This is a genomic window from Streptomyces carminius (assembly GCF_002794255.1).
Classification (GTDB): Bacteria; Actinomycetota; Actinomycetes; order Streptomycetales; family Streptomycetaceae; genus Streptomyces; species Streptomyces carminius.
Genome location: NZ_PGGW01000038.1, coordinates 1 through 335712, shown reverse-complemented (window position 1 = coordinate 335712; position 335712 = coordinate 1). Strand labels below are relative to the sequence as shown.

Here is a 335712-nt window from a genome sequence, read left to right as displayed (position 1 = left end):
CCGGAGCTGTCCGCCACCCGCGTCCTCATCCTGACGACGTTCGAGACCGAGGACTACGTCGCCCAGGCGCTGCGCGCCGGCGCCAGCGGATTCCTCGGCAAGGACGTCACCACCGACACCCTGCTGGCCGGCCTGCGCACGGTGGCCTCCGGCGAGGCCCTCCTGTCCCCCACCGCGACCCGCACCCTCATCGCGAACTTCCTCGTGACACCCGCCCCCGGCGCACAGCCCGTGTCCGCACAGCACCTGTCGGAACTCACCGCTCGCGAACGCGAGACGATGGCCATGGCCGCCGAGGGCAAGTCCAACACCGAGATCGCCGAGACACTCACCCTCAGCCCGCTGACCGTACGCACCCACATCTACCGGGCGATGGCGAAGCTGGGCGCCCGCGACCGCGCCCAACTGGTCGTCATCGCCTACCAGACAGGGCTGGTGCAGGTGACCCCGCTCACGCCCTGACCGCGCACCGGCATCCCGGACGGACACCGGGCGGGCGAGTCCCGAGACGGCGCACACGCTCGGGAAGCCGACCCCGGCCCTCCCGGTCCGGAACCGCTTTTCAGCCGCCCCCGGCACGCGGCCACGTACGGCGGGCGCGAAGTGCCCGGAGAATCTGCGCAGGAATGCCACACACGCTGCACGTACCTTTTCGAACGCCCCGATAGCCTTGCTGGCCGTTCACGCAGGTACGGACGTGACCAGGCCGTGGCCCGGGCAGGCCGACGGTGAAGCCGACCCAGGAAGACCGCAGATGGACTACTGCTCCTCGTGCCGCCGCCATCTCGACGGGGCCCTGGTGTGTCCCGGGTGCGCCGCCTACGCACCGGACATCGCCCCGCGTATCACCGACAGCGGCATCCTCCCGGCCCGGCCCGCCGCCTCTGCGGTGAAGGACGACGCGTCGGGCGAGACGGGGGCGCGGGGGGCCACGGCGCCGGCCGCCCGGCGCGACGGCCCGCCGCGTGAGGAGGCACTGCCCGGGGCCGGCGGGGAGGAGGGCCCTCCCCCCGGAACATCCGGCGGCGTCGGGGGAGCACCCCCTGCCCGGCAGGGCCCTACGGTGTGTCGAGGCCTGCCGCCCCGGTGGAAGAAGACCCGGCGCCGGGCCGTGGTCGCCACCGCCGTCGCACTCGTCGGAGGCGGCCTGGCCGTCGCGACGGTGGAACGGCCCTCCACCGGCCGGGTGCAGGCGGCGGCGCCGGACGACGGCATGGACACCGCGAAGGCGCGGGCAACGGAGGAGACGCTCCGGCCCGCCCGCCCCGTCTCCCCCGCACCGTCACCGTCACCGACGGCCGGTACCCCGCGCCGGGGACCTCTGGTGGTGGCGCCCCGTGCGCAGTGGGGTATGGGGGACGTCCTCATGCCGGATCCCGCGGTCTCCCCGCACCCGGCGACCACGACGGCTCCTCCGTCGGGAGCCGTGCCATCAACCCCCGGCGCGACGACTCCCGACGGCTCCGGTACGGCCCCGGAGCAGCCGTCCGCTCCCGGGGCCGACGGCACCGCGGCCCCGGGAGCCTCGCGGTCTGCCTCCCCGCCGGGGCCGACGTCGCCACCGGCGGAGATCTGCCTGTTCGCCCTGTGCCTGGGCTGATTCGCACGGCACCACGCGGTCCACGGGCGAGGATCCTCCACCTGTGGACCGCCCGCCGCCGGGAACGTGACGTCAAGACGCAGGGCACCGAACACCGCGCCCGGTCGGCGGTGAGCGCGTGCCGGGGCCCGTCCGCACGGAGGCCGGCACGCTGTGGTCCGGAGGGCCGCCACTGCCGGCGGCTCGGGACCGGCGAAGGAGTCGTCCTCGAACAGCGCGCGGCTCCGGCCGGTTGCGCCCCGTATCGCCGGGCACCGCAGCCGGCCGGGCCCGCGCGGCCGGACCGTCACGTCGATCCGGGTCACGGCCTGCGGGACGGTGGACGAGCCCGGGGCCGGATCACCGGTCGGCGCCTGTCGCCTGGCGCGCGGCCGGGGCCGCCTCGTGACGCTTGCCGGTGCCCAGCGCGTGCAGGATCTCCTCCGCGCTCTGCCTGGCGTCGCCGAAGAGCATGGCACTGTTCTCACGGAAGAACAGCGGGTTCTGCACGCCCGCGTAGCCGGAGGCCATGGACCGCTTGAAGACGACGACCTGTCCGGCCTCCCAGACCCGCAGCACCGGCATGCCGGCGATCGGACTGTCCGGGTCCTCCGTCGCGGCCGGGTTGACGGTGTCGTTCGCCCCGATGACCAGCACGACCGAGGTGTCGGCGAAGTCGTCGTTGATCTCGTCCATCTCCAGGACGATGTCGTAGGGCACCTTCGCCTCGGCCAGCAGCACGTTCATGTGCCCGGGCAGACGGCCGGCGACGGGGTGGACACCGAAGCGGACCTCCACGCCCCGCTCGCGCAGCCGCCGCGCCAGCTCCGCGACCGGATGCTGGGCCTGGGCGACGGCCATGCCGTAGCCGGGGGTGATGACCACCGAGCGGGCCCGGGCGAGCATCCCGGCCACCTCCGCGGCGCGCACCTCGCGGTACTCACCCCGCGCCTCCCCACCACCGGCCGGCGCCTCGACGCCGAAACCGCCCGCGATGACGGAGAGGAAGGAGCGGTTCATCGCCTTGCACATGATGTAGGACAGGTAGGCGCCGGAGGAGCCGACGAGCGCGCCCGTGACGATGAGCAGGTTGTTGTCGAGCAGGAAGCCGGCCGCGGCCGCCGCCCAGCCCGAGTAGCTGTTCAGCATGGAGACGACGACGGGCATGTCGCCGCCGCCGATCGAGGCGACCAGGTGCCAGCCCAGCGCCAGCGCGAGCACGGTCACCGCGATCATCAGCGGCAGGCTCGGGCTGATCGTGAACCAGGCGGTCAGTGCGGCGAAGGCGCCGAGCGCGCCGAGGTTCAGCGCGTTCCTGCCCGGCAGCGCCAGCGGGCGGGAGTCGATCCGTGCCGAGAGTTTCAGGAACGCGACGATCGAGCCGGTGAAGGTGACCGCGCCGATGAAGACGCCGATGGACACCTCGGCGCGGTGGATGCCCAGCAGGCCGGCGCCGATCCGGGCCTGCGCCGTGCCGTGCGCCTCCACCTCCAGGTAGCTGTTCCAGCCCACCAGTACCGCGGCCAGGCCGACGAAGCTGTGCAGCATCGCGATCAGTTCGGGCATCTGCGTCATCTCGACCCGGCGGGCCCGCCACAGGCCGATCACCGCACCGAGTGCCATGGCCGACACGATCAGCGCCACCGCGCCGGCGGTGATACTGCGCGCCGCCACCACAACCGTGGCGGCCAGCGCGAGGGCCATGCCGGCGATGCCGTAGACGATGCCGGCACGGGAGGTGCGGTGCTGGGACAGGCCGGCCAGGCTGAGGACGAACAGCAGGGCGGCGACCAGGTCGGCCGCGTGGGAGGCCGTCATGGGGGTCATCTCGGCTCAACCTTTCGAGAACATGGACAGCATGCGGCGGGTGACGGCGAAGCCTCCGAAGATGTTGACGCTCGTCAGCAGGATCGCCGCGAAGGACAGCGCGGTGACGATCCGGCTGCCGTGCCCGATCTGCAGCAGGGCGCCGATCACGACGATCCCGGAGATCGCGTTGGTCACCGACATCAGCGGCGTGTGCAGCGCGTGGTGCACCTTTCCGATGACGTAGTAGCCGATCACCACCGCCAGCGTGAACACCGTGAAGTTCTCCGCGAGCTGCGCGGGGGCGAAGGCCACCAGCCCGAACACCGCGGCCATGCCGAGCGTGATCAGCCCGAAGCGTCCCGCGGGCGCCGGCCCGGGCCGTTCGGGCCGTTCGGGTTCCGGGGCGGCGGGCGCGGCCGCGGGTTGCTCGGCAGGCACGGCGGAGACCGCGACGGGCGGCGGCGGCCAGGTGACCTCGCCGTCGCGCACCACGGTCACGGCCCGCTGCACGGCGTCGTCGAAGTCGATCGCCAGCCGCCCGTCCCCGCCGGGTGTGAGCAGCTTGACCAGGTTCGCCAGATTGGTGCCGAACAGCTGCGAGGCCTGTGCGGGCAGCCGGGAGGCGAGGTCGGTGTGGCCGATGATGGTGACGCCGTTGCCGGTGACCACCACGCGCCCCGGCACGGTGCCCTCGACGTTGCCGCCCTGGGCGGCGGCCATGTCGACGATGACACTGCCCGGTTTCATGACGGCCACGTCTCCCGCCGTCAGCAGGCGCGGTGCCGGCCGGCCCGGGATCAGCGCGGTGGTGATCACGACGTCCACGTCCCCGGCCTGCTCGCGGTAGAGCTCGGCCGCGGCACGGTCGTAGTCGGCGGAGGTCGCCCTGGCGTAGCCGTCGGTGCCCGCCTCCTGTGCGACGCGCACCGGGAGGTACTCGCCGCCCAGCGACTTCACCTGGTCGGCGACCTCCGGCCGCGGATCGGTGGCGCGCACGATCGCGCCGAGGCTGGAGGCGGCGCCGATCGCCGCCAGACCGGCCACACCCGCTCCGGCCACCAGCACCTTCGCCGGCGGCACCTTACCCGCCGCGGTGACCTGGCCGGTGAAGAACCGTCCGAAGACGTGGGCGGCCTCGATGACCGCCCGGTAGCCGGCGATGTTCGCCATCGAGGACAGCACGTCCATCGACTGCGCACGCGAGATGCGCGGCACCGCGTCCAGCGCCAGGGCGGTCACACCGGCGTCGGCGAGCGCCCGGAGCAGTCCGGGTCTCTGTGCCGGGGACAGCAGGGCGACCACGGTCGCGCCCTCACGCAGCCGGGTGATCTCCGCGTCGGAGGGGGCGTTCACCTTCAACACGACATCCGCGTCCCAGGCCGTGCCGATCTCCGCGCCGGCATCGAGGTAGGCCTGGTCGGCGAAACCGGAGGCCTCGCCGGCCCCTGATGCGACGACGACCTCGTAGCCGAGGCCCAGCAGCAGCCGTACCGTCGCCGGGGTCGCCGCGACCCGCGTCTCCTCGGAAGCCGACTCGGCCACTACGCCGATGCGCTGGGGTGGGTGGTGCGCAAGCTGGTGTACAGACATCTCTCGGGTTCTCTCCTCGCAGGAGCGGCTGACAGGGGTCCGCGACGGGGGTGTCCATCGGGCTCGTGCGTTCCCCGTGAACGCGGACCGTGGGAACCTACCCGCCACAGCCGCCCGGGCCGATGGGGCACGGCCGTGGTTGTGTCTCACCGCGCGGTCGCCGCGCCGCTTCCGCCCGCAGCGCGCCGCACCGCACCGCACCGCACCGCACCGGCACGGTCCGCCGTTCCGCTGACCGGCGGGAGCGGCTGAACGCGGCTTGTTCCGTACCCTTGCGGCATGCGCGTGCGTCCCACACTGAGCTGGACCCCCACCGAGGACCTGCCGCCGGGCACCACGGATCCGGGGCCGGTCGCCGACGCGCTCCGTACCGGCGGCGTGCTGGTGCTCAGCGGAGCGGGCATCTCCACGGAGTCGGGCATCCCCGACTACCGGGGCGAGGGCGGGAGCCTGGGGCGGCACACCCCGATGACCTACCAGGAGTTCACCGCCGACCCGCGGGCCCGGCGCCGGTACTGGGCGCGCAGCCACCTGGGCTGGCGCACCTTCGGCCGCGCCCGCCCCAACGCCGGGCACCTGGCCGTGGCCGCGTTCGGGCGGCACGGTCTGCTCTCGGGTGTGATCACCCAGAACGTCGACAGCCTGCACCAGGCCGCCGGCAGCGAGGATGTCGTGGAACTCCACGGAAGCCTGAGCCGGGTGGTCTGCCTCTCCTGCGGTGCCTCCAGCCCGCGCGGCGAACTCGCCCGGCGGCTGGCAAAGGCCAATGCGGACTTCGAGCCGGTGGCCGCGGGAATCAACCCGGACGGTGACGCCGACCTCACCGACGAACAGGTCGGGGACTTCCGCGTGGTGCCCTGCACGATCTGCGGCGGCATCCTCAAACCGGACGTGGTGTTCTTCGGCGAGGCCGTCCCGCCACAGCGGGTCGAGCACTGCCGCACGCTGGTCCGTCAGGCGGCCTCCTTGCTGGTCCTGGGCTCCTCGCTGACGGTGATGTCCGGACTCCGGTTCGTCCGCCAGGCAGCCCGGGCGGGGAAGCCGGTGCTGATCGTCAACCGGGACCCGACCCGGGGCGACCGGCACGCTCTCACCCGGGTCGCGCTCCCCTTGGGGGCGACCCTCACCACCGTGGCCGGCCGGCTGGACATCCCCGTCGACGGCCGGGCGACGGGCCGGGTGGGACGGTGACGGTGGTGGGGCACCGCCGGGGTTCACCGCGCCGGCTCTCCGCACCGGTTTGTCCCGCTGGAATTCCGGTCCGCGGCAGCAACCGCGGGACGAACGGGAAGCCGACCGGTCCGGGGGCGTGTCCGGCCCTGGCGGTGGCGGGCGGGCGGCCGTCGGCCGGTCCTCGGTGACTGCCGGAGGTCACCGGACACGGCCGCCCCGGTTCCCGTCCGTCCTCACGGATCTCCGCTTGCGCGTCGTTCCGGTGAGGAGAGAGAACCGGAGGAGTCCCGGCCCTCTCCCCCACAGGGGGCAGGTGCGGCCCGGCGGCACCCGGTGGGCACTGATCCGCGCGCGGCCTGTGTGCCCCGGGCGTTGTGTTCAGTCGGTGCCGAACTCCATCGCGGCGCGGTCGAGCAGCTCCTCGTCGCCGGAGACCTCACCGCGTGAGGCGATGGCCTCGGCACCGCCCTGCGGCATCGCGCCGATCAGCCCGGTCGAGGCCGCCTGGGCGGCGCCGACGAGCGCGGCCTGGCCGGTGCCGACCATGCCCATGCCCGCGTACTGCTCGAGCCTGGCGCGCGAGTCGGCGATGTCGAGGTTGCGCATGGTGAGCTGGCCGATCCGGTCCACCGGGCCGAAGGCCGAGTCCTCGGTGCGCTCCATCGACAGCTTGTCCGGGTGGTAGCTGAAGGCCGGGCCGGTGGTGTCGAGGATGGAGTAGTCCTCACCGCGCCGCAGCCGCAGCGTCACCTCGCCGGTGACCGCCGAGCCGACCCAGCGCTGCAGCGACTCACGCACCATCAGCGCCTGCGGGTCGAGCCAGCGGCCCTCGTACATCAGCCGGCCCAGGCGCCGCCCCTCGTTGTGGTACTGGGCGAGGGTGTCCTCGTTGTGGATCGCGTTGACGAGGCGTTCGTACGCCGTGTGCAGCAGCGCCATGCCGGGTGCCTCGTAGATGCCGCGGCTCTTGGCCTCGATGATCCGGTTCTCGATCTGGTCGGACATGCCCATGCCGTGGCGGCCGCCGATCGCGTTCGCCTCCATCACCAGGTCGACCGGGGAGGTGAACTCCTTGCCGTTGATCGTCACCGGCCGGCCCTGGTCGAAGCCGATCGTCACGTCCTCGGCGGGGATCTCCACCCCGGGGTCCCAGAACCGTACGCCCATGATCGGTTCCACGGCCTCGACGCCCGTGTCCAGGTGCTCCAGGGTCTTGGCCTCGTGGGTGGCGCCCCAGATGTTGGCGTCGGTCGAGTACGCCTTCTCGGTGCTGTCGCGGTAGGGCAGTCCGTGGGCGAGCAGCCACTCCGACATCTCCTTGCGGCCGCCGAGTTCGGAGACGAAGTCCGCGTCCAGCCAGGGCTTGTAGATGCGCAGGTGGGGGTTGGCGAGCAGGCCGTAGCGGTAGAACCGCTCGATGTCGTTGCCCTTGAACGTCGAACCGTCGCCCCAGATCTGCACGTCGTCCTCGAGCATCGCCCGGACCAGCAGGGTGCCGGTGACGGCGCGGCCGAGCGGCGTGGTGTTGAAATAGGCGCGTCCGCCCGAGCGGATGTGGAAGGCGCCGCAGGCGAGCGCGGCGAGACCCTCCTCGACCAGGGCCGCACGGCAGTCGACCAGGCGCGCGATCTCGGCGCCGTACGTCTTCGCGCGGCCCGGCACCGAGGCGATGTCGGGCTCGTCGTACTGGCCGATGTCGGCGGTGTAGGTGCACGGGACGGCGCCCTTGTCGCGCATCCAGGCGACGGCGACCGAGGTGTCGAGGCCGCCGGAGAAGGCGATGCCGACACGCTCGCCGGTGGGCAGTGAGGTGAGAACCTTGGACATGGGAAGAGTATGCGCCAGACTGCATGATCATTCAAAGTCCCGGCCGGTTCTCCCGGTCATTCGACCACGGCCCGCCCGGGAGCCCGCCCGCCCTCCGGCGGCGCGACGGGGCCCGCAGGGCAGCCGGCACCGCGCTCGACGACGCGGAGCACCGGACACTCCGGGCGACACGAACGGACCCACCCGCCGCCGCAGCCGGAGGAGGACAGGGAGCGCCGCCATGTCGCGGCCGCGGCCCGCCCTGTCCGGGCCGCACCGACGCGCTCCGCGCCGGACAGGGCGGTGGAATACCGCCGGACGGCGCCGCGGGAAACCGAACTCGGCGATCCGCCGTCGAATTCCATTCGACACTTCATTCAGTGGTCGAAGTTGATGGCGGAACGTCTCGTTCTTCCCCGAAGTCCACATCGACAAGCCGCAGGATTTACCGGTTTCCCGGCGAATCCCTTGCGCCGCCGGTGTGTCGCTGTCAGCATCACGGCGAAGCGGCGCCCGAACACGCGGCTCCAGCGGGCCGCGATCGCTCTCCAGCTCTTTCCTCCCGCCGCGGTCCGCAGTCACAAGGAGCGCCATGTCCGGTTTACGGGACCACATGAGAACGATTCGACGGGGATTCCGCATGCCGGCGATCGGCGTCGTCACGCTGCTCGCCGGACTGAGCCTGGCGGTCCCCGGCACCGCCGGGGCGGCCGTCCCGGTTGCCCCCTCCACCACCACACACGGCACCCCGGCCCCGGCCCCGGACGGCGCGATGGCGCAGGTCGCCGCGATGCAGCCCGGGTGGAACCTGGGCAACTCCCTCGACGCCACCGGCGAAGACGAGACCTCGTGGGGCAATCCGCGCGTCACCGAGGCGCTTCTCGACAACATCAGAGCCCAGGGGTTCAACAGCGTCCGCATCCCGGTGACCTGGGGCCGGCACCAGGGGCCGGCCCCGGACCACACCATCGACCCGGCCCACCTGGACCGTGTCAGGGAAGTGGTCGACTGGGCGCTCGCGGACGGCTTCCACGTGATGATCGACGTGCATCACGACTCCTGGCAGTGGATCGCGGACATGCCGGCCGACCGCGCCGGGGTGCTCGCCCGCTACGACGCCACCTGGCGGCAGGTGGCCGCCGCGTTCCGGGACTCCTCGCCCCGGCTCGTCTTCGAGAGCGTCAACGAGCCGCAGTTCACCGGCGGCGCCGACGACGCCCGGAACGCGGAGTTGCTGAACGAGCTCAACACCTCGTTCCACCGCATCGTGCGCGGCTCCGGCGGCAACAACACGACCCGGCTCCTCGTCCTGCCCACCCTGCACACCTCGGCCGATCAGGCGCGGCTGGACGAACTGACCGCCACCTTCGACACCCTCGGCGACCCCAATCTCGCCGCGACGGTGCACTACTACGGCTACTGGCCGTTCAGCGTGAACGTCGCGGGCGGGACGCGTTTCGACGCCACTGCTCAGAAGGACCTGACCGACACGTTCGACCGCGTCCACAACACCTTCGTGGCCCGGGGAATCCCGGTGATCCTCGGCGAATACGGCCTCCTGGGATTCGACCGGCACACCGGTACCATCCAGCAGGGTGAGAAACTGAAGTTCTTCGAGTCCCTGGGCCACCACGCCCGCATCCGGCAGCTCACCACCATGCTGTGGGACAACGGCCAGCACTTCCAGCGCACCGGTTTCCGGTGGAACGATCCGGAGCTGTTCGCGCAGATCGAGTCCAGTTGGACGACCCGGTCCGGCACGGCCTCCTCCGACCAGGTGTTCAGCGCCCGCGCGGCGGCCGTCACCGACAAGACGCTCACCCTGAACCTCAACGGCACCTCGTTCACGGGGCTGCGCCACGGCGCCGGCGACCTGGTACGCGGCACGGACTACACCGTCCAGGACGACCGGCTCACGATCACCGCCTCCGCGCTCACCCGGCTGAGCGGATCACGGGCCTACGGGACCAACGCGGTGCTGCACGCGCGGTTCTCGCACGGCGTCCCCTGGCGGATCGACCTGGTCACCCACGACACACCGGTCCTGCGGAGCGCCACCGGAACGACCGACTCCTTCGCCGTCCCCACCGACTTCCGCGGTGACAGACTCGCCACGATGGAGGCCACCTACGCCGACGGCACCAACGCCGGCCCGCACGGCTGGACGCCTTACAAGGAGTACGACCGCGCGTTCGCGCCCGACTACGCCGCCGGCGTCACCACCCTGACCCCCGACTTCTTCGCCGAGGTCGAGGACGGCGCCCCGGTGACGCTCACCTTCCACTACTGGAGCGGGACGACGGTGACCTACCACGTCACCAGGTCCGGTACCTCGGTCACCGGCACCGCCGCCTGACCGGCGCCACCGTCGGACAGCCGGAGTGTCCGGGCCCGCCGGGCCCGGACACTCCGGCTGTTTCTGTTCCCCGGCCCGGTCGTGCCGAGGGCCGGGGACCGGGGGGGCCGGGTGGTCAGGTGCGGACGGCGGGATTGTCCCAGCGGTAGAAGCACCGGGCCATGGCGTCCTTCGGGCCGCGCCAGGTGGCCGGGTCGTAGGGTCTGACGCAGGAGGACAACTGGTCGCTGACCGCGCGGAACTCGGGATGGCGGGCCACGCGGGCGATGGCCGGGGCAGGATCCCGGTCACTTTCGATCAGGTGCAGGTAGAGGTCGTCACCGAAGTGGAAGAGACGGCGGCGGGTCACGCCGACCAGTTGGGGCAGTTCTCCCCGGTCGGAAGTGGCGAAGATCCTGGCGACGTCGGGTGCGGTCCCCGGTTCCAGCCGGGCGACGATCAGGGCGTGGTGCACGGAAGGGTGCCCTTTCCCGGCTGGTCGGCCGCCGCCGCGGCGGTGCGGCGTTCACGGGCGGCCTGTTCGACGCGGTCACGGATGAGGGCCAACTGGACGCGGGAGTTGCGGTTGATGTTGCCGGTCATCCAGGCGTCGTCGACGGGGGCGTCGGGTTTCATCGCGAAGTCCTGCACCCACCGCATCCGCACTCCCCGGGGGGTGTCGGTGTAGGTCCAGTGGATGTCCATGTGCGCGAAGGGCCCGGTCTCGACGCGCCGGGCCCGTACGGTGAGGGCGTCGCGGTCGGCGGTGCGTTCGGACACCCAGCTCCAGACGGTGCCGTCGTCGTCCGGGTGCATGGTCAGGCGGAAGGTGACGGTGTCGCCGTCGCGGGAGAGGATCTCGGCGGACGCGTACTCGCTGAACAGGTCCGGCCAGTTCTCGACGTCGTTGGTCATCTCCCACACCAGGTCCAGCGGTGCGGCGATGGTGATCTCGTTCTCGGTGTGTCCGGGCATGTCACACCCCCGCCGCGAGCGCGGTGTTGACACAGTCGAGGAACTCCCGCGGGGTCTCGCACCGCTCGGCGTCGACCGGCAGGTTCCGGGCGTGGCGTTTCTCCAGTTCGCCGACGATGCCCAGCAAGCCCAGCGAGTCCAGGCCGAAGACGCCGAAGGCGGTGTCGGCGCGGGCCGCCAGATCACCGGGATCGACGGTGACTCCCGCGGTCTGCTTCATCAGCGCGGCCAGTTCCGGTACGGTCACCCGGCCGGTTGCCTGGGTGGTCATGGGTGGCTCCTTCCAGAGGGGATCGGTGAGGGGTCAGCGGGACGGTCCGGCGGGGCGGCGCAGCACGAGGGCGGCGTTGGTGCCCATCAGTCCCCGGCTGAGGACCAGGGCGCTGCGCAAGGCGGCGGGCCGGGCCCGGCCGGTGACCAGGTCCAGATCGCAGCGGACGTCGCCGGCGTCGGGGGTGGGGGGGACGACGCCGTGTTCGAGGGCCAGGACGGCGGCTGCGGCGTCCAGGGCGGAGGCGGCGCAGTAGGCCCGGCCGGTCCCGGCCTTCGGCGCGGTGACCGGTACCCGCGCGGCATGCGGGCCGAGGGCGTCGGTGACGGCGCCGGCTTCGGCCCGGTCCGCCGCCGGGGTGCCCAGGGCGTCGGCGAAGACCACGTCGACCTCCTCCGGGGCGCAGCCGGCCTCGGCCAGCGCGCCTCCGATCGCGCGGGCCAGGCCCGCGCGGGAGTCCTCCCACCGGCCGGCCCCGGTGAAGGTAGTGGCGTGCCCGGCGAGGACGGCACGCACGGTGGCACCGCGCCGCTCGGCGGTCGCCTGGTCCTCCACCACGAACATGGCGCCCCCCTCGGCGGGGGCGAAGCCGCAGGCCGTGGAGGTGAAGGGGCGGTAGGCACGGCCGGGGTCGTCCTCGGTGCTGATGCCCGGATAGCCCAGCTGGCAGACCATCGAGTACGGGGCCAGGGGGGCCTCGGTCGCCCCGGCCAGGACGGCGGTGGTGCCGCGGGCGACGGTGCGGGCGGCGTGCGCCAGCGCCTCCAGGCCGCCGGTCTCGTCGCCGGCCACCACCGCGCAGGGCCCCTTGAAGCCGCCGCGGATGGAGAGCTGGCCGGTGCTGGCGGCGTAGAACCAGGCGATGGACTGGTAGGGCCCCACGTACCGGGAGCCCTGCCCCCACAGTTTCTGCAGTTCGCGCTGTCCGAACTCGCCGCCGCCGGATCCGGCGGCGGTGACCACCCCGGCGTCGTAGGGAGAGGCGAGGTCGGCGGGGGCCAGTCGGGCGTCCTCCAGCGCCCAGGCCGCCGCGGCCAGCGCGAAGTGGGTGAACCGGTCGGTCTGCACCAGGAAGGCGGGCTCCACCGCGGTCTCCGGGTCGAAGCCGTTCACCTGGCCGGCCACCCGCACCGGCAGATGGGTACAGCCCTCCCGGGTGATCCGTTCCAGGGCCACCGCGCCGTCCGCGGTGTTCTTCCAGAACGTCTCCGTCCCGATGCCGCCGGGCGCCACCACGCCGACACCGGTGACGACCGCGCGCCGCGCGGCCCGGCGGGGGGTCACCGTGTTCCCCCGCGGGGCAGGGTGAGGACGACGGCGGACTGGAAGCCGCCGAAGCCGCTGCCGACCGACAGCACGCTGCGCAGCCGGTGTTCGCGGGCCTGGCGGGGCACGTAGTCCAGGTCGCACTCGGGGTCGGGGGTGGTGTAGTTCGCCGTCGGGGGAACCGTCTGGTGGGTCAGGGCGAGCACACAGGCGGCGAGTTCGATGGAGCCGATGGCGCCCAGGGAGTGCCCGACCATGGACTTGATCGAACTCATCGGTGTCCGGTGGGCATGGGCGCCGAGGGAACGTTTCACCGCCGCGGTCTCGTGGCGGTCGTTCTGCCGGGTGCCCGAGCCGTGGGCGTTGACGTAGTCGACGTCCGAACCGTTCAGGCGGGCCGCCGCCAGGGCGGCGTCGATGGCGCGGGCCATCTCCAGGCCCTCCCGGGTCAGGCCGGTCATGTGGTACGCGTTGCCGAAGGTGGCGTAACCGGCGATCTCGGCGTACACCCGCGCACCGCGGGCCCGGGCGTGCCCGGCCTCCTCCAGCACCAGGACCGCGCCGCCCTCCCCCATCACGAACCCGTCCCGGTCCGCGTCGAAGGGCCGGGAGGCGTGCGCGGGATCGTCGTTGTTGGGGGAGGTGGCCCTGATCGCGTCGAAGCAGGCCATGGAGATCGGGGAGATCGGCGAGTCGGAGGCACCGGCGAGGCAGATGTCCGCGCGGCCCTCGGTGATGGCGTGGAAGGCGTGGCCGACGGCGTCCAGGCCCGAGGTGCAGCCGGTGGAGACCGCCTGCACCGGGCCGCGGGCCCCCGCCTGTTCGGCGACGGCCGAGGCGAGGGTGGCGGGGGTGAAGGCCCGGTGCAGGTGGGGCCCGGCCCGGCGGTGGTCCACGTCCCAGCGCCGGCCGCGGTCGCTGACGGCCACGTAGTCGTGTTCCAGCCGGGTGGTGCCGCCCACCGCGGTCCCCAGGAACACACCCGTCCGCCACGGGTCCTCCCGGCCCGGCTCCAGTCCGGCGTCGGCGATCGCCTCGGCGGCGGCCACCAGCGCGAACTGCACGTACCGGTCGCAGCTTCGGCTCTGCTGCTCGGTCAGACCGTGCGCGAGCGGGTCGAAGTCGCACTCGGCCGCGATCTGCGACCGCAGACCCGCCGGGTCGAACAGGGTGATGCGCCGGGTGGCTGTCCGGCCGGCGGCCAGCAGTTCCCAGAACGCGTCCGCGCCGATCCCGCCCGGAGCCACCACACCGATGCCGGTGACGGCCACGCAACGGGTCACGCCACCACTCCGGACGGTTCGGCCGTCGGCTCGGCGGGGGTCTCCTCGGTGTCGACGTGCCCGAGCTCGGGCCGCGGGGCCAGCGGCCCCAGGTGGAACACCAGCCGGGCCTGCGTGCTGCCGGTGTTGCGGAAACGGTGCCGCACACGAGCCGGGATGAACACTCCCTGGTCAGGTCCCAGAACGTGCGGGACACCGTCCAGGTCCACCTCCAGGTCACCGGCGACGACGTAGACGAACTCCTCGGAGTACGGGTGGTAGTGCTCCCCGATCCGGTCTCCCGGATCCACGGTGGCCAGTCCCATGAAACCGCTGGTGGCACCGGCCGTGGTGGGGGTGAGCAGCGCTCGTAGGTCACCGCCGCGGCGGCGGTTGGGCGGAATCCGGTCGAGGGCCACGATGCGGGGGCCTTGCTCGGTCACGATCGATCACTCCCAGTGGGTGAGGAAGGGTGGCGGGAAACGGCGGACGAGGCGGAGTGCCGGGCACCGGCCGGGCGGCTGTCCGCGGCCTTCGGTGTTCACAGGCCGGGGGCTCTGCGGTCGGCCAGGAGCCGCATGCCGGAGCGTGCGAGCAGACGCAGGAGCCGGTTCTCGACGGCCGGGGGGTGTGCGGCGGCCGGGTCGCCGCACAGCCCAAGGGCCTCGCCGTCGAGCAGGCGTCCGGCCTCGGCGGCGGCCGCGGGCTCGGCCAGGCCCGTGACGGCGGCGGGGGCGGTGTCCGCCTCGCCGTCCATCTCCACCAGACGTACCACCAGGTCGTCGCGGTGGAAGACGGTGGCGGCGCACACCGGGCTTCCGGGATCGGCAGCGCTCGTGCCGTCCTGCCCGGCCAGCAGCCGCGCCAGTTCCTCCCCGCGGCCGGCCCGGGCCGGGTAGCACAGGGCGTGCCGCCGTACCCGCGGCGGGGCGGGCCGGGCGAAGACCGTGTGGTGCACGGCCGGCAGTGCCGCCCGGGTGAAGAAGGCCCGGGCGGCGGACACCTCGCCCAGTTCCCGCTCCCGCTCCAGATACGGGGCCAGGGCCTCCTCCACCGCCCGTACCTCGGGCCGGGCGGCCACCCGGAGCAGACTGGTGAGCACATCACCGTCCAACTGCCGCAGTTCGAAGGTCTGGACGACGCGGTTGCCGTGCAGGAACAGGGCGGTGCCGCACAGTCCCACCCCCTCCTCCGCTTCCGGCAGGGGATGGCCGGACAGGATCTCGGCCACCTTCGACTCGCTGCCGGGAGTGACGGTGTAGGTCACCGCGTGCCGCACCGCCACGTCCCCCGCGCGGGGCTCCGCCGGCGGGCCGGCGACGGACCCGCGCCCGGTCTGCCGCAGTACACCGAAGCGCAGCGACCGCATGCTGCGGACGCAGGCACGCAGCGGGCGGACCATCTCCAGATGCTCCTCGCTGTTCACCCAGGCCAGGAACGGCGGGGCGCTCTCCCACTCGCTGGTGATCAGCCACTGGGAGGGGTCCTCCACCGACTGGCACACCTGGTCCTGGATGTGCCCCGGTGTGGACGCCACCTGGCGGCACATCCGTTCGTAGGCGTCCAGGAAACGCCGCCGGTCCTCGTCGGCCACCTCCAGCAGCAGCACCACCCGTAGCCGGGTGCCGTCGAACACCGACTGGGAAACACGGCCCGACACCGGGGACACACGGCCCGAGGCTGTCATCCGGCGCACCTCTCTCATCGACCAGGAAGGATTCGGCCCCGGGCGAACGAAGGCCCCGGAGGCAAGGAGACCGGCGCCCGCTCACCCGGGGAACGCCCACCACGATTCCTGATCGTGTGACGGCTCCGTCCGCCCCGCAATTCCTGCGGCTCAATCAGGTGACGCCCCGACAGGTCCATGCCCGGCGCGGCATGTGACCGGACCTCAGCCCGTCCGTTCCCGGCCGGGTCCCCGGCGGCCCGGTGGGCTCATCCGGGTGAAACAGCGCCGGACCACGGCCGGGGGTGGCATGCATCATCGCGGTGCCCGCGGGCGCGGGCACCGGGTCGACGCCCTGGAGGGCAGATGCACACGGAAGCCGATCCGCAGGTCCCGGTACTCGTCGTCGGCGGGTCCCTGGTGGGCCTGTCCACCTCTCTCTTCCTGGGCCGCCTCGGGGTGCGGCACATCCTGGTCGAACGCCGCCCGGGCACCTCCGCCCATCCCCGCGGGCGCGGCAACAACGTCCGCACCATGGAGGTGTTCCGCACCGCCGGAATCGAACCGGCCGTCCGCCGGGCCGCCGCCGTCCTGGCCGGCAACCACGGCATTCTCCGGACCCCGGCCCTGTCCGACCCCGCCGCCGGACGGTGGCTGTTCCAGCGGATGGACCCCGACGGCCGTCTCGCCCGCGTCAGCCCCAGCTCCTGGTGCCTGTGCAGCCAGAACGACCTCGAGCCCGTCCTGCTGGAAAGCGCCCGGGCACTCGGCGGCGACCTGCGCTTCTCCACCGAACTGCTCAGCCTCGCCCCCGGTGCGGACGGCGTCACCGCCACCGTCAAGGACCTGCGCACCGGCGAGCACGGCACCATTCGCGCCGACTACCTGGTGGCCGCCGACGGCCCCCGCAGCCCGGTCCGCGAACAACTCGGCATCGGCCACAGCGGACCGGGCGAACTGTTCCACAACGTCAGCGTCGCCTTCCGCTCCCGCGCGCTGGCCGGCCTCGTCGGCGACCGCCGTTTCCTGATGTGCTACCTCACCGGCCCCGGGGCCGACGGCACGCTCCTGCCGGTCGACAACCGCGAGCGGTGGGTCTTCCACCTCCCCTGGCAGCCCGGGCGGGGCGAGACCCTGGAGGACTTCACCGACAGCCGCTGTGCCGACCACATCCGCCGCGCCGTCGGTGACCCCGGTCTGGACGTGGCGGTCACCGGCCGGGTCCCCTGGCACGCCGCCGAACGCGTCGCCCTGTCCTACCGCGCCGGCCGCGTCCTCCTCGCCGGCGACGCGGCCCACGAGATGTCCCCCACCGGTGCCTTCGGCGCCAACACCGGCATCCAGGACGCCCACAACCTCGCCTGGAAGATCGCCGCCGTCCACCACGGCTGGGCCGGCGCCGCCCTGCTGGACACCTACGACACCGAACGCCGTCCCGTCGCCCAGGCCACCGCCGCCCGCGCCTCCGACCGTGCCGCCGAGCACCACCACCCCGGCTACGTCCCCGAACCCGCCCCCACTCCCCCGGCGGACCGTCCCGGCCCCGGCCGGCCGGGCCCCGGCGGCGGGGACCCGCAGGCGGGCATCCTCGCCGCCGCGCTCGGCTACCGCTACCCGGACGGCGCCGTCCTCGGCACCGACCCCGCCGCCCCCGTCCTCCCCCACACCCTGGAGCTGACGGGCGAGCCCGGCACCCGCGCCCCCCACCTGTGGCTCCGCCGGCCCGGACAGGAGGAGCCGGTCTCCACCCTCGACCTCTACGAGCGCACTCCCGTCCTCCTCAGCCACCCCGACACCCCCTGGCACGACGCGGCCGCCCGCGTCTCCCGGGAACTGTCCGTGCCGCTCGCCTCCTATCGCGTCGGCACCGCCGCGCACGCCGATCTGGCCCCCACCGACACCTCCGACTGGGCCGGTCCGCACGGCATCACCTCCCACGGCGCCGTCCTCGTCCGCCCCGACGGCTTCACCGCCTGGCGCCATCCCGGCCCCGCCGCCGATCCCGAGGCCACCCTCCGCCGCGTCCTCACCGCCCTGCTCCGCCTCGCCTGACAGCGAGGATTGACCAGGGCACCGCCCGGAGGTCCGGCTCCCCGCCCGACTGACGCTTCGGTTGTCCTTGTGGGGAGTCGTCGGCCTGCCGGGCGGTGCCGCTTGGCAACCGCCCGGCAGGCCGACGACTCCCCGGCACGACACGCCCACCGGCCAAGGCCCTCCTGCGCCGGCCATGTGCGGGGTGGATGCTTCCTATTCGGGACGGCCGTCGGCGAGCCACTGGGCGAGGCCACGCAGTCCGGCCGCCCACCGCCCGAGGTCGGTGACCTCGGCGTGCCCGGTGACGACGGTGAGCAACTCGGCCACCGCCTCGTCCGGCCGCTGGGCGTCGTTGAGTGTCAGGGCGCGGAAGACGCGTACGGAGTCCGAGCCGGGAAACTCCCTGCGGGCCCGGTCGAGCACCGCCAACGACTCGTCCAACTCGCCCAGCCACCTCAGGGTGCTGGCGTACTGGCACAGGCACCGCCGCAGGACGTCACCGTCGAGGCCGAGGGCGAGCGCCCGCTCGTAGTAGCCGCGGGCGGTTTCCTCCTGGCCCGCGGTGTCGTAGGCGCCACCCACCTCGTAGGTGAGGACCGGGTGACCGGGGTGTTCGGCGAGCAGCGCCTGGAAGTAGGCGATCGTCGGCGCCATGTCCGCCCGGTCGCGCTGGTCGTGGCCGCGCTGGATCGCCTCGGCCAGTTCGGGCGTCACGTCGGTCGTCACTGCTGCGCCCCCATGCGTACGGGTCCGAAGACCGGCTCACCGTAGCGCAGTCTCGTCCGCAGGCGGCCCCCTGTTTGCCGGCCCGGCGCCGGCAGCGTTGGCGGCCGCACTTGACGGGCCACGCTCCTCGGCGGATGCGGATACCTGCTTCGTCGAGGGTGGGCCACTGTCAGCTACCGATCATGACGGGCGGTGCCCCGGTTTCCCGTGCCCGCAAGTCCGTCAGCCGGGAGGACCCGGTGGCGCCGGCACCGCTTACAGGTCACCGCCTCCCCTGCAAGACGCTGTGCGCCTTCAGCCGCACCCGGCTGTGCACATTGGCCCGTACCCCGACATCACCGAGCACCCCACCCGGGAGGGAGAGGTGTACTGCGCGGCCGTCCTGGACACCTACTCGCGCCAAGTGGTCGGCCGGTCCCTCGACTCCCCCAGACCGCCCGGCCACATCAACAGCCGGCGAAGCGACAGCCAAGAGAGCGCGTACACCGTCGTCCCGGAGCGTTACGACGCCGTCCTCGATGAGCTGCCCGCTGGTGCGGACGTGTAGGTGGTCACTCCGCTCCGGATGACCGAAGCCGAGGTTCCGTCATTGCAACCCGCCACGGGGCACTGGCAGAGCCTGCTGGCTGGTGGAGCGACGGCCCTGCCCCCGAGTTCCGCACGTACTGCCACTTCTTCGCCGCCGGCCGACCCCGGCGGCGTGGCTGCCTCGACGAGTCGCTCCGAGACATCGCCGACGACAAGGTGGCGGGAGCCTCGTCACCGACGCCCGGATGCAGCGCAGCCACCACCCCTACGACGGTGGCACCGACGTCTTCCTCACCACGTCGGGGGAACGGGACCGGATGCGCGATCGGCATGCCGACTGGCTCTCCCGTCATCCCCCGGGTCTCTGACCGGCTCGGATCTCCGCTCCGCTCAGAATCGTCTTCACCGCAAGTACCGGGTTGAGAGGCTCCACGAGCTCTCTGGCGGCGACGGCCACAAGACGCGCGGGTACATCACCGTCCAGCAACGCGCTCACGTATTCGATGGCCTCCGCAGGCGAGAGCACCGGAAGCTTCTGGCGCAGCGCCCGCACAGCGTGCATGCGTCCGCGCGCAGCGGCGACACCGCACAGCGCATCGTGCAGGTCGTCCACTGCGGTGCGTACCGGCAGCCCACGTATCCGGGCTCGATAGTCGGCCTCCCACTCCCCGGTCATCGCAGAGACGACGCCGATCTGGTGCAGTCCGCCGTCGACACGGTCGATCAGGTACGGTCCGTTGCCGGCCAGCATGAACTCCGGGTCCCGAGTGCGTACGAACTCCTCGGAGGTCCAGGAGACGACCCACACCAGCTCGTGCTCCTCGACGTCGACCACAGCCATCCGCATCGCGTCCACACCCGCAGCCCGCCACTGCTGATAGTCGCGCTCCAGCTGTTCCTCGACAGCCCGAACGGCGGCCTCTCGCTCGATCACGCATACAGCATTCCGTACGGACCCTCTCTCGGCCAGCGCGTTCGCACGGCCCGGGGTCACGTACGAGAGGTCTGACGGATCCCCTTGCCCAGGAGTACGACAGCCACGGAACACGTGCTCCACGCCAGTACCGCTGCGCACAGGGCGGCTTCAGGTTCCGGGATCGCGTAGCCCGCCGAGGCCGTTCGCAGGTGGGGCTGAGAGGGCTTTGACAGAACTCGAACCGCCGTTCCCCGTCGCGTGGAGATCATTGCCCGACTGCGTGCACAGCGCAATCACGCAGGGCTCCAGACCCTCCGAAGCGGTGCCGCTCCGCCGGCCTGACCGGCTGCGGCGTCATGGGTCTTCTCGTCACTCCACAGCGCGGCCGATGAGTTCGTGGCTCCCGGCCGGTCCAAGCTCGTGACACCCCAGGAAAGGACACCGCCATGTCGGAGCTTCTCGTCGACTTCATCACCTCCCTCGACGGCCACGCATCGGGAGAGGGGTGGCCCGGGTTCTGGGGCCTGGAGGGCCCGGAGTACCTCGCATGGCTCGGCGAGCAGCCCGAGGCCACCTACCTGATGGGAGCGAACACCTACCGCCTGATGTCGGGCTTCGCCGCAGGCGAGGTCCCCGATGGCCAAGACGAGTTCAGGCCTGAGGAAGAGGCGTCCGTCGACGAGCTCACGCAAGCGTCCAAGGTGGTGTTCTCCTCCTCGCTCGAGGAGCCACTGACGTGGGCCAACTCCACGCTCGTCCGCGACGACGCCGTCGAGGCGGTCCGCGCCATGAAGTCCAGTGGCTCGGGGCTCCTCAGCACGATCGGCAGCCTCAGCCTGTGCCGGTCCCTGCTACGAGCCGGCCTCGTCGACCGCTTCCGGGTCGTGATGTTCCCGGTGATCACCGGGGCCACGGGCGAGGAACGCATCTACGACGGCTATCCGGACGTCGCCCTCGAGATGACCGAGCACCGCACCTTCGACGGCCGCATCCAGCTGGTCGAGTACAAGCCCCGCGTGCTCGAGCACCCGCCGCTCGGCGTCCCCGCGTAACGCCGCCCCGGCCTGGCGGCCTGGACGGCCGCCAGGCCGAACGAGACGGCCGCGTTCCACCCGCTGCTTGAGTCGCTGGACCTGGCCGGGGCGGTTCACGTGGGGACCAGCCCGGCATGCGCGATCAGGTCGGGGTCGTCGAATGCGGCGAACAGCCCCGCGGGCCTGTGGGAGACTTCCACTTCAGAGGTGCCTTGCCGATCGTGCGTGCTGGAAACGCAGGACCTCCCGGCATCGCAGGTCAGCAGGAACCTCTTTCTCTTTCTCCGTCCACAGGCCGACTATCGCGCGGTGGATCGAGTCTGAACACCGCGGACGCGACGGTGGCGGTTCCAGTGATCCCGGAACCGCCACCACACCCAGGAACAACGACCGCGCCGTGAGAGGGGCGAACGTCACGCTCTTCTCACGGCGCGGCGGACCGGACGTTGGGAACCCGGCAGGATTCATTGACCATGACCCAGGAAACCGACACGCGCACCACACCACTGGCCGTGTACCGCATCCTGCCTCCCTTCCGGGACGGTCTGCGCACCGTCATCGTCGACAGCGCACAACTGATCCGCTGGCAGCTGGGAGGCGACCCCGCCGACTTCCCCGAGCGCGTCGAGGCCGACTGGCAGGGCCCACCGGGATGGGAAGAGATCGACTACCCCTCCAGCAGCGTCGAGGCCCCGGTGCTGAGCCGACGCGTCGCCGACCGCGTCCGGGACCGCTTCACCACCGGCGGCCGTTTCCTCCCCCTGAACCTGCCCGGAACACCGGAAGGCGCCTACGAGCTGTACGTGCCGCTGCGCGTGGTCGACTGCCTCGACCAGGAGAAGTCCTCCCCACCGGCCGAACCCACCGGACTCATCGAAAGGGCCGTCTTCCACCCCGAGACCCTCCCCTTCCACCTGCCCGCCTTCCGGATCCCCGCCTTTCCCCACGGGACCTACTGGCACGGCTGGGCGGCCGACCTGCTGCGCGAGCTGGTCGGTGAGGACAACCTGGAGCTGCGCCTGGTGTGGTCCACCGACCCGGACACGCCCGTGCACCGCAACCCGATGTTCATCTGAGGCACCGGCCACCTCAAGGACCGGGCGCGGGAGCTCCGGCCCGTCTTCCAACTGGTGGACCCGGCCTCGCGCACCGACTGCGGGGCGCGGTGGACATCCCGCCGGGACCCGGACAGACGGCCGCCCGCACACCGTGTTCGGCGACATCCCGCCCGCCGAACACGAACCGACTGCCAGGACCACCAGCCTCGGAGCACACCAGAGCCTCCACCAATCCCGGAGCGATCATGACCGGCCTCGACGACCTGACCCGGCTCTGCCCCCCACCCGCCGACGTCCCAGCCGTGGACTGGCCGACCGTGGAGACCACCCTGGGCATGCGCCTGCCCGACGACTACAAACACCTGGCCGCCGCCTACGGACCCGGCGCGTTCTGCGACTTCCTCCACCTCCACCACCCCCACGCACCCACCCCGTGGGCCGACCTCACCGGACCCATGCCGACCACCCTGCGTGCCCAGCTCGCCCAGGGCCGCGACCAGGACACATTCCCCGTCCCCCACAACCCCGAGACCTTGTTCGCCATCGGGGTGACCGACAACGGCAACCACCTGTTCTGGGTCACCACCCCCCAGACCGCCCCCGACACCTGGCGTATCACCGTCAACGAGGCCCGCGGCCACACCTGGTACACCTTCGACGGCACCCTCACCGAGTTCCTCACCGCTACCCTCAGCAGGCGGGTACAGGTCCCCGCCTTCCCCGTCGGCCTCCTCGACGCGGGCCCCTCCTTCACCCCGTCCCCCATCCCCACCAGCCCCGTACCGGTGTCACCCCCCAGCCGTGGGAGGTACATCGACTCCCGGGCCGTCCGCGCATGGGCCCGCGCCAACGGCTACGACCTGCCCGACCGCGGACGCATCCCCGCACCGATCATCCGGGCCTGGGAAGAAGCCCACCCCGCCTGATCTCTGACCGGCACCTCCCGAAGGGCCGGGCACGGCTCCGGGGCACGGGGAGGAACACGCCGGTGAACGCCGCGGTCCGCGCGGCCCGCCGACAGCGGCACGACGCCGGCCGGCGGCCGTTCATCGTCATCCGGGAGCCCACCCGGGCCTGTCCGCCGGCCTTCCGGCACTGCCGTGCCGAGGCCGTACCCGACCGCGACCCGCGGGAGCCGGACAACGCCGCGGCGCAGGACCTCATACGGCAGATGGCCGCCTTCGGGCAAGCCCACCTCGCTGTCCGTCATCACCGGCGGAGACCCGTTCCAGCGCCCCGACCACGCCAGTCGTCCACGGCAAGGGACCGGCGTCCACGCCGCCGTCTCCCCCTCCGGCATTCCCGCCCTCACCGGGGAGCGGCTGCGCACCGTGCACGCCGCGGGTGCCGCCTGGCTCTCCCTCAGTCCGGACGGGTCCACGGCCGAGCCGCACGGCGCCTTCCGCGGTTCGACGGCGTCTGCCCCTGGACCCTGGACGCCTGGAGCACCGCCCGCGCCCCGGGCATGAAGGAACAGCGGTGTACGGGCCCGGAACGCCCGGCCGACTCCCCCGCTCCGGGTGCGGGTAGCCTCGGCGGGACAGCCGTCGAACGGACCGCCGCGGTTCCCGGTACCGGCCGACCGGCGTACCGGTGCCGGGTCCGCTCCCCATGTCCGGAGGAACACAGCGTGACAGAACTGGCCGCCCGGCTGTGGCATCTCCTGGGCGGGCCGCTGCAGTGGCGCCTCCAGTGGCTCGCGCACGCCAAGTTCATGGCCGGTGTCACCGGCGTCGTGCGGGACGCGGAGGGCAGGGTGCTCCTCCTCAGACACCGCCTGTGGCACCGGGACCGTCCGTGGGGTCTCCCGACGGGGTACGCCGCCAGGGGCGAGACCTTCCAGGACACGGTCGTGCGCGAGGTGCGCGAGGAGACCGGGCTCGAGGTCCGCGTCGGCGAACTCGTCCGTCTCAGAAGCGGGTACCGGCTGCGGATGGAGGCGGCCTACGAGGCCGAACTCGTCGGCGGCACCCTCCGGATCGACCCCCGGGAGATCCTGGAGGCGAGGTGGTTCCCGCCCGACGACCTCCCCGGGGGACTGCAGGAGTCCCATCGGCCTCTGATCACGCGCCGGCCGGGCTGATTCCGGCCGGACCGGCCGCGCGGCGTACAGTGGCGGGCATGGCGACCGGCATACCGGGGATCCCCGGTCTGGAGGCGGTGCGGCACCGGCTGGGCGCGGAGCTGTTCGCCCGGGTGGCGGGACCGGAGGGGCCGGCGAACCGGATCCGTATCCACGAGTCGCCCGGTTCCCGGTGGTTCGGACCCGGCCGGCCGATCCGGACGGTGCACGGTGACGCCGCCATGTTCGCGGGAGGCCTGCGGGCGCTGCTGCTGCAGTCCCTGCACCCACTGGCCATGGCCGCGGTCGCGGCCCACTCGGGATACCGGGGCGATCCCTGGGGCCGGCTCCAGCGCACCAGCACCTTCCTGGCGGTGACGACCTTCGGCACCGCCGAGGACGCCCACCGGGCGGTGGCACGGGTCAGGGCGGCGCACCGGCGGGTGCGCGGCCGCACTCCGGACGGCCAGGAGTACGCGGCCTGCGATCCACGGCTGCTCGGCTGGGTGCACGCGGCCGAGGTCGACAGCTTCCTGCGGGCCCACCGGCGCTACGGTGCCCGGCCGCTGGAGGAGGCCGCCTACGACGGGTACGTCGCGGACGCCGCCCGGGTGGCCGCCGCGCTCGGGGTCCCGGATCCGCCCACCGACCAGGCCGGGCTCGCCGCCCGGCTGGAGAGCTACCGTCCCGAGCTGCGGGCCACGGCGCAGGCCCGGGACGCCGCCCGGTTCCTGCTCCTGCGGCCTCCGCTGCCCTGGGCCGCGCGCCCGCCGTACGCCGTGCTCGCCGCCGGTGCCGTGACCCTGCTCCCCCGCTGGGCCCGCGGCCCGCTGCGGCTGCCGTACCTCCCCTTCGTGGAGGAGGCCGCCGTACGCCCGGCGGGCCGGACCCTGACCAGGACGATCCGCTGGGCCATGGCACCACCGGCACCACCGGCACCACCGCCGCGGCCGTCCGCCGGCGGTGCGGAGCGGCCGGGCCGGTGACGGGCGGAGGTCAGGAGGCCTGGTCTCCGCCGTCCTCCCGGCCGGCCGTCCTGGGAGACTTTCCCTGGAGGCGGTCGATCATCTGCGACGCCCGGGCCTTCGTCAGGTCCTCGGGGACATCCTCCCCCGCCTCCCGGGCGAGTGTCCGCAGATAGCTCAGTTGCGGGCCGGTCGCCGGTTCCTCTCCCGTGACCCAGTCGTCGACGTCCTTGTCCGGATTCTGTTCCGTCATGTCCGGCCGGGTACCCCCGTCTCCGCCACTGTCACCTCCCGGCCGCGCGGCCCCTGCCCGGGCACGGGGAGGCACCCGTCCGGCGCCGGCCGCTCCGTTCGTCAGCGCCTGCGGCTGCGGGCGGTCCAGCCGCCTCCGACCCCTGCCACGTGCAGGGCCAGCAGACCCAGTCCCAGGAGCATGAGGTTGGTGGACGAGAACACGTCGTTCGTCGAGAGCTCCGCCGCGTTGATCAGGAACGCGATGAAGAACAGCACGGCCGCCACGATGCCCAGCATGGACTCTCCCCTGTTCGAGTGATGACTCGGTGTGAACACCGTCTGCCCCGTGTCCACCGGCGGACACCCGCTTCCCGTGCCGCCGGGGTGCCGCGGGGCCCGGGCGGAGGCGGTCCCGTCCCGTCTCACCGGTATCCGAAGTTCTGTGTCCACCAGGCCACCGGTGCGCCCGGGGCCAGGAACACGCCCACGCCGATCGCGCGGAACAGCGGGTTGAGGATGTTCACCCGGTGCCCGGGGCTGTTCATCCAGGCCACCACCACCGCCATGGCGTTCGGGTCGAGCACGGCGATGTTCTCGGCGGCGGGATACGGGTAGCCGGCCGCCGACATGCGCTCGTCGGGGGCCACGCCCTCGGGGGTGAGGTGGCTGAAGAAGGCCCGCTCCGCCATGTCCCGGCTGTGCGCGCGGGAGGACAGCCGCAGCCGCTCCTCGGTGCGCAGCCGTACCAGACCGCGCTCGGCGCGTTCCTGGTTGACCAGGGTCACCACGTCGTCCTCGAGGGCTTCCCGGCGGGTTCTCACCAGCGGCCGCGCGGGGTCCGGCGCCGCGGCCGGGACGGTGCCGGTGCCGGTGCCGGTGAACCGCAGCCGGGACCCGCCGTCCCCGGACCACTGCGGATCCCATCCCTCCTCGTCCTCCTCGCCCTGCCCGTTCCGTCCGTTCTCCCCGCTTCCCGCCCAGTGGTACCGGTGCCCCGCCATGAGAACCCGCTTCCCGTTCCGGCCCGAACGCGCGCACCATTGTCGCTCACGGGGCGGCCGGCGGAGAGCGGGGCCGGACGGGCAGCGCGTGCCCGCCCGTTCAGCGCGGCGGGGACAGGCGCAGGCCCGCGGTGACCAGCTTGCGGACGGCGACCACGGCCGCGGCCGCGGCGACGGTGTCCCAGGCCGGGTCGCCGGCCAGCCGCAGCAGTCCCGCCGCGATCAGGAAGTCCAGCAGGACGGCCAGTGCGGGCATGAGCCGCCGGGCCGCCACGAGGACCACCGCGGCCGACACCAGGCCGAAGGCCGTGACCGCCAGGGCGGCCCAGTGCGTCGCGGTGGTCATGACGGCACCGCGGCGCGGGAGCCGCCGGCCCCTTCCTTTCCCTTCTCCCCGCGGCCGTCCCGCTCGATCTCGGCACGCTCGCTGGCGATCTCACGGCCGAGGAAGAAGTTCAGGGCGGTACGGATCGCGGCGATCGCGGCGAGCTGTCCGATCTCGGTGAAGCTCGGCGCGATCGCCGTGCGCAGCACGTCCCCGGCGAGCTGGAACTCCAGGCCCAGTACCAGGAACCGGCCCAGGGAGAGCCGGATCCTGGTGAACTGACGCTCCACCCCGCCGCCGCCGCGCACCCCCGCCAGCAGGAAACGTCCGAACGCCCAGACCGCGCCCACGAAGATGATCACCGCACCGGCCGCCTCCACCAGTCTCACCAGCAGGTCGACGGCTTCCCGGAGGGTGGACTCGGGCAGCACTTCCCATGATGCGTTCATGAGCCGCGCGTACCCGGATCGGTCCGGTCGGCACGGTGATCGTCCGGGATTCCAAGAAGAACGGGAGGCCGGATCACCCGCTGCCGGGGCCGGGCTGTCAGTGCCCGCGCCTATGTTCCTCACATCGCCGGACCGGCCGCACGGCAGCCGGTCACACCCAACACCCTTCCCTGCTCGCGCCCGGAGAAAGGCCCGTCATGTCCGTTGCCACCGAGTCGACCACCTATCTGGAGCTGTCCGAGGAGGGCGCGGGCGCGCACAAGTTCTACGAGGTGCGGCACCACGGCACCGAGGTGACCATCTCCTTCGGCCGGATCGGCGAGCAGGGCCAGACCCGCACCACCGGTTACGCCAGCGCCGAGAAGGCCGCGGCGGTGGCCGCCCGCAAGGTCGGCGAGAAGGTCCGGAAGGGCTACGCCCCGGCGGTGCGCGGGGTGCGCGGGCGCCGCCCGGTCACCCGGCGCGAGATCGCCAGCAGCCGTTCCACGGCCCGGCAGGCGCCGGTGCTGTGGCGGTTCCGTTCCGGGGCACCGGCCTTCGGCGTCTTCGTCGACGACGACCACGCCTGGGTCGGCAACCAGGACGGGGACGTGTTCACCCTCACCCACGACGGCGAGGTCACCAGCCGTTTCGGCCTTCCCGACGGCGTCAAGTGCATCGTCGCCGACGACTTCTGGATCTACGCCGGCTGCGACGACGGCCGCGTCTACGACCTGGGCGGCAAGGTCCCGCACGTGGCCTACGAGATAGCCGCCGACGTCGACATCTACTGGCTGGACATCCACGACGGGCTCCTGGGCGTCTCCGACGCCCAGGGCGGTGTCACCACCGTCGACCACGAGGACGACTTCCAGTGGCGCCGCTCGGGCACCGGCACCCACGCCTGGATGGTCCGCTGCGACGAGGACGGGGTCTTCCACGGCGACTCCCGCGGCGTGGCCCGGTACGCGGCCCGCGACGGCGCGCCCCTGTGGTCGGTTCCCACCCAGGGGCCGGTGCTGTTCGGCTGGCAGGAGGCCGACGAGGTCTTCGCCGGCACCGGTCGGGGCCAGGTCTACCGGCTGGCCAAGGACGACGGCGCGGTGCGGGCCCGCTACCGCTGCGACGCCGCGGTGTTCTCCTGCGCCGCCTCGCCCGACGGCCGGTACGTCTTCGCCGGCGACAACCACTCCTCCGTGTACTGCTTCACCGCCGACGGCACCCGGCTGTGGAAGCTGGGCACCGGGTGCGGTTCGGCCTACTCCATGCAGTACCGCGACGAGCGTCTCTACCTCGTCACCACCGACGGCTCACTGGCCTGCGTCGACGCCTCCGAGAGCGCGGTCCGCCGGGCCGAGGGCGGGCAGTTGCCCCGCACCGCCGACGTCAAGGCCACCGGGTGGGAACGCGTCACGCCCTCGCAGGAGGTGGAGACGGTCCACGTCTCCGCCGGCGCACCGGTGGACGGTGTGGTCGTGGAGTGCGTCCAGGAGGGCCCCCGCACCCGGGTGCGGGTCGTCTCCCCCGGCTACGACCCCGCCTGGCGCGTCCAGTTCCCCAAGGACATCCGCGTTCCCGGCGCCCGGTACGTCGTCTCCGAGGTCCATGTGGCCGCCCGCGGCGACTTCTACCGGGCCCGTGGCGACATCAGGCGCCTGCTCTGAGCCGGGCCGCCGGCGGGCTCCGGGCGGCCGCGGCGCGCGTACCGCCCGGGGCCGACCCCGACCACCCGCCGGAAGTGGCGGGTCAGGTGCGACTGGTCGCAGAACCCGGCGGCCACCGCCGCCTCCGGCACCGGCAGACCGGCCAGCAGCAGCCCGCGTGCCAGGTCCACCCGGCGCGTGGTCAGGTACCGGTGCGGCGGCATGCCGTACTCCCGGCCGAAGGCCCGCACCAGGTGCGAGGGGTGGGCGTGGAGCAGCCGCGCCGCCTCGGCCAGGGTCAGGCCCGCCGTGACCCTGGCGTCCAGCAGGTCGCGCAGCCGGTGGGCGAGCCCCGCGTCCCGCCGGTCCGGCACCGCGCCGGCCGTCCGGCGCAGGTGGCCCTCCAGCCGCTCGCAGATCAGCACCAGCCTGCTCTCCGCCTCCAGTTCCTCACCGGGCAGCGTCAGCGCGGTATGCAGGCCGTGCACACGGCGCCGCAGCAGCGGGTCGCGCAGTTCGGGCCGGTCCACCGCCGTACCGATCAGACGCTCGTCGAGCCGGTCCCCGTCCAGGTAGACGACGCGCTTGCGGAAGCCGTGCGCGGTGGCGGCCGTCCCGTTGTGGGGGACGTGCGGCGGGAGCAGGGTGACGATGTCGCCGGGGGCGCCGTGCTCGTGCCGGTCCAGGTCGTAGCGGACCACTCCGTCGTCCACGATCAGCAGGGTCCAGGTGCCGTGCACGTGCATCGGGTAGGCGTGGTCGGTGAAGCGCGCGTGGAAGACCTCCGCGACGCCCGCCACGGACGGACGCCAGGCATGGATCTCGGCCATGCAAGGAACGTACAAGACCGCGCCGCGCCGTGCGCGGGAGGCTGCGGGCCATGGAAACTCAGCACGGGAGGACCGGCGGCACGGACACCGGGGACGGCACCCCGGCCCCGCCCGCCGTCCGCTTCGACACCAAGATCGCCGTACTCCTCCGCGAAGACCTCGCCGTATGGCAGCGCCTCAACGTGACCGCGTTCCTGGTCAGCGGACTCGGCACGGGGTACCCCGAGGTGGTGGGCGAGCCGTACGCCGACGCCGACGGCACCGCCTATCTGCCGATGTTCCGGCAGCCCGTGCTCGTCTTCGAGGGCACGAAGGAGGTCCTGGGGTCCGCGCACACCCGTGCCCTCGGCCGCCGTCTGCCGCTGTCCGTCTTCACCTCGGACCTGTTCTCCACCGGCAACGACGACGACAACCGGGCGGCGGTGCGGGCGGTCCCGGCGGGCCTGCTCGATCTGGTGGGACTCGCGGTGTACGGGCCGCGCAACGCCGTCGACAAGGTCCTCAAGGGCGCCCGGATGCATCCCTGACCGGGGACGTTCCTGACCGGGGCGGAGCGGCGGACGCGCCCCGCCCACCGCACGGCGGTGCGGTGGGCGGGGCGCGTCCGCCGGGCGGAGCGGGTGCTCAGCCGGAGATCCCGTGCGGGCCGTGGGACGTCACCAGGTGTGTGCGACGTCCACGACCAGGCGGTCACCGGTCTGGAACACCCGGAACGGCAGTCTGGCGCGTACGCCCAGACCCACCTGGGTCTGCCCCTCGAAGCTGGCCCCGAACCTGGTGTCCCGGAAGGTCCGGTACCCGGTGAGGTCCACCCCCGGGAGCGGCTGTCCGGCCCTCGCGGCGTAGACGGCCTCGCCCGTCTCCGGGTCGTAGCTGGGCGCGGTCACATGGATCTGCAGGATGGCACCGCCCTTGACCGGGATCGGCTTGCCGGAGCCGTCCTGGTGGAAGACGTCGACGTAGCCGACGTGGTAGCCGAGCTCCTCCGTCGTGCCGGTGACGTCGAAGACCATGCGGTCGTAGCACTCGTGCGCACCGGTCCTGATGTTCTTCAGCGGCTCGGCCTGCGAGTGGCCGGCCGACTTCAGGCCGCTGCCCCACCCGGTCGAGCAGACCGCGGCGGACGCTCCCGTCCGGCCGTCCGCGGCCCAGGCCGTCCCGGCCGTCCCCGTCACCGCGGTGCCCGCCAGCGCGAGCACCGCGGCCGCCGTTCTCAGCAGTCGCATGTCCTACCCCCCGTGATCGTCCGTGTACGGCTGTATACGGTGGGACACCTGACAGGGCGTCATGGTTGCCCGGAACAACGGTAATCGGACAGCTTCGGGGCGACATGGCGCAAAAGGAGCCCCGGCGGAGGGCGCCGGGAGCCGCTAGGGTCCGGCGCGTGGAGGCACACAGCACCGATGAAGTGACGTTTCGTCTTCTGGGGCCGGTGCGGGCGTGGCGCGGCGGTACGGAGCTCGGACTCGGCCCGCCCCAGCAGCGGGCGGTGCTGGCCGCGCTGCTGCTGCGGCGGGGACGCCCGGTCACCGCCGGGAGACTGGCGGAGGCGCTGTGGGGCCACCGTCCGCCGCCGGGCGCGGCCGCGACCCTGCGGGCCTACCTGTCCCGGTTGCGCACGGCACTGGAGCCGCGCCGGCCCGCCGGTCGGCCCCCGGCACTGCTGGTCTCCACCCCCGCCGGTTACGTGCTGGACGTCCCGCCCTCCGCCGTGGACCTGGAGGTGTTCGAGCAGCGGGTGGCACACGCCCGGCGACTGCGTTCCGAAGGCGATCCGGCCGGGGCCGGGGAGCTGCTGCGCGAGGCCCTGGAGTCCTGGCCGGGCACCCCGCTGGCGGGAGTGCCCGGACCGCTGGCCCACACCGAGCGCGCCCGGCTCGACGAGCGGCGCCTGACGGTGCTGGAGACCTCGCTCGGGGTGGATCTGGAACTGGGCCGCCACCACGAGCTGGTGGCCCGGCTGCGGGCACTGTGCGCCGACCATCCGCTGCGGGAGGGGCTGTGGGAACTGCTGATCCTGGCCCTGTACCGCTGCGGACGGCGGGCGGAGGCGCTGGAGAGCTACCAGGACCTCCGGCGCGCCCTGGCCGCCGAACTCGGCGCCGAGCCGGGTCCCGCGCTGCGCCGTACGTACGCCGGGCTGCTGGCCGCCTCCCGGGCACCGGCCGGGTCCGCCCCGGCCGGGTCCGCGGCCGTCGGTCCGGAGGCCGGGCACACCGGCGGTACGGCCCGGCCGGCCGGCCGCGGGCCGGCCCCGGACGGCCGCGCCGGGACGGCCGGCGCGGCGCGCCCCTGCCAGCTGCCCGCCGCGCTCACCACGTTCGCGGGCCGGGAGGCCGAGCTGGCCCGGGTCCACGCGCTGCTCCCGGCGGGCCGGGAGCCGTCCACCGTGGTCATCAGCGCCATCGGCGGGATGGCCGGAATCGGCAAGACGACACTGGCCGTGCACTTCGCCCACCGGATCGCGGACCGCTTCCCCGACGGGCAGCTCTACATCAACCTCCGGGGCTTCGATCCCGGCGGCGCCGCGCTGGATCCCGCCGAGGCCGTCCGCGCGTTCCTCGTCGCCCTCGGGGTCCCGCCGCAGCGCCTCCCCGCCGACGCCGCCGCGCAGACCGCGCTCTACCGCAGCATGCTGGCCGACCGCAGGGTGCTGATCGTCCTGGACAACGCCCGGGACTCCCGGCAGGTCCGGCCCCTGCTGCCGGGTACGGCCGGCTGCCTGGTCATCGTCACCAGCCGGGACCAGCTGGCGGGGCTGGTCGCGGCCGAGGGCGCGCATCCGGTGCCCCTGGACCTGCTCTCCGACGAGGAGGCCGAGCAGCTCCTGGCCCGCCGGATCGGGCGGGAGCGGACGGCGGCCGAACCGGAGGCGGTGCGGGAGATCGTCCGGCGGTGCGCGCGGCTGCCGCTGGCGCTGGCCGTCGTGGCCGCCCGGGCCGCCACCCATCCGCACTTCGGGCTGCGCGCCATCGCCGAGGAGCTGCGGGAGGGCCCCGGCGGTCTGGACGCGTTCGCCGGCGGCGAGGCGGCCGCCGACGCCCGGACGGTCTTCTCCTGGTCCTACCGCGCGCTGCCGCCCGAAGCGGCCCGGCTCTTCCGGCTGCTGGCGCTGCATCCCGGCCCGGAGATCTCCGTCTCCGCGGCGGCCGCCCTGGCGGGACTCGAACCGCGCCGGGTCCGGGTGCCGCTGGCGGCGCTGACCGGTGCCCATCTGCTGGTCCAGCGTGCACCGGGCCGCTACACCTGCCACGACCTGCTGCGCGTCTACGCCGCCGAGCTACTGGACGAGACCGACGGCGAGGCCGAGCGGCGGGCGGCGCTGCGCCGGATGTTCGACCACTGTCTGCACACCGCGTACGGCGTGCTGACGCTGTTCCATCCGCAGCGCGACACGATCGAGCTGCCCGGGGCGGTGACCGGGGCCGTGCCCGAGGTGTTCGGCGACCGGCGCCGGGCCATGGCCTGGCTGGAGGCCGAGCGGCAGGTGCTGGTCACCGCCGTCTCCCGGGCCGCCGCCACCGGTTTCCCCGCACAGTCCTGGCAGCTCGCCTTCACCCTCGACCTGTTCCTGGACCGGCTGGGTCACTGGCACGCCCAGCACACCGTCCAGCAGGCCGCGCTGGACGCCGCCCGCGGCGCCGGGGACCGGCTCGGGGCGGCGTACGCCGAGCGCGCGCTGGGCTTCGCCTGCATGCGGCTGGAGCGGGAGGAGGAGGCCGCCCGGCACCTGCACGGAGCGCTGGAGGCGTTCGGCGCGCTCGGCGAGCCCCTCGGACAGGCCCGGACACACCGTCTGCTGGCCTTCGCGGCCAACCGCGACAAGCGCCACCAGGACGCGCTGGAGCACTACCGGCAGGCACTCGGGCTGTACCGCGCGGCCGGTTACCGCAGCGGCCGGGCCAGCGTCCTCAACGAGGTCGGCTGGACCCACATCCTGCTCGGCGAGCACCGGGAGGCGCTGGAGCAGTGCGCGCGTGCGGTCGCACTGCACCGGGAGACGGGCGACCGCAACGGGGAGGCCGCCGCGCAGGACAGCCTCGGCTACGCACTGCACCACCTGGGGAGGTACCAGGAGGCCCTCGGCTGCTTCGACCGGGCACTGCGCCTCTACCTCGACCTGGGCGACCGCTATCTGCAGGCCGACACCCTCGTCCACATCGGGGACACCCGGCACGCGGCGGGAGACCGACCGGCGGCCCGTTCGGCCTGGCGGCGGGCCCTGGACATCCTGGTGGAGTTCGACCACCCCGACACCGAGGAGGTCCGGGAGCGCCTGCACCGGCTCGGCCCGGAAGAACCGGAGAGTACCGGGGCGGCGGGAACGGAGGCGGGCGGGGCGCCGACGGCGGACGGGACGGGCCGGTGAACGGGAGAGCCGCCCCGGCCGGCGGACGTACCGCGGGCCGGTGGCGGCGGCCTCGCGCGGGCCGGGAGAGGTCCCGCGCGCGGCGCTCCCGGCTACGCTGGTGCGCGCACGCCCCGGCTCCCCGGGCGGTCCGAAAGGCCCCGACCCCACCGCCCCGTTCCGGCCCGGCTCCCCCACACGGCCGCGCCCGGCACGGCGGGAGCCGCGGTGTCCGAAGCCGGAAGGAGAACCCCTGGCCCGGCGGCCACCGGGAGGCCCCGGCACTGTTCAAGTGCGACGGCGTGTACTTCATGCTCACCTCCGGCGCGACCGGCTGGCGCCCCAACCAGCAGAAGTACGCCACCTCCCTCTCCGGCGGCTGGAGCGGCATGCGCGACATCGGCGACTCCACCGCCTACGGCTCCCAGACCACGTTCGTGCTGCCCGTCCAGGGCGGCCGGGGGTCCCTACGAGACGCTGGCCGCCCGGCACAGCGGCAAGTGCGCCGACGTGCGGGACCAGTCGCCGAAGGAGGGCGCCGAGGTCGTCCAGTACGACTGCACCGGCGGCGTCAACCAGCAGTGGCGCAGGGCCGCCTGGGCCGCGGCCGGCCCGACACCCGGCCGGGACGGTGCGACCGTCCGGTCCCGCCGTCCGGTCCGGCTCCGTGACGGAGCCGGCCGGGACGGCGGGGTCAGCGGCGCGTCCGCGTGGCCTCGGTCTGCAGCAGGCGGGGGGAGCCGGTGAAGCCGTGGCGGGTGTAGACCGGGACGGCCCGGACGCTGGAGTGGACCGTGACGCGTTCGGCCCCGAGCCCGCGGGCGAGGTCCACGACGGCGTCGACGAGCAGGCCGCCCAGCCCGGCGTCCCGTTCCCCGGGCACCACGTACACGCTCTGCACGTCGCCCGAGAACCGCTCCGGCGCGTGCGGGGTGGGCACCCGGGGGACGAGCGCCAGCCAGGCCATGCCGAGCACCGCCTCGCCGCGGACCGCGACCAGGCAGCGGTGGGAGGCGGCGTTGCGCCGTGCCCAGTCGGTGAAGTGACGCACGAACTCCTCGCGGGTACCGGCGGGCTCCCTGCCGTTCTCCATCGCCCACCGCCGGCGCAACTCGGCGACGGCGGCCAGTTCACCGGCCCGCGCGGGCCGGATGTCGATGCCGGTGAGGATGTCGGTCATGCCGCCATCGTGGCATGGGCCCGGGCCCCGGGGTCCGCCGTACCGCCGAAGGCGGTACGGCGGACCGGACGGGCGGCGACCACCGTGCCGACGCCGTCGTCGCGGCGCTGGAGACCGGCCTCCCGGCAGGCTCTCCCCCGGCGGGCGGTAGGCGGTAGGCGGCCGGAATCGTTCCTTCCGGGGCGGCCCGGCCACCCCTCCGGCGACCGTCCGGCCGGACACCCCTTACCCGGCCATGGAGAGGCCGCGGAGGGCCGCCGTCCATTTCAAGCCACCGCGCATGTGCCCGACACACGGGACGTCGGCCGCACCCGGAAGCCCGCCTCCGCGACACAGGTGATGGAGCACCCGCCGCCTGCGTTCCACTCCTTCCCCGCGCACCTTCTCTCCTGGTCACCGCCCGGGCCGGGGAGGCCGGTTTACGCCTGTCGGGGCGGGGCACCCGTCCCTACACTGGGAGCGCTCCCACAGCAAGGGTCCGAAGGCCGCCCGCACCTCAGAGCGCAAAAGCCTTCACGCAGAGTCGCATCACCACCCCGCCAGCCGCACCTTCGCGGAACGGCGTCCTTCCCCCGAGGCGACGCGGTTCCGGATGTGCTCTCCGCGAGCGAGCCGGCGTACGGCCGGGCTCCGGGAAGGCCGTGGTCCAGCGGAGTCGGGAAGAGCCGGCACACCGTGTCCGAGCGCGTCCCCGGTACGGCGCGGGGTCCTCCGCCACACCCGTACGACCGATTGGAGACCCCATGCTCGGTGTTCTTGCCGCCGGCGGAACCGTCGCGGCGTTATCCGCCTCGCTGCTGTCCCCCCAGGCCGCCCCCGCCGAGACCACGGCGCCGCCCGCGGGCGCGGCGATCGAGGTCGCGACCGTCAACGGCTCGGGATGCCCGGCCGGGACGGCCGGAGTCACGGTCTCGGGCCGGGACTCCTTCACCGTGACCTACGACGACTACCTCGTCCAGGTGGGCCCGGTCGCCACGCCCACCGAGTTCCGCAAGAACTGCCAGATCAGCCTGGAGATCGCGGTCCCCGCGGGCTACACCTACGCCATCTCCGGCGTGCAGAACCGCGGTTACGCCTATCTGCAGTCGGGGGCCAGCGCCCTCCAGCAGACGACCTACTACATCCAGGGCAGCGCCGGGACCGTGACCACCTCCCAGGAGTTCGACGGTCCGTACCGCAGCTCCTGGAGCAGCACGGACTCGCTGGGGAGCGACGAGCTCGTCTGGGCGCCGTGCGGCCAGCGGCGGAACCTCAACATCAACACCGAACTGCGGGTGTACAGCGGGTCCTCGTCGAGGGACGCGGTCAGCTTCATGGCGATGCGCTCGACGAGCACCGCGGGCAGTTCCTTCGACATCGTCTGGAAGCAGTGCTGACCCCCGCCGGATGACGCACTCGCGCGGGCAACGGAGCGCCGGGCGGACAGCCGCGGGCGCACCACCGCCGCCCGCCCGGCCGGACCCTCGGGTCCGGCCGGGCGGGCGGCTCCGTCCTCAGGCCGCCGGGGTGATCAGCCCGTAGTCGCCGTCGTGGCGGTGGTGGAGCAGATTGCCGCGCCCGGTGGCGATGTCGACGAAGAACACGAACGGCAGTCCGGTCGCCTCCAGTCGCCAGGCCGCCTCCTCCACTCCCATACGGGGTGCCGGGATCCCGCTGACCTCCAGCGCCACGCCCGACGGGTGGTCGGCCGGCAGCGGCACCGGCAGTCCCCCGTGGGCCCGCGCCAGCCGGTAGCCGCCGGCGCCGGTCCGGTAGACCACGCTGTCGACGCCCGAGACGGCGTCGGTGAACAGGTGGAAGTCGTACTCCAGGGCCTCCAGTTCCTCCACGGCCTCCGCCGGTGTCCGGCCGGGAAGGCCGAAGGACCGGTGACGCACGATCCGGCGGCCGGTCACCGGACGCGGCAGATCGTACGGCACCCGGCCGCGGTGCGGCCGGCCGTGGTCGCACACCCGGGCCAGCCGGCCGGCCAGCCGGTCCCGCAGCAGGTCGATCGCCTCGGGCATCGTGTCCGCGGCGACCTGGGCCCGCACCAGGTGCCCGTTGACGTCCACGTTCACCTGGGCGACCGCCGGCTGCCGGACGGAGGTGCCCGAGGCCAGGCTCAGCTTCACCCGGGTGTCCAGAACCGGCTCCCTGAGCTTGCCCAGGGCCGCCAGCACCTTGGTGCGGGCGTACTCCTCCGTGCCGCCGGGCATGTCACCGCGGGTCTCCACCCGGACCGGGGGGACGGGACGCGTCTGCGATCGGTTCATGGTCTCCTCCTGCCGTTGTGGCACCACCAGCTTCGCCGCCGGGTGATCGATCGCAGGAGAGCCGAAGGTCCCGCCGCCCGGTACCGTCCGTCCCCGCCGCGCGTACCGGACGGCCCCGGTCACCGCCCGGTGCCTGCGGAGGGGACGGCGGTGCTCCCCCTCCGGAACGGATACCGGCCGCCTGCCCCGGCACCGCCCCGGCCCACCCGGCGCCCCACCGGCTCGTCCCCGGCACCGGGGCGCCCGCTGCCCGCGGTCTGCCGCGGGGCACGGTGACGCCGGGTCGGCGGGAGGGCGGGCCGCCCTCCCGCCGACCACGTTCACCGCACTGCGCGCGGCACACCCCTACGGACCTGCCGGTGTCCGGACACGGCACCGCGGCAGCGGGCACGGACGATGCCCGCGCCCCCCTGCACCTGTTCGCGGCCGGTGAGCCGGGGGCGCCCGCCTCAGGACGGGCCCGCCGCCGGACCGCGGAAGGTGGCGCGGTAGGCGGTGGGTGTCACACCGAGCGCCTGCTGCATGTGCCGGCGGAGCGAGACCGCCGTGCCGAAGCCCGCCTCGACGGCGATCCGGTCGACGGACAGGTCGGTCTCCTCCAGCAGTTGGCGGGCGCGCACGATGCGCTGCTGGGCGAGCCACTGCCCGGCGGTGACGCCCGTCTCCTCCCGGAAGCGGCGGGTGAAGCTCCGCACGCTCGTGGACTCCCGGGCGGCCAGCTCCTCCAGTGTGACGGGGCGGTCGAGGTTCTCCAGCGCCCAGGCGCGGGCGGCGCCGGTGGAGGACCGCCGCGGCTCGGGCACGGGCCGCGGGATGTACTGGGCCTGTCCCCCGTCGCGGTGCGGCGGTACGACCGTGGCGCGGGCCACCGCGTTGGCGACGGCCGCGCCGTGGTCGCGGCGGATCATGTGCAGGCACAGGTCGATCCCGGCCGCCTCCCCGGCGGAGGTGAGCACCTCGCCCTCGTCGGTGTAGAGGACGTCCGGGTCGAGCCGGACCGCCGGATACACCCGCCGGAAGCGTTCGGCCGACTTCCAGTGGGTGGTGGCCCGGCGGCCGTCGAGCAGCCCGGCGGCCGCGAGCACGAAGGCACCGGTGCAGACCGAGGCGATCCGGGTGCCCGGCCGGACGCGCGCGAGGGCGTCGGCGAGCGGGCCCGGCAGCCGCCCCTCCCCCACCTGCCCGTCCTCGTCCCCCTCCGCTCCGTGCGCGGCCGGGACAAGTACCGTGTCGGCCTCCGCCAGGGCGTCCGGACCGTACGCGACGTACACGGAGAAGTCCGCGGTGGTGCGGACCTCTCCTGGTCCGAGCGCGCAGGTGACGACCTGGTACAACGGTGTGCCGTCGGCTCCGGCGGCCGCGCCGAACAGCTGGTGGACCAGGCCCAGTTCCATCGGCAGCAGACCGTGGCGGACCAGGACCGCCACCCGGTGCCGCCCGGATTCCGTGAAGACGTCCATGGCCAGATCCTTTCACATGTCGTCCATCCGGCCACTCGTCGGCGCGGGAGCGGCCGAACAGCATGGGCACATGACACAGACGATCACGACTCCGTCCGCCACCCGCGGCGGGCGGGTGCACCGGGCCTGGTGGATCGCCGCCGCGGCCGCGCTGACCGTCATGGCCGCGGGCGCCTTCGGCACCATGCCCGGTCTGCTGGTCACCCCGCTGCACCGGGACCTCGGCTGGTCGCGCGGCTCGATCGGTTTCGCCGTGTGGGTGAACATGGCCGTCAGCGGGCTGGTCGCGCCCTTCGCCACGGCCCTGATGGACCGGTTGGGGCTCCGCCGGGTGGCCGCGGGCGCCCTTGTCGCCGTCGGCGCCGGCGCGGCGCTGACGGCGGTCATGACCCAGCCCTGGCAGTTGACGCTCTACTGGGGGTTCCTGGTCGGTCTGGGCTGCGGTTCCGTCGCGATGGGCTTCGCGGCGGTCGTGGTCCAGCGCTGGTTCGGCGCGCGGCGCGGCCTGGTCACCGGTGTCCTGACGGGGGCGGGCGTCTTCGGGCAGTTCGCCTTCCTGCCGCTGCTGTCCTGGGGCGTCGACCGGTACCAGTGGCGTCCGGTCACGGTGACGGTGGCGCTGGCCGCCCTGGCCCTCGTCCCGCTCGCGTGGCTGCTGCTGCGCGACCATCCGGCCGACCTCGGCCTGCGGCCCTACGGGAGCGGCGGGTCCGTCCCCCGGCCGGCTCCGGTCCCGGGCGCCGCCCGGCGTACGGTGGCGGTGCTGCGCGCGGCGGCCCGGACCCGTACGTTCTGGCTGCTAGCGGGCACTTTCGCCATCTGCGGCGCGTCGACCAACGGCGTCATGTGGACCGGTTTCGTGCCCGCGGCGCACGACCACGGCATGCCGACCACGGTCGCGGCCGGGCTGCTCTCGCTCATCGGCGTCTTCAACGTGGCGGGCACGGTCCTGTCCGGCTGGCTCACCGACCGCCACGATCCCCGGCTGCTGCTCTCGTGCTACTACGGGATGCGCGCGCTCTCGCTGGTGTGCCTGCCCTACCTGCTCGGGCCGGAGGCCCACTGGCCCCTGATTGCCTTCGTCGTCTTCTTCGGGCTGCTCGACGTGGCCACCGTGCCGCCGACGATCGCGCTCTCGGCCGTCCGGGAGGTCTACGGGGAGCGAAGCGGCGCGATCGTGTTCGGCTGGACACTCGCCTTCCACCAGGTGGGCGCCGGGCTGATGGCCTTCGCCGGCGGCCTGCTGCGGGACTCCCTCGGCTCCTACGACCTCGTCTGGTTCGGCTCCGCCCTGCTGTGCGCGGTGGCGGCCCTGCTGGCGGCGGCGATCGGCCGGCCCGGTCCGGCGGCCGGAGCCCCGGGTGAGCGGGTGAGCGGGTGAGCGGGTGAGCGGGTGAGCGGGTGAGCGGGTGAGCGGGTGAGCGGCGGGACCGTACCGGCCCCTGTCGCCCTGCCTCCTGTTCCCGGCCGCCGCCCCGGCGCCCCGGTGCCGGGTGGTCACCGGCCCGTCGGCAGTGGCCGCGGCCCGGGGGCCGGTCGCGGCGGGGCGACGGCCCGGAGGGTCTCGCGCGGGCAGACGCTCCCGCCCGCCAGGATCGACCGGTGCGCGCGGCGCAGCCCCTCTCCGGGGCCGGCCCCCCGTTCGGTGCGGAGCCGCAGGCTCATGTCGCGGTAGGCCCGGAGGGCGGCGCCGGGATCGCCCTCCAGACACAGCGCGCACATCAGCAGCAGCTGCAGGCGCTCCCGCAACGGGTACCGGGTGAGCAGCCCGCGCAGCTCCGCGGCGGCGCCCTGGTGCCTGCCCAGGGCCAGGGCCGTCGCGAGCCGCCCCTCGTGGAGGGTGAGACGTACCTCCGCCATCCGCCGTGACTCGCCGAGCAGCGTCAGGGAGGAGGACGTGCCCGCCGCCGGGAGGGGATCCCCCCGCCAGAGCCGCAGGGCCGCGCGGAACAGTTCGAGGGCTCTCACCAGGTCCTCCTCGCGCAGTGCCTCGGCGGCGGCGGCCCGGAGATCCATCATCTCCGGGAAGTCGCACTCCTCGGGGGCCAGACCGAGACGGTAGGCGCCCGGCCCGTACGCCAGCCGGGCGTCTCCGCCGGGGGTGGCCGTCCGCAGGATCCGGCGGATCCGCCACACGTAGGTCTGGATGTTGGCCGCGCCGGAGGCCGGTGCACCGTCTCCCCACAGGAACTCCCCGATCAGGGGGACTCCGACCGGCCTGCCCTCCCATAACGCCAGCAGCGTCACCAGCAGTGCCGGTTTCGTCCCCGTCACCGGCAGGACCGCGCCGTCGTCCGCGATGATCTTCGGCCGGCCCAGGATCTCGATTCTCAACAGGCACCTCGTCGGCGGGGGAGCGGGTCGTCGGTGTGCGGGAGCGGCCGGGCCGCGGACGGCGTCCCGCGGGCCCGGTGGGTCCTCGCCCCGCTGTGCCGCCGGTGGTGCCCGGGACAGGTACCCGCCCGGGAACATACCGCTTGCCCGCCGGCTCCTCCGCGGGACCGGCGAACGTGTCCGGACACCTGCCGGAACGTACCCGTTCGGGGCGCGGGAGTGCCTGTTTCCGGCCCGGTCGGCCCGGTCGGCGCCTTCAGGGGCGGCCGCGCGGCCCGGCCGGGCCGGTGGGGTGCCGGGCGGGACTCAGCAGATGCGGGGCAGCTGCTCGCCCAGCGGCAGGTCCACCACCCGGGTACCGCCCAGTCCGGTACGGGCCACCACCATCCCCGGGTGGTCCGCCACGCACTCCCCGATCAGGGTGGCGCCGGCGCCGTGCGGGTGGGCACGCATCGCGGCGAGGACGGCGTCGGCGTGCTCCCGGGGGACAAAGGCCACCAGCAGTCCTTCGTTGGCCACGTACAACGGGTCCAGACCGAGGAACCCGCAGGCGTTCGCCACCGCCTCGGGCACGGGCAGGTCGCGTTCGGCCAGGACGATGCCGGTGCCGGAGGCCGCGGCGATCTCGTTCAGCACGGCGCCCAGCCCGCCGCGGGTGGGGTCGCGCAGTGCGTGGATGTCCGGGGTGACCGCCAGCATCGCCTGTACCAGGCCGCCCAGGGGCGCGGTGTCACTGCAGATCTCCACCCCGAATTCCAGGCCCTCGCGGACGCTCATGACGGCCACCCCGTGCAGCCCGAGAGGTCCGCTGACGATCACCGCGTCGCCGGGTGCGGCGCGCTGCGGGCGGATGTCGACGCCCTCGGGGACCAGTCCGATCCCGGCGGTGTTGACGTAGACGCCGTCACCGTGGCCGGTGTCGACCACCTTGGTGTCACCGGTGACGACCGCGACGTCCGCGGCCGCCGCGGCGGTGCCGATCGCCTGCGCCACCCGGCGCAGGACCGTCATGTCGGTGCCCTCCTCGACGATGAGCGCGCACGACAGGAAGGCGGCCCGCGCGCCGCTCATGGCCAGGTCGTTGACCGTGCCGTTGACCGCCAGGTCGCCGATGCTCCCGCCGGGGAAGAACATCGGCCGCACCACGTAGGAGTCGGTGGACATCGCCAGCCGGGCGCCGCCCAGTGTCACCTGGGCGCAGTCGCCGAGCGCGGCAAGCGTCTCGTTGCCGTAGGCGGGGACGAGGAGGTGTTCCACCAGTTCGGCGGAGAGCGCCCCTCCCCCGCCGTGTCCCATGACGACCACCGGGTGGTCGCGCAGCGGGGCGGGGCAGGACCAGTTCGCCGGGTCCGCCGGCGCGGGGTCGCCGGCCGACGCCGGCGCGCAGGGGCCGGTGTACGGGTCGGTGTAGGGGTCGGTGCCGTCAGCCAACGGAGGTCGCCTCCCGTTCCGTGCTCCCGGCCGTCGTTCCGCCGGTCGTTCCCGCCGGACGGTCCAGGCGCCGGTAGAGGTGGTAGGCGGCGCAGGCGCCCTCGCTGGAGACCATGGTGGCGCCCAGCGGGTTGCGCGGGGTGCAGGTGGTGCCGAAGGCGGCGCACTCGTTGGGTTTGATCAGCCCCTGGAGCACCTCGCCGCTGCGGCAGACCTCGGACTCCCGGGCTGTCAGCTCCGTGACGGAGAAACGGTGTTCGGCGTCGTACTCACGGAACGCCCTGGACAGCCGCCAGCCGCTGCCGGGGATCACCCCGATGCCGCGCCAGGCCCGGTCGGTGACCTCGAAGACCTCCTGGAGCATCCGCCGGGCGGCGGGGTTGCCCGCCTCCCGCACCGCGCGGGGGTAGGCGTTCTCCACCCGGTGCTCCCCGCGTTCGAGCTGGTGGACGGCGCGGCGTACGCCCTCCAGGATGTCCAGCGGTTCGAAGCCGGTGACCACCACGGGGACCTTGTGGCGCTCGGCCAGACCGGGGTACTCGGCGGTGCCCATCACACTGCACACGTGGCCGGCGGCCAGGAAGGCCTGGACCCGGCAGTGCGGCGCTTTCATGATCGCCTCGATGGCGGGCGGCACGCGCACATGCGAGATGAGCACGCTGAAGTTGCGGATGCCGTGCCGCCGCGCCTCGTGGACGGCCATCGCGTTGGCGGGCGCGGTGGTCTCGAAGCCGACGCCGAAGAAGACCACCTCCTTCTCCGGGTGCCGCCGGGCGATGTCCAGGGCGTCCAGCGGCGAGTAGACCACCCGTACGTCGCCCCCGGCGCCCTTGACGCGGAACAGGTCGCGTTCGCTGCCGGGCACCCGGAGCATGTCGCCGAAGGAGCAGAAGACCACCCCGGGGCGGGAGGCGATCTCCAGCGCCTTGTCGATCATCTCCAGGGGGGTCACGCAGACCGGGCAGCCGGGGCCGTGGATGAGCTCGACGGCCCCGGGAAGCAGCTGGTCGATGCCGTGGCGGATGATCGAGTGGGTCTGGCCGCCGCAGACCTCCATCATGGTCCAGGGCCGGGTGACGGTGGCGTGGATGTCCTCCAGGAGCCGCCGTGCCAGCGCGGGGTCGTTGAACTCGTCGATGTACTTCACCGGTTGCCCTCCTGTACCGCCGGTGCGGGGGCGGGCTCCGGGCGGCCCGCCGCCCCGGCCTCGGCCGCCGCGCGCTCCCAGGCGTCGCCGAACTCCTCCTCCAGGAGCCCGAGTTGTTCGAACAGTTCCAGCGAGGCCCGGGCCGACTCCTCGTCCAGCCGCTGGAGCGCGAAGCCCACGTGGACGATCACGTACTCGCCCGTCTCCACCTCGGGCAGATAGGCCAGGCACACGTCCTTCTCCACTCCGCCGAAGTCGACCCGCGCCATGCGCGTGCCGTCCCGTTCCTCGATCCCGGTCACCCTGCCGGGCACCGCCAGGCACATACGTGTTCTCCGTCCGTCGTCGTGGGGGTGGGGTCGGTTCCGCCGCCGGGTGGTCCCCGGCGATCCGGTGCCCGCCGGGTCACGGGGCACCGGCGCGGGCCGCCACCAGGAGCTGCCCGAGGGCCAGTCCGCCGTCCCCGGGCGGTACCCGGTGGTGCCGCAGCACCGTGAACCCGGCCGCGCGCAGCCGCCGTTCGCACTCCTGGTCCAGCAGCGCGTTGGCGAACACCCCGCCGGTCAGGGCGGCGACGGTCGTACCGGTCCGCCGGCGCGCCAGCCGGCAGGCCGCCTCCACCGCTTCCGCCACGGCCCGGTGGAAGCGGGCGGCGATCACCGGGGGCGGAGTGCCGGAGCGCAGGTCGGCGACGGCGGCGCGCAGGACGGGGGCCGGGTCGAGCAGCGCCGGGAACCCGTCGCCGCCGGGTGCGGGGCGCAGCGCGAAGGAGTAGCCGGGACCGCCGTCCGCCCAGGCCCGGGCGGCGGCCGCCTCCAGGGCGACGGCGGCCTGCGCCTCGTGGCCGGCCCGGTGGCACAGGCCCGCCAGGGAGGCCATGGCGTCGAACAGCCGTCCCATGCTGGAGGTCGGTACGCAGGCCAGGCCGCGCTCCAGTTGCCGGGCGAGCACCCGGCGCTCCTCGGGCGGGCAGGCGGCCGTGCACGGCAGGTCCGCGTCCCAGGGCAGGCCGGCGGAGCGCAGCTGGGACAGCGCCATCCGGCAGGGGTTGGCGACCCCGGCGTCGCCGCCGGGCAGCGGTACGTACGCCAGGTGCGCCAGCCGGCGGTGGCGGGCGTAGTCGGCGAGCAGCACCTCGCCGCCCCAGACGGCGCCGTCGTCGCCGTGGCCGGTGCCGTCGAAGGCGACGCCGATGACGGGGGCACTGCCGTCCAGCCCGTTCTCGGCCATGACGGAGGCGATGTGGGCGTGGTGGTGCTGGACCAGGCGCGGCGGTGGCCCGCCGACGGCGCGGGCGCGGGCGCGGGCCCAGCGTGTGGACCGGTAGCCGGGGTGGCGGTCGGCGGCCAGCACCTTCGGGTCGACCCCGGTCAGGACCCGCATCCGCCGCTCGGCGCCGTCCAGGGCGCGCAGGGCGGCCGGGCCGTCCAGGTCCCCGAGGTGCGGGGCGAACCAGGCGGTTCGGCCCTCGCCCAGGCACAGCGCGTTCTTCAGGTCGCCGCCGGCCGCCAGCGCGGGCAGCAGGGGCACGGGCAGTTCGATCGGGTCGGGGACGTACCCGCGGGAGCGGCGGAGCACGACCTCGCCGCCGTCCGGGCGGACGCGCACCACGGAGTCGTCGCAGGGGGACGCGATGGGCCGGTCGTGCCACAGCCAGGCGTCGGCGATGCCGGCCAGCCGGTCCAGCGCCTCGCGGTCGCTGGTCACGATGGGCTCACCGGAGCGGTTGCCGCTGGTCATCACCAGCACCGCCGGTCCGGGGGCGTCCCCGGGCAGGCCGAGGAGCAGCCGGTGCAGCGGGGTGTAGGGCAGCAGCACCCCCACGTCGGGGCTGCCGTCGCAGACGCCGGGGGCCAGTGGGTCCGGCCCGCCGTCGGTGCGGCGGCGCAGCAGCACGATGGGGCGGTGGCGGCCGGCCAAGACGCGGCGCTCGGCCGCCCCGAGGTGGGCGAGGCGGGCGGCGGCGCCGGGATCGGGGCACATCACCGCGAAGGGTTTCGTCCCGCGTGCCTTGCGCTCGCGCAGGGCGGCGACGGCAGCGGGGTTCGTGGCGTCGCAGGCCAGGTGGTAGCCGCCGAGGCCCTTGACGGCAACGACCGCGCCGTCGGCCAGCAGCAGACGGGCGGCCGCGAGCGCCGCCGCGCCCTCGGCGGCGGGCCCGCCCGGGGCGCCGGGCGGGCCGGAGGCGCTGCCGGCGGGGGTCAGCCGCAGCCGGGGGCCGCAGTCGTGGCAGGCGACGGGCTGGGCGTGGAAGCGGCGGTCGGCGGGGTCGGCGTACTCGCGGGCGCAGGCCGGGCAGAGGAGGAAGGCGGCCATGGTGGTGGCCGCCCGGTCGTAGGGCAGCGCGGTGGCGATGGTGAACCGCGGGCCGCAGTGGGTGCAGGTGATGAACGGGTGGCGGTGGCGGCGGTCGGCCGGGTCGGCCAGCTCGCGCAGGCAGTCCGCGCAGGTGGCGGTGTCGGGCGGAATCCGGGTGCGGCCCTCGCCGTACCGCGAGGGCCGGATGGTGAACTCCGCCTCCGGCCGCGCGACGCCCAGTGGGGGCACGGTCTCACAGGTCACCGAGGAGACCACGGCCAGGGGCGGGGGCCGCTCCGCGACGCGTCGGCAGAACGCCTCCACCGCGTCGGCGCCGCCCTCCACCTCGGCGACGACGCCGCCGGCGGTGTTGGCCACGTGCCCGGTCAGGCCCAGTTCGCGGGCCAGGGCGTGGACGTAGGGGCGGAACCCCACGCCCTGGACGGTGCCGCCCACCGTGACCCGGCGACGGACCGTGCCGGGGCCGGGGACCGCCGGGTCACGGTGGGCGGCGGTGGCCGTCCCGGTGGCGCCCGCGCCGCTCTCCTGCGGGGCCGTCACCGGACGGGTGCTCCGGTACCGGGACCGGGACCGGTACCGGTCCCGGAGTGCGGGACGGCCGGCTCGGGTGCGTGGCCGTGCCGGTGCCCGTGGTCGTGGTCGTGGCCGGCCCCGTGGTCGTGGCCGTACGGGTGCGCGTGGCCGGACCCGTGGTCGTGCCGGTGTTCGTCCAGATGCCGGGCCGCCAGCGGCGGCCGGTGCGGCGGCTCGCCCTCGCACACGGCCAGGATTCGCTCCAGGAGCTCGTCCGCGCCCCGGCCGGTGCGGGCGCAGGTGGGCAGTACCGCCACGCCCGGGTTGACCTGCCGGACGTTCCCGGCGAACGCCTCCGCGTCGAAGCCCGCGGCCCGGGCGAGGTCCGTCTTGGTGAGGACGACCAGGTTCGCCAGGCCGAAGGCCGTCGGGTACTTGAGCGGTTTGTCCTCGCCCTCGGTGACCGACATCAGCGCCACCCGCAGGGTCTCGCCCAGGTCGTAGGCGGCGGGGCAGACCAGGTTGCCGACGTTCTCCACGAACAGCACCCGGGTGCCGTCCGGCAGCCAGTCCGCCAGGTGCCCGCGCAGCTGCTCGGCCTCCAGATGGCACAGTCCGCCGGTCAGTACCTGCTTCACCGGTGCCCCGGACCTGGCCAGCCGCCGGGCGTCGTTCTCGGTGGCGAGGTCGGCGGTGAGCGCGGCGACCGGCACACCGCGCCCGGCGGCCCGCGCCAGCAGGAGCTCCAACAGGGCGGTCTTGCCGCTGCCCGGGCTGGACAGCAGGTTGACGGCGGCGGTCCCGCGGCCGGACAGCCACGCGCGCAGCGTGTCCGCCAGCCGGTCGTTCTTCGCCAGTACGGCCTGCTTCAGGTCGACGGTCCGGCACATCACGCGCTCTCCCTCTGCTGTGCGTCCCGCCGCGCCGGGTGGTTCCCGGCACAGCCGTCGCCTCCCGGGAGGGTCACATCGACGATCTCCAGTTCCCGTCCGGCCACCAGCTCCACCGCCGCGCCCCGGCATCGGGGGCACCACAGCCGCGGTGGTGTACCCGGGGCGAACTGCCCGGCGCAGTCCCCGCAGCGGGCCCGGGCGGGCACGTCCTCGACGACGAGTGCGGCGCCGGCCAGCACGGTGTCCTCGGTGACCACCTCGAAGGAGAAACGCAGGGCGTCGGGAACCACCCCGGACAGTTCACCGACCCTTACCCGCACCGACTCCACCGAGGCGGCACCGTGGCGGCGGGCGGCGTCCCGGGCGCTCTCGGCGACGGCGGCGGCGATCGACAGCTCGTGCATGGGGCGTCACGCTAGCCAGCCGCGGCGGGTCCGCCGGGGGCGCCGCCACGGCGTGGCACCGAGTTCGCCCGTCCGGCCCACGCCACCGGGACCGATGCGCCCGCTCCCCCGCGACCACCCGCCGGGCGCCGCACCCGGAGCGGGGCCCGGTACGCGGAGCACTGCCCGGTGGGTCTCGTGCGGTTCGTCCTTCCCGGCGGGGCGACGGGTACCGGTCTCCCCGGCCCGCCCCGGCCGGGGCATCCGGCTGACGCCCTCCCACTCCCGCGCGTCCGAATTGTAGTTGTTTGCGTGCAATGCCAGACTTCTGAGGCGGTCGGCTGCCGGGGGCTCTCGGGCCCTCGCCCACGCCGTCCCCGGACCGGGCCCGTCCCCGCCCGTCCCGAAGGCTCCAGGGAGGAAGACGCCATGAGTACCGACGCACCGGCCCCCAGCGGCGTCGAGGAGGTCCACGTCCTGTGGATCTCGGAGGGCATGAGCTGCGACGGCGACACCGTCGCGGTCACCGCCGCGACGCTGCCGAGCCTGGAGGACGTCGTCCTCGGCGCCATCCCGGGCATCCCGAAGGTGCACCTGCACAACAAGGTGCTGGCCTACGAGACCGGCGAGGGCTTCACCCGCGCCTTCCACCGGGCCGCCGACGACGAGCTGGGCCCGTTCGTCCTCGTCATCGAGGGCTCCGTGCCCAACGAGAACATCAACGGGGACGGCTACTGGACCTCGCTGGGCAACGACCCCGACACCGGCGAGCCCATCACCCTCAACCAGTGGATCGACCGGCTGGCGCACAAGGCCTACGCGGTGATGGCGATCGGCACCTGCGCCACCTACGGCGGCATCCACGCCATGGCGGGCAACCCCACCGGCTGCATGGGCCTGGCCGACTACCTGGGCTGGGACTTCCGCTCCGCCGGCGGGCTGCCGATCGTCAACATCCCCGGCTGCCCCGTACAGCCCGACAACTTCATGGAGACCCTGCTGTGGGTGCTCCACCAGGCGGCGGGCCACGCACCGCCCATCCCGCTGGACGACCAGCTGCGGCCGACCTGGCTGTTCGGCAAGACCGTCCACGAGGGCTGCGACCGGGCCGCGTACTACGAGCAGGGCGACTTCGCGCTGGACTACAACTCCCCCAAATGCCAGGTGAAGATCGGCTGCTGGGGCCCGGTGGTGAACTGCAACGTCCCCAAGCGGGGCTGGATGGACGGCATCGGCGGCTGCCCCAACGTCGGCGGCATCTGCATCGCCTGCACCATGCCCGGCTTCCCCGACAAGTTCATGCCCTTCATGGACGAGCCCCCCGGCGGCAGCGTGTCGTCCGCGTTCCTGAGCAACGCCTACGGGCCGCTGGTGCGGTCGCTGCGCGCCATCACCAACCGGACCGCGAACAAGGAGCCCAAGTGGCGCCACAACCGCGCCGAGCTGACCTCCGGCTACCAGCCGCGCCGGACCGGCCACTGACGATGCCCGCCAAGACGATGGCCCCGGCCTTCCCCGGGACGCCGAAGCCCCCGAAGACGCCCGAGAGGACCGCCCCGTGACGACGAGCCAGACCGTCCCGGCCGAACAGCGCACCCTCACCGAGGTGGCGTTCGATCCCATCACCAGGATCATCGGCAACCTGGGCATCTACACGAAGATCGACTTTCCCAACCGGGAGGTCGTCGAGTGCCGGAGCACCTCCTCGCTCTTCCGCGGCTACAGCGTCTTCATGAAGGGCAAGGACCCCCGCGACTCGCACTTCATCACCAGCCGCATCTGCGGCATCTGCGGGGACAACCACGCCGTCTGCTCGATCTACGCCCAGAACATGGCCTACGGGGTGAAGCCGCCGCCGCTCGCGGACTGGATCATCAATCTGGGCGAAGCGGCCGAGTACATGTTCGACCACACGATCTTCCAGGACAACATGGTCTTCGTCGACTACTGCGAGCGCATGGTCAAGGAGACCAACCCCGCAGTGCTGGAACGCGCCGAGCGGACCCCGGCGCCGCGCGGCGACGTGCACGGCCAGCGGACGATCGCCGACATCATGCGCTCCTACAACCCCTTCGAGGGCTCCACCTACAAGGAAGCCCTCACCATGAGCCGGCTCACCCGTGAGATGTGCTGCCTGATGGAGGGCCGCCACGTCCACCCCTCCACGCTCTACCCCGGCGGCGTCGGCACGGTGGCCACACCACAGGTCTTCACCGACTACCTGGTGCGCCTGACGCGCTGCCTGGACTTCGTCAAGCGGGCCGTCGCCCTCAACGACGACGTCTTCGACTTCTTCTACGAGGCACTGCCCGGCTACGAGGAGGTCGGCCGCCGCCGCACCCTGCTGGGCTGCTGGGGAGCCTTCCAGGATCCCGAGGTGGTCGACTACGACTACCGGACGATGAACGAGTGGGGCAACGCCATGTTCGTCACCCCCGGCATCGTCGTCGACAACGAGCTGGTCACCACCGACCTGGTCGACATCAACCTGGGCATGCGGATCCTGCTGGGCAGCTCGTACTACGAGGACTGGATCGGCGAGGAGACGTACGTCGCCAAGGACCCCCTCGGCAACCCCGTCGACCCCCGCCACCCGTGGAACCAGACCACCCTCCCGGCCCCGCAGAAGCGCGAGCTGACGGAGGGCGGCAAGTACAGCTGGGTGATGAGTCCCCGCTGGTACGACAGGCGTACGAACGACTTCCTCGCCCTGGACACCGGGGGCGGCCCGATCGCCCGGCTGTGGGCCACCGCGCTGGCCGGCAAGGTGCGCACCCCCTATGTCCGCTCCACCGGGCACAGCGTCGAGATCGACCTGCCGAAGACCCCCGGCATGCCCGAGACGCGGCTGGAGTGGACGCCCCCGCCCTTCCCCAACACCATCGAGCGCAACCGGGCCCGGATGTACTTCGTCGCCTACGCCGCCGCCATGGCCCTGCACTTCGTGGACAAGGCGCTGGAGGAGGTACGGGCCGGACGCACCAAGACCTTCGAGGACTTCGAGGTGCCCGACGAGGGCATCGGCGTGGGCTTCCACGAGGCCGTGCGCGGGGTGCTCTCCCACCACCTGGTGATCCGCGACAAAAAGATCGCCAACTACCACCCGTACCCGCCGACCCCCTGGAACGCCAGTCCCCGGGACTTCTACGGCACCCCGGGGCCGTACGAGGACGCCGTCCAGGGCTGCCCGATCTTCGAGGAGAACGGGCCGGAGGACTTCAAGGGCATCGACATCATGCGCACCGTGCGCAGCTTCGACCCGTGCCTGCCGTGCGGGGTGCACATGTACCTGGGCCGCGGCCGCACCCTGTTCCAGAGCCACTCGCCGACCCTCGGCGCACTCGCGTAGGGGCGGCCGCCATGACCTGGGACGACGAGTACGCCCGCGCACGGGTGGCACGGGCCGAGGAACTGCTGGCCGGGCTGGAGGCCCTGCCGGACAGCGCCGCGGCGGCCCGGGCCGTCGAGACGGTCGAGACACTGGTGGACATCTACGGCGAGTGCCTCGCCCGGATCATGGACCACCTCGGCCGGTGCGCCTCCGGCGACTCCGGTGACGCCGGTGACGCGGACCGAGGCGACGGTGCGGGGGACGGCGGAACCGGGCCGGCGCACCGGCTCGCGGCCGACGAACTCGTCGGCCACCTGCTGCTGGTGCACGACCTGCACCCGGATCCGCCGGAGACCCGGGTCCGCCGGGCGCTGGAGGCGCTGCGCCGCCGGCCGGCCTTCGACGGGAGCGAGGCGGAACTGCTGGAGGTCTCCGGCACGACGGCACGGATCCGGCTGCGGGCCGGCGGGCGCGGCTGTTCGTCCTCGGCACCGGCGCTGGAGCGGGCCGTGCGGGAGGCGGTGTCCGCCGCCGCGCCCGAGATCGGACACCCGGACGTCGAGACCGTTCCCGTGACGGCACCCGCCGCGCTCATCCCGGTGGACAGCCTCTTCCGCAAACCCGCGCTCACCGCCGAGCGGGGCGGGTGAGCGGCCGTGGCGGAGACGGTTCCGGCCTCCGTGCCTCCCCCCACCCCGGCCTCCGTGCCTCCCCCCACCCCGCCCGTCGGGCCCTTCCCCGCGCCCCGGCTCCGCCGGCTGGCGCTCCGTCCGGCCCACCGGGCCGGACGGAGCGGGACACGGGAGAGCCCCAGCGGCCCGGGCAACCCCGGCGGCGGCCCCGGAGGCCCCGGCGGGGAGCGGTGCGACCTGTGCTCCCAGCCCCTGCCGTCGGAGCACCGCCATCTGCTGGACATCCGCGCGGACGCCGTCTCCTGCGCCTGCCGCGCCTGCGCCCTGCTGTTCGACCGCCGGGAGGCGGGCGGGGCACACTACCGGCTGCTGCCGCTGCGCAGGGTCCGGCTGACCGGAGAGGTGCTCGACGACGCGCTGTGGGCCGGGCTCGGCGTCCCCGTCGGCCTGGCGTTCTTCACCCGCGCCGGGGAGTCCGGCGAGGTCCGGGCCGGTTACCCGAGCCCGATGGGGCTGCTGCGCGCCACCGTGGACCCGCACCACTGGCACGAGGTGGAGAGCGGGCTGGCGGCGTGCGCCCCGGACTCCGCGGCACCGGCCGACGACGTCGAGGCCCTGCTGGTCGACCGGACCGAAGGAGTCCGGGAGCACTGGATCGTCCCGCTGGACGACTGCTACCGCCTGACGGCCGTGGTGCGCGCCCACTGGAGGGGCCTGAACGGCGGGCCCGAGGTGTGGCGGCACATCGGGGACTTCTTCCGCTCCCTCCCCGCCGGCCGTGCCGCCGGTCCTTCTCCCCCGCCGCATCCGACCGCATCCCGATCAGCGACCCGTAAGGAGGCGTCATGAGCGGTATCACCGTGGGCAAACCCGATGTGCGGCCCGACAGGGCGGCCCATGTGAGGGGCGTCAGGCAGGGCAACGAGTTGGGCTCCTACGAGAAGTCCCCGGGCCATCTGCCCGACGACCGCTCCACGGCCCGCCGGTCGACCGGCATCGACCCCGGCCGCCGCGACCCGATCCTGCCCGAGATGCCGAATCTGTCCCCGCCGTGACCGGCCCCGGCAGCACCCCGGCCGGCGCACCGGGAGCCGTGCCGGGCGGCCCGGCCGCCCGGCACGCCATCCCGTCCCTGTCCTTCGAGATCACCGGCGCGGAGCCGGAGCGGTTCGCCGCGGTGCCCACCCTGCGGTTCGGACTGCGGATCACCCGGACCGGCGGCGGCCCCGTCCGTTCGGTCAGCCTGGCGACCACCGTCCGGATCGACGTGGCCCGCCGCCGCCACGGCGAACGGGAACAGCGGTCCCTGACCGAGCTGTTCGGCCTGCCGGAACAGTGGGGCACCACCCTGCGCCCTCTGGTCTGGACCCGGATCACGACGGTGGTGCCCCCGTTCGAGGACACCACCGTGGCCGAACTGACCCTTCCGTGCACCTGCGACACCGAACTGGCCGTCACCAAGTACCTGCTCGCCGTACGGGACGGGGAGGTGCCGCTGGACTTCCTCTTCGGCGGCACGGTCTTCTTCCAAGCCGCCGACGGCCGGCTGGGCACGGCCCAGATCTCCTGGGCCGAGGGTGCCGCCTACCGGCTGCCCGCCGGGCTGTGGCACGGCCTGCTGGACCGCTACTTCGGCGGCAGCCCCTGGCTGCGGCTGTCCCGGGAGACCTACGACCGGCTCGACACCCACCGGATCCGGCGGGTGCTGGGCACCTGGGACGAGACCGTCGCCGCCCTGCTCGACCGGGCGGACGGCACCGTCCCGGCGAGCCCTGGGCCTTCCGGCACTTCCAGAACTCCTTGAGACCACCGGAGCACCATGAACGACGTGACACCGGCAGCGCCCCCGGACGCGGCACCCCCCTGGGGCGCGCCCGCCGGGAAGGCCGAGAAAATCGTGCGCACCTGCCTCTACGAGGGTTATCTGCTCTGGCCGTACCGCAGGTCCGCGCTGAAGAACACCAAACGCTGGACCTTCGGCGGGGTCTTCCCGCAAACCTGTGCCACCGCGCTGGGCGAGCCGTACCGGATGCGCACCCAGGTGCTGCTCGACACCTCCGGCCGCCCCGCCGGACGGACACGGGTGTCGGTCCGCGTGCGGTTCCTGCACGTCGTGGACCGCGGCCTGGAACGTGCGGGGCCCGACGGCCCCGAGGCCGTGGACGAGCTGACGGTGGACGGCGAGCGCCACCTCGCCTGGCAGGAGGCGACCGAGCGCGAGGTGTCCGTCCCCCTGGTTCTGGCGGCCGCCCTCCCCGGGCCGGTGCGGGCCGCCGTCGATGTGCCGGCGGGCACCGACCGCGAGCCGCTGCGGGACGGCGCGGGCCGTCCCGCGGGTGCCGTGGTGCGCCGCTGGCGGGCGCTGCGCGGCACCGTGGAGATCACCGCCGAACCCGTCCGGGCCGATGAGCCCGCCGCGGCGGCCGGGGCCGACGACCCCGACGAGGCCGGTGCGGCCGGTGCGGCCGGTGTGTACCGGCTGACCGTGGACATCGTGAACACCACCCCGTGCCCGGTCCCCGACGCGGACGCCCGCGGTGCCCGGGAGGAGGCCTGCTCGTACGCCTTCGTCTCCACCCACACGGTGCTGCACAGCGACACCGGGTACTTCGTCTCGCTCGTCGATCCGCCCCGGCGGCTGCGGGAGGCGGCCGGCGCCTGCGGGAACCAGGGCACCTGGCCGGTGCTCGTGGACGACGAGACCGCCGGCGGCGACGGCGGCGCTCCCCCGGAGGCGGGCGAGGAGGCGGACGGCGGCGGGTCGTCCGCCCGCACCGTGCTCTCCTCCCCCGTCACCCTCTACGACTTCCCCGAGGTCGCCCCGGAGAGCCCCGGCGACCTGTTCGACGGCACGGAGATCGACCGGCTGCTGATCCTCGGCGTGATGAGCCTGACGGAGGAGGAGCAGCGGGAGGCCCGGGCCTGCGACCCCCGGGCCCGGGAGATCCTGGACCGCTGCGCCGGGCTCGGCCCCGAGGAGCTGCTCGCGCTGCACGGCACCATCCGCGAGTTCCGTCCCGTCCGGGAGGACGCATGAGCGGCCGGCCGCACCCGGACCCCGGGACCGCGGAGCCGGGGACCACGGGCGCCGGCACCGCCCGGACGGCGGTGATCGGCGGAGTACGGCTGGGCCGGGGCGACCGGGTGCGGCTGCGGCCGTCCCCCGGCGCCGACATCCTCGACCTGGCACTCACCGGCCGCACCGCCGAGATCGTCGCCGTCGAGGAGGACTTCGAGGGCCGCAGCCACGTCGCGGTCGTCCTGGTGGGCGATCCGGGGCGCGATCTGGGGGCGAGCAGCCAGATCGGCCACCGCTTCTTCTTCTCCGCCGAGGAGCTGGAACCGGCCGGGCCGCCCGCGGCGCCGGGGGCGGCCCGCGCCCGGATCCTGGTGGCCGGGATCGGCAACGTCTTCCTCGCCGACGACGGGTTCGGGCCGGAGGTCGCCACCGCGCTGCGCGGGCACCCGCTGCCCGCGGGCGTCCAGGTCGCGGACTTCGGCATCCGCGGCATGGACCTGGCCTACCGGCTGTTGGAGGGGTACGGCACCGCCCTGCTGGTCGACGCGGTCCCCCGCGGGCGGGCGCCGGGCACCCTGTCGGTCATCGAGGCGGAGATCCCCCGGGAGGAGGAGTCCCCGGGCATGCCCGCGGCGCATGCCATGGACCCGGTCGGCGTACTGGCCCTGGCCCGGCGGCTGGCGGCCGACGGCGGCGCGCCGCTCCCCCGGGTCCTGGTCGTCGGCTGCGAGCCGCTGGTGCGGATGCGCGGCGACGAGCCGGATGTGGCCGTCGGTCTCAGCGAGCCCGTGCGGAGGGCCGTCACGGCGGCCGTCGTACTGGTGGAGTCCCTGGTGGTGAGGCTGGCCGCCGGAGAGCCGGTCACCGCAGAGGCCCTCGCCGGGAAGGAGGTGAAGTCCCCGTGAGAAACGGCATCCGCATTCCCGCGGCCGTGGTGCGCCTGATCGTGGGCGCCCTGGGCGCCGCCGCCGTCGCGGTACTGGTGGCAGAGGCACCGGCGCTGTGGCGGTACGCGAAGATCCGGTCGATGTGACGGAAGCGGCGGGCGCCCCCGGCGGGGCCGGACCGGTGTCCGGCCGGCGTCGGCCGGACACCGCGGGTCACCCGCCCCGCGCACCGGCGCTCTCCCGCCGGACGGTGGACAGCGTCCTGACCATGACGTGCTCCCGGCGGCCGTCGGGCAGCGGGTCGCCGGCCGGCCCGGTGGGCACGAAGCCGTGGCGGCGGTAGAGGGCCGCCGCGTGCGTGTTGCCGGAGAAGACCGACAGTCGCACCGCCCGGTTCCCGGCCGCCGCGGCCCACCGCACCACCGCCCGCACCAGTTCGTCCCCCGTTCCGCGGCCCCGGGCGGCGGGGGCGACCCACATCGAGATCAGCTCCGCCGTACCGCCCTCCCCGGCCGGCTCCGGAACGGGGACACCGCCGGCCATCCCGGCGGGCCGGCCGTCGAGCAGGGCGAGGAAGTGGCACGCGCCGGGGAGGTCCAGCCGGGCGCGCCAGCGCTCCTCCCGGTCGCCGGGGCCCTGCCAGTCCGCGAGCCGGGATCCGAACGCGCCGGGCGCCTCCGCGAGCGCCGCCAGCCGCAGTTCGCGCCAGGTCCGCCAGTCGTCCGCCGTCAGAGTCCGGATCTCGGTCATCCGGGCAGGCTGCCGTACGGGGCGGGCCGACGGCAACCGGAAACCCCGTGCCGCCGGCCGGGGTGCCGTTGCCCCGCGTACGCCCGGCATGCGCTCCCCGACCACGGGTAGTCAACGGACACCGCCCTATCCGTCCGAGGTGAGGTCATGGCCAGCGTCGTCCGGCAGCGCACAGCAGTCCTCGCAGCGCTCACGGCGCTGCTGGCCGCCGCGGCCTGCGGTGGTGGGGGCGGGGAGGAGCCCTCCCCCGCCCCGAGCCCCAGCTCCTCCGCGACCGCCCCGTCCCGTCCCGCCGGCGATCCGCCGGGCGGCGTTCCGTCCCCTTCCTCCTCGCCTTCCGCCTCCCCCTCTCCTTCGGCGACCGCCACCGCACCGGAGGACCCGGCCGGGGCCGCCCAGGAGATCCGGGAGAACTGGGAGGGGTTCTTCACCGCCACGTCGGTCGACGACAGGGCCGCCCTGGTCGAGGACGGCGAGCTGTACCGGCTGATGATCGAGGGGTTCACCCGTGACGAGCGGGCCGAACTGCTCCGCGTACGGGTGGACCGGACGGTCTTCACCTCCCCCGAACGCGCCAGGGTCGGCTACACCCTCATCCGGGAGGGCAGCCCGGTCGCCACCGGCGCCACGGGGACCGCCGTCCGCCAGGAGGGGACCTGGAAGATCAGCTTCACCACGCTGTGCTCCCTCACCCGGCACGGTGACGACGTCCCCCAGGCCGCGACCTGCCCCTCGTCCTCGGCCCCGCCCCCGGCTGCCCCGTAGCCCAGGGCTGTGACGGCCTGCCGCGCGTGACCGCCGGCCCCGGACGCCAAGGCCGAGGAGCGCACGAGCTCCACGGGGCGCAGACGGCCGCCTGCGCCCCGGCCGGCAGGGGCGTTCCGCCGCAGCAGGGTCCGGGGCGGGCGGGCCGGCGGCCTCCGGGTACGCCTTCGGGTACGGGGAGGGCGGGAGCGGACCGATGAGTTCCGGAACGGTCGCCGCCGCAGGCTTGCGCCCCGCCGTGCCGGGTAGGCGGGGGGTGCGCCCGGGGTGCCGACAGGTGGAGTCGTATGACAGGCCCCCGGTCGCCTCCTCGTCGGCGGCCGGCGGATTCCCCCGTCCTGCCGGCCGCCGGCAGGACCACGCGACCTGTCATGATGCCCGGAACGGGGGTCCGGACGCACGGACGGCCGCCGGAGAGCAGGAGCAGGAAGGAGCCACCGTGCCGGAACGTGCTCTCCGCAGTCGGCAGATGCTCGCCGGCCTGTTGTCCGCCAGTCACCTGCTGCCCCTGGAGCTGGTGCCGGACGCCGTGGCCGAGCACGCGGCCCCCGTGGGATTCACCGACATCCGGATCTACCTGGCCGATCTGCAGCAGTACGTACTGCGCCTGCTGCCCCCGGGCGGGCAGGAGGCCGGGGCGGGTGCGGCGGACGGCGAGGCGGAGCTGAGGATCGAGGGCACCGTGCCCGGACGGGCCTTCCAGCACGGGCAGCCCCTGCCCGCCGCCGGAGCCGGTCCCGAAGGGTACCGGTGGTGGGTCCCCCTGGTGGACGGCACCGAGCGGCTGGGCGCCATGCACGTCGCCACCGCCGGCGACGACCAGCGCACCCACGACGACATGAAGCAGCTGGCCACCCTGACGGCGCTGCTCCTGGCCGGCAAGAGCGGCCACAACGACACCCACGCCCGTCTGGTCCGCACCCGGCCGATGGGGGTCGCCGCCGAGATGCAGTGGCAGTTGATGCCCCCGCTGACCTACGCGGACGGCCGGGTGGTGATCGGCGCCGCGCTGGAGCCCGCCTACGAGGTCAGCGGCGACGCCTTCGACTACGCCACCGCCGGGCCCGTGGCGCATCTCGCGGTGTTCGACGCCATGGGACACGACACCGCCGCCGGCCTCACCGTCAACCTCGCCGTGGCCGCCTGCCGCAACCACCGCCGGCAGGGCGCCGATCTGGCCGAGACCGGCGAGGCGGTCGAACGGACCCTGGTCGAGCAGTTCGGCCACAGCCGCTATGTCACCGGCATCCTGGCGGAACTGGACACCCGCACCGGCGAGTTCACCTGGATCAACCGCGGCCACCACCCCCCTGTCGTCATTCGCGGCGGACGCTGGAGCACCCTGCTGCGCTGCCCGCCCGCCCATCCGCTGGGCACCGGTCTGGGCCTGCGGACCACCCTCTGCCGGGAGCAGCTGGAACCGGGCGACCGCGTCGTGTTCTACACCGACGGCATCACCGAGGCCCGCAGCCCCGGTGACCGCGAGTTCGGTCTGAGCCGCTTCGTCGACTTCATCGTCCGCCACCACTCCGACGGTCTGCCCGTCCCCGAGACCCTGCGCCGGCTGGTCCACTCCGTGCTCGACCACCACGGCGGCCGGCTCCAGGACGACGCCACCGTCCTGCTCTGCCAGTGGCTCGGCCCCTCCGCCGAGGACTTCGCCCCGGCGGCGGAGCGGGCCGGCCTGCACGGCTGACGACGGCAGGATCCCGCCCCCGGCGCCCCCGGGGGACGTCCGCCGTGACACGGCGGACGGCGGGGTAGGCGTACCGGACGCGGTACGCCCACCCTCCCGGAAGGGCAGCACAGACCATGGCCCAGCCATCCCAGCCATCCCCCACACCGGACGCCCGCCGCCGGCCGCGCCGGTCGCTGGCCGTCTGCGCGCTGATCGGCGCGGCGGTCATGGCGGCGGTCGACGAGATCGTCTTCCACCAGCTGCTGAACTGGCACCACTTCTACGACCGCGCCACCCCCGCCGTCGGACTGCTCTCCGACGGCCTGCTGCACACCGCCGAGTTGCTGGGTCTGGTGGCCGGGTTCGTGCTCTACGCGGACCTGCGCCGCCGCCGCGCCCTGTCCGTCCCCCACGCCCGGGCCGGGCTGCTCCTGGGGCTGGGCGGTTTCCAGCTGTTCGACGGGATCGTCGACCACAAGCTGCTGCGGCTGCACCAGGTCCGTTACGGCGTCGACCTGCTCCCCTACGACCTGGCCTGGAACGCGGCGGGTCTGGTGCTGCTGGGCGCGGGCGCCGCCCTGGCCGTGCGCGCGGGCCGCGGCCGGCGGCGTGCGAAGGCCGGGTGACGCCGGTGGCGCCGGAACACCTCCACCCCGCCGGCTCGGGCCCCTCCCCCGCAGCCGTGCTCGCCGCGGCGGTCGCGGCGGCGGTGGTCGCCGGCTACCTGCTCGCGGCCCTACGGCTGCGCCGCCGCGGTGATGTCTGGCCACCCTCGCGGGACCTGTGCTTCGCGGCGGGCGGCACGGCCCTGGCCGCGGCCGCCGTCCTCGACCCGCCCGGCGGGCCGTTCACCGCGCACATGGCCGGGCATCTGGTCACCGGCATGGCCGCTCCGCTGCTGCTGGTGCTCGCCCGGCCGCTCACCCTCGTCCTGCGGGTGCTGGGCCCGGGACCTCTCCGGCGTGCCCTGCTGGCCGCGGCGCACTCCCGGCCCGCCGGGTGGCTGCTCTTCCCGCCGCTGGCCGCGGCCGTGGACGTGGGCGGGCTGTGGCTGCTGTACCGCACCCCGCTGTGGGCCGCCGCACACGGCCGGCCGCTCCTGGCGGCCGTGCTGCACCTGCATGTCCTCGCCGCGGGTGTGCTGTTCACCTTCGCCGTCTGCCGTCTCGACCCGGTGCGCCGCCGCTGGGGTCTGCCCTGGCGCGGTGCGGCGCTGCTGGGGGCCGGGGCCGCGCACGCCGTACTGGCCAAGTCCCTGTACGCCGCTCCCCCGCCCGGTACCGGCCTCGCGGGCGCCGATCTGCGTACCGGCGCCCAACTGATGTATTACGGCGGCGACTTGGTCGAGGTGGCCCTGGCCGCGGTCCTGGCCGTCCAGTGGTACGCCGCCACCGGCCGGGCCCTCGCCCGGGGCCGGCGGGCCGTCCGGGGTTCCGCTCCCGCGCGGCACCCGGTCCCCGGTGGTGCTCCGGATGCGTGTTCACCCGGTCGGTGGGTAAGCGGAGGACACAGCCCGCGAGGGAGTCACACAGCGGTCAGCGGAGCAGTGGCGCTGACACAGCCGGCGGCCGGCACGTCCGTCCCCGAACCGGTCGGCCGTCGGCTCCCCCGGCCCGACCCGCCCCCAGAGGAGCCGTGAACCACTGACTCCGGTTCCTCTGGAAGAGGAAGCCGGGCTCAGGGGAGGAGGACGCGCCGCCCGGCGGGTCCGTGCGGAGGGGCGCCCGCCGACCGGCGGACACCCCGGAGCACCGGAGCCCGTGCGAGGCGGCCGCCGTCCGTCCGGCACGGCCCCGGCGCGGCACCGGGCGGTGCCGCGCCGGGGCCGTGCCGGACGGACGGGTACGGTCGTTCGGCCGACGGGCACACCGCCGGTGCCGCCCTTCCCCGCCCTCCCCGGCGGGGCCCGGCACGGAAGGAGTCACGGAACATGCCCGGTCCCGTTCCGGACAGCGTGCCGGAGGACCCCGAGGGGACCCGTGCGTCCTGTCCGCCCGCACCCTGGAGGTTCCGGGGGAAACTGTGGGCCGGCCTCCTGCCGCTCCGCCGCCCACTGCCCGTCCCCGGGGATCTGCGCCCGCTGGTCTCCCCCTCCCTGCTGGCCGTCGGGCTGGTCCGGTACCGGGAGGGCACCTTGCGCTACGACGAGCTGGCCATCGGCCCGCTGGTCCGCCGCGGCCGCCGTGCCGGGCTGCTGGTCGACCGTATCTGGGTCGACGACGCCGTCTCGGTGCGCGGCGGGCGGGACATCTGGGGACTCCCCAAGGAACTCGCCGAGTTCGTCTGGACGGACACCGGTGGGCGGACGGCGGTGCGCGTCGCCGACCGGGACGGTCCGCTGGCCGAGTTGGTCCTCGGGGCCGGGCGGCCGGGCCTGCCGGGTGTGCCGCTTCCCCTTCCGGGCTTCTCCGGTTCGCCCGGGCGGCGGCTGTTCGTCCCCGGCCGGCTGCGGGGGACCCTCCGCCCCGGGACGCTGACGGTCACCTCGTGGCCGGAGCGGCTCCCTGCCCTGGAGCGCACCACCACCCGGCTCGCGGTGGCCGTGGACCCCTTCCGGATGACCGTTCCCGGGCCGATGCGCCGCTGAGCCCCGGGCCGGTGCGCGGTCCGGGGCCTGCCGTCACCGCCCGCCGCCCAGCTCGAACAGCAGGTAGAGGAAGGCCGCGACCAGGTGGCCGGCGATCAGGTAGACGAAGAGCCGGACGACGAGCCCGCGGGGGAACTTCCGCTCCTCGTTCATCGGCGCCGCGGGGCGGGGGTGCTGTTCGGACATGGTGATGCCGCCTTTCGGACCGGCCGGAGCCGGCGGGAACGGGAAACGGGGAACCGGGGCCGCAGCCTTCAGGTGATACGCGGCCCCGCCGCGCCGACGCACAGTTCGGCGACGGTGCTGCGCAGCAACGTGTGCACGAACAGCAGGTCCGCGCCGTCGGCGGTCGCCGCCGCGATGCGGTGCGGGGTGAGCGAGTCGAAGTGCGCCGAGTCCCCCGGCCACAGGAGGTGCTCGTTCTCCTCCAGCACCAGCCGCAGCCGGCCGCCGAGCACGTGGATCCACTCCTCGCCGGGGTGCACCCGGACCGGATCGTGCCGCGGCCGGTGGGGGACGTGGACCCGCAGTGCCTGCATCGCCCGGCCCGATCCTCCGGCCGGGCGGTAGATCCAGCCGTCCGCGGTGACCGTCTCCGCACGGCCGGCCCGTACCACCGGGTCCCGTTCGGCCACCGTCTCGCCGAGCAGGTCCGACACGGTCGTACCGTAGATCCGGGCGAGCGCGAGCAGCGACGGCAGCGAGGGCTGGCGGCGGCCCGTCTCCAGGCGGGACAGGTGGGCGGGTGACAGGTCCGCGCGCCGGGCGGCGGTCTCCAGGGTCAGGCCGCCCCGCCGGCGCAGCTCGCGCAGCCGGGCGGCGATCCGTGGCGGCAGACCGTCGGGCGGGGTGCCGGCCGCCGCCTCGGCAGGGCCCTCGGATGAGGAGTTCACAGAGGTGATTGAGCCAGAAACCTGCCTGGCGGGCAATTTCTTTGCCTCTTGGGCAAGAAGCCATGGAACGATGATCGGATGAACACCACCACAGCCGCGTCCGGGGCGCGTCGGCCGGCCCTCCGCCCGGCCCTGCTGCTCCCGGTGATCGGCCTGCTGGCCGCCTGCGGCACCCAGCCCGCCCCGTCGGCCTCCTCCCCGCACCCCTCGGCCTTCCCCCGCCCGGACCGGCTCGCCTCCTCGTTTCCCGAGGGGCACGTGCAGTACGGCTTGTCCCCCTCCCCCCGGCCCTCCCCCTCCGCGTCCTCCTGCCCGGCCTCGGGCCTGCGCGTCCAGGCGGAGGAGGCGGAGGCGGCCATGGGGCTGCGGGTGCTGGGCGTCCGGCTGGTGAACTGCGGCGAGACCTCCCGCACCATCCGCGGCCGTCCCGGTGTGCGGGTGCTGGACGGGGACGGGGAGCCGCTGGAGGTGGAGATCCTCCACAAGGTGTCCGAGATCGCCCTCATCGGCGGGCTCGACGACGCCCCCGCACCGGTGCCCCTGGACCCCGGCGAGTCGGCGGTGGCCCGCCTGGTGTGGCGCAACACCGTCACGGACCCCACGGTGCCCGCCGCCACCGGCAGCGCCGTGGAGATCGACCCGCTCGGTGACCGGGAGCCGCGGACCGTACCCGCCCACCTCGACCTCGGCAACACCGGCAGGCTCGCCGTGAGCCCCTGGGCACCGGTGCCGCGGTAGGGCCGCCCCCGCCGCGAGGGGTTCTGCCGGACACGAACGGTGTACGAGGGGGCACGGCGTGGAAGACGGCCGGAGTGAGCGATCTGGAAGATCCCGGCGCGGACACCCCCGCGGACACCCCCGCGGACATCGCCGTGGTGGGCGCCGGCGCCGCCGGGCTGTCCCTGGTGCACCGGCTGGCCTACACCCCCGGCCCGGACGGCACCGCGCCCACCGTCGTCCTCGTCGAGGCGCCCGAGGGGCCGGTGCGCGCCCCGGCCCGCACCTGGTGCTTCTGGGAGACCGGCGAGGGCCCGTACGACGAGGCGGTACGGGCCGGCTGGGACCGGCTGCGGGTGCGCGGTCCGGACGGCCGTACCGCCGAGGCCCACCTGGGCGCCGCGCGCTACAAGATGCTCCGCTCCACCGACTTCGCCGCCCTGGTGGATACCCGGCTGGCGCCCCTGCCCCGGGTACGGCGGCTGACCGCGGTGGTCGACCGGGTGCGGGACGATCCGGCGGGCGGCGCCGTCGTCCACGGCACCGACACCGCGGGGGCCCCGGTGCGGGTGCGGGCCCGCTGGGTGTTCGACTCCCGCCCGCCCCGGCGGCTCCCGCCCGCGCGCAGCACGCTGCTCCAGCACTTCCGCGGCTGGTTCGTGCGCTGTTCCGCCGACGCGTTCGACCCGTCGGCCGTGGAACTGATGGACTTCCGCACCCCGCAGCCCGCCCACGGACTGTCCTTCGGCTACGTCCTGCCGCTGGGACGGCGGGAGGCGCTGGTGGAGTACACCGAGTTCTCCCGCACCCCGCTGTCGCCGGAGGGCTACGAGCGGGCGCTGCGGGACTACACCGGCCGGGTGCTGGGCCTGGGGGGAATGACGGTCACCGGCACCGAGCAGGGCGTCATCCCCATGACGGACGCCGTCTTCCCGCGCCGCGCCGGGCGCTGTGTCTTCCGCATCGGAACGGCCGGCGGCGCCACCCGGCCCGCCACCGGCTACACCTTCGCCGCCGTCCAGCGGCAGAGCGACGCCATCGCCGACGCCTGGCGCCGCGGGCGCGTCCCGGTGCCGCCCGCCGCGCACGCCGCCCGCCACCGGGCGATGGACGCGGTCATGCTGCGGGCCGTGGACACCGGCCGGGTGGCGGGGGCGCGGTTCTTCAGCGACCTTTTCCTGCGCAACCCCCCCGACCGGCTGCTGCGGTTCCTCGACGGCCGCTCCCGGTGGTGGGAGGAGTTCGCCATCGGGCTGAGCACTCCGGTGCTGCCCATGCTGCGCTCGGCGGTGGAACTGCCCGTACTGCCGCGGCGCGCCGCCGTGTCCTGAGCCGTCCTCTCCCCCGCCGTCCCGGCGCCGCTCCCGGGTGCCGCTCCGTTCCCCGCTCCCGTGTTCCCCGCCGTTCCCCGCCGTCCTCGTCCGACAGGAGTGTTCCCCCCATGCCGCTGCTCCCACCGCACCACCGACGGCCGGCCGCCGTACCCGGCCGCCCGGTCGCCCGGCGCGGGCGCGACCGCCACGCGGCCGTCCTCCACCCGGCGCCGGGACGCCCGGCGGTGGCCGGGGAGCCGCCGCGGGTCGCCGTCGCGGGCGGCGGCATCGCCGGGCTGGCGGCGGCCACCGCGCTGGCCGAACGCGGGGCGCGGGTCACCGTCCTGGAGCGGGAGCCGCAACTGGGCGGACGGCTGGCCGGCTGGCCGGTGACGCTGGCGGACGGCTCGGCGGTGACGATGAGCCGCGGCTTCCATGCCTTCTTCCGCCAGTACTACAACCTGCGCGGGCTGCTGCGCCGGGTGGACGGCTCGCTGGGGATGCTCTCCGGGCTGCCCGACTACCCCCTGGTCCACAGCGGCGGCGCCCGGGACGGCTTCGCCCGGGTGCCCCGCACCCCGCCGTGGAACGCGCTCGGCTTCGCCGCCCTCAGCCCCACGTTCACACTGCCGGGGCTGCTGCGCATGGACCCGGTGGCGGCCCTGCCGCTGCTGGACGTACGGGTGCCGCAGGTGTTCGAGCGGCTCGACGGGATCAGCGCCGCCGACTTCCTGGACCGCGTCCGCTTCCCCGCCGGCGCCCGGCATCTGGCCTTCCAGGTCTTCTCCCGCAGCTTCTTCGCCGATCCCGGGGAGCTGTCGGCCGCCGAGCTGGCGCTGATGTTCCACATCTACTTCCTGGGCTCCGGCGAGGGACTGCTCTTCGACGTGGCCAACGAGCCCTTCCCCACCGCCCTGTGGGAGCCGCTGGCGAAGTACCTGCGCGGCCACGGCGCCGAGACGCGTACGGACACGGCCGTGGAGACGGTCTCCCCCACCTCGTCGGGCGGTTACGAGGTGGTCGCCGGGGGCGGCGCGCCGCAGCGGTACGACGCGGTGGTCCTGGCCCTGGACACCGCCGGACTGCGGCAGGTGGTGGCCGGCTCCCCTCGTCTGGGCGATCCCGCCTGGCGCGACCGTGTCGCCCGGCTGCGCACCGCCCCGCCCTTCCTGGTGACCCGGCTGTGGCTGGACCGCCCCGTCCGCCCCGAGCGCCCCGGTTTCCTGGGCACCAGCGGCTACGGTCCGCTGGACAACGTCAGCGTGCTGGAGCGCTGGGAGGGCGAGGCGGCCCGCTGGGCGCGGCGCACCGGCGGTTCGGTGGTGGAGCTGCACGCGTACGCCGTCCCGCCCGGCGCCGACCGCGCCGCCGTGCAGGAGGCGCTGCTCGCCGAACTGCACCGGCTCTGGCCGGAGACCCGCCCGGCGCGGGTGGTGGACGCGGTGCACGAGTGGCGGGCGGACTGCCCGCTGTTCGCGGTGGGGTCCTTCGCCGACCGCCCCCCGGTGCGCACCCCCGACCCGGGTGTGGTGCTCGCCGGGGACTGCGTCCGGGTGGATCTGCCGGTGGCGCTGATGGAGCGGGCGGCCACCACCGGCTTCCTGGCGGCGAACGCGCTGCTGGAGCGCTGGGGGGTGCGGGGGCAAACGCTGTGGACGGTGCCCAACGCCGGGCGTTCGGCACCGCTGCGGGCGCTGGCGGCGCTGGGTGACCGGGGCCGGACCCGGGACTAGGTGTACTGCCCCGCGAGGCCGGGGCCGCCGTCGGCCAGGCCCCGGGGCGCGCTGCGGCCGGGAGGGTCAACCGGCTCGCGGCGCCCCCGGGCCCGGCGGCCCGGAGGCGCCCCGGGCACACCACTCCCCCGGCTGCCGCCGGGAGGTGCCCCGGCCGCGTCGCCGGAGTCGCCCGAGTGCGCCCGGTACGCGGGCGGTCCTCCGCCCTGCGACGCACCGCACCGGGCGCCGCGCGCTTCCCGGCAGCCCCTTCCGGTCGCGGCACCGGCCGCCCCGCGGGGGTCTCAGTCGGTCTGCCAGCTCCAGCCGGTCGCGGTCGTCCCGGAGGGGCAGTGCTCCTGGACTCCGCTCAGGTCCCCGGGCGGGGCCGTGCTCTCGCCCCCGTACTGGCGGCCGTCGCTGCACTGGACGAGGAGCCGGTACCGCTGCGCGTCGTCATTCCGCTGCGGGGCCGGGACCGGCTGTCCGACGGGGAGCGGGGCGGCGCCCGCCGTTCCCGCGGACACGGCCGCCACGGCGGCCACGGCGACGAGCAAGGGGAAGATCTTCCTGGTTTTCACGACGGGTCCCTCCATGGGTGTGCGTGCCGCGCCGTGCGCGGCGGCGCGGTGTCGTTCCGATGGCGGACATCCCATCAGGGGGGAACCCGGGAGCCGGGCAGCACGTGCGCGCTGCCCGGTCTTTCACTGTTTCGAATGAACGGTTCCGGCCGGAGGGCGGATGCCGGCTCCCGGAAGGCTCAGCCGGGAAAACGGCCCGTGCTGCGCAGTTGCCACCGCCGTTCGGCGTAGGCGAGGTCGTCGCGCCACAACCGGGCCGCGGTGCGCCGCACCAGCGGGCGCAGCAGCGGGGCCGCCGCCCGGGCCAGGGCGAAGCCGGGGCGGTCGGAGGTGGCGAGCACCGCCTCGGTGACGACGGTACGGGGCCGGCCCCGCTCGTCCTCGCCCAGCGGGGTGGCGTGCGTCTCCACCACCGACGACACCCCCTCCCCCTCGGTGATGCGCATCACCACGGTGCGCGGCTCGGGGGCGGTGAAGACCGCCCGCACCGGGACCGCGCCGCGCGAGGCCACCCGGAAGGTGACCTGGACGGTGAAGCGGTCCTCGGCCGGGTCGGAGGGTTCCGGGCCGGTCCCGGGTGCCTGGAGCACCGTCAGACCGGTGAAGGAGTAGGGGTGGAACCAGGCGCCGTGCCAGGGGTCGAGGCGGTTGGCGACGACGTCCTCCGGTTCGCAGACGCCCTCGGCCTCGGTGACCGCGCACAGCGAGGCGTCCCGGGCGGGCCGTTCGGGTACCACCGGGCGCTCCAGCGGCTCCTCGCCGCCGGCCGCGTCCAGCCGGACCCAGGCCAGGACGCCGTCGTCGTGGACCGGGTACGGTTCCCAGCCGGCGCCGCCGCGGCCGTCCAGGGCCAGCCCGTGCCAGTGGCAGACCAGTCGGCCGCAGTGCACGGGGCTGTCCTTCAGCGGCGCGCCCAGGTGGGGGCAGGCGCCGGGTCCCGCGGTCAGCCGGCCGGCCTCGTCGCGCCAGGCGACCACCTCCGTGCCCGCGACGGTGCGTCCGTGGGCGCGGCCGGGCCGTATCCGCTCGGACGGTCCCAGCACGTACCAGTTCCCCGAGGGCCGGGCGGTGGCCCGTTTCAGGGCGGCCGCGATGACGGCCGGTGAGGCGTCGCGCCAGGTGGGCCGCTGTGTGGCCCAGTCCACCGGGGCGGCCGGCCGCAGCGGCAGCCCGCGGCGCGGCAGGGTGGGGAGGCGGAGGGGACGGCGGACGGGAAAGCGAGCGGGGCGGGACGGGCCGCCGCTTCGGCGGAGTGGTTCGCGGGTCATGGCAGGGCCCTCCTGCGGAAGACGGTGCGGGCCGGGCGGCCGGCGGGTTCCGGGTCCTCGGCCGGCCGCCCGGCGGGTACGGCGCGGTGCCGCGCCCGGGCGGCGGCGAGCCGGGCCAGTCCGTCCAGGGCGACGGCGGCCCGGCGGCGGCCGGGCACGGCGACCCGGCGGTGCAGCACGTCGTAGCCGGCGTCCTCGATCCGCTCCAGGATGCCGCCGTAGAGGGTGAACGCCGTACGGATGCAGGGCCGGGCGACGGGGTCGAGCATGGCGATGCCGGGGCGGGCCTCGCGGTACACCGACCGGGTGTGCGCGGCGACCTCGCGCAGTGCCGCGCGCACCCGGGGGTGGCCGCGTCCGGTGTCGCGGCACCGGCGCAGCAGTTCGCGGTCCACCCCGTGGGCGGTGAGGACCTCGCCCGGGAGGTAGACCCGGCCGCGGTCCAGGTCCTCGCCGACGTCGCGCAGGAAGTTGGTGAGCTGGAAGGCCACCCCCAGGGCCGCCGCGTGCGGCTCGGCCTCCCCGCGCGGGACCACCGTGCCCAGCACGGGCACCATCTGCAGGCCGATGACTGCGGCCGAGCCGTGCATGTAGGCGTACAGGTCCCGGTAGGTGGGGTAGTCCGAGATGTCCAGGTCCATCCGCATGGAGGCCATGAAATCGGCGAACAGTCCGGGATCGATGCGGTAGGCGGCGGCGGTGTGGGCCAGCGCGCGCAGCACGGGGACGGTGCTGTCCGCGCTCGGTCCGGCGCGCAGCTCCTTCTCCAGCGCGTCCAGTTCCCCGGCGCGCTCGGCGGGGGTGCGGCCGGTGCCGAGGTCGTCGACGATGTCGTCCGCCCAGCGGGCGAAGCCGTACAGGGCGTGCACGGCCGGACGCCGCTCGACCGGCAGCAGCCGGGTGGCCAGGAAGTACGTCCTGCCGTGCCGGGCGTTGAGCCGGCGGCAGACGGTGTAGGCGTGACGCAGCCGCGGATCGGTGACGCCCGCGGCGTCCAGTTCCCGGGCGGTCACGGCTGTCCCACCTCCCCGGCGGCAGCGGGGAGGTGGGCGGTACGGCGGCCGGCGCGGCGCGGCGCGCCGGCCGCCGGTGGCGGGCCGGTGACGCGCCGGGCGGCCAGCTTCCCGGAGATCAGCACGGTCGGCACGCCCACGCCGGGAGTGGTGCCGCAGCCGGCCAGGACGGCGTTGTCCACGCCGCGCACCAGGTTCCCCGGGCGGAACGGCCCGGTCTGCCAGAAGGTGTGGGCGGCGGAGAAGGGGGTGCCCGCGGCGTGCCCCTGCGCGGCCCAGTCCACCGGGGTGACCAGGTGCTCCGTCTCGATGTCCGCGTCCAGCCCGGTCAGGCCCCGGCTCTCCAGCTCGGCCACCAGGGTGTCCCGGTAGCGGGGCGCCAACTCGTCCCAGGGCAGCGGTCCGGTGTCGGTGTTGGGGCAGGGCGCCAGGACGTAGAGCAGTTCGCGCCCCGGCGGGGCCAGCGCGGGGTCGGTGGCCGTGGGGCGGGTGACCAGCAGGGAAGGATCACTCATCAGGCTTCCGGTACAGGTGAGCTCGGTGAAGGTGCGCCGCCAGGCGGCACCGAAGAAGAGGTTGTGGTGGGCCAGTTCGTTCCGGGTGCGGCGGACCCCGGCGTGCAGCACCACCGCCGAGGGCGAGTGCCGCAGGGCCAGTGGGCGGCGGGGGGCGCGGCCCAGCAGCCGGTAGGCGACGGGCAGGTCGGGGGTGAGGACGACCGCGTCGCAGGGGACGCGGTCGCCGTCGCCGGTGTGGACGGCCACCACCCGTCCGGTCCGCTGTTCCAGGCGTGTCACCTCGCACCCGTACCGCAGTTCGGCGCCCGCGTCGCGGGCGGCGCCGGCCAGTGCGGCGGGCACGGCGTGCATGCCGCCGCGGGGGAACCAGACCCCGGCGACGGTGTCCATGTAGGCGATGACCGCGTAGGCGGCCAGCGCCCTGGCGGGCGCCACCCCGGCGTACAGCGACTGGAAGGTGAAGACCCGGCGCAGCCGCTCGTCGGCCAGGAACCGTCCCACCTGCCCCTCCAGCCGTCCGAAGCCGCCCAGGGCGGCGAGCCGGGCGAGGTCCGGGTGGAGCAGTTGCAGGGGGTGGTCGATGTTGCTGTCGATGAAGCGCCCCATCTGGGCCCGGTACAGGCGCTCCAGCCAGCGGCGCAGCCGCAGGTAGCCGGCCGCCTCGGCGGGTCCGGCGAAACGGCGCACCTCCTCGGCCATGGCCTCGGCGCCGGTGTGGACGTCCAGCGCGGAGCCGTCGGCGAAGCGGGCCCGGTAGGCCGGGTGCAGGGGGAGCAGCTCCAGCCGCTTCTCCACCGACTCGCCCACCGCGGCCAGCGCCTCGTCGAGCAGGTGCGGCATGGTCAGCACGGTCGGCCCGGTGTCGATGCGGTAGCCGCCGTGCTCCAGCCGCCCGGCCCGGCCGCCGGGCCCCGGGTCGCGTTCGAGGACCGTCACCCGGCGTCCGGCGCCGAGGAGGTGCAGGGCGGCCGCCAGCCCGGACAGCCCGGCGCCGACGACCACCACGTGATCGGTACGTCCCTGGACGCGTCTCACCGCCGCGCCTCCGTCTCCGGTCCGGCGGCAACCCGGACACCGTGCGCACCGTCCATTCCGGCCACGGCGCGGACCATGGCGGCCAGCCGGTCCGCGACGACCGGGTCCTCGCAGACGCCGTACAGCCTGCGCTCGGCGAGTTCGCCGAGCCGTTCGATCCGCTCCTCCACCGCGGCTCGCACCCCCAGCCCGGCCAGCACCCCGCGGAAACGTTCCAGCCGCTTCGGGGTCAGCGTGCGGTCGCCCAGGCTGCCGCGCAGCACCGCCAGGGCCGACGTGTCGCCGAGCGCCTCGGCCCGCTCCAGGGCGAGCGCCACCAGATAGGTGGTCTTGCCCTCACGCACGTCGTCCCCCGCGGGCTTGCCGGTGCTCCGGGGATCGCCGAAGACGCCCAGCAGGTCGTCCCGCAACTGGAAGGCCAGCCCCGCGTCCCGGCCCGCGGAGCGCAGCGCGCCGACGAGCCCGGGACCGGCCCCGCCCAGGACCGCACCCAGCTGCAGGGGCCGCTCGACGGTGTAGAGGGCGCTCTTGAGGTAGGCGACCCGCAGCGCGGCGGACGCCGAGGGCCGGCCGGCCGCCTGGTTGTGCAGGTCCAGGAACTGCCCGGCCACGGTCTCGGTCCGCATCGCCCGCCAGGCCCGCTGGGCCTCGCGCCGGAGCGCCGCGTCGTCCGGCAGGGACTCGGTGAACAGGTCGTCGGCCCAGGCCAGCGCGAGATCCCCGGCGAGGACGGCCACCGAGGTCCCGTACGTCTCGGGGCGGCCCACCATGCCGTCCTGCCGGTGGCGGCGGGCGAAGTCGACGTGGAGGGCCGGGCGGCCCCGGCGCAGGGCCGAGTCGTCCATCAGGTCGTCGTGGACCAGGGCGCAGGTCTGCAGCAGTTCCAGGGCCGCGGCGGTCCGCAGGACGGCGGGCGCGCCGGTGCCGTGCGGGGCGCCGCCGGCGGCCCGCCAGCCCCACCACAGGAAGCCGGCCCGTGTCCGCTTGCCGCCGCGCAGCGCGAACCGCGAGATCCCGGCGGCCAGCTGGGCACCGAAGGTGCCGTCGATGTCCTCGGCCTCGGCACACCGCTCGGCCACGTAGTCGCGCAGGGCCTTCTCCACCCGGGGGCGGACCTCGTCGGTACCGGAGGCGGCCGCCCCGCGTGCTTCCCGTGCCGGCGCGGATGCCGGCGGTACGGGTGGCCGGGCCGGCTCCGGCTGTCCGTCGTGGGCGCCGCCGGGGGCACCCGGGCTGATCATGGCAGTCGGGTTTCTCACGCCGCGGACCGCCCGGTGCGGGGGCCGGCGGTGGCAGGCCGTACGGACACGGCCGCGGACGGGGTACTGCTGGCGAGCATCATGGCCCTTTCCTCGTCACCATCAGGGGCGTTGGGCGCTGTGACGGTTGTGGGCGGGTGCCCCCGCTCGGTGGCCGGAAACCCCGGTGGAACCGTTGCGGACCCTCTGCCGGAATTGTGGCCGCCGGCCTTCCGCGCCCCTGGCAGGCGGGGGTGTACGGCGGTGGCTCACGGCTCGTCTCCACCCGATCGACGCAGACCCGCGCCACGGGCCGGGTGCGCCGTCGGCGCGGGCCCCGGCCGCCGTGGACGGTCGCCGTGGACGGCCCTGCCAGGGCTCACGCCGTGCCCGGCGAGCGGCCCAGCAGGCTGTCGTCGAGGCGGGCCAGCAGGTCCGCCGGGTTCTCGTAGACCTCCACGGCGCCCGCGTCCAGCAACTCCTGCCGGGTCAGCCCGCCGGAGAGCACGCCCAGACAGGGCACGCCCGCCCGCTCGCAGGCGGCCACGTCCCACACGGTGTCGCCCACGAACACCGCCCGGTCGGGGGCGACACCGGCCCGGTCGAGTGCGGAGACCACCAGGTCGGGTGCCGGTTTGCTGGCCTCGACGTCGTCGGAGCTGGTCGCGCCGGCGACCACGTCGTCCGCGCCCACCGCCCGCCGCATCACCGCCAGCTCGTCGCCGTGCGCAGAGCTGGCCAGTACGACCGTCCAGCCCCGCTCCGCGCAGGCCCGCAGCAGCTCGGCGGCTCCCTCCAGCGGGGCCAGCCGCGGCCAGTACTCGGCGTACAGGGTCCGGTGGGCGGCGGTGACGGCCCCGGCCTCCGCCGGATCGTGGTCCTCGCCCAGCAGCCGGTCGAGGAGCTGGTCGCTGCCCATGCCGATGGTCCGGTGGATCAGGGACATCGGCACCCGGCGGCCCGCCTGCCTCAGCGCCTCCCACCAGGCCACGGTGTGCAGATAGGTGGTGTCCACCAGGGTGCCGTCCACGTCGAAGAGCACCGCCCGTCCCGTTCCGCCGCCGCTCATGTGCTGTCCTTCCGCCGGCCCGTGCCGTCCGTCGCACCCGGCTTCTCCGGGTTCTCCAGGTGCCCGGGTACCCGGACGGGCCGCGGTCATGGACGCGCCTCACCCGTCCGGGCCGCTCCAGGCGGACAGGGCGCGGCGGCTGGTGAACCGCCGGGGGCGGCCGGTGACGGGATCGGTGAACTCCAGGACCTTGGCCAGCAGCTGCAACGGGCTGCCGAAGTCGTCCGGGGCGCGCTCGACGGGGCGGGGGTAGACCGGGTCGCCCAGGATGGGGACGCCCAGACCGCTCATGTGCAGCCGCAGCTGGTGGGTGCGGCCGGTGCGGGGCAGCAGCCGGTAGCGGCCGAGTCCGCCGCGGCGCCCGGCCAGCTCGATCCGGCTGACGCTGTTGGGCTCCCCCGGCACCTCGTACGCGGCGATGACCCCGCGCTCCTTGACGATGCGGTTGCGCACCGTGCGGGGCAGTTCCAGGGCCGGGTCGTACGGTGCGACGGCCTCGTACTCCTTGTGCACCCGCCGGTCCCGGAAGAGGTTCTGGTAGGCGGCGCGGTGTGCGGGGCGGACGGTGAACAGCACCAGGCCCGCGGTGAGCCGGTCCAGCCGGTGCGCCGGGCTGAGTTCGGGCAGTGCCAGATCGCGGCGGAGCCGGGCCAGGGCGGTCTCGGTGACATGCCGGCCGCGCGGGGTGGTGGCCAGGAAGTGCGGTTTGTCCGCCACGACCAGGACGTCGTCGCGGTACAGCACCTCCACCTCGTACGGCACCGGCACCTCGTCCGGCAGCTCCCGGTGGAACCACACGTACGCCCCCGGCGTGTACGGGGCTCCCGGGGCGAGCGGCCCGCCGGCGCCCCACACCGCGCCGCCGGACAGCATGGCGTCGATCCGTTCCGGCGGCACCGCGGGCAGCCGGTCGACCAGGTGGTCGCGGACCGTCGCCCAGTCACCGGTCCCGGGCAGCCGGAGGCGGACCGGGTCTATGCCGTGCCGCTGGGGCAGCGGGGCGGGCGGTGCCGTGCGTCTGCGTCTCATCGCGGTGCCCAAGCCTACGCGGGAAGGCGGTACGGAACGGGACGGGCCCGGCGGTACGGACCGGGCATAGGATCGGACCGCCCGTCCCCAGGAGGTGCCGTGTCCGAGCAGGAGACACCCCGTGTTCTGGCCGATCTCGGCGACCGCGCCGACCGGGCGCCCGCGGAGCGCGGCGGCGCCCTGTGGCGGCTGGCCGAGTCCGGCCGGCAGCTCGACGCCAATCTGGTGCGGCTGCCGCCGGGGGCGGCCGTCGGCGAGCACGCCGAGAACGATCTGGACGTACTGCTGCTGGTGGTCGGCGGCGGCGGGGAGCTCGAGGACGGCGCGGGCGGACGGCAGGCGCTCGCGCCCCAGCGGCTGGTGTGGCTGCCGCGCACCTCGCGGCGGTCGCTGCGGGCGGGGCCCGACGGGCTGGTCTACCTGACCGTTCACCGGCGGCGGCCGGGCATGACCGTCGGCGCCCGCCCGCCCTCTCCCGCGGCGGACGCGGTGGCCGCGGCGGACGGCGGTGAGCCGCCGTGCATGCTGGACCGGGTCTGCCCGGCCTGCGGCCGCATGAACGAGACGGCGGGCGCCGTCCGCTGCGAGCGGTGCGGGGAACCGCTGCCGTCCGCGACGGACCGTTGAACCGCGCCGGTCCCGGCGTCAGGCGCCCCGGCAGCTGTAGAGCACCAGCAACAGCAGAGCCGTGCCGGCCAGGCTGATCAGGAGCGAGCCGAGGCAGCCGGACCGGTTGGAGAAGAAGACGAACACGTTCACCGTCCTGTGCGGATACGGCCCGGCGCCCCCGCGGGTCGGAGTGCCGGGCCGCGCGATCGTGGTGGCCGCACCGCTGTGCCGCCGTCCGCCTCCGTACCGGCCGTCCCGCGCGTCCCTCGGCCGGTCCCGGACGGGCTGACCTGCCCTCCGGTACCCGGGCCGAGGGGGCGGAAACCCGCGGGCCGGGCGGGGTGCGGCGGGCGGGGGGACCGCCGCACCCCGGTCACCGGGGTGCGTGCCGGTCCGCGTCAGGAACCGGTGCGGGGGGTGGAGGGGACGGCCGGGGAGCCGGTGGCCGTGAAACCGGACGCCGCCGGTCCGCCGGGGTCCGGCCGCGCGTTCCGGCCGGTGCCCGGCACGGTCACCGGGCCGCCGGAGCGGATGGGCGCGGTGTTCCGGACCGGACGCTGCCGGTCTCCGGCCCGTCCGCCGGGACCGGCGCCGCCCGCCGGCCCTCCGAGGGGGCGGGGACGTTGCCGTGCACCGTCACCTCGGCCCGGAAGCTCCCGGTCCGCCGGTCCGCGGTCCGGTGGTCGGCGGAGTAGGTGAGCCCGTGGCCGAAGGGGAACAGCGGAGTCTTGCCGTCGCCGTCGTTGACGGGCTGCTGGCTCACGGAGCGCATCCAGGTCATCGGCAGTTTCCCCGTCGGCGCGTGGTCGCCGTAGAGCACATCGGCCACCCCGGCGCCCTCGGTGCCGGGCAGCCAGGCCGCCAGCAGCGCGTCCCAGCCGTCGAGCCGCTCCGCGATGTCCAGCGGACGGCCGGAGACGAGCACGACCACGACCGGCACCCCGGAGGCCCGCAGCCTCTCCAGGGTGGCCAGGTCCTCCCGGTCCAGGCCCATCGAGCCGCGCCGGTCGCCCTCCATCTCCGCGTACGGGGTCTCGCCGACGACGGCCACCGCCACGTCGTAGGAGCCGTCGACGCCGTCGCCGTACCGGTCGTAGGTCACCCGCGACGGGTCGGAGGCCAGTGACCGCATGCCCTCCACAACGGTGGTCCCCGGGGTGATGTCCCCGCTTCCGCCCTGCCAGGTGATGGTCCAGCCACCGCTCTGGTGGCCGATGTCGTCGGCGTTCTTGCCCGCCACGAAGACCTTGGCCGACTTGTCCAGCGGCAGGACGCCGCCGGAGTTCTTCAGCAGCACCTGGGACTTGCGCACCGCCTCGCGGGCGAGCCGGCGGTGGGCGTCGGAGCCGATGGTGGCGGTGTAGGAGCGGTCGGTGTAGGGGTTCTCGAAGAGGCCCAGTTCGAACTTCTTCGCCAGGATGCGGCGGTTGGCGTCGTCGACGCGTTCCATCGGGATCCGCCCGGCCCGCACCTCGCCGCGCAGCAGCTCGGTGAACCTGCGGTAGTCGTACGGCACCATGACCATGTCGATGCCGGCGTTCACCGCGTCCCGCACCTCGGCGGCGGTGAAGCCCTCCCGGCCGTCGAGTTGGTCGACGCCCGCCCAGTCCGAGACGACGAAGCCGGTGAAGCCCAGCTCGCCCTTGAGGACGTCGGTGATCAGATGGCGGTGCCCGTGCATCCGCACGCCGTTCCAGCTGCTGTAGGAGACCATCACCGAACCCACCCCGCGTTCCACCGCCGCCCGGAACGGCGGGAGGTGGATCTCGCGCAGTTCCGCTTCGCTCAGCTCGGTGTTCCCCTGGTCGACGCCGCCGGTGGTGCCGCCGTCGCCGAGGTAGTGCTTGGCGGTGGCCAGGATCGAGCCGGGCGCGTCCAGGGAGGGGCCCTGGAGGCCGTCGATCAGCGTGGTCATCGCGCCGGGCAGTTCGGGCTTCTCGCCGTAGGACTCGTAGGTGCGTCCCCAGCGGTCGTCGCGGGCCACGCACAGGCAGGGCGCGAAGGTCCAGTCGATACCGGTGCCGGCGACCTCCTCGGCGGTGGCGCGGCCGATCCGCTCCACCAGTTCGGGGTCGCGGGTGGCGCCGAGGCCGATGTTGTGGGGGAAGACCGTGGCACCCCGCACGTTGTTGTGGCCGTGGACGGCGTCCACGCCGTAGATCAGGGGGATGCCCAGCGGGGTGGAGAGCGCGGCCCGCTGGAACGAGTCGTACATCTCCGCCCAGGCCTGGGGGGTGTTGGGGGTGGGGGCGGAGCCGCCCCCGGAGAGGACCGAGCCGATGCGGTAGGCCGCCAGGTCCGACTGGTCCTCCAGCGCGCCGCGGTCGACCTGGGTCATCTGCCCGATCTTGTCGTCGAGCGTCATCCTGGCCAGCAGGTCCTCGACGCGGTCGTCCACCGGCAGGGCCGGGTCCTCGTAGACCGGTGGCGCGTCGGCCGAGGCCACCGCGGGTGCGCTGTTCAGCGTGCACGCGGCCATGAGGGTCACGGCGGCTCCCGCGGTGAACCTCCGTAACCTGCCGCGCAGCGCGGTCCGTCCGGCGGCCGGTTCGCCGGCTGGTCCGCCGGCCCCTCTCGTCGTCCATCTCGTCACGGCGTCGTCCTTCCGGTGGGGGCGGAAACACACGGTCCGGTGTCTCACCGGTCCGGCCGACGGCCACCGGGCCGGTCCGGACAGTTCCTCGGCGGCGGTGAACTGGTCTCGGGTGGCTCTTCGGTTCTCGTGACTTCTTCGGCGGGGGCTGGTACGGGCCGTCCGGCCCCGGCGGAGGAGACACCGGGGCCGGACGGGTGACCGGTTCGGTGGCGCGCCCTCATCGCGCCACCGAACCGGGGTTCCCGTCCGGGACTCCAGGCGCGGTCGAGCCGGCCGGACGGGCGGTCGGCGGTCAGGGGCGCAGCGGCGGCTCCGCGTTGCGCACCAGTTCCAGGACCTGCTGCGGGAACCACTGGCCGGCGGGCGGGTCGATCATGCCGCGCGCGGGGTCCTCCGGTCCTTCCGTGCCGCGCAGGCACTCGCCGTCCGACTCACCGGGGATCTTGATCCACAGGTGGGCGTCGTTCAGCGGATCACCGGTGGCGGTGGTCGGCCGCTTGCCCAGACCGCGGTCCGGCGGGTTGCACCATTCCTGGGGGTCGGGGTACTGGTCGGTGTCCGGGGTCCAGGGGCCCTGGCCGTTGCGGCTGGTGTCGGTGACGAAGTGGGGCTGGTCGGCCGGGTCAGGGGTGACGTTCTCGTCCAGCCAGGCCTGTGCGTCCTCCTGGTCCCACCACTGGTTCGGACAGTCGGCCGGGTCACCGCCGCCTGCGGCGTACTCCAGACAGCCGGAGACCAGTTCGCCGTAGCGGGCCAACTCCTCGTCGGACCGGTAGTTGGAGGCGTTGAGGTAGAAGCCCCGGGTCTTCTCGACCCCCGCCTCGATCAGTCGCGGCACGATGGAGTTGACGCTGTGCCAGCCGCTGTGGCCGGCGTCGAGGTAGACGGTGGTACCGGGCAGGGCGGTGAGGGTGTCGACGGCGTAGCCGACCTCAGCGTAGCGGGCGGCGGTCAGGGTTCCCTCCTCGTCGTCCTGTCCGCAGTCGGAGGGCAGCAGGGCCAGGGAGTCGGGCTCCAGGATCACCAGCGCCTTCTTCTTGCCGATGCCCTTGGCGACCTCGTCGATCCACGCCTGGTACTCGGCGGTGTCGGCGGCCCCGCCCGCCGAGTACTGCGAGCAGTCCCGGCCGGGGACGTTGTAGAGGGTCAGCACCGGCAGTGCCCGCTTGCGCGCCGCGTCCCGCACGACCTCGCGGACCTCGCCGCGGATGAGGCTGTCGTCGCCCCGGCCGTTGAACCACACGGACTGCGGAGTCCGCACCATCCGTGCGACGGCGAGGGCGTCCTTGTGCTTCCCGGCCCTCACCAGCTCCCGGATCTGGTCGTACGCGTCCGGGTTGGCGGGCGGTGTGTACAGGCGTGTCCCGCTCGGCCTCCGGTCGTCCTTCCCCGCCTCCGGCGAGCCGGCCGCGGCGCCGGCCGTTCCCGTGGTCCCCGCGAGCAACACCAGCGCGGCGGTGGCGACGGCGGCGCTCCCCCGCCCGTTCTCCCGCCTGTTTCTCCGTCTGTGCACGTGTTTCGGCTCCTGACGTGAGCGGTCCGGCGGAGCACTCCCCGAGTCGGTCCCCCTCGTGGGAGCGCTCCCATATCCGCTGCCAGACCTTCTACCCGTCCGGACCGCGCGTCAAGACCCCCCGTCCCGGTTTTCTTCGGCACGGCTCCCGGCACCCGGCGCCCGACCGCCGGCCCGTTGCGGAGGCGAACAACAGTGCCGGTTTCCGCATATGCCCGCGCAGCCGTCGGCGGCCGGCGGCCGCACCGCGCGGCACTCCTCCTCTAGAGTCGGGGACATGACCCCAGCCGAGGGGAGCGTACGGATCGACAGCTGGATCTGGTCCGTCCGGCTCACCAAGACACGATCGGCCGCCGCCGCCGCCTGCCGCGCCGGCCATGTCCGGATCAACGGGGAGCGCGCCAAACCCGCCGCCCCGGTGCGCTCCGGTGACGAGGTACGCCTGCGCCACTCGGGACATGAGCGGATCGTGGTCGTCAAGCGCCTGGTACGCAAGCGCGTCGGCGCGCCCGTCGCGGCGGAGTGCTTCGTCGACAACAGCCCGCCGCCGCCACCGCCCGAGTACACCGCTCCCGCGGCCCGGCGCGAACGGGGCGCCGGACGGCCCACCAAACGGGAGCGGCGCGATCTGGAGCGGCTGCGCGGCCGCGGGACCGCCGACCGGGATTAGCGGGCGAGAACACCACAGCGATTCCGGGTCTTGAGGGACCGGAAGCGGACGCCCGGTGGGCTCTGCGCGGGCCGGCTCGCGCAGAGCCCACCGGGCGTCCATCGGGGAGCGCCGGAAGAAACACCGGTACGAGCCCGAAGCCGGCACGGCACCGGAGCGGTCCGTCCGGCACCTCAGCCCGGCGCACCGCCACCACCAGGGGAAATGCTTCTGCCCGCCGTTCTCGGTGAGTTGTCCACACTTGTTTCCCTCTGAACGGCCATACGGCTACCATCGCCCCGTTCGACGCCGCCCTCACCAGCGGCGGCCCATCACCACAACCACCGCTGGGGAGACATGGCACCGCGCGTCACCGTGCCGGGACGGCAGAGGCGAAGGACGAAGAAGGGCTCGTCCCGCCTGGAATCACTCCGGACAGCCCTGCTCATCCTGGCCGTCGTCCCCAGCGTGGCACTGGCCGCCCTGTGGACGGTCAGCACCGTGCAGCTCGGGACCACCTGGCAGAACCGGGACACCCAGCACACCATCGCCAACCGCGCCGCGTACCCGGCCACGGACGTCCTCCTCGCCCTGCAGATGGAGCGGGGGATCAGCGCCTTCGCACTGAACGACCCCGGCGCCGGCCGCCCCGCCCTGGAGAAGCAGCGCAAGCGCACCGACCGGGCCGTGCGCACCTTCGAGTCCCTCTCCGACATCGAGATCTCCGACACCTATCCGCAGACGCGGGACGGACTGACGGAGATCCGCGGGAAACTGGGCGAACTCGGCGAGATCCGCGCGGCCATGGACGGCGGGGACGCCACCCAGCAGCAGGTCTACGAGCGCTTCAACGGGCTGACCGCCGCCGGCCTCCGGTTCTTCGAGTCCCTCGGCCAGACGGAGGACCTGGAGCTGACCGTCCTCAGCGGGCCCCTGAACAACCTTTCCAGGGCCCAGGAGATGCTCTCCCGCCAGGACGCCCTGCTGGCCAGAGACCCGGACGAGTTCGGCCCCGCCGAGTACGACCAGTTCGTGGAACTGGTCAGCGTCCAGCGGTACCTGGTCGAGCAGGGGTACGAGCCCCACCTCCGCGACAGCGAGGCCGCGGCTTACCGGAAGATGGTCGACGGCGATGCCTGGCAGGCCGTCGCCGGCATGCAGGACGCCCTGCTGCGTTCCTCCGGCAGCAGTGCCTCCACCGTCCTGGAGGACGGCGGGGCCGCTCGCTGGCAGCAGGCGTCCGCCCAGGTGCACGAACAGCTCGGCAGGCTGTCCGGCATACGGGTCGAGTTCGTCTGGGCGGCGGGCGACGCCTCCATGGAGTCGCTGCTGAACCGGCTGGTCACCACGAGCGCCGTCGGTCTGGGCGCGGTGGTGGTCGTCGTCCTGCTCAGCCTCTGGCTCACCAGCCTGCTGCGGCGGCGCGTCCTGGCGCTGCGCGACGAGGCGCTGGAGCTGGAGCAGAAGCTGCCCGGCATCGTGGAGCGACTGCGCCGGGGCGAGAACATCGACGTCGACGCCGAGGTCTCCGAGGTCAGCCACGGTGACGACGACCTCGGCCGGCTCGGCCAGGCCCTCAACACCGCCCGCCGCAGCGCCATCGAGACCGCCGTGCGGGAGACGGAACAGCACCGCGGCTTCGAGCGGCTCCTGCAGCGCATCGCCCGCCGCACCCAGCTGCTCATCGGTCTGCAGCTCAAGAAGCTCGACGAGATGGAACGCCGGCACGAGGACCCCGAGGTGCTGGAGGGGCTGTTCGACCTCGACCACCTCACGGCCCGGCTGCGCCGCTACGAGGAGAACCTGGTCATCCTCGGCGGCGGTCAGCCCCAGCGGCGCTGGCGCAGACCGGTGCGGGCGCTGAACATCCTGCGTGCCGCGCTGGGAGAGGTACGGGACTACCGCCGCATCCACATCGAGGTCGAGGGGCAGCCCTGGCTGTCCGAACGCGCCGTGGGGCCGACCGTCCACATCCTGGCCGAGCTGATGGAGAACGCCACCACCTTCTCCAAGCCCCCCACTCCCGTGGAGGTACGGGCCGGACTGGTGGGACGGGGCCTCGCCGTGGAGATCGAGGACCGCGGTCTGGGCATGGAGCCCGAGGAGTACGAGCGGATCAACCGGCTGATGGCCGAGCCGCCCAGGATGGACATCATGTCCCGGGTCGACGACGTCCGGCTCGGTCTGTACGTGGTCGCACGGCTCGCCCACGGTCTGGGAGTGGACGTGGAGCTGCGTCCGTCGGTCTTCGGCGGCACCCGGGCGATCGTGCTCATACCCGCCGAACTGATCGCGGACGGACCGGGTCCGGACGGGGCGGGAAGTGAGGAGACCGGGCAGACACCGCTGCGGGGGGTCCCGGACCCGGTCCGGGAGACACCCGCCGAACTGCCGGCCCGCTCGCGCGGTCAGGCGATGGGCACGGTAATCTCCGTCCCCGCCCCGCGGGACGAAGCACGGCCCGGCACGCGGCCCCGGTCCTCCGGGGATCCCTCTCCCGACGCCGCGGCGCACCCACTGCCCAAGCGGGTCCGCCGGGCCAGTCTCGCCGCCGAACTCAGGGAGCCGGAGCAGCCTTCCGGCAGCACCCCCCAGGAGGAAACCGGACCGCATCCGCAACCCGCCCGCTCCGGCGCCGCCATCGGCGCCTTCCAGCGGCAGTCCCGCGCCGCACACCGACAGTCCTCCCCAGACGGCCACCCCCCGACCGGCGGCAGTACGCCGGGCCGTAACCAGAACGCGACGGAAGACCCACGATGACACAGCGAACCACCGCCACCGACCAGGACCTGGACTGGCTGCTGGACGGACTGGTCGATCAGGTGGCGGGCACCAGGCACGCCATCGTCCTGTCCGACGACGGGCTGGTCGTCAGCCAGTCCCGCACCATCGATCGCACCGACGCCGAACGACTCGCCGCCGTGGCCACCGGGCAGCAGAGCCTCGCCCGGGGAGTGGACGAACTCTTCCGCGGCGGGCCGGTGCGTCAGGTCATCGTGGAGCTGGCAGACCTGTGGCTCTTCATCACCGCTGCCGGCAAGGGGACCCATCTGGCCGTCGTGGCGTCCCAGGACGTCGACGCCGAGGTGATGGCGGTCGCCATGCACACCCTCGTCCAGCAGGTCGGCCAGAAGCTGGGCACCGAGGCCCGTACCGACGGCACGGTCACGGACGGAGGCTGATGTGGGTGGCCACTGGACGGACGACGACCCGGGATACGAGGAGGCCGACGACTCCCTGGTCCGGCCTTATGCCATCACCCGTGGCAGGACTGTTCCGGAACGTGGTGACCTCGGTCTGATCACAGTGGTGACCACCGTCGAGCTCCAGGGCGACCAGCCACCGGTCAGAGGGCTGGAGCCGGAGCACCAGGCCATTGTGGAGCAGTGCCGCGGGTCGGCCGCCGTCGCGGAGATCGCCGCGGCGCTCGACCTGCCCGTGTCGGTGACGAAGATCCTGATCGACGACCTGGTGTCGCTCGGCAGGGTGACGGTCCGGCCACCGCTGGTGGCCCGGGAAAACGGTGGACTGAACGTGACTCTTCTGCAGGCGGTGAGGGATGGACTCCGGAAACTCTGATCACCCGGCCGGGCGGGGGGACGGCCCAGCCACCCCCTCGGCCGTCAAGATCCTGATCGCCGGCGGCTTCGGGGTGGGCAAGACGACCCTGGTCGGAGCGGTCAGCGAGGTGTCTCCGCTGCGCACCGAGGAGTACCTGACACAGGCGAGTGTCGGCGTCGACGACATCGAGGGACTGACGGACAAGAGCACCACGACGGTGGCGCTCGACTTCGGCCGGATCACCATCCACCCCGAACTGGTGGTCTACCTGTTCGGCACACCGGGCCAGGAGCGCTTCTGGTTCATGTGGAACGACCTGGTGAACGGTGCGCTGGGCGCGGTCGTACTGGTCGACACCAGACGGCTGGACGTCAGCTTCGCCTCCATCGACTTCTTCGAGAGCCGGGGCATCCCCTTCGTGGTGGGGGTCAACTGCTTCCACGGCCACTGCGACCGCACCGCGGAGGAGGTCCGTGAGGCCCTCGACCTGGATCCCGGCGTCCCGCTGCTGATGGGGGACGTACGGCGCCAGGATGTCGGCCGCGATCTGCTGCTCGCGCTGGTCGATCTGCTGTTGTCCCGGCCGGCGCCCGTGGGCACACCGGCGGGCTGACCTCGCCCGCCCCGGCCACCGGTCGGCCTCGCCGTACCGGTGGCCGGGGTGGCCCCCGCCCGGATCCCGGCCGGCCGGAGCGTGCGCCGTCCCGGACTCTCCAGCCATAAAGCGGCACCCTCCGGGCAGGCGGCCAGTAGCGCGCACCGAACGGAAGGAGAGTGCGACGATGGCGCACATCGACCCGAACCCCCCGGATCCGGTCAGCGATGCCTGGAACACGGTGGCCAGCTACTCCGCCTACGAGGAGGCCCAGGCCGCGGTCGACCGGCTCTCCGACGAGAAGTTCCCCGTGGAGCACATCGACATCGTCGGGTCGGACCTGCGCCTGGTCGAGCATGTCACCGGCCGGATGACCAAGGGCCGCGCGGCTGGGCTCGGCGCCGCCAGCGGTGCCTGGTTCGGCCTCTTCATCGGTCTGCTGGTGGGATTGTTCACCCCCGGTCCCGCCTGGCTGGGACTGATCCTCGGTGGTCTGCTCATCGGCGCGCTGTGGGGCGCGGCCTTCGGTTTCGTCGGTCACGCGGCGACCGGCGGACGCCGTGACTTCTCCTCGACCCGGTCCCTGGCCGCCGCCCGCTACGACGTCATCGTGCGCGGCGGACACGCCGATCAGGCCCGCACCATCCTCCAGCGCGAGGGGCTGACCGGAACCGCCTGAGACGTCCTCACCCCTCCTCACGGGCGGGGGCACCACGCCCCGCGCCGGTTCAAAGTCCCGGCTCCGGACGTTCCCCGGCGCGCCACCGGGAGCCGGACGGTACGGGCCGCCGGTCAGCCGGCGGTCCCGGTGGCCCGGTAGGCCCCGGGGACGGCGGCGGTGTCGGCGGCCCCGGAATGCCCGGCACTCCCGGGTGACGCGGCCAGGGAGACGCGCTCCACCGTCCGCCGCTCCTCCGCGGGGTGCTGCCCGGCAGGGGAGGCGGCCCGGTCCCGTCCGGCCGCGGCCCCGGACATCGGGGTGACGGCGGAGACCGGGGCGGAGGCCGCGGAGCCGCCGTCCCGCCCGGCCGCGTGACGGCCGGCCTCGGCTCCCGGAGAACCGGCGGACGCCGGGGCGGCGCTTCTCGAGCGGTCCCGCTCTACCGCGGGGACCGCGGCCGGACCAGGGCCGGGGGGCACGACCGGAACGGTGGCCCGGGTACCGGACCCGGTGCTCAGCCGGTGACTGACGGCTTCATCCAGAGTGACGGCACGCTGGAGCCGGTCGGCCAGCCGTCCGGCCTCCGCGCCGAGGGCGGCGATGTCCGCCCAGTCCAGGTCGAGCACCACGTGGAGTTCGGCCCTCCCGGACGGAAGGGCCCGCAGGGGAAGGCTGCTTCGCTCTGTCATCGGCATGTCCTCACGGTGGGCGGCAGACGGAACGGCCCGTGCCCCGCCGCGAGCGCCGCAGGGCACGCGAAGGGGTACGCAGCGGCGGCCCCGCCCGTTCATCCGCCTGGCCGTGTGCCCGGTGGCCGGGCCGTGAGGCGGGGTTTCCAAGTGCTCCCACGGCCGTTACAGTTCTGCGTGGGAGCGCTCCCACGCCGCTCGGCCGAGAGCGGGACCGGTTCCCCGGGCCCTGGTACGACCGGGCCCGGCGGCCACCGCGACCGGACACGACCGGGCCCGGAAGGCACCCGCCGCACGGCTTCCCCCACACCACGGCACCGCCGGAACCGTCCGCGCCCGTGGGCGGGCGCACCGCGCCGCCACGGACCCCGCCCGTCCGGCACTTCCCAAGGAGATCGACATGCCCCCCACCGCACGGCTCCTTTCCCGCCGCGGCTTACTGGCCGCCCCGGCCGCCGCCGCGCTGACCCTGGCGCTGTTCTCCCCGGCCGGTTCCCCCGCCGCCGCCGAGAGCGCCGATGCCCCCGCCGCGGCAGGCTGCGCGACCGCCGGGACCGACGGCTTCTGCGACGACTTCGAGTCCCAGACCGGCTCCCAGCCCTCGGGCCGCTGGACCGCCGGCGCCCCCAACTGCTCCGGCACCGGCACCGCGAGCGTGGACTCCTCGGTGGCCCACAGCGGCGGCAAGTCACTGCGGATCAACGGCGGGGGCGGCTACTGCAACCACATCTTCGTCGGGACCCCGCTGGACGACGTGGACACCTCCGGCACCTTCTGGGCCCGCTTCCAGGTGCGGCACACCACCCCGCTGCCCGCCGCCCACGTCACGTTCGCGGCCATGCACGACGCGGGCGAGAACAAGGACCTGCGCATGGGCGGCCAGAACAGCGCCCTACAGTGGAACCGCGAGTCCGACGACGCCACCCTGCCCGAGCAGAGCCCCAACGGCGTGGCGATGAGCCGCCCCCTGCCTGTCAACACCTGGACCTGCGTGGAGTTCCGGATCGACGGTTCCACCGGGCACCTGGAGACCTGGGTGGACGGCGAGGCCGTGCCGGGCCTGGCCGTCGACGGCACCCCCACCCACGACATCGACGGCCAGTGGCTGCGCAAGCCCGGCTGGCGCCCCTCCCTCACCGATCTGCGGGTGGGCTGGGAGAGCTACGGCGGGGACACCGACACCCTGTGGTTCGACGACGTCGCCGTCGGCAGCTCCCGCATCGGCTGCTGACCGGGGCGTGCACCGCGCCCCACTCCCCTGCGCCCTCCCCCACTCCCGCCCCCACGGTGAGAAGCCCCGGCGCACGGCCGTCACCGGCCGTGCGCCGGGGCGCCGGGGCCCCGGGAAGGCTGAGAAGGCGACAGGACGCCGCTCCGTTCAGCTCCTGTTCGGCCCGCTCCTCCGCGCCCTTCCCGCCGCGCCGGTCCGCGCCGCCGCCGTGGGACCGCGGTGCAGCAGCGCCCGTTCCACCGCCGTCCACACCGTGGTCGTGGCCAGGTAGAGCCCGGCGGCCAGCGGTACGAGCGCGGCGGTGACCAGCGTCCCGAAGGACAGCAGCGGCAGCACCTTCACCAGCCCCGCCGCCCCCGGCACCGTCTGTTCGAGTGCCGGGTCGACCGCCGCGCGCGCCCTTCGGTACGACCACAGCGCCACCGCGGCGAGCACCCCGAACAGCGCGAGGTACACCAGTCCCGGCGCGCCGAGCACCCCGCCGTCGGCGAGCGCGTCGGTCCAGCGGCCGCCCAGCGGGGCGGGGCCCAGCCGGTCCGCCAGCAGTCCGTTGGGCTCACCGCCCACCCGCGGAGCCGTGAACAGCCGGTACATCACGAAGAAGACCGGTAGCTGGAGCAGCGTCGGGGCGATCCCGGCCAGCGGCGAGACCCCCTCCCTGACGTGCAGTTCCAGCAGGGCCCGCCGGAGTCGTTCCGGATCCCCGGCATGCCGCTTCCGCAGCCCGGCCGTCTCCGGGGCGAGCCGGGCCCGGGCCTTCTCGCCCCGCACCCCCGCCCGTGCCAGGGGGTGCAGCAGGGTGCGTACGCACATGGTGGCCACGACGATCGCGACGGCGGTCGCCGAGGTGGCGAAGAGTGGTTCGAGTGCGCCGGTGAGCAGCGCGAAAAGCTGGGCGACAGTGCGCATGAAGGGGATCCCTCCCGGGGTCTCGTCGTGCCGGACGGAGCTTTTTCGGCGTGACGAGCCGTGCGGACACGGCCCCCGGCCGGGGTGCTCCGGGGCGTCCGGAGATCCGGGAGAGGAGAGCCGCGGCTACCCGGCCGTCGGGAGGGGACGGCCGGGAGCCCGGGGCCGGGGCCGGCCCGCGGCGTCGGGATCGCGCTGCGGCAGGAAGGCGGTACGGCGTTCCCGGTCGCGCAGCGCGGTCCGGATCCGGGCCGGCGGCGCGGGCCGGGCCAGACGTGCGGCCAGGAGGGCGGCCACGGCGAGGGCGGTACCCGCGGCGGCGGTCGCGGCGAGTGCCACCGCGGTGGTCGCCAGGCCGCCCTGCCCCGGTTGCAGACCGGTCAGGAGCGCCAGCAGGGTCAGTACTGCCGGGGGAACCAGCAGGAGCGGCGAGCGCGGGCCCGTGCCCGGCCGCCACCGACGGAGGGAGGGCTCACGGCCGGTCGAACCGCCGTACGGCATCCGCACCTCCCCGCGTCCGCGCCGCCTGGCCCGCGGGCGCGGGAGCGGCTGCGGACGATGTTAGCCCAACCGGTCCCGGCCGGGACCGGTTCCCTCCGCCGCTTCCAGGACTACTCCCGGAGCGCGGCCGGCGACCAGTCGGGACGGCGCCCGCCGAGGCCGACGACCCGGTCCAGGAGCGGGGCGCCGGGCGGCACCCCGACCACGGGGCCGAAGATCCCCTCCCGTCCGGTCCCGTCCGCCGACTGCTCCAGCAGTCCGGCGGAGACCCGCAGGCTCGCCTCGTCGCAGCGGTACTCCTGGCCGGTGGCGCGGGCGAGGTCCCAGCCGTGGAGGAGGAGTTCGTTCAGGGCGACCCGGCCCGCGACCTCGGCCGGCAGCGTGACACCGCCCGCCTGAGTGACGCCCTCCCAGGCGCCGGGGTCGCGCCACGCCGTGACGAGTTCGTGCAGCCGGCGCGGGATGTCCTCGCGCCAGTCGGCGGGCAACAGCGCGGCGGAGGGCCGCCGGACGGCGGGGTCGGTCCCGGTGGCGGCGCCGAGGTCCTTGCGCGCGGCGTCCCGGAAGGCCACCGACAGGCCGTGGACGTGGTGCAGCAGGTCGCCCACGGTCATCCCCTCGCACGGGGTGGGCGCGGTGAGCCGGTCGCCGGGGACGCCCGCCACGGCGCGCATCATCCGGCGGGCCACCGGTTCCAGGTCGGGCGGCCGGAATGCCGGTGCCGGAGCGGTCATCTCTGGTTCCTCCTCCTGACGCGGGCATGCGGCTCCGCACACCCGGGGACGCGTACACCGTGAGGACCGGCCCGGCGGCCGGAACTCATCGCCGCCGCCGGAAGAGGCGCGAACAGATTTGCGATCGACTGGCATGATCGCCACCGCACCGGGTAGCCGCCCGCCGTTCGTCCCTTCTTCGCACCCCGAAGAGGGGACGCCATGTGTCACCGCGTGACAGCACCGGTACGCTACGCGGCCGGCCGCCGCACGGCGCCCGGCGTGACACAGGAATCACAAGAGGCACAAGTGCCGGCGATGCCGGCAGCGCAGAGAGGGAAAGTCCTGTGACGACCACCGCCACCCGAGCCGACCACCCGCCGATCTACGGAAGCCTGGTCGAGGAGCTCGGCGACGTGCTCGCCGAAACCCGGGAAGTGGCCGAGCGAATACAGCGTGAGACCCGGGAGGTCCTGGACTGGAGAGAGCCGGGCGCCCGGCAGCCGCGGCCCGAGTGAACCGTGCCGCGGCACGGGGAGTCAGCCGGTGGCCGGGAGCGGGACCAGGAAGTACTCCCGGCCGTCCCGCCCCACCACCCGCACCGGGTGGGAGGGGAGCGCGCCGAAGACGGCCGCCGCCACCTCCTCCGGCGTGTCGGCGGCGCTGAGCGGCGGCCGCAGGGCGGCGCGGATCGCCGCGCGGGACTTCTCCGAGGGGGGCTTGCGCCCCGCGAGTGCGGCGCACTCGTCGATCTGCTCGTCGCTCAGCTCCGGCCCGTACCCCTTGCGACGCGCCTCGGCCGCCACCACGGTGGCCAGCGCGGCGCGGTTGTGGTCACGGCAGACGTCACCCGGGGTGCCTCTGGGCTGGAAGTGCCGGGCGGTTCCGATCGAGGACAACGGCGGCCTCCGTGGAGCGTGCGGGGAACCCCCGGGGCATGAGGGCGAGCGGCCGCGGGGTCGTACCGGCCCGGCCGGGAGGGGGGAGAACCGCGGCCGGAACCGGTACGGATGCGGCACGCCGGGGGATGGCGCCCGCATCCTCTCCAACATCGGGCCGGATCCGGATGTTCCCCGCCTTCCGGAAATTCCCATCGAACAGGGGTGCTTTCCCCGGGTGGCGGTACGAGGGCTGGGTAGCCGAGCGGTATGAGGACAAACCGCCCCTTCTCCTTCGTGTTTCCGGGACGGCGGGCGAGTCTGGTCTGGGCCGCCGTTCTCGCCGTGGCCGTCGCCCTGCTGGGCCCCGCGGGCGGTGCCCGGGCGGCCACGGACATCGAGGAAGTGGCCGCGGCGCTCCGGGAGACACCGGTCTACGTCGATCCCGCCGCCTCGGACAAGCTCTCCGCCGCCGAGGCCGACCGGCTCGCCGGGCAGATCCGGGCCGGCGACGTGCCGGTCTATGTCGCCGTGCTGCCCGACGACGCCTCCTACGACGGCGACGCCGTCTTCGACCGGCTGCGCTCCGAGGTGGGCCGCCCCGGCGTGTACGCGGTCGCCCTGGGCTCGCGGTTCGGCGCGGCGTCCGACTCCGCGGTCCTGCGGGGCTCCACGGCGAGCTCGCTCGCGCAGCGCAACCTCCGGGAGCACGCCGACGACCCCTACCGCATCCTCAGCGGCTTCGTCACCGATGTGCAGTCGGCCGCGCGGGACGGCGGGGCCGGCGGTTACCGCGACCGTGATCCGGCCGGTGGCGGGTCCGGCGGTGGCGGCGGCGTACTGGTGGGCTTCCTGGTCGTGCTGGCGGTGTTCGCGCTGGGCGGCCTGTTCCTGACACGGCGCTCGCGCAAGCGGCAGGAACAGGAGGAGCGGGCCGAGCTGGAGCAGGTGCGGGCCGCGGTCGAGGAGGACATCACCGCCTACGGCGAGCGGCTGGACCGGCTGGACTTCTCCCCCTCCGCCCCCGGTGTCACACCGGAGATGCTCACCGACTACGAACACGCGCTGGACGCCTACGAGAAGGCCAAGCAGGCCTCCGGGGCGGCCCGGCGCCCCGACGACATGCGGGCGGTGACCGAGGCGCTGGAGGACGGCCGGTTCTCCCTCGCCGTCCTGGACGCCCGGCGGGAGGGCCGGGAGCTGCCCGAGCGGCGGCCGCCGTGCTTCTTCGACCCCCGGCACGGGCCGTCGGTACGGGACGCGGAGTGGACGCCCCCGGGCGGCTCGCCCCGCGAGGTGCCGGTCTGCGCGGCCGACGCCACCCGTATCGAGGACGGTCTGGACCCGGCGGTGCGCACGGTGCCGACCGCCACCGGTGAACGGGTGCCGTACTGGGACGCGGGCCCGGCGTACGGACCATGGATGGGCGGCTACTACGGGGCCTACGGCTCGATGATGCTGCCCGGCCTGCTGTTCGGCACGGTACTGGGCAGCAGTCTGGGCGGCTGGGGCTACGGCTACGGGCCCGGCTGGGGCTACGGCGGCGAGGGCGGCTACTCCGGCGGTGGCGACTTCGGCGGCGGTTTCGGCGGTGGCGACTTCGGCGGCGGTTTCGGCGGCGGCGGTTTCGGCGGGGACGGCGGCTTCTGAGCCGACGCCCCCGCGCGGACCGGCCGCTCCGGGCCGTCAGCCGGGCCGTCAGGCTGTACGGCGCCGGAAGAGCACCGCGGACGCCGCGACCGAGACGGCGAGGATTCCGCCGCACCAGGCCAGCGCCAGCCAGGGGGCGCTGCCCACCGGCCGGTCCAGCAGCAGTCCGCGCAGCGCCTCGATGACGGGTGTGACCGGCTGGTGCCGGGCGAAGCCGTGCAGCCAGTCGGGCATGGTCTCCACGGGCACGAAGGCACTGCTGGGGTAGGGCAGAAACAGCACCAGGAAGGTGAAGCCGCTCGCGGCCTCGGGGGTTCTCGCCAGCAGCCCGACGGCGGCCGACAGCCAGGAGAAGGCCAGGACGTAGGCCGCCAGGACGCCTGCCGCGGCGAGCCGGCCCGCGGCGCCCGCCTCCGGCCGGAAGCCGATGGCGAAGGCGACGGCGAGCACCGCGGCGGTGGCGACGGCGTTGCGCACGACACTGGCCGCCACGTGCCCGGCCAGGACGGGGCCCCCGCCGACATCCAGGGAGCGGAAGCGGTCGACGACGCCCTCGGTCATGTCGCCGCTGACGCTGACGGCCGTCGCGGCCGCCCCGTAACCGGCGCACAGCACCAGCACCCCGGGAACGACGTATGTGACGTACCGGGTTCCGGTCTCGATCGCGCCCCCGAAGAGGTAGACGAACACCAGCATCAGCATCACCGGCAGCAGCAGCGAGGTGACCAGCGCGTCGACGTTGCGCGCGGACAGCCGTACGCAGCGGGCGGCCATGGTCACGGCACGGGCCGGGGCGCCGGGCGCGGCGGCCCGGGCCGCCGGGGCGGCGGAGATCTCAGACACGGGCGGTCGCCTCTCCGGCGGCCTGCCCGGCGGTCCGGGCGCGGTCGGCGGGGCGGCCGGTGAGGGCCAGGAAGACGTCGTCGAGGGTCGCCTCGTACACGGTGAACCGCTCCACCGTGTCGCCGTCCGGATCGACTCCGTCCAGCAGCCTCCTGATGTGGGACGCGCTGCCGTTCGTGGGCACCCCGACGACCATGCGGTCCGGGTCGCGCAGGACGGCGGTTGCGCCGAGCCGCCGCACAGCGCGCGCGTACGCGGCGGGACCGGCGAGGGTGAGGTCCAGGCGCCGGTCCGCGACCCGTCGCTTGAGGCCGGCGGCGGTGCCCTCGGCGACCACCCGCCCGGCGTCGAGGAGGGCGATGCGGTCGGCGAGCCGGTCGGCCTCCTCCAGGTACTGGGTGGTGAGGAAGACCGTCGTCCCGGCTCCGGCCAGGGAGGCGGTGAGTTCCCACATCGTCTGGCGGCTGCGCGGGTCGAGCCCGGTCGTGGGCTCGTCGAGGAAGACCACCTCGGGGTCGCCGACGAGGCCCGCGGCGATGTCCAGCCGGCGGCGCATGCCGCCGGAGTACGTCCCCGTCCGGCGGCGGGCCGCACCGGTGAGGTCGAACCGCTCCAGCAGTTCCCCGGCCCGCCCGCGGGCCCGGCGGCGCGACAGACCGCACAGCCGGCCCATCATGACCAGGTTCTCCTCTCCGGTCTGCTCCTTGTCGAGCGCCGCGTACTGCCCGGTGAGGCTGATGCGGCGGCGCACCTCCCGCCGTTGCCGCACCGCGTCGAAGCCCGCCACCCGCACCCGCCCGGCGTCGGGCCGCACCAGTGTGGCCAGGATGCGCACGGTCGTGGTCTTGCCCGCTCCGTTGGGACCGAGCAGTGCGAACACGCTGCCGCGCGCCACCTCCAGGTCGATCCCGTCCAGCACCGTCACCGGGCCGTACGACTTCCGCAGCCCGACCGCCTCGACCGCCGTCTCCTCCGCCATGCGACCCACCCCCTCTCGTCTCCGCCCTTCGGGGCGCACTTCTGCGTATGTCATACACGCTACTGCGTAATGCATACACAGATCTAGGATGGCGGTCAACCCGAAGGCGGAGAGCGGAGCGGCGAAGACGATGGCGAAGGACGGCGACACCGGCCTGCCCCCGGGTCTCGAAACCGCCTGGGGGCTGCGCGAACGCCCCGGCAAGGGCCCCCGGCCGGGTCTGAGCGTGAGCCGGATCGTCGACACCGCCGTCGGACTCGCCAACGCCGAAGGGCTCCCGGCGGTCTCCATGGGCCGGATCGCCTCCGCCCTCGGTGTCTCGACGATGTCCCTGTACCGGTACGTGTCCTCCAAGGAGGAGCTGCTGGTCCTGATGCAGGACGCGGCCTACGGGCTGCCGCCGGAGGGCCCCGCGCCGGAGGAGGGCTGGCGGGCCGCCCTGGCGCACTGGGCCCGGGCGATGCGGGAGGTGCTGTACGGCAATCTGTGGATGCTCCGCGTCCCCATCACCGCCCCGCCCACCACCCCCCGCGCGCTCGCCTGGATGGAGCGGGGCCTGGTCTGCCTGCGGGGCACCGGCCTGGACGAGGGCGAGAAGATCGAGACCATCCTGCTGGTCAGCGGCTTCGTCAGAAGCGAGGCAACGATGACGGCGGACCTCGTCTCGGCCGCCCGCGCCTCGGGCAGGACGGTCGAGGAGACCATGGCCGCCTACACCCGGCTGCTGGCCAGGCTCGCCGACCCGGAGCGCTTCCCGGCGGTCAACGAGGTCCTGAGGGCGGGGGTCATGACCGAGGAGGGCGCCCCCGACGAGGAGTTCGCCTTCGGCCTGGCGCGGCTGCTGGACGGCATCGAGGTCCTGGTGGCGGCGCGGAGCGCGCGGGGTCGCTGAGACGTACGGCGTACGTCTCAGCGACCCCGGAATCCGGCGGCCCGCGGCGCGGCCCGGGTGCGGCTGCCCCGGCCGGTGTCAGCGCGGCTGGGTGTCCAGCCAGACCGCGGTGTCCGGCGGCAGGTGGTGCCCGGCGGTCCCCCCGCCCAGCTCTCCACTGGCCAGCAGCGGCTCGCCCGCGGACGCCGGCAGCGGCAGGGGGGCGCCGGAGAGGTTGACCCGGCACTCCAGCGCGCCCTTGCGGAAAGCCAGCTCGCCCTCCCGGGCGGGCAGCCAGGTGAAGCTCTCGTCGCCGGTGAAGGAGCGGCGGACCTTCAGGGCCGCCCGGTACAGCTCCAGGAAGGAGCCGGGCCGGCCGGTCTGGGCCTCGGCGGAGTGCTCGCCCCAGCTCTCCGGCTGCGGCAGCCAGCTTCCGCCCGGGCCGAACCCGTACGACGGGCCCGAGCGCTCCCAGGGCATCGGCACCCGGCAGCCGTCCCGGCCCTTGCGGACACGGCCGGTCCGCTCCCACATCGGGTCGCGCAGCGCCTCCCGGGGCAGATCGGCCACCTCCGGCAGGCCCAGCTCCTCCCCCTGGTAGAGATAGGTGGTGCCGGGCAGCGCCAGGGTCAGCAGGGCGGCGGCGCGGGCGCGGCGGCGGCCCAGTTCCCCGTCCGCGGCCGGCTCGCGGCCGTCGGCCATCAGCCAGGCGACCGTGTCGGTGCCCTCGGGCAGGGCGTAACGGCTCAGATGGCGCACCACGTCGTGGTTGGACAGCACCCAGGTGGGCAGCGCGCCGACCGGACGGGCGCCGTCCAGGGAGGCGTCGATCACCCGGCGGAACTCCGCGGCGTCCCAGGGACAGCGCAGATAGGGGAAGTTGAACGCCTGGTGGAGTTCGTCGGGCCGGGTGTACAGCGGCAGCCTGGACTCGCTCACCCCCGCCTCGGCCACCGCGATGCGGGGCGGGTCGTACTCGTCCAGGATCCGGCGCCAGGCACGGTGGATGCCGTGCACCTCGTCCCGGTCCCAGAAGGGGTGGTCGTGCCCCTCGGGCGGGGCGTTGAGCGGGGCGGAGTCCGCTCCCAGGGTGTCGCGCAGCGGCGGGGTGAGGTCTTTGCACATGCCGTGCGCCACGTCGATGCGGAAGCCGTCGACGCCCAGGTCCAGCCAGAACCGCAGGACGCTCTCGAACTCGGCGAGGACCTCGGGGTTCTCCCAGTTCAGGTCGGGCTGCTCGGCGGCGAAGATGTGCATGTACCACTGGCCGTCCGGCACCCGGGTCCAGGCGCTGCCGCCGAACTTGGACCGCCAGTCGGCGGGCGGCTCGTCGCCGCCCGGACCCCGGCCGTCCCGGAACACGAAGCGGTCCCGGGCCGGGGAGCCGGGCGGGGAGGCCAGCGCCTCGGCGAACCAGGGGTGCTCGCTGGAGCAGTGGTTGGGGACGATGTCGACGATGACCTTCAGACCCAGGGCATGTGCCCGCTCCAGCAGTTCGCGGAAGTCGTCCAGGGTGCCGTGGCGCGGGTCGACGTCGCGGTAGTCGCTCACGTCGTAGCCGCCGTCGGCCCAGGGAGAGCGGTAGAAGGGGGTCAGCCACACGGCGTCCGCGCCCAGCTCGGCCACGTGGCCGAGCCGGCCGGTGATCCCCCGCAGGTCGCCCATCCCGTCCCCGTCGGCGTCGGCGAAGCTGGGGACGTAGATCTGGTATATGACCGACTCGCGCCACCACTCGGCGCTGTCTCGGGACGTGCTCTGCATCACGGGGCCTCTCGCGGTGCTGCTGTCGTGCGGCGGAAGGGAATTCAAGACGGCCACGCCGTTCACGGTCAAGAAATCCCCGGGACACGAATGCGTGACGTCACTTACGTCCGGTTTTCGGACAGCGCGAAACTCCCGGTCGCGCCCACCCCGCAGGCGGCCGGTTCGTCCCCGGAGGCCGCGGGTAGCCGGTTCCACACCGTTCGTTCCCCTCGCACCAGGGTGGGTCACAGATGATCGAAGCAGCAGCCTCGCAGCCGTCCGGCGGGCTCACCGGCTGGGTCACGGATCTGATGGAGGCGCTCGGCGCCCCCGGGGTGGGGCTGGCCATCGCCCTGGAGAACGTCTTCCCTCCCCTGCCGAGCGAGGCCTTCCTGCCGCTGGCCGGCTTCGCCGCCGCCCGCGGCGACATCAGCCTGTTCGCCGCCCTGCTGTGGACCACCATCGGTTCGGTGGTCGGCGCTCTCGCCCTCTACTGGGCCGGCGCGCTGCTGGGCAGGGAGCGGATCATGGCGGTCGCCTCGCGGGTTCCGCTGCTGAAGCCCGCCGACGTCGAGAGGACGGAGGCCTGGTTCGCCCGGCACGGCACCAAGGCGGTCTTCTTCGGGCGGATGGTGCCGGTCTTCCGCAGCCTGATCTCGGTCCCGGCGGGCGTCGCCCGTATGCCCATGAGGACCTTCCTGATCCTCACCGCGCTCGGCAGCGCGCTGTGGAACACCCTCTTCGTACTGCTGGGCTACACCCTCGGGGACAACTGGCACATCGTCTCGGACTATGCCGGGATGTACTCCAGGGCCGTCATAGCGCTCGTCGTCCTCGCGGTCGGGGGCTTCGCCGTCATCCGCCTGGCCAGGTCCCGCCGGGAGCGGCGACGGGCTGAGGCGCGGGAGCACCGGGAGGGCGGACCGGAGGAGGGGCGGCGGCCCGGGCAGGACGCCGGGCGGCGCGACCGGTGACCGCGCCGCGGTTCCGGGGCCGTCCGGGCTGATCGCACACCGGCCGGGTGCGTCGGCCGGTGTGCGATCAGCCCGGACGGCTCGTGCGCGGTACGCTCCCGTCCCTCCGGCACCGCGCGGACCCTCAGGTGCGCCCCTCCCGCTCCTGGACCTCCTCCAGTACGGGCTCCGCCGTCATCCACCCGGCCCGCACCACCGGGAAGCCGGCCGCCTCGTAGGCGTCGCAGACCTGGTGGTCGTCGTCGACCACCAGGGCGACCGTGCCCTCCGCGGCCAGTCTCCGCAGCAGCTCCGGTTTGGTGACCCGGGCCGGGCGGCGGTCCCGGTCGCCGCGCATCAGCAGCCGCCCGGCCGGCAGGCCGTGCCGGGCCAGCCACTCCAGGGTGTCGCGGCGGCACCGCTCGGGGCGCCCGGTCACGTACACCACCTCGTGCTTCTCCGCGCTGGAGCGCACCAGGGCCACTCCCCGGGCCAGCGGCGGATCGCCGGGCGCGGCGGCGAAGAAGGCGTCCCAGTCGCGCCGACGGCCGTCGATGTGGCGCAGCCGGTGGCGGACGTCGGCGAGTGTCCCGTCCAGGTCGAACACCGCCAGGGAGCGGGATGTCATCGGTCACCTCCACGGGTCGGGGCCGCAACCCGCGGGCGGCGCCCCGCCATGGTCGCACCCCGCGCCCGGGCCGCCGAGGGGCGGGTTCACTCCTCCGGCGAACCGTTCACCCACCAGCGCAGCGCCGCGGTGGCCAGCTCCGGCGGCACCTCGTGACCACCGCCGAACTCCCGGTAGGTGACCTCGTAGCCGGCGCGCTCCAGCGCGGGCACCAGCCGGCGGCTGCAGGAGCCGACCGGCAGGACGCGGTCGTCCCGGCCGTGGGAGACGAAGACCCGGGGGTTGCCGTGGTGGACCATGGGTGCCATGAAGCCGGGCGAGAAGGCGAGCACCGCCCCGAACAGGTCCCCGTTGGCCAGGCCCAGTGAGAGCGCGTAGGAGGCACCGTCGGAGAACCCGGCCACCGCCACTCCTGCCGGGTCCACCGGGAAGCGCCGGAAGACGTCCCGCAGCGCGGCGTCCAGCCGGGACACGTCCGGCCCGTACCCGCCGCGGATCACGTCCCAGGTGGAGTCGGCGGCCTGGGGCGCGAGCAGCAGCAGCGAGTCGGAGCCGGCCTGCGGAAGCAGCCAGGACAGCGCCCGTTCCGCCGTCCCCCCGGCACCGTGCAGGGTCACCGCCAGCCAGTACCGCCGGGCCCGGCCCTCCGCCGCCGACGGCGGGACGCGCAGCAGCGCCCCTCCGTCCACCCGGTAGGTACCCGGCTCCCCCGCCGTGGGGACACCGCCGGACGGCCGGGCGGCGAGCCGGCCGTGCGGTTCGTTCTCCGCGATCGCCGTGTGGGGATAGGTGCTCTCGGGCACCGGTGTCCCGTCAGTCCCGGCCATTCCTCTCCAGCCCTCCTCCGGTGCCGTTCCGTGCCCGGTGCGCACGTCCACCGGGCCGGTGGAGTACCCGCGGCACGGCGGCGCATGCCCTCCGCCGCCCGGGGGTACCCCGCCCCGCATGACGGACGAGAACGAGAAGAACAGTACCTACCGTGATGAAAAGGACGAGGGATCCTCGCGGGAGGGGAGGACCGGGGAGTTCCAGGAGGCCGAGCGGCGCCGCGAGCGGTCCCGGCCCTTCGACTACCCGTACCGCGAACGCCGCGCCAACGTGCGGGCCAGGCGCCACATCAGCCGCGAGGAGGCCGACGCGGACATGCCGCCGGGCCTCTCCGGCGGCTACGGCACCACCGGCGGCGGGCAGCCCGCCGGTCCGGCGCAGGCCCGGCCGGGCAGGTCGGTGGTGGAGGAGGACCCCGCCGGGACCGTCGACGAGGACGGCGCCGCGAGCGGGGCGCACCGGGAGGACGAGGAGCGCGGCCGGTAGCGTCCCGGGGCGGCCGCCCGGCTCCCCGTCCCCGCGCGTTTCCCTCCCGGCGCCCCCGGGCACGCGCGCCGCATGGACTCCCCTCGCCGCCCCTTCCTGGACCATTCCCTGCCGCTGCTCGCCCGGGGATACGCCTGGCTGCCCGACCGCATGCGCCGCACCTCCGGCCCCTTCCTCCGCACCCGGCTGACGGGCCGGCACGCGGTGGCCCTGCGGGGGCCGGAGGCGGTGCGGTTCGTCTACGACGAGCACCATGTGCGGCGGCACGGCGCCGTTCCGGAACCGGTCAGGAGCACCCTGTTCGGCCACGGCGCGGTGCACACCCTGGACGGCCAGGCACACCGGGTGCGCAAGGCCCTGTTCCTGTCCCTGCTCACCGACCCGGACGGGGTGGCCGAGCTGGTCGGCCGCACCACCGCGGCCTGGGACGAGGCCGCGGAGCGGTGGGCGCGGCAGCCGCGGGTGGTGCTGTTCGACGAGGCGAGCCGGGTGATCGCCCGTGCGGTCTGCGAATGGACCGGCGTGCCGCTCGGCGGGTCGGAGACGGACGCGGTCGCCGCCGATCTGGTGGCCATGGTCGACGGCTTCGCCACCCCGGGGCCGCGCCACTGGCGCGCCCGGGCGGCCCGGCGGCGCCGGGAGAAGTGGCTGGCCCCTCTGGTGGCGGGCGTGCGCGACGGCTCCGTCCGGGTGCCGGCGGACTCGGCGGTGGCGGTGGTGGCGCGGCACCGCGACGTCGACGGCTCGGAGCTGGACGCGCGAACCGCCGCGGTGGAGCTCCTCAACATCCTGCGGCCGACTACCGCGGTCTGCTGGTTCGTCGCCTTCGCCGCGCACGCCCTGCACCGCTGGCCGGAAAACCGCGGGCGGCTGCTGGCCGAGAGCGGACAGGACGGCGGGCCGACGGGCGGGGCCGGGAACTCCGGCGGCCCGTACGCGGAGGCCTTCGCCCATGAGGTCCGCCGCTTCTACCCCTTCGCCCCCTTCATCGGCGGCCGGGCGGTGGCGGACCTGACCTGGCGCGGCGAGCCGGTCCCCGCCGGTGCGCTCGTCCTGCTCGACCTGTACGGGCAGAACCACGACGCCGCGCTGTGGGAGGACCCGTACTCCTTCGACCCCCGGCGCTTCCTCGGCCGGACGGTGGAGCGGGACGAGCTGGTGCCGCAGGGCGGCGGCAGTGCGGAGGTCAACCACCGCTGCCCCGGGGAGGACATCACCGTCGCGCTGCTGCGGGCGCTGTCGGTCCGGCTGGCACGGCTGGAGTACCGGGTCCCGGAGCAGGACCTGTCGATTCCGCTGCGGCGCGTACCGGCCCGGCCGCGCAGCGGTTTCGTCATCGCCGGCGTGCGCCCGCCCGCCGGCTGACGGGCCCGGGCGCCCTCACCCGGCGGCGGCCGGCCCGCTCCCCCCGGCCCCCTCGTGGGTTTCGCGGGCCGGCCGGACGGTGAAACCGCCGTGTCCGTCGAGACGTACCTCCCACACCGCGTCGAACCCGTCCGCACGGCGGGGCTCGCGCAGCCGGCGGAGCGTGTCGTACAGCCCCACGCCGGGCACCCGCTCCCGGTCCGGCCGCGCGGCGTTGCGGGCCAGGGCGCCCGGCACGTCCGGCGGGAACCAGTAGGCCACCACCCGCGCCCCGTGCGCGCGCCCCGCCCCGATCAACGGTGCCCACTCCGCCGGCGAGGGGTTGGTGTTGTCCACGACCACCGAGCGGCCCTCCCCCAGCGCCTCGGCCACCAGGCGCAGCTGCCGCCGCTGCCGGTGCCGGGCGGCGCGGGGGAAGAGGTCCTTGCTGACCACGGCGTGGGTCGCGGCGAGGTGCCGGGCGCGGAAGGTGGACTTCCCCGAGGCCTGGAGCCCCACCAGGACGGCCAGCTCCGGCCGGTGCGTCCCGGACCTCCTCCCCGGTCCTTCCGGGCCCCTGTCCCCGGTCAGTCCTCGGCCTTCTGCTGGGTCAGGCTCCAGGCGTACTGCAGCCAGTCGGAGACGGCCACCGTGCTCAGGCACGAGACGACCAGCCGGGTGGCGCGCGGGGCGGCGACATAGCCCATGGTCAGTCCGCTCGCGACCCACATCGCGACGCAGAAGGGACAGGCCAGCAACTCCCCCACCGACCTGTGCAGCCCGTGCCCGCGGGGCTCGTCCATGACCTCGGCGCCGTGGAGGCTGCCCGCGCGGCGGGTGAAGGGGGCTCGCAGGAAGCTGGTGACCTTGTCCTTGGTCAGCAGCCGGGAGCTGCGGTAGGTGGCCACTCCCATCAGCAGCAGGTCCAGGGGCGGCACCCGTTCCGGCAACTGCCGTCCCGAGGCCCGCGTCCGCCAGGCGAACGCCCCGACCCCGCCCGCGTAGACACCCGCCAGGGTGACGAGTCCGCGGAGCGAGACCTCCCCTCCCTCGGAGTACTCGTCCGCGCCGGTGGCCCGGCCCACGGTCTCGGCGGCCTGGTCCATGGCACCGCTCATCGGCTCCTCCTCCTGTCGGTACGTCCTGGGTCAAGTCATCGGTGTGCCGCTGCCCGCCCGCCCGCCGCGGGCCGGGTCCGGGGCCCGGCCTGCGGCGGGCGGGGCTCAGGGCCTGGGGTTCTCGCGCCGCCACCGGGGCCGCGCGTCGGCGCCCCGCCGGCCCGCCACCGAGGCGCACCGCGGGCACAGACGCCGGACGCGGTCGGCCGCGCCGCCCGACTCGGGTATGACGTCGGTCCACCCCACGTGGGGGAAGCGCCCGAGCCGGGAGCGGCTGAGGGACAGCCCGCACACGGTCTGGTTCATGCCCTGCTCCCAGGCGTGCACCTCGCCCGCGGGCAGCCGGAGGTTGTCCTCCTCGTCCCGCCACTGGCCCGAGGCGGCCACCGCGTAACGCTTACGTACTGGCACGGACTAGGGGGTTCCCCCGACGCGGGGGTCCACACGCGGCAGCCACCGGTTCCCCGTCCCCGGGCACCCGCTCCGACCGGCGGTTCGCCGAATTATTTGGCACAACCCGAGCACTCCTGAACGGCCTTCCGGGGGGCTCCGTATGTACCAGGAGCTTCCCCCTATCCGGAAAGCCGATAGGCCGGAACGACGCAAGAGGAGTGCTGAGGAGTCCCATGAAGAAGAAAGCGCACAAACGCTCTCCCGTGGTGAACAGAGCGATCGCCGCGGCGACAGCTCTTCTGCTGGGAGGAGGCGGACTGGTCGCCGTCAACGTCTACGCCAGCGCCGGCTCCAAGCACGACGGTGCACGGGAGCGGGTGGGCCCGCGCTTCCAGAACGTCGCGACCATCGACTGCCCGGAAGTGGTGAACGAGCTCAGCCAGGTGCCCGACCGGTCCCGCCGTGAGGTGGACCGCAACCTGGCGCTGCTGGACACCCAGGTCGCCGAGGCCTACCAGCGGCTGGCCCGCTCCAAGAGGCAGGTGGCGAACGACCCCGGCTTCCTTCAGAACGCGATCCTCGGCCCGCTGGAGGGCAAGCGGCGCGCGACGATCGAGCGGATCCAGATCTCGATCGGCCGGTTCGGGGACCGGCCCGGCGGGCTGGAGCGGCTGGCACCGTGCAAGGCGCGGGACAACGGCGACAAGGACGGGGGCGGCGGCCAGAACCAGGGCGGCGACCAAGGCCAGAACGCCGGCCAGGACGGCGAGCAGCAGGACAACGGCGGCCAGGACCAGGGCGGCGACCAGGGCCAGAACGCCGGCCAGGGCGGCGACCAGGGCGGCGCCCCTGGGCAGGGCGGGAACGGTCCGTCCCCGGAGGACTTCGTCGACATCCGCAAGGTCCGGCCCAACTTCTCCGAGCCCGACTTCGGCAACGGCTCCAGCGGCACCTTCACCACCGAGTGCGGCCGCAACGAGAACCGCAACTTCAACTCCGACAACGTCATCGTCGCCCCCGGCGTGAGCAACGGCGCCCACCACATGCACGACTACGTCGGCAACCAGGACAACAACGCCTTCTCCACCAACGAGTCCCTCGCCGCCGCCGAGACCAGCTGCGCCAACCCCGAGGACCGCTCCGGGTACTTCTGGCCCGTGCTGCGTGTGCAGAACGGCGAGGCCGAGCAGGACGCCGACGCGCCCGGCGGCGGCACCGAGGGCAATGTCGGCAAGATCCAGACCCCTGCCTCGGTCACCCTCTTCTTCCGCGGCAACCCCGCCTCGCCCGTGGTGGCCATGCCCCGCTTCCTGCGCATCATCACCGGTGACGCCAAGGCCTTCACCAACGGCGACGCCAACGCCAACGCCTCCTGGTCCTGCACCGGCTTCGAGGACCGCCAGCTGCGCGACAAGTACCCCCTGTGCCCCGAGGGCAGCGAGGTGGTGCGCACCTTCCGCTTCCAGAGCTGCTGGGACGGCCAGAACATCGACAGCGCCAACCACCGCACCCATGTCGCCTTCGCGGCCGAGGACGGTTCCTGCCCCGAGGGCTTCCAGGCCATCCCCCAGATGGTGCAGCGTGTCACCTACGACCTGCCCCGGGGCGAGGTGTTCGCCGTCGACTCCTTCCCCGAGCAGCTCCACAAGCCCGACACCGACCACGGCGACTTCATCAACGTCATGTCCGACGACCTCATGGCGGAAGTGGTCTCCTGCATCAACGAGGGTCGTGACTGCCAGTGAGACGCTCCGGAACGCACACCACTGATCCGGCCCGGCCCGACTGAACCCGCCGGGGACGGGGTCCGGGCGGAGAAGGCCCGGACCCCGTCCCCGTCTCCGCCCCCGGCCCCGTCCCGGACCGGTGAACACGCCGGTCCGGGCACCGGATCCGCTGCGCGGCCGGCCTCAGCCGTGCCCCCGGTGTCCCCCGTGACCGTCTCCGCCGGAGTGCGCGCCGCCGTCGCCCCCACCGTCCCCGGAGTGCGACGCCCCGGACTCCACTGCACCGCCGAGCCGGCCGCGCAGCTTTCCCAGTACGCCGGGCTCGCCCACCGCGACCCATTTCTCGCCGACGAGGTAGGTGCCGCCGTAGGGCTTGGCCTCCGCCAGCCAGCTCTGCTGCCCCCCGGCAGTGGCGAACGTGGCGAGCACGTACCGGCCGTCGCCGGTCGTGCAGACCCCCTGTCGCAATTCCTCGGCGTCGGTCTGCATCCGCGGCTCGCACTCGGTGCGGGCGGCGAGCTGTTCCAGGGTGCCCCTGGCGGTCTTCGGCGTCTTCTGCTTCTGCTCCGCCCTGCTCGTTCCACCGTCCGCGGTGCCGCCACCGGACGCGGTGCAGCCCGCGGCGAGTACGAGTGAACCGATGAGAGCGGCGGCCCGGACCGCGGTACGTCCCGTGAAGCGCATCGTTGGCCTTCCTGGGTGGGAGAGAGGTGACATCCCCCGTTACGCACGGCGCCGGTCACCGTCTCATTCCGGTGCCGGTCCGATCACCGCCGCCGGTGGCGTCTGCCGCCCGCCCGGAACGCGTGGACGGGGTGTCCCTGCTCGTCCGCGGTCTGCATCACCTGCTCCCAGCTCAGGGCCCGGCCGTCGACGGCGAACAGCGGGCCCGCCGGCCGGTCCGCGATCAGCAGGCCCAGCACCTCCACCGCCCGCTCGCTGAGGTCCCCCTCCCCCTCGGGCACCTCCCGGCCGCAGACGCCTGTCACCCGCCGCCCCGCCAGGTCGATGTCCTGGATCTCCAGGGAGAGCAGGTCCAGCATCCGCAGATCCCCCTCCCACAGCAGCAGCCACAGCGCCCGGTGTGCCATGGCGATGGAGTCGTCGGCGAGCAGCTCCGCCAGCCGTTCCGCGGTGATGTGTTCGTCTGTGAGCGTCATGGCCCGGCAGTATTCCGTCCGGATACGTCCAGGGGTAGGGGTAGGAACGATCCTTCCTGTGAACAGAAGTCCCCGCGCCGCCGCCCGCCGTGCGGACGGCGGCTGCGGCGGCGCGGGTACCCGCGTCAACTGCCCTGTCAGCAGGTCAGGTTGTCACCGGGAGTGGTGCCCAGGAGCTGGGTGAACTGCCGGTACTTGTCGACCCGGCTCTGCACCTGGGCGGGGTTCTTCCCGCCGCACTCCAGGGCGCCGTTGATGCTGCGGATGGTCTCGCCGAAGCCGTGGCCGTTGACCATCGCGTCGTGCGGGGTCATGGTGCCCGGACCGCTCTGGGTGTTCCAGTACCACAGGGCCGTCTTCCAGGCGACCGCCGCGTCCCGCTCCACCAGGTGGGGGTTGTTCAGCAGGTCGATGCCCAGCGCGTCGCCCGCCGCCTTGTAGTTGAAGTTCCAGCTCAGCTGGACCGGACCGCGCCCGTAGTAGGCGGCCTCCCCGGCGGGGCAGCCGTACGGCTGGCCCTCGTCGCAGTAGTGCGGGTAGTTGGCGGTGTTCTGCTCCACGATGTGGACCAGTCCGCCGGTCTCGTGGTTGACGTTGGCCAGGAAGGCGGCGGCCTCCCGCTTCTTCACCGTCTCGCTGCCGGTGTTGGCGAAGGCGGGGTAGGCACTCAGGGCCGCCGTCAGGCCCTGGTAGGTGTAGAAGGAGTTCCGGTTCGGGAACATCTGGTTGAACTGCGCCTCGCTGACCACGAATCCCGACGGGTCGGGGTCGGCGGGGTCGGGGGAGGTGCCGCCGCCGCAGGTGCCCTTGTCCTTCCAGACCCCGGAGGTCCCGGGCGGCTTCTCGTTCTGGGTCCACCACTGGGCGGTCCAGTTGTGGCCGTTGTGGGAGACGGTGTCACCGTTCCGGTAGACGGCCGAGGAGTTCCAGGGCGAGGTGCACTCCGCGGCGGAGGCCGTAGCGGCGGGGAGGGTGACCGCCAGGGAGCCCGCGAGCGCGGCCGCGGCGACGCCGGCCATGACACGTGGTCGTATCACCTGAACGTCCCTTTCTTGCGTGGGGGGATTGGTCAAGACCACCTAAGCGCTTTGGTCTGTACCAGTCAAGCCACGGACCGGAGTCGGGCATGTCCGGGCCCCGGTCCGGGGACAGGGGACAGGGGACACCCGCGGGAGAAAACCGCGCTCCGGAGGCCCTCCGCGGCACCCGCCCGGCGCCGCGCCGGACGGGCAGGACGGCAGGCGGAGGGAGGAAGGAAGGGAGGAATCCGACGACGAAGGCAATCGCTTGTAGGACCGTATGCCTTGACGGTTCACCCGAATGCCGGTCGTCCGGCCGGGTCCCGCCTTCGTTGTTGAAGACGTGACTTCACCAGATCCGTTGTCCGCATCCGCGCCCCGCCGCTCCGGACGGGGCGGCCGTGCGTGAACAGGACCAGTACTTCGAGCCGTACGGCGCACCCGCGCCCGGGGACCCCGACGGCCGGTGGGCGGGTGCCCACCCCGGGTTCGGCGCGGTGCCGGAGCAGGGGACCCCCGCTCCACCGGAGGCGGACCTCCTCGGCCCGGCCTGGGACTTCGAGGCCGAACTGGCCCAACTGCTGCGTGACCCCGGCCGGCTCCACCCCCCTCCCCCGCCGCGGGCCCGGCGCCGGCGGCCGCGGGACGCGGCACCCGCCGCCCCGGACGGTGGACTCGGCGACGGACCCGGCGGGACGGACGAGGCCACCTGGGTGCTGCGCCGCTTCGAGGCGGCTGCGGAAACGGTCCCTCAGGGCGAGGCGTCCGGCATCCCCGCCGAGACCCCCCGGGACGAACGGTCCCCGGTCGTCCGGCGCCGCCGACGGCGCCGGACCCACCACCCCGAGCTGTCGTGGCTGCACGTGTTCAGCTTCGCCGTCGCGGCACTGACGGCCTGCGTCGTGGCGGTGGTCAGCGTCCTGGGCGGGCTGGTCTCCTACGACCCCCTGCGGCGACTGGCCGGTCCCCATGTGCTCGGCGAGCTCGCCCGGTGGTGGCCCCTGCTGGTCTACGGGCCCTGGCTGGCCGCCTCGCTGTCGGTCCTGCGCGCCACCGTCCTGCGGCGCCGGGCCCGGCGCTCCTGGGCCGTGGTGGTGCTCTTCTCCACCGTCGCGGTGGTCCTCTGCGTCGCCCACGCCCCCCGGACCCTGTCCGGGATCGCCGCCGTCGGGCTCCCCCCGGTCACCGCCCTGGTCTGCTTCCACCAGCTCGTGGGACAGATCACCCTCACCCAGCCGCGGCACGCGCTGCCCCGCCGGTCCGTGCCGCTTCCGCGGCAGCGCGGGCCGGTCGGCAGGCACACCGCGCACCGGGGCGACGCCCGCGGCTGAAAACCGCCGGGACGGGCGCGGGCGGCCCCACCGGACGGGCGCGTACGGCCGCCCGCCCCACCACCGGATCCGGCCGGGACGCGAGCCGTGGCCCGTCCCGGCCGGATCCGTCATCCGTCACCCGCCGTCCGTCACCCGCGGTACGGCCGGTGCGGGCCGGTCACCAACGGTGCCGGCCGGCCCGCAGACTCTCCGGCGGTCCCAGGTAGCTGGGCTCCAGGCCACCGGTGTCCACCACGATCCGGTGGACGATGACGGTCGGGTCCACCATCCACAGTTTCAGGGTGTGGGTGCCCGCCCTGGCGATCGTGTGCCGGGTGGAGGTGCGGTTGACGTTGTCCGAGGTGTTCCTCGCCCACCGCCTGTTCATGTAGGTGTCGTCCGCGCCCGTGGCCGCGATGACGTCGACGGTCTGGGGCTCGTCGTCGTCGATCGAGACGGCGTACCGCAGGCCCTCCGTCGGCAGGACGTTGTTGCGGGGCGCCAGGTACACCCAGACCTCGGCCTCGCCGGCCGTGGTGAGGGTCATCTCGTACTCCAGGCGCGGGCCGCGGCCGCCGGGGGTGCGGCTGGGCGCGGTGACCGGGTACGGCTCCACGCCGTCCTCCGCCCGCCCGATGCCGGGCAGCCGCTTCCAGCGGACCCCACCGCTGTCGACCGCCCGGGAGTAGTGCGCGGCCTCCATGGAGAGGTAGCCGCCCGCCTCCACGAAGCCCCGCAGCCTGCGGCGCGGGAGCCTGGGCTTCTCGACGACGGCCTGGACCTCCACGGTGGCGCCGTCCGGTCCGTGGACCGTGATCGGCACCCTGGTCACTCCCCCGGGGGCCCGCTCCCAGTCGATGTGGACGGTGGCGCGCACCTCCTTGGTCACCCGGCCGCGGGCCTTGCGCACCCTCACCCACGGCTCGGCCGGGACGATCCGGTAGTCGAACGGCCTGCTGCCGCGGTTGAAGACGTCGATGTACTGGTCGGGGCGGGTCTGGTACGGGCTGAAGGCGGGGAGCACCGCCTTGCCCTCCGCCTCGGGCCACCACTGGTCGGAGCCGTCGACCGCCACGCCCAGTTCGGCTCGGCCGGGGACCTCGATGCGCCGGACCGCCGGATAGACCTCGTCGGGCAGGGCGACGTGGTTGGGGGTCTGGGGCTGCTGCCAGGAGGCGTCGGGGCCGTAGCGCTCCACATCGCCGTAGCCGATCTTCGGCTGGGTCTGGAAGCCCTTCCACTTGCCGCCGGCCAGGATGTTGTTGTAGTGGTCCGACATCGCCTGGTCCGCGGCGAAGCGGGCGTCGGTGAGATCGGCGTAGTCGTTGGTGGCGGCGCGGCCCTGCTGCGCGTAGAGGATGTTGGTGAACTCCGCCTCGCGCAGCTCGTAGAGGTTGGCGGTCGCCTTCACCTGGTAGAGCACCAGCTGGTAGTAGGCGTCCTGGTCGGCCCGGGGGAGCCTGCGCCCGACGGCCTCGGCCTTCTTCGCCAGCTTCCGCCACTCCTCGGTGACCCGGGCCGTCTCCCCGTAGTGGTTGAGGTGGTACGGGCTGGCCTCGTCGTCGTAGACCACCGCCGCCTCGTCCTGGGAGAGGTCCTTGGCGGGGTCCAGGGTGATGCGGCGGTTGAGCAGCTCGGGCTTGCGGCGGGCCTGGAGGAAGCCGTAGGTGTGCAGCACCTCGGCGATCTCCTCGGCGTGCCGGGGGCCGAAGTTCTGCGCGGCGTACCGCCGCTCCCACTCCTCCAGCTTCTCCAGGGGCCAGCGCTCGGGGTCCCAGGCGTAGTCGAGGAAGAACTGCGCGGGCATCTCCTCGGCCTTGAAGTCGCCCACGTTGACCACCCACAGGCGGTCCACGCCGTAGGTGTACGTCAGGTGGAGCTGCTCCCAGGTGCTGACCAGGTTGATGGTGTCGACCCACTTGTAGTTGCGGCCGACGCCCACGTAGTCGAAGTGGTAGTACATGCCGTAGCCGCCGGCGCGCTTGGGGAGCGACTGGTCGGGCAGCTTGCGCATGTTGCCCCAGTTGTCGTCGCAGAAGACGACGGTGACGTCCTCCGGCGGCCGCAGACCCTTGTCCCAGTACCGCTGGACCTCCTTGTAGAGGGTCTGGACCTGCGGGATGCCGGTGATGTCGGACTTCCCGGTGACCTCGCGGAGGATCTCGCGCTGGCTGCCGAGGATGGACTCCATCAGGTCGATGCCGTCGCCGTCGGGCAGGCTGACGTCGCCGTTGCCGCGCATGCCGAGCGTGACGACGCCCTCGAAGTCCTCCTCGAGCATGCGGCGGATGCCGTCGGCCCAGTACTTCTTGATGGCCTCGCCGTTGCGGCGGAAACTCCACTCGCCGGTGCCGCCGTACGGGTCGCTGCCCGGCTCGGTGATGTTGCCGTCCTCGTCGCGCTTGGCGGCGACGGCGTGCCGGTTCCACTCCTCGATGCCGCGCATCATGGGCGCCTCGTGCGAGGTGCCCATCACGATGCCGTACTCCTTGGCCGTCCGGTGGTTCTCCGGGTCGTCCTCGGCGAAGGCCCGGCCCCACACGGCCGGCCACAGGTAGTTGGCCTTGAGCCGGAGCATGGTCTCGAAGGCCTGGGCGTAGAACTCGCTGTTGAAGCCGTTGGGGAAGCCGGGCGCGTGGCCGGGGCCGAAGTACTCGGGCGCCCAGGTGCCCAGCGCCGGGTTCTCGTCGTTGATGAAGATGCCGCGGTACTTCACGGCCGGAGTGCCCTGGGTGTGCCGTCCGGGCAGGACGTGCAGCTCGTCGTGGCGGCGCGGCGGCACGTCGTCCCAGAAGTGCCAGGGCGAGACGCCCATCTGCCGGGTGGTCTCGTAGATACCGAAGATGGTGCCGCGCTGGTCGCTGCCGGCGATCACGAAGGCCCGGCGGACACCCGGCAGCGGGTTCTCCACCACCTGTTCCAGGGTGGTCTCCCACTTCCCCGCGATGCCGGAGACGTCGAGCTTGCCGCTGCCGATCAGCCCGTCGATCAGCGGGCTCCGGCCGATGGTCCCGATGATCACGACCTCGGACCGCCGCGGCACCCAGTCCGTCATGACGGCGGGTTCGACCCCGGTGACCCGTCCGGTGTCCTTGCGCAGGTCGCCGACCGCCCGGATCACCCCCGGATGGTCGGCGCCGCTGACCACCAGCGGCGCGGCCCTGCCTCCCGCGACGAGGGGGAAGCTCCCGCCCCGGCGGGAGAAGGAGATGTAGGTCTCGGAGCCCCGGCCGTGCCTGCCGCCCCTGGCCGTCGCGGCCTGGGCGGTGGAGGCGGTGGAGGCGGTGGAGGCGGTGACGGCGGGCACGGTGGTGGCGGCGGCGGTCAGCGGGACCAGACTCAGGAACGTTCTTCTGCTGGCGTCCTGGGGAACCTGCGAGCCGGTGTTGGGCCTTCTCATTGCTCAGTCTCCGCGAGTGATGGACGGGAGAGGGAATGGCGCACTGATCTTTCCGGAATGGTTCCGGAAAGAGAATCACCGGGGCATGCTCGGGTCAAGAGTCTGTATCCGGTAAGTTGCTTGTATGTGAAAGGAGTTCAGCCCGCTGAATGAAGAGCTCGCGGTCGGGAGCTCCGAAAGTTTTCGCCGGTACGCCGGTACGGCCGGATACCGTCTTGTCCCCTCGGCACCGGGCCCCTCAGAGCGCGGCGGCCATCCGCCGTACGGCCTCGGTGAGCACCTCCGGCGAGGTGGCCGTGTTCAGCCGGACATGCCCGGCACCCCCCGTACCGAAGTCGGGTCCGGAGTTGAGGGCCACCCGGCCGCGCTCCAGGAACACCGCCGCCGGATCGTCGCCCAGCCCGAGGGCCCGGCAGTCCAGCCAGGCGAGATACGTGCCCTGGGCCGGGCGGTACCGCACCGCGGGCAGGTGCTCCGCCAGCAGACCGGCCAGCAGCCGCCGGTTGCCGTCCAGCCCGGCCAGCAGCGCGTCGAGCCAGTCGCCGCCGTGGCGCAGTGCCGCGCTGTGGGCGATGACGCCCAGATGGCTCGCCCCGTGCCAGACCTCCTCGGGCATCCGGGCCAGGTCCTCCGCGGCGCCGGGGCCCGCCACCACGAGAGCGGCTTTCAGCCCCGCGAGGTTCCACGCCTTGGAGGCCGACAGCACGGCGAAGGAGTCCGAGGCGCCGCGCACACTCGGATAGGGGGTGTGTTCCGCCCCGGGCAGCACCAGGGGGGCGTGGATCTCGTCGGAGACGACCCGGATCCGGTACTCCCCCGCCAGGGCGGCCACCCGCTCCAGTTCGGCCCGGGTGTGGACGGTGCCCGTCGGGTTGTGGGGGCTGCACAGCAGGTAGGCGGCGCGCCGCCCGCCCGCGGTGGCCGACCCGAAGGCGCCGCGGAGCGTCCGGAGGTCCAGCCGGTGGTCCGCGCCGAGCGGGGCCTCGACGATCCGGCGGCCCAGGTGCTCGACGAACGCGTAGAAGGGCGGGTACACCGGCGGGTTGACGACCACCGCGTCCCCGGGGCCGGTGACCAGCTTGAGCACCTCCACGATCCCCACCATCACATCGGGCACGAGCGCGGTGCGCTCCGTCCCGATCCGCCAGTCCCAGCGCTCCTCCGCGAAGGAGGCCAGCGCCTCGGCGTATCCCGTGCCCGCCGGATAACCGGTGTCACCGAGGGCGACGGTCTCGGTGAGCGCCCGGGCGACGGGCTCGGCGAGGGGAACGTCCATCTCCGCGACCCACAGCGGCAGCACGTCCTCGGGGTGGGCACGCCACTTCGCGCTGGTGCGCCGCCTGAGCTCCGCCATGGTCAGCCGGCGCAGCGGGTCGGGGCCCGGCGCCGCGCCGGACCGCGGGGGGTACGGGGAGTGCGGGAGCGCCAAGGGACACCTCCGGGATCGGCCGTGAAATCACCTTGGGAGACCGCTTCCCGCCGCGGCGGGAAGCGGAACCCGGTATCTGCCACCGGGCCGGTGGCACCGGTGCGGACCACCGGTCCGGACCACCCTTCCGACCGGCAGTGCGTACCATCGGTCCATGCCACTTCCCCGCTTCCACCGACTGCCCCCGGAGCGCCGCCGGGAGATCCTGGAGACGGCCCGGTCCCACTTCGCCCGGGACGGTCCCGACAACGCCTCGTACAACGCGATCACCGCCGCCGCCGGACTCTCCAAGAGCGCTGCCTACCAGTACTTCGACGGCAGACAGGACCTGCTCGCGGCGGTGCTCGACGGGGTGCGGGACCGGCTGACCACCGCCCTGGGCCCGTGGCGGGACGCCGGGACGGCCGAGGAGTTCTGGGCCGGCCTGCGCGCGGGCTCGCGCAGGCTGGTGCGCCATCTCGCCGCCCACCCCGACGACCTGGCCCTGGCCGACGCGGCCGTCACCCGGGCCGCCGGACAGGAGTGGACGGGCTGGTTCGCCACCGTGCTCGACAACGGGCGGGCCCTCGGGGTCGTCCGCGACGACGTCGACCGGCGGCTGATGCTGTCCGCCACCATGGCGGTCATGCACACCGCCGACCGGTGGGCCCTGCGGCGGGTCACGGACCCGGTCGGCGGCTTCCGCGCGGATGACGCCGACGACACCGAACAGGTCTGGAGTCTGCTCGCCGGCCTGTGGGGGCCGCGTACGGCCGGACGTACGGCCGGAGGGAGCGAACGGGATGGCTGACGGCGACGGGGCCGCCGACGGTCCCCCGGAGTGCGCCGACGCGCGGATCGACTGGGCCGTTCCGCCCGTACGGGCGGGTTGGGCGGGACACGTGGACCGCCTCATGGGCCCGGGCATGAGCCGCGGCGAGCGTCTCGTGGAACTGCTCGGCGGGGCGCTGTGCTGCGCGCTGCTGGCCGTCCTCGCGGTGCGCACCGGCGCGTACGGCCGCTGGTCCCTCCTCCAGGCGGCGGTGGCGGCCGTGGTCGCGCTCGACATGGTCGGCGGGGTGCTGACCCTCGCCGGCAACACCACCAAGCGCTGGTACCACCTCCGGTCGGCGGGCGCGCCGCGCCGGCGGCGGATCCTGCTCTCCGTCCATCTGGTGCATCTGGCCGCCGTGGCGTTCCTGCTGCTGCCCGGCGGCGCGGGACGGAACTGGCAGTGGCTACTGGTGAACACCGCACTGCTGGCGGCGGCCGCCGTGGTCGTGGAGTCCGCGCCCCTCCCCCTGGTCAGGCCGGTGGCGATGGCCTGCTACCTGGTGGCCGTCCTGGTGAACCTGGTGTGGTTCCCGGTACCGCGGGAGCTGCTCTGGTTCACTCCCCTGTTCTTCCTCAAGCTGGTCGTCTGCCTCCTGGTGCCGGAGGCCCCCCTGGCCGGCACCGGCCGGCGGGAGAAATGAGGGCCGGCGGGCCGGTGGCGGGGGCTCCCGCCACCGGCCCGCCGGCCCGTGGTGCCGGTCCGGGACGCTCAGCCCGGCCAGCTTCCCGTCATCCTGCGGACCACCACGGCACCGCCGCGGTCCACCGCCGCCCTGACCACCGAGAAGATCACTCCCTGGATCGCGGCGGCCAGCAGGATCTCGCTCAGCTTCCGGTCCTCGTCACCGGGGTCGGGGGCGTCGTCCTCGTCGCTGACGAACTTCCACGCCTGCTTGAAGGCCGTGGTCGCGATGGCACCGCTCAGCATGCCGAGCCCGAGGCCCACCGGCCTGTACAGCATCTTCTGCTTTTTTCTCTTCATCGACCGGACCTCTCCTGCCGGGTGTTCCTGTCACGGTCCGGGGGGCCGCCTCCCCGGTCCCCTGGCCGGATTCCCCGTGAACGGCCCGCCACACGGGCGGGTACGCCCGTGTGGCGGGCCGGGTCCGGCGGGGCCGGCGGCCGGGGCCGCCGGCTCAGCGGGTCACCACGTGCCGCTCGTCGGGGACGCAGTGCGTCATCGTCAGGCCGGCCACGTCACGCGGCGGGTTCTTGCCCAGGTTCGCCAGCCGCTCCCGGTCCTCGTCGGTGAGCCGCTGGTCCGGCAGGGGCTCCAGGTGCGCCACGTCCTGCGGGGAGATGCCGAGGCCGTCGCCGACCCGCAGCCCCAGCTCGTTCTCGGCGAGCAGGCAGTGCCACACCATCCGCTCCTGGATGTGCCCGGGGCACTGCCCGAACTGGTCGACGAAGTTCCTGACCAGGTCGTCGCGCTCCCAGTCCTCCATCAGCATGTAGCGCTGCCCGGCCTGCAGGTAGTCGTTGGTCCGGGGGATGCGGCTGCGGGTCAGCCGGCCGCGGAGTTCCGGTCCCTGCTCGCCGTAGCCCGGCCCCTCGGCCTCGCGCAGTCCGCCGAGGGTGGACGGCTCGTAGTTGACGTGCCGGTTCTCGCCCCGGGGGTCGGTCGCGTACGCCATCGGGCCGCCGTTCTGGTTGGTGTGTACCGGGGCCTTGGCCTGGTTCACCGGCAGCTGGAGGTAGTTGGGGCCGACCCGGTAGCGCTGGGTGTCGCTGTAGGAGAAGGTGCGGCCGACCAGCATCTTGTCGTCGGAAAAGTCCAGGCCGTCGACCAGCACGCCGGTACCGAAGGCGATCTGCTCGTTCTCGGTGAAGAAGTCGTCCGGCATCCGGTCGAGCACCATCCGGCCCACCGGCTTGGGCGGGAACTCCTGCTCCGGCCAGGTCTTGGTGTCGTCCAGCGGATCGAAGTCCAGCTCCGGGTGCTCGTGGTCGTCCATCATCTGCACCAGGAGCTCCCACTCCGGGTACTCGCCCCGGCCCACGGCCTCGTACAGGTCCTTGGTGGCGTGGCCGAGGCTGTCGGCCTGGACGTTGGCGGCGTCCTCCTCGGTCATGGAGCGCACGCCCTGCCTGGGCATCCAGTGGTACTTGACCAGCATGGTGCGGCCGTCGGCGTTCTCCCACTTGTAGGTGTTGACCCCGAAGCCCTGCATGTGCCGGTAGTCGGCGGGGATGCCGCGCGGGCTGAAGAGGTTCACCAGCATGTGCATCGACTCCGGGGTCTGCGACATGAAGTCGAAGATCCGCTCGGGCCGCTGCTCGAACGTCACCGGATCGGGCTTGAGGGCGTGGATGACGTCGGGGAACTTGATCGCGTCCCGGATGAAGAAGACGCCCAGGTTGTTGCCGACCAGGTCCCAGTTGCCCTCCTCGGTGTAGAACTTCACCGCGAAGCCCCGGGGGTCGCGGGCGGCCTCCGAGGAGTCCCGGCCGCCGATGACGGTGGAGAAGCGGACGGCCACGTCGGTGCGCTTCCCCTGCTCCTGGAACAGCTTGGCTCGGGTGTAGCGGCTGATGGGCTCGTCGCCCCAGGAGCCGTACGCCTCGAAGAAGCCGAAGGCCGTCACACCGCGCGCGTGCACCACGCGCTCGGGGATGCGCTCCCGGTCGAAGTGGCTGATCTTCTCCAGGAAGTGGTAGTTCTCCAGCGTGGCCGGGCCCCGGGCCCCGACCGTGCGCTGGTTCTGGTTGTCGTGGATCGGGTGCCCCTGCCGGTTGGTGAGTACCGGCCGGTCGTCGCCCGTGGTGGCTCCCCGCTTCGCTGTCTCGGTCACGTCCTGGTCTCCTTCGAACATCGGGTGCGGATGTGGTTCCGAGTCCGCCGCACCCGACTGCCTCTACCCCGATCCGCCCCATTCGTACCATCGGATGACCCATAGGGTCTTTGGGTCTTTTGCGGAACGGGGTGAGTGACCGGTGCGCGGGGTGGGGCGTGTGAGGCGACGCACACCGGAAGCGGGACCGTGCGGTCCCGTGGACGGGACGAGACGCCGGGGTACGCGCCGGGCCCGCGGCACCCCGGACGGGGTGCCGCGGGCCCGGTGTGCGGGGTCAGCGTTCCAGGTCGCCGCGCATGGCCACGAACAGCTTCCCGGCCTCCGCCAGGTCGCTGTCCGGGAACAGCGCGACCGCGGCGGTGCTCTCGTCCGCCCAGCCGCAGATCACGTTGCCGCTCTCGGCCAGGGAGGCCAGCAGGCACTCCACCGAACCGCCCAGCGGCCCCGGGTCGGCCACCGGCTCGGCCGTGGGCTGCCCCAGCTCGGGGTCCCACTGGATGTGCTCCAGCATGCCGCGGAAGAGGTGCTCACGACGCTTGTTGGGGTCCTCCGGAACGTTGTCGACCCCCTCGAAGAGGATCGGGTCGCCGCCGTCCGGGTCGGCGAAGTGGCTGACGACCAGCCGCATGCCGTCCCGCATCTCCCCCGGGTCGACCGGCACGTCCGTGACCGCTCCGTCTCCCATGTGCCTGCGCAGTCCGCCCGCCTCCTCGGCGTCCACCAGAGCCCGCTCGCCGTCCGGCGCCGGGGTGCCCGGCGTGGCGGACCGCGAGGCGTCCGGCACGGCGGGCCCGGAGGAGCCCGGCGCGGCCGGCACGTCCTCCGGCTGGCAACCGGTCAGCGCCGCCACCGCCAGGACCGCGACGACGGCCGTCTGGCGCAGAACTCCGCTGGATGTCCGAAACACAGTGGTGTACCCCCCTGTCCAAGGCCGTCCCCCTGACGACCGCGACCAGTGGACGCGCAGGTGAGCCGGGCCGGTTCCCGTTTCCCGGGGTCTGTTGTAAAGAGCGTCGACAGCCCGGGAAGCTGACCGGAGTTCCGCTGTCCCCGCCGACCGATCCGGGGTACGCATGACAGGGCGCGCCGGACAGCGCGCCGGACAGCGCGGGCCCGACCGGTCCGGCGGGGCCGTACCGGGGGGCGCCGCCCCCGGGGCCAGGAGAGGAGGGCCGCTCCCGTGCTCACCGACGCGGACGCGGAAGACGCGGAAGGGGACGGCGTCCCGCGGCCGGAGGGGGCCGGCGGGGCCGGCTGGTGCGCATGGGTCACCGGTGACTGCTGGCTGTGGTGCGGGCGCACCGGCACGGCGGTGACCTGGCTGGGACCGGTGATCTCCTGGGGCACCCACGCCCCGCTGTACGCCTGCGAGGACTGCATACGCCGCCTGGAGGAGCAGGTCCGGACTCCTCCCGCCCACCGCACCGCCGCCTGCTGGCTGTGGTGCGGGCGCGAGGGCGTACCGGTGACGCTGCTGGCGGAGGTGGAGCACCAGGACGGGACGGCCGTCTTCCACGCCTGCGACGAGTGCATCGGCCGGCTCAAGCAGCGGGTGCTGGCGCTGGCGCTGGGCAAGGATGCGGCGGAACGCTGAGCGCCCCGGCCGCGTCCTCGACACTGAGCGCCCCGGCCACTCAGGCCAGGGTCCTGCGGACCGCCTCCTGCACCACGGCCCCCAGGTCGCCCGTCTCCTCCATGACGGCACGCTGGACGTCGGCGCCGTTGCCCCGGCGGAACAGCTCCTCCACTCCCTCCCTGACCAGGGTCAGGTCCCCGCTGTCCGACAGGGCCGGGGCGACATGGTCCACCAGGGCTCCCACGACGGTCTCGGCGGGCGCGGGCTTGAAGGTCACCGGGTGCACCAGATCGCCGATCAGCCCGGAGCGGCTCGCCCGCCACGCGGCCAGCCGCAGCAGGCCGACACCGACCGGCGACGGCGGCTCACCCGCCCGCCAGGCGCGTGCCGCGGTCTCCACCAGGCCGCGCACGAGCGCGGCGATCACCACCGTGTCGTGGACGTCCAGGCACACGTCGGCGACCCGTACCTCGACCGTGGGGTAGTTGCGCGACAGCCGCGCGTCGAAGTAGATCATCCCCTCGTCCAGCAGCGCCCCGGTCCCGATCATCGAGCCCACCTGCTCGTGGTAGCGCTCGGCCGAGCCGAAGGCCTCCACCGGTCCCGCCGACGGCCACCTGCCCCACACCCGGCCGCGGTAGCTGGCGTAGCCGCTGTCGGTGCCCTGCCAGAACGGCGAGTTGGCACTCATCGCCAGCAGCGGGTACAGCCACGGCCGGATCCGGTCCAGGACCGCCACCCCCTCCTCGTCGGACTCCACGCCCACATGGACATGGCAGCCGCAGGTGAGCTGCTCCTGCACGGTCAGGCCGTACTCCCGTGCCATCCGCCGGTAGCGCTCGTCGGGGCTGAGCGAGGGATGGGCCTCCACCGGCGAGGTGGCCAGCGCCGCGACCTCGGCACCGGCCGCCCGGGCCCGCTGGGACGCCGCCCCGCGCCACCGGCGCACCTCGACCGCGAGGTCCACCATCTGGGTACGGGGACGGGTGCCGGTCTCCACCTGCTCCCGCTGCAGTTCCTTCTCCAGTTCCTCGTCCTCCCCCGCGGAGGCCAGCACCGCCCCCGAGACGGCCCGCGGCTCACCGCTGTCCGCGTCCACCAGGAGCAGTTCTTCCTCGATCCCCACACTTCGCATCCCACAGCCTCCTCAAGGGGTGTTCCGTCCAGCGGTTTCCCCGGCCCGGCCGGAGTACGCCGCCCGCCGCGCGGTACGGCCGAGCACTGTCATGGTTGTACCGAAAGGGGGAAGCGGAAGGGACGGGAGCGGGCGCCCGCCGTACCGGCGGCGTCCGCACGAGCTGCGCCGCACCGGTGAGGCTGGAGGATCACTTGCGTCTGCGCCACACCCGTCCCGACGACCCCGGCCACACCCGCAGGCGCCACGGCCGCGGCTTCCGCTACCTCGACGCCGCGGGGAACCCGCTGCGCGATCCGGCGGAGCTGGCCCGGATCCGGGCCCTGGCCATCCCGCCGGCCTGGCGGGACGTGTGGATCTGCCCGAGGTCCAACGGCCACCTCCAGGCCGTGGGCACCGACGCCGCGGGCCGCCGCCAGTACCTGTACCACCCGCGGTTCCGGGCCGAGCAGGAGCGGGCCAAGCACGACCACGTGCTGGAGGTGGCCGAGGCGCTGCCCCGTATCCGGGCGGCGGTCGAGGAGCACCTGCAGCAGCGCGGGCTGACCCGGCAGCGGGTGCTCGCCACCGCCGCGCGCCTGCTGGACCTGGGTTTCTTCCGGATCGGCGGGGAGCGCTACGCGGAGCTGAACAACTCCTACGGCCTGACCACCCTGCTGCGCGAGCACACCAGTTGCGGCAGCGGCGCGGTGACCTTCAGCTACCCGGCCAAGCACGGCAGGGAGCAGGTCCGCGCCGTGGCCGACCCGGCGGTCTGCCGTGCCGTACGCGCCCTGAAGCGCCGCCGTGCGGGCGGCGACCGGCTGTTCGTCTACCGGGAGCGGCCCGGCTGGCACGAGCTGACGGGCGAGGAGCTCAATGCCTATCTGAAGGAGCAGGGCGGAGTGGACATCACCGCCAAGGACTTCCGCACCTGGCACGCCACCGTGCTGGCCTCCGTCGCCCTGGCCGTCTCGCGGTACGCCGACCGGAACGTGACCGCGCGCCGCCGCGCGGTCACCCGCGCCGTGCGGGAGGTGGCCGAGTACCTGGGCAACACCCCGGCGGTGTGCCGTGCCTCGTACATCAATCCGCGGGTCATCGAGCTGTACGAGGAGGGCGTGACCATCGCCCCCGTCCTCGACCGGCTCGGGGACCGGGCGGCCTTCGGAGCGCCCGCCACCCGGGGCGCCGTCGAGGAGGCCGTGCTGCGGATGCTCCGCACCGGCCGCCCGCCGCGCGGCTGAGGCGGTACCGGGCCGGACCGGCCCCGGCGGTCCGGGCGCCTCAGAAGCTCTCGTCGGAAGCTCTCGTCAGAAGTTCTCGCGCAGCCCGCGCAGCACCCGCTCGGTCTCCTGCACCGGAACGGCCTGGGTGACCATGCGGTCGAGGGCCTCCAGATAGGTGGTGACCTCGGGGCGCTCGTCGATGTAGACGGCGCCGGTCAGGCTCTCGCTGTAGACGACGTCCGGCAGCTCCGGGTAGCTGAACCGGAAGAGCTGGAAGGGGCCGAACATGCCGGGGTGCGGGCCGGCCTCGAAGGGCATGACCTGCAGGCTGACGTTCGGCTTGGCGCTCTCCTCGATCAGCCGGTCGATCTGGGCCCGCATGACCGCGGCGTTCCCGACCGGCCGCCGCAGCACCTGCTCGTCCAGGACCATCCACAGCCGCGGCGCGCCGGGCTTGGCCAGGAGCTGCTGCCGTCCCATGCGCAGCGCGACCCGGCGGTCGAGCTCCTCCTCGTCCGCCGCGGGGAAGCCGGTCCGCAGCAGGGCCCGGGCGTAGTCCTCGGTCTGGAGCAGACCGGGAACGCAGTGGGGCTCGTAGGAGCGGATGAGGCTCGCCTCGCTCTCCAGGCTGACGTAGAGGCTGAACCAGTCCGGCAGGACGCTGCGGAAGCGGTGCCACCAGCCGGGCCGGTTGGCCTTCTCCACCAGCGCGAGGAAGGAGTCGGCCTCCTCCTTCCCGACGCCGTAGCTCTCCAGCAGTGCCTTGACGTACAGCGGGCGCAGCCCGACCTCGGCCTTCTCCATGCGGCGGACCGTGGACGTGGTCACGCTCAGCACCGCGGCGGCCTCGTCGAACGACTTGCCGGCCCGTTCCCGAAGATCGCGCAGTCGCAGACCAAGGACGATCTGTCCCACTGTCGGCGCCGACCGGGACTCGCCCATGGCCTCTCCTTCCCCACCCACGCCTTGCCGGCAGAGCAGTGTGCCATGGCACCGGCGACGCGGCCAGGGTGCAAGTTAAATCTTGCAATTTGCAGAACTCTTCTTGCCTTTTGCGTGCAGCAGTGAGCATAGTAGCCGGGTGATCCAGTTCACGACGCGGTCGCGCCGGCGTCGAACCGTCCCGGTCCGCGGACCATCCTCCACCACCCGCCCGGTCCGCACACCCACCACCCTCCCCTGCCGTGGCGCACTGGACGCAGCAGCCGGCCGGCGAGCGTCCCCCGGCACGCGAAAGGCGAGCCCGTGATGGCTCCTCTCCCCTACTCCGCGCACACCCACTCCTCGCCCATGGTCCCCATGTTCCCGGCGGCCGTACACGTCCCCCGCCCCCGCCCCCGGAAACAGGCGCAGTTCGAGGTACCGGCCCAGCGTTCCTCCGTGGGGACGGCACGGCACCTGCTCACGGAGTGGCTGGGCCGCTGGCACTGCCCCCGGGGGGTCATCGACACGGCACAGCTGGTGATATCCGAGTTCGCCGCCAACGCCGTCCTGCACACCGCCAGCGACCGGATCGTCTGCCGTGTCCTGCAGGGCGAGCGGCGGCTGCGCATAGAGGTGTGCGACCAGGGCACCGGCCCGGTCGGCCTCGCGCCGCGCCAGGCCGGTCCGGACTCGACCAACGGACGCGGACTCCAACTGGTCGACACCCTCGCCGACGCCTGGGGCGACATCCCCGCGGTCCGTTCCCGGGGACGCGTCGTGTGGGCGGAGCTGAGGCTGGACGAGGCCTGACGGCGGGGGCCGTACGCCCCGGCCGGTGACGCCGCGTCCCGGGGCGGGCGGCCGCCCCGGCGGCGCTACTCGGCGGCGGGCATGTCCGGGGGCGTGCCGTACCAGACCGTGGTGGCGTTGCAGAACTCGCGGATGCCGTGGCCCGCCAGCTCCCGGCCGTAACCGGAGCGCTTCACCCCGCCGAAGGGCATCGCCGGGTGCGAGGCGGTCATGCCGTTGAGGTAGACGCCGCCCGCCCGCAGATCGCGCACACAGCGCTCCTGCTCCGCCGCGTCGCGGGTCCAGACGTTGGAGCTCAGGCCGAAGGAGGTGTCGTTGGCGACCTCGATCGCCCCCTCCAGGTCCGCGACCCGGTACAGGGTCGCCACCGGCCCGAAGGTCTCCTCGTGGTGCACGCGCATCTCCGATGTGACGTCCGCCAGGACGGTCGGCTCGTAGAACCAGCCGGCCGGGTGCTTCGCGGGCCGCCGTCCGCCGCACAGCACGGTCGCGCCGCGCTCGCGGGCGTCCTCGACCAGCTCTTCCAGATCCGCCCTGCCCCGCTCACTGGCCAGCGGTCCGACGTCGGTGGACTCGTCCAGCGGGTCGCCGACCCGCAGCGCCCGCATACCGTCCGTGAAGAGCCGGGTGAACTCCTCGTACACCTCCTCGTGGACGATGAACCGCTTGGCCGCGATGCAGGACTGGCCGTTGTTCTGGGTCCGCGCGGTGACCGCCGTCTCGGCCGCCGCCACCACGTCCGCCGAGGGCAGGACGAGGAACGGGTCGCTGCCGCCGAGCTCCAGGACGGTCTTCTTGATCTCGTCCCCGGCGACCGAGGCCACCGAGCGTCCGGCGGGCTCACTGCCGGTGAGCGTCGCGGCGGCCACCCGCGGGTCCCGCAGGACGCCCTCGACCGCGCCGGAGCCGATCAGCAGGGTCTGGAAGCAGCCCTGCGGATAACCGGCGCGGCGGAACAGGTCCTCCAGGTACAGCGCGGTCCGCGGCACGTTGGAGGCGTGCTTGAGCAGACCGGTGTTGCCCGCCATCAGCGCGGGCGCGGCGAAGCGGACCACCTGCCAGAGCGGGAAGTTCCACGGCATCACCGCCAGGACCGGGCCCAGCGGGCGGTACCGCACGTACGCGGTACTGCCGCCGCTGTCCTCGACGTCGGCGGGCGAGGGGTGCTCGTCGGCGAGCAGGTCCGCGGCGTGCTCGGCGTACCAGCGCATCGCCTTCACGCACTTGGCGGCCTCGGCCCGGGCCGCGGTGACCGGCTTGCCCATCTCGGTGGTCATGGTGCGGGCGATGTCGTCCCGGTCCTTCTCCAGCAGGTCGGCCGCCCGGCGCAGCAGTCCGGCGCGCTCGGCGAAGCCGGTGGTGCGGTACTCCTCGAAGGCCCCGGCGGCCCGCTCCAGTCGCGTCTCGATCTCCTCGGGTCCCAGGGCGTCGAAGGTCTGCAGGGTCTCCCCGGTGGCCGGGTTGGTCGTCGCGATGGGCATGAGGTCCCTCCTCGAAGGGCGGCGGAGGCGGCGCGGCCCGCGGCCGGCTGGTCACGTACGCGGGGCCGGGTACCCGTCCGCGGCGGTCTCAGTCGGCGTCCGCACGCCGTACGGCACGCCCCGGGGGTGGGAGACGGGACGGGTGCTCCCGGGGCGTGCCGTGCTGAGGGGGCGGCCGGGCTCCGCCGGTCCGCGAGGGGGAGGTGGCGGTGGTGCGGGCGGTCAGTTCCGGCGCGGGTCGCGGAAACCGTTTCCGGCGGTCGCGCCGCCGTCCTCCGCGCCGCCGACACCACCGTCGGCACCACCGGCACCACCGGCACCACCGGCACCACCGTCGGCACCACCGGCACCGTCGTCGATGCCGCCGTCCGCACCGCCGGCGCCGTCGCCACCGCCGCCACCGCCACCGCCACCGCCACCGCCACCGCCACCGCCACCGAGCTGGGCTCCGGTGGCCTCCAGCGCGGTGGTGACCGGCTGGAAGAAGGTCTCGCCGCCCCGGGTGCAGTCACCGCTGCCGCCGGAGGTCAGCCCCACCGCGGCGTCGCCGGAGAACATCGCGCCGCCGCTGTCACCGGGCTCGGCGCACACGTCGGTCTGGATCAGGCCGTTGACGATGTCGCCGTTGCCGTAGTTGACGGTGGCGTTCAGACCGGTGACCGTGCCCGCGCTGAGGCCGGTCGTACTGCCGCTGCGCCGCACCCGCATGCCGACGCTCGCCTCGGCGACCCGGGTGATCTCCTGGACGGTGCCGTCCTTGAGGTCGACCGTGCCGGAGGCCTGGGCGGCGGGGTCGTCGTAGACGACGAGTGCGAAGTCGCTCACCGGGAACCGCGACGCCACGACGGTGCCCAGCGGCGCTCCGCCCTGGGCGTCGGCGGTCCAGGCCCGCGAGGCGTTGCCGCAGTGGCCCGCGGTGAGGAAGGCCGGGGCACCGTCGAGAGTGACGTTGAAACCGAGGGAACAGCGTGATCCACCGCCGAAGATGGCGTCGCCGCCGTCCACTCCGCCGGCCGCCTCGGTCCCTCCGCCCCCACCGGTGGCACCGCCCGTCTCGTCTCCACCGGTCACGCTTCCGGCAGCGCCGCCGTCGGTGCCGTTCTCCCGGGACCCGTCGTCCCCGAAGCCGTCACCGTCGCCGTCGCGGCCCAGGCCGTCGCGGTCCCCGGTGAAGGGCCGGAACTCGCCCGCGGACCGTTTGACGGTCACCACGCCGTCCAGCGCGCCGGTGGCCTGTCGCAGCTCCGCCATCCGCTCGCCGGTGACCGTTCTGTCGGCGAGGACGACGACCTTGTTGGTCCTGGGGTCGATCGACCAGGCGGTGCCGGGGATCGACGCGGTGTCGCCCAGGGTGCGGGTGGCGGCCCTCAGCTCCGCCATGCTGTTCTCGACGATCACCGCCCGGGCGCCCCGTGACTCGGCCGCCCGGGCCGCCTCCTCGTCCAGGACGTTCATCACCAGCCGGTCGTCGCCGTCGTCGAAGTACCAGCCCGCGGCGTCCGTTCCGAGGTCCGCCGCGAGAGTCGAACCGAGCTGCGCGGCCGACGCGAAGGTGAGCGTCCGCGGCCCGGCCCCGGCGGGCTCGTTCCAGCTCGCGCTGGCGTTCGGCAGCACGATCGCCGCGACCGCGACGACCACCGCCCCCGCCCCTGCCATCGCGCCGGTCCGCTTCTTCACACGTCGGTGACTCAACTCACTGACCTCCACTGCGCGGGCGGACCGGCGGGAAGCCACCGGCCCGGGATGCCGTACGGACCCACGGCCGCCCGGGCCGCCGTGCTGGTGTCCGTGCCGGAGCGGGGCGGTGCGGTGCGGGAGCCGCTCCCACACCGCACGCTCCGGCCGCCAGGAGGTACGGGGCCGGTCCGTCCCGGTGCTCAGGGGCACTCGTGACCGGACAACTTCCGGCATCCGGCGCCGGGGGGAGGGATACGCTGGGAGGTTCGCTGCCGGGTACCCCTGGTGACGCCGGGCCAGTGCCCCGGCGTCACCAGGGCGCCGTCGTCCGCCCTGTTCCGCCGTCGTCCGGTGCGACGGCCGGGTGGCGGCGGAACGGGACAGGGTGCCCTCCGGCCGGGTCAGCGGCCGGAGGGCACCCTGGTGTCGCCGTTCCCGGGCCCGGTCACCGCTGGGTGAGCCGCAGCCTTACCTCCACCTCCTGATCACCGGAGACGCGGGGCTCGGCGGTGACGTCGTAGTAGCCGGACAACGTCTCCTGGACCTGCCGGACCGAGTCGGGACTGCCGCTGATGTCCGCCTCGGTGGACTCCTTCAGCTCCAGGGCGCAGTCGACCTCCCCGTGTGTGCTGACGTCGACCGTCCCCACCCAGAACTTCCGCTTCTCCCCGCCGCCCCCGCCGTCCTGCTCCCGGCCGTCCCCCAACTGGGGCGACCGCGGGAACGCCGACCTCAGCACGGCGAAGACCGCCGCGGCGTCCGAGGCGGTGCAGTCGGGCAGCTCGATCTCGACAAGGCTGGCGCTCTCTTCGTTCTGCACAGTGCTCATGGTCCCTACCTGTACCCCGCTGCGGGCGATGGTCACAGTCGGGATGCGTCCGTCCGCGGCCTCCCTCCCCGCACCCGGCACCACCGCGGGCGCGGCCGGGCCGGAAAGCCGGACGGCGCGCCACGGGGTTCTCCCGTGGCGCGCCGTCGTTCCCGGCTCCCGGAGGCACCCGGGCCTCGCGGGCCGGACCGGGGCCGGCCCGGTTTACCTCACCCGCCCGTACCGCACGCTCTTGGTCCAGATCTTTTCCTTCCGGACGGTCTTCCCCGGCTTCGGGGAATGCCAGATCTTTCCGCTGCCGGCATAGATGCCGACGTGGTAGACACGGCCGCCGGAGTGGAAGAACACCAGGTCGCCCTTCTTGCGCGACTTGACGGAGACCTTCTTGCTGCGGTTGTACTGGGCAGCCGCGGTGCGCGGCAGTTTCTTGCCCGCCTTCTTGTACGAGTACTGGGTGAGTCCCGAGCAGTCGAAGCGCCTCGGCCCCGCGGCGCCGTACTTGTACGGCGCGCCCTTCTTGGCGGCCGCGACCTTGAGGGCCTTGCCTGCCGGGGTGGCGGCCTCGGCCTCGGGAGTGGCGTTCGGCACCAGTGCCGCCCCCGCCAGCGTCGCCACGGTGACGGCGGAGGTGACGGCGGCCCGGGAGGCGAGTCCCGGTATACGTGCGTACGCGGACATGAACTGACCCTTCGTCATCCGCCTGCGAAAGATGACCTGTCGGGTTCGGGCCGGCGAAGTTGCCCGGCCACCGAAGTGGCTTCACCCCAAGGGCCGCGTGGGACACGGCCCGCCTTGCTCGGGTCTCCCGCTCCTGCCGATCCGTTGTGGTTCGTCTCTCGCCCGGGTGGCGGCAGGACTCGGCGTCCGCCCGGACCGCCCCGCCGTGTGACGGGGACTTGGCAACGCTTACGGATACTGCGTCAAGAACGGCGCGATTTCGAAGACTGAAGGCTTTCTGTGAACTTCTTCACTCCTGCGCAATCCGGCCGCGGAACCGCTTCACCGGCCGGTTGGTTACCGCATGAAACGACCTTTGATCAGGGGCTTTTGACACCTTGTCCGGAGGCGTGGAAAGGGTGCGCGGAATCCCGCGCGGGCCCGGCGCGGGTGAGCCCCGTCACCCCGAATGGCTGCCCGCGTGTCGGGTGAATCCGGCACCGTTCCGCGCGGGAACCGTCACCCGGCGGCGGCATGACACCCCGTCGGACGGAGCCACCCGGATGCCCCGGCTCCGGGGCACCACGCCCGCCGGGCGCGCACGCGGACGGGGCCGGGCCGCATGCGGCCCGGCCCCGCTCCCGGAACGGCGCGCCGCGGCCGCCCCGCGGTGGTGGCCCGGCGGAGTTCAGCGGATGTGCACGCCCGAGATGGTGCGGGCGACGACCAGCCGCTGGATCTCGCTGGTGCCCTCGAAGATCGAGTAGATGGCGGCGTCCCGGTGCATCCGCTCCACCGGGTACTCCCGGGTGAAGCCGTTGCCGCCGAGGATCTGGATCGCCTGGGCGGTGACGGCCTTGGCCGTCTCCCCGGCGAACAGCTTGGACATCGAGCCCTCGGCGGCCTCGAAGGGCTTGCCCGCCGCCGCCATCCACGAGGCCCGCCACACGAGCAGCCGGGCGGCGTCGATGCGGGTGCGCATGTCGGCGAGCTGGAAGGCGATGCCCTGGTTGTCGATGATCGGGCGGCCGAACTGGACCCGGGTCCTGGCGTAATCCAGCGCGACCTCGTACGCGGCGCGGGCGATGCCGACGGCCTGGGCGCCCACGGCCGGGCGGGAGGCCTCGAAGGTGGCCATCGCGGCGTTCCGCACGCTCCCCCGGCCTTCGGCCGGGGGTGCCCCCACCCCGGCCTTCCCCCGCTTCGCGCGCTCGCGGGCGCGGGCGAGGCGCTCGTCGAGCTTCTCCTTGCCGCCCAGCAGGCAGTGGCCCGGGACGCGGACGCCGTCCAGGACGACCTCGGCCGTGTGGGAGGCGCGGATGCCGTGCTTCTTGAACTTCTGCCCCTGGGACAGGCCGGGGGTGCCCGGCGGCACGACGAAGGAGGCGTGCCCCTTGGCGCCGAGTCCGGGATCGACGACGGCGACGACGACATGGACGCCCGCGATGCCGCCGTTGGTCACCCAGGTCTTGGTGCCGTTGAGCACCCACTCGTCCGCGGCCTCGTCGTAGACCGCGCGGGTGCGCATCGCGGAGACGTCCGAGCCGGCGTCCGGCTCGGAGGAGCAGAAGGCGGCGACCTTCACGTCGTTCTCGTCGCCGTACATCTGCGGGATCCAGGTGCCGATCTGCTCCTCGGTGCCGTTGGCGAGGACGCCGACGGCGGCCAGCGCGGTGCCGACGATCGACAGACCGATGCCCGCGTCGCCCCAGAACAGTTCCTCCATGACCACCGGGATGCCCAGGCCGGTGGGGTCGAAGTACTGCTGTGCGTAGAAGTCCAGCGAGTACAGGCCGATCTTGGCCGCCTCCTGGATGACGGGCCACGGGGTCTCCTCGCGCTCGTCCCACTCCGCGGCGGCGGGGCGTATGACATCGGCCGCGAAGCCGTGGACCCAGTCCCGTACCGCCTTCTGGTCGTCGCCGAGGTCGAGCGCGAACTCCCCCATGGAGGCCCTCCATCCGTTGTTACTGGCGGTAACAGAGATATGTTACCCACTGGTCCGCTGTCAAGCTCCTGTTCCGGACAGCTCCACCGCGCTCCAGGGGTGTTACGTTGCGCTCAGGTGACGGTGAGCGGCCGCGGACGGGGAGACCAGGGCATGGGGACCACACAGCGGGAGGGCCGGCGCACCGCCACGGAACGCCGCCGCAGGGAACTGCTGGAGGCCGCCGAGCGCGTGGTGCTCCGGGACGGACCCGGCGCCTCGATGAACGCCATCGCCGCCGAGGCCGGGATCACCAAGCCCATCCTGTACCGGCACTTCGGCGACAAGGGCGGGCTGTACCGGGCCCTGGCCGTCCGGCACACCGACGCCCTGGTGGACGCGCTGCGGGCCGCGCTGGACGCGCCCCGTGACCGGCGCGAGCGGGTGGCGGCCGCCCTGGACACGTATCTGTCCGCCATCGAGGCCCGCCCGCAGGTCTACCGCTTCCTGATGCACCCCGCCGAGCATCCCGGCGGGGACCGCGGCTTCGACGTCGGCCGGCACTCGGCCCCGCTGCTGCGGCGGCTCGGCGAGGAACTGGCCACGGTGATCGCCGAACGCGTCGACCTGGGCCCCGGGGACGGAGAGCGGGCCCGGATCTGGGGCCACGGCATCGTCGGCATGATGTACGCGGCCGGGGACTGGTGGCTGCGCGAGCGGCCCTACCCCCGCGACCTGCTGGTACGGCAGTTGGCGGACCTGCTGTGGGGCGGCCTGGCCACGGCGGACGACCGGGCGGGCGGCCCCGGTTTCTGACCCTCCGGCCGGGCCTCCCCGGCCCCTCCCGGCAACCGCCGCACGGGACGGGCGGAAGCGGAACCTCCGCGGCTGCGCCGCGCCGCACGGTCGTCATGTCCCGCACTGCGGTGATCATCCCGGGTGGCACGATTCGGGGACGGGAGCGGACCTCGGTAGGCTGAGGCCCGATCCAGGGGCAAGGAGGGACAAGGACGATGGCAGGGAACACGGAACCGCTGCCGCCACGGTCCAAGTTGGCCGTGACGGCCGGCAAGGCCGCTGCGGCGGTGTCGCGAGCCGCGGGCCGGGGCAGCGGATCGGTGATCGGCGGAAAGGTGGCGCTCAGACTCGATCCCGACCTGCTGGCCCGACTGGCACAGAACCTGGACGTCGTCCTGGTGTCGGCGACCAACGGCAAGACCACCACGACCCGGCTGATCGCCGAGGCCCTGCGGGCCGCGGGCCCGGTCGTCTCCAACGCGCTGGGCGCCAACATGCCCGCGGGCATCACAGCGGCGCTCGCCGGCAGCGGTGACGCGCGCTACGGCGTCATCGAGGTCGACGAGAAGTACCTGGCGACGGTCGCCCGCGACGTGACCCCCAAGGCCATCGCCCTGCTCAACCTCTCCCGGGACCAGCTCGACCGCGCCGCCGAGACCCGGATGCTGGCCGAACGGTGGCGTGAGGGCCTGTCCGGGTCCAAGGCCGTGATCATCGCGAACGCCGACGACCCGCTGGTGGTGTGGGCCGCGTCCTCCTCCCCCAACGTGGTGTGGGTGGCCGCCGGCCAGGAGTGGAAGGACGACGCCTGGTCCTGCCCGGCCTGCGGCGGTGTGATGCAGCGGCCGGGCGACGACTGGTTCTGCGGGGAGTGCGGTTTCCGCCGTCCCACCCCGACCTGGGCGCTGTCGGGCGACCACGTGCTGGATCCGCACGGCTCGGCCTGGCCGATCCACCTCCAGCTCCCCGGCCGCGCGAACAAGGCCAACGCCACCACCTCCGCGGCCGTCGCCGCCGCCTTCGGCGTACCGCCCCAGGTGGCACTGGAGCGGATGTACTCGGTCACCGCGGTGGCGGGCCGCTACGACGTGGTCTCCTACCAGGGCCGCCAGATCAGGCTGCTGCTGGCCAAGAACCCGGCCGGCTGGCTGGAGACCTTCTCGCTGATCGACGCCCCGCCCTCGCCCGTCATCCTGGCGGTCAACGCCCGCGGCGCGGACGGCACCGACACCTCCTGGCTGTGGGACGTGGACTACTCCCGGCTGGCCGGGCACCCCATCTGCGTGATCGGCGACCGCAAGCTGGACCTGGCGGTCCGGCTGGAGGTCGCGGGCGTCGACTTCCAGGTGTGCCAGAACGCCGCCGAGGCCGTACGTCAGTGCCCGCCCGGCCGGATCGAGGCGATCGCGAACTACACCGCGTTCCAGGACCTGCGCCGCGTTGTCGGCAACTGACCCCCCGGACACCCTCCGGATTCCTACCCCCTCTTTCACCCCCCTTTCGATCCCTTCCGATCCCTTCGAACCCCGGCACGGCGAGGACGGCGAACATGAGCGAGAGCGGCCTTCGGCTGGTGTGGGTCTACCCGGACCTGCTGAGCACCTACGGCGACCAGGGCAACGTACTGGTGGTGGAGCGGCGCGCCCAGCAGCGCGGGCTGGGGGTGCACCGGACGGACGTCCGCTCCGACCAGCCGATCCCCACCTCCGGTGACATCTACCTGATCGGCGGCGGCGAGGACCGTCCGCAGCGGCTGGCGGCCGAGCGGCTGCGGCGTGACGGCGGGCTGAACCGGGCCGTGGACAACGGCGCGATCGTCTTCTCGGTGTGTGCCGGCTACCAGATCCTGGGCCGCGAGTTCGTCAACGACCTCGGGCAGCGCGAGCCGGGGCTCGGGCTGCTGGACGTGACCAGCACCCGCGGCGAGGGCGAGCGGTGCGTCGGTGACGTCCTGGCCGACATCGACGAGCGGCTGGGGCTGCCCCAGCTCACCGGGTTCGAGAACCACCAGGGCATCACCCATCTGGGCCCGACGGCCCGGCCGCTGGCCCGGGTCCGGCTGGGCAGGGGGAACGGCACCGGCGACGGCACCGAGGGTGCCTGGAACGGCACCGTCTTCGGCACCTACATGCACGGGCCGGTACTGGCCAGGAACCCGCAGATCGCGGACCTGCTGGTCAAGCTGGCGCTGGACGTGAACGCGCTGCCGCCGGTGGAGGACCGCTGGTACGAGGCACTGCGCGCCGAGCGGATCGCGGCGGCCACCCAGCCGGCCTGACCCGCACGTCCGCACACCGCCCCCGGCCGGAGCTCCGGCCGGGGGCGGTTCTACTCTGGTTCGAGCGGATCGGCACGGTATGGGAGAGCTGCGGATGGACCACGACGGACACGGCACGGCGACGGATCTGCCGCCGTTCACTCTCGGGCGTGGTCTGGAGTTCTCCGGCGAGCCGTTCTTCCTGGTCGGCTGCCTGCTCGCGCTGGCCCTCTACGGCTGGGGCGTGCTGCGGCTGCGGCGGCGCGGCGACTCCTGGCCGGCGGGCCGCACGGTCGCCTTCGCGCTGGGTGTGCTGACGGTCGCGCTGGTGATGTGCACGGCTCTCAACGACTACGGCATGGTGCTGTTCAGCGTCCACATGGTGCAGCACATGGTGCTCAGCATGCTGTCGCCGATCCTGGTGCTGCTGGGCGCGCCGGTCACCCTGGCCCTGCGCGCCCTCCCGGCCGCCGGCCGGGGCCGCCGGGGTCCGCGCGAGACGCTGGTCGCCGTGCTGCACAGCCGCTACATGAAGGTGATCACCCACCCGGCGTTCACCATCCCGATGTTCATCGCCAGCCTGTACGCGCTGTACTTCACCCCGCTGTTCGACTTCCTGATGGGCTCGGGGCCCGGGCACATCGCGATGATGGTGCACTTCCTCGCGGTGGGACTGGTCTTCTTCTGGCCGATCATGGGCGTGGACCCGGGACCGAACCGCCCGGGCTACGTGATGCGGATGCTGGAGCTGTTCGCCGGCATGCCCTTCCACGCCTTCTTCGGCATCGCGCTGATGATGGCGAGCGCCCCGATGGTGAGCACGTACGCGGACCCGCCCGCCTCGCTGGGGGTCGACGCGCTGGCCGACCAGCACGCGGCGGGCGGCATCGCCTGGGCCTTCAGTGAGATTCCGTCGGTCCTCGTGCTGATTGCCCTCGTCTTCCAGTGGTACTTCTCCGAACAACGGCAGGCCCGGCGCAGTGACCGGGCCGCCGACCGGAACGGCGACCGGGAACTGGCGGCCTACAACGCCTACCTGGCGTCGTTGCAGACACGCGGACGGTGACGCGCCGGGACGGCACGGCGCGGCACCGTCCGCCGACCGGGAGGAAGGTGTGGGCGATGCCGGACACGGCGAAGGCCATGACCGTGACCACCGTGGCCGCTCTGGTGCTGGCGACCGCCTATTCCGTGGCGCTGGGCGGCAGCGGATGGGTGTGGTTCGCCTGGGTGGTCCTGGTACTGGTGACGCTGGGCATGGTCACCGCGCGGGAGCGCTGACGGCCCGGCGGGCAGCGGCACGACGGCGCGGCGGTGGCCCGGATCCGGACGGATCCGGGCCACCGCCGCGCCGTACGGGGCGGGACTGCCCCGCGGGATGCCCCGGTGCCCCTTCCGCCCCGCCGCCCCGTCCCGTAGTCCTGGAGAACGGACCGGCCCGGAACGAGTACCGGGGCACCCCGCGGGGCAGCCCCGCGTGACCGGAGGGCTCCGCGTCCGCGAACCCGATTCCCCAGGAGGGACAGTGCGCAGAGAACTCGTCGTCGCGGGGGCGATGCTGCGGTGCTCGTTCGGGGCCGCTCCGGCGGTCCTGGTCGTACCGCCCCGGAACACCACCTCCGCGAGACGGCCGGTCGCCACCGTCCAGGACATCCGGCCGGTGGTGAACATCCCCACGTTCGGCATGTGCGCCAGCCCGCTCAACCCCGCGGTGGTGGCGGCCACCGCGGCGGCGGCGGGGGTGCCCACCCCGGCGCCCTGCGTCCCGGCGATCGCCGCCCCCTGGGTGCCGGGCTCCCCGACCGTGCGGGTCAACCGGCAGCCCGCGCTCACCGCCGCCTCGACCTGTGTGTGCCGCTGGTCGGGCATGGTCACGGTCGTCAACGCGGGCCAGCGGAGCGTCCGGGTCGGCGGCTAGGAGCCGCGCCGTACGGTCCGGGGCCGTACCGGCGGAAACCACCGGCCCGGCCCCGGACCGTACGGGTCAGCCGCCGTCGGGCGACGCCGAGGAGAACGGGACCGAGGTGCCGTTGACGAAGACCGACTCGGCGCAGGTGCCGGGCGGCGGGGCGTCCGGAGGGCTCCCGGGCCTGCGGCAGGTCACCGTCATCACGATCTCGCTGCCCGGCGGCGCCTCGATGGGCGTCACCCAGTGGTTGTCGTAGCTGCGGAAGTTCTCCAGCGCCAGTGAGGTGACCGTCCTGTCGTCGATGGTGACCCGCAGGGTGCCGGTGTCGCCCTGCGGGGCGTCGGCCACGATGTCGGTGATCAGCAGCATCCGGTCGTCGGGCACCCGGAAGACCTGCCGGTCGCTCCCGCCCGGGGAGACCCTGGTCTCCAGCACGGTGGCGAACTCCACCCCGCCGCCCTCCCGGGCGCTCCCGCCCCCCGTACCGCCCTGCCGGCCGGTGCTGCCGCCGCCGTCCGTCTGGCCCTCGCCCCCGGAGCCGCCGGGCCCGGCGCCGCCGTCGGCCGCTCCCCCGCCGGGGCCGCCGTCCTGGCCGCCGGACGCGGAGGGAGACGGCAGACCCGAGGTGTCCGTGGCCTCCTCGATCGCGGCGTCGGCCTGCTCCCGGGCAGCCGAGCGGACCGAGGGCAGGACCAGCGTGAACCACAGCAGGAGCAGCGCGATGAGCAGCGCGAGCAGGGCCAGCAGCCAGTAGGGGAGAACCGGCTGCTGGACGTACACGCCCTCGGCGGTGACCGGCTCCTCCTCGTCCTCCCCCCGCACCCGCGCCTCGAACGGATGCGGTACGGCCGCCCCGAACCAGAGCAGCTTGCGCGACCGGGCGGTCAGGTCGGTGAAGGTCTCCTCGCCCGGTTCGAGGGTGAGCGTCTCGGCGGACAGGGAGTGGCCCACCTCCTCGGAGGCCCCCTCGGCGGAGAGCAGCACCGACACCGGTGTGTTGCCGAGGTTCGCCACCCGTAACTGGAACCGGGCGCGCAGCCGCCGCTTCCGCTGGGCCGGCAGCACCTCCGCCGCCAGTTCGCGGAACGGCAGCACCGTCACCCGGCCCTCGGGGACCACCGCTCCCCCGGGGCGTTCCGAGGGCAGCACGCGGACCGCGTACGGCACCTCCCCGGCGCGCACCTCCGGGGAGCGCGGCGGCCGGAAGACCAGCGTCACGGTCCCCTCGGTCCCCGGGTACAGCGAGAGGGTCCGGGGCTCCACGGCGGTCCACTCCGCGGTGTCGCCGACGACGGTGAATCCGTAGGACTCGACGATGTCCCCGCTGTTGCGCACGTTCAGGACGACGTGCCGCTCGTCGCCCGGGGCGACGGAGACGGAGGAGTGGTCCACATGGGCGGTGGTGCTCATGGCCGCCGACTGTAGGCAGCCGCCGGGCACCGCGCAGGGCCGGAAAGGGAACCCATCGGGGCAGTCCCGGAGGCTGTTAGGCCGCCGTTATGGGCCTGGCAGGAGCCGTTCCGCACACTGGGCGCAGCCGAACGCCGTACCCGGGCCCGGCCGTACCGCGCTCTTCCACACCTTCCCGTGCCCTCCCGTGCACCCGTCTTCCCCGAGGAGTTCCGTGGAACGCGTCGCCGTCTGCATCCACACCGACGACCCGATCTCACGTTCGGGTCTGCTCAGCCAGTTACGCACCTGCCCCGAGCTGCGGATCCTGCCTCCGGAGGAGCAGGACCGCGCGGAGGTCCTGCTGGTCGTGGCCGACACCGTCGACGATCCGACGGCCGCGCTGCTGCGCCGGCTGCGCCGCACCACCCCGGCCCAGCTCGTCCTGGTGGTCTCACGGGTGGACGACACGGGGCTGACCACGGCCGTCGAGTGCGGGGTGGTCGCCCTGGAGCGGCGCAACGAGGCCACTCCGGCCAATCTCGTCAGGGCGATCGTCTCGGCCGCGCGGGGCGGGGGCAGCATGCCGCCCGACCTGCTGGGCCGGCTGCTGGAGCAGATGGGCCGGCTCCAGCGCCGGACCCTGGACCCGCGCGGGCTGGCCTTCTCCGGTCTGCAGCCCCGGGAGATCGAGGTGCTCAGGCTGGTCGCGGAGGGATTCGGCACCCGGGAGATCGCCGAGCACCTGGCCTACTCCGAGCGCACCGTCAAGAACGTCCTGTACGACGTCACCAACCGGCTCCAGCTGCGCAACCGCTCGCACGCCGTGGCGTACGCCATCCGCGAGGGACTGATCTGACCGGCCTGCCCCATCGGGCAGCGCGCTCTTCCCCATCCCCCGTCCAGGCGGCCACTGCGCGCCGGACGGGGGACACCGAGGATGGGCGGCGATCCGGAAGTCCCGGGAATCCGACGACCCGAACGATCCGACCGCAGGCGGGTGCCCCCCGTCCCCCTGATGGGATACCAGCTGGTGCGTCCTCTCGACCGCGGACCGGGCGGCAGGCTGTGCACCGCCGTCCTGGCGTTACTGCTCCTCGTCACGGGCGGCGTGCTCGTGCAGCTGCCCGCCGCGCCCGCCCAGGCCGGCCCGGACGGCACCACGGCCCCGGGCCGGATCGCCTACGGCGGGACCCAGCACCGCAGCATCGGCACGGTGGACCCGGGCGACACCGGGCGGAGCGGCCCTCTCTTCCCGGACGGGCCGCAGCACCACGACGACGAGGTCTCGGCCAGGGGCGACACCCTCGTGTGGACCAGCCTGCGCGACTCGGCGCGCCCGCAGGTGTACCTCAGGAGGGGCGACGGCCCGGTCGTCCGGCTCACCGACTCCGCCGAGGGCGTACGGCATCCGGTGCCGTCTCCCGACGGCTCCCGGGTGGCGTACGCGGCGACGGCGGACCGCCCGGACGGCGGCCACGACATCTGGGTGGTGGACGCCGACGGGAGCGACCCGCGGCGGGTGACCGACGGCAGGGGCGACAACGTCTGGCCCACCTGGTCCCCGGACGGCGAATCGCTGGCGTTCAGCGGGAAGCGGGGCACCGGCGGCGACTGGCAGATCTACCGCGTCCCCGCCGCCGGCGGCGCCATCGACCAGCTCACCGACGACGCCGTGGACGAGGAGGCGGCCCGGACCGAGGATCTCGGCAACCTCCAGCCGTCCTGGGACCCGGTCGCGGCGCACGACCGCATCCTCGTCACCTGCCGCTACTCCCAGGGTGCGGGTGACGAGCCCGCCCGGCTCAAGGTGATCCCCGCCTCCGGAACACTCGGCACCACCGGTGTGGAGATCCTGCCCGGCCAGGACTCCCGCCAGGGCAGCTGGTCCCCGGACGGCACCTCCGTGGCGTTCGTCAGCAACTCCCTGCCGGGCGGTCCCACCGGCGCCGGCGCGCCGGACCGGGTCTACACCGTGGAGGTCGGCGCGGACGGCAGCGCCGGGACGCCACTGCTGCGGCTGGCGGAGGACCGGCTGGTCGCCGGCCCCACCTGGTACCCGCCGGGCGGGCAGGGGCTGCTGGTCAGCCGTACCACGGCCGCGACCGCCGCGACCATGAACCTGATGGACGTGCTCCCCGACGGCTCGGACCCGCGGGACCTCCGGGTGCCGCTGCGCGACCTCAACCAGGACCGGGCCTACGGCTACAGCCCCGCGGACGTGAGCCAGCAGTACTCGCCGGACGGCCGCATGATCGCCTTCACCCGGGTGGACTACGAGAACGACACGCGGCGCAGCCGGGTGTGGCTCGCGGGTGCCGACGGCAGCGACCCCCGGCCGCTGCCCGACGAGGCCACCCCGGCGACGGCCAGCACCGGCTTCCCCGCCTGGTCGCCGGACGGCACCCGGATCGCCGTCACCCGGTCCTGCATCCCCTGCCGCATCGACACCGAGATCGCGGTGCTCGAGGTGGCCACCGGACGGCAGCTCTACGTGGTCCCCTCCACCGAGGAGCAGTCCGAGACCGAGCCCGCCTGGTCCCCCGACGGCGCCACCCTGGCATTCGCCCGGCAGGTGCCCACCGGGGAGGGGCAGGAGGACATCTCCCACCTGTGGACGGCCGCGGCGGCCGACGGCGGCGGGCAGCGGGACCTCACCGCGGTGGACGATCCGCTGGGCGCGCGGACCCGGGAGAGCCACCCGGCGTACTCCCCCGACGGCGCCACCCTGGCGTACTCCCCCGCCGGGCGGCTCGGCCTGGTCGGCGCGGACGGCACCGGCCCGCAGCCCCTCCCCGATCCGCAGGGCGTCTGCCGGGTGAGTGAGAGCTACGGCGACGGCTGCGGCGATCCCGCCTGGTCGCCGGACGGCACCCGGATCGCCGCGAGCGGCATGGAGGAGGCGACCGCCACCCCCCACGACCCCGAGACCGTCCGCCGGTACATCGCGCTGGTGGACCCGGTCACCGGCGAGGCGCGGCGCGTCACGGGCGCGCGCTTCCGCGGCGCCGCGGGCGAGGACGGGCAGCAGGTCGCGCCCACCTGGCAGCCCACCTCCGACCTGGGCACCGAGCTGGCCGTACCGCCCGAACCGGTGACCGAGGGCGAGACCGGGAGCCTCGTCGTTACCGTCGTCAACCGGGGGCCGGCGCCCTCGCCCGGTACCGTGCTGACGATCGGCGTCCCCGAGGAGCTGCGGCCGGCCGGCACCGTGCCCGGCACCGGCAGCTGCACCGAGGACCTCCACTGCGACCTGGGCACCCTGCCGTCCGGTCAGGTGGTGCGCGTCGAGCTGACCTTCACGGGCAACACCCCGGGCACCTTCCCGGTCACCTGGACGGTCGGCGGCACCCTGCCCGACCCCTACGAGCCCGACAACCGCGGGGACACCCAGGTGGTGGTCACCGAGCCGGCACCGCCCACCTCGCCCCCGCCGAGCCCGTCACCCTCCCCCTCCCCCTCCCCGAGCGTTCCTCCGTCACCGAGCGCACCCCCGAGCCCCGGTCCGACGCCCGGCAGCCCCTCCGCCCCTCCCCCGCCCGCTCCGCCCACCCTCCTCCCGCCCGGTCCGCCCAGGCTCGCCCCGTCCGCCGACCCGGCGGTACGGCTCACGGTCACCCCCGATCCGGCGTACGTCGGCGGCCTGGTCACGGCCACCTACCGGGTGTCCAACGGCGGCGCGCGTCCGGCGGCCGGAGTGCGGGTGCGGCTGACGCTGCCCTCCGGCGTCCCCGTCTCCCGACGGCCCGCACAGTGCGACGCGCGGCTGCTGTGCCGGGTCGGTGACCTGGCGCCCGGGACCTCACAGGTGCTCCGGGTGGTCCTCGCCCCCACCTCCGCCGGGGCCCTGCGCCTGACCGCCCGGCTCACCAGCACCGGGCCCGACGCCGAAGCGGGCAACAACCGCGCGGTGGAGACCGTACGGGTGCTGCGGCCGCGCATCGAGGTGGTGCCCGAGGTCGGGCCCCCCGGTTTCGTCACCAGTGTGCGCGGCAGGGACTTCCCGCCCGGCGTGCCGGTGCGGCTCACCTGGGAGCCCGGCATCACCCCCGCCTCCCGGCCGGCGGTCCCGGGGGCCGACGGCACCTTCACCGCGCAGCTGCTGATCCTGCCCAACGACGCGCGCGGCCCCCGCACCGTCACCGCCACCGACGCCCGCCCCACCGGCCCGGCCGCCCTGGCCCCGGCGACGGCGGAGTTCCTGGTGGTGGACCGGACACCGGACCCGCCGCTGTTCGACAGCCGGAACTTCTGACGGAAGGCGGCACCGTGTGATCCACGAGGTGGACGACGCCCTGCAGTCCCTGCTCACCGCCGACGTCCTGGCCGGCACCGGGGTGGAGGTCGTCTTCGAGGCACCCACCAGGGAGTGGGCGGCCCGGCGCAACGCGCCCACCGTCAACCTCTTCCTGTACGACATCCGCGAGTCCGTCGTCCACCGGCAGCAGGGCCGGGTGCCCGAGTACGACGCTGACGGGACGACGGTCGCGATCCACTCGCCGCCCCGCTGGTTCGCGCTGTCCTACCTCGCCACCGCCTGGACCAAGCGGCCCCAGGACGAGCACCGGCTGCTGTCGGTGCTGCTCGCCGGGCTGCTGCCCCATCCGGTGCTGCCCGCCGACCGGCTGTCGGGCTCCCTGCGGGCGCTCGGCCTCGCCGTCCCCTGCGACATCGCGCGGCCGCCCGGTGAGGGGCGGGCGCTGGCCGATGTGTGGAGCGCGCTCGGCGGGGAGCTGAAGCCGTCCCTGGACCTGGTCGTCACCGCCCCGCTGTCCGCCGGCCGCCGGGTGGCCGCCCCGCCGGTGACCGACGCGCTGCTGGTGCGCGCCGTCGACGCCTCCGGGGGCCCGCTGGAGACGCCGGCGCGCGAGGAGGTCCGGCGGCCCCGCTACGAGGGCGACCGGGAGGAGCCGGGCGCCCCGGCCGTCCCGGTCGGGACGCGCCGGGTGCGCGGCGAGGCCGCGCGCCGCCCGCCGCCCGGACCGGTGCCCCGGTGACGGCCGCCACGGAGGACCGGCCGGAGACCGGGACGGAACCGCAGGAGACGGGGGGCGGGCCCCCGGCGGGGCTGCTCCATCTCACCGCCCGGCTGCGGGCGGCCGAGCGGCGGGTCCACCGTGCCGTCGGGGAACGCCGCCGCGCCGATCCCCGGCCCGACGACCCCATGCGGGGGCTGTACCTGTCGGAGGAGGCCGTGGACCGGATCCTCGCCTCGGCCCCGCCGGACCCGGCCCCCGCCGGACCCGGTCCCGGCGGGGCGGCCCGCGACGAGGCCGAGGCGCGCGCCGACGAGGCCGAGGCCGCCGGAGCGCGGCTGCCCCTGCGCGCGCTGGCCCGCGGCTTCGCGCTGACACCTCTGGACGTCGAGCTGCTGCTGATCGCCCTGCTCCCGGACCTCGACGGCCGCTTCGAGAAGCTGTACGGCTACCTCAACGACGATGTCACCCGGCGCCGCGCCGGCGTCGGGCTCGCCCTGGAACTGGCCGGTGCCGGGCCGCTGCACGCCGCGGCCCGGGCCCGGCTCGCCCCGGGCGCGCCGCTGGTGGACGGCGGACTGCTGCTGGTCGAGGAGGAGGACCGGCCCTTCCTCTCCCGTTCGCTGCGCGTACCCGACCGGGTGACCGCGCATCTGCTGGGGGACGACACACCCGATCCCCGGCTGCGCGGACTGCTCACCCCGCCGACCCCGCTGCCCTCGCCGCGGGCCGACCGGCTGGGCGACGCGCTGCGGGACGGCGTACGGCTGGTGTACCTGCGGGAACGGGCCGGCGGCTCCGCGGTCTGCCTGGCCGCCGCCGCCCTGGCCGCCGCCGGCCGTCCCGCCCTGGGGCTGGACCTCGCGGCGCTGGCCGCCGGGCCGGACCCCGAGGCGGCGCTGCGCGCGCTGGCCCGGGAGGCCCGGCTGCGGGGGGCGGGGGTGGTGGCGGGCCCTGTCGACGTCCTCGCCGGTGCGGGTGCGGGTGCGGGATCCGGGGCCGGGCCCCCGGGGCCGGCGGGGCTGCTGCGCACGCTGGCGGGCCTGCCCGTGCCCGTCCTGCTGACCGGCCGGTGCGGCTGGGACCCGCTGTGGGCCGAGGACGGCCCGCTGCCGCTGACGGCGCCCCCGCTCACCGCCGCCGAGCGGGCGGCGCTGTGGCGGGACGCGCTGGACGGCGCCGCGCTCGCCCCCGGCACCGAACCGGCCGCGGCACTCGCCCCCTTCCTGCTCGGTCCCGAACAGGTGCGCCGGGCCGCCCGCACCGCCCGGCGGCAGGCCCTGGCCGAGGACGGCGGTCCGGTCTCCGCGCGCCATCTGCTCTCCGGTGTGCGGGCGCAGAACGCCGCCGGCCTGGAGCGGCTGGCGCGCCGGGTGGAGCCGTCCGTCGGCTGGGACGACCTGGTGCTGCCCCGGGACACCGCCGTGCAGCTCGGCGAGCTGGCGCTGCGCGCCCGGCACCGCGACCGGGTGCTGGGCGACTGGCGGATGCGTCCGGGCGGCGGGCGGGGCCGGGGGGTGATGGCGCTCCTCGCCGGCGATTCGGGCACCGGCAAGACCATGTCCGCCGAGGTGGTCGCGGCCGATCTCGGCCTCGACCTGTACGTGGTGGACCTCTCCTCGGTGGTGGACAAGTACGTCGGTGAGACGGAGAAGAACCTCGAGCGCATCTTCACCGAGGCGGCCGAGGTCAACGGGGTACTGCTCTTCGACGAGGCGGACGCCGTCTTCGGCAAGCGCTCGGAGGTCTCCGACGCCCGGGACCGCTACGCCAACCTGGAGAGCGCCTACCTGCTCCAGCGGATGGAGTCCTTCGACGGCATCGCCGTGCTCACCACCAACCTGCGCGCCAACCTCGACGAGGCCTTCACCCGGCGGCTGGACGTGGTCGTGGACTTCCCGCTGCCCGACGCCCCCCTGCGCCGGACGCTGTGGGACCGCTGCCTGGGCCCCGTCGTGCCGCGTGCCGACGACCTCGACCTGGACTTCTGCGCCCGCTTCGAGCTGGCCGGCGGATCGATCCGGGCCTGCGCGGTGACCGCCGCCTATCTGGCGGCGGAGACCCGCCGGCCGCTGCGCACGGCCGATCTGGTGACCGCCGTGCAGCGCGAGTACCGCAAGCTCGGACGGCTGGTCCTGGCCGGCGAGTTCGCCCCGTACCCGGTGGGACGGCAGGAGGGCTGACGGCGCTCCGGCCGGGCCGCCATCGCGTGCGGAGCCCTCCGTGCCCCTTCGGGCATCCGTCCCTGCGCCGTTCAGGTGCCCCGTCGGCCGTTCTCGCCGGGACCGCGCGTGGGCGAGGCTGCGGAGCGAACCGGTTTGCCCCCTCGAAGAGGAGCAGGAATGCCGTCGTATCTGTCACCCGGCGTCTACGTGGAGGAGGCGCCGGGCGGACCCCGCCCGATCGAGTCGGTCGGGACCTCCGTCGCCGCCTTCGTGGGGTTCGCCGAGAAGGGGCCCTTCCACACTCCGACGCTGGTGACGAACTGGAGCCAGTTCACCCAGACGTTCGGCGACTTCGTCGACGGGTCGTACCTGGCCCACTCGGTCTACGGCTTCTTCGCCAACGGCGGCGGCATCGCCTACGTCGTCCGGGTCGGCGACCGCGGCGGCCGGGCGGACGGCGGGACGGACGGCAAGGCGGGTGGCGGCGCGGGCGGCACCAGGGGGTCCGGAGGCCGGACCAAGGAGCTTGCCGCCGGGGAACCGGTGGCGCTGGGCTCCTTCCGGGTCGCGGCCCGGCCGGGCTCGGGCACCGACCTCACCGTCGAGGTGACCGACCCGGACGCGGAGGACGCCGCCGACGACCACTTCGCCCTGGTCGTCCGGCAGGGCGGCAAGGAGGCCGAGCGGTTCGACGTCTCGGCCAGGAAGAACGCCAAGAACTACGTGGTCGGCCAGGTGCGGGAGAAGTCCGCCCTGATCGTGGTCACCGAGGGCGGTACGGGCACGGCGGCCCGGCCGCGCAAGCAGAGCGTGTCCGTACCCGCCGCCGCCCCGGAGCCCGGCACCGGCGAGGCGCTGCCGGCCGAGGTCGGGCCGCGGGAGTACATCGGGGACGCCGACGAGCGCACCGGGTTCGGCGGGCTGGAGGCGATCGACGAGATCACCATGCTGGCCGTGCCCGACCTGATGGCCGCCTACCAGTCGGGGCTGATCGACGAGGAGGGCGTCAAGACCGTCCAGCTCGCCATGATCTCCCACTGCGAGCTGATGGGCGACCGGCTGGCCGTGCTCGACCCGCTGCCCGAGATGACGCCGCGCCAGGTACGTCAGTGGCGGCAGGAGGGGGCCGGCTACGACTCCAAGTACGCCGCGCTCTACTACCCCTGGATCAAGGTCTTCGACCCGGCGACCGGCCAGAACCGCTTCATGCCGCCGAGCGGTCACGTACTGGGCGTGTGGTCCAGGAGCGACACCGAGCGCGGGGTGCACAAGGCCCCGGCCAACGAGGTGGTGCGCGGCGCCGTCGAGCTGCAGACCCTCGTCACCAAGGGCGAGCAGGACCTGCTCAACCCGATCGGGGTCAACTGCATCCGGGCGTTCCCCGGGCGCGGCATCCGGATCTGGGGCGCCCGCACCCTGTCCTCCGACCCCGCCTGGAAGTACGTCAACGTCCGGCGGCTCTTCAACTACCTGGAGGAGTCCATCCTGCTGGGCACCCAGTGGGTGGTCTTCGAGCCCAACGACGAGTACCTGTGGAGCACCATCCGCCGCAACATCTCCGCCTTCCTGATGGAGGAGTGGCGCCGCGGGGCGCTCTTCGGCGCCACCGCCGGCGAGGCGTACTACGTCAAGTGCGACTCCGAGACCAACACCCCGCAGACCATCGACTCCGGCCAGGTGATCTGCGAGATCGGGGTCTGCCCCGTGAAACCCGCCGAGTTCGTGATCTTCCGGCTGGCCCAGTTCTCCGACAGCACCAGCCTCGTCAACGAGTGAACCCTCCCCTCTTCCCTCATCTCCCCAGCACTCCCGTCGGCGGCGGGGAAAGGCGGTAACGGCACATGGCACAGGAGACCGGCGACACACTCGCCACACACACGTTCAAGGTCCAGCTCGGCGGTGTCCAGGTGGAGACCGTCCAGGAGATCAGCGGACTGTCCATGGAGCTGGACAGCATCGACGTCGTCCAGATCACCCAGCAGGGCCAGCTGCTGGTCCGCAAGCTCCCCGGCGCCCGCAAGGGCGGCGAGGTCACCATCACCCGGGGCATGGACCAGGCCAGTTCCTTCACCGAGTGGATCAAGAAGACCTTCCAGCAGGGCGACATCAGCGCGGCCCGCGAGCAGCTGAGCATCATCTTCACCGACGCCAAGGGCGGCCAGGACCGGACGATCAACCTCAAGAACGCCTGGGCCAACCGCTGGGAGGGGCCCAGCCTGAAGGCCGGTGACGCCCAGCCGGCCACCGAGCGGGTCACCGTCGTCTTCGAGGACATCGAGTTCAACTGATGCGACGCAGCGCCTCCGGTGCCGCTCCCCCGCCTCCCGGCGGCACCGACTCCGACCCCTTCCGTACCGGACCGGCCGGCCCGCCGCGGGCGGCGGCCGCGGAACCGATCAGAACCGAGTTCGAGTTCGAGCTGCCGCGCGGCTACGTGGACGAGTCGGGCACCGTCCACCGGCACGGCGCGATGCGGCTGGCCACCGCCCGCGACGAGCTGCTGCCCCTGGCCGACCTGCGGGTGAAGGAGAACCCGGCCTATCTGTCGGTGGTGCTGCTCGGTCTGGTGATCACCCGGATCGGGACGGTCACCGACGTGCACGGCGGCGTGGTGGAGAAGTTCTTCGCCTCGGACCTGGCCTTCCTCCAGGACTTCTACCGGCGGATCAACGCCGAGGGCCACACCCGGGCCGCGGTGACCTGCCCGGAGTGCGACTCCTCCTTCGAGGTCGATCTGGCGGGTGGGCGCCTGGGGGAATCGTGACGTACGCGGCCGACCGGCTCTACGAGGAGGCCGCGTACATCGCCTACCACTTCCACTGGCCGCGGGAGCAGATCCTCGATCTGACCCACGCCGAGCGGATCCGCTGGGTCCGCGAGATCGCCCGGATCAACACACGTGTCAACGAGGGGTGAGTGACGGAACGTGGCACTGCGGCACCGTCTGGGTCTCCGGCGCTCCCGGCGCCCGGCGGCCGGCCCGGCTCCCGCCGCGGGTGCGCCGGAGACCACCGGTGCGCCGGGGACCGCCGACGTGCCTTCCCGGCCCCCGGCGGACGGCGGGTGGCGGGCCGTACCGCCACCGCGGCGCACCGCGGCGGAGCAGCCCCTGGTGTCCGACCCGCTCGGTTTCCGCGCCGGGCTCCCCGCCCACCGGTCACCGGTGTTCCGGACCGAACTCGGACACCTCGTCGATCCGCTGGCCCCCTCGGGGCTGGTGCACACCGTCGCCCGGCGGACGGCCGGCACGCCCGTGCGGCGTGCGGCGGACACGGAACTGACGCACCGCCGGGGCGGTACGGCGGAGGCGGAGGTGGAGGCCGGGCAGCGGACGGCGGAGACGGAGGTGGAGGCCGGGCAGGCGTCCGGTCCGGTGCCCGGACCCGGCCGGAGTCCCGCCGCCGGACGGGCGGCGGCTTCCGGCTCCGGGCTTCCGCGGTTCACCGTGAGCCGCGCCCCGGCCCCCGGGCCCGCCGGGCCGTCCCGGCTCCCGCTGACCACGGCCCGCTCGGCGGCACCGCCGGCCCGCCGGCTCGCGGCCCTGCCTCCCCGCCGCGGTGCCGCGGGCGGACCGACGCCCCCCGCCGGGGAGAACACGCGGAGGGGACCGGACCGTTCCCGCCCGGCTCCCGGCCCGGCGGAGACCGGTCCGCCCCGGCCCGCCGGACAACCGTCCGGGCCGGCCACCACCGGGTCCCCGGCGCCGGAGTCCAGGACGGGCCTCGGCGCTCCCCTGCCCGGGCTGCCGCCCTCCGCCGCGCCCCGGCCGGACGGGCGGGCCGACCGGCGGACCGCGCCGCCGCGCGGAGTACCGGGCGGCACGCCGGGCGGTGCCGCCCCGGCTCCGGGCCCGGTGCCCGGCCCGACGGTGGCCAGGCGTCCCTCCGCGCCGGCCGCACCACAGCGGACGGAGCCCCCGGCCCTCCCCCTCTCCCCGGGGCGGGAGGGGCCCGTACGCCCCGGTCTGGGCGAGCCTCTCGGGGAGACGGCGGCCCGGCCCGGCACGTCCCGGCCGACGGGAGCCCGGAGGCGTGCGGAACCGCCCGGCGCCCCCGCACCGCGGGAGACGGCCGAACCGCCCGGTGCCGGTACGCCTCCGGGCTCCCGTCGGCCGGCACCACCGTCTCCGCCTTCCCCGCCCCGGCCGGGTCCGGCCGGGACCGACTCCGTCTCCTCCTCCCCCTCTCCCCCTCCTCCTTCTCCCGCCTCGGAGCCGCCGGCTCCCGCGCCTCCGGGGCAGCCGGAGGGACCGGCCCGGACCGGACGGTCCGGCCCCCCGGCCGTCCAGCGAGCGCCCCGCGACACCCGGAGCACGGGGCCCGTCCGGGACGCCTCCTCCGCCACGCCCCCGCCGGCGGCACCGGACGGGCCCGCCGTCGCGGGGCCGGACGCACCGGGAACGGACGCGGCGGAGCCCGCCGCACGGGTCCGTCCGACCATCGGCGCCGAGGGCCCCGGGCAGCGGACCGGCCACGGGACACCCCAGCGGACCCGGCTCCCGGGCCCCGGCCCGGACGCTCCGGCCCCGGGAGCCGCGGACGAGGCGCTGCCACTGCCCCGGCCGCGCACCGCGGCCGGAGGCGGGAGCGAAGGAGACCGGCCGGGGAGGCCGGCGGCACAGAGCGGCGACGGACGGGGCGGCGACGGACGGGGCGGAAAGCACCCGGTACCGGGCGGCGTGCTGTCGCCCGGAGCGCCCGTACGGGTGCTCCGGCTCCTCGGCGACCGGCCGGTGCGGCCGGTGCTGGGCGCGGACACCGCGCCGGGCCCGGCTCCCGCCGTCCAGCGGGCCGCCCCGGTGGTGGTCCCCCTGCGCCGGGAGCGTCCCGGTGCGGAACGCCCGGACACCGACGTCCCGGGGCCGCCCGCGCGGGGCGGCCGTTCCGGAGACGGCCGGAACACCGCCGCGGCGGAGCCGCCCGGCGCCCTCCCGGTGTCCCCGGCTCCGGTTCCGGCCGGAGCCGGGGACACCGGCCCGTCCACCGCTCCCCCCGGCACCGCGCCGGGCGGCCGGGGTCCGGGGATCCTGCGGCGGGCGCTGCGCCGCACCGGCCCACGCGCCCCCCGCCGTGCCACCGCCGACGGCCCCGCGGCGACCGGCCGGGAGCCGGCCGGCCCCGGGCGGCCCGGCACACCCGCCGCTCCGCCGCAGGCAGCGGTAGCGCCCTCCCCCGCGGCCGGCAGCGCCCCGGCCGGCACCACCGTGCAGCGTCTCGGTACGCCCGCCGTCCCGGTCCGTCCTGCGCCGGCCCCGTCCCCGTCCGTCCCGCACCGCACCGCACCGATCCCGGGCCCGGCGGCACCTCGCACGGCGGGACCGGCCACGGTCCCCCACCCGCCGACGGTCCGGCCACCGACCCCGCCGTCCCCGCCGAACGCCCGTCCGCCGGGCCCGGCTGGCCCGGCTGGCCCGGCTGGCGCCGCACCACCGGCACCGGGCGGGCCCGTCGCACCGGCGACCGGTTCCGGTGGTGCGCCGCCGTCCACGGTCGTCGTGGCCCGGCGGACTCTGACCGGCCCCCCGGCGAGAGCCGTGCCGGGGCCGGGCCCCGGCACGGTCCGGCCCGCCTCCCCCACCACTGCCTCTGCCTCCCCGGCGGCCGGCGGCGCTCCCCGGACAGGCACGAACCGTTCCCCGCGCACGGCCCGGACGGCCGTCCAGCGTGCCGTGCCCGGGTCGCCGGACCGGCCGTCCACCCCCGGGGCCCCGCCGGACGCCGACGCGGCCCCGGACACCGCCGCCGTCGTCCCGGGGGCCGCGGGGCGGGACGGGAACGGCGGCGCCCCGGCGGCGCCGGACGGTGACGCGGTCCTGCGGGCCCTGGACCCCCAGCACATCGACGCGCTGGCCCACCGGCTCGTCGGCCCGCTGGGCAGGCTGTTCCGGGCCGAGCTGCGGCTCGGCCGGGAACGTGCCGGACGGCTGCTGGACGGTGGCCGGTGACCCCCGCGGCCGGCGCCCGTCGGCACACCGGCACCGAGAAGCACCGCACCGGGACGAACGGACCGGCCGCAGGGGCCGGAACGCCCGAGAGGACGGAGAGACCGCACCATGTCCACCACGGATCCGGGCACGAGCGTCCACTTCAGGCTGCAGATCGACGGCATCGACCTCGGTCCGTTCAACACCTGCACGGGGCTCGGCGTCGAGGTCGAGGTGGAGCGGCGGGTGGAGGGGGGCAACAACGACTTCGTCTGGCAGCTCCCGTCCAGGATCACCTACCCGGCCGTCACCCTCACCCGGCCCCTGACCGCCGACTCGGCCAAGGTGATGCGGTTCCTCGCCTCGCTGCCGCAGCAGGTCAACCGCGGCACCGCGCAGATCACGGCGCTGCGGCCCAACCTGAAGGAGACCATCGTCCAGTGGTCCCTGCGGGACGTGGTGGTGGTGGGCTGGACCGGACCCTCCTTCGACCCGTCCCGCTCGGAGGTGGCGACCGAGAGCATCGAGCTGGCCCACCACGGCTTCCTGTGACCCTCCGCCCGGCCGTCCGGCCGGCCCCCGAAGAGACGAGCGGAACCACAAGCGGAAGGAAGCGCGCGATGGCCACTCGGGCACGTGCCAGGCTGACGGCGTACGAGCCACCCAAGAAGCCCGGCAAACCGCCCGGCGGGATGCTGGGGTCCCCGATCTCGTTCCAGTTCAACCCCGAGACCCTCACCCTGAGCAAGGGCGCGCAGTGGATCCGCCACCGGGCCCGGAGCGCCCGGCAGGTGGGCGTACCGGAGTTCACCGGCTCGCTGCCGCGGCGGCTGGGCGTGGAGCTGTTCCTGGACGCCACCGCCACCCACGACACCAGCGTCCAGAAGGCCGTGGAGACCCTGCTGAGCTGGTGCGTGCCCACGGCCCGGAGCATCGCGGCCAAGGCGGCGTCGGCACCGCGGGTGAAGTTCTCCTGGGGGTCGTTCGACAGCGTGTCCTTCTTCGGCTACCTGGAGGAGGTCAACGCCTCCTACTCGCTCTTCGACGCCGACGGCACCCCGCTGCGGGCCACCTGTGCCATCCAGTTGACCGAGGCCGGCGACCCGACGCCCCGCCAGAACCCCACCTCCGGCTCTCCCGGCGCCCACCGCACGCACCGGCTGGTGGCGGGCGACTCGCTGGAGGCCCTCGCCCACGAGGAGTACGGCGACCCGACGGCCTGGCGGGTGATCGCCGAGGCCAACGGGATCGACGACCCGCTGCGGCTGCGCCCCGGCGCGGAACTCCTGGTCCCGTCGGCGGACGAACTCGGGGGCGGGGTGACCGATGGCCACCGGTGAGAACACCAACACCTTCGTCGTCCGGGCACCCGGCCCGCTGCCCCCGCCCTGGGACGAGACGCAGCTCCGGGTGGACGTCGAGGAGAGCAACACCCTGCCGGCCGTGGCGCAGCTGCGCTTCCCCGACCCGCACCGCAAACTCCTGGAGGACACCCGCATCGAGATCGGCAGACCGCTCACGGTCCACGTCAAGCCCGGCGACGGCTCCGGGGAGCTCCCGCTGTTCAACGGCGAGGTGGTGTCGCTGGAGGCCGAGTACGACGCGGGGGTGGGCAGCTTCACCACCGTACGGGCGATGGACCGCTCCCACCGGCTGCAGCGCGGCCGCCGGGTACGGGGCTTCGTCGGCCGGAAGGCCTCCGAGATCGCCCGGGAGGTGGCCGCGGCGGCCGGCGTCCCGGTGGGCCGGATCGACCCGACCGCCACCGCCTATCCGCTGCGGACCCAGGCCAATGTGACCGACTGGGAGTTCCTCGCCGAACTCGCCGGGGAGAACGACCGCGAGATGGGGGTGAAGGACGGGAAGTTCTTCTTCCGCGCTCCGGTGCCCGCCGCCTCGGCCCCCAACCCCTCCGGCGCGGTCGAGGAGAGCCCGGTCGGCATCAAGATGGGCGAGAACGTGCTCTTCGTCCGCTCCGCGGTGACCGCCGTGAACCAGACCGCCCGGGTGGCGGTGCGCGGCTGGGACGTCAAACGGAAGAAGAGCCTGCACGCCCAGCGGAAGGTGACGGCCGGTGACGGACTGCGGATCGGCCTCACCCCTCCGAAGGCCGTCGCGCCGTTCGAGTCCTCCCGGCCCTCCGAGACGCTGCTGACCGACTTCCCGTACCGGACCGACGCCGAGGTGAAGGCGGTGTCCACCGCGGCCGCCGCCGAACTGGCCGACTCCGTGGCCGAACTGGAGGTAGTGGTCCTGGGCAACCCCCGGCTGCGGGTCGGCACGCCGGTCCTCCTGGACCACGCGGGCAAGCCCTTCGACGGCAAGTACACCGTCACCGCGAGCCGGCACACCTACCGGCCGGGCGACGGCTACCAGACCTGGGTCACCGTCAGCGGGCGCCAGGACCGCACCCCGTACGGGCTGGCCTCGGGCGCGTCCGCACCGGCCCGCTCCCCCCGCGTCCCCGGGGTCGCCGTCGGCGTCGTCACCGATGTGAAGGCGCCGCGCGAGCACCGGGACCAGGGCTGGGTGCGTCTGAAGCTGCCCTGGCTGTCGGACGACTCGGGACGGGAGAAGGCGTACGTGACCGACTGGGTGCGTACCGTCCAGCTGGGCGGTACGGGCGGCGGCGGGGTCTTCAGCCCGGAGGTGAACGACGAGGTCCTGGTCGCCTTCGAACAGGGGCTGCTCGACCGGCCCTATGTGATCGGCGGGCTCTACAACGGGGTCGACAAGCCCACTCCGGACTCCCTGGCGCTGGTGGACGGCCGCAGCGGCAAGGTCAACCGGCGGTCCTTCGCCTCCCGCGGCGGCCACCGGGTCGAGCTGCTGGACGCGGTGCCCGGCCCCGCCGGCGTACGGCTGCGCACCCACCGGGACCGGCTCTCGGTCCATCTGGACCAGCAGAACACGGTGATCACCGTGCACAGCGACGGCAAGGTCACCGTCTCCGCGCAGCAGGAGGTCACGGTCACCGGACGGGGCATCACCCTGGACGCCGGGAGCGGTGAGCTGAAGCTGACCGGCCGGTCGGTCTCGGTGAACGCCAGAAGAGGCATGGAACTGAACGGCGGCACCAGTTGTTCGGTGAACGCCAGGATCGTGGAGATCAACTGATGGCCGAGCAGTTCATCGGGGCGGGCTGGGCCTTCCCCCTGCGTACCGGACCCACCGGGGGCATCGCCCTGGTCTCGCGCGACCGGGAGATCGCCGAGTCCGTCCGGCTCATCCTGGCCACCGCGCCGGGCGAACGCCCCATGCGGCCGGAGTTCGGCTGCGGGATCCACGAGTACGTCTTCGCCCCCGCCGACGAGAACACCGCCGGGGCCCTCTCCTACGAGGTGCGCCGGGCCCTGGACCGCTGGGAGCCGCGGATCGAGGTCACCGAGGTCGGCGTCGTCCCCGACGCCCGGCGGCCCGGCACCCTCTACATCGACATCCACTACGTCCACCGCGGCACCAACGACCCGCGCAACCTGGTGTTCCCCTTCTATGTGATCCCCTCGCACGAGTCCGGGGCGGCGGACGGGGCCGACGGCCCCGACGGCCGGGAGGAGGCCCGCTGATGGCCCTGCCCTCCCCCAACCTCGACGACCGCCGCTTCCAGCAGCTCGTCGACGACGCCAAGCGGTTCGTCCAGCAGCGCTGCCCGGAGTGGACCGACCACAATGTCTCCGACCCCGGTGTCACCCTCATCGAGGCGTTCGCCCACATGACGGACCAGCTCCTCTACCGGCTCAACCGGGTGCCGGACAAGAACCACCTGGCCTTCCTCGACCTCCTCGGCATCACGCTCTTCCCGCCGGCCCCCGCCCGGACGGACGTCACGTTCTGGCTCTCCGCCCCGCAGCCCGGGCCGGTGGTGCTCCACGAGGGGACCGAGGTCGCCACGGACCGCACCGAGACCGAGGAGGCGCGGGTCTTCGCCACCACGTCCGACCTCACCGTGGTGCCCTGCGAGTTCACCCACCTCCTCACCGAGGCGGCGGACGGACGGCCCGTGGAGCGGACCGACCTGGTCCTGCACGGGCAGGACGTCACCTGCTTCGCCGAGGCCCCCGCCCCCGGGGACAGCATGCTCGTCGGGCTCTCCGCCGCGGTGCCCGGCTGCGCCGTGGTCCTGCGGCTGGACAGCAGGGTCGAGGGCGTCGGTGTCGACCCGCGCCAGCCCCCGCTGCGCTGGGAGGCCCACGACGGCTCCGAGTGGCGGCCCTGCGAGGTGGACGAGGACACCACCGGCGGGCTCAACCGGCCCGGCGACGTGGTCCTGCACGTGCCCGCGAGCCACGCCCGGACCTCGCTCGCCGGGCGCCGGGCGGGCTGGCTGCGCTGCCGGGTGGTGCCGGCCGAGGAGGGCCAGCCGTTCTACTCCGCCTCGCCCACCGTCCGCGGTGTCGAGGCGTTCACCGTCGGGGGCACCACACAGGCGGTGCACGCCGAGACCGTGGACGGGGAGGTCCTCGGCGACTCCGGGGGCACGCCCGGGCAGCGGTTCACGGTGGGCAGGCCCCCCGTGGTCGCCGACGGCACCCCCTTCGTGGTGGAGGTCTCCGACGGCGCCGGCTGGCAGGAGTGGACCCGGGTCGACTCCTTCGGCGACTCGCTCCCCGGCGACCGCCACATCCGCCTCGACCCGACCACCGGGGAGGTGTCCTTCGGCCCCGCCGTGCGGGAGCCCGACGGCACGCTGCGCCACTACGGCGCGGTGCCGCCCAGGGGAGCGCGGATCCGGGTGCGCCGCTACCGCACCGGCGGCGGACGGTCCGGGAACGTCGCACGCGGGACGCTGAGCGTGCTGCGCACCTCCATCCCGTACGTGTCCCGGGTGGAGAACCGCCAGGCCGCTGCGGGCGGGGTCGACGGCGAGACCGTGGCGGGCGCCAGGCTGCGCGCCCCGCTCCAGCTGCGTGCCCAGGACCGCGCCGTGACGGCCTCCGACTACGAGCTGATCGCCCGCCAGGCCGCCCCGTCGGCCGCCCGGATCCGCTGTGTCCCCGCCGAGGACGCCGCCGAGGCCGGCGGGGTGCGGGTGCTCGTGGTGCCCGAGGTGGTCGCCGACACCGGCGACCGGCTGCGCTTCGAGCAACTCGTGCCGCCCGACGAGATGCTCGCGGGCATCGCCGCCCACCTCGACGCGCGCCGCGCGATCGGCGCCCGGCTGCTGGTCCAGCCGCCCTTCTACCAGGGCGTCACCGTGGTGGCACGGCTCGTCGCCGCTCCCGGTGTCCCGGCGGGCCGGCTGCGGGAACGGGCGCAGGACGCCCTCTACCGCTATCTCAACCCCGTCGTGGGCGGCCCCGACGGCGACGGCTGGCCCTTCGGCCGGCCCGTGCAGACCGGTGAGGCCCACTCGGTGCTGCAGAACGTCCCCGGTGTGGAGCTGGTCGACGACCTCCGGCTCTTCGCCGCGAACCCCCTCACCGGGGAGCGCAGCGACGTGGGCGACCGGATCGACCTGGAACGCCACGCGCTGGTCTTCTCCTACCGGCACCAGATCAGGGTGGAGGAGGGGCGGTGACGGAGGCGGCGGAGACGGCGAGGGATCCCCGTCCGGCACCGGACGAGCACACCTCCCGGCGTCTGGGGACCGAGGGACTGCTCTCGCCGCACCCCTTCGGCGCGCGGCTGCCCGCCCCCTACGCCGAGGACGCCTTCGCGCAGCGGTTCGTCTCGGCCTTCGACGAGGTCATGGCGCCCGTACTGGCCGTACTGGACTGCCTGGAGGCCTACTGGGACCCCCGCCTGGCCCCCGAGGACTTCCTCCGGTGGCTGGCGGGCTGGGTCGCGGCCGACGCGGACGAGAGCCGGCCGCTCGCCGAGCGCCGCCGGGCGGTGGCGGGGGCGGTGGAACTGCACCGGCTGCGCGGTACGGCGCGCGGGCTGGCCGAACAGGTGCGGGAGGCCCTCGGCGTGGAGGTGGAGGTCACCGACAGCGGGGGCGCCGCCTGGTCGGCGGCGCCGGGCGGTGACCTGCCGGGATCCCCGGAGCCCTTCCTCCGGGTGCGGGTGCGGGGCGACGGCCCCGGCGCGCCGTCGATGACACGGCTGACGGCCCTCGTCGACGCCGGCCGTCCCGCCCATGTGCCTTACACGATCGAGTCGGCGGGCCCTGAGGAGCGATGAGGAACGGTGAGAAGCGCTGAGGCCCCGCCCGCGGGGACGGGGCACGGCAGAGGGGACCGGCGCGCGGTGGCAGCGCGCCGCGGGACGGGGAGGACGGCCGGATGACGACCTGCGAGCAGTGCGGCGCGGCGGTGGGCGGCGGTGACTCCTTCTGCGGCGAGTGCGGGGCCTTCCTGGACTGGAGCGGTTCCCGTCCCGCCGCCGCGGCGGAGGCGGAGCCGGAGCCGGCTCCCGGCCCGGTGGCGCGTCCGGACGGCGGCACGAGCGGCGGTGCCGACGGCGCACCGGACACCTCACCGCCTCCCTTGCCGGATCCGCGGACGGAACCGCCCCGGCCCGGGAAGGCCCCGTCACCGCCTCCCGCCGCCGGTCCTCCGGACGGTTCCGCGGTCCCGGGGGCCGGTCCCGCACCCGCGCCCGCCTCCGCCGGAGCACCGGCGACACGCTCCTCCCCCGAGGCCGGTCCCGCACCGGAAGGGGAGCCCACCGCCGAGAGCGGGGCGGCTTCGGAGACGGGGCCGGAGACGGGGCCGGAGACAGGGCCTCCCGCCGTACCGGAGGAGCCTTCCGGAGCGGAGCCGGAAGGAGGACCGGAGGAGGGCGCACGGGCTTCACAGACCCCGAAGAACCCGGAAGGCACGGAAGGTCCGGGGGCCCCGGGGGGAACGCCGGGAGACGCCGGCGAGGACCGGAGCTCCGCTCCCGGGGAGACCGGTGACGACGCCGGGGAGGCCGTCCCCGGCGCGGACGCCGCCCGGGCCGCCGCTCTGCTCGCGCCCGCACCGGCCGGCACCCCGCGCCCGCGGTCCCGGTCCGGCGAACGGCCGCGGCGGGACCCCGCGGCCCCGTCCGGGCCGCCGGAGGCCCGTCCGGTGGCGGTCCGCCCGGGCCGGGAGGCGGTCCGGCGCCCCCGGGTGCGGGAGGTCGTCGACGACCATGTCGCCGCGGCGGACGACGTGTCGTGCCGGGAGTGCGGTACCGCGAACCCGGCCGGACGCTCGTTCTGCCGCCGCTGCGGCACCCCGCTGGACAGCCCGTCCGCCCTGGCCGAACCGCCCTGGTGGAAGCGGCTGCTGCGGCGCCGCGGGGCCCGCAGGCGCGGTCCGGCCGGACGGCTGCGGCGACCGCTCACCTGGCTGGTCCTGCTGCTCGCGCTGGCCGCCCTCGGGTGGGCCGCCACCGTCTACGGCCCCTCGGCCGTGAACGCGGTGCGGGACCGGTTCAGCAAACCGTCTTCCGTGCGCCCGGAGTCGGTACGGGCGTCCAGTTCCGCCGCGGGCCATCCGGCGGAACTCGCGGTGGACGGCGCCTGGAACCGCTACTGGGCCCCGGCCGCGGGCCGGGCACCGGACGGCCAGTGGCTGGAGGCGTCCTTCGCCGCCCCCTTCCGGCTGACCGACCTCCTCTTCCACTCCGGCAGTTCGGACCGGGCCGACGAGTACCTCCGGCAGGCGCGTCCGGCCTCGCTGACCGTCACCGCCTGGGACGAGGGCGGCAGGAAGGTCGGCGAACGCACCGTGGCCTTGGAGGACCGGCCCGGCGAGCAGACCGTCCGGCTGACCGTGAGCGACGTGTCCCGGCTGCGGCTGACGATCCGGACCGTCCACGGGCAGCGTCCGTCCCGCCTGGTGGCCCTGGGAGAGGTGGAGTTCTTCAAACGCTTCTGATCCGCGGCCGGGGAACCGGTCCGGCTCCCGCCGTCCGCTCCGCGGTCCGAACTCTGCTACCTGTTCTGCCTCGCTTCCGGACGGGTCCGGATGGTCTGCTTGGATGCGGCTGCGGCGTGACGGCCTTCACGGTCCCCGCGGCCCGTCGGTACGGGGGGTGGGTCAGGGCCGGGCGAGTCGCGCTCGGAGGGGAGCGGCGCTGTGTACGGATCTTCCAGTAACGCCGAGCCGATGAGGATTCCCGAGGGGGGAACCGGCTTACAGGACGCCGAGGGCCTGTCGTCCTGCACGGCGGGTACGCCACGGCCGCACCCGGCGGGGGCACGGACTCCGTCACCGGCCGGCCGGGCGGCCGGGGCCGAGGTGGAGATCCGCTGCTTCGGCGGCCTGCGCGTCACCGTCCGGGGAGTGCTGGTGGACTGCGGTGCGGTCCGGCCGAAGGCCCGCAGTCTGCTGCGGCTGCTGGCGCTGCGGGCCGGCGAGTCCGTGCACCGCGACACACTGCTCGCCGCGCTGTGGCCGGACCTCTACCACGAGGCCGGGGTGCGCAACCTCCAGGTCACCGTCTCCCGGCTGCGGTCGCTGCTGGACGCGGGGGCGGCACGGGGGGCGGACACCCTGCTGCCGCGCAACGAGCACTCCTACGGTCTGGCCGTGGGGCGTGAGTTCGTCTCCGACGTCCGCGAGTTCGACCGGCTGGCCGACTGTCTGCGGGCCTCGGACGAGGGGCTGGTGGAGGAGCGGATCGCCGGCCTGCGGGCCGCGCTGCGCTGGTACGGCGGTGAACTGCTGCCCGAGGAGGGCGCCTCGGAGTGGGTGGCGTGGGAACGCCGGCGGCTGCGCGAGCAGGCCGCCCGGCTGTGGGCGGCGCTCGCGGAGTACGAGCTGCGGCGGGCCCGGGTGTGCGCCTCGGCGACGGCCGCCGAGCGGGCCCTCGCCCTCGACCCGTACCTGGACGCGGCGTGGCGGACCCTGGTCGCGGCCCGGGAACGGGTCGGCGACGCCGCCGCCGCGGAGCACACCCGCCGCGCCTACGGCCGTACGCTGCGCTCGCTCGGGGTGGAGAGCGGACCGGGCGCCGCGGGTCGCTGAGGAGTCTCCGGCCCACCCCACGGAACGGCCCACCCCCCGGCCGACCCGCCGAGCACGGCGGTGATGCTCCACCGGGGATGCCGTACGAGCCATGCCGCGGCCGTCCGCAGGGCCAGCGGCACCCCGGCGCAGCGGTCGAGCACGGCGGCCACCGCCTCCGGTTCCGCGGCCACCCGCTCCGGGCCCACCAGCCGGGCGAGCAGGGCCTCGGCCGCCGGCCCGGCGAGGGGGCCCAGCCGCAGTTCCTCGGCGCCGCGGAGCCGCCCGCCGTACCGGTGCCTGCCGGTCAGCAGGACCGCGCCGGCCGGCGTCCGGGGCAGCAGCGGCCGGACGCCGGCCGCGTCCGGGGCGTCGTCCAGGACCACCAGCAGGCGCCGGCCGTCCGTGATCCGGTGGTAGAGCGCGGCCCGGGGCTCCTCGCCCCACGGGACGGCCCCGGCCGGAACGCCCAGGCCGCGCAGGAGCCTGGCCAGCAGTCTGGCGGTGTCCGGCGGACCGCCGCGGCTGGCCCGCAGGTCCAGGTACAGCTGCCCGTCGGGGAAGGTCTCCCGCAGCCGGTGGGCGGTGTGCAGGGCCAGTGCGGTCTTGCCCGCTCCCGCCCCGCCCGTCACCGCCAGGACGGCCGTCCCCGTTCCCGGCGGGCGGTGCGGGGCGTCCCGGAGCGCCCGGTGGAGCGCGGTGGTCTCGGCCGCCCGTCCGGTGAAGTCCGCCGGCGCCGGAGGGAGTTGGGCCGGGACCGGGTGCGCGGGTGTCCCCGTCCCGTCGCAGGCCCCGTCGCCCGGCGCACCGCCGGTGTCCCGCCCCGGGCCGTTCCGGCCACGCGTCCGGTCCCGGCGTGCCTCGGCGACCGCGCCGAGGAAGCGCTCCCGGTTCCCGCCCGTCAGTGACAGCGCCCCGACCAGGGATTCCACGGACCGCCGCTGCGGTACGCGGACCCGGCCCGCCTCCAGGTCGCGGACCGCCCGGACGCTCATGCCCGCCGCCGCGGCCAGTGCCTCCTGGGTCAGTCCCGCCCCGGCCCGGTGGGCGGCGAGCAGCGCCGCCAGCGGACTTCGCCGGCCGGCCGTCCCCGCCACTGCCGTACCGTCGGCCGCATCGGCGGATTTTCCGGGTAACCGTAGGTGTGCACTTGGGGGTTGCACGGAAATCATTCTACGAGTTCCCGGAAGGGCAGCGAAACGGCACCTTCGAATTCCCGGGAACCTGCCCGGTTCCTCTCGACATCCTGGCGGTCATGACAGTCCGACACCCCCCACCTCCCGCGGGTCTCGGCCCGCTGCTGCGCGGCGCGCGTACGGCGGCGGGCCTCACCCAGCGCGAGCTGGCGGCCTCCTCCGGCATCAGCACCCGCTCGGTCAGCGAGCTGGAGAGCGGCCGCAACCGCGGCCCCCAGCAGTCCACCGTCGAGGCGCTCGCGGACGCGCTCGGTGTCTCCCCGCGGCTCCGCGCGGAGCTGCACCGCACCGCCACCGCGGGCCGGGGAGGGCGCCTTCCGCCTTCCCCGCTCCGCCCGCGGACTTCACCGGACGCGGACCGGAGCTGGCCGCCCTGCGCCCGCTGGCCGCGGCGGCGGCCGGCGGTACGGGGGCCACCGCCGGTATCGCCCTCGTCACCGGGCAGCCGGGGCTGGGGAAGACCGCGCTGGCGCTCCGGCTCGCGCAGGAGTGCGCCGACCACTTCCCCGACGGCCGGTTCCACCTCTCCCTGGGCGGTTCCGGCACACGGCCGCTGCGCCCCGGAGCCGCCCTCGCCCGGCTGCTGTCGGCCCTGGGCGTCCCCGCCGCCCGGATCCCGTCCGACACCGAGGAGCGCGGTGATCTCTACCGGTCGGTGACGCACGGCCGCGGCATGCTGCTGCTCCTGGACGACGCGGCCGACGAGGAGCAGGTCAGGCCGTTGCTTCCGGGCGGCCCGCGCTGTCTGGTCCTGGTCACCGGCCGGCGGGCCCTGGCCGGTCTGGAGAGCTCCGCGCGGCTCCGGCCGGGCGTCCTGTCCACGGCGGAGGCCGTACGGCTGCTGGACCGGGTGGCCGGCGGCGGCACGGTCGCCGCCGAGCCCGGAGCGGCCGAGGAGCTCGCCCGGCTCTGCGGCCGCCTGCCGCCGGCGCTGCGGGCCGCCGGGAACCGTCTCGCGGTCCTCGCCGGCCGACCCGGCCCGGCGGCACCCGTACGGCAGCTTGTCGGCCTGCTGCGTCCCGAGGAGCTGCGGCTCGGCCGCCTCGGGCCCGGGGGGCGGCGCCTCCGTGCCTCCTACACCTCCTCCTACCGGCAACTGGCGCCCGGAACACGCCGGCTGTTCCGTCTGCTGGCCCTCGTGCCGGGACCGGACTTCGGTCCCGAGCTCGCCGCCTCGCTGGCCACGCTGCCGCCCCCCGCCGCCGGAGCGGCACTGGAGGAACTGGCCGACGCCGGGCTGCTGGAGCCCGCCGCGGCCGCCTTCCGGTACCGGTTTCCCGAGTTGCTGCGGCTCTTCGCGGCCGGGGAGCTGCGCACGGCGGCCGGCCCGGCCGCCCGGGCGGCGGCCGAGAGCCGTATGGCGGACGCGCTGCTGCACCGTGCCGCCGCCGCGCTCCGGGCCGCCGGGGGAACGGCCGAGGCGGGGGGAGAGAGCGCGTACTTCCCCGGCGGCCGGACCAAGGCACTGGGCTGGCTGGACGCGGAACTCCCCAACTGGACGGCGGCCGTCCGGTGGGCCGCCGGTCTGGAGGCGCGGTGCGGGGCCGCGGACGTCGCCGAGGCGATGCACCGGGTCTTCGCCTCCCTCGGCCATGATCCGTGGCGGCGGGAGATTCCCGCGCCCGGCACGCGCACCGACCCGGCGGGGCGGCGCACCCGGCCGGACGGGTCCTCCCCGGCGGTCCCGGCGGCGTGTGCGGTCCCGGGCCGGACCGGCCGCACGGCGGAGTGACGGCGGGCGGACCGCGGGCGGAGCCCCCCTCCCGCGCACCGGCCTCCGTCCGGTGTGTTCCCCGGCGTCCTCAGGAGTCCGGGCGGCCGTCGCGCCATCCGTCGCTGTACAGGAACCCCTGGACGGCACGCCTCCGCCGGGCCTGCTCACGCACCTGGGCGGCGTACCGCTCCTCGTCGACGGCGGGGACACCCGCCTCGCGCAGTGCCGACAGGGCGGGGGCGGGACGTTCCTCCTCCGCCCGGGAGAAGAACCGGCCCTGCAGGTTGTCCAGCACCTGTCCGAGGGCGGCCCACAGCGGGCCGGTGGCCGCCGGGTCGGGCCGGGCCCGCGGGTCCGTGCCGCTCCGCAGCAGCAGGAGGGCGTCGTCGAGGTCGGCCACGGCACAGGCGGGTGCCTTGCCGCGGACGTTCGAGTGGAAGTAGTGGACGATCGGGAAGGCCAGATGCTGCTCCCCCATCCGCAGCAGGGGTTCGGTCAGGGAGACCAGATGCTGGTTGAACATGGAGCTGAATCCGTCCCCGGTCCAGCCCCCGGCGACGATGCGCCCGGCGTCCGGGCCCAGGGCGTGGACCTGCGCGGCCACGGAGCGCTTGTGGACCACCGCCTGGATCACCTGCACCAGATAGGTGAGGGACAGGGTGACCAGGAACAGCCCCGACAGCGCCGCGACGGCGGTGGCCACTTGGGCCCGGGCCGTGCCGGGGACGTAGTCGCCGGTGCCCAGCGTGAAGACCGTGTAGCCGGTGAAGTACACCCGCGACCAGCCGTCGGCGGGGGCGGAGGTCAGGGAGCCGACGACGGCCCGCTCGTGGGAGGCGAAGAACAACAGCCACCCGGCCCACAGCAGCAGCGTCCAGGTGAGGAAGGTGATCAGGAGGGTGACCGTTCCGCTCCACTGCAGCAGCCCGCCGCCCGGCTTCCTGGTGTGGGCGGCCAGGAACAGCCGCCACACCCCACGGGTCACCCATCCGGTGACCGGGCCGGTCACCCTGACCATGGACAGGGCCGTGATCGAGGCGTCGGCGAGCGCGAGGAGGAGCAGGAGGCAGCCCAGGAGTGCGAGTGGCACGTTCATCCGGCGGCCTCCGTCCGCTCCCCGCCGCGTTCGCCCGCCCTGCGGTAGAGGGCCAGGCCGGGGGCCGTGGTGGCGCCGTGCACGACGGTGCTGGCGGCGACGACCAGCGTGCCGGCGGCCAGGACCGTGGGGTCGGCGCCGAGCCGGTGGGCCTCCATGGTCAGGTAGAACAGGGCCGAGACGCCGATGGGACCGAACCAGCCCAGGAAGACGGCGTCCCGCCACCCCAGGGACAGGGGGCGCCTGAGGGCGAGCAGGACCGGCAGACGGCGCAGCAGGAGTACCCCGACGACCAGCAGAAGGCCGCGCCAGCCCAGCTCTCCCCACTCGCTCCAGGGGATCATGGCCCCGAACACCACGAACAGCGGCAGCACCAGGAAGCGGTTGACCGCCTCGTCGTTCTTGTTCTCGTCGGCGCGCTCGCTCACCGAGCTCGTCGCGTTGAAGGCCAGGCCGGAGACGAAGACGGCCAGGATGCCGTCCAGGCGGAGCAGCCCGGCCACGCCCAGGACGGAGAGGGCCAGCAGCAGGGTGTACACCAGCAGCGGGCCCGCCTCGACGTCCCTCCTGGCCTCGGCGGCACGCAGCACCCTGCCGCCCAGCGCCCCCGCCACCGCTCCGAGGGCGACCGCGCCCAGGACCTGCCACAGGGACTCCAGCAGCGCGTCGGTTCCCGACAGCGTCCCGGCGATCGCCACCGCGGCCACCACCAGGGGAAGGGCGAGGCCGTCGTTGGCCCCCGATTCCAGGGAGAGCAGCTGCCGGGTGCGGGCGGCGACGCTCTTCTCCGCCGGGTCGCCGGTGACCACGCTGGAGGCGAGCACCGGGTCGGTCGGGCACAGGGCCGCACCCAGCAGCGCGGCGGCGCCGAGGCCGACGCCGAGGACGGCGGCCGACAGCGCCGTGGTGAGCAGTGCCATCCCGAGCATGGCCACGACCAGCAGGACGGACACCGGCTTCACCAGGGCCCGTACGTCATGGATCGGATAGCGCAGGGCCACGGCCATCACCGAGACCGCCAGCAGCAGCCGGGAGAACTCGTGCAGTTCCTTGTGCGCGTCCAGCACGGTGGGCAGGTCGATGACACCCAGTACCCCGGGGCCGAAGAGGATTCCCGTCAGCAGGGCCAGCAGCGGTCCGCTCAGCGGCGCGCTCTGGATACGGCGGAAGAGAACGGCCACCCCGAGGGCGAGGAGGCCGGCGACGGTCAGCAGCACATCCAGCATGTGCATGCGGCTGCCCGACGGTGAGTGCGGCATGCCCCGCTGTCACCGGCGCACACCGACAGCGGATTCCGGTGGCACGCGCACGCCCGCGGCGCGGTACCGGGCACTCCCGCCGCGGGACTGTTCGTTCCGGCAGCGGGTAGGGGCGGCGGTGTGCCCGAGCTGCCCTCCCGCCCCCGCGACGAACGCGAGCGCTTCGCCCAGGAACTGCTGGACCGCGCCACTCCGGTGATGAGTGTGCTGGGGGTGCTGTTCCTGCTGGTCGTCCTCGGGGAGCGGCTGGCCCGTCCGGACGGCGCGCTGAGTACGGCGCTGACCGTGGCCGGCTGGCTGCTGTGGACGGTGTTCGCCGCCGAGTTCCTCGTCCGGGTGGCCGTCGCCCCCGACACCGGGGCCTTTCTGCGCCGCAACTGGTGGCAGCTCTTCTTCCTGCTTCTGCCCTTCCTGCGGGTGCTGCGGCTGGCCCGCTCGGTGCGGATGCTGCGCACCGGCCGGGTGCTGTCCTCGGTGGTGCGCTCCTCCCGCTCCGCGCGCCGGGTGCTCGGCGACCGGATCGGCTGGCTGGCGGCCGTCTCCGCGCTCACCGTACTGGGCAGCGCCGAGCTGCTGTACGAGTTCGGTGTCTACCCCTCCCTGGGGGAGGCTCTGCACGCGACCGCGCTGGCCGCGGTCACCGGGGAGCCCCTCGGCCGCCCCGACGCCTTCGCCAGAGTGCTGGAGATCGTGCTGGCGGTCTACTCCGTCGCCGTCTTCGCCACTCTCGCGGGCAGTCTGGGGGCCTACTTCCTCGAGTCGCGCGGCGCGGGGCGGCCGCCGGAGGGCGACCGGCCGGGCGGGGCGTGACGGTCTCGTGCCGCGCCGCCCGGCCGGTCACCTCACCTGTCCGGTCACCTCACCTGTCCGGTCACCTCACCTGTCCGGTTCCGCGCCCGCCGGGTTGCGGACCTCCCGCAGAGAGCTGCCCGACCCCTTCTGGGACCGGGGAAGCACACTGAACTTGCCGTCGGTCTCCAGGACCACCGCGGCGACGTCCTCGATCGCGCCGACTCCCTGGGAGCGGATCGCCTGGTGCACCTCGCTCGCCGTGACCCGCTGCCGGGCCATCGCCCCGGTGAGCAGGCGCCCGTCGCTCAGCAGCAGTGTCGGCTCGGCCTTGATCAGCCGGTGGAAGCGGCGGGAGCGCACCGCCGCCCACGCGCTGACGAACTGCAGGGCCACCAGGAGTGCCAGGGCGAGCACTCCCTCGGCCAGGGAGACGGTCCGGTTCAGGAGGATGGTGGCCAGCGTCGAGCCCAGGGCCACGGTGACCACCAGGTCGAAGGCGTTCATCTTCGCCAGCGTGCGCTTGCCCGACAGCCGCACCACCACGATCAGGGCGACGTAGGCGCAGGTGGTCATGACGGCCACCCGCAGCAGTTCGTACCAGGAGTCGAAGAACATTGCCCACGGCTACCCGCGGGAGCGCGTCCGCAGACCGTTCCTCCCCCGTCCTCCCCCGTCCGCTCCCGCGCCGGCGCCGGACCGGCCCCCTTCCGGACTCCCAGCGCCGTTCCGCACCGTCCGCGGCGGGGCGGCGTCTGCCCCGGCGGCCGGCGGGTAGAGGTCGGACGTGAGACGGAAGAACCCGGCACCCCCGTACAGATGCCGGCACCCGGCCGGCACCGCCCCCGTCCGAGCCGGTCACGCACGCCGGCGCCCGTACATAGACTGATCCCCTTCGCGCTGCCCCGTGACCTCGCGGAACGCAGCGCGCCAGCCGACCCGGTACAGACGGGAGCCGCCCCGTGTTCTACTACGTGCTCAAGTACGTCCTGCTGGGACCGCTGTTGCGGCTGCTGTTCAGGCCCCGGATCGAGGGGCTGGAGCACGTTCCGGACGAAGGTGCGGCGATCGTCGCCGGAAACCATCTGTCCTTCTCCGACCATTTCCTGATGCCCGCGATCCTCAGGCGGCGCATCACCTTCCTGGCCAAGGCCGAGTACTTCACCGGTCCGGGCGTGAAGGGCAGACTCACCGCGGCGTTCTTCCGCAGCGTGGGGCAGATCCCGGTGGACCGGTCGGGCAGGGGTGCGGGCCGGGCGGCCATCGAGGAGGGGCTGAAGGTCCTGGACCGGGACGAGCTGCTCGGCATCTACCCCGAGGGCACCCGGTCCCACGACGGACGGCTGTACCGGGGCCGCACCGGGGTCGCCGTCATGGCGCTGCGGTCGAAGGCGCCGGTGGTGCCGTGCGCCATGGTGGGGACGTTCGAGCTCCAGCCGCCGGGCCGGAAGCTTCCCAGGATCGGGCGGGTGACCATCCGCTTCGGCGAACCGCTGGACTTCTCGCGCTTCGCCGGGATGCACGAAGACCGCACGGTGCTGCGCGCGGTCACCGACGAGATCATGTACGCGATCATGAACCTGTCCGGCCAGGAGTACGTGGACCTGTACGCGCCCGACGCCAAGGCCCGCAAGAAGGGCGACGGCTCCGGCCCGTCCTCCGCAAGCGCCGCGCCGTGAGCACCGCCCCGTAGAGCCCGGCACCGCTCCGCGGCGCGCCTCCCACCGGTCCCCCGGGACCGCCTCGCGCCCGGCGCCCGCCCCGAGCGTCGGCGCCCTACGCCCCGCGGCCCGGGCGTCGTTCCCCGGAGGCGGGATCCGGGTGGTGCGCCGCGATACCGAAGCGACCGCGTTCGCCGGGAGCGGACGGCACCTCCCGCACGGTGGAGACCGTGCTGATCACCCCGTCCTGCCCTGCCTCGCCCAGCTGGTCCAGTCGTTCCAGGTCAGCGGCGGTCACCAGGGCCACCAGTGGTTTCCCGTGCCGCGTCACCACCACCCGTTCACCTCCGTACACCACACGGTTGATCAGGTCGGCGAGTTCGGCGCGGGCTTGCGTCACCGGAATTTCGTAGGCCATGCTCCCAGCATAACCAGACGTACGTTCTGCAATTTATGTACGTTTCTCCTGCCGACCGCGCCCTCCCGGTCGATGAAGGGACCACACCGTGCACCGGACGAACCGACCCGCCGCCCGCCGTGTCCTGCCCGAGTTCACCGAGTCCGCCGGCTACGGCTCCCGGGCCCTGGACCCGTACTCCAGGCTCTTCGAGGAGCGCATCGTCCTCCTCGGGACCCCGATCGACGACGCCGTGGCCAACGACGTCATGGCCCAGCTCCTCCACCTGGAGCACTCCGCGCCCGGACGGGACATCTCGCTCTACATCAACTCTCCCGGCGGCTCCTTCACCGCGATGACGGCGATCCACGACACGATGCGGTTCATCGGCTGCGACATCGAGACCGTCTGCCTGGGACAGGCCTCCTCCGCCGCGGCCGTCCTGCTCGCCGCGGGCACCCCCGGCAAGCGGCTGGCCCTGCCCGGCGCGCGGGTGATGATCCACCAGCCTTCCCTGGCCGAACCCGTCCGGGGGCAGGTCAGGGACCTGGAGATCCAGTCCCAGGAGATGCTGCGCACCCGCCGGAAACTGGAGGAACTGCTGGCCGAGCACACCGGGCAGCCCCTGGAACGCGTCCGGCGGGACATCGAGCGGGACCTGTTCCTCGACGCCGGGGCCGCGGTGGCCTACGGACTCGTGGACCGGCTCACGGCCGACCGCAAGGCGTCCCGCGCGGCACGCGCGGCCGGCTGAGAGAGGGGCCGTACCCGGTGCTGCCGCCCGAGTTGCCGCCGCTGCCCGCCCTGACCCGGGCGGAGGGCGAGGTGATCGACCGCTATCTGGAGATCGTCGACCTGCTGGGCCGGATCAATCCCGCCCGGGGACGCGACACCTACGGGGCCCTGCGCGCCGCCCAGGCCCTGGCCGGCCGGGCGGCGGCACTGCGGGACGCCCTGGCCGTGATGCACGGGCGCGGGGAGTCCGAGCTGCACGCCGCCACCCTGGCACGGGCGCTGCGCGTACTGGACGGCCCGCGGCGCACCTCCCTGGTGGCGCTCCCGCCGGAACCGGAAGGCCGGCCGGACTGACCGGGCTCACCGATCCCGCCACCGGTACCGGTGAGCGGGTCCCGGGTGCGGCGACGAGTGAAGGCCGCCGTACGCGGAACCCGGATCCGTATGGACGAGCGCCGCGAGACACCCCTGGAACGCGATGACCGAAACTTCGTCGAACTGCTGCAGGAACTGCGGGTCATCCAGGTGGGGGTCCAGATCCTCTTCGCCTTCCTCCTCACCCTCGCCTTCACCCAGCGCTTCACCGAACTGGACGCGGTGCAGCGCGGCACCTACCTCACCACGCTGCTGCTCGCCGTCGCCTCCTCGATCCTCTTCACGGCCCCGGCGGCGCTGCACCGGGTGCTGTTCCGGCGCGGGGCGAAACGGCTGATCGTCGAGGTCTCCTCACGGCTGGCCGGGGCCGGGCTCGTGGTGCTCGCCCTCGCCCTGACCGGGGCGGTGCTGCTGGTCGTGGACGTGGTGCTGGGGCGCACCGCCGGGATCGCGGTGGCGGCGGGCGTCCTCGCCTTCTGCGGCGCGGTGTGGGCCCTGCTGCCCTTCGGGCTGCGCCGCAGGGTGCCCGGAGCCGGTGCCTCCGGGGCGGGCCGGCCCCCGGACCGGACCGCGGGCCGGCCCTGACCGCTCCCCGGGCGGCACGGTCCCGGCCCGCCCCGGAGGCACCGGCCCGGAGAACGCCCCGTCAGACGGCGGGCGCGGTACGGGCGACGGTGGCGGCCGCCGCGTCGAGCTCGGTGACGGACAGATCGGCGCGGGCGGTCAGCCGCAGCCGGGAGACCCCGTCGGGCACCGACGGAGGCCGGAAGCAGCCCACGGCCAGTCCGGCGGCACGGCAGTCGGCGGCCCAGCGGACGGCGGCCTCCGGGGAGGGGGCGCGCACCGAGACCACGGCGGCGTCCGGGCGGGTGGCCTCCAGACCGGCGGCCGTCAGCCGCCCGTACAGCCGCCCGGCCGCCTCGCGGACCCGTGCGGCCCGGCCGGGCTCGGCCCGCAGCAGCCGCAGCGCGGCGAGGGCGGCCCCGGCCGCCGCCGGGGCGAGGCCGGTGTCGAAGACGAAGCTGCGGGCGGTGTTGACCAGGTGGTCGATCACCCCGGCCGGCCCGAGGACGGCACCGCCCTGGCTGCCCAGGGACTTGGAGAGGGTGACGGTGGCCACCACGTCCGGCGCCCCGGACAGTCCCGCGGCGTACGGGGCGCCCCGGCCACCGTCACCGAGGACGCCGAGCCCGTGCGCGTCGTCCACCAGCAGCGCGGCACCGTGGGCGCGGCAGACGGCGGCCAGGCCGGGCAGCGGCGCGGCGTCGCCGTCGACGGAGAAGACGGCGTCGGTGACGGCCAGGGCTCGCCCGTCGAAACCGTCGAGCGCCCTGCCGACGGCGCCGGGGTCGGCGTGCGGGACGACCGCGGTCCGGGCGCGCGCCAGGCGGCAGCCGTCGATCAGCGAGGCGTGGTTGGCGGCGTCCGAGACCACCAGCGCGTCCCGGCCGGTCAGGGCGGTGACGGCGGCGAGATTGGCGGTGTAGCCGGAGGAGAACACCAGGGCGGCCTCGAAGCCGCAGAAGTCGGCGAGCTCCGCCTCCAGCTCGGCGTGCAGTTCGGTGCTGCCGGTGACCAGCCGGGAGCCGGTGGCGCCCGTGCCCCAGCGGTGTACGGCCTCCCGGGCGGCGGCGACCGTGACGGGGTGGCGGGCCAGTCCCAGGTAGTCGTTGCCCGCCAGGTCGAGCAGCGGGGAGTCGGCGGGGCGGGGGCGCAGGGTGCGCACCAGTCCCGCGCGGCTGCGCCGTTCACGCTGCTCCTCGATCCAGCCGAACGGATCCGGGCTGCGGTCTGGCTCCTGCGGCATCTGGCCGTCCCTCGTCTTCCGTCGGGTGGCGTCTTCTGTCGGGTGGCGTCTGTTCCCCGGCCCTGCCGGTGCTCCGGCCGGTGAGGCCCGACGGTAACCGTGGACGGGCCCGCGGCGGGTGCGGTGCCGTACAGACCTCCGTCCGCCCGGTTGTGGGGGTGCGTTCTTGGCCCTGGCCGGTGCCATGGGACAGGATCAGCACCATGGACCTGCTGAACGCGCTGGTGGACAAGGGGCTGCGGCGCGAGCCGCCCACACGTGACGAGGCGCTGGCCGTACTGGCCACGTCCGACGACGAACTTCTGGACGTGGTGGCTGCGGCCGGACGGGTGCGGCGGCACTGGTTCGGCCGGCGGGTGAAGCTCAACTACCTGGTCAACCTGAAGTCGGGGCTGTGCCCCGAGGACTGCTCGTACTGCTCGCAGCGGCTGGGGTCGAAGGCCGGCATCCTGAAGTACACCTGGCTGAAGCCGGAGGAGGCCGCCGCGGCGGCCTCCGCGGGTGTGGCCGGCGGCGCCAAGCGGGTGTGCCTGGTGGCCAGTGGCCGCGGGCCCACCGACCGGGACGTGGACCGGGTCTCGAAGACCATCGACGCCATCCGGGAACAGAACGAGGACGTGGAGGTGTGCGCCTGTCTCGGACTGCTCTCCGACGGCCAGGCCGAGCGGCTGCGCGAGGCGGGCGCGGACGCCTACAACCACAACCTCAACACCTCCGAGGCGACCTACGGCCGGATCACCACCACGCACACCTACGCCGACCGGGTGGAGACGGTGCGACAGGCGCGGGCCGCCGGCCTGTCGGCCTGCTCGGGGCTGATCGCGGGCATGGGCGAGTCCGACGAGGACCTGGTGGACGTGGTCTTCGCGCTGCGCGAGCTGGACCCGGACTCGGTACCGGTGAACTTCCTCATCCCCTTCGAGGGGACCCCGCTGGCGAAGGAGTGGAACCTCACCCCGCAGCGCTGCCTGCGCATCCTGGCGATGGTCCGCTTCGTCTGCCCCGACGCGGAGGTGCGGCTGGCCGCCGGGCGCGAGGTGCATCTGCGGTCGCTGCAGCCGCTGGCCCTGCACCTGGCCAACTCGGTCTTCCTGGGCGACTACCTCACCAGTGAGGGCCAGGCGGGCCGGGCCGATCTGGAGATGATCGCCGACGCCGGTTTCGAGGTGGAGGGCGCCGGGGAGCGGACTCTGCCGGAGCACCGGGCCGGCGCGCTCGCCGCCCCCGGCGGCGGCAGCGGGCCGTGCGGCGGCGCGGACGGATCCGACTGCGCGGGCGGTACGGACACCTGCGGGCAGGCCGGTGGCGGCGTCCCGCCCTCCGCGGCCCGGACCGACCTGGTGGCCGTACGGCGGCGGGGCGCGGGTACGGAGCTGCCGCCCAATGCCTGACGCGCCGCTCCCGCACGGGGAGCTGCTCGACCTCGACCGCCGCCACGTCTGGCACCCCTACGGCCCGATGCCGGGCCGTACCGAACCGCTGGTGGTCTCCGCCGCCTCCGGGGTCCGGCTGCGGCTGGCCCGGCCCGCCTGGGGCCGCGAGGAGCTGGTCGACGGGATGTCGTCGTGGTGGTCGGCCATCCACGGCTACAACCACCCGGTGCTCAACGAGGCGGCCCACGCCCAGCTGGAGCGGATGAGCCATGTGATGTTCGGCGGGCTCACCCACGAGCCGGCCGTGCGGCTGGCCAAGCGGCTGGTGGACATCGCCCCCGAGGGGCTGGAGCACGTCTTCCTGGCCGACTCCGGATCGGTGTCGGTCGAGGTGGCCGTCAAGATGTGCCTGCAGTACTGGCGCTCGCTCGGCAGACCGGGCAAGCAACGGCTGCTGACCTGGCGCGGCGGCTACCACGGGGACACCTGGCAGCCGATGTCGGTGTGCGATCCGGACGGCGGCATGCACCGGCTGTGGTCGGGGGTGCTGCCGGAGCAGGTCTTCGCGGACGCCCCGCCGGACGGCTTCGGCGCCGGCCCCGACCCCGCCTACGAGACCCGGCTGCGGGAACTGGTCGCCGCCCACGCCGGGGAACTGGCGGCGGTGATCGTGGAACCCGTCGTGCAGGGCGCGGGCGGGATGCGCTTCCACTCCCCCGCCTATCTGCGGGTGCTGCGCGAGGTGTGCGACGAGCACGGCGTGCTGCTGGTGTTCGACGAGATCGCCACCGGCTTCGGCCGGACCGGCACCCTGTTCGCGGCCGGCCACGCCGGGGTCACCCCGGATGTGATGTGCGTCGGCAAGGCGCTGACCGGCGGTTATCTGACGATGGCCGCGACACTGTGCACGGCCCGGGTGGCCGAGGGCATCTCGCGGGGCGAGGTGCCGGTGCTGGCCCACGGTCCGACGTTCATGGGCAACCCGCTGGCGGCGGCGGTGGCGGGCGCCTCCCTCGACCTGCTGCTCGGCCAGGACTGGGCGGGCGAGGTGAAGCGGATCGAGGCCGGGCTGCGCGCCGGTCTGGCCGGGGCGGCCGCGCTGCCGGGCGTGCGGGACGTGCGGGTGCTGGGCGCCATCGGCGTGGTCCAGCTCGACCACGAGGCCGACATGGCGGCGGCGACCGAGGCGGCGGTGCGCGCGGGTGTGTGGCTGCGGCCGTTCCGTGATCTGGTGTACACGATGCCGCCGTACGTCACCGGTGACGAGGACGTGGCGCGGATCGCGGACGCGGTGTGCGCGGCGGCGCGCGCGGGCTGAGCGCGCCACGAAGGCGCCGGAGGCACGGCCGGATGCGTCGGAGACACGGATCGGGAGCGCGGGAGAGGCACGGGAGATGTCGGTGCTGGTCGTCACCGGGACGGGTACGGAGGTCGGCAAGACCGTGACCGTGGCGGCACTGGCCGCTGCGGCGGTGGTGGCGGGCCGCTCGGTGGCCGTGCTCAAACCCGCGCAGACCGGGGTCGCCGGGGACGAGCCGGGGGACGCCGCCGAGGTACGGCGGCTGGCGGGTGCGGAGGTGACCGCCGTGGAGCTCGCGCGCTACCCCGATCCGCTGGCGCCCGAGACCGCGGCACGCCGCGCCGGCCTGCCCCCGGTGGACCCCGGGGAGGCCGCGGAGGCCGCGCGGACGCTGGCGAAGGAACACGACCTGGTGCTGGTCGAGGGCGCGGGCGGGCTGCTGGTGCGCTTCGACGGGCGGGGAGCGACCCTGGCCGACGTCGCGGAGCTGCTCGGTGCGCCGGTGCTGGTGGTCGCCGCGGCCGGGCTGGGCACGCTGAACGCCACGGCGCTGACGGCACAGGCGCTGCGGTCCCGGCGGCTGGAGTGCGCCGGGGTGGTGGTCGGGAGCTGGCCCCGCGAGCCGGATCTGGCGGCCCGCTGCAATCTGACCGATCTTCCGGTGGCGGCGGGCGTACCCCTGGCCGGGCTGCTGCCGGCCGGTGCGGGTGCCCTGCCGCCCGCGGTCTTCCGGGCACGGGCCGCGCACTGGCTGGCCCCGGAGCTCGGCGGTGCCTGGGCGGGCGCGGAACCGTCCGCGGCGGGTCCGGCCGGCCGGTGACGGACTCGCGGCCGCCACTGCTCCGGCCCCCGGGCGATACTGGAACATGCTGAAACGCTCCCCTCCTGTTCCGATCCCCGTCCCGATCCCCGTCCTGATCCCCGTCCTGATCCCCGTCCTGATCCCCGTTCCGGCCGGAGGGCTTCCATGACGGCACCCGGCGACAGCACCCCGTTCGGGCACGGGGGCTCCCGGCGCGACACCGTGCACCATCCGCTGTTCGCGCGCTACTACGCCCGCTTCGCCCCGGCGCTGGACGAGCGGGCAGGGCTGGGGGCGCACCGCGCCGAGCTGCTGGCCGGGCTCTCGGGCCGGGTGATCGAGGTCGGGGCGGGCAGCGGTCTGAACTTCGCCCACTGCCCGGCGGCCGTGCGCGAGCTGGTGGCGGTCGAGCCGGAGCCCCGGCTGCGGCGGTCGGCCGAGGAGGCCGCACGGCGCGCCGCCGTCCCGGTCACGGTGGTGCCGGGCGTGGCGGAGGCGCTGCCGGCGGAGGACGGCGAGTTCGACGCGGCCGTGGTGTCCCTGGTGCTGTGCTCGGTCGGTGACCCGGACCGTGCTCTGGCGGAGCTGCGGCGGGTGCTGCGGCCGGGCGGTGAACTGCGCTTCTACGAGCACGTCCGGGCCGGGACACGGACGGCGGTCCTGCTGCAGCGGGCGCTGGACCGCACGGTGTGGCCGCGGTTGTTCGGCGGCTGCCACACCGGCCGGGACACGGTCGCCGCGATCACCGCGGCGGGATTCGCCCCGCTCTCCCACCGGCGGCTGCGGGTACCGCCGGGCGGTGTGCCGACCCCGGTCTCGGCACACGTGCTGGGCCGCGCCCGGCGGCCCTGAGTCCCTGACACTCCGGAGGGGCACGGCCGGAACGGCGGAGCGCGCCCCGTGGACCTGCGCGGTGGATGGATGTCCGCACACCGGGTAGTGCACAGGTCTCGGCTCCCCGCGGGGGAGCCGACCTCAAGACCCGCGAGACCGGGAGGTGCGGTGTCCACAGCAGCGGAGAAGGCGCGACAGGCCCCGGAGAACGGGCGGGTCGCCGCCCGGGGCCGTGGCCTGACCAAGACGTACGGCGGTGGTGAGGCGACCGTGGTGGCGCTGGACGACGTGGACGTCGACATCGCCGAGGGCCGCTTCACGGCGGTGATGGGCCCGTCCGGTTCGGGGAAGTCGACGCTGATGCACTGCCTGGCCGGGCTGGACACGGTCACCCGCGGGCAGGTGTGGGTCGGTGGCACGGAGATCACCGGGCTCGGCGACCGGGCGCTGACGAAGCTGCGGCGGGACGAGATCGGTTTCGTCTTCCAGTCGTTCAACCTGCTGCCCACCCTGACCGCCAGGGAGAACATCACCCTGCCCATGGACATCGCGGGCCGCCGGCCGGATCCGCAGTGGCTGGAGACGGTGATCGACACGCTCCGGCTGCGGGACCGCCTGGGACACCGGCCGTCGCAGCTCTCCGGCGGCCAGCAGCAGCGGGTGGCGTGCGCCCGCGCGCTGGCCTCCCGGCCCCGGCTGGTCTTCGCGGACGAGCCGACCGGGAACCTCGACTCGCGCTCCGGTCTGGAACTGCTGCGATTCCTGCGGCGGGCCGTGGACGAACTGGGGCAGACGGTGGTGATGGTGACCCATGACCCGCGCGCCGCGGCCCACTCCGATCTGGTGCTCTTCCTCGCCGACGGACGGATCGTCGACGAGATGCCCGATCCCAGCGCGGAGGCGGTCCTGGAGCGCATGAAGCGCTTCGAGCCCACCCGGCAGTCCTGAGACCGGCTCCGCCCGGGCCCGCCGGCCCGGCCCCTGACCCCGAACTCCCGGCCTGGAGGAGGACAACCGGATGCCCCGACCGTTCCGCTTCGGCGTCAACCTCGCCGTCGTCGACTCCGGCGACGCCTGGCGCGACAAGTGCCGCCGCGCCGAGGAACTGGGCTACGACGTACTACTGGTGCCCGATCACCTGGGGGCACCCGCGCCGTTCCCGGCCCTGACCGCCGCGGCCGAGGCGACCGAACGGCCCCGGGTGGGCACCTTCGTCCTCAACGCGGGCTTCTGGAACCCCGCCCTCCTCGCCCGCGAGATCGCCACCTGCGACCGGCTCACCGGCGGCCGTCTGGAGGTGGGCCTGGGCACCGGGTACGTACGCTCCGAGTACGAGCGTGCCGGCCTGCCCTGGGGGTCGCCGGGCGAGCGGGTGGACCATCTGGAGCACACCGTCGACGAACTGGAACGGCTGCTGGCCGACCCCGAGCACGTACCGGCACCCGAGCAGCGCCCCCGGCCACCGCTGCTGATCGGCGGCAACGGCGACCGGGTGCTGACGCTGGCCGCCCGCCGCGCGGACATCGCCGCCTTCACCGGCGGACGGCAGCTGCCCGGCGCGCCGGACGGCGTCCTGCGGTTGCTCTCCCCCGGCGAGCTGGAGCAGCGGGTGGCCGCCTACCGGCGTCTCGCCGCCGACCGGGAGGCGCCCGCCGAGCTGAACTTCCTGGTCCAGCAGGTGACGGTCACCGACGACCGGCGTGCTGCGGCCCGCGAGCTGGTCCCGCACGCCATGGGACTGTCCGAGGACGAACTCCTGGAGCATCCCGCCCTGCTCTGCGGCAGCACCGCGGAGATGGCCGATCAGGTGCTCGTCCACCGCGAGCGCTACGGCTTCACCTACTTCTGCGTGCACGAACCGGCGCTGGAGACCTTCGCCCCGGTGCTCAGGGAGCTGCGGGGCGCCTGACCACCCCGGCCCGCCGTCCGCACGGCGGAACTCCGTGCGTCCCGCCCCCGGCCGGTGGTGGAATGCCGCCATGAGCGACTCCCCGCACACCTCCGGACTCCGGATACGTACGGCCGCCGAGGCGGACATCGACACCGTCCTGGTCTTCTGGAAGGAGGCCGCCGAGGGGACGAGCATCAGCGACGACCGGGCGGGCGTGGCCCGGCTGCTCGAACGGGATCCCCGGGCACTGCTGCTGGCCGAGCACGGGAAACTCCTGGTGGGCACGGTGATCGCGGGCTTCGACGGCTGGCGGTGCCATCTGTACCGGCTCGCGGTCCGCCCGTCGCACCGCCGCCGCGGGGTGGCCTCGGCGCTGCTGGCCGCGGCCGAGGAGCGGTTCGCCGCGCTGGGCGGCCGGCGCGCCGACGCCATGGTGCTCGACCACAACGAACCGGCCCACCGGGCGTGGCACGCCGCGGGGTACGCCCGGCAGGACCGGTGGAGCCGCTGGGTGAGACCGCTGCCACCGGGCCGCGCCGGATACTGAGCCGGGCGCCGCGCCGGGCAGCGAACGGCGGCTCGCTTACGATGGACAGTCCATCGCGCGTTGCCCCGCGTGTGCGAAAGAAAGGTGTGTGAACGTCCGCCCATGGGCGAGCCTCCCAGTAGTAGAACCCGCCACGACCACCGCGCGGAGCGCCCCGCGTTCTCGGATCACGGGGCGGGGGTGACCTCATGACCGAAGTCCTCCTCCTGCTGCTGGCCCTGCTGCTGACCCTGGCGTGCGCCGTCTTCGTCGCGGCCGAGTTCTCGCTGACCACCGTGGAGCGCAGCGAACTGGAGCGGTCCGCCGAGCGCGGCGAGCCGGGCGCGGACAGCGCCCTCAAGGCGGTGCGGTCACTCACCTTCCAGCTTTCCGGCGCCCAGCTCGGCATCACCGTGACCGGGTTGATCATCGGCATGCTCGCCGAGCCCTCGACCGCCCGGCTGCTGGCCGGCCCGCTGGGGGCCGCCGGACTGCCCCAGTCGGCGGCCTCCTCGGTGGCCCTGGTGCTGGGCACCGCGCTGTCCACCGTGCTGCTGATGGTCGTCGGCGAGCTGGTGCCGAAGAACTGGGCGATCTCCCGGCCGCTGCCGGTGGCCCGCAGGGTCGCCGTGGTCCAGCGCGGCTTCAGTGCCGCCTTCCGGCCGCTGATCACCCATCTGAACAACACCGCGAACCGGGTGCTGCACCGGCTGGACCTGGAGCCCACCGAGGAACTGGCCTCGGCCCGCTCCCCCCAGGAGCTGGTCGCGCTCGCCCGTCATTCGGCTAAGGAGGGCGCGCTGGAGGCGGACACCGCCGAGCTGTTCGTCCGTACCATCCAGCTGGCCGAGCTGACCGCGCAGAGCGTGATGACACCGCGGGTGCAGGTGACGGCGCTGGAGGAGCACACCACCGCCCAGGACGTGGCGAACGCCGCCCGGGCGACCGGGCTGTCCCGCTTCCCCGTCTACCGCGGCAACCTCGACACCGTGGTCGGCGTCGCCCATCTCAAGGACGTGCTCGCCGTACCCGCCGACCGCCGCCCCCACCATCCGGTCACGGAGCTGCTGCGCGAGCCGGTCCTGGTGCCCGAGTCGCTGACCGTCGACCGGCTGCTGGACCGGCTGTCGGGGAAGAACAGCATCGCCGTGGTGATCGACGAGTACGGCGGCACGGCCGGAGTCGCCACCCTGGAGGACATCATCGAGGAAGTCGTGGGGGAGGTCCGCGACGAGCACGATCCGCTCCAGACCCCCGACCTCGTCCCGGCGGGCGAGGACGGGCAGGGCCGCATGGTCTACGACGCGGACGGCGCGGCCCGTACCGACCAGCTCGAGACCATCGGGCTGCGCGCTCCGGAGGGCCCGTACGAGACCCTGGCCGGGCTGGTCGCCACCGAACTGGGGCGGATCCCGGTGGTGGGCGACCTTCTGGAGGTGGCCGGCTGGCGGCTCCAGGTCGTGGACGCGTCCGGGCGGCGGGCCGCCCATGTGCGGCTGACCGCTCCGGCCGAGCGGGACCACGACCCCTACGGCGCCGAACACCACTACAGCGGCGGCCGTCATCACGGCGCCGAGGCCGTCGGCACCGTCTCCGGTGGCCGGGACCGCGAGGAGCGGGAACAAGAACACGAACGGGAACGGGAACGCGGCGAGCGCTCCCGTGACGACCGGGGGGTGCGCCGGTGACCGCCGTCCAACTGCTGATCGGCCTGCTGACGCTGGTCGCCAACGCCTTCTTCGTGGGCGCCGAGTTCGCGATGATCTCCGTACGGCGCAGCCAGATCGAGCCGCTCGCCGAACGGGGCGAGAAGCGGGCGCGCAGTGTGGTGTGGGGTCTGGAGCACGTGTCGGCCCTGATGGCCGCGGCCCAGCTGGGCATCACCCTGTGCACACTGGTGCTGGGGGTGGTCGCCGAACCCGCGATCGCGCACCTGCTGGAACCGGCCTTCCACCTCGCGGGCGTACCGGACGGCCTCATCCATCCGATCGCCTTCGTGATCGCGCTGGCGGTGGCGACCTATCTGCACATGCTGTTCGGCGAGATGGTGCCGAAGAACATCGCGCTGGCGGCGCCCGAGCGCACCGCGCTGGTGCTGGGCCCGCCGCTGGTCGGCCTCACCCGGACCCTGCGCCCGGTGATCTTCGGTATCAACGCGCTGGCGAACGCCCTGCTGAAGCTGCTGCGGGTCGAGCCCAAGGACGAGGTGTCCGCGACGTACTCCGACGACGAGCTGGCGCGGCTGGTGGCGGACTCCAGCGAGGCCGGACTGCTGGACGAGCGCGCGACGGAGCGGCTGCGCGACGCGCTGGAGCTGGGGCGCCGCCCGGTGGCCGAGGTCGTGCGGCCCACCGAGCGCGTGGTCTCCGCCCAGCTCGGGGTCACCGCCGAGGGCCTGGAGCAGCTCTCCTCGCGCAGCGGCTTCTCCCGTTTCCCGGTGGTGGACGACGGCGGCCGGGCGCTGGGCTACCTGCACGTCAAGGACGCGCTCGACGCCGTGCACCGCGAGGTGCCGTTCCCGGCCGCCGCGTTGCGGCCGATTGCCCGGGTGCGGGCGACCACCCCGCTGGACGACGTGCTGGGCGCGATGCGCAGCAGCGGTACGCATCTCGCGGCGGTGATCGGTACGGATGGCCGGGCGGTCGGGCTGGTCACCATGGAGGACGTGCTGCGCGAGCTGGTGGGCAGGTAGCCGGGCGGTGAGAACGGGACGGTGACGGGAGGCGGCTGGCCGGGGCGGGTACCGGGCGGTTGGTTACCATGGCCTGCGCCATGAACAGCTCAACTGACAGCACACCCGAAGTGCCCGCCCCGCCCGTCATCACCAGTTTCGCCGCCCTGGGGGACTCCTTCACCGAGGGCATGTCGGATCTGCTCCCGGACGGCAGCTACCGGGGCTGGGCCGATCTGCTCGCCAACCGGCTGGCCGCCCGCACCGAGGGCTTCCGGTACGCCAACCTGGCAGTGCGCGGAAAGCTGATCGGGCAGATCGCCGACGAGCAGGTGGACGCCGCCGCCGCGCTGGGCGCGGACCTGGTGACACTGGTCGGCGGCCTCAACGACGTGCTGCGCCCGAAGTGCGACATGGGACGGGTGTGCGGGCTGCTGGCGGAGTCGGTCGCCAAGCTCGCCCCGAACTGCGGACGTCTGGTGCTGATGCACAGCCCCGGACGGCGCGGACCGGTGCTGGAGCGGTACCGGGTCCGTATGGAGCAGCTGTTCGACTTCATCGACGTCCTGGCCGAGGAACACGGGGCGCTGGTGGTGGACCTGTACGGCTGTGAGGCGCTGGGTGATCCCCGGCTGTGGGCCGACGACCGGCTGCATCTGTCCTCCGAGGGGCACGAGCGGGTGGCCGAGGCCGTCTGGCAGCGGCTGGGGCACGAGGCCGGGGCGGACTGGCACGCGCCCCTGCCACCGGCCGTCCTGCCCGGCTGGTACCGGCGCCGCACCGCCGACCTGCGCTTCGCACGGCAGCATCTGCTGCCGTGGATCGGCCGGAGGCTGACCGGCAGATCCTCGGGTGACGGGCGCCTGCCCAAGCGGCCCGAACTGGCACCGCTGGCCCCGGCCCCGGCGGCGGCGGCCCCGGACCGGGCGGGGCGTCCGGTGTCCGGACCGATGCCCCTGGCCTGCGAGGACACCCCGTAGAATCCCCGGGTGTGACTGACAAGCCGCGCATCCCCAACGTCCTGGCCAACCGCTACGCCTCCGCGGAACTGGCCCGCCTGTGGTCTCCCGAGCACAAGGTGGTGCTGGAGCGGCGGTTGTGGCTGGCCGTGCTGCGGGCCCAGCGGGATCTGGGCATCGAGGTGCCCGAGGCGGCGCTGGCCGACTACGAGCGGGTGCTGGAGGAGGTCGACCTCGCCTCGATCGCCGGGCGCGAGAAGGTCACCCGGCACGATGTGAAGGCGCGGATCGAGGAGTTCAACGCGCTGGCCGGGCATGAGCACGTGCACAAGGGCATGACCTCCCGTGATCTGACCGAGAACGTCGAGCAGCTGCAGATCCGGCTGTCGCTGGAGCTGGTGCGCGACCGCACCGTCGCCGCGCTGGCCCGGCTCGGCAGGCTGGCCGCCGAGCACTCCGAACTGGTGATGGCCGGCCGGTCCCACAATGTCGCCGCGCAGGCCACCACGCTGGGCAAGCGCTTCGCGACCGCCGCCGACGAGCTGCTGGTGGCACACGCCCGGCTGGAGGAGTTGCTGGCCCGCTACCCGCTGCGCGGCGTCAAGGGCCCGGTGGGCACCGCCCAGGACATGCTGGACCTGCTGGGCGGGGACGGGGAGAAGCTGGCCGAGCTGGAACGGCGGATCGCCGCCCATCTCGGCTTCGGGCACACCTTCACCTCCGTCGGCCAGGTCTATCCGCGGTCGCTGGACTACGAGGTGGTGACCGCGCTGGTCCAGCTGGCCGCCGCGCCCTCCTCCCTGGCGAGGACGATCCGGCTGATGGCCGGCCACGAGCTGGTCACCGAGGGCTTCAAGCCGGGCCAGGTCGGTTCCTCGGCGATGCCGCACAAGATGAACACCCGCTCCTGCGAGCGCGTCAACGGACTGGCCGTCATCCTGCGCGGCTACGCCTCCATGGCCGGGGAACTGGCGGGCGACCAGTGGAACGAGGGAGACGTCTCCTGCTCGGTGGTGCGCCGGGTCGCCCTGCCGGACGCCTTCTTCGCCTTTGACGGCCTGCTGGAGACCTTCCTGACGGTACTGGACGAGTTCGGCGCGTTCCCTGCGGTCGTGGCCCGCGAGCTGGACCGCTATCTGCCGTTCCTGGCCACCACCAAGGTGCTGATGGGCGCGGTACGGGCCGGGGTGGGCCGGGAGAGTGCCCATGAGGCCATCAAGGAGCACGCGGTCGCCTCGGCGCTGGCACTCCGCGAGGGAGCCGAGCGCAACGAACTGCTGGACCGGCTCGCCGCCGACGAGCGCCTCCCGCTGGACCGGGGGCAACTGGACACCCTGCTGGCCGACCGGTTGTCCTTCACCGGTGCCGCCGGTGACCAGGTCGCCTCGGTGGTGGCCCGGATCGAGGAGATCGCCAAGCGGCGTCCGGAGGCCGCCGCCTACACCCCCGGGGCGATCCTCTGACCCCCGGGACGCCGCCCCCGGGGCGGGGGATGTCCGGGGAGGAGATGGAGGAGCTGCGTGCCCGCACCGTCCCGGATGTGGTGGCCGAGGAACTGCGGGTGCTCTTCTGCGGGATAAACCCCGGGCTGACGACCGCCCGGCTGGGGCACCACTTCGCCCATCCCGGCAACCGCTTCTGGCCGGTGCTGCACGCCTCGGGTTTTACCCCGAGGCGGCTGAAGCCGTCCGAACAGCGTGAGCTGCTGGAGTACGGCCTGGGCATCACCAACATCTCGCCCCGGCCCACCGCCCGTGCCGACGAACTGACCGCCGAGGAGTACACCGAGGGCGGGCGGGTGCTGACCGAGAAGGTCACCCGGCTGCGCCCGGCGTGGCTGGCGGTGGTCGGGGTGACCGCCTACCGGGCCGCCTTCGGCGACAGAAAGGCGCGGATCGGCCCGCAGGAGGCGGTGATCGGCGGCACCCGGATCTGGGTGCTGCCCAACCCCAGCGGCCTCAACGCCCACTGGACGCTGGAGACGATGGCCGAGGAGTTCGGCCGACTGCGGACGGCCGCCTTCGGCGTCCCCTCCTGACACTCCTGACGGCGGCAGCCCGGTCCCGCCGCCGTCGGCGCCGTCGGACTCTCCGTCCCTGTCCCCACCGCCGTCAGAAGCCGGGCGTCGGACAGGGGTGTCCGAGGGGGTGTCGGCCACCTCCGACGCTCTCAGGCGTCACGGCGGCGCAGTACGGCCAGCCCCGCGCAGAGGGCCGCCGCCGTCCAGACGGCCATCACCGCCATCCCGCTCCACGCCCCCAACGGCCCCTCGGGGACCGGGTGCAGCACCTGCTGCCCGGCCCGGTCCGGCAGGAACCACACGTCCGGCCCCACCACCGGCGATATCAGGAAGATCAGCGGCACGAGCATTCCCAGAGCACCCACCGTGCTCCGCAGCACTGCGGTGACACCGACTGCCAGCAAGGTCAGCAGGGTGAGGTAGATCCCGCAGCCGATCCCGGCCCGCAGCACTCCGGGATCACCGATCCCGACTCCGTGTTCGCCCAGCAGCGTCTGGCCGATCACCACGGTGATCAGACCGGTGGGCAGACCGACGGCGAGGGCGAGACCGCCGAGGACGGCGAGCTTGGCGCCGTAGAACATCTCCCGGTTGGGCACGGCCGCCAGCGAGAGGTGGATGGTGCCGTGTGCGTACTCCCCCGCGACGGCCAGCACACCGAGACAGATAGCGGCCACCTGTCCGAAGTTGAGCCCGAAGAAGGCGAAGGAGACCGGCTCGAAGCCCGGGTTGTCGCTCTCGGCCTCACCGAGAAAGCCGGTGATCAGGGCGCCGACGCCGACCGTGGCGACCAGGACGGCCAGAAGGCTGCCCGCCAGCGAGGGTGCTGTACGGACCTTGAGCCACTCCGACCGGAGCACGGCGGTGAACGGTGTGTCCTTCACCTCTCACACCTCCTTCTTCGTCCGGTGGCGCGTGGCGCCGGCGGTCAGCCGCAGATACGCCGCCTCCAGCGAGTCCGGCTCCGCCGGATCGCCGTGCTCGCGCAGGAAGTCCTCCAGCGCCGCGTCGGCCAGCAGGCGTCCCGCTCCGAGCACGACGACCCGGTCGGCGATCCGCGCGACCTCTCCCATCAGATGGCTGGAGACCAGCACCGTGCGGCCCTCGTCCGCCAGCCGCCTCACCAGCCCACGGAGCCAGACCATCCCCTCGGGATCCAGCCCGTTGACCGGTTCGTCGAGCAGCAGCACCGGTGGGTCCCCCAGCAGTGCTGCGGCTATGCCCAGCCGCTGCCGCATGCCCAGGGAGAAGGTCCGCACCCGGCGCCGGGCGGCGGGTGCCATCCCCGTCTCCTCCAGTACCTGCGCGACCCGCCGGTCGGGGATGCGGTTGCTGCTCGCCAGAACGCGCAGATGGTCGCGGGCGGTGCGCCCGGGGTGTGCTGCCCCGGCGTCCAGCAGCGCGCCGACCCGCCGCAGCGGTTCGGGGCGCGCCCCGTACGGGCGGCCGTCCAGCAGGGCGGTGCCCGAGGTGGGCCGGTCCAGGCCGAGGACGATGCGCATGGTGGTGGACTTGCCGGCGCCGTTGGGACCGAGGAATCCGGTGACAGTGCCGGGGCGGACGGTCACGGTGAGTCCGTCCAGGGCGCGGACGGCCTTCCCGCCCCTGCCGTACTCCTTGGTCAGCTCACACAGTTCGATCGCGGTCATGGTCACCACGCTGCCGCCCGGCGGAGGCCTGCCGCTTCCCCCGTCCGTGGGTTCGGTCTCCCCCGTGCGGGGGAGGCGCGGTGATCGCGCACGCTGGCACGATGGCGGTATGTCCCTTCGCCTTCCGGCTCCCCTCCGCGCACTGGTGCAGGCATCGGCACGGACGGTCACCTACACCCGCTGGCTGCATCTGATGCTGGCAGGGCTGGTGGCGATGGTCGTGATGATGGTCTTCCCCGGACTCGAGGACGCCCCCACGTGGCAGTGGCTGCGGGCCATGGCGGTGCCCGTCGGGCTGGCCGCGGTCTTCGGCCTGGGGGTGCCGGTGCTGCGGCAGGCCGAGGGCATCCAGGCCCGTCTGATGCTCGTCCCCGGGCAGCGCGAGCCGCTGGGCCCCGCCGCCGCGGAGACGGGGATCGCGGTGACACCTTCGGGCTCCTGGCCCGACCGGTGGCGCACGGCGCTGTGGCTGGCGCTGCGAGTGGCGCTGGGTCTGCCTCTGACGGTGCTGTCCGTCTGGCTGCTCATACCGGCATGGCACCTGGCCTTCGTCCTCGGCGGCTGGTACGCCCTGCTGGCACCGCTGCCGCCGCTGCTCCTGCTGGTCCTGGTCGTCTCGTCGGGGGCACTGACGGCCGCCCTGGCCAGACGGTTGCTGGCGCCCTCGGCGGCCGAGCGGCTGGCCGCCCTGGAGCAGCGCACCGAGCGGCTGCTGGAGCACAACCGGCTCGCCCGCGAACTGCACGACTCGATCGGCCACGCCCTGACCACCACCGTCGTCCAGGCGGGTGCGGCCCGGGCCGCCGGGTCGGCCCGGTTCACCGAGCGGGCACTGACCGCGATAGAGGAGACCGGCCGGCGGGCCCTGGAGGACCTGGAGCGGGTACTGCGGCTGCTGCGGGAGGACGACGAGGCGCGGACCGCCGGGAAGCCGCCGAAGCTGGAGGACGCCTCACGCCTGCTGGAGTCGGCACGGGCCTCGGGCGCCCTGGTCACCGCGGAGACCGGCGGCGGGCTGGATGCCGTACCGGCGGTGATCTCCCGGGAGGGCTACCGCATCCTCCAGGAGGCGCTGACCAATGTGCTGCGGCACGCGGGCCCCGTTCCCGTGGCGGTGCGGGTGGCCGCCACCGGGGAGGAGCTGCGGCTGGCGGTGCGCAATCCGCTGCCCGAGCCGTCCCCGCCGACGGGCACCGGCAGCGGACTGCGCGGCATCCGTGAGCGGGCCGCGCTGCTGGGCGGTGCGGCGGAGGCCGGGCCGGCCGGGGACGAGTGGCGGCTGGAGGTCCGCCTCCCCCTGGGCGGATACACGCGGGGGTGACGGAATGGCTGTCACGGTGCTGCTCGTCGACGACGAGGAACTGGTACGCGCCGGGCTGCGGGCGATCCTCGACGCCCAGCCGGACATCGAGGTCGTCGGCGAGGCCGCCGACGGCGTGGCGGTCGTCCCCCTGGTGCGCAGGCTGCGGCCGGATGTGGTGGCCATGGATGTGCGGATGCCGTTGCTGGACGGCATCGAGGCGACCCGTGCGGTCCTGCGGTCGGTGCCCGAACCGCCGGGCATCCTGGTGATCACTACCTTCGAGGAGGACGCCTACGTCTACGAGGCGCTGCGTGCCGGGGCGGACGGCTTCCTGCTGAAGCGGGCGCGTCCGGCGGAGATCGCGCACGCGGTGCGGCTGGTGGCGGAGGGCGAGTCACTGCTCTTTCCCGCCGCCCTGCGGCGGCTGGCCGTCGGACGCGGCAACGAACGGTCCCGGCGGGTACTGGAACGGGCCGCGCTGACCGTGCGGGAACAGGAGGTGTTGCGGCTGATGGCACGAGGGCTGTCGAACGCGGAGATCGCCGGCCGGCTGGTACTGGGTACCGAGACGGTGAAGTCGCACGTCAGCTCGGTGCTGTCGAAGCTGGGAGCGCGCGACCGAACTCAGGCGGTGATCACCGCCTACGAGTCGGGCTTCGTCGTGCCGGGCTGAGCGGGACGGGCCGGGGCCGGGCCCTCCGTGGCTCTCCCGCCCTGGCTCTCGCCGCCCTGCCGCTCACCGGATACGATCCGCCCACAGATGCGCACTTCCCAGGAGGCGGACGTTGGGGCGGCTCACCGGCAGGGATCCCTCCCTGCTGCGCAGGATCAACTCCACGGTCGTTCTGCGCGCGCTGCGCGCCGCCGACGGCGCACCCACCCTGTCCGACCTGTCCCAGGCCACGGAGTTGTCCCGGCCGACGGTCGAGGGCGTGGTGGAGCAGTTGGTGACGGCCGGGCTGGTGGCCGAGGCGGCGGTGGGTCCCGGTGACGTCCGGCGACAGGGCCGGCCGGCGCGCCGCTACCGTTTCCGCGCCGAGGCGGGCCATCTGCTCGGCGTCGAGATAGGCCCGCACCGGGTGGCCGCCGTCCTCGCCGATCTGTCGGGGCACCGGCTGGGCATGCTCGGGCGGGAGGTGTCCGAGCATGCCACCGCCGACGAGCGGCTGGAGCGGGTACGCGGTACCGTCGCCGAACTGCTGCGTACCTGTGAGGTGCCGCGCAGCACTCTGCGGGCGGTGGGGGTGGGCAGCCCCGGAATCGTGGAGTCCGACGGCACGGTACGGCTGTGCACGGCACTGCCGGGCTGGACCGGACTGCCCCTGGGCGAACGGCTGCGGCGCTCGTTCCGCTGCCCGGTGCTGGTGGAGAACGACGCGAACGCCGCCGCGCTGGCCGAGCACTGGAAGGGAGTGGCGGCCGGTTCCGGCGACATGGTGTTCGTCCTGGCCGGGCTGAGCCCGGGTGCCGGCTCACTGATCGGCGGACGCCTGCACCGCGGGTTCGGCGGCGCGGCCGGAGAGATCGGCGCGCTGCACCTGCTGGGCCGTGAGGCCACTCCGGAGCGACTGCTGTCCACCACCGGCGAACCACTTCACCCGCTGGACGAGGCGGCGGTGGCGGAGGTGTTCGCACTGGCGCGGGAGGGCGACGCGCGGGCACAGCGGGCCGTGGAGCGGTTCAACCGGCGGCTGGTGCACGACGTGGCGGCGCTGGTGCTGGCCCTGGATCCCGAGCTGGTGGTCGTCGGCGGCTGGGCCACCGGGCTGGACGACGTGCTGGATCCGCTCCGCCGCGAACTGGCCCGCTACTGTCTGCGGCCGCCGCGGGTGGAGCTGTCCCTGCTGGCCGGCGAGGCCATCACGACCGGCGCGCTGCGGCTGGCCCTCGGCCATGTCGAGGAGGAACTGTTCACCGTGGAGGGCACCGGGCCCTTTTGAGGGCGCTGAGGGCGCTGGAGCACCGAGGGCACTGGAGCACCGAGGGTGCCGGGCTCCGCCGGGCCCCGCTGAGGCCTGCTCCGCGCGGACAGCGGACATACGTGCGGGGGCGCCTTCCCTGGACAGGGAAGGCGCCCCCGCACCCCGCCGGGATCCGGCCGGTGAGCCGTCAGCCCGCCGCCAGCAGACCGGTGCCGGCGGATTCCCCGAAGGTCAGCCGGCAGGTGTCGGCCCGGTAGGTGGAGACCGCGACCGCCGCCGTGCCGCCCGCGGCGAGATAGCGGGTGGTGAGGACGAGGACGGGCGCGCCGGGCAGGCGGTCGAGCCGCTTGGCGTCTTCCGCGCGGGCCGAACCCAGCTCCACCGTCCGCTCCTGACCGCCCAGTTCGAGGCGCTGCAGCTCGCGCAGAACGGCCCGGCCTCGGGCGACACCCGCGTCGGTCTCCAGGCCGGCGATGCCGGACAGCCCCGGCACGGAGGCCGGCGGTACGTACAGCAGCTCGGTGGCGACCGGCTGGCCGTGCACCGTACGGACCCGGTGCACGGTGTACACCTTCTCGTCGCCCCTGCCGAGCGCCCTGCCCACCACGGCGGGCGGCACGTCCTCCGCGCAGCCCTCGGTCTGCCAGGCGTCCCCCGGGGCACCGGGCCAGCTGTGCCGGGTGGGGTTCACCTCCACGCCCACACGCGGCGGCGCGACGGTGGTGCCCACCCCGCGGCGACGCTGGAGACGGCCCTCCAGCTCCAGCTGCTCCAGCGCCTGGCGGAGCGTGGCCCGGGCGACGCCGAAGCGTGCGGCCAGCTCCCGTTCGTTCGGCAGGATCTCCCCCACCTCGAACTCCGAGTCGAGCGCGTTCGACAGCACCGTCCGGAGATGCCAGTACTTCGGCTCCGGCACCGTCTCCAGTTGCGTGGTCCCCACCCTTGCCTCCGCAGTCGCCGTGTCCTGCCGGTTTTACGTGCGCTTGTTTTTTAAAGGTCCTTGCGTATGCCGACGATAGGGATGCACCGGTCACTTGGTCAAGACCAATCAGCCCACTGGCGCCCCTCCCCGTGAATGATCGATCATATTCCCCGGCTGTCGTATCCGGCGGTCCGGCGGCGAGCGAGGGAGAACGGCATGGCACGGCAGGTAACGATCGTCACCGGCGGGAGCCGCGGTATAGGAGCGGCCGTCGCCCGGCGGCTGGCGCGGGCCGGACATGACGTCGCCGTCGGCTACGAGCGGTCGGCCGAGGCGGCCGGCCGGACGGTGGAGGAGGTACGGGCCGCGGGCGCCGAGGCGATCGCCGTACAGCTGGACACCAGTGTCGAGAGCGAGGTCGACACCCTCTTCGAGGAGACGGCCGCCCGGCTGGGGCCCGTCACGGGCGCGGTCCTCAACGCCGGGATCACCGGTCCGCTGGGCAGGTTCACCGAGACCGCCACGGAGGTGATGCGCCGGGTGGTGGACGTCAACGTCATGGGGACACTGCTGTGCGCGCGGCGGGCCGCGCGCGAGCTGTCCACGCGGTACGGGGGAAACGGCGGCGCGATCGTCACGGTCTCCTCGTGCGCGGCCACCCTCGGCAGCCCCGGTGAGTACGTCCACTACGCCGCGACGAAGGCGGCGCTGGACGCCATGACGGTCGGGCTGGCCAAGGAGCTGGGCCCGGACGGGGTGCGGGTCAACTCCGTGCAGCCCGGGGCGATCCTCACCGACATGCACGCCACGATGGGCGACCCGCAGCGTCCGTGGCGCAAGGCCGGGGTCATCCCGATGGGCCGCCCCGGGGAGGCGGAGGAGGTGGCCGGGGCGGTCGCCTGGCTGCTGTCGCCGGAGGCCTCGTACACCACGGGCGCGGTGCTGCGGGTGAGCGGCGGACTGTGAGCGGCGGCGGCACCGGCGCGGTCAGGGCATCGGGCGGACCGGGCGGACCGGAGGGGCCAGGTGAGCCAGCTTGTCCGGGTTGCTGATGAGGTGGACGGAGTGGATGAGACCGCCCGCCGTCTCCAGCGCGAGGACGGCGTACGGGCGGCCGCCGGCGGTGGCGAGCAGGGCGGGACCGCCGTTGACCTCCAGCGGAACGATCTCCAGGTCCCGGACCGGGGTCCGGATGACCGCGACCGTGAAACGTGCCACCTTGTCGGCGCCGAGGATGGTCCGCAGCGGCGCCTTCGCCCGGCCGCCGCCATCGCCCACCAGCCGCGCGTCCGAGGCCAGAAGGGCCAGCAGCCCCTCCAGATCGCCCTCCAGGGCGGCTGCCAGGAAGCGCTCGGTCAGTTTCCTCCGCTGCGCGGGGTCGACGTCGAAGCGCGGGACGCGCTCGGCGACATGACGGCGGGCGCGCACGGCGAGCTGCCGCACCGCCGCCTCGCTCCGGTCCAGAGTCCCGGCGATCTCACCGTAGGGGAGCCCGAACGCCTCGCGCAGCACGAACACCGTCCGCTCCAGCGGGGAGAGCGACTCCAGGACGACCAGCACCGCCAGGGAGACCGACTCGGCGAGCAGCACCCGCTCGGTCCCGTCCGGGACGGTGCGGACGTAGTCGGTGACCAGCGGTTCCGGCAGCCAGGGCCCCACATACGCCTCGCGCCGGGCATGGATCCGGCGCAGCCGGTCGACGGCGAGACGGGTGGCGGCGCGCACCAGATAGGCGCGGGGTTCGCGCACGGCCGGGCGGTCGGCCGCGTACCAGCGCAGCCAGGTCTCCTGCACGACGTCCTCGGCGTCGGCCACCCGGCCGAGCATGCGGTAGGCCACCGAGAGCAGGACCGGACGGTGCTCCTCGAAGACCTCCGCCGCGTCCTCGTCCCCGCTTCCGCCGGTGCCCGCACCGGTGCCGTCCCGGACCACGGGACCATCCTAGGGCGGACGCCGGTGGCCGTGCGCCCGTACCCGGTGAACGGCGGCCCGGGTCATCCCGGGCCTCGCGCCGCGGCCTGCCGGACGGCCGCGGCACCCTCCGGTGCGGGTGGTGCCGGCCGGCGGCGGGCCCGCACTCCCGCCCCGACCGCGACTCCCAGGCCGACCAGCAGGCTGCCGCCCGCCTGGGCCCAGCCGTACGAGCCGGTGCCCACGACCGGGGCCGTCAGCGCGGCGCTGACGGGGATCAGCCCGGAGAAGAGCGTGGCCCGCTCCGCGCCGATGCGTCCGATCCCGGCGTACCAGCACACGAAACCGACCACCGTGACGACGACCGCCTGCCACAGCAGCGCCACCGCCTCGCCCCGCTCCGGGAATCGCAGCCAGTCCCCGCCGTCCAGTACCGCACCGAGCAGCGCGGCCTCCACCGCCGCCAGCCCGCAGGCCGCCGCGGACAGCAGCCGGGCGCCGAGCGGACGCACCAGGGGGACGGCGATCACCGCGAACCCCACCTCCCCGGCCAGCGCCCCGGCGGACCACAGCAGACCGGTGGCATCGGTGCGGCCCCAGCCCTGGACGGCGAGCGCCCCGGCCGCCACCAGCAGCGCCCCGTACACCACCGGCCGGGCGGGCCGGCGGCCGTTCAGCGCGGGAACGATCACGGCGACGACGACCGGCGCGCAGCCGACCAGGACGCCGGGGACCGCCGGCTCGGCGGTGCGTTCGGCCGCCAGCACCGCGAGGTTGAAGCCGACCATGCCGACGGCGGCCAGCAGTGCGAGCCGGATCCACTGGCGGGCCGTCAGGGCGCGCAGCGGGCCGAGGACGCCGTGGCGGGCGCCGCGGCCGGCCAGCGGCAGGAGCAGCAGGCACGCCAGGCCGTAGCGCAGTGTCTGACCGCCGGCGTGCGGGTAGTCGCCGAGCACGCTGTTGGCGGTGAACGACGCGCCGACCAGGCAGCAGGCGACCGCCGCGAGCAGGGCGCCGCGTCGGCGGGAACGGCGCCGGGCCGCGGGGAACGGCGGGGACGGCGCGGGCCGCGAGGGCGGCCGGGGCGGCGGAGGCGGGACGACCGGAGGGTGCGCGGATCTCGGGGAGGACATGGGGCCGACGCTAGGCGGCCGCGCGGTCCGGTTTAAGGTCCACTTCCATGGGCGACAAGAGGACCACTTCCGGCCCGGAGCCGCCCGGCGATCCCGCTCCCGGCCCCGGCGGACAGTCCGGCGGGGCCGCGGCCTGGGGGCTGCTGCCGCCGCTGGCCTCGGCACCGCCGCGACAGCGCGGCCACACCCTCCGGGAGCGGCTGCGCGAGGCGGTGCGCTCGGGGCGGCTGGCGCCCGGCACCCGGCTGCCGTCCAGCCGCGAACTCGCCGCCGATCTGGGGGTGTCCCGCGGACTGGTGACGGAGGCCTACGAGCAGCTGACCGCCGAGGGGTACCTCACCAGCAGCCGGGGGGCGGGCACCTGGGTGGGGGACGCCGCACGCACCGCCCCGGCCCACCCGCCACCCGCCGGGGAGCGGGCCCCGGAGCCCGTGGTGGACTTCCGGCCGGGCTCCCCCGATCCGTCGCTGTTTCCCCGCGCCGCGTGGGCCGCCGCCCACCGGCGTGCCCTGGCCCGGCTGCCGTACCGGGAGCTGGGCTACCCGGACCCGCGTGGGCTGCCCGCCCTGCGCGCCGCCCTGGCCGCCCTGCTGGCACGGCGGCGCGGTGTGGTCGCCGAACCGGACCGGGTGGTGGTCTGTTCGGGTGTGGCGCAGGCGATGACGCTCCTGGGGCTGGCCCTGCGCGGGCGGGAGCACCGGACGGTGGCGGCGGAGAGTCCCGGAAGCCCCGAGCACACGGCGCTGTTCGCGGCGGCCGGGCTGGCGACCGTACCGGTCGGCATGGACGCGGAGGGCCTCGTCCCGCAGGAGCTGACCGCCTCGGGCGCACGGGCCGCGGTCGTCACCCCCGCCCACCAGTTCCCGTCCGGCATCGCCTACTCCGCCGCGCGCCGCTCCGCCCTGCTGAGGTGGGCCCGTACCACCGGCGGACTGCTGATCGAGGACGACTACGACGGCGACTTCCGCTACGACCGGGCGCCCATCAGCGCCTTGCAGGGACTCGATCCGCGGCATGTCGCCTACACCTCCTCGGTCAGCAAGTCCCTGGCCCCCGGGCTCCGGCTGGGGTGGCTGGTGGTGCCGGACCGGCTGGCCGAGGAGGTGGTGGAGCGCAAGCGCACCATGGACCTGGGCCATCCGGTCCTGGACCAGGCGCTGCTGGCCGACTTCGTCTCCCGCGGCGACTACGACCGGCAGCTGCGCCGCTGCGGACGCGCCTACCGGCAGCGGCGCGACGCGCTGCTGCGGGCGCTGGCCGGATCCTTCGAGGGCGCCGAGACGACGGGGATCGCCGCCGGGCTGCACGTCATCGTCACCCTGCCGGCCCGGTACGGTCCCGAGGAGCGCTTCCTCGCCCGTACCGCGCGGGTGGGGGTGGCGGTGCGTCCGCTGTCCCACTACGGCGCTTCCCCGCCCGGCGACGGACATGTCCGGCTGGTACTGGGATACGCGCATCTGACGCCGGGCCGGATCGCGCACGGGGTACGGCTGCTTGCCGAGGCGGCCCGGCCGGGTCCGGGCCGCCTGCCGGCCTGAACCCGGCCGGGTCCGCGGGTCAGATCTCCAGCCCGGCCTCGATCTTCCGCAGCTGGTGCCGGGCCATCGCCAGGTTCGCCCGCGACTTCTCCAGCGCCAGGTACAGGAAGAGGCCGTTGTTGCCGCGGCCCTTCAGCAGCCGGATCAGGTGGTACTGGCCGCCCAGGGTGATCAGGATGTCCTCGATCTCGTCCTTCAGCCCCAGCATCTCCATGGTCCGCACCTTGGCGCGCAGCAGGGCGGTGTCCGGATCGGCGGACACCTCCGGGATCCGGCCGGCGACGGGGGGGCCGGCGGGCGGGCGGCGTCTCGACGTGCCCCGCGGCGGCCAGCCGCCGTACGTCGACCGGCGCGTGGAAGGCCGGGCGGCCGAGGTGCCGGGCGATGTCGGCGGGGGTGCGCGTGCCGTCGGCGAGTCCCAGTACGGCACGCTGCCCCCGGGTCGGGGCCGGGGCCCCGGCGGACCAGGGGCGCGGCGTCCACCTCCGGGTGCGGCCACAGGTCCGCCAGCAGCTTCCTGCGGCGCAGGATCTCCCGCTGCAGGGCCCTGGCGCCCACCGGGCGGACGGGTCCCAGCCAGTGGGCGGCGCCGCTGCGGAAGCGGGCCGGTCCGCTGCCGGGGGCCAGGACGAAGAAGGCGGCGTCGTGCAGTGCGCTCAGGTGGTAGACCTCCAGCTCGCCGTGGGACAGCCGACCGTTGTCCACCAGGAAGCGGCCGACCTGCCGGCGGGCCCCAGCCCGGTCCAGCGCCTCCCGCCATCCCTCGGCGGGGAGCCAGCCGCCCCTGGCGAGCAGGACGTCGAGGCCGGGAGCGGCGGGGCTCTCGGCGTACACGACCTCCCCGCCGCTCAGGTAGAGCGTTCCGCTTCCCCACAGCAGCGCTCCGGTGGCGCTCACGCGAGCACCAGCCGCTCGGCGAGGTACCGCAGCCGGATGCGGGCGAGGGCGATGTTGCCGCCGTCCCGGTCGAGCCACAGATGGTTGACTTCCTCCCCCTCGTGAACCGAGGGGGATTCCTACGGCTCGCGCCGTGGGGTTTTCTGCTTCGTCGCCGACTGCCCGCCCGGAGTTCTCCGTTGAGGTCTTACACCGGCTCCACAGACAGACACCGCCAGCCCGGCGGCCAGAAGGTTGCGTGCCGCGTTCACGTCCCGGTCGTGGGTCGTTCCGCAGGTGTCGCACGTCCAGATGCGGACGTTCAGCGGCATCGCCTTGGCGAGAGTGCCGCAGGTGGAGCACAGCCTGGACGAGGGGAAGAAGCGGTCCACGACCACCAGTTCCCGCCCATACCAGGCGCACTTGTACTCCAGCATGCTCCGGAACCGGGTCCATGCCGCGTCCGAGATCGCTCGGGCCAGCGTGTGGTTCCTGACCATGTTCCGGACGGTCAGGTCCTCGATCACGACCACTTGGTTCTCGCGGACGAGTCGGGTGGACAGCTTGTGCAGCAGGTCCCGGCGCCGGTCGGTGATCCTCGCGTGGATGCGGGCGACCCTGCGCCGGGCCTTGGCCCGGTTGACCCCCTCTCCCCTGGCCTTGCGGGACAGCTCCCGCTGGGCCTTCGCGAGCCGGGCCCGGTCCTGGCGCTCGTGCCGGGGGTTGGCGGTCTTCTCCCCCGTGGAGAGAGTCAGCAGGTGGTCCAGACCCACATCCACCCCGACAGCCGTATCGGTGGCCGGCAGCGGCCGCACGGCGGGGTCGGCCACCAGCAGGGACACGAACCAGCGCCCGGCCGCGTCCTGCGTCACGGTCACCGTGGAGGGTTTCGCTCCCTCGGGAAGCGGCCTGGACCAGATGATGTCCAGCGGCTCGGTCATCTTCGCCAGTGTGAGCCTGCCGTCCCGGAAGCGGAAGGCGCTGTTGGTGTACTCGGCGCTCTTGCGCGACTTCTTCTTCGACTTGAAGCGCGGGTACCTGGCCCGCCGGGCGAAGAAGTTCGCAAACGCCGCCTGCAGGTGCCGAAGCGCCTGCTGGAGCGGGACGGAGGACACCTCGCCCAGGTAGGCGAGTTCCTCGGTCTTCTTTCAGGCCGTCAGCATCGCCGAGGTCTGGTTGCAGGTGACCCGCTCCTGTCTGGCCCACGCCTCGGTGCGGGCGGCGAGGGCCATGTTGTAGACCTTGCGCACGCACCCGAAGGTCCGGGCAAGCTCGGCCGCCTGCTCCGGGGTCGGGTGGAAGCGGTACCGATACGCCCGCTTCACATACGTGGCCATATCTCACAAACTATCACATCAACTTGTGACACTCTGCGGGGGTCCGGGGGGTGGACGCCGATCCGCCCCGTCGGCGAACCGGCTCCTCCTGTCCTGCCCCGCAGAAGTCCGATTCCTCCCCCGGCCGAAGCCGGGGGCCTCCTCGGAGGAACCAGATGAAGAGACCGTCGTCGAGGACGCGGTCGACGAAGCGCAGCAGGTGGTAGCCGGTGCGTGTGGTGACGATGAGGTCCTCCACGAAGGCCGTGCCGCCCGCTTCCCCGCCGGTTTCCCCGCCGTCCTCCGGGCCGCCGGTCCCGGGCGCGGTGAAGGCGGGATGCTCGGCTGCCACCCGGGCGAGCTCCGCCGTCTCGGCGGCCGCGCTCTCGTGGTCCTCGCCCGCCGGTTCGCCGATCGTGCCGAGTGCGAGCCCGCTGGTCCGGTCGACCACGGCGGCGCCGCGGGCTCCGGGCAGCGTCATGACTTCGAGCAGGCACTCGTCGATTCCGGGCACGCGTGCTCACCTCCCGCGCAGTGTGCGGCCGCACCCACCTGTGGTGCGGAAGTGACGCTGAGGTTACGCAACGTGTCACCCGTTCCGGGCATACCTGAACGATTCTGCTCGCGGAAGCGGTGTAATGCTCAGGCGGCAAATGGAGTTGTCATTTTCGCGGCGCTCTTTGCCCGCTCCGCGGCTCCGGGGCACGGGCGTTCACCCAGCGCAGCCCCTCCGGCGGCGGTCCGGTTCCCCGGCGTTCTCCTTCCGCGGCCACCATGGGCGCTCTCCGCGGCCGGCTCCCGCCGGTCTCCGGTCCGTGGCTCCAGCTCTCCAGGAGGTTTCACCCATGACACGAGGGGACGCGTCCCACCACCCGGCACCCGGGCGGCGGGCGGTGCTGCGCGGTTCGCTGGCCGCCTCGGCGGCCCTGGCACTGCCGGGAGCGGCGGCGAGCCCGGTGTTCGCCGCGCCCGCGCAGTCGCTGTCGGGCCGGCCGCGGGCGGGCTGGGGTGTGCAGACCGGCGAGGTGACGGCCGGTTCGGCCCTGGTGTGGGTGCGCTCGGACCGGCCGGCCCGGATGGTGGTGGAGACCGCCGCCACGGAGTCCTTCCGCAACGTCCGGCGCCGGTACGGCCCGCTGCTGGGCCCGGGCACCGACTTCACCGGGACGACGGCGCTGCACGGGCTGCCGCCGGGCCGGCAGGTGCACTACCGGGTGGTGCTGGCCGACCCGGACGACCCGCGCCGCACGGGCGAACCGGTGTACGGCACCTTCCGCACCGCCCCGGCACGGCGCCGGGACGGGGTGCGGTTCCTCTGGTCGGGGGACCTGGCCGGGCAGGGCTGGGGCATCAACCCCGACCGGGGCGGCTACCCGGTCTTCGACGAGATGGCCCGGCTGGACCCGGACTTCTTCCTGTTCAGCGGGGACACCGTCTACGCCGACGGACCGCTGGCGGAGACCGTGGCGCTGCCCGGCGGCGGGACCTGGCGCAACGTCGTCACCGAGGAGAAGGCGAAGGTCGCCGAGACCCTGGCGGAGTACCGGGGCAACTTCCGTTACAACCTGCTGGCCGAGTCGCTGCGCCGCTTCAACGCCCAGGTGCCCTCGGTCGTGCAGTGGGACGACCACGAGGTGACCAACAACTGGTACCCGGGCGAGGTCCTCGCCGACGAGCGTTACACCGAGCGGCGCGTGGACGTGCTGGCGGCCCGGGCCCGGCAGGCCTTCGGCGAGTACTTCCCCCAGTCCTCCCTCCGGCGCGACGGCGCCGGGCGGATCCACCGGGTGGTGCGCCACGGTCCGCTGCTGGACGTGTTCGTGCTGGACATGCGCACCTACCGGAACGCCAACTCCCCCGGGACGCAGACCTCTGACCCGCAGGGTGTGCTGGGCGCCGGGCAACTGGCCTGGCTGAAGCGGGAGCTGGCACGCTCGCGCGCGGTGTGGAAGGTGATCGCCTCGGACATGCCGCTGGGCCTGATCGTCTCCGACGGCACGGACGTCGAGGCGGTGGCGCAGGGCGATCCGGGCGCGCCGCTGGGCCGGGAACTGCAGATCGCCGAGCTGCTGCGGTTCGTCAGGCACCGGCGGATCACCGGCACGGTGTGGCTGACCGCCGACGTGCACCACACCTCGGCCCAGCACTACGCCCCGGAGCGGGCGGCGTTCGGCGACTTCGCGCCGTTCTGGGAGTTCGTCACCGGCCCGCTGAACGCGGGCGCCTTCCCGGCCTCGGCGCTGGACGGCACGTTCGGTCCCGAGCGGGTCTTCGTCAAGGCACCCGAGCGGGGGAACGTCCCGCCGAGCGAGGGCTACCAGTTCTACGGCCAGGTGGACATCGACGGCGACAGCGGCGAGCTGACGGTGCGGCTGCGCGAGGAGGGCGGCGGGGTGCTGTTCACGAAGGTGCTGCGGCCGGGTCTGGTCGGTCAGTAGCGTTCCGGGCGCCTACGCTGGCGCCATGAGCGAGCACGACGGCGGCGGGAACGGCCGCCGGGACGGCGGCGGTGGTCCCGCCCTGACGTACACCGGTGCGGGAGCGACCCGGGAGGGACGCTTCCCGCCCGGCTTCGGGCGGCTGCGGGTGCGCACCCGGCTCGGCTCCGGGACGGCGGTCTTCGAGGCCGCCGCCGAGGCGGTGCTGTCCTGGCGGATGCACCGGGCCATGGGGGTGGAGATCGCCGCGGACGGGCCGCGCGCCGACCCCGGGGTACGCGTGGTGGTGGGTCTGGGCGTGGGGCGGCTGCGGCTGCGCGCCCCGTGCCGGGTGGTGTGGTCCGAGCACGGCGGGCGGCGGGCCGGCTTCGGGTACGGGACGCTGGCGGGACACCCGCAGAGCGGCGAGGAGGCGTTCGTCGTGGAGCGGGCGGACGACGGGACGGTGTGGCTGGAGGTGCGGGCGTTCAGCCGCCCCGGGGTGTGGTGGACGCGGGCCGCCGGCCCGCTGGTCCCGCCGCTCCAGCGGCTGTACGCCCGGTGGTGCGGGGTGACGCTGCGGCGGCTCGCCCGGAAGGGGCGATAGCCTCCCTTTCCTTGCGGAATGTCCTTAACCCGCAGGTCACAGACCGTTCGTGAGCGCGCAACACCGGTCGGCGAGAGTGACGGCATGACTGCATCGTCCACGCATCGGCCGGACCGCTCCCCCGAGCGCCGCGCCTCCCGCCGTGCCCTCCGCCGTGCCCTCGCCCCCGGCGCCCGTTCCCACCACTGGCGGCGGGACCTGGTGGAGCTGGCGGCCCTGTTCACGGCCGTGGCCGTGGCCGACAGCGCCGCGAAGACGGTGGCGCACGGGCCGGACGGTCCCGTCCTGCTGGCCCTGTCGGCCGCCGCGCTGCTGGGCGCCGCGGGCCTGCACCTGTGGTGGGCCAGGCGCCATCCCCACCATCCGCCGCCCGAACCCGGTGAACGCGCGGACGGCGCGGAACGTGGAAAGGGTGTGAAGAAGATCGGTTCCCCCGAGCCCGGCCCGGCGGCCGCCGGGCCCACCGCACCCGTGTCCCCCGGAGCGGAGGCACCGGTGCTGTGGCGGCTGCGCACCACCGTGCGGGAGAAGCCCGGCTCGCTGGCCGCGCTGTGCGCCTCGCTGGCCGGGCACCGGGTGGACGTCATCAGCCTGCAGACCCATCCGCTGGGCGAGGTGACGGTGGACGAGTTCCTGCTGCGCGCGCCCCGGGAACTCGGCCCGGAGGAACTGCGCCGGGCGGCCGCCGCGGCGGGCGGCCGGGACACCTGGCTGGAGCGGGCCGACGCCCACGAACTGGTGGACATCGCCACCCATGTGCTGGGCCTGGCCGCCCGTACCGCACTGGACACCGCGGAGCTCCCGCTCGCCCTGCGGCAGTTGCTCGGCCGCTGCACGATCCGCTCGGTGCCCGCGCGGTCCGGCGCCGCACGGCCGCCCGGGGAGCCGGTCCCGGCCGGGGGCGTACTGGAGGAGACGGTGATGAAGCTGCCCGACCCGCACGGCGGGACGATCGTCGTGGAACGACCCTGCCTGCCCTTCACCCCCACCGAGTTCGCCAGGGCACGCGCCCTGGTCGAGCTGGACGCCCGGCTGGACACGGTCCCCGCCACCGAGGGCGCGGGAACGAGGACGCCGCGCCGCCGCGAACGGCTCACGCTCCCGGAGGGGAACGAGATCACCGTGCGGCGGGCGGACAGCCGCGATCTGGAGGCCGCCCGCGCGCTGCACCGGCGGTGCTCCGAACGGACGCTGTCCTCCCGCTACCACGGTCCGGTACGGGACGCCGACCGCTACCTGGACCATCTGCTCAGCCCGCGTTTCGGCCGCACCCTGGCCGCCGAGACGGCCTCGGGCAAGCTGGTGGCGCTCGGCCATCTGCTGTGGGACGGCGACGAGACCGAGGTGGCCCTCCTCGTCGAGGACGTCTGGCAGCGCCGCGGCATCGGCACCGAACTGCTGCACCGCCTGGTGGCGATGGCCGCCGAGGCGCGCGGCGAGAGCGTCTACGCCGTGACGAAGGCGGCCAACACCGGGATGGTCTCGGCGATGCGCGGGCTGGGACTGCCGCTGGACTACCAGGTCGAGGAGGGCACCCTGGTGATCACCGCCCGGCTCGCTCCGGTTCCCGCCGCCGCGGAGCCGACGAGCGGGCACTGAGTTCCCCGTCGCCGGTCGCCTCACCGGCGCCGCTCCCGGCGCTGTCCGCCTCACCGGCGCCCGCCGAGGCGCGTTCCCCCGTGCCGCGGCGGGCGCCGAGCGCGGTGTCGAGGTCGTGCCACAGGTCCTCGGCGTCCTCCAGGCCGACCGACATGCGCAGCAGCTTCTCACCGATGCCGCCGGCCCGGCGGTCGGCCGGGCCGACGACCCGGTGGCTGATGGATCCGGGGTGCTGGATGAGGGTGTCCACGCTGCCGAGGCTGACCGCCGGGGTGATCAGCCGCACCCCCGCGATCACCTCGTGCGGATCCCCGTGCACCTCGAAGGAGACCATCGCACCGCCGATCCGGGGGTAGTGGACGCGGGCGACCCGGGGGTCGTCCGCCAGCCGCCGGGCCAGTTCGGCGGCCGTGGCGGACTGCGCCCGCATCCGCACCGGCAGGGTGGCCAGGCCGCGCAGGAGCAGATAGCCCGCCAGCGGGTGCAGTACGCCGCCGGTGGCGAAGCGCACCTTCCGCAGTTCCCGGGCCGTCTCCTCGTCGCAGGCGACGACGCCGCCGAGGACGTCGCCGTGGCCGCCCAGGTACTTGGTGGCGCTGTGCAGCACGAACCGCGCGCCGTGCTCGGCGGGACGCTGCAGCACCGGGGTGGCGAAGGTGTTGTCGGCCAGCAGCGGCGCCGGGCCGCAGGATTCCGCCACGGCCCTCAGATCGATTTCGGCCAGAGTGGGGTTGGCCGGGGTCTCCACCACCACCAGACCGGTGTCGGGGCGGAGGGCGGCGGCGATCCCGGCCGGGTCCGTCCAGGTCACCTCGGTGCCCAGCAGCCCGCCGCCGAGCAGGTGGTCGCTGCATCCGTACAGCGGGCGCACCGCCACGACATGCCGCAGTCCCCGGGCGGCACGGGCCAGCACCACGGCGGTCAGGGCCGCCATGCCGCTGGCGAAGGCGACGGCCGCCCCGGTGCCCTCCAGCCGGGCCAGCGCCCGCTCGAAGCGCGCCACGGTGGGGTTGTCCAGCCGGGCGTACACCGGCGGGCCCGGCGGCAGGGCGCCGGTGGCGGCGAACTCGTCCAGCCGGGCGGCCTCCGCGCGGCTGTCGTGGGACGGGTAGGTGGTGGACAGGTCCAGGGGAGCGGCGTGCAGGCCCAGGGCTGCGAGGTCCTCGCGCCCGGCGTGCACGGCCTCGGTGTCCGGCGAACGGTGTGGGGTCGCGGACGAGACGTCCATGCCTTCCAGCTGAGTCATACGGGAATCCTGGGCATCGCCCGGGATTCGACGACGGAAGGCCGTGTTATGTTCGGCGAATGCCGGAATCCGTCGTACTCGATCCGGTGGACCTGGAGATCCTGCGGCTGCTGCAGAACGACGCCCGGACCACGTACCGCGATCTCGCCGCCGCCGTCGGCGTGGCCCCGTCGACCTGCCTGGACCGGGTGGCGCGGCTGCGCCGCGGCGGAGTGATCCTCGGCCACGCCCTGCGACTGGATCCGGCCAGACTCGGAAGGCCCCTCGAAGCCCTGCTGTCGGTCCAGGTGCGGCCCCACCGCAGGGAACTGGTCGGTCCGTTCGTGGAGCGGATCAGGGCTCTGCCGGAGGCCCGGGCACTGTTCCATCTGACCGGCCCCGACGACTACCTGGTCCATGTGGCGGTGGCCGGGACCGCAGATCTCCAGCGGCTGGTGCTGGACGAGTTCACCTCGCGCCGGGAGGTGGCCCGGGTCGAGACGCGTCTGGTCTTCCAGCAGTGGACGTGCGGTCCGTTGCTGCCCCCGGCCCCGCCGCGGTGAGCCGCGGCGGTCCGCGGTGACCGGTGCGCGTCGCCGCGGACCGGCCACCGGTGACGCGGCGGGCGGTGCCGTACGAGGATGTGGCCCATGTCCGATGCCACGAAGAACGCGCCCCTGCCCCGCCAGGTCGCCGACGCGTACGTCGACGCCCTCGTCGAAATCGACCCCGTCCTCGGCACCCACCTCGGTCTTCCCGGGAGCGCGGAACGGCTGCCCGACCTCTCCCCGGCCGGCCTGCGGGCCAGGGCCCACCTGGCCCGCACCGCCCTGGAGCGGCTCGCGGAGGCCGAGCGGCGCCCCGGTGGCGACAGCGCGGCCGAACGGCGCTGCGCACGCCTGCTGCGGGAGCGGCTGACCGCCGAACTCGACGTGCACGACGCGGGCGAGGAACTGCGCGCGGTCGGCAACCTCATCTCCCCGCTGCACTCCGTGCGCAACGTCTTCACCATGATGCCCCTCGGGAGCGAGGAGGACTGGGCGGCCCTCGCCCGGCGGCTGAGCGCCGTCCCGGCGGCGCTGGAGGGCTATCGCGCCGCACTGGCGGAGGGCCTGCGCGGCGGGCTCCCGGCCGGTCCCCGGCAGGTCGCCACGGTGATCGGACAGCTGGGCGAGTGGACCGGCGCGGACGGCGGGGAGAGCTGGTTCGCCGGTCTGGTCTCCGGCGGGCCCGGCGCCCTGCGCGCCGAGCTGGACAAGGGGGCCGCCGAGGCCGCCGGCGCCATGGCGGCCCTGCGCGACTGGCTGCGCGGCACCTACGCCCCCGCCGTCGCCGACGCCCCGGACACCGTGGGCCGCGAGCGGTACCGGCTCTGGTCGCGCTACTGGAACGGCACCGCCCTGGACCTGGAGGAGGCGTACGCGTACGGCTGGGAGGAGTACCACGGCGTCCACGCCCGGATGCGGGCCGAGGCCGACAAGGTGCTGCCCGGCGCCACGACTCCCTGGGAGGCGCTGCGCCACCTCGACGACCACGGCAGGGCGGTCGAGGGGGTGGCGGAAGTCCGGGCATGGCTCCAGGACCTGATGGACGAGGCGATCGACGGACTGGACGGCACGCACTTCGAGCTGGCCGGGCCGATCCGGCGCGTCGAGGCCATGATCGCTCCGCCCGGCAGCGCCGCCGCGCCCTACTACACCACGCCGTCACTGGACTTCTCCCGGCCGGGCCGCACCTGGCTGCCGACGGCGGGCCGGACCCGTTTCCCCGTCTACGACCTGGTCACCACCTGGTACCACGAGGGGGTGCCCGGCCACCATCTCCAGCTCGCCCAGTGGGTGTACGTCGCCGACCGGCTCTCGCGCTACCAGACGACGGTCGGCATGGTCAGCGCCAACGCCGAGGGCTGGGCGCTGTACGCGGAACGGCTCATGGACGAGCTGGGCTTCCTGGACAGTCCCGAGCTGCGGCTGGGCTATCTGGACGCGCAGATGATGCGCTCCCTGCGGGTCGTCGTGGACATCGGCATGCATCTGGGGCTGGAGATCCCGGGCCACTCCCCCTTCCGCCCCGGGGAGCGGTGGACCCCGGAGCTGGCCCTGGAGTTCTTCGGTGCGCACTCCGGACGTCCGGCCGACTTCGTGGCGAGCGAACTGGTCCGGTATCTGGGCCTCCCCGGCCAGGCCATCGGCTACAAGCTGGGCGAACGCGCCTGGCTGGCGGGCCGCGCGGCGGCCCGTGCCGCGCACGGCGACGCCTTCGACGCCAAACGGTGGCACATGGCGGCGCTGTCGCTGGGATCGCTGGGTCTGGACGACCTGGTGGCGGAGCTCTCCGCGCTCTGAACGGGCCGGGGCTGCCCGGCTCCGCGTGTGGTCCTCGTAGGGGCGCGCAGCCTGATTCGCGCGCCCCTACGAGACGGACTTCCTTCCGGTCGTCGCTCCCAGAACACCGGCCGCGTACTCCGCACGATCCCCATCACACGTTCGCGGGAAGCCCTCGGAACCCATCACACCGCCTCCGCGTTCACCCGGCGTTGCCGCCACGTTTCCCGCACGTTGCGGTCGTACAGAACGAATTTCCCACAAGCAGGACACCAGCATAATCCGTAGGCACATACCGAAACGTGCCGGACTCATACCAGACAGTCACCGAGGTGGCGGCAACCTGGCCGTTTTCCCTCCCCCGCCTTCCTCGGCCCCCTACGCTGTCGTGGCACGCGAACCGTGATCCTCAGGTCAGCCCTCCACGCACCGGCTTGACCGTTTCTTCCCGCAACGACGCGTCCGCGAGGAAAGCCGATGACCGATATAACGACCGTGGCGAGCCTGCTCGGCTCGGGCCTGGGTGTGGCCCTCACACCAGTGGCGGTGCGTCAGGCCCGACGTATCCGTGAGCTGCGGACGCAGTTGTCCGGCGCCCGCTCGGGCATCCGCGCCCGGGACGCCGAACTGGCCCGGCTGGCCGGGGTGAGCCTGCCGGCGGCCGTCCAGTCCGTCGGCGACCGCCGGCCCGTCCCGGCCTCCCCGCCGGTGGACGCCGAACTGGCCGGAACGCCGTTCGCCCACCACCTCCACGAGCTGCGGACCCTGGTCGTACGAGCCCTCACCGACGCCGAGGGGCGTACCGCCCAGATGACCCAGACGACGCTGCTGTCCGTGGCCCGCACGCTCCAGGCACTGGCCAACAAGCAGCAGATGGCCGTCACCGACATGCTGGCCAGGCACGACTCGCCCCAGGTGCTGGGGGACCTGCAGGTGGTCGACCACGCCACCGCCCAGATCCTGCGGCGTGCCCAGGCGATCACCGTGGTCTGCGGCTCCTACCCGGGGCGGCAGCACAACGCCACCCCGCTGAGCGACGTGGTGCGGGGCGCGGTCAGCCGCATCCTGGACTTCCGGCGCGTCAAGGTCTTCCACGACGAGGGCGAACGCGCCGTCGTCGGGCGGGCCGTGGAGGGGCTGGTGCTCGCCCTCGCCGAACTGCTGGAGAACGCCACCCGCTACTCGCATCCGGACACCCAGGTGCTGGTGCAGTTCGAGCGCGCGCACAACGGCCTGTCCGTCGTCGTGGACGACAAGGGCGTGGGCCTGCAGCCGGGCGAGCGGGAGCGGGCCACCCGGCTGCTGTCCGGCGAGGGGCCCGTCACCATCACCCGGCTGGGCGACCCGCCGAAGTTCGGCTTCGCGGTGATCGGACTGCTCAGCGCCCGGTACGGATTCGAGGTGTCGGTGACCAAGTCCCCCTACAGCGGGGTACGGGCCGTGACCTTCCTGCCCAGCACGCTGCTCACCGACAGCGTGCCCACCCAGCCGGTGGCCCTGTTCGGCGCGGCCGGCGCGGCCGGCCCCGCCCCGGGCGGCGCGTCCGGTGCCGCCGGTCCGGCGACGGCGGCGGGGGCGAAGACCGCGGGCGGGCTGCCCAAGCGGCGGCGGTACACGTCGGAGGCGTCCGCCGCGGCACCGGCCTCCACACCGGCCGATCCGGCCGGCCCCTCCGACGGGGAAACCGCCACCGGCCGCTCACCGCGGCAGTCCGCGGCCACGCTGGGCGGCTTCGCCCGTGCGGCACGGGCCGCCCAGCGCACCACGCCGACGTCCGGAGAACCCGAGGGGGAGAACAAGCCATGATCTTCGACAACGAGAAACTCGCCTGGATGCTGGCCCAGCTCATGGACCAGCCGGACGTCTACGACGCCCTGCTGGTGTCGGGAGACGGCCTGGTCCGGGCGTGTACTCCGGGGCTGGACCGGGACACCGCGGAGCAGATGGCCGCGGCACTGGCCGGAGTGCAGGCCACCTCCAGCGCCAGCGCGCGGCTGTGCCGGTCCGACCCCGGTTCCTGGGAGCAGAGCCTGACGCAGTTCCGCGACGGATACGTCCTCACCATCCGGGCGGGCGACGGCAGTTTCCTCACCGCGGCGACCTCCGGCACGGCGGACGTGGAGGCGATCAGCTTCCGGATGCACCAGTTGGTGGCCCAGCTCGGCGGGCAGATGACCAGCGAGCCCCGCCACGACGCCGGCGGACCGACATGACACCCCGCCGCGTACGCATGGACCTGGTCCGCCCCTACGTCATCACCGGCGGCCGCCACGAGCCCAGCCGCAACACCCACGCCCTGGACCTGGTCACCCTGGTCACCGCCACCGGCGACCGCCCCGTGGCGGAACTGGAGCCGGAGCAGCAGCGGATGGTCCGGGTGTGCCAGGGCGGCTATCTGTCGGTCGCGGAGGTCGCCGGCCATGTGCGGCTGCCCGTGGCGGTCACCACGATCCTGCTGGCGGACCTGATCGACAGCGGCCATGTGGTCGCGCGCAGGCCCCCGCCGGCGGCCCAGCCCACCGATCTCGACGTCCTGGAGAAGGTCCTGGATGGCCTCAACAACATCCTCTGACAGGTCCGCCGACAGCGGGATCTACGTGCGCGACACTGTCGAGACCACCGCGAAACTGCTGATCGTCGGACCGTTCGGGGTCGGCAAGACCACCCTGATAGGCACCGTCAGCGAGATCGAGCCACTGCGGACCGAGGAGGTCATGACACAGGCCGGCGCGCTGGTGGACGATCTGAGGGGCGTCGAGGACAAGCGGACCACCACCGTCGCGATGGACTTCGGCCGGCTCACCCTCTCCCCGGACCTGGTGCTGTACCTGTTCGGCGCTCCCGGCCAGCGGCGTTTCAACCAGGTGGCACCGGTGTGGCAGCAGCTGGTCCGCGGCGCCTACGGCGCCCTGGTACTGGCCGACACCCGCCGACTGGACGCCTCCTTCGACGCGATGGAGATGGTCGAGCGGCACGGCCTGCCGTACGCGGTCGCCCTCAACTCCTTCCCCGACGCCCCGCACTTCCCGGACGACGAACTCCGCGAGGCACTCGACCTGAAACCCGGGACCCCCTTGGTCAGCTGCGACGCGCGGGACCGCACCTCGGCCGCACGGGCGCTGATCGCCCTGGTCGGACACGTCCACACCTACTACCAGGAGCACCTTCCGTGACAACCCCGTCCCCCGGCCCGGACACCGCTCCCCCGCCGGGCTGCCCGGCGCACTCGGCCCCGGGCGGCACTCCCGGCTCCGGCAGCGGCCTGCCCGCCCTGTACGGGCCCGGCTTCGCCGCCGACCCGGACGCCCTCTACGCCAGGCTCCGCCCCCAGGGCCCGGCCCACTGGGTGGAACTCGCCCCCGGTGTGCCCGCCGTCGTGGTCACCGACTACGCCGCGGCCCTGGAGGTGCTGCGCAGCTCGCAGTTCAGCAAGGACGCCCGCCGCTGGACCGCCCTGATGGAGGGGCGGATCCCCATGGACAACGAGGTCGTCCCCATGATGGGTTTCCGGCCCAGCCTGCTGTTCGCCGACGGCGACCGGCATCTGCGGCTGCGCAAGACCGTCGACGACGCGCTGGCCCGGGTCGACTCCTACCGGGTGCGCTCCTACGTGCGGCGCGGGGCGGGCCGGCTGATCGGCGAGTTCGGCCCGATGGGCAGGGCGGAGCTGGTGAGCCAGTACTCCCACCGCATCCCGCCGCTGGTGTTCACCCAGCTGTTCGGCTGCTCCGACGAGCAGACGGAGCGCATGGCCCGGGCCTGCGCGCAGATGATCGCCGCCGAACCCGCCACCGCCCAACGGGGCAGCGAGGACCTGGCCCGCTGCCTGGCCGGGCTGATCGCCGACAAGCGCCGTTCCCCCGGCGCCGACCTGACCTCCTGGCTGCTGCACCATCCGCTGCGGCTGTCGGACGAGGAGATGCTCCACCAGCTGGTGGTCCTCATCGGTGCGGGCACCGTGCCGCAGTCCGCCTGGATATCCAGCGCGATCATGCTGCTGCTGACCGACGACCGGTTCGCCGGTGATCTCTCCGGCGGCAGCCTCACCGTCTCCGACGCGCTCAACGAGGTCCTGTGGAAGCGGTCGCCGATGGCGAACTTCTGCTTCCACTACGCGACGAACGAGTACGACCTGCGCGACGACTCCGGCGCGGGGCTGCTGATCCCCCCGGGAGTCCCGGTGCTCATCAGCCACGAGGCGGTCAACTCCCACGCCGTCCGGGGCACGGCCGGCGACCGCCGCTCCAACCACGCCCATCTGGCCTTCGGCGGGGGGCCGCACGTGTGCCCCGCCCAGGGGCTGTCGGAAATCATCGCCGATGTGGCGATCGAGACGCTGCTCGACGTACTGCCCGACATGGAACTGGCCGTGCCGGCAGGGGATCTGGTCTGGCGGCCGGGACCCTTTCACCGTAGCCTTGCCGCGCTGCCTGTGATCTTCCCGGCACTCTCCGCATCCGAACCCGTACCCGAGTCCGTGCCCGAACCCGGGCCCGCGAGCACGCCCGTCCAGACATCCGCCGCGTCCGAACAGACCTCCGGAGGCCAGTCATGGAACCACTCGACGTCCCCGTCCTCGATCCCACCGGCCGTGACCGTCCCGGAGAGGCGGCCGGACTCCGTTCCCGGGGGCCGGCGACGCCGGTGGAGCTCCCCGGTGGCGTGGTTGCGTGGTCGGTGACCGCTCACGAGTACATCAAGCGGCTGGCCGGGGACCGCCGGGTCTCCCGGGACGCCCGGCGCCACTGGCCGGAGCTGGAGCGAATACCCCAGGACTGGGCCCTCAACGTGTGGGTGCGGGTGGAGAGCGCTTTCACCAGCTACGGCGCCGAGCACCGCCGCCTGCGCAACCTGATCGCCCCGTCCTTCACCCCCCGCCGCACCGAGGCGCTGCGCCCCCGCGTCCAGGAGATCGTCGACGACCTGATCACCGGACTGGAGAGCGCCGATCCGGGCGAACCGGTGGACCTGCGCGCCCGGTTCGCCTACGTCATCCCCAACGAGGTGATATGCGAGCTGTTCGGCGTCCCGGCCGACATGCGCCCCTGGACCCGCCGGGTCATGGACGCCGTGCTGAACACCGAGGCCTCCCCCGAACAGGCCCGCGCCGACTACGCCGAGATGTGGGCCTGCATGCGGGCGCTGGCCGACATCAAGCGCGCCCGGCCGGGCGAGGACATGACCAGTGAGCTCATCGCCGCCCGCGACGGCGACTTCCGGCTCGACGAGCACCAGCTGATCAGCACGCTCGTCCTGATGATCGGGGCCGGCAGCGAGACCGCCGTCAACCTCATCGCCGAGGCCGTACGCTCCCTGCTCGCGCTCCCCGAACAGCTCGCCCTGGTCCGGTCCGGCCAGGCCGGCTGGGACGACGTGATCGAGGAGACCCTGCGCGCCCATGCTCCGATCATGCACATGCCGCTGCGGTACGCGGTGGAGGACATCGACCTGGACGGCGTGACGATCCGCAAGGGCGACGCCATCATCCTCGGCTTCGGTGCCGCCGGCCGTGATCCGGCGCTGTACGGGGAGAGCGCCGACACCTTCGACCTCACCCGGACCGAGCGGGAGCACCTGGCCTTCGGCCACGGCGTGCACTACTGCCTGGGCGCGCCGCTGGCCCGGCTGGAGGCCGCCATAGCGCTGCCGGCCCTGTTCGACCGCTTCCCCGAGATGCGGCTGGCCGTCGCCCCCGAGGAGCTGGTCCCCCAGCCGTCGTTCATCGCCAACGGGCACCGGGAGCTGCCGGTGCACCTCAAGCCGGTCTCGTAAATACATCCGTCCGTCCGCCGGGACCGGACGCGTCCCGGCGAACGGACGGGCCGTCAGCGGGTGAACCCGCCCTCGGAGTCGATGACCTGTCCGGTGATCCAGGCCGCCTCGTCGGTGACGAGCCAGGCCACCAGCCGCGCGGGGTCGTCCGGCTGTCCCCACCGTCCGCCGGGGAACATGGCCGCGACGGCCGCGTGCTCCTCGCCGGTGAGGTAGCCGGTGTCCACCGGACCGGGGTTGACCGTGTTCACGGTGACGCCACGAGGGGCGAGGGCGGTGGCCAGGGAGCGGGTGACGGAGGCCAGCGCCCCCTTGCTCAGGGCGTAGGCCAGTTCGCCCGGCATACCGCCGCCCCGGTCCTGGCCCGAGGTCATCATGACCACCCGGCCGCCCTCCCGCGCCGCCTGCCGGCGCCGGGCGTACGCCTGGACCAGCAGCACCGTGGAGCGGGTGTTGACCGCCCAGTGGGCGTCCAGCATGTCCGCGTCGATCTCGTCCAGCGGGCCGTCCTCGCCGCTGAGGGCGTGGTTGGCGACCAGGATGTCGAGTCGCCCGCCGAGGGCCTCGGCGGCCGCCTCGACCAACCGCGCCGGAGCGCCGGGGGCGGTGAGGTCGGCGGGGCCGTGGGCGACGGCCGCGCCGTCGGCCGCGAGCGGCCGCAGTCCGGCGGCGAGCGCCCCGGGGCCGCCCGGGTCGGCGCCCCAGGGCTTGGCGGCGTCGTGGGGGACGTGGTGGTGGAGGTAGACACCGGCGCCGTACGCGACGAGCCGGCGGGCGATCGCCCAGCCGATTCCGGCCCGGCGGCTCGCCCCGGTCACCAGGGCGGTACGGCCGCGCAGCGGCAGCGGGTCGCGGTGCGGGGTGCCGGGGGTGTGCGGGGTGCCGGGACTCATGGCATCCGATGATCGCGGCGGGCCACACCGGCCGTCACCCGGTTTTCCTCCGGGTACCGTCTGCCCGGCGCACCCGGCGTCCCTCACCCGGCCGCCGGTCCCCGGTGCCGGACGGCCGACCCGGTGCGGGTCTTGACCACCTCCAGCTGGACGGGAACGCGCTGCCGCAGGTCGGGGACATGACTGACGATGCCGACGCTGCGGTCGCGCTCGCGCAGGGAGTCCAGTACGTCCAGCACCTCGTCGAGGGTCTGGTCGTCCAGGCTGCCGAACCCCTCGTCGATGAAGAGGGTGTCCAGCCGCAGCCCGCCCGCCTCCTCGGTGACGACGTCGGCCAGGCCCAGGGCGAGGGCGAGGGAGGCGAAGAAGGTCTCACCGCCGGAGAGGGTGGCGGTGTCGCGCTCCCGGCCCGTCCAGGCGTCGATGACGTGCAGTCCCAGACCGGAGCGGCCCCGCCCGGGGCCGCGCGCGTCGGAGTGGACCAGGGTGTAGCGGCCGCCGGACATGTACGCCAGCCGGGCACCGGCCGCGGCGGCCACCTGCTCCAGCCTGGCGGCCAGGACGTAGGACTCCAGACGCATCCGGTGCTCGTTCTCCGTGGACGTCCCGGCCGCCAGGCCCGCCAGACGGGCCACCCGGTCGTACTCCTCGCGCAGCGGGGCCAGCCGGCGGGCGTCGGCCAGGGCGTCGGCGGACAGGCCGTCGAGTTCGGCGCACCGCCGGTCTGCCTCGGCGTGGGCGGCGGAGGCGGCGTTCAGCCGGGCGACGGCCTCCTTCAGCGCTGTCTCGGCCCCGGTGAGGCGATCGGGCGGCAGTTCGGCGGCGTCGGCCAGTTCGGGGTCGGCGAGCTCGGCCGCCACGGCCGCCTCCTCGGCCTGCCACTCGTCGAGGCGGTGCTGCAGCGCGCGTTGCTCCAGCTCGGCGAGCCGGGCGCCGGCGGCGGCCCGCGGGGTGTCGAACCCGGCGCGCCAGACGGCGTCCGCCAGCCGCGCGTCGGCGTCCTTGAGCCGCCGCGCGGCGGTCTCGGCGGCGCCGGCGGCCTCGGCGGCGGCGGCCAGCAGTGCGGCGCGGTGTTCCAGTTCGGCGGCGCGGTGTGCCACGGAGGGTGCCGTGCCCCGGGCCCGGGCCACCTGCCGCGCCAGTTCCGTGTGTTCCCGCAGCAGTGCCTCGCGGGTGGAGGTGCGGGCGGCCGCCCGGCGCCCGGCGTCCTGCCGGGCGGTCCGGCGGCTGTCGTGCTCGCGCAGCAGCCGGTCGAAGGCCGCGCGGGCGTCGGCCGCGCCGGCCGCGGTACGGCGGGCGGCCGTGTGCTCCGTCTCCAGGGCGGCCGCCTCGTCGGCGAGTTCGGCGGCGGAGGTCTCCCCCGCCTCCGCCGCGGCCGCCGTCAGCCGCTCCCGCAGGGAGTCCAGCCGCCGCTCGGCCCGCCGGTGCGCCTCCTCGGCCTCCCGGTGGCGGTCCAGGGCCGCCTCCTCCGCCCGCCGGTCCACGTGCCGCGCGCCGGGCCGGGCCGGCTCGGGGTGCTCGGGCGAGCCGCAGACCATGCACGGTGCGCCGTCGCTCAGCTCGGCGGCGAGTTCGGCGGCGATGCCGTCCAGCCGCCGTGCCCTGACGTCCAGCCACTCCTGTTTGGCGGCCAGTGCCCGCTCGTGCGTCTCAGTCAGCTCGGCCCGGGCTCCGCTCTCCTCGGCGGTGAGGGCGTCGCGATGGCGGGCGGCCGCCAGCTTCCGCCGGAGTGTGTCGAGCCGCCGGGCGAGCCGTTCGGCCTGGGACGCGGCCTCCGCGGCGGCCTCGACGCGCCGCTGGTGGGCGTCGCGGGTGGTCTCCCAGTCCGCCAGCCACTCGTCCGCCTCCCGCAGCAGTTCCTCGTCCGCGCCCGACTCGCTCTCCAGCCGGGCGAGTTCGGCGGTGAGACGGGTGGCGCGCTCCTCGGCCTGCCGGGCGGCCTCCAGGGTGCCCAGCTCCCGGCGGACGGCACGTTCGAGTCCGGCGAGCCGCTCCGCGGGGGCCTGGGCGTCCGCGGCGGGCAGCAGGCCGCGGGCGGCCTCCTCGGCGAGCGCCGTGCGGCGGCGCTCGTCCTCGGCCCGTTCCCGGGCGTCGAGGACGGGGGCCACCACCTCGGCGGCGCGGGCCCGCTCCAGCCGCGCGCGGTCGCGGCGGTGCTCCTCCTCCCCCGCGGCCAGGGCGGCGGCGCGCTGCCGGGCGGCGGCGTACCGGCGCCGGCGGCGGTCCAGCTCCCGGGCCTCCTCCAGCCGCCGCCCGGCGGCGGCATGGGCCTCCTGCGCGGCCCGGAGCGCCGCCGCGGCGATGTCCCGCCGCTCCCGGGCGGTGGAGCGGGCCAGGGCCGCCCACTCCAGCACGGCACCGGCCAGGCCCGGATCGCCCGGCGCGAGGCCGTCCAGCGGTGTCCCGCCGGGTCCGGGACCGCCCCCGGCGGCCTGCCGCATGCGCTGGCCCAGCACGAGCAGCCGCTCGTCACCGCCGCGCACCCGGTGCTGCGCGGCGGTGCGCAGTTCCGCCAGGTGCTGCTCGACGGCGGCGAAGCGGTGGGTGTCGAAGAGGCGGCCCAGCAGTCTGGCCCGGTCCTCCGCGCCGGCCCGCAGGAAGCGGGCGAACTCGCCCTGGGGCAGCAGGACCACCTGGCAGAACTGCTCGCGGCTCATGCCCAGCAGTTGGGCGAGTTCCTCGCCGATCTCCTGGTGGGAGCGGCTGAGCGCCTTCCAGGTGCCGGTGGCGGCGTCGTACTCGCGCAGCCAGGACTGGGCCTTGTCGGTGGTCAGGCCGGTGCCGCGCTTCTTGGGGCGCCGCTGCTCGGGCTGCCGGGTGACCTCCAGCCGCCGGCCGCCGACGGTGAGGTCGAGGACCACCTCGGTACGGGTGCCGGGGTCGGCGTGGTCGCTGCGCAGCCGGGCCGGTCCGGAGGTCTGGCGGGCGCCGGGCACCCCGCCGTACAGGGCGTAGCAGACGGCGTCCAGCACCGAGGTCTTGCCCGCACCGGTCGGTCCGTGCAGCAGGAACAGGCCGGCCGCGGACAACGCGTCGAAGTCGATCGTCTGGGTGCCGCCGAACGGGCCGAAGGCGGTGACGGCGAGGCGGTGCAGTCTCATCGGGGGGCCTCCGTGCGGGCCGCTTCGGCGCGTACGGCGTCCAGGGCACCGCCCAGCAGGGCGCTTTCGTGCTCGTCGGGCCCGGCACCGCCCCGCACGTGGGCGACGAAGCCCTCCAGGATCTCTTGGTCGGTGCGGTCGCGCAGCCGCCGCCCGTAGGAGACGGAAGCGTCCTCGGGCGGCCGCTCGGGGTCCAGGACGAGGGTGAGGACGTGGGGGAAGCGGGCGGTGAGGGCGGCCATCGGCTCGCGCGGGCGGACCGGATCGGTGAGGGTGGCCTCCACCCACGCCTGCTCGTGGCGCTCCAGACCGGGGTCGGCGAGCAGGTCCGCCAGCCGGCCGCGGACACGGGCCAGCGGGCGGGGCACCGGGCAGTCGGTCCGCTCGGCGCTCACCTCGCCGCCGGGCCCGAGGTCGACCAGCCACATCGACTTGCGGTGGCGGGCCTCCGAGAAGGAGTAGGCCAGCGGGGAGCCGGAGTAGCGGATCCGCCCGGTGAGCGTCTGGCAGCCGTGCAGATGGCCCAGGGCCACGTAGTCCACCCCGTCGAAGACGGCGGCCGGGACGGAGGCGACCCCGCCGACGGTGATGTCCCGTTCGCTGTCGGACGCCTCGCCCCCGGTGACGAAGGCGTGGGCCAGGACGACCGAGCGGGTGCCCGCCGGGCGGGCGGCCAGATCGGCGCGCACCCGGTCCATGGCGGCGCCCAGCACCGCGGCGTGTCCGGCCCGCTCCACCCCGAGGACGTCCTTGACCAGAGCCGGTTCCAGGTAGGGCAGGCCGTAGAAGGCGACCTCGCCGTGGGCGTCGGCCAGGACCACGGGGGTGCCGCAGCCGGCGGGGTCGGTGCGCAGGTGGACACCCGCCCGGCCGATGAGCCCGGCGCCCACGCCCAGGCGGCGGGCCGAGTCGTGGTTGCCGGAGATCATGACGGTCGGCACGCCGAGGTCCGCGAGGCGGTGCAGGGCCTCGTCGAAGAGTTCGACGGCGGCGAGCGGCGGCACCGCCCGGTCGTAGACGTCGCCGGCGACGAGCACCGCGTCGACGCCCTCGGCGCGCACCGTCTCCACCAGATGGTCGACGAAGGCCGCCTGGGCGGACAGCAGGTTCACCCGGTGGAAGCTCCGTCCCAGGTGCCAGTCCGAGGTGTGCAGCAGTCTCAACGGCCCGCTCCGTCCCGCACGTGTCCCCTCTCCCCGCCCCTGTCGGTCAAGATCTGGATTGTGGCACGGTTCGTCCGCCGGCATGCCCCTCGCGGGGGAATCCGCCGGAGTTCCCGGTCCTTGGGCGGTCCGCCCGGTGGGCCGCCGGTCAGCGCCCCCGGCAGTCGACGTACCGGATCCGCTCCGTGGCGCCCTCGGCGAAGTCCTCCTGGCCGTGGTTGGCCAGCAGGCACATGTCGTAGCGGGCGGCCGGTCCCCCGCCGTCCCCGGCGGGCCGGTAGGTGTGCTTCCCCGAGAGCTGGCAGGAGTCGTAGCGCACCAGCGGGCCGGGCCCGGTGGGGCGGTAGCGGTGCGGACGGGAGCCGGGCGCGAAGTCCTTGAAGGCGTGGGCGGTGTCGTCGCAGTCGTTGAAGTGCACCGTGCCGCTCTCCCAGGCGCAGTCGATCACCAAGGTGTCCGGGCCGCGCACCTCGAAGCGGATGTCCTCGGCGTGGAAGCGCTGCACGGAGCCGTGGTGGTCGGCGCGCGGGAAGCGGAAGAAGGTGCTGGTGCGGCCGTACTCCCCGGACTCCCCGGACTCCCCGGGCCCTCCCGTCCGCTCCGGACGGCGGCCGGTGACGATGTAGGAGCCGCCCCGGCAGGTGACGGAGCCGCCGTAGGGGAACTCCAGGAAGTTTCCCCACTCGTACTCCACCTTCATGTCGTTGAACCAGTAGTTGAGGAACTGGTCCTGCTGCCCGGGGTCCCGCGACCGCTGTGACAGCCCGGAGTACAGGAACGCCCGGCGCCAGGCGCCGCCCACCCGGCAGGCCTCCCAGCGCATCTCGGAGTTGGTGTTGCTGCCGTCGAGCGCGAGCCCGTAGGTCCACTCCCCCAGCCACTCGCAGTCGGTGAACCGGTAGTCCTGGGCCTGCCCGGTGGAGTACGAGTAGAAGAACGAGGCGCCGGGAGTGCCGGAGCGGAACCCGAGGTGCTCGAACACGATGTTCGCCCAGGCGTCCTCGTTGCGGCACAGATAGGAGTCCGCGGCCCGGCGGGGTGCGAACAGGAGCTGTGTCATGCGCTTGCCCGCGCCCCGGAACCGCAGGCCGTTGGCCTTCGGCCGGCCGCCGGCCGCGCCGATCAGCGCGTCCGGCTCGCGAATGAGGTAGACGCCCGCCGGTATGTCGACGACGGTGCGGCCGGTGCCGTTCCACACCCGGTCGACGGCGTGCCGGTAGGCGCGGACGAAGGCCCGGCTGTCGTCGGTCCGGCCGTCGCCCCGGGCGCCGAAGTCGGCGACGACGTCGACGGTGTCCTTCCCCTTGGGCCTGCGGCCGCCGACGGACAGGGTGCGGGCCTCGTCCGCCGCGGAGTCCGCCGCGTCCGCGGTACCCGCCGTCTCGCAGCCCGCGAGGCCGGCCGTCAGCGCGGCGGCCGTACCCGCCGTGCCCGCCGTCAGCACCGCGCGGCGGCTGGTGGTACCGGTCCGCCGTAAGGAGTCGCCTGCCATGATGATGCTCCTTCGAGAAGTCCGTGGTGCGGGTGCGTCGAGTGGGGGGAAAGTGAGCCGGTTCGGTTACGCGGTGGAGCGGTTGTCGGCTGCGCAGAAATCAGCCAGGGGGGTGTCGCTGTACTCGCGGTACGTCAACCGGCCGGCGGGCCGGTTACTGGCCGCGGCCGCCTACGCCGCGCGCCTGACGCCCAACCAGGTCACCCTGGCGAGCGCGGTCTCCACGTTCACCGGGATCGGGCTGATCGCCGCCCTGCCGCCGTCGCACGCCCTGGCGGCCGGGGTGTTCGCCGCGCTGGTGGTGGGCTTCGCCCTGGACTCGGCCGACGGGCAGCTCGCCCGGCTGACGGGGACGGGCAGCCCGGCCGGCGAGTGGCTGGACCACGTGGTGGACTGCGCGAAGATGCTGGCGCTCCACATGGCGGTACTGGTCTCGTTCCACCGGTACTTCGGCTTCTCCGACCCGGTGTACCTGCTCATTCCCGTCGCCTTCCAGTTCGCCGCCGTGCTGGTCTTCTTCGGCGGCATCCTCACCGAGCAGCTGAAGCGGAGGGTGGAGCGGCCCGCCCCCGCGGCGCCGCCCTCCACCCTCCGCTCGGTCGCCCTGCTGCCCGTGGACTACGGGGTGTTCTGCGCGGTGTTCCTCTTCCTCGGCGTCCGCGGGCTGTTCGTGGCGCTGTACTGCGTGCTGCTCGCCGCCCATCTGCTGTTCATGGCGGCGTTCCTGGTGAAGTGGTACCGGGAGTTGTCCGCCCTGACCCGCTGACCCGGCCCGGCGGCCGGGGCCGCTTCGGCGGTCAGGCCGACTCCGTCGACTCCGCCGCCGGCCCGGCGGGGCCCGCGATCCCGTCCAGGGCCCGGCGCAGCAGGGTGCTGGAGGTGTGCACGGTGTAGGGGAAGTACACGACGTCGACGCCGACTCCGGCGAAGTCCCGCTCCAGCCTCTCCCCCTTCTCCGTGCCCCGCCAGTCGTCGCCCTTGAAGATGACGTCGAAGCGGACCTGCCGCCAGGTCTCCAGCTTGTCGGGCACCGTCTCCACGAACGCCGCGTCCACGAAGCGGATGCTGCGGACGATCTCCAGCCGTTCGGTGAGCGGGACGACCGGGGAGCGGCCCTTGGCCGCCCGGGCCATCTCGTCCGACACCACGCCGGCCACCAGGTAGTCGCACCGGCTCCTGGCGTGCCGCAGGATGTTGAGGTGCCCGATGTGGAATAAGTCGTAGACCCCGGGCGCGTAGCCCACTCGATGTGTCATCCGCTGTTCTCCTCGGCGTGCGGTCAGTTGCCGGCTGTCACGTACACGGGGCCGTTGCGGCCCGAGAGATTGGTGCCGTCGGTGACCTCCAGCGAGTACCGGTGGGTCGTACCCGGCTCCACGGTGTCGGTGAAGGTGATCACGGGCCGGTCCCAGTGGCGCGACTCCGCCTCGACGGAGGTCAGATAAGTGCCGTCCCGGTGGATCCGGTAGGTCAGTGTGCCGTCGTCCCGGTCCCACGAGGCCCGCCAGCTGAGGGTGACCTCCCCCGGGGAGGTGCTGGTGCCGCTCAGGATCGGCACCTGCGGGGCCTCGGTGTCGGGTCCCGCCGCGAAGCGGGTCAGCCCCTGCTGCGGCCGGTCGTTGACGGTGGTGAACTCGCCGCCGGTCCACAGGATGCCCTCGGCCTCGGCCATCACCATGGCACGCGGGCCGATCTGTTCGCCGATGCCGTCGTTGGTGTCCGGGAACCACGGCAGGATCGTCTCGTCGGCGATCGACTGGGCCAGCAGGTGCTGGCGGTTGTTGTGCTCCGGGAAGCCGCCCGGCGTCGAGGAGCAGTTGTGCGCGTGGGAACCGCTGTAGAGCACGCCCTGCCAGGGCACGACGGCCTGGGTGGCGCCCAGGCAGGTGTCCTTCCACAGCAGTTCGCCGTCGGAGAGCCGGCCCGCCGCGCGGCCGTCGAAGACCCCGCCGCCGGTGCCCTCGGCGGCGAGGTAGAAATTCGTGCCGTCGTTGACGAGCCCCTTGACCGCGGAGCGGCGGGGGATCCAGCCGGTGAAGCGGTGGACGATCTCGCCGGTGGTCGCGTCCAGGCCGACCAGCCCGTGCACGCTGTTGAACAGACTGCCGTTCACCGAGGTGAACCGGCCGCCGATGATGACCTTGTTCAGGTGCGGGGCGACGGTGATGGCGTTGATACCCGGGGTGGGGTCGTTGGAGATGGACGAGCCCTCGATCACGGCGCGGAAGGGCAGCAGGGTGCTGTCGCGGCGCAGGGCCGCGACGCGTTCCCGGGGCTGGCCCTGCACGGTGGAGAACTGGCCACCGAGGTAGACCGTGGTGTCGGTGACGTCGATGGCCCGGACCGTCGAGGATACGGTGGGCCGCCAGTCGTCGTCGATGGTGCAGTCGTCGGTGTCGAGGGCGGCGGTGTTGGCGCGTCCCACTCCCCCGGCGCTCCCGAAGGAGCCGCCGATGTAGAGGACCTCCCCGTCGGGCGAGGCCTTCAGGGCCCGGACCGTTCCGCTTCCCCCGGTGAAGGCCGGCGCGCACGGCAGCGGCTGACCGGTGTCGGCGTCGAACGCCGCGAAGTTCCTGCGGGGCAGCTCGCGTGAGCTGCCGGGGGAGGTGCCGGGCGGCCGGATGTTGCCGAACGTGCCTCCCACGTAGACGACGCCCTTGGCGTAGGTCAACGCCCATACGATGCCGTCGGTCTGCCAGGTGCTGAGCGGATCGGCGGTGAGTGTGGTTTCGCCCGCCGCCTGGGCCGGTCCCGCACCCAGGGCCGTCGAGGCCAGGCCGAGCATGACGGCGGCGAGCAGTGTTCTGACGGATCTTCTCCTGCGCATGGTTCCCCCCTGGAAGCACATGGCGAGTACGGGTGGGGCGAGGCGGGAGCCGTGTCCGCCGGCTGCGGCGGCGGACACGGACGCCACATCCGTGTTCACCGTGAGTTCCCTTTCCCGCCCTTGCGCAGCACCCGGAAGAACTCCCCCGTCCCCAGCGGCACACGATAGCGCCAGACGGTGACGGTGAAGGCACAAACCGTCAAAGCCATGCCCAGGGAAGCGGCCGGTACGGTGTCGCCGCCGGTCAGCCGCACACCGAGCACGAGGGGGGCGACGGCCGCGAAGGCGACGGCGGCGGCGCACAGATAGCCGCGGTCGACCGTGCGGAAGCCCAGCCGGTGGCGCACCAGCAGTGCCGAGGCCACGTTGTCCACCACGATCGCCAGCCCCCAGGCGACGGCCGCGCCCGCCACCCCGTACCGCGGTACCAGCCAGAAGCCCAGACCGAGCTGGACGGCGAACCCGGCGCCGGCGACCGCGAGGTTCCACACACTGCGGCCGGCCATCAGGATGACGGTCTGCGCGTTGCCGACCCCGACGTTGACCGCGCAGGCCGCCGCCAGCACCACCAGTCCCGTGGCGCCGTCGTCGAACCCCTCCCCGAACAGCGACAGCACGGTGCGGGGGAAGGCCGCCAGATACACGAACAGCGGCCAGGAGAACAGCACGATCCAGCGGGTGGACAGCCGGTGCAGCCGTTCCGCCTCCGGCCGGTGGCCGCCCGCGAGCAGCCGGCTGAGCTGGGCGGCGACCGCCAGCCGGACGGCGAGCTGGAGCAGGGTGCCGGCGGTCACCAGCCGGCCGACCGCGGTGTAGATCCCGGCCTCGGCGCTGGTGCCCAGCACCGACAGCAGGACCACCCCGATCCACACGGCGGCGATGTCGAAGACCGAGGACAGGGCGCGCGGTCCGGCGAAGGACCAGAACTCGCCCGGGGTGACCGGTGGCGTCCCCGGTGTGCCGGGGTGCGCGGCACGCGACCGGCGCAGCGCCAGCCAGACCACCGCCGCGGCCGGCAGCGCGGGCGCCAGCCAGGCGGCGGACAGCGCCACCACGCCCGGCGCCAGAAGCGCCACCGGCAGGGCGACGGCGACCCGCAGCACGGGCTTGCCCATCTGCTCCACACCCACGAAGGGCACCACCGAGCCGTAGCCCCGGGTGGCCCCGAGCAGGACCAGCGACACGGTCGTCACCGGCAGGAAGACCGCGAACAGCCGCAGCACCGCCGCCGCCTGGCCGTCCGGCAGCCCGGGCAGCAGCCAGGCCGCCGACCCCGGTGCCAGCAGCACCGCCGCCATGGCCGCCGCGGAAGCGGCCAGGGCGGGCGGCACGGCGGTGCGCAGCAGGGCGGGCACCCCGGCTCCGCCGGTGAGCTCCAGATCGCGGGAGACGAAGCGCACCAGCGCGGTGTCGGCGCCCAGCTTGCAGGCGTTGCTCACGATGGTGAACGCGGCGACACCGGCGAAGACCGCTCCGGCCCCGTGCGCGCCGAGTCCGCGGGTGACGACGGCGACCAGGGCGAAACCGAACAGCGCGTTCACCGCCGAGCCCGCGAAGCCGAACCAGCCGCCGCGCACCGTGGCGGCGACTCCCCGGCCGGAGGGCCCGGCACCTCCCGGGGTGCCTTGCGCGGCGCCTTCCGGGGCATCCCCCGGGGCGTCGCTCCCGGCCCCGGTACCGCCCGTGCCGCCGGCCGGGACGGGACGGACGCCGGTCATGCGCGCAGGGCGGTGTCGTCACCGGTACGCGCCCGGGGTCCGTCCGGGCCGGGCACACCGGACCCGGCGTCCGCCGGAACGGTGGGGTGCTCCCCCGGTTCCCCCGGCGCGCTGCGCGGGGACGGATCGGCCGCGGCGGACCCGGGACCCCGGCGCGCCCGGCCCGGCAGACGGAGCGGCAGCCGTTCCGCCAGGCGTACGGGCCACCGGCCCGTACGCCCGCCCACGGGCCGGGCGCCGCCGCCCGGGTGCAGCACCGCGCCCACGACGTGCCCTCCCACGGAGGCGACCAGCTCCCGTACCCGCTCCAGGTCCTCCCGGCGGGTGCGGTCCGGGACGCAGACCACCAGCACACCGCGTACGGCACCGGCGACGGCCAGGCCGTCCGCGTGGGACAGCAGCGGCCTGGTGAGGGCCACCGTGTATCTCCCTCCGGTGGAACTCCCCGCGGTCCCGTTCCCAGTGCCGTCGTTCCCGGTGCCGTCGTTCCCGGTGCCGTCGCCGTCCTCCGGTCCGGTCAGCAGCCGGGCGAGCTCCGGGGAGTTCAGCGCCCGGGTCGCGTCGGGGACCGCGCGCCCCGGAACGAGTTCGAGGGTTCCGGCGGTGTCCGCGTCCACCGTCAGCCGCGTCCCGCCGGGCCAGTCCGCCCCGGGCCGCTCACCGGCACCGCCGCGCACGGGCACCCTCCCGGCCACCTCCGGCGCGCGCGGATCGGCCTCGACCAGCAGGACGCCGCTGCCGGTCTCCGCCAGGGCGGCGGCGAGGTTGACCGCGGTGGAGACGGCCTCGGCGTGCTCCCGCGCGGAGACGACCAGCAGGCTGCCGGGCCGCGCCAGCCGCGGATGGCGCAGCACCCGGAAGGCGATCGCCCGGTACGTCTCGGCGCGCTCGCCGCCGCGCACCGGGCCGACCTCCAGGGTTCCCGTGCTGCCCCGCCGCCGCGGCAGGGTGCCCAGCACCGGCGCGCCCAGCGCGTCGCGCGCCTCGGCGGCGGAGCGCACCCGGGGGTCGAGCAGGGAACGGAGCCAGGCTGCCACCAGCCCGCCGGCCAGCCCGACGACCGCCCCCACGGCGATCAGCGCCGCCGCCCCGGGGCCGGACGGCGCCTCGGGCACCTCCCCCTCGCGCACCACGTCGCCGGGCGAGGTGTCCAGGGACCGCAGGGCGCTGACGCGGCCCTGGAGATCGGCGATCCGGGCGCCCAGGGTCTCGCGCTCGGCCCGGGCGCTCTCCCGGGCCACCGCCCCGTCCGCGTCCGCGATCCGCCGGTCCAGTTCGGCGCGCCGTGCCAGCAGGGGTTCGAGTTCCTCGGAGAGTCCGGTGAGGATGCTCTCGACACGGCGCTCGGCGGTCTCCTCGCGGTGGTCGAGGTAGGCCCGTACGAAGGCGTCGGCCCGCCGGACGGCCGTGCGCGGCGAGTCCGCGGTGTAGGCGAACTCCAGCAGATGCGTCTCGGGCGGGTTGCTCACCCGCAGGCCGCGCCGGAGGCCCGCCGGGTCGGTCCGGCCGCCCAGGGCCCTCGCGGCCCGTGCGGCGACCGCCGCGCTGCCCGCGACCTGCCGCTCGGTGGCCATGCTGAGCTGCCGGTCGGCGGGTATCCCGCCGCTCTCCGGGAGGCCGGCGCCGACGGGCTGCACGACGACCTCGCCGGTGGCGGTGTACTCCGTCCCGCCGGCGGCCGATAAGGCACCGCCGGCGAGGACGCCCAGCAGCAGGCCGAGCACGATGGCGGCGCGGTGGCGGAAGAGCCTGCGCAACTGGTCGCGGAGCTGGTCGGGCTCGCGCGGGACGGGGTCGGTGTGGCTCACGTGCGTGCTTCTCCCGTGGACGGAGGTGAGGGGACGGTGCGCCGTGCGGCGGACACCGGCACCCGTGCGGGCGCGGGCGGCTCGTACGCCGCCGGTGGCGCGGGACCGGCCGGGGTTCCGGCGCGGCCCCCGGCGGACCCGCCGCCGGGCGGCGGGGCGGGCCGGCGGCGGCGCACGCCGGCGGTGACGAGCAGGGGCACGGCGATCAGCAGGGCCAGCGGTCCCATGACGAACATGAGGCTGCCGCGCAGCAGGATGAGCTGGTAGAAGCCGAACGCGGGCACGGCCAGCGCCGCCAGGGTGCCGCCGTGCTCCCGCAGCCGGTCGCGGATGCCGTCGATCCGCCGGCTCACGGCGCCGAAGAGGGCGAAGAAGGCGACGACGCCGGGGAACCCGGCCCACATGTAGGTCTCGATCCACAGCGGCGCGGAGAGGTTCTCGAAGGAGTAGCCCGCGTGCCGGGCCAGCAGGATCCCGCTGTCCTCGGGCTTGTCGGGCCACACCGCGCGCGGCACGAAGAACAGCGGCGGCCCCGGCGCGGCGCCGGGCGAGTGGCCGTTCTCCCGTACGTGGTCCAGTCCGGTGGCGATCTGCTGGAAGGCGTCGTAGTCGCCGTTGGAGGTGAACTGCTCGGCGAGTGAGACGACCTCGACCGGCCGGCGCTTGTCGTGGCGGAAGTAGTCGCCGTACGGGAAGACCGTGAGCACCGCGACGGTGACGGCCACCGCGCCGATCCGGAAGGCGCGCGGCCGGCGCAGCAGGGAGGTGCCGAACAGGATCGTCAGCAGTACCGTGCCGGCCCAGAAGCGCGGCTGGCTGACGGGGTTGTTCACCACCACGTTCAGCGCGAGGAGGACCGGCAGGAGGATCCACCGCAGTCCGCGCAGGGTCCGGTCACCGTTCCCGGCCCGGGGCACGTACAGCAGCGCGACCAGCGCCCAGAACGCCGGGACCGACAGGCTCCACGCCGCCAGCGCCTGGTCGGCGGCGGCGCCCGGCACGCTCTGCGCCGCCGCCTCGTTGACGGCCTGGCGGCTCTGGAAGAACACCGCCAGGCCGCCCTGGGCGGGCACCAGGACGGCGGCCAGCAGCAGCGCGAGCCCGCACAGCAGCAGGACCCGTAAGGGCGTCACCCGGCGGGCGAGCAGCGGCTCCAGGACGCCGGGGGCACCGGAAGCACCGGGGGTGGCGGGGGTGGCGCCCGGCCGCCGTCCGGCCAGGGCCGCGCCGCCGCTGTAGGCGAGCAGCCCGGCCTCCACCACGGCGGCCGCGCCGAAGGCGGTGCCGGGATCGACGGCGAAACCCCACGGGTAGGCCTCGGTGGCGACCATGGCCAGCGCCGCCAGGCCCAGCCAGACGTAGCAGAAGAGCCAGAAGCCGAAGGCCACGACCCGTACCCGGGGGTCGGTCAGCACCCGGGCCAGCGCCGTCCCGGTGTGGACGACGACCACGCACTGCAGGGCGAGCGCGGCACCGGGGCGCACCTGCTGCCCGTACAGCACCAGCGCGGGCAGCAGCAGGACGAGCACCACGGTCCACAGGCACAGTGCGGGCACGCTGCGCCGTTCCGCGTGTCGTGGGGGTCCGCCGCCGCGGGCCGGTTCCCTGTCGGACATGGCCGGTTCTCCTCCCCCCGTCCGCCGGCCGGCCCCACAATCCGTGGGACGGCGGCGGGCGGGGCCGTGTTCTGGTGCCTTCTCCCGTCCGGTGTCCCGTCCGGTGTCCCGTCCGATCCGGCACCGCGCCGGTCCGCGGACGCCTAGGATGACCGCTATTTCGGAGGGGGAACAGCAGTGCTGGACTCTTTCGCGGGCCGCCGTGTGCTCGTGGTCTCGACCAACTACGCGCCGGAGCACGCCGGAATCGGCCCGTACTCGACGCAGATCGCCGAGCACCTGGCCGCCTCGGGCGCCGACACGCACGTGCTCGCCGGGATGCCCCACTACCCGGCGTGGCGTGTGCACGAGGACTACCGGGGCAGGTGGCGGCTGCGCGAGACCCGGCAGGGGGTCACCGTCCACCGCCGCCGCCATACGGTACCGGCCCGTCAGACCGCCGTGCGACGGGGGCTGTTCGAGGCGAGCATCCTGACGCACGGGCTGCTGGCACCGCCGCGGGTCCGCCCGGACGTGGTGCTCAGCCAGTTGCCCTCGCTGGCCGGGGGTGTGCTCGGCGCCCGGCTCGCGCGGCGGGCGGGTGTGCCGCACGTGGTGGTCGTCCAGGACCTGATGGGCGCGGCGGCCGGGCAGAGCGGGATGAGCGGCGCCGGCCGGTTCGCCGCCCTGGCCGGGGGCCTGGAGGCCCGGGTGCTGCGCTCGGCCGCGCTGGTCGGGGTGGTGCACGAGTCGTTCACGGAACGGGTGGCGGCGATGGGCGTGCCGCGCGAGCGGGTGCGGGTGGTGCCCAACTGGACGCATGTGCGCGCCCCCAGCGGCGACCGCGCGCGGACCAGGGCCCGGCTGGGCTGGACCGACGACACCACGGTGGTGCTGCACTCCGGGAACATGGGGCTCAAGCAGGGTCTGGAGGTCCTGGTGGAGACCGCCCGGCTCGCCGACGCCGAAGGCACCGGTGACGGCGGAGACGGCGGGAGCGACGGCGACGGACGGGGCGGCGTGCGGATCGTGCTGATGGGTGACGGCCACCAGCGCGAGCGGCTGCTGGGGCTGGCCGAGGGGGTGCGGTCGCTGGCCTTCCTGCCGCCCGCCGGCGACGAGGAGTTCCCCGAGATCCTGGCCGCCGCGGACGTGCTGGCCGTCACCCAGAAGGCGTCGGTGCTGGACATGAGCCTGCCCTCCAAGCTGACCTCGTACTTCACCGCGGGCCGGCCCGTTCTCGCCTCGGTGGCCGCCGCCAGCGGCACCGCGCGGGAGGTGGAGCACTCGGCGGGCGGGGTGGTGGTGCCGCCGGAGGACCCCGGGGCCCTGCTGTCCGCGGTCCGCTCGCTGGCGGGCGATCCGGAGCGCTGCGCGGAGCTGGGCGAGCGGGGCCGGGCGTACGCCGAGCGGCGGCTGAGCCGGCGGGCCGGGCTGGAACGCGTCACGGGGCTGCTGCGGGAGGCGCTGGCCGACGGCTGACGGGCCGCGTGGCGGGTCGGAGGGCGGCGTGGGCCGCCGCCGGCCCGCCGCGTCCGCCGTCCCGTCCGCCACCGCCGCGGGCGCGGACCTCACCCCGTGCCGGGCCGGACCGCGGACCGGTACAGCCCCTCCAGCCGGCCGGCCACGGAGGCGATGGAGAACTCCTCCGCCACCGCGGCCCGCCCCGCCTCCGCGGTGCGTTCCCGCAGCGGGCGGTCCTCCAGCAGCCGCAGCACCGCGTCGGCCAGCTGCTCCGGGGAGCCGTCGGTGATCCGGGCGGCCCCGCGCCGCTCCAGGGACGCGGCGACACCGCAGCTGCGCGTGCAGACCACGGGGGTACCCGCGGCCAGTGCCTCCAGCACGCTCATCGGGAACGGCTCGTCGACGCTGGGCAGGACGTACACGGTGGCGCGGGCCAGGCGCCGCACCGCGTCGGCGTGGCCGAGCGGCCCGCCGTACTCCACCACTCCCGCCAGCCCCTCGCTCCCGATCAGCGCGCGCACCCGTTCCAGGCAGCCCTCGTCCGCGCCGTGCAGGACGAAGGAGACCTCGGGGTGCTTGCGGTGCACCAGCGCCGCCATGCGCACGAAGGCCTCGGGGCGCTTGCGCGGGTGCAGCCGGGCGAGGTAGAGCACCTCGGCCGTCGCCCGCCCGTCCTCCCGCCCGTCCCGTCCACCGCCGTCCGCCGGCCCGGGGGCCACCCCGTTGGGCAGCCGGACCAGGGCCGGCCCGGACGGCCCCAGCACCCGGCGCAGTCCGGTCTCCTCCTCCTCCGTCAGCACCAGCGCGGCGCGCGCCCGGCGCAGCAGCGGTACGTAGCAGCGGTCGAAGATCCGGGCCACGGCCGAGCGGCGGGGCTGGACCATGCCGTGCGTCTGCACCACGAAGGGCCGGCGGCGCAGTACGGCGACGGCGAGCGCGGCCAGCGAGACCAGATCGCGCCCGGCGTGGACGTGCACCACGTCGGCCCGGCCCGCCCGGCGCCACAGGGTGAGCAGCAGCAGGGGGTGGAACAGCCCCAGGAACCCCTGGCCGGGCACCAGGGTGCGGGCCCGGTGGGCGTACAGCGGGACGCCGTCCGCGGTGCGCGGCACCGGGCCGGCGCCGCGCCACAGCGACAGCAGTTCGGCACCGTGCCCGCGGGCGGCCAGCTCGGCCAGCTGGCCGGTGGCCACGCTCACCGGGCCGCCGTAGGCGCCGTCGTCGCCGACCAGGGTCACCACATGGACGACTCTCACCGGCTGCCTCCGGCGGTGTGCACGGCGCCCGGGGGCAGATCGCGGTGGGCGACCGCCCCGGCCCCGACCACGGCGCCCGCGCCGACGGTGACCCCGCGCAGGACGAGGGCGCGGGCGGCCACCCAGGAGCCGCGCTCCAGGCGGATCGGGGCGTTGTCGTACTCGAAGGTGGGCGAGGTGCGCAGATGGCTGCCGGTGCACAGCACCGCCTCCTGGGAGACGCACACGTCGTGCTCGATCGTGACCGGTTCCAGATTGACCAGCCAGGCGCCCTCTCCGATCCACACGTCGTCGCCCACCGTCAGCTTCCAGGGCCAGTGCACCCGCACCCGGTGCCGGATGAGGACCCGCTCCCCCACCCGCGCGCCGAAGGCCCGCAGCAGCGCGGGCCGCCAGCGCGCGGGGAACCACCACTTGACGAACAGCACGTTGAGCGCGGCGAACCAGGCGGCCTGCGCCAGCAGACCGCGCTGCTTGTCGTAGCCGGCGCCGGTGAAGCCGCGCAGCCGGCGCTCCGCCGGCGGGGCGGTCACCGGTCCACCCTCACCCGGCGGCCGGACAGCTCGGCCTCCAGTTGCTGGACGTCGGCCTCGACCATGATCCGGGCCAGCTCGTCGTAGTGCGTCCCCGGGGTCCAGTCCAGGAGCCTGCGGGCCTTGGAGGCGTCCCCTATCAGGGCGTCCACCTCGGTGGGGCGCTCGTACTTGGAGTCGTGGCGGACATACCGCTCCCAGTCCAGGCCGGCGGCGCCGAAGGCGGTCCGCAGGAAGTCCCGGACGGTCGCGGCCCGGCCGGTGGCGACCACGTAGTCGTCCGGCTCGTCGCGCTGGAGCATCCGCCACATGGCCTCGACGTACTCGGGCGCGTAGCCCCAGTCGCGGACGGCGTCGAGGTTGCCCAGGTACAGGTGCTCCTGCAGGCCGGCCCGGATGCGGGCGACGGCGCGGGTGATCTTGCGGGTGACGAAGGTCTCGCCGCGGCGCGGGCTCTCGTGGTTGAACAGGATGCCGTTCACCGCGTACAGGCCGTACGCCTCGCGGTAGTTGACGGTGCTCCAGTACGCCATGACCTTGGCGCAGCCGTACGGACTGCGCGGGTGGAAGGGCGTGGACTCGTTCTGCGGCGGCGGGGTGGCGCCGAACATCTCGGAGGAGGACGCCTGGTACACCCGGGTGCGCACCCCGCTGGCGCGGATGGCCTCCAGCAGCCGTAAGGCGCCCAGGCCGGTCACGTCGCCGGTGTACAGCGGGGTGTCGAAGGAGACCCGCACATGGGACTGCGCCCCGAGGTTGTAGACCTCGTCCGGCCGCACGTCGCGCAGCAGGTTGACCAGCGCCACCCCGTCGGACAGGTCGACATGGTGCAGGACCAGCCGCCGGTCCGGGGTCTGCGGGTCCTCGTAGATGTGGTCGATGCGCTCGGTGTTGAAGCTGGACGAGCGTCTCATCAGGCCGTGCACGGTGTAGTTCTTGCTCAGCAGCAGTTCGGCCAGATAGGAGCCGTCCTGTCCGGTGATGCCCGTGATCACAGCGGTGCGCGACATGTGCTTCCTCTGCTGGGGGTTTCGGGTGGAGGGCCGCCCGGCGGGACGTCCGGCCGGGTGGTCGCCGGGCGGTCTCCGGCGGCGATAACTACTCATATTTCATGGCTTGTACGACAGGCGCGGTCCGTCCCTGGCAGAATCCGCGCCATGGATGATCTGCTGCCTCCGCCCGCCCGTGTCTTCGTCGCGGGGCACCGCGGCCTGGTCGGCTCCGCCGTGGCCCGGCACCTGTCCCGCGGCGGCTACGAGGTGCTCACCCGCACCCGCGCCGAACTCGACCTGCGCGACGGCGCCGCCACCGCCGCGTACCTGCGCGAGGCCCGGCCCGACGCCGTGGTGCTGGCCGCCGCGAAGGTGGGCGGGATCATGGCGAACAGCACGTACCCCGTCCCGTTCCTGGAGGACAACCTCCGCATCCAGCTCTCGGTGGTCTCCGGCGCCCACGCCGCCGGGGTGCGGCGGCTGCTCTTCCTCGGCTCCAGTTGCATCTACCCCCGGCACGCCGCCCAGCCGATCACCGAGGACGCCCTGCTGACCGGCCCGCTGGAGCCGACCAACCGGGCCTACGCGCTCGCCAAGATCGCCGGCATCGTCCAGATCCAGTCCTACCGGCAGCAGTTCGGCGCCTCCTTCGTCTCGGCGATGCCGACCAACCTCTACGGCCCGGGCGACAACTTCGACCCCGAGACCTCGCACGTCCTGCCCGCCCTGATCCGCCGCTTCCACGAGGCGCGGGAGCAGGGTCTGGAGGAGGTCGTGCTGTGGGGCACCGGCACCCCGCGCCGCGAGTTCCTGCACGTGGCCGACCTGGCCGCGGCGTGCGAGGTGCTGCTGCGCCGCTATGACGGCGACAAGCCCGTCAACGTCGGCTGCGGCGAGGATCTCACCATCCGCGAACTGGCCGAACTGGTGGCCTCGGTGGTGGGGTACGGCGGCCGGATCGCCTTCGACCCGGCCCGGCCCGACGGCACCCCGCGCAAGCTGCTGGACATCGGCCGCATACGGGAGCTGGGCTGGTCCCCCTCGATCGGCCTCGCCGAGGGTGTCGCCGCGACCTACCGGGCCTGGCGGGGCGCCCCGGAGCCGGTGTGAGGCCGGGCCCGGGCTCCGGTCCGGGCCGGTGCCCGCGGGGTCAGTAGGCGCCACGGCCACTCACCACGGCCCGGAACGTACGGGCCAGGACGTCGATGTCCCGGGCGTAGGACCAGTTGTCCACATAGCTCAGGTCGAGCGCGACGGTCTCGTCCCACGACAGGTCCGACCGTCCGCTGACCTGCCATAACCCGGTGATGCCGGGCTTGACGGCGAGCCGGCGCAGCGCGGTGTCGTCGTACTGCTCCACCTCGTCCGGGAGCGGCGGGCGCGGTCCCACCAGCGACATGTGGCCGGCCAGCACGTTGTACAGCTGCGGCAGCTCGTCCAGGGAGTAGCGGCGCAGGAACCGGCCCAGCGGCGTGACCCGGGGGTCCCTCTCCAGCTTGAACATCGCGCCGTCGTGCTCGTTCGGCACCTCCTTCTCCCGGCGCATCCGGTCGGCGTCGTTCACCATCGTGCGGAACTTCCACATCCGGAACGGCACCCGGCCCCGGCCGACACGGACGTGCCGGTAGAGCACCGGCCCCGGGGAGGACAGCCGCACCGCCGCCGCCACCACCAGCAGGAGGGGTGCCAGCAGCACGGACAGCAGCAGCGCTCCCGCCACGTCGGTGGCCCGCTTCAGCAGTGCCGGCAGCCCGTGACGCGCCGCCGGGGCGACGTGCAGCACGGTCAGCCCCGCGGCCCCGGCCAGCCGCACCCGGTGCCGCGAGACGTCGAACAGGCCCGGGAGGACCGCCAGCTCCAGGCCGTTGCCGTGGAGCGTCCAGGACAGCCGCCGCAGCCAGTCCCCGGAGATCCGCCCGCCCGGGGCGACGAAGACCAGCTCGGCGTCGAGTTCCGTCGCGCACCGCAGGACGGTGTCGGCGTCCTCCCCGCCTCCCGGGCCACCGGGGAGCCGGACGGACGCGGGCAGCCCGGCGCCGGCGGCCCCACCCCCCGTCACACAACTGCCCACCACCAGGTACTGGTTGTCGGTGCGGGCGGCCAGCCGCGCCAGGATGCCGTCGACGGCCGCCGCCTCGCCCACCACCAGCACCCGCCGCAGCCCCCGGGCGTTGCGCCGCCGGGCCAGGGTGCGCCGGAACACCAGTCTGCGGTGGACGGCGGTCAGCACCAGGCACGGCAGAAGCGCGAGCAGCCAGCTCGCGACCGGGACCTCGATCCGCGCCGCGACACACACCGCGGCGAGTACGCCCAGCATCACCAGCCAGTCCCGGACGACCGGCAGTACCGCGCCGCTCTCGCCCAGCGAACCGGCGGCGTAGCGTTTCCGCAGCGCCGCGGTCAGCGGCCAGGCCGCGCCGATCAGCGCCCCCGTCCACAGCGGATGCGGCAGATTCGCCATCGCGCACAGCACACCGGCCGGCACGGCGGCACCCAGCAGGTCCACCGCCAGCATCAACGGCAGGCGCCGGTCCGCCCTCGGTCTCCTCTTTCTCCGCCGCTCGCGTACCCGGACGCGGAACGGCTCTGCTAAGTCCGCGGGTGACTCGATGACCCGCGATCCGGCAGCTTCGGACAATCCCCTGCCCCCCTACTGTTCGGTGGTGCGCCCCTTCCTCCCCACTCGGCCGACGACACTGTCGGCTTTGCAGTCGCCTCCGTACCGAGAGTGAAGACTAGAACACAATTGCCGATTTTGGCTGCCGTTCACCCAAGCTGCGACCACTTGCGACGCGCGGTTCACACAGGACACGTGAAGCGCCAGTGAACATTTGGTCAGGTTTTCGCCCGCAACCGTTGAAGACCCGATGGCGGCGCTCCCGCCCCACAGGCGCTCATCACGGCACGCCGGCGCCGGCCGCCCGCCGCCGGCTCCGGCCGTCACACCGCCGACCTGCGGGGTTCGACAGGGCTTCACGCCGCCGAAACTGTCTCAAAAACACACACGCCGCCCCACGAGCCGCCGGAAGCCACGGGACACCGACGGCAGGAGAGCCCCGCGGCCGCCCGTGGCGGCCGGCGGGTGCGGTGCCTAGGCGGCTCCGTACACCTCGCCGCCCGGCTGGAGCCGGGCGGTTCCCGCGGTGGCGTCCGCGAGCCAGGCGCGGAAGGCGTCGAGCCCGGCCTCGGGCAGCGCGAGCTCGATGGTGACCTCGGCGCCGTAGCGCACCTCCCGCACCTCCCGGCCGCCGGTGCGCAGCTCGTTCTCGACACGCCCCGCCCGCTGGTGGTCCACCGTGACGGTGACCAGCCTCATCCGCCGCCGGGTGACGGTGCCCAGCGTGTCCAGAGCCGCGCCGACCGCGCCGCCGTAGGCGCGGATCAGTCCGCCCGCGCCCAGTTTCACCCCTCCGAAGTAGCGGGTGACGACCGCGGCGGCATAGCGCACCTCGCGGCGCAGCAGCATCTGGAGCATGGGGGCGCCCGCCGTGCCGCCGGGCTCACCGTCGTCGCTCGCCCGCTGCACCCCCGCGTCGGCGCCGATGACATAGGCCCAGCAGTTGTGGGTGGCGTCCGCGTGCCCGGCCCGCACCCGGGCGACGAACGCCTGCGCCTCCTCCTCGGTGGCGGCCGGGGCGAGCGTGCAGATGAAGCGCGACCGGTTGACCTCGGTCTCGTGCACGCCTTCACCGGCGACCGTCACATACTGCTCCCGCATCCGGCCACCCTAGGCCGTGCGCCCGGGAATGGCCCGGGCGGGCCGCCGGTTGAGCCGGACATGTACGGAGACGCAGAGACAGTCCGCAGGATCCTGACCGCCACCGGCGACACCTGGGCGGTGGTCGGCCTGTCCTCCAACCGGAACCGGGCGGCCTACGGCGTGGCCCAGGTCCTCCAGCGCTTCGGCAAGCGGATCGTGCCCGTCCACCCGAAGGCGGAGACGGTCCACGGCGAGCGGGGCTACGCCTCCCTGTCGGAGATCCCCTTCCCGGTGGACGTGGTGGACGTGTTCGTCAACTCCGAGGCGGCGGGCGGTGTCGCGGACGAGGCGGTGAAGATCGGTGCCTCGGCGGTCTGGTTCCAGCTCGGCGTGGTCGACGAGGCGGCCTGGGAGCGCGTCCGCGCGGCCGGTCTGGAGATGGTGATGGACCGCTGCCCGGCGATCGAGATCGAGTCACTGCGTTAGCGGACCGCCGGGCAGCGGGGCACCGCCGATGCGGCGCCCCTGGCCTGGCCGGTCACGGCGGTGCAAGAGTGATGTCCGGCCTCTTGTCGCTGACCGGAACCCCGCAGGGGTGGTGGATCTTTCCTGCCTCAGTCTGATTGGAGCGGTGTGCCGAGTGCCGGTCCACCACAAGGCGGATCTTGTGATGGAAGTGTCCGACGAGCCGGTCCGGGAAACGGCACACGACCTTCGCGTCGAGGGATTCGGTGAACACCATGAAGTGCCCCTTGGCGCCCCAGGTGCGGCCGGTGACCCGGTCCGAGCGGATCCCGACCTGGTCGGCGAACAGCACCTCGCGGCCCTCTGCCTTGCCTGGGCCCGGATCTCCGGCCAGGTCTGCTCGTGCCAGAAGCGGACCGCTTCCGGAGCCTGCTCGGCCGTGCGCTTGTCCGGACGCCGGAACGACAGGGCCCAGCGGCGCAGGTGCGCACCCACCCCGGCTCGGTCGTCCTCACCCGATACAGCTTCGCGACGAGCGCGCCAATCCGGCCCCGAGCCCACAAACACCCCGAAGTCCCAGGTCACACAGCCGGTGGTCGAGCACTGCCTGCCTCACCGCCTGCTGTTCTGCCTCCGACAGCACCTGGTGTTCGCCGACCCGCTTTTCCTCCGGCCAGTGCGGCCACCGCCCGCGCCCGCAGCGCTTCCTGCGCCGATGGCGACAAGCGGCGCGCATTCCCCGACATCTCACTCTCATGGCGATAAGCGAATCAGAGACCCAACGGTCTCGGGTCAATATGCCGTGCGGGCCGAAAGGCCGGCGACCGACGGCGGGATCACGCTGCTGATTTCCCGCCGTTTCTCCACGGCGGGAGTGGCCGACCTCGTCGTCGTGGTCGAGGACGGCCGGATCGCGGAAGCCGGGGACCGCGCCGTACCGCTGTGACGCGACGGTCCCCACGCGGAGCTGTACACGCTCCCGGCCCGCGGCCACCGATGAATGTGACCGGAACGGTCCCCTGGCGTGTCCGGGAAAAATATGATGCGATTTCCGGGTGTCTGACGAAGAGATACTCACCAAGCGTCTCCAGGAAGCGGGATACGCGGCCAGAGAGGTGAAGAAAGCCACCGGCGGAGTGGTCGCAATCGCCGGTCTGGCAACCCTCGAGGACGATTCCCAGATATTCGCGAAGACACTTCTCGGGCCGGACCGGGACATCTTCCCCGTCGAAGCCGCCGGCCTGACGGAGCTCCGCGAGACCGGCGGGGTGATCACGCCGGAGGTGCTGTGCGCCTCACCCCGGCTGCTCGTGCTGGAGAGGATGCGGCCACGCCGCGACGACGAGCCTTTCTGGGAGCGGCTCGCCCACACGGTCGCCACCCTGCACACCTCCACGACCGCCGAGCGGTTCGGCTGGCATCGTCCGGGCTGGCTGGGCCGACTGCGCCAGGACAACACGTGGGACAGCGACGGCCACGCGTTCCTCGCGGAGCGGCGCATCCTGCGCTGGCTGTCGGAACCTCTGGTCGCGGCGGCCTTCGACACCGCGGAACGGCAGGCCCTGGAACGGCTCTGCGCCGCCCTGCCCGAACTCGTGCCGGACCGGCCCCCGTGCCTGACCCACGGCGATCTGTGGCAGGAGAACATCGTCGCCACCGCCGACGGCGCGCCCGTACTCATCGATCCCGCCGTGTCCTACAACTGGCCGGAGATCGACCTCAGCATGCTGTGGTGCTCCCCGCGCCCGCCCGCCTCGGACCGCTTCTTCGCCGTGTACGAGGAGATCACCGGGATCAACGGCGGCTGGCGGGACCGGATGGACCTCTTCCATCTCCGGGAACTCCTGAGCGTCATCGCCCATGACGACGACGACTGGGGGGCCGCGGAGGCCGTACGGAAGATCATCGCCCCGTTCCGGCGGGACGGCGGCCCGGCGACGGTGTGACCGGCGTACCGCCGCCGACTCCCTGCCGGGGGAGCCCGGCGGCACCGGGCCACCGCCCTGCCCCAGGGCCGCTCCGGCGGTACGTCGTTTCTCCCGGCGGGCGGCGTCGTACGCGCGGAAACGGCGGCACAGCGCGGACCCCGTACCCTCCCAGCCGGGGTGGTCCGCGTAGTCGCGGGAACAGCGCACGAAGCGGAAACCGGGGCCGCCCGCATCGATCCTGCCGCACCGGGACGGCTGCGGCCACGAGAGCGCCTGCTGGGGCGGCACAACTCCGACGGCGACGACCGTCTGTGGGGTGTCGACCGCCGCCGCAAGGGCACCGGCAACAGCCTGACGGCTCTGAAGTCGGTCCGCGCCGCCCGACCCGACGGCGCCCCGATCCGCATCATCCCGGACAACATCCCCGCCCACATCGGCCACGACCTGCCGGCCTACGCAGGGCAGCCGGCGGCACAGCCCGCCGACGCCTGCCTTCCCATCGACCTGAACATCCGTCCCACCGCCTCGTCGGCCGGCGTACTCCAGGCCGTCACCGCCTGCGGCGGACTGCTCAGCAGCGCCCTGGCCACAGCCGGCCCGACCCTGCGGGCCTGGCACTGGGGCCCGTGCGACCCCGAAGGGTTCGCCGCGATGGGCGTCGCCGAAATCCTGCTGCACACCCACGACATCACGCAGGGACTGTCCGTGGACTGGCTGCCACCGGCACCGCTGAGCGCGGCAGTACTCAACCGGCTCCTCCCCGCCGCCCCGCCCGGAGATGCCACTCGGGTACTCCTCTGGTGCACCGGCCGCGGAGAACTCGACGGGCTCCCCCGCCAGACCTCATGGAGGTGGGAAGCAGCACGGCCGGACTGATCGAGCTGCCCCCGGCGAACGTTCCCGGTCACAGCACTAGACTCGCTCCACGGCGCCCGGCGGCTCGGAGGGAGCACGTTTCCGTGCATACGTACGACAACCCTGTGATCAGCGGGTTCCATCCCGATCCGAGCGTGTGCCGGGTCGGCGACGACTACTACCTGGTGTGCTCCAGTTTCGAGTACTTCCCCGGGCTGCCGCTCTTCCACAGCAAGGACCTCGTGCACTGGGAGCAGATCGGCAACGTGCTCGACCGGCCCGGGCAACTGCCGCTGCCCCTCCCCGGCGCCAAGGCGTCCGGCGGCCTCTACGCCCCCACGATCCGCCACCACGACGGCCGTTTCTGGGTCGTCAACACCAATATCGACGGCGGCGGCAACTTCGTCGTCTCGGCCGAGCGGCCCGAGGGTCCGTGGAGCGACCCGGTGTGGATCGACCTGTCCGGGATCGACCCCGACCTGGCGTGGGAGGAGGACGGCACCTGCTGGTGTGCCTTCTCCGGGCCTGAGGGCGGCATCAACATGGCCAGGATCGACCCGGTCGGGGGCGAGGTGCTGGAGGGGCCTTTCGCCACCTGGTCGGGCAGTGGCCTGAAGTACCCCGAGGCGCCGCACCTCTACCGCATCGGCGACTGGTGGTACCTGCTGATCGCGGAAGGCGGCACGGAACGCGGCCACAGCGTGTCCGTCGCCCGCGGCCGTTCGCCGCGCGGTCCCTGGGAGGGCGCACCCGCCAACCCCCTGCTGTCCCACAGCGGTACCGCCCGCTCCATCCAGAACACCGGCCACGCCGATCTGGTGGAGGCTCCCGACGGCAGCTGGTGGATGGTGCTGCTCGGCGTCCGCCCCCGCGGCTTCACTCCCGACGTGCACGTGCTCGGCCGCGAGACGTTCCTGACCCCCGTGGAGTGGGACGAGGACGGCTGGCCCGTCGTCGCGCCCGTTCCCGAGCGCCATGCGGCCCCCGGCGGTGCCTGGCATCCCGTTCCGGCCCCGCCCGCCCGCGACGACTTCGACGGGGCCGCTCTCGCGCCGCACTGGGTCTCGCCGTTCGCCCGCCCGGAGGGCTCCTGGTCGCTCACCGAGCGCCCCGGCCTGCTGGTCCTGAACGCCACCGGCTCCACCCTCGACCGCCCCGGGTACACCTTCGTCGGCCGCCGCCAGCAGCACCACGACTGCCGCGTCACCGCCGCGATCGACCCGGGTACCGGACGCGGCGGCCTGTGCGTGCGCCTGGACGAGGCCCACCACTACGAACTGGAGGTCGGAAACGGGGAGGTCCGCGTCGTCGCCCGGATCGGCCCGCTGCGCCAGACCATGGCGGCCCGGCCGGTCCCGGCCGGGCCGCTGACCCTCACCGTGACGATCCGGACGTCCGGCCTCGTGCCCGCGTCACCCGAACTCACCGACGGCGGGACCACGGGCCCCGACACCGTCGCCTTCTGGCTCGGCGATCCCGGCGCCCCGGACGCCCGGCCGCTCGCCGAACTGGACGGGCGCTACCTTTCCACCGAGGTCGCCTGCGGCTTCACCGGCCGTGTGATCGGCATGTACGCCACCGAGGGCACGGTCGCCTTCGACTGGTTCGAGTACACCCCGGCCCCGGCCCCCTCCGCGTGACGCCCGGCGCGCGGCCGTGTGCGGCACCTGCGTCCGTGCGGATGCCGCACCCGGCATGCCAGGAGACCACGCGCTGAGGACCAGGAGCAGCGGTGTTGATCCGGCAGGCGCCGGCGGCGAGCACCTCCGCAGCACCACTCGCACCGCTGCCCTGCTCACGACCGTCCTCGCCTGCCCGGGCCGCCCGCACCGCCCCGGAGCCCTCGTCCGCGGCCGGCTCGGCCGGCCGCGGTGCCGACCCGGCGTCCTGGGCGGCCTCCTCGCCGGTTAATCTGTCCCCATGCCCCCCCGTCCCGCCGGATCGCGCCCCACCCTGTCCTTGGTGGCCAAGACTGCCGGTACGAGCGTGCCCACCGTGTCCAAGGTGCTGCGAGGCGGGACCGACGTCTCGGCCGAGACGCGCGCGAAGGTCATGGAAGCCGTGCGAGCCGTCGGCTACACCCGCCGGGCCGGGTCCAAGAGCGACAGCGTGCGGGACGAGAGCGGCTTGTCCGGCGTGCTCGATCTCGTGGTCACCCATTTCGAGGGGTCATGGGCGAACCTGTTGATAGCCGGGGTCGGGCGGGAGGCGGCGGCAGCGGGGCTCGATGTCGTGCTGACGCTCGCCGAACCGCACAGCGACTGGGTGTCGCGGGTCCTGAGAAGGCGCACCGCCGGCACGATCGGGACGCTGATCGATCCCACCTCGCGGCAGTTCAACGCGCTGTCCGCCGCGGGCGTCCCCGTGGTGCTGATCGACCCGATGAGCACACCGCCGTCAGGGGTGGCGAGCATCGGCGTGGCGAACTGGGATGGCGGCCGCATGGCCGCTGAGCACCTGCTGTCCCTCGGCCATGCGCGGATGGGGGTTGTCGCCGGCCATGCCCGCCATCTCTTCAGCCGGGCGCGTGTCGACGGTTTCCGTGCGGCGGCCGACACGGCGACCGCCGGCGGTGCCGCGGTGTCCGTGGTCTACGGCGGGTGGAACCGCACCAAGGCGACGACCGCCACCCACGCCCTGCTCGACGGCGACCCGCGGATCACGGGGATCTTCGCCTGCTCGGATCCGATGGCGCTCGGCATCTACGACGCGCTGGGCGCTCGGGGTCTGCGGATTCCCGAGGACGTCAGCGTCATCGGCTTCGACGACCTGCCCGAGGCGCAGTACGTCACCCCCGGGCTGACGACCGTCAGACAGCCCAGCACCGAGCTGGGTGCCGCGGCGGTCAAGCTGCTGATCGAGCTCTCCCGGGGAGAGGACGGCAGTGCCCGGTCCCCCGTCCGCATGGAGCTGGCCACCGAGCTGGTCGTCCGTGCCTCCACCGGGTCCGCCCCGGCGACCGCGGCACTACGCCGATGACGCGGGCAGGCGTGTGCCGACCGCTCTCTTCGCGGCGCCCGCTCTCATCGCGGCGCCGTCCCCACCATCTGCAGGACGAGGCGGCTCGGATGGGCGGCGCCGTGGCGGATCGTGCACTCCGCCACGGCGGGCTCCGTGACCGCCCCGGCCGGGTCGAAGGCGTTGCATCCGACATCCCAGCGGGGTGACGAGCTCGGTGCGATGTCGACGCGTACCCGGTGGCCCGGCAGGAACGTGTGTGCCGTCGACCAGAGGTCCACGGTGAACTCCTGCACCTGATGCGGCTCGACGGGTCGCCTGTCGCCGCGGCCCGTGACCGGGTCGACGGACCGCGCCGACCCTCGCTGCACCCCGTCGGCGATGACGAGGCTGCTGCCGTCCGGGTGTTCGTCGCACAGCCGCACGACCACGTCCGCGTCCGTTCCCGTGGTCGCGAGGTGGACGACGGCACGGACCGCGCCCAGCACCGTGAGTTCCTCGGCGAGCGGCACGGTGCGCCACGAGACCACGTCCTGCCGCGACTCGATCGCCGTCTGGTCGGCGGGTCCCGCCTCGAACGGCGCGACGAGGAGCACCGCGCCGCCGCACGTCGGCACCGGGGATGCCGGATCGCTGGTCAGCCGCCGTTCACCGCTCCCGGCCGGCTCGGCCGTCAGTGACTCCCCGGCGCTCAGGTACAGCTCGAGCGTCCGCGTGTCGCGCGGAGGGAACTCCTCCAGTCCGATCCACCGGTTCGAGCCCATCAGGAACACGCGCACCGGCGGCGTGTCCGCCGCGCCCGCGCGAAGGACGGCGTCGAACCACCGCACGTGCTGCGCGGTGAGGTCCCCACTGCCGCCGAGGTCGTCGGCGGACGCTCCCGGCCCGAAGTCCACCCCGGCTGTCCGGCCCGACAGGTTGTCATGCGTCCAGGGGCCGACAAGGAGGTGGGGCACCGGCCCACCGGTGTCCTTCGCACGGCGCAGCAGACGCCGGTAGATCTCCAGGGTCGACCCGAGGAAGACGTCGAACCACCCGCCGGTCAGGAGGACCGGGATGTCGATCTCGTCGATTCGGTCGACGATCTTCCCGGCGCGGTGCCGCGCCGACCCGAGCGGCTCCCGCAGCCGGTCCAGACCCCACACGACGATCGACTCGGCGTCCCGATCGGCATCCGGGCGGGCCCGCAGAGTGCCGGCCCGGAACGCCTCCCGGGTCGTGATCGCGCGCTCGGTCGCCTCCCACCGCCTCTGCTCGGCCTCCCGTTCACGGGCGGAGTCGATGCGCGTGATCAGGTCCGGGGCGATCGCGTAGTGCGACCACGCGAGGGTGCTTCCGATCTCCGGCACCCCGCCGCGAAACCGGAAACCGTCGAGCGCCGACATCGCCGGCGTCAGGGCGGGAGCGATCGCCCGCAGCGCCGGGGCGCCCCCCAGAAAAGCGCTGAACTGGGTCTCCGAGGCGTAGGACGCGCCCCACATTCCGACGGCGCCGGTGCATTCGGGAAGTGCCGCGAGCCAGGCCACGGCGTCGGCGCCGTCGGCCACCTCCTGCGCACACGGGTCGAAGACGCCTTCGGAGCCGAAGCGCCCCCGCACGTCCTGGAGCGCGACGAGGTATCCGGCGGCGGCCAGGCGCCCGACGTCGAGCATCCCGTCGTGTTCGTCACCGGTCACGTCATAGGGGTGACGGGTCAGCAGGGCCGGCCACGGCCCGGTCCCGTGCGGAACCAGCAGGACGGTCCGGAGCCGTGTTCCGTCGCGCAGCGCACAGGCCACCTCGCGGCGCTCGGCGACGGAGGCCGGCGGTTTCCGGACCGGGCCGCCGTGCCGGGAGCGGGCCGGCTCCCGGCCGGGTTCCGTGTCGTCGCTCACCGGAGGGCGATCGCCGTCCACGACGTCGGCGGCAGCTCGATGGTGAGCAGGCCGTCGGCGAGTGTCGCGCTCGGGTTCGCGGCGGGGGTCACCCGGTCCTGCTTGTCGAGCGTGTTCTTCGCGTACACGTCGGAGTCGGCGAGCGTGACCGCCTCGTCGATGCGTGACGAGCCGAGGCCGCGCACGTCGATCGTGACCTGCGCGGTCTCCGCCAGGTCACGGTTGACGAGGAAGACCGCGGCCCGGTCCTCGTCGGCGGTCGCGACGGCGTCGATGACGGATGCCTCGCCGTGGCGCGCCGTCTCGTACACCGGCGCCTCGATCACGGGCCGGATCACCTCGCCGGACGCGAGCCGGCTCGTGATCGAGAACGGGTAGAAGGTCGTCTGCCGCCAGGCCGGGCCGCCGGGCTCGGTCATGATCGGAGCGATCACGTTGACGAGCTGCGCGAGCGATGCCGAGGTGACGCGGTCGCTGCGCTTGAGGAGCGTCATCAGCAGATTGCCGACGACGACGGCGTCCGCCACCGTGTACGTGTCCTCGAGCTGCCGGGGGGCGTGGCGCCACTCGTCGTAGGCCTCCTCGGACTCCTGGTGTTCCTTGAGGTACCAGACGTTCCACTCGTCGAAGGAGACGTCGATCTTCTTGTGGGAGCGTTTCTTGTGCCCCACGTGGTCGGCGGTCGCGACGACGGTGTCGATGAAGTAGTCCATGTCGGTCGCCGAGGCGAGGAAGGATCCGAGGTCGCCGTCGTGCTCCTGGTAGTACGCGTGGCACGAGACGTAGTCGACATGGTCGTAAGCGTGCTCGAGCACCGTGCGCTCCCAGTCGCCGAAGGTCGGCATGTCGGACCCGGAGGAGCCGCAGACGACGAGTTCGAGGTCCTTGTCGGCCCGCTTCATCGCGGCGGCGGTACGGGCGGCGAGCTTTCCGTAGTCGTCCGCCGTCATGAACCCGGTCTGCCAGGGGCCGTCCATCTCGTTGCCGAGGCACCACATGCGCACGTTGTGCGGGTCCGGCGTGCCGTTGGCGATGCGCAGGTCCGACAGGGCCGTGCCGGACGGGTGGTTGGCGTACTCGAGCAGGTCCAGGGCGGGCAGGATGCCTCGGGTGGCGACGTTGACCGCCAGCATCAGCTCGGAGCCGGTGAGCTTGAGCCACCTGGCGAACTCGTCGAGGCCGACCTGGTTCGACTCGATCGAGCGCCAGGCGAGGTCGCGGCGCACCGGGCGCTTCTCGCGCGGGCCGACGGAGTCCTCCCAGCGGAACCCTGAGACGAAGTTGCCGCCCGGATAGCGGATGGTGGTGCTGCCGAGCTCCCTGACGAGTTCGACGACGTCCATGCGGAACCCCTCGTCGTTCGCGCTCGGGTGTCCCGGCTCGTAGAGCCCGGTGTACACGCAGCGGCCGAGGTGCTCGACGAACGAGCCGAAGGTGCGGCGCCGGACAGGGGCGATGACGGCCTGCCTGTCGAGCTCGATGTGGGCGCGGGGCAATTCGGCGGTCCTTTCCAGGGGATGGCACGGGGCGTGCCGCGGGCTGGGCGATGCCGTCGGTCAGCGGCCCGCCCCCGCCGGAGGCGTGGCAGGGGCAGGCGTGGGACGGTCCGGTTGGGATCCTGTGCCGGCCTCAGCCCTTCACGGCGCCGGTGAGGCCGCCGACGATGCGCTTCTCGAAGACCGAGAAGAAGATCAGTGCGGGCAGCATGGCGAGTGAGGTGAACGCGAGGACCTTCGCGGTGTCCGTGGAGTACTGCGAGGAGAACACCTGGACGCCGAGCGGCAGGGTGTAGTTCGCCTGCGTGTTGAGGACGTACAGGGGGAGGATGTAGTTGTTCCAGCTGCCGATGAACCCGAGGATGCCGACGGTGACCACACCGGGCACTGACAGCGGGACCACCATGCGGAAGAAGAACCCGAGCCGGCTCATGCCGTCGATCGCGGCGGCCTCCTCGAGCTCGTTCGGAATGGCCCGCAGGAACGGCACCAGGATGATGACGGTCACCGGCAGTCCGAAGGCGATCTGCGGGATGATCACACCGAGCAGGTTGTCGACGAGGCCGAGGTCCTTGATGACGAGGTACAGCGGAGTGATCGCGACGACCAGCGGGAACATCAGGCCCGCGGCGAACAGGGAGTACATCGCGCCCTTGAGTTTGAAGTCGTAGCGTGCGATCACGAAGCTCACCATCAGGCCGAGCACGACGGTGCCGGCGGTGCTCGCGATCGCGACGATGAGGGAGTTGGCGAACTCGCCCCAGAACACCGTCGACTTCAGGATGTCGATGTAGTTGCCGACCACCCAGGGGCTCGGCAGGGCGGCCGGGTCCGTGGTGATCTGCGCGTTGGTGCGGAATCCGCCGATCACGATGTAGAGCACCGGTGCGACGCAGATGCCGACGAAGAGCAGCGCGACGAAGTAGGTGACGGGACTCCCCCACTTCTGGGGCTTGTCGCGGTTGCCGCGGCGGCCGGTGGGCGCCTTCTGTTCCACCTCGGGGGACATACCGGGGGTGGCGGTCGTCGCGCTCATCACACGGTCCCTTCAGTGACGGCGCCCTTGAGGTCGCGGCGCAGGACGAAGCGCTGGTAGATCAGCGCGACGATGAGCGAGATCACGAACATCACGACCGCGACGGCGCTGCCGTAGCCGTAGTTGCCCGCGTTGCGGCCCTGGGCGAGCATGTAGATCGCCATGGTCGAGGTGCCCGCGGTGCCCGAGACGTACTGGCCCCAGATGATGTAGACGAGGTCGAACAACTGCAGCGAGCCGATGATCGACAGGAACGCCCAGATGCGGATCGTCGGCCCCAGCAGCGGCAGCGTGATGCGGCGCTGGATCTGCCAGTAGGAGGCACCGTCGATCTGCGCGGCCTCGAAGATCTCGTCGGGGATCGACTGCAGGCCGGCGAGCATCAGGATCACCGCGAAGCCGATGTACTTCCACGAGATGATGGCCATCAGCGACCAGATGGCCAGGTCCGGGTCGGCGATCCAGTCGGCTTCCAGGGAGCCCAGACCGATCTGGTGCAGCAGGTCGTTGACGGCTCCGTTGCTCTGGAGCATCAGGCCCCAGCCGGTGCCGACGATGACCTCGGAGATGATGTAGGGCACGAAGATCAGGACACGGATGGCCGAGCGGCCGCGGATCCGCTGGTTGAGCAGGAGCGCCAGGACGATCGCCAGCGGACCCTGGATGAGCAGGGAGAGCACCAGGATCAGGCCGTTGTGCCCCAGGGCGTCGTGGAACAGGGGGTCGGTGAGGATCAGCTTGTAGTTGTTCAGGCCGACCCAGTCCGTGGGCTCCCCGTAGCCCTTCCACTGGTAGAAGCCGTAGTACGCGGCGAGCGCGACCGGGAAGATCACGAACGCCAGGAACGTGATGATCGCCGGTGCGGACAGGACCGCGATCTCCAGTCGCACCCTGGCACGGCCCCGGCGGTGCGCAGCCGCTCGCGGCGGAGCCGGGGACGCGGACGTGGACGCGTCCCCGGCTCGAGGCGTGCCCTGCGACTGGCGGCCGTCGGCCGTGTCAGTACCCAGGGTGTTGCTCATGTCTGCTTACTCAGCCCTTCTCGGCGGCAGCTTCGACGTCCTTGACGATGTCGGCGGCAGAACCCTTGCCGGCCAGCAGGTTCACGACGGCGATGTTCATGGCGTTGCCGACGTTCTGGCCGTACACGGTGTCGAGGAACTGCATCGAGTAGGCGGCCTTGTTGAAGGCCTCCAGGGCCGAGATGTTGTAGGGCTCGGTGACGACCCCCTGGGCCTCCTTGTTCACCGGGATCGTGTCGAAGGCCTCGGCGTAGGCCTCCTGCTGCTCCTTGGTCACGACGAACTGGAGGAAGCCGAGGGCCTCCTTCGGCGCGTTCTTGGACAGCGAGTATCCGCCGGCGCCGCCCATGATGGCGGTCGGGTCGCCCTTGCCGCCGGGCACGGCGGGGAAGGGGAACCAGCCCAGGTCGGGGAGCGGCTTCTTGTCCGGGGTCAGGTCGGCGATCACACCGGGGTTCCAGTTGCCCATGAGTTCCATGGCCGCCTTGTGGTTGGCGAGCATGCCCGCCGAGGACCCGGCGCCCTGCTGCGCCGATGCCGTCAGGAAACCCTTCTGGAAGGGGTCGACCTCCAGGAGCGACTCCAGGTCCTCACCGGCCTTGGTCCAGCACGCGTCGTCGAACGTGAGCGACTTGGCGGCCTCCTGCATGACCTCCTGGCTGCACTGGCGCAGGGCGAAGTTGTAGTACCAGTGCGCGGCCGGCCAGGCGTCCTTGGCGCCGACCGCGATCGGCGCGACCTTGATCGCCTTCAGCTTCGCGACGGCGTCCTTGAGCTCGTCCATCGTCGTCGGCGGCGAGGTGATGCCGGCCTTCTCGAACAGGTCCTTGCTGTAGTAGATGCCCTCGGGCTGCGTGTCGAGCGGCATCGCGTAGACCTTGCCGTCGATCGAGACCCCCTCGAGTGCTGCCTCGCCCACATTCGTCCTGTCGGTGTCGGTCAGGTCCAGCGCCTGGATCTGACCGGCGTCCACCATGGCCTGCATCTTGCCGCCACCACGCTGCAGGAAGATGTCGGGCGCGGAGTTCGAGTTGAGCGCGTTCTGCAGCTTGCCGTCGAGGTCCTCGTTCTGGACCGACTGAATCTTGATCGTGACGTCCGGGTGCAGCGCGTGGTACTCCTTCGCGGCCTCCTTCCAGTACTCCGCACCGCGCCCTTCCATCGCGTTCGTCCAGATGGTCAACGTGGCCTGGCCGTCGGACGAACCGCCGCTGTCGTCGCCGCCGCCGGCGCAGCCGGTGGCGGCGACGGCGATGCACAGGCCGATCGCGGCAGCCGTCGCGCTGCGGGTTTTCCTCATCATCGTGGAAACTCCCTGATCTGTTGTCAGTGATCCAACTGCCGTTAGTTTGCGCAAACTAATGAGCCATCCGCGAAGCGGAAGCTAAGGTGTACAGTCAGAAACGAACAAGGGGCAACCAACAGTTTTCGCAAGTTGCGCAATCGTTACCGATCCAGCCGCCGTCGTACGCGGTCACGAGCGGACGCGGTGACGGCCGGCGGCGGGCTCAGTCACACCCGGCCGGGCCCCGGCTTCCGGGCCCTGTCCGGGCCCTGTCCGGGCCCTATCCGGGGAGGCCGGCTCCCATGTGGACGCCCCTGGCGCTCCTCCGGGGCACAGGCCCCGGGAACGGCTGTCGCCGAGCGGGAAGGAAGTACGAGATGCTCGCCACGGTCCTGACCGGCCGGCACACGCACCGCCGGCACACGCACCGGGAGGCCACCGGGCGCCGGCAGGCGGGCCGCTCCGCCTCTTGACACGGTTTTCACCGGCTCCCTACGGTGCGCAACACATCAGGCGAGGGCACCGCTGATCCACCTCCCGTCCCCGGCGAGCCTCACCTCACACGCACCGCACCGCAGCAAAGGGACCTCCACCATGCGGATCGTCGTTCCCCGGCAGCCGACAGCTCAGCTCTCCGACGCCTGGCGCCACTGCGTCGGCACGGGCCGGTTCGACCTCGCGCTGCGGCGCGACTACCAGGAATCGCTCGGCCTCGTCCAGCGGGAGATCGGTTTCCGGCACATCCGGGGGCACGGCCTGCTCAGCGACGGGACGGGCGTCCACCGCCCCTACGACCACGCCGGTGAGCGGCGCGTGCGCCACGCCTTCACGTACGTCGACCAGGTGGTGGACGCCTACCTGGAGACGGGCATCGCGCCCTTCCTCGAGCTCGGCTTCATGCCCTCCGGGCTCGCCTCCGGCGACGACACCGTGTTCTGGTGGAAGGGCAACATCACTCCTCCCCGCGACGAGAAGGAGTGGGCGGACCTCGTCCGCGCCGTCATCGGGCACCTGGTCGACCGCTACGGCATCGACCAGGTGCGCCGGTGGCCGATCGAGGTGTGGAACGAGCCCAACCTGGAGATCTTCTGGGCGGCGGACCAGGACGCCTACCACCGCCTCTACGAGGTGACCTCGCTGGCCGTCAAGGAGGTCGACGCCGAGCTCCAGGTCGGCGGCCCCTCACTGGCGCCGGGCTACGAGGACGGGTGGATCCGGCGCTTCGCCGAGTTCGTCGAGGCCCGCGACCTGCCGATCGACTTCGTGAGCCGCCACGCCTACTCCTCCGGCCCCGAACAGTCCGTGCCGTTCGGCACGCACCAGACGCTCATGCCGGCGTCGGCGCTGCTGGAGCAGTTCGGCGCCCCGCGTCGGCAACTGGCGGGTACCGGGCTCGCGGACCTGCCGGTCCACATCACCGAGTTCAACTCCTCGTACCGGCCGGACAACCCGATCCACGACACCGCGTTCCACGCGGCGTACCTCGCGCCGGTGCTGGTGAACGGGGGCGACATCGCGGACTCCTTCTCGTACTGGACGTTCAGCGACGTGTTCGAGGAGGTGGGCATCCCCACCGCGCCGTTCCACGGCGGCTTCGGACTGCTGACGCACCGCCAGATCAAGAAGCCCACCTACCACCTGTACACGTTCATGGCCGAGATGGGCGAGCAGGTGCTCGCCCGGGGCGAGGACCACCTGGTGACGCGGCACGGCGACGGGCGCGTCACCGTGCTGGCCTGGGCGCCGGCCGACCCGGCCGGCGGCGAGCCCGTCGACGGCCACACCGTCCGGCTGTCCCTGCCCGTCGGTGCCCCGGACGCGCGGGGCTCCGCCTTCGCGCGCCGCCGCTGGGTGAGCGAGGACGCCGGCAACGCCTGGGCCGCCTGGCGCGAGATGGGGCGGCCGCTCGCGCCCGGCAACCGCCTGCTCGACGCCCTCCGCGAGGCAGCCGAACCCGCCCGCTCGCACCGGAGCGTGCCCGTCGCCGGCGGGCGCGCCGACGTGGACCTCGTCCTGGGACGCAACGAGGTGACGCTGTTGGAGCTCACCCCGGTCGTCGACGAGACACCGGAGTGGTGGAGCGACAGCCGGCTGTTCGGCCTCGGCACCGAGGACTCCGACGCCTCCGTGAACCGGCCGTGAGCCCCCGCCGCCCGCCGGGCTTCTGCAGCGGGCCACCGCCGCTCCGTGACCGTGTACACGGTGATCGTGCCGGAGGCCGGGTCCCTACCGGCACCGCAGCGCCGGCCCGGTCCGGCCGGGCCGGCGCTGCTCACGCACGACGCCTCGGACGTTCCGCCCGCTGCCCTGTGCGTTCCGCCGCTCGGGACGGCGTGGTCCACGGCCGCCGGGCACGGTGCCGCGGCGCCGTGTGACGCGAGCTCTCCGGGCTTCTCCGGAGCACGACCGGCGCCCGTGGGACGTCCCGTGTGTCCGGGGGACCGCTGCCGCCGTCGCGGCGGGCCGCCCGGCACTCGGACGGCCCGCGGCGCGTCCAGTACCGCGCCGGCCGAAGAACCAGGTGGGACCGGCTACATGCGGCTTCCGGCCGCCTTGTGATCACACGCACCAGGACGCCTCGCCACCGGGCAAACCTCGCCCGGCGCGGCACTAGGGTGTGGAGCGCGAAGGTCCACCGATCGGCCCGGAGATACCATGCCCCTGCAGATGAAGCTGACCGCGATAACACTCGACTGCCCTGATCCGCTGGCTCTGGCGGCGTTCTACCAGCAGATCACCGGCCTCGAACTCCACCCGGAGTCGGACACCGGCTTCGCCGGTCTCCGCCGTGCGGACGGACTCTTCATCGGCTTCCAGCGGGTCGGCGGCTACCGGGCTCCGAGCTGGCCCGATCCGGCCGTCCCCCAGCAGTTCCACCTCGACTTCGCGGTCGAGGACCTGGACAAGGCCGAGGCATGGCTGCTGCAGCTGGGCGCCCGCAAGCCGTACCACCAGCCGGGCGGGGACAGATGGCGGGTCTTCATCGATCCCGCGGGGCACCCCTTCTGCCTGGACAGAGGCTGATCCCCGCCCCGCTCCGCCGGTGCTCCGGCGCACGCCCGCACGGTTCCCGGCGCACCGGGTCGGCGTGCCGCTCCGCCCGCCCGGACGACCGCCGGATCCTGCCCGGCACTTCGCCCGGCAGGTTCGGCGGCACACCCCTCTCCCCCGTCGTCGCGTCACCTGGAGCCGACCCGGGAACAGGGAGAGCGGCACGGGAACGGGAATCGGACGCAGGCACCGCGCGGCCGGGTGACACACGGTGGGCGCGGCCCGGACGTGTCGGCCGCGAACGGATCAGCCGAGCGCGATGTCGACGGACCGCGACTCGACGGCGGCCAGCGCGGCCAGCGCGGCCTCGTCGAGTTCGATCGCTCCGACGGCCATGTTCGCCTCCAGGTGGGCGGCGTCCGCCGTCCCTGGGATGAGCAGGACGTTCGGCGTGTGATGGAGCAGCCAGGCCAGACCGACCTGCGCGGGAGTACGGCCAAGGGACAGGGCGACGGCGACGACGGCCGGTTCGCCGGTCACCTTCGGCAGACCGGGGAAGGCGCCGCCGAGCGGGAAGAACGGCACCCAGGCGATCCCCTCCTCGGCGCAGAGCCGGAGCATCTCCTCGTCGCCGCGTGCGACCAGGCTGTAGGCGTTCTGGACGCAGACGATATCGGCGGGGAGAGCCCTGCGCAGTCCGTCGAGGGTGACGCCGCTCAGTCCTATCGCGCCGATCTTGCCCTCGTCCCGCAGCGCGGTCATCACCGCGAGCTGGTCGTCGATGTCGACCACCTGGTCGCCCTCGGCCCGCAGACCCGGCCCGACATCCAGGCGGCGCAGGTTGACCACCGGGATCCGGTCGAGGCCGAGGGAGCCGAGATTGTCCTCGACACTCGCCCGCAGCTGCTCGGGCCGCTGGGCCGGACGCAGCGGAAGGGTACCGCCCGGGTTGGGATCGGCACCGACCTTGCTGACGACCGTGACACCGTCCTCGGGGCGGAAGGCGTCGCGAATGAGCCCGTTGACGAAACCGTCTCCGTAGAACTGGGCGGTGTCGATGTGGTCGGCGCCGAGTTCGACCGCGCGGCGCAGGAGCGCGATCGCGGTGTCGCGGTCGGTGTGCGGACGCTCCAACTGCATCGCGCCGTATCCGATGCGGGAGACCGTGCGGTCCCCGAGCGTCCCGGTCCCTCCTGCGTGCGGGACACCGGAGGGCGTGAGGCGGGGGGAAGGACTGCTGGTCGCGGTCATTTGGGACGCCCTATCCTCATGAGACGACAAAGAAAGCGGAGGACACTCCGCTTGACTGACTGTAACACCTTTACCGGAGGAACCTCCGCTTTGAGTCCCACCGATCCGCCACCCCCGGGAACCGGCCCCGTGAAGAAGCCGCGCACCGCCCGCGCCGACGCGCTGCGCAACCGGGACAGGCTCCTCCGGGCCGCCGGCACCGCGTTCGCGACCTCGGACGGCGCCGTCTCGCTCGAAGGGATCGCCCGCGAGGCCGGCGTCGGCATCGGCACGCTGTACCGCCACTTCCCGACCCGGGAGGCCCTGGTCGAGGCCGTGTACGCCGCCGAGTTCGACGACATCACCGGTAGCGCTCCCGCCCTGCTCCGGGAGCTTCCGCCGGACGCGGCGCTCCGCGCCTGGATGGAGCGCTACGCCGCCTTCGTCGCCACGAAGCGCGGTATGGCCGACACCCTCCGCGCCGCCTGGGCCTCGGGGCGGATCGCCACCTCGGCCACCCGGGAACGCATCACCGCCGCCGTCGCCCTGATCCTCACCGCCGGAGCCGAGGTCGGCTCACTCCGTGCCGACGTCGACCCGCGGGATGTCACCGTCATGCTGCTGGGAGTCTTCCTCGCCGACAGCGTCGACGACTCCCCCGAGCGGACCGGACGGCTGATCGGCCTCCTCATGGACGCGCTGCGGCCCGCGACGGCCCGCTGACGACCGGGGTGGTCGTCAGCGGGCCGGCTCAGGACATCGGCGCCGACCGCCGCCCGGCGGAACGGGCGCCTCGGCCGCGGTCTCCCGGCCATGTCGGCGACACCGGGGGATCGCGGCCGGAAGGGGCGCCGGGATCGCATCTGCGTGTTCCATGCTGTTTGTCGTATCGCTTGGCACACTTTTCCTTCGATGCCCTTCCGGACAGGTCAGATCCCGCGGCGCCTCGCCGGACCGGCGGCAATATGTCCGCGGTGGGCGGACAGACGAGGTCCGAGGCTCCGTTCCGCGGCCGCGAGGCCGGCGCCGGCCTCGCGGAGGGCGACATGACACGGAAGACCGGAAGAGGTGCCCGATGGCCCGGCTCGAACTCCTCACCTTCGGCCACAGCACCGCGGGCCGCGTACCGCTGGCGGAGTTGCTGCGCCGGGCCGGACTCGCCGCCGTGGTGGACGTCAGGACCGCTCCCGGCAGCCGTCGCGACCCGGACCTGGCGCGGCAGCGGCTTGCCCGGTGGCTGCCGGAGGAGGGCATCGCCTACCGCTGGGAGCCGCGGCTGGGCGGCTTCCGCAGGCCCGCGCCGGACTCACCCGACACGGTCTGGCGCAACGCGTCCTTCCGCGGTTACGCCGCGCATACCCGCACCCCTCAGTTCGTCGCCGCCATGGACGAGCTGCTGGCGCGGGCGGCACGAGAACGCACGGCGGTGATGTGCAGCGAGGCCGTGTGGTGGCGGTGCCACCGCCGTCTCATCGCCGACTTCGCCGTCCTCGCCCGCGGGGTGCCGGCCCTCCATCTGATGCACGACGGCCGCCTGACGGAGCACCCCCCGACTCCGGGAGCGCGCCTCCTCCCGGACGGCCTGCTCGTCTACGACGGCGAGGGCTGAGCGGCGGCGCGGGGCAGGCACCGCCCGGGGCGTCCCCTGTTCACGTGCCGTAGGTCTTCTTCCACCGGGTGCGGTGCCGCCGGTCGCCCTGGCCCGAACCGTTGACGCCGAGCAGGGACTGCAGGGATGCGCCGTTGTTCCACAGACCCAGGTGGTCGCGGTGCACGGCGAGGATGCCGTGCTTCACCACGAACGCCTCGGAGGGGCGGCTGAAGCGCGTGGTCGTCACGAAGACGGCTACCTCGGCCCCGAAGTGCACCCGGGCGCCCAGCAGATCGCGCACTTCACGGCTGGCGATGGCGCCGCGCGGCGCGTACCGCTTGCACTGGACGACCATCGTCCGGCCGTCGGGCAGCCGCCCGGTCACATCGGCGCCGTTGTCGTGCGAGCCCCCTACGCGCCGTACCTCTGTGCAGCCGTCCCGGCGGCACAGCGCGGCCACCAGTTCCTCGAACTCGGTGCCGCTCATCGTGTCGATCTCGGCCAGCGTCCGGTGCCCCGCCCGTACCGCCTCGGCCTGCCGCCAGCCGCGGTCCGCTCCGCGGACGGCCCGGTCCGTACGCCACAGCCACCAGCCCGCGACGCCCAGGCCGGCCAGGACGGCGGCCCCCAGGACGTAGGGCCGGGCCGCCGACCATGCCACCAGCAGCAGGAGCAGCGCCGCTCCGCCGCCTGCCGCGACCGCCCTGCGCGGTCTCTCGCGGCTGCGCCGCGCCGTCGGTCGGCGCCCACGCCCAGCAGCCATCCCGCCCCCTCCACACCACCTTCACCACTCTTCGCCGGCACAGCAGTCTGGACGGAGCCGGCCGGGCCGGGAAGGGCGCCGATCGGCCATGGCCGAAAGCGGGCCCGCCCCGCCCGCGGGGCCGCCGCAGAGATCACCGCTTCCCTGTCCTGACGGCCCGGCCGGCCGGGCCGTCAGGACGGTTGCCGGCGCAGCCGGGTCAGCACATGGCGCGCGTCGCGGCCGACCCCGCGCAGGGTCTTGGAGGAGAAGCCGCGCTGGAACTCCAGTCCGACGAAGCCCAGCCCGGGAACGGTGGTGGCGACACCGCCGCGGTGGCGGGGCCGGCCCTCCGTGTCCAGCGCGCCGCTGCCGTCCAGGTAGGGGAAGGCGGGGCGGTAGCCGGTGGCCAGCACGACGGTGTCGACCGCTTCCTTCGTCCCGTCCGCCCACACCACGCCGTCGGGGGCCAGCCGGGTGAACATCTCCCGCCGGTCCACTCCGTGTCCGGCCAGGGCGGCGCGCCAGTGGCCGTCGTCAAGCACCGAGGCAGGCAGCCGGTGGAGCCACCGGCCCAGCGGTGCGATGTCCCCTCCGGTGTGCTTCAGCCACCAGTGCAGGTCCCTGCCGAGCGGACGCTGCGGCAGCCACCTGAGGGGGCGGCGGGTGGCGAGGGTGACCTCGGCGACGGCACCGAGTTCGGCCGCGATCTGGACGGCGGAGTTGCCGCCGCCCACCACCACGATCCGCTGCCCGGCGAAGGGTGCGGGGGCGCGGTAGCCGGCGGCGTGCAGCAGCCGTCCGCCGTACTCCGCCCGCCCGGGCAGCTCCGGTGTGTGCGGGGTGCCGAAGTCGCCGGTCGCCGCCACCAGCGCCCTGGCCGTGAAGCGGCTGCCGTCCGCCGCGCGCACCGCCCAGGCGCCGTCGTGCCGGGTGGCGGAGGTGACGGTGGTGGAGGTGCGGACCTCGACCGGCAGGCGGCGGGCGCAGTCACGCAGATAGGCCACCACCTCGTCCCGGCCCGGGTAGCGGTCGGGCTCGCCGGGGAAGGGCATGCCGGGCAGCGCGCTGTACCGGGCCGGGGAGAAGAGGGTGAGGCTGTCGTAGTAGTGCGGCCAGGCGCCGCCCGCCCGGTCGGCGGCCTCCAGCACCAGGGTGCGGGGGAAGCCGTGGTGCGGGGCCAGGGCGGCGGTGGCCAGGCCGGACTGCCCGGCACCGATCACGATCAGATCATCCATGCGATTCCGGACCCTTCGGTCAATTCTCCATTTCGATGAATATCGAAGTAGTGGGCAGGGAACGGCACCGGCGGGTGAGGGCGGAACCTCCGGCGGATGCGGCGACGCCGGCGCGACGGTGACCGGCCGCCCCGTCAGCGCGGGTCGAGCATGGCGGACATCGCCGCCACCACGGAGGGGGCGACCTTGTAGTAGACCCAGGTGCCGCGCCGTTCGGAGGTGAGCAGTCCGGCCTCCCTGAGCTTCTTCAGGTGGTGGGAGACGGTCGGCTGGGAGACTCCGACGTCGGAGATGTCGCACACGCACGCCTCCCCGCCCGCGTGCGAGGCGACCAGCGAGAACAGCCGCAGTCTGACCGGGTCGCCCAGCGCCTTGAACATCGCCGCGGTCCGCTCCGCCTCCTCGGCGGTCAGCGGGCGTTCGGTCAGCGGCGGGCAGCACGGCGCCGCGGTGTCGGACGTCGTCAGTACCGGCAGTTCCACGGCTCCTGGCTTCGACATACGTCTATGTTGACATCCGTCGAAGCAACTGACAAGCTCCGGACATCGACATATATCGAATCAAGGGGCACCTCGTCACCTTCCGCATCCACGCGTACCGCGAGCGTGCCCGCCGCACCGCGGCCGCCCACGGCCGCCGACCATCCCGCACAAGGAGAACATCCCCATGAACGCCATGAGCGAGCAGCAGCTCCCGGTCGTCGTGATCGGCGCCGGCCCCATCGGCCTGGCCGCCGCCGCGCACCTGACCGAACGCGGCCTGGAGCCGCTGGTGGTGGAGGCCGGGCCGGGCGCGGGCACGGCGGTGCGCCAGTGGTCGCACGTACGGCTGTTCTCCACCTGGGGCGAGGTCGTCGACCCGGCCGCCGAGAAGCTGCTGGCCCCCACCGGCTGGGTACGGCCCGACCCCGGCACCTACCCCTCCGGTGCCGACTGGGCCGAGCACTACCTGGAGCCGCTGGCCGGCGTCCTGGGCGACCGGGTGCGTTACGGCACCACCGTCACCGGCGTCGCCCGCGCCGGGCGGGACCGCGTCGTGGACGCCGACCGCGCCGCCCAGCCCTTCACCGTCCACCTCCGGCACACCGACGGTCACGAGGAGCGCGTCCCGGCGCGTGCGGTCGTCGACGCCTCCGGCACCTGGGCCACCCCAGGTCCGGCCGGCGGCGACGGGCTCCCGGCGCTCGGCGAGCAGGCGGCGGCCGACCGGATCGCCTACCGCGTCCCCGACCTGTCCGACCCGGCCGTCCGCGCCCGCTACGCGGGCCGGCGCACCGCCGTCATCGGTTCCGGCGCCTCCGCCTTCACCGCCCTCGCGACTCTGGCCGACCTCGCCCGGGCCACCGACGGCGCCGGAACGAAGGCGCTGTGGATCCTGCGCCGCGGCATCTCCGGCGCCACTTTCGGCGGTGGAGAGGCCGACCAGCTCCCCGCCCGCGGCGCCCTCGGCCTGGCGGCCAGGGCGGCCGTCGACGCCGGGCACGCGAGCGCGGTCACCGGCTTCCGCACCGCGGCCGTCGAACGCGACGGCGACGGACGCCTGGTGCTGACCGGCGAGGACGGCCGCCGCACCGAGCCGGTGGACGAGGTCATCGTGCTGACCGGGTTCCGCCCCGACCTGTCGTTCCTGTCCGAGGTCCGCCTGAACCTGGACGAACGCCTCCAGGCACCGGCCGCCCTCGCGCCGCTGATCGACCCCAACCAGCACTCCTGCGGCACCGTCTACCCGCACGGCCACCGCGAGCTGTCCCAGCCCGAGACCGGCGTCTACCTGGTGGGGATGAAGTCCTACGGCCGCGCGCCGACGTTCCTGGCCATGACCGGCTACGAGCAGGTCCGCTCCGTGGCCGCCGCCCTCGCCGGCGACACCGCCGCCGCCGACCGCGTGGAGCTCACCCTGCCCGAGACCGGCGTGTGCGGCGGCAGCGGACTGTTCGACGCCCCCGAGGCCGCCGAGGGCGACGGCGGCGGCTGCTGCGCCGCACCGGAGCCGCAGCCCATCCGACTCGGCACCGAGGCTCCGGTCCCCCCGGCCGAGGCGGCCGAGACCGCCGACGCGACCCCGGCCGGCGGCTGCTGCGGCGCGTGACCGCTCCCTTCGCCCGCGGGGACGCGACCGGATCGGGGGACCGGTCGCGTTCCCGCGCCGCCCCGCCCGGGCGGTGGTGGCCCGACGCCCCCGTTCAGTCCCGGGAATCCAGCTTGCGGCGGAGGGTGGCGGCGAAGTCCTCGGCGGCCAGCAGCCGGGCGCGCAGGGTCTCGCAGCGGGCGTCGGCGACCTTGCGGTAGGCGTCCAGGCGCTCCCGCAGCCGCTCGTGCTCGGCGGCCTCCAGCGGCTCGGCGGCCGAGAGCCGGTCGGTGATGGCCAGCAGGTCGCGCATCTCCTCCAGGGAGAAGTCCAGCGGCTTCATCCGGCGGATGACCATCAGCCGCTCCACGTCGGCGGCGGTGTAGAGCCGGAAGCCGCCCTTGGTGCGGGCGGAGGGGGCCACCAGGCCGACCTCCTCGTAGTGCCGGATGGTGCGCAGCGACAGGCCCGTGCGCTCGGCCACCTCGCCGATCCGCATCCGCTGCTCCTCCGCCACTGCCCCATCCCCTCCGGTGCCCGAACACTTTTCGGATTCCTGAACCAAACTCTATCGCGTGAGATGAATCACAAGGCCCCACACAGGGTTCACCTGCGATTCACAAGGCAGCGGCCACAGTCATCCCTCACGTCAGGGTAGGGTTTTGTTCATGGGCGGAACACCGCCCTCCCGAACCTCGTCGGGCAATGATGCCCGACCGGCGGCCCCCCACATCCGCCGATCCCCGGTTGCGCCCCCGTCACCGGCGACGGCCGCGGCCGACCGGTCCCTCCCGCTCCCCCGCGGAGCCACGCACACTGCGCGCGCACGCCGAAACGCCCGCGCGCCCGACATGGAAACGGATGCATGTCCGCTGACACCTCCGCAGCCTTGCGGCTGCGCCTGCCCCGCCGCCCCTCCCGCCCCGAGTGGCTGTCCTCGGCGAAGGTCTTCCGCACCGAGGTGCTGGCCGGCCTGGTCGTCGCCCTGGCCCTGATCCCCGAGGCGATCTCCTTCTCCATCATCGCCGGAGTGGACCCGGCCGTGGGCCTGTTCGCCTCCTTCACCATGGCCGTGACCATCGCCGTCGTCGGCGGCCGCTCCGCGATGATCTCCGCCGCCACCGGCGCCATCGCCCTGGTCATCGCCCCCCTCAACCACGAGTACGGCCTGGGCCACCTGATCGCCGCCGTCATCCTGGGCGGCCTGATGCAGATCGCGCTCGGCGCGCTGGGCGTGGCCCGGCTGATGCGCTTCGTGCCCCGCTCGGTGATGGTCGGCTTCGTCAACGCCCTGGCCATCCTCATCTTCCTCGCCCAGGTGCCCGAGTTCACCGACGTCCCCTGGGCCGTCTACCCGCTCATGCTCGGCGGCCTGGCCCTGATGATCTTCTTCCCCCGCCTGACCAGGGCGGTGCCCGCCCCGCTGGTCTCCATCGTCATCCTCACCGTGATCACGGTGGCCGCCGGCATCGCGGTGCCCACCGTCGGCGACAAGGGCGACCTCCCCTCCGCCCTGCCCACCCCCGGCCTGCCCGACGTTCCCTTCACCGTGGACACCCTGACCACCATCGCCCCCTACGCCCTCGCCCTGGCCCTGGTGGGGCTGATGGAGTCGCTGATGACGGCCAAGCTGGTCGACGACATCACCGACACCCACTCGGGCAAGACCCGCGAGTCCATCGGCCAGGGCATCGCCAACGTCGTCACCGGCCTGTTCGGCGGCATGGGCGGCTGCGCCATGATCGGCCAGACCATGATCAACGTCAAGACCGCCGGCGCCCGCACCCGCCTGTCCACCTTCCTGGCCGGCGTCTTCCTGCTCATCCTGGTCGTCACCCTCGGCCCCGTGGTCTCCACCATCCCCATGGCCGCCCTGGTCGCGGTGATGATCCTGGTGGCCTTCGCCACCTTCGACTGGCACTCCGTCCACCCCAGGACCCTCAAGCGGCTGCCCCTCAGCGAGACCGTCGTCATGACCGTCACCGTCGCCGTGGTGGTGGCCACCCACAACCTCGCCATCGGCGTCATCACCGGCGTCCTCACCGCCATGGTCGCCTTCGCCCGCCGCGTCGCCCACCTGGCCGAGGTCACCGCCGTCACCGACCCCGACGGCACCAGCGTCGTCTACGCCGTCACCGGCGAACTGTTCTTCGCCTCCTCCAACGACCTGGTCTACCAGTTCGACTACACCGGCGACCCCGAGGACGTCGTCATCGACCTGACCGACGCCCACATCTGGGACGCCTCCTCCGTCGCCGCCCTGGACGCCGTCGAGACCAAGTACGCCGCCCGCGGCAAGAAGGTCACCATCATCGGCCTCAACAAACCCAGCGCCGCCATGCACGGCAAACTCGCCGGACAACTCGCCGACACCCACTGACCGGGCGGACGGGCCGGGTGCCGCGGTCGGCAGGAGTGTCCGGCGCCGGACGGGGCAACGGTGGAACATCCGGCCGGTCCCGGCCGGGCACCCCTCGTCCGACCAGGAGGATCACCATGCCGGAGAGCGTCTTTCTCATCATCGGCCTGACAGTCGCGCCCGTCCTCGCCCTGGCGCTCCTCATCTGGGGGCTGAACGGCACCTCCTGGCTGCTGCGGCGCCTCACCGGCCAGAGCCGGAGAAACGCGTGACACGGAGCCGCGCGACCGCGGGAGACAGGCCCGGAACCTGCCCCTGCGGACATCCGCCCGGGCCACTCGCCCCGGTATCCGCGGCCCGGCTGAGAACACCGCCCGGTTCCGGCGTACGGTGCATCCATGCATGCCAACGGGGCGCAGACACACGGAAGTCAGTATCAGCGGCGCGGACACGTCCTCCTGGTCGCCGGGGACCGCGCCGTGCACCGGCGGCGCCCGCAGATCACCCCCAGCGCCAACCTGGCGGCCCTGGCCACCGTTCCCACCCCGGTGCTGCTGGACAGCTCCCTCCCCACCGACCTGGTGCATCTCGACGGCGTCCACGACCCCAACTCGGTCCTGCTGCGGCTGCGGGCCGCCGTCGCGGCGTCCGGGCCGGTCCTGCTGTACCTCTCCGGGCGGCTCACCGCCGACCGCCGCCGGCGTGAGCTGCATCTGGCCCTGACCGGCACCACTCCGGGGACCGTCCGCTACAGCGCGCTGCCGTGGTCCTGGCTCCGCAACGAGCTGCGCACCCGCCCGGCGGGAACCACCGTGGTGTTCGCCGACCTCGCCGCCGACCGGCATGCCTGGGCCCGGCTGCAGGAGCGGCCCGACGCCGTCTGCGAGCAACTGCCGCTGTGCGGGGTCGTCGTACCGCCCGGCCTGGCGGGCACCGAGGGCGTCAGCCCCTACACCCGGCAGCTGGTCGAGCAGTTGCGCCAGGAGGCCGGGCGGCCCGGCAACAGCCTGCTGCACTCGGCGGCGGTGTCCGCCGCCGCTCTGCCGCCGGGCACCCTGGTCCTGCCCCGGAGCGGGCAGCTCGACGCCCTGTCCGGGACCGGCGAGCCCCGGACCGACATCCGGCGCCTGCTCGCCCAGGTCCAGCGGCGGCGGGCGGCGGACCGGTCCTCGCCCGCCGCCGCGGCGGCTCCGGACGCTCCCGGGCCCCCCGGAACGCCGCCGCACCCCGGACCGGCCCCGGTGGCCCCGCCGGCCGCGGCCGCTCCGGCGGGGCCGCCGGCCCCGGTGCCCGCCCGGGCACCGGCCGCCACGCTGCCCGCCGTACCGCGGCAGCTCCCCGCCGAGGCCGATCCCCGTCCGGTGATCTGGGAGGCCGCACAGGCCGGACGGCACAACGAGGCGGCGGCCATGGCCGCCGCCTGGGAGCAGCACGCGATGCGCCGCCACGGGCCGAACTCCGCGGAGGCCGTCCACTGGGCGGAGATCCGCGCCGACCTGGCCCGGATCGCCGAGAACTACCCGCAGGCCACCCGGCTGTGGATCGCCGCCGCCCGCTCCCGGCTGGCCCACCAGTCCTCTGACGCCCCCGAGCTGCTCGCCGCGGCGCAGGGCGCCCACTACTGCTGGCACCATGTCACCGACCCGGACGCCGCCCGGGAGCTGGGACCGGAGCTGCTGGACCTGCTGGGCCGGCTTCCCGCGCTCGACCCGCGCCATGTGCCCGTCGCCCGGCAACGGCTGGAGGCCCTGGGCTCCCGTACCTCACCTGCCGGGTGACGGCCCGTCCGGGCCGTCCGGCTGATCATCCGCGCGGCCCGTCCGGCGGTACCGTCGCCGCGAGGACGACCAGGTTCCCGGTGTAGCGGCCCGCGGCCCGGTCGTACCGGCCCGCGCAGGTGATCAGCCGGAGGGCCGGACGGCCACCGGTGCCGCCGTAGACCCGGTCGGTGGGGAAGGCGTCCCGCCGGTGCGCGGCCACACCGCGCACGGTGAACGAGACCGTGGTGCCGTCGGCGCGGTCGACGGCGATCCGGTCGCCGGGCCGCAGTTCGGCGAGGCGGTGGAAGACGGCCGGGCCGGTGGCGGAGTCGTAGTGGCCGACCAGGACCGCGGGGCCCGGTTCGCCCGGTTCGGGGCCGTCCCGCCACCAGCCTGCGGCACCGGGGCTCTCGGGCGGCGGCAGGACTCCGTCCGGCCCGGTCACCAGGGGCCCGACGGGCGCCGCCACACCGATGGCCGGAACGCGGACACGTATCGGAACGGCTTTCTCCGCCGCCGGTCCGGGCCGGTTCGTCCCCTTCTCCGGGGCCCGGTCCGGGAACCGGCCCGCCTCCGGCCGGGTACCGGCCGCGCGGACGGAGTCCGGGGCGTCCCCGCAGCCGGGAAGGGTCAGCGCCAGTGCGCAGAAGGCGGTGGTGCCCGCGGTTGTGGCGGCCGCGCGGAGGTCACCGCCCCGCCGGGGCACCAGGCGGCGCCGGGGACGGCGGTGCCGTCCCGTGGGCCGGAGGATCTCAGGCTCCCCGGTCCGCGGAGCCGGCCGCCGTACGGCGCCGGCGGACCAGCACCGCACCGCCCGCGGCCAGGCCGAGGCCGGCCGCCACGGAGAGCGCGGGCCCGATGTCGCCGGGGGCCGTGCCGCCGTCTCCGGCGTCGACGGAACCGCCCGGGATCCCGGCCCCGCCGTCCCCGTCTCCGTCTCCGTCCACGTCTCCGTCTTCGTCCACGTCCCTGTCCTCGGGCGTGAGCGGGTCACCGACCTCGCCCCGGTCGCCTCCCTCGGAGGACAGTGACTCGCAGGCGCGCCCGTCGTCGTCGGCGTCCAGGCCGTACGGATCACCGTCCTGTCCGTCAAGGACGCGCTGGGCGGCCTCCCGGGACTCGAAGTCCGCACAGTCCAGGTCGGGCTGGGACCACGCGGTCCCGGCCGTGGGCAGCGGGGTCAGCGCCGCCAGGGCGCATGCCGCGGCGGCGGTACGCAGTCGCATGGGATCCTCCCGCATCGGTGCTCTGCCGACCGGGTGGCGGAAGACGCCACCCGACTGCCACGGTCGGCCTCCACCACGGGAGCGGCCACTCGGCGACCGCCATTCGGGTGACGCCGCTCCGCCCGGTCCACGGCGGACGGACACCGTGTGGGCCGGGCGGAACGGTGATGCGGAACAGTGCCAGGCAGTTTCGTCCGGGTCGGCGGGCGGGCCAGAAGAAGATGCCTGCGATGTGGAGTCCGGCCAGGTGGATGGTCGCGGTCTTCTCGTAGCGGGTGGCGATGCCGCGCCACTGCTTCAGGCGGTTGATGCACCGCTCGGCGGTGTCGCGTTGCTTGTGTGCCTCGCGGTCGAAGGCCGGCGGTCTGCCACCGGCCTGTCCGCGCTGCCGCCGGTTGGCCTGCTGGCCGGCCCGTTCCGGGATCACCGCGCGGATGCTGCGTCTGCGCAGGTGGCCGCGGATCGCGCGGGAGGAGTACGCCCTGTCGGCCGGGACCAGGCCCGGCCTGGTGCGGGGCTGTCCAAGAGGGCGGAGGACACGCAAGCGGGCCATGACGTCCGTGAAAGCGGGTGCGTCGCCGGCCTGGCCGGCGGTGAGGACGAACGCGAGTGGCCGGCACCGGCCGTCAGCCGCGAGGTGGGTCTTCGTGGTCAGTCCGCCGCGGGACCGGCCGATGGCGTGGTCGGCCGGCTCGCCGGCCCGGGCCCCTTTCTGCGGGCCCCGGCCGCATGCTGGTGAGCCCGCACGATCGTCTCAGTCCACGGACACGGCCCAGCCGACGTCCTCGTCCGCGTCGGCCTGAGCCACCAGGGCGGTGAACACCCGCTCCCACGTGCCGTCGACGGCCCACATCCGCAGCCGGTTGTAGACGCCTCGCCAGTTGCCGTACTTCTGCGGCAGGCGCACCCACCGGGCCCCGGTCCGGAACTCGAAGGCGGTCGTATCGATCACCTCACGACGGTCCCGCCACCGGCCACCCCGCCTCGGCGTCCGGTCCGGGAGCGACGGCTCGATCCGCGCCCACTGCGCATCACTCAACGGCACACCCGGACCAACGACCGGCCGATCCCAACCTCGCGGGTCAGTACACCTAGGACCCGGTCACGGTGGGGTAGTCCGTGTATCCCTCCGCACCACCGGCGTAGTACGTGTCGCGGTCGCCGGCGGCGACAGGATGACCGTGGGCGAACCGATCGACGAGGTCCGGATTGGCGATGAAGGGAGCGCCGAAGGAAACCGCGTCAGCCAACTCTCGTTCGAGTAGCTCGTTGCCTGTCGCCTGCGTGAAGCCGAGATTGGCGATGACGGCACCGCGGTAGTGGGTTCGGAAGCGGGTGAACGCGGTGGAGGTGTCGTCGGTGCCCGTGTGGGGTTCCGGTCCCAGGAGGTGGAGATAGGCCAGGTCGGTGTCGCTGAGGCGCTTGAGGAGCAGGTCGTAGTCGGCCAGCACCTCGTCGTCCGCGGTGAAGGACGGCTCGCGACGCCAGTAGGGGGACAGTCTGACGCCGACGCGGTCGCTGCCCCACACGCTGCTGACGGCGTCCACGACGTCAAACAGGAACTGGGCCCGCTTCTCACTGCTGCCGCCGTAGGCGTCGGTGCGCTGGTTCAGGCGGGGGTTGAGGAACTGGGCCACGAGGTGGGATGCCTGCGCGTGGATCTCCAGGCCGTCGAAGCCGGCGCGCAGAGCGTTGGCGGCGGCCCGCCGGTAGGTGTCGATCGTGGTGGCGATCTCCGCCGCGGTCAGGGCGCGGGGCGTGACCGTGTCCTTCGGGCCGTCGGGAGTGAAGGACATATCCCGGGGGTTGATCGCCGAGGGACCGGCGGGGAGGCGGCCACCGAGGTGGTCGGGATGGGAGACGGCGCCGACGTGGCCGATCTGCGAGATGATCCTGCCTCCCGCCGCGTGCACGGATTCGGTGACCTTGGCCCAGCCGGCGGTCTGAGCGTCCGTGTAGATGCCGGGGACGTTGATGAAGCCGATCGCGTCCGGGCTGACCCAGGTTCCTTCGCTGATGATCAGGCCGGCGCCGGCACGCTGCGTGTAGTAGGTGGCGTGCAGGGCGGTGGGGGCCAGTTCCGCGTTGGTGGCCCGGGAGCGCGTCATGGGAGCCATGACGACGCGGTTGGGCAGTTCGAGCGCGCCCAGTCGAACGGGCTGCAGGAGGGGCTGGGTGCCGGATGCCGAAGTCGGGTCGGACATGAGGGACTCTTTCGTGAAGGAAGGCGCTCCTCGCGGACGCGGGGAGTACGAGCGGCTGGGTGGGATCAGTCCTGCTTGAGGGCGTGGAGGCCGGACAGGGGCCCGCCGAGCTGGGTGAGGCGGCCTCCCTCACGCAGCGTTCCGAGGTCGACGGGCGCGAAGCCGAACTGGGAGGCCAGGCCCATTACGGTGTTCTTGGCGTCCGTGTCGTCGCCGGCCAGGAACAGCACCTGACGCCCGGCCTCGTGGCGGGGATCGGGTGCGATGAACCGCGCGAAGAGGGCGTTGAAGGCCTTCACCACGCGCGCGCCGGGAAGCAGGGAGGCCACGTACTCGCTTCCGGTGAGATCGCCCAGGTCGGCGATCTCCGCGTTCGGGGGAGGGGAGTCGAACTGGTTGGTGGCGTCAATGACGACGGTCCCGTCCAGGGGAGGGAGTTGGGCGGCGACGTCGGGGACTTGCGGCCAGCCGACCGCGAGCACGACGAGGTCTGCGACAGCGGCCTCGGCGGGGGTTGCGGCCGTCGCGCGTGCGCCGAGATCCTTCACCAGCGGAGCCAAGGAGTCGGGTCCTCGGCTGTTGCTGAGCACGACCTCGTGGCCGTGCCGGATCGCGTGCCGGGCGATGGCCTGGGCGATGGTCCCGGCTCCGAGCGTTCCGATCTTCATCAGGCCGCCCCCTGCCCGGGGCCGGCCGCCTGCGGTGTGGTGAGCAGGACGGTCCCGGTCCTGGCCGGGCGGCGGGCGTGTTCGATGGCCGCCTCGAAGTCGGCGAGGTCGTAGCCGGCCGCGACTTCGAGCAGGTCCGGCGTGTTCCGTGCCAGGTCCAGGGCGAAGGCGATGTCCTGGGCCCGCTCCTTCGGGGTGCGGCTCATCCACTGCAACACGGTCACGCCCTGCACGGTCAGCGCCCGTTGGATGAGTGGCAGTCTCTCCAGCGGGGTGGTGCCGGAGCCCAGTTGCCCGTAGGAGATGAGGGTGCCGCCGTCGGCGAGCAGCTCGGCGAGGTCCCGGGTCATGGCACCGCCGACGCAGTCGAGGACGACCCGGATGCCCTGCTCGCCGGCTTCGTGGCGGACCCGCTCCCGCCAGTCGTCGTCGCACGTCGCGATCACGGGCAGCGTGGGGTACAGCGTTCGCATCTTCTGGGCACCGGATGCGCTGCGTACGAGGTTGATCAGGGGCAGGCCGTGCCGGACCGCGGCCGCGCCGACCAGCCGGCCGACGGAGGAACCGGCGGCCGTCTGGAGGACGGAGCCCTGCCGGCCGCGCAGGGCACTGTCCAGCGCGCGGTACAGCATGAGCAGCGTCAGGGGATTGACCAGCATCAGGGCCGCGGTCTCGTCGCTGACCTCGTCCGGCACCGGCACGGCCCGGTCGGCCGCGACCACGACGTACTCGGCCCACGTCCCCGGCGCCGGGAAGACCGCCACGCGCTGACCGGGACCGGGTGTGTGCACGTCCGGCCCGACGCTCTCGACGACGCCCATCCCCTCCACTCCGGGAGTCCGGGCGCCCGACTGCTGTTCCGGGAGTCCCGGCAGTCCCTCCACACCGGCCAGGTCGCCCGGATGGACGGGCCGGACCCGCATGCGAACCAGGACCTGCCCGGTGCCGGGACGCGGTCGCCCGGGCTCCTCCCTCAGCGTGAGTACCTGTGCGGGTTCTCCTTGCCGGGTGTGCACCACGGCGCGCATGGCTCCTCCACTCACCTATTGATGATGACCAACATTAAAACAATGATGAGGGGTAACCTTGGAAAGGTCAATCACAGTCGAGGCGGGAGGGCGGGCATGCCGCGGATCACCAAGGAAGACAAGGCCAGGAATCGGCAGAACATCGTCGAGGCGGCCGGGCGCATGTTCCGCGCGCAGGGCATCGACACCGTCGGGATCGCCGACCTGATGAAGGAAGCGGGCCTGACCCACGGCGGCTTCTACAACCACTTCGCGTCCAAGGACGACCTGGCCGCCGAGGTGTGCAACGCCTCGTTCGCGGCGTCCCTGGGCGTCCTGGAGCAGGCCGTCGGGGAAGGGGACGATCCCGCCGGCCCACCGCTGAGACGAGTGGTGGACGAGTATCTCTCGGTCGCCCACCGCGACGCTCCGGACGGCGGCTGCCCCTCCGCCTCCCTCGTCACCGACGCCGGGCGGCACAACGACACGATCCAGCGCTCGTACGCAGCCGGCGTGGAAGGGTACCTCGCGGGCTTCGCCGCGGAACTCGCCCGTGAGCAGGACGGGGAGATCACCCCACAGCAGGCGCGGGACCGGGCGATGCTGCTGCTCAGCAGGCTGGTCGGGGCGATGGTGCTCGCCCGAGCGGTCCGCCGCGTCCAGCCCGAACTGTCCGACGAGATTCTGCGGACCTGCCGCGCTCACGCCCTCGACTGACCAGCCCGGGCGGCACGGCCACGGCGGCGTACCGAAAGGACGCTCTCCCGGCTACTGGGCGCCTCACCAAGGCGGTGTTCGCGATGCCGGGGCAGCCGAAGCTGCAGGCAGGCGATGGCGAGGGCCGGGGCTCTGCTGTGCTTGAACTCGTTGCGGCAGCGCTCACCGCAGCCTCGAAGTGCGTGCAGTCGGTGACGATCCCGGCGGTGATCCCGGAGGCCGGCGGGTGACCGCGCCCGTCGCGGGCACGGTGGCTCTCCGCGGCCGGCCCGTCACCGGAACCGGCCCGGTCGGCCGCCTGCCGGCGATCGCGCACCGGGAGGCCCCTGCGCGACGGAGCCCGCAACGGCTCGATCACCGCCCGCGTCAGTCACCTTTCGACGACGCACCACGAGCGGACCGACGCACCAGTCACTCAGCGGACGTGACCTGGAGGGCCTGTCGTTCGGCTCACGCCGCAGACGCGTGGTCCGGTGGTCCGGTACGCACATCTGCGGCGTTGTCGTCGGTCGCCGACGCTCCGCGTCGACTCCCTCCTCCGCCTTGCGGCTGCGCGTACCGGACCACGCTCACCGGCGCTGGACAGCACCGTCACTTTCCTGCGACCTGATCCGGACGACAGGCCCTAAGCGTCCGAGTAGCTGAGTTCTCCCAGGGTCCAGCCGCACACCTGGTCGATGGGGACCCGGTACATCCCCCCGGTGTCGGGGAGGCCGTAGCTCCCCTGGAGGATGCGTGCCACATGCAGGTGCAGGTGGGTAGGACGGCCGCCCTCTCCGCGCCGGGCGTCCGCCCCGGTGGCGGCGAACAGTTCGGCGAACGGCTTGAGCTGCTCGGAGTCCCTCAGTACCTCGGCGACTCGTTCCCTCCAGACGGCCTCGGGTGCCAGCCTGCCGGTGATCACGGCGCCGGGCACCACCACGGTGAGGGGCATCTGGTTGCTCTGCTCGGACTCCACCTTCTCGGCGATGTCGGCGAGCAGGTCATCGTGGTTCGACATGCGGGCAGACTAGCGCCCGCCGGGGGGTGGGGAGTCGCCCCGGTCCGCCGGGAGCCCCAGTCCTTCCAGCACCCGGGCACCGGGGAGCCGGGCGAGGAGCCCGCCGGGCACCAGCAGCTTGCCGCGGCGCCGGCCGCTGCCCACGACGACGTACGCAGCGCCGGCGGCGGCCGCGTCGACCAGCAGCGGCCAGTTTCCCGGCAGGCCGACCGGGGTGATGCCGCCGTACTCCATGCCCGAGGCCTCGACGGCGGTCTCCACGGGCGCGAAGGACGCCTTGCGGGCGCCCAGTTCGCGGCGGACCAGGCGGTTGACGTCGGCGCGGGTGTGGGCGAGGACGACACAGGCGGCGAGGGTGGTCTCCGGGCCCCGGCGGCCCGCGACGACCACGCAGTTGGCGGACTGTTCGGGCGGGATGCCGTGGACCTCGCCGAAGCGGGCGGTGTCGGCGTCCTCCGGGTCGCTGTCGACGTAGACGACGCCCTGCGCGGACACGGGTCCGCGCAGGGCGTCGGCGACCGGCGGGGCGAGCAGGCCGAGTTTCTCCGCGACCGGCCAGGCGGCGGTGAAGTCTCCGATGGGTGCGCGCATGGCGGACACGCTAGCGGCCACCGGCCGTACGGGCACGGGCACGGGACCGCTCCGGTGCGGCGGGGCCCCGTGCGATCCGGCGCGGTCCGGCGCGATTCAATGCGGTCCGGCGCGATTCAGTGCGGTGCCCGCGGAGCCGGGGGTACCGAGACCGCCATCGTCATCTCCACGGGCTCGCCGCCGTCGTTGCGGTAGCCGTGCGGGACGTTCGACTCGAAGGCCGCGGAGGCCCCGGCGGGCACCTCGTGGTCGGTGCCGTCGACGGTGAGCGTGAGCACTCCGGCGGTGACATGGACCAGTTCGGTGGTCCCGGTGGGGTGGGGATCGGAGGCGCTGCCCTCCCCCGGCATCAGCCGCCAGGTCCACAACTCCAGCGGGCCGGGCGCCTCCGCCCCGGCCACCAGGGTGCTGTGGCTGCCCGCCGCGGTGGACCACAGCCGCGCCATCCGGTCGGCGGGGACCAGCCTCACCGCCGGTTCCCGGTCGGATTCCAGCAGCCCGGTCAGGCTCACGCCGAGCGCGTCCGCGACCTTGACCACCGTGCCGAGGCTGGGGTTGGTGCGGGCCTGCTCGATCTGGATGAGCATCCCGCGGCTGACCCCGGCCCGGGCCGCCAGGGCGTCCAGGGTGAAGCCGCGCTCGGTGCGCAGCCGTTTGAGGCTGCGGGCGAGTGACTGGCTGAGCTGGTCAAGGTCTGTCACACGTGCCTCCTGTCCCGGGCCCGGAGCCCCCGCGGGGACCGCCCGGACCGCTTGGTGCATTATCAGAGATGACCCAGTACATTGGAATGGACTACGGTGCACTGCACCCGGGAGTCCATGACACTGTACCGAGAGGTCCCGCCATGATCGCGTTCGCCCTGACCACCAGTCTGCTGTGGGGACTGGCCGACTTCGGCGGCGGACTGCTGACCCGGCGCATCCCCGCCCTGACCGTGGTGGTCGTCTCCCAGACGCTCGCGGCGGTCGCGCTGGGGGCGGTGGTCGTGGCCACCGGTGCCTGGAGCGAGGCCGGAGCCCGGCTGTGGTTCGCCGTCGCGGCCGGGGTGGTGGGTCCGGCCGCGATGCTCTGCTTCTACCGCGCCCTGGCACTGGGGCCGATGGGGGTGGTCTCCCCGCTCGCCGCGCTGGCGGTCGTCGTGCCCGTCGGGGCCGGGCTGGCACTCGGCGAACGGCCCGGCGCGGCGCAGTACGCGGGCATGGCCGTCGCCACCGCCGGGGTGGTGCTGGCGGGCGGACCCCAGCTGAAGGGGGCTCCGGTGCAGCGGCGGACCCTGACGCTCACCCTGGTGGCGGCGGCCGGCTTCGGCACGGTGCTGGCGCTGATCGCGGAGGCCTCCACCACCCTCACCGGGCTGTACCTCGCCCTGTTCGTCCAGCGGGTGTGCAACGTCGCCGTCGGCGGCGCGGCACTGTACGTCTCGGTGCGGCGCGGCGGCGCGGCACTGCCCCCGCAGGGCCGTCCGGCGGTGACCGCCGCACTGCCCGCGCTCGCCTTCGTCGGGCTGGCCGACGTCGCCGCAAACGGCACCTACGCGCTGGCCGCCGGGGCCGGCCCGGTCACCGTCGCCGCCGTGCTCGCCTCCCTGTACCCCGTGGTGACCGCGCTGGCCGCCCGCGGTCTGCTGCGGGAGCGGCTGCTCCGGGTGCAGACGGCGGGCGCCGCCCTGGCGATGGCGGGCACCCTGCTGCTGGCCTCCGGCTGACCCGGTCCCGGAGCCCGGGCGGGGACCGCTAGAACAGTTCCCAGTGACTAGAACAGTTCCCAGTGACGGCGCGCGACGTACAGGGCCAGTGCCAGGCCGTGCAGGGCGACAGCGATGAGCAGCAGCAGTCGGAGATTCCGGTTGTCCACGGTCCCACGCACCTCCTCCGTCGTTCCCCTTCGTTCCCCGTCGTTCTCCGGTTACCCCGTTTCCCGGCCCGCGGCCGGTCCGCCCGCCGCGGGCCCCGGCGCGTCCGGTCCCGCAAGCGCCAGCAACTGCTCGGAAGTGACGCCCTCGGGGACCGGTACGGGCGGCGGGGTGCGCAGCGGGGGGCACCAGCCGTCCTCGGGGTCCCAGCGCCGTACGACCCGCGCGGGCGCGCCCGCGACCACGGCGTGGTCGGGCACCTCGCCGCGGACGACCGCCCCGGCCGCCACCACCGTGTTCCGGCCCAGCCGTGCCCCCGGCAGCACCACCGCGCCCGTGCCCAGCCAGCTGCCCGCGCCGATCTCCACGGGGGCCGAGCGCGGCCACTGCCTGCCGACCGGCCGGTGGGGGTCGTCGTAGGAGTGGTTGGTGGAGGTGATGTAGACGTACGGGCCGCAGAACACGTCGTTCCCGATGGTCACGCCCGCCCGGGCGGTGTCCGCGACCACATGGCTGCCGCGGCCGAGGACCACACCGTCCCCCAGCCGCAGGACCGCCTCCGGGCCGAGGTCGAGGTCCGGCATCATCCCGGCGGTCAGCGTCACCTCGGCGCCGATGACGCAGTGGTCGCCCAGCTCGATCCACCGGGTGCCGAACAGCGTGCCCTGCGGGAAGGCCAGCCGGGTGCCGGTGCCGATCCGGCGGAAGGCGTACGGGCCGGGGCGGGCGGCCGTGACGGCGCCGGCCCGCTGCGCCCGGCGCCACAGCGCGTGCACGGCGCGGGACAGCAGCCGGGCGGGCAGCCCGGACAGGGGGGACGGGAGCACGTTCCTGCGCATGGCCATCCGCTCACCGTAGACGCCCCGGCGTGCGGCGCACCGCGGAGTGTGCTGTGATCCTTGCCCCGCCCTCCGTCCGCCACGCGGGCGGAGGGGCGGACGGGAGCCGGAGCGGGCCGGGAGAACGGGAGAGAGCTGATGGAACGGCGGGCGACGGTCGCGGGCGTGGGCGGCAGGGAACCGGTGGTACACCCGGAGGCGCACCTCGCCGCGACGGCCGTGGTGGTCGGAGAGGTGTCGCTGGGCGCGGGCGCGAGCGTCTGGTACAACGCGGTGCTGCGCGGCGACTGCGACGCGATCACCGTCGGCCCGGGCAGCAACATCCAGGACAACTGCACCGTGCACGCCGATCCGGGCTTCCCCGCCGTGGTCGGCGAGCGGGTCTCGGTGGGACACAACGCGGTGCTGCACGGCTGTGCGGTCGAGGACGAGGTGCTGATCGGGATGGGCGCGACCGTGCTGAACGGCGCCCGGATCGGCACCGGTTCGCTGGTCGCGGCGCACACGCTGGTCCCGCAGGGCATGGTGATCCCGCCCGGTTCCCTGGTCGCCGGGGTGCCCGCCCGGATCAGGCGCGAGCTGACCGCCGAGGAGCGGGAGGGCATCAGGGTGAACGCGGCCATGTACCAGGACCTGGCCGGCACGCACCGGGAGACGCTCACCGACGTGCCCGGCAAGGAGTGAAGGGAGTGGGCGGCTCCGGCGTGTACCGGCTCCGTACCGAAGCGGGGGCGGCCGTGGCCGCGGCCGCGGGGCACCTCTAAGGTTCTGGCCATGTGGCCAGGACAGCAGCCCGGGGGCGAGCAGAACCCGCACGACCCGCAGAACCAGCAGGGCCCGCAGCAGCCCAATCCGTACCAGACGCCCGGGTACCAGGCGCCGAACCCCTACCAGGCGCCCGGGTACCAGGCGCCGAACCCGTACCAGGCACAGCCCGGCGGACCGTGGGGGCAGCCCGGCGGGCCCGGTGCCCCGCAGCCGCAGCCGGGCGGCGGAAAGGGCGGCAGGACCGCGGCGATCGCCGTCGTCGTGGCCGTCGCGGTGATCGCCGCGGCCGTGGTCACCGGGGTCCTCGTCCTGCGGGACGACGGCGGGGAGAAGACCGCCGGGGGCGGCGACAAGGCCGCGTCACCGAGCGCGGAGCCCTCCACCGGGGACGGCGCGACGCCGAGCGAGGAGCCGGAGAAGCGGGAGGACGACCCGAGCAACCCGCGCGACGGTCTCGCCCCGGAGAAGCCCGATCCGGTGGTCCCCGGCTGGCAGGTGGTCACCAACGCCAAGCACCACAGCGCCTTCGACGTACCGCCCGACTGGAAGGTGCGGTCGGAGGACACGATCATCGGTTACGGGCAGAAGGACAAGGACGACCCCTTCTCCGGCCCGCTGGTCGCCTTCAGCGCCCCGGCCGTCCACAAGGAGGGCTGGTGCAAGTCCGGGAACAGCGAGTACACCCGGTCCGTCGTCGGCAGCAAGGGCGGCCAGGGCTCCCGTGACACCGTCGAGGGCGCGGAGCTCGCCGCGGAGAACTTCGTCTACGCCGCCTACGGCGAGCAGAAGGACACCGTCAGGCTGACCAGGGCGAAGCCGTTCTCCAACGCGCACGGCATCAAGGGGCACATCGCGTCCGCCACGGCCACCGGGGTGAAGAAGGGCAACAAGTGTGACTCCGACGGCAAGGCCGTGGCCCTGTCCTGGATCGACGGCACCAACGACCTGCGCATCTGGGTGCTCGTCAGCGACGCCGGGGTCAAGGACGAGGTCCCGCAGGCCGTCATCGACAAGATGACCGCCAGTCTGCGCCCGTACGCCGAGGAGGAATGACCGCCCGCCCCTCCTGGGCCGGTCGCAACTACACCCTGCTGACGGCCGCCGCCGTGGTCACCGGCATGGGCAACTCCGGGGCGCTGATCGCGGCGGCGTTCGCCGTGCTCGCCCTGGGCGGCGACGGCACCGACGTGGGTCTGGTGGCCGCGGCCCGCACCGTACCGCTGGTGGCCTTCCTGCTGGTCGGCGGGGCCGTCGCGGACCGGCTGCCGCGCCACCGGGTGATGGTGGCGGCCAACGTGCTCAACTGCGCCTCCCAGGGCGTCTTCGCGGCGCTGGTGCTCTCGGGGGACGCGCTGCTGTGGCAGATGGCGGTGCTGTCCGCGCTGGGCGGCACCGGGCACGCCTTCTTCGCCCCGGCCGCCGAGGGCATGGTGCTCGCCAGCGTCGGCGGCGGACAGGCCGCGCGCGCCTTCGCGGTGTTCCGGATGGGTGTCAACGGCGCCGCCATCGGCGGCGCGGCCCTGGGCGGCGCGCTGATCGCCGCCGTCGGCCCCGGCTGGGTGCTGGCCGTGGACGCCGCCGCCTTCGCGGTGGCGGGCGCGCTGCGCGCCTTCCTCGACCTGCGCGGGATGCCCGAACGCGAGGCGGGCGGCGGGCTGCTCGGCGATCTGCGGGACGGCTGGCGCGAGGTGGCGGGACGGCCGTGGCTGTGGGCGGTGGTGGCGCAGTTCTCCGTCGTCAACGCGGTGGTCGCGGCGGCCGAGGCGGTGTACGGACCGCAGGTGGCCGCCGAGCACCTGGGCGGCGCCCGGCCCTGGGGCCTGGCGCTGGCCGCCTTCGGCGCGGGCACGGTGCTCGGCGGACTGCTGATGACCCGCTGGCGGCCGCGCCGCATCCTGCTCACCGGCGCGCTGTGCGTCTTCCCGCTGGCGCTGCCCTCGGCGGCGCTGGCGGTGCCGCTGTCCGCCGGGTGGCTGGCCGCGGTGATGTTCGCCACCGGGGTGGCCCTGGAGGTGTTCGGGGTGACCTGGATGCTGGCGCTGCACCAGGAGGTGCCGGAGGAGAAGTTCTCCCGGGTCTCGGCCTACGACTGGCTGGGCTCCGTGGCGCTGGTGCCGGTGGCCACCGCCGCGGCCGGGCCGGTGGAGGCGGCGGTGGGCCGGTCCGCGGCGCTGTGGGGCTGCTCGGCCCTGGTGGTGCTGCTGACCGCCGCGGTGCTGTGCGTACCGGACGTACGGAACCTGGTCCGGCGCGACGGTTCCGCTCCCCCGGCCGTCGCCGCGACGGCGGCGGCCGCCGGAGTGCCCGGCGCGGCGGGGCCGCCGGAGGCCGCCGGGTCTCAGCCGACCGTGAAGGCACCGCCCGGCGGCAGCGGCGAGGACTCCGCGTCGGCCTCCTGAACCGGGCGGGCGTCCCCCGTGATCCGCGCCAGCTCCCCGCCGTGCACCACCCGGGCCGGGAACGGGTCGCCCGCCGCCGCCCGCGCCAGTTCGGCCAGCGGCAGCTCGGCCCGGGAGGCGACCAGCACGGTGTTGCCGAAGCGGCGGCCGCGCAGCACGGCGGGCTCGGCGATCAGGCACAGCCGGTCGAAGACCGCCGTGAGGGTCGCCAGCTGGGAGCGGAGGAAGGCGAAGGGCGCGGCGTCGGCGAGGTTGGCGGTGTAGATCCCGCCGGGGCGCAGCGCCCGGGCGGCCTCCCGCGCGCAGGACAGGGTCGTCAGGTGCGCCGGGACGCGGGAGCCGCCGAAGACGTCCGCCACCAGCACGTCCAGCGAGCCCGGCGGCCGGTCCCGCAGGGCGGCGCGGGCGTCCTGGGCCCGCACTGTGATTCCGCCGAGCCCGCCGAGCCCCCCGCCTCCTTCGGTCTCCGGCAGCGGCAGGTGCTCGGCGACCAGCGCGAGCAGCGCCCGGTCGGCGTCCACCACCCGCTGGCGGGAGCCGGGGCGGGTGGCGGCCAGATAGCGGGGCAGGGTCAGGCCCCCGCCGCCCAGGTGGAGGACGTCCAGCGGGACGCCGGGCGCCGCGGCATGGTCCAGGACGTGGGCGATGCGGCGTACGTACTCGAACTCCAGGTGCGTCGGGTCGTCGAGGTCCACGTACGACTGGGGCGCGTCGTCGACGGTGAGCAGCCAGGCCCGGCGGCGGTCCACGTCGGGGAGCAACCGGGCGGTGCCCCCGTCCACGGCGCGGACCACGGGCAGCGACTCGTCCACCGGCTCGGTCATGCGCCCATTGTGCGGGGTGCGCGGACACCGGACCGGGCGGGGTCGGCGCACCGGGGAACACCCGGTGGTCAACGGACGCGGCGGGGGCCGCCACCGAACGGTTTTCCGGGCCCGCCTCTCCGGTCGTTCTCGCTGGTGGCGGTGGTGCCGTGGAATTCCGCGCGGCCCGCGACGCCGGACACGGGCCGTTTTCGTCGGTTACGCTCCACCGGTGTCCGTCCCCATCCCACAGTCCGTCGGCCCCGCCGCCCGGTGTGCCGCGGTGCTGCTCTCCCCCTGGTCCCGTCTGTGCCTGCTCGTCCTGCTGCTGGTGGCGGCCGCCACCGCGGTGGCGGTCTGCGAACCGCAGCGGCTGCTCACCGAGGGCTGGCGCCCCCGGCTCTCCGGCGGTGCCGCGGTGGTGCTGTTCGCCGCGGCGTACGGGCTGTGCACGGCGGCGCTCCTGCCGCGTCCGGTGCTGAACCTGGCGGCGGGCGCGCTCTTCGGCGCCTCCCTGGGCACGGCCGCGGCGGTGGCCGGGACGGTGCTGGGGGCCGGGATCTCCTTCGGACTGGGGCGGCTGCTGGGGCAGGAGGCGCTGCGTCCGCTGCTGCGCGGCCGCTGGCTGAAGGCCGGTGACCGGCAGCTCAGCCGGCACGGTTTCCGGGCGATGCTGGTGGTACGGGTGCTGCCCGGGATGCCGTTCGCCGTCTCCAACTACGGTGCCGCCGTCTCCCGGGTGCGCTGGCCCGCCTTCCTGGCCGCCACCGCGCTGGGCTGTGTGCCCAACACCGCCGCCTACGCCGTCGCGGGCAGCCAGGCCGCGACGCCCACCTCGCCGGTCTTCCTGACGGCGACGGCCTTCATAGCGGTCCCCGGCCTGACCGCGGCGGCCGTCGCCTGGCGCAGACGCGCGCGGCTGCGGGGAACAGTGGTGGACGTGGAGACGGGAGTGGAGGCGGAGGCGACGCCCGGACAGCCCGGATGCGCCGGAACGGTCACCGGGCCGGTACATACCGGGAGTCTGCGTTCGTCCGCTGTTTCCCCCGCCTTTCCCGACCGGTCATAGCATCTGCCCGACCTGACCGATGATCACAACAACACAGGGACGAGCACACCCCAGTCATGTCTTGGTTCGAAGCGTTCATCCTCGGGCTCGTCCAGGGGCTGACCGAGTTCCTCCCCATCTCCTCCAGCGCCCATCTGCGGCTGACCGCGGTCTTCGCGGGCTGGGAGGATCCCGGCGCGGCCTTCACCGCGGTGACCCAGATCGGTACCGAGACCGCGGTGCTGATCTACTTCCGCAAGGACATCGTGCGGATCGTCTCCGCCTGGTTCCGCTCGCTGTACGACCGCCGGGCGCGGCAGGAGCACGACGCGAAACTGGGCTGGCTGGTGGTCGTCGGCTCGATCCCGATCGGCGTTCTCGGCCTGACGCTGAAGGACCAGATCGAGGGCCCCTTCCGTGATCTGCGGCTGATCGCCACGACGCTGATCGTGCTGGGCGTGGTGCTCGGCGTCGCCGACCGGCTCGCGGCGCGCGACACGGCCGGCGGGCGGCACCGCGCCGCGCGGGAGCGCAAGACGCTGGAGCACCTGACCGTGCGCGACGGCCTGCTGTACGGCATGGCCCAGGCGATGGCCCTGATCCCGGGGGTCTCCCGGTCCGGCGCGACGATCAGCGGCGGGCTGTTCATGAACTACAGTCGGGAGGCCGCCGCCCGCTACTCCTTCCTGCTGGCCATCCCCGCGGTGCTGGCCTCCGGCCTGTTCGAGCTGACGGAGATCGGCGAGGGGCATGTCTCCTGGGGCCCGACGGTCTTCGCGACCGTGCTGGCCTTCTTCGTGGCCTACGCGGTCATCGCCTGGTTCATGAGGTTCATCTCCACCAGGAGCTTCATGCCGTTCGTGGTCTACCGCATACTGCTGGGCCTGCTGATCTTCGGGCTCATCGCGGCCGGGGCGGTCTCCCCGCACGCGGGCGAGGTGGCGCAGTCAACTACTCAGCCGTGAACGACCGGGCTTGTTGGCTCGGTTCGATGCGGCTCTGTTTATGCTCCCGACTGCCCCCTACGGCAGGACGGTCACGGGTCACATCCACCGGTTCCCGCGCTGCGCGGGGGCCGGGTCGGGCATGTTGACGAATACCCACGCCGTGGCCGCTCGCGTGGCGATGTTGACCCCGGCGACGTGGTCGGCCGGCCCAGCGAGGCCGCACCGACGACAGCAGAAGTGGTCCCGGGTGCGCCGGTTGGCGCGCTCGGTGTGGCCGCAGCGCGGACAGCGCTGCGAGGTGTGGGCCGGATCCACCTCGATGAACGGCACGCCGGCTCGGCGTGCCTTGTACTCGACGAAGGCGCCGAGCTGGTGGAAGGGGGCCAGGCCGACTGGCGTGCTCGCTGGTCGCGCGGAACCGTGACCCGCTCGCGGATGCCCCGCAGTTCCTCCAGGGCAAGGCCGCGCTCGGTGCGTTGGGCGACAGCAACGACAGTCTTGGCGATGATGTGGTTGATGTGGGTGGCGTGCCGCGCCTCGCGGCGGGCCCGCTTCTTCAGCAGTTGCTTGGCGGAGCGGGTCTGTCTGGCTTGGAGTTCGGCCCGTTTGCGGGCCTGCCAGCGGCGGTAGCGGCCCAGGCGGCGCCCGGTGTGGTTGTCTCCGTCGGAGGTGGTGGCGAGGTTGGTGAGGCCCCGGTCCACCCCGAGGAATCCCTTCGGCTCGGACACCTCCGGGTCGGGCACGTCGATGGTGGCGGCCAGGAACAGCTTCCCGTCCCGCATCATCAAATCCGTCTCGCCCTTGCGGGACTGGGCAAGCTGCTTGAGCGCGCCGGGGGAGCAGGCGAACGAAACGTGTTTGAGGCGGCCGTCCAGGGTCCAGATGCTCACCGTCTGGGCGTCGTAGTTCCACGACAGGCAGCGGTCATCGTAGGTGTGCGCCGCCTCGGGGCGGAAGGTGACCGGCCTGGACTCGGCCTTGCGGCGGCGCTGGGCTCCCGGGGGGCCGAGGTTTCCGGCCTTGATGTTCGCCCGCAGTGTCGTATACGCGTCGGCGACGCGTTTGATGATGTGCTGGGCGGCCTGCGCGCCGAATCCTTGGGCCTTCAGCTCCCCGTAGCACAGCTTCCGCAGCTCACGGACCGATCCGGTGAGGCCGAAGTGTTCGAACGAGAGGGCCGACACCCAGGTGGCGGCCTTGTTGGCCGCGTGCAGGGTCGACTCAAGCGCCGGTGCCTGCACCGCGTCCGGGAGGAGTTTCACCTGCACAACCAGCTTCACAGAGTGATCGTAACACCACCGTATGTCACTGCAATGGGGGGTCGCCACACACGGGAAGAAGCGCCGTTCACCCCCTGCACCCGCATCTGGCCTTCACTCCGAAGTACCGGCGCGGCGTCTTCACCGCCACCATCCTCAAGCGCTGCGAAGAGATCATGCGCGAGGTGTGACGGACTTCGGCGCCGAGCCGCGCGAGTTCCACGGCGAGACCGACCACGTGCACCTTCTGGTGCACTATCCGCCTCAGGTCACGCTGTCCCGGCTGGTCGGCAGCCTCAAGGGCGTCTCCGCCCGACGCCTCCGCCTGGGGGTACCACCCGGCCGAAGGGCCAGGGGGGAGAGTTCCCCGACCACCTCCACCGCTACCTGTGGGGAAACCACCTCTGGTCCCCCTCCTACTTCGCCGGCTCATGTGGCGGTGCGCCGCCGGCCGTGGTCAAGGAGTACATCGAGAACCAGAAGCGTCCTGACTGAGTGCGACACCACGGCAGAGCTTCACGAAGTGATACCGCGGCGCTCCGCGCCGCGAACCCCAGGATGCGATTCCCCCGATGCGTAAACGCACGGGGTTCCTCGCAAGAAACCGCTGAACCACCGGGGGGAGCCGCCGGCCGGCGGCTCCCCCCGGCTCCCTGGCTCCCGTACCGTGTCCCGCCTCGTGTCCCGCCTCAGCGGCCCTCGGTGAGACCGTCCTCGGCGGCGCCCCGGCTCAGCACCGCCTCGCGCACCCGCCGGTGCACCTCGGGGAAGTTCCGCCCGGTGGCGCGTACCACCCGGAAGGGCGGCCCCATGTCGGAGTGGCTCACCAGGAACTCGGCCCGGGTGACGTCCCAGCCTCCGCCGGCGGGCTCCGGGGTGAAGGTGAAGCGCGCCATGGAGCCCTCGTTGCCGCTGCGCTTGTCCGCCGGGACGAAGCTGGCGACCTGGTCCCCCAGCCCGTAGACGACCCAGGTGCCGTTCACCTTCTCGTACGGCTGCGGTACGTGGTTGTGGGTGCCGATCACCAGGTCGATGTCCTTGCGGCCGCCGGTGCGCGCGGCGGTCAGCTCCTCCGCGAGCCTCTTCTGCTCCGCGTCCGGGGCCTGCTGCCACTCGGTGCCCCAGTGCACGCTGACCAGGACGACGTCGGCCCCCGCGCGGCGGGCGGCGCGGGCGTCGGCGATCACTTTGTCCGCCTCCAGCATGCCGACCGCCCACGGACGGTCCCCGGGCAGCGGTATGCCGTTGGTGCCGTAGGTGTAGGACAGGTGGGCGATCTCGGCGCCGCCCGCCGCCAGCCGGGCCGGACGGGCGGCCTCCGCCGCGCTGCGGGCCGTGCCGGAGTGCCGTACGCCCGCCGCGTCCAGCGCGTCGAGGGTGCGGCGCACCCCGTCGAAGCCGTCGTCGAGACTGTGGTTGGAGGCGGTGGAGCAGCTGTCGTAGCCGGTGGCGCGGAGCGCCCGGGCGAGTTCGGGCGGCGAGCGGAACAGCGGGTAGCCGGTGAAGGGACCGTCCTTGTCGCCGTAGGGGGTCTCCATGTGGCACAGCGCCACGCCGGCGGTCTCGACGACGGGTTTCACGCCCGCCAGGATGCGGGTGAAGTCGTGGCCGTCGCCGCCCGCGTCCAGCCGTGCCTGCCGGATGATCGACGGGTACGGGATGATGTCGCCGGTCGCCACGACGGTGAACGCCTCGCGCGGCTCGCCGGCGGCCGGTTCCGCCGCCGCTCGTGGCGCGCCCGTCCCCTCTCCCCCGTCCCTCTCCCCCGGCTCCGGGCCGCTGTGGGCGGTGCACGCCGTGAGCGCGCCGAGTACCAGCAGGGCCACGGCCAGGGTTCGCGCGGTCCGGCCGGGTCCCGTGCCGGCCGTGTGCCGTGCGCCGTGCGCGGCCGGTGTCCGCCCGCCCCGTATGTGCCCGGCCGGTATGTGCCCGGCCCGTATTCGCGCGGCCCGTATTCGCCGGTCCCGTGCGCGGCCCGCCGTCCGCCCGTCCTGCATGGTCTCCCCCTGTCCCCCCGGCGGCGGTGCCGCTGGTCCCCTCCGGCCGTGCCTCATGGCTGCCTCCTGTACCTGTTCCGACGTGGCTGCCCGCCACCGGGTTGTCCGGGGCCGGCGGTTCCTGCTCGCAGCCTGCTGCGGCGGGCCCGCGACGGCAGCACGGGAGGCGTCCGGCTGGGCCGATCGGGTCAGCGGGCCCGGCGCGCCGCCGCGTCCGCCGGATGATCCGGTGCCGGCACCGGCGGCCGCCGCCCGCCCGGACGGCGCACCCACGCCTCGGGGGCCGGTGGTCTCCGCCCGGCCCGTGTCCGGCGGACCCGGGCCGGGCCGGCCCGGCGGTGAGGCGGGACCGCGGGCGTACCCGCGCCTCGCCGGGACACCGGGCGGTCCGGACTGCGGCCCGCCGCCCCGCGGGCCGCGCTCGGGGGCGCACGGCGGGAGTGCGCACAACCGGGTCCGTTCGCTTTCCCGTGCTCTCCCCGGCTGGGAAGCTGGGGGGAGGCAGCCAGGGGGCAGCCGCAGCCGATCCCGGAGTTCACCTTGGCCGAGCGCGACGACGACAGCTACCGACTGCTGGCCGGTCTGCCCTTCGCGGCCATGACCCTCGTCACCGTGGTGGACCTGACGGCGGGACCGGAGGTGGGTTTCCTGCCGCTGCTGTCACTCGGTCCCGCCTTCGCCAGCCTCGTCGGCGGCATACGCCGCACCGCCCTGATCGGGCTGCTGGCCCTGGTGCTGTGCCTCTCCCTGGCCGCCTTCGACGGTCTGCTGGACTCGGTGCGCGGCTTCACGGCGACGGTGTCGGTGATCGGGGTGGGTGCGGCCGGGCTGGCCGCCGCGGCCGTCCGGCAGCGGCACGAGTCCGAGCTGGCCAGTGTGCGGTCCATCGCCGAGGTCGCCCAGCGGGTGCTGCTGCGCCCGGTCCCCCGGGCCGCCGGCCACCTGCGGGTGGCGGTGTCCTACACCTCCGCGGTCGCCGAGGCCCGGATCGGCGGGGACCTGTACGAGGTCGTCAACTCGCCCACCGGCGTCCGGGTGCTGGTGGGGGACGTCCAGGGCAAGGGCCTGGAGGCGGTGGAGACGGCCGCGGTGGTCCTGGCCGCGTTCCGGGAGGCCGCGTACGACGAGCCGGACCTGCCGGCGGTCAGTGCCCGGCTGGAGAGAGCCGTCAACCGGCACATGCCCGCGGAGCGGTTCGTCACGGCCGTGCTGCTGGAGACGCACGAGGACCGCACGGTCACCGTGCTCAACCACGGCCACCCCTCACCGCTGGTCGTCCGCGCGGACGGCGCGGCGCGGCTCGCGGAGCCCCCCGAGACCTCGCCGCCCCTGGGCCTGGGACTCGACGTCAAGCCGCCCGCGCCGTACTGCCTGGCGCTCGGCCGCGGGGACCAGCTGCTGCTGTACACCGACGGCGTCACCGAGGCCCGCGATCCGGACGGCCGCTTCTACCCGCTTCAGCGGCGCTCCTTCCTGCTGCGGGAGGCGAGCCCGGACTCCGCGCTGGAGTCGCTGCGCCGTGACCTGGTGAGACATGTCGGAGGGCCGCTGCACGACGACGCGGCCATGCTGCTCCTGCGGTACCGCGGCGGCTGACCGCCGAGCCCGCGGCCGTCTCCGCCCCGCGGTCCCGGGAATTCTTCACGGACCGGCCGAAAACAGGAGGATGACCCGCGGGAAACGGGTACCCGTCAGCCGAACCCCACCGTCGTGCACCAGGTTGAACCGGGACACCGAGACGATGAAAGATTCCCGCCTCACCCTCCGAGAACTCCGCATACTGAACGAAACCGAGCGAGCGCTGCGCGAGGACGCCGAACTCACGGCCCGATTCCGGGAGTTCGGGGACTCGTGGACCGCCCGGGACTTCGGCGGGCAGCCACCCGGCCCACCGCCGGACCCGTCGGGCGGCTCCTCCCGGCCGTGGTTGTTCGCGGCCGTCTGCATGGCCCTGCTGCCGGTCCTGATGATCCTGCACCCCGCGGTCGGCGCCCTGCTGCTCCTGTCCGCCCTGATCATGGGCGCGGCGTACTGGACCAGCCACCGCCCGGACCGCCGGGAACCCGGCTGATCCGTCCGGCACCCGGAAACCGCCCCGGGGGTGGGAAGACGGTTCCCCGTCTTCCCACCCCCGGGGCGGTTTCCGGTCAGTCTCCGGCCAACCGCAGCCGGCACGACTCCCCGGGGTCGACGGTGACGGTCCGGTCGGGCAGCACCACCCGGACCGGTCCCTCGGCGGACGCGGGAAGGCCGATGCACAGCTCGCCCGCCAGCATCCGTACCGCCACCCCCCAGTGGTGCCGGTAGCGCATGGTGAAACCGAACTCGGACAGCTCCGGGACCGGCACCGGATCCAGCCACAGGGCGTCCTCACGGGTCTCCAGACCCGTCAGACCGCGCTGTACGAGGTCGAGCGTCCCGGCCATGGCGCCCAGGTGGATGCCCTCCGCGGTGGTGCCGCCCTGGATGTCGGCGATGTCGCTGACGAGCGCCTCCTGCACGTAGCCCCAGGCGTCCGGACGCCGTACCCGGGCCAGGATCCAGCCGTGCACCAGGGAGCTCAGGGTGGAGCCGTGGCTGGTGCGGCGCAGGTAGTAGTCGACCGTGCGGTGCCACAGTTCGTCGTCCAGGGTGTGGCCGAGCCGCCGGAACAGCCCGGCCAGCTCGGCCGGTGAGAACAGGTAGCCGAGCATCAGCGCGTCGGCCTGCTTGGATGCCTTGTAGCGGTTGACGGTGTCGTCCTCGGCCTCCATGATCCGGTCCAGCCGCCGGATGTCGCCGTACTTCCTCCGGTAGCCCTCCCAGTCCAGTTCGGCCAAGTCGCCGTACCCCTCGAACTGGCTGATGACCCCGTCGTGGAAGGGCACCCGCAGCCGCCGGGAGACGTCCTCCCAGCGCCCGGTGTCCTCCTCGCCGATGCCCAGGTCCTCGCACAGCTCCCGGCGGCGCGGCTCGGGGACGGTGCCGAGCAGCTCCAGGGCGCGGGCCAGGACCCAGGCGGCGGTGACGTTGGTGTAGGCGTTGTCGTCCAGACCGGGCCGGTCGCTGCCCGGGTACGCCTCGTGGTACTCGTCGGGGCCGACCACGCCCCGGATGCGGTAGCGCTCGTGTCCGCGGTCGTACTCCGCCCTGCTCGCCCAGAACTGGGCGATCCGCAGCAGCGTCTCGGCGCCCCTGGTGTGCAGGAAGTCGGTGTCGCCGCTGGCCTGGCAGTACTGCCAGACATTGTAGGCGATCGCCGAGCCCACGTGGTGCTGGAGCCGGGAGTGGTCGGGCAGCCAGCGGCCCGAGCGCGGGTTCAGGTGCAGGGTCTGGGTCTCCTCCCGGCCGTCGCTGCCGCTCTGCCAGGGGTACATCGCCCCGGCGTACCCCTTCTCCCGGGCCGCCCGCACGGCCTCGGGCAGCCGCCGGTGCCGGTAGGACAGCAGGGCGCGGGAGGTCTCCGGGAAGTGGACGTTGAGGTAGGGCAGGACGAACAGCTCGTCCCAGAAGATGTGGCCCCGGTACGCCTCGCCGTGCAGTCCGCGGGCCGGGACCCCCACGTCCAGGTCCGCGGTGTGCGGGGAGAGGGTCTGCAGGACGTGGAAGAGGTGCACCCGCAGGATGTGGCCCGCCTTGCCCGGCACCTCCAGGTCGGCGTGCCGCCACAGTTCCGCCCAGGCGGCGCGGTGCGAGCCGAGGAGTTCGGGGAAGCCGGGCGCGTCGGCGAGGTCCGCCAGGGCGGCCCGCAGCGGATCGCTGATCGCCAGGTCGTGGCTGGTGTGCAGGGCGACGGTCTTGTCGACGGTGACCGGCTCCCCGGGCCGTACCGCCAGGGTCAGCCGCCGGGCGGGCCGCGGGCCGGCCGGTTCGGTGACGGCCTCGACGAGCCCGTCGGGGCCTTCGGGACCTTCGGAACCGGTGCCCGCCAGGCGGGTGCGGGCGGCCAGGGCCACGCAGATATCGGAGGTGGTGGTGTGGCAGCGCAGCCAGACGGTGTCGGGCTCCGCGGCACCGGTGGTGTGGCCGGTCAGGTGGCGGCCGTTCAGGGCGCGGTAGCGGGCGACGCCCGCGTTGGTGACCGAGCCGTCGATCGCGGACTCCACCTCCACCGTCCCGGTCCAGTTCTCCGCCGTGAAGGTGGTGCGCAGGGCCGCCAGATGGGGCTGCCCCATGTGCACCAGCCGGGACTGCTCGACGCGCAGCCGCCGCCCCCGCGGGTCCTGAAGGAGCAGGGTCCGGTTCAGCACGCCCTGCCTGAGGTCCAGGACCTGCCGGTACTCCAGCAGCCCGTCCTGGTCGGGGGTCCACCAGGGCGCGCCGGGGGACGCGTCGGAACCGTCGGGGATCCGGAAGCGCAGGGGCAGCCAGTTGGGCAGGTTGACCATGTCCTCGTTCTCGACCTGCCGGCCCGCCACCTCGGACACCAGGCGGTTGTAGCAGCCCGCCACGTAGGTGCCCGGGTAGTGCGTCTCGCCGGCGTCCGTCTCGGGGGCCGCGCCCCGGGTCGCGAGGTAGCCGTTGCCCAGGGTGCACAGGGCCTCGCGCAGCCGTTCCTCGGCCGGTTCGTAGCCCTCGTAGCCCCACTCCCACTGCTCCTCGGGTCGCTCCACGGGCTCAGTCCCCCTCCTCGTCGGTCCCGTCACCGGGCTCGGTCAGCAGTTCGGCCAGATCGCGTACGACCAGGTCGGCACCGTGCTCCCGCAGATCCCGCGCGCTGGTGGGGCCGGCCGTCCGGTCCACCCCGACGACCAGGGCGAAGCCGCCCCGGCGTCCCGCCTCGACACCCGCCAGCGCGTCCTCGACGACGGCCGTCCCGGACGCGGGTACGCCGAGCCGCCGGGCGGCCTCCAGGAACACCGCGGGGTCCGGTTTGCCGGCCAGGCCGAGCCGGGCCGCCTCGTGACCGTCCACCACCGCGTCGAACAGCCCCAGCACCCCGGCCGTGGAGAGCAGTTCCCTCGCGTGCCGGGAGGCCGATATCACCGCCATGGGTGTCCCGGCGCGGCGCAGGGCGTGCAGCAGCCGCACCGTGCCGGGCCACGCGTCGACGCCGTCCCGCCGGAGCGCCTCGGTGAACAGCTGTTCCTTACGGGCGGCCACGGCCCGGACGGTGCCGTTGCCCGGCGGGTCCCAAGGAGTGCCCGGCGGCAGGTCCAGGCCCCGGGAGGCGAGGAAGGCGGCGGCGCCGTCGATGCGGGATCTGCCGTCCACATGGCGCCGGTAGTCCTCGGCGATGTCGAACGGGCGGAACCGGTCCGTCCGGCCGTCCTCCGCCGGCCCCTCCGTTCCCTCCGCGCCGTTCTCCGGGCGCTCGCGCCAGTGGCGCAGACAGGCGTCGAACGCCTCCTTCCAGGCGGCGGCGTGGACCCGGGCGGAGTCGGTGATCACCCCGTCGGTGTCGAAGACCACGGCCCGCAGTGCGCGCAGGCACCGGGCCGGTACGGCGGTGTCCCGGGCTCCGGCGCTCCCGGGGTCCTCCTCGTGCGGCTCGGCCGGTTCGGCGTCGGCGGTATGCGGCATGTGCGGTCCGTCCGGTGAGTCGGGTCAGATGTGCTCCGGCACGAGGGCGACCGGGCAGTCGGCGTGGTGGAGCACCGTGTGGCCGACCGCGCCCAGCTGGAGGCCGAGGTGGTCCTGTCTGCGGTGGGCACCGACCACGAGCAGGTCCGCGCCGCGTGCCTCGTCCAGCAGCACGGCGCGGGTGGGGCCCTCCACGGCCCGCAGGTGCAGGTCGACCCCGGAGTACTCGCGGGCGGTGCCGCGCAGGACCTGGTCCAAGTGGTCCATCGCCTCCCGGTGGCGGGCCCCGGAGGGGCGGCCCCGGAGCAGTGGGTGCTCCCGCTCCTCGTGGGCCGGCCGGTGCCAGGCCCGCACCGCGTGGAGCGCGCAGCGCCGGGCCGCGGCCGCGCGGAAGGCGAAGCGCGCGGCGGGTGAGCCGTCGACGGAGTCGCCGACGCCCAGGACCACCCGGCCGCGCCCGCCGCGGCGGGCGGCTTCCCGGCCCCGTACGACGACGACCGGGCAGTCGGCCCGGCCCGCGACCGTCAGGCTCACCGAGCCCAGCAGCAGCTCGGCGATCCGGCCCCGTCCCCGGGAGCCGACGACCAGGGCGAGCGCGTTGCGGCCGGCGTGGGCCAGGGCGTCGGCGGCCTCCTCGGCGCGGACCTCGGTGGTCAGCCGGACTCCGGGGACGTGCCGGCGGGCGCGTTCCGCCGCGGCGGCCACCAGGGCGTCCGGGGCGTGCTCCGTGTCCGTCCACTCCGTGACGGCGTGGAGCAGGCACAGCGGCACCGAGTGCCGGGCCGCCTCGTCCGCGGCCCAGTCCACCGCGTGCATGCTGGACTCGGAGCCGTCGACGCCCACCAGCAGGGGCAGTTCCGCCGTGGTCATCTCCTCCACCGCCCTTCTCCCGGCCGCGCCCCGTTCCCGCCTCCCGCTCCCGGCCGTCCTCCCGGGTCCGGGTGCAATGACCGGCTGTTTCCTGGGAACGGTGACCCGCAAACGGACCGGCGAAACCCGGAGGGACCGGTTCCTCTCCCGGGCCCGTCCGTGGCACGGTCTCCTGTCCGTGCGGCGGCGGCCCCGCACACCGGTTCCGGACCGGGTGAGGAGGCACGGCATGCGGGCGGCTTCGGGCGTACGGCGGTGGCGGCGCGGGGTACTCGCGGTGGCGGCGGGCGCGCTGCCCGCCCCGGCCTTCCCCGAGCCGTCGCTGTGGTGGTGGGCCTACGCGGCGCTGGTGCCGTGGCTGCTGCTGCTGCGGACGGCGGACAGCGGGCGCCGTGCCGCCGTGGAGGGCTGGCTGGGCGGCACCGGTTTCCTGCTGGCCACGCACCACTGGCTGGCACCGAGTCTGCATGTCTTCCTCCTCGTGGTGGCGGCCCTGCTGGGGCTGCTGTGGGCGCCCTGGGGCTGGCTGGCCCGGCGCCTGCTGGGCGGTACGCCGGGGCCGGGGCGGGCACTGGCGGCCGTGGTGCTGCTGCCGTCGGCGTGGCTGGTGATCGAGCTGGTGCGCTCCTGGGAGTACCTGGGCGGGCCGTGGGCGCTGCTCGGGGCGAGCCAGTGGCAGGTGCCGCCCGCGCTGCGGCTGGCCTCGCTGGGCGGGGTGTGGCTGGTGACGGTGTGGCTGGTGGCGGTGAACACCGTGCTGGTGGTGCTGGCCGCGCTCCCCCGGGCGCGTACCGCCGCGGTGGCCGCGGCCGTGGTGTGCGCGCTGGTGCCGGCCGCGGTCTGGGCGTGGGGGCCGCTGCCCCGGCCGTCCGGCACCGTCCGGGTCGCGGTGGTGCAGCCGGGGGTGGTCGAGGGTCCCGAGGTGCGCTTCGAGGCCGGTGCCCGGCTGACCCGCGAACTGGCGGGCCGGGACGCGGACCTGGTGGTGTGGGGCGAGAGCAGCGTCGGCTACGACCTGGGCGACCGCCCCGGCCTGCGGGACCGGCTGGCCGGGCTGTCCGCGCGGGTCGGTGCGCCGCTGCTGGTCAACGTCGACGCGCGGCGTTCGGACCGGCCGGGGATCTTCAAGAGTTCGGTGCTGGTGGGTCCCGGTGGTCCCACCGGCCGCTACGACAAGATGCGGCTGGTCCCGTTCGGCGAGTACATACCGGCCCGTTCCCTGCTGGGCTGGGCCACCGCGGTGGGCCGGGCCGCCGAGGAGGACCGCCGGCGCGGGAAGAACCCGGTGGTGGCGGACGCGGACGGCACGGCCGCCGGCCTGCTGGTGTGCTTCGAGTCCGCCTTCCCCGACATGAGCCGGGCGCTGGCGCGCGACGGGGCCGAACTGCTGGTCGCCCAGTCGGCGACCTCGACCTTCCAGGAGAGCTGGGCACCGGAGCAGCACGCCTCCCTGGCGGCGCTGCGGGCGGCGGAGACCTGGCGGCCGATGGTGCACGCCACCTTGACCGGCGTGAGCGCGGTGCACGGTCCGCGCGGCGGGCCGGTGGGCGGGCGGCTGGGCACCGGCCACCGCGGGGCGGCGGTGTACGAGGTGCCGCTGGCCTCGGGCACCAGCCCGTACGTGCGGCTGGGCGACTGGGTGCCGGCCGCCGCGCTGGGAGCGCTGTCGGCGGCCGGCGCCGTCGCGGCGGCCGGCCGGGTGCGGGGCCGGAGGGCGGGGCGGGCGTCCGTCAGCGGGACTGCTCCAGTACGGCGGTGACGATCCGCTCGCACAGCTCGTGGGTGCGCAGGGCGTCCTCGGCGCCCGGCCGCCGTCCGGCGCGCACCGCGTCGAGGAAGTCGAGGGTGATCTGCTCGATGCCGCGCTGACGGGCCACCGGCACCCAGTCCCCGCGGCGGCGGACGCTGGGCTGGCCCTTGTGGTCGACGATCTCCGCCAGGTTGAGCACCTGGCGTTTGGTGTCCTGCCCGGCCACCTCGAGGATCTCCTCGGTGCTGCCGCTCATCCGGTTCATGACGCCGATCGCCGTGAAGCCGTCGCCCGAGAGCTGGAGCACCACGTGGTGCAGCAGTCCCCCGCTGACGCGTGCCCGGACGTCGGTGTGCACGGCCGGGCCGGGCAGCAGGAAGCGGAGGGTGTCGACGACGTGGATGAAGTCGTCGTAGACCGCCTCGCGCGGGTCGGCGGCCAGGCCGACCCGGTTCTTCTGCATCAGGATCAGCTCGCGCGGATGCTCCAGGCACTGGGTGTAGCCGGGGGCGTGGCGGCGGTTGAAGCCGACGGTCAGCGCGGTGTGCCGCGCCTCGGCGAGGCGGACCAGCCGCTCGGCCTCGGCCGGCTCGTAGGCGAGCGGCTTGTCGACGTACGTGGGCACCCCGGCCTCCAGCAGCCGGGTGACGATCCGCGGGTGGGTCTCGGTGGGGGCGTGGACGAAGGCCGCGTCGGGCCGGGCGGCGAGCAGCGCGTCGAGGTCCGGGTGGCGCTGCGCGGCGGGGATCCGGTGGGCGTCTGCGATCCGGTCCAGGGTGGCGCGGGTGCGGGTGTTGAGGTGGAGCTCCAGGCCCGGCTGGGCGGTGAGCACCGGGAGGTAGGCCTTCCGTGCGATGTCACCGAGCCCGATCACACCGATCCGCACAGGGCCTCCCCGGTCTCGCCGTCGTTCACCGCCGCTGCCGCCGCCGTCGCCGTCACTCCGGCGCGGTGCGCGACCGCCGTGTCCCGGCAGCATACGACTCCCGCGGCGGCCGCCAGTCGGCGATGCCGTCGAGGCTGCGCAGGGCCAGTCGCGGGCCGACCCGGTTGGCGGCGGTGACCACGGCGTCGCGCAGGGCGCAGGCGGGCGCCGACGACAGGGTGAACAGCCGGCCGACCCGGGTGGAGCGGCGTACGACGTCCATGGTGCGGGGCAGCCGGTCACGGGTGTACGCGGCCAGGGCGCGTACCGTCCCCGCGCCGCCTCCGTCGGCGGAGGCGGCGTGGTGGGCCAGGACGACGGCGTCCTCGATCGCCTGGCAGCCGCCCTGGCCGAGGCTGGGCGCCATGGCGTGCGCGGCGTCGCCGAGCAGGGCGGTGCGGCCCAGGTGGTAGGCGGGCGGCGCGGCGGCGGTGCGGTACACGTCGTTGCGCAGGATGGCGTCCGGCGGTACGGCGGCGAGGAGTTCGGGCACGGGATGGTGCCAGGTGCCGAACCGGCGCAGCAGCTCGGCCCGCTCGCCCGCCGGGAAACGTGTCCCGGCGGGGACGGTTGCGGTGGCGTAGACGTACACCCGGCCGTCGTGCAGCGGGACGGTCCCCCACAGCGCGCCGCGGCCCCAGGTCTCGTGGGGGGCGAAGGGCCGCCCGGGCGCGGGGGCGACGAACCGCCAGGCGGTGAATCCCGCGTAGCGGGGCGCGGGGTGGCCGGGGAAGAGGACTTCCCGGGCGGCGGAGTGGATGCCGTCCGCGGCGACGACGAGGTCGGCGGCGAGTTCCTCGCCGCCCCCGGTGCGCACGGTCGCGGGCCGCTCCGCCGTCCCCGGGTCCGTGATCCGGGCGGGGGTGCCGGTGCGGACGGCGCCCTGGGGCAGCCGGGCGGCGAGCAGCGTGACGAGGTCGGCGCGGTGGGCCACGACGACCGGGCCGCCGAAGCGCTCGGCCGCCGCGTCCTGGGTGGTGCGGGAGAGCCAGCGGCCCGAGGGGGTGCGCAGTCCTCCCTCGCCCTGCCAGGCGGACATCGCGCGGACGGCGTCGCCGAGCCCGATGACGTCCAGGGCCCGCTGGGCGTTGGGGGCCAGCGCGATTCCCGCGCCGACCGGCTCCAGCTCGGCGGCGCGTTCCAGGACGGTGACCCGCCAGCCGCGCCGGTGCAGTGCCCCGGCCGCGGTAAGGCCTCCGATCCCGGCTCCGACGACGACGGCTCGGGGCTGGTGCATGGGGTGCCCTCCCGGTGTGGACGGTTACGGAGAAACCGTCACTACATCTGTAGTGACACCGGCAGCCTACTACGGCTGTAGTGGAGCCGGTAGGTTGACCGCATGGCTCCGCGCACCGCCCGCCCTCCCGCCCGTACCGAACTGATCGCCGACACCGCGATCGGCCTGCTTGCCGAGCGGGGACTGCGCGGGCTCACCCACCGCGCGGTGGACGAGGCGGCCGGCCTGCCGCAGGGCTCCACCTCCAACCACGCCCGCACCCGCGAGGCACTGCTGGAGCTGACGGTGCGGCGGCTGGCGGTGCGCGAGGCGAGCGTGCTGGAACCGCGGCGGACACCGGTGCCCGGCGGCTCCGGGGACCCGGCCGGCGCCCTGGCCGAGGCCCTGGCCCGGACCCTGCACCGTTATCTGACCCACCACCGCCACCTGACGGTCGCCCGCTACGAACTGGCCCTGGAGGCGACCCGTCGCCCCGCCCTGCGGGCCGTCTACGACCGGACGGGCGGCAACGCCTTCCGGGAGCCGCTGGTGGCGATGATGACCGCCGCCGGGTCGGCCGAGCCCGAGCGGCACGCGCTGTCGCTGATCGCCTGGTGCGACGGGATGATGTTCTCCTGCACCGCGGGCTCCTACCACTCGACGGTGCCCGCCCTGGAGGAGCTGCGGGCCGGGCTGGGCGAGCTGCTGGCGGGGATGCTGCGGCGATGAGACACCGCCCGCCGCCCGCCCGCTCACCCGTACGCCCCGCTCCGTAGGCCGTACGGGTGCCGCCGGGCCGCCGGTGTCACTCCGGTGGAGGTTTCCCGGTGGCGGCCGCGGTCGGCAGAGTTGTCCAGGTGCGAGACATGAGGACCGGAACCGGTGCCCTGGTACTGATCGGGGCCTGCCTGACGGCGGTGACGTTGGCGGGCTGTACGACGGTGGCCGGCGGCTCCCGGGCGGCGGGCGGCACGCCGCCGCCCCGGCCCGCCACCTCCCTTCCCGCCGAGCGGCACGCCGGGCCCCGGGAGAGCCCGGGCCCGGCGCGGGAGAACCTGGCCCAGGTCCCGGGGGAACGGGAGCGGGCCGGGCACCACGGGAAGGGCCGTAAGGGCAAGAAGGACGAGAGGCGCGGGAAGGACCGGAAGGACCGGGCCGCCGGGACGGGAGCCGGAGGGAGCGGAGTGAGAAGCCGGGAGCCGGGGCGGACCGAGCCGGTCCGCCGGTCCGCTCCGGGGCCCTCCGCCGTGCGGCCGGCTCCCGCACCGCGCGGGAGGGCCGCCCACACTCCCCGCCGGGCGGCGCGCCCCGCCTCCGGTCCGCGGGCCGTGCCCGGGACCTCGGCGGCGCCGCCCGCCCGCCGCACCGGGCCACCCGCCCGAACCGCCGCACCGGCACCCGAGCGGCGGCGCCCACCGGCCGGGCGGACGCCCTCCCGCACCCCCCGGTCCCTTCCCGCACCTGCGCACACCCCCGGGCGCACCCCCGGCGGTGCCCCCTCCCACACGCCTGCACCCGCTCCCGGAGGCGGCACGCCACCGGCGCGCTCCGGCCCCGCCGGCCCCGGCATGTGCGATGTGGCCGGTTCCGTCGCCGGCTGGGACCCGCACGGGCTGGAGGACGGGTTCTGCCGGAGTCTCCGCTGACGCCTCCGGCGCGGGCACCGGCGGGCTCCCGGGCGGAGCCCGGTCAGCCGCCGTCCCGGGGCCGGCCGCCACCGTCGCCGCGCCCGTACCGGCGCGCCAGCGTTCCCACCGCGTCCGCCACCGCCGAGCGCAGTTCGGCGGGGCCGAGCACCTCGGCCTCCGTGCCCAGCCGGAGCAGATCGCCCACCGCCATGGGGGTGCTCTCCACCGGGAGGAGCACCCGCACCCAGCCGTCCTCGTCCGGTCCGTCCGCCTCCGCCGCCGCCCGCGCGCCCACCGCGCCGAACTGCATGGGCAGCAGCCGCAGACCGCGCGGTGACAGGCGCAGCAGCGCCTCGCCCCGGTGGCGCCCGGTCTCCATCCGGCCGGAGACCTCCGCCCAGTACGCCGCGAGGTCGAAATCCGCGGGCCTCTCGAAGCGCTCGCCGGGGATGTCCAGTGCGAGGATGCGCGAGACCCGGTAGGTGCGCACGGCCCGCTCCCCCGCTCCGGAGTCCCCGGCGTCCCCGGAAACTCCGGCGGCAGCGGCGGCAGCGGCGGCAGCGGCGGCAGCGGCGGCAGCGGCGGCACGGGCGACCAGGTACCAGATGCCTCCCTTGAGCACGAGCCCGAGCGGGTGCAGCTCGCGGTGCACCTCACCGCGCCAGCGGCGGTAGTGGACGCGTACCGCCAGCTGCTCCCAGACGGCCTCCGCCACCCGCGCCAACTGCGGTACCGGGTCGGCGTCCCGGAACCAGGCGGGAGCGTCGAGGTGGAAGCGCTCGGAGATCCGCCGGGTGCGCTCGGCCAGCCGGTCCGGGAGCGCGGCACGCAGCTTGAGCTGGGCGGTGGCCAGTCCGGCGCCCAGCCCGAGCTCGGCCGCGGCGGCGGGCATGCCGGCCAGCCAGAGGGAGTCGGCCTCCTCCCCGGTGAGCCCGGTCAGCCGGGTGCGGTAGCCCGTCATGAGGCGGTAGCCGCCCTCCGGTCCCCGGTCGGCGGCCAGCGGCACGCCGGAGGCGATGAGCGCCTCCGCGTCGCGGTAGACGGTCCGGACCGAGACCTCCAGTTCGGCGGCGAGCTCGGGGGCGGTCATCCGGCCCCGGTTCTGGAGCAGCAGGAGCATCCGCAGCAGGCGGTCGGCGCGCATGGCACCAGTCTGCCGCCCGTACCTGACAGAAGATGTCAGGTACGGGCGCGAGGGTGGGGGCACCGGGCGCGGGACGGACCCGCGCCACCGGTTACGGAGGAAGTTCCATGCCCACGCACACCACCGGCAGTTTCACCTTCGCCGACTGGCGGGAGACCGTCCTCTCCGCGGCCGAGGACGGCCCGAGGCTGACCACCACCACCGTCACCAACCACTTCACCGGCGGTATCGAGGCCGCCGGGACGGCGTGCGCCTACACCACCGTGTACACCACCGGGAATCCGGCTTCGGCCGGGTCCTTCAGCGGCCACGAACTGCTCACCGGCACCGTCGGCGGCCGCAAGGGCAGCTTCGTCCTCGCCGAGCGCGGCACCTTCGACGAGCGGGCGACCGTGCGCTGCGTCTTCGAGGTGGTGCCCGGCTCCGGCACCGGAGAGCTGGCCGGGCTGCGGGGGACGGGCGGCTTCACCGCCGTGCACGGCGAACCGTCCGTCCCCTACAGCTTCGAGTACGAGCTGGCCTGAGGACCGGCCCCGTGGCGCCGGCCGGGCCACCCCGGTCCGGCTCCGCGGGCCGGCCCGGCCGCCGTCAGGCCCCGAGGTCGGGGACGCACCAGTCGACCGGGGTGTGCCCCTGCGCCGTGATCGCCTCGTTGATCTGGGTGAAGGGGCGGGAGCCGAAGAACTTCTTCGCGGACAGCGGCGAGGGGTGGGCTCCCTGGACCACCGCGTGCCGCCCGGTGTCGATCAGCGGCAGCTTCTTCCTGGCGTAGGCCCCCCACAGCACGAAGACGGCCGGGTCGGGCCGGGCGGCCACGGCGCGGATCACCTCGTCCGTGAACCTCTCCCATCCCTTGCCCTTGTGGGAGTTGGCCTCCCCGGCCCGGACCGTCAGGACCGCGTTGAGCAGCAGCACGCCCTGCTCGGCCCAGGGCATCAGATAGCCGTTGTCGGGGACGGGACAGCCCAGCTCCGCGTGCAGTTCCTTGTAGATGTTCCGCAGGGACGGCGGGATCCGCACCCCGGGGCGCACCGAGAACGCCAGCCCGTGCCCCTGGCCCTCGCCGTGGTACGGGTCCTGGCCGAGGATCACCACCTTGACCCGGTCGTAGGGGGTGGCGTCCAGCGCCGCGAAGACCTCCTCCCGGGGCGGGTAGACCGGTCCGCGTGCCCGCTCCTCCTCGACGAACTCGACGAGCTCCTTGAAGTAGGGCTTCTCGAGCTCGTCACCGAGGACCCCGTGCCAGGACTCGGGCAGCATGCCGTTCACGTGAGACAACCTCCGGTGTCGGTTCCGCGCGCCTTCCCGGACGCGCCCTCAGAACGTACCGGGGCCCGCCGACAACGGCACGGCGGTACGGAGAGCCCGGCGGTCACCAGCTCTTCTTGCGGGAGAGCTCCCACATCCGCATGATCGTCGAGGAGTCGGTGCTCCACTCCACACCGGCGACGTCGTCACGGGCGGCGATGTGGAGCTTGCCCTGCCACAGGGGCAGCAGCCGGGCGTCCTCGGCCAGGATCCGCTGGGCCTCGGCCAGGACGTCGCCGGCCGCGCTGCGGTCGCCCAGCCTGCGGGACCGGGGCAGCAGCCCGCCGGTCAGGTCGGCGTCCTCGTACGGCACGCCCAGGACGTTCTCCTTGCCGACGAACGGCGAGATGTAGTTGTCCGCGTCCGGGAAGTCCGGGAACCAGCCGCGGCCGAACACCTGGTACTCGCCCTCGGCCACCCCCTTCTGGAACTCGCGCCACCTCCGCCCCTCCAGGGTGATCTCGAACAGCCCCGACTCCTCCAGCTGCCGTTCGATCTCGCGGAACTCCCGTTCGGTGCCCGCCCCGTAGCGGTCGGTGGTGTACCACAGGGTCAGCGGCACCTTCCCGGTGATCCCGGCCTCCTCCAGGGCGGCCTCGGCCTTCTCCGCGCCGGGCTCGTCGCCGTACTCCTCGTGGTAGGCGCTGGTGTGCCCGGTGATCCCGCTGGGGACCATGGAGTACAGCGGCGCGGCGGTGCCCTCGTAGACCTCGCTGACCAGTTCCTCGCGGTCGATGACCTGGGCGACGGCCCGGCGGACGGCCCGCTCGCCGGCCGGCTCGTGCTCCGGGTTGAACGCCAGGTAGCGGATCTCGGTGCCGTAGACCTCGCTGAGCTTGATGTCCGGGTGGTCGGCGCGGTTCCGCCGGAGGTCGGAGATCTGCTCGGGGGTCAGCCCCCGGTAGGTCAGGTCGATGCCGCCCTTCCCCAGTTCGTCGACCATCTCCGCCGGGTCCTCGAAGTACCGGATGGTGACGGCGGCGTTCTTGATCTCGGCGGAACCCTCGTACTCCCTGTTCCGGACCAGTTCGGCCCGCTCGCCCCGTTCGTACGACGCCAGCCGGTACGGTCCGGAGCCGGTGACCGTGGCGGAGTCCAGCAGCCGGTCGGCCGGATAGGCGGAGGGGTCGACGAGGGAGGCGGCGGGAGTGGCGAGCACCAGCGGGAAGGTCGCGTCGGGCCGCCTGAGGTGGAAGACGACCGTCCGGTCGCCGGAGGTCTCGATGCGGTCGATGCTCTGCAGCAACTGGGCGGGACCGGTGTCCGCCTTGATGGCGAGGGTGCGCTCCAGGGAGTACTTCACCGCCTCGGCGTCCAGCGGGCTGCCGTTGGAGAAGGTCAGGCCCTCCCTGAGGACGCAGCGGTAGACGCTGCTGGCCTTGTCGGTGAAGGCGCAGCGCTGGGCGGCGTCGGGTTCCGGGGTGCCGCTGGAGTCGGGGAAGTACAGCAGCGTCTGGTAGACGTTGCGGAACAGCTCCCATGAACCGTCCCAGGCACCGGCCGGGTCGAGGGAGGTGGGCGCGCCGGTGGTGCCGACCGTGAGCGCGCTGCCGGCACCACCGGCACGTCCGCCTCCCTCGACCAGCGAGCCGCATCCGGCGAGCAGGGCCGCCGCCGCCACCGCGGCCGTGCCCTTCAGAAGAGGCCTGTCCTGGCTGAACACTCGTAACGCTCCTCGGTCGGCGATGCCACTGGTGCCTGGGTGTGCGCGGGGGTGGTCCGCCGACGGGAAAGGGTGGGGACGCGCGCCTTCGGCGCGCGTGCGGCCGCACGTACGGCAGGCCCCCGGCAGGCCCTTGAGGTCTGCCGCGTCGACGACGCCGCAGACCATACCGCAGCATGTGACGGAGTCGGCACCCCTTGTGAGCAAGGAGCAGCGCGGGTCCGCGGCGGAGGGCGAGAGAGCGGCTGGAAGCGGAGACCCCGGTGCCGGGCCGCCGGTCGGGCGGCCCGGCACCGGGGCGGTACAGGCCGGCCGGGCGCGCTGCGCGGCGCCCGTGGACGCCGGGACGTACTGGGCTTCCCGGGCGTCCGCAGTCAGCCGATCCCGGCGTTGAGGAGTTTGCCGCCGTCCATCACGAGGGTCTGGCCGGTGATCCAGCCGGAGGCGTCGGAGGTGAGGAAGGCCGCGGCGCCGGCGACGTCCTCGGGCGTGCCGAGCCGCCCCATCGGATAGCCGGCGACGACCTCCTCCTCGCGCCCCTCGTAGAGCGCGGCGGCGAACCTCGTCCTCACCACCGCCGGGGCGATGGCGTTGACCCGTACCCCCGGCGACATCTCGTGCGCGAGCTGGAGGGTGAGGTTGACCATCGCGGCCTTGCTCATGCCGTAGGCGCCGATGAAGGGCGAGGCGCCCAGCCCGGCCAGGGAGGCGATGTTGACGACGGTGCCGCCGTGCTCCTTCTGCCAGGCCGCCCAGGTGAGCTGGGCGAAGCCGAGCGCCGAGAGCACGTTGACCTCGAAGATCTTGCGGGCGACGGCCAGATCCAGTTCGGCCAGGGGGCCGAAGACCGGGTTGGTGCCGGCGTTGTTGACCAGGTGGTCCACCCGGCCGAACGCCTCCATGGTGCGCTCGACCACCTCCGCCCGGTGGGCCGCGTCGTGCGCCTTCCCGGCCACTGCGAGGGCCCGGTCCGCGCCGAGCCGCGCGACGGCCTCTTCCAGGGACTTCTCGTCACGGCCGGTGACGCACACCCGGTCGCCGCGGGCGACGAGCGCCTCGGCGATGCCGTAGCCGATGCCGCGGCTCGCCCCGGTGACGATGGCGACCCTGCCGTTGTCCCGCACTGACATGTCTCTTCCGTTTCCTGGTGGGCCGGTGGGCCGGTGGGCCGGTTGAGGGGTCTTCCGGCCGTCAGTCGAGCGGCCCGCCGGCCACGTACAGCACCTGGCCGGAGACGAAGCCCGCCTCGTCACCGGTGAAGAACGCGATGGCGTTCGCGACGTCCTCGGGCCTGCCGACCCGCTGGACGGGGATCTGGGAGGCGGCGGCCTGCTGGAACGCCTCGAAGTCCATGCCGACGCGGGCGGCGGTGGCGGCGGTCATCTCGGTGGCGATGAAACCGGGGGCCACCGCGTTGGCGGTGACGCCGAACTTGCCCAGCTCGATGGCGAGGGTCTTGGTGAAGCCCTGCAGACCGGCCTTGGCGGCGGAGTAGTTGGCCTGCCCCCGATTGCCCAGCGCGGAGCTGGAGGAGAGATTGACGATCCGGCCGAAGCCCGCGTCGACCATGTGCTTCTGACAGGCCCGGGACATCAGGAAGGCACCGCGCAGATGCACGTTCAGCACGGTGTCCCAGTCGGAGTCGCTCATCTTGAACAGCAGGTTGTCGCGGAGCACCCCGGCGTTGTTGACCAGGACGACCGGTGCGCCCAGCTCCCCGGCGACCCGGGCCACGGCGGCCTCGACCTGCCCGGCGTCCGACACGTCGCAGCCGACCGCCAGCGCCCTGCCGCCCGCCGCGGTGATCTCCTCCACGGTGCCCCGGCAGGCCGCCTCGTCCAGGTCGAGCACGGCGACGGCCCGCCCCCGGGCGGCCAGCCGGACGGCGGTGGCGGCGCCGATGCCCCGTGCCGCGCCCGTCACGATCGCGACCCGCTGTTCGGTGGTGGACATGCCGACTCCCTCGCTCCCCGATGCCTGAGCAACCGCTTAGTACCTGTGGTGGACGTGACGCTAGAAGCAGGTACGGGCCCTGTCAACGTCCCACGGCGCGAGTGAGTCCCAGCCCACTCCCCGCCCCGCGCCGGACCCCTCCTGCGGGGCTTCCGGAGGCCGGGGCAGGGGCCGCCCGGCGCTCAGCGCACCAGTACGTCCAGGAGGCGCTCGGTCTCCGCCTCGGGGTCGGCGGTCAGCCCGGTGTGCACCGGACCGGGCTGGACGACGGTGGAGCGGGGCGCGACCAGCCAGCGGAAGCGCCGTCCGGCGTCGTCGGCGGCGGCCTGCCCCGCCGCCTCTCCCCCGCGGCACACGCGCTCCACGGCGTGCAGCGCGGCCCGCACGCCCTCGACGTCAACGCCCCGGTCCAGCGCCCGCAGCCGGTCCTCGTCCAGCTCGACACGGGCCGCGACATAGGACCGGGCCCGGCAGTACACGACGACCCCGGCGTTGATCAGCTCACCGCGCTCCACCCGGGGGACGACCCGCAGAACGGCGTACTCGAAGACGTCCCGTCCGTCCGTGCGTCCACTCACCGCGCCTGTCCGCCCTTCCGCAGTCCGCTGACGGCGTCCGCCCAGTCCCGCAGCCAGCCCGGCGCCCTCGACGGCCCGTCCTGGCTCGGGACGCCGAGCGTGATCCGCTCGTGGACCGTACCGGCCCGGGCCGCCAGCACCTCGACATAGGCGCGGCGCACCGCGTCCGGCGTGCCGAACCCCGGCTCGCCGGCCAGCCACTCGTCGGGGATGCCGGCCGCGCACTCGGCCAGCAGTTCCTCCGTCACCCGCGGCGCCAGCTCCGCCGCCGCGGCGGCGAGGTCGGGTCCCACCGGCGCCAGGGCGTGGTCGGAGGCGTCGTACGGCCGGCCGGCCGCCTGCGCCGCGGAGGGCCAGTTGTGGTGCCAGATCAGGGTCGCGCCGTGGTCGATGAGCCACAGGTCGCCGTGCCAGACGAGCATGTTGGGGTTGCGCCAGGAACGGTCGACGTTGCCCACCAGCGCGTCGAACCAGACCACGCGCCCGGCCTCGGCCGCGTCCACCCGGTAGGCGAGCGGGTCGAAGCCGATCGAGCCGGGCAGGAAGTCCATCCCCAGGTTCAGCCCGCCACTGGCCTTGAGCAGTTCCTGGACCTCCTGGTCGGGCTCGCCCAGCCCGATGACCGGGTCGACCTGGATGCCCACCAGATCGGGCACCCGCAGCCCCAGCCACCGGGCCAGCCGCCCGCACAGCACCTCGGCCACCAGGGTCTTGCGGCCCTGGCCGGCACCGGTGAACTTGACGACATAGGTGCCCAGGTCGTCGGCCTCGACGAGCCCGGGCAGCGAGCCGCCCTCGCGCAGCGGCGTCACATAGCGCGTGGCGGTGACTTCGGGGAGCATTTTCCCAGGCTATACGGCACAGGTGCCTTGCGATGCACGGTTTTCCACCGGCTCCCCGCGCTCCGGGGAGAACCCGTGATCCCTCTCGGAAAGTTCCGTCCGGCGCCCCGCTCCCCCGGCCCCGGGCGGAGGCGGGCAGCCTGGGACCGCGGGTACGCCGCGCGCAGCGCGGGCGCTCGGCCCCCGGCCGGATCAGCACCGCGAGGTCATCGCGGGACCGCGCGCCGTCGTCGGTTCAGCCGGTCCGGAAACCGGTGGTCCGCCGACGATGGCGGCCTCTGCGAGGCGCACCGGACAGTACGGGAAGACACAGGGCGCACCGGCGCCACCGCCCGGCCGGAGGGACACGGACAGGTCAGTACGGACGGGAGCACCGAACGACGTATGTCATGTGCTGGACGTTCCCGGCCCGCAGCCAGTCCGCCGCCTGTCCTGTGCCCCTGCCTGCCGTGAGAGGGCCCTCCGCGCAGTCACGCAGCCAGGTCTCCCCGGCGCTCGCCGCCGCTCCCCTGAAGCCGGGCAGCTCACGGATCCGGCGGGCCGCCGTCCGGATTCCCGCCGTACGGTCGGGCCCGGTGTTCGGCACCTTGCACAGCACGAACCAGTCCTCGGTCGTGTAGCGGAGGATGCCCCAGGGCGGGCCTCCGCGGCCTTGTTCCCGGGCGAGCGCGGTGACGGGTTGTACGCCGTAGTCACCGTACGTCAGCCGCGGCAGGTAGTCGCGGCCGCTCGCGCGCGCCTCCTGCCACATGCACCAGTCACCGCGGGGTTCCTCGTGGAGTTCCCCCGTTTCCAGCATGCCGCCCGTGAGCTGGGGAAAACCGCCGCCGAGAACGGCGACGGTCCGCCAGGCCACCAGCGGAAGCAGGGCGTCCAGGGCCCGCAGCGCCTCCTTGCCCGCGCCGGGACGGCCCGGCAGGACGGCGCCCAGGTCCAGCAGGAGATCAACGGGGACATCGGGGCGGCCTCCGCCCAGGAGATGGTCGACGGCTTCGGTGGTACGACCGTCCCACTCACCCGGTACACGCACCCGGACGCCGGCCCCGCAGCCGTACCGGCGAGCCGTCTCCAGGGCGGCGGACTGCTGGGCTCCGCTCCGGTCGGGACCGGTCACCGGGCGGAGCAGCCGGGAGAGCCCGGCGCACTCGGACAGGATCTCCGAAAGCTCCGGTAAACATGCTTCCTCGGCGAACGGGGCGTCGATCCAGCCGGGATGACGTCGGTGTGCTCCCCTCACCCGACTCAGTTCCTTCTGCCAGTGAGCTCTCCCCGGCCCCGCCGGGGGCGGCCCGGAGCACGGCGGGAGGTTCCACAAGGGGGCCGTTGCGGCCTGTACGTCCGGCCGGATGCGCTCGTAGGCCATCCTGGCGTGCTGCCGGACCGGCAGGACGGGAACGTAGAGCGGTTCGGACATCGCGGCCCCTCCATGCTGCCCGCGCTGCTTCCCTCCCCTTCAGGGTCGGTGGACGACAGGACACCGGGGAAGAGTGCCCTTTCGGCCCGGATGGCCGAAAGGTACGAGCACCCGGTACCGCTGTGCCGCATGTTGCGCCGCCCGTGACACCCGGTGGCCGGGTGTCCCCGGTGGGCGGCGTGCATGGGCGGCCGAGCACCACTCGGCCGCGTGCTTCACCGGGCCGTCCGCCACCCTGCCCGTCACCGTGTTCCCCGCCGTGCGGCGGCGGTTGAACGCGGCGGCCCCGCGGTGCGTATGGCCCTGTGACCTCATCCCCACAGTCCTCGCACAGCAGGAAGCAGGGAAGTGCCCAGATGACCGACGCACCAACTCCACTGACCTCCAGGCGCTCCGTCCTCGCGGCGGCCGGCGCGGTCTCGCTCGCCACCACGCTCACCGCCTGCTCGGACTCCGACGACGGCTCGGGTTACGGCGACTCAGGCTCCGCCGACCAGCAGTCCGGCCAGTCGGGACAGGACCGGTCCGACGAGGCCGGTGGCGACGGCGGCGGCCAGGAGCTCGCCCAGGCCTCCGAGATCCCCGAGGGCGGCGGCGCGGTGTTCAAGGACCAGAAGGTGGTGGTGACCCAGCCGAATCCGGGTGAGTACAAGGCGTTCTCCGCGGTCTGCACGCACCAGGGGTGCCTGGTGAGTTCGGTGGCCGACGGCGCCATCGTCTGCTCCTGCCACAACAGCAGGTTCAGCATCGCGGACGGCTCGGTGCAGGGCGGCCCCGCCACCCAGCCGCTGGCGCAGGCGAACGTCTCGGTCGAGGGCGGTTCCGTACGGCTCGGCTGAGCCGCCGCTTCCCCGTCCCGTCCGTCCTGTCCGTCCTGTCCGTCCTGTCTCTCCTCTTCGCTCCCGCTCCGCCGCCCGCCCGTCCTGACCCGGGCGGGCGGCGGTCCGCTCACCGGCCGGCCGCCGGCCGGTCCCCCTCTTCCGGGACCGGAAGCCGGGCACCCTCCCCCCGGGCCGGAAGCCGGGCACCCTCCCCCCGGACCGGAAGCCGGGCACCCTCCCCCCGGACCGGAAGCCGGTCCTCGATGATGCCGTCCGCGGCGTCGCGCAGCGCCCGCACCGCGGCCCGGATGGACGGCCTGCGGTCGGCGTCCTCGCGCCAGACCGCGTAGACGTGCCGCTTCATCGGGTGCCGCACCGGGGCGACCGCGATGCCGCGGGGAAGCGGTCCGCGGCCCAGCCGCGGGGCGACGGCGACGCCGAGCCCGGCGCCCACCAGGGCGAGCTGGGTGGAGTGCTCCCCGGCCGTGTGGCACAGCTTGGGCTCGATGCCCTGGCCGCGCAGGGTGAACAGCAGCCAGTCGTGGCAGAACTCCCCGCCGGGCCAGGAGATCCACTCGTCGTCCGCGAAGTCCGCCAGTTCCACCCACTCGGCTCCGGCCCGGGGGTGGCCGGCGGGCATGGCCACATCGGCGAGGTCGTCCAGCAGCGGTGCCTTGGCCAGCCCGCCCGGCAGGGAGAGCGGACGGTTGTACCAGTCCAGGACGACCGCGAGGTCGATGTCCCCGCGCACCAGCGTCCGCACCGAGTCCTCGGGCTCCAACTCCCGCAGACGGACACGCAGCCGGGGGTGGTCGGCGCGCAGCGCGGCCAGGGCGGTGGGGAACAGCCCGCGGGCGGCGGTGGGGAAGGCACCCAGCACCAGTTCGCCGACGGCCTGGCCGCGGTGGGCCTCCAGCTCGGCCTCGGCGAGTTCGAGCTGGGAGAGGACGCGCCGGGCGTGGTCGGCCAGCAGCCGTCCGGCGTCGGTGAGCCGGATGCCGCGGCCGTTCCTGGCCAGGAGCTGCTGCCCGGTCTCCCGTTCCAGCTTGGCCATCTGCTGGGAGACCGCCGAGGTGGTGACGTGCAGCCCCTCGGCCGCGCCGCTCACCGATCCGTGGCGTGCGACGGCGCAGAGGATACGGAGCCGCTCCAGGTTCAACATGTAAGCGATGCTACTCGGTTGGGTGCAGAGAATCTCGCTTGTCCTTAACCGTTGAGCGCGCGATCGTAGCCACATGTCCGCCACCGCTCCCCTTCGCGGCGCCCCGGCCGCCGGCCCTCCCGCCCACCCCGCGCGCTCGTCCGCCGCTCCCGTCCGCCGTCCCGCCCTCGACTGGCGCCTCCGCTTCACCACCCTCTGCCTGATCTGGGGCTTCAGCTTCCTGCTGATCAAGGTCGGCACCCAGGGGTACGCCCCGCTCCAGGTCACCCTGGGCCGGATGGTGTTCGGCACGGCGGTCCTCGGCGCGGTACTGCTGCTGCGCCGGGAGCGGCTGCCGCGCGGGGCACGGACCTGGGGGCACCTGACCGTCGCCGCCTTCCTGCTGAACGCGCTGCCGTTCACCCTCTTCGCCTACGCCGAGCTGACCGTCTCCTCCACGCTGGCGGGCATCTGCAACGCCACCACCCCGCTGTGGAGCATGCTGCTCTCGCTGGCCGCCCTCTCCGACGACCGGCCGACCAGGCGCGGCGTCGCCGGACTCGGCATCGGTTTCGCCGGGGTCCTGATCGTGCTCGGCGCCTGGCGAAGCCTCACCGGACAGGGCATCGGGCACGACGCCACCGGAACGGTCCTGGCGCTGGTGGCCTCGGCGAGCTACGCGGTCGGCTGGGCCTACGTCCGGCGCACGCTGGCGAACACCGGTGGTTCGAACCTGGCGATGTCCGCCTCGCAGCTCTTGCTGGGCACGGCCCAACTGGCCGTCGTCACCCCGCTGTTCACCTCCTTCCCGACCGCGTTCCCGGTGGGGCCGCTGCTGGCCGTGGCCGCGCTGGGCGTACTGGGCACCGGGGTCGCCTTCCTGCTGCAGTACGGGCTGGTGGCCGAGATCGGACCGACCAGGGCCACCCTGGTCACCTACTTCATCCCGGTGATCGCCACCGCGGCGGGGGTCGCGCTGCTGGGCGAGCGGCTCACCTGGAACACCCCCGTGGGCGCGCTGGTCGTGCTGGCCGGCGCGGCGCTCACCCAGGGCGGGGCGCGGCGGGCGGGCCGGCGGGCGCGGACGTGGCCGGCCCTCCGGCCCGCCCGGCGCGCCCCGCTCCGGCTCCCGGGGAGCGGACCTCAGCCGTAGCGTCTGGGCTCACCGGGCCGGACGGCCGCCGCCACCGCGTCGGCGAGCGGTCCGATGTCGTGGGCGGCCAGGTCCGAGACGGTCAGCCGGATGCCGGGCGGCGAGTCGATCCGGAACCGGGCACCCGGGGCGGCGGCCCATCCGGCGCGCAGCAGCCGGGCCACCGCACCGGTCTCGTCGGGGACCGGCACCCACACGTTCATCCCGCTGCGTCCGTGCGCCGCCAGGCCGCGCGCCCGGAGCGCACCGGCCAGGGCGTCACGGCGGGCGCCGTAGGAGCGGGCCACCGCGTCGGGGTCGACGGCGCGGCTCTCCCACAGGGCGGTGACGGTGTGCTGGAGCAGGTGGCTGACCCAGCCGGGCCCGAGCCGCTGCCGCCCGCCCAGCCGGCCGACGGTGATCTCGTCGCCGGTCAGTACGGCCAGCCGCAGGTCGGGGCCGTACGCCTTGGCGGTGGAGCGCACCAGCAGCCAGTGCCGTGCGGGACCGTCCGCGCCGGCCAGGGGGTGCAGGGGGAGATCGACGATGCCGTGCCCGTGGTCGTCCTCGACCAGCAGGACGCCGGGGTGGCCGGCCAGCACCCGGCGCAGTTCCCGGGCCCGCTCCGCGGTGACGGCCGCACCGGTCGGGTTCTGCGCCCGGTCGGTGACGACGAGCGCCCGCGCGCCGGTCCGCAGCGCCCGCTCCACCGCGTCCGGCAGCGGACCGTCGTCGTCCAGGGCGACCGGCACCGTCCGCAGGCCGAGCGCCGGGACCAGGTCCAGCAGACTCCCCCAGCCCGGATCCTCGACGGCGACCGCGTCCCCCGGCCGCAGATGGGCCAGCAGCGCCCGCTCGATGGCGTCCAGGGAGCCGGAGGTGACCGCGACGGGTCCGGCCGGCACCCCGTCGGCGTCGAACGCGGCCCGGGCGAGCCGGGCCAGGGAAGTGGTGACGGCCAAGTCCCCGTAGCGCGCCGGCCGCTCCCGGTGGCGGGCCGCGGCGGCGGTGAGCGCGGCGTCCAGCGGCGGCAGCAGCGCCAGGTCCGGGTTGCCCGTGGAGATGTCGCGCGCGCCCTCGGGTGCCTCGACCCCGATCATCTCGCGGGAGGTGCTCGCCGGGCGCGGCCGGATCCGGCTGCCGCGCCGTCCGGCCGTCTCGATCACCCCGCGCTCGCGCAGCAGCCGGTAGGCGGCGGCGACCGTGTTGGGGTTCACGCCCAGTCCGGCCGCCAGTTCCCGCATCGGCGGCAGCCGCTGCCCGGGCGCCAGTTCCCCCGATCCCACCCCGCGCTCCACGCCGGCGGCGATCTCGGCTGCGCGCCGCCCTTCGATCCGATATTCTCCTAGCACAGAAACAATTATGCACTATTACAAAAGGTCGGAACAAGCCGGAGACAAGTCGACGCATCGACGAGTCGACGGGGAGACAGACACAGAAAGTGAGTGCCATGTCCGCCACCGCCCCGGGGAGCGCCTACGCACCCACCGAGCGCACGATCCCGAGCCGCGGCCGCAAGCGCGCCACGTACGACCGCGCGCTGGTGCACGCGATCCTCGACGAGGGGTACGTCTGCCACCTCGGCTTCGTCCGTGACGGCGCGCCGGTCGTGCTGCCCACCCTCTACGCCCGGGTCGGCGAGCGGCTGTACGTCCACGGCTCCACCGGCTCCCGCCCGCTGCGCGCGGCGGGCGGCCCGGACGGCGGCTCGGGGGACGGGCTGCCCGTGTGCCTGACGGTGACCCATCTGGACGGCCTGGTACTGGCCCGCTCCGCCTTCCACCACTCCGTCAACTACCGCTCGGTGGTGGTGCACGGCACCGCCCGGGAGGTGACCGGCCCGGCCGAGCGGGCGGCGGCGCTCGACGCCCTGGTCGACCAGGCGGTCCCCGGGCGCTCTGCCGACACCCGCCCGCCCAGCGCCCGGGAGCTGGCCGCCACCGCCGTCGTCGCCCTGGACCTGGCGGAGGTCTCGGCGAAGGTGCGCACCGGCGGCCCGAACGACGAGCCGGAGGATCTGGGTCTCCCCCACTGGAGCGGCGTCCTGCCGGTGCGCCGGACCTTCGGCCCGCTCGTCCCCGCCGACGACCTGGCGCCGGATGTCGCGGTGCCCGACTACCTCGCCGCGTTCTGAGCGGGCGGGCGCGGGGCCCCGCGCCCGCCCGCCGCACCGGGCCCCTCAGGCCCCGGCCACCGCCCGGGACGTCCGCCGCTCGCCGGCGGACGAGCGGGCCTCGGCCACCGCCAGCCCCGTCACGGCGGCCAGCAGCAGCGCAGTGCCCAGCAGCATCGCCGTGGTGAGCCGTTCGCCCAGCAGCACGACGGCGATCACGGCCGCGCTCACCGGCTCGATGAGCATGATCACCGAGGCGGTGGCGGCCCGGACGACCGCCGCGCCGGCGAAGTACAGCGCATACGCCAGGGCGGTGGGCACCGCCGCCGTGTACGCCAGCAGGGTCAGCACCCACAGCGGGTCGACGGCGGCCCGCGGCAGCAGCCCCTCGGCCAGGGCCAGCGGCAGCAGGCACACCGCGCCGATGCCGAACGCCCAGGTGGTCGTGGTGTACGGGTCGCCTCCACCACCGTCCCGGCCCATCCACCGGGTCAGCAGGGTGATGGCGGCGTACCCGGAGGCGGACAGCAGCGCCAGGCCCACGCCCAGCGGCCGCACCGTGGCCCCGCCGCCACCCAGGCACAGCACCACCAGACCGGCCAGCGCCCCGAGGACGGCCGCGAGGCCGCCCCGGCCCAGCCGCTCACCCATCGTCAGCCGGGCGCCGAGCGCGATCAGCACGGGCCCGGCGCCGAGGGTGACGACCGTGCCGACCGCCAGTCCGGTGGTCTGCACCGCCGCGAAGTAGGCGGTCTGGAACAAGGTGAGCCCCAGCCCGGTGGCCACGGTCCGCGCCACCCGGCGGCGGCGCGGCTCCCGGAGGGCGGGGACGGGGACGGTGCGGCCGCGCCGGGCCGCGCGCAGCGGGAGGAACGCCAGCAGCAGGGCGATCCCCCCGACGTAGCGCCAGAACGACAGGGCGACGGGGCCCAGGTCACTGGCGCGGTACAGCAGGGCGGCCGCGGCACCGGCGGTGCCCCAGGCGATGCCGGCGACGGCCAGGTACAGCAGGCCGCGCCGCACCGGCAGGGCGCCGGCGGGCCCGGCGACAGAAGCGGAGCCACTGGTTCCGGCAGCGGCGCCGACGGCGGGGGCAGGGGAGACGGAATTCGACACGTGTGAGTACTCCGCGTACCTCGGGAGGTGGTCTGTGGTCCCGTACGCGGGCAGCGGCGGTCCGGCCGGCGGCGCGACGACGCCCCGGCGCGGATCCTCTGCGGCGGCCCGCCCTGTCAGGCGGGAGGCGGCAACACGGTCAAATGCACGTTCGCACCTTACGAGGCGGAGTCCGCGCGGACAACCGCTCCTCCCGCCCCGCCTCCTGTGCCGTCTCCCACACCCTCCCGCCCCGGCGTGCCGTCACCGCCTACCGGTTCCGTCACCGGCACGGCGGGGGCCGCCGCCGGCGTGGCGCGCTGCGCGACGTACGCCCCGGCGAGCACCACGGCACCGCCCAGCAGCTGTACCGCCGACAGCCGCTCGCCGAGCAGCACCCAGGCCAGCACGGTGGCCACCACCGCCTCCAGACAGGCCACCACCCCCGCCACCTGCGGCGAGAGTCTGCGCACCGAGATCACCCCGGTCAGATACGCGACCACGGTCGCCACCAGCACGATCCAGACCAGCAGCGCGACGGCGGGCACCTGCAGGCCGGCGAGCTGGGCCCGCCCCCCGAGCACCGGCCAGGCCATCTCCCACGGCCGGGCCACGACCGTCAGCACGAGCGCGCCGATCAGCAGTCCGTACGCGACGACGCCCAGCGGATCGGGGGCCGCGCCGCCGTCGGTGCCGTGGTCCGACAGGACGAAGTAGCCGACCTGGCAGCAGGCCGCACCCAGCGCGAGCAGCAGGCCGAGCGGGTCGAAGCCGAGCCCGGCCCAGATCTCCACCACACAGGCCAGTCCGCCGACGGCGAGCACCACCCCGATCCCCGCGGCCCGGGACACCGGCCGCCGCCGGACGAAGCGCACCCAGCCGAGCACGAGCGCGGGCGCCAGGTACTCGACCAGCAGCGCCACCCCGACCGGGATGCGGGAGATCGCCGCGAAGTAGCAGGCCTGCACGCCCGCGACGGCCAGTAGTCCGAAACCGGCCAGCAGCACCGGGTGCCGCAGCGGCAGGGCGCGGTGGCGCCAGGCGAGCGGCAGGAGCAGCACGGCGGCGCCGGCGACTCTGAGCCAGGTGACGTGCAGCGGTTCGAGGCCCGCGTTGATCAGTGGCTTCGCCGCCGGTCCGGAGCCACCGAAGGCGACGGCGGAGAGCAGCGCGAGGGTGAGCCCGGCGCTCCGGACGGAAGGGCCGTGGGCGGTCTGCGGCTTCGAGTCGGACACCGGCCCATCATGACAGGCCGACAGGAGTGTCAGCAACTACACTCCTGACAACGGGCTCGGCGGCGGACGGCGCCGGGGGTGCCACGGGCGGCACACCCGCACGGCGCAGCACCTCCACCGCCCGGCAGCACGGGTCGGCGACCAGCGCGTCCAGCAGGTCCACGCCCTCCGCCCGGTCGCCGCCCCGCGCCCGTGCCCGCTCCAGCGCGTCCTCCAGCGCCGTCACCGCCGCCGGGGACCAGCCGGACGGCCCACGGCCGCGGCCGTCCGGAGCCGTCCCCGCCCCGTCGGCCGCGCCGTGCCGGGCGGGACGGGGACCGGCTCCCTCCACCGCCCGCTGCCAGCGCATCCCGTAGCCGATGCTGCGCTGCGCCAGGTAGCCGAGGACCCTCGTCAGCCGTGCCGGACCGCCGAGAGAGCCCCGCACGGCCGGATCGGACTCCAGCAGACCGTGCAGCAGATGGGCGGTGTCCACGTACCGGTCGCCGCCCCGCCCGGCGCGGCGGCGCGCGCTCGACAGCGCGGAGGCCAGTTCCGGGCTCAGCGGATGACCGCCCGGCGGGCCCTCGCCCGCCGGGCTCCGGGAAGGAGTACGGCTGTGCACGGTCCCACCCCATCACCTCCTCCGGCCCCCCGGCATCCGCGCCGGGGGCCATTCACCTCTACTCCCCTGGTCGGGGCGGACGGTGTGTCCCCTCCTCCCCGGGATGGACGGCCGGGTCGTCCCCCTCCGGTTTTCCCCGACCCGTTTCGGCCCGCCGGGTGCAGGGAACCCCTGGGCAGCACGACCGCCGAGCGGCCACGGAAGGGAGACACCGCCCCCATGACCGACGCCCCAGCCCACGGCCGGGACACCGGACCACCGTCGGCGCCGTCGACGTCTGGTCTGCTCCACGGCGAGCAGCCGGCCGCCGACGGCCCCGCCGGTGCCGCGGGCCACCGCGACCACCCACCGCGCATGGGCTTCTTCACCGACACCTCGGTCTGCATCGGCTGCAAGGCCTGCGAGGTGGCCTGCAAGGAGTGGAACGCCATCCCCGAGGACGGCCTGGAACTGACGGGCATGTCCTACGACAACACCCAGGGACTGAGCGCCTCCACCTGGCGGCACGTCGCCTTCATCGAGCAGCGCAAGCCGCTGGGAGGCCAGCAGCCGGGCACCGGCCACGGAGCGCACGGCGGCCATGACGGCGGAAAGGACGGACCCGGCGGGGCGGAGGGCGTCGACGTCTTCGCCGCCGCCGGACGACTGGGGGAGACCTCCGCCCCCTCCCCCGGACCGGGCGCCACCGCTCCCGCGCCGGACACCGCCGGGAACACTCCGCCGGGCGCCCCCACCGGAGAGGTCTCCCCCCTCGCGCCCGACGGACGCACCGAGCTGCGCTGGCTGATGGCCTCGGACGTGTGCAAGCACTGCACCCACGCCGGCTGCCTGGACGTGTGCCCCACGGGCTCGCTGTTCCGCACCGAGTTCGGCACCGTCGTCGTCCAGGAGGACATCTGCAACGGCTGCGGCTACTGCGTCCCCGCCTGCCCCTACGGGGTGATCGACCAGCGGAAGGAGGACGGCCGGGCCTGGAAGTGCACCCTGTGCTACGACCGGCTGGGCGAGGGCATGGAACCGGCCTGCGCCAAGGCGTGCCCCACCGACTCCATCCAGTTCGGCCCCGTGGACGAGCTGCGCGAGCGGGCCGCGTCCCGGGTGGCGCAAATGCACGCCGCCGGAGTGCCCGACGCCCGGCTGTACGGCGCGGACCCCGACGACGGTGTCGGCGGCGACGGCGCCTTCTTCCTCCTGCTCGACGAGCCCGAGACCTACGGGCTGCCACCCGACCCGGTCGTCCCCACCCGGGACCTGCCCTCGATGTGGCGGCACGCGGCCGCGGCCGCCGGTGCGATGGCCGCCGGGGTGGCTGCCTGCTTCCTGGGGAGGCGCCGGTGAGCGACCACGACCGCGATCACGACCGCGACCGCACCGAACCGGGCGGCACGGGCCAGGCGCCGCCCGGCCGCCGGGCCGCCACCGGGCAGGGCGGCGGCAGGCACCGCCGCAGGCGCCGCCGCGGGGAGCAGCCCGTCGTACCGGAGGCGGAGTTCACCTCGTACTACGGCATGCCGGTCCTCAACCGGCCCACCTGGAAGGCCCTCGACATCGCGGGCTACCTCTTCCTCGGCGGTGTGGCCGGCGGATCCTCACTGCTGGCCGCCGGAGCACAGGCCACCGGACGGCCCGCCCTGGCCCGGTCCGCGAAGATCGGGGCACTGGGGGCCGTCTCCGCGTCCGCCGTGGCGCTGGTCCACGACCTGGGACGCCCGGCGCGTTTCCACCACATGCTGCGGGTCGCCAGGCCCACCTCCCCCATGAGCATGGGCTCCTGGCTGCTGGCCGTCTACGGCCCGCTGGCCGGGATCGCCGCCACGACCGAGGTCGCCGGGGTGTTCCGGCGCACCGGCGCCGCGGCCACCGCGGGCGCGGCCCTGCTCGGACCGGCCGTGGCCTCCTACACGGCCGTGCTGATCTCCGACACGGCCGTGCCCACCTGGCACGAGGGCTACCGGCAGCTGCCGTTCGCCTTCGCCGGCTCGGCGACCGCGGCGGCCGGCGGACTGGGCATGCTCGCCGCTCCCGTGGCGCAGGCCGGCCCGGCGCGGCGCGCCGCCGCCCTCGGAGCGGCGCTGGAGCTGGGCGCCACCGAGGTGATGGAGCGCCGTATGGGCCTGGCCGCGGAGCCGCTGCGGCAGGGGCGGGCCGGTCTGCTGATGCGCGCCTCCAAGGTGCTCACCGCGGCCGGTGCCGCCGCGGGCCTGCTGGCCGGGCGCCGCAACAGGACGGCCGCGGCGCTCTCCGGCGCGGCCCTGCTGGCCGGTTCGGCGGCCCTGCGGTTCGGGTTCTTCCACGCGGGGGTGGCCTCCGCCGAGGACCCGAAGTACACGGTCGTCCCGCAGCGGGAACGGTTGCGGAAACGGGAGCAGGAGCGGGAGCAGGAGCGGGAGCAGGAGCGGGAGCGGCGCGAGGAGTCGCCGGGCGGGGGCGGAGGAAGCGCGGAGGCGGGCGTTTGACCAGGGGAGACCGGGGTACTCCGGGGGACCGGTGACGAGGGAGGCTGGTGCGGTGCCCACACGTGAGCAGGTGCTGCGGCTGCTGGAGTCCGGCCTGGACTACGGCGCCGCCGCCGAGCGGCTGGGCGTGTCCCCGGGGCAGGCGTACCTGATCGCGACCGGTCTGCCGGCCGACGGCGGCGACTCCGTGACCGTCTCCCAGGCGCGCAGGCCCGGCGTGTCGCGCGACAGCACGCAGGAGATGTCGCACGCCCGGTCCGCCGCCCCAAACGCCCGGGAGACGGTCCACCGCTGGCTGCGGCAGCGGGCCCGCTCGGACGGGCAGATGCGCCGGGCGGCCCGGCGCGGCACGGCACAGGACGAAGCGTAGGGACGACAGCGGGAACAGCGAGGGAAGGCGATCGTGGGCATCCGAACCTGGATCGAGTCCTGGCCGGTCTACCGGCAGCTCACCGGCGACGATCCGCTGGGCCGCGGCGCCGCCGCCCAAAGCGGGCACACCGCGCGGCTCACCCCCCGGGTCCGCACCGCGGACAAGGTGGTGAAGTCCGTCTGCCCGTACTGCGCGGTCGGCTGCGGCCAGAACGTCTACGTGGAGGACGGGAAGGTCACCCAGATCGAGGGCGACCCGGACTCCCCCGTCTCCCGTGGCCGGCTGTGCCCCAAGGGCGCGGCGTCCCTCCAGCTCACCACCGGCTCCGCCCGGGCCGACCAGGTGCTCTACCGGCGGCCGTACGGCACCGAGTGGGAACCCCTGGACCTGGACACGGCGATGGACATGATCGCCGACCGGGTGATCGAGGCCCGCCGGTCCGGCTGGCAGGAGGAGCACGAGGGGAGGCGGGTGCGGCGCACCATGGGCATCGCGAGCCTGGGCGGCGCCACACTCGACAACGAGGAGAACTACCTGATCAAGAAGCTGTTCACGGCGCTGGGCGCGGTGCAGATCGAGAACCAGGCCCGTATTTGACACTCCTCCACGGTCCCCGGTCTGGGGACCTCGTTCGGCCGCGGCGGCGCGACCACCTTCCAGCAGGACCTGCAGAACTCGGACTGCATCGTCATCCAGGGTTCGAACATGGCCGAGTGCCACCCGGTGGGATTCCAGTGGGTGATGGAGGCCAAGGCCCGCGGCGCGAAGGTGATCCACGTCGATCCGCGGTTCACCCGCACCAGCGCGCTGGCCGATGTGCACGTGCCGCTGCGCGCGGGCAGTGACATCGTCTTCCTCGGCGCGATCGTCAACCACGTCCTGAGTGAGGAGAAGTACTTCCGCGACTACCTCGTGGCGTACACCAACGCGCCGGTGATCCTGCGGGAGGACTTCCAGGACACCGAGGACCTCGACGGCGTCTTCTCCGGCCTGGACGAGGAGCACCGCGCCTACGACGCGAGCAGCTGGCAGTACGAGGGGATGCACGCGCAGGCGGCCTCCGGGCACCGCGAGCAGGGCTACCCGCGCAGCGACGGCGAATCCGACCGGGCCGGGGAGGGCTCCGAGGAGGACTCCGAGGAACTCACCCAGGAGGCCCGCGGCGAGTCCCACGGCTCCGGAGGCGCCGGCATCGGCGAGGGCAGGCCGCGGCGGGACGAGACGCTCGGCGACCCGCGGTGCGTCTTCCAGGTGCTCAAACGGCACTTCGCCCGGTACACGCCGGAGCTGGTGGAGGAGGTCTGCGGCGTGCCGCGCGACCTTTTCGAGGAGGTCTGCGCGCTCGTCACCGAGAACTCGGGCCGGGACCGCACCACGGCGATCGCCTACGCCGTCGGCTGGACCCAGCACACGGTCGGCGTGCAGTACATCCGGACCGCGGCGATCCTGCAGACCCTGCTGGGCAACATCGGACGTCCGGGCGGCGGCATCCTCGCCCTGCGCGGGCACGCCTCGATCCAGGGCTCGACCGACATTCCGACGCTGTTCAACCTGTTGCCCGGCTACATCCCGATGCCGCACGCCCACACCGGCCCCGACCTCGACACCTTCGTGGACGCCGAGGCCGGCAAGAAGGGTTACTGGGGCGACATGCGGGCCTATCTGGTGAGCCTGCTCAAGGCGTACTGGGGGCCTGCCGCGACGGAGGACAATGACTTCTGCTTCGACTACCTGCCACGGCTGACCGGCTCGCACGACACCTACACCACCGTGCGCAACCAGCTGGAGGGCGTCTGCAAGGGCTACTTCCTGATGGGCGAGAACCCCGCGGTGGGCTCGGCCAACGCCAGGATGCAGCGCCTGGGCATGGCGAACCTGGACTGGCTGGTGGTGCGCGACTTCTCCCTCATCGAGAGCGCCACCTGGTGGAAGGACGGGCCCGAGACCGAGACGGGCGAGCTGCGCACCGAGGACATCGGCACCGAGGTGTTCTTCCTGCCCGCCGCCTCGCACACCGAGAAGGACGGCAGCTTCACCAACACCCAGCGCATGCTCCAGTGGCGCCACAAGGCGGTGGAGTCGTCCGGGGACGCGCGCAGCGACCTGTGGTTCACGTACCACCTCGGACGGATCATCCGGGAGAAGCTGGCCGGTTCCGCCGACGAGACGGACCGCCCGGTCCTGGACCTCACCTGGGACTACCCGGTCCACGGCGAGCGGGCCGAGCCGGAGGCCGAGGCCGTCCTCGCCGAGATCAACGGCTTCGACGCCGAGGGGCGGCCGCTGTCGGCCTACACCCAGCTGAAGGATGACGGCTCCACGGCGTGCGGCTGCTGGATCTACTGCGGCGTCTACGCCGACGGCGTCAACCAGGCGGCGCGCCGCAAGCCGGGGAAGCAGCAGAACTGGGTCGCCCCCGAGTGGGGCTGGGCCTGGCCCGCCAACCGGCGGATCCTGTACAACCGGGCGTCGGCCGATCCCGACGGCAGGCCCTGGAGCGAGCGCAAGGCACTGGTGTGGTGGGACGAGGAGAAGGGTGAGTGGACCGGACACGACATCCCGGACTTCCCCAAGGAGCGGCGCCCGGACCACGTACCGGCCGAGGACGCCCAGGGTCCCGAGGCGCTGTCGGGCACCGACGCCTTCGTCATGCAGGCCGACGGAAAGGCCTGGCTGTACGTGCCGGCCGGTCTGCTGGACGGGCCGCTGCCGGCGCACTACGAGCCCCAGGAGTCGCCGTTCACCAACCCGCTCTACCGGCAGCAGCGCAACCCCGTGCGGATCGTGGGCAAGCCCCACCCGGCCAACCGCTACCAGCCCAGCGGCGCGGAGCCGGGCTCGGAGGTGTTCCCGTACGTGGCGACCACCTACCGGCTCACCGAGCACCACACCGCGGGCGGCATGTCCCGGTGGCAGCCGTACCTCTCGGAGCTCCAGCCGGAGTTCTTCTGCGAGATCTCGCCCGGGCTGGCGGCCGAGCGGGGCCTGGAGCACCTGGGCTGGGCGACGATCGTCAGCGCCCGGACCGCGATCGAGGCCCGGGTGCTGGTGACCGACCGGATGGTGCCGCTCACGGTGCAGGGCCGGGCCGTGCACCAGATCGGTCTGCCCTACCACTGGGGGCCCAACGGCTACTCACGCGGTGACGCCGCCAACGAGCTCCTCCACATCTCCCTGGACCCCAATGTCCACATCCAGGAGACCAAGGCGCTGACCTGCGACATCCGTCCGGGGCGCCGCCCACGCGGTCCGGCCCTGCTCGACATGCTGCGCGAGTACCGCCGGCGGGCGGGCATCACGGAGGAGACGGGTACGCAGATCTGACGGGCCGCCGGGGTGACGGGCCGCCGCCCCGGCGGTCCGTCACCTCCCCTCCGGCCACCGGCCCCCGCGCCGCCCGCGGTCCCGGCCGGCGGACGGGAGGACTCGGCGGACCACCACGGTGTGCTCCCCCGCCGGCACCAGCTCGCCGATCACCGGCGCGCCCGGGACCTCTCCGGCCACCAGCAGCCCGCCGGAGGTCTGGGCGTCGGCCAGCAGCAGCCGGGTGTGCTCGTCCGCGCCGCCGAAGTCGGTGTGCGGGGCGACCCAGTCGAGGTTGCGGCGGGTGCCGCCACTGACGTAGCCGTCGCGCACCGCCTCCCGGGCCCCGTCCAGGTACGGGACGGCGGCGGGATCCAGCACGGCGCTCACCCCGGAGGCGCGCGCCAGTTTGTGCAGATGACCCAGCAGCCCGAAACCGGTGACGTCCGTGGCGCACCGCGCTCCCGCCGCCAGGGCCGCCTCGGAGGCGTCCCGGTTGAGCGCCGCCATGGTCTCCACCGCGTGTTCGAAGAACTCACCGGTGGCCTTGTGCCGGTTGTTGAGCACGCCCAGGCCGAGCGGCTTGGTCAGCGACAGCGGCAGCCCGGGCCGGCCGGCGTCGTTGCGCAGCAGCCGTTCGGGGTCGGCGATCCCGGTGACGGCCATGCCGTACTTGGGCTCAACGTCGTCGACGCTGTGCCCGCCGCCGACATGGCAGCCCGCCTGCCCGGCGACCTCCAGTCCGCCGCGCAGCACCTCCCTGGCCAGCTCGAACGGCAGCTTCTCCCGGGGCCAGCCCAGCAGGTTCACCGCCACCAGGGGACGGCCGCCCATGGCGTAGACGTCGGAGAGCGCGTTGGCGGCGGCGATCCGTCCCCAGTGGTACGGGTCGTCCACGACGGGGGTGAAGAAGTCCGCGGTGGCGATGACGGCGGGCCCGCCCGCCGGGCCGGGCAGCCGTACGGCCGCCGCGTCGTCCCCGGTGTCCAGCCCGACCAGCAGTTCCCCGGCGGGCCGCGCGGCCGGCACCGCCCCCACCAGCCCGGCCACGGCCTCCTCCAGCTCCCCGGGCGGGATCTTGCAGGCGCAGCCGCCCCCGTGCGCGTACCGCGTCAGCCGTACGGGCGCCTCCTGTGCCGGGGCATCCGGGCCGGCCGTCTCGCTCCGGGTGTACATCGTGTCCCCTCTCACCGCTCTCAGCGGCTCCCGCCGCATGCCGCGGCACCGACTGCCCCGTGATCACCACCCGAAACACCGGGGCGGAGATTGACTCCCCGGAAGCCGAGGGGTTTGGATGATCCCTGCGGCGGGCACGCGCCTGCCCGCGTGGAGGCGTATGGGTGCCTGGTGGCCCTCCCGGTCTTCAAAACCGAGGTGCCCGAGGATCTCGGGCAGGCGGGTTCGATTCCCGTCCGCCTCCGCCACCCGCTCCCCTCCTTCCCCCTCCCCCTCCCCCTCCCCCGTCACCGCGCGGCGGACGTTCCCGTGCGTTCCCGCGCAACCGAACGCCGCGTTCCGCTGTCTGAGTCCCCCGGGAGGACGGTGCCGGCGTTCCGCGCCCGCCGTCTCCCCGGCGCGCACCACCGGACGCGGCCGGCACCGGGCCGTCCACGACGCGGTGCGCGGGGAGGGAGAAGACCCGCACATGGGCATATCCGCGGCCACCGGCCGCAGACACCGGCGCAGACTCGTGGCGCTGTTCACCACCGCGGTGGTGGCCGCCCCCCTGGCCGTCCTGGCCGGTGCGACCCCGGTGCAGGCGGCGCCCGCCTGCACCAAGAGCACCGGCTCCCACCAGAAGAAGGTGGAGGGCTTTCTGGGGCTCAAGACGGACGGACGGCAGTCGGCCGAGGACTGCAAGAAGATACGCAGCTTCCAGACCAAGCACGGCATTCGGCCGAACATCGGCTACGCCGGCCCCGTCACCTGGGGCGTGATGAACCTGATGAACAAGCAGAAGGCCGCCGGGAAGAACCCGAACAAGGCCGGCAAGTGCCCGACGAACAAGGGCCGCATCGCCTGCGTGGACCTCACCCGCCAGCTGAGCTGGATCCAGGACGGGAAGAAACTCGTCAAGGGCCCCTTCCCGGTCCGCACCGGGCGCGACAGGTACGAGACGCGCACCGGCGCCAAGAAGGTCTACTGGCGCAACAGGAACCACTGGTCGACGCTCTACGACGTGGCCATGCCCTACAGCCAGTTCTTCGACGGCGGGCAGGCGTTCCACTCCATCAAGGGCAGCGTGTGGTCGCCGCCGGGTTCGCACGGCTGCGTCAACATGCGGCCGGCGGACGCGGCGGCGTACTGGAAGCTGCTGAGGAACGGCGACGACGTGCACGTGTACGGGCGCAAGCCGGGTACCTGACGGCGCGTCGGATACGGTGCCCGGCCGGCCACCTCGGGTGGCCGGCCGGGCACCTCGGGTGGCCGGCCGGGCACCGGTGCGTCCACGACGCGTTCACCGTGCGGCCACGGCCACGGGCACCGGAACCGGGCGGACCGGTGGGCGGCCATGTCCCGCCACACCACCACAAGGTGTGAAAACGGTGTCACCGGGTGCGAGGAGGACGGGTATCGGCGGCCGGGGACCGGGTACTTGGAGCCCGCCCACCCCACTCGTCCCCGGGCAGGCTCCCGGGGACACCAACGCCTTCACCTGGATGAGTGACCTATGCACGCATCGTGGACCAGACGTCAACTCCTGCGCACGACCGCCGCGCTGACGGCGGCCGGCGCGACGGTCGCCGGTATGACGGCAGCCGCCCCGCCGGTCTCCGCACGAGGCGCGGCGAATCCGCCGGCCGGCTTCCCGCCGGACATCGAGCTGTACCGCTCCGCCTACCGCAACTGGTCCGGGGAGACCACGGCCACCGGCCTGTGGGCCTGTGCCCCGCGCGACACCGCGCAGGTGGTCGCCGCGGTCAACTGGGCGTACCGCAGCGGCTGGCGGGTACGGCCCCGGGGCCACTCCCACGGCTGGGCGCCGCTGACCCTCGCGGCGGACTCCGGCGGGGACGCCGGGTCGGGCCGCCCGGTGCTGCTGCTGGACACCACCCGCCATCTGACCGGGCTCGACATCAGCGCGCCGCCCGGCGGACCGGCCTCGGTGCGGGCCGGTACGGGGGTCTCGATGGAGGAGCTGCTGACCTCCCTGGAGGAGCACGGGCTGGGGCTGACCGCCGCCCCCGCCCCCGGTGACCTCTCGCTCGGCGGGGTGCTCGCCATCGACGCGCACGGCACCGCCGTCCCGGGCCGCGGCGAGTCCCGGCCGTCCGGGCAGACCTACGGTTCGCTCAGCAACCGCGTGGTGTCCCTGACCGCCGTCGTCTGGGATCCCGGCAGCGGCGCGTACACCGCCCGCACCTACCGGCGCGACGACCCCGACTGCGCCGTGCTGCTCGCCCATCTGGGCCGGGCCCTGATAACGGAGGCGGTGCTGCGGGTCGGTGAGAACGACAACCTGCGGTGCGTCAGCCGCACCGACATCCCGGCGGAGGAGCTCTTCGCCCCGCCCGGCGGCGGCGGACGCACCTTCGGCTCCTTCGTGGCGGAGACCGGGCGGGCCGAGGCGATCTGGTTCGCCTTCAGCGAGCACCCCTGGCTGAAGGTGTGGAGCGTGGCGCCCGAGCGCCCGCCCGCCTCGCGGCCGGTGACCCGGCCGTACAACTACCCCTTCTCCGACAACGTGCCCCGGCCGGTGGCCGAACTGGCCGGGAAGATCGTCTCGGAGGGCGCCTGGTACCTGGCCCCCGCGCTGGGCGAGGCCCAGTCCGCCGCCTCCGCCACCGGGCTGGTGGCCACCGCGGCCGCCGACCTGTGGGGCCCCTCGAAGAACACCCTGCTCTACATCCGGCCGACCACCCTGCGGGTCACGGCCAACGGATACGCGGTGGTCACCGCCCGCTCCCGGGTGCAGGAGGTGGTCGCCGCCTTCACCGCGTTCTACCGCGAGCGGCTGGCGGCGTACGCGGCGCGGGGACGCTTCCCCGTCAACGGCTCGGTGGAGATCCGCGTCACCGGCCTGGACCGGCCCGAGGAGGCCGGCGTCCCGGGCGCCGTGGCCCCGGCGCTGTCGGCACTCCGGCCGGTCCCCGACCGGCCGGAGTGGGACACCGCCGTCTGGCTGGACGTGCTCACCCTGCCCGGCACCCCCGACGCACCGGCCTTCTACCGCGAGCTGGAGCGCTTCCTGCTGCGCGCCTTCGACGGCACGACGGCCCTGACCCGCGTCGAGTGGTCCAAGGGCTGGGCCTACACCGACCGGGCGGCCTGGGACGACCCGGAGGTCATCGGCGAGGCGGTGCCCGCCTCACTGCCCGGCTGGGACGGCGCGGTCGCCGCACTGGACCGGCTGGACCCGCACCGGGTGTTCGGCAATCCCTTCCTGGACCGCCTGCTGGCCTGACCGGCCGATCCGGTGGCCCCGCCGGACAACCGGGGCGCGGCTACCGGCAGCGGCGCCGGGTGCCGTCCAGCCGGACCGTCAGACCGCGGGCGTCCAGGTGCTCCAGCAGGGGGACCGCGACCCGGCGCGTGGTGTCCAGGGCGCGGCGCGCCTCGCTCGTGGTGAACGGCTGCTCCAGCCGGGCCAGTACGGCCGCCGCCCGCTCGTCGGCGCCGGGCAGCAGCACGATCCCGTCCCCGATCCGCAGCAGGGTCCCGGCGGCGACGGCGGCGGCCACCGCCGCCGGGGTCAGGCCGAGTTCGGCCAGCCGGTGGGCCTCGGGGGCGCGGAAGGGCGCCCGGTCCAGCTCCCCGCGCACCGCGTCGACCGCCGCCCGTACCTTCGGCGGCAGGCTGGGCCGGGTGCCGCGGCCGTACAGCCGGCCGTCGCGCTGCTCCAGCGCGGGGCCGCCGGCGGTCCGCACCAGGGCCCGGACCAGGGCACGGTCGGGCAGGCCGAGGGTGCGGCGGGCGGCCTCGACGGGCAGTCCTGGGTCCATCGGGTGCCGGGCCGCGTGCTCCTCGACCGCCCCGGCCAGGCGCCGCCGCAGGTCCGCCCAGTGGGCGGGGTCGGCGAGCCAGTCCCCGGCGACGGGTTCCGCCACCGCCGGCACCCCCATGGCGAGCAGTTCGGCGCGCCGGACCAGGCCGCGGCGGCGCAGCTCCGCCGCGCCGTCCGGCGCCCCGGTGACCGTCTCCAGTTCCCGGGCCCGGGCCCGTCCGGCGCCGCGCCGCGCCAGCTTGGGCGGGCGGACGTCGAGCACGGTGAGTCCGGCGGGGATCCGGCGGCGCCCGGGGTCGCGCAGCAGCGCGGTGTCGCCCACCCGCAGCGGCAGCGGCCGGGCGAGGGTCAGCCGGACGGTGTCGGGGCCCAGCGGCCGCACGGTGACGGGGACGGCCGCCGAGCCCGCGTGCAGCACCAGGTGCCGGGGCAGGTCGGCGGCAGCCGGGTCGTCCGGGCCGTGCAGCCGTACGTCCGCCAGGGCGGTGGCCGACCAGCGGCCGGGTGCGAGCAGGGCGTCGCCCCGGCGGACGGCGTCGGCGGCGACGCCGTGGACGTTGACCGCGACCCGGGCGACGGCGCCGGCCTCGGCGCGGTCCCGCTTGAGCGACTGCAGGCCGCGCACCCGTACCGCCGTGCCGTCGGCGGCCGAGGCGGCGGCCAGCTCCAGGCGGTCGCCGGTGCGGAGGGTGCCCGCGGCGAGCGTGCCGGTGACCACGGTGCCGCGGCCTCGCACGGTGAACGACCGGTCCACCCACAGCCGTACGTCGGCCTCCCGGTCCGGGGCGGGCAGCGCGCCGGTCAGCCGGACCAGGGCGGCGCGCAGCTCGTCCAGGCCCGCTCCGGTGACGGAGCTGACGGCGACGGCCTCGACCTTTCCCAGCGAGGTGCCGGCGATCCGGGCGAGCGCGTCCTCGCGCACCGGGGCGGGGTCGGCGAGATCGCTGCGGGTGACGGCGAGCACCCCGTGCCGCACCCGCAGGGCGTCCAGGACGGCCAGATGCTCCTCGGACTGCGGCTGCCAGCCCTGGTCGGCGGCGACCACCAGCAGGACGGCCGGTACGGGCCCGACCCCGGCCAGCATGTTGCCGACCAGCCGCTCGTGGCCGGGGACGTCGACGAAGGCGGTCGTCCCCCCGCCGGGCAGCTCTGTCCAGACGAAGCCCAGGTCGAGGGTGAGGCCCCGGCGGCGCTCCTCCTCCCACCGGTCGGGCTCCATCCCGGTCAGCGCGCGTACCAGCGCCGACTTGCCGTGGTCGACGTGTCCGGCGGTGGCGACGACGTGCACGGTGTGCTCACTCCCCTTCCTGTCCGGCTTCCCCGCTGTCCTGCCCGCCGTCCGGCTCACCGCCGCCCCGGCCGCTCCCCCCGGCGTCTCCCCGGCCGGCCCGGCGTACCGCCTCCGCCAGGGTGTCGTCGTCCTCCTCGGGCACGGTGCGCAGGTCCAGCAGGCACCGGCCGTCCTCGACCCGTCCGAGGACCGCCGGGGTGCCCAGCCGCAGGGCGGGGGCGTACTCCTCGGGCAGGGTCACGGCCGCGCTGGGCAGGGTGACGCCCGGGGCGCCGCCGCCGCCGACCGCGGCGGCGCTGTCCGCGGCGCGGGCGTCCAGCCCCGCGCCGCGCAGCGCGGCGGCCAGGTGTTCGGCACGGTCCCGCAGGCGACGGGGATCGGCGTGGAGCATGGTGTGGACCGGAGCGGCGGGACCGCGCACCGTGGCCTCCAGGGCGGCCAGGGTCAGCTTGTCCACGCGCAGGGCGCGGGCCAGCGGATGGCGGGCCAGCCGCCGCACCAGGTCGGCGCGGCCGAGGAGCAGTCCGCACTGGGGGCCGCCCAGCAGTTTGTCGCCGCTGGCGGTGACCAGGGCCGCGCCCGCGCGCAGCCAGGTCGCCGCGTCGGGCTCGGCGGGCAGGACGGGCTCGGGACGCAGCAGCCCGGAGCCGATGTCGGCGACCACCGGGGCGCCCAGCCGGGCCAGTTCGGCGACGGAGGCCGACCGGGTGAAGCCGGTGACGGTGAAGTTGGAGGGGTGCACCTTCAGCACGAAACCGGTGTCGGGGCCGATCGCCGCCGCGTAGTCCCCGGCGGTGGTGCGGTTGGTGGTGCCGACCTCGCGCAGCCGGGCGCCGGTGGACACCAGCAGGTCGGGCAGCCGGAAACCGTCGCCGATCTCCACCATCTCGCCCCGGCTGACGACGATCTCCTTCCCCGCGGCGAGCGCGCTGGCGGCCAGGGCCAGGGCCGCCGCGCCGTTGTTGACCACATGGGCGGCCTCGGCGGGCGGCACCGCTTCCGCCAGGGCCGCCAGGGCCGAGGCGCCGCGCCGGGAGCGGGCGCCGGTGGCCAGGTCGAGTTCGACGTCGGTGGGACCGCAGGCGGCGGACATCGCGTCCCGGGCGGCCCGGGACAGGGGGGCCCGGCCCAGATTGGTGTGGAGCAGCACCCCGGTGGCGTTGAGCACCGGCCGCAGCCCGCCCGCCGTCCGGGGCAGCGCGGCGACCGCGGCGTCGGCGACCGACTCCGGCGGTATCTCCCCCCGCCGGGCGCGCTCCTGAGCCTCCGTGACGACCGACTTCACCAGTGCGCGCCCCAGGCGTCCGGTGGCCCCGGCCAGCCGCGGGTCGGCGAGTACGGCGTCCGTGCGGGGCAGGCGGCGCCGTGCGTCCTCCCCCGTCCTCCCGGCCGCCGCCCGGTCCGTCCGCGTCGTCGCCGTCGCGGTGTCGCGGTCCATCCGTTGACCTCCTGACCGGGGATTGCGGGGGTGCCGGCCAGCATAGGTGTGCCCGGTCCGGGACGGGCGATGCCGCACCGGACCGGGCATCCCTCCCGCCGGGTCCCGCCGGGCCGGGCCGCCAGTCCTCACCGACGAGCCCTCCGGAAGTCCACCCCTTCCCCATTGGCCATGGCCGGGAGCCTCCGGGCCCTCCTACGCTCACGATCATGAGAATCCGCATCGTCGACGCGTTCACCGACCGCCCCTTCGCCGGCAACCCGGCCGGTGTCGTGCTGCTGGACTCCGGCCCGTTCCCCGGCGACGACCGGCTCCAGCGGGTGGCCGCCGAGGTCAACCTCTCCGAGACCGCCTTCGCGCACCCGCTGCCCGCCGGAGCCGAGGCCGGCTGGGCGCTGCGCTGGTTCACCCCTGTCACCGAGGTCAACCTCTGCGGGCACGCGACGCTCGCCACCGCCCACGTCATGCACACCACCGGCACGGCCACCGGCACCGTGCGGTTCGCCACCCTCGGCGGCGTCCTGACCACCACCGCGGCGCCGGACGGCACGGTCACCCTGGACTTCCCCACCGCCCCGCTCACCGAGGCCGACAGCGGCGGCGAGGCCGGCGCGGCGCTGGGTGCCGAGGTGCTCGCCGCCTACGACACGGGGGAGAACCTCGGCGACCTGCTGGTCGAGCTGGCCGACGAGAAGACCGTGCGCACCCTGGCCCCGGACCTGGCCGCCGTGGCCCGGCTCCCCCACCGGGGCGTCATCGTCACCGCGCGGGCCGCCGAGGGGAACGGGACCTACGACTACGTCTCGCGCTTCTTCGGCCCGGCCGTCGGCATCGACGAGGACCCGGTCACCGGCAGTGCCCACACCGCGCTCGCACCCCTGTGGTCGGCACGACTGGGGCACCAGACCCTGACCGGCCTCCAGGCGTCGGCCCGCACCGGTCTGGTGCGCACCACCCTGCGCGGTGAGCGCACCCTGCTGACCGGCCGCGCCGTCACCGTCGTCGACGGGGAACTGCTCACCGGGCTGTGAGGCGGCGCGCCCTGCCCGCGGGGGTACCGCGGGCAGGGACCGGGGCCCTACAGCCAGTCCACCCGGTCGGCCACCGGCCCGTACCCGACGAACGCGACGATGTCGATCAGCGCGTGCGCGGCAACCAGTGGCCCGACCCGCCCCCACCGGCGGTACAGCCAGACGAAGACCACGCCCATCACCACATTGCCGACGAAGCCGCCGATGCCCTGGTAGAGGTGGTACGACCCGCGCAGCAGCGAACTGGCCGCCAGCGCCGCCACCGGACTCCAGCCCAGCTGGTCCAGCCGGCGCAGCAGATAGCCGACGACGATGACCTCCTCGACCACCGAGTTCTGGGCCGCGGAGGCGATCAGTACCGGGATCTTCCACCACACCTCCGGCAGCGACTCGGGCACCACCGTCAGGTTGAACCCGGCCTCCCGGGCCCCCAGATAGAGCAGCAGCCCGCTGCCCCCGATGCCCGCGGCGACCACCGCGCCCCATCCCAGGTCGAAGCCCGGACGGCGCAGGTCGAAGCCGATCCCCCGCAGCCCCGGCCCGCCGTGTCCCCCCGGCCCCTCACGGGTCAGCAGATGGGCGACGAGCAGCACCGGCACCAGCGCGGTGGCGATCCCGAAAAGCTGCCAGGTCAGGTCGAGCCAGGGGCGGTCGGGAGCGTACGAGGAGTTGAGCCGGGCCGCCTGGTCCTTCAGACCGCCGGGTCTGGTCAGCGAGCCGACGAAGCTGATGAGCGCCGACAGGCCGCTGGCGCCCAGCGACAGCGCCAGGACGAGCAGCGTCTCACGTCCCAGCACCCGGCGCGTCGGTACGCCGCCTCCGGCCGGCTCTCCACCGGGTTCCCGGCCGTGTTCCCCGCCCCGCGCGTCCGCTCGCACTCCGCCTCCCGTTCAGCCGTCCTGCCCCGCCGGCACCGCGTCCGGCCGGGAGGTCCCAGCTTGCCCGACGGTTTCCGGCGCGCGGCGGCGGCCCCCTCGGCGGGGGACGCGCCGGGCGTGGCCGGACGGGGACGCCGGGCGGGAGAAGCCGGACCGGGCCGGCCGGCGCGGTTACGGACCGGTCGGCCAGCCGTGCACCGGCTCCCCGGTGCGGACCAGCTCGCAGTAGCGCCGCACCGTCGCCGCCAGGGCCTTCTCGCGGTCCAGTCCGCCCTCCAGCGCCCGGTGGTAGGTGGCGGCCTGCCAGGAGGCGCCGTTGACCCGGCGGCGGCAGCGCTCCTCGATGACCGACAGGTAGCGGTCCCGGTCGCCGGGCTCGATGCCCCAGGCGTCCAGCCCCTCGGCGGCCAGCGGCAGCAGTTCGTCCAGCACCAGCCGGTCCGCGGGCACGGCCGCCGGTGAGCCGCCGCGGCCGGAGCGGGGCCACCACAGCCGGGCGTCCATGCCGTGCCGGCAGGCGTTGTCGAAGTTCTCGGCGGCCGCGGAGAACGGCATCCTCGTCCACACCGGTTGCGGGTCGTCGGCCAGCGCGCGCACCAGACCGTAGTACAGGGCGGTGTTGGCCAGGACGTCGGTGACGGTGGGCCCGGCGGGCAGCACCCGGTTCTCCACCCGCAGATGCGGCACCCCGTCCGCGACGGCGTACACGGGCCGGTTCCAGCGGTAGACGGTGCCGTTGTGCAGGGTCAGCTCGGCCAGTTTCGGGATGCCGCCCCCGTCCAGGGTGCGGAGCGGGTCCTCCTCGTCGCGGACGGGCAGCAGCGCCGGGAAGTAACGGACGTTCTCCTCGAACAGCTCGTACGCCGAGGAGATCCACCGCTCCCCGAACCAGGTGCGCGGCCGCACCCCCTGTGCGATCAGCTCGGGCGGCCTGGTGTCGGTGGCCTGCTGGAAGAGCGGCGGGCGGGACTCCCGCCACAGTTCGCGGCCGAACAGGAAGGGCGAGTTCGCCCCCACCGCGACCTGGACGGCCGAGACGGCCTGCGCGGCGTTCCACACGGCCGCGAAGCGGTCCGGCGTCACCTGCAGGTGCAGTTGCACCGAGGTGCAGGCGGCCTCGGGGGCGATGGAGGACGAGGTGTACCTCAGCCGCTCCACCCCCTCGATGTCCAGGAGGACCTCCTCGCCGCGGCTGGCCATGACCTGGTCGTTCAGCAGGGTGTAGCGGTCGACGGCGGTGAGGTTCGCGGAGACCAGGTCGTCCCCGGTGAGGGTGGGCAGGATGCCGATCATGACGATCCGCGCGTCCACCTCGCCGGCCTTGCGGTCCGCGTACGCCAGCCCGGTGCGCAGTTCCTCGGCGAGCTGGTCCAGCACCCGGCCCGAGAGCCGGTGCGGGAGGATGTTCACCTCCAGGTTGAACTGGCCCAGCTCCGTCTGGAAGTCCCTGCTGGCGATGCGCTCCAGCACCTCGGTGTTCATCATCCGGGGCATTCCGTCGGCATCCGCGAGGTTCAGCTCGATCTCCAGCCCCATGAGAGCGCGGGGCCCCTCGAAACGCTGCTCGGCCAGCAGCCGCGCCAGCCCTTCCAGGCACCGGTGGAGCTTGTCCCGGTAGCGCCGGCGGTCGGCCAGGTCGAACCCGCCGGCCACGACCTTCTCGCCCATCGAAGCGTCCCTCCTCGAGTGCACCGTGACCGGATGATGCCCCGCGGATGCGAGAGATAACGCCTCATGGGACGGCCGGGAACGGTAAGCTGTGACGAGGCTTTTCATCGGGCACATTCCCGGGGCATACCGCGACGGGCATACGGTGGCGGTGAGCATTCGATTGCTCACCCGTCAGGAATACCGAAGAGATACGGCCGACCGCATAGTCAATCAATTGCCAGGTCAGCGACTTCTCACCGGAGAACCCGCAGGTGAAATACCATCGAAAATGTCCTGATGCCCGCTTGCCGGTAACATGCGGGACAGCTAGTCGAAACACCGGCCGAACACCCGTCGTATAAACTCCCCGAAGCGGACCGGACAAGGCGTCCCCCGGGAACCACCGGTCCGCCGAAACCCTCCCGGCCCCCTCCGTGGCCTTTCCGTACGCAGACAGCGCCGTCCGCGCCAGCCGAGCAGCACCGTGTCTTCTGAGCGAGAGGCGACCCACCATGCCCCTGCGTGTCCACCCGGCCCCGGCACCCGCTCTGCGCAGTGTGCACGCGGCCCTCGGTTCCCTCACCGGTCCCGGCGGCGCCCTCAGCCGTTCCGGGCCCTCGGCCGGGACGGGCGCCGTACGCCCCGAACTCCCCCTGCCGCTCCACGTACTGCGCGGGATCACCTCCTCGTCCGGCCCGCCCGCCACCCGGCTGGCCGGCTGGCGCTTCCTGCTGTGCGACACGCACGGCCCCCTGGGCGCCGCCGAGGCGAAGCCCACCGCGGACGGCTGGGCGTTCTCGCACTTCTGCGAGGGCCCGTTCGTCGCCTCCACCGAGAAGGCGCTGCGCCTCGCCGAGGCGCTGCCGACGACGTACCAGCCGCGCCTGCTGTCCGTACCCGAGCTGTACATGCTGACGCTGTGGCTGCACTCCGACACCGAGGCCGACGCCGCGGACGGCACCCCCGCCCCCGCGGACCTGCTGGTGCCGCTGGCCCCGGCGCCGCCCGGGATCGCCGCGCACCGCCCGCAGCGCGTGGACGGTCTGCTGCCGCTGATGTCCCGCCGGCTGGTCCCCTCACCCCTGCTGGGCACACCGGCCTGAGGAGCCCCGGCTCCGGCACGCGCGCAGCGGCGCCCCGCGGTTCACCGACCGCGGGGCGCCGCTGCGTCCACCCCCTTGGATAACTAGTCCTCCAGAGCAGCAATATCACCCGGAAGGATGACCCCTGGGTGTGCAACCATGCACTGTGGAGCGGCGTCTTCGAAAAGCGGGGGAGCCGCACCGAAAACCCTGCGGAATTTCCGGCCGCGGGGCGACACTGGGGAACCGACCGACTGGATACGGGGGCGGCATGGATCACACACCGAGCCGCAGTATCACCACACCGCAGCGAAAGAACTCCACCATGTGCCAGCATCAACCACTCTGTCCCTCGGCAGACTCACCCGACCGTGAAGCCGCCCACCTCGTGGCGCACTTCCCGGAACAGGGCTGGAGTCTGCTGTGCAACGGCGTCCTGCTCTTCGAGGACACCGGCGAGCTGCTGCCGGACGGCCGGGTCATCGCGCCGCACCGGCCGCAGGGTGCCGGGCAGATCACGACGGCCGTCTGAGACGGGGAACGCAGGCCGTCCGTTCCGCGGCACCGCGCCGGGACGCGGCAGGGACTCCCCCGGCGGGCCGGGTCCGGCCCGAGGAGTGAGGAGTCCCTGCCGCGTCCGCGACCCGGCTCAGCCGCCGTGCTCCGCAGGCGGCGGGCACGAGCAGAACAGGTTGCGGTCGCCGTAGGCGCCGTCGACGCGCCGCACCGGCGGCCAGTACTTGTCGGCGGCCGCGACACCGGCCGGGAAGGCCGCCTCCCGCCGCCCGTAGGAGTGCTCCCACTCGCCGCCGAGCTGTGCCGCCGTGTGCGGGGCGTTGCGCAGCGGGTTGTCCTCCGCGCTCCACTCGCCCGTGGCGACCTTCTCGATCTCGGCCCGGATCGCGATCATCGCGTCGCAGAAGCGGTCCAGCTCCGCCAGGTCCTCGCTCTCGGTCGGCTCGATCATCAGCGTGCCGGCCACCGGGAAGGACATCGTCGGGGCGTGGAAACCGTAGTCGATCAGCCGCTTGGCGACATCGTCGATGCTGACGCCGGTGGCCTTCGTCAGCGGACGGACGTCGATGACGCACTCGTGCGCGACCAGACCGCCCGGGCCGGTGTAGAGCACCGGGTAGTGCGGCTCCAGGCGCCTGGCGACGTAGTTGGCGCCCAGTACCGCCACCTGGGTGGCGCGGCGCAGCCCGTCGGCGCCCATCAGCCGCAGGTAGGCCCAGGAGATCGGCAGGATGCCGGCCGAGCCCCACGGCGCGGCCGAGACCGGGCCCACGCCCGTCTCCGGCCCGGCGGCGGGCTGGAGCGGGTGGTTCGGCAGGTGGGGCGCCAGATGGGCGCGGACCGCGACCGGGCCGACGCCCGGGCCGCCGCCGCCGTGCGGGATGCAGAAGGTCTTGTGCAGGTTCAGATGGGACACGTCCGCGCCGAACCTCCCCGGCTTCGCCAGGCCGACCAGCGCGTTGAGGTTGGCACCGTCGACGTAGACCTGGCCGCCGGCGTCGTGGACGGCCGCGCAGATGTCGGTGATGTGCTCCTCGAACACCCCGTGGGTGGAGGGGTAGGTGACCATCAGGACCGCGAGCTCCGCACGGTGCCTGTCGATCTTGGCGCGCAGATCCTCGAGGTCCACGTCGCCGTTCTCGCCGGTCCTCACCACCACGACCTTCATCCCGGCCAGCACGGCGCTGGCGGCGTTGGTGCCGTGCGCCGAGGACGGGATGAGGCAGACGGTGCGGCCCGTCTCGCCGTTCGCCCGGTGGTACGCCCGTACCGCCAGCAGGCCCGCCAGCTCGCCCTGCGAACCGGCGTTGGGCTGGAGGGAGACCTTGTCGTAGCCGGTGACCTCCGCCAGCCGCTCCTCCAGCTCGCGGATCAGCGTCAGGTACCCCTCGGCCTGCTCGGCGGGCGCGAACGGGTGCAGGTTGCCGAACTCCGGCCAGGTGATCGGCTCCATCTCGGTGGTGGCGTTCAGCTTCATCGTGCACGAGCCCAGCGGGATCATGCCGCGGTCCAGCGCGTAGTCCCGGTCGGCGAGGCGGCGCAGATAGCGCAGCAGCGAGGTCTCGGAGCGGTAGCGGTGGAAGACCGGGTGGGTCAGGTACTCGCTCCCGCGCAGCAGTCCGGCGGGCAGGGAGTCACCGCAGGCGGCGTCCAGTCCGTCGATGTCCGCCCGGCGGGCCGGTACCCCGAAGGCCTCCCACACGGCGGCCAGGTGCTCGCGGCGGGTGGTCTCGTCACAGGCGATGCCGACGTGGTCGGCGTCGGTCTGCCGCAGGTTGATCCCGGCCTCCCGGGCGGCGGCGACGACCTCGGCGGCCCGGCCGGGCACCCGTGCGGTGACGGTGTCGAAGAACGTGTCGTGCACCACCTCGACGCCGCCCTCGCGCAGCCCGGCCGCCAGGACGGCGGCGTACCGGTGGGTGCGGCGGGCGATGGCGGCCAGTCCGTCGGGGCCGTGGTGGACGGCGTACATCGAGGCCATCACGGCGAGCAGCACCTGGGCGGTGCAGATGTTGCTGGTGGCCCGCTCCCGGCGGATGTGCTGCTCACGGGTCTGCAGGGCCAGCCGGTACGCGGTGGCGCCGTCGGCGTCCACCGAGACGCCCACCAGCCGGCCGGGCAGGTTGCGCGCGTACTCCTGGCGCACCGACATGTACCCGGCGTGCGGCCCGCCGAAGCCCATCGGCACACCGAGGCGCTGGGTGGTGCCCACCGCGATGTCGGCGCCCAGTTCGCCGGGCGGGGTCAGCAGGGTCAGGGCCAGCAGGTCGGCGGCGACGGTGACGACCGCGCCCAGCTCGCGGGCCCGCTCGATGACACCGCGCGGGTCGCGTACGGCCCCCGAGGCGCCCGGGTACTGCAGCAGCACGCCGAAGACACCGCGCTCGGCCGCCTCGGCGGGGATACCGCCGGACAGGTCGGCGACGACGACCTCGATCCCGGTGGGCTCGGCACGGGTCTCCAGGACGGCGATCGTCTGCGGCAGGCAGTCGGCGTCGACCAGGAAGACGCCCTCCTTGACCTTGCCGACCCGCCGGGACAGAGCCATGGCCTCGGCCGCGGCGGTGGCCTCGTCCAGCAGCGAGGCGCCGGCGGTGGGCAGCCCGGTCAGGTCCGCGACCACGGTCTGGAAGTTCAGCAGCGCCTCCAGCCGTCCCTGGGAGATCTCCGGCTGGTAGGGGGTGTAGGCGGTGTACCAGGCCGGGTTCTCCAGCACGTTGCGCATGATGACCGGCGGGGTGAAGGTGCCGTGGTAGCCCAGGCCGATCATGGAGTGCAGCACCTGGTTGCGGGCGGCCAGGGAGCGCAGTTCGGCCAGTACCTCCGCCTCGCCGCGGGCGGCGGGCAGGTCCAGCGCCTCGGTGCTCCGGATGACCCCGGGGACGGCGGCGGCGGTCAGTTCGTCCAGTGATCCGTAGCCGACCTGGGCGAGCATCTTGGCCCGCTCCCCGGCGTCGGGGCCGATGTGGCGCTCCTCGAAGGGGGTGCCGTGCTCCAGTTCGGCGAGCGGGAGGGTGCGGGGGCTGCGGTTCTCTGTCATCTGCGGAGGCCTCCTGGTCTGCGGCTGTTCTGCGCGACCTGCTGGGGGCGCCACGGTGCGGCGCCCTGTCGGCCTCCCCCTCTGTCATCTCGACCTGAGAGCTTCACCGGTCCCGCGGGCCCGGCTTTCACCGTCGGTGAGGAGGGGCTGCCGAGCTGTGCGCCCGTGACCCGCCCTGCTTTCCAGAGTGACCTCACCCGCGCGGTACGTGAGCCTGAGAGATTCCGGGGAGGAGTTGCTCCTTCGGCGCCTCCGGCGCTGTGCCGGAGGACTCTCCCGCTCGGGGTCGACAGCCACTTCCGAGCGTACCAGCGCGGATATCCCCGGGCCGCGCCGCTCACCCCGCCCCGAGTGGCCGATCCGCGGCGTATGCCCTTTCTTTGTTTGTAGCGGCCGTTTCCGAGCAGGCGCGACCGATGAGAGCAGTTGGAGGGACCATGCAGACCGGTATCGACCCACGGGATCTGATAGGCCTCAGGGCGTTCGACCGCGACGGGCGGAAGATAGGCACCGTGGACGAGGTCTATCTCGACGACGCCACCGGCGTGCCGGAATGGGCCGCGGTGCGCACCGGGCTCCTCAGCCGCGACGCCTTCGTCCCCCTGGAACCCAGTGAGGTGGCGGACGGGGCACTGCGCGTGCCCTTCGAGCGCTCCCTGGTCAGGGAGGCTCCGGACTTCGGGGTGGGCCGCCACCTCTCCCCCGCGCAGGAGCTGCGGCTCTACCACCACTACGGGCTGGACGTGCCGGGGGCCGGACCGGCCGGGTCCGACGACGACATGACCTTCGGGCGGATCGCCGGCTCCGGGAGCTGACCGCCCGGCAGCGGCAGGGGATCGGAGGGCTCCAGCTCCGGGTCGTCGACCGCGAAGGTGCGAACCCGGCCGGGCGGCGAGCCGGGCCTCTCGAACCTCACCGTCACCCGCCCCAGACCGCTCCCCTGGACCCAGCCGACCCCGTACCGCGCATGCCGGGCGTCCAGCCCGGGCAGCCAGCGCCGTACGACCGCCGTCCCCCCGTCCGTGTCCTCCGGACCGCCCGGGCTCTCCGGGCCGGCCGGCACAGCCGGCACGGAGCGCGACGGTTCCGCGGACCGGCCGGTGACGGCCTGGGCGAACAGATCCTCCTGGGTGAAGTCGGCCAGTCCGCTCACCCCGACCCCCAGCAGCCGCACCCCGGCAGTGGTGTCCACGCCCTCGATGAGCCGCGCCGCGGCCTCCCGCACGACCGCCGGATCGTCGGTGGGGCCGCGCAGCGTCTCGGAGCGGGTCAGGGTGGAGAAGTCGTAGTTCCGCACCTTGACCACCACCGTGCGCCCGGAGCGTCCCGACGCCCGGAGCCGCTCGACACAGCGGTCGGCGAGCCGGCCGATCTCCGACCGGACCCGGGCCCGGTCGGTGAGATCGGTGTCGAAGGTGTCCTCCACGGACACCGACTTGGCGTCCCGGTCGGCCACCACCGGCCGCTCGTCGATCCCCCGCGCCATCGCGTACAGCGCCGTACCGTGCGCCTTCCCCAGCAGCCGTACCAGCTCCGCCTCCCCCGCCCCGGCGATCTCGCCGACGGTGTCGATACCGGAGCGGCGCAGTGTCTGGGCGGTGGCGGGGCCCACTCCCGGCAGCGTGCGGGACGGCATCGGCGCCAGCAGCGCGCGCTCGGTACCGGGCGGGATCACCACCAGGCCGTCGGGCTTGGCCCGCTCGGAGGCGATCTTGGCGAGCATCTTGGAGCCGGCCAGCCCGACCGAGCCGCTGAGCCCGGTCGCGGCCCGGATGTCCCGGCGCAGCCGCTCACCGACGGCACGGGCGTCGTCGGCCGACTCCACCGCCTGCCCGCCCGCCCGGAGGTCCACGAACGCCTCGTCCAGACTCAGCGGCTCGACCAGCGGGGACAGCGCGCGCAGCAGCCCCATCACCACATCGCTCACCTGGCGGTAGAGCCCGAAGCGGGGGATGAGGTAGGCGGCGTTCGGACACAGCCGCCGGGCCTGGGCCGTCGGCATCGCCGAGTGCACCCCGAACGGACGCGCCTCGTACGAGGCGGTGGCGACCACCCCTCGCGGACCGAGACCACCGACGACCACGGGCTTCCCGCGCAGGCTGGGCTTGGCCGCCTGCTCCACGGCCGCGTAGAACGCGTCCATGTCCAGGTGCAGGATCGCCGGTGTCCCTCTCACATGACGATGCTGCCCCATGCCACTGACAACCGTGACACGCCGCTCCCGGCGGGGCCGTCCCCGCCGACCGGCCCCCGGGGCCGCCGCCCGGTCAGCCCGCCCGGTTGCGGCGCCGCGCCAGTTCGTCGGCGGGGTTGTCGCCGACGATCGTCTCGCCGGTGTCGACCCGCTCGGCGTGCAGCTGGGAAAGGGCCGTCTCGACGTCGCGCCACACCACCCCGACCGCGATGCCGAAGACGCCCTGGCCGCCCTGGAGGAGGTCGACGACCTCGTCGGGCGAGGAGCACTCGTAGACCGTCGCCCCGTCGCTCATGAGCGTCATCTGCGCCAGATCGACGAGCCCCCGCGCGCGCAGGTGCTGCACGGCCGTACGGATGTTCTGCAGGGAGACCCCGGCGTCCAGGAGCCGCTTGACGATCTTGAGGACGACCACGTCGCGGAAGCTGTAGAGCCGCTGGGTGCCCGAGCCGTACGCCGGACGGACGCTCGGCTCCACCAGCCCCGTACGGGCCCAGTAGTCCAGCTGCCGATAGGTGATCCCGGCGGCCGCGCACACCGTGGGGCCGCGGTATCCGAGCTGCTCGGGGGCGGCCTCCCCGGCCGTGGAGGCGGGTCGCGCGGGGGGCCGTACGGAGGACCCGCGCAACGGATACGGTTCGCCCGTCGCCCTGCCCTCGCCGGTGCTTCTCACGCCGACCCTCCGTCCTTCACGTCCCGTGGATGGGCCCGGGACCTGCCCGATCGACGGTAGGCAGTCACTCGGGGTGCGTCAACGATCGCCACACTCGGCACGCCGAGTGATAATCACCCAAGGAGTGGTTTCGCGTGTCCTCAACCCGGGAAAGGGTGCCCGAATGCGCTGATGCGGGCGGCACCCGAAGGACTCACTGGTTGCTGCTCCCGAAGTCCTCCGGCGAGATCTGGTCGAGGAACTCGCGGAACTTCTCCACCTCGTCCTCCTGCTCGTCCGGAATCGCGATCCCCGCGTCGTCCAGCACTCCGTCGCTGCCGTAGATCGGCGTACCCGTGCGCAGCGCCAGCGCTATGGCGTCGGACGGCCGCGCGCTCACCTCCACCCCGCTGGCGAAGACCAGCTCGGCGTAGAAGACACCTTCTCTGAGATCGGTGATCCGCACGGCGGTGAGCTCCTGGCCGACCGCCTCCAGAACGTCCTTGAACAGATCGTGGGTCAGCGGGCGGGCAGGCGTCATGCCCTGCTGGGCGAAGGCGATCGCGGTCGCCTCCCCCGGTCCGATCCAGATGGGAAGGTACCGGTCGCCTCCCACCTCTCGCAGGAGAACGATCGGCTGATTGGAGGGCATTTCCACCCTGACACCCACAACGTCGAGCTCGTTCACACAGCAACCCTAGGACGTGCGTGCCCTCTTTGGGTAGTCGGGCACCCCGGCATCTCAGTGGAGCCGTGTCCGCAGCGCGGACTGGACCAGGGCCGCGTGCAGCCGTACCGCCAGCGTCGCCAGTTCCCGGGCCGTGGTCTCCGCATGTGCCCTGGTCTGCGGGTTCCGGTGCCGCCGCAGCGGCGCGACCACCTGTTCGACCAGCCCCGCCGTCCGCTCGGCCGAGGCCTTCACCGCCCGCAGATGGCGGGGTTCCAGACCGTGCCGTCCCAGGTCCGCGAGGATCCGGACGACACCGACCGCCCCGGGCTCGTACCCGCCGTTCCCCGCGGGCCCGACCAGGCCGTACGACTCCCACTGCGCGAGCTGCTCCTCCGCCACCTCCGCGGCGGCCAGGAGCTCCTCCCGTCCCATCCGCGCCGGACCCGCTTCCGCGGTCCCGCCGGGGCCGGGACCGGCGCGGCCGGGGCCGGCCTTTGGACCGGACGCCCCGGCGGCCGGGATCGTGACCCCCTCCGGCGGGCCGACCGGATCGGACGGCCGCGCCGGACCGGGAAGCCTGATCTCCTCACCCCGGTCGAGTGCGTCCAGCTGCTCCCGGATGACCCGCAGCGGAAGGTAGTGGTCGCGCTGCAGCCGCAGCACCCGGCGCAGCCGCTCCACGTCCGCCGCGCCGAACTTGCGGTAGCCCGAGGGAGTGCGCCGGGGCTCCACCAGCCCCTCGGATTCCAGAAAGCGGATCTTGGAGATGGTCACCTCGGGGAACTCGTCCCGCAGCAGACCGAGCACGGAGCCGATGCTCATCGTGCCCGCGTCACCCGTCCGGCCGGTTTCCCCGGCGGTGCCCCGGGGGGCACCGCCGGTCCGTGGTTGCAGCATGAGGTCCCCCGAGAGGGTCAGACGGTTCGCTTGCTCGCGAAGAAGACCAGCCGGTACTTGCCGATCTGCACCTCGTCGCCGTTGTTGAGGACGAACGAGTCGATCCGTTCACGGTTGACATACGTGCCGTTGAGGCTGCCGACGTCGGAGACGGTGAACCGGCCGTCCGGGCCGCGCCGGAACTCCACATGGCGCCGGGAGACGGTCACGTCGTCGAGGAAGATGTCGCTCTGGGGGTGCCGTCCCGCCGTCGTCAGCTCGCTGTCCAGCAGGAAGCGGCTGCCGGAGTTCGGGCCGCGGCGCACCACCAGCAGCGCCGATCCCATCGGCAGGGCGTCCACGGCCGCCTGCGCCTCCGGGGAGAGCGGCGGGGTGGTCTGCCCCGTCATCTCGGCCTCGTACGCCTCCAGACCCGAGATCGAGATGGTGGAGGTCGTCTCCGAGGAACGCTCGGCCGCGGGAGCACCGCCGCGCAGCGGGGCCCCGCAGTTGGAGCAGAAGCGGCTCGCCTCCGCGGCGCGGCTTCCGCACCTCGCACAGACCGGCAAGTCAGCTCCTCCACCCGTACTCGAGGTCGGCGGTGCCTCGGAACCTATGCGGCCGGACGGCCCCCGGTCAACAGAGGCAGGGCCGTGACCACTCGAATTGCCGCCTTCGGCGACCTCGTCGCGGAAGAGCGGGCGCCCGGGCTCCTCGGCACTCCCGCCGCCCCGCGGCGCACGGTGCCGGGCGCCCTCGCCGGCGTCCTGACGCTTGCCGAACAACTTCGCAAGAAAACTCACGGGCGATTCCCCTCGCACGAAACAGACCCGCCCGTGGGGCAGGACAGACCCTTGATGCTCACAGTGGCCGGAGCGGACGTACTGACAACGCTCCCGGCCTTCGGACAGTTTCCCTTACTCATCGATCGGCAAGCCCGTCGACCCCCGGTTTCTCTGATCTCGCTCACTGTGACGGCGACTGAGCGTAGTCAGGCCGCTCCGCCGACCGCAAGGCATCCACGACGATCTTCTCTGAACGGGTTATGGACACGGTGGCCTGCTCCTTCTCCATCGTCTGGACGACGCCGCCCGGGATGTTGAGAGCGGGCTCGATGTCCTTGGGCTCACCGATCACCTCGAAACGATACGGTGCGGACACCTCCCGGCCATCGATCCTGATGCCGCCGTCGCTGTCCGTGAAGTGGGTGCTCGTCACCACCCGTACGTCGTTGACCTCGATCGCCTCGGCCCCCGCGGCACGGAGCTCCTGGATGGCGTCCAGCAGCATGTGCGACTCCACCGCGCCCGCCGGGTCGTCCACCGTCATCCGGATGCCCGGCCCCTCGGCCGCGACCGTGCCCGCCAGCACACCCAGTTGCCGGGCCCGCTCCCGGGTCTGCCGACGGGCCTCCTCCGCCTGGTCCGAGCTGTTCTCCAGCTCCGACCGCTGGTTCTCCAGTTTCCGCTTCTCCGCCTCCAGCCGCTCGGTACGGCTGTCCACCTCGTCGAGGATCCGCACCAGGTCCTCCTGGCGGGCACCCCGCAGCGGGCTGTTCTCGCTGGTGGAACGGACCTGGACCGCCAGTCCCAGCCCGAGGACGAAGAGCAGGAGGGCGACGGTGAGCTGGTTGCGGTTCACCCGCGGCGGCCACAGCCCGCGGGCCAGCCGCTCACGCCCGGTCGGCGCGGGCTTCACCGGCTCCGTCGGCTCCACCGGCTCCGAAACGCCCTCCCGGGCCTCTCCCGGACCCGGGCCCCCGCCCCACTCACCTTCCGCGTCCGGGCTTCCGCCCGGTGTCCTGTCGTCGTTCATCGTCCACTCACGCCCGGAACACATGCCGCCGGATGGCGGCGGCGTTGGAGAAGATACGGATGCCCAGCACCACCACGACGCCGGTCGACAACTGCGCACCGACACCCAGCTTGTCGCCGAGGAACACGATCAGGGCGGCCACCACCACGTTGGACAGGAACGACACCACGAACACCTTGTCGTCGAAGATGCCGTCCAGCATCGCCCGCAGCCCGCCGAACACCGCGTCCAGCGCCGCCACGACGGCGATCGGCAGATAGGGCTCGACGACCGTCGGCACCACGGGCCGGACCACGAGCCCGGCCACGACTCCCACGATGAGGCCCAGTACGGCGATCACGATGTGCTGTTCTCTCCTGTCTTCACGGGCTCGGCTGTACGAACGGTAAGACCGGGCGCGGCGGGCAGCCGCACCCGGTCCTTCACGGAGATGCCGGTTCGGATGTCGTAGTTGTCCTGCAGGGCGTCCAGATACCGGCCGTCGCCGCTGTTCTGGAACGCGGCGCTCAGCCGCTCCCCGTCCCCGACCGCGAGCAGCGTGTACGGCGGCACCAGCGGTTTGTTGTCGACGAGTATGGCGTCACCGGCGGCACGGATCGCCGACAGGGCGGTCAGCCGCTGGCCGTTGACCGAGATCGCCTCGGCCCCCGACTCCCACAGACCGTTGACCACGCGCTGCAGATCCCTGTCCCGCACCCGGCCGGTGTCGGCGAAACCGGTGCTCTGCCGCGGACCCCCGCCCTCACCCGCCCCGGTGTCCTCCGCGTCGTCGACGACCAGCTCGATCCCCGGACCCTCGACCGGCACCGCGCCGGCCAGCAGGGCCACCAGTTCGCTCCGGTCCCCGCCGTGCTTCCGCAGGGCCTCTCGCTGCATCGCCGCGACCTCCCCCCGCAGGTCGTCCACGCTCCGCTGGAGGTCGTCGGCGTCCTGCCCGCCCTTCTCGATGCGGTCGATCAGCCCCTGCCGCTCCCTGGCCTCCGTGGGCGCCTCGTAACGTGCCTGGGCCGCTCCCACCGTGACCACCAGGGCGGTCAGGACCAGGCCCGCCGCCAGCCACAGCCTGGCGCGCAGGGCGCGGGGCGTGCCGGACCGCCCCTGGGCGCTCCGGCGGGCGGCCGCCTCCGCGTAGCCCTCGTCGAGGCTGTACTCCATCACGTTGGTCAGCAACGACATGGAGGCGTCGGGTCGCGCAGGCCGTGAAGGTGTACTCCGTACGGGGTGCTGCTGCGACATGCCGCACATCGTCGCACGTCCGGCCCCCCACCGCCGAACGGGGCCTGTGGAGTGCCCGGCCGGGCACTCCACAGGCCCCGTCGGCCCGTTCCGGCTCCGCGCCGTCAGTGTCCGGCGCTGTCGACCACCGACGACCATTCGTCGAGCAGCGCCTGCGCGGAGGCGTCGTCAGGTCCCTCCGCCCACAGGTGCGTGACCGCCTCGGCCGGATCCGGCAGGACCATGACCCAGCGGCCGTCGGACTCCACGACGCGCACTCCGTCGGTTGTGTCGACGAAACGTTCCCCCGCTTCCTCCACGACCCGCCGCATCACCAGCCCCTTGACCGCCCACGGCGTGGCCAGGTCACGGCGCAGCACATGGGCCTGCGGAATACGGGCGTCGATCTGACTCAGCGTGAGCTGGGTCCGGGCGACCAGCCCGAGCAGCCGCACGAAGGCCGCCGTGCCGTCGAAGACACTGCTGAACTCCGGCACGATGAACCCGCCCCGCCCATCGCCGCCGAAGACCGTGGTGTCGTCGCGGCAGACCCTGGTGAGGTCGTCCGGCGAGGTCGTGGTCCACTCCACCTGGGTGCCGTGGTACGCGGCCACCTGCTCGGCGATACGGGTCGTGGTCACCGGCAGGGCGACCCGGCCGCTGCGCCGCTCGGCCGCGATCAGATCGAGCATCACCAGCAGGGCCCGCTGGTCCTCGATGATCCTGCCGCGCTCGTCGACCAGGGAGAGCCGCTCGCCCACGGGATCGAACCGGACGCCGAAGGCCGCCCGGGCCGAGGCGACGATCTCCCCCAGCCGCACCAGCCCGGAACGGCGGGCCTCCGCCGACTCGGTGGGCCGGGACTCGTCGAGACCGGGGTTGATCGTCAGCGAGTCGACTCCGAGCCGGCCGAGCAGGCTGGGCAGGACGAGACCGGCGCTGCCGTTGGACGCGTCCACCACGACCTTGAGACCGGACTCGGCGACACCGGTGGTGTCGACCGCGCGCAGCAGCGTCCCCGTGTAGGAGTCGAACACGCTCGCCGGGAAGCTCAGGTCGCCGATCTCGCCGGGGAACGCCCTGCGGTACTCCTGACGGGCGTAGACGCGGTCGAGCTTGCGCTGGCTCGCCTGGGAGAGGTCGGCACCCCGCTCGTCGAAGAACATGATGTCGACGGAGTCCGGCACCCCCGGCGTCGTACGGATCATGATGCCGCCGGCGCTGCCCCGCGCGGTCTGCTGCCGGGCCACCGGCAACGGCACGTTCTCCAGGTCGCGCACGTCGATGGCGCTCGTCTGGAGGGCCGAGATGACCGCGCGCTTGAGCGCTCGCGCACCACGGGAGTGGTCACGGGCCGTGGTGACGGTCGCGCCCTTCTTCAGGGTGGTGGCGTACGCGCCGGCGAGCCGCACGGCCAGCTCCGGGGTGATCTCGACGTTGAGGATGCCGGAGACGCCGCGGGCGCCGAACAGATGGGCCTGGCCACGGGACTCCCAGATGACCGAGGTGTTGACGAACGCGCCCGCCTCGACGGTCTTGAAGGGATAGACCCGGACATTGCCCTGGACGATGGACTCCTCGCCCACCAGGCACTCGTCGCCGATGACCGCCCCGTCCTCGATCCGGGCGGCCCGCATCACATCGGTGTTCTTGCCGATGACACAGCCGCGCAGGTTGGACTGCGGACCGATGTAGACGTTGTCGTGGACCACTGCTCTGTGCAGGAAGGCCCCGCTCTTGACGACCACGTTGGAACCGATGACGGTGTGCTCGCGCAGTTCGGCCCCGGCCTCGACCTTGGCGTAGTCCCCGACGTACAGCGGACCGCGCAGTACGGCGTCGGGGTGGACCTCGGCCCCCTCCGCGATCCAGACGCCCGGGGAGATCTCGAAACCGTCGATGTCGACGTCGACCTTCCCCTCCAGCACGTCGGCCTGGGCCTTGACGTAACTCTCGTGGGTGCCGACGTCCTCCCAGTAGCCCTCGGCGATATAGCCGTAGATCGGCTTGCCCTCCTTCATCAACTGCGGGAAGACATCACCCGACCAGTCGACGGGGACATCGGGATCGACGTAGTCGAAGACCTCCGGCTCCATGACGTAGATGCCGGTGTTGACGGTGTCGGAGAACACCTGTCCCCAGGTGGGCTTCTCCAGGAACCGCTCCACCTTCCCGTCTTCGTCGACGATGGTGATACCGAACTCCAGCGGGTTCGGCACCCGTGTGAGGCACACGGTCACGAGCGCCCCGCGCTCACGGTGGAAATCGATGAGTTCGGTCAGGTCGAAGTCAGTGAGGGCGTCACCGGAAATGACGAGGAAAGAATCGTCCTTCAGGGCTTCCTCTGCGTTCTTGACACTGCCGGCGGTACCGAGCGGCTTTTCCTCGTTGGCGTAGGTGAGCTCCATACCGAGCTCCTCGCCGTCACCGAAGTAGTTCTTGACCAATGAGGCCAGGAACTGCACGGTCACCACGGTCTCGGTGAGACCGTGCCGCTTGAGCAGCCTCAGCACGTGCTCCATGATGGGCCTGTTGGCCACCGGCAGCAGCGGCTTGGGCATACTCGCGGTCATAGGGCGAAGACGAGTGCCTTCGCCGCCGGCCATTACAACGGCCTTCATGTCGGAAGCGTCCTCCTTGAAGAGACGACATTCATGCCGACCACGCCCCGTTGGGGGACCCGCGATTCACTGAAGGACCGCCCGGCCCGCGACATCGGGAGCCAGGGCTCAGTCGGCAGTGGCATCCGCCCTGACAAGTCGGCGGACTTGGACTACGTAGAGGAGTCCTGCCCACCAGTACAGAGTTGTACCCCAGCCCGCGAAAGCCCATCCGAAAATAGCTGCCAGTGACGGAATCCATCCGCTTCCGTCACTGAGCAACAGCAGCGGGAAGGCGTACATGAGGTTGAAGGTTGCAGCTTTTCCGAGGAAGTTGACCTGCGGAGGCGCGTATCCGTGCCGGTCCAGGACCCAGACCGCGACCAGGAGCATGAGCTCACGCGCCAGGAGCAGCCCGGTCAGCCAGAGCGGGAGGATGCCACGCCAGGTCAGACCCAACAGGGTGGAGAGGATGTACAGCCGGTCCGCGGCCGGGTCGAGAATCCGGCCGAGGCCGCTGACCTGGTTCCAGCGCCGGGCGAGTTTGCCGTCCAGATAGTCGCTGACACCGCTGAGCGCGAGGACCAGCAGGGCCCAGCCGTCGGCGTTGGGGCCCCCGAACTCCGGCCAGAGGATCAGCCACAGGAAGACCGGCACCCCGGCGAGCCGAGCCATGCTGAGAATGTTGGGGATGGTGAGGACACGGTCCGTCTGGACACGTGTCTCCTGGGCCTCCACCCTGGACCTCCCGTGAGTCCGTGCCAACGATGCCTTCTGACCCTACCCGCAGCACTTGAGAGGCCGACGGGAGGGGCCCGTAGACGGTCCCGGAACGCGAGAAAGCCCCGCCGGGCCCAAAGGGCCCGCGGGGCTTTCCCACACGATTTGTTCGGCGGCGTCCTACTCTCCCACACGGTCCCCCATGCAGTACCATCGGCGCTGAAGAGCTTAGCTTCCGGGTTCGAAATGTAACCGGGCGTTTCCCCTCCGCCATGACCACCGAAACACGATGAAACCTCACATCAAACCAGCCCCCGAACACGGGGGAACAGGTCGCGGTCTCAGAACCCGCACAGTGGACGCAAGCAGCCATGGACAAGTCCTCGGCCTATTAGTACCAGTCAACTCCACCCCTCACAGGGCTTCCATATCTGGCC

The 335712-nt window shown here is 74.1% G+C and carries 309 protein-coding genes, 1 tRNA gene, 1 rRNA gene, 5 pseudogenes and 2 riboswitches; of the genes and pseudogenes, 158 read left to right on the top strand and 158 right to left on the bottom strand.

The features are described 5' to 3' along the window. Together CUT44_RS10470 and CUT44_RS10465 are read left to right on the top strand one after the other, a co-directional pair. A partial coding sequence (locus CUT44_RS10470) for a response regulator transcription factor (RefSeq protein WP_100201659.1) occupies positions 1 to 462 on the top strand: 462 nt, incomplete at its 5' end. Positions 463 to 754: 292 nt separating this feature from the next. Then, positions 755 to 1600: an SCO2400 family protein gene (locus CUT44_RS10465; RefSeq protein WP_100200360.1), complete on the top strand. Its 846-nt coding sequence runs from the start codon at positions 755 to 757 to the stop codon at positions 1598 to 1600. Positions 1601 to 1939: 339 nt separating this feature from the next. Here CUT44_RS10465 and pntB read toward each other — a convergent pair whose 3' ends face one another. Both pntB and CUT44_RS10455 read right to left on the bottom strand, forming a co-directional pair. Next, the gene (gene pntB, locus CUT44_RS10460) at positions 1940 to 3406 is read right to left on the bottom strand and encodes a Re/Si-specific NAD(P)(+) transhydrogenase subunit beta (RefSeq protein ID WP_199185570.1); all 1467 of its coding nucleotides are present in this window, start codon (positions 3404 to 3406) and stop codon (positions 1940 to 1942) included. Between the two features lie 6 nt (positions 3407 to 3412). After that, entirely contained in the window at positions 3413 to 4978 is a 1566-nt protein-coding gene (locus CUT44_RS10455; protein ID WP_100200359.1) for a Re/Si-specific NAD(P)(+) transhydrogenase subunit alpha, read from the bottom strand. Between the two features lie 279 nt (positions 4979 to 5257). Between CUT44_RS10455 and CUT44_RS10450 the strand changes: the two genes are divergently transcribed. Next, on the top strand, positions 5258 to 6169 hold the full coding sequence (locus tag CUT44_RS10450; RefSeq protein ID WP_100200358.1) for an NAD-dependent protein deacetylase: 912 nt from the start codon (positions 5258 to 5260) through the stop codon (positions 6167 to 6169). Between the two features lie 360 nt (positions 6170 to 6529). On the opposite strand, the gene argG is transcribed toward CUT44_RS10450, so the two are convergent. After that, positions 6530 to 7978: an argininosuccinate synthase gene (gene argG, locus CUT44_RS10445; protein WP_100200357.1), complete on the bottom strand. Its 1449-nt coding sequence runs from the start codon at positions 7976 to 7978 to the stop codon at positions 6530 to 6532. A gap of 619 nt (positions 7979 to 8597) precedes the next feature. On the opposite strand from argG, the gene CUT44_RS10440 reads away from it, so the two are divergent. Next, positions 8598 to 10313: a cellulase family glycosylhydrolase gene (locus tag CUT44_RS10440; protein WP_199185568.1), complete on the top strand. Its 1716-nt coding sequence runs from the start codon at positions 8598 to 8600 to the stop codon at positions 10311 to 10313. A 115-nt stretch (positions 10314 to 10428) separates the two neighbouring features. On the opposite strand, the gene CUT44_RS10435 is transcribed toward CUT44_RS10440, so the two are convergent. The 7 genes from CUT44_RS10435 to CUT44_RS10405 all read right to left on the bottom strand — a co-directional run bounded on the left by CUT44_RS10435 (position 10429) and on the right by CUT44_RS10405 (position 15753). Beyond that, complete coding sequence (locus CUT44_RS10435) at positions 10429 to 10767, bottom strand: TcmI family type II polyketide cyclase (protein WP_100200355.1); 339 nt, start codon at positions 10765 to 10767, stop codon at positions 10429 to 10431. Then, entirely contained in the window at positions 10752 to 11267 is a 516-nt protein-coding gene (locus CUT44_RS10430; RefSeq protein WP_100200354.1) for an SRPBCC family protein, read from the bottom strand. Before CUT44_RS10430 ends, CUT44_RS10435 begins: the two co-directional genes overlap by 16 nt. 1 nt (position 11268) lies before the next feature. Then, complete coding sequence (locus tag CUT44_RS10425; protein ID WP_100200353.1) at positions 11269 to 11538, bottom strand: acyl carrier protein; 270 nt, start codon at positions 11536 to 11538, stop codon at positions 11269 to 11271. 33 nt (positions 11539 to 11571) lie between these two features. After that, positions 11572 to 12822 carry a beta-ketoacyl synthase N-terminal-like domain-containing protein gene (locus tag CUT44_RS10420; protein ID WP_100200352.1) on the bottom strand — a complete coding sequence of 417 codons (1251 nt, stop codon included), beginning with the start codon at positions 12820 to 12822 and terminating at the stop codon, positions 11572 to 11574. Next, a complete protein-coding gene (locus CUT44_RS10415) occupies positions 12819 to 14087 on the bottom strand; it encodes a beta-ketoacyl-[acyl-carrier-protein] synthase family protein (RefSeq protein WP_100200351.1) in 1269 nt (422 codons plus the stop codon). The genes CUT44_RS10420 and CUT44_RS10415 overlap by 4 nt, the downstream gene beginning before the upstream one ends. Further along, positions 14084 to 14509 carry a cupin domain-containing protein gene (locus CUT44_RS10410; protein WP_100200350.1) on the bottom strand — a complete coding sequence of 142 codons (426 nt, stop codon included), beginning with the start codon at positions 14507 to 14509 and terminating at the stop codon, positions 14084 to 14086. The genes CUT44_RS10415 and CUT44_RS10410 overlap by 4 nt, the downstream gene beginning before the upstream one ends. A 98-nt stretch (positions 14510 to 14607) precedes the next feature. After that, on the bottom strand, positions 14608 to 15753 hold the full coding sequence (locus CUT44_RS10405) for a SchA/CurD-like domain-containing protein (RefSeq protein WP_199185566.1): 1146 nt from the start codon (positions 15751 to 15753) through the stop codon (positions 14608 to 14610). A 345-nt stretch (positions 15754 to 16098) separates the two neighbouring features. On the opposite strand from CUT44_RS10405, the gene CUT44_RS10400 reads away from it, so the two are divergent. Beyond that, positions 16099 to 17784 (top strand): FAD-dependent oxidoreductase, encoded by a 1686-nt coding sequence (locus CUT44_RS10400; RefSeq protein WP_100200349.1) that lies wholly within the window; start codon positions 16099 to 16101, stop codon positions 17782 to 17784. Between the two features lie 195 nt (positions 17785 to 17979). Here the strand turns inward: CUT44_RS10400 and CUT44_RS10395 are convergent, their stop codons facing one another. After that, positions 17980 to 18492 (bottom strand): tetratricopeptide repeat protein, encoded by a 513-nt coding sequence (locus tag CUT44_RS10395; RefSeq protein WP_199185564.1) that lies wholly within the window; start codon positions 18490 to 18492, stop codon positions 17980 to 17982. A gap of 310 nt (positions 18493 to 18802) precedes the next feature. Here CUT44_RS10395 and CUT44_RS33945 point away from each other — a divergent pair, with 310 nt between their 5' ends. Both CUT44_RS33945 and CUT44_RS35025 read left to right on the top strand, forming a co-directional pair. Next, a complete protein-coding gene (locus tag CUT44_RS33945) occupies positions 18803 to 19039 on the top strand; it encodes a hypothetical protein (RefSeq protein WP_233221126.1) in 237 nt (78 codons plus the stop codon). A gap of 226 nt (positions 19040 to 19265) precedes the next feature. Then, positions 19266 to 19388 carry a DUF3885 domain-containing protein gene (locus tag CUT44_RS35025; RefSeq protein ID WP_456300515.1) on the top strand — a complete coding sequence of 41 codons (123 nt, stop codon included), beginning with the start codon at positions 19266 to 19268 and terminating at the stop codon, positions 19386 to 19388. Here the strand turns inward: CUT44_RS35025 and CUT44_RS10385 are convergent. Further along, a complete protein-coding gene (locus tag CUT44_RS10385; protein WP_100200348.1) occupies positions 19370 to 19954 on the bottom strand; it encodes a YrhB family protein in 585 nt (194 codons plus the stop codon). The genes CUT44_RS35025 and CUT44_RS10385 overlap by 19 nt on opposite strands. A 428-nt stretch (positions 19955 to 20382) precedes the next feature. Between CUT44_RS10385 and CUT44_RS10380 the strand changes: the two genes are divergently transcribed. From CUT44_RS10380 to CUT44_RS10360, 5 genes are all read left to right on the top strand, one after another. Next, entirely contained in the window at positions 20383 to 20988 is a 606-nt protein-coding gene (locus CUT44_RS10380; RefSeq protein WP_100200347.1) for a dihydrofolate reductase family protein, read from the top strand. A gap of 455 nt (positions 20989 to 21443) precedes the next feature. Next, a complete protein-coding gene (locus tag CUT44_RS10375) occupies positions 21444 to 22046 on the top strand; it encodes a hypothetical protein (RefSeq protein ID WP_100200346.1) in 603 nt (200 codons plus the stop codon). 227 nt (positions 22047 to 22273) lie between these two features. Next, the gene (locus CUT44_RS10370) at positions 22274 to 22954 is read left to right on the top strand and encodes an Lsr2 family DNA-binding protein (protein WP_100200345.1); all 681 of its coding nucleotides are present in this window, start codon (positions 22274 to 22276) and stop codon (positions 22952 to 22954) included. 704 nt (positions 22955 to 23658) lie between these two features. Beyond that, positions 23659 to 24111, top strand: coding sequence for an NUDIX domain-containing protein (locus CUT44_RS33505; protein WP_233221115.1), 453 nt, complete (start codon positions 23659 to 23661; stop codon positions 24109 to 24111). A gap of 38 nt (positions 24112 to 24149) precedes the next feature. Then, entirely contained in the window at positions 24150 to 25076 is a 927-nt protein-coding gene (locus CUT44_RS10360) for an oxygenase MpaB family protein (RefSeq protein ID WP_100200344.1), read from the top strand. Between the two features lie 10 nt (positions 25077 to 25086). Here the strand turns inward: CUT44_RS10360 and CUT44_RS10355 are convergent, their stop codons facing one another. From CUT44_RS10355 to CUT44_RS10335, 5 genes are all read right to left on the bottom strand, one after another. Next, the gene (locus CUT44_RS10355; protein WP_100200343.1) at positions 25087 to 25308 is read right to left on the bottom strand and encodes a DUF3072 domain-containing protein; all 222 of its coding nucleotides are present in this window, start codon (positions 25306 to 25308) and stop codon (positions 25087 to 25089) included. 101 nt (positions 25309 to 25409) lie between these two features. Continuing rightward, on the bottom strand, positions 25410 to 25586 hold the full coding sequence (locus CUT44_RS10350; protein ID WP_100200342.1) for a hypothetical protein: 177 nt from the start codon (positions 25584 to 25586) through the stop codon (positions 25410 to 25412). 125 nt (positions 25587 to 25711) lie between these two features. Continuing rightward, a complete protein-coding gene (locus CUT44_RS10345; RefSeq protein ID WP_100200341.1) occupies positions 25712 to 26290 on the bottom strand; it encodes a CAP domain-containing protein in 579 nt (192 codons plus the stop codon). A gap of 100 nt (positions 26291 to 26390) precedes the next feature. Continuing rightward, entirely contained in the window at positions 26391 to 26636 is a 246-nt protein-coding gene (locus tag CUT44_RS10340; RefSeq protein ID WP_100200340.1) for a DUF1622 domain-containing protein, read from the bottom strand. Continuing rightward, positions 26633 to 27064, bottom strand: a complete 432-nt coding sequence (locus tag CUT44_RS10335; RefSeq protein ID WP_100200339.1) for a DUF1622 domain-containing protein — start codon at positions 27062 to 27064, stop codon at positions 26633 to 26635. The genes CUT44_RS10340 and CUT44_RS10335 overlap by 4 nt, the downstream gene beginning before the upstream one ends. Positions 27065 to 27261: 197 nt before the next feature. On the opposite strand from CUT44_RS10335, the gene CUT44_RS10330 reads away from it, so the two are divergent. Next, positions 27262 to 28707, top strand: a complete 1446-nt coding sequence (locus tag CUT44_RS10330; protein ID WP_100200338.1) for a WGR domain-containing protein — start codon at positions 27262 to 27264, stop codon at positions 28705 to 28707. Here the strand turns inward: CUT44_RS10330 and CUT44_RS10325 are convergent. After that, positions 28671 to 29516: an AraC family transcriptional regulator gene (locus CUT44_RS10325; RefSeq protein WP_100200337.1), complete on the bottom strand. Its 846-nt coding sequence runs from the start codon at positions 29514 to 29516 to the stop codon at positions 28671 to 28673. The two genes, CUT44_RS10330 and CUT44_RS10325, sit on opposite strands and share 37 nt — an antisense overlap. Before the next feature lie 50 nt (positions 29517 to 29566). Between CUT44_RS10325 and CUT44_RS10320 the strand changes: the two genes are divergently transcribed. Then, positions 29567 to 30043 (top strand): DUF2000 domain-containing protein, encoded by a 477-nt coding sequence (locus CUT44_RS10320; RefSeq protein ID WP_100200336.1) that lies wholly within the window; start codon positions 29567 to 29569, stop codon positions 30041 to 30043. A 129-nt stretch (positions 30044 to 30172) separates the two neighbouring features. On the opposite strand, the gene CUT44_RS10315 is transcribed toward CUT44_RS10320, so the two are convergent. Continuing rightward, positions 30173 to 30742, bottom strand: coding sequence for an AMIN-like domain-containing (lipo)protein (locus CUT44_RS10315; RefSeq protein WP_100200335.1), 570 nt, complete (start codon positions 30740 to 30742; stop codon positions 30173 to 30175). A 182-nt stretch (positions 30743 to 30924) separates the two neighbouring features. Between CUT44_RS10315 and CUT44_RS10310 the strand changes: the two genes are divergently transcribed. Together CUT44_RS10310 and CUT44_RS34855 are read left to right on the top strand one after the other, a co-directional pair. After that, entirely contained in the window at positions 30925 to 33885 is a 2961-nt protein-coding gene (locus CUT44_RS10310; RefSeq protein ID WP_233221114.1) for an AfsR/SARP family transcriptional regulator, read from the top strand. Positions 33886 to 34092: 207 nt separating this feature from the next. Beyond that, entirely contained in the window at positions 34093 to 34611 is a 519-nt protein-coding gene (locus tag CUT44_RS34855) for an RICIN domain-containing protein (RefSeq protein WP_408646697.1), read from the top strand. Here the strand turns inward: CUT44_RS34855 and CUT44_RS10300 are convergent. Continuing rightward, positions 34559 to 35044: a GNAT family N-acetyltransferase gene (locus tag CUT44_RS10300; RefSeq protein WP_100200333.1), complete on the bottom strand. Its 486-nt coding sequence runs from the start codon at positions 35042 to 35044 to the stop codon at positions 34559 to 34561. The two genes, CUT44_RS34855 and CUT44_RS10300, sit on opposite strands and share 53 nt — an antisense overlap. 743 nt (positions 35045 to 35787) lie before the next feature. Here CUT44_RS10300 and CUT44_RS10295 point away from each other — a divergent pair. Next, entirely contained in the window at positions 35788 to 36420 is a 633-nt protein-coding gene (locus CUT44_RS10295) for a DUF4360 domain-containing protein (RefSeq protein WP_100200332.1), read from the top strand. A gap of 117 nt (positions 36421 to 36537) precedes the next feature. Here CUT44_RS10295 and CUT44_RS10290 read toward each other — a convergent pair whose 3' ends face one another. Then, positions 36538 to 37299: a sigma 54 modulation/S30EA ribosomal C-terminal domain-containing protein gene (locus tag CUT44_RS10290; protein WP_100200401.1), complete on the bottom strand. Its 762-nt coding sequence runs from the start codon at positions 37297 to 37299 to the stop codon at positions 36538 to 36540. A gap of 449 nt (positions 37300 to 37748) precedes the next feature. Then, on the bottom strand, positions 37749 to 38759 hold the full coding sequence (locus CUT44_RS10285) for a GlxA family transcriptional regulator (RefSeq protein ID WP_100200331.1): 1011 nt from the start codon (positions 38757 to 38759) through the stop codon (positions 37749 to 37751). A gap of 70 nt (positions 38760 to 38829) precedes the next feature. Here CUT44_RS10285 and CUT44_RS10280 point away from each other — a divergent pair, with 70 nt between their 5' ends. After that, positions 38830 to 40140, top strand: coding sequence for an MFS transporter (locus CUT44_RS10280; protein WP_100200330.1), 1311 nt, complete (start codon positions 38830 to 38832; stop codon positions 40138 to 40140). Positions 40141 to 40256: 116 nt separating this feature from the next. Here the strand turns inward: CUT44_RS10280 and CUT44_RS10275 are convergent, their stop codons facing one another. From CUT44_RS10275 to hypA, 7 genes are all read right to left on the bottom strand, one after another. Continuing rightward, entirely contained in the window at positions 40257 to 41093 is an 837-nt protein-coding gene (locus CUT44_RS10275) for an AfsR/SARP family transcriptional regulator (RefSeq protein WP_158239555.1), read from the bottom strand. 306 nt (positions 41094 to 41399) lie between these two features. Then, on the bottom strand, positions 41400 to 42389 hold the full coding sequence (hypE, locus tag CUT44_RS10270) for a hydrogenase expression/formation protein HypE (protein ID WP_100200400.1): 990 nt from the start codon (positions 42387 to 42389) through the stop codon (positions 41400 to 41402). A gap of 127 nt (positions 42390 to 42516) precedes the next feature. Then, positions 42517 to 43671 carry a hydrogenase formation protein HypD gene (gene hypD / locus CUT44_RS10265; RefSeq protein ID WP_100200328.1) on the bottom strand — a complete coding sequence of 385 codons (1155 nt, stop codon included), beginning with the start codon at positions 43669 to 43671 and terminating at the stop codon, positions 42517 to 42519. Continuing rightward, on the bottom strand, positions 43668 to 43997 hold the full coding sequence (locus CUT44_RS10260; RefSeq protein WP_100200327.1) for a HypC/HybG/HupF family hydrogenase formation chaperone: 330 nt from the start codon (positions 43995 to 43997) through the stop codon (positions 43668 to 43670). Before CUT44_RS10260 ends, hypD begins: the two co-directional genes overlap by 4 nt. Positions 43998 to 44076: 79 nt before the next feature. Next, complete coding sequence (hypF, locus tag CUT44_RS10255; RefSeq protein ID WP_233221125.1) at positions 44077 to 46425, bottom strand: carbamoyltransferase HypF; 2349 nt, start codon at positions 46423 to 46425, stop codon at positions 44077 to 44079. A gap of 101 nt (positions 46426 to 46526) precedes the next feature. After that, complete coding sequence (hypB, locus tag CUT44_RS10250) at positions 46527 to 47393, bottom strand: hydrogenase nickel incorporation protein HypB (RefSeq protein WP_100200325.1); 867 nt, start codon at positions 47391 to 47393, stop codon at positions 46527 to 46529. Further along, complete coding sequence (gene hypA / locus CUT44_RS10245) at positions 47393 to 47800, bottom strand: hydrogenase maturation nickel metallochaperone HypA (protein WP_100200324.1); 408 nt, start codon at positions 47798 to 47800, stop codon at positions 47393 to 47395. Before hypA ends, hypB begins: the two co-directional genes overlap by 1 nt. Before the next feature lie 408 nt (positions 47801 to 48208). Here hypA and CUT44_RS10240 point away from each other — a divergent pair, with 408 nt between their 5' ends. The 9 genes from CUT44_RS10240 to CUT44_RS34485 all read left to right on the top strand — a co-directional run bounded on the left by CUT44_RS10240 (position 48209) and on the right by CUT44_RS34485 (position 55794). After that, positions 48209 to 49261, top strand: a complete 1053-nt coding sequence (locus tag CUT44_RS10240; RefSeq protein ID WP_100200323.1) for an NADH-quinone oxidoreductase subunit B family protein — start codon at positions 48209 to 48211, stop codon at positions 49259 to 49261. A gap of 76 nt (positions 49262 to 49337) precedes the next feature. Beyond that, on the top strand, positions 49338 to 51128 hold the full coding sequence (locus CUT44_RS10235) for a nickel-dependent hydrogenase large subunit (RefSeq protein WP_100200322.1): 1791 nt from the start codon (positions 49338 to 49340) through the stop codon (positions 51126 to 51128). An 11-nt stretch (positions 51129 to 51139) separates the two neighbouring features. Continuing rightward, positions 51140 to 51760 (top strand): NifU family protein, encoded by a 621-nt coding sequence (locus tag CUT44_RS10230; protein WP_100200321.1) that lies wholly within the window; start codon positions 51140 to 51142, stop codon positions 51758 to 51760. A gap of 54 nt (positions 51761 to 51814) precedes the next feature. Beyond that, positions 51815 to 52591, top strand: coding sequence for a DUF5947 family protein (locus CUT44_RS10225; protein WP_146252157.1), 777 nt, complete (start codon positions 51815 to 51817; stop codon positions 52589 to 52591). Continuing rightward, the gene (locus CUT44_RS10220) at positions 52588 to 52797 is read left to right on the top strand and encodes a hypothetical protein (RefSeq protein WP_100200319.1); all 210 of its coding nucleotides are present in this window, start codon (positions 52588 to 52590) and stop codon (positions 52795 to 52797) included. Before CUT44_RS10225 ends, CUT44_RS10220 begins: the two co-directional genes overlap by 4 nt. Positions 52798 to 52835: 38 nt before the next feature. Next, on the top strand, positions 52836 to 53546 hold the full coding sequence (locus CUT44_RS10215; protein WP_199185560.1) for a DUF6084 family protein: 711 nt from the start codon (positions 52836 to 52838) through the stop codon (positions 53544 to 53546). Between the two features lie 15 nt (positions 53547 to 53561). Then, positions 53562 to 54779: a hypothetical protein gene (locus CUT44_RS10210; RefSeq protein ID WP_100200317.1), complete on the top strand. Its 1218-nt coding sequence runs from the start codon at positions 53562 to 53564 to the stop codon at positions 54777 to 54779. Then, on the top strand, positions 54776 to 55666 hold the full coding sequence (locus CUT44_RS10205) for a hydrogenase maturation protease (RefSeq protein ID WP_100200316.1): 891 nt from the start codon (positions 54776 to 54778) through the stop codon (positions 55664 to 55666). The genes CUT44_RS10210 and CUT44_RS10205 overlap by 4 nt, the downstream gene beginning before the upstream one ends. Further along, positions 55663 to 55794 (top strand): DUF6893 family small protein, encoded by a 132-nt coding sequence (locus CUT44_RS34485; RefSeq protein WP_269846158.1) that lies wholly within the window; start codon positions 55663 to 55665, stop codon positions 55792 to 55794. The genes CUT44_RS10205 and CUT44_RS34485 overlap by 4 nt, the downstream gene beginning before the upstream one ends. A 67-nt stretch (positions 55795 to 55861) precedes the next feature. On the opposite strand, the gene CUT44_RS10200 is transcribed toward CUT44_RS34485, so the two are convergent. After that, entirely contained in the window at positions 55862 to 56398 is a 537-nt protein-coding gene (locus tag CUT44_RS10200) for a GNAT family N-acetyltransferase (RefSeq protein ID WP_100200315.1), read from the bottom strand. Positions 56399 to 56545: 147 nt separating this feature from the next. Between CUT44_RS10200 and CUT44_RS10195 the strand changes: the two genes are divergently transcribed. The 5 genes from CUT44_RS10195 (at position 56546) to CUT44_RS10175 (ending at position 61428) form a co-directional block, all read left to right on the top strand. Beyond that, positions 56546 to 57163: a hypothetical protein gene (locus CUT44_RS10195; protein WP_100200314.1), complete on the top strand. Its 618-nt coding sequence runs from the start codon at positions 56546 to 56548 to the stop codon at positions 57161 to 57163. Between the two features lie 469 nt (positions 57164 to 57632). Then, complete coding sequence (locus tag CUT44_RS10190) at positions 57633 to 58859, top strand: PP2C family protein-serine/threonine phosphatase (RefSeq protein WP_100200313.1); 1227 nt, start codon at positions 57633 to 57635, stop codon at positions 58857 to 58859. A 116-nt stretch (positions 58860 to 58975) separates the two neighbouring features. Then, the gene (locus tag CUT44_RS10185) at positions 58976 to 59467 is read left to right on the top strand and encodes a DUF2243 domain-containing protein (protein ID WP_100200312.1); all 492 of its coding nucleotides are present in this window, start codon (positions 58976 to 58978) and stop codon (positions 59465 to 59467) included. A 5-nt stretch (positions 59468 to 59472) separates the two neighbouring features. After that, a complete protein-coding gene (locus CUT44_RS10180) occupies positions 59473 to 60480 on the top strand; it encodes a cytochrome c oxidase assembly protein (RefSeq protein ID WP_100200311.1) in 1008 nt (335 codons plus the stop codon). Positions 60481 to 60771: 291 nt separating this feature from the next. After that, positions 60772 to 61428 (top strand): acetoacetate decarboxylase family protein, encoded by a 657-nt coding sequence (locus tag CUT44_RS10175; RefSeq protein ID WP_100200310.1) that lies wholly within the window; start codon positions 60772 to 60774, stop codon positions 61426 to 61428. 33 nt (positions 61429 to 61461) lie between these two features. On the opposite strand, the gene CUT44_RS33030 is transcribed toward CUT44_RS10175, so the two are convergent. Beyond that, the gene (locus CUT44_RS33030; RefSeq protein ID WP_158239554.1) at positions 61462 to 61614 is read right to left on the bottom strand and encodes a DUF6126 family protein; all 153 of its coding nucleotides are present in this window, start codon (positions 61612 to 61614) and stop codon (positions 61462 to 61464) included. A gap of 68 nt (positions 61615 to 61682) precedes the next feature. Beyond that, on the bottom strand, positions 61683 to 62321 hold the full coding sequence (locus CUT44_RS10170; RefSeq protein WP_100200309.1) for a helix-turn-helix domain-containing protein: 639 nt from the start codon (positions 62319 to 62321) through the stop codon (positions 61683 to 61685). A 78-nt stretch (positions 62322 to 62399) separates the two neighbouring features. On the opposite strand from CUT44_RS10170, the gene CUT44_RS10165 reads away from it, so the two are divergent. From CUT44_RS10165 to CUT44_RS10155, 3 genes are all read left to right on the top strand, one after another. Further along, positions 62400 to 63059 (top strand): DUF4232 domain-containing protein, encoded by a 660-nt coding sequence (locus tag CUT44_RS10165; RefSeq protein WP_100200308.1) that lies wholly within the window; start codon positions 62400 to 62402, stop codon positions 63057 to 63059. Between the two features lie 74 nt (positions 63060 to 63133). Further along, positions 63134 to 64369, top strand: a complete 1236-nt coding sequence (locus CUT44_RS10160; RefSeq protein WP_233221113.1) for a lycopene cyclase family protein — start codon at positions 63134 to 63136, stop codon at positions 64367 to 64369. 110 nt (positions 64370 to 64479) lie between these two features. Beyond that, positions 64480 to 66084, top strand: coding sequence for an NAD(P)/FAD-dependent oxidoreductase (locus CUT44_RS10155; RefSeq protein ID WP_100200307.1), 1605 nt, complete (start codon positions 64480 to 64482; stop codon positions 66082 to 66084). Between the two features lie 284 nt (positions 66085 to 66368). On the opposite strand, the gene CUT44_RS10150 is transcribed toward CUT44_RS10155, so the two are convergent. The 7 genes from CUT44_RS10150 to CUT44_RS10120 all read right to left on the bottom strand — a co-directional run bounded on the left by CUT44_RS10150 (position 66369) and on the right by CUT44_RS10120 (position 73814). After that, positions 66369 to 66644: a hypothetical protein gene (locus tag CUT44_RS10150; RefSeq protein WP_100200306.1), complete on the bottom strand. Its 276-nt coding sequence runs from the start codon at positions 66642 to 66644 to the stop codon at positions 66369 to 66371. Positions 66645 to 66823: 179 nt separating this feature from the next. Next, positions 66824 to 67912, bottom strand: a complete 1089-nt coding sequence (locus tag CUT44_RS10145; protein WP_100200305.1) for a DUF5914 domain-containing protein — start codon at positions 67910 to 67912, stop codon at positions 66824 to 66826. After that, positions 67909 to 68925, bottom strand: coding sequence for a phytoene/squalene synthase family protein (locus CUT44_RS10140; RefSeq protein ID WP_100200304.1), 1017 nt, complete (start codon positions 68923 to 68925; stop codon positions 67909 to 67911). The genes CUT44_RS10145 and CUT44_RS10140 overlap by 4 nt, the downstream gene beginning before the upstream one ends. After that, entirely contained in the window at positions 68922 to 70478 is a 1557-nt protein-coding gene (crtI, locus tag CUT44_RS10135) for a phytoene desaturase family protein (RefSeq protein ID WP_100200303.1), read from the bottom strand. The genes CUT44_RS10140 and crtI overlap by 4 nt, the downstream gene beginning before the upstream one ends. Beyond that, the gene (locus CUT44_RS10130; RefSeq protein ID WP_233221111.1) at positions 70475 to 71737 is read right to left on the bottom strand and encodes a polyprenyl synthetase family protein; all 1263 of its coding nucleotides are present in this window, start codon (positions 71735 to 71737) and stop codon (positions 70475 to 70477) included. Before CUT44_RS10130 ends, crtI begins: the two co-directional genes overlap by 4 nt. A gap of 358 nt (positions 71738 to 72095) precedes the next feature. Next, positions 72096 to 72785 (bottom strand): HAD family hydrolase, encoded by a 690-nt coding sequence (locus CUT44_RS10125; protein WP_100200301.1) that lies wholly within the window; start codon positions 72783 to 72785, stop codon positions 72096 to 72098. Positions 72786 to 72884: 99 nt separating this feature from the next. Next, the gene (locus CUT44_RS10120) at positions 72885 to 73814 is read right to left on the bottom strand and encodes a pseudouridine synthase (protein WP_100200300.1); all 930 of its coding nucleotides are present in this window, start codon (positions 73812 to 73814) and stop codon (positions 72885 to 72887) included. 99 nt (positions 73815 to 73913) lie between these two features. Here CUT44_RS10120 and CUT44_RS10115 point away from each other — a divergent pair, with 99 nt between their 5' ends. Further along, positions 73914 to 74441: a hypothetical protein gene (locus CUT44_RS10115; RefSeq protein WP_100200299.1), complete on the top strand. Its 528-nt coding sequence runs from the start codon at positions 73914 to 73916 to the stop codon at positions 74439 to 74441. A gap of 493 nt (positions 74442 to 74934) precedes the next feature. Here the strand turns inward: CUT44_RS10115 and CUT44_RS10110 are convergent, their stop codons facing one another. Next, the gene (locus CUT44_RS10110) at positions 74935 to 76902 is read right to left on the bottom strand and encodes a glycoside hydrolase family 3 protein (RefSeq protein WP_100200398.1); all 1968 of its coding nucleotides are present in this window, start codon (positions 76900 to 76902) and stop codon (positions 74935 to 74937) included. A 409-nt stretch (positions 76903 to 77311) separates the two neighbouring features. Further along, positions 77312 to 78532, bottom strand: coding sequence for a glycoside hydrolase family 6 protein (locus CUT44_RS10105; RefSeq protein WP_233221103.1), 1221 nt, complete (start codon positions 78530 to 78532; stop codon positions 77312 to 77314). Positions 78533 to 78809: 277 nt separating this feature from the next. Between CUT44_RS10105 and CUT44_RS10100 the strand changes: the two genes are divergently transcribed. The 6 genes from CUT44_RS10100 to CUT44_RS10075 all read left to right on the top strand — a co-directional run bounded on the left by CUT44_RS10100 (position 78810) and on the right by CUT44_RS10075 (position 84016). Further along, the gene (locus CUT44_RS10100) at positions 78810 to 79202 is read left to right on the top strand and encodes an RNA-binding S4 domain-containing protein (protein WP_100200298.1); all 393 of its coding nucleotides are present in this window, start codon (positions 78810 to 78812) and stop codon (positions 79200 to 79202) included. A 336-nt stretch (positions 79203 to 79538) separates the two neighbouring features. Beyond that, complete coding sequence (locus CUT44_RS10095; RefSeq protein WP_100200297.1) at positions 79539 to 81941, top strand: sensor histidine kinase; 2403 nt, start codon at positions 79539 to 79541, stop codon at positions 81939 to 81941. Next, on the top strand, positions 81938 to 82363 hold the full coding sequence (locus tag CUT44_RS10090) for a roadblock/LC7 domain-containing protein (protein ID WP_100200296.1): 426 nt from the start codon (positions 81938 to 81940) through the stop codon (positions 82361 to 82363). The genes CUT44_RS10095 and CUT44_RS10090 overlap by 4 nt, the downstream gene beginning before the upstream one ends. A gap of 1 nt (position 82364) precedes the next feature. Beyond that, a complete protein-coding gene (locus CUT44_RS10085) occupies positions 82365 to 82760 on the top strand; it encodes a DUF742 domain-containing protein (protein WP_100200295.1) in 396 nt (131 codons plus the stop codon). Beyond that, positions 82741 to 83355: a GTP-binding protein gene (locus CUT44_RS10080; protein ID WP_100200294.1), complete on the top strand. Its 615-nt coding sequence runs from the start codon at positions 82741 to 82743 to the stop codon at positions 83353 to 83355. The genes CUT44_RS10085 and CUT44_RS10080 overlap by 20 nt, the downstream gene beginning before the upstream one ends. Positions 83356 to 83524: 169 nt before the next feature. Then, on the top strand, positions 83525 to 84016 hold the full coding sequence (locus tag CUT44_RS10075; protein WP_100200293.1) for a general stress protein: 492 nt from the start codon (positions 83525 to 83527) through the stop codon (positions 84014 to 84016). Between the two features lie 113 nt (positions 84017 to 84129). On the opposite strand, the gene CUT44_RS33025 is transcribed toward CUT44_RS10075, so the two are convergent. Further along, positions 84130 to 84687 (bottom strand): hypothetical protein, encoded by a 558-nt coding sequence (locus CUT44_RS33025; protein ID WP_158239553.1) that lies wholly within the window; start codon positions 84685 to 84687, stop codon positions 84130 to 84132. A gap of 400 nt (positions 84688 to 85087) precedes the next feature. Here CUT44_RS33025 and CUT44_RS10065 point away from each other — a divergent pair, with 400 nt between their 5' ends. Then, complete coding sequence (locus tag CUT44_RS10065) at positions 85088 to 85918, top strand: hydrolase (RefSeq protein WP_100200292.1); 831 nt, start codon at positions 85088 to 85090, stop codon at positions 85916 to 85918. Positions 85919 to 86065: 147 nt separating this feature from the next. Here the strand turns inward: CUT44_RS10065 and CUT44_RS10060 are convergent, their stop codons facing one another. From CUT44_RS10060 to CUT44_RS10050, 3 genes are all read right to left on the bottom strand, one after another. Further along, positions 86066 to 86827, bottom strand: a complete 762-nt coding sequence (locus tag CUT44_RS10060) for a YidC/Oxa1 family membrane protein insertase (RefSeq protein ID WP_100200291.1) — start codon at positions 86825 to 86827, stop codon at positions 86066 to 86068. Positions 86828 to 86953: 126 nt separating this feature from the next. After that, positions 86954 to 87328, bottom strand: coding sequence for a DUF6412 domain-containing protein (locus CUT44_RS10055; RefSeq protein WP_233221102.1), 375 nt, complete (start codon positions 87326 to 87328; stop codon positions 86954 to 86956). 110 nt (positions 87329 to 87438) lie between these two features. Next, entirely contained in the window at positions 87439 to 88062 is a 624-nt protein-coding gene (locus tag CUT44_RS10050; protein WP_100200290.1) for a TIGR03086 family metal-binding protein, read from the bottom strand. A gap of 326 nt (positions 88063 to 88388) precedes the next feature. Here CUT44_RS10050 and CUT44_RS33500 point away from each other — a divergent pair, with 326 nt between their 5' ends. After that, positions 88389 to 88559, top strand: coding sequence for a hypothetical protein (locus tag CUT44_RS33500; RefSeq protein WP_199185559.1), 171 nt, complete (start codon positions 88389 to 88391; stop codon positions 88557 to 88559). 21 nt (positions 88560 to 88580) lie between these two features. Here the strand turns inward: CUT44_RS33500 and CUT44_RS10045 are convergent, their stop codons facing one another. Then, the gene (locus CUT44_RS10045) at positions 88581 to 88940 is read right to left on the bottom strand and encodes a hypothetical protein (RefSeq protein ID WP_100200289.1); all 360 of its coding nucleotides are present in this window, start codon (positions 88938 to 88940) and stop codon (positions 88581 to 88583) included. Between the two features lie 249 nt (positions 88941 to 89189). Between CUT44_RS10045 and CUT44_RS10040 the strand changes: the two genes are divergently transcribed. After that, positions 89190 to 90569: a hypothetical protein gene (locus tag CUT44_RS10040; protein WP_100200288.1), complete on the top strand. Its 1380-nt coding sequence runs from the start codon at positions 89190 to 89192 to the stop codon at positions 90567 to 90569. 48 nt (positions 90570 to 90617) lie between these two features. On the opposite strand, the gene CUT44_RS10035 is transcribed toward CUT44_RS10040, so the two are convergent. Further along, positions 90618 to 91343: an ABC transporter permease gene (locus CUT44_RS10035; RefSeq protein WP_100200395.1), complete on the bottom strand. Its 726-nt coding sequence runs from the start codon at positions 91341 to 91343 to the stop codon at positions 90618 to 90620. Between the two features lie 61 nt (positions 91344 to 91404). After that, positions 91405 to 92391, bottom strand: coding sequence for an ATP-binding cassette domain-containing protein (locus CUT44_RS10030; RefSeq protein WP_100200287.1), 987 nt, complete (start codon positions 92389 to 92391; stop codon positions 91405 to 91407). Between the two features lie 88 nt (positions 92392 to 92479). Between CUT44_RS10030 and CUT44_RS10025 the strand changes: the two genes are divergently transcribed. Beyond that, positions 92480 to 93283, top strand: a complete 804-nt coding sequence (locus tag CUT44_RS10025; protein ID WP_199185557.1) for a TetR/AcrR family transcriptional regulator — start codon at positions 92480 to 92482, stop codon at positions 93281 to 93283. Positions 93284 to 93361: 78 nt separating this feature from the next. Here the strand turns inward: CUT44_RS10025 and CUT44_RS10020 are convergent, their stop codons facing one another. Next, the gene (locus tag CUT44_RS10020) at positions 93362 to 95023 is read right to left on the bottom strand and encodes a glycoside hydrolase family 13 protein (protein ID WP_100200286.1); all 1662 of its coding nucleotides are present in this window, start codon (positions 95021 to 95023) and stop codon (positions 93362 to 93364) included. Positions 95024 to 95256: 233 nt separating this feature from the next. Here CUT44_RS10020 and CUT44_RS10015 point away from each other — a divergent pair, with 233 nt between their 5' ends. Continuing rightward, complete coding sequence (locus tag CUT44_RS10015) at positions 95257 to 95979, top strand: DedA family protein (protein WP_100200285.1); 723 nt, start codon at positions 95257 to 95259, stop codon at positions 95977 to 95979. A 124-nt stretch (positions 95980 to 96103) separates the two neighbouring features. Here CUT44_RS10015 and CUT44_RS10010 read toward each other — a convergent pair whose 3' ends face one another. Further along, the gene (locus CUT44_RS10010; protein WP_100200284.1) at positions 96104 to 96586 is read right to left on the bottom strand and encodes a phosphatase domain-containing protein; all 483 of its coding nucleotides are present in this window, start codon (positions 96584 to 96586) and stop codon (positions 96104 to 96106) included. A gap of 86 nt (positions 96587 to 96672) precedes the next feature. Further along, on the bottom strand, positions 96673 to 97413 hold the full coding sequence (locus CUT44_RS10005; RefSeq protein ID WP_107488041.1) for an alpha/beta hydrolase: 741 nt from the start codon (positions 97411 to 97413) through the stop codon (positions 96673 to 96675). A gap of 118 nt (positions 97414 to 97531) precedes the next feature. On the opposite strand from CUT44_RS10005, the gene CUT44_RS10000 reads away from it, so the two are divergent. Both CUT44_RS10000 and CUT44_RS09995 read left to right on the top strand, forming a co-directional pair. Then, entirely contained in the window at positions 97532 to 97900 is a 369-nt protein-coding gene (locus tag CUT44_RS10000; RefSeq protein ID WP_100200283.1) for a hypothetical protein, read from the top strand. Between the two features lie 72 nt (positions 97901 to 97972). Then, positions 97973 to 99265 carry a cytochrome P450 gene (locus tag CUT44_RS09995; RefSeq protein ID WP_100200282.1) on the top strand — a complete coding sequence of 431 codons (1293 nt, stop codon included), beginning with the start codon at positions 97973 to 97975 and terminating at the stop codon, positions 99263 to 99265. Positions 99266 to 99280: 15 nt separating this feature from the next. Here CUT44_RS09995 and CUT44_RS09990 read toward each other — a convergent pair whose 3' ends face one another. The 3 genes from CUT44_RS09990 to CUT44_RS09980 all read right to left on the bottom strand — a co-directional run bounded on the left by CUT44_RS09990 (position 99281) and on the right by CUT44_RS09980 (position 100773). Next, on the bottom strand, positions 99281 to 99763 hold the full coding sequence (locus CUT44_RS09990) for an ATP-binding protein (RefSeq protein ID WP_233221098.1): 483 nt from the start codon (positions 99761 to 99763) through the stop codon (positions 99281 to 99283). A gap of 68 nt (positions 99764 to 99831) precedes the next feature. Next, positions 99832 to 100362 (bottom strand): DUF1360 domain-containing protein, encoded by a 531-nt coding sequence (locus CUT44_RS09985; protein ID WP_233221096.1) that lies wholly within the window; start codon positions 100360 to 100362, stop codon positions 99832 to 99834. Positions 100363 to 100467: 105 nt separating this feature from the next. Then, positions 100468 to 100773: a hypothetical protein gene (locus CUT44_RS09980; protein WP_100200281.1), complete on the bottom strand. Its 306-nt coding sequence runs from the start codon at positions 100771 to 100773 to the stop codon at positions 100468 to 100470. A gap of 215 nt (positions 100774 to 100988) precedes the next feature. On the opposite strand from CUT44_RS09980, the gene CUT44_RS09975 reads away from it, so the two are divergent. Next, complete coding sequence (locus tag CUT44_RS09975) at positions 100989 to 102500, top strand: DUF1996 domain-containing protein (protein ID WP_100200280.1); 1512 nt, start codon at positions 100989 to 100991, stop codon at positions 102498 to 102500. 165 nt (positions 102501 to 102665) lie between these two features. Here the strand turns inward: CUT44_RS09975 and CUT44_RS09970 are convergent, their stop codons facing one another. The 3 genes from CUT44_RS09970 to CUT44_RS09960 all read right to left on the bottom strand — a co-directional run bounded on the left by CUT44_RS09970 (position 102666) and on the right by CUT44_RS09960 (position 104661). Beyond that, positions 102666 to 103166, bottom strand: coding sequence for a hypothetical protein (locus CUT44_RS09970; protein WP_100200279.1), 501 nt, complete (start codon positions 103164 to 103166; stop codon positions 102666 to 102668). An 83-nt stretch (positions 103167 to 103249) separates the two neighbouring features. Then, positions 103250 to 103642 (bottom strand): site-specific integrase, encoded by a 393-nt coding sequence (locus CUT44_RS09965; RefSeq protein WP_100200278.1) that lies wholly within the window; start codon positions 103640 to 103642, stop codon positions 103250 to 103252. A 137-nt stretch (positions 103643 to 103779) separates the two neighbouring features. Beyond that, entirely contained in the window at positions 103780 to 104661 is an 882-nt protein-coding gene (locus CUT44_RS09960) for a glycoside hydrolase family 19 protein (protein ID WP_100200277.1), read from the bottom strand. A gap of 401 nt (positions 104662 to 105062) precedes the next feature. Here CUT44_RS09960 and CUT44_RS09955 point away from each other — a divergent pair, with 401 nt between their 5' ends. Then, positions 105063 to 105992 (top strand): DUF2637 domain-containing protein, encoded by a 930-nt coding sequence (locus CUT44_RS09955; protein ID WP_233221094.1) that lies wholly within the window; start codon positions 105063 to 105065, stop codon positions 105990 to 105992. A 160-nt stretch (positions 105993 to 106152) separates the two neighbouring features. Here CUT44_RS09955 and CUT44_RS09950 read toward each other — a convergent pair whose 3' ends face one another. Beyond that, positions 106153 to 109374 (bottom strand): glycosyl hydrolase 115 family protein, encoded by a 3222-nt coding sequence (locus CUT44_RS09950; RefSeq protein ID WP_100200276.1) that lies wholly within the window; start codon positions 109372 to 109374, stop codon positions 106153 to 106155. A gap of 238 nt (positions 109375 to 109612) precedes the next feature. Continuing rightward, positions 109613 to 110728 carry a MalY/PatB family protein gene (locus CUT44_RS09945; RefSeq protein WP_100200389.1) on the bottom strand — a complete coding sequence of 372 codons (1116 nt, stop codon included), beginning with the start codon at positions 110726 to 110728 and terminating at the stop codon, positions 109613 to 109615. Between the two features lie 229 nt (positions 110729 to 110957). Here CUT44_RS09945 and CUT44_RS09940 point away from each other — a divergent pair, with 229 nt between their 5' ends. Continuing rightward, on the top strand, positions 110958 to 111593 hold the full coding sequence (locus CUT44_RS09940) for a TetR/AcrR family transcriptional regulator (protein WP_100200275.1): 636 nt from the start codon (positions 110958 to 110960) through the stop codon (positions 111591 to 111593). Beyond that, positions 111586 to 112257 carry a hypothetical protein gene (locus CUT44_RS09935; protein ID WP_100200274.1) on the top strand — a complete coding sequence of 224 codons (672 nt, stop codon included), beginning with the start codon at positions 111586 to 111588 and terminating at the stop codon, positions 112255 to 112257. Before CUT44_RS09940 ends, CUT44_RS09935 begins: the two co-directional genes overlap by 8 nt. A 68-nt stretch (positions 112258 to 112325) precedes the next feature. On the opposite strand, the gene CUT44_RS09930 is transcribed toward CUT44_RS09935, so the two are convergent. From CUT44_RS09930 to CUT44_RS09920, 3 genes are all read right to left on the bottom strand, one after another. Next, positions 112326 to 112577: a DUF4235 domain-containing protein gene (locus CUT44_RS09930; protein ID WP_233221092.1), complete on the bottom strand. Its 252-nt coding sequence runs from the start codon at positions 112575 to 112577 to the stop codon at positions 112326 to 112328. Positions 112578 to 112752: 175 nt separating this feature from the next. Then, positions 112753 to 114408 carry a catalase gene (locus CUT44_RS09925; RefSeq protein WP_100200272.1) on the bottom strand — a complete coding sequence of 552 codons (1656 nt, stop codon included), beginning with the start codon at positions 114406 to 114408 and terminating at the stop codon, positions 112753 to 112755. Between the two features lie 277 nt (positions 114409 to 114685). Beyond that, positions 114686 to 115318 (bottom strand): hypothetical protein, encoded by a 633-nt coding sequence (locus tag CUT44_RS09920; protein WP_233221091.1) that lies wholly within the window; start codon positions 115316 to 115318, stop codon positions 114686 to 114688. Positions 115319 to 115591: 273 nt separating this feature from the next. On the opposite strand from CUT44_RS09920, the gene CUT44_RS33935 reads away from it, so the two are divergent. Beyond that, entirely contained in the window at positions 115592 to 116005 is a 414-nt protein-coding gene (locus CUT44_RS33935; RefSeq protein WP_233221087.1) for a hypothetical protein, read from the top strand. 40 nt (positions 116006 to 116045) lie between these two features. Here the strand turns inward: CUT44_RS33935 and CUT44_RS09910 are convergent, their stop codons facing one another. Then, on the bottom strand, positions 116046 to 117122 hold the full coding sequence (locus CUT44_RS09910) for a glutamate--cysteine ligase 2 (RefSeq protein WP_100200271.1): 1077 nt from the start codon (positions 117120 to 117122) through the stop codon (positions 116046 to 116048). Positions 117123 to 117316: 194 nt separating this feature from the next. Between CUT44_RS09910 and CUT44_RS09905 the strand changes: the two genes are divergently transcribed. Beyond that, positions 117317 to 118348 carry a DNA topoisomerase IB gene (locus CUT44_RS09905; RefSeq protein ID WP_100200270.1) on the top strand — a complete coding sequence of 344 codons (1032 nt, stop codon included), beginning with the start codon at positions 117317 to 117319 and terminating at the stop codon, positions 118346 to 118348. 66 nt (positions 118349 to 118414) lie between these two features. Here the strand turns inward: CUT44_RS09905 and CUT44_RS09900 are convergent, their stop codons facing one another. Beyond that, positions 118415 to 119272 (bottom strand): helix-turn-helix domain-containing protein, encoded by an 858-nt coding sequence (locus CUT44_RS09900; protein ID WP_100200269.1) that lies wholly within the window; start codon positions 119270 to 119272, stop codon positions 118415 to 118417. A gap of 306 nt (positions 119273 to 119578) precedes the next feature. Here CUT44_RS09900 and CUT44_RS09895 point away from each other — a divergent pair, with 306 nt between their 5' ends. Beyond that, positions 119579 to 120064, top strand: coding sequence for an ATP-binding protein (locus CUT44_RS09895; RefSeq protein WP_233221086.1), 486 nt, complete (start codon positions 119579 to 119581; stop codon positions 120062 to 120064). 65 nt (positions 120065 to 120129) lie between these two features. On the opposite strand, the gene CUT44_RS09890 is transcribed toward CUT44_RS09895, so the two are convergent. The 5 genes from CUT44_RS09890 to CUT44_RS09870 form a co-directional block, all read right to left on the bottom strand. Next, complete coding sequence (locus tag CUT44_RS09890; RefSeq protein WP_100200268.1) at positions 120130 to 121545, bottom strand: NADP-dependent succinic semialdehyde dehydrogenase; 1416 nt, start codon at positions 121543 to 121545, stop codon at positions 120130 to 120132. Between the two features lie 222 nt (positions 121546 to 121767). Next, positions 121768 to 123201, bottom strand: coding sequence for a S1 family peptidase (locus CUT44_RS09885; RefSeq protein WP_100200385.1), 1434 nt, complete (start codon positions 123199 to 123201; stop codon positions 121768 to 121770). A 466-nt stretch (positions 123202 to 123667) separates the two neighbouring features. Next, entirely contained in the window at positions 123668 to 124051 is a 384-nt protein-coding gene (locus CUT44_RS09880; RefSeq protein ID WP_146252156.1) for a hypothetical protein, read from the bottom strand. Between the two features lie 204 nt (positions 124052 to 124255). Continuing rightward, on the bottom strand, positions 124256 to 124729 hold the full coding sequence (locus tag CUT44_RS09875) for a C40 family peptidase (RefSeq protein WP_100200384.1): 474 nt from the start codon (positions 124727 to 124729) through the stop codon (positions 124256 to 124258). 4 nt (positions 124730 to 124733) lie between these two features. Continuing rightward, a riboswitch (cyclic di-AMP (ydaO/yuaA leader) is annotated at positions 124734 to 124886 on the bottom strand. Positions 124887 to 125396: 510 nt separating this feature from the next. Then, positions 125397 to 126656, bottom strand: coding sequence for an acyl-CoA dehydrogenase family protein (locus CUT44_RS09870; protein ID WP_100200266.1), 1260 nt, complete (start codon positions 126654 to 126656; stop codon positions 125397 to 125399). A gap of 153 nt (positions 126657 to 126809) precedes the next feature. Between CUT44_RS09870 and CUT44_RS09865 the strand changes: the two genes are divergently transcribed. The 6 genes from CUT44_RS09865 to CUT44_RS09845 all read left to right on the top strand — a co-directional run bounded on the left by CUT44_RS09865 (position 126810) and on the right by CUT44_RS09845 (position 131608). Further along, positions 126810 to 127451 (top strand): TetR family transcriptional regulator, encoded by a 642-nt coding sequence (locus CUT44_RS09865; RefSeq protein ID WP_100200265.1) that lies wholly within the window; start codon positions 126810 to 126812, stop codon positions 127449 to 127451. A gap of 197 nt (positions 127452 to 127648) precedes the next feature. After that, positions 127649 to 128887: a MurT ligase domain-containing protein gene (locus tag CUT44_RS09860; protein ID WP_100200264.1), complete on the top strand. Its 1239-nt coding sequence runs from the start codon at positions 127649 to 127651 to the stop codon at positions 128885 to 128887. A gap of 95 nt (positions 128888 to 128982) precedes the next feature. Next, entirely contained in the window at positions 128983 to 129711 is a 729-nt protein-coding gene (locus CUT44_RS09855; protein ID WP_100200263.1) for a type 1 glutamine amidotransferase, read from the top strand. Positions 129712 to 129805: 94 nt separating this feature from the next. Continuing rightward, positions 129806 to 130756 carry a cytochrome c oxidase assembly protein gene (locus CUT44_RS09850; RefSeq protein WP_100200383.1) on the top strand — a complete coding sequence of 317 codons (951 nt, stop codon included), beginning with the start codon at positions 129806 to 129808 and terminating at the stop codon, positions 130754 to 130756. Positions 130757 to 130812: 56 nt separating this feature from the next. Then, a complete protein-coding gene (locus CUT44_RS33495) occupies positions 130813 to 130971 on the top strand; it encodes a hypothetical protein (protein ID WP_199185555.1) in 159 nt (52 codons plus the stop codon). 244 nt (positions 130972 to 131215) lie between these two features. After that, on the top strand, positions 131216 to 131608 hold the full coding sequence (locus tag CUT44_RS09845; RefSeq protein WP_199185553.1) for a DUF4280 domain-containing protein: 393 nt from the start codon (positions 131216 to 131218) through the stop codon (positions 131606 to 131608). A gap of 66 nt (positions 131609 to 131674) precedes the next feature. On the opposite strand, the gene CUT44_RS33490 is transcribed toward CUT44_RS09845, so the two are convergent. Beyond that, positions 131675 to 133009 carry a COG1470 family protein gene (locus CUT44_RS33490; RefSeq protein WP_100200262.1) on the bottom strand — a complete coding sequence of 445 codons (1335 nt, stop codon included), beginning with the start codon at positions 133007 to 133009 and terminating at the stop codon, positions 131675 to 131677. Between the two features lie 214 nt (positions 133010 to 133223). On the opposite strand from CUT44_RS33490, the gene CUT44_RS09835 reads away from it, so the two are divergent. From CUT44_RS09835 to CUT44_RS09760, 17 genes are all read left to right on the top strand, one after another. Next, the gene (locus CUT44_RS09835; protein ID WP_100200261.1) at positions 133224 to 133847 is read left to right on the top strand and encodes a helix-turn-helix transcriptional regulator; all 624 of its coding nucleotides are present in this window, start codon (positions 133224 to 133226) and stop codon (positions 133845 to 133847) included. 159 nt (positions 133848 to 134006) lie between these two features. Beyond that, entirely contained in the window at positions 134007 to 137243 is a 3237-nt protein-coding gene (locus tag CUT44_RS09830; RefSeq protein WP_158239552.1) for a DUF11 domain-containing protein, read from the top strand. Positions 137244 to 137259: 16 nt separating this feature from the next. Continuing rightward, a complete protein-coding gene (locus CUT44_RS09825; protein WP_100200259.1) occupies positions 137260 to 137985 on the top strand; it encodes a DUF4255 domain-containing protein in 726 nt (241 codons plus the stop codon). Continuing rightward, on the top strand, positions 137982 to 140147 hold the full coding sequence (locus CUT44_RS09820; protein WP_408646696.1) for an ATP-binding protein: 2166 nt from the start codon (positions 137982 to 137984) through the stop codon (positions 140145 to 140147). Before CUT44_RS09825 ends, CUT44_RS09820 begins: the two co-directional genes overlap by 4 nt. A 159-nt stretch (positions 140148 to 140306) precedes the next feature. After that, positions 140307 to 141905 carry a phage tail sheath family protein gene (locus CUT44_RS09815; protein WP_100200258.1) on the top strand — a complete coding sequence of 533 codons (1599 nt, stop codon included), beginning with the start codon at positions 140307 to 140309 and terminating at the stop codon, positions 141903 to 141905. Positions 141906 to 141970: 65 nt separating this feature from the next. Then, positions 141971 to 142417 (top strand): phage tail protein, encoded by a 447-nt coding sequence (locus CUT44_RS09810; RefSeq protein ID WP_100200257.1) that lies wholly within the window; start codon positions 141971 to 141973, stop codon positions 142415 to 142417. Next, entirely contained in the window at positions 142417 to 142893 is a 477-nt protein-coding gene (locus tag CUT44_RS09805; RefSeq protein WP_199185551.1) for a hypothetical protein, read from the top strand. The genes CUT44_RS09810 and CUT44_RS09805 overlap by 1 nt, the downstream gene beginning before the upstream one ends. Beyond that, positions 142890 to 143045, top strand: a complete 156-nt coding sequence (locus tag CUT44_RS33485; RefSeq protein ID WP_199185550.1) for a DUF6760 family protein — start codon at positions 142890 to 142892, stop codon at positions 143043 to 143045. Before CUT44_RS09805 ends, CUT44_RS33485 begins: the two co-directional genes overlap by 4 nt. 2752 nt (positions 143046 to 145797) lie before the next feature. After that, complete coding sequence (locus CUT44_RS32685; RefSeq protein ID WP_146252155.1) at positions 145798 to 146073, top strand: hypothetical protein; 276 nt, start codon at positions 145798 to 145800, stop codon at positions 146071 to 146073. Between the two features lie 108 nt (positions 146074 to 146181). Next, positions 146182 to 146604, top strand: a complete 423-nt coding sequence (locus tag CUT44_RS09795; protein WP_100200255.1) for a phage tail protein — start codon at positions 146182 to 146184, stop codon at positions 146602 to 146604. 68 nt (positions 146605 to 146672) lie between these two features. Then, positions 146673 to 147392 (top strand): CIS tube protein, encoded by a 720-nt coding sequence (locus tag CUT44_RS09790; RefSeq protein WP_100200254.1) that lies wholly within the window; start codon positions 146673 to 146675, stop codon positions 147390 to 147392. After that, positions 147379 to 149169, top strand: a complete 1791-nt coding sequence (locus CUT44_RS09785; RefSeq protein WP_100200253.1) for a VgrG-related protein — start codon at positions 147379 to 147381, stop codon at positions 149167 to 149169. Before CUT44_RS09790 ends, CUT44_RS09785 begins: the two co-directional genes overlap by 14 nt. Continuing rightward, positions 149169 to 149618, top strand: a complete 450-nt coding sequence (locus tag CUT44_RS09780) for a GPW/gp25 family protein (RefSeq protein ID WP_100200252.1) — start codon at positions 149169 to 149171, stop codon at positions 149616 to 149618. Before CUT44_RS09785 ends, CUT44_RS09780 begins: the two co-directional genes overlap by 1 nt. Beyond that, a complete protein-coding gene (locus CUT44_RS09775) occupies positions 149618 to 151570 on the top strand; it encodes a putative baseplate assembly protein (protein WP_100200251.1) in 1953 nt (650 codons plus the stop codon). Before CUT44_RS09780 ends, CUT44_RS09775 begins: the two co-directional genes overlap by 1 nt. Then, entirely contained in the window at positions 151567 to 152175 is a 609-nt protein-coding gene (locus CUT44_RS09770) for a phage tail protein I (RefSeq protein ID WP_233221085.1), read from the top strand. Before CUT44_RS09775 ends, CUT44_RS09770 begins: the two co-directional genes overlap by 4 nt. A gap of 872 nt (positions 152176 to 153047) precedes the next feature. Then, a complete protein-coding gene (locus CUT44_RS32680; RefSeq protein ID WP_146252154.1) occupies positions 153048 to 153842 on the top strand; it encodes a zinc ribbon domain-containing protein in 795 nt (264 codons plus the stop codon). A gap of 231 nt (positions 153843 to 154073) precedes the next feature. Next, positions 154074 to 154934, top strand: a complete 861-nt coding sequence (locus CUT44_RS09760) for an AfsR/SARP family transcriptional regulator (RefSeq protein WP_100200249.1) — start codon at positions 154074 to 154076, stop codon at positions 154932 to 154934. Here CUT44_RS09760 and CUT44_RS09755 read toward each other — a convergent pair. Continuing rightward, positions 154874 to 156010 carry a helix-turn-helix domain-containing protein gene (locus tag CUT44_RS09755; protein ID WP_158239551.1) on the bottom strand — a complete coding sequence of 379 codons (1137 nt, stop codon included), beginning with the start codon at positions 156008 to 156010 and terminating at the stop codon, positions 154874 to 154876. The genes CUT44_RS09760 and CUT44_RS09755 overlap by 61 nt on opposite strands. 158 nt (positions 156011 to 156168) lie before the next feature. Between CUT44_RS09755 and CUT44_RS34850 the strand changes: the two genes are divergently transcribed. After that, positions 156169 to 156768 carry a helix-turn-helix domain-containing protein gene (locus CUT44_RS34850; RefSeq protein WP_100201658.1) on the top strand — a complete coding sequence of 200 codons (600 nt, stop codon included), beginning with the start codon at positions 156169 to 156171 and terminating at the stop codon, positions 156766 to 156768. A 14-nt stretch (positions 156769 to 156782) separates the two neighbouring features. Then, positions 156783 to 157841, top strand: coding sequence for a hypothetical protein (locus tag CUT44_RS09745; RefSeq protein ID WP_146252193.1), 1059 nt, complete (start codon positions 156783 to 156785; stop codon positions 157839 to 157841). 70 nt (positions 157842 to 157911) lie between these two features. Here CUT44_RS09745 and CUT44_RS09740 read toward each other — a convergent pair whose 3' ends face one another. Together CUT44_RS09740 and CUT44_RS09735 are read right to left on the bottom strand one after the other, a co-directional pair. Beyond that, the gene (locus tag CUT44_RS09740; protein WP_100200246.1) at positions 157912 to 158919 is read right to left on the bottom strand and encodes a potassium channel family protein; all 1008 of its coding nucleotides are present in this window, start codon (positions 158917 to 158919) and stop codon (positions 157912 to 157914) included. Beyond that, the gene (locus CUT44_RS09735) at positions 158916 to 160151 is read right to left on the bottom strand and encodes a cation:proton antiporter domain-containing protein (RefSeq protein WP_100200378.1); all 1236 of its coding nucleotides are present in this window, start codon (positions 160149 to 160151) and stop codon (positions 158916 to 158918) included. Before CUT44_RS09735 ends, CUT44_RS09740 begins: the two co-directional genes overlap by 4 nt. Before the next feature lie 147 nt (positions 160152 to 160298). Here CUT44_RS09735 and CUT44_RS09730 point away from each other — a divergent pair, with 147 nt between their 5' ends. Continuing rightward, positions 160299 to 160988 carry a hypothetical protein gene (locus tag CUT44_RS09730; RefSeq protein WP_199185548.1) on the top strand — a complete coding sequence of 230 codons (690 nt, stop codon included), beginning with the start codon at positions 160299 to 160301 and terminating at the stop codon, positions 160986 to 160988. A 66-nt stretch (positions 160989 to 161054) separates the two neighbouring features. Here the strand turns inward: CUT44_RS09730 and CUT44_RS09725 are convergent, their stop codons facing one another. Then, positions 161055 to 161585 (bottom strand): DUF421 domain-containing protein, encoded by a 531-nt coding sequence (locus tag CUT44_RS09725; RefSeq protein WP_100200245.1) that lies wholly within the window; start codon positions 161583 to 161585, stop codon positions 161055 to 161057. A 344-nt stretch (positions 161586 to 161929) separates the two neighbouring features. Here CUT44_RS09725 and CUT44_RS09720 point away from each other — a divergent pair, with 344 nt between their 5' ends. After that, entirely contained in the window at positions 161930 to 162646 is a 717-nt protein-coding gene (locus tag CUT44_RS09720) for a lysophospholipid acyltransferase family protein (protein WP_100200244.1), read from the top strand. Positions 162647 to 162743: 97 nt separating this feature from the next. Here CUT44_RS09720 and CUT44_RS09715 read toward each other — a convergent pair whose 3' ends face one another. Then, complete coding sequence (locus CUT44_RS09715; RefSeq protein WP_100200243.1) at positions 162744 to 163046, bottom strand: type II toxin-antitoxin system Phd/YefM family antitoxin; 303 nt, start codon at positions 163044 to 163046, stop codon at positions 162744 to 162746. An 88-nt stretch (positions 163047 to 163134) separates the two neighbouring features. On the opposite strand from CUT44_RS09715, the gene CUT44_RS09710 reads away from it, so the two are divergent. The 3 genes from CUT44_RS09710 to CUT44_RS09700 all read left to right on the top strand — a co-directional run bounded on the left by CUT44_RS09710 (position 163135) and on the right by CUT44_RS09700 (position 164720). Then, positions 163135 to 163779 (top strand): ATP-dependent Clp protease proteolytic subunit, encoded by a 645-nt coding sequence (locus CUT44_RS09710; RefSeq protein ID WP_100200242.1) that lies wholly within the window; start codon positions 163135 to 163137, stop codon positions 163777 to 163779. 17 nt (positions 163780 to 163796) lie between these two features. Further along, positions 163797 to 164114, top strand: a complete 318-nt coding sequence (locus CUT44_RS09705; RefSeq protein ID WP_100200241.1) for a hypothetical protein — start codon at positions 163797 to 163799, stop codon at positions 164112 to 164114. A 90-nt stretch (positions 164115 to 164204) separates the two neighbouring features. Beyond that, positions 164205 to 164720 (top strand): DUF6328 family protein, encoded by a 516-nt coding sequence (locus CUT44_RS09700; RefSeq protein WP_100200240.1) that lies wholly within the window; start codon positions 164205 to 164207, stop codon positions 164718 to 164720. Positions 164721 to 164781: 61 nt separating this feature from the next. On the opposite strand, the gene CUT44_RS09695 is transcribed toward CUT44_RS09700, so the two are convergent. Next, on the bottom strand, positions 164782 to 165942 hold the full coding sequence (locus CUT44_RS09695) for an 8-amino-7-oxononanoate synthase (protein WP_100200239.1): 1161 nt from the start codon (positions 165940 to 165942) through the stop codon (positions 164782 to 164784). A gap of 203 nt (positions 165943 to 166145) precedes the next feature. Between CUT44_RS09695 and bioB the strand changes: the two genes are divergently transcribed. From bioB to mug, 12 genes are all read left to right on the top strand, one after another. After that, positions 166146 to 167333: a biotin synthase BioB gene (gene bioB / locus CUT44_RS09690; protein WP_100200238.1), complete on the top strand. Its 1188-nt coding sequence runs from the start codon at positions 166146 to 166148 to the stop codon at positions 167331 to 167333. Continuing rightward, complete coding sequence (locus CUT44_RS09685) at positions 167326 to 168633, top strand: adenosylmethionine--8-amino-7-oxononanoate transaminase (RefSeq protein ID WP_100200237.1); 1308 nt, start codon at positions 167326 to 167328, stop codon at positions 168631 to 168633. Before bioB ends, CUT44_RS09685 begins: the two co-directional genes overlap by 8 nt. Positions 168634 to 168709: 76 nt before the next feature. Continuing rightward, a complete protein-coding gene (gene bioD, locus CUT44_RS09680) occupies positions 168710 to 169435 on the top strand; it encodes a dethiobiotin synthase (protein ID WP_100200236.1) in 726 nt (241 codons plus the stop codon). 147 nt (positions 169436 to 169582) lie between these two features. Then, positions 169583 to 170269, top strand: a complete 687-nt coding sequence (locus CUT44_RS09675) for a class I SAM-dependent methyltransferase (protein WP_100200235.1) — start codon at positions 169583 to 169585, stop codon at positions 170267 to 170269. Positions 170270 to 170419: 150 nt separating this feature from the next. Then, entirely contained in the window at positions 170420 to 171199 is a 780-nt protein-coding gene (locus tag CUT44_RS09670; protein WP_233221084.1) for an ABC transporter ATP-binding protein, read from the top strand. A 70-nt stretch (positions 171200 to 171269) separates the two neighbouring features. Beyond that, on the top strand, positions 171270 to 172160 hold the full coding sequence (locus CUT44_RS09665; RefSeq protein ID WP_100200234.1) for an LLM class F420-dependent oxidoreductase: 891 nt from the start codon (positions 171270 to 171272) through the stop codon (positions 172158 to 172160). Between the two features lie 70 nt (positions 172161 to 172230). Next, on the top strand, positions 172231 to 172689 hold the full coding sequence (locus tag CUT44_RS09660; protein WP_100200233.1) for a GNAT family N-acetyltransferase: 459 nt from the start codon (positions 172231 to 172233) through the stop codon (positions 172687 to 172689). A gap of 188 nt (positions 172690 to 172877) precedes the next feature. Continuing rightward, entirely contained in the window at positions 172878 to 174356 is a 1479-nt protein-coding gene (locus tag CUT44_RS09655) for a hemolysin family protein (RefSeq protein WP_100200232.1), read from the top strand. Then, positions 174353 to 175360 (top strand): hemolysin family protein, encoded by a 1008-nt coding sequence (locus CUT44_RS09650; RefSeq protein ID WP_100200231.1) that lies wholly within the window; start codon positions 174353 to 174355, stop codon positions 175358 to 175360. Before CUT44_RS09655 ends, CUT44_RS09650 begins: the two co-directional genes overlap by 4 nt. An 80-nt stretch (positions 175361 to 175440) precedes the next feature. Next, positions 175441 to 176319 (top strand): SGNH/GDSL hydrolase family protein, encoded by an 879-nt coding sequence (locus CUT44_RS09645; RefSeq protein WP_100200375.1) that lies wholly within the window; start codon positions 175441 to 175443, stop codon positions 176317 to 176319. A gap of 11 nt (positions 176320 to 176330) precedes the next feature. After that, positions 176331 to 177761, top strand: a complete 1431-nt coding sequence (gene purB, locus CUT44_RS09640) for an adenylosuccinate lyase (protein WP_100200230.1) — start codon at positions 176331 to 176333, stop codon at positions 177759 to 177761. 44 nt (positions 177762 to 177805) lie between these two features. Beyond that, complete coding sequence (mug, locus tag CUT44_RS09635) at positions 177806 to 178336, top strand: G/U mismatch-specific DNA glycosylase (RefSeq protein ID WP_408646695.1); 531 nt, start codon at positions 177806 to 177808, stop codon at positions 178334 to 178336. Positions 178337 to 178467: 131 nt separating this feature from the next. Here the strand turns inward: mug and CUT44_RS09630 are convergent, their stop codons facing one another. Beyond that, positions 178468 to 179202: an ABC transporter permease gene (locus CUT44_RS09630; RefSeq protein ID WP_100200228.1), complete on the bottom strand. Its 735-nt coding sequence runs from the start codon at positions 179200 to 179202 to the stop codon at positions 178468 to 178470. A gap of 3 nt (positions 179203 to 179205) precedes the next feature. Next, complete coding sequence (locus tag CUT44_RS09625) at positions 179206 to 179967, bottom strand: ABC transporter ATP-binding protein (protein ID WP_199185546.1); 762 nt, start codon at positions 179965 to 179967, stop codon at positions 179206 to 179208. A 109-nt stretch (positions 179968 to 180076) separates the two neighbouring features. Here CUT44_RS09625 and CUT44_RS09620 point away from each other — a divergent pair, with 109 nt between their 5' ends. The 3 genes from CUT44_RS09620 (at position 180077) to CUT44_RS09610 (ending at position 183210) form a co-directional block, all read left to right on the top strand. Continuing rightward, entirely contained in the window at positions 180077 to 181288 is a 1212-nt protein-coding gene (locus CUT44_RS09620) for a sensor histidine kinase (protein ID WP_100200226.1), read from the top strand. 4 nt (positions 181289 to 181292) lie between these two features. Continuing rightward, the gene (locus tag CUT44_RS09615; protein ID WP_100200225.1) at positions 181293 to 181943 is read left to right on the top strand and encodes a response regulator transcription factor; all 651 of its coding nucleotides are present in this window, start codon (positions 181293 to 181295) and stop codon (positions 181941 to 181943) included. 112 nt (positions 181944 to 182055) lie between these two features. Continuing rightward, entirely contained in the window at positions 182056 to 183210 is a 1155-nt protein-coding gene (locus tag CUT44_RS09610; protein ID WP_100200224.1) for an ROK family transcriptional regulator, read from the top strand. A 169-nt stretch (positions 183211 to 183379) separates the two neighbouring features. Here CUT44_RS09610 and CUT44_RS09605 read toward each other — a convergent pair whose 3' ends face one another. Beyond that, positions 183380 to 184132 (bottom strand): GntR family transcriptional regulator, encoded by a 753-nt coding sequence (locus tag CUT44_RS09605; protein ID WP_100200223.1) that lies wholly within the window; start codon positions 184130 to 184132, stop codon positions 183380 to 183382. 198 nt (positions 184133 to 184330) lie between these two features. On the opposite strand from CUT44_RS09605, the gene CUT44_RS09600 reads away from it, so the two are divergent. Continuing rightward, positions 184331 to 185080, top strand: coding sequence for an SDR family oxidoreductase (locus tag CUT44_RS09600; RefSeq protein ID WP_100200222.1), 750 nt, complete (start codon positions 184331 to 184333; stop codon positions 185078 to 185080). A gap of 21 nt (positions 185081 to 185101) precedes the next feature. Here CUT44_RS09600 and CUT44_RS09595 read toward each other — a convergent pair whose 3' ends face one another. Both CUT44_RS09595 and CUT44_RS09590 read right to left on the bottom strand, forming a co-directional pair. Beyond that, entirely contained in the window at positions 185102 to 186046 is a 945-nt protein-coding gene (locus tag CUT44_RS09595) for an RNA polymerase sigma-70 factor (RefSeq protein ID WP_100200221.1), read from the bottom strand. Positions 186047 to 186108: 62 nt separating this feature from the next. After that, the gene (locus tag CUT44_RS09590; RefSeq protein WP_100200220.1) at positions 186109 to 187158 is read right to left on the bottom strand and encodes an EamA family transporter; all 1050 of its coding nucleotides are present in this window, start codon (positions 187156 to 187158) and stop codon (positions 186109 to 186111) included. A gap of 47 nt (positions 187159 to 187205) precedes the next feature. On the opposite strand from CUT44_RS09590, the gene pdxR reads away from it, so the two are divergent. Next, on the top strand, positions 187206 to 188696 hold the full coding sequence (gene pdxR, locus CUT44_RS09585; protein ID WP_100200219.1) for a MocR-like pyridoxine biosynthesis transcription factor PdxR: 1491 nt from the start codon (positions 187206 to 187208) through the stop codon (positions 188694 to 188696). Positions 188697 to 188715: 19 nt separating this feature from the next. Here pdxR and CUT44_RS33480 read toward each other — a convergent pair. From CUT44_RS33480 to CUT44_RS09565, 3 genes and pseudogenes are all read right to left on the bottom strand, one after another. Beyond that, positions 188716 to 188934 (bottom strand): annotated as a pseudogene (locus CUT44_RS33480) (hypothetical protein); the annotation flags it as partial. Positions 188935 to 189712: 778 nt separating this feature from the next. Further along, positions 189713 to 190909: pseudogene (locus CUT44_RS09570) on the bottom strand (RNA-guided endonuclease InsQ/TnpB family protein). A 13-nt stretch (positions 190910 to 190922) separates the two neighbouring features. Beyond that, complete coding sequence (locus tag CUT44_RS09565; protein WP_233221083.1) at positions 190923 to 191402, bottom strand: hypothetical protein; 480 nt, start codon at positions 191400 to 191402, stop codon at positions 190923 to 190925. 331 nt (positions 191403 to 191733) lie between these two features. On the opposite strand from CUT44_RS09565, the gene CUT44_RS09560 reads away from it, so the two are divergent. The 3 genes from CUT44_RS09560 to CUT44_RS09550 all read left to right on the top strand — a co-directional run bounded on the left by CUT44_RS09560 (position 191734) and on the right by CUT44_RS09550 (position 195511). Beyond that, complete coding sequence (locus CUT44_RS09560; RefSeq protein WP_100200218.1) at positions 191734 to 193326, top strand: alkaline phosphatase D family protein; 1593 nt, start codon at positions 191734 to 191736, stop codon at positions 193324 to 193326. 25 nt (positions 193327 to 193351) lie between these two features. After that, a complete protein-coding gene (locus tag CUT44_RS09555) occupies positions 193352 to 193912 on the top strand; it encodes a DUF1990 family protein (protein WP_100200217.1) in 561 nt (186 codons plus the stop codon). Between the two features lie 84 nt (positions 193913 to 193996). Further along, the gene (locus CUT44_RS09550; protein ID WP_107488040.1) at positions 193997 to 195511 is read left to right on the top strand and encodes a GNAT family N-acetyltransferase; all 1515 of its coding nucleotides are present in this window, start codon (positions 193997 to 193999) and stop codon (positions 195509 to 195511) included. Here the strand turns inward: CUT44_RS09550 and CUT44_RS09545 are convergent. Continuing rightward, the gene (locus tag CUT44_RS09545; protein ID WP_100200216.1) at positions 195456 to 196757 is read right to left on the bottom strand and encodes a trans-sulfuration enzyme family protein; all 1302 of its coding nucleotides are present in this window, start codon (positions 196755 to 196757) and stop codon (positions 195456 to 195458) included. The two genes, CUT44_RS09550 and CUT44_RS09545, sit on opposite strands and share 56 nt — an antisense overlap. Positions 196758 to 196816: 59 nt before the next feature. On the opposite strand from CUT44_RS09545, the gene CUT44_RS09540 reads away from it, so the two are divergent. The 8 genes from CUT44_RS09540 (at position 196817) to CUT44_RS09505 (ending at position 204832) form a co-directional block, all read left to right on the top strand. Then, positions 196817 to 197299 carry an Lrp/AsnC family transcriptional regulator gene (locus CUT44_RS09540; protein ID WP_100200215.1) on the top strand — a complete coding sequence of 161 codons (483 nt, stop codon included), beginning with the start codon at positions 196817 to 196819 and terminating at the stop codon, positions 197297 to 197299. An 87-nt stretch (positions 197300 to 197386) separates the two neighbouring features. After that, positions 197387 to 199081, top strand: coding sequence for a DUF885 domain-containing protein (locus tag CUT44_RS09535; RefSeq protein WP_100200214.1), 1695 nt, complete (start codon positions 197387 to 197389; stop codon positions 199079 to 199081). Between the two features lie 456 nt (positions 199082 to 199537). Beyond that, positions 199538 to 200866: an ATP-binding protein gene (locus CUT44_RS09530; protein WP_146252153.1), complete on the top strand. Its 1329-nt coding sequence runs from the start codon at positions 199538 to 199540 to the stop codon at positions 200864 to 200866. Next, positions 200863 to 201273 (top strand): roadblock/LC7 domain-containing protein, encoded by a 411-nt coding sequence (locus CUT44_RS09525; RefSeq protein ID WP_100200212.1) that lies wholly within the window; start codon positions 200863 to 200865, stop codon positions 201271 to 201273. The genes CUT44_RS09530 and CUT44_RS09525 overlap by 4 nt, the downstream gene beginning before the upstream one ends. Beyond that, entirely contained in the window at positions 201270 to 201632 is a 363-nt protein-coding gene (locus tag CUT44_RS09520) for a DUF742 domain-containing protein (protein WP_100200211.1), read from the top strand. The genes CUT44_RS09525 and CUT44_RS09520 overlap by 4 nt, the downstream gene beginning before the upstream one ends. Beyond that, positions 201610 to 202233, top strand: coding sequence for a GTP-binding protein (locus CUT44_RS09515; RefSeq protein ID WP_100200210.1), 624 nt, complete (start codon positions 201610 to 201612; stop codon positions 202231 to 202233). Before CUT44_RS09520 ends, CUT44_RS09515 begins: the two co-directional genes overlap by 23 nt. Then, positions 202230 to 203741 (top strand): cytochrome P450, encoded by a 1512-nt coding sequence (locus tag CUT44_RS33930; RefSeq protein WP_233221081.1) that lies wholly within the window; start codon positions 202230 to 202232, stop codon positions 203739 to 203741. Before CUT44_RS09515 ends, CUT44_RS33930 begins: the two co-directional genes overlap by 4 nt. Next, positions 203738 to 204832 carry a cytochrome P450 family protein gene (locus CUT44_RS09505; RefSeq protein WP_233221080.1) on the top strand — a complete coding sequence of 365 codons (1095 nt, stop codon included), beginning with the start codon at positions 203738 to 203740 and terminating at the stop codon, positions 204830 to 204832. The genes CUT44_RS33930 and CUT44_RS09505 overlap by 4 nt, the downstream gene beginning before the upstream one ends. Before the next feature lie 53 nt (positions 204833 to 204885). Here the strand turns inward: CUT44_RS09505 and CUT44_RS09500 are convergent, their stop codons facing one another. The 4 genes from CUT44_RS09500 to CUT44_RS09485 form a co-directional block, all read right to left on the bottom strand. Further along, positions 204886 to 205725, bottom strand: coding sequence for an SDR family oxidoreductase (locus CUT44_RS09500; protein ID WP_100200208.1), 840 nt, complete (start codon positions 205723 to 205725; stop codon positions 204886 to 204888). 83 nt (positions 205726 to 205808) lie between these two features. Beyond that, complete coding sequence (locus tag CUT44_RS09495) at positions 205809 to 208826, bottom strand: AAA family ATPase (protein WP_100200207.1); 3018 nt, start codon at positions 208824 to 208826, stop codon at positions 205809 to 205811. Beyond that, positions 208823 to 209989 (bottom strand): exonuclease SbcCD subunit D, encoded by a 1167-nt coding sequence (locus CUT44_RS09490; RefSeq protein WP_100200206.1) that lies wholly within the window; start codon positions 209987 to 209989, stop codon positions 208823 to 208825. The genes CUT44_RS09495 and CUT44_RS09490 overlap by 4 nt, the downstream gene beginning before the upstream one ends. A gap of 148 nt (positions 209990 to 210137) precedes the next feature. After that, the gene (locus tag CUT44_RS09485; RefSeq protein WP_100200205.1) at positions 210138 to 211481 is read right to left on the bottom strand and encodes a pectate lyase family protein; all 1344 of its coding nucleotides are present in this window, start codon (positions 211479 to 211481) and stop codon (positions 210138 to 210140) included. 52 nt (positions 211482 to 211533) lie between these two features. Here CUT44_RS09485 and CUT44_RS09480 point away from each other — a divergent pair, with 52 nt between their 5' ends. Then, positions 211534 to 212247, top strand: coding sequence for a CDP-alcohol phosphatidyltransferase family protein (locus CUT44_RS09480; protein WP_233221076.1), 714 nt, complete (start codon positions 211534 to 211536; stop codon positions 212245 to 212247). A 31-nt stretch (positions 212248 to 212278) separates the two neighbouring features. Here CUT44_RS09480 and CUT44_RS09475 read toward each other — a convergent pair whose 3' ends face one another. The 5 genes from CUT44_RS09475 to CUT44_RS09455 all read right to left on the bottom strand — a co-directional run bounded on the left by CUT44_RS09475 (position 212279) and on the right by CUT44_RS09455 (position 219450). Then, positions 212279 to 212737: an adenylyltransferase/cytidyltransferase family protein gene (locus CUT44_RS09475; RefSeq protein ID WP_100200204.1), complete on the bottom strand. Its 459-nt coding sequence runs from the start codon at positions 212735 to 212737 to the stop codon at positions 212279 to 212281. Positions 212738 to 212760: 23 nt separating this feature from the next. After that, complete coding sequence (locus tag CUT44_RS09470) at positions 212761 to 214308, bottom strand: hypothetical protein (protein WP_100200372.1); 1548 nt, start codon at positions 214306 to 214308, stop codon at positions 212761 to 212763. A 95-nt stretch (positions 214309 to 214403) separates the two neighbouring features. Then, entirely contained in the window at positions 214404 to 216026 is a 1623-nt protein-coding gene (locus CUT44_RS09465) for a lipopolysaccharide biosynthesis protein (RefSeq protein WP_100200203.1), read from the bottom strand. Then, a complete protein-coding gene (locus CUT44_RS09460) occupies positions 216023 to 217834 on the bottom strand; it encodes a lipopolysaccharide biosynthesis protein (RefSeq protein ID WP_100200202.1) in 1812 nt (603 codons plus the stop codon). Before CUT44_RS09460 ends, CUT44_RS09465 begins: the two co-directional genes overlap by 4 nt. After that, on the bottom strand, positions 217831 to 219450 hold the full coding sequence (locus CUT44_RS09455; protein WP_199185544.1) for a hypothetical protein: 1620 nt from the start codon (positions 219448 to 219450) through the stop codon (positions 217831 to 217833). Before CUT44_RS09455 ends, CUT44_RS09460 begins: the two co-directional genes overlap by 4 nt. A gap of 180 nt (positions 219451 to 219630) precedes the next feature. On the opposite strand from CUT44_RS09455, the gene CUT44_RS09450 reads away from it, so the two are divergent. Beyond that, positions 219631 to 220911 carry a glycosyltransferase gene (locus tag CUT44_RS09450; protein ID WP_233221117.1) on the top strand — a complete coding sequence of 427 codons (1281 nt, stop codon included), beginning with the start codon at positions 219631 to 219633 and terminating at the stop codon, positions 220909 to 220911. Positions 220912 to 221000: 89 nt separating this feature from the next. Here CUT44_RS09450 and CUT44_RS09445 read toward each other — a convergent pair whose 3' ends face one another. Genes CUT44_RS09445 through gmd form a run of 3 tightly spaced genes read right to left on the bottom strand, consistent with a single transcriptional unit; the run spans position 221001 to position 223692 of the window. Further along, positions 221001 to 222149: a glycosyltransferase gene (locus CUT44_RS09445; RefSeq protein ID WP_233221075.1), complete on the bottom strand. Its 1149-nt coding sequence runs from the start codon at positions 222147 to 222149 to the stop codon at positions 221001 to 221003. After that, on the bottom strand, positions 222146 to 222682 hold the full coding sequence (locus CUT44_RS09440; RefSeq protein WP_100200201.1) for an LbetaH domain-containing protein: 537 nt from the start codon (positions 222680 to 222682) through the stop codon (positions 222146 to 222148). The genes CUT44_RS09445 and CUT44_RS09440 overlap by 4 nt, the downstream gene beginning before the upstream one ends. Next, a complete protein-coding gene (gene gmd / locus CUT44_RS09435) occupies positions 222679 to 223692 on the bottom strand; it encodes a GDP-mannose 4,6-dehydratase (RefSeq protein ID WP_100200200.1) in 1014 nt (337 codons plus the stop codon). Before gmd ends, CUT44_RS09440 begins: the two co-directional genes overlap by 4 nt. A 147-nt stretch (positions 223693 to 223839) precedes the next feature. On the opposite strand from gmd, the gene CUT44_RS09430 reads away from it, so the two are divergent. Continuing rightward, a complete protein-coding gene (locus tag CUT44_RS09430; protein ID WP_100200199.1) occupies positions 223840 to 224784 on the top strand; it encodes a GDP-L-fucose synthase family protein in 945 nt (314 codons plus the stop codon). A gap of 40 nt (positions 224785 to 224824) precedes the next feature. Here the strand turns inward: CUT44_RS09430 and CUT44_RS09425 are convergent, their stop codons facing one another. Together CUT44_RS09425 and CUT44_RS09420 are read right to left on the bottom strand one after the other, a co-directional pair. Further along, complete coding sequence (locus tag CUT44_RS09425; RefSeq protein ID WP_199185542.1) at positions 224825 to 226189, bottom strand: exopolysaccharide biosynthesis polyprenyl glycosylphosphotransferase; 1365 nt, start codon at positions 226187 to 226189, stop codon at positions 224825 to 224827. A 576-nt stretch (positions 226190 to 226765) separates the two neighbouring features. Next, positions 226766 to 227392, bottom strand: coding sequence for a YigZ family protein (locus CUT44_RS09420; protein ID WP_100200197.1), 627 nt, complete (start codon positions 227390 to 227392; stop codon positions 226766 to 226768). A 60-nt stretch (positions 227393 to 227452) separates the two neighbouring features. Here CUT44_RS09420 and CUT44_RS09415 point away from each other — a divergent pair, with 60 nt between their 5' ends. Continuing rightward, entirely contained in the window at positions 227453 to 227860 is a 408-nt protein-coding gene (locus CUT44_RS09415; protein WP_100200196.1) for a CoA-binding protein, read from the top strand. A 52-nt stretch (positions 227861 to 227912) separates the two neighbouring features. Here CUT44_RS09415 and CUT44_RS34845 read toward each other — a convergent pair whose 3' ends face one another. Then, positions 227913 to 228191 carry a hypothetical protein gene (locus tag CUT44_RS34845; protein ID WP_408646694.1) on the bottom strand — a complete coding sequence of 93 codons (279 nt, stop codon included), beginning with the start codon at positions 228189 to 228191 and terminating at the stop codon, positions 227913 to 227915. Between the two features lie 450 nt (positions 228192 to 228641). On the opposite strand from CUT44_RS34845, the gene CUT44_RS33020 reads away from it, so the two are divergent. The 5 genes from CUT44_RS33020 (at position 228642) to CUT44_RS09390 (ending at position 233601) form a co-directional block, all read left to right on the top strand. Continuing rightward, on the top strand, positions 228642 to 228785 hold the full coding sequence (locus CUT44_RS33020; protein ID WP_158239550.1) for a hypothetical protein: 144 nt from the start codon (positions 228642 to 228644) through the stop codon (positions 228783 to 228785). Between the two features lie 109 nt (positions 228786 to 228894). Further along, positions 228895 to 229785, top strand: coding sequence for a fructosamine kinase family protein (locus CUT44_RS09405; RefSeq protein WP_100200195.1), 891 nt, complete (start codon positions 228895 to 228897; stop codon positions 229783 to 229785). A gap of 159 nt (positions 229786 to 229944) precedes the next feature. Next, positions 229945 to 230643, top strand: coding sequence for a hypothetical protein (locus CUT44_RS33925; protein ID WP_233221072.1), 699 nt, complete (start codon positions 229945 to 229947; stop codon positions 230641 to 230643). 83 nt (positions 230644 to 230726) lie between these two features. Beyond that, on the top strand, positions 230727 to 232262 hold the full coding sequence (locus tag CUT44_RS09395; RefSeq protein ID WP_100200194.1) for a glycoside hydrolase family 43 protein: 1536 nt from the start codon (positions 230727 to 230729) through the stop codon (positions 232260 to 232262). A gap of 322 nt (positions 232263 to 232584) precedes the next feature. Beyond that, a complete protein-coding gene (locus CUT44_RS09390; RefSeq protein WP_233221071.1) occupies positions 232585 to 233601 on the top strand; it encodes a LacI family DNA-binding transcriptional regulator in 1017 nt (338 codons plus the stop codon). 44 nt (positions 233602 to 233645) lie between these two features. On the opposite strand, the gene CUT44_RS09385 is transcribed toward CUT44_RS09390, so the two are convergent. The 5 genes from CUT44_RS09385 to CUT44_RS09365 all read right to left on the bottom strand — a co-directional run bounded on the left by CUT44_RS09385 (position 233646) and on the right by CUT44_RS09365 (position 240311). Beyond that, the gene (locus CUT44_RS09385; protein WP_100200192.1) at positions 233646 to 235454 is read right to left on the bottom strand and encodes a CocE/NonD family hydrolase; all 1809 of its coding nucleotides are present in this window, start codon (positions 235452 to 235454) and stop codon (positions 233646 to 233648) included. Then, entirely contained in the window at positions 235451 to 236950 is a 1500-nt protein-coding gene (arfA, locus tag CUT44_RS09380) for an arabinosylfuranosidase ArfA (RefSeq protein WP_100200191.1), read from the bottom strand. Before arfA ends, CUT44_RS09385 begins: the two co-directional genes overlap by 4 nt. 133 nt (positions 236951 to 237083) lie before the next feature. Further along, positions 237084 to 237986, bottom strand: a complete 903-nt coding sequence (locus tag CUT44_RS09375; RefSeq protein WP_100200190.1) for a carbohydrate ABC transporter permease — start codon at positions 237984 to 237986, stop codon at positions 237084 to 237086. Next, positions 237986 to 238876 (bottom strand): carbohydrate ABC transporter permease, encoded by an 891-nt coding sequence (locus tag CUT44_RS09370; RefSeq protein WP_233221070.1) that lies wholly within the window; start codon positions 238874 to 238876, stop codon positions 237986 to 237988. The genes CUT44_RS09375 and CUT44_RS09370 overlap by 1 nt, the downstream gene beginning before the upstream one ends. A 142-nt stretch (positions 238877 to 239018) precedes the next feature. Then, positions 239019 to 240311, bottom strand: coding sequence for an ABC transporter substrate-binding protein (locus tag CUT44_RS09365; protein ID WP_100200188.1), 1293 nt, complete (start codon positions 240309 to 240311; stop codon positions 239019 to 239021). 576 nt (positions 240312 to 240887) lie between these two features. Between CUT44_RS09365 and CUT44_RS09360 the strand changes: the two genes are divergently transcribed. After that, positions 240888 to 242435: a GH39 family glycosyl hydrolase gene (locus CUT44_RS09360; RefSeq protein WP_100200187.1), complete on the top strand. Its 1548-nt coding sequence runs from the start codon at positions 240888 to 240890 to the stop codon at positions 242433 to 242435. Positions 242436 to 242948: 513 nt separating this feature from the next. Continuing rightward, positions 242949 to 243317 carry a VOC family protein gene (locus tag CUT44_RS09355; RefSeq protein WP_100200186.1) on the top strand — a complete coding sequence of 123 codons (369 nt, stop codon included), beginning with the start codon at positions 242949 to 242951 and terminating at the stop codon, positions 243315 to 243317. A 273-nt stretch (positions 243318 to 243590) separates the two neighbouring features. On the opposite strand, the gene CUT44_RS09350 is transcribed toward CUT44_RS09355, so the two are convergent. Continuing rightward, positions 243591 to 244535, bottom strand: coding sequence for an aldo/keto reductase (locus tag CUT44_RS09350; protein WP_100200185.1), 945 nt, complete (start codon positions 244533 to 244535; stop codon positions 243591 to 243593). A gap of 90 nt (positions 244536 to 244625) precedes the next feature. Here CUT44_RS09350 and CUT44_RS09345 point away from each other — a divergent pair, with 90 nt between their 5' ends. Further along, entirely contained in the window at positions 244626 to 245237 is a 612-nt protein-coding gene (locus tag CUT44_RS09345) for a TetR/AcrR family transcriptional regulator (RefSeq protein WP_408646693.1), read from the top strand. Positions 245238 to 245589: 352 nt separating this feature from the next. Then, positions 245590 to 246123, top strand: a complete 534-nt coding sequence (locus CUT44_RS09340; RefSeq protein WP_100200183.1) for a DUF488 domain-containing protein — start codon at positions 245590 to 245592, stop codon at positions 246121 to 246123. A 40-nt stretch (positions 246124 to 246163) separates the two neighbouring features. Here the strand turns inward: CUT44_RS09340 and CUT44_RS09335 are convergent, their stop codons facing one another. From CUT44_RS09335 to CUT44_RS09325, 3 genes are all read right to left on the bottom strand, one after another. Further along, complete coding sequence (locus CUT44_RS09335) at positions 246164 to 246868, bottom strand: restriction endonuclease (protein ID WP_100200182.1); 705 nt, start codon at positions 246866 to 246868, stop codon at positions 246164 to 246166. 173 nt (positions 246869 to 247041) lie between these two features. Next, positions 247042 to 248085: a flavin-containing monooxygenase gene (locus CUT44_RS09330; protein WP_100200181.1), complete on the bottom strand. Its 1044-nt coding sequence runs from the start codon at positions 248083 to 248085 to the stop codon at positions 247042 to 247044. A 134-nt stretch (positions 248086 to 248219) separates the two neighbouring features. Then, positions 248220 to 248585: an ArsR/SmtB family transcription factor gene (locus CUT44_RS09325; RefSeq protein WP_100200180.1), complete on the bottom strand. Its 366-nt coding sequence runs from the start codon at positions 248583 to 248585 to the stop codon at positions 248220 to 248222. A gap of 175 nt (positions 248586 to 248760) precedes the next feature. Here CUT44_RS09325 and CUT44_RS09320 point away from each other — a divergent pair, with 175 nt between their 5' ends. Further along, positions 248761 to 250173: an FAD-dependent oxidoreductase gene (locus CUT44_RS09320; protein WP_408646698.1), complete on the top strand. Its 1413-nt coding sequence runs from the start codon at positions 248761 to 248763 to the stop codon at positions 250171 to 250173. A 94-nt stretch (positions 250174 to 250267) separates the two neighbouring features. Here CUT44_RS09320 and CUT44_RS09315 read toward each other — a convergent pair whose 3' ends face one another. Further along, positions 250268 to 250651 (bottom strand): MerR family transcriptional regulator, encoded by a 384-nt coding sequence (locus CUT44_RS09315; RefSeq protein WP_100200369.1) that lies wholly within the window; start codon positions 250649 to 250651, stop codon positions 250268 to 250270. Positions 250652 to 251017: 366 nt separating this feature from the next. Between CUT44_RS09315 and CUT44_RS09310 the strand changes: the two genes are divergently transcribed. The 3 genes from CUT44_RS09310 (at position 251018) to CUT44_RS09305 (ending at position 254289) form a co-directional block, all read left to right on the top strand. Next, positions 251018 to 252532: a SulP family inorganic anion transporter gene (locus CUT44_RS09310; protein WP_100200178.1), complete on the top strand. Its 1515-nt coding sequence runs from the start codon at positions 251018 to 251020 to the stop codon at positions 252530 to 252532. Positions 252533 to 252648: 116 nt separating this feature from the next. Next, on the top strand, positions 252649 to 252783 hold the full coding sequence (locus CUT44_RS34480) for a hypothetical protein (protein WP_269846148.1): 135 nt from the start codon (positions 252649 to 252651) through the stop codon (positions 252781 to 252783). Positions 252784 to 252909: 126 nt separating this feature from the next. After that, positions 252910 to 254289, top strand: a complete 1380-nt coding sequence (locus tag CUT44_RS09305) for a hypothetical protein (RefSeq protein WP_100200177.1) — start codon at positions 252910 to 252912, stop codon at positions 254287 to 254289. A gap of 25 nt (positions 254290 to 254314) precedes the next feature. On the opposite strand, the gene CUT44_RS34475 is transcribed toward CUT44_RS09305, so the two are convergent. The 6 genes and pseudogenes from CUT44_RS34475 to CUT44_RS09275 form a co-directional block, all read right to left on the bottom strand. After that, positions 254315 to 254977, bottom strand: coding sequence for a class F sortase (locus tag CUT44_RS34475; protein WP_199185535.1), 663 nt, complete (start codon positions 254975 to 254977; stop codon positions 254315 to 254317). Between the two features lie 46 nt (positions 254978 to 255023). Next, complete coding sequence (locus CUT44_RS33470; RefSeq protein WP_199185578.1) at positions 255024 to 255497, bottom strand: LPXTG cell wall anchor domain-containing protein; 474 nt, start codon at positions 255495 to 255497, stop codon at positions 255024 to 255026. A 196-nt stretch (positions 255498 to 255693) separates the two neighbouring features. Then, positions 255694 to 256542, bottom strand: a pseudogene (locus tag CUT44_RS09290) (IS5 family transposase); the annotation flags it as partial. Positions 256543 to 256588: 46 nt separating this feature from the next. Next, positions 256589 to 257701 carry an alkene reductase gene (locus CUT44_RS09285; protein ID WP_100200175.1) on the bottom strand — a complete coding sequence of 371 codons (1113 nt, stop codon included), beginning with the start codon at positions 257699 to 257701 and terminating at the stop codon, positions 256589 to 256591. Positions 257702 to 257766: 65 nt separating this feature from the next. Beyond that, the gene (locus CUT44_RS09280) at positions 257767 to 258369 is read right to left on the bottom strand and encodes an NADPH-dependent F420 reductase (RefSeq protein ID WP_100200174.1); all 603 of its coding nucleotides are present in this window, start codon (positions 258367 to 258369) and stop codon (positions 257767 to 257769) included. Further along, entirely contained in the window at positions 258369 to 259412 is a 1044-nt protein-coding gene (locus CUT44_RS09275) for a zinc-binding dehydrogenase (protein ID WP_233221064.1), read from the bottom strand. Before CUT44_RS09275 ends, CUT44_RS09280 begins: the two co-directional genes overlap by 1 nt. Before the next feature lie 81 nt (positions 259413 to 259493). On the opposite strand from CUT44_RS09275, the gene CUT44_RS09270 reads away from it, so the two are divergent. Next, complete coding sequence (locus CUT44_RS09270; RefSeq protein ID WP_100200172.1) at positions 259494 to 260093, top strand: TetR/AcrR family transcriptional regulator; 600 nt, start codon at positions 259494 to 259496, stop codon at positions 260091 to 260093. A 625-nt stretch (positions 260094 to 260718) separates the two neighbouring features. Here the strand turns inward: CUT44_RS09270 and CUT44_RS09265 are convergent. The 3 genes from CUT44_RS09265 to CUT44_RS09255 form a co-directional block, all read right to left on the bottom strand. Beyond that, complete coding sequence (locus CUT44_RS09265; RefSeq protein ID WP_100200171.1) at positions 260719 to 261093, bottom strand: hypothetical protein; 375 nt, start codon at positions 261091 to 261093, stop codon at positions 260719 to 260721. A gap of 9 nt (positions 261094 to 261102) precedes the next feature. Continuing rightward, positions 261103 to 261684 (bottom strand): YbaK/EbsC family protein, encoded by a 582-nt coding sequence (locus CUT44_RS09260; RefSeq protein WP_100200170.1) that lies wholly within the window; start codon positions 261682 to 261684, stop codon positions 261103 to 261105. A 116-nt stretch (positions 261685 to 261800) separates the two neighbouring features. After that, positions 261801 to 262385 (bottom strand): helix-turn-helix domain-containing protein, encoded by a 585-nt coding sequence (locus tag CUT44_RS09255; protein ID WP_100200169.1) that lies wholly within the window; start codon positions 262383 to 262385, stop codon positions 261801 to 261803. A gap of 143 nt (positions 262386 to 262528) precedes the next feature. Here CUT44_RS09255 and CUT44_RS09250 point away from each other — a divergent pair, with 143 nt between their 5' ends. Next, on the top strand, positions 262529 to 263389 hold the full coding sequence (locus CUT44_RS09250; protein ID WP_100200168.1) for an EamA family transporter: 861 nt from the start codon (positions 262529 to 262531) through the stop codon (positions 263387 to 263389). 200 nt (positions 263390 to 263589) lie between these two features. On the opposite strand, the gene CUT44_RS09245 is transcribed toward CUT44_RS09250, so the two are convergent. After that, positions 263590 to 264381: an acyltransferase gene (locus tag CUT44_RS09245; protein WP_100200167.1), complete on the bottom strand. Its 792-nt coding sequence runs from the start codon at positions 264379 to 264381 to the stop codon at positions 263590 to 263592. A gap of 132 nt (positions 264382 to 264513) precedes the next feature. Here CUT44_RS09245 and CUT44_RS09240 point away from each other — a divergent pair, with 132 nt between their 5' ends. The 3 genes from CUT44_RS09240 (at position 264514) to CUT44_RS09230 (ending at position 267542) form a co-directional block, all read left to right on the top strand. After that, positions 264514 to 265059 carry a gamma carbonic anhydrase family protein gene (locus CUT44_RS09240; protein ID WP_100200166.1) on the top strand — a complete coding sequence of 182 codons (546 nt, stop codon included), beginning with the start codon at positions 264514 to 264516 and terminating at the stop codon, positions 265057 to 265059. Between the two features lie 90 nt (positions 265060 to 265149). After that, positions 265150 to 266196 (top strand): hypothetical protein, encoded by a 1047-nt coding sequence (locus CUT44_RS09235; protein ID WP_100200165.1) that lies wholly within the window; start codon positions 265150 to 265152, stop codon positions 266194 to 266196. Then, entirely contained in the window at positions 266193 to 267542 is a 1350-nt protein-coding gene (locus tag CUT44_RS09230) for an MFS transporter (protein ID WP_100200164.1), read from the top strand. Before CUT44_RS09235 ends, CUT44_RS09230 begins: the two co-directional genes overlap by 4 nt. Here the strand turns inward: CUT44_RS09230 and CUT44_RS09225 are convergent. After that, positions 267482 to 268354: a spermidine synthase gene (locus tag CUT44_RS09225; protein WP_100200367.1), complete on the bottom strand. Its 873-nt coding sequence runs from the start codon at positions 268352 to 268354 to the stop codon at positions 267482 to 267484. The genes CUT44_RS09230 and CUT44_RS09225 overlap by 61 nt on opposite strands. A 223-nt stretch (positions 268355 to 268577) precedes the next feature. On the opposite strand from CUT44_RS09225, the gene CUT44_RS09220 reads away from it, so the two are divergent. Together CUT44_RS09220 and CUT44_RS09215 are read left to right on the top strand one after the other, a co-directional pair. Further along, positions 268578 to 269414: a TVP38/TMEM64 family protein gene (locus CUT44_RS09220; RefSeq protein WP_233221063.1), complete on the top strand. Its 837-nt coding sequence runs from the start codon at positions 268578 to 268580 to the stop codon at positions 269412 to 269414. Between the two features lie 56 nt (positions 269415 to 269470). Then, on the top strand, positions 269471 to 270358 hold the full coding sequence (locus CUT44_RS09215; RefSeq protein WP_100200163.1) for an undecaprenyl-diphosphate phosphatase: 888 nt from the start codon (positions 269471 to 269473) through the stop codon (positions 270356 to 270358). A gap of 78 nt (positions 270359 to 270436) precedes the next feature. Here the strand turns inward: CUT44_RS09215 and CUT44_RS34840 are convergent. Further along, a pseudogene (locus CUT44_RS34840) lies at positions 270437 to 271608 on the bottom strand (RNA-guided endonuclease InsQ/TnpB family protein). 86 nt (positions 271609 to 271694) lie between these two features. Here CUT44_RS34840 and tnpA point away from each other — a divergent pair. After that, positions 271695 to 272094: pseudogene (tnpA, locus tag CUT44_RS09205) on the top strand (IS200/IS605 family transposase). Between the two features lie 194 nt (positions 272095 to 272288). Here tnpA and CUT44_RS09200 read toward each other — a convergent pair. Then, positions 272289 to 273425, bottom strand: a complete 1137-nt coding sequence (locus CUT44_RS09200; protein WP_233221062.1) for a CapA family protein — start codon at positions 273423 to 273425, stop codon at positions 272289 to 272291. Positions 273426 to 274136: 711 nt separating this feature from the next. Here CUT44_RS09200 and CUT44_RS09195 point away from each other — a divergent pair. Beyond that, positions 274137 to 275192, top strand: coding sequence for a PP2C family protein-serine/threonine phosphatase (locus tag CUT44_RS09195; RefSeq protein ID WP_408646692.1), 1056 nt, complete (start codon positions 274137 to 274139; stop codon positions 275190 to 275192). A 145-nt stretch (positions 275193 to 275337) separates the two neighbouring features. After that, positions 275338 to 275667, top strand: coding sequence for a hypothetical protein (locus CUT44_RS09190; RefSeq protein WP_146252152.1), 330 nt, complete (start codon positions 275338 to 275340; stop codon positions 275665 to 275667). Positions 275668 to 275743: 76 nt separating this feature from the next. Here CUT44_RS09190 and CUT44_RS09185 read toward each other — a convergent pair whose 3' ends face one another. The 3 genes from CUT44_RS09185 to CUT44_RS09175 are packed head-to-tail and all read right to left on the bottom strand — an operon-like array spanning position 275744 to position 279968. After that, positions 275744 to 278188 (bottom strand): glycoside hydrolase family 65 protein, encoded by a 2445-nt coding sequence (locus CUT44_RS09185; protein ID WP_100200160.1) that lies wholly within the window; start codon positions 278186 to 278188, stop codon positions 275744 to 275746. Between the two features lie 4 nt (positions 278189 to 278192). Continuing rightward, a complete protein-coding gene (locus tag CUT44_RS09180; RefSeq protein WP_100200159.1) occupies positions 278193 to 279098 on the bottom strand; it encodes an HAD family hydrolase in 906 nt (301 codons plus the stop codon). Positions 279099 to 279122: 24 nt separating this feature from the next. Then, entirely contained in the window at positions 279123 to 279968 is an 846-nt protein-coding gene (locus CUT44_RS09175; RefSeq protein WP_100200364.1) for a universal stress protein, read from the bottom strand. A gap of 229 nt (positions 279969 to 280197) precedes the next feature. Between CUT44_RS09175 and lnt the strand changes: the two genes are divergently transcribed. After that, positions 280198 to 281727, top strand: a complete 1530-nt coding sequence (gene lnt / locus CUT44_RS09170; protein WP_100200158.1) for an apolipoprotein N-acyltransferase — start codon at positions 280198 to 280200, stop codon at positions 281725 to 281727. Here lnt and CUT44_RS09165 read toward each other — a convergent pair. Together CUT44_RS09165 and CUT44_RS09160 are read right to left on the bottom strand one after the other, a co-directional pair. Further along, the gene (locus CUT44_RS09165; protein WP_100200157.1) at positions 281699 to 282604 is read right to left on the bottom strand and encodes a Gfo/Idh/MocA family protein; all 906 of its coding nucleotides are present in this window, start codon (positions 282602 to 282604) and stop codon (positions 281699 to 281701) included. The genes lnt and CUT44_RS09165 overlap by 29 nt on opposite strands. 52 nt (positions 282605 to 282656) lie before the next feature. Then, the gene (locus tag CUT44_RS09160; RefSeq protein ID WP_100200156.1) at positions 282657 to 283880 is read right to left on the bottom strand and encodes an FAD-dependent monooxygenase; all 1224 of its coding nucleotides are present in this window, start codon (positions 283878 to 283880) and stop codon (positions 282657 to 282659) included. A 102-nt stretch (positions 283881 to 283982) separates the two neighbouring features. Between CUT44_RS09160 and CUT44_RS09155 the strand changes: the two genes are divergently transcribed. After that, on the top strand, positions 283983 to 284588 hold the full coding sequence (locus CUT44_RS09155) for a TetR/AcrR family transcriptional regulator (RefSeq protein ID WP_100200155.1): 606 nt from the start codon (positions 283983 to 283985) through the stop codon (positions 284586 to 284588). 960 nt (positions 284589 to 285548) lie between these two features. Here the strand turns inward: CUT44_RS09155 and CUT44_RS09145 are convergent. Next, positions 285549 to 286631 (bottom strand): helix-turn-helix transcriptional regulator, encoded by a 1083-nt coding sequence (locus CUT44_RS09145; RefSeq protein ID WP_100200153.1) that lies wholly within the window; start codon positions 286629 to 286631, stop codon positions 285549 to 285551. Between the two features lie 107 nt (positions 286632 to 286738). On the opposite strand from CUT44_RS09145, the gene CUT44_RS09140 reads away from it, so the two are divergent. After that, the gene (locus CUT44_RS09140) at positions 286739 to 287155 is read left to right on the top strand and encodes a DUF3224 domain-containing protein (RefSeq protein WP_100200152.1); all 417 of its coding nucleotides are present in this window, start codon (positions 286739 to 286741) and stop codon (positions 287153 to 287155) included. 64 nt (positions 287156 to 287219) lie between these two features. Here the strand turns inward: CUT44_RS09140 and CUT44_RS09135 are convergent, their stop codons facing one another. The 7 genes from CUT44_RS09135 to CUT44_RS09105 form a co-directional block, all read right to left on the bottom strand. Then, on the bottom strand, positions 287220 to 287891 hold the full coding sequence (locus tag CUT44_RS09135) for a uracil-DNA glycosylase (RefSeq protein WP_100200363.1): 672 nt from the start codon (positions 287889 to 287891) through the stop codon (positions 287220 to 287222). Between the two features lie 112 nt (positions 287892 to 288003). Then, positions 288004 to 289602, bottom strand: a complete 1599-nt coding sequence (locus CUT44_RS09130) for an ABC transporter substrate-binding protein (RefSeq protein ID WP_233221061.1) — start codon at positions 289600 to 289602, stop codon at positions 288004 to 288006. 374 nt (positions 289603 to 289976) lie between these two features. Further along, complete coding sequence (locus tag CUT44_RS09125; protein WP_100200150.1) at positions 289977 to 290732, bottom strand: SDR family oxidoreductase; 756 nt, start codon at positions 290730 to 290732, stop codon at positions 289977 to 289979. Between the two features lie 61 nt (positions 290733 to 290793). Next, a complete protein-coding gene (gene fabG / locus CUT44_RS09120) occupies positions 290794 to 291555 on the bottom strand; it encodes a 3-oxoacyl-ACP reductase FabG (protein ID WP_100200149.1) in 762 nt (253 codons plus the stop codon). 182 nt (positions 291556 to 291737) lie between these two features. Continuing rightward, on the bottom strand, positions 291738 to 292133 hold the full coding sequence (locus CUT44_RS09115; RefSeq protein WP_100200148.1) for a DUF3037 domain-containing protein: 396 nt from the start codon (positions 292131 to 292133) through the stop codon (positions 291738 to 291740). After that, positions 292130 to 292975 (bottom strand): HipA family kinase, encoded by an 846-nt coding sequence (locus CUT44_RS09110; protein WP_100200147.1) that lies wholly within the window; start codon positions 292973 to 292975, stop codon positions 292130 to 292132. Before CUT44_RS09110 ends, CUT44_RS09115 begins: the two co-directional genes overlap by 4 nt. A gap of 355 nt (positions 292976 to 293330) precedes the next feature. Then, on the bottom strand, positions 293331 to 294389 hold the full coding sequence (locus CUT44_RS09105; RefSeq protein ID WP_100200146.1) for a beta family protein: 1059 nt from the start codon (positions 294387 to 294389) through the stop codon (positions 293331 to 293333). Between the two features lie 356 nt (positions 294390 to 294745). Here CUT44_RS09105 and CUT44_RS09100 point away from each other — a divergent pair, with 356 nt between their 5' ends. Beyond that, positions 294746 to 295228, top strand: a complete 483-nt coding sequence (locus tag CUT44_RS09100) for a Rieske (2Fe-2S) protein (protein ID WP_100200145.1) — start codon at positions 294746 to 294748, stop codon at positions 295226 to 295228. Between the two features lie 109 nt (positions 295229 to 295337). On the opposite strand, the gene CUT44_RS09095 is transcribed toward CUT44_RS09100, so the two are convergent. Then, the gene (locus CUT44_RS09095) at positions 295338 to 296372 is read right to left on the bottom strand and encodes a LysR family transcriptional regulator (RefSeq protein WP_100200144.1); all 1035 of its coding nucleotides are present in this window, start codon (positions 296370 to 296372) and stop codon (positions 295338 to 295340) included. A 73-nt stretch (positions 296373 to 296445) separates the two neighbouring features. Here CUT44_RS09095 and CUT44_RS09090 point away from each other — a divergent pair, with 73 nt between their 5' ends. Beyond that, positions 296446 to 297504 (top strand): DMT family transporter, encoded by a 1059-nt coding sequence (locus tag CUT44_RS09090; protein WP_100201656.1) that lies wholly within the window; start codon positions 296446 to 296448, stop codon positions 297502 to 297504. On the opposite strand, the gene CUT44_RS09085 is transcribed toward CUT44_RS09090, so the two are convergent. Then, positions 297495 to 298835 (bottom strand): aminotransferase class I/II-fold pyridoxal phosphate-dependent enzyme, encoded by a 1341-nt coding sequence (locus CUT44_RS09085; RefSeq protein ID WP_100201655.1) that lies wholly within the window; start codon positions 298833 to 298835, stop codon positions 297495 to 297497. The genes CUT44_RS09090 and CUT44_RS09085 overlap by 10 nt on opposite strands. Before the next feature lie 98 nt (positions 298836 to 298933). On the opposite strand from CUT44_RS09085, the gene CUT44_RS09080 reads away from it, so the two are divergent. Further along, positions 298934 to 299617, top strand: coding sequence for a pyridoxamine 5'-phosphate oxidase family protein (locus CUT44_RS09080; RefSeq protein ID WP_100201654.1), 684 nt, complete (start codon positions 298934 to 298936; stop codon positions 299615 to 299617). A 45-nt stretch (positions 299618 to 299662) separates the two neighbouring features. Here the strand turns inward: CUT44_RS09080 and CUT44_RS09075 are convergent, their stop codons facing one another. The 3 genes from CUT44_RS09075 to CUT44_RS09065 form a co-directional block, all read right to left on the bottom strand. Next, the gene (locus CUT44_RS09075) at positions 299663 to 300625 is read right to left on the bottom strand and encodes a DMT family transporter (protein WP_233221331.1); all 963 of its coding nucleotides are present in this window, start codon (positions 300623 to 300625) and stop codon (positions 299663 to 299665) included. 245 nt (positions 300626 to 300870) lie between these two features. Then, on the bottom strand, positions 300871 to 301926 hold the full coding sequence (locus CUT44_RS09070) for an EamA family transporter (protein ID WP_100201653.1): 1056 nt from the start codon (positions 301924 to 301926) through the stop codon (positions 300871 to 300873). 7 nt (positions 301927 to 301933) lie between these two features. Next, positions 301934 to 302530, bottom strand: coding sequence for a Clp protease N-terminal domain-containing protein (locus CUT44_RS09065; RefSeq protein WP_199185665.1), 597 nt, complete (start codon positions 302528 to 302530; stop codon positions 301934 to 301936). 219 nt (positions 302531 to 302749) lie between these two features. On the opposite strand from CUT44_RS09065, the gene CUT44_RS09060 reads away from it, so the two are divergent. Genes CUT44_RS09060 through fdh form a run of 4 tightly spaced genes read left to right on the top strand, consistent with a single transcriptional unit; the run spans position 302750 to position 308683 of the window. After that, the gene (locus CUT44_RS09060) at positions 302750 to 303868 is read left to right on the top strand and encodes a 4Fe-4S dicluster domain-containing protein (protein WP_100201652.1); all 1119 of its coding nucleotides are present in this window, start codon (positions 302750 to 302752) and stop codon (positions 303866 to 303868) included. Continuing rightward, positions 303865 to 304986, top strand: coding sequence for an NrfD/PsrC family molybdoenzyme membrane anchor subunit (gene nrfD, locus CUT44_RS09055; RefSeq protein WP_233221329.1), 1122 nt, complete (start codon positions 303865 to 303867; stop codon positions 304984 to 304986). Before CUT44_RS09060 ends, nrfD begins: the two co-directional genes overlap by 4 nt. Positions 304987 to 305038: 52 nt before the next feature. Continuing rightward, entirely contained in the window at positions 305039 to 305356 is a 318-nt protein-coding gene (locus CUT44_RS09050) for a hypothetical protein (RefSeq protein ID WP_100201651.1), read from the top strand. A gap of 33 nt (positions 305357 to 305389) precedes the next feature. After that, positions 305390 to 308683, top strand: coding sequence for a formate dehydrogenase (gene fdh, locus CUT44_RS09040; protein ID WP_199185664.1), 3294 nt, complete (start codon positions 305390 to 305392; stop codon positions 308681 to 308683). Positions 308684 to 308722: 39 nt separating this feature from the next. Here fdh and selD read toward each other — a convergent pair whose 3' ends face one another. Continuing rightward, positions 308723 to 309838 carry a selenide, water dikinase SelD gene (gene selD / locus CUT44_RS09035; RefSeq protein WP_100201648.1) on the bottom strand — a complete coding sequence of 372 codons (1116 nt, stop codon included), beginning with the start codon at positions 309836 to 309838 and terminating at the stop codon, positions 308723 to 308725. A gap of 152 nt (positions 309839 to 309990) precedes the next feature. Between selD and CUT44_RS09030 the strand changes: the two genes are divergently transcribed. From CUT44_RS09030 to CUT44_RS09020, 3 genes are all read left to right on the top strand, one after another. Next, a tRNA-Sec gene (locus CUT44_RS09030) sits at positions 309991 to 310086 on the top strand. A gap of 221 nt (positions 310087 to 310307) precedes the next feature. Then, positions 310308 to 311027 carry a L,D-transpeptidase family protein gene (locus CUT44_RS09025; protein ID WP_100201647.1) on the top strand — a complete coding sequence of 240 codons (720 nt, stop codon included), beginning with the start codon at positions 310308 to 310310 and terminating at the stop codon, positions 311025 to 311027. A gap of 306 nt (positions 311028 to 311333) precedes the next feature. After that, positions 311334 to 313067: a cholesterol oxidase substrate-binding domain-containing protein gene (locus CUT44_RS09020; RefSeq protein WP_100201646.1), complete on the top strand. Its 1734-nt coding sequence runs from the start codon at positions 311334 to 311336 to the stop codon at positions 313065 to 313067. Positions 313068 to 313107: 40 nt separating this feature from the next. Here CUT44_RS09020 and selB read toward each other — a convergent pair whose 3' ends face one another. Further along, positions 313108 to 314895 carry a selenocysteine-specific translation elongation factor gene (gene selB / locus CUT44_RS09015; protein ID WP_100201645.1) on the bottom strand — a complete coding sequence of 596 codons (1788 nt, stop codon included), beginning with the start codon at positions 314893 to 314895 and terminating at the stop codon, positions 313108 to 313110. A gap of 7 nt (positions 314896 to 314902) precedes the next feature. Further along, positions 314903 to 316336 carry an L-seryl-tRNA(Sec) selenium transferase gene (selA, locus tag CUT44_RS09010; protein ID WP_100201644.1) on the bottom strand — a complete coding sequence of 478 codons (1434 nt, stop codon included), beginning with the start codon at positions 316334 to 316336 and terminating at the stop codon, positions 314903 to 314905. A 209-nt stretch (positions 316337 to 316545) separates the two neighbouring features. On the opposite strand from selA, the gene CUT44_RS09005 reads away from it, so the two are divergent. After that, on the top strand, positions 316546 to 317367 hold the full coding sequence (locus tag CUT44_RS09005; protein ID WP_100201643.1) for a PhzF family phenazine biosynthesis protein: 822 nt from the start codon (positions 316546 to 316548) through the stop codon (positions 317365 to 317367). A gap of 47 nt (positions 317368 to 317414) precedes the next feature. On the opposite strand, the gene CUT44_RS09000 is transcribed toward CUT44_RS09005, so the two are convergent. Continuing rightward, entirely contained in the window at positions 317415 to 318245 is an 831-nt protein-coding gene (locus tag CUT44_RS09000) for a CPBP family intramembrane glutamic endopeptidase (protein ID WP_408646728.1), read from the bottom strand. 171 nt (positions 318246 to 318416) lie between these two features. Then, complete coding sequence (locus CUT44_RS08995; RefSeq protein WP_100201641.1) at positions 318417 to 319913, bottom strand: glutamate-cysteine ligase family protein; 1497 nt, start codon at positions 319911 to 319913, stop codon at positions 318417 to 318419. A 494-nt stretch (positions 319914 to 320407) separates the two neighbouring features. Here CUT44_RS08995 and CUT44_RS08990 point away from each other — a divergent pair, with 494 nt between their 5' ends. Together CUT44_RS08990 and CUT44_RS08985 are read left to right on the top strand one after the other, a co-directional pair. Further along, entirely contained in the window at positions 320408 to 320998 is a 591-nt protein-coding gene (locus CUT44_RS08990; RefSeq protein WP_100201640.1) for a hypothetical protein, read from the top strand. A gap of 304 nt (positions 320999 to 321302) precedes the next feature. Beyond that, a complete protein-coding gene (locus CUT44_RS08985) occupies positions 321303 to 321509 on the top strand; it encodes a DUF5999 family protein (protein WP_100201639.1) in 207 nt (68 codons plus the stop codon). A gap of 117 nt (positions 321510 to 321626) precedes the next feature. Here the strand turns inward: CUT44_RS08985 and gcvP are convergent, their stop codons facing one another. After that, positions 321627 to 324533 carry an aminomethyl-transferring glycine dehydrogenase gene (gene gcvP / locus CUT44_RS08980; protein ID WP_100201638.1) on the bottom strand — a complete coding sequence of 969 codons (2907 nt, stop codon included), beginning with the start codon at positions 324531 to 324533 and terminating at the stop codon, positions 321627 to 321629. Between the two features lie 192 nt (positions 324534 to 324725). Then, positions 324726 to 324822, bottom strand: a riboswitch (glycine riboswitch). A 148-nt stretch (positions 324823 to 324970) separates the two neighbouring features. Between gcvP and CUT44_RS08975 the strand changes: the two genes are divergently transcribed. Beyond that, positions 324971 to 325348: a PRC-barrel domain-containing protein gene (locus CUT44_RS08975; protein WP_199185662.1), complete on the top strand. Its 378-nt coding sequence runs from the start codon at positions 324971 to 324973 to the stop codon at positions 325346 to 325348. On the opposite strand, the gene CUT44_RS08970 is transcribed toward CUT44_RS08975, so the two are convergent. The 11 genes from CUT44_RS08970 to rrf all read right to left on the bottom strand — a co-directional run bounded on the left by CUT44_RS08970 (position 325264) and on the right by rrf (position 335559). After that, positions 325264 to 326709, bottom strand: a complete 1446-nt coding sequence (locus CUT44_RS08970) for a DNA polymerase IV (protein ID WP_100201636.1) — start codon at positions 326707 to 326709, stop codon at positions 325264 to 325266. The two genes, CUT44_RS08975 and CUT44_RS08970, sit on opposite strands and share 85 nt — an antisense overlap. A gap of 91 nt (positions 326710 to 326800) precedes the next feature. Continuing rightward, the gene (locus tag CUT44_RS08965; protein ID WP_100201635.1) at positions 326801 to 327400 is read right to left on the bottom strand and encodes a MerR family transcriptional regulator; all 600 of its coding nucleotides are present in this window, start codon (positions 327398 to 327400) and stop codon (positions 326801 to 326803) included. Positions 327401 to 327593: 193 nt separating this feature from the next. Beyond that, a complete protein-coding gene (locus CUT44_RS08960) occupies positions 327594 to 328067 on the bottom strand; it encodes a bifunctional nuclease family protein (RefSeq protein WP_031507213.1) in 474 nt (157 codons plus the stop codon). 54 nt (positions 328068 to 328121) lie between these two features. Next, positions 328122 to 328946: a transcriptional regulator FtsR gene (ftsR, locus tag CUT44_RS08955; RefSeq protein ID WP_199185661.1), complete on the bottom strand. Its 825-nt coding sequence runs from the start codon at positions 328944 to 328946 to the stop codon at positions 328122 to 328124. A 17-nt stretch (positions 328947 to 328963) separates the two neighbouring features. After that, complete coding sequence (locus CUT44_RS33915; RefSeq protein ID WP_233221328.1) at positions 328964 to 329728, bottom strand: FHA domain-containing protein; 765 nt, start codon at positions 329726 to 329728, stop codon at positions 328964 to 328966. A 163-nt stretch (positions 329729 to 329891) separates the two neighbouring features. After that, on the bottom strand, positions 329892 to 330740 hold the full coding sequence (locus tag CUT44_RS08945; RefSeq protein WP_100201633.1) for a DUF881 domain-containing protein: 849 nt from the start codon (positions 330738 to 330740) through the stop codon (positions 329892 to 329894). Between the two features lie 7 nt (positions 330741 to 330747). Then, positions 330748 to 331080, bottom strand: coding sequence for a small basic family protein (locus CUT44_RS08940; RefSeq protein ID WP_027750352.1), 333 nt, complete (start codon positions 331078 to 331080; stop codon positions 330748 to 330750). After that, entirely contained in the window at positions 331077 to 331985 is a 909-nt protein-coding gene (locus CUT44_RS08935) for a DUF881 domain-containing protein (protein ID WP_100201632.1), read from the bottom strand. Before CUT44_RS08935 ends, CUT44_RS08940 begins: the two co-directional genes overlap by 4 nt. A gap of 95 nt (positions 331986 to 332080) precedes the next feature. After that, positions 332081 to 334576, bottom strand: a complete 2496-nt coding sequence (locus CUT44_RS08930) for a mannose-1-phosphate guanyltransferase (protein ID WP_100201631.1) — start codon at positions 334574 to 334576, stop codon at positions 332081 to 332083. A 108-nt stretch (positions 334577 to 334684) separates the two neighbouring features. Further along, complete coding sequence (locus CUT44_RS08925) at positions 334685 to 335293, bottom strand: CDP-alcohol phosphatidyltransferase family protein (protein WP_100201630.1); 609 nt, start codon at positions 335291 to 335293, stop codon at positions 334685 to 334687. Positions 335294 to 335442: 149 nt separating this feature from the next. Then, positions 335443 to 335559 (bottom strand): 5S ribosomal RNA (gene rrf, locus CUT44_RS08920). Between the last annotated feature and the right edge of the window lie 153 nt (positions 335560 to 335712).

What these genes read in the sequence shown, in the direction of transcription:
- CUT44_RS10465 (WP_100200360.1), top strand. Translation starts at nt 755, where the DNA reads ATGGACTACTGCTCCTCGTGCCGCCGCCATCTCGACGGGGCCCTGGTG.
- pntB (WP_199185570.1), bottom strand. Translation starts at nt 3,406, where the DNA reads ATGACCCCCATGACGGCCTCCCACGCGGCCGACCTGGTCGCCGCCCTG.
- CUT44_RS10455 (WP_100200359.1), bottom strand. Translation starts at nt 4,978, where the DNA reads ATGTCTGTACACCAGCTTGCGCACCACCCACCCCAGCGCATCGGCGTA.
- CUT44_RS10450 (WP_100200358.1), top strand. Translation starts at nt 5,258, where the DNA reads ATGCGCGTGCGTCCCACACTGAGCTGGACCCCCACCGAGGACCTGCCG.
- argG (WP_100200357.1), bottom strand. Translation starts at nt 7,978, where the DNA reads ATGTCCAAGGTTCTCACCTCACTGCCCACCGGCGAGCGTGTCGGCATC.
- CUT44_RS10440 (WP_199185568.1), top strand. Translation starts at nt 8,598, where the DNA reads ATGCCGGCGATCGGCGTCGTCACGCTGCTCGCCGGACTGAGCCTGGCG.
- CUT44_RS10430 (WP_100200354.1), bottom strand. Translation starts at nt 11,267, where the DNA reads ATGCCCGGACACACCGAGAACGAGATCACCATCGCCGCACCGCTGGAC.
- CUT44_RS10425 (WP_100200353.1), bottom strand. Translation starts at nt 11,538, where the DNA reads ATGACCACCCAGGCAACCGGCCGGGTGACCGTACCGGAACTGGCCGCG.
- CUT44_RS10405 (WP_199185566.1), bottom strand. Translation starts at nt 15,753, where the DNA reads ATGACAGCCTCGGGCCGTGTGTCCCCGGTGTCGGGCCGTGTTTCCCAG.
- CUT44_RS10400 (WP_100200349.1), top strand. Translation starts at nt 16,099, where the DNA reads ATGCACACGGAAGCCGATCCGCAGGTCCCGGTACTCGTCGTCGGCGGG.
- CUT44_RS35025 (WP_456300515.1), top strand. Translation starts at nt 19,266, where the DNA reads ATGCAGCGCAGCCACCACCCCTACGACGGTGGCACCGACGTCTTCCTC.
- CUT44_RS10380 (WP_100200347.1), top strand. Translation starts at nt 20,383, where the DNA reads ATGTCGGAGCTTCTCGTCGACTTCATCACCTCCCTCGACGGCCACGCA.
- CUT44_RS10375 (WP_100200346.1), top strand. Translation starts at nt 21,444, where the DNA reads ATGACCCAGGAAACCGACACGCGCACCACACCACTGGCCGTGTACCGC.
- CUT44_RS10370 (WP_100200345.1), top strand. Translation starts at nt 22,274, where the DNA reads ATGACCGGCCTCGACGACCTGACCCGGCTCTGCCCCCCACCCGCCGAC.
- CUT44_RS10360 (WP_100200344.1), top strand. Translation starts at nt 24,150, where the DNA reads ATGGCGACCGGCATACCGGGGATCCCCGGTCTGGAGGCGGTGCGGCAC.
- CUT44_RS10355 (WP_100200343.1), bottom strand. Translation starts at nt 25,308, where the DNA reads ATGACGGAACAGAATCCGGACAAGGACGTCGACGACTGGGTCACGGGA.
- CUT44_RS10350 (WP_100200342.1), bottom strand. Translation starts at nt 25,586, where the DNA reads ATGCTGGGCATCGTGGCGGCCGTGCTGTTCTTCATCGCGTTCCTGATC.
- CUT44_RS10345 (WP_100200341.1), bottom strand. Translation starts at nt 26,290, where the DNA reads ATGGCGGGGCACCGGTACCACTGGGCGGGAAGCGGGGAGAACGGACGG.
- CUT44_RS10340 (WP_100200340.1), bottom strand. Translation starts at nt 26,636, where the DNA reads ATGACCACCGCGACGCACTGGGCCGCCCTGGCGGTCACGGCCTTCGGC.
- CUT44_RS10335 (WP_100200339.1), bottom strand. Translation starts at nt 27,064, where the DNA reads ATGAACGCATCATGGGAAGTGCTGCCCGAGTCCACCCTCCGGGAAGCC.
- CUT44_RS10330 (WP_100200338.1), top strand. Translation starts at nt 27,262, where the DNA reads ATGTCCGTTGCCACCGAGTCGACCACCTATCTGGAGCTGTCCGAGGAG.
- CUT44_RS10325 (WP_100200337.1), bottom strand. Translation starts at nt 29,516, where the DNA reads ATGGCCGAGATCCATGCCTGGCGTCCGTCCGTGGCGGGCGTCGCGGAG.
- CUT44_RS10320 (WP_100200336.1), top strand. Translation starts at nt 29,567, where the DNA reads ATGGAAACTCAGCACGGGAGGACCGGCGGCACGGACACCGGGGACGGC.
- CUT44_RS10315 (WP_100200335.1), bottom strand. Translation starts at nt 30,742, where the DNA reads ATGCGACTGCTGAGAACGGCGGCCGCGGTGCTCGCGCTGGCGGGCACC.
- CUT44_RS10300 (WP_100200333.1), bottom strand. Translation starts at nt 35,044, where the DNA reads ATGACCGACATCCTCACCGGCATCGACATCCGGCCCGCGCGGGCCGGT.
- CUT44_RS10295 (WP_100200332.1), top strand. Translation starts at nt 35,788, where the DNA reads ATGCTCGGTGTTCTTGCCGCCGGCGGAACCGTCGCGGCGTTATCCGCC.
- CUT44_RS10290 (WP_100200401.1), bottom strand. Translation starts at nt 37,299, where the DNA reads ATGAACCGATCGCAGACGCGTCCCGTCCCCCCGGTCCGGGTGGAGACC.
- CUT44_RS10285 (WP_100200331.1), bottom strand. Translation starts at nt 38,759, where the DNA reads ATGGACGTCTTCACGGAATCCGGGCGGCACCGGGTGGCGGTCCTGGTC.
- CUT44_RS10280 (WP_100200330.1), top strand. Translation starts at nt 38,830, where the DNA reads ATGACACAGACGATCACGACTCCGTCCGCCACCCGCGGCGGGCGGGTG.
- hypE (WP_100200400.1), bottom strand. Translation starts at nt 42,389, where the DNA reads ATGGGACACGGCGGGGGAGGGGCGCTCTCCGCCGAACTGGTGGAACAC.
- CUT44_RS10260 (WP_100200327.1), bottom strand. Translation starts at nt 43,997, where the DNA reads ATGTGCCTGGCGGTGCCCGGCAGGGTGACCGGGATCGAGGAACGGGAC.
- hypB (WP_100200325.1), bottom strand. Translation starts at nt 47,393, where the DNA reads ATGTGCCGGACCGTCGACCTGAAGCAGGCCGTACTGGCGAAGAACGAC.
- hypA (WP_100200324.1), bottom strand. Translation starts at nt 47,800, where the DNA reads ATGCACGAGCTGTCGATCGCCGCCGCCGTCGCCGAGAGCGCCCGGGAC.
- CUT44_RS10240 (WP_100200323.1), top strand. Translation starts at nt 48,209, where the DNA reads ATGAGTACCGACGCACCGGCCCCCAGCGGCGTCGAGGAGGTCCACGTC.
- CUT44_RS10230 (WP_100200321.1), top strand. Translation starts at nt 51,140, where the DNA reads ATGACCTGGGACGACGAGTACGCCCGCGCACGGGTGGCACGGGCCGAG.
- CUT44_RS10220 (WP_100200319.1), top strand. Translation starts at nt 52,588, where the DNA reads ATGAGCGGTATCACCGTGGGCAAACCCGATGTGCGGCCCGACAGGGCG.
- CUT44_RS10210 (WP_100200317.1), top strand. Translation starts at nt 53,562, where the DNA reads ATGAACGACGTGACACCGGCAGCGCCCCCGGACGCGGCACCCCCCTGG.
- CUT44_RS10205 (WP_100200316.1), top strand. Translation starts at nt 54,776, where the DNA reads ATGAGCGGCCGGCCGCACCCGGACCCCGGGACCGCGGAGCCGGGGACC.
- CUT44_RS10200 (WP_100200315.1), bottom strand. Translation starts at nt 56,398, where the DNA reads ATGACCGAGATCCGGACTCTGACGGCGGACGACTGGCGGACCTGGCGC.
- CUT44_RS10195 (WP_100200314.1), top strand. Translation starts at nt 56,546, where the DNA reads ATGGCCAGCGTCGTCCGGCAGCGCACAGCAGTCCTCGCAGCGCTCACG.
- CUT44_RS10190 (WP_100200313.1), top strand. Translation starts at nt 57,633, where the DNA reads ATGCTCGCCGGCCTGTTGTCCGCCAGTCACCTGCTGCCCCTGGAGCTG.
- CUT44_RS10185 (WP_100200312.1), top strand. Translation starts at nt 58,976, where the DNA reads ATGGCCCAGCCATCCCAGCCATCCCCCACACCGGACGCCCGCCGCCGG.
- CUT44_RS10175 (WP_100200310.1), top strand. Translation starts at nt 60,772, where the DNA reads ATGCCCGGTCCCGTTCCGGACAGCGTGCCGGAGGACCCCGAGGGGACC.
- CUT44_RS33030 (WP_158239554.1), bottom strand. Translation starts at nt 61,614, where the DNA reads ATGTCCGAACAGCACCCCCGCCCCGCGGCGCCGATGAACGAGGAGCGG.
- CUT44_RS10165 (WP_100200308.1), top strand. Translation starts at nt 62,400, where the DNA reads ATGAACACCACCACAGCCGCGTCCGGGGCGCGTCGGCCGGCCCTCCGC.
- CUT44_RS10155 (WP_100200307.1), top strand. Translation starts at nt 64,480, where the DNA reads ATGCCGCTGCTCCCACCGCACCACCGACGGCCGGCCGCCGTACCCGGC.
- CUT44_RS10145 (WP_100200305.1), bottom strand. Translation starts at nt 67,912, where the DNA reads ATGACCCGCGAACCACTCCGCCGAAGCGGCGGCCCGTCCCGCCCCGCT.
- CUT44_RS10125 (WP_100200301.1), bottom strand. Translation starts at nt 72,785, where the DNA reads ATGAGCGGCGGCGGAACGGGACGGGCGGTGCTCTTCGACGTGGACGGC.
- CUT44_RS10120 (WP_100200300.1), bottom strand. Translation starts at nt 73,814, where the DNA reads ATGAGACGCAGACGCACGGCACCGCCCGCCCCGCTGCCCCAGCGGCAC.
- CUT44_RS10110 (WP_100200398.1), bottom strand. Translation starts at nt 76,902, where the DNA reads ATGGCCGCGTGCACGCTGAACAGCGCACCCGCGGTGGCCTCGGCCGAC.
- CUT44_RS10100 (WP_100200298.1), top strand. Translation starts at nt 78,810, where the DNA reads ATGACCCCAGCCGAGGGGAGCGTACGGATCGACAGCTGGATCTGGTCC.
- CUT44_RS10095 (WP_100200297.1), top strand. Translation starts at nt 79,539, where the DNA reads ATGGCACCGCGCGTCACCGTGCCGGGACGGCAGAGGCGAAGGACGAAG.
- CUT44_RS10090 (WP_100200296.1), top strand. Translation starts at nt 81,938, where the DNA reads ATGACACAGCGAACCACCGCCACCGACCAGGACCTGGACTGGCTGCTG.
- CUT44_RS10080 (WP_100200294.1), top strand. Translation starts at nt 82,741, where the DNA reads ATGGACTCCGGAAACTCTGATCACCCGGCCGGGCGGGGGGACGGCCCA.
- CUT44_RS10075 (WP_100200293.1), top strand. Translation starts at nt 83,525, where the DNA reads ATGGCGCACATCGACCCGAACCCCCCGGATCCGGTCAGCGATGCCTGG.
- CUT44_RS33025 (WP_158239553.1), bottom strand. Translation starts at nt 84,687, where the DNA reads ATGACAGAGCGAAGCAGCCTTCCCCTGCGGGCCCTTCCGTCCGGGAGG.
- CUT44_RS10065 (WP_100200292.1), top strand. Translation starts at nt 85,088, where the DNA reads ATGCCCCCCACCGCACGGCTCCTTTCCCGCCGCGGCTTACTGGCCGCC.
- CUT44_RS10060 (WP_100200291.1), bottom strand. Translation starts at nt 86,827, where the DNA reads ATGCGCACTGTCGCCCAGCTTTTCGCGCTGCTCACCGGCGCACTCGAA.
- CUT44_RS10055 (WP_233221102.1), bottom strand. Translation starts at nt 87,328, where the DNA reads ATGCCGTACGGCGGTTCGACCGGCCGTGAGCCCTCCCTCCGTCGGTGG.
- CUT44_RS10050 (WP_100200290.1), bottom strand. Translation starts at nt 88,062, where the DNA reads ATGACCGCTCCGGCACCGGCATTCCGGCCGCCCGACCTGGAACCGGTG.
- CUT44_RS10040 (WP_100200288.1), top strand. Translation starts at nt 89,190, where the DNA reads ATGAGGACAAACCGCCCCTTCTCCTTCGTGTTTCCGGGACGGCGGGCG.
- CUT44_RS10035 (WP_100200395.1), bottom strand. Translation starts at nt 91,343, where the DNA reads ATGGCCGCCCGCTGCGTACGGCTGTCCGCGCGCAACGTCGACGCGCTG.
- CUT44_RS10030 (WP_100200287.1), bottom strand. Translation starts at nt 92,391, where the DNA reads ATGGCGGAGGAGACGGCGGTCGAGGCGGTCGGGCTGCGGAAGTCGTAC.
- CUT44_RS10025 (WP_199185557.1), top strand. Translation starts at nt 92,480, where the DNA reads ATGGCGGTCAACCCGAAGGCGGAGAGCGGAGCGGCGAAGACGATGGCG.
- CUT44_RS10020 (WP_100200286.1), bottom strand. Translation starts at nt 95,023, where the DNA reads ATGCAGAGCACGTCCCGAGACAGCGCCGAGTGGTGGCGCGAGTCGGTC.
- CUT44_RS10015 (WP_100200285.1), top strand. Translation starts at nt 95,257, where the DNA reads ATGATCGAAGCAGCAGCCTCGCAGCCGTCCGGCGGGCTCACCGGCTGG.
- CUT44_RS10010 (WP_100200284.1), bottom strand. Translation starts at nt 96,586, where the DNA reads ATGACATCCCGCTCCCTGGCGGTGTTCGACCTGGACGGGACACTCGCC.
- CUT44_RS10005 (WP_107488041.1), bottom strand. Translation starts at nt 97,413, where the DNA reads ATGGCCGGGACTGACGGGACACCGGTGCCCGAGAGCACCTATCCCCAC.
- CUT44_RS10000 (WP_100200283.1), top strand. Translation starts at nt 97,532, where the DNA reads ATGACGGACGAGAACGAGAAGAACAGTACCTACCGTGATGAAAAGGAC.
- CUT44_RS09995 (WP_100200282.1), top strand. Translation starts at nt 97,973, where the DNA reads ATGGACTCCCCTCGCCGCCCCTTCCTGGACCATTCCCTGCCGCTGCTC.
- CUT44_RS09985 (WP_233221096.1), bottom strand. Translation starts at nt 100,362, where the DNA reads ATGAGCGGTGCCATGGACCAGGCCGCCGAGACCGTGGGCCGGGCCACC.
- CUT44_RS09975 (WP_100200280.1), top strand. Translation starts at nt 100,989, where the DNA reads ATGAAGAAGAAAGCGCACAAACGCTCTCCCGTGGTGAACAGAGCGATC.
- CUT44_RS09970 (WP_100200279.1), bottom strand. Translation starts at nt 103,166, where the DNA reads ATGCGCTTCACGGGACGTACCGCGGTCCGGGCCGCCGCTCTCATCGGT.
- CUT44_RS09965 (WP_100200278.1), bottom strand. Translation starts at nt 103,642, where the DNA reads ATGACGCTCACAGACGAACACATCACCGCGGAACGGCTGGCGGAGCTG.
- CUT44_RS09960 (WP_100200277.1), bottom strand. Translation starts at nt 104,661, where the DNA reads ATGGCCGGCGTCGCCGCGGCCGCGCTCGCGGGCTCCCTGGCGGTCACC.
- CUT44_RS09950 (WP_100200276.1), bottom strand. Translation starts at nt 109,374, where the DNA reads ATGAGAAGGCCCAACACCGGCTCGCAGGTTCCCCAGGACGCCAGCAGA.
- CUT44_RS09945 (WP_100200389.1), bottom strand. Translation starts at nt 110,728, where the DNA reads ATGGCGGAGCTCAGGCGGCGCACCAGCGCGAAGTGGCGTGCCCACCCC.
- CUT44_RS09940 (WP_100200275.1), top strand. Translation starts at nt 110,958, where the DNA reads ATGCCACTTCCCCGCTTCCACCGACTGCCCCCGGAGCGCCGCCGGGAG.
- CUT44_RS09935 (WP_100200274.1), top strand. Translation starts at nt 111,586, where the DNA reads ATGGCTGACGGCGACGGGGCCGCCGACGGTCCCCCGGAGTGCGCCGAC.
- CUT44_RS09930 (WP_233221092.1), bottom strand. Translation starts at nt 112,577, where the DNA reads ATGCTGTACAGGCCGGTGGGCCTCGGGCTCGGCATGCTGAGCGGTGCC.
- CUT44_RS09910 (WP_100200271.1), bottom strand. Translation starts at nt 117,122, where the DNA reads ATGCGAAGTGTGGGGATCGAGGAAGAACTGCTCCTGGTGGACGCGGAC.
- CUT44_RS09900 (WP_100200269.1), bottom strand. Translation starts at nt 119,272, where the DNA reads ATGGGCGAGTCCCGGTCGGCGCCGACAGTGGGACAGATCGTCCTTGGT.
- CUT44_RS09895 (WP_233221086.1), top strand. Translation starts at nt 119,579, where the DNA reads ATGGCTCCTCTCCCCTACTCCGCGCACACCCACTCCTCGCCCATGGTC.
- CUT44_RS09890 (WP_100200268.1), bottom strand. Translation starts at nt 121,545, where the DNA reads ATGCCCATCGCGACGACCAACCCGGCCACCGGGGAGACCCTGCAGACC.
- CUT44_RS09885 (WP_100200385.1), bottom strand. Translation starts at nt 123,201, where the DNA reads ATGGCAGGGGCGGGGGCGGTGGTCGTCGCGGTCGCGGCGATCGTGCTG.
- CUT44_RS09880 (WP_146252156.1), bottom strand. Translation starts at nt 124,051, where the DNA reads ATGAGCACTGTGCAGAACGAAGAGAGCGCCAGCCTTGTCGAGATCGAG.
- CUT44_RS09875 (WP_100200384.1), bottom strand. Translation starts at nt 124,729, where the DNA reads ATGTCCGCGTACGCACGTATACCGGGACTCGCCTCCCGGGCCGCCGTC.
- CUT44_RS09870 (WP_100200266.1), bottom strand. Translation starts at nt 126,656, where the DNA reads ATGGGGGAGTTCGCGCTCGACCTCGGCGACGACCAGAAGGCGGTACGG.
- CUT44_RS09865 (WP_100200265.1), top strand. Translation starts at nt 126,810, where the DNA reads ATGGGGACCACACAGCGGGAGGGCCGGCGCACCGCCACGGAACGCCGC.
- CUT44_RS09860 (WP_100200264.1), top strand. Translation starts at nt 127,649, where the DNA reads ATGGCAGGGAACACGGAACCGCTGCCGCCACGGTCCAAGTTGGCCGTG.
- CUT44_RS09855 (WP_100200263.1), top strand. Translation starts at nt 128,983, where the DNA reads ATGAGCGAGAGCGGCCTTCGGCTGGTGTGGGTCTACCCGGACCTGCTG.
- CUT44_RS09850 (WP_100200383.1), top strand. Translation starts at nt 129,806, where the DNA reads ATGGACCACGACGGACACGGCACGGCGACGGATCTGCCGCCGTTCACT.
- CUT44_RS33495 (WP_199185555.1), top strand. Translation starts at nt 130,813, where the DNA reads ATGCCGGACACGGCGAAGGCCATGACCGTGACCACCGTGGCCGCTCTG.
- CUT44_RS33490 (WP_100200262.1), bottom strand. Translation starts at nt 133,009, where the DNA reads ATGAGCACCACCGCCCATGTGGACCACTCCTCCGTCTCCGTCGCCCCG.
- CUT44_RS09830 (WP_158239552.1), top strand. Translation starts at nt 134,007, where the DNA reads ATGGGATACCAGCTGGTGCGTCCTCTCGACCGCGGACCGGGCGGCAGG.
- CUT44_RS09815 (WP_100200258.1), top strand. Translation starts at nt 140,307, where the DNA reads ATGCCGTCGTATCTGTCACCCGGCGTCTACGTGGAGGAGGCGCCGGGC.
- CUT44_RS09810 (WP_100200257.1), top strand. Translation starts at nt 141,971, where the DNA reads ATGGCACAGGAGACCGGCGACACACTCGCCACACACACGTTCAAGGTC.
- CUT44_RS09805 (WP_199185551.1), top strand. Translation starts at nt 142,417, where the DNA reads ATGCGACGCAGCGCCTCCGGTGCCGCTCCCCCGCCTCCCGGCGGCACC.
- CUT44_RS09795 (WP_100200255.1), top strand. Translation starts at nt 146,182, where the DNA reads ATGTCCACCACGGATCCGGGCACGAGCGTCCACTTCAGGCTGCAGATC.
- CUT44_RS09790 (WP_100200254.1), top strand. Translation starts at nt 146,673, where the DNA reads ATGGCCACTCGGGCACGTGCCAGGCTGACGGCGTACGAGCCACCCAAG.
- CUT44_RS09785 (WP_100200253.1), top strand. Translation starts at nt 147,379, where the DNA reads ATGGCCACCGGTGAGAACACCAACACCTTCGTCGTCCGGGCACCCGGC.
- CUT44_RS09780 (WP_100200252.1), top strand. Translation starts at nt 149,169, where the DNA reads ATGGCCGAGCAGTTCATCGGGGCGGGCTGGGCCTTCCCCCTGCGTACC.
- CUT44_RS09775 (WP_100200251.1), top strand. Translation starts at nt 149,618, where the DNA reads ATGGCCCTGCCCTCCCCCAACCTCGACGACCGCCGCTTCCAGCAGCTC.
- CUT44_RS09760 (WP_100200249.1), top strand. Translation starts at nt 154,074, where the DNA reads ATGAGGATTCCCGAGGGGGGAACCGGCTTACAGGACGCCGAGGGCCTG.
- CUT44_RS34850 (WP_100201658.1), top strand. Translation starts at nt 156,169, where the DNA reads ATGACAGTCCGACACCCCCCACCTCCCGCGGGTCTCGGCCCGCTGCTG.
- CUT44_RS09745 (WP_146252193.1), top strand. Translation starts at nt 156,783, where the DNA reads ATGCTGCTGCTCCTGGACGACGCGGCCGACGAGGAGCAGGTCAGGCCG.
- CUT44_RS09740 (WP_100200246.1), bottom strand. Translation starts at nt 158,919, where the DNA reads ATGAACGTGCCACTCGCACTCCTGGGCTGCCTCCTGCTCCTCCTCGCG.
- CUT44_RS09735 (WP_100200378.1), bottom strand. Translation starts at nt 160,151, where the DNA reads ATGCACATGCTGGATGTGCTGCTGACCGTCGCCGGCCTCCTCGCCCTC.
- CUT44_RS09725 (WP_100200245.1), bottom strand. Translation starts at nt 161,585, where the DNA reads ATGTTCTTCGACTCCTGGTACGAACTGCTGCGGGTGGCCGTCATGACC.
- CUT44_RS09715 (WP_100200243.1), bottom strand. Translation starts at nt 163,046, where the DNA reads ATGGCCTACGAAATTCCGGTGACGCAAGCCCGCGCCGAACTCGCCGAC.
- CUT44_RS09700 (WP_100200240.1), top strand. Translation starts at nt 164,205, where the DNA reads ATGGACGAGCGCCGCGAGACACCCCTGGAACGCGATGACCGAAACTTC.
- CUT44_RS09695 (WP_100200239.1), bottom strand. Translation starts at nt 165,942, where the DNA reads ATGCCGCAGGAGCCAGACCGCAGCCCGGATCCGTTCGGCTGGATCGAG.
- bioB (WP_100200238.1), top strand. Translation starts at nt 166,146, where the DNA reads ATGGACCTGCTGAACGCGCTGGTGGACAAGGGGCTGCGGCGCGAGCCG.
- CUT44_RS09685 (WP_100200237.1), top strand. Translation starts at nt 167,326, where the DNA reads ATGCCTGACGCGCCGCTCCCGCACGGGGAGCTGCTCGACCTCGACCGC.
- bioD (WP_100200236.1), top strand. Translation starts at nt 168,710, where the DNA reads ATGTCGGTGCTGGTCGTCACCGGGACGGGTACGGAGGTCGGCAAGACC.
- CUT44_RS09675 (WP_100200235.1), top strand. Translation starts at nt 169,583, where the DNA reads ATGACGGCACCCGGCGACAGCACCCCGTTCGGGCACGGGGGCTCCCGG.
- CUT44_RS09665 (WP_100200234.1), top strand. Translation starts at nt 171,270, where the DNA reads ATGCCCCGACCGTTCCGCTTCGGCGTCAACCTCGCCGTCGTCGACTCC.
- CUT44_RS09660 (WP_100200233.1), top strand. Translation starts at nt 172,231, where the DNA reads ATGAGCGACTCCCCGCACACCTCCGGACTCCGGATACGTACGGCCGCC.
- CUT44_RS09655 (WP_100200232.1), top strand. Translation starts at nt 172,878, where the DNA reads ATGACCGAAGTCCTCCTCCTGCTGCTGGCCCTGCTGCTGACCCTGGCG.
- CUT44_RS09645 (WP_100200375.1), top strand. Translation starts at nt 175,441, where the DNA reads ATGAACAGCTCAACTGACAGCACACCCGAAGTGCCCGCCCCGCCCGTC.
- mug (WP_408646695.1), top strand. Translation starts at nt 177,806, where the DNA reads ATGGAGGAGCTGCGTGCCCGCACCGTCCCGGATGTGGTGGCCGAGGAA.
- CUT44_RS09625 (WP_199185546.1), bottom strand. Translation starts at nt 179,967, where the DNA reads ATGACCGCGATCGAACTGTGTGAGCTGACCAAGGAGTACGGCAGGGGC.
- CUT44_RS09620 (WP_100200226.1), top strand. Translation starts at nt 180,077, where the DNA reads ATGTCCCTTCGCCTTCCGGCTCCCCTCCGCGCACTGGTGCAGGCATCG.
- CUT44_RS09615 (WP_100200225.1), top strand. Translation starts at nt 181,293, where the DNA reads ATGGCTGTCACGGTGCTGCTCGTCGACGACGAGGAACTGGTACGCGCC.
- CUT44_RS09600 (WP_100200222.1), top strand. Translation starts at nt 184,331, where the DNA reads ATGGCACGGCAGGTAACGATCGTCACCGGCGGGAGCCGCGGTATAGGA.
- CUT44_RS09590 (WP_100200220.1), bottom strand. Translation starts at nt 187,158, where the DNA reads ATGTCCTCCCCGAGATCCGCGCACCCTCCGGTCGTCCCGCCTCCGCCG.
- pdxR (WP_100200219.1), top strand. Translation starts at nt 187,206, where the DNA reads ATGGGCGACAAGAGGACCACTTCCGGCCCGGAGCCGCCCGGCGATCCC.
- CUT44_RS09560 (WP_100200218.1), top strand. Translation starts at nt 191,734, where the DNA reads ATGACACGAGGGGACGCGTCCCACCACCCGGCACCCGGGCGGCGGGCG.
- CUT44_RS09555 (WP_100200217.1), top strand. Translation starts at nt 193,352, where the DNA reads ATGAGCGAGCACGACGGCGGCGGGAACGGCCGCCGGGACGGCGGCGGT.
- CUT44_RS09550 (WP_107488040.1), top strand. Translation starts at nt 193,997, where the DNA reads ATGACTGCATCGTCCACGCATCGGCCGGACCGCTCCCCCGAGCGCCGC.
- CUT44_RS09545 (WP_100200216.1), bottom strand. Translation starts at nt 196,757, where the DNA reads ATGACTCAGCTGGAAGGCATGGACGTCTCGTCCGCGACCCCACACCGT.
- CUT44_RS09540 (WP_100200215.1), top strand. Translation starts at nt 196,817, where the DNA reads ATGCCGGAATCCGTCGTACTCGATCCGGTGGACCTGGAGATCCTGCGG.
- CUT44_RS09535 (WP_100200214.1), top strand. Translation starts at nt 197,387, where the DNA reads ATGTCCGATGCCACGAAGAACGCGCCCCTGCCCCGCCAGGTCGCCGAC.
- CUT44_RS09530 (WP_146252153.1), top strand. Translation starts at nt 199,538, where the DNA reads ATGACCGATATAACGACCGTGGCGAGCCTGCTCGGCTCGGGCCTGGGT.
- CUT44_RS09525 (WP_100200212.1), top strand. Translation starts at nt 200,863, where the DNA reads ATGATCTTCGACAACGAGAAACTCGCCTGGATGCTGGCCCAGCTCATG.
- CUT44_RS09520 (WP_100200211.1), top strand. Translation starts at nt 201,270, where the DNA reads ATGACACCCCGCCGCGTACGCATGGACCTGGTCCGCCCCTACGTCATC.
- CUT44_RS09515 (WP_100200210.1), top strand. Translation starts at nt 201,610, where the DNA reads ATGGCCTCAACAACATCCTCTGACAGGTCCGCCGACAGCGGGATCTAC.
- CUT44_RS09500 (WP_100200208.1), bottom strand. Translation starts at nt 205,725, where the DNA reads ATGAGTCCCGGCACCCCGCACACCCCCGGCACCCCGCACCGCGACCCG.
- CUT44_RS09495 (WP_100200207.1), bottom strand. Translation starts at nt 208,826, where the DNA reads ATGAGACTGCACCGCCTCGCCGTCACCGCCTTCGGCCCGTTCGGCGGC.
- CUT44_RS09485 (WP_100200205.1), bottom strand. Translation starts at nt 211,481, where the DNA reads ATGGCAGGCGACTCCTTACGGCGGACCGGTACCACCAGCCGCCGCGCG.
- CUT44_RS09475 (WP_100200204.1), bottom strand. Translation starts at nt 212,737, where the DNA reads ATGACACATCGAGTGGGCTACGCGCCCGGGGTCTACGACTTATTCCAC.
- CUT44_RS09470 (WP_100200372.1), bottom strand. Translation starts at nt 214,308, where the DNA reads ATGCGCAGGAGAAGATCCGTCAGAACACTGCTCGCCGCCGTCATGCTC.
- CUT44_RS09465 (WP_100200203.1), bottom strand. Translation starts at nt 216,026, where the DNA reads ATGACCGGCGTCCGTCCCGTCCCGGCCGGCGGCACGGGCGGTACCGGG.
- CUT44_RS09455 (WP_199185544.1), bottom strand. Translation starts at nt 219,450, where the DNA reads ATGTCCGACAGGGAACCGGCCCGCGGCGGCGGACCCCCACGACACGCG.
- gmd (WP_100200200.1), bottom strand. Translation starts at nt 223,692, where the DNA reads ATGTCGCGCACCGCTGTGATCACGGGCATCACCGGACAGGACGGCTCC.
- CUT44_RS09430 (WP_100200199.1), top strand. Translation starts at nt 223,840, where the DNA reads ATGGATGATCTGCTGCCTCCGCCCGCCCGTGTCTTCGTCGCGGGGCAC.
- CUT44_RS09425 (WP_199185542.1), bottom strand. Translation starts at nt 226,189, where the DNA reads ATGCTGGCGGTGGACCTGCTGGGTGCCGCCGTGCCGGCCGGTGTGCTG.
- CUT44_RS09420 (WP_100200197.1), bottom strand. Translation starts at nt 227,392, where the DNA reads ATGCGGGAGCAGTATGTGACGGTCGCCGGTGAAGGCGTGCACGAGACC.
- CUT44_RS09415 (WP_100200196.1), top strand. Translation starts at nt 227,453, where the DNA reads ATGTACGGAGACGCAGAGACAGTCCGCAGGATCCTGACCGCCACCGGC.
- CUT44_RS09375 (WP_100200190.1), bottom strand. Translation starts at nt 237,986, where the DNA reads ATGAGCGCGACGACCGCCACCCCCGGTATGTCCCCCGAGGTGGAACAG.
- CUT44_RS09365 (WP_100200188.1), bottom strand. Translation starts at nt 240,311, where the DNA reads ATGATGAGGAAAACCCGCAGCGCGACGGCTGCCGCGATCGGCCTGTGC.
- CUT44_RS09360 (WP_100200187.1), top strand. Translation starts at nt 240,888, where the DNA reads ATGCGGATCGTCGTTCCCCGGCAGCCGACAGCTCAGCTCTCCGACGCC.
- CUT44_RS09355 (WP_100200186.1), top strand. Translation starts at nt 242,949, where the DNA reads ATGCCCCTGCAGATGAAGCTGACCGCGATAACACTCGACTGCCCTGAT.
- CUT44_RS09350 (WP_100200185.1), bottom strand. Translation starts at nt 244,535, where the DNA reads ATGACCGCGACCAGCAGTCCTTCCCCCCGCCTCACGCCCTCCGGTGTC.
- CUT44_RS09340 (WP_100200183.1), top strand. Translation starts at nt 245,590, where the DNA reads ATGGCCCGGCTCGAACTCCTCACCTTCGGCCACAGCACCGCGGGCCGC.
- CUT44_RS09335 (WP_100200182.1), bottom strand. Translation starts at nt 246,868, where the DNA reads ATGGCTGCTGGGCGTGGGCGCCGACCGACGGCGCGGCGCAGCCGCGAG.
- CUT44_RS09330 (WP_100200181.1), bottom strand. Translation starts at nt 248,085, where the DNA reads ATGGATGATCTGATCGTGATCGGTGCCGGGCAGTCCGGCCTGGCCACC.
- CUT44_RS09325 (WP_100200180.1), bottom strand. Translation starts at nt 248,585, where the DNA reads ATGTCGAAGCCAGGAGCCGTGGAACTGCCGGTACTGACGACGTCCGAC.
- CUT44_RS09320 (WP_408646698.1), top strand. Translation starts at nt 248,761, where the DNA reads ATGAGCGAGCAGCAGCTCCCGGTCGTCGTGATCGGCGCCGGCCCCATC.
- CUT44_RS09315 (WP_100200369.1), bottom strand. Translation starts at nt 250,651, where the DNA reads ATGCGGATCGGCGAGGTGGCCGAGCGCACGGGCCTGTCGCTGCGCACC.
- CUT44_RS09310 (WP_100200178.1), top strand. Translation starts at nt 251,018, where the DNA reads ATGTCCGCTGACACCTCCGCAGCCTTGCGGCTGCGCCTGCCCCGCCGC.
- CUT44_RS34480 (WP_269846148.1), top strand. Translation starts at nt 252,649, where the DNA reads ATGCCGGAGAGCGTCTTTCTCATCATCGGCCTGACAGTCGCGCCCGTC.
- CUT44_RS09305 (WP_100200177.1), top strand. Translation starts at nt 252,910, where the DNA reads ATGCATGCCAACGGGGCGCAGACACACGGAAGTCAGTATCAGCGGCGC.
- CUT44_RS33470 (WP_199185578.1), bottom strand. Translation starts at nt 255,497, where the DNA reads ATGCGACTGCGTACCGCCGCCGCGGCATGCGCCCTGGCGGCGCTGACC.
- CUT44_RS09285 (WP_100200175.1), bottom strand. Translation starts at nt 257,701, where the DNA reads ATGTCCGACCCGACTTCGGCATCCGGCACCCAGCCCCTCCTGCAGCCC.
- CUT44_RS09280 (WP_100200174.1), bottom strand. Translation starts at nt 258,369, where the DNA reads ATGAAGATCGGAACGCTCGGAGCCGGGACCATCGCCCAGGCCATCGCC.
- CUT44_RS09270 (WP_100200172.1), top strand. Translation starts at nt 259,494, where the DNA reads ATGCCGCGGATCACCAAGGAAGACAAGGCCAGGAATCGGCAGAACATC.
- CUT44_RS09265 (WP_100200171.1), bottom strand. Translation starts at nt 261,093, where the DNA reads ATGTCGAACCACGATGACCTGCTCGCCGACATCGCCGAGAAGGTGGAG.
- CUT44_RS09260 (WP_100200170.1), bottom strand. Translation starts at nt 261,684, where the DNA reads ATGCGCGCACCCATCGGAGACTTCACCGCCGCCTGGCCGGTCGCGGAG.
- CUT44_RS09250 (WP_100200168.1), top strand. Translation starts at nt 262,529, where the DNA reads ATGATCGCGTTCGCCCTGACCACCAGTCTGCTGTGGGGACTGGCCGAC.
- CUT44_RS09245 (WP_100200167.1), bottom strand. Translation starts at nt 264,381, where the DNA reads ATGGCCATGCGCAGGAACGTGCTCCCGTCCCCCCTGTCCGGGCTGCCC.
- CUT44_RS09240 (WP_100200166.1), top strand. Translation starts at nt 264,514, where the DNA reads ATGGAACGGCGGGCGACGGTCGCGGGCGTGGGCGGCAGGGAACCGGTG.
- CUT44_RS09235 (WP_100200165.1), top strand. Translation starts at nt 265,150, where the DNA reads ATGTGGCCAGGACAGCAGCCCGGGGGCGAGCAGAACCCGCACGACCCG.
- CUT44_RS09230 (WP_100200164.1), top strand. Translation starts at nt 266,193, where the DNA reads ATGACCGCCCGCCCCTCCTGGGCCGGTCGCAACTACACCCTGCTGACG.
- CUT44_RS09215 (WP_100200163.1), top strand. Translation starts at nt 269,471, where the DNA reads ATGTCTTGGTTCGAAGCGTTCATCCTCGGGCTCGTCCAGGGGCTGACC.
- CUT44_RS09190 (WP_146252152.1), top strand. Translation starts at nt 275,338, where the DNA reads ATGAAAGATTCCCGCCTCACCCTCCGAGAACTCCGCATACTGAACGAA.
- CUT44_RS09180 (WP_100200159.1), bottom strand. Translation starts at nt 279,098, where the DNA reads ATGCCGCATACCGCCGACGCCGAACCGGCCGAGCCGCACGAGGAGGAC.
- CUT44_RS09175 (WP_100200364.1), bottom strand. Translation starts at nt 279,968, where the DNA reads ATGACCACGGCGGAACTGCCCCTGCTGGTGGGCGTCGACGGCTCCGAG.
- lnt (WP_100200158.1), top strand. Translation starts at nt 280,198, where the DNA reads ATGCGGGCGGCTTCGGGCGTACGGCGGTGGCGGCGCGGGGTACTCGCG.
- CUT44_RS09160 (WP_100200156.1), bottom strand. Translation starts at nt 283,880, where the DNA reads ATGCACCAGCCCCGAGCCGTCGTCGTCGGAGCCGGGATCGGAGGCCTT.
- CUT44_RS09155 (WP_100200155.1), top strand. Translation starts at nt 283,983, where the DNA reads ATGGCTCCGCGCACCGCCCGCCCTCCCGCCCGTACCGAACTGATCGCC.
- CUT44_RS09145 (WP_100200153.1), bottom strand. Translation starts at nt 286,631, where the DNA reads ATGCGCGCCGACCGCCTGCTGCGGATGCTCCTGCTGCTCCAGAACCGG.
- CUT44_RS09140 (WP_100200152.1), top strand. Translation starts at nt 286,739, where the DNA reads ATGCCCACGCACACCACCGGCAGTTTCACCTTCGCCGACTGGCGGGAG.
- CUT44_RS09135 (WP_100200363.1), bottom strand. Translation starts at nt 287,891, where the DNA reads ATGCTGCCCGAGTCCTGGCACGGGGTCCTCGGTGACGAGCTCGAGAAG.
- CUT44_RS09125 (WP_100200150.1), bottom strand. Translation starts at nt 290,732, where the DNA reads ATGTCAGTGCGGGACAACGGCAGGGTCGCCATCGTCACCGGGGCGAGC.
- fabG (WP_100200149.1), bottom strand. Translation starts at nt 291,555, where the DNA reads ATGTCCACCACCGAACAGCGGGTCGCGATCGTGACGGGCGCGGCACGG.
- CUT44_RS09110 (WP_100200147.1), bottom strand. Translation starts at nt 292,975, where the DNA reads ATGCTCCCCGAAGTCACCGCCACGCGCTATGTGACGCCGCTGCGCGAG.
- CUT44_RS09105 (WP_100200146.1), bottom strand. Translation starts at nt 294,389, where the DNA reads ATGTCCGAACCGCTCTACGTTCCCGTCCTGCCGGTCCGGCAGCACGCC.
- CUT44_RS09100 (WP_100200145.1), top strand. Translation starts at nt 294,746, where the DNA reads ATGACCGACGCACCAACTCCACTGACCTCCAGGCGCTCCGTCCTCGCG.
- CUT44_RS09095 (WP_100200144.1), bottom strand. Translation starts at nt 296,372, where the DNA reads ATGTTGAACCTGGAGCGGCTCCGTATCCTCTGCGCCGTCGCACGCCAC.
- CUT44_RS09090 (WP_100201656.1), top strand. Translation starts at nt 296,446, where the DNA reads ATGTCCGCCACCGCTCCCCTTCGCGGCGCCCCGGCCGCCGGCCCTCCC.
- CUT44_RS09080 (WP_100201654.1), top strand. Translation starts at nt 298,934, where the DNA reads ATGTCCGCCACCGCCCCGGGGAGCGCCTACGCACCCACCGAGCGCACG.
- CUT44_RS09060 (WP_100201652.1), top strand. Translation starts at nt 302,750, where the DNA reads ATGACCGACGCCCCAGCCCACGGCCGGGACACCGGACCACCGTCGGCG.
- selD (WP_100201648.1), bottom strand. Translation starts at nt 309,838, where the DNA reads ATGTACACCCGGAGCGAGACGGCCGGCCCGGATGCCCCGGCACAGGAG.
- CUT44_RS09025 (WP_100201647.1), top strand. Translation starts at nt 310,308, where the DNA reads ATGGGCATATCCGCGGCCACCGGCCGCAGACACCGGCGCAGACTCGTG.
- CUT44_RS09020 (WP_100201646.1), top strand. Translation starts at nt 311,334, where the DNA reads ATGCACGCATCGTGGACCAGACGTCAACTCCTGCGCACGACCGCCGCG.
- selA (WP_100201644.1), bottom strand. Translation starts at nt 316,336, where the DNA reads ATGGACCGCGACACCGCGACGGCGACGACGCGGACGGACCGGGCGGCG.
- CUT44_RS09005 (WP_100201643.1), top strand. Translation starts at nt 316,546, where the DNA reads ATGAGAATCCGCATCGTCGACGCGTTCACCGACCGCCCCTTCGCCGGC.
- CUT44_RS08995 (WP_100201641.1), bottom strand. Translation starts at nt 319,913, where the DNA reads ATGGGCGAGAAGGTCGTGGCCGGCGGGTTCGACCTGGCCGACCGCCGG.
- CUT44_RS08990 (WP_100201640.1), top strand. Translation starts at nt 320,408, where the DNA reads ATGCCCCTGCGTGTCCACCCGGCCCCGGCACCCGCTCTGCGCAGTGTG.
- CUT44_RS08985 (WP_100201639.1), top strand. Translation starts at nt 321,303, where the DNA reads ATGTGCCAGCATCAACCACTCTGTCCCTCGGCAGACTCACCCGACCGT.
- gcvP (WP_100201638.1), bottom strand. Translation starts at nt 324,533, where the DNA reads ATGACAGAGAACCGCAGCCCCCGCACCCTCCCGCTCGCCGAACTGGAG.
- CUT44_RS08975 (WP_199185662.1), top strand. Translation starts at nt 324,971, where the DNA reads ATGCAGACCGGTATCGACCCACGGGATCTGATAGGCCTCAGGGCGTTC.
- ftsR (WP_199185661.1), bottom strand. Translation starts at nt 328,946, where the DNA reads ATGCTGCAACCACGGACCGGCGGTGCCCCCCGGGGCACCGCCGGGGAA.
- CUT44_RS08945 (WP_100201633.1), bottom strand. Translation starts at nt 330,740, where the DNA reads ATGAACGACGACAGGACACCGGGCGGAAGCCCGGACGCGGAAGGTGAG.
- CUT44_RS08935 (WP_100201632.1), bottom strand. Translation starts at nt 331,985, where the DNA reads ATGTGCGGCATGTCGCAGCAGCACCCCGTACGGAGTACACCTTCACGG.
- CUT44_RS08930 (WP_100201631.1), bottom strand. Translation starts at nt 334,576, where the DNA reads ATGAAGGCCGTTGTAATGGCCGGCGGCGAAGGCACTCGTCTTCGCCCT.